A 452683-nucleotide genomic window follows, 5' to 3' on the forward strand; every position below is an offset into this window, starting at 1 on the left:
TGTTGGATTCGCACCGCTGCCCGCAGGTCCCGCCGGTTCCAAGCCCTACAACATCCCCTCATGGGGCCTGGCCGTCAACGAGGCGTCCAGCAACCAGGACAACGCATGGAAGTTCATCCAGTGGGCAACGGGCAAGGAACGTACCCTGGCCGCGCAGAAGGCCGGTGTTCCCGGACCCCGGACTTCCGTCTGGGCGAACGCTGAAGGTACCTCCACCTACCCGAAGGACCTCGCCGAAGCCATCGCCGTGAGCGCGAAGAACGGTGTTGGGCATGACCGTCCCCAGGTTGTCACCGTGGGCAAGGCCAGGGAAATTGTTGGCGAGCCGATCGTAGCCAGCATCACCGGCGCCGATCCCTCCGCGGCAGCCGACTCGGCCCACGAAGCGTTCCAGAAGTTCCTGGACAGCGAAAAGAAGTAACCCCGCAGGCGCCCGCGCCTGCGTCGGTCACACCCTGCACCACAGCCCGGCGGGACGGCGGCCCTGTCGCCGTCCCGCCGCGGACCGCACCCCCAACTCCTTAGGTGAACCATGTCCGTAACGAACGCTCCCCGCAGCGCTCCCGCCCGCAGCGCCGGCCGCCCTCCCAGCGTTGGGGGGAACATCTCCGCCTGGTCCAACCGGCACCGCAAGTGGCTTTTTGCGGCCCCCGCGATGATCTTCGTCGGCGTCCTGATTGTCTTCCCCCTGGTGTGGACCCTGTACCTGAGCCTCACCGATTCGCAGGGCTCCGTCCGCGCCGCCACGGAGTTCATCGGCCTCCAGAACTACCTCACTGTTCTCACCGACACGGAGCGGTTCTGGCCGGCAGTGGGCCGCACGCTGACCTTCACCGGCGTGGCGCTGGTCTGCGAGGTTGTGCTCGGCATGGGCATCGCCCTGCTCCTGTGGCGTCCCTTCCGCGGCGAAAAGTGGGTCCGCGTGGCAATCCTGCTTCCGCTGGTGGCCACCCCGGTTGCCGTCGGCATGATGTGGCGCCTGATCTTCGATCCGAACATCGGCTTCGCCAACCAGCTGCTGGGAATGATCGGCATTCCACCGCAGCCCTGGCTTTCCGGCCAGGACACCGCCCTTGGCACCACCATCTTCATGGACGTGTGGCAGTGGACCCCCATGGTGGTGCTGATCCTCCTCGCCGGACTGACGTCCCTCTCCGATGAGCCTGACGAGGCTGCCCGCGTGGACGGCGCCAACGCCTTCCAGCGCTTCTTCTACATCACGCTGCCCCTCATGATGCCCACCGTGATCGTGGCCATCCTGCTCCGCGGCATCGATGCCCTGAAGACCTTCGACATCCTGTACGCCACCAAGGGCAAGGGCGGCGGATCCTTCAACGAAGTGGAAACCCTGAACGTCTACGCCTACGGCCTGAGCTTCGACTACAACCAGTACGGGCTGTCCTCCGCCGTCTTGATCCTGTTCTTCATGATCATCATCGGCTCGATGTGGCTGCTGACCATGCGCAAGAAAGCGGTAAGCAAATGACCGTCCTGACCCCAAGCCAAACGACCGGAACGCCCCAGGTGCTGCACCGCCGTCGGAAGCCCCTGTCCGTCAGGCTCTACAAGGTCTTCCGGGTTGCAGCCCTCATTGCCGTGGTGCTGTTCCTCCTCGCCCCGTTGTTTTGGATGTTCCTCGCCTCCCTCAAGACCAACGTGGACATCTACGACACGGGCAAGGCCTTCTTCTTCACGCCCACCGGCGAGAACTACGCCAACGTCCTCCAGCGGAACAACTACTTTGTCTTCATCTTCAACAGCTTCTGGGTGGCCTTCGTTTCCACCGCGCTGTCGATCGTGCTGGGGGTTCCCGCCGCCTATGCGATGAGCCGCTTCACCATGCACCGCTCCGCCCTCGTGGTCCTGATGGCCCGCGTGATCCCCGGTGTGTCCCTGCTGGTGCCGTGGTACTACGTATTCTCCAACCTGCGGATGGTGGGCCGTTTCGAGGTGCTGATCCTCAGCCACATGTTCGTGGCCCTGCCGCTGATCGTCTACATCATGATGAGCTACTTCGATTCCCTGCCGCTGGAGCTGGAGGAGTCCGCGCAGGTGGACGGGCTCACCCCGATCGGCGCGTTCCGCCTCATCACCCTGCCGCTCTCGGTCGCCGGCATCGCCACCGCCGGGATCCTGTCCTTCATCTTTTCCTGGAACAACTTCATGTTTGCCCTGGTCCTCTCCGGCTCCAGCACCAAGACGCTGCCCGTGGCCATCTTCGACTTCGTGTCCTACGCCAGCATCGACTGGGGCGGCCTGATGGCCGCCGCCACCGTGGTCACCATCCCGATCATGATCATTGCGCTGTTCACGCAGAAATACATCGTTTCCGGCCTCACCGCCGGCGCCACCAAGGGCTAGGCAAAAATGACGCTCATCAGCAGGATTGAAACCTTCCTCGTCGCGCCGCGCTGGCTCTTCGTCCGGATCGAGACGGACAGTGGGATTGTCGGCTGGGGAGAGGCGACGTGCGAAGGCCGCAGCGAAACGGTGCGCACCGCCGTCGAACAGCTCGCCGAACTACTGATCGGCAATGACGCGCTGCGGATCGAAGACCACTGGCAGGTGATGACCAAAGGGTCCTTCTACCGCGGGGGGCCCATCCTCGCCAGCGCCGTATCGGGCCTGGACCAGGCCCTCTGGGACATCGCCGGCAAGTACTTCAACGCGCCCGTGCACCAACTGCTGGGCGGCCACGTCCGTGACCGCATCCGGATGTACGGCTGGGTGGGCGGCGACGAACCCAACGAAGTGGCCGACCAGATCAGCGCGCAGCTGGAGGTGGGCCTCACCGCGGTGAAGATGAATGCCAGCGGGCGGATGAGCCCCATCGCCTCGGTTGCAGAGCTCGACGGCGTTGTCCGCCGGGTGGCCGCCGCCCGCGAAGTCCTTGGTGAGCACCGCGACGTTGCCGTGGATTTCCACGGCCGCTTCAGCCTCGCCAACGCCCGCCGAGTGGCGCCGCTGCTGGAACCGTACCGGCCTTTCTTCCTCGAAGAGCCCGTGGTCCCGGAGAACACCCACCTCCTGCGGGAATTCACGTCGTCCACCACCACGCCGGTCTCCACCGGCGAGCGGCTCTACAGCCGGCAGGAATTCCTGCCCGCACTGCAGGCCGGCATCGCCGTGGCCCAGCCGGACCTCTCCCACGCGGGCGGCATCACGGAGGTCCGCAAGATCGCCTCGCTGGCCGAGGTTTATGAAGTCCAGCTGGCACCGCACTGCCCGCTGGGGCCGCTGGCACTCGCCGCGTGCCTGCAGGTGGGCTTCGCGACGCCCAACTTCCTGATCCAGGAACAGAGCATCGGCATCCACTACAACAAGGGCGCCGAGGTCCTGGACTACGTGGTGGACAAAACGCCGCTGAAGTTCGTGAACGGGCACATCGAACGGCTCACCGGCCCCGGCCTGGGCATCGAGATCGACGAAGCCGTGGTTCGGGCGGCGGACAAGCGCGGACACGCCTGGCGGGGTCCGGTGTGGCGCCAGCCGGACGGCGCTTTCGCAGAATGGTGACGGCCTGGACTGCGGGCACGGACACGGACACCCCTCAAAAGGAGAAGCACAGCATGGAGAACACCCTGACCCCCGAGGACCTGCTGGCCGGGGTGCGCCGGACCAGGCTGGTGGCGATCGTGCGCGGAACGGACGGCGCGGCCGCGGGGAGGGCCGCCCTCGCGGCGATGGAGGAGGGCTTCAAGTACGTTGAAATCGCCCTCACCACGCCGGGGGCCCTCAAGGCGATCGGCGAGGTGCGCGCAGCTGCTCCCGCCGGGTGCTTCGTGGGGGCCGGGACCGTGCTGACAAAGCAGGACGCGGAAGATGTCGAATCCGCAGGCGGCCAGTTCATAGTCACCCCGTCGCTCGCTCCCTCCATCGAGGCGGCGGCCGGTCGGGGCATTGCCGTCCTGGCCGGGGCCCTCACCCCCAGCGAGGCCTTCGAAGCGATGAGCCGCGGCGCCGCGGCAATCAAGCTTTTCCCCGCCTCCATCGGCGGGCCCGGCTACCTGAAGGCGCTGCGCGATCCGTTCCCGGACATCCCTTTCATCGCCGTGGGCGGCGTCGGACTCGATGAAGCCGCCGGATACTGGGGAGCCGGTGCCATCGCGGTGGGGCTGGGAGGCCCGCTGTTCGGAGACGCCGCATCCGGCGGCGACCTTGCTGCCATGCGCGGGCGCGCGCGCCGCTTCGTCGCCCTTGCCGCGTACAACGGGCGCGCCGCGAAGGGCCTGCGGTGACTGCCGCCGTCGGACACCCCTCGGCGCCCGGAGCCGTTGATCTCCTGACCTTCGGCGAGTCCATGGTCTCGCTGCGCTCCGCCGGGCCCCTGTCCGCCGGCGGCGCCCTGGGCATGCACGTGGCCGGTGCCGAGTCGAACGTGGCCGTCGGCGTCGCACGGCTCGGGCACAGCGTCACCTGGGCCGGCGTTGTGGGTGCCGATCCGCACGGCGAGTTCATCCTCCGCCAACTCCGTGCCGAGGGGGTGCGGCTGGAGCACCGCGCGGACGCTTCCCGCCGGACCGGGTTGATGTTCCTTGAACAACGCACCGCCGACGTGACGCGCGCCTTCTACTACCGCTCCGGCTCCGCAGGGTCAACACTGTGCCCGGAGGATGTGGAACCTGCCCTCCATGCGGGCGCCCGCATCCTCCACCTGACCGGCATCACGGCCGCCCTCAGCCCGGAGTCCCGGAAGGCCGTGGAATACGCCGCCGAACAAGCCGCCGGCGCCGGCGCCGTGGTGTCCATCGACGTCAACTACCGCAGCAAGCTTTGGTCCCGGGAAGAGGCACGGAAGGTGCTGGCACCGCTGCTGAGGCATGCCAGCATTGTGATTGCTTCCGACGACGAACTTGGCCTGGTTGCCGCCGGAACGGATGGTGCGCCAGGGGCCGACCCCGGTGAATCGGCGATGGTCGCCGAAATCCTGGGGCTCGGAGTGCGCGAGGTGGTGGTCAAGCGGGGCGCGGCCGGCGCCAGCGTCCACACCGCCGAGGGCCGGTGGGATGTCCCGGCCGTCCCGGTCACCAGCATCGACACGATAGGAGCCGGTGACGCCTTCACCGCCGGCTACCTATCCGCCTTGCTCGACGGCGCCGACGTGCCCGGCCGCCTGGAGCGCGGCGCCCTCACCGGGGCCTTCGCCGTGAGCACCGCGGGGGACTGGGAAGGCCTTCCTAACAGGTCGGAACTTGCCCTGCTGGGAACCACTCCCAGCGGAACCACCCAACGTTGATCCGTTCGAGCTCCACCCCCGCCAGCCCAACGTACCGCTACCACTGACCAAGAAAGCCTGGTTCTGCTGTGAAAATCATTGCCGCCGATGTCTTCGTGACCAGTCCCTCCCGGAATTTCGTGACGCTCCGGATTACTACCGAGGATGGTGTGACCGGTATTGGTGACGCCACGTTGAATGGGCGTGAGCTTGCTGTTGCCGCGTATTTGAAGGAGCACGTGGCGCAGCTGCTGATTGGCAAGGACGCGCACCGGATCGAGGACACGTGGCAGTTCCTGTACCGGTCAGCGTATTGGCGGCGGGGCCCGGTGACGATGGCTGCGATCGCTGCGGTGGATATGGCGTTGTGGGATATCAAGGGCAAGGTGGCCGGGATGCCGGTGTACCAGCTCCTGGGCGGGGCGTCCCGGAACGGGCTGCGCGCCTACGGGCACGCGTCCGGTGCTGACTTGCCGTCGCTGTTCGACTCCGTCCGGGAACACCTGGAACTCGGGTATAAGTCGATCCGGATCCAGACCGCCGTCCCCGGCATCAAGGCCGTCTACGGGGTGGCCGCCCAGGCGCAGGCTTCGGGGGAGCGGTACGACTACGAGCCCGCCGGGCGGGGCGCGTTCCCGGTGGAGGAGGACTGGGACACCCGGGCGTACCTGCGGCACCTTCCCACCGTGTTTGAGGCGGTCCGGAACGAGTTCGGCCCGGAGATCCCTTTGCTGCATGACGGGCACCACCGGATGACCCCCATCCAGGCCGCGAAGCTGGGCAAGGCGCTGGAGCCGTATGACCTGTTCTGGCTGGAGGACTGCACCCCGGCGGAGAACCAGGAGGGCCTGCGCCTGGTCCGCCAGCACACCACCACCCCGCTGGCGATCGGTGAAATCTTCAACACGGTGTGGGACTACCAGACCCTGATCAAGGAACAGCTGATCGACTATGTCCGCGCCGCGTCCACCCACTTCGGCGGGATCAGCCCGTTGAAGAAGGTGATGGATTTCGCCGCGCAGTACCAGATCAAGTCCGGTTTCCACGGCCCCACGGACATTTCCCCGGTGGGCTTCGCGGCGCAGCTGCACGTGGGCCTGGCGATCCACAACTACGGCATCCAGGAGTACATGCAGCACTCGGACAAGACCAACGAGGTCTTCGAGCAGTCCATGACCTTCGTGGACGGCTACCTCCACCCCGGGGACAAGCCCGGGATCGGCGTCGAGTTCAACGAGGAAGCCGCAGCCGCGTTCCCGTACCAGCAGGCCTACCTGCCCTACAACCGCCTCATCGACGGAACGGTCCACGACTGGTAGTTGGCTGGCCCAAAGGCCCGCAGATTACCGGACTGGGCGGCATTGGCCCGGTGTTGCCTGGCCGATGATTTTCCGCCCCGTGCCGGCCTGTACAACGGATGCCGATTCACGGGAGACTGGCGCCATGCGCACCCTGACCTTCGGCATGAACGTGAGCCTGGACGGCTACATCGCCGCGCCCGGTGACGACCTCGGCTGGAGCGTACCAAGCGATGAGCTGTTCCAGTGGTGGTCTGACCGGGTGGGGGCGACGGGCCTGGCGCTATACGGGCGGAAATTGTGGGAGACCATGAGCTCCCACTGGCCCACCGCCGACCAGCAGCCCGGCGCCACGCCGGCGCACATCGAGTTCGCCCGCCGCTGGCGGGACATGCCGAAAGTGGTGTTCTCCTCAACGACCAGCACAGTCGACTGGAACACCCGCCTGGTCACCAGCAACGCGGTCGCCGAGATCACCCGCCTCAAGGCGGACGACGGCGGCTCCATGGACATCGGCGGCGCCACGCTCGCCGCGGCAGCCATGCGGGCCGGACTGATCGACGAGTACCTGATGCTCACCCATCCGGTCCTGGTGGGCGGCGGCACGCCGTTCTTCGCCACCCTGGACAACTGGGTAAACCTGGACCTGGTGGAGTCCCGGATGTTTCCCGGCGGCGTGGTCCTGACCAGGTACAAGACCCGGCGCTGACTGCCGGAGGGCCCCAGGCGAGGAACCGTTACCGAGACATAGACGGTTCAGCTATGGCCAAGGGAATGAGCTACAGTAGCGCGCGATCTCTATCGGCCTGCTTAGCCGCAAGGATGCCATCTCGTGCCGCCGGCCGGATTACTCGCCCTTTGATTTGAAGTGAAGCCCGTCGATTGCCGCGTAACTGCCGTTTTCAACGTTCAAAAACGACACCTACGGAGCAATCGATGGGGTTTCTGGAGGCACTAGGAGATTTCCAGGCCGGGGCGGAGGCGGTGGAGCGCCAGCCTCCGCCGGACTGCCCGGCCCCCTACGACTCGCACTCCCTGCAGTACTTCTTGCCGTCCTTCTCCCTTGCCAGCTGGCTGCGGTGGTGCACCAGGAAGCAGGACATGCAGGTGAATTCGTCGGCCTGGACCGGCACCACCTGGATTAGGAGCTCCTCGTTCGAAAGGTCCGCCCCGGGCAGTTCGAAGCTGTCCGCGAGCTCGGCCTCGTCTACGTCGGTTGTCGCCTCCCTTCGGCCCGACTTCTCGGTCTTCAGCTCCTCAAAGCCGCTGTTCGGCTCTTCCTCGGGCGTCACCCGTGGAGCGTCATAGTCAACTGACATTAATGCGTTCTCCTGTCGGCTGGTTGCAGTTCGTTCTGAACAGAGCAACAACATGGACGCGGGCCCGGATATTCCCGGCCTGGCACCTTGCGCTGCGGTAGGTAGACTGATCTAACTACTCACGAAGCAAGGAGCCGCGTTGCCCCTCCCGGATGCCGCGCCAGCCAGCGCTGAGGCAAGCGCGCCTTCCGCCGCAAAATCACCGAAGCGCCCGGCCCGGGTGCTGCTGCTTGAAGCGGCAGCCCGGCTCTTCTATGCCCAAGGCGTGGGGGCCACCGGGATCGATGCCATCACCGCTGGGGCCGGCGTTGCCAAGAAGAGCCTCTACAACAATTTCGCCTCCAAGGCGGAACTTGTGGCCGCCTATTTGGAAGCGCGGCACGCGGAGTGGCTTGGCCTGTACGGCAAGCGGATGGAGACCGCCCAGACTCCGCGGGAACGGGTGCTGGCTGTTTTTGACGCATATATGGACCACGCCAACCTCGCCTACCAGGACGGGTTCAGGGGCTGCGGGCTGCTTAATGCAGCGGCGGAACTTCCCGCGGGGGCGGCCGGGCGGGTTGCGGTCCGGAAACACAAGGAAGAGGTTGAGGAACTGCTGGCCCGGCACGTGGCCGAGCTCCTGCCGGGAGAGGATGGGCGCGCCGCCGGGCTGGCCAGGCACCTGGCCTTCCTGCTCGAAGGTGCCATGGCCAGGGCCGGGCTGGAGGGGAATGACCAGCGCCTGAAGGACGGCCGGACCATCGCCGCCCGGCTGTTGGAGGGGCTGTGAACCCGGACGCCGGAAACCACAGAGTGCCGCTGTGGGGTGCTTTATGCGTTGCCGCCGCATCCGTGCTCTGGGGAACCACGGGAACGGCTGCCACCTTCGCCCCGGCCGTGAGCCCGTTGGCTGTTGGCGCAGTTGCCATGGGCGTCGGCGGCCTGCTCCAGGCCCTCTATGCCGTCAACGCCATCACCGGGCAATGGCCGGGCCTGCTGGACCGTTGGCGCCTGGTGTCCTTGGGTGCGGTGGCGGTGGCGGTCTACCCACTGGCCTTCTACAGCTCGATGCGCTTGTCCGGCGTTGCGGTGGGAACCGTGGTTTCCATCGGTTCGGCGCCGGTGGCAGCTGCACTCATCGAGCGCTTCGCGGATGGAAAGCCGCTCAGCCGCAGGTGGGCGGCCGGAGCTTTCCTGGGTGTCATGGGCGCGGCACTGCTGTCCTCGGCCGGGCAGGGGCACGAACAGGCCGCCACTTCCGGCTCTCCTGGTGAGACGTGGACCCCGTTGGCGGGGATAGCCCTGGGTCTGGTGGCCGGTGCCACATATGCCCTGTACTCCTGGGCGGCCCACCGCATTATCGGCGGCGGCATATCTTCACGGGCAGCGATGGGAACTGTCTTCGGCCTCGGTGGGCTCCTGCTGATGCCCGTGCTCCTGGCAACCGGCGCGCCCCTGCTGGAATCCTGGACCAATTTCTCCGTGGGAGCCTACATGGCCCTGGTCCCGATGTTCGCCGGCTATGTGCTGTTCGGCTGGGGACTGGCCAGGGTCCGGGCCAGCACTGCCACCGGTATTTCCCTGCTTGAAACGGTAGTGGCTGCGGTGCTGGCGGTGCTGGTGGTGGGAGAGCGGCTGCCGCTGCACGGTTGGCTTGGCGCCGCCGTCGTCATTTTCAGCCTTTTCATCCTGACGCCGGGCAAGTCCGCCGGTGTCCTGTCCGCGCCGCCCGCCCCGGCCGTTGACATGCGCGACGGGCAGGACACCCGCAGCGGGCAGTCAACGCCCGCCGGGCAATACACGCCGCCGTATCAGGAAAGTTCCGCGCGAAGCCCGCTACCGCCGTCGTAATTCCGCGAACTCAATGGAGGGAACGATGGTCCCCGCGTCCCGCTCCACAAAGTTGGTTCCGGGCGGCACCACGTCATCGATGGCGTCCAGGACGGATTCGCTGAGCCGGACGTCCGCTGCCTGCAAGTACGCCTGCAGGTGTTCCTCGCTGCGTGGCCCGATGATGACGCTGCTGATGGCGGGGTGGGTGAGGGCGAAGCCGATGGCCAGGTCCACGAGCGAGAGCTCCAGTTTGTCCGCCAGCCGCGCCAGGGCGTCCGCGGCGTGCTGCTTCCGTTCGCTGGAGGGGCCTGAGATGTCGTACCGGCCGGGCAATGAATGCACGCGGGTGGGCGCCTTTCCGGATTCGAGGACGAAGCTGCCGGACAGCCAGCCGCCGGCCAGCGGCCCGTACGCGAGGACGCCCAGCCCGTACTGCTGGGCGATGGGCAGCACGTCGCGTTCGTTGCCGCGCACCAGCATGGAATACGGCACCTGGTTTCCCAGGGGCGGGATCAGGTGGTTTGTGGTGGCCAGCCACTGCGCCTCCACAAGCTGCGCCGGGGTGAAGACGGACGTGCCGTAGTAGAGGATCTTGCCTTGGCGGATCAAGTCGTTGAGCGTGGTGATGGTTTCGAGGACATCGGTGTTGTAGTCCGGCCGGTGTGCCTGGTAGAGGTCGATCCGGTCTGTTTGAAGCCGGCGGAGGCTGCCCTCCACTGCCTGGGTGATCCAGCGGCGGGAGTTTCCGGAGTGGGCGGGGTTGGCGCTCATCTGCCCATGGAACTTTGTGGCGAGGAAGACGTCGTCGCGCCGTCCCCGCAGCGCGCGGCCCACTACCTGCTCCGACTCGCCCTGCGAGTAGACATCGGCGGTATCGACGGCGGTGATCCCGGCGTCCAGCGCCGCCTGGATGATCCGGATGCTCTCATCGGCGCCGGTGGGGGCGCCGTGCGCGCCGCCGTTGGGGCTGCCGTTGCCCTCGCCAAAATTCATGGTGCCCAAAGTGAGCGGGCTGACCGGGGTCCCCGACCGCCCGAATACCCGCAGTTCGCTGAGGCTCATCCCCGGTCCCTCCCGTTGCGTTGCCACTGATGCCTTCGATCGTCATGAGGCTACACAGCTTCGTGTGGAGGCGGCAGGTTTATGCCTTAGTCCTTCGCTTTTCTTCGCACGGAGTAACGCAGGGGCCCGGCGTGACGAATTGTGGCGGGCGTTTCCCCGGCGGTAGCGCCTATATTGAGGCATGGGCACTCCAGGCGATGACGAACAATTCGTTAGGTTGCACGACCTGATTATTGGCAGCAGCAACGTGAACGACTTCCTCACGGAGCTCTCCGGAGTGGCAGCTTCGGCCCTGAGTGAGTCTGCGGGCTCGCGGGTTGAATGCGGTGTGACACTGCGCCGGCGCAAGCGCAGCATGACCGTGGCGGGCAGCAGCGACCGGGCCAAGGAGCTGGACAGGCTCGAGCAGGTCCTGGGTGACGGGCCGTGCCTTGCCGCGCTGGAGACCATGCGGCCTGTAGTCCTTGCGGATGTATACGCCGATACCCGCTGGCCGGAGTTCCAAAAGATCCTGGCCGCCAACGGCTGCAGGAGCGTGCTGGGCGTACCCCTGGCCCTCGACGACAGCCAGGCGGCCGCCTTGAACTTCTTCTCCTCCGAACCTGATGTCTTCACGGGAGCGGTCATCAGCAAGGCACAGGGGTTTGCCGACCAGGCCGAGCGGGCGCTGCGGCTGGCCCTGCAGATCGCTGACGCCCGGAACGTTGCCGACGACCTTTCGGCTGCCATGGAGAACCGCACCACCATCGACTTGGCGTGCGGGGTGATTATGGCCCAGAACCGCTGCTCGCAGGAGGAGGCCATGGCGATGCTCACTAAGGCGTCCAGCCACCGGAACCAGAAGCTGAGGGACCTCGCGGCGGACGTCCTGAGCCGTGTGAGCTCGGGCTCGGTCAGCACGCACTTCGATCCGTAGGCTGCGGGCATGACCTGAAGGCAAGTCAAAGTTGTTGCTGGGACGATCCGGTTTCGTCTCCGCGCCGCCCTGCAATAATCTGAACCAACGGTTGTGCGCGGGGGTGCAGGCGCCCGGTACACCATGCAGCAACAGGCAGCACGTAAGTTCGGGCCACATCACACCAGACGAGGCGGACACGCATGACGGCTTCAGACCAGCAGCATTCATATAGTCCAGGGATGCCAACAGATCCTCCAGGCCCTGCGGCCGCTGCGGTGGAAGCTGCCGACGGCGGGGCCGTAGACCCCCACCTGCTCCAGAAACTCGCGGACGCGCACGGTGTGGGAACCTCCTTCCAGGGCTGGGACGGGCTGCCGCACACCGTGGCCGAAAGTACCCTGATCAAGGTCCTGGCCGCCCTTGGCGTAAAGGCGGACACCAACCCGGGGATTGAGGCCGCGCTGGCGGAAGCGGAACTGGCGCCGTGGCGGCGCATGCTGCCTCCCGCCGTCGTTATCCAGCAGGGCGAGCCGGCGCTGGTCCCGGTCCATGTGCCGGACGGTGCCGCCGTCCAGCTAAGCATTGCCCTCGAGGACAGTGCAGGCACTGTGGACGCCGTCCAGCAGGACGTCTGGGAACAGCCCAAGGATATCGGCGGCGTGTCCATCGGCCGTGCCACGTTCGCCCTCCCGCAGGACCTGCCGCTTGGCTGGCACACCCTGACCGCCGAGTCCGGTGGCACCACTGCCGTGGCCACCCTGGTGGTGACGCCGCGCCAGCTGACAACCGCCAAGCCACTTGAACAGCGCCGAGGCTGGGGGCTTGCCACGCAGCTCTACTCCGTCCGCTCCCGGCGGTCCTGGGGTATTGGCGACTTCGCCGACCTGGCCGACCTTGCCGCCCTCACCGGTGAGCGCGGGGCGGACTACGTGCTGGTGAATCCGCTGCACGCCGCAGAGCCCGTGCCGCCGGTGCAGCCCTCGCCCTATTCCCCCTCCACCCGGAGGTTCTTCAACCCGCTCTACATCCGGGTGGAGGCGATACCCGAACTGGCCTACCTGAAGCCGCGCCGGCGTGCAGCGGTGGAGAAGCTTCGGGAGGAAGTCGCGGGGCTCAACAAGGACGCTGGCCGGCTGGACCGGAACGCCGTCTATGCCGCCAAACTCCAGGCGCTGGAACTGCTCTACCACGCGCGCCGTTCCCCTGCCCGGCAGGCTGCGTTTGATGAGTTCTGCCGGATCTCCGGGACCGGACTGGACGATTTCGCGCTCTGGTCCGCCATCCGTGAAGACGTTGCGCCGGACGATCCCCTGTGGACGGATCCGGCCACTTCCCTGGGCACACCCCAGGCCGAGGCGCTGCGGGAAAAGCTTGCGGACAGGATCGGGTTCCACCGCTGGCTGCAGTGGATCTGCGATGAGCAGCTTGAGGAGGCCCAGAAGGCTGCGCTGCGGTCCGGCATGCGCCTGGGTGTGGTGCACGATCTCGCCGTCGGAGTGGACCACAGCAGTGCCGACGCCTGGACCCTCCGCCACGTGCTCGCTCCGGCCACCAGCGTGGGCGCCCCGCCGGACATGTACAACCAGCAGGGCCAGGACTGGGGACAGCCGCCGTGGCACCCCGCCCGCCTGGCCGAGGCCGGCTACCAGCCGTTCCGGAACATGCTGGCCACGGTCCTGCGGCACGCCGGCGGCATCAGGGTGGACCACATCCTCGGCCTGTTCCGGCTCTGGTGGATCCCGGTTGGCAATGCCCCGGGCGATGGCGCCTACGTCCGTTACGACCATGAGGCGCTGATCGGCATCCTTGCTTTGGAGGCCCAGCGCGCCGGAGCTGTGGTGATCGGGGAGGACCTGGGAACTTTCGAACCGTGGGTGCGTGACTACCTTGCCGCCCGCGGCATCCTGGGAACGTCCATCCTTTGGTTTGAGTACGACGGCGATTCGCCCCTGGCGCCGGAAAAGTACCGGACGCAGGCACTTTCCAGCGTCAACACCCACGACCTTCCGCCCACGGCAGGCTACCTTGCCGGCGATCACGTGGCACTGCGCAGCCGGCTCGAGCTCCTGGAGCGGTCCGAGGAGGAGGAGCGGGCCGAACACAACGCCTCACTGGAGAAAATGCTGGCCCTGCTGCGCGAACGCGGCTACCTGCCCGGTGACGCCGGCGCGCTGGCGGAGACCGAGGAACGGACCATCGAGGCGCTCCACCTCCTGCTCACCCAGACGCCGTCGGTCCTGCTGGGCGTTGCGCTTGTGGATGCGGTGGGCGAGCGGCGCGTCCAGAACCAGCCCGGCACCACCGAAGCGCTGTATCCGAACTGGCAGGTTCCGTTGGCCGGGCCGGACGGCAAGCCCGTGCTCCTTGACGACCTTCCCGCCAACCCGCGGTTCAACTCGCTGCTGGCCGCCGTGGAAGGTGCCCTGCGCAGCTAGCCCGCCGCCGAGGGATCGGCTGGCACAGCAGCGCGGGGCCCCTTCCCGCCGTCCGATGATTCGGGACGGGCTGGAAGTGGCCCCGCGCTGTCCGCTTTTTTCGCGGAGGACTCCGCTAGCCCGCGGTGATCAGGTGGGTGAAGTGGTCATAGCGGAAGGTGAGCGGGCCGCCGTCGTGCTTGAACACAATGTCGCCACCGGGGGAGGCTCCGCCTGCGCCGTAGTTAACGTTCCAGGACCGGTCAAGGGCGGCCTTGAACTCGTAGGTGCCCGCGTCCAGGTTCGGCACGGCCAGCTTCCAGATGAGGTCGGCCGGGTCCAGTGCCAGCTGCGCCTGGTCGCAGGCGGGATCCCAGTCCGAGGCGCAGCCCATTTCGGTGTTCATGCTTCCGGCAGCCGCAACGGCGCCGGGCTGTTGGGAGGCGTACACGGCCGTGATCAGGTGGGTGGTGTTGTCATAGCGGAACGTCACCGGGCCGCCGGGATGGTCCAGCGTGATGTTCGGCCCGTTGGCTGCGCCGCCGGCTCCGTAGTTCTCCGCCCAGCCGCCGTTCAGCGCGGCCTTGTACTCGTACTGGCCCGGGTCAAGATCCACCGTGAGCCGCCAGACCTTGTCGGCAGGGTCCAGCGTCATCATTGCCTTCGGGCAGGTCGGATCCCACTGGCCCGTGCAACCCATGGCTTGGTTCAGGGACCCGACCACGGTCACCGAATTCGGCTGCGGGGCGTCGCCCACCGTGACGGTCCGGATGTCACTGGCCACGCTGAAACCGGGGCCGGCCATCGTGGCCCGGTACGCCACCTTGGTGCCATCCTCAAGGCTCGAGATGTCGTCCGAGGCCGAGTAGACGGGTGAGGACTCGTCGGTGGCAACCGTGGTCCACGCGCCGCCGGCGACGCTGCGTTCGAACGTAACCACGTGGCTTGCCTTCTCGGGATCGGCTGTGGCGCTGAGCTCCACCGAGCCTTTCACGTTGCTGCCCTCTTCCGGTTTCTGCAGCGTGAGGACGGGCGCGGGAACGCTTGCCGCGCGGGACTGCGACGTGGCGGTGTGCCCGCCGTTGTCCAGGACGGTGGCGCGGTACTCCACCGCCGTGCCGGCGTCGAAGGCCGCGACGTCGTGGAACACCTGGTACGGGGCAGTGTCGTCAGTGCCGATGGGTGTCCAGTCCCCGCCTGCTGCCTTGGCTTCGAAGGTGACCTCGTAGAACGACGAGCCGTCGACGTCTGCCGTCACCTTGAGGCGCCCGTTGTCACCCTGCGCGGGCGCCGGCTCCTGGAGGACGACGGCGGGCGCCGCCTTGGAGTGCGGGATCCTCCCGGACGACTCGTACACCACGGCGGAAAGCGGCGGGACGGTGACGGTGAGCTCGCCGTCCACCGAGGTTTTGGCCTCGTCCGCGCCTTCGCCGTAAATCCGGGTATAGGTGCGCTTGGCGATGTACGTGGGCACCTCGGCAGTTTGTGGCTGTTCGCTGTTGTTCAGCGCCACAACGTACTCGCGCTGGTCTTCCGCATCCGTGCGGGAGAAGGCGTAGATGCCGGCGCCGTCGGAGGCGTAACGGTGCTGGTGGGCGCCGTCCCGCAGGGCCGGGTGCTCCTTGGTGAGTGCGGCAAGCTCGCTAATCTTCGTGTACAGCGGGTGCCCGGGGTTGAAGTTGTCCTGGGCGTGGGTGGCGTCGGTGCCCAGGAGGTCGTCGTCGAGGTATGCCTCCACCTTGCTGCGGAAGAGGGTCTGGCGGGCGTCCTGGTCCCCGCCGGGGCCGGTGAAGCCCTGCTCGTCTCCGTAGTAGATCACGGGGTTGCCGCGGGAGAAGTACATCAGTTCGTGGGCCAGCTGGTCGCGGGCCACCTTCTCGGCGTCCGTTGCTCCGGGGTTGTCCGCTGCGACGAAGCTGCCGATGCGGCCCATGTCGTGGTTGCCCAGGAACGTGGGCAGCTGGTACACGTTCGAGTCTGCGTCCGTGTACCAGTCATCGCCTGCGAAGAAGGTCTCCAGCGTCCGGGTGTTCTGGCCCTTGGACGCGAAGCTCCGCGCTGCCTCCTGGAACGGGAAGTCCAGGACCGCCTGCATCTGGTTGCGGGTGGTGAACTGGGAGGTGAAGCTCTTGGTGGTATCAAAGACCTCGCCGAACATAAAGAACTCGTCCTTGCCCTGGGCCTTCGCATAATTGAGGACGTCCGGGCCGAAATCCTGCCAGAACTCGTTGTTGACGTGCTTCATGGTGTCGATCCGGAAGCCATCCACGCCGAAGTCCCCGATCCAGGTCTTGTAGATATCCTTCATCCCGCTGACCACCTTGGGGTGCTCGGTGAAGAGGTCATCCAGGCCAAAGAAGTCGCCGTAGTACGCGTCCTCACCGGCGAAGGTGGTGTCGCCCCGGTTGTGGTACAGCGTGGGATCGTTCAGCCAGTCCGGAACCTTCAGGTTCTGCTCTTCGCCGGTCAACTCGGGAATGTAGGGGAATGATACTTGTGGATCGAGTTTCGGGAAGCTTTCCGAGCCGGCGTAGTCGCGGTCATCGAACTCCACTCCGTCCGCAGTTTTGTACGGCGCTTCGTCCTTGGAGACGTACCCCTGGCGTGCCTTGTCCTGATAACTGATGACATCCGCGGTGTGGTTGGTGATGATGTCGAAGTACACCTTCATGCCGCGGGCGTGAGCCTCGTCGATGAGGGCCTTGAGCTCGGCATTGGTGCCCAGGTGCGGGTCTATCTGGGTGAAGTCCGTGATCCAGTAGCCGTGGTAGCCGGCCGAGTTGTCCTCCTTCTGTACCGCCTTGTTCTTGAAGCTGGGGGTGAGCCAGATGGAGGTGGTGCCCAGGCCCTGGATGTAGTCGATTTTGTCCAGCAGGCCCGCCAGGTCTCCGCCGTTGTAGAACCCTTTGTTCGTGGGGTCGAAGCCGGACACCATGGGATCGCTGCCCAAGCCGCCCTGGTCATTTGCGGTGCTTCCGTTGCTGAAGCGGTCCGCCATCACGAAGTAGAAGTTCTCATCCGTTACGGGGGCGCGGAGTGAGTGAAGGGCCGACGCCGATCCTGGGTCTTTCGGGCCAGGCGCGGCTTGGGCGGGGAGGACTGCGGCCGAGACGGCGACGGCGGCTGCCAGCAGCCCGGCGGCGTAACGGAATGCGGGAGTAGGACAAGTTCGGGCGCGTGGGGGCGCGCTGGGACGGGTGCGGTGTATCAAGGCTGAGACCTTCCTGGGAGCGGCGCTGCTGTACAGGCTTGCCGCCGGGGAAACAGGCGGCAATCGTTGCGTGCCTCAAACAGGTAAGCGTGCTTCCTGTGAGTCACGCCACAACTGTAAGCGCTTGCACCGAATAACTCCAGCGTTTTGGCCGCGCGATCCTTGATCCGCCGCCACCGCTTGGATTACGCCCGCTGGCCCCTTCTCGGAACGTTTAGCTGGCGGGCGCCAAGGCAGGGACCAAGGCAGTCGGTGAGGGGGTCTGCACGTCGTCGATCATCCTGGTGGGAATGCCGGTCACGTCATCAAGGGCGAACGTTGCGACGTTGTCCGACCGCTCGTGGGCGACATGCAAACAGGTCCCCCTGACAAGGTGGTGGCGCGGCCAGTTTCCGCCGCTGGGCGTGTCCTTGACCGGGACCAGTTCCGTCCCACCGGACACCACTTCGAGGGTGCTGATGATGTTGGAGCCGCGAACGCCCACATACGCGAAACGGCCGTCATGGCCAAGGCAGATCTCGGCGGCGGAGTCGCCCGGAGCCTTGCCGCCGAAGGTGGCCGGACCACGGAAGATCAGCTCGAAGGTCCCCGCGTCCGGCCGCACGACGAACACCTCAACGGAGTATTCGGACACCACGAACACGTTGCCGTTCTGGTGCTGCACAAGATGGCGCGGACCGTTGCCGAAGGGGAGGGCTACCTGGTGGTCAGCCACCAGGCCGGTGCCGGGCACGTAGTTCCAGACCCGAAGGGTGTCGTGGCCCAGGTCCGTCGTCATGACGCGTCCGTCCGCCAGCATCAGGCTGGCGTGGGCACGGCTTTGCCGAGGTTCACCCGGGGTGAGACTGGCGTGCGGATCCACCGATGGTGCCGCCGGGAAACAGCCGGTCATCCCGCCGTCGCCATCCAGTTCGTAGAGCAGGACCTGGCCGTCACCCCAGCAGGCTGCAGTGATGAAGCGGCCCAGGGGGTCCACAGCTACGTGGCACGCCGCTTCTCCGGCTGGTTGTGGATCTCCCAGTGGTTCCAGACCAAAGTCGCCGGTGCGGCGGAAAGCCCGGACCATCCCGCGCTGTTCCCCTACCGCGTACACCACGGGCAACGTGGGATGAACGGCAAGGAACGACGGCGAATCTGCCTTCACCGCCGTCCCCAGCCATCCGAGGCTTCCGTCCTTGTGCGCGGCGAGGGCACCGATGCCATCGGCGCGGCCGCCTCCGTCGGGGGTGTAGGTGCCGGTCCATATAAGGCCGTACTGGGCAGGTGAAGTCATAGGTCCATACTGCCAACAAGGTGCTGCCGTGCGGTGTAATTGCGGATTAGCATTGGACACCATCCGCCCCAGGTGCGCCGGCCCAGAGAAAGCCGGCTCGTAGCTCGTAGATCGGAGTGCCTATGCCGGCTTCCGGGACATCCGCACCCCTCACTCTTGCCGCCATAGTTTCCGCATTGCGGGCCGCCGGTTGTGTTTTCGCCGAGGATGAGGCGGGGCTGCTGGTCAATGAGGCGTCCAGCGCTGCGGCACTTGCTGGTTGGGTTGCCCGGCGCACCTCCGGCGAACCCCTGGAGTACATTATTGGCTGGGCCGACTTCGACGGACACCGCATGGCGGTGAATCCGGGGGTTTTTGTGCCCCGGCGCCGGACCCAACTGCTGGTCAATGAGGCAGTGGGACTGCTGCAGGCCGGCCGCTTTCCTTGTCCCCGAGTTGTCGTTGACCTGTGTTGCGGGTCTGGAGCAGTTGGTGCGGCCATTGCCCGGCGGGCCCCCGGCGCCGAGCTGCATGCCGGGGACCTGGACCCGGAGGCCGTGAAGTGCGCCCGCGTCAACGTGGGAGCGGTGGGCGGACACGTGTACGAAGGGGACCTGTTCTCAGCGCTCCCGCGCAAGCTCCAGGGCCGGGTGCATGTCATGGCCGTTAATGCCCCCTATGTCCCCACAGATGCGATACGAACCATGCCGCCGGAAGCCCGTCTTTATGAATCGCGGACAGCACTCGACGGCGGCGCGGACGGGCTCGACTTTCACCGTCGCGTGGCAGCCGGTGCCCTGGACTGGCTCTCCTCCAACGGGCATCTGCTCATTGAGACCAGTGAGCAGCAGGCTGAGGGAACAGCATCCATTGTGGCTGCGTCAGGCCTTGCCGTCCGGATAGTCCACTCGGACGAACTCAACGGCACGGTGGTCATTGGCAGCGCCGGTTTTGGCGCCTCTTAAGCTTGGTTGTGCCGGCGTCGGCACCTCTTAAGCTTGCCCTACCGGAGTGATTGCGCCCTTGGGCTCCTCATTCCCGGGGCGCCGCAGGAGGCGGGGGTGGTTTGAAGTATCGGTTCTGTTGGGGTTTCTGGTGAGGATCGATGTGGCGTGGGGGTGTGAACCACGGGGTGCCATGGCGGGCGGTGATGGTCCACTGCTCCTTGTGTATGAGGTGGTGGTGGTGTGCGCACAGGAGTGCGCCGTTACCCAGGTTTGTGGGTCCGCCTTGTGACCAGTAGGTGATGTGGTGGGCTTCGCACCACGGCGCCGGGATGGTGCAGTTGGGGAAGGTGCAGCCTTGGTCGCGGGCGATGAGTGCGAGGCGTTGGGCCGCGGTGAAAAGCCGGGTTTTCCGGCCGAGGTCCAGGATCTCCCCGTTGGTGCCGAGGAGCGCGGGGATGATGTCGGCATCGCAGGCAATTTTGCGCAGCGTTTCGGCGGGGACGGGACCTGTGAAGGGGAAGTTTCCCGTCCCTGACAGCTGCCCCGTGCTTAACCTACTGCCTGTCCCGGACCCACTGCCTGTCCCGGACACCTTGCGGGTTCCTGACGAGTCTCCCCGCCGGGACAGCGTGCGTGGTCCTTCGCAGACCTTTGGGTTGGTTCCCTCTCCTGTTCCCGTTCCTGCAGTGCCTGCTCCCGGGTCTGTTGTGCTGGCTCCTTGCTCTGCGGCGGCGAGGTGGGGAAAGAGGTCTTTGTAGTTGATAGTGGCGATGATTTGGGGCCGGTTGCCGCCGGTGGCTGGCAGGGCGTTGGTGGTGAGGCCAGCTTTGACGGTGCCGATGATGCCGTCGAGTTGTTGTTGGGGCCTCGTACGCCGTTCCAGGTCCGGGCCGGTGCCTTCGCGGATGTCGTTCCAGACGGCACCATGGCCGGTGCTGTCTCCAGCCAACCCCACACTGTTGGCAGTACAGGAACCCGGCCCCTCTGTGCTTTCCTCGCCCACGCTGCTCTCCTCGCCCATGTTGCTCTCCGCGCCCATGCTGCTGGTGGTGCCTCGGCTGGTTGCGGCGCCCGGGCTGGTGTTGGCGGTGGTGTAGGTGGCCGTGCCCCTGGAGCTGGTTGTGGTGCGGGGGTTGGTGGCGGCGTTCATGGCCGTAAGGAGGTGTTCGTATTGTTCGGTGGTCGCGAAGATTTCAACGTGGTGCAGGCCGTGGCGCGGCTTGCGGAGGAAGGCGCCTTGAGTGCGGCGGAGGGCTTCTTCGCTGGGTTCGGCGCCGTCAGCGTCGATGTCCTCAGTCCAGCGTTGGACGAGCCTGGCCAGGAAATCGGGGTCCGCGGTAACTGCGGCGCTGGTGAGGTCCCTCTCGATCAAGTCCAGGGCCTCGGGTGTAGTGAAGCGCTCGAGCCGGTCCAGTGCGGTGGCAATAATGGTGCCGGCGTAGGTGGACACCACCGGCGAGGAGGACTTTCCCTGCTCGGGGACGCGACCGGATACCGGGGTGAGGGCGGTGGCCAAGCGTGGCCGTGCCGGTGGGAGGGGTTCGCCGGTGAGGCTGGTACCCGGCAAAGTCTGGTGGGCCAGGGCGAGGCGGCGGCGGGCTTCACGCAGGGGGATACGGAGCCGAAGACGGAGGAATTCGGCCGTGTTCCTGCACCCGTCGTCGGCCGGGGAGGTCACGACCTGCCCGGCGCTGCTTGCAGGGCCGGTCGCGTCAGGGCAGGCAGCCGGGGTGGCAGGTGCCGGCCAGTCGACGTCGGTTTCGTCCAGGGTCTCGGCACCGTTGTTCCAGCCGGTGACCCACGAACGGGAACGGTTGGCACGCGCAGCTGCGGCTGCGGCGATCGCTTCCGTACGCGTCCGGTCCACGGCGCCGACGGCAAGCAGCTGAAGGTGCTCAATAGTCCGCGCGAACTCCTCAATGTGACCCGCGAACTGATCAACCGCCGGGTAGCTGGCTCCTCGCAAGGCCTCTGCGGCCTCCGCGGCGACGCCGTCGAGCCGATCACCGAGGCCGGCGAGGCCCAGCGATGACAATTCGTTCGCTTCCGCGCCACCGGACATCGGGAGCATTTCCGGTTCGGCGGGAGCCGGGAGTACTTCGGAGCCGACGGGAGGCGGGGTGCTGTCCGCGGGTACGGCCTGAAGGCGACCATGCCTCGCAGGGAGCTTTCCGGCTGTAGATGTGCTGCCGCTGGTCTGAATCTTTGTGCCGCGAGGAAACGAGTCAGCGCGGGCACGAATACGAGTGCCAGGAGGCAGGGGATCAGCGCTGGAGGGCAGGGCAGCTAAACCGCCGAACTCCTCAAGGTGCTCCCCAATGGCCTCCATGGGATAACTCTGCCAAAGACCACTGACAAAAAACGCTGCTGAATCAGCTATGTGGAAAAACCGGGGGAGGTGCGTCACTCGGACGCTTAAAGCAAGGGGGAAAGAACCGCTAAGGAACGGGAAGAAGGAACCCCCTGACCGGCAATTCAGCCGAGACGTCGCTGGCCGCCGCGTCCCCCAAGGATCGCGACGGCCAGCAAAGCCATTCAGTTGTAGCACAAACCTGCCAGTTTCCCGCTGTCAAGTGCTACCGGCCACTGCAGGCCGGACGGGATGCCGGGCTAGGCTTTCGAATCGGTCTCGTCGGAGGTGCCGAGGTTCAGGGTTTCCGGGTGGGTGGAATGCGCGGGGATGTGGTCCTCGCCAAGGTCGTCGCCACCCAGGGTGCCTGAATTGCCAATGCCTGAGGCCCCGGCCGAAGTACCCGGAACTGAGGTGCCGAAAGCACCCGCCGTCGTGGCGCCGTCGGACGTTGAGGGCGACGCCGAAGACTTTGCCTCACCGGAGGAACCGGAGGAGCCTTCACGGTGCACTGCCGAGCCAATCACCGTACCCGCCCGCCGGGCGGCTTCACTCAGCTGATCCGCGACCTCGGGAGCCTTTTCCTTGATGGCCTCCGTGGCAACGGCAACCTTGTCCTGTACAGGCTTACTGTCCCAAATGCCCGCAGCACGGGCCTTGAGCTTGTCGTAAGCGGCGCGGCCGGAACGCGAACCAAGCACATATCCGGCGGCAATTCCAACACCCAAAAGAAGTTTGTTTTTCATGCTGAACTCCTGCTCACTGAGAAGGTTTCACTTCCGGCCAGAGAGGCCGGGAGATAGGAAAACCGGCCTGGGGATGTTGTCCCCGGGCCGGTTTCCTGGCTAGCGCGGGATTTAGCCGCGCGCGCCGCGCTTGGTGACCATGCCGTAAACCAGCAGCACGATAAGCGCGCCGCCGATGGCCAGCAGCCACGTCTGCAGGGAGAAGAACTCCTGCAGTCCGCTGCCGAAGATCATTCCGCCGATCCAGCCGCCGAGGAGTGCTCCAACGACGCCCAGGACGAGGGTGATGATCCAGCCGCCACCCTGCCGGCCCGGGAGGATCGCCTTAGCGATCGCACCAGCAATAAGTCCGAGAATCAGAAATGCAAGAAATCCCATTTTTCGTTCCTCTTCCTAAGTAAAGGAGGCCTCCGGATCCCGGAAGCACTTCATCCTTCTGCCTCAATAGTAATCATGCTTACTATCTATTTGCCAACCCCGGGTTCATGGAAAAGCCCTCTTCAGGCCCCTTTCAGTGCCCCGTCACGTCGGAATCATTGCCTGCACCGGGACCTTCATCCAGGACGGATAATTCCGCTAGATCCTGCGGATCCAGGGCGAAATCGAAGATGTCCAGGTTTTCCCTCATCCGGTCCGGATTCGCCGTTTTCGGAATCGTTACAATTCCGTTCTGAACATGCCAGCGAAGGACCAGTTGACCGGGCGTTTTTCCGTGCTTTTCGGCAAGTTGGGAAAGGATGGGCGCACCGAGGAGGTTGGCCCCGGCGCCTCCCAACGGGCTGTAGGACTCCGTGACAATGCCGTGTTTTTCGTGGAATTCCCGCTCGGCAGCGCGGGTGACCGCCGGGGTCAGCTGGATCTGGTTGACGGCGGGGACCACTTCCGTTGCGGCCATCAGCCGCTCCAAGTGGGCGGGTTTGAAGTTGGAGACGCCGATGGAGCGCACTTTTCCCTCCGCCTGGAGCCGCTCGAAAGTTTTCCACGTGGAGATGTACTCGTCCCGGGCAGGCAAGGGCCAGTGGATCAGCAGCAGGTCCACATAATCGAGCCCCAGCCGCCTCAGTGACCCTTCCAGTCCTTCCACCGCCCTGTCGTTCCCCTGGAACTGGCCATCCAGCTTGGTGGTGATGAACAGCTCGGCACGGTCCACGCCGCCGGCCCGGATACCGTTGCCCACGCCCTGCTCGTTGCCGTATTTCACGGCGGTATCGATGTGCCGGTATCCGGCTTCCAGGGCCTGCACGACGGCGGTGGCCGCCTGGTCGTCGTCCAGCGGCCAGGTGCCAAGGCCCACCTGGGGAATGGAGTAGCCGTCATTGAGTTTGATCAGCGGTGCAAGTGTCATTCCAACAGTCTCTCCCGGATCGTCCCGTCCTGGCCCTTGAATACGCAGAATAGTGGAAAGCGCCGCCTGCTTAGGCACCCTGCCTGGCCCAGCCGGTCAACCGGTCGCTGAGGTCCATGAACTGCCGGTCCACCACCTGGAGGCCAGGGTTCCTGTCGTGCCAGTCCACGATTTCCCGGGCACCGTCGGCGAAGGGGATGGTGGCGCAATAGTCGGGGACCAAGGACTTGATCTTGGTGTTGTCGAATATCACTGAGTGGGAGCGGTCGCCCAGCAGGTTCGCGCCCAGGTCCTCGCTGTGCGCGGCGATGGTTTCGGAGGCAACGTGCACCAGTTCCGGGTCCGCAACACCAGCGGCGCGGGCGAACAGCCGGTAAATCTGGTTCCACGGCATGTACTCGTCGGAGGTGATGGTGTAACTCTCGCCTACCGCCTGCGGCAGGCCAAGCAGCCCCACAAAAGCCTTGGCAAAGTCCTTGCTGTGCGTCAGCGTCCACAGCGAGGTCCCGTCACCGTGCACCATGACCGGCAGTCCCGCCCGCATCCGGTGGATGTCCGTCCAGCCGCCCACCATGGCGATCTTGGTGCGGTCGTAGGTGTGGGAAGGGCGCACCACGGTGAGCGGGAAATCCTGCTCCCGGTAGGCCTGGTAGAACAGTTCCTCACAGCCTATTTTGTCCCGTGAGTACTGCCAGAACGGGTTCTTCAGGGGCGTCGACTCGCGGATCGGAAGCCGGGTGGGCGGCTTCTGGTAAGCGGAGGCGGAGCTGATGAACACGTACTGCCCGGTACGGCCCGTGAACAGGTCCAGGCTCGCCTTGGCATGGTCAGGGGTGTACGTGATGAAGTCCGCGACGGCGTCGAAATCGCGCCCGGCCAGCACTGCGCGGACCGCGGAGGCGTCCCGCACGTCCGCGGTGAGGGTTTCGGCCCCCTCCGGGACCGGCGTTGTGGACCGGCCCCGGTTGAGGATGGTCAGCCGGTGTCCCAGCTCGACGGCGCGTTGTGCCGCCGCCGCGCTGATGACGCCGGTGCCGCCGAGGAAAAGGATGCTCCTCGGCGCCACCGTGCCGGCGTCAGGGATGGGTGGGTTCACCACGCGTAGTCTTCCGGTGCCGTGCGGTGCCCCGGGAAGATGTCGTCCAGCCGCTTAAGGGTGTCGGCGTCCAGAGTTACGTCCAATGCCCGGACGGCGGCGTCGAGCTGTTCCTGGGTCCGCGGTCCCACGATGGGTGCCGTGACGGCAGGCTGGTGCAGGAGCCAGGAAAGGGCAATGTCGCCCGGCTCGTGGCCCAGCTCATCGGCGAAATCCTCGTACTGCCGGATCTGGTCTTCGTGCTTCTTCAGCGTTTCGGCCGCGCGGCCCTCGGTGCGGCGGACGCCGTCGCGCTCCTTTTTCAGCACACCGCCCAGGAGGCCGCCCTGCAGCGGCGACCAGGGGATGAGCCCCAACCCATACTGTTGTGCGGCCGGAATTACTTCCAGCTCCACCTGGCGCATGAACAGGTTGTAGATGGACTGCTCGCTGACCAGGCCGGTGTAGTTGCGCCGCCTGGCCGCTTCCTGGGCCTGGGCAATGTGCCAACCGGCAAAGTTGCTGCTGCCCGAGTAGAGGATTTTGCCTTGCTGGACCGCCACCTCGATGGCCTGCCAGATTTCGTCCCAGGGGGTGTCCCGGTCGATGTGGTGGAACTGGTAGATGTCGATGTAGTCCGTCTGAAGGCGCTTCAGGCTGGCGTCAAGGGCGCGGCGGATGTTCAAGGCGGAGAGCTTGGACTCGTTGGGCCGGTCCGTCATGGTCCCGTAAAGCTTGGTGGCCAGGACCGTGCGCTCGCGGTGCTCGCCCCCCTTTGCGAACCAGCGGCCAATGATTTCCTCCGTCCAGCCACGGTGGCCGGCCCCGCCATAGACGTTGGCGGTGTCGAAGAAGTTGATGCCCTGCTCATGGGCCGAGTCCATGATGGCATGCGCATCCGCTTCCTCCGTCTGCGGACCGAAATTCATGGTGCCCAGGCACAGGCGGGAAACTTTCAGGCCGGAACGGCCCAGGTGGGTGTATTGCATGACTGGATCCTTTTGGTCTGGGGTGCTACAGCTGGGTGAAGGCGGCGACGGCGGGATCGGCGCCGACGCGGGCACCGGACTCAAGGGCGCTGATGGCGGCAAGCTCATCATCAGAGAGGGTAAGGGCGGACGCCGCGAAGTTCTCCCGGATCCGGGCGGACTGGCTGGACTTGGGAATCACGATATTGCCCTGGGCCAGGTGCCAGGCAAGCACCACCTGCGCCGGGGTGGCGTTGTGGGCGTTGGCAATGCCCGTCACCGCATCGCCGTTGAGGTCGCCGCCCTGTCCCAGCGGGCTGTAGGCCTCCACTGCGATGCCAAGGCCGCGGCACTTGGCCGCAAGGTCTGCCTGCTGGTAGCTGGGGTGCAGCTCGATCTGGTTCACGGCCGGGACGATCTCCGAGGACTTCAGCAGGTTGTCCAGGTGCTCGGCGAGGAAGTTGGAGACGCCGATAGCGCGGATCTGGTTGTTTTCGTAGAGGCGTTCCATCTCCTTCCAGGCCTGGACGTACAAGTCCTGCGACGGGACCGGCCAGTGGATGAGGTAGAGGTCAACGTAGTCGAGGCCAAGGGCCTTGCGGCTGTTCTGGAACGCTTCCTGCGCGCGGTCCTGCTCGCCGTTCCGGAGCTTGGTGGTGACAAAGATGTCCTCGCGGGGAATGCCGGTGGCCGCGATCGCCGCACCCACGCCGGCTTCGTTCCGGTAAGCAGCGGCCGTGTCGATATGGCGGTATCCGGCCTCGAAGGCGTCCTCCACCGTCCGCTGCGTGTCCTCCGGCGGTACCTGGAAGACGCCGAAACCAAGCTGCGGGATGGTGACGCCGTTGTTCAGTGTCAGCTCTGACATTGGGACTCCTTGAAACATGCTGGGGTGGGGGTGCCGGTGGCTCGACGGGAGAAAGCGGTTTCCGCTGGCTCGCTTTCGAGCCTATGCACTTTTGGCCGGGAAGTCAGCAGGGGAACCTGATTCTGTTTTTCCTAGGACTCGCAGTCCTACCTTCGTTGTAGAAGAGAACCACCATGCCGGGCACAATGGTCTGCATGGGTCAAAGCGCCGAGTTCGGAAAATTCCTCAAAGCCATGCGGTCCCGCCTGAGCCCTGAGGATGCCGGCGCGGGGCCCACCTCCGGTGCCCGCAGGGTTCCCGGCCTCCGCCGCGAAGAAGTCGCCCGGCTGGCAGGGGTCAGCACCGACTACTACGTCAGGCTGGAGCAGGGCCGGAACATCCATCCGTCCCGGACCGTCCTTGACGCAGTGTCGAGGGCACTGAGGCTGGACGGCAGCGAGCATGCGCACATGATGGACCTGCTGGAAAACTGTGCAGGATCCGCGCGGTCCAGCGCCCCGGGCGCCCAGGCTGTCCGTCCGGCGCTGCGCCAACTCCTTGACGCGATGGGTGACGTGCCGGCCATGGTGCTGGGGCGGCGCAGTGACGTCCTGGCCGGCAACAGGATGGCCTTCCTGCTGTTTGCGGATTTCCCCGCGCTGCCGGCCGCCGAGCGGAACCTGACCCGCTGGCTCATTCTTGATCCTTCCGCCCGTGAGCTTTTCCGCGACTGGAAAACCGTGGCGGCCGAAGCGGCCGGAGCGTTGAGGCTGGACGTAGGCCGGCACCCCAACGATGCCCAGGCCAACCAGCTGGTGGGCGAACTTGCGGTCCACAGCGAGCATTTCCGCCAATGGTGGGCCGGGCACCGGGTGGCCACGCGGTCGGCGGGAAACGTGCGGCTGCACCATCCCGCCGTCGGGGACCTGGAGCTGAACTTCGAAAACCTTGTCCTCCCTGACGATCCCGCCCAGGCGCTTCGGGTGTATTCGGCCAGGGCCGGTTCGCCGTCCGCCGACGCCCTTGCACTGCTCGGCAGCCTGGGAGCGCACGGGCCGGCGGCCGAGCGGGAATCCGGCCGCAACTCCGCCCCGGCCACGGCCGAAACCAGGGAGTGACAGCGGCCGGAGCCATTGGACTTTTGGCCAGTGAGGGCACGGGTTTCTGGCCACGAGCCCATTGGGGAAAGATTGCGCTTTTCCTAGGCTGGAGGAACAAGGTTTCTCCACCAAGGATGGTCTCAACGATGAAACGCATCGCACTGCTCAAGGAACGCCAGGCTGCCGCCGCCGGCGCCCCCTCCACGGCCACTGGCTCGCACTGCCCGGCCTCGGGCCTCTGGAGCCCGGACCATGACCCGCACACCGTGCTGTCCTTCTTCGAAGGACACGTGTTTCCAGCGTTCGACGGCGTTCCAACCGTTTGGCGGCGGCGCTCGGCCGGCGCGGTCTCGGCGAACTAGTTAAAGGCGAAGTAGCTACAAGCGGACCGGCCCGCAGCCAACGTCTCCAAGATCGGGTTTATCGACGTTAACTGCGGGCCAGCTGAGCGGGACTTAGTGTTCTTCGAGTCGGAAACCGATCTTGATGGTGACCTGCCAGTCCGCGATCTTGCCCTCTTCCAGGTGGCCCCGGATTTCCTTGACCTCGAACCAGTCAAGGTTGCGGAGTGTCTGGGAGGCCTTGGCGATCCCGTTGCGGACGGCGTCGTCCACTCCCTGGTCCGATGTGCCGACGATTTCAGAAATGCTGTACGTGTGGTTGGACAACTTCGCTCCTCGTGATCAACGGTGCTCCCGGTTGCGGGCGGTCCTTGAAGACTAGTGGCACCGCCGGAACGTTGACCAGCCCTTATCCGGATGTTCCGCACCGCCCCCAGGCTGGACTGGCTACTTTGCCTCGAGGACCAGGTTCCTGAGGTCGTCCAGGGTCTGTTGCATATGGGCATCCATGGCCTGCCGCGAGCGCACGGGATCGCGGGATTCCAGCGCCTCGGCGATGTTCTGGTGATGGCCGATCGCGTGCTCCTGGATCTCGCGGAAAGCTGAGGTTTCGGTGCGCCGCTTTTCCAGGACCCGGTGCAGCGGCTCGAACAGCACAGCCACAAAAACGTTCCCGGAGGCATGCAGGATCAGGTCGTGGAAGGCCAGGTCCGCGTCCACGAATGCAGCCACGTCGTTGACGTCGTGGGCGGCACGCATCGCAGCCACGTAGCCATACAGGGCCTGGATGTCAGCGTCGCTGATCCGTCCCGCCGCCAGTTCACATGCGCCCGTTTCCAGCATCCGCCGCAGCTCGATGAGCTGGATGGAGGCATCAGCCTCATTCTTGCCTTCGGAAGCGGCCCGCAGCACGGCTTCCAGCGACGCCCAGCGGTTGAGGGGGTTCACAAAAGTGCCCCGTCCCCGCTCGACGCTCAGGATCCGCTGCGCCTGGAGCGTCTTCATGGCCTCGCGGACCGTCATCCGGCTGACCTCATGCCGGGCGCTGAGCTCATGCTCTCCGGGGACGGTGGCGCCGGGTGGGAACTCACCGGCAATGATGCGGTCCAGGAGCTCGTCCGCCACCTGGCCCACCAGTGATTGCCTCGCCATGCTGCCCCCGTTGTTTCCGTCATTGGATATGTCTGACAAGTCTACTTGCGCGTCGTTATGTCCTGTGCCACACTAGCAACCAAATGCAAGATGTCTGACATCTTACAGATACCTTTACATCAGGATCCGCGAGGATCGATACACAACGGAGTGCACTGTGACGCTTGAAGCAGACGTCCTGGCCGCGTACCCGGCCGAGGTCCCGATTCCCGCCGAACTGGTGGCCAGCACCTTGGCCGCCGCCAACGCGGAAACCCCGCGCGTACTGGTCGTGCTCGACGACGACCCCACCGGAACGCAGTCCGTGGCAGATCTGCCGGTGCTCACCCGCTGGGACGTGGAGGACTTCATCTGGGCCTTCGGGCAGTCCAAGCCAGCCGTTTATGTCCTGACCAATACCCGCAGCCTGGACCCTGCTGAAGCCGCTGCCCGCAATGAAGAGGTGGTGCGCAATGCGCTCACCGCGGCGGGGTCTCCCGGGGAGCTAAGGCTTGGCTTCGTCAGCCGCAGCGATTCCACCCTCCGCGGCCACTACCCGCTGGAACCGGACGTCATTGCCGCTACGGCGTCAGAGGTCAGCGGGGAAAAGACCGACGGCGTTGTGCTGGTTCCAGCCTTCCCGGACGCCGGGCGGGTCACCATCGGCGGCATCCACTACATGCGCGGCACCGGAGACGCGGCCGGCACCCTCATCCCCGTATCCGAAACGGAGTTCGCCAAGGACGCCACCTTCGGCTTTTCCACCTCCGTGATGGCCGACTACGTCGAGGAGAAGTCCAAGGGCCGGTTCCCAGCGGACACGGTCATCGTCCTGGACCTCAACATCATCCGCGCCGGCGGGGCTGCCCAGGACCCAGCCATCTCCGCCCACGCCATCGCCGACGCCATCGAAGCCGCCACGGATTCCACCCCGATCGTGGCGGACATCGTCACCGAAAACGACCTCCGTGCCCTGTCCCTCGGCCTGGAAGAAGCGGAGCGGCGCGGCAAGAAGCTCCTTTACCGCGTGGGCCCGCCGTTCGTCCGTGCCCGGATCGGCCAGGAAATCCGCACCGAACTCAGCGGCGCCGAGGCCTACGCCGGCAACACCCCCTCCGAGGCCGGCGGCCTCATCGTCGTCGGATCACACGTCGGCGTCACCACCCGCCAGCTCAAGGCGCTGACGGAACAGCACAGCTCCGCCCGCATCGTTGAGATCGACGTCGAAAAGCTCCTCGGCCCGGATGCGGACGCCCACCTGGACCAGACCGTGGATACCGTCGTCGAGGCCCTTAATAGCGGCGACGTCATCGTCCACACCAGCCGGCTGCTCATCAAGGCGGACGACCCCGCCGAAAGCCTGCGGATCGCGCGCACTGTTTCTGCCGCCGTCGTCGCCGTGGTGAACCGGACGCTGAAGACCTTCCCGCCGCGGTTCGTCATCGCCAAGGGCGGCATCACCTCCTCGGACGTCGCCGCGCACGGCCTGGAAATCCGCCACGCCGTTGTCCGCGGCCCCATGCTGCCGGGCATCGTCTCCCTCTGGGAGCCCGTTGACGGCCCCGCCAAGGGCATCCCGTACATCGTCTTCGCCGGCAACGTGGGGGATGACCAGTCACTCGCCGCAGTCACCCGCAAGCTCAGCGCCACTTTCTAACCGTTCACAGGAGAACACCATGACCAGCAACTACACCGTCACCGTCCTGGGCCTGGGCGCCATGGGCCTGCCCATGGCCACGCGCCTTGCTTCCCAGCTGACCGTCCACGGCTTCGACATCGCCGAGCCGCGCCTGAAGCTCGCCGAAGAGGCCGGCATCGCCACCTTCGCCTCGGCCCGCGAGGCGGCCAAGGGTGCCGACGCGGTGCTCCTGGCGGTCCGCAACGGCGAGCAACTCAACGACGTCCTCTTCGGCGAGAACGGCGTGGCCTCCGTGCTGGAACCCGGCGCCGTCGTCATCCTGGGCAGCACCGTGGGCACCGAAGCCATCCCCGCCACCGTGGCCAAGCTGGCCGAATACGGCGTGGACCTCGTTGACGCACCTCTGTCCGGCGGCCCCAAGCGTGCCGGCGAAGGCGACCTGCTGATCGTCGTCGGCGCGTCCCCCGAAGCGCGCGAAAAGGCAGCCCCCGCGCTGGAACTGCTGGCGTCCACACTGACCGTCGTGGGCGACAAGCCCGGCGACGGCCAGGCCCTCAAGACCGTTAACCAGCTCCTCTGCGGCGTCCATATCGCCGCCGCCGCCGAGGCCCTGGCCCTGGCCGACGCGCTGGGCCTGGACCAGGCCAAGACCCTCGCCGCCCTCGAGGCGGGTGCTGCCGGTTCGTTCATGCTCTCCAACCGCGGCCCGCGCATCCTCGAGGCCTACAACGAGGAAGGCGCCGAGGTCCTCTCCCGCCTGGACATCTTCGTCAAGGACATGGGCATCGTGGGCAAGGCCACCCGTGCCGCCGGCCTGGCGGCCCCGGTTGCCGCCGCTGCCGAGCAGCTCTACCTGCTGGGCCAGGCCCAGGGCCTCGCCGCCGCCGACGACTCCGCCGTCATCAAGGTTGTCGCCCCCACCAAGCGCACCAGCTAACCCTTCCCCTCCCTCCGGAGTTTTGTCCAGGTATGCCGGCTCAAGGGCCCTCCAGGCCTGCATAGCTGGACAAGAACTCCCAAGCGAAGGTGCGACGACGGCGGTCCCCCCTCCGCCGTCGTCGTGCCCCATGCGATTCCCCGACTAAGAAACAACCAGCGCCTGATGGCCCGTCTTCTGGAAGACTGGCTTGTCAAAGGAGACACTCCCTAATGAACCACCTGATGTACCCGCTGATCGTGCGGGCGGCTGAAACTCCGGCCATCAAACCCGCGGTGGAGCTCGGCACTCCGCTGCTCCTGACCATCGCAGCACTCGGCATCGCCCTGCTGCTGGTGATGATCATCCGCTTCAAGATCCAGGCCTTCGTTGCCCTGCTCACCGTCAGCATCCTGGTGGCTGTTGCCGCCCAGATCCCGCTCAAGGACGTCTTCACCGTTGTGGCCAACGGCGTGGGCAGCACCATGGGCAAGGTGGCACTGTTGATTGCACTCGGCGCCGTCCTGGGCCGCATGATCGAGGTTTCCGGCGGCGTCCAGTCCCTCGCCGCCCACTTCACCGAAAAACTCGGTGCCAAACGCGTTGCCGTGGCCCTCACCGCCGTCGGCTTCCTGGTGGCCATCCCGGTCTTCTTTGAAGTCGGCGTCATTGTGCTGGTGCCCATCGTCTATGCCTTCGCCAAGATCGCCAACGTGCACCCGGTGAAGTTCGGACTGCCCATGGCCGGCATCATGCTCGCCATCCACGTGGCCGTTCCGCCGCACCCGGGCATCGTGGCAGGTGCCGGCGTCTTCGGTGCCGACATTGGGCTCATCACCCTGATCTCCCTGGCCATCTGTATTCCCCTGGGCTTCCTGTCCTACTGGGTTGCCAGCATCATGAACCGCAAGGACTACGAACTCCTCCCGTCCGTCAAGGCGCAGGTTGAGGAATTCGGCTCCGACTCGCTGGTCAAGGTGGGCCACGACGGCCCCGGCGCCATGGCTGTTGCCCCGCCCCGTCCCGGCCTGATCATCTTCCTCATCGCCGCCCCGATTGTGCAGATCCTGCTGGGCACCCTGGGCACCCTCTCCATCCCCAAGGACAACTCCTGGTACGGCCTGGCGGCGTTCATCGGCAACCCGTTCTTCGCGCTCCTGGTGGCTGTCGCGCTGTCCTTCTTCCTGCTGGCCGTCCGCCGCAACTGGTCGCTGAAGGAAACCGGCGAAATCTTCGAGGGCGCGCTGCCTCCCATCGCCTCGATCCTGATGGTGGTGGCCGCCGGCGGCGTGTTCGGTGAAGTCCTGCGCACTTCCGGGATCGGCGCTGCCCTGTCCCAGACCCTGGACCACCTGGGCCTGCCCGTCATCGCACTGGGCTTCGTGATCTCGCTGGCCCTCCGCGCCGCGCAGGGTTCGGCCACCGTTGCCATCGTGACCACCACCGGCCTGCTGACCTCGGCCGTGATGGAAGGCGGCTACACCCCGGCCCAAATCGCCGTGATCGTTATCGCCATCGGCTTTGGTTCGCTGGGCCTGTCCCACGTCACCGACGCCGGATTCTGGACGGTGGTGCGCTACTACGGCCTCACCGTTTCCGACGGCCTCAAGACCTGGACCGTTCTCACCACCATCCTGGGCCTGGCCGGCTTCGTGCTGACCTTCGTGGCCTGGATCCTGGTGGGAGGCCTGGGCGTCTGATGCGCACCCGACTCGACCACCTGGTTACCTCTGCCCTCCAGCACGGTTCCGCGGTCCCGGCCTTCACCTGCTACGACTTCACCACGGCGCTGGCCGTAGTGGCGGCGGCGGAAGAATCCGGCCGCGGCGCCATCCTGCTGGTGGCCCCCAAGACTGCCGCCACGTCGAACGGCCTGCGCCTCATCGGGGCCCTCCGCGGCCTCGCTGACGCTGCCTCCGTCCCGGTGGCCGTGCAGCTTGACCACGCAACCGACCTTCACGTGATGGCCGACGCCGTCGCGGCGGGGGCCGATTCCGTCCTCGCCGACGGTTCCTCCCTTCCTTACGAGGACAACATTGCGCTGGTCCAGGCGGCCCGCGCGCTGCTGGGCCCGGACGTGGTGCTGGAAGCCGAGCTGGGCGGGCTCGCCGGCGACGAGGACCGCGCCTTCGGCGCGGACCATTCCGGCGTCGCCGTGGCCGGCCTGACCGACTCCGCCGTGGTGGAGGACTTCGTGGCCCGGACCGGCGCGGAACTGCTGGCTGTCGCCGTCGGAAACGTCCACGGCAAGTACAAGGGCGAGCCGCAGCTGCGCTGGGACGTGTTGCAGGACATTGCCGTGCGCACCCACATTCCGCTGGTCCTCCACGGGGCCTCCGGCATCCCGGCGGAGGAGTTGGTGAAGGCGGCCTCCATGAACGTTGGCAAGGTCAACTTCAACACGGAACTCCGCACCGGCATCCTGGCAACGCTTGAGGAGCAACTTCCCGGACACCGCGCCGACGGCGAGAACCTGCAGGCCCTCCTGGGCCACTGGAACAGCTCGGCCCGCGACTTCGCAACCACGGCGCTGGCGACGCTCACGCGTTGACTTTGTTCCCGCCGGAGGAGGCCAGGATCAACCCATGATCCTGGCCTCCCTTCGTTGCGCCGGCCCTTCACAGGCGCACCCTTAACCTGGGCCTGCTGCCGGGCGCACAATGGAGCTGTATCAAGCAGTTTCCGCAAAAAGGATTGAACGTGGGCGGCGTACAGGAGCAGGGGACATCCCCGCAGCCCGGACCGGCAGCCAGCCGTGACGAGGTGATCGACCTTGTCCGGTTCATTTGCCTGGCACTGGTGGTGGTTGGCCACTCCAAGATGGTCAGCCCCGTCCTCCATCCGGACGGAACAGTCACCACCCACAACACCCTGGCCGAGCAGGACTGGTTCGAGCCCGTGATCTGGGTGTTCATGGTCATGCCGCTGTTCTTCGTAGCCGGCGGCGCCACAGGGCTGCAGTCCTGGCAGCGGCTCAAGGCCCAGGGCGGCACCGCCGCCGAGTTCCTCCACGCACGGCTCCTGCGGATGGTGCGGCCCGCCGTCGCGCTGCTGGCGGCAATGTTCCTTGGGCTCTGGACGGCCGGGCTGCTGGGCGTGCATCCGCAGGCGGTGCAGCTGATGGCTGCCGGTGCCGGAATGCCGCTCTGGTTCCTTGCGGCGTACCTGGCGGCGCAGCTGGCCATTCCGCTGCTGGCCGCCTTCCATGCGCGGAGCCCCTGGCTGGCAATGGGGGTCCTCGCTGCCCTGGTGGTGGCCATTGACTGCCTCCGCGGGACCCTGCCCCTGCTCGCGTATGCCAACCTGGTGTTCCTGTGGTGCGCGGTGCAGCAACTGGGGTTCCTGGCGGCTGACGGCCGCTTCGCCAGGCTCTCCAAGTCACGCCTGCTTGCGCTCATCCTCGCCGCGAACCTCCTGCTCGGCTTTGTCGCAGCCCTGGGCCTGTATTCCGGGAACATGCTGGTGAACCTCAACCCGCCGAACCTGACCCTCCTCCTCCTGGGCATTTCGCAGGCCGCCCTGATAGAACTGGCCCGGCCTGCACTCGTGCCGCTCTGCTCCCTCGGCTGGGTGCGGACGATGCTGCGGGTGGCGGGCGGCCGCTCGCTGACCGTGTACCTGTGGCACCTTCCGCTGCTGGTGGGAATGTCAGGACTGCTCCTCCTCACCTCCGTCCCCAAGCCTGCCGCCGGAACGGCGGAGTGGTGGTGGGCACGGCCCCTTGTCCTGCTGGCCTTGCTCCTGCTGCTGCTGCCGGCCGTGGCGGCATTTGGCCGCCTGGAGGACCGGCCGACGACGCCCCTCCGCGGCCGCCGTCGGCCCACCCTGGCGGTGGCGGCCGCCGTCGTGGTTGTCTTCGCCCCCGCGGTAGGGGCCGCGATCAACGGGCTGACGCTGGGACTGCTGGGTGCGGGGGCGGCCTGTTTCCTGGTGGCACTGGTGCTGCTCCACGGCATGCGGCGCCCGCTGCGGACCGGATCCGCTCCCACAGCCAAGGAACTGTTCCGGTAGGCAACCCGTTGGCCGGCTCACCGCCTTGGCTTGGTGCTGGTCATGCCGTTGGCGGGATAACCGGTACCCGTTCAACACGGTTCTTGTTGCCGGCGCTCCAGCTGGCGGGGGAGTCGGTGAAGCGGGAGCTGACATTCAGTCCTGGCATCACCGCCCCCGGCCACTTCCGGTTGGGTAGGACACTGGGGGCCCGGGGCATTGCCAGCGGAGTGAAGTAGTGCCAGTGTCGAACCATGACCGAGAACATGACTTCCACCGAAGACCAGTTCAGCCCGGACGTCTCGCTGGCACGCAACGATGCAGAGGGCTGGTATGAACTGCGGGTGGACGGGAAACTGGCTGTTCGATCCTTCTTTGACGACAAACCCGGGCACATCGACTTCAGCCACACCGAAACGTCCGAGGGCTTCGAAGGCCAGGGCCTGGGGAAGGTGCTGGCCCATTTCGCCCTCGACGACGTCGTAGCCACCGGCAAGCGGATCATTCCCCATTGCCCCTTCATCGCAGGCTACCTGCGCAAGCATGAGGGGTACGAACAGTTCGTCGACTGGCCCTGAGCCTCCGGCGCCCTCCCAATCCGGAGCTCCCTGCCCCTGGCCGGAGTCAGCTGGCCAGCGCGTGTCCGCTGAGGACCGGGACGTCGATGGTGAATCCGCAGGCGCAACGGTAGGTTTCCACGTGCTCGGAGACCGCACCCATGCCCACGCCCACCGGGACCACCGTGGTTCCGTCCACATACACGGGAAGCCGAACGGGGAGTGCTTCCGGATCCACCAGCTGCATCGGGGCACGGCAGTGCATGCGTGAATTCAGCGTCACCAGCAAGCCCATATCTGCGGGCCTGGTGAAGCCCAGCTGAGTTCCTGCTGCTGCGGCGGGCTCCCCGGGCACCGTAAGCTGGTTGTCTGTAGCGGTGGTCATGATGTTCATCCTTGGGCTTCTTCACGAAGCTGCCGGCGTTGGCAGCCCCGCCGCGAACTGCTTGCGGAGGTTCATTTACCCCATAAGCAAAGCATGCTTACTAATTCTTCGGCAAGTTGGGTGTCACGTCCCCGGCTCGCTGGCCGCCAGCGCCGCCACTGCAGCCTCCACCCGCCGGGCCGGAACAGCAGGCAGATAAGCGCTGCAAGCCCGTGAGTACTGCGTACGGGACAAAGCTGGAGATCATGAAAGTCGTCGGCGTTCCTCCATACACGGGTTTGGCCGCCGGCATGCCAACCCCTAACCCGGGCGCCTTCCACTTCCGCGCCCTGCGTCCTGCCGTCCTGCATGCTGTCACGCCTACTGTCCGCGGGGCCGCACATTCTGCAGCAGGAGGGCGTTGGCTGCCAGTCAATGACGTCGCGAGGAGGCGATATGGGGCAGATTGCCAGCGCTTTGGCTAAATACATCACAAAAGTTTGATTAAAAGGGTCACCTAAGTAAGGCTTGCCTTTGTTCGAAGGAAAGCTGACCGAAGGAAGACCGTGCCGCTGATGCCCCGCCTTGATGAGTTGGACGTGGAAGACCCGCCCAACACCCAGGAAGCCACCCGCCCGAACGGGCCATGCCAAGAACTGCCAGAACGTGCGGGCACTGGCCAGGAACGCACTGGCAAGGATTTCGGCTCGCGCGTGGAACTCGCGCTGGGGGCCAGCAACCACCTCCTTAACGCGCGCAACTCACCCCGGTACGTGGCCCAAGTGCTGCAGGCGGTCACAGCCGTAGCCACCAAACTGGAGCGGACCACCCGGCCGTTCACTGGCGTCGGACCTTCCGAGATGGAGGCCCGCATTGGCGCCGTGGACCTCGAAACACCCCTGCCGGACACCGCAGCCGCCCTCCAGGAACTTGAGGACGTGTACCTGCGCGATGCCGTGTACTTCCACGACGCCAAGTATGCCGCCCACCTCAACTGCCCCGTGGTCATCCCTGCGCTGGTGGGCGAGGCTGTCCTGTCCGCGGTGAACTCCTCCATGGACACGTGGGACCAGAGTGCAGGGGCCACCATGATCGAACGCCGGCTCATTGACTGGACGGCAGAACGACTGGGCCTCGGCATCGACTCCGACGGCATCTTCACCTCTGGCGGCAGCCAGTCCAACCTCCAGGCCCTGCTGATCGCCCGCAACCACGCTGTTGCCGGCCTGCGGCAGGACCCTGCGCGCACCGGACTCCGGCTTCCGGCGCTGCTGGACACGCTACGGATCTTCACGTCCGAGGACAGCCACTTCAGCATCCAGAAGTCGTCATCGATGCTGGGCCTGGGGTTCGACGCCGTCATCAGCGTCCCGTGCACGCCGGACCACCGGATGGACCCTGCCGCCCTCGCCGAAGCCATGGCCGAGGCGCGCCGCGCCGGGCTGACCCCGATGGCGGTGGTGGCCACCGCGGGCACCACCGACTTCGGTGCGGTGGACCCGCTCGCGGAGATCGCAGCGCTGGCGCGGGCTTACGGTGCATGGTTCCATGTCGATGCTGCCTATGGCGGCGGCCTTTTGGTGTCCTGCCGCTACCGGCACCTCCTCGACGGCACCCGGCTTGCCGACTCGGTCACCGTGGACTTCCACAAGACCTTTTTCCAGCCGGTCAGCTCCAGCGCCCTGCTGGTCCGCGAACGGGCTGTGCTGCGCCACATCACCTACTATGCGGACTACCTGAACCCGCAAAGCGCGGCGCTGGCAGCTATCCCCAACCAGGTGGACAAGAGCATCCAGACAACCCGGCGGTTCGATGCCCTGAAGCTATGGCTCACCCTCCGGATCATGGGCGCGGACGCCATTGGGGCCCTGTTCGACGAAGCCATCGACCTCGCTGCCCGCGTGGGCGCGCGCCTTGAGGCCGAACACGACTTCGAGCTTGCCGCCCCACCGCAGCTCAGCACCCTGGTGTTTCGGTACCGGCCCCGGTTGGACGGCGGAGGGCGGCTCAGTGAAGACGACGCCGACGTCCTCAATCCCGCCATCCGCGCCGCCGTCTTCACCTCCGGGGAAGCCGTGGTTGCCGGAACCGTGGTGGGCGGCCGCCACTACCTGAAGTTCACCCTCCTCAACGCCGAGGCCACGCTGGAGGACATCTCGGGCATCATCAATCTCCTGCGCCGCACGGGCGCCGGACTGCTGCGCCGGGAGGTGGCCGCATGAGCACCCCCAACTCCGGCAGGATCTACGACTTCGCCGCCATCGGCGTCGGACCTTTCAACCTTGGACTGGCAGCGCTCGCCGAGCCGGTGGAAGGGCTGGACGGCATCTTCCTGGAACGCTGCGAGTCATTTGACTGGCACCCCGGCATGATGCTGGAGCCGGCCCACCTGCAGGTGCCCTTTATGGCGGACCTCGTGACGCTGGCCGACCCCACCTCGCCCTACTCGTTCCTGAACTTCCTCAAGCAGACCGGCCGGCTGTACCGCTTCTACATCCGGGAAAACTTCTACCCCCTGCGTGCAGAGTACAACCAGTACTGCCAGTGGGTGGCCGGGCAGCTGCCCTCCGTCCGTTTTAGCACAGCTGTGCTGGAAACAGCGTACGACCGCGGTGTGTACCGGCTTTCCGTCTCGGGTCCGGAAGGCCCGGAGGTACTGCTGGCGCGCCGGCTGGTGCTCGGCACCGGCACCTCCCCGTACCTACCCGAAGCTGCGGCAGGAATCGCTGCCGCCACTGCTTCCGGCAGCGGGGGAGTGGTCCTGCACAACGCCGACTACCTGTCCCGGAAGGCGGAACTGCAGGAGCAACGCAGCATCACCATTCTGGGCAGCGGCCAGAGCGCGGCCGAGATCTACTACCAACTGCTTCAGGAATCGGACATCCACGGCTACCAGCTGAACTGGGTTACCCGTTCCGGGCGGTTCTTCCCGCTGGAGTACACCAAGCTGACCCTGGAGATGACCTCGCCCGAGTACGTTGACTACTTCCACGCACTCCCTCAGCACCAGCGCGACCATCTCACCAAAACCCAGAAGAACCTCTACAAGGGCATCAACTCGGACCTGATCGATGCCATCTACGACCTCCTCTACACCAAGAGCATCTCCGGCACGGTGGACACGCAACTGCTGACCCACTCCACGCTCACTGCGGCTGAATGGGACGCTGATGCCGGAACACACATCCTGCATCTGAAGCACGGTGAGCAGGGCACTGCCTACACGCTGGAGAGCGAGGCAGTGGTGCTCGCCACCGGCTACGGCTACCAGGAGCCGGGCTTCCTTGCGGGCATCCAGGACCGGATCGCCCGGGACAGTGCAGGAAGGTTCGCCGTGGACCGGAACTACAGCGCCGGCGTGGAACCCGGAGAGATCTTCGTCCAGAACGCCGAACTGCACACGCACGGATTCGTCACCCCTGACCTGGGGATGGGTGCCTACCGCAACTCCTGCATCCTGCGCGCCATCATGGGCCGCGAGGTGTACCCGGTGGAGCGCAGCATTGCCTTCCAGCATTTCGGGGCCCCAGCGAAGGTGGGTTCCCCGCTGGAGATTGGGCCGGTGCCGGCATGACATTCACCTTCCGTTGCCTCGACCCCCAAGCCGATGCACCGCTCCTGCGCAGTTGGGTGATCCAGCCCTACGCTTCCTTCTGGGGCATGCTGTCCGCCAGCCTTGAGGACGTGGTCGAGGAATACACAAAGATCCAGGCCAGTGGCCACCATCATGCCCTGCTGGGGCTCGACCACGGCGTCCCCGCCTTCCTGACGGAGGAATACCTCCCCGCATCGTCACCGTTGGGCGCGGTCTACCCCGTCCTCCCCGGTGACGTGGGGATGCACTTGCTGGTGGCGCCGCCGTCGGTCGCTCCGGTGCGGGGCTACACCGCCGCGGTGATGGACGCCGTCCTGGCACGGCTCTTCAGCAGGCCCGGAGTGGACCGGGTGGTGGTGGAGCCGGATGCCGGTAACACCAGGATCCAGGCCCTCAACGCCCGGCTTGGTTTCCAGCCCGCCGGGGTGGTCAACCTTCCAGACAAGGACGCGCTGCTGAGCTTCTGCAGCCGTGACCGCTACCTGGCCGCCCGAACATCCCTTCCCCCCGTCCGCACACCCATGATCCAGGGAGCACAACTATGACTATCGATCTCGATTTCGCCACGACTGCCACCCCCGGGCAGCAGCCCTCGGCCGGCCCGGCACCCCATCTCACGGGGGAGAAGTGGGACAACGCCAACCGGCACCTGCTCCGCAAGGCCCTGGCCGAGTTCACCCACGAACGGATCCTCACGCCGGAACGTGTAGGGGAGGGGGCCGATGCGGGCGGGAGCGGCAGCTACCGCCTCCGCGGCGACGGCGGCACCTCCGAGTACCGGTTTAACGCCCGGATCCTGGAGATGGACCACTGGTCCATCGATCCCCGCTCCATCCGGCACTTCCGGGACGATGCGGAAGCGCCGCTGGACGTACTGGAGTTCATCACGGCGTTCCACGAAACCCTGGGCATCGACCTCCAAATGCTCCCTGTCTATCTGGAAGAAGTCAGCAGCACCCTGGCAAGCCACGCCTACAAGCAGTGGGCGGGCCAGCCGTCGGCCGTTGAACTCGCTGCCGGGATCACCGGCGGCGAGAACCCGGCTGCCGACTTCCAGGCCATTGAGCGCAGCATGACCGAGGGCCACCCCTGCTTTGTTGCCAACAACGGGCGCCTGGGCTTCGGCATCAGCGACTACCACGCCTTCGCACCCGAAACGGGTGCTCCGGTGCAGCTGGAGTGGATCGCCGTGCACCGGAGCCACGCCGTCTTCACGGCATCGGAAGGACTTGATTACCGGGCACACCTGCAGGCCGAACTCGGACCCCTGCTGGGCACCTTCACCTCCGCACTGCAGCTGCACGGACTGAATCCGGACCAGTACTTCCTTATGCCCGTGCACCCCTGGCAGTGGGAGAACAAGCTCACGGTTACGTTCGCGGCAGAGATTGCCCGGCAACGCATCGTCTATCTGGGCACTGGGACGGACAGCTACCAGGCGCAGCAGTCCATCCGGACCTTCTTCAACACCAGCGACCCCACCCGCCACTACGTCAAGACGGCCATGTCCGTGCTGAACATGGGCTTCATGCGCGGGCTGTCGCCGGAGTACATGAAGGCCACCCCGGCCATCAATGACTGGCTCCGGAACCTGATCGAGGCGGACGATGCGCTTCAGCGCCGCGGATTCACCATGATCGGCGAAGCCGCCGCCATCGGCTACCGCAACGGCTACTACGAGGCAGGATCCGCCGGCGGGTCGCCCTACCGCAAGATGCTCTCCGCGCTGTGGCGGGAAAGCCCGCTCTCGCTGTTGCAGGACGGCCAGCAGCTGTCCACCATGGCCGCCCTCCTGCACGTTGACGCGGACGGCACGCCCCTGGTTTCGGCGTTCATCGAACGCTCCGGCCTGACCGCAGAGGACTGGCTGCGGCGGTACTTCGAGGTTTACCTGGTTCCACTGGTGCATTGCCTGTTCCGGTATGAGCTGGCGTTCATGCCGCACGGCGAGAACGTGATCCTGGTACTGGAGAACGGCGTACCGGTGAGGGCCGTCATGAAGGACATCGCCGAGGAGATCGTGGTGATGGGAGACCGGCTGGACCTGCCGGAGGAAGTGTCCCGGATCCGGGCGGAAATTCCGGACCGCCAGAAGGTGCTGGCGATCTTCACTGACGTCTTCGACTGCATCTTCCGCTTCCTGGCCGCGCTCCTGGATGAGGACGGAAAGCTTGACCAGGTCGACTTCTGGAGGATTGCCGCCACCGCCATCAAGGAATACGAAGCGGAGCATCCGGAACTTGCCGGCCAGTTCTCCCGGCATGACCTCTTTACCGCCGACTTCGAACTGTCCTGCCTCAACCGCCTCCAGCTGCGCAACAACCAGCAGATGCTGGACCTGGCAGACCCCTCCGGCGGGCTGCAGATGGCAGGACGCCTGGCCAACCCGCTTGCGAGGTTCGCCTGAGGGCCAGGCGTGCATCACACGGGCAGGGTACCGGGACAGCAGATCGGGGCCTCGCTAGGCTTGCAGCATGACCACGCCGCACGCACAGCAGGATCTTTCCGGGACCACAGCCCTGATCACCGGGGCCAGCGCGGGCCTGGGGTCCGAGTTCGCGCGCCAGCTCGCCTCCCAGGGCTGCAACGTGGTGCTGGTGGCGCGGAACCGGAAACGCCTCGAGGAAACCGCGGCGGGCCTGGAACGGCGCTACGGAGCCATTGCTGAGGTACTTCCTGCCGATCTGACGGACGACGCCGGCGTGGCCGCCGTCGTCGAACGTCTTTCCGACGCGCGGCGGCCGGTGGGGATCCTTGTCAACAACGCCGGGATCGGCTTGCTGCACAACTTCGAGGACAACCACATCTCCGAGGAGAAGAAGCACCTCAAACTGCACGGGGAAACCGCCATGGAGCTTACCCATGCTGCCCTCAAGGGCATGCTGGAGAGGGGGGAGGGCCGGATCATCAACGTGGCCAGTATCGCCGCGTTCCTGCCGCGCGGCACCTACTCCGCCGCGAAGGCCTGGCTGGTGAGTTTCAGCCGCTGGGCCAACCTTGCCTATGCGAAGCAGGGCATCAAGGTCACCGCGGTGTGTCCGGGCTTTACCCACACGGAGTTCCACGACCGGATGGGCATGGACAAGTCCGTGGCGCCGTCGTGGGCCTGGCTGCACGCGGAGCGGGTGGTGCGGGAAGGCCTGGCGGACAATGCGCGGGGCAAGGCGGTCTCGGTGCCCTCCAAGAGGTACAAGGTAGTGGCGGCCGTGGCCCGGGTGGCGCCGGCAAGGCTAGTGGCGGGGCCGCCGCGGAAACCGAAGCAGGGGCTGAAGCCCCAGTAGAGCGGCCGGCGAGCGTGACCCTGCCCGCCGTACAACCACCACAACGCCGATTCCCACCAGCGCCCCCACGAGGGTCTCCACGCCGCGCTCCAGGATCAGGACCAGTGGATCTGCGGGGGCTGCGAGCTGGGTCATCAGCAAAATGACCGGCGTGAAGGAAACCATGGCCAGGCCGTAGTGGCGGGCCATGAACAGCTCGGTGGTGAACTGGAAGAGAATTACCAGCAGGGCGAGCACCACGGCCTCCCGACCCGGGAACAGGCCTGCCAGGGACCACGGCCCGGGAATGATCACGACGCCGGTCACGGCCAACCCCACGAATGTCCCCACGATGCGGTGTATTCCGCGCCGGACGCTGCTGGGAAGGTCGGCTCCCGCCAGCGGCACGGCGGCGGCAGCCATTGCCCAGTGCGGATGGCCGCTGCCCGTGAGGACACCTACGGTGCCCGCGGCCCCCACAGCAAGGATGTACCGGGAAGCATGCACCAGCATCCCGCGGTGCCCGGCAGGGCTCACGGCCGGGGCAGCCCGGACGGCGCCAGGCTGCCAGGACCTGGTGCGGATCCAGCCGCCGAAGCCCACCAGCATGGAGAACGCGGCGGACCCTGCGGCGATCAGCATGGCCACCTGCCACGGAACCACGGTGGGCACCGAAGCGCAGGCCCCCAGCGCCAGGATCCCAAAGAAAGGTCCGTTGGGCTTGAGCCGCACACGGTCCGCGAAGACCGATCCGACGCCGGCGAGAAGGGCCTCTACGCCCACCAGCCACCACGAGTGGAGATGGTTGGCGGAGAGGAATACGCCCACTGCTACACCGCCCAGCAGGACGACGGCGGCCTGGGACTGGTGCCGGAGCCGGAGTTGGTGCGGCTCCGACCGTCCGTACATGCCGGTCAGGGCGCCGAAGACGGCGTAGATCATGAGGTCTGCGCGGCCCATTGCCAGGAGCAGGAGCGACGGAACCGCAACGCTGAGGGCAACGCGCAGCGCCGCCAGGTGGTCGTTGTTGGCCGGTTCCAACCGATGGAGCGCGCGCACCTGCAGGAGGACGCGTTCCATGGCTCATCACCCCTTGCTGTTCATTAGTGGCCTTTTGGAAGTTATCACCGCGGGGTTGGGCCGGTCATGTCCAGTGCCCGCTGCAGGACTTGGAACGTCACTATGGCCGGCGCGCCAAAGGCCCGCCCCTTCGTGCTTCCCCCAAGGGAAACACGCGGACGGGCCTTCTGAGCGTGGGCTGCAAGACGTGCCCCGGTCCGGGAGGACCTGTTCCCCCGGGTGTGCAACCAGGCGCCGGTCAACTAGGCGCCGGCAGGAACCTTTTCGGCCTCGCGTGCGTCAGTGATGTCCTGGGTCTCGAACGGGAGTTCGTCCAGGTTGATCAGCGGGTTCTCGTCCTGCGTGGCAACCAGTTCGCGGGCTTCGGCCTGGGTATCCACGCTGGGCATGGATCCAGGCAGCGGGCGCTGGGCCGACTCCTTGAGGAAGTAGATGGCCACGGCACCCACCAGCGAGGTACCCATCAGGTAGTACGCCGGCATCATGTCGTTCCCCGTGGCGCTGATGAGGGCTGCCACGATGAACGGCGTAGTGCCACCGAAAATGGCCACCGAGAAGTTGTACGCGATGCCCATCGCCCCGTACCGGCTGGAGGTGGGGAACTGCGCCGGGAGGGCGGAGGCCAGGTTGGCGACGTAGAACGTCACCGGGAATGCGATCAGCGCCAGGCCGGCCAGGGTGGACCAGATCTCGCCGATGCCGATCAGCAGGAAAGCCGGAGTGGCCAGGACCACTGTGCTGACTGCGCCGATCCACAGGACGGGCCGGCGGCCGATCCGGTCCGACAACTTTCCGGTTAGCGGAATGCAGAGGCTCATGACCACCAGTACGGGGATGGTCAGGAGGGTGCCGTGCACCGGATCGTAACCCTTGGACTCTGTGAGGTAGGTGGGCATGTAGGACGTCAGCGCGTAGCCGGCGGTGTTTGCTGCGGCCACCAGGATCATGGCAATAATAATGGAGCGCCAGTAGGCCTTGACGATGCCCACCGGGCCCTTCGCCGTTGCCTGGTCGGATGACGCCGCATGCTTCGCGAGATCCTCCTGGGCGTCCAGGGTGGCCTGGAACTGGGGGGACTCCTCGATCTTGCTCCGGAAGTAGACCGCGATCAGGCCCAGGGGCCCGGCCACCAGGAACGGAATACGCCAGCCCCACTCCTCCATGGCTGCCTGCCCGAGCGTCAGCTGCAGGACCGAGACCAGGGCGGCCCCGATGGCGAAGCCCAGGTAGCTGCCCAGGTCCAGGAAGCTGGCGAAGAACCCGCGGCGCTTGTCCGGGGCGTATTCGCTGACGAACGTGGTGGCGCCGGCGTATTCACCGCCGGTGGAGAAGCCCTGGACGATCTTCAGCAGCACCAGGAGGCCTGCGGCCCACAGCCCGATCTGGGCGTAACCGGGCAGGAGGCCGATGGCGAACGTGCTCGCAGCCATCAGCATCAGCGTGGCAGCGAGGATCTTCTGCCGGCCCATCTTGTCGCCCATCCAGCCGAAGATCACGCCGCCCAGGGGACGGGCAATGAACGTGGCGGCGAAGGTGCCCAGCAGGAACAGCGTCTGGGTGGTGGGGTCGGACTCCGGCAGGAACACCGGACCCATGGTGGTGATGAGGTAGCCGAACACGCCGACGTCGTACCATTCCATGGTGTTGCCCACGATGGTTCCGCCGAGGGCTTTTTTCAGCATGGGCTGGTTGACGACATTAACGTCCGACTCCTTGAGTCGGCGGCGCGCGAGCAGCTTCGGCTTGCGCGGGCTCTTGGAATGAGCCGACGACGGCGGCGCGCCAGGGGGTGTAGCTTGGTTGGTTCCTGAGGCGCTGGTAGCGCCTGCGGAAGAGTCGGTCGTGCTTCGGTCTGTGGGCATTTGGGCAACTCCTGTGGAGGTCATTTGCTTGCGACTTGTAGCTGCCCCGCTCCGGGCAGGCCTTCAATTTTACGCGAATGCCGTAGCGCCTGCGTGGTTTATGCCGTAGGATCACCCGTTTGGCAGCCGTATTCAGCAGGTTTGCCCGAATTCTTTTCCCGGCTTTTCCCGCGCCATCACTGGCATGCGGCGGGACCAGGCCCATCGTTACCTAATCTTTTCCGTTGAACGCGCCACACCCCCGCATATTTGCCCTGAAACAGCGCCAAAAGTGACCGCGACCACGCCGTTGCAGAAGCCGCCGGGCGTGGATCCGGCCGCCGTTTCAGGTGCACTTTGATGGCCCAGGCGGAGGGGGTTCACAGGTGCCGTGAGCGTCCCTAAGGTTGTTCCATGGAAACACTTTCTTTCAAGTAGGGGACGCCTGCGGCCATGCCACTGCGGGCCGCTTCGAAAGTTCTTAATGGGGGCCCAGCTCTGGTCACTCTCGATAGCACTTCATCTGTGGAAAGGAAGAACAAATGGCTGACGAAAAACGTGAATCCCACATCAGTCCAGAGGTTGCGGACCACCTTGCGGCGGCAATGGAAACTCCGGACATGCCGGGTGCGGCAGCACCGCTTTCCCCCGCGGGGGCTGGCGGCCAGCAGACCTGGCCGGACGGCAATGGAAAGCGGCGGCATCCGAAGGAGCGCGGATCCGCCCACGGCCGGATGGGACAGGGCGCCGCAGTAACGGCGATCCACCGCACCAGCCGGCCGCAGATGCCGCACTCGTCCTAGGAGCGGACCGCTTCCAGGACGCGCATCCGCCCTGGCGACGCGTGAATGGCCTGGTGACACCCGAATACCCGTGTCGCCAGGCCTTTTCCGTGTCCCGGGACAATATGCGCGTCCAGGACTGCCATCCAAGTCGGTTGCCGGGAGCTGGAGGCAAACGTGCTTGCGGCCCGTCGGTTCAGTCTTCGCGCACTACCTCTGCCGGGTCCTTGTCCAGCCGCCAGCCCCTCCAGCGCGGGTGGCGCAGGCGTCCGGTCCCGGTCCATTCGCCGTACGTCACCTCGCCCACCAACTGCGGCGCCACCCAGTGCGCGTCCGCCGCGTCCGGCCGCGGAACGTCCAGGAACGGCGAGGTTTTCCGGGCCAGGCGGTCCACGGTCTGGCGGAGCTCGGCGAGTTCCCGGCCGCTGAATCCGCTGCCCACCCGGCCCACATACTGGAGCTTGTCGCCGTCCGGGATTCCCACCAACAGCGAGCCCACAGTGTCCTGGCGCCCGCCTTTGCCCGGACGCCAGCCGCCCACCACAACCTCCTGCGTCTGCTCCACTTTCAGTTTGATCCATGTACGGGTCCGCTGCCCGCTCACGTACCGGCTGTCCGTCCGCTTTGCCATCACCCCTTCAAGGCCAAGTTCCCGGGCGCTTTCCAGGATGTGTTCCACCTTGTCCTCGAGGACCGGGGATAGCCCGGCGGGGCAGCCTGATGGGGTGAAGAAGTCCTCCAGCCGTTGCCGGCGCTTGGCGAGCGGCAGCCTCCGGAGGTCCGTTCCGTCGTGGTGCAGGAGATCGAAAAGCAGCAGCTGCACGGGAATGGCAGTCCGGGCCCGTGCGACGTCGGCTGGACGGGTGAGCTTCATCCTTCCCTGCAGGAGCCCGAAGTCGGGCCTGCCTGCCGGGCCGATGGCCACGATCTCGCCGTCCGCAACGAACGGCTGGGCCGGCCAGCAGGTCCGATCCACAAGTTCGGGGTAGGTGCTGGTGACATCATTGCCGTTGCGGCTGAAAATCCGTACCGCCTTTTCGTCTCCCACAAGGATGGCGCGAACCCCGTCCCACTTGAGTTCGAACTGCCAGTTGCTGCCCTGCAGGTCCGCTGCATCACCGGAGGTCGCCATCATGGGCCGGTACTCCTCAGGCGAGGCAGCCGTGCCCGTCGCTGCCCGTGCCGCCTGTTCTTCCGCCGTCGTTACCCTCTTTGCCGTCGCCGTATTCGTCGGTACTGCCTTCGTCGGTACGGCCTCCTTGGGCGCCTCTTCCGGGGCCTCCTTCCCGTCCGGCACTTCCTCCTGCCCTTCCCCCGGCGGTGCGTGCCGCCGTCGTCCGCTCCGGGGCTCCTTGTCCATGAGGTGGATGAGCCACTGTCCTTCGGCATCCTTGCCCTGCCCCCGCCCCGTGTGGATCAGGGCGAACTTCCTGCTGCCGCCCAGCCCGCCGCCCTCGGAGCCGTTCAGGGTAACGATGACTTCCCTGCCGTTGATCCACTTCTGCAGTTCATACGTTCCGGTGTCCCAGATGGTCATCTCGCCGGCGCCATACTCCCCCTGGGGGATGGTGCCGTGGAAGGTGAGGTAGTCCATCGGGTGGTCCTCGGTCTGGACGGCGAGGTGGTTCTTCCCGCCGCTGTTCGGGACGCCCTTGGGAAGCGCCCAGGACACCAGGACGCCCTCGTGTTCCAGCCGAAGGTCGAAGTGGAGCCGGCTCGCATGGTGCTCCTGGATGACAAAAGCGTCGCCGGTGCCGGCTGCGCCGCTGAACGGCTCCGGCGTGGCCTGGGGATCACGCATGGAGCGGTACTTCTCCAGCTTGGGGTCATTGCCGGCGTTGACGACGGCGGCGAACGGGTCCCTGCCCTCCTGCACCCGCCGGATCACCGACTTATAGTCCAGATGCGTGAGGCCGGGGGAGCCGATCTCCTCCCAGGTCCGGGGCGCAGCCACCATGGGGGTGGGGCGGCCGCGCAGCGAGTACGGCACAATGGTGGTCTTGGCCGCGTTGTTCTGGCTCCAGTCCACCAGGACCTTGCCTTTGCGCAGGGTCTTTTTCATGTCACTGACGGCCAGGTCCGGGTGGTCGGCCTCAAGGGCGCGGGCAAGTTCCCGGGCGAAGGCGGAGATCTGGTCAGAGGTCTGGCTTCGGTCCAGGGCAGCATACAGGTGGATGCCCTTGCTGCCGCTGGTCACCGGGACAGGGTCCAGGCCCACGTCCTGGAGGATGGTTCGCGCCAGGAGGGCTACTTCCACGCACTCCTCGAGGCCGGCGCCGTCGCCCGGGTCCAGGTCCAGTACCAGCCTGTCCGGATTCAGCTGGTTCCCGTGTGAATCCACCTGCCATTGCGGGACATGGACTTCCAGCGAATTGATCTGGCCGAACCACGCGAGCGTGGCGGGGTCGTTGACCATGGGGTAGTAGATGGTGCGGTCCTTGTGGGTGATGGCTGCACGGGGGAGCCATCCCGGGGCGGAATCCTCAAGGTTCTTCTGGAAGAACACTTCGCCCGGTTTCTCGGCGGTCCCTACTCCGTTCACCCACCGTTTCCTGGTGGCCGGCCGGTTGGCTGCAGCGGGGATCAGGACGTGGCCCACTGCGGCGTAGTAGGCCAGGACATCCGCCTTCGTGGTGCCCGTGGCCGGATAGATGACCTTGTCCAGGTTAGTGAGGGTCAGTTCCCGGCCGGCAACCCGGACACGCTCCTTAGCGGCGGGCACGGGGCTTCACCTCCGGCGCTGCGTGATGTTCACTTGAGGGATGAGAGCCATCTGGAAAGGTGCCATCGCGTTCGGCCTGGTCAACGTGCCCGTGAAGGTCTACAGCGCCACTGAGGATCATGACATCAGTCTGCACCAGGTCCACAATGCCGACGGCGGCCGGATCCGCTACCAGCGCCGGTGCGAGGTCTGCAGCCAGGTCATCGATTATTCGGACATCGAGAAGGCCTACGAGGAAGACGGCCGGACGGTGGTCCTGTCCAAGGACGAGCTCAAAGCCATTCCGGCGGAGAACAGCCACGAGATTGAAGTGGTGCAGTTCGTCCCGTCCGAGCAGCTTGAACCCATGATGTTCGAGAAGAGCTACTACCTTGAGCCGGACTCCAAGTCTCCCAAGGCCTACGTTCTGCTGCGGAGCGCCCTGGAGGACACGGACAGGGTGGCCATTGTCCAGTTCGCCCTCCGTGAGAAGACCCGCCTGGGCGCCTTGCGGATCAAGGACGATGTCCTGGTGCTCCAGTCCCTCCTGTGGCCGGACGAGGTGCGCGAGGCGAAATTCCCTTCCCTGGATGCCTCGGTCAAGATCTCCTCGCAGGAGCGCGATATGTCCGCGGCACTGGTGGAGTCCATGGCGGCTGATTTCGATCCCGCCTCCTTCACGGACGATTACCAGGTCCAGCTCCGCCAGCTCATTGAGGCCAAGCTGGAGCAGGGTGAATCGCTGGACACCGAGGAAACGTTCGGTGTGGAAGCCGGAGAGGGCGGCAAGGGCGAAGTCATCGACCTGATGGAGGCGCTGAAGCGGAGCCTGGACCGGAAACGCGGCGGCGGGTCCGATGCCTCTGCCGGCGCTTCCGGTGATGAGGCTGGCGCTGAAGCCGGCGGGGAATCCGGCGCGGAAGCCGGCGGCAGGCAGGCGGAGGGCGAAAAGCCGGCGGGCAAGCGGTCCACGGCGGCCGCCAAGACGGGTACCGAAAAGACCAGTACCGCCAAGACCAGTGCCGCCAAGACGGCTACTGCCAAGACCGGCACTGCCAAGACCGGCGCCACGGCGAGGTCCACTGCCGCGAAGTCCACGGCAGCGAAATCCGCCGCTACAAAGTCCACGGCAGCAAAATCCACTGCTGCCAAGCCGACGGCGGACAAGGCCGCCGCCAAACCTGCTGCCAAGGCTTCCACCAGTAAGGCGGCGGGCACGCGGGCGCGCAAGCCCGCGTGAAGGGCTGCGTGATGGTCCCCATGGTTGTCCTCGGGCCGTGGTGCCTGCCCGCGCTGTGAATGCCATGTACATGAAACTACTAAGCTTGCTTGCTTTCCGGTAGCGGGTGCGTCTTTACAGCCGACACCCGGGCGTCCACAATGAGTCATCACAGCCTCCGCTGTGCCCAGCAGCGTGCTGTCACTCACGCTGACATGCCACCGGAGAGGGGCGCGGAAATGAACGATCGGGCGCAAACAGCCGAGGCGGACCTCGCGCTCAAGCAGAAACACCGGGCCATGTGGGCGTCGGGGGACTATCCCGCACTGGCCAGCGAACTCCTCCTTGAGCTGGGGGCCATCCTGGTGGAAGCCTGCGGCATCACTTCCCGCCACCGCGTTCTGGACATCGGCGCCGGAGCGGGCAACGCCGCCATCCCCGCCGCCATGATGGGCGCGAAGGTGGTGGCGAGCGATCTCACCCCCGAACTGTTCGACGCCGGCCGCCACCAGGCGGCCGACCGGGGCGTGGTGCTTGAATGGAAGGAAGGGGACGCCGAGGCCCTGCCTTTCGGCGACCATGAGTTCGACACCGTGATGTCCTGCCTCGGCGTCATGTTCGCTCCCCACCACCAGGCCGCCGCTGATGAGCTGCTGCGGGTCTGCAAACCGGGCGGCACCATCGGACTTCTCAGCTGGACCCCGGACGGGTTTATCGGCAAGATGTTCGCGGCCATGAAGCCCTTCGCCCCGCCGCCTCCGCCGGGCGCCCAGCCGGCGCCGCTGTGGGGGAGCGAGGACCACGTCCGTGAATTGCTGGGAAACAGGGTCACGGACGTGCACACCCGCAAGCAGGCGCTCGTCGTCCGGAGCTTCCACCAGCCGGAAGACTTCGTCCGCTACTTCAAGTCCCACTACGGCCCCACCATCTCGGTCTACAAGTCCATTGCCGAGGACGTGGACAAGGTCAAAGCCCTGGACAAGGCGCTGACAGAGCTGGCGGACTCCTTCGGCGATGCCCACGGCGACACCCCGTTCCAGATGGAATGGGAATACCTGCTGTTCACTGCGAAGAAGGCCAAGGAAAATGGCTGATCATGTGGCCACATCCTCGGTCGCTGTGGATGCCCCTCCGGCGCGCGTATGGGACGTCATCACGGATCCGGCGGCCACGAAGGAGTTCATGTTTGGTGCTGAACTCGCCACGGGCTGGAGCGTGGGCGGACCCATCACGTGGACCGGCACCTGGGAGGGCAAGGATTACCGGGACAAGGGGGTAATCCTCGAGGTCGAGCCGGCCAAGAAGCTGGTCTATACGCATTTCAGCCCCCTCGCCGGCCAGGAAGACAAGCCGGAAAACTACCACACGCTCACCTGGACACTCCAGGACCAGGGCGGCCGGACGCTTTTGACGCTGACCCAGGAGAATAACCCCACCGCCGAGGCGGCCGACCACTCAAAAGGTATGTGGGACAAGCTCGTGGCGGACGTCAAGAGGATTTCCGAGCGCACCTAACCCCTGCGTTCCCCCGCCCAAGTAGGTAGCGCTAAGTGTCGTTTTGGAGGCTCAAAACGACACTTAGCGCTACCTAGTTGGGGAGGGGCGCACTTAACGCGAGCGGCCGCCGTCGGGCGTTTCCCACGGAGGGAAGGCCCGACGGCGGCCGTGCGGCTTTGGTGCCGGACTGCTACTCGGCGTCGTGATCCGTTTCCAGGATCTGGACCAGGTGGTCCAGCGCGGTGTCCGCACCGTCACCTTCTGCGCGGAGGACCACCACGTCGCCGTGCGAGGCGCCCAGGCTCATGAGGGACAGGATGCTCGCAGCGTCCATCGCCTCATCCGCCGGCTCGCCTTCGCGGGCGATGGTGATGTCCAGGTCGTACTCTCCTGCTGCCTCGGCAAAGATGGCTGCGGGGCGTGCGTGCAGGCCCACGCGGCTGGCGACGGTTGCTGTGCGTTCTGGCATTTTTGCTCCTTTGTCTTCCGGCGGCTGGTTGAAATGCCGGGTAGAGGTAGTGGGTGAGGCAGGGGTCAGACGGTTGCTGGGACGGGTTCCACCGTAGCAGCGGTCTTGCGGGCTGCCCAGCGCTTCAGGGCCACGACGGCCAGTGCGGTGACGATGGTGCCGGCGATGATCGAGAGGACGAACATCAGCACGTTGTTGATGGCGAAGAACACGAAGATACCGCCGTGGGGTGCCTGCGATGTGACACCGAACGCCATGGTCATCGCCCCGGTAACGGCACCGCCCAGCATGCTGGCAGGAATGACGCGCAGCGGGTCTGCCGCGGCGAACGGGATGGCGCCTTCGGAGATGAAGGAAGCACCCAGCAGCCAGGCTGCCTTGCCGTTTTCACGCTCGTTCAAAGTGAAGAGCTTCTTGTCCAGGACCGTAGCCAAGGCCATGGCCAGCGGGGGAACCATGCCGGCAGCCATGACGGTTGCCATGATCTGCCACGGTGCCTGGTTTGTGGCGCTGCCGGCGCCGAGCCCGGCGACGGCGAAGGCGTAGGCCACCTTGTTCACAGGACCGCCGAGGTCGAAGCACATCATGAGGCCCAGGATGATGCCCAGGACCACTGCTGACGCGCCGGTCATGCCGGACAGCCAGCCGTTAAGTGCCGCGGTGAGGCCGGCGATGGGGCCGCCAAGGACCAGGAACATCAGGCCGGAAGCGAAGATCGAAGCCAGCAGCGGGATGATGACGACGGGCATCAGGCCGCGAAGCCAGCGGGGGACAGACCACGTGCCGATGAGGTGGGCCATGTAGCCCGCCAGGAGGCCGCCGACGATGCCGCCGAGGAAGCCCGCGCCCATGAACCCGGAGACAGCACCGGCAACGAAACCGGGGGCAATGCCGGGCCGGTCAGCGATGGCGTAGGCGATGTAGCCGGCCAGTGCGGGGACCAGGAAGCCCATGGACAGGGCGCCGATCTTGAACAGGACTGCGCCCAGGTATGTGGCGAGTCCGCCCTCGGGAAGGTTGCCGAAGTTGTTCTGCACAACCACTTTGTCCGCGACTTCGGTGATGTCGTAGCCGCCCAGCAGGAAGCCCAGGGCGATCAGGAGGCCGCCGCCGGCAACGAACGGGATCATGTAGCTCACGCCGGTGAGCAGCGCCCTCTTCAGCTTCTGGCCGATGTGCTCGCCCTTTTCGGCTGCTGCCTGCTCGGCCTGCTCCTCGGCACCGAAGTGTGGGACGCGCCGCGCGTTCGGGTCCGAGGCTGCTGCGAGCGCTTCCTGGACCATCTTGGCAGGTTCGTCGATGCCGCGCTTGACGGGTGCGTTGATGACGGGCTTGCCGGCGAAGCGCTCTTTGCCGCGTACGTCCACGTCCACCGCGAAAATCACGGCGTCGGCGGCTGCGATGACAGCGGGATCCAGCGGCTTGGCGCCGGAGGAACCCTGGGTCTCCACCTGCAGGTCGACGCCGGCCTCCTGGGCAGCTGCCACCAGGGAATCAGCTGCCATATAGGTGTGCGCGATGCCGGTGGGGCAGGCAGTCACGGCCACGAGGCGCTTGGGGCCGGACCCGGCAGAGCCTGCCGAAGCCGTGCCCGCCGCAGCGGCGGGGGCAGTGCCTGCCGCAGCCGTGCCGGCGGAAGCCCCGGAGGCACCCGAGGAAGCAACAGCGTCAGCAGGTACCGCCGCTGCGTGGGCTGCCGGCTTTTCGGCAAGTGCGCCGTCCACCAGTTCCACGATCTCCTCGCGGGAGGAGGCATTGCGCAGGGCTGCGGTGAAGTCCTTTTTAATGAGGGACCGGGCCAGTTTGGAGAGCAGCTTCAGGTGCGCCTGATCGGCTCCGTCCGGGGCCGCGATGAAGAAAATCAGGTCCGCCGGGCCGTCCTTGGCGCCGAAGTCCACCTTGGGGTTAAGGCGGGCCATGGCCAGGGTGGGTTCCGTGACGGCGGCCGAGCGGCAGTGCGGGATGGCGATGCCGCCGGGGATACCCGTGGCGGTCTTCTGCTCGCGGGCGAAGGCGTCGGCAAAGAGGCCTTCAACTTCTGTTGCGCGTCCGGCGGCAGCTACTTTGCTTGCCAAGTGCCGGATCACCGCCTCGGGCGCGTTGCCCAGGTTCTGGTCGAGCTCGACCAGGTCCGTGGTGATGAGCTGGGTCACTGTCAATCCTTTCGAAGGGCCGTGATGGTTACGGCATCCGGGGTGGTTTGGTGTACTGCCGGAACCGTTGAACCGGGCAGGGAGGCGGCTGCGGCACCGTGGGCCACAGCCTGGCGAAGGCAGTCGGCCGGGGCGGCGCCCTGGCCGTGGGCGAGCAGGTAGCCGGCCAACGCGGAATCGCCCGCGCCCACCGTGCTGACCGCGGCGACCGGCGGATGCGTGGCCAGCCACGCGCCGTCGGCCGTTACCAGGACAGCTCCCTTGGATCCGAGAGTCGCCAGGACAGCACCCACGCCTGAACGTACGACGGCGGCGGCGGCTGCCGCGGCAGCCTCCGGATCCGCTTCAAGTTCGTCAGCGGTGGCCGCGGCGAAGCCGGCTGCAGCAGCCAGTTCCGCCAGTTCTTCGGCGTTGGGTTTGAGGAGGTCCGGTTTCCCGGAACCGTTGCCGGCCAAATCGGCACCGGCATCGCCTCCGGACATTGCCGCGGCGAGCGGCGCACCGGAGGAATCCACGGCGATGAGCGGTGCACTGCCGTTGCCGGCTGCGCGGATCCGGCGGGCCGCCGTCGCGTAGAAATCAGAAGGAAAGCCTGGCGGGAGCGAACCTGCGAGGACCACCCAGCTGGCGCCGCGTGAGCTCTCCAGCAGCAGTTTGATCAGTGCTTCCTGCTGGTCCGCATCCATGACCGGGCCGGGCTCATTGATCTTGGTGGTCACGCCGCCGGGTTCCGTGAGGGCCACATTGGTCCGGAGTGGTTCGTTGATGGGCAGCGAGACAAACGGCACCGCGTTTTCCCGCAGCCCGGCCAGGACGGGGTCGCTGTCCGCGCCGGGGAGCACGGCAACAGATTCCAGGCCGGAGGCGACCAGTGCGCGGGAAACATTGACGCCCTTGCCGCCTGGCTCTTGGCTGACGGAAACGGCGCGCTGCACTTCGCCCCGCGCCAACGGGCCGGGCAGTGCAACCGTGCGGTCAAGGCTGGGGTTGGCGGTGAACGTGACGATCATGCGATCACCACGTCAACGCCGGCTTCTGCCAGGGCTGCTGCCAGCTCCGGGCCGGGTTCGCTGTCTGTAATCAAGGTGTCCAGATCTTTCAGGGAGGCGAACTGGACCAGGGTTTCCGTGTCCAGCTTGGAGGAGTCGGCCAGCACCACAATGCGGCGGGCCGAGTGGACGAAAGCTGCCTTGACGGCGGCTTCCTCGGGATCGGGCGTGCTCAGCCCAAAGCTTGCATGGATTCCGTTGGTGCCGATGAAGGCAATGTCCGGCCGCAGTTTGCCGGCGGCCTCCACGGTTGCCTGGCCCACGGCAACCTGGGTGATCCCGCGCACCCGGCCGCCCAGGACCTCGAGGGCGATCCCTGGAGCGCTGGAGAGTTTGCCGGCGATGGGAACGGCGTGGGTGATGGCCACCAGTTCGGCCCGTGGTTCCGCTGGGTCGGACGGTTCGACGGCGGCGCGGCGCGACAGCATGTCCGCCAGGACTTCCGTGGTGGTGCCGCCGTCGATCAGGACGCTGCCGGCGGAGTTGCGCGGAATGAGTGCCAGGGCCGCCTCTGCGATCCGGATCTTCTCGTCAGGCCGCTGGATGGCGCGCTCAGTGACGCTTTCCTCAGTGGTGCTGAAGCGGTCTGCTGCAACAGCCCCGCCGTGGACGCGGCGGACGGTGCCGGCGTTCTCGAGGGTAGCGAGGTCCCGGCGGACGGTTTCGGTGGTGATCCGGAAGCGCTCGGCCAGGAGGGTCACGCTGACCCGGCCGCTGCCGGCAACAAGCTCGGCAATCTTTTGCTGGCGCTCCTCGGCGAACACGTACCCTCCGTTGCGTAGGTCTGCTGGTGCTGTGGATCGTTCGGTGGACGCCGTTGCTGAGTGACTGGCATCACATGATGTTGAGTTACTTGACTTTATCTTTGCTTGTGTTGGTTTGTCAATGGAAACCCACATGAAACAAAATCCCACGGGGCGGGCGTCCCGTGACCGTTCGGAGTTTTTGGCCAGATAAGCCGACTTTTCGGCGCGGGGAGCCCTGCATATCTGCCCAAAACTCCCGGCTGGGGAAAGCGAAAAGCCGGGCCAGACCACGAATGGTCTGGCCCGGCTCCTCGGGTCAATGCCTTGTCCTGCACTGCAGCAGGGTGGACTTTGTAGTGCTACAGCCCGCCGTCGCGGCTTTCGTTCCGGGTGATGCGTTCCCCGGTGTTGGGATCAACCACGGACCGCGTCTCGCTGACCCGCCTGCTGCGGCCGGGGGAGGCGAGGATGAGGGAGGCGATAAGTCCAATGACGCCGACTGCCATGAGGATGTAGCCGATGAGCACCTGGTCAACGAAGGGGATGAGGCCCGGAGCGACCGCCCAGGCGAGGATGGCGCCGAGTGCGATGAGGAAAATGGAGGATCCGATTCTCATGAGTTGCTCCTTGTTAATCACGGATGGGCGTCTTCTTAGCCCGCGGACGATTGGTAAGCATGCTGTCCGTTAAGCGTCACGCTACAGCCCGAAGTAGCGGTATTCAATGGTGGGCGCCGGCACGTAACCCATTCGTTGTGGTGTGGCGCCTGTGAAGAAAGGGGCTTGTGAGCCCGGGGTGGTGTGGTTGGCGGACCGGCACGGCTGGGGCGGCGGGCTGCGCAGGATGGCTAGGCTGATCCGATGGAAACAGTTGTGTGGTCTAAACCTGAAGGTGAGCGGGCGGGCACCCCGCTGCTTGTGATGATGCACGGCTACGGCACCGATGAGTCCCGCATGGTCCGCCTTTTTGAATACCTGCCGTCCGAGTTCACGTGCGCGGCAGTGCGCGCGCCGGTGGCCATTGGTGACCACTGGGGATGGTTCCTGCTGGACTACTTCCTGGCCAACGACTTCGCGGACGTCATTAAGGCCTCGAGCGCCGTCCAGGCCTGGATCAACAGCGTTAAGGGCCAGCACAGCAGCGTGAGCCTGCTCGGCTACTCGCAGGGCATGGCAATGGCGAGCACCCTGCTGCGCCTGCATCCCAAGGACTATGTGGCGGTTGTGGGCCTTTCCGGTTTTGTGCTCCAGAATGAGCTGCTGTCCCTCACGGAATCCTTCGACACCAAGCCGCCCTTTTTTTGGGGAAGGGACAAGGCGGACCTGGTCATCAACGAGGACGCGATCGCCTACACGGAGGAATGGCTCCAGCAGAACACGCTCCTCACCGCCAGGACCTACCCCGGCATGGGCCATGCAATGTCAAAGACGGAAATGGTGGACGTCAGCGTCTTCCTGCGCCACTATGTGCTCCGTCCGGACGGGACCACAAAAATCCAAGCCTGACGGTCCCGGATGCTGAGACGTGCCTCACGTCAGGTTCCGCTAGAAAAAACAGTTGCCAGCTAAATTTGTAAGCGCTTACACTCTTCTTCGGCCGCTATCGCGGCCCTGAGCTGGGCGGACAAGGAGATCAGCGCGGTGCCGAGGGTTTACTGCAGCCGGATACTGTCCCACGTCCTGCATCCGGCCTGCGCCTTTGGAGGTGCCGCCGGCTTGTCCGACGCCGGGCTCCGTGTCCATGATGGTAGGGATACAACGATCAGCGAGGCCAGGGCCGCCGCGCTCCCTTCGCGGACCGCCGCCTCCCCTGGCCGCCGATCATCCGGGCATCGATGCCTCCCCACTCCAAGCATCCAGCCTTCAAGGCTGCCCGCCGTCCTGGAAGGACAACGCACCGCTGATGAATGAAAATACCGCAGCAGACCACGCAACGGCCGAGGTGTCCGCCTGGGCCGATGCCTCTGCCATCCTCTTCGACCTGGACGGCGTGCTGACACCCACGGCAACCGTCCATGAGCAGGCATGGCAGGAACTGTTCGAGGACTACCTGGCGGCTCAGCCGCAGGTGCCCGGATACAGCGAGAGCGACTACTTCGACCACATCGACGGCAAGCCGCGCTTCGACGGCGTCCGGGATTTCCTGGCCTCGCGGGGGATTAAGCTCCCCGAGGGCCCCACTGATGACGACCCCGCCAACACCACCGTGCAGGGCCTGGGCAACCGGAAGAACCGGATTTTCAACGACATCGTGAGCGCCGGAGTGGAGCCCTTCACCGGCTCGGTGCGTTTCCTCGAAGCCGCGCTTGAACGCGGGCTGAAGGTCGCCGTCGTCTCTTCCTCCCGGAACGCCCCGGCCGTCCTTGCGGCGGCCGGGCTCAGCGAGCGCTTCCCGGTGGTGGTGGACGGTGTGGTCGCGGCAAGCGAAGGCCTGCCGGGCAAGCCCAGCCCCGCCACCTATGAGTATGCCGCCCGCCTGCTGGGCCTTCCCAGCGGGGAATGCGTGGTGGTGGAGGACGCGGTGTCCGGTGTCCAGGCCGGCGACGCCGGATCGTTCTATTCGGTCATCGGCGTGGACCGCGGCGCCGGGCGGCAGGCGCTGCTCGACGCCGGAGCCACCCTGGTGGTCAATGACCTCGAGGAACTTCTTCCCTAAAGAAGGCAGCCTTCCCCGAGGCCGCCCGCTGCTACCCCCGGCAGCTCCCATCAGTACCAGTTACCCCCCCCGAAAAGTATCCCCAGGCCGGCAGCAAACCGGTTGCCCGGCCAAACGCCAAAGGACCCAACACCATGGCCCTGATCTCAGCGGACCGCGAAAGATTCCCCAACTCCCCCTGGCAGCTCGTGGAAACCCGCCACGAACAGGGCAATGAAGGGACGCTGGAAACCCTCTTTGCCCTGGGCAACGGACATTTGGGGATCCGTGGCGCCCACTGGGCCTCCGCCGACTCCGATCTGCCGGGCAGCTTCATCAACGGGCTGCACGAAATCTGGGACATCAAGCACGCGGAAAACGCCTTCGGGTTTGCCCGGACCGGCCAGCGAATCCTCTACATTCCTGATGCCAACAACTTCACGGTGGTCATCGACGGCGAGTCCCTCAGCCTCGCCGAGTCCGAGGTGCTGGATTACCGGCGCTCCGTGGACTTCTCCACCGGGGTGTACGAATGCCGCGTCACCTGGCAGTGCCGCTCCGGTGCCGTCGTCACCACCACTGAACGCCGGGCTGTAGGTTTCGCCTCCCGCGGAGCCCTCGGCATCTCCCTGGACGTGGTGACGGACCGCGAGGTTTCCGTGGACGTCACCTCCTCGGTGATCAACCGCCAGGACCAGCCCGTAGAGGACCACTCCGCCCACGATCCCCGCCGGGCCGGCCGCCACGCCGGACGCGTGCTGCTGCCCCTGCGCCTTGACGGCGGCGACGGATCGCTCCGCCTGGCCTGGGAGGCCGCTGAATCCAAGCAGCGGGTGGGCGTTGCGGTGGATCACTGGACCTCCGCAGGGCACCAGCCGTTCGACACGCTGGTTGACCAGGATGACAGCAGCGTCCGTTACGTCCTGGCTGTCAGCCCGGGCGAGCCGTTCCGCCTCGAAAAGAGCGTCAGCTATGCGGCTGGCCGGGCCATCCAGGACCCCTCGGTGGACCCCGCCGCGGCCGCAGAGGAAGGCCTCCGCCCGGTGGGTGACATCTTTGCCGAGAGCGAAGCGCACTACCGCGACTACTGGGCCACCTCGGACATCGTGGTCGACAGCCAGTCCGTGCTGCAGCAGGCCATCCGCTGGAACCTGTTCCAGCTTGCCCAGGCCACGGCCCGGGCGGACGTGGCCGGTATCCCCGCCAAGGGCGTGACGGGTTCCGGCTATGAAGGCCACTATTTCTGGGACCAGGAGGTCTACCTCCTGCCATACCTGACGTACACCAACCCCGACGGCGCCCGGCAGGTCCTCGAATTCCGCCACGGCATGCTCCCCGAAGCCAAGATCCGGGCCAAGGAACTGAGCGTTGACGGCGCCCTGTTCCCGTGGCGCACCATCAACGGGCTCGAGGCGAGCGCATACTATGCCGCAGGCACGGCGCAGTTCCACATCGCCGCTGCCATCGCCTTTGCCGCCAACCGGTACGTCTGGGCCACCGGGGACACCGCCTTCCGCGACGGGATGGGCGCCGAGCTGCTCATTGAAACGGCGCGGATGTGGATCTCGCTGGGCTTCTTCGGCAAGGACGGGCTCTTCCACATCCACGGCGTCACCGGCCCGGACGAGTACACCGCCGTGGTCAACGACAACCTCTACACCAACGTGATGGCCCGCTTTAACCTGCGTGCCGCCGCGGCCCTGGAGCATGCGGGCATCACCCACGAAGAGCGGCAGCTGTGGGAGGCGGCCGCGAACCGGATGCAGCTTCCGTTCGACGAGCGGATGCAGGTGCACTCGCAGGACAACGACTTCATGCACCTCGAACCCTGGGACTGGACCACGCCCCGGTCCAAGTACCCCCTGCTCCTGCATTTCCACCCGCTGGTGATCTACCGCCACCAGGTCCTGAAGCAGGCAGACACCGTCCTGGCGATGTTCCTGCAGTGGCAGGACTTCACGCCGGAGGAGAAACAGCGCGCCTTCGACTTCTACGACCCCCTGACAACCGGCGACTCAACGCTGTCGGCCTGCGTCCAGGGCATCATGGCGGCCGAGGTGGGGTACTCCCGGGAAGCGCTGGACCATTTCACGAACGCCGTGTTCATCGACCTGGATGACACGCACGGCAACACCATCGACGGCGTGCACATCGCCTCCACGGGCGGGGTGTGGAGCTCCCTGGTCTGCGGTTTTGCCGGGTTGCGGGACCAGGGGCCGATCCCGTACTTCGACCCGCGGCTGCCGTCGGAATGGGACGGGCTCACCTTCCACCTGAAGATCCAGGGCCGCCTGCTGCTGGTGGAACTCAGGGCCGGGACCATCACGCTGACGGTCCGTGACGGCGATGCCTTGGCCGTGGACGTCCGGGGCCAGCTGATCACGGTGGGTGCCGAGCCCGTCCAGGTGGCGCTTGAGCCAGTGCCGGAACCGGAGCCCACGGTGTTCCCCAGCGGACATCCGACGGCGAGTATCCCGGTGGTGCGTGTCCAGGAGCGCGTGCAGGAGTAGGTGCCGGCGGCCGCCTAGTCTCCTGCCGCCGTCGTACGTTCCGCCTCAGGTGACCTGTCCAGGGGGTGGGCCAGTTCGTCGTCGGGCATGCCGGCGGCGGCCATGGCAATCACTGCCATGACGGGGCATACCCCGCCGGCCACCAGGAAGATCAGCCAGAGGGGCAGGACTTCGGCGGCCGGGCCGGCAAGCGCCATGGACACCGGCATCAGCGCGAGCGAAACGAAGAAGTCCAGGCTGGACACCCGGCCCAGCAGGTGCGCCGGGACGCGCCGCTGGAGCAGGGTGCCCCAGATGACCATTCCCACGCTGCCGGTGGCGCCGAAGACAAACAGCGCGGCGGCGATGGCCCAGAAGTTGTCCATGATGCCGACGGCGGCCAGCGGCAGGCTGCCGGCACCCCAGGACACCATCATCACCGTGAGGTAGCGGCGCGGCAGCCGGAAGGACGCCGTGAACAGCGAGCCGAGCGCGGCGCCAACCCCCATGATGGCCAGGAGGAAGCCGAACATGCGGGAGTCGCCGGCCAGTTGGTCGCGCACCACGAAGGGCAACAGCACCTCGATGGGCCCGATCAGGAACAGCACGGAGATGCACGCCCAGATGAGGGTCCACAGCAGCCAAGGCGTCTGGAGCGTGTAGCGGATGCCCTCGCGCAGGTCGTCGATGAAGGATGTCCTGCCGCCCCCGCCTTCAGTGCCCGCCGGCGCGCGGCCGTCCGTCTCCGCCCCGTTGACGGGCGCCGCCAGGGCGTGCTGGCCCAGGAAGTTCAGGACGATGAATGCCAGCAGGTGGCACACGGCCACCGCCGTAACAGCGTGCGACGGCGAGAGGGCAGCCACCACCATGCCCGCCACCGCGGGGCCCGCAGCCTGCTGGAGCACGGGCCGCATGGACCCCTCCATCCCGTTCGCGGCCAGCAGGTCCTGGGCAGGGAGGATGCGGGGCAGGATGGCCGAGTAGGCAGGGAAGAAGAAGGCGGCGCCGACGCCGAGGACAAAGGAGCCTGCCGCGACATGCCACAGCTGAAGCAGGCCGGCCATGGCCAGTCCGCTGACCGTGGCTATGACCGCCAGGTTGGCTCCCTCCACCGCAATGATCAGGCGGCGCTGGGGGATCCGGTCCGCTGCGATGCCGCCGGCCAGGACGAAGGCCACCAGGCCCACGCTGCCCGCGGCCGCCACAAGGGAGAGCTCCAGCGGCCCGCCGCCCAGCTGGATCACCTGGTACACCATCGCCACGGCCCACATGCCGGAACCAAAAATCGAGATGGCCAATGCTGCGATGAGCACCCGGTACTCGCGGTGCGCAAAGGGCCGCAGGGCTTTGGGGGTGGGCATAGGGTAAGTCTAGGCTTTGGACGTATGCCGGGGAGCCGGCCCACTACCCGACAAGGCACCGCAGGTCGCGGCAGGGTGGGGGTAAGCACCGGCAGTGGCCTAATGTTAAGCAACCTTAGTATTAGGAATTCCGGCATCAGCCCGCCGGCGAGACAAACAGAGGTGACCATGGCCAAGCGCAGCAACCCCGCAGTACGAATCGCCCAGGAAACCGCCCACAACGCGGTATTCGATGCCGACGGCAAGCCCAAGCCCGGTGTCCACAACATGCTCCTGAAGGCGGTGGAGATCCAGCGCCCCCTGGTGGTGGCGTACATCCGCCGGCTCCAGAAGAAGCACCCCCGGGCAACCGCAGCGCAGCTGGCTGACATCCTGGAGCGCGACTACCTCCGCGCCGTCACCGGCGGAGGCGCGCTGGTGGGCGCAACCGCCGTGGTGCCCGGAGTCGGGACGGTGGCGTCCCTGGGACTGTCCGCCGCCGCAACCGTGGGGTTCCTTGAAGCGACAGCCCTCTACTCCACTTCCCTTGCGGAGCTGCACGGCATCCGGCTTACCAATCCGGAGAAGGCCAGCACCATGGTGATGGCCATCATGCTGGGCGAGGAAGGGACCGCCCTTCTGGGCACACTGAGCGGCCAGGCGGCGGGCAGGGAAGTGAACGCCACCAAGGCGTGGGGCAACGTCCTTTCCAGGTCCATGCCCGTACCGGGCTTCGGCAGCATCCGAAGCAGGATCCAGAAAGCCTTCCTCAAGAACCTGCTCAAGCGCCAGGGCACTGCGCTGTTTGGCCGCGCCCTGCCGTTCGGCATAGGTGCCGTGGTGGGCGGAGCCGGTAACCTCATCATGGGGCGCGCCGTGGTGGCCAATGCCAAAGAGGCGTTTGGCCCCATGCCGGACACCATCCCCGGAGAGCTCACTCCTGCGGCCGCGGCACAGAACAACCAAACGCTGGAAGGCAACACTCTTGGATCTCAACGCTGACCTTGGCGAATCGTTCGGTTCCTGGAAGATGGGGGACGACGCCTCCATGTTCCAGCTGGTCACCAGCGCCAACGTGGCCTGCGGCTTCCACGCCGGGGACCCTGTCACCATGCTGGACAGCTGCCGGGCTGCCTACGAACTGGACGTCACCGTCGGTGCCCACGTGGGGTACCGGGACCTTGCAGGCTTCGGCCGCCGCTCGCTGGACATGAGCTTCGACGAGCTGTTCGGCGACGTGCTGTACCAGCTGGGGGCGCTCGACGGCGTTGCCCACGCCGTGGGTGCCTCCGTGGACTATGTGAAGCCGCACGGAGCGCTGTACAACCGCCTGGTGCAGGACGCCGAACAGGCCTCCGCAGTGGTGGCCGCCGTCAACTCGTACGATCCCGGCCTGCCCATCCTGGGCCTGCCCGGGTCCGAGCTGCTGAAGCAGGCGAAGGAGGCCGGCCACCCCGTCTTCGTCGAGGCCTTTGTGGACCGCGCCTACCTTGCCGACGGAACGCTGGTGCCGCGCTCGCAGGAAGGTGCCGTGCTGCACGACGTCGACGCGATCGTCGCGCGGGCCGTGCGCCTTGCGACCAAGGGGGAAGTAGTGGCCGTGGACGGCACAGTGGTGCAGGTCCGGCCGGATTCCCTGTGCATCCACGGCGACACTCCGGGTGCCGTGGAGATGGCCTCGGCAGTCCGGGCTGGGCTGGAAGCAGCCGGCGTGGAGCTGGAGGCGTTCGCCTAAGAACGTGCGCTTGGTTGAAAGGGGCGCCTGCTTACCCAAAAACCAGGTGCGCAGCCGTAAAGATCGCCAACCCGGCCAGTGAGCCCACCACCGTGCCGTTGATCCGGATGAACTGCAGGTCCTTGCCCACCTGGAGTTCGATCTTCTGCGAAGTTTCCTCCGCATCCCAGCGCGCCACGGTGTCCGTGATGACGCCGGCGATATCGGAGCGGTAGGTCCGCACCAGATAGCCGGCGGCGTCGCCGATCCAGGCGTTCACCTTGCCGGCGAGCTCGGGATCGCTGACCAGCCGGGAGCCGAAGTCGCGGACTGCAGCCTTGAACTTGATGGTCAGCTCGCTGTCCGGATCGTCCACCGCGCCCAGCAGCGCATTCTTCACCGTGCCCCAGGTGCGGGAGGCGAGTTCGCGCACTTCGGGATCGCCCAGGACCTGGGCCTTGATGTCCTCAGCACGGGCAATCATCGCCGGATCGTGCTGCAGGTCCTGCGCAAGGTCGTTCAGGTACTTGTCGATGGACTGCCGTACCTGGTGGTTGGGGTCGGCCTGCACCGCGCGCACGAACTTGAGGATCTCCACATAGACCTTGTCGCCCACCAGCCCGTCAACGAACTGCGGCACCCAGGTGGGGGAGCGGTCGGACACCAGGTGGGTGACCGTATCGTGGTTGTCGTCCACCCAGTCGGCCGCGCGGTCCACCAGCAGGTCCACCAGCTTGTGGTGGTGCCCGTCACGGAAAATCCGCGCCGCCAGCTTGCCCACGGGAGGCCCCCACGGCGGAGCCAGCAGGTGCTTGCGGACCATTCCCTCGATGACCGCCTGGACGTCGTCGTCGTTCAAGACCTTGAAAGCACCCCGGATCAAGGCGGCGCCTTCCTTCGCAACCCTGTCTGCGCCGCCCGGTGTTGCCAGCCATTCGCCGGCCCGGCGGGCTATGTTGACGCTGGCCAGCTTCTCCTGGACAACCTGCTCCGAAAGGAAATTGGTCTCCACGAATTCACCCAGCGAGGCGCCGATCTGGTCCTTGCGGCGCGGGATGATGGCGGTATGCGGGATCTTGATGCCCATGGGGTACTTGAACAGCGCGGTGACGGCGAACCAGTCCGCCAGCGCGCCCACCATGCCGCCCTCCGCCGCTGCGCGGACGTACTGCAGCCACGGATACTCCTTCTGCAGCGCGAAGGCGAAGACAAAAATCACCGCCATCACTACCAGCAGACCGAGCGCCACCAGCTTCATCTTCCGCAGCGCTGCCGCCTTTTCGGCGTCGCCCGGGCTGAGGTGATGGACGACGGCGGCGCGCGCCTTGGGGCGGCCCTTCACCTGGGGCGCGTCAGAAGGCGCGGGCCCGGTGGGAGCTTCCTGGGTAGTTGGTTCAGAGTTCACCTGCATGTGCCAAGCCTAGCCCCGCGGTCCGGGGCGGGTCGGCTACCGTGTCTCCATGACCAGTGACGAGTTGGGGCAGCAGCGGCCCCTGGTCTTTGCCCACCGCGGTTCCAGCGCCGCGTTCGCCGAACACACCCGCGCCGCCTATCTGCAGGCGCTGGCGGACGGCGCCGATGGCGTGGAGTGCGATGTCCACCTCACGCGTGACCAGCACGTTGTCCTCCTGCACGACGCCAACCTGGACCGCACTTCGGACGGAACCGGACCCGTGGCCGAACGCACGCTCCGGGAGCTGAGGCACCTGGATTTCTCGTCATGGAAGGGCGTGCGCATTCCCGAGGTGTACGGGGCGCGGTCCGAGCAGCTCCTGACCCTCCCCGAACTGCTGGAGATCCTCCGGGGCGCCGGCCGGCCGGTGAAGCTGGCCATCGAACTCAAGCACCCCAGCCCGTACCAGCTCAAGCTGGAGGACCGGGTGCTGGAGGTGCTGCGGAGCGAAGGCTGGGATCCCCGGACCTCTTCGCTGGGCAATGTGTCCGTGACGTTCATGAGTTTCAGCCCGGACTCCGTGCGGCAGCTGCTCGGTTCGGTTCCGCCGGAATACGTCTGCCAGTTGGTGGACGATGTGGACATCCGTGTGGTCCGCGCGGGGCTGGGCTTCGGGGTGATCACCGGCGGTGCGATTGCCAACCTGATGAAGGCCGCCCAGCTCGAAGGCGAGCGGATCCTGGACACCGGCGAGGTGGGCATGGCAGGGCCCGGCATCGAGTACGTGCGCCGGCATCCGGCCTCCATCCAGCGCTGGCTGGCTGCAGGCCGGCGCTTCCGCGTCTGGACGGTGGACTCGGAACAGGATGTGGCCCTTTGCGCGGGGCTCGGCATCCAGGAAATCACCACCAACGTGCCGGCACGCGTCCTTAGCCAGCTGCAGCTGGCCTCGCCGCAGGGAAGGTAATTCCCGGCCAGCGGCACCGTTTCGGTGCATCCGACGGGGCTGTGATTGAGTTGAGCCATGCCTTTTCCCCGCGCCGGCCGGGCCGTCCAACGCCTCTCCGCGGCAGCCATGGGCGCGCTGCTCCTGGCCAGCGCCATGAAGCACTTCCGCGACCCCGGCTTCTACCGCCAGGTGGTGCCGGATTACCTGTGCCGTGAAGACGGCGCTGCCGACGGCGGCACCTGCCACGGCGCCGCGCCCTCGCGGCCCTTCGCCCTCCTGTCACGGGACGAGTGGATTGCGGTGAGCGGCCTGCTGGAACTTGCTGCCGCCGTCGGAATCCTGGTCCCGGGAACCAGAAAGGCAACCGCCACGGCCACCACCATCATGTTCGCGGCGTTCCTCGCTGGGCACGTCGACGCCCTCCGGCGGGCTTACGGGCCGCAGGGAACCCCGGTGCAGCGGAAGGTGCACAGTGTGCGGCTTCCGCTCCAGGCGCCGCTCATTGTGTGGGCCTGGAGCCTGCGGAAGCCAGCCGCGGGGGCTGGCCTGTGACGCTGCTGGCATCGCCGGCAGTGCGGATGGGCATCTCCATCAGCATTGCCACCGGCCTCTACGGCGTCTCCTTCGGCGCTCTCTCTGTCACGTCAGGACTGAACTTCTGGCAGACCATGGCGCTGAGCCTGCTCCTGTTCAGCGGCGGCTCGCAGTTCGCCTTCATCGGCGTGGTGGCCGGTGGCGGTTCCGGCATTGCCGCCATGAGCGCTGCCACCCTCCTGGGAATGCGCAACGGAATCTACGGCATGCAGCTCAACGCCCTCCTGCACCCCACGGGCTGGCGCAAATATGTTGCCGCCCAGCTGACCATCGACGAATCCACGGCCACCAGCTCCGGCCAGACGGACCCCGCAGAACAACGGCGCGGGTTCTGGGCTGCGGGCATCGGCATCTACGTGCTCTGGAACCTGTTCACCGCTGTCGGCGCCCTCGCCGGGAGCGGCCTGGGCGACCCGAAGCAGTGGGGACTGGACGGCGCAGCGGTGGCTGCCTTCCTTGGCCTGCTCTGGCCGCGGCTGAAAGGACGCGAGCCGGTTGCCATCGCCGTCGTATGCGCCGTGGCCACCGTGATAGCCGTTCCCTTTGTCCCAGCCGGCGTGCCGATCCTCGTGGCGGCCGTGGTGGCTGCCCTGATTGGCTGGTTCAGCCATGGCCGCAGCGACGAAGGCCTCGAGCCGGACGTCGACCCCTTCCGTGAACGCCACCGCCACGGCGGGACCGGCAGCAGCCCCTTCGCGGGCAGCCATGAGGACCGGGGCCATGCGGAGGATACGGGACCGGGGGCGGCCGAATGAGTCTCTGGATCTGGCTCCTGGTTGCCTGCGCCCTGGCCTACGCGTGGAAGCTGGTGGGCTACTTCGTCCCTGCCAGGCTCCTCGAGGATCCGAGGATGTCCCGCGTAGCCGGCACCATGACCATCGGCTTGCTCGCGTCCCTGACGGTGGTGAACACCTTCGCAACGGGCCAGTCGCTGGTTGTTGATGCCAGGCTGGGAGCCCTCGCGGCTGCCGCCATAGCCCTTGCGCTGCGGGCGCCCTTCCTGGTGGTGGTCCTGGCCGGCGCGGGCACGGCTGCGCTCTTGAGGATCCTCGGCTGGAGCTGAGCTGCTGGACTTGGGCGGGCGCTCCCAGCGGGAAGCCAATGTTTCGATGTGGTGACGATCACTCGCCGTGTCCTTTCCCGGTTGTACTATAAAAGCGGCTATGCAGTTGGCCATGGAAATTTTCGTATGAATGGCGGCCATGGAAAATCAGCTGCACGCGGCCGGGGAAAGATCCGGGCATCCCCACCACAAGAACGTTCGACGGCGGGCGGGACTGCCTGCCAAGCGCTTCTTCACGCGCTATGCCCGCTTGGCGGACGTTCCGGCCGAGGACCTGGAGTCCCTCTCCGACAGCCTCTGGAAGTCATTCGACCTGGATCCCGCATCCCAGATTCCGGCCCTGCAGGCGCTGGTGCGCCAGGAGCTTCGGGGCAGGGGAGATCCCGGCGCCTAGCAGGCCGTAATCCCCTGGCCCGTCTATGGTGGACTGGACCAGGCCGCATCCACTGCGGCGGCCACGAAGGAGGAACCGACATGAATGACGCCATGAATGATCAGTCACGTCCGGAGCAGCCGGAAGATGGCCAAAGCACCGAAGCCGGCTCAACCCGGGCCGATGATTCCCAAGCTGCAGGTTCCCGGGACACTGTTGTCCAGGAGACTGCGAAGAAGACCACCACAACACAAGACGTGCACGCGCCGGAGCTGCACGGGAAGCCGCGGCAGGCCTACCTTGACCCGAGCGGCTCCGAAGCTACCCGGGAGATGCGGGATACGGCCCGCCGCCGCCGGGATGCGGAGGAAAAGCTGCAGCAGCACCTGATCCAAGCCAAGGACCACATTCCCAACGAACACCACCACGGGCACCACTGACGGCACTGCACCAATGGGCACCGCTGAGGGGCGGCGAGGGTGGAAATGGTTTCACCCCGGTTAGGGGCAACTCAAGGTGATTATTCCCCCGCGCCGGGTGGCTGACGTCCGGCGGTGGCGGGGTTATGCGCGGGGCTAGGCCACCCCGTGGGCTTCGCCGTCCGGCGAACCAGCCCGGCGGCTGCATTCTTCGACGGCCATCTCATACCAGGTCTCCGCGCCGAATTCGGGTTCAGGCGTGTCGAGGTTCTGGTAGAGGGCGTCCAGCAGGTGTGCGAGTTCTTCCGCGGTCATTGTGGGAAGGACTTCCTCAGGCCCGCGGGGATCGTTGAGGTATTGGATCAGCTTCGAGCTGTTCATCGTATTGCGGCCATTGGGCACTGGACATGCATGGGTCACTCCGTCTCAAAAAGAGAGGGCTGGCTGCGTAACCCTTTCTGAAGTCTATGGCACCCGCAGGACGCCCACAATGGGCCCCCGTTCGCGGCGCGCTCAGCCCAGCTGGGGCTCCGCCAGGGGAGAAGGCGGCACTGGCACATGTGCCGGAAGCGGGCGGGCCGGCCGCGATGTGCGGATGGCGTCCTCAATCAGCGCAAGCGGACGGCGCCAGGCATCGGATCCGGGCTCCATGGTGTCCACCACGCCAATGAGCATCGCGAGCAGCCGGAACATGTCCGTCATGGAGATGTCCGCACGGAGGCTTCCCTGGCCCTGCCCGCGCACCAGCAGCACGCTGATTGATTCCATGAGCGATCCGGTAATGCCGGTCAGGAGCTCCCGCCGGCCCGCGACGGCGCCCAGCAGGTTGGCATCATCGCTCGCCGCGGCCATCAGGGCCTCGAGGACACGCAGGAGCCCCGCCGCTGCGTCTATGTCGGCCAGGGCGCCGTCGATCACGGGGTCCACTGTCAGGCGGAGCTGCCGGTTAAGTGCGGCGAGGACCAGCTCTTCCTTGTCGGCGAAGTTCCGGAAGAGGGTGGCCGGGCCCACTCCGGCCGTTGCCGCGATGGTCTGCAGCGGTACTTCCGGGCCGAACTCGCGGAAGCACTGCCGCGCCGCTGTGATGATCTTGTCCACGTTCCGCGCTGCGTCGGCGCGGAGCGGCTTGCGGACGACTGCGAGGCTCATGCGAAAAGGTTAGCAACGGAACTTTCGGCGTTCACTGTTACCGGAGGGTAGCGGGTTATGTGACGCTCCACGCTGCCATTCCGGCCTGCAGCCGTGCCGGCAGCATGGCACACTGGCACCATGTTGCTTGCGTTTTCTGTTGCCCCCTCCGGCACGCCCAGCGAAGGTCCCCGTCCCACTGATGCTTCAGTGCACGACGCCGTTGCCGCGGCGGTCAGGATCGTCCGGGAGTCAGGGCTGCCCAATACAACGGATTCGATGTTCACCACCATCGAAGGCGAATGGGACGAAGTCTTTGACGTGGTTAAGCGGGCCACCGAGGCCGTGGGGCGGTATGGAAGCAGGGTCTCCCTGGTGATCAAGGCGGATATCCGCCCCGGTTACACCGGCGAGCTGAAGGCAAAAGTGGACCGCCTGGAAGAAGCCCTCGCAGACGGGTCCTGACCCGCGGCGGCCGTATCCGCCGTCGGCCGCTTTCTCTGGACCCCAACGCCGGCCCGTGCCAAACTGTGGCAATGTTCGAGCACAAGCCCCGGCCGGAGTGGACTGCGGCCGAAGAGTTCCTGTCACGCACAGTGGTCCACCCGGACCAGGCGCTGCAAGAGGCCATCCGCTCCGCTGCCGAGGCCGGCATGCCTGCCATCGAAGTGGCCCCGAACGCCGGAAAACTCCTTAAGCTGCTGGTCCAGATTTCCGGGGCGCGCCGCGTGCTCGAAATAGGCACGCTGGCCGGCTTCAGCACGATTTGGATGGGCCGCGGACTTCCCGACGACGGGAGCCTGGTCACCTGCGAATTCCTGCCCAAGCATGCAGAGGTCGCGTGGGCCAATATCGACGCCGCCGGCCTGGGGGAGAAGGTGGAAATCCGGCTGGGACCGGCGCTGGACACCCTGGCCGCGCTTGAGGAAGAGGCCAGGGCGCCATTTGATTTCATCTTCATCGATGCGGACAAGGAGAACAACAGCCGCTACCTGGACTGGGCGGTCCGGCTTGGCAGGCCAGGGACCACGGTAGTCCTGGACAACACTGTCTGGGAGGGCGCCATCCTGGATCCTGGGATGGACCCCGTCAATGCCCCGGGAATCATCGATGCGCTGGAACTCCTTGGCGAGCATCCCCGGCTCGATGCCACCGTCATCCAGACCGTGGGCTCGAAAGGCTGGGACGGCTTCGCCCTGGCACGCGTCAGGTAGCGCTGCGTTCCTGCGTTCCAGGGGCGTTCGCCACGCACGCCCCTGCAACTGCTAAGTATGCTTAGAATAAAATCCCGGCCGGAGTTCGGCCCGACACAGAGCAGCAGCGGAGGAACCTGATGAAAGCCTCACCCACCCTGGCCGGCAACCTGCAGACGGTGCTTACCGATCTCATCGAGCTGCACCTGCAGGGAAAGCAAGCCCACTGGAACGTTGTCGGCACGAACTTCCGCGACCTGCACCTGCAGCTTGACGAGATTATTGCTGCTGCCCGGCTCTTCGCGGACCAGGCGGCGGAGCGGATACGCGCCCTGCACGCCCTCCCTGACGGGCGAAGCAGCACGGTCTCTGCGGACACCCGCCTGGAGGCGTTCCCGGAGGGGCTGACGTCCACGAAAGACACCGTCAAGCTGATCACCGCACGGCTGGAACGGACGGTCCAGACCATGCGCGACGTCCACGACGAGGTTGACGAGGAAGACCCCACCAGCGCGGACCTGCTCCACGCGGCCATTGAGCGCTTTGAGCAGCTTGCCTGGATGGTGAACGCTGAAACAATGGCCTCCAGCGCCTCGGTCACGGAGCCGTCCAAGGGGTAGCTCACAAGCTTCCGGTTCGTTTAGGTATGTTGGCTGGAACGCGCGAAAAGGGGCTGCCGCGGATTCGCAGCAGCCCCTTTTTTAGGAGGACTAGTCCTTCTTGAAAGCGTCCTTGACCTTTTCGCCGGCCTGCTTTAGGTCGGCCTTGCTCTGATCCATCTTGCCTTCCGCCTCAAGTCCGGGATCATCCGATGCCCTCCCTGAGGCTTCCTTGGCCTTGCCTGCAAGCTTTTCAGCGGCGTTGTCGATCTTGTCATCCAAACCCATGGCGTAATCCCTTCGGCTGGTGCCGGAGGCGCCCACGCCCCCGGTCATGCCTTCATATTAACCAGCGGCAGGACGCTTCAACAGTGCCTTTTCTGCAATCGCCGGCGCGGCCACGGGGGTCGGAGGCCTGGGTCTGGTGGGCCCAGGTCCTGAGGTTAGACCAGGTCCGGCGCGCTCGCCACGATGTAATCCGCTGCGGCGGGTCCGGTCATGGAAAGGTTGTTGCTGTCCGGGTTGATGCCCTGGTCCAGCAATGCCGCCCACAGAGCTTCGGGAGGCTGGAGCTGGGCTTTGTGGAGGAGGCACCAGCTGGTGTAGAGCCCGTAGAGCTCGTCGCGTCCGAGGCCAAGCCCCGGCTCCCTGTCCGGGACAACTGCTTCGGCAAGGAACTGTTCAAAATGGGTAGCAGGCATGTCCGCTCATTCAGGGTCGACTGTGATGCCGCCGTATCTTCTTCAGCGGTCCAGCCGGCCCCCGAAAGAACCGGCTGAGTAATCTTGAAAGTATTGCAGTGCGGCCCGCTTTGTCCAGTTGCGCCCAGATTGCCGGTCCGCCACACGCACATAAGCCAGATCGAGGGGGCCGACGGCGACTGGGGGGACTGGCCTCGGTCTCAGAAGAGGCCATCTCGCCGCCGGCCCCGCCTGCTCCCGGGCCACCTTGCTAAACCCGGGAAGCCTCTACAGGACCTCCATAACCAATTTTCCCCCATCTTGGAGGTCCTGCCTAGCCCCCGGAGAAGTGCGCCGGGAGCGGTCCGGCCAAGCCCCCGCGCGCTACTGGTTCCCCTGCGTCGTTTCTCCGCCCTTGGCACGGTCACGGACCTTGTCCCGCACCCGCTCGCGGTGCGGTTCCGTTGGGGCACCCGTCGTGCCGCCGTCGTGGCCTTGGCCTTCATTCCCGTCGGAAGCATCGTCCTGGCCGTTTTCGGCGCTGTACTTCTCGCGCAGCTCGCGGCCGTGCTTGATGTCTTCCTCTTCCTGCTTCTGCAGCTTCTCGCTCTTCTTGGTGTCCCGCGGGGGCAGCTGGATGGTTTCCTCCGCCTTGATGCCGGCCTGCAGCTGGCGCCCCCGCTCCATCTCGGCGTCGAACTCGGCGCCGAACAGCAGCGACATGTTCAGGATCCAGAGCCACAGCAGCATGACGATGACGCCACCCAGGGCGCCGTAGGTCTTGTTGTAGTTGCCGAAGTTGCCCACGTAGAACCCGAAGCCAAGGGAGGCCAGCAGGAAGACGAACAGTGCGATGCCCGAGCCCATGCTCATCCACTTGAACTTGGGCTGCTTGACGTTGGGGGTTGCGTAGTAGAGGACCGCAATGATCACGATGATGAGCGCGATCATGACCGGCCACTTGGCGATATTCCAGATGGTGAGGAAAACGCCACTGAGCCCGATCAGGCCACCAACTGCCTCCGCCACGGGGCCGCTGAGGACCAGCATGCCGGCCAGGATGGCAACAATAACCACAGCCAGGAGCGTGACCACCAGCATGGTCCCGCGGAGCTTGACGAACGCCCGGCCTTCATCCACCTCGTAGACCCGGTTCATGGCCCGCCCAAAAGCGCCCACGTACCCGGATGCGGACCACAGCGCAGTGGCGAGGCCGATGACCAGGGTGAATCCTGCCGCCGGGGCGTTCGCCAGGTCCTGCACCACCCCGCCTACCGTGCTGACGGTCTCGGCCGGGACAAACCCACTGACAATCTGCAGGAGCGCGTCGGTGGTCTTCTGCGGGTCGCCGAAGAGCCCGATGAGGGACACAAGTGCCAGGATGGCCGGGAACAGCGACAGGACCGCGTAATAGGTCAGTGCTGCGGCCAGGTCAGGGCACTGGTCCTTGCTGAACTCGCGCAGCGTCTTCCTGGCGATGTATTTCCAGTTTGGCTTGTCCAATTCCTTGGGGCTGTCCGGCTTCCTGGAGTCGTTTGGATCCGGTGCCTGACCCGCCTTGGCGGTGCTGGTTTCGGAAGAGTCGTGAGTGGCCATGGGGTGTCCTCTCGATTGGGCCTGAACCTGACAGGCCGGCTCCGCGATGGGCGGGGCCGGCCTGTCAGTGATGCTTATGTGCCTTGCGGTGCGCCTATTGCCCTGCGGGTGCAAAGGGCCAGTCAGGTAGTGGCCTAGGTGTTCTGGCCTGTGGTTTTGACGTGGCCTGCAGCGTCTGCGGCGCGGTCTTTGACGTCGGTGGCGGCGTGCTGGCCTTCGGTTTTGACGTTTTGGGCGGCGTCGGTGGCGGTGGCCTTGACGTTTTCCATGGCTTCCTGGGCCGGTTCCTTGAGGTCCTGGACCATGTCCTTGGCGGCGTCGGTGACCTGGGTGGCGAGGGGTTCGGCGGCAGTTTTGAGCTGCTGGGCCGCTTCGCGTTCCTTTTGGCTGGCCGGGATCAGGGAGGAGATGAGCATTCCGGCGCCGAAGGCGATCAGGCCGGCGGCGAGGGGGTTGCCCTGGGTTTTGGCTTTGACCTGGTCCGGGGTGTTGGAGATCGCGGTGCCGGCGTCGCTGAGTTTGGCCGCGGCGGTGTCTTTGGCCCCGTGCAGGGTGTCTCCGGTGGAGTGCAGGGCGTCGGTGGTGTGCCCGGCGCCGGTGTGCATCGTGTCCGCGGCCCGGGTGGTGGTGTGGTCTGCTGCTCCCATGATTTTCTCCTTCACGCCGGTGACCGCGTCTTTTACTTTGTCGGTTTGGCGGTGGACGATGTTGGACGGGGTGACTTTGTCCGCCACGGCGTCAACGTTGGTGCCCAGGCGTGCGCGGGTGGCTTCTATGTCTGATCGGATTGCGTCCGGGTTATCGCTCATCGGTTTACCTCACCTGGTTTTAGGGTTGGGGGAATTTCAGAGAGTGTCTCGCCTGTCTGGGGCAGGCCCTTGATCTGTTTGAGTTCCTTGCGCCCCATCGAGGCCAGGACTGCGGCGATGATGCCCCAGATCACGGCGACGATCACGGCGGCCCAGCCCAGGGGCATCAGGGCGCCGAGGGCGAACATCAGGGCCAGGGACAGGAAGACGAGCACGAAGTGCCCGGCCACCCCTGCCCCGCCGAGCATGCCCGAGCCCTTCCCGGCCTTGGTGGCGGATTGTTTCAGTTCGGCCTTGGCGAGCTCCACTTCCTGGCGCATCAGCGTGGACAGGTCGCGGGTCACGTCCCCGAGCAGCTCACCCAGCGAGGCGTTATCAGCCTTCTGGTGCGCCGCACTCGGCGGCATCTCCGGAATAGAACTACTCATCACAGCCCGCCAGACTGGCCGTCCCTGGAGCGGTCCCGGGTAAGGGGGTCGCTTGCCATGGGATCGTCGGCAAGATCGCGGTTGCCCAGCGGATCGTCCGCAACGCGGTTTCCGGACCACGGTTCTTCAACCAGCTGCGGGCTGTCCAGGGCGCTCGCCGGACGCGTTGGCTCCCCGTAGCTGCTGCCGGGAGTGCCGCCGTCGTACCCTGCCGTGGTGGTGGCCGGTCCCGGAAGCTGGACCGGGGGAGGCGGCACTGTTCCGCCCGCCGGGGCGTAGGACTCGGTGTACTGGTCCCCGTAAGGGGTGGCGGAGTACCCGGTGCCGGAGTACTGGCCCGCAAGGCCGGCAGTGCTGGTGCCGGTGGGGGAATCGGTGGTGCCGGCGGTGAGGCCGCGGGTGAGGCGTCCTGCCAGGACACCGGCGCCGGCGGCGATCAGCAGGAACGTGCCGGGGCGGTTGCGGGCGAACTTCTGGACTTCGCCGAGCAGGTCGCCGGGCTCCCTGTTCTCAAGCCAGGAGGCTACGGTTTCGGTGCTGCTGGCTGCCTGCCGGATCAGGTCGCTTGCCACGCCCTGCTGGTCCGGTGCGTCCGCCATGCTGTGCAGCTGGCTGGAGATGGTCCGGATGCCCTCCGCGGCCTTCTGCTGCTGGGTCCCGGCCTGGCTGGTCAGGCCCGACTTCGCCTGGTGCAACAGATCCTGTGCACTGGACTTCGCCTCGGAGGCCACGTGGGCGGCTTCCTCCTTGGCCGTCTGGGCAACGTTCTGGGCGGAACCCTTCGCTGTGCGGGCTACGTCTGCTGCTTCTTCCTTGGCCGCATCCTTGGTGGATGTCCCCGAGGCGGAAGCGGCCTGGCCTTCGCCGTACTGGGGAGTGGCGGCGGATGGGAAGGTGGCGGCGGTGCGCTCACCCGGAATTCCTGTAGAGGCCGGCGGAGCCGTGTAGGCGGGATCCTGGGGCCATTGGTTCTCTGTCATCTTCGCTCTCTCTTTCCAAGAAGGCCGGTTGTTGATCAAGAACCAGCAATACTGGCCGTAAAATAATAAGCATGATTACTAATAAAAGGTAAGTACCCTTGCTAAGCGAGTTGCAAAAGGTTCCGAAAGAGTCAGCCGGAAGGCGTGGGCCTGCCGGGCACATCGAAGTGGAAAGTGGTGGGTAGTTTGGAAACAGCTCCATGGGTTTGGGTGTTGGTTGCCATCGTTGTGGTGGTCCTGATTGTGCTGCTGGTGCTGGCCAGCGGGCGGCGCCGGAAGGCGATGCAGCAAAAGCGGGACGACGCACACCGGGAAAAAGCCGCTGAGATCCGCCGCGAGGCCGAAGTCCGGGAGCTCGACGCCCGTGAACGGGAAGCGAAGGCAACACGGGCCAGGGCGGATGCGGAGCAGGCCCAGGTGGATGCGGCGCGGTTGCGCCAGCAGGCAGACCAGCAGGTGGCGGAGGCCAAGTCGCTCCGTGACGACGTGAATGAGCGGACCCGCAAGGCGGACGAGCTTGACCCGGACGTCGCACCGGCCGCAGATGGCACGGGCGGCCGCCGGGACCGTACCAACCGCGACGGCGCCGGCCAGGCCAACGCCGGCACGGCCAGCCACGCCGACCGTGACGACGCCGGCCGTGCGGACCTTGACGACGGGCGCCACGCCCACCGGGAGGGCGCCGGCGGTGAGGGCGCCATGGCCGGTGGGACTGGCACTGCAGGAGGCCCGGCTGCCGGTGACGGAGCCCGTGGCGACGTCGACCGGGATGAGCGGCGTAATGAGGGCACCAATCCTGCCGGCGGCGGCCACGGGGACAGGGAGAATCCCCGCCCCGGCATCTAGTCCGCGCGCGGCAGGATCTACCTTGGTTTCAGGACGGGGGAGGGAGTGATTCCTTCCCCCGTTCCCATGCCCGCCAGCACCTCGGCGACGGCCTCGGTGGATGAGAACTTTGGCTCCCAGCCAAGAATCCGCCGTGCCCGGCTGGTATCCATGATGGGGGCACCGGCTGCCATCTCAATCCATCCCGAATCCGTGGGCTGGAGCCGCAGCCTCCATGCCGCGCCAACGATCTTGTGGAGCAGTCCCATGGGGATAGGCAGGATCCGTCGGGCGCCCAGGATGCGGGCGAGTTCCTGCGGTGTCAGGACGGGTTCTGCTGCGACATTGAAGGCTCCGGAGGCTCGCCGGTCAATAACGCGCCAATAGGCATCAGCCACATCGTCCGCATGGACCGCCTGGAAGATCAGGTCCTCGGGGGCCGGCAGGAGTGGTATCCGCAGCCTCCCCGGCAGGAGCCTTGGTATGAGTGGCCCCAGGAAATACCTTCCGATCTCGCTTCCGGCGTCGCGCTGGAAGATCAGGGCCGGGCGGAGCCTGGCCACCGGGACGCCCGGATGCGCTGCCATGAATGCGTCCAGGGCTTCTTCCTGCTCCGCCTTGTGCCGGCTGTAGTGTGAGCCCGGCATGCCGCGGGCGGGCCACGATTCGTCGGTCCGCCGGTCCTTGGGAGCCTTGCTGTAGGCGCCCACGGATGACGCGCAGACCACCTGTTTCACGCCCGCCCTCCCGGCCGCCGACAGGACGTTCCTGGTGCCGGTGACGTTGGTCCGGTACAGCTGCTCGAGGTCCCGGTTGGGCTGGATCTGCCACGCCAGGTGGACCACGGCGTCCACTCCTGCCAGCGCCGCGTCCAGCAGGGGCCGGTCGCTTTCCAGGCCCACGTCCAGCGTGTGCCACTCAACGCCTGAATAGGGCGCCCGGCTGGTGTCCGGGCGGCGCCTGCTGATCCCCGTCAACGTCAGGCTTCCCGGCTTTTCGGACAGGCGGGCCTGCAGCCTGCGCAACAGTGCCGTTCCCGCGTTACCGCTGGCTCCGGTGATGGCGATGTGCATGGCAGGGCTCCTTGGCGTGGCCGGTCAGTACCGCTTACACACCGAGCCTATAACCGGGAAGGATTGTTTTATAAGCAGGCTTATGATTTCCTACTTCTAAGTCTTGCCGCAGGCTTTCGGACCCCGACCGAGGGAACCAACGACAATGCCAGAATACTTTTCCGCACTTGCCGTGGATGCTACTCCTGTCCACCAGCAGCAGCCAGAACTCCCAAGGGACAGCCCTGCCAGCGCCCGGGCCGGGCGGCTGCGCCAGACCTTTGAAAACGACCTGGTCCTCGGCTACCTGGACCTCGCCGAGGCCCTGGCCGCCAGGTTCGAGGCCCGCGGGCGCGAACGCGCCGACCTGAACCAGGTGGCCTACCTTGGCCTGGTCAAGGCGGCCCGCGGCTTTGACCAGACCAAGGGCGAGAGTTTCCCCGCCTACGCGGCTCCCACCATTACCGGGGAGCTGAAGCGGTACCTTCGCGACCGTACCTGGGTGGTCAGGCCGCCCAGGCACATCCAGGACTTGCGCACCCGGATGTTCCGGGCCGAGCCGGAGCTGACCCAATCGCTGGGACGGAACCCCAGCGTGGCCGAACTGGCAGGGGTGCTCGATGAGGATCCCGCCGCAGTGCAGGAGGCCATCTCGGCGTCCAGCAGCATGCACCCCGACTCGCTCGACGCCGTCAACCCGCATTCGGACGCGCCGTCCATCGGCGAGGTGCTGGCATGTCCAGAGACGCCGCTGGAACGGCTGGAGGAGCTGGCCTGCCTGCGTGACGCCATCCAGGACCTGGATACCGCGGACCGGGAACTCCTGTACCGCCGCTACTTCTGTGAAGAGACCCAGGTGCAGCTGGGGAAGCGGCTTGGCATGTCCCAGATGCAGGTTTCACGGCGCCTTGCGAAAGTCCTGGTGGAGCTCCAGCGCCGGCTTGAAGGCAGCTCGCTTGCGGGCTCATCGGATGAAGCACCGGCAAATGCCGGGCGGCAAGCAGGGGTGGCAACAGGATCCGGCAGGACCCTGCAGGCAGTGTGCGGGCAGGGGAACCAGGCCCCGGCCGGCAAGAATGCCACGCGCAGGGGCAGCGCCAGGGCCGGGAACAGGTGACCTTCCAGCCCACTCCCGAGAACTGCCGCACACGGCCGCAAGCCAGTGCCGGAACGGGCATCAGTAGGCGCTGCCGCGCTATCTTGCCTGTTCAGGCGGATTGCGTGGGCGCGGTCCGGAAGGTGAGAAAACCGAACGGCCCTGTTTAGGAGCAGCAGCAGGGGGGAACAGGGAGGGTATGGGAAGCTCCGTAACCTCCAAGCTCAGGGCTGTCCTGTTCGACCGGGACGGGACCCTGGTGGTCGATGTCCCCTACAACGGGAACCCCGACCTTGTCCGGCCAATGCCAGGCGCCAAAGCCGTGCTGGACGCCCTGCGGTCCGAAGGCATTGCCACCGGCGTGGTCAGCAACCAGTCAGGCATCGCCCGCGGCATGATCACTGCCGCCGACGTGGCCAGTGTGAATGCCAGGGTGGACGAACTGCTGGGCCCCTTTGACGTGTGGGAAGTCTGTCCCCATGCCGAGCAGGACGGCTGCCTCTGCCGGAAGCCGGCGCCCGGCATGGTCCACAGTGCATGCCGGAGGCTCGGCATCGGGGAATCCGAGGCTGCACTGATCGGTGACATCGGCGCTGACGTCCGGGCCGCCGAAGCGGCGGGCGCCACCGGGGTGCTGGTCCCTACGCCGGTGACCCTTGCCGAAGAAGTGGCTGAAGCCCGCCTGGTGGCCCAGGACCTGGCAGGGGCCGTGCTCCTGCTGCAGGAGGGGCGGTAATGGGCCGCGTCCTGGTGGCGCGCCTGGACAGCATGGGAGACGTCCTGCTGGCCGGTCCTGCAGTCAGGGCCGTTGCCAACGGCAGGATCCCGGACGGCAGCAAGCCCAACCACGTGGTCCTGCTGTGCGGCAGGCAGGGGGAGGCTGCGGCAGGCGTGCTGCCGGGAGCCGCGGAGGTCTACAGCTGGGACAGCCCGTGGATCATGAACCCGGCCCCCAAAATGACCGGGCCGCACGCCGACAGGCTGATCGAATATGTCCGGAACTCCAGGATCACTGAAGCCGTGATCCTCACGTCCTTCCACCAGTCCCCCCTGCCGCTGGCGCTGCTGCTGCGGCTGGCCGGCGTTGAGCGCATCACCGGCGCGTCCACCGACTATGCGGGCTCCCTCCTGGACGTCCGGCTCAAGCCGGGGGAGGACTTCCCCGAGGACCAGCCCGAGGCGGAACGCGCGCTTGGCATCGCCGAGGCCGCAGGCTTCAGGCTCCCGGCCAGCGACGACGGCAAGCTCCACGTGGCGTCCGTGCCGGATGTCCGGGACCTGGTGGGCCAGGAGCCGTATGTGGTGGTCCACCCCGGCGCGGCCGTTCCCGCACGGGCCTGGCCGCCGCTCCACCACGCGGCCGCCGTCGAACTCCTCCAAGGTGCGGGGCACCGCGTGGTGGTGACGGGCGGTCCCGGGGAAACATCGCTGACCGCAACGGTGGCAGGGCCCTCGGCGCTGGACCTCGGGGGCCGGACGGACCTGCACACCCTGGCCGGCGTCATGGCCGGGGCCGAGGCGGTGGTCACCGGCAACACCGGTCCCGCACACCTCGCGGCGGCCGTGGGCACGCCCGTTGCCTGCCTCTTTTCGCCGGTGGTGCCCGCCATCCGCTGGGCACCGTACGGGGTCCCGCTGGAACTCCTCGGGGACCAGAACGCAGCCTGCCGGATGACCCGCGCCCGCGTCTGCCCGGTTCCGGGCCACCCCTGCCTGGACTCCGTGTCCCCCGAGGACGTGGTGGCGGCGGTGGAGCGCCTGATGGGCGGAGTGAGCTCCTTCAGTACCCACGTCAGCACCCGTAGAAAGGCCCGTAACAGATGAAAATCCTGCTCTGGCATGTCCACGGTTCCTGGACGGACGCCTTTGTGCGCGGCCGTCACGAGTACCTCCTTCCTGTCCTGCCAGGGGGCGGACCCTGGGGGCTTGGCCGTGCAGGCAGGGACTGGCCTGCGTCTGTGCGGGAGGTGGACCTCGCCTCGCTGGACGCGGCGGAGGTTGACGCCGTCGTCCTCCAACGCCCGCAAGAACTCGACGAAGTTGCCCGGCTGCTGGGCCGGCGGCCAGGCGCGGACCTTCCTGCCGTGTATGTGGAGCACAACACCCCCAAGGGAAATTTCCCCAATACCAGCCACCCGCTCGCGGACCAGACCAGCATCCCCCTGGTCCACGTGACGCACTTCAACAGGCTGGCCTGGGACAACGGCTCGGCACCCAGCCTGGTGGTGGAGCACGGAATCCCGGACCCCGGACAGCTCTACACGGGGGAACTGCCCGAATTGGGGGTGGTGGTGAATGAACCCATCCGCCGCGGCCGCGTCACCGGAACGGACCTGTTCCCCGCCTTCGCTTCAGTGGCGCCGCTGCAGGTCTTCGGCATGCAGACCGAGGGCCTGGCCGCCGCCACCGGGATCGCGGAGTCACGCCTGACCCCGCGGGGCGACCTGAAGACCCTGGAACTGCACCGTGAACTGGCCAAGTGCCGCGTGTACATCCACCCCATGCGCTGGACCTCCCTGGGACTGTCCCTCCTGGAGGCCATGCACCTGGGCATGCCGGTGGTTGCCCTGGCCACCACCGAAGCGCCCCGCGCGGTGCCGCCGGAAGCCGGCGCCGTCTCCGCCGACATCGACGAACTGCTCCGCTGCGCGCGGCGGCTGGTGGCCAATCCGGAGGAAGCACGACGGCGGGGAGCCGCCGCCCGCGAGGCGGCACTGGAACGCTACGGCCTGGGTAAGTTCCACCACCGCTGGGACGAGATCCTGGCGGACCTCGGCAGCAAGTCCGGCCACCGCCACAACGAACCCCTGGACGAGCGGATCCTCGTTCCGGCGCGGGAGAGGAAGACCCCATGAGAATCTCGATGATTTCCGAGCACGCCAGCCCATTGGCGGCACTTGGCGGAGTGGACGCTGGCGGGCAGAACGTGCACGTCGCGGCGCTGTCCGAAGCCCTTGCCAAGCGGGGCCACCAGGTCACCGTGTACACCCGCAGGGATTCAACGGAGCTTCCCGCCAGGGTCCAGGTGGGCCGCCGCCTTGAGGTGGTCCATGTGGATGCAGGACCGGCACGCCACGTTCCCAAGGACGAACTGCTGCCCTTCATGGGCGAGCTGGCGGACGGCGTGGCCAAAGACTGGATCCAGCGGCCGCCGGACGTGGTGCACGGCCACTTCTGGATGTCCGGCGTGGCCGCCCTCGATGCAGCCAGGCGGCCCGATGCCGGGTACCGCGTCCCCGTCATCCAGACCTTCCACGCCCTTGGCACGGTCAAACGGCGGCACCAGGGCGCGGAGGACACCAGCCCGCAGGAACGCCGCTGGCTTGAACCGGGTGTGGGACGCTCCGCGGACCGGATCATTGCCACCTGCTCGGACGAGGTGTTCGAGCTCAAGGCCATGGGTATCAGCACCGCCAAGATCTCCATCGCCCCCTGCGGCGTGGACCTGGGCTTCTTCTCCGCCGAGGGTCCCGTGGATGCGCGGGCGCGCCGGCACCGCATCCTCTCGGTAGGCCGCCTGGTGCCGCGCAAGGGCGTGGATTTGGTGATCAGGGCGCTGCCGTACCTCCGCGAGGCAGGATTCGACGACGTCGAGCTCCTGATCGTGGGCGGCGGCGGGGACTCCGGGGCGCTCGAGGCCGATCCCGAGGTGCGCCGCCTGATGGACCTTGCCGCCGAATTGGGCGTCTCGGACCAGGTGAGGCTGCAGGGCCAGGTGCCGCGGGAGGCGATGCCGGGGATTTTCCGCAGTGCCGATGCCGTGGTGTGCGCCCCCTGGTACGAGCCCTTCGGCATCGTTCCGCTGGAAGCCATGGCCTGCGGCGTCCCCGTGGTGGCTGCGGCCGTGGGCGGCCTCCGTGACACCGTGGTGGACCACGGGACCGGGCTGCACGTGCCGCCGCGCGACCCCGAGGCCATCGCGTCCGCCCTGGCCACGCTGCTGGATAACCCCACACTGCGGGCAGAGCTCGGAAACGCGGGCAGGCTGCGGGCCCGGACCAGGTACTCGTGGGACCGGGTGGCTGCCGAAACCGAAAAGGCCTACCAGCAGGCTGTGGCGGGGGCCCCTGCCGGCGTTGTCCCGATGGAAGGAGCGGCACTGTGACTGCCGAATGGTCCCTTCGTGAAACCGACCTGCGCACTTTGGCCGCCACGCCGGCCCTCCCCGCGGTCCTGCCGGGTTCCGGCTTTGTGGACCCGGCCAGCTCGGACATCGTGCTGACGCACCTGGACAATGTGCTGCCGGCGCTGGATTCGCTGCGCAGCCAGTCCAGCCGCCTTGCGGCCTGGGGAGTGGAGCTTGCCCAGCGCCTGCTGCGCGGGCAGCGGCTGCTCGCAGCCGGGAACGGCGGCTCGGCGGCGGAGGCGCAGCACCTGACTGCCGAGCTGGTGGGCAGGTTCGACGGCGAACGCGTCCCGTTCTCCGCGATCTCGCTGCACGCTGAGTCGTCCGCCGTCACGGCCATCGCCAACGATTACGGCTTCGATGACGTCTTCGCGCGGCAGGTGCGCGCGCACGGCCGGTCCGGCGACGTGCTGATGCTGCTGTCAACGAGCGGCAAGAGCCCCAACCTGCTGCGGGCGGCGGAGGTTGCCGCAAAGCTGAACATCACCACCTGGGCGCTGACCGGCGTCGGGCCCAACCCCCTGGCCGACGCCTGCGATGAAGCCGTGATGATCGACGCCCTCAACGCCAACGCCCAGGAAGGACACCTCATCGCCCTGCACGCGATGTGCCGTGCGTTCGACCTGGAAGTGGGACGGCGCAGCGCCCCCGACGCAGGCCTGTCATTGCGGGGAGGCCGGCCATGAGGATCGTGGTGGTGGGTGACGTGATGCTGGATGTGGACCTGTCCGGTGACGCCACCCGGCTCAGCCCCGATGCGCCCGTGCCCGTGGTGGATGTTTCCGGGGTGAAGCGGCGTGCCGGCGGTGCGGGCCTGGTAGCCCGGATGCTCGCCCAGGACGGCTGGCCCGTGACGCTGGTGACGGTCCTGGGCGATGACGACGCCGGGCGGCAGCTGGAACAGCACCTCGCCGGAGTGCGGCTGGTCTCAGGTCCCAGCGGCCACGCCTCGCCCGTCAAGACCCGGGTCAGGGCCGGATCCCACCCGGTGGTCCGTTTCGACCAGGGCTGCGGGAAGGCCCCCATTCCGGACGTCACGCCGGCCATGCTCCGCGCCGTCGAGAAGGCCGGAGTGATCATCGTGGCCGATTACGGCAGGGGCCTGGCGGCGAATCCGCAGCTGCGGGACCTCCTGGCCCGGCTGGCCGGGACCATCCCCATCATCTGGGACCCGCATCCCGCCGGCGCGGCCCCCGTACCGGGCGTTGCCGTAGTGACCCCCAACCTCGCCGAAGCGAGCAAGGCGGCGCAGGCGCTCGCCGGGGAACGCGGCGGCGGGCAGGCCGCGGCGTCCGCCGGCGCTGGCCGGGACGTTCACGGCGTGGCCGGGGATCCGCCGGCGCAGGAGCCGCAGGATGAGGCCGTCCAGGCCGGCCGGATCCTGCTGGAGCACTGGCAAAGCCGTGCCGTGCTGGTGACCAAGGGTGAACAGGGCGCGGTGCTGCTGCGGGAGGGCCGGACTTCCCCGGATGCCGTCCCGGCGCCCCGGGTGGAAGCGGGCGATCCCTGCGGTGCGGGTGACCGGCTCGCTGCCAGCCTGGCCGTCCACCTCCTTGCCGGCAGGGAGCTCGGGGAGGCCGCCAGGCTCGCAGTCCATGATGCCGCCGACTTCCTGGCCAACGGGGGAGTATCTGCCTTTCCCGACTCCGAAGCGGACCCCGAAACAGGCCCCGGGACAGGCCGCGAGGCAGAGGCTGCTTCCGGCGCGGGCGCCGGTGCCGCCACTGCCGGTCCGCTGAGGCCCCCCACCCCGGTTGGCGGCAAGCGCCGCATCAGCGAACCGCTGCTGCTGGCCCGCGTGGTGCGGGACAACGGCGGCAAGGTGGTGGCCACCGGCGGTTGCTTCGACCTCCTGCATGCCGGCCATGTCCGGTCCCTTGCGGCCGCCCGCGAGCTGGGGGACTGCCTGATCGTCTGCCTCAACTCCGATGATTCGGTACGCCGGCTCAAGGGGCCGGAGCGTCCCATCATCGGCCAGCAGGACAGGGCCGAACTGCTGCTGGCCATGGAATGCGTGGACGCCGTGATGATCTTCGATGAAGACACCCCGGAAGCGGCCCTGGAACGGCTTCGCCCGGACATCTGGGTCAAGGGCGGTGACTACAAGGGCGCCCGCCTCCCGGAGGCCGACCTCGTGGAGAAGTGGGGCGGTCGGTGCCTCACCGTCCCCTACCACCCCGCCCGTTCCACCACCGGACTGGCCGATGCCCTCGCCAAGGTGAGCTGACTCGCCAGGTGAGCCAGCCGCCCACCCGCCCCAAAGTTTGTATTTCCCATTGAAAGGAACACCATGACTGCAGAAGTAAATGTGCCTGCCTCGCAGACCCCCGGCCGCGTGCTCGTAACGGGAGGTGCCTCCGGACTGGGGGCCGCCGTCGTCGACGCCGTCCTCAAGGCGGGCGGCACCCCGGTGGTGCTGGACCGGGACATCAGCAGCGTCTCCAACGTCAAGGCCTTCGAAGTGGACGTGGCGGACCGCGCCGCCGTGGAGGCCGCAGTAAAGGAAGCCGCCGAATCGCTTGGCGGGCTGGAAGCCGTGGTCACCGCAGCCGGCATCGACCGCTGCGGCAAGCTCGCCGACGTCGAAGCCACCGAGTGGGAAAAGGTCATCGGCGTGAACCTGATGGGCACGGTGTCCGTGGTGCGGGCGGCCCTGCCCTACCTCAAGGCCAGCCACGGCCGGGTGGTGACCGTTGCTTCCACCCTGGGCAAGCGCGCCGTTGCCGATGCGACGGCCTACTGCGCCTCGAAGTTCGGCGTGGTGGGCTTCAGCCACGCGCTCGCCGCCGAGACGGGGGGAGAGATCGGCGTGACCACCATGATCCCCGGCGGCATGAAAACGCGGTTCTTCGATGACCGCACGGAGCAGTACAAGCCGCAGGACGATTCGCGCCTCAACGACCCCGCCAACACCGCGCAGGCCATCCTGTTCGCGTTGAACCAGCCCACCGGCTGCGAGGTCCGCGAAATGCTGATCTGCCACGAGGAAGAGGGCTCCTGGCCCTAAAGGCAACAGTCCACCAGACCGGAAACGACGGGAGGAACACCATGCCCACCACTGCCATCGAAACAACAACGGACCAGGAATTGGCTGAGCGCGGCGGCATCACCATCCGCAACCCGCGCACCGGGGAGGTCCTCTGGACCGTGCCGGAGGCCGGGCCGGATGCCGTGGCCCGTGCCGTGGAGGTAGCCCGCAGCGCGTCCCCGGACTGGGCTTCCACTGCCGCAGCCCAGCGGGGTGCCGCACTCAAGGCGGCCGCGCGCGCGCTCGATGCGGCCGCCCAGGAACTGGCCGGGCTGAATGCCAGCGAAACGGGCCGGCCGGTGGACGAATCGCTGGCGGGGATTGCCGCCGGAGTGTCCACCCTGGAGCAGTATGCCGAGCTCGGCCCCATCCACCGCGGCCTCAGCCTGCGGGGAAATGCGCTGGCCTCGGACTACACGGTGGCGGAGCCGCGGGGAGTGGCCGCGCTCCTCACCCCGTGGAATGATCCCGTGGCCGTGGCCTGCGGGTTGATCGGCGCCGCGCTGGTCACCGGCAATACCGTGATCCACAAACCCAGCGAGCGCTGCCCGCGCCTCGGCGAAGCCCTCGGGGAGGTCCTGGCGCCGGCCTTCCCGCCGGGTGTCTTCCAGACGCTGTCAGGCGGCGCGGGCGTCGGCGCGCTCCTTGCCGAGTCCGAGGTGGACGTTATCGCGCACGTGGGCTCAAGCGCTTCCGGTGCCCGCATTGCCAGGGCCGGAGCGCTCACCGGTGCCCACGTCATCCGGGAAAACGGCGGAAACGATCCGCTGCTGGTGGACCGGGACGTGGATCCCGTGTGGGCAGCCGAGCAGGCCGCGATCGGCGCCTTCAGCAACAGCGGGCAGATCTGCGTGGCGGTTGAACGGATCTACGTCCACGAGGCCATCGCAGCCGAATTCTGCGCCGCCCTGGAGGCAGAGGCCGCGCTCCGCAACGGCCACGGCACGGTTGCCCCGCTGGTGGACGGGCGGATGCGCGAGGCCGTCCACGCACACGTGGCCGACGCACTGCAGCAGGGCGCCCGCGCCGTGGAGGGCGGCGCCCTTCCCGACGGTCCGGGCTCCTTCTATCCCGCCACGGTGCTGACCGGATGCACCGACACAATGGAGGTGATGACCGAGGAAACCTTCGGGCCCGTCGCGCCGGTGCAGGTGGTGAAAACGTTCGACGACGGCCTGCGGCTCGCGTGCAGCGGCAGGTATGGCCTCGCTGCCACAGTCCTGTCCGGCAATATTGCCCACATCCAGCAGGCGGTGGCCGCCCTTCCCGTGGGCACGGTGAAGATCAACGAGGTGTTTGGCGGTGCCCCCGGCGGCGCCGCCCAACCGCGGGGTGCGAGCGGTGCCGGTTTCGGCTACGGCCCGGAACTCCTGGATGAGTTCAGCCGGGTGAAAGTGGTGCACATCGCGGCACCGCCAGCCCAGGCAACACAGCAAGAGGGGGAGGACCGGCCATGAGCATCACGCCCGAGGCAGGGGACCTGTCGCAGCAGCGGGCGCTCGCCGAATGGCTGCCCGGGCGGCTGGCGGCGGAGCAGCCGGCCATCCTGGTGCTCGGCGACGTCATGCTGGACGGGTGGTGGAGCGGCAGCATCGAGCGGCTCTGCCGTGAGGCCCCGGCTCCGGTGGTGGACATCCAGTCCCGCGCGTCCGTACCCGGCGGGGCCGCCAACACCGCCATGAACCTGGCCGCCCTGGGGGCGCGGGTGTCCGTTGCCGGCATCATCGGAACGGACGACGCCGGGGTGGACCTCCGGAGCCAGCTGGTGGCGGCGGGGATCGACGTCACCTACCTGCTGGACCACCCGGACATGGTCACCACCACCAAGATCCGGATCAGCAGCGGCGGCCAGGTGATGCTCCGCATCGATGACGCGGCCAAGTCCGTGCCCGCCGAAGCGCTGGCGGAGCTGGCCGCCTCGGTGCGCGCCGCCGTCGAGCACCAGGACTCCGTGATGGTGTGCGATTACGGCACCGGCGTCCTGGCGGACCCCGTCCGCCGCGGCCTGGAGGACGCCCTGGCGGGCAAGGACCGCGGGGACGCCGGCGGGCGGCCCCTGCTGGTGGTCGATTCGCACGACCCCCGGCCCTGGGCCGCGCTGCATCCCGACCTGGTGACCCCCAACGCGCAGGAAACGGCGCGGATGCTGGATGTGCGGCTTCCCGAGGGGCAGGACAGGGTGGCCGAGGTGGGCAGGCACGCGGATGCGCTGCTGGCGGCCACGGGAGCAGGAGCCGTGGTGGTCACGCTGGACCGCGACGGCACCGTCCTGCTGAGGCCGGACGGCGTCACGCACCGGACGTGGGCGCGCCCGGCCGCCGAAAAGCAGGCGTCGGGAGCAGGCGACACTTTTGTGGCCGCCCTGACCCTGGCGCGTTCGGCCGGCCTGCCGCTGACGGCGAGCCTGGACCTGGCGCAGTCCGCTGCGGACGTGGTGGTGCACCAGCCCGGCACGTCGGTCTGCAGCACGGCACAGCTCAGCCGGTACCTGAAGGCCTTCGCGGACACCGCCCTGGGTGCGGACGAACTGGAACGGCAGCTGGAAGTGCACCGGGCGGAGGGGCAGCGCATCGTCCTGACCAACGGCTGCTTCGATGTGCTGCACAGCGGGCACACCCGGTACCTAAACCAGGCCAAACAGCTGGGCGACATCCTGGTGGTGGCCCTGAACAGTGACGGCTCCGTCCGGCGGCTCAAGGGCGCGGGACGGCCCATCAACGGGGTCGCGGACCGGGCCGCCGTGGTGGCGGCACTGAGCTGCGTGGACTACGTGACCGTCTTCGATACCCCCACCGCGGCCCCGCTGATCCGGCAGCTCCGGCCCGAGGTGTACGCCAAGGGCGGGGACTACACCCCGGAGATGCTGGCCGAAACCCCGGCCGTGGAGGAGTACGGCGGCCGGGTGGCCATCCTGGATTACGTGGCGGAGCGTTCCACCACTGCCGTGGTGAACCGGATCCGCGAAGGTGAAGGGGCGGTGCAGACCAACTAGGGTTGGATACTCGAACTGGTTGGACGGACTGAAGCGGGGCACGGGTCATGGCGAAGCGCGGAAAACCCGGGGGCCGCGGCAGCCGTCCGGCGGCGGGCGTGGTGGAAGTGCCCAAAGGAACCCGGCCGAACGGTCCGGTTGAGGGTGTGTACTACATCGACACCGGTGACTGCGAGCTGATCGCGGACCAGGACAACTCCACCGGCTGGCTCCTGAAGATCAACGGCGTCATGAGCTCGCACATCGACCTCGCGGACCCGCTGTTCCTGGACTTCGAGTACATGCGATGGATGGCCGCGCTCATCGAGTCCCGCTGGCCGCCGTCGGGCGTTTCCTCCGGTGCCGCGCAGAAGCCTGAAGCCCCAAAGCTGCGCGGCCTGCACCTGGGCGGCGGCGCCTGCTCCCTGGCCCGCTACTTCCACGCCGTCTACCCGGACGCCCGGCAGGTGGTGGTGGAACTGGACGGCAAGCTGGCGGAGTACGTGCGCGGCTGGTTCGACCTCCCCAAGGCGCCGCTGCTGCGCCTTCGCGTGGGGGAGGCCCGGCACGTGACCGAAACCCTGACGGCGGAGACCCGAGACTTCATCATCCGGGACGTTTTTGCCGGCGCGGTGACCCCGCGTCCGCTGACCACCGCCGAGTTCAACCAGCACGTCCGCCGCGTCCTTGCTCCCGGCGGGATGTACGTGGTGAACTCCGGCGACGCGCCGGACCTGAAGAACGCCCGGGAGGATGCCGCCACCATCGCGGCCTCCTTCAGGCACACCGTCATCATCGCAGACCCGGCCATGCTCAAGGGCCGGCGCTACGGCAACATGGTGATGGCCGGCAGCGACACACCCTTCGGCGATGACCCGAAGCTCGCCCGGCGCCTCCTGGGCGGCGCCGTCCCGGCGCACCTGTGGGACGACGCGCAGGTCCGGGCGTTTGCGGCCGGAGCCCCGGTCCGCCACGACCCGCCGGTAACCCCGTCGACTGCTCCATAGGGGTCGTTTTCGCCCTCCTAAACGACAGCTACGAAACAGTGGATGAGGTCTTTCCCCTCCCCAGGAGCTTTTCCCGGTGCGCGGCCACCTGTTCCCGGAGCGCATGGACAACTGCCGCCACGGCAGGCCGGCGCAGCGAGTCCGGCCTCAGCACCATCCAGTAGGGCAGCAGTTCGGCGATTTCGGTGGGCAGGAGGCGGACCAGGTCCTCATGGAGGTCGCCCATGAAGCAGGGCAGGAAACCAATCCCCGCTCCGGCGCGCGTTGCTTCCACGTGGACAAAGACGTTGGTGGAGGTCAGCCCGTCCCGCATCCCCGGCACCAGCCTGCGCGGCGCGTCGAGGTCGTCCACCTGCAGCATCGAGTCCACGAAATAGACCAGCGGGTGCCCGTTGAGTTCAGCCACGCTGGCGGGGGTCCCGTGCTCCGCGAGGTACGCCCGCGAGGCGTACATCCCCAGCATGTAGTCGCCCAGCCTCACCGCTTCGGCCCGGTGCACCTGCGGTTCACCCACCACCACTTCAATGTCCAGGCCCGAGCGCTGTTGCAGCGCCCGCCGGGTCATGGTCACCACTTCCACGCTCAGCCCCGGGTGGTTCCGCCGCAGCCTCGCCACGGCGGGAGCGGCAATGTAGGCGCTGAACCCGTCCGTCGCGGTCATGCGGACGACGCCGGTAATGGGGTCCGGTGCCTTGCCGGCAGGTCCCAGCGTGCCCACCGCCGCCTCCACCTGTTCGGCCACGCGCACCGCCTGGGCGCCGAGGTCGGTCAGCTCCCAGCCTCCCGCTGCCCGGGCCAGCACCCGGCCGCCCAGCGACTTCTCCAGGGCGGCTATCCGGCGCGAAACGGTGGTGTGGTTCAGTCCCAAGGACTGCGCCGCCGTCGTGAATTTTGCTGACCGCGAGACGGCCAGCAGGACCAGCAGGTCATCCGGGTTCGTATCCATATCTGCAATTCTGCACACAGAGGGTGCTGGTTTGGCCATTGAATCGCAGACTTTCTGCGGCAATACTCATCTGAGCCCATACAGTGCTGTGCATCACAGCGCGTGTCGACGTAGACACCAAGGAGAACATTTATGAGCGTAGAACAACGCTCTGCACCATCGGCCGAGCCTGCCCCAAAGGGCGCCGGCCTCAAGAAAATCGTCGCAGCCTCCATGGTTGGCACCGTAGTGGAATGGTACGAGTTCTTCCTCTACGCCACTGCAGCAACCCTGGTGTTCGGCAAGTACTTCTTCCCTGCCACCGGCAACGAGCTGGACGGCATCATCCAGGCGTTCATCACCTACGCCGTGGGCTTCGTCGCACGGCCGCTCGGCGGCATCGTCTTCGGCCAGATCGGGGACAAGCTGGGCCGCAAGCCCACCCTGCAGCTCACCATCGTGATCATCGGCGTGTCCACCTTCCTGATGGGCTGCCTCCCGGGCTTCGCCGAGATCGGGTACCTCGCACCGGCACTGCTGGTGTTCCTGCGCTTTATCCAGGGCTTTGCACTGGGCGGCGAATGGGGTGGCGCCGTGCTTCTTGTCGCCGAACACAGCCCCAACAAGTCCCGCGGATTCTGGTCCAGCTGGCCCCAGTCCGCCGTTCCGGTGGGCAACCTGCTGGCCACGCTGGTGCTGTTCGTCATGTCCTCCACGCTCAGCCCGGAAGCGTTCCTCGGCTGGGGCTGGCGGGTGGCCTTCTGGCTGTCCGCGGTGATCGTCTTCGTGGGCTACTACATCCGCACCCACGTTACTGAAGCGCCCATCTTCCTGAAGGCCAAGGAGCTGGTGGAGCAGGAACAGGCCGTGAGCTACGGCGTGCGCGAGGTCATCCGCAAGTACCCCAAGGGCATCCTGCAGGCCATGGGCCTCCGGTTCGCGGAAAACATCATGTACTACCTCGTGGTCAGCTTCGCGATTGTGTACCTCAAGAGCGTCCATAAGTACGACACGTCCTCGCTCCTCCTCGCCCTGCTGATTGCCCACGTCGTCCACTTCCTGGTCATTCCGCAGGTGGGACGCCTCGTGGACAGCTGGGGCCGCAAGCCTGTGTACCTGGTGGGCGCCATCACCGGTGCCACCTGGCCCTTCTTCGCGTTCCCCATGTTCGACACGAAGAACGCGGTGGTGATCGTCCTGGCCGTGACCATCGGACTCTGCCTGCACGCCTTTATGTATGCCGGGCAGCCGGCCATCATGTCGGAGCTCTTCCCCACCCGGATGCGCTACGCCGGGGTGTCGCTGGGCTCGCAAGTCACCTCGATCGTCGCCGGCTCGCTGGCGCCGCTCCTGGCCACCCAGTGGCTGAAGGACACGGGCTCGTGGGTTCCCACCGCCATCTACCTGGTGGTGGCGTGCGCCGTCACCACCGTGGCGGTGCTGAGCCTCAAGGAAACCAAGGGCATAGCCCTTGAGGACGTGGACAGGGCCGACGCCGAACGCGAAGGCCTGGCGGTAGCGGCAGCCACGCGCTGAGCTGCTTGGGTGTGGCTGGCTCCAGCGCTGCTGGAGCCGGCCGGTTCGTAGAAAATCTTTGAACTGGAAGGCTGGGAAATGGAAAACACGCTGAACGGCCGCAAGGCACTGGTGACCGGCGGAGCCGGCGGGATCGGCGCTGCCAGTGTGCGCGCCCTCGCCGCACGGGGCGCCAAGGTGGTGATCGCGGACGTTGACGAGGCGGCTGCGGAAGCGCTTGCCGACGAGGTGGGCGGCACCTCCTGGGCGGTGGACCTGCTGGACGTGGATGCCCTTTCGGCACTCAGCCTGGACTGCGACATCCTTGTCAACAACGCAGGAATCCAGCGCATCAGCCCCATCGAGGAGTTTGAACCGGCCGATTTCCGCCGGCTCATCACCCTCATGCTAGAGGCACCGTTCCTGCTGATCCGGGCCGCGCTGCCGCACATGTATGCCAACAACTTCGGCCGGATCATCAACCTTTCTTCGGTCCACGGCATCCGTGCGTCCCCGTTCAAGAGCGCGTACGTTTCCGCCAAGCACGGCCTGGAAGGGCTCAGCAAGGTGACGGCGCTGGAGGGCGGGGCGTACGGTGTTACCTCCAACTGCATCAACCCAGGCTACGTCCGCACGCCGCTGGTGGAATCGCAGATAGCGGACCAGGCCAAGGTCCACGGCATCCCCGAAGCCGAGGTGTTGGCGAAGATCATGCTGACCGAGTCCGCCATCAAGCGGCTCGTGGAGCCGGAGGAAGTGGCTTCCCTGGTGGCCTGGCTGGCGTCCGACCACGCCGGCATGGTGACCGGCGCCAGTTACACCATGGACGGCGGCTGGTCGGCCCGCTAGCTCTATCAGCCGTACCGTTCCGCAGTTTTTGTCCAGATATGCAGGGCCTCCACAGCCCTGCATATCTGGACAAAAACTCAATCCAGCTGTTTGAGTTGCCGGTGGTCATAGAAGAACACGCCGTGGACGGTGTCCACACCCACGGATGTGCCCTGCAGGAACACCACCAATCCCTCGCGGCGCCCTTTGAAAGGGTCATCCGCCACTACGGCATCACCGATTTTGTAGGGTGACCGCGGGCCGAAGGACCTTGTGACGCGGTTCCATGCCTGCACCACTACCTGGCTCAGGCTGATTGGCTGGCCCATACTGGACGGGTCCCGGACGACGGCTCTGACCATGCATACCACTCCTCGAAAGCGGCGCACGGCCGCTCACCGCGGTGCAGGTGGCCGGAACGCTCCCAGCAGAGGGCGGCCCTCCCATTCCGGCTAAGCACCTTACGCCTAAGCTAGGCGCTATTCACATGCGTCACACCAGTAACAAGTACTCATTTTTTCTGGCGCCGCTACTTGCCAGCGGAAGCTCCTGTTCAGCGCTGGCCTTTCACGATGTCGTCTGCGTTCTCGAATGCCCAGGCCACCAGCGGGACCAGCAGGGTACTGAGCTCATAGCCGCGATCGGTGAGGCTGTAGTCCACCCGCGGCGGAATGACGGGCTGCGCGTCCCGGCGCACCAGGCCGTCCCGCTCCAGCGTCTTGAGGGTCTGGGCCAGCATCTTCTCGCTGATGCCCTCCGCGCGGCGCCGCAGATCGCTCCACCGCTGCTCACCCTCGGACAGGGCGAGCAGGATCAGGACGCCCCACTTGCTGGTGATGTGGTCCAGCACTGTCCTGCTGGGGCACCCCGCCGGGAAAACGCCGTCGGCAAGGGCCACCGGAAGGGGAGCGCTCTGCCCGGCACTGCCGGTACTTACTTTCATGACAGTACCTTACCTCAAAGTGCGTACTCTCTTTAGGGAAGTATTCCGGTGGGGGCGTGGTTGTCCACCATGACAGACAACCAACGGAAGGAACCTTCATGAGCATCGTCATCACCGGAGCAACAGGCAAGCTGGGCCGCCACGCCATCGAAGCGCTGCTGGAGCGCAACGTTCCCGCGGAGGACATCGTGGCCGCGGGGCGTTCCGTGGAAAAGCTGGCCGACTTCGCCGAACGGGGCGTGCGGGTCAAAGCGATGGACTACTCGGATGCCCAGTCAGTGGCGGCCGCCCTGAAAGGAGCCGGGAAGGTGCTCCTCATTTCCGGCAGCGAGGTGGGGCAGAGGGTGGAGCAGCACCGCACAGTAATCGAGGCGGCAAAGGCAGAAGGCGTTGAGCTGCTGGCCTACACGAGCATTGCCAATGCCGACACCACGGGCATGCTGCTGGCGGCTGAGCACCAGGCAACGGAGGCCATCCTGCGGGAATCCGGTGTTCCCTTTGTCCTCCTGCGCAACGGCTGGTACCTGGAGAACTACACGGACCAGTTGCCCGGCACGCTGGCCCAGGGCGGACTGGCCGGCAGCGCCGGGGAAGGCAAGGTGAGCGCGGCGTCCCGCGCCGACTACGCCCATGCCGCTGCCGCTGTGCTCGTGGCTGAAGGCCAGGCGGGCAGGGTCTACGAACTGGGCGGCGACAATGCCTTCAGCATGGCGGACCTGGCAGCCGAAATCACCGCTGCCACCGGCAAGGCCATCACCTACCAGGACCTCCCCGCACCGGAATATGCCGGACTGCTGGCCGGATTTGGAGTTCCGGAAGCATTCGCGGAAATCCTCGCCGATTCAGACCTCGGCATTGCCCGCGGCGACCTCCTGGTGAGCACCGGGGACCTCCGCCGGCTGATCGGCCGCCCGGCTACGTCGCTGTCCGAGGCGGTGCGCGCTGCCGCTGCGGCTGCCTGACCTGGCGCCGCCCCTCCCAACCCCCGCACTCCCCCCGCCCCAGGCGACGCTCTCTCACTTAATGCGCTGTTTCGGCCAGCGCCCTCTCACTTTCTCCAAGCGAGTGAGCGAAGGTCCGGCCAAAAGCACCATCAAGTGAGAGAGGGTCGGGTGGGCGTTGGGCCTGAAGGTGTTTGCTTACGGGGCGGGGGTGACCACCGGTAACGGTGAGGTTTCGTCCACAAGCTGCGCCCGCCGTCGTCCGTCACCCCTGACCCACAGCCGGTACGCCAGGACCAGCAGCGCCAGCCAGGTCCCGCCCACATAGAGCGCGATGCGCGTGTCCTCGAACGCGCCCAGGACGGCGATCGCCAGCGCCATGAAGGCGATGGTGAGAAGGGAGGCGCCGGGCCACCACGGCGAAGGGAATTCCGACGCCGGCAGGCCAGTCCGTGCGATCTCCCGCTTCATGGCGACATGCGAGGCGAGGATCATCACCCACACCCACACGGTGGCGAACGTGGCGATGGAGGCGATGAGGACAAACACGTCTTCCGGGATGACGGCGTTGAGGACCACGCCCACCAGGAGGATCGCGGCCATCATCAACACCGTCATCCAAGGGACGCCGTGCCTGGACACTTTGCCGAAGGCAGCGGGGGCGTGGCCTTGGCGGGACAGGCCGAAGAGGATGCGTCCGGCGCCGAAGATGTCGCTGTTGATGGCGGAGAGCGCGGCGGTGATCACCACAGCGTTGAGGATGTGCGGTGCCGCCGGGATGCCCAGCCCGCTGAAGATCTGGACGAAGGGGCTGCCGTTGCTGCCGATCCCGTCCCATGGGAAGAGGCTCATGAGCACCCCCAGCGTCAGGACGTAGAACAGCAGGACGCGCACCGGAACAGTATTGACGGCCTTGGGGATGACCTGCTTGGGGTTGGCGGCCTCTCCGGCCGTGATGCCGAGCGTCTCGATCCCGCCAAACGCAAACATCACGACGGCGAAGGATGCGAGCAGCCCCTCAAAGCCGAACGGGAAGAATCCCCCGTGTTCAACAAGGTTGCCGATGCCCGGTGCAACAGTGGAGCCGCCGGCCTGGAAGCCGAAAACGATGATCGCTGCACCGCCGGCGATCATGGCGATGATGGCCGCCACCTTGACCAGCGAGAACCAGAATTCCAGCTCGCCGAAGACCTTGACGCTGAGCAGGTTGAGCGCGGCCAGGAAAAGGATGATGGCCAGGATCCAGATCCAGCGTTCAACCTGCGGGAACCAGAAGCCCATGTAGATGCTGAATGCGGTGACGTCGGCGATGGCCACGATCGCCATTTCGAAGACGTAGGTCCAGCCTGTCACAAAGCCGGCCAGCGGGCCGAGGTAGCGGCTCGCGTACTGGCCGAACGAGCCGGAGACGGGATGCCGCACGGCCATCTCGCCGAGGGCCCGCATCACCATGAACACCGCGGCGCCGCCGATGATGTAGGCCAGCAGGACGGCAGGGCCGGCTTTTTGGATGGCCGAGGCTGAACCGTAGAAAAGGCCCGTACCGATCGCCGAGCCCAGCGCCATGAAACGGATGTGGCGCACGTTCAGGCCCCGGTTGAGGACGCTTCCGACGGCGGATGTTGCGGTTTGCTGTGCGGCCGGACTTGCGCTCCGGGTTGGGCTTGGTGCTGGTTGCATGCGAATAACCTTCTCGTCATTGGGAGGGGAACCGCTAACCAGCAGACCACTTTGCCGGGCGACGTGATGTGCCTCACGGGGGCTTGGTGTCTTTCATTCCAGATTGGACAGGTCGCTGCTTTCCGGTTCAGGTGGCGCGGGAAGGTGCCGCGATATCCACATAGGCAGGGATGCCGGAGGATTGGGTATCCAGGGACCACGGTCCTTGCTCCTCCTCTTTCGCCGGGGACGGCGCCGCTTCAGGGCTGGAAGGTGAGCGCGCTCCAAAGCGGCCGCTTCGAGGAACCGAACGGCCTTCGGCCCGATGCCGTGCATCGCCAGCAGTTTCCTGCGGCCAAGTGAAGCTGCCTCGGCCAGGGAAGTGATTCCCGCCTCAAGCAGGGCGTTGTCGGCGGGCCGGCCAACAGGGGGCAGGTCCCCGATCTGTGCAGGAACCTTCCGGTGCTCATGCCTGGCCTGTCCGGCATACCAGACACCTTGCGCGCGTTCCGGAGCGTTACGAAGCCGCAGGAGGCGCAAGCTTAAGTACGGGATCCCGGACAGCTCTGGGGGTACCGCCGATAACCAAGGAGGACAGGTGTTGACTACGGAGGCAGGGCCGCAGGCCGGCAGCGGCATGAAGGCGGCGCCGAAAGCGGCCTCAAAGGTGACGTCCAAGGTCCCCGCCGCAGAGAACACGCTGCGCATCCTCAAACTGCTGGCATCGCGTCGGGGTCCCATGGCGGCGTCGCAAATTGCTTCCTCCCTGGGCCTGCCCCGCTCCAGCGTCTATCACCTGCTGGGCGTGATGGAGGCCAACGGCTTTGTGCTCCACCTGCACGCGGAGCAGCGGTACGGGTTGGGCATCAGCGCGTTCGAGCTCAGTTCCGCCTACTCCAGGCAGGAGCCCCTGTCGCGGCTGGGCCGCCCATTGCTTGCCTCCCTGGTGGATGCGCTCGGCGAGAGTTCCCACCTGGCGGTGCTCCACGGGCGGGACGTGCTGTACATCGTGGAGGAACGGGCCAAAAACCGCCCCTCCCTGGTGACCGACGTCGGCGTCCGGCTTCCCAGCCACCTCACCGCGAGCGGCCGTGCCATCCTTGCAGCGCTGCCCAAGTCCCAGGTGCGTGCGCTGTACCCGAATGCCGCGGCCTTTACTGCCCGGCATGAGGTGGAAGGCGCCATCATGAAGTACTCGGCACTGTCCTCCCACCTGGACCAGGTCAGGCAGCGCGGCTACGCCACCGAACACGGCGAGGTCACGCCCGGCTTCGGCTCCATCGCCGCCGCAGTCACGGACCACTTGGGATGGCCGACGGCGGCAGTCGCCGTGACGTTCCTCGAGGACAAAGTGCCGGCCGAGCAGTGGCCCGTCCTGGCTGGGCGCGTCCAGAAGGTCGCCGACGAACTCTCGGTGCGGCTCCACGGCCGCCCCGCAAAGTAGCCCAAACCCCAATTTTCCCTGTCACTCCTGGTCCCCGTTCGGGCCCTTCGACGACGACAAGTGATGGCGCAAGCGGGGGAGGGGGAGCCGTCTGGAATCCCGGACAGGGCCCCTCCAAAACCCCTATAAAGCCCTTCCGCAACGGGCTTTAGTTGATACAGAACTTCTTCCACACCACAGACACGAGACGAAAAGGAGCCACCATGGCACCCGCCGATTTCACCACCGGTGCCCGCCCGGTCAAAGCAGCCCGCGGCACTGAGCTCACCGCCAAGTCCTGGCAGACCGAGGCGCCGTTGCGGATGCTGATGAACAACCTGGACCCGGAAGTGGCAGAACGCCCCGATGACCTGGTGGTCTACGGTGGCACCGGCCGCGCCGTCCGTAGTTGGGCTGCGTTCGATGCGATCACCCGCACGCTGAAAACCATGGAGAAGGACGAGACCCTCCTGGTCCAGTCCGGCAAGCCGGTCGGTGTGTTCCGCACCAACGAATGGGCACCGCGCGTGCTGCTGGCGAACTCCAACCTCGTCGGCGACTGGGCCACCTGGCCCGAGTTCCGCCGGCTCGAGGCCGAAGGCCTGATGATGTACGGCCAGATGACCGCCGGGTCCTGGATTTACATCGGCACCCAGGGCATCCTGCAGGGCACGTTCGAAACCTTCGCCGCAATCGCCCGCAAGCTGACCGGAGACGAGAACGGCACCCTCGCCGGCACGCTGACCCTGACGGGAGGCTGCGGCGGCATGGGCGGCGCCCAGCCGCTGGCCGTGACCCTGAACGAGGGCGCCTGCCTGATTGTCGACGTCGACGAGACCCGCCTGCGCCGCCGCGCCGGCAAGCGCTACCTCGACGAAGTGGAAACAGACCTCGACGCCGCCATCGCCAAGGTGCTCAAGGCCAAGGAGGAGCGCCGCGGCTGGTCCGTGGGCTACGTGGGCAACGCTGCCGAGGTCTTCCCCGAGATCCTCCGCCGCCACCGGGCAGGCGAGCTCACCGTGGACATCGTCACCGACCAGACCTCCGCGCACGATCCGCTGTCCTACCTGCCTGAGGGAATCTCCGTGGCCGAGTGGCACCGGGAAGCCGCAGCCGACCCCGAAGGATTCACCAAGAAGGCCCAGGCATCGATGGCCAAGCACGTCCAGGCCATGGTGGAATTCCAGGACGCCGGCGCCGAGGTCTTTGACTACGGCAACTCCATCCGCGACGAAGCCCGCAAGGGCGGTTATGCCCGTGCGTTCGAGTTCCCCGGCTTCGTCCCGGCCTACATCCGGCCCCTGTTCTGCGAGGGCCTGGGCCCGTTCCGCTGGGTGGCCCTGTCCGGGGACCCGGAGGACATCCGCGTCACCGACGAAGCGATCAAGGAACTGTTCCCGGAGAACAAGCACCTGCACCGCTGGATCGACGCCGCTCAGGAACGCGTGGAGTTTGAAGGCCTCCCGGCGCGGATCTGCTGGCTCGGCTACGGCGAACGTGCCAAGGCCGGGCTGCTGTTCAACCAGCTCGTGAAGGAAGGCAAGGTCAAGGCCCCCATCGTCATCGGCCGCGACCACCTGGACTCCGGCTCCGTCGCCTCCCCGTACCGCGAAACAGAAGCCATGGCCGACGGCTCGGACGCCATCGCCGACTGGCCCCTGCTGAACGCCCTGCTCAACACCGCCTCCGGCGCCACCTGGGTGTCCCTGCACCACGGCGGCGGCGTGGGCATCGGCCGCTCCATCCACGCCGGCCAGGTCTCCGTCGCGGACGGCACCGACCTCGCCGCGCAGAAGCTCGAGCGCCTCCTCACCAACGACCCCGGCATGGGCGTTATCCGCCACGCCGACGCCGGCTACGAGCGCGCGCTCGACGTCGCCAAGGAACGCGGCGTCCGCATCCCGATGCAAGAGTCTTCCGAGACCAACTAGTCCATCGATTGCTCCGTACCCGTCGTTTCGAGCCCTGAAAACGGCAGGTAGGGAGCAATCGATCCCCACACACCACAAAAGTAGGAATCATGACCATAACAACCCACGAACCGCTGACCGTCACCCTCGGCTCCAGCGGCGTCACGCCCGAGGATGTGCTCGCCGTCGCGCGCCACAACGCGAAGGTGGCCATCTCCGCGGAAGCGCTGGAAACAGTTGCGAAGGTGCGCGCGCACATCGACGACCTCGCCGCCAGTGACGTCCCGGCCTACGGCATCTCCACCGGCTTCGGCGCCTTGGCCAACCGGCACATCCCGAACGAGCTGCGCACCCAGCTCCAGAAAAGCCTGATCCGCAGCCACGCCGCCGGAATGGGTCCGGCAGTGGAACGCGAAGTGGTGCGCGGGATCATGTTCCTGCGCGCCAAGACCCTGGCGTCCGGCCGCACCGGCGTCCGCCCCGTGGTCCTGCAGACCATGGTGGACGTCCTCAACGCCGGCATCACTCCCGTGGTCCGCGAGTTCGGCTCGCTCGGCTGCTCGGGCGACCTCGCGCCGCTGTCCCACTGCGCCCTGGTGCTCATGGGCGAGGGTGAGGCGGAAGGGCCCGACGGCGTGAGGTATGGCGGGCGGGGAGAGCGGCCTGTCGCCGAGCTGCTTGCCGGACACGGCATCGAGCCCGTGACCCTCGCCGAAAAGGAAGGCCTGGCCCTGGTCAACGGCACCGAAGGCATGCTGGGCATGCTCCTCATGGCCATCGCGGACCTTCGCCAGCTGCTGACGACGGCGGACATCACCGCCGCGATGAGCGTGGAGGCTTTGCTGGGCACCGACCAGGTGTTCCTGCCGGAGCTGCACGCCGCCCTTCGTCCGCACCCGGGGCAGGCCGCAAGTGCTGACAACATGCTGCGGGTCCTGTCCGATTCCCCCATCGTCGCGTCCCACAAGGTGGGAGATTCCCGGGTCCAGGACGCCTACTCGCTCCGCTGCGCCCCCCAGGTGGCCGGTGCGGTGAGGGACACCGTTGACCACGCCGAATTGGTGGCCTCCCGGGAACTGGCCGCGGCCATAGACAACCCCGTTGTCCTGCCGGACGGCCGGGTCAGCTCCAACGGCAACTTCCACGGCGCCCCGGTGGCCTACGTCCTGGACTTCCTGGCCATCGCCGTCGCGGACCTGAGCTCCATCGCGGAGCGCCGGACGGACAGGATGTTGGATCCGGCCCGCTCGCACGGGCTTCCGGCCTTCCTTGCGGCAGATCCCGGCGTGGACTCCGGCCTGATGATCGCCCAGTACACCCAGGCCGGCCTGGTCTCGGACAACAAGCGGCTTGCTGTTCCGGCGTCCGTGGATTCCATCCCGAGCTCCGCCATGCAGGAAGACCACGTTTCGATGGGCTGGCATGCCGCCCGCAAGCTGCGGAAGGCGGTGGAGAACCTGCGCAGGGTCCTGGCCATCGAGCTGGTGACGTCGGCACGCGCCCTCGACATTCGAAGCGGGCTCTCCGGCGGGGTCTTGACGCCGGGGCCTGCGGGCGCCGCCGTCATCTCTGCCCTCCGTGGCGTGGTGGACGGACCAGGGACGGACCGCTTCCTGTCACCGGAACTGGAGGCGGCGGACCGGCTGCTGGCCTCGGGCGAGGTACGCCGGGCGGCCGAATCCGCCGTCGGAATCCTTGCCTGATTCCGAAGGATCTTCAGCGCCTGCGCACTCGGCGTCCACTTGGTGGAATTTCGTCCGACACGGCCCGCTCTGGGGCGCCGAGTGTAGTAGAACTGAAGGTGTAGTGAAAGTCACATCAAAGAGGCTGTGGCGCCGAACGTATACAAAGGGGTAGAAGTTCAAATGAAAGCACGTGGGGCAGTCCTATCAAGGCGCAATGCCCATTCCGCCGCTGTTTCCGACTGGAAAACCCTCCAGGCCGGGGACCACGTCGAGATCATCAAGCATGCGCATGTGGTGGCCGCCGGGGAGGTGGAAGAGGTGTCCCAGAGCGGCAACGTTCTGTGGCTGGTGCCGGCCGGTCCGTCGGAGAAACAGCTCTTCCTGAAATCCGACGGCGTGCAGGTGCGCCGCGGCTAGCAGCTCCCGGAAGCACAACGACAGAAATCCCCGCCTACTGCACAAGCAGGGCGGGGATTTCGTTGCGTCCGGGACAAGCGCCCGGCAGCGTTGCTCGTCAGGCGGCGATGGCCTCGTAGGTCTCGCCGAACGGTACTGATTCATCCAGGGCTACTGTGTAGCGGCCGGGGTGCAGCCTGGTGACCAGGATGCCGCAGGAGGCTTCCTGCGCGGCAACCTCAATAAGCTCGGACACGGCTTCTTCCAGCCCGGCGTGGACTTCACGCGCGGTGGAAAACTCCAGGTCGATGGACCTGGCTGCCGGTGCTTCGGCGGGGGAGGAAACGGCGGGGTCGCGTTCCATGGTGGCTGTAGTCATTGGGAGAACTTTCTGTGTTTCATGCCTAAGGGCCCTCCCATTCTACCGGCTGCTCCGGCCAAACGTCAGATGACTGCTCTTTGGCTGCCCGGGAACCACGGAATCCAGCCCCGGGAACGCGTCGCCCGGGCGGCCTCAGCAGCCTCAGCCGGCCTTGACCGCCAGGACAGGGCAGTCGGCCTCCAGCAGGATCCGCTGCGACACGCTGCCCATGATGAGCTTGCCCACGGGCGTCCGCCGGCGCAGTCCGATCACGATCAATTCGGCGTTGTGTTCTTCCGCGGCGTCCAGGACTTCGGCGGCGGCGTCGTGGCCGCGGACCGGCTGCTTGATCACGTGCTGGATGCCCTGGATGGCCAGGCGGTCCTCGATGCTCTGGATCTCCGGCTCTTGGGCATACCGGTTGTCCACCAGCGCGTCGCCCTTGGAAGAGTTGATGACCAGCAGCGTGGTGTTGCTCTTCCGGGCTTCGGCAATGGCCTGGGTCAGGGCGGCTTCACCCTCGGGGGTCGGGACGTATCCCACCACGATCGTCATGGTATCTCCTTGTATATGCTGAATGTGGGGCTTCGGTTTCGGCGGACTGCCGGGCGGTCAGTCGCTGTAGTCTGCTGCCCCGGAATTGGCGGGCAGCAGTGAACTGCGCGCCGGGCGGTTCCGCCGCACCAGTTTGAAGAGCAGCGGCCAGGCCAGGATGAGCCCCACGATGATGTAGATCACGACGGCGATCGGCTCGCTGAAGAGCCCTGCCGGATCGCCGGCGCTGAGCTGCAAAGTCTTGCGGAGCTGGCCTTCGATGCGCGGGCCCAGGATGACGCCGAGGATGAGGGGCAGCACGGGCAGCCCGAACCGGCGCATCATGAACCCGAGGGCACCGAGCACCAGCAGGATCACCAGGTCGAACGCCTGCAGGTTCACCGAGTACGCGCCCAGCGTGGCAAAGAAGAGGATGCCCGCGTACAGGTACGGCCGGGGGAGCTGCAGGAGCTTGGCCCACAGGGGAGCCAGCGGCAGGTTGATCAGCAGGAGCAGCAGGTTGCCGATGAACAGGCTTGCGATCAGCGCCCACACCAGCGGTCCCTGGCTGGAGAACAGCTGCGGGCCGGGCTGGATGCCGTAGGAGGTGAAGGCTGCCAGCATGACGGCGGCCGTGGCGTTGGTGGGCAGGCCCAGTGCCAGCATGGGCGTGAGGGTGCCGGCGGCGGCAGCGTTGTTGGCCGCTTCCGGCCCGGCGACGCCCTCGATGGCGCCCTTGCCGAACTCTTCCGGGTGCTTGGTGAGGCGCTTCTCGGTGACGTAGGAGAGGAACGTGGGGATCTCGGCGCCGCCGGCGGGGAGTGCGCCGAACGGGAAGCCGAAGGCGGTGCCGCGAAGCCATGGCTTCCAGGAGCGGCTCCAGTCCTTCTTGCCCATCCAGGGCCGGCCCACGGGAATGACGTGCAGCGGCGTGCGGCGCAGGTGGGCTGCAACCCAGAGGGCTTCACCCACGGCAAAGATGGCCACGGCCACCACCACGATGTCCAGGCCGTCGGCGAGGAGCGGCTGGCCGAAAGTCAGGCGGCGCTGGCCGGTGACCGAGTCCATACCCACCAGGCCGATGGCCAGGCCGAGGGCCAATGAGGCGAAGCCGCGCAGCCGGGACGAACCCAGGACCGCGGTGACGGCCAGCAGGGCCAGGACCATGATGGCGAAGTAGCTGGGCGCACCCAGGCTCACGGCGAACTTGACCACGATAGGGGCGCAGACGGCCAGCAGGGCCGTGCCGATGGTGCCCGCGACGAACGAGCCGATGGCCGCCGTCGCAAGCGCCTGCGCCGCGCGTCCCGCCTTGGCCATTTTGTTGCCCTCGATCGCAGTGACCACGGACGACGATTCACCGGGTGTATTCAGCAGGATCGATGTGGTGGAACCGCCGTACATGCCGCCGTAGTAGATGCCGGCGAACATGATGAAGGCGCTGGTGGGTTCAAGGGCGTAGGTGACGGGCAGGAGCAGGGCCACGGTCATGGCCGGGCCGAGTCCGGGGAGGACTCCGACGGCGGTGCCCAGGATGACGCCGATCACGGCGTAGAGGAGATTCATGGGGGTGAGGGCGGTGGCGAAACCGTCCATCAGTGAGGACCAGACGTCCATCAGAGGATTCCTTCCAGGAGTCCGGCGGGCAGTGCGATGCCAAGGCCGAGGTAGAAGCCGTAGAAGGTCAGCAGGGACAGGGCTACGGAGATGAGCCCGTCGCGGATGTAGCGCCGGCTGCCCAGTGCCAGGACGCTGCCCCAGAACAGGACGGTGCCGGAGATGACCCAGCCGGCCCAGTCGATGAGCAGGATGTTCAGGATGAAGGCTCCCGCCAGGGGCAGGACGGTTTTCCAGTCGGCGGGGTGGGTGAGGTCAACGTCCTCGCCGCCTTCCGCCTCGCCCTGGCCGCCCCGCATCACGTTGATGGCCAGCAGGACCGCGCATACCACCAGCAAGCCGGCCACGATGTACGGAACTGTTTTGGGACCCACGGGGTCCGACTGGGAGTACGGGGTTACCAGGCCGTTGGCGTCCAGGAAGACAAGGACGCCGGCCGCGCCGAGCAGGAGGGAAACTCCCAGCTCGGCGCGGCCCTTAAGGCCTGTGGTCAGGGAGCTCACGCCAACCCAAGCTTGGTGAGGACGTCCGCCACCCGCTTGTCCTGCTCGGTGAGGAACGTTTCAAACTTGTCGCCGGTGATGAAGGCGTCAGTCCAGCTGTGGGTCTTCAGCGCTTCCTTCCAGCCCTCGGTGGCGTGCATCTTTTCAAGGGCTGCGATCAGGGATGCCTTGTCAGCGTCGCTGATGCCCGGAGGCGCCACGATGCCGCGCCAGTTGGTGAACACCAGGTCGATGTTGGATTCCTTCAGCGTGGGGGCGTCCACGCCCTCAAGGCGCTTTTCGCCGCTGGTGGCCAGGACCCGGACTTCGCCGGACTGGATCTGCTGCAGGTACTCGCCGGCACCGGAGGCTGCAAAGCCAAGCTTGTTGCCGAGGATCGCAGGCAGGAGGTCCCCGCCGCCGTCGTAGGAAACGAAGTTCACCTTGGTGGCGTCGATGCCCACGGCGCCTGCGAGCTGCATGGGCAGGAGGTGGTCGGGGCCGCCGGGGGAGGAGCCGCCGCCCACGGAGATGGAGCCCGGGTCTGCCTTCCAGGCCTTCACGAGGTCGTCGATGGTCTTGTAAGGGGAATCCTTGCTGACCATGATGGCGCCGGGCTCTTCGATGAGCCGTGCAAGCGGGGTGGTCTCGGTCAGCTTGGACTCCGACTTGTTGGTGTAGCTGGCTCCTACCACGCCAAGGCCCATGAGCATGGCGAGGTCGCCGTTGCCCTTTTCGTTGACCACTCGGGCAAGGCCCACGGTGCCGCCGGCGCCGGCGAGGTTGAAGACCTCGGTGTTGCTGGTGATCTTCTCGTCCTCGAGGACCTTGGCCGCAGCGCGGGCAGTGGTGTCGTAGCCGCCGCCCGGGGTGTTGGGGACCATGATCTGCAGGCCGGTGATGGGCCCGGCTGCGGCGCTGGAGCTTTCCGCGCCGGTGGAGCTCTTGCCGGTGGCGCCGCAGCCGGTGGCCATAAGGGCGATGCCGGCGGCGACGGCGGCGACTCGCAATGCGCGGATCTGGCGCATGGTGTTCCTCTTCTCAGTAATGCAATTCTCTACAGGATGATCAGCGGACCTGATCTGTGCTTCCGATGCTAGGGCCCGCAGTGACGGACCTCACTCTTGTGTACGCAGAGAAAGTTAAGTTCATTGCGTTCACGTTTCCGGCGCCCCACCTTGGCGCTGGACAGCGCTAATGGCGGGGCACGGGTGGGATATAGTTCCCGGTACTGCCGCAGGGCCGGCCAAAGCACCAGGACCAGGCACCAGGATCAGGCATCAAAGAACAAAAGGAATTCCCGGAGTGACTCGACGAAGAGGAATGTCCCTCGCCGGACAGTACCTTGTGCTGCAGTTGCTGATCGTCCTGGCCGTGCTTGTGGCGGTGGTGGCCATCTCCCTTGCCCAGTCCGCTGCCGCCTTTGAACGGACGGAAGGCCGCAGGGCGCTCTCTGCAGCTGAAGCCCTCGGCAACAACCCGGCGGTACGGGCGCTGCTGCCGGATGCCCAGCCGCGGGTCGGTTCAGCGCTCCCGGCAGTGGCAGAGTCCGTCCGCACCGTCTCGGGCTCGTCCAACGTCACGCTTGCCAAGCTGGACCGCACGGTGGTGGCCTCCAGCGATCCCGGCCTGCTGGGCAACCCGCTGGAACTGGGGGCCAGCCGGGTCATGGAAGGGCGCGCCTGGACCGGCGTGGTGGACCAAGGCGGCAACGCCGTCCTGTCCGCCCACGTGCCGGTCCTCGATGATGCGGGAAAGATGATCGGGATCGCCGCCATCGGCCGCAATTACCCGTCCACCCTTGAACGGCTGGGAGACGCCGTGCCCAACCTCTTGACATACCTCGGCGTGGCCAGCGTCCTGGGCGTTGCCGGGTCCCTGCTGCTCGCCCGCCGCGTCAAGCGGCAGACCCTGGGCATGGAGCCCAGCGAGATCACCGGGCTGGTGGAAAACCGCGAGGCGATGCTGCACGGACTGAAGGAAGGCGTGGTGGCGCTGGACCCCAATGAGCGCGTCACCGTGGCGAATGACAGCGCACGGAAACTGCTGGGCCTGCCGGCGGACTGCGTAGGCAAGAGGCTCGCGTCCCTGCCCGTCGACCCGGCGCTCAAGGTGGTCCTCACCCGGGAACAGCCGGACCCGGACCAGCTGGTCCTGGTGGGGGAGCGGCTGGTGGTGCTCAACCGTGTTCCCATCCGTTCGCGCGGCCGGGACATCGGCTCCGTCACCACGCTGAGGGACCGGACGGAGCTGTCCTCCCTCGAGCGTGAGCTCGGTGCCACCCGGACCGCCACGGACACGCTGCGCGCCCAGGCCCACGAGTTCGCCAACCAGCTGCACGTCATCTCCGGCCTGATCCAAATCGGCGAATACGATTCCGTGGTGCAGTTCGTCAACGGCGCCACGGTGGACCGGACCAGGCTGAATGACGAAGTGACCAGCCGGATCCAGGACCCCGCGCTCGCCGCCCTGCTGATTGCCAAGTCCAGCCTCGCCACCGAACGCGGCGTGGCGCTGCAGCTTGACCCCGCGTCCACGCTGCGCCCGGTCAGCGACGAGCTGTCCCGGGACCTCACCACGGTGGTGGGGAACCTGGTGGACAACGCGTTCGACGCCGTCACGGGGCTTCCGGAGGCCGCCGTCAGGGTGCTGGTGGAGGACGGCAAGGACCACGTCACCGTCACCGTCCGGGACACCGGGCCAGGGGTTCCCGGCGAGGCCGTGGAGGACATCTTCCGGCAGGGGTTTTCCACCAAGGAAGCAGGGCCCGCTGAGGGCCGCGGCTTCGGGCTGGCCCTCTCAAGGGTGGTCTGCCGGCGCTCCGGCGGGGACCTGACGGTGGCGAATGACAACGGCGCAGTCTTCACCGCACAACTCAGGAGAGGGGCAATGAAGCCATGATCAACGTGCTGATCGTCGACGACGACTTTATGGTGGCCAAGGTCCACGCCGGCTTCATCCAGCGGACGCCGGGCTTCACCGTGGTGGGGGTGGCCCACACCGGGGCCCGGGCAGTGGTCGAAACAGAACGCCTGCAGCCGGACCTTGTGCTGCTGGACATCCACCTGCCGGACATCAACGGGCTGGAGCTAATGCACCGGCTGCGGGAGGTTGCCCCCGAACTCGACGTGCTGGTGATCAGCGCCGCCCGGGAAGTGGAGACCGTGCGCAAGGCCCTCCGCGGCGGCATCGTGCACTATCTCATCAAGCCGTTTTCCCAATCCGACCTCCAGGAGCGGCTGGAGCATTACCGGAGCGCCTACCATGGCCTGGACTCAGCCAAGGACGTGGCCGAGCAGTCGGACGTCAACCGTGTGTTCGGCCTGGACCGCACGGACCGGCCCCTTCCCAAGGGCTGCAGCATCGAAACGCTCAAGCTCGTGGAAGCCACCCTCAACTCCGCCGAAGGCGATCTCTCCGCGGCTGAGGTCGCGGAGCAGCTCGGAACCTCCCGCGTCAGCGCCCGCCGCTACCTCGAGTACCTGCACGACGAAGGGACGCTGGAGGTCAGGCTCAAGTACGGCGTGGGCCGGCCGGAGCGGCGCTACGTCCTCAAGGGCCGGTAGCCGGCCCCCGGGAGGTCCGGCTCAGCGCAGCAGGGTGTCCAGCAGGCGCGCCGCCACCCGTGCGGTCCGGCCGTCGATGTCAAACTCCGGGTTCAGCTCCGCGATGTCGAGGTGCACCAGCTTCCCCGACGCGGCCACCTGCCGGCACACCGCACTGATGACAGGCAGCGGCACGCCGTACGCGGCGGGTGCGCTCACGCCCGGCGCCACCGCGGCCGGCAGCACATCAAGGTCGATGGTCAGGTACAGCACGTCGACGCCGGCCAGGAACCCCGCCACGAAGTCCCCGACGCGCTCCGCACCGCAGTCCTCGTCCAGCAGGTACTGCACGCCCAGCATCCGGGCAGTATCGAAGAGGGCGCGCGTGTTGTTGGGTTCAGAGATTCCGACGACGGCGTAGCGGAAATCGCGCCCGGCGGCGGCTTCAGCGCGGGCCATCTGGAGGAACGGTGTCCCGGAGCTGGGGGCGGGCTCGTCGCGCAGGTCGAAGTGGGCGTCGAGATTCAGGATGCCAAGCCGCTGCCCGCCCTGCACCGCCGCGGAGGAACTGACCCCCAGGTAACTGGCAAACGCGGTCTCGTGGCCGCCGCCCAGCACCGCGGTGAGCTGTCCGGAGTCGAGCAGCGAGGTGACAGCCCGGCCGGCCCGTTCCTGGCCGGCTTCAAGCGCGCCGCCGGACACCACGACATCCCCCGCGTCGGCCACGGTCCGGTCCAGGTGGAACGCCAGGGGCCCCAGGGCGTTGCGGATGGCGGCGGGCGCTGCCGCCGCACCGGGGCGGCCCTTGTTCCGGCGCACGCCCTCGTCGCTGGCGAAGCCCAGCAGGGCAACCGGTTGTGGTGTCTGTTCCACGCCCCCGCGAAGGGCACCCGCCTCCGCCTCGCTTCCATACGGAACCACCGCCTGCCACCAGCGGCGGTGGCCGACGTCGTCGCCGTCGAACCTGCCCTTCCAGGGCTGGGGCGGGACATCAACGGCAGGTATCGAAAGGGCCATGTCCCCAGCTCACCGCATGCGAACCGCGAAAACCAGCAGCGCCGCCGTCGTGATGTCCGGAATCCAAGACCACTGGCATTGGCAAGGAGCCCGCCAGGGAGCAGGGGCTATGGTGGAGCAGTCCCTCCCCGGGGACCGCGTTACCTTGCCTGCGCCGTACGGCGCATGAGAACCAGGCCGGAGAGCACAGAATGTTTGAAGCCCCCAGTATCCTGTTTGCGGCCGCGGGCGCGGCTGTTTTCGTGGCCGCCGTCCTCCCCAAACTCCTGCGCGACATGCCTTTTTCCATGCCAATGGTGTTTCTCGGGGCGGGGATGGCCGCGTTCGCGCTGATCCCCACACTTCCCGATCCGGACCCGGTGGCGCACGGCGACTTCGTCCTGCACCTTGCCGAGGTCTGCGTGATCATCTCGCTGATGGGCGCCGGACTGGCGCTGGACCGGCCGGTGGGACGCCAGCGCTGGGCCACTACGTGGCGGCTCCTGGGAATCGCCATGCCGCTGTGCATCATTGCGCTGACCCTGCTGGGCCTGTGGTTCCTGGGCCTGGGCCTGGGAGCTGCCCTGCTGGTGGCCTCCAGCCTCGCGCCCACGGACCCGGTCCTGGCCTCGGAGGTGCAGGTGGGTGAACCGGCGGACCACGACGACGGCACCGACAAGGAGGACGAGGTCCGTTTCGGGCTCACTTCCGAAGCCGGCCTCAATGACGGGCTGGCCTTCCCCTTTGTCTACCTGGCGATAGCCATCAGCATCGTGGGTTCGTCCCCGCTGGAATGGTTCCCGGCATGGTTCGGCGTGGACGTCCTGTGGCGCCTGGCCCTTGGACTGCTGCTTGGCTTCCTGACCGGAAAGGTCCTGGCCCGGCTGTTCTTCTCCGCCCGCGCCGAGAGCCTGCGGCTGTCCAACCATTCGGAGGGCTTCGTGGCGCTCGCTGCCACGTTCCTGGCCTACGGCGTGACCGAGATGATCGAGGGCTACGGATTCATTGCGGTGTTCGTCTGCGCCGTCACCATCCGCGCCGCCGAACGCACCCACGGGTACCACCGCGTGCTGCACTCCTACGTGGAGCAGCTGGAGCGGCTCCTCACGGTGGTGATCCTGGTCCTGCTGGGCGGCGCGATTGCCCGCGGGCTCCTGGAAGGCATCGGCTGGGCCGAGGTGCTGGTGGCCCTGGCATTCCTGCTGCTGGTCCGCCCGCTGGCCGGCTGGGTGGGGCTGCTGGGCGGCAAGACCGGCCCGCGGGAGCGGATTGCCCTGTCCTTCTTCGGGATCCGGGGGATCGGCTCGCTCTACTACCTCGCCTATGCGCTGGGGAAAGGCAAGTTCGCCGACCAGGCGGAGTGGCTCTGGGCGTTCGTGGGGCTGGTGGTGGCGCTGTCCATCGTGATCCACGGCGCCACCACCTCACCCTTGATGAACCGGCTGGACAGGATGCGCGAGAGGAAGGCCCGTGTGGTGTCCGGTGACGAGGGGCTTGCCCCCAACACGCCGGTGTAGGCGGCGGTGCAGGGCTACAGCATGCCCAGGGCGGCCTCGATGGGGCCGACGGCGAAGAACAGCAGGAAGGCAGCCGCCACCGCCCACATCAGCGGGTGGATCTCCTTAATTCGGCCCTGGACAGTGCGGATCAGCACAAAGGCGATGAACCCGGCGCCCAGGCCGTTGGCGATGGAGTAGGTGAACGGCATCAGCGTGAAGGTCAGGAAGGCCGGGATCGCGATGCCCCAGTCCTGCCAGTCGATCTTCCCCACCTGGGACACCATCATGAAGCCCACCACCACCAGTGCCGGGGCAACAGCCTCGAAGGGCACCAGGTTGATCAGCGGGGTGAAGAACATGGCCACCAGGAACAGCAGGCCGGTGACGATCGAGGCAACGCCGGTGCGCGCGCCCTCGCCGATGCCGGCGCCGGCTTCGACGTAGATCTGGTTGGAGGATACGGATGCGCCGCCGCCCACGATCGCGCCCAGCGCGTCCACCTGGAGGACGCGGTCCACGTCGGGGATATTGCCGTGTTCGTCAACGGTTCCGGCCTCGTTGGCCAGGCCCACCATCGTTCCCATGGCGTCGAAGAAGATGCTCAGCAGGATCACGAACGCCAGCAGCGAGGCGGCAACGAAGCCCAGGTGCTCAAAGGCGCCGAACGGGTTTGCCTTGCCGATCAGGGACAGGTCCGGGGCCGCCCATTCGGTGAACGTGGGCGCCACCAGGGACCAGCCCTGCGGGTTGGAGGTTTTGCCGTCGAAGCTCGGTCCGATATGCAGGGTCATCTCCAGGAGCACGGAGATGATGGTGGAGGTGATGATGCCGATCAGGATGGCGCCCTTGACCTTGCGGACCACCAGGGCGATGGTCAGGATCAGGCCGAAAACGAACACGGCGGTGGGCCAGCCCAGGAGCTTCCCGTCGAAGCCCAGTCCCACGGGGACGGTGGTGCCGGCCACGTCGGGGATACGGCGGACGAAGCCGGCATTGACCAGCCCGATCAGGGCGATGAACAGCCCGATGCCCACCACAATGGCCGTCTTCAGCCCGTCCGGAACGGCTTTGAAGACGGCGGTGCGGAACCCGGTGAGCACCAGGATCAGCATGGTGACGCCGGACAGGACCACCAGGCCCATCATGTCCGGCCACGTCAGTTCAGGATTGGTGGCAACAGTGACGGCTACAAAGGCGTTGACGCCCAGGCCCGTGGCGAGCGCGAAGGGGTGCCGCGCCCAGGCGCCCATCAGGATGGTGAGGAGGCCGGCCACGAAGGCCGTTACGGCGGCAACGGCGGTGAACCCCAGCGTGGTGCCGCTGGAGTCCGGTCCGGAGAGGATCAGGGGGTTCAGCACCACGATGTAGCTCATGGCGAAGAACGTGGCGAAGCCGCCGCGGATCTCGCGGGAAAGGTTGGAACCGCGTTCGGTGATCTTGAAATACCGGTCCAGGGCAGAGCCTTGCTTAAGCATTAGTCCTCCGGGGAAGTCTGTGGGGATACCTGAATCCTATGGGGACGGCGGCTGGGCGGCAGGCAATTTCGCCTAGTCTGTAAGGAAGCCAACACAAGGAGCCCCCACAGCATGCGTCCCATCCGCCGCCGGATCCTGGCCCTTGGGCTTGGAATCCTCGTTTTCGCCGCTGCCGTGCTGGGCCTTGCCGGGCCCGCAGCCGCGCATGACGCCGCCGAGTCCACCAGCCCCGCACAGGGCGCCTCGGTTACCGCGCCCCCGGAACAGGTTTCGGTCACGTTCAACAAGAATCCGCTGGGGATTGGTGCCTCCATCTCCGTCAAGGACGCCGCCGGCGCCGAGTGGGCGGACGGTCCCGTGGAGATCGTGGACAACGTGGCGTCACAGAAGGTCAGGGCGGGAGGCCCGGCCGGGCAGTACACCGTCGCCTGGCGCGTGGTCAGTTCGGACTCGCACCCCATCGAGGGGACGTTTGTTTTTACGGCCGCTTCCGCCGCGCCGGGCGCATCACCGGCAGGAAGTCCGACGGCGGCCGGTACGGTTCCTGGCACCGCTCCGGCCATGGGGACGGCGCAGCCCGGAACCACCGCTGAACCCGCGGACCCGGCGGACGCCGGGCAGCCGTTCCAGTGGAGCATCGTCATTTTCGCCGCCGTCGCGGCAGGGCTGCTGGCTACCCTTGCCGTCCTCGCCAGGCGCAGGCTCACGGCCGGCACGGACGAGGAGGGCTGACGGGCACCGGCGGGCGCCTTCGCTGACGCTAGCAGGGCAGGGCCGCGAAGCTTCCGGTGCCCGGGAAGGCGACGCTGTCCGGATGGACTTTTGCGGAAATCGCCTGGCCCACGGTCTTGGCCTGGCGCAGGACCTCTTTGGGTGATGGGGTGATGAGCTCGCCCACGCCCACCAGGTAGATGCCGATTGCCCGCATGGCAGCGGCGAGGTTCCGGCCCACGGCGATCCCGAAGTCGTTGATCATGCGCCGCAACTGGCTGTGGGCGCAGCGGGTCAGGACAATATGGTCGGCCACCAGAATGCCGGTAGGGGTGTGGACTTCCCACTGCGGAGCGGCGGTTCCAGGACCATCCAGCATGGTCAACTGGACAGCGCGGGTGGTGTGCCGCACGTCCACGGCATGGCTGGCGGCGTAATTGCGCAGGTGCCGCAGGATCTCGTTCCGCTCGCGGAGGGTGGCGGAATCCGCCGCGTCGCAGCGTTGCAGTGAAGCGGTGTTGGCCGGCTGTGCGGCGCCAAGGATGTCCAGTCCGTCCACCACAATCGAGTCCACCCCGCGGCGGCACAGCTCAGCGGCCACGGCAAGCCCGGAGAGGCCCGTGCCAATGATCACGGTGGTGGTCTGCTCGGTCCCGGCATTCCCAGGCATGCTTGACACTACAGTTTCCCTCCTTCGAAGTTTCGGCAGGTGCAGGCGTCCTCGCCCGCATGCGTCCCGTTACCCCCAAAGTCCGGCCGCAGTACGTTGGCGGGCAGCCCTGGCGAAAAGAGGCAGTAGGCGTCCCGGACCAACAATGTCCTGAAGACTACAGAACATTTCCGGCGGTGGATAGCCCAAACCGAAAACACCTTCCCACGCCTTGAAGGCGCTTTCCCGGACCGCTGGAGCGCCTGTGGATAACCCGGCGTTTCCCGGTCCGGACAGGCTTGCTATGGCACCGGCGACGGAGAATAGTGGGAAGCGGAAGCAGGCCTTCCTTCCCAGCTCAGGCCGGGGTACGGGTGCACGGGGAAGGGTCCGGTTTCTGGCAGAATAGCCGCAACATCAGGCAGTATCGCGAGGAGGCGGCCCCATGGGCGCACAAGAGTTGCATCCGGACCCGCAGGACGGCGGCAGCACTGCTGCTCCCGAGGGGATCGTTGTTGGCGTGGATGGCTCAGACCACGGCCAGTGCGCGCTTGTGTGGGCAGCGCGCGAGGCCCAGCGCCGGCGCCGTCCGCTGCATATCGTCACCGCCTACTCGGTGCCGATCTTCGCCGCATCGGGCCTCGACGGCGGTTATGCAACCGTGGACGACTCGGTGATCCGTGAGGGCGCCGAGGCGGTGGTCAAGCAGGCCCTGGACAAGATCTCCACCTACGACCTCGATGTCACCGCATCCGTGGAGAACGGCGATGCCTCCGGAGTACTTCTGGAGATGTCCCAGACTGCCGAGCTCCTGGTGTTTGGCACCCGCGGCCGCGGCGGTTTTGTGGGCAGGCTCCTCGGTTCGGTGAGCAGCGCCCTGCCAGCCCACGCCAAATGCCCCACCGTGACCGTGCCGCTGATCTGCGCGGACCGGCTGGGCGAAACCACCGAGGACAGGCGCATCAAGGCAGAGCAGGCCAAAGCCGGGCACCAGCGCGTGGAGAATGTGGTGGTGGTGGGCGTTGACGGCTCGGAGCAGGCGCGGGTGGCCGTCCTGGAGGCGGCAGACCAGGCGGAACGCCTGGGCGCAACCCTGCGCGTGGTCTGTGCAGTGCCGCAGTACAGCGGCTCCCTGGCGTGGGTGCCGGCTCCCATGGACCGCAAAGCCCTTTTCGCCGATATCCAGGTGACCCTGGACGCCGGCATGGCGTGGCTGCGCAGCCACTTCCCCAATCTTCACACCGAATCGGAGCTGAAGGACGGTTCGCCGGTGGACGTCCTCGTCGAGGAAAGCCGGCATGTGGAACTGGTGGTGGTGGGCACCCGCGGCCGGGGTGGCTTCACCGGAATGCTCCTGGGCTCCACGTCCGATGGCATACTCCACCATGCCAAGGGCCCCGTCATGGTGGTTCCGGACCGTGAAGACCCCCGGTTGGCGGACCGCGCCAAGTTCGGCCCCGTTCTCGGCTCCTGACAAGATCCTGCTGCCGGGAGCGCCGCGATGGCCGCCGAACCATCAGGAAAGGCCGGGGAGGTTACCCGCCAACATGCGGGGGACACGGCCCCTGCCTTGATCCTGGGCCTCAACCAGGTTGATGGCAGCATGCTTCCGCTGGTGGGAGGCAAGGCGGCCAACCTCGGCGAGCTGATGGCAGCCGGGCTGCCCGTGCCGGAAGGGTTCTGCCTCACCACGGCGGCTTACAGGGAGGCCACCAGGACCGTCCAGGACGGCGTGCTCGCAGAACTGGGCAGCCGCCAGGCCGCCCTGCGCCCGGGAACCCCCGGCCGGGACGCCGAACTCGCTGTGTTGGCCGGCAGGGCACGGGAGTCCATCCGGGCCATCCCGGTTCCGCCGCGGATCGTGGCCGCCGTGGAGCAGGCATATGCGGCGCTGGGAACAGCGGCTCCGGTGGCGGTACGGTCCTCCGCCACTGCAGAGGACCTTCCGTTCGCGAGCTTCGCCGGCCAGCAGGACACCTACCTGAATGTCATCGGCAGTGATGCCGTCCTTGGGGCCGTGCGGGACTGCTGGGCCTCGCTCTGGACGGACCGGGCGGTGGCCTACCGGGCCGCCCTGGGGATCAAACCGCACGAAGTAGCCCTCGCCGTCGTAGTCCAGCGGATGGTTGACGCCCAGGCGGCCGGGGTGATGTTCACGGCCAATCCACTGACAGGCAGGCGCCGGGAGGCTGTGATCGATGCTGCCCCGGGGCTCGGTGAAGCAGTGGTTTCAGGGGCGGTCAATCCGGACCACTTTGTGGTGGACACCGAAAAATCGAGGGTCCTCGAGCGAAGACTGGGGGATAAACGCGTCATTGCCCGGCCCCTTCCCGGCGGCGGAACCGAGGTGCGGGACATGCCGGGCCAGGCGAATGCGTCCAGCCTTACGGACGGCCAGGCCATTGGGCTTGCAGCGTTGGGAATGCGGGCGGAAAGGCATTTTGGTGCACCGCAGGACACCGAATGGGCCATCGACACCCGTGGCGCACTCTGGTTGACCCAGTCCAGGCCCATCACAACACTGTTCCCGGTGCCGGAACGCCGGTCCGGAGGCGGAGGAACAAGGGTGTACTTGTGCTTCAGCCTGGCCCAGGGCCTCACCCGCCCCCTCACCCCCATGGGCCTGGCGTCGCTGCGGCTCATTGGTTCCTCCGTGGCCAAGGCGGCAGGTTTCGCCGTTCCGGACCCCCGGCTCGGTCCACCCCCGTACGCGGAGGCGGCGCAGCGCCTTTACTTTGACCTCACAACGCCGGTCAGGAGCAGTGTGGGGCGCCGGCTCCTTCCGCGGATCTTCGACGTTATGGAAGCCAGGTCCGCCATGGTGCTGCGCCAGGTTTTTACGGACCCCCGGTTTTCGGTGACCCGCAGGACCCCGTTCGGACTGCTGCGCCATGTCCTGCCCGCCGCCGTACGTGCCCGGGTCCCAGAGTCGGTGCTCCGGGGACTGCTCCGGCCCAAGGCAGCGCTGCGCCGGCTGGACCGCTTCACGCAGCAATTCGCGGACGGCCTCGAGCTGGAGGCGGGGGCGGGACCGGTCCAGCGGCTCGACCATGCAGAGCAGATCCTGGGCAACCGGCTGTTTGCGGTGGTCCCCGCCATCCTGCCCCTGCCCGCACTGGGATTTGCGGCGCTGTGGATGGCCGGAAAGCTTCTCGGGGGCCGGGACCGCTGGAAGGACCTGGAGAAGGTTCTCCGGGGCCTGCCGCAGAACGTCACCACCGAGATGGACCTGGACCTGTGGCGGCTGGCATCCGCTGTCAAGGATGACCGCGAGTCGCGCAGGGCCCTGGAGGAGGGGCAGCCAGCGGACCTGGCGGCGGAGTTCAAGGCCGGCAACCTGCCTCCTGTCCTGCATGCGGGCCTGGTGCGGTTCCTTGACCGCTACGGGCAACGTGCGGTGGCCGAAATCGATGTGGGCCTGCCACGCTGGTCCGATGACCCCACGCACATCCTGGGTGTCTTGGCCAACTACCTGCGCCTCACTGATCCCGCACTGGCGCCGGACGTGCAGTTCAGCAGGGCGAACGCCGAGGCAGAGGGGGAAGTGGAGCGGCTGGTTGCCGAGGCCCGGCGCCGCGGCAGGATGCGTGCGCTGCTGGTTGCCGCTGCACTGCGCCGCACCAGGTTGTTCGCCGGGCTGCGGGAACTGCCCAAGTACCAGCTGGTCCTGGGCCTCGCCGAAGTACGCAAACAGGTGGCCCAGGTGGGAGCCGTGCTGGAGTCCGCCGGTTGGCTGGAGCACGCGGACGACATCTTCTTCCTCGATTTCGGGGAGGCCCGGGAGGCCTTGGTTAGCGGCGCCGCGAATGGAACCAGCCAGCCGCGGAGGCTGCGCGAGCTCGTCCTGGAGCGGCGCGCCGCCTACACCAGCGAACTTGGCCGGCGGCACATCCCCAGGGTCCTGCTGTCGGACGGCACCGAGCCCGAGGTGCTCCACGCTGCGGCTGCGGGAGCGGCCGGCGGCGCTGCGAACGGTGCGCTGTCCGGCAGCCCCGCATCAGCGGGCTCGGCCACGGGTCCCGCCCGGGTAATCCTGGACCCGGTGGGTGCCCACCTTGAACCCGGGGAGATCCTGGTGGCGCCGTCCACCGATCCCGGCTGGACCCCCTTGTTCCTGACGGCCGGCGGCCTGGTGATGGAAATGGGCGGGCCCAATTCGCACGGTGCCGTGGTGGCCCGGGAGTATGGCATTCCCGCCGTCGTGGGGGTTCCGGAGGCCACCTCCCGGCTTGCCACGGGACAAAGAATTACGGTCGACGGCGGGGCAGGAACCATAGTGCCTGCTTAGCCCCCTGCGGGCCGCCGGGCAGGTGAAGCGAGCGGTCCTGAGGCGTACCCTTGGATTATGGGCTCCAATGACGGAGACGGCCGGACAATGGGCGGCCGGTATGCAAGCTACCGGAACATGGCCGCGTCGCGGGACCGCGGCATGAAACGGTCCTATTTGCGATGGATTCCTGCAGTGGCTGTTCCTGCGGTGATAGCGGCTGGCGTCCTGGTTGGATCCCTCCCCGCGCGGGCCGGCGATCCCCTTCCGGAGAAGACCCCGGCGGAAGTGATCGCCCTCTTCGGCTCCCACACCGCGCACACCTTCTCAGGCACCCTGGAACAGTCCTCGGACCTGGGGTTGCCGGAGTTGCCGGCAACCGGTCCTGCGTCCGGTCCGGCGTCGGCCGGCGGGGCAGCGTCCGCGGTTGAGTTCCTCACCGGCCGCCACACTGCACGGATCTTCATGGACGGCAAGGACAAGGCGCGCGTCCAGGTGGTGGACCGGCTCGCGGAACGGGACGTCATCCGGCACGGCAATGACGTCTGGTTCTACTCGTCCAAGGACAACACGGCGGCGCACCTGGCCCTGCCGGCCCACGCCAGCGACCTGCCGCTGATGGACCCTGGCCAGCAGCCTCCCACGACTTCCCCCGCTGATCCCGTCCCGGGTGGAATGCCGGTGCCGCCGACGCCCCAGGAACTGGCTCGGAAGTTCCTCGCCGCGGCGGACAGTTCGACCGCCGTAACGGTGGGCCCCGACCTCCAGGTGGCCGGCCGCCCCGCGTACAACCTCGTCCTTGAGCCCCGCACAGGCGGGACACTTGTTGGCAAAGTGGCCATCGCCGTCGACGGCGGGAACGGCATGCCGCTCTCCGTGCAAGTAACCGCGCGGGGCGCCGCAGAGCCGGCGTTCAGCGCCGGATTCACCAGCCTGTCCCTTGACACCCCGGATGACGCCCTCTTCACCTTCGTCCCGCCGCCGGGCAGCACGGTGAAGGAACTGCAGCTTCCGCCTTCACACGGCCTGCCGCACGGCCCGGGCTACCCCCGGGATCCCGGAATGCACATCACCCCGGACCAGCTTGCCGCCGATGCCCAGGAAAAGGCCCGGCCCTACCTGGCAGGGGCAGGATGGGAAACCATCGCGGAACTTCCGGCAGGAACCGACGCCGCCGCTGCCCTGGGCAAAGCGCTGGCACAGAATCCGGTGCTGGCCCAGGCCGCCGTCGTTGTTCCTGGCGGGCGGCTGCTTTCCACTGCACTCTTCAACGTCCTGCTCACCGACGACGGCCGCATCCTTGCGGGCATGGTCCCGGCGGACGCACTGCAAGCCGCCGCCTCGGCCCCGTGACCGGCGCGGCAGGGCTTCGCGGGCCCTGGGCGTACGGCCTGACGATCGAAACACGCGGGCTGACAAAGCATTTTGGCCGGCAGGTGGCGGTGGACAGCCTGGATCTTGCCGTGCCGCCCGGCGCTGTCTTCGGCTTCCTGGGGCCCAACGGATCCGGAAAGACAACCACCATCCGGATGCTGCTGGGCCTCGCGGCCGCTTCCGCCGGAACGGTCACGCTGTTCGGAAGGGACATGCCGGGCAGCTTCCAGGATGTCCTGCCGCGCGTCGGGGCGCTTGTGGAGGGACCGGCCTTCTACCCGTTCCTGTCGGGAACGGCGAACCTCCACCGGCTGGACGCCGCGGGCCGGCACGCCGATCCCGCAACGCGTAAGGCACGGGTGGAGGCGGCGCTGGAACGCGTGGGGCTCAGCCACGCCGCCGGCAAGCGCGTCCATGCCTATTCGCTGGGCATGAAGCAACGGCTGGGGATCGCCAACGCCCTGCTGTCCCCCCGCGAACTGCTGGTGCTGGATGAGCCCACCAACGGCCTGGACCCGCAAGGGACCCGGGAAGTGCGGAACCTGGTCCGGTCCCTGGCAGCAGACGGGACCACCGTTTTTGTTTCCAGCCACCTGCTGGCTGAAGTGGAACAGATCTGCACCCATGCCGCCGTCATGAGCGCGGGCAAGCTGGTGGCCCAGGGCCCGCTGCCGGACCTGCGCCGGTCCGGGAGTTCGCGCATGCGGCTGGTGACGCCGGACGCTGGCCAGGCATCGGAGGTCCTGGTCCGGCTGGGCCTGGCGCCGGAGGAGGGACCGGCCCAGCCGGACGGGCACGTGGTGACGGCCGCCCTTGCCGTCCCGGGCTCCGGGGCGGGACGGCCTGCCCCGGAGGACCTGGTGGCGGAGCTGGTAAGGGCTGGTGTCCGGGTCCGCGGCTTTGCGGTGGAACGGGAGAGCCTGGAGGACCGGTTTGTCGCCTTGACGGGGGAGGGGTTCGATGTTGCCCAGTAGCGTGCCGGACCAGGAGCAGGACCAGAACCGGGACAAGGGCCGGGAAACATCCGCGGTCAAGGCCGCGGCGCTCCCGCGCGGAGCCGGCTGGTCCCTTCTGGGTTCGGAAATCGCCGTACTGTTCCGGCGCAGGAGAACCTGGGCCCTGCTGCTGGCGCTGGCCGCCATTCCGGTCCTGATTGCGGTGGCCGTCCGGGTCTCCTCGGCCGTTCCTCCCGGGCGTGGTCCGGCCTTCCTGGACCGCATTACGCAGAACGGCCTGTTCGTGGCGTTCACCGCCATGCTGGTGTCCGTCCCGCTGTTCCTGCCGCTCACGGTGGGCGTGGTGGCGGGGGATACCATCGCGGGCGAGGCAAACCTGGGAACACTGAGGTACCTGCTGGTTGCCCCGACGGGCCGTGTCCGCCTGCTCCTGGTGAAGTATGCCGGAGCGCTGGCCTTCTGCCTCGCCGCACCGCTCACGGTGGCCCTTGCCGGGGCCATCATCGGGACGGCGCTTTTCCCCGTGGGACCGGTGACACTGCTGTCAGGGGACGTCATCCAGCCGCCGGAGGCCGCGCTCCGCCTCCTCCTGATCGCCGCGTACCTGGCCGTCTCCCTGGCCGGGCTGTCCGCGATCGGGCTGTTCCTGTCCACCCTCACCGTGGTTCCGGTGGGTGCCATGGCCGCCACGGTGGTGCTCTCCGTGGTGTCCCAGGTCCTCGACCAGTTGCCACAGCTTGAGTGGCTGCACCCATGGCTGTTCAGCCACTACTGGCTGGGCTTCGGGGACCTGCTCCGCCAGCCCGTCCTGTGGGACTCGTTCGCCAGCAACGCCCTGCTGCAGGCGGGATACGTCGCCGTGTTCGGAGCCCTCGCCTACGGCCGGTTTGTCACCAAGGACGTACTGAGCTGAACCGCGCTAGTAGCGTGCGGCGTACGGGTGGAGCTGCATCCCGGCCAGTGCGCTGAGCTGGGTCACCGCTATGCCCTCCTGCGGGTTCAGTGCGTGGACCACCTGCCCGTTCCCCAGGTAGATGGCCACATGGTAGAAGTTCGACGGCGATCCCCACACCAGCAGGTCGCCGCGCCGCGCCTGGGAGATGGGTACGTGGGTGGAGGCGGAGGCGTACTGCTGCGCGGCCGTGCGCGGGAGGTACTTCCCGGCGGCCGCGAACGCCGTCTGCACCAGCCCCGAGCAGTCAAAACCGTAGGGACCGGTACCGCCCCACTGGTAGTAGTAGGGCGCGCCCACCTTGCCCAGGGCCGCCGAGATGGCTGCCTCGTAGGTTCCTCCGCCAAGCGGTGGGGCGGGTGCGGGTGCCGGGGCGGGTGCCGGGGCGGGTGCCGGAGCCGCCGGAGCTGGTGCCGGGGCTGGGGCAGGTGCCGGGGCTGGGGCCTGCGGGGCTGGCGCCGCCGGTGCGGGAGCAGCCGCGGGTGGGGGAGCTGCGGGAGCGGGAACTGCCGGGACCGCCGGGGCCGCCGGTGCCGCAGCGGCGGGCCGGTTGTCCGCCGTGGTGCGCTGCTCCCGGGTTTCCGCCTCCGACGCGGCTTTTTCTGCCGCTGCCGTCAGCGCCGCCAGCCGGGCTTCCTCCCGCTGCCGGTCCAGGGCGTCCACCCGGGCCGACTCAAGCGCCACGGTGGTGTTCCGTAGTTGGGCGAGCTGGTCCACCAGGACAGTGCGCTGTGCCCTGGCGTCCGCCACGGCTTTGGCGGAGGCTGTGTTGGCCGCGTCCGCCTGGGATTTACGGGTTTCGGCTGTCCGCGCGGCCTCGTCGGCGGCCTTCGTGGCTTCCTGCGCTGCCGTGGTCAGGGAGCGTGACGCTTCCGCGGCGGCATCTGCAGCTTCAAAGGCCCGGCTCCGGCTTGCCGCAAGGGCCTGGAGGGTGGCTGCCTGCTCCAGGGTTTCGCCGCCCCCGCTGGCGAATGTGCCCAGCGTGGGGTTCAGCCCGCCGTTGCGGTAGAGGTCGCCGGCCAGCTGCCCCACCTGCCTGCGGGTCTTGTCCTGCTGCTCCTGGGCCGTCGCGGCCCTGGCTGATGCCGCGGCCGCTGCAGAACTGCGCTGCTGCAACTCCACCAGGGCTTCGCTGTAGGCATTGTTGGCCTGCATCGCCACGGCAAAGGCGGCCTGCTGGGATTCTGCCGCGGAGCCAAGGATCCGTTCGATCGCGGCCACCTGGTCCGCCGCGGCGGCCTCGCTGGATTTCGCTGCGGCGATGTCCTCGGCCGAGGGGATCTCGGGTGAGGCCGGGACGGAGATGGAGGGCCGCTGTGGCGCGGGCAGGGCGCCTGCGGGCGCTGCCGCAGTCCCCAGCATGACGACGGCGGCACACACTGCGGCGGACTTGCGCAAGGAAGTGCCTAAGAAGGAAACGCGCAGGGTCGTGCCCAGAAAGGACGTGCGCAGTGACGTGCGCTGGGATTTGTTTGAAACCATCTGCAGGAAACCTCGAAGCGGTAGGGCTGGAGGTCCGGGGGCACACACCTGCCCCCCTGATGCCCGCCAGCAGTCCGAGGCTACGTGACGGATTGCACTTTGGCAACAGGAGTCACATCAATAACATAAAGCACATGAGTGTCATTTGATTGCACCAAAGGGTCGGCGTGTCGTTCCCGTGTTCCGGACAGCGGGGCGCCGAACGCTTTTGCTAGGCGTGCTGGTGGGCCTCGTGTTCGGAATGGCTGGCAGGTTCCAGCTGGAAGGTGCAGTGGTCGGTGTCGAAGTGCGAGCCCAGGCAGGTGATCAGCTTGTCCAGCAGTTGGTCCGCGCCGCGGGCGTTGAGCACCCCGTCCTCCACCACCACGTGCGCGGAGAAGACTGGAACGCCGGAGGTGATGGTCCAGATGTGGATGTCATGCACGTCCGTGACGCCGTCGACGGACAGGATGTGCTCACGGATCATCTGTACTTCTACGCCCTTGGGGCTGGCCTCCAGCAGGACATCCACCACGTCGCGGAGCAGCGACCAGGCCCGGGGCAGGATCAGGAGGGCGATCACCACGGAAGCGATGGTGTCCGCGGCCTGGAAGCCGGTCACCATGATCACAACGGCTGCGGCAATCACGGCAAACGATCCCAGCAGGTCGCCCAGCACCTCCAGGTAGGCGCCCCGCACGTTCAGGCTCTCCTGGTGGGCGCCGTGCAGGATCAGGAGGGACGCCACATTGGCGGCCGCGCCGAGGATGGCGGCGAACAGCATGATGCCGGTCTGCACCTCGGGTGCCGCCCCGATCCGGCGCACCGCTTCGGTGAAGATGACCACGGAGATCACGATCAGGATCAATGCGTTGGCCAGTGCGGCCAGCACCTCGGCGCGCTGGTAGCCATAGGTTCTCTGGTCGCTGGCAGGGCGTCCCGCTATCCACGCGGCCAGCAGGGCGATGGTCACCCCCGCGGCGTCGGAGAGCATGTGGCCGGCATCGGCCAGCAGGGACAATGATCCGGAAAGGACGGCGCCCGCCACCTGGACCAGGACCACCACGAGCGTGATCACCAGGACGGCCACCAGCCGTTTCCGGTGCCGGCCCGTCGCAGTGATTCCGTGGGTGTGGCTGTGGTCGTGTCCCATGCCTACAAGGCTAGCCCCAGCCGAGCTCGTGCAGCCGATGGTCGTCGATCCCGAAGTGGTGCGCGATTTCGTGCACAACCGTCACCGCAACTTCATGGATGACGTCCTCCCGGGAGGAGCAGATCTCCAGGATGGGTTCGCGGTAGATGGTGATCCTGTCCGGCAGCGAGCCGGCGTCCCACCAGGAATCACGTTCGGTCAACGGCACGCCCTCATAGAGCCCCAGCAGGACCGTGTCCGGGTCCTCTCCGGGTTTTGGCACGTAGTCGTCCTCGATGAAGACCGCCACGTTGTCCATGGCGCCCGCCAACTTTTCCGGAATGCTATCCAGGGCGTCCTGGACCGCCGCCTCGAACTCGTCCTCGGGCATGGTGAAGCGAAGGGGCTCGCTGGGGCCCTCAGGAACGATCGGCAGGCCCGGCGGCAGGCTGGCTGGCATACATGGATTTTAGCGGGAAGCGGACGGCCCGGCGCCTCTCGGATTCCGGCTCCTGCGCCGGGTCAGCCCCACGCCCACCAGGCACACCAGCCCGCCAACCAGGCCCAGGACGGCGGGAATTTCACCGAGCAGCAGCCAGGAAATCAGGATGGTGGTGCCGGGTACCAGATAAGTGGTGGCCGCCAGCTTCCCGGCGTCCACCAGCGAGAGCGCGTACGCCCAGGTGGTGAAGGCGATCGCTGTTGGGAAGACGCCCAGGTAGGCGAGCCCCCAGGTTGCCTGCGGCGGGGCCGCCTGCACTTCGCTGATCAGCTGGCCGGCAAAGGGCAGGCAACACAGCGCGCCCACAACGATCCCGAACCACGTGGCCTGTGCGGCGGGAAACTTCCGCAGCACAGGCTTCTGGATGATGACGCTGACTGCGGCGAGCACGGCGGCAAGGAGGCATAGCAGCACGCCTGCGACGTCCGCCGTCGTGCGTCCCCCGGGCATGGACGCCTGGCCGGACCCGAAGGCGATGAGTGCCACCCCGGCGAAGGCAACCAGGCTCCCGATGATCAGCCAGCGCGGGAAGCCTTCCTTGAGGAAAATGCCGGCCATGATGGCCACCAGGATCGGGTTGACATTGATCAGCAGGGCACTGGTTCCGGCGTCAAGCACATGCTCTGCGGCGTTCAGCGCCACGTTGTACCCGCCGAACCACATCACTCCGTAGCCCAGGATGGGCCACCATTCCCGGCCCCGGGGAAGCAGCCGGCTCTTCAGCAGTTGGGGGAGGACCAGCACGGCCAGGACGACGGCGGCAATCGCCAGCCTGCCGAGCGTCAGGGAGCCGGGGGAAAAGTGCGGGCCGATTGCCCGGATACCCACAAAGGCCGATGCCCAGAGGACCACGGTAACCACCATGGAGGCCACCCCGAGCGCCTTCACCCGGGTGGCGGCGGCCTGGGGTGGTGCGGTGGTGGTCCGGCTGGCGGGGCTGGTTGAAGGCATGAGGCAAATCTAGCGGCGTGCCGGTGTTGCTGGCTGGCGGAAATCAGCCATGTCTGGGCAAGTTCCTGCCAAAAGGCGGGCCGCCCCCGCAGCCCCGGGTACCGGCTCCTCGGCTAGGATGCGGTTTATGGTCTCAAACCCGGCTCCACCCCGCGATTCTGCACGCCTTGCCAGGAAGGTCATCTGGATCATCCTTGCGCTGATTGTGGCCGGTTGTGTTGCCTGGTACTCGGTGCTGACGCTGGGGAAGCCACCGGAATCGGCGCCCCAGCCGGGAGGTGCCGAGCAGCTCGTGCGGACGGACAGCCACCGGCTGACCAGCCCGGCCGTGGAGAAGGCACAGTTGGTGGAGTTCCTCGATTTCGAATGCCCGTCCTGCGGTTCCATCCACCCGGTGGTGGAGGAATTCAAGGCGGAGTTCGGAGACAGGATCACGTTCGTCCACCGGCACTTCCCCTTGTCCGCCCACCCGAATTCGGGGCAGGCGGCCCTGGCAGCCGAGGCCGCCGGCCAGCAGGGGCAGTACCAGCAGATGGCGAACCGGCTGTTTGAAACCCAGGTGCAATGGGCCGGGAGCCAGCAGTCCCAGGCTCCCCTCTTCCGCACCTACGCCGAGCAGTTGGGACTGGACCTTTCCCGGTTCGATGCCGCAGTGGCCGACCCCAAGACGGAGGAGCGCATCCTGGCCGACATTGCGGACGGCGAGGCGCTGGGCGTGACCGGAACCCCCACCTTTTTCCTCAACGGCGAAAAGCTCACGCTGACCACCAAGGCGGATTTCCGGCAGAAGCTCGCGGACGCCGCCAAGTAGGCCCGTTCCGCCGGTGACTACCGGGCGCCCGCCCATTCCAGGAGGCGTTCCACCGGCCAGGTGGTGATGATGCGGTCAGCGGGGACCCCGTTCCGCTCGGCACGCTCGGCTCCGTACTGCAGGAAGTCCAGTTGGCCCGGCGCGTGGGCATCGCTGTCGATGGAGAACAGGCAGCCGGCATCGAGCGCCAGCTGGATCAGGGCGTCCGGCGGGTCCTGCCGCTCCGGCCGCGAGTTGATCTCCACCGCAACGTTGTGTTCGGCGCAGGCGGCGAACACCTCCTTGGCGTCGAATTCCGACGGCGGGCGCGTGCCCCGCGATCCCTCCACCAGGCGCCCGGTGCAGTGGCCCAGGACGTTGGTGTGCGGGTCCTGGATTCCGCCGAGCATCCGCCGGGTCATGGTCCTGCCGTCCGCGCGGAGCTTTGAATGAACGCTGGCCACCACGATGTCCAGGCGGTCCAGCAGCTCAGGTTCCTGGTCCAGGTCCCCGGATTCCAGGATGTCCACCTCGATGCCGGCCAGCAGCCGCACCGGGTCGGCAGCCTGCGCGTCGTCGAGCCCGGGGTGGGTGCCGGGATTGCCGCTGTTGATGGATTCCACCACGTCCAGCTGCTGCAGGAGGCGTTCGGCCGAGAGGCCGTTCGCGATGGTGAGGTTGGGCGAGTGGTCCGTGAGTGCGAGGTAGTCCCTGCCCAGCACCCCGGCGGCCGCCACCATCAGCTCGATGGGGGAGCCGCCGTCGGACCATTCGCTGTGGCTGTGCAGGTCGCCCCGCAGGGCCTCCCGGATGGAAGCTCCGCCGGAAACCAGCGGCTGGGCGCCCTTCTCGCGGAGGTCGGTGAGGTAATCCGGGACCTCGCCCTCCACCGCCTGCCGGATCACCTGGTACGTCCGGTCGCCAATGCCCTTCATTGACTTCAGCCGGCCGTTGCGGGCACGTGCGGCCACTTCCTCCGGCGGCAACGGGCTGATGGCCGCTGCCGCCTTGCGGAACGCCTGGACCTTGAAGGTGGCGGCGCGTCCGCGCTCCAGCCAGAAGGCGATCTCGTTGAGCGCTGCTACGGCATCCATCCGTCCATCTTTACTCGTCCCGTCCGCCCCGTGGCGGTGTTTTTGGCCGATTTTGGATAATTCCTGCCTAGGCCCTATAGTTTTAGAGTCCAGTTCGGAGAAACGCAAAGGACAAAGACGGAAAGCCCCGCTTTACGCCTTTTATTTTGTTCCGAACGGGTTCTGGCCCCCATCGTCTAGCGGCCTAGGACACCGCCCTTTCACGGCGGCGGCACGGGTTCGAATCCCGTTGGGGGTACGCAAGGAACTGGTCAAGCAGGCAGAAAATGTCTGGTAGGCTGGAGGCCTTGAAAAAAGCAGTAGCGATACTGTGGAAGCAAGAAAAGCAAGGCCCTGTAGCGCAGTTGGTTAGCGCGCCGCCCTGTCACGGCGGAGGTCGCGGGTTCAAGTCCCGTCAGGGTCGCTCTGATTGTTGGAAGCAATTCCGGCTCTCATGGTGACTAGTCACCTAGGCTCTGTAGCTCAGTTGGTAGAGCGTTCGACTGAAAATCGAAAGGTCACCGGATCGACGCCGGTCGGAGCCACCACTGGGAAGCATCAGTTCTTCGGAACTGGTGCTTTTCTGCTTAACGCCCGTCCCCGGTGTTCCGGACCTCCCCTGCGCGGGCGCCTGCTTCTGCCGTTAAGCCTCAGCCAAGGGATAGGGTTGGGAGCAACAGAAGGGGGAGTGCCTGATGGAATACCAGAACCCACAACCCGAGGCGGCCATCCAGGGCCGCGCCGTGCCGGTCCCAGCGCCGGTTTCCGCCCTGGGCCGCACCGTAATCTCCGAAACAGCCGTTGCCAAGGTGGCAGGAATCGCCGCCCGCGCCGTCCCCGGGGTCTATTCACTGGGGTCAGGACCGTCACGCGCCCTGGGCGCCATCCGGGACGCCGTCGGCAGTTCGGACCATGCTGCCGGGGTGCATGCTGAAGTCGGCGAAACCCAGGTTGCCGTGGACATCAGCCTGGTGGCCAGCTACGGAACTCCACTCCACTCCCTCGCCGACCAGGTCCGGGCGGCCGTCTACCGTGCGGTCGAGGAGCTCGTGGGACTCCAGGTCATCGAGGTCAACGTGGAGGTCACGGACGTCTACGTGCCGCCTCCCGTCAAGCCAACCACCCCAGGAACTGCAGAAAGGGAGGCGCTGCTGTGAACCTCACCGTAGCCGGTATGGCGATGGGCGCGTTCGTCGCCTTCATGTCCCTGCAGTTCGGCCTGTGGGGCTTCCTTATCTCCCTGCTCTTCATGGCGGTCGGAGCGCTGCTGGGCCGCGCCGCGGAGGGCAAACTGGACCTGCGCGGCGTGCTGGATGCCATCATCGGCCGGCGCTCATCCTCATGAGTTCGTCCGCGCCGGCCGTGCGGGCGCAGGTGCTCAACGGCCACAACCGCATCAGCACCCAGGCGCTGACCAGCCTCGCAAAGGCGGCGGCAGCCCAGGCACTGGGCGTCGATGCACAGGACGTCAGGGCTGATTGGACCGACGACGACGGCCTGCTGGCGCTGTCCCTCGTCGCGCCGATCAGCGCACCGCCGCTGCAGGCGGCAGCCCGCGACCCCCACCGGGTGGAGGCTTTCGGCGGCTCCATCTGGGACCGCGCCGTCCGCGCCAAAGCCCACATCCTTCGTACCGTGGCAGAGCTCAGCGGCGCACAGCTGAGCCGGGTGGATATCAGGATCAGCGGCGTCAGGACCAGCCAAGGAGGGCGGGTGCAGTGAACAGGACCCGGCAGGGCAGCAGCGCGGAAGTTTCCATTCCCCGGACGCGGGTCCGCAACGCCAATGGGCCCGACATGGAGCGGATCCTGCGGCGGGAAACGCATTCAACCCGTGCGGTGGTGGCAACCGTTGCCGCAGTCGTCGTCATGGTGCTGGCCGCGTACGGCCTCCTGGAAGCTGCTGTGCATGCCATCGGCGAACCACCATGGCTCATCGATCCCCAAGTGGCGGCGCAGCGCATCGTGGCGTTGCCTGAAGGTATCCCGCCGCTGCTGCTGGGCGCCATCGGTGCCGTGCTGGCGATGGTTGGCCTGATCTTCTTCCTCAACGGGGTACTGCCCGGACGGCGTGCCAGGCACCTTCTGGCACCAAGCGGACGCGGAGGCGACGGACCCGCCGTGGTGGTGGATGACGAGGTCATCGCGTCCTCGCTGGCCCGGCGGGCCCGGCTCGCCGCCAACGTCACACCCGAACAGGTGATGGTGGTGGTCTCCCAGCGGCAGGTGGTGGTGAATGTCCGGCCAACGTCCGGCGTGCCTGTCCAGGGCGAAAGCGTGCTCGCCGCCGTCCAGGACGAGCTCGACGAGATGGGACTCGACCCCTCACCCGAGGTCCGCATCAACGTGGCGCCGTCCGGGGTGATCGGGGCATGAACAGCACCCCAAGCCTTCTCAACCGGATCCTGGTCGCCGTCCTGGGCATCAAGCTCCTGGCCATAGGCGTGCTGTTGATGTTGCTGGCAGCCGTGCCGGCGGTCAGGCCGTGGTGGCACGCCTGGTCCGCGGGACTTTGGGATACGGCCAACAGCGCCTTCAACGCCACCCGGTTCCCTGGCCGCACGGAGAGCTGGCTGTGGATTGTGGTGGCCTTCGCCCTGCTGGTGCTGATCGGCCTCATGGTGGCCTGGATCGCGCAGCAGGGCAAGGGCCGCTTCAACCTGCTGGCCGCCGAGTACGATCCCGGCGACGTTCCCGGGGATGTCCGGATCAGCGGGGGAGTGGCGGAGCAAGCCCTCAGGCAGGCCCTCGCCGGCCGGCCGGACCTTGCCGGTGCCACGGTGGTTACCTATGACGTTAAAGGGTCCCCGGCCCTGAAGGTGCGGCTCCTGCCCCGGCAGGGCGTCGCACCGCACCTGCTCGCCGCGGAAGTCGCCGGGCTGCTGGATTCCCTGGAGGACGTGGTGGGCAGGAAGATTCCCGTGCTCATCCACATCGGCGCCGGGGCGCGGACGCGCTTCGGCAGGGCCGAGCGCGTCCGCTGAACTCCTAGCTCCTGGTGAGGTAGACGGCGCAGTCCACCGGCACCTCACTCATCTGTTCCCATTCCGAGGCAGGCTCCGTGCCGCTGGACAGCTCCACGGAATAGCCTTCCGGGATGGGGGCGGAGGCAAAGCCCATGTTGGCCAGGACCAGGACATCTCCATTGTGGAAGCCCAGCAGCCCGCTTTCCGGCGCGTGGACCTCGGCCCATTCAAGGGAACCCTTGCCGAGGTTGCGGGCGGACCGGAAGGCCAGTGCGGCCCGGTAAAGCTGCAGCGTGGAGCCCTCCTCGATTTCCTGTTGGTCGGCTGCCAGCGGGCCGAAGCTCTCGGGCTGCGGAAGCCAGGGCGGGGCCGCTTCGCCCGGGAAGGACCCTGAGAAGCCGTAACCGGGTTGTTCCGCCGCCCACGGCAGCGGGACGCGGCACCCGTCCCGTCCGGTTTCCGCCCCCTGCGTCCGGAAAAAGGTGGGGTCCTGGCGGGCCTCCGCCGGAAGCGTGGTGTGCTCAGGGAGTCCCAGTTCCTCGCCCTGGTACAGGTAGGCGGAACCCGGAAGTGCCAGCTCCACCAAGGTGGCGGCCCGGGCCCGGGCCACTCCCAGGGCGGCATCCGGCTGCTCATCGTCCGCCGCGATGCCCTTGGGAAAGGTGGTGGGATCCTTGAGGCCGAAGCGGGTGGAATGGCGGACGGTGTCATGGTTGCTCAGGACCCAGGTGCAGGGTGCACCCACGGCTGCGGCGGCTTTCAAGGACGCGTCAATTGCCTCGGACATCCGTTCTGCATCCCAGCCTGCCATCAGGAAGTCGAAGTTGAAGGCCTGCTGCATTTCGTCCTGCCGGACATACAGGGCCAGCCGCTCCGCTGGTTCCACCCAGGCCTCGGCCACCATCATCCGGTCGCTGCCGTACTCCGACAGGACGCGGTGCCAGTCGCGGTAAATCTCATGCACGCCGTCCTGGTCGAAAAAGGGCGACGGCGGATACACGGGGGATACGGCGCGGTGGGGCTCCTCAGCATCGGTGTGCGCACCAGGCGCGTCGCCGGGCAGGGAGGGTTCCCTGTGCACCTCCACTTTGCCCTCAGCCGCCTTGCCCTCAGCTGATGTACCTTCAACCATTGCCGCGACCCCATCCCAGTCCGGCAGGCCGGCCTCCTTGACCATCCCGTGGGCAACGTCCACCCGGAAGCCATCCGCTCCACGGTCCAGCCAGAAGCGGAGGACGGAACGCATTTCCTCCCGCACTTCCTGGTTTTCCCAGTTCAGGTCCGGTTGCTTCGTGTCGAACAGGTGGAGGTACCACTCACCGGGGGAGCCGTCCGCCTCGGTGATCCGGGTCCACGCCGGTCCTCCGAAAATCGATTTCCAGTTGTTCGGTGCCCGGTTGCCGTCGCCGGATCCGGGCACCTCGTCTTTTCCGTGGCGGAAGATGTAGCGGTCGCGTTCAGGGGAACCCGGCGGGGCCGCAAGGGCTTCCCGGAACCATTCGTGTTCGTCGGAGGTGTGGTTGGGGACCAGGTCCACGATGACCTTCATGCCTCGCCGGTGACTTTCCTGCAACATCGCATCGAAATCCGCCAGGGACCCGAAGAGGGGGTCGACCTGCCGGTAATCCGCAACGTCGTAGCCGCCGTCGGCCTGGGGAGATTTGTAGAACGGCGACAGCCAAATGGCATCCACTCCCAGCCGTTCCAGGTAGGGCAGGCGGTCCATTACCCCGCGGAGGTCGCCCATGCCATCACCGTTGCCGTCCGCGAAGGACCGGGGGTAGATCTGGTAGACGACGGCATCGGCCCACCATTCCCGGGAAGTGTCGGAGGCAGGAACGGCCGGGTTGGACATTTGGTTCCTCTCAGATAACTTTTTGATGTAAACGCTTGCATAACCACGAGCAACATTACTAGTGTGATGGTCACCACATCAACCTCACCTAGCAAGCGCACTGCCGACTTACTTGTCACTCAGCGAGGAGCTTCAAGCCCATGAAAACCCCTAGATTCCTACTGCCGGCTGCAACTGCCGGTGTCCTGGCCCTGTCCCTGACCGCATGCGGCGGCGGAGGCGGCGGCGGGACCACTGGCGGTGGCGGCGGCGACGCCGAAAAGAACCTGGACAGCCGCGGTCCCATTACGTACGTCCAAGGCAAAGACAACAGCAACGTGGTGCGTCCCCTGATCGAAAAGTGGAATGCTGCCCACCCGGACGAGAAGGTCACGTTCAAGGAGCAGACCGACCAGGCCGACCAGCAGCATGACGACCTGGTGCAGAACTTCCAGGCCAAGAACGCCGATTACGATGTTGCAAGCGTGGACGTTGTGTGGACTGCCGAGTTTGCAGCCAAGGGTTGGCTGCAGCCGCTCAAGGACAAGATGGCAGTGGAAACCAAGGGAATGCTTGAACCTACGGTCGAAGCCGGTTCGTACAAGGGCACTCTTTACGCAGCCCCGGTGTCCTCCGATGGCGGCATTCTGTACTACCGCAAGGACCTGGTGCCGGAAGCACCCAAGACGTGGGACGAGATGATGGGGATGTGCTCCATCGCAAAGCAGAACAACATGGGCTGCTACTCGGGACAGTTCAAGCAGTATGAAGGCCTCACGGTCAATGCTTCCGAGGCCATCAACTCGGCCGGCGGATCGGTCCTTAATGACCAGGGCAAGCCGAACCTGAACACCCCCGAGGCAGAAAAGGGCCTGAACAACCTGGTGGAGGCCTTCAAGAACGGGAACATCCCGGCCGAGGCCATCACCTACCAGGAAGAGGAAAGCCGCCGCGCGTTCCAGGAAGGCAAGCTGCTCTTCCTCCGCAACTGGCCCTACGTCTACAACCTGGCCACCACTGAAGGTTCCTCCAAGGTGAAGGACGTGCTGGGCATGGCTGCCCTGCCGGGCAAGGACGGCCCCGGCGCCTCCTCCCTCGGCGGCCACAGCGCAGCCATCAGCGTCTACTCGGACCACAAGGCAACTTCCCTGGACTTCGTGAAGTTCCTGATCGAGGAAGAACAGCAGAAGTTCTTCGCAACCCAGGGCTCCCTGGCTCCGGTCTTCGGCGCACTGTATGAAGACAAAGAACTGGTTGCCAAGCTTCCGTACCTGCCGGTGCTGAAGACTTCCATCGAGAACGCTGTTCCCCGTCCGGTAACCCCGTTCTACCCGGCTGTCACGCAGGCGATCCAGGAAAATGCCTACGCTGCACTGAAGGGTGAGAAGCCTGCGAAGGACGCGCTGTCCGACATGCAGAAGTCCATCGAGTCCGCTGGCGCAGGATCGTAGCTTAGCCATGGCAACCGAATTGGGCCCGACGCCGGTAAAGCCGGCGTCGGGCGCCCCCGATGTACACCACGGTCCCAAAGGTGTAGGTGAAGACAACGCGATCCTCAGCCAAGGCAAATGGGCCTCCTGGCTGTTGGCTCCCACCATCATTGCCCTGGGCATCGTCATTGTTTACCCCATCATCAGCGCCATTGTGATGTCCTTCCAGAAGGACGCGGGGCTGGACCCGGCCACCGGGCTGTTCACCGCCGGCGGCCCCGCGGGGATCCAAAACTACGTGAACTGGCTGGGGCAGCAGTGCGCCGCCCCGAACGGCGGTACCGTCGCTTGCCCGCCGGGCACCCTGGGCGGCCAGTTCTGGACCGCCACCGGGACCACCTTCCTCTTCACCGTCATCACCGTGGCCTTCGAGACAGTGCTTGGCTTCTGGATGGCCATGATCATGGCGCGGACGTTCAAGGGCCGCGGCCTGGTCCGCGCAGCCGTCCTCGTTCCGTGGGCCATCCCCACCGCTGTCACGGCCCAGCTGTGGCTCTTCATGTTCGACTTCAACGGCATCATCAACAAGCTGTTCAATGCGTCCATCCTGTGGACCGGCAGCGAATGGCCGGCGAAGTGGGCAGTGATAATCGCGGACACCTGGAAAACCACGCCGTTCATGGCGCTGCTGATCCTGGCCGGCCTGCAGATGATTCCGGCTGAGGTCTACGAGGCCGCAAAGGTCGACGGCGCCACTGCCTGGCAGCGCTTCCGCCTCATCACGCTTCCGCTGGTGAAGCCCGCGCTGATGGTGGCCATCCTGTTCCGTACCCTGGACGCCCTGCGCATGTTCGACCTTCCCTACATCCTGACCGGCGGTGCCAACAACACCACCACGCTTTCCATCCTGGTGATCAACCAGATCAGGCAAGGGTTCAACTCGGCAGCTGCCTTGTCCACCATCACGTTCATCATCATTTTCCTGGTCGCATTCATCTTCGTCCGGTTCCTCGGTGCGAACGTCGTGGAACAAAGCGGAGCCACCGGTAAGGGGAAGAAATGACAACCACAACTGCCGCCACGGCATTGCGGGCGCAGCAGGACAAGGGCCGCAAGGCCGCCCAGACCCGGGAAAAGTGGGCCAGCGCCCGCACCTATATCAGCGCCGTCGTGATCCTGATCTGGTGCCTTGCACCGGCTTACTGGATGGTGGTGACGGCGTTCCGCGAGGTGGGCTTCACCTACGACACCACGCCTTGGCCCACGCACGTGACCATGGACAACTTCATCACTGCCTTCGATACGTCGTTCGGCAACAAGTTCGGCCAGGCGCTCATCAACAGCATCATCATCGGCGTGACTGTCACGGTGGTCTCGCTGGTGATCGGCGTCTTCGCCGCCTATGCGTTGGCGCGCCTGAACTTCCGGTTCAAGTACCTTGTGCTGGGGTTCATCCTGGGCGCTTCCATGTTCCCCGGCGTTGCCCTGATCACGCCGCTGTTCCAGCTGTTCACCAACATCGGCTGGATGGGCACCTACCAGGCCCTGATCATCCCGAACATCTCCTTCGTCCTGCCGCTCACCGTCTACACACTGACCTCCTTCTTCCGCGAGATGCCGTGGGAGCTTGAGGAATCAGCCCGTGTTGACGGTTGCACGCAGGGCCAGGCGTTCCGGAAAGTGATCATGCCCCTGGCAGCCCCGGCCATCTTCACCACGGCGATCCTGGCCTTCATCTCCTCCTGGAATGAATTCCTGATCGCCAGCCAGCTGTCCAATGAGGCAACGAAGCCGGTCACGGTCGCCATCGCCAGCTTTGCCGGCGCGCAGCCCAACCAGATTCCGTACACCGCCATCATGGCGGCAGGCACCATCGTCACCATTCCTTTGGTGATCCTGGTGCTGGTCTTCCAGCGCAAGATCGTTGCCGGCCTGACGGCGGGTGCGGTCAAGTGACACGCGACGCTTCCCGTTCCCGCACTCCGGGGGCGGGAGGCAGCCGCCGGCTCCTGAGGTCCGGCGAGGATTTTGACATCATCATCGGGTTCCTCGGCTTCTGGGCCCTGGTCCTGCTGGTGGTCACCGTCTGGATGGAGGTGACTGCGCAGCCCGCCCTCGGCTGGGCCCTGGGCCTGCTGGCAATGCTTTTGGCACTGTACGGAATGGTGCGGCTGCGGCGGCGGCTGCCGGACCGGAAGTAGCACGGCTTACCCGCTGCCGGCGTCCACCCGGCGCGGTAACACTGCGAGGCAGGCCTGTGTCCAAAATACGATTGGCACAGGCGTATCGCATTAAGCAGGGCGGGTACCTGCAGGGAGTACATGAGGGGACACCGTGGCACGCACAACTGAAAGGTCTCAACGGGGAGGCCACAGCGGTGTCAGCATCGAGGATGTGGCCGCAGCAGCAGGAGTTTCCACTGCCACGGTTTCGCGGGCGGTACGGGGGCTGCCCCGGGTATCGCCTGCCACCCGGGAGAAGATCCTGGAGGTCGCCGGGAACCTGGGCTACGTTGCTTCCTCCTCCGCGTCCGGCCTGGCTACTGGGCGCACCAGGACCATCGGGGTCCTTGCCCCGTTCGTGAGCCGCTGGTTCTTCTCCAAGGCGATCGAGGGCGCGGACCGCGAGCTGCATGCCCGCAACTACAATCTTTCGCTCTTCAACCTGGGCGGCCACGGGAGCAACCGGGAGCGGCTTTTCAGCAAGACCATGGTCTACAAGCAGATCGATGCCCTGCTGGTGCTGTGTATGGCGCTGACCCATGAAGAGCTGGACCACCTGCAGAAAATCGACATCCCCCTGGTGGTGGTGGGGGGCCACGTCGAAGAGTGTGCCTACATCGGCATCGACGACTATGCCGCTGCCTCCGCTGCCGTCCGCCACCTGATCGACCTTGGCCACCGGGACATTGCCCTGCTGCACGGAGATGACGAGACGGACCTGAACTTCGACGTTCCCCGGGTCCGCATCCTTGCATTCAAGGATGTCATGACGGCAGCCGGCCTCCCCACGCGCCCGGAGTGGGATGAATGGGGTGACTTCACCGTCCGCAGCGGCCAGGAAGCCTTGCGGCGTCTCTGGTCCAAGCCGGGGAAGAAGCCGACTGCCATCTTCTGCGCCTCGGACGAAATGGCCATGGGCGTCATCTTTGAAGCGGCCCGCCTTGGCATCCGGGTTCCCGAGGAACTTTCCGTGGTGGGCATCGATAACCACGATTTCGCCGACGCCATGGGACTGACCACTGTTGGCCAGCGGCCCGATGAGCAGGCCGAACTGGCTACCAAGATGCTCCTGGACGAACTGGACGGCGAGATCGGCGCCGTCCGGTCCGCCGTCGCGCCCCATGAACTGATCGTCCGAAGGACAACGGCGCCGCCCCAGGCTTGAACGCCTGGCCTGCGCGGCCAGCGTCAGGAGGCGCGCGCCAGCTGGCGGATAGGGATCCACCGGGATGCCAGGCGCCGGTAGGCTGCAGCGGCGCCGGTCATGTCCCCCTCAGCAAGGCATTCAATGCCCAGCCGGATGTCCATGGGCGAATCGTCCGGGTACACCTTGTCGGCAACAGCCCCGTAATCGAGCTCCACCATCGAATTGACGTGGAACAGTTCCAGCCATTCCGTGAGCTGGGCGAGGTCGTCCAGCATGTCCAGGTCCGGTGCGGCGAGGGCCAGGTTCGCCACGGCGTAGCGTGCGCGCTCCAAGGCGTCCGTTATGGGCGCCCACACCCGTACGGTGACGATCCGGCCACCGGCCTCCACCACGTCCTTGTGGTCTGATTCCATGAACAGGGAAAACCAGCTGAAAGGGATCCCCCAGGTGGAGGCGCGGGTGTGCACCCGGACGGATCCGTCGCGGGCCTTGACTTGGTCTATCCGTTCCTGATGCTTGTCCCGCTGCTCCTCGGGGATCAGCAGCTCGGCCAGCGGACCGTGGATGCCTTCCATCAGGGCGTTGGCCGCCAAACCGGCCCGGAGCACCAGCTGGCTGGGGCAGTAGAGCAGCACAGGCTCCTCGTCAGCACCGTCGTCGGATGCTTCACCGGCGGTTCCGCTGGTTGGTGCCGGAGCAGTGGTGACGCGCACCAGGTCCGTGCGTCCCGTGGGGAAGGGATCACCGCCGGAGCGCGTGATGCGTCCCAGCGAGGCCAGCAGTTCAGCATTTTCGACGGCGGCGCGGGAAGCCGAGCGCGCCCCCTCCGCCTGGATTGCTTGGCGCTGCTCCTCGGGGAAGGCCTCCAGCGGCTCGTAGACCCGGAGGGTGGACGAGAACGGCAGGCCGGCCTGGCCCCGGTAGAGGTTTCCGGTCATCAGGGCCTCCTAATGTGGGTCCAGGATGCTGCCATCAGTCCGCCAGTTCCACCAGCACGGGGGCGTGGTCCGAGGCGCCCTTGCCCTTGCGCTCCTCGCGGTCGATCGAAGCGCCGGTGACGCGTGCCGCCAGGGCCGGGCTGGCCAGCACGAAGTCGATCCGCATGCCCTCCTTCTTGGGGAAGCGCAGCTGCGTGTAGTCCCAGTAGGTGTACACGCCCGGGCCCGGGGTGTACGGGCGCACAACGTCGGTAAAGCCGGCTGACTCGAAGGCGTGGAAGGCGGCACGCTCGGGCGGGCTGACGTGGGTGTAGCGGTTGTTGACGAACAGATCGATGTCCCAGACGTCGTCATCGAACGGTGCGATGTTCCAGTCGCCCATCAGGGCCACCTGGGCCCCGGGGTCCTGCGTGACGAGTTCCTGCGCGTGCGTCTTCAGGCTCTCGAGCCATTTGAGCTTGTACGGCATGTGTTCGTCGTCCAGGGAACGGCCGTTGGGGACGTACAGGCTCCAGATGCGGATGCCGGCGCAGGTGGCAGCCATGGCGCGGGCTTCCTGTACAGGATCCTTGCCGGCCTTGCCGAACGAGGGCTGGTCCAGGAAGGTGCGTTCCACGTCCTCCAGCCCCACCCGGGAGGCGATGGCCACGCCGTTCCACTGGTTGACGCCGAAGTGGGCAACCTCGTAGCCCATCCGCTCAAAGAGTTCCCACGGGAAGTTGTCGTCCTTGCACTTTGTCTCCTGGATGGCCAGGACATCGCAGTCGCTGCGCTGAAGCCAGGCTTCCACGCGGTCGGCGCGGGCACGGAGGGAGTTCACATTCCAGGTAGCAATCTTCACAGTTCCTAACCTACCTTGAGCGCTGGAAATGCGGACCGGGCAGGGCTCCGAAACGGGGCACAACGGCGCGGACCCGCGCACGCGTGGGGCCGAGCCAGGCGAAACCGGGCACCAATGTGGGCACGACGGCGGCGCCCGCCCCAGTGCCCCAGGGCAGGGCAGCCCGTATGGAAGTTAGTAGGAAGTCCGAGTATATTCGCAACCAGGAATGACCTGGATCACATGCGAAGGAGCCTGCAGCCATGGTCCGCGAACTGTCCCATTTTGTCGGCGGCCAGCATGTTGCCGGCCTGTCGGGCCGCTTTGGCGACGTCTTTGATCCGTGCACCGGCCAGGTCCAGGCCCGGGTACCGCTCGCCGGCCGGGACGAGGTACGGAACGCCGTCGCTGTTGCTGAGAAGGCGCAGGGGGAATGGGCAGCCATGAACCCGCAGCGGCGCGGCAGGATCATGCTGCGGTTCGTGGACCTGGCCAACCGGGACATCGATGGGCTCGCCAGGCTGCTCTCCTCGGAGCACGGCAAGACCCTCGCCGATTCGAAAGGCGATATCCAGCGCGGCCTTGAAGTGGTGGAATTCGCTGCCGCCGCGCCGCACCTGCTCAAGGGCGAGTTCTCCAGCGACGCGGGCCCGGGGATCGACATCCACTCGCTGCGCCAGCCCCTTGGCGTGGTTGCCGGCATCACGCCGTTCAACTTTCCCGCCATGATTCCGCTGTGGAAATCCGGCCCCGCCCTGGCCGCCGGCAACGCCTTCATCCTGAAGCCCTCCGAACGCGATCCCTCCGTGCCCCTCCGCCTGGCCGAGCTGTACACCGAGGCAGGTGTTCCGGACGGGGTGTTCAACGTGGTGAACGGAGACAAGGAGGCAGTGGACGCGCTGCTGGAGGATCCCCGGGTAAAAGCAGTCGGGTTCGTGGGCTCCACCCCCATCGCACAGTACATTTACGCCACGGCCGCGGCCCACGGAAAGCGGGCGCAGTGCTTTGGCGGCGCCAAGAACCACATGGTGGTCATGCCCGACGCGGACCTGGACCAGGCAGCCGACGCCCTGGTCGGTGCGGGCTACGGCTCCGCGGGCGAGCGATGCATGGCTGTTTCAGTGGCAGTGCCGGTGGGGGAGGAAACGGCCAACCGGCTGGTGGCAAGGCTCCAGGACCGGGTCAAGGCGCTCAAGGTGGGCCCCAGCCTGGACAAGGACACTGACTTTGGTCCGGTTGTCACCGCTGCCGCCAAGGAACGCATCGAGGGCTACATCCAGGCAGGGGTGGACGAAGGCGCCACTCTGCTGGCCGACGGCCGGGGATTCAGCGTAAAGGGGCATAAAGACGGCTTCTGGGTAGGGCCAACCCTCTTTGACCACGTCACCAAGGACATGGCCATCTACCGCAACGAGATTTTTGGTCCCGTCCTGAGTGTCGTCAGGGCGGCTGATTACGACGATGCCCTGCGGCTGTGCACAGAAAACGAGTTCGGGAACGGCGTGGCGATCTTCACCCGCGATGGCGATGCCGCAAGGGATTTCGCCACCCGGGTGGACGTGGGCATGGTGGGCATCAACGTCCCCATCCCCGTGCCCATCGCCTATTACACGTTCGGGGGCTGGAAGGCCTCAGGGTTCGGCGACCTGAACCAGCACGGCGCGGACGCGTTCCGTTTCTATACGAAGACCAAGACGGTCACCACACGGTGGCCCTCAGGAATACGGCACGGAGCCAGCTTCGTGATGCCGGAAGGAAGCTGATGACTGCAAGCATGGCAAAGGGCGCAGCGAACCGCGCGGGGAACCCGGACGGACCTGCAGGCAGCAGCGCAGAGGTGCTGTTCGAGCGCCGCGGCAGGCTGGGGGTGGTGACGCTCAACCGGCCCAAGGCGGTGAATGCGCTGACGGCGGGGATGGTTGGGGCGCTGTTGGAGCAGCTCACCCTATGGGCGGACGACGACGGCGTTGCCACGGTACTGGTGCAGGGGGCGGGCGACCGGGGCCTCTGTGCCGGCGGTGACATTGTGGCGATCTACGAGGACATGGTGGCGGGCGGTGGCCGGACGGCGCAATTCTGGGAGACGGAGTACCAAGTCAACTCCCTCATCGCCCGGTACCCCAAGCCCTACGTGGCACTGATGGACGGGCTGGTGCTGGGCGGCGGCGTCGGGATTTCCGCGCACGGGTCCCTCCGGGTGGTCACGGAACGCACCCGGACCGGAATGCCGGAAACAACCATCGGCTTCGCCCCCGACGTTGGCGGGACCTTCCTCCTGGCCCGCGCCCCCGGGGAAACCGGAACCCACGCCGCCCTGACTGGCGCCCACCTGACCGCAGCGGACGCCCTGTTCCTTGGCCTGGCCAGCCACTTCGTCCGGTCCGAAAAGCTGCCCGACCTGGTGGCGGCGCTGGAGGACGAAACGCCGGACGCCGCCATCGGGCGCTACCGGGAGGAGGCCCCGCCTTCCGTGCTGGAGGGGCAGCGGGGCTGGATCGACAGTTGCTACGCCTCGGACGACGCCGAGGAGATCGTGCGGCGCCTGCGAGGCTACCAGGGCGGGAAGAGCGCCGAGGCCCTGCAGGCCGCGGACACCATCGAGGCAAAGTCGCCGACGTCGGTCAAAGTCACGTTGGCCTCCTTGCGCAGGGTCAAGGGCCGGACCCTGGACGAGGCCCTGGCCCAGGAGTACCGCGTTGGCCTCCGGTTCCTGTCCGCGCCGGACTTCCGCGAGGGAATCCGGGCGCAGGTGGTGGACAAGGACCGGAACCCGCGCTGGAACCCGCCCACCCTGGCCGGGGTGGAGCCTGCCCAAGTGGACCGCTTCTTTGAGCCGCTGGGCAGCCGGGAACTGGACCTCAACAGCGTGGACCTGCAGCTGAAGGAGCCTGACCATGCCTGAAAAGTACACCGTCGCGTTCCTGGGCCTTGGCCACATGGGCGGCCCGATGGCAGTGAACCTGGTCAGGGCCGGCTACCCCGTGGCGGGCTTCGACGTGGTACCGGCAGCCCTTGAAGCCGCCGGGGCCGCCGGCGTCCCCACCGCGGCCGGCGCGGAGGACGCAGTATCCGGCGCGGACGTGGTCCTCACGATGTTCCCCAGCGGCCGGCATGTCTTGGACGCCTACCGCGGGAACGGCGGACGACGGGGGCTGCTGGCGGCGGCGAAGCCCGGAACCATGTTCCTGGACTGCTCCACCATCAATGTCGATGAGGCCCGGGAAGCGGCAGCCCTCGCCGTTGGCGCCGGCCACCGCTCCGTGGACGCTCCGGTTTCCGGCGGCGTGGTGGGTGCAGAAGCCGGCACCCTGACCTTCATGGTTGGCGGGGAGGACAAGGACTTCGAATACGTCCGTCCGCTGCTCGAGGTCATGGGCAAGCGCGTGGTCCACTGCGGAGCGCACGGCGCGGGCCAGGCTGCCAAGATCTGCAACAACCTGATCCTCGGAGTCTCCATGATCGCCGTCAGCGAGGCTTTTGTGCTGGGGGAGAAGCTGGGGCTGAGCCACCAGGCACTGTTCGACGTAGCGTCGGCGGCGTCCGGGCAATGCTGGGCGCTCACCACCAACTGCCCGGTACCCGGGCCCGTTCCCACGAGCCCTGCCAACCGGGACTACCAGCCCGGTTTCGCCGGAGCCCTGATGGCAAAGGACCTCAACCTTGCCCTCAACGCGCTGGAAAGTACGGGGGTGGCGGCGCGGATGGGCCCGCTGGCTGCCGAAATCTACGATACGTTTGCCGCGGGGGAGGGCGCCGGCAGGGACTTCTCGGGCATCATCACGGACATCCGCGCCATGTCCGGGCACCGGGCCGGCACCGAACCAGACATTTCAAGAAGCAGTGCACCGCACGACGCATCAGGCGGTGCACTACCAAGCGCAGCACGCAATGCAGCGCAGGACGACGGGAGCCCGGAGTGACGGAATACGCGAACATCCTCGTGGAACAGCGGGGCCGGGTAGGCCTGGTGACGCTGAACCGGCCACAGGCGCTTAATGCCCTCAACAAGGCCACCATGGAGGAACTCGTGTCCGCCGTGAGGATCATGGATGCCGATCCGGGCGTCGGGGCGGTGGTCATCACGGGCTCTGGCAAAGCTTTTGCTGCCGGGGCTGACATCAAGGAGATGGCGGCCCAGGGCTACATCGATATGTACGCCGCCGACTGGTTCCGCGGCTGGGAGGATTTCACCCGGCTCCGCATTCCCACCATTGCCGCCGTGTCCGGATTCGCCCTGGGGGGCGGGTGCGAACTGGCCATGATGTGCGATCTCATCATCGCGGGGGACAACGCCAAGTTCGGGCAGCCGGAGATCAACCTGGGCGTCCTGCCGGGCATGGGCGGCTCGCAACGGCTGACCCGCGCTGTGGGCAAGGCCAAGGCCATGGACCTGATCCTCACGGGGCGGTTCATTGGAGCGGAGGAGGCTGACCGCTGCGGCCTGGTGTCCCGGGTGGTGCCTGCCGAGGATGTTTTGGAGGAAGCCCTCAAGGCTGCCGAGGTGATCGCGTCCAAGTCCAAGCCCGCCGCCATGGTGGCGAAGGAAGCCGTGAACGCCGCCTTCGAAACCGGGCTGGCCCAGGGGGTCCTGTTCGAGCGCCGGCTGTTCCACTCCCTCTTCGCCACCGAGGACCAGAAGGAAGGCATGGCGGCGTTCACTGAGAAGCGCCAGCCGGAATTCAGGCACCGGTAAGGATGGGCCCAGCCTGTCTACAGGTGCGTAAGGTAGACAGGGCAGGGCAACCTTGAACCGGATGGGGGAATTGTATGTGGGCGATGGCGGCGGATGCTGGTGGCTCGACAGGCAATCTCACCGGTTTGGTAGGTGTGGCTGCCCGCGCCATAGAGCGGCTGGGCGAGTGGGGTGTAGGTGCGTTCACCCTGGCCGAAACCGTGGTGCCGCCTATCCCCAGCGAGGTGATCCTGCCGTTGGCCGGCTACCTCGCCAAGCAGGGAGCCCTGAACCTGTTGCTCGTGTTCGTCACCAGCACCCTCGGGGCATACCTTGGTGCACTGTTCCTCTACTGGCTTGGCGCCAAACTGGGCCTGGAGCGTTCCATCCGGGGGTTGTCCAGGCTTCCGCTGGTGGACCGGGAGGATTTTGAACATGCGGCAGGCTGGTTCCGCCGCCACGGCAGGTCATCGATCTTTTTCGGCCGGCTGCTCCCCGGGATCCGCAGCCTGATCTCGCTCCCGGCGGGGGCGTCCCGCATGCCGGTGGGCACCTTCAGCCTGTTCACCCTGGCCGGCAGCGGCCTCTGGAACGGAGCACTGATTGGCCTGGGGTACCTCCTGGGCACCCAGTACCAGCTGATCGAGCAGTACTCCAGATTCCTGAACTACGCTGTCTACGCTGCCTTGGGGGTTGCGGTGATCGCACTCGTGGTCAGGCGGTTCAAGCGGGCAAAGTTCCGGCGCTGACCAGCCGCATCACCAATCCAAACAATCCCCTTCACTCCTCAAAATCGCCGGCGTTCCGGCGGAAGGCGTGGAGGATCCGGATCAGGTGTTCCACGTCGCCGGGATCAAACCCAGGTGCGCTGAACACCTCGGCGTTGAGTGCCGCCGTCGAACGCTTGGCAATAGTGCGCCCCTCGGTGGTGAGTTCAATCAGCGTGGTCCTGCCGTCCGTAGGGTGCCGGAAGCGGGCCACCAGGCCGGCGCGTTCCAGCCGGTCCACTGCATTGGTGATGGACGTGGGGTGGACCTGGAGCAGGGCGCTCGCCTTGTTCATGGGAAGCGAGCCCTTCCTGGCGAAGCTCAACAGCGCCAGGAGTTCATAGCGGGCAAAGGTGAGGCCGAACGGTTTGAGGATGGACTCGATCCTGGCGAGCAGGATCTGCTGGGTGCGCATAATGGCCGTTATGGCCGCCATCGGAGCGGCCACATCCCCCCAGCCGTGTTCTTCCCAGTTCCGCTGGGCTTCAGCAATGGGATCGCGGGACAGCGGGGCGGCCATGGCACACCTTTCCTTGTGGTGACGTGGCTCACTTTTCCTAGCCTTGTGAATATACTAGGACATCCAATGGTTAGGTGAAGCGGAAGGGACTTATACCCGTGCAGCCCGTGGAGCCCCTGCAGCCGCAACGTCCCGCCGACGCACTCCCTTTTCCTGACGCGGACCTGATGTATGTGGCGGACCTCCTGCCTGTGCGCGAACGCCAGCGGTACCTCAGTGTCCGCGAATTCCTGCAGGCAAGGGTGCGCCAGGCATCCATCCCGTACTGGAACCGCGAAGAGTTCCCCTTCGAACTGTTGGCGGAGTTGGGCCGGCATGGCCTTGGGGCGCTCCAGGTGGACGGCAGTTCCCTTCTGTTCAAAGGGCTCATGTATGTGGAGTTGGCCCGGGCGGATGTGTCCCTCTCGGCCCTGGCCGGGATCCACAACGAACTGATCGTGGGCACCCTCACCGAGCTGGGGTCCGAGGAGCAGAAGGTCCGCTGGCTGCCGGGGCTGGAAGCCTTCACCAGCCTGGGGGCCTTTGCGCTGACGGAACCCGGCCATGGGTCCGACATTTCCGGAGGGCTGGAGACGTCCGCCAGGCTGGACGGCGACGAGTGGATCCTGAACGGCGCCAAGCGCTGGATCGGCGCGGGAACCATCGCCGACTTTGCCCTGGTCTGGGCGCGGGACGTGGCTGACCGGCAGGTCAAGGCCTTCCTTGTGGAGACGGGCCGGCCCGGCTATGCAGCCACCAAGATCTGCAACAAGATAGGCCTGCGGATCATGCAGAATGCGGACATCACCCTACACGACGTCCGTATTCCGGCCGCCAACCTGCTTCCCGGAGCCACCGACTTCACCAAGGCGAACCACCTGCTGCGGGACTCCCGGGCATGGGTGGGCTGGCAGGCCGCCGGGATCCAGCTGGCCGCGTTCGACGTTGCCCGCGCCTACTCGTTGAGCCGCCGCCAGTTCGGCAGGGAACTGGCGCGGTTCCAGCTGGTCCAGCAACAGCTCGCGGACATTTTGGGCAACGCCACTGCCTCCCTGGCGCTCATGGTGCAGCTGGCACGCATCCAGGAGGAGGGGAAGCTGGAGATGGCCCAGGCCGCCATGGCGAAGGCCACCACCACCCGGCTTGCCCGCGCATCGGTGGCCATGGGGCGGTCCTTGCTGGGCGGCAATGGCATCAGCGCCGACTACGAGATGGGCAAGCTCTTCGGAGACGCTGAAATCCTCTACACCTACGAGGGCAGCTATGAGATCAATTCCCTCATCGTGGGACGTGCCGTCACCGGCAAGTCGGCCTTCGTCTAGCCGGGCCGCCCTGCTTCGGCCGGAACCTAGAGGTTCCGGCCCGCGTAAACCAGCAGTGCATCACGAACAAACTCCGCCCCCGCTTCGCCCCCGTAGTTGGCGGCGAACCTGGCATCGGCCACGTACATTTCCGCCAGCCCGGTCACGTACCCCTTGATGTCCCCGCCCTGCTCGGCGGCGGGTGTCCCCGGAATTGATGACAGCCATTCCACATGCCGCCGGGCCAGGTCCTGGGCCTCAGCCCCATCCGGGGCAGCCCCGGAACCTGCGGCAGCGATCCAGTCTCTGCCGAGCCTTCCAGCGCCGGACTTCCACGCCTGTTTTTCCGCTGCATCCATACCCCGCCACCAGGCGTCGCCCTTTGCGTAGGCATCCTTGCCCCAACGTTCTTCCACCTCGTCCTTGTACTGCGTGTGGTCGAAGCCGTCGAACATCTTTTCCGCCACCATCTCGCCTCCTCCTTTCATTGTTTCGATCGTTTGCCGGACAGACGCCATCTGCCGCGAAAGCCGTTCCTGTTCCTGGCCCAGCCACTCCAGGTGGTGGCTGAGCGCCTTGACGGCGTCCGTCTGCTGGCGAAAGACCTCGGCAATGGCCGGCAGGCCCAGCCCAAGCTCCCGCAGGAGGAGGATCCGCTGCAGCTGCAGGAGGGCGGCGGCGTCGTAGTACCGGTAGCCGTTGCCGCCGATCCGGCTGGGCTTCAAAAGCCCAATGTCGTCATAATGCCGCAGCGTGCGGCTGGTGGTCCCGGCCATCCGCGCGATGTCCTGGATGGCCCAGTCCGGGCCCCTTGTGCCTTCCGCCGCATCCATGCTTTGAGCGTAGGGGTTGACGCAGCGTCAAGGTCAAGCGGGCTTTTCGGGAAAACCGTGGCCGCGGGGATGGCGCCGGGCTGACCGGTTCCGGGCCTGGGCCACCAGGCGGCTGAACGCGAAAATGAAGACTGCCTCGATGGCCAGCATCAGCCCCACGAGCAGCCATTGCCCGCGGGCAGCGAAAAATATGCATCCGGTCAGTGCCAGGACGGTCCCCAGCGCGAGGGCGTACACGGCAAATCCGATGGCGACACGCGCGCTGCGCACGCCGGTGCGGAAACCAAAGCCGAGAGGTTCCCCGCCGGGGTGCCCGGGAACGCGGTCAGGCGCCGCCGGTCCCAGCCTGTCGAACTCCTCCCAGGGGTCTTGGCCCTGGTCCTGTCCCATCACCCTCCAATTGTCCCAAACCCGGAACAGGAATGGGGGGAGGGGCGGAGCTGAAGCGGAAAAGCAAAACAGCGGCCCCTCCAGCATGATGCTGGAGGGGCCGCTGCCTGGTACAGGTTCCCCGGCAGGAGCCGGAGGTCGCCTAAGCCTTAGAGCGGGCGGATGTTCTCTGCCTGCGGGCCCTTGGGACCCTGGGTCACATCGAATTCAACCTTCTGGTTCTCATCGAGTGAGCGGTATCCGCTGCTGGCGATTGCCGAGTAGTGGGCGAAAACGTCAGCGGACCCGTCATCGGGGGCAATGAAGCCAAAACCCTTTTCGGCGTTGAACCATTTAACTGTGCCTGTTGCCATGGCTGCATTCCTTCGTGTGACTCTGATTCTCTCCCCGGGCAGTCGGCCCGAAGTGCGCGGAGAACGTCCCCCGCAGTCCCCAACGTACGGGGCGGAAGCCCCTCTTGCAAGGGTTGGGCAACATTTGGCGAGGTCAGGGCATGCCTTCACGCCTAGTGGCGGTGGCAATTGCGGCCGCCCCGGTGCCAACCCGAGCTCGGCGCAAGTGTGGGCCAGGTGCGTCAGGGAATGGAGTTTTTGTCCAGATATGCAGGGCTACGGGCCTGCGACGTGGGCATATCCGGACAAAAACTCCAAGGGCTTAGAGGGCCTCGAGCACGCTGACGTAGTTGGCAATGCCAACGCCGCCCATGTTCTGGACGGCGGCCCGGCGGGGGCCGGCGAGCTGCATGTCCCCGGCGGTGCCGCTGAGCTGCATGGCTGCGATGACGTGCTGGGAGACCCCGGTTGCGCCCACCGGGTGGCCCTTCGCCTTAAGGCCCCCCGAGACGTTGACGGGCAGCTTGCCGTCCTTGTACACCCAGCCTTCGGCCAAGGCGCGGACCCCCTGGCCGCGATCGGTGAGTCCCATGGCTTCGTACATCAGCAGTTCGGCGATGGTGAAGCAGTCGTGCACCTCCGCGAAGTCCAGGTCTTGGAGTCCGACGCCGGCCATCGCCAGGGCGCGCTGCCAGGACACCCGCGTGGCCTCGAAGGCCACGGGGTCGCGGCGGGCCGCGGGGAAGAAGTCGTTTGCGTGGCCGAAGCCGGCGAGCCGCACGGGCGCAACGGCACCGCCCGTTGGTGAGGTTGACAGCACGACGGCGGCGGCACCGTCTGAGACCGGGGAGCAGTCCGTCCGGCGCAGGGGATCAGCCACCATGGGATTCTTGTCCGACACGGTGCGGCAGAAGTCCTCGCCGAGGTCCTTGCGGAGCTGGGCATAGGGGTTGTCCACGCCGTTGCGGTGGTTCTTGGCGGCGATGCTGCCCAGGACGTCGCCCAGGTCCCCGTCGCCGTACCGCTTTCCGTAGTGCTTGGCCACCTCGGCAAAGAGGCCGGTGAAACCGGTGGTGGACGCCTTGCCGGCCATATCATAGTCGGCGCCCAGCAGGCCTGCCCCCACAACATCGGCTCCCGCGTGGGTCATCTTCTCGGCGCCGATCACCAGCACGGTCTTTGCCGTGCCGGCCAGGAGGGACTTGGTGCCCTGCTGGAACGCGGCGGAACCTGAGGCGCAGGCGTTCTCCACCCGTGTGGCGGGAACGTTGGCGAGTTGGTCCGAGACCTGCAGGGCCAGCGACGACGGGAATGCCAGCGGCATCATGCCGGAGTTGAACTGGCCCAGGTAGATCTCGTCGATCTGGCCGGCCTCGATGCCCGCATTGCTGATGGCCTCGGTGGACACCTGGACGATCAGGGATTCCAGGGTCTCGTCCGCCAGCTTCCCAAACCGGCTGTGGCCCCAGCCCGTGAGCAGGACATCCTTGCCGAACTGTTCCTTGAGGCTCATGCCGAAGCTCCTTCCATGGCGGATTCTGCGGCGGCCGGCTCTTCCAGCGCGACAGTGAACGCAGCCTCCGTCTTTTCGCGGATCTCCTCAACGGTGATCCCCGGTGCCAGCCGGGTCAGCGTAAGCTGCCGCCCGCCGTCGTCCGTTGGGTAAAGATCGAAGACCGCAAGGTCGCTGACGATCCGGTCCACGCAGCTCAACCCGGTCAGCGGCAGCGTGCACTCGCGGACGATCTTCGCGGTGCCGTCCTTGGCGGTGTGTTCCGTGAGGACCACCACCCGCGGGGTCCCGGCCACCAAATCCATGGCCCCGCCCATGCCCTTGACCATCTTTCCCGGGATGGTCCAGTTGGCCAGGTCGCCGCTGCCGGATACCTGCATGGCGCCCAGGATCGCGACCTTGACGTGGCCGCCGCGGATCATCCCGAAAGACGTGGCCGAGTCAAAGATGCTTCCACCGGGCAACACCGTGACGGTCTGCTTTCCGGCGTTGATGAGGTCCGCATCCTCCTCGCCTTCGTAGGGGAACGGTCCCATGCCGAGCAGTCCGTTTTCGCTCTGCAGCACAACCCGGACGCCGTCGGGCAGGTTGTTGGCCACCAGCGTGGGGATGCCGATGCCCAGGTTGACGTAGTCGCCGTCGTTCAGTTCTTCGGCTGCGATGGCAGCCATTTCATCCCTGGTCCAAGCCATGATGGGTACTCCTCCGTGGGTTCGGTTTTTCAGACGGCCAGCGCTTCGGCATCCATGGACAGGGGGCGCGGACGGACGGTCCGCTGCTCGATGTCCTTCAGGCGCGTGCTGGCCTTGACCAGGCGCTGGACGTACACGCCGGGCGTGACGATGTGGTTGGGGTCCAGTTCGCCCGGTTCCACGATGACTTCCGCCTCCGCGATGGTCAGCAGCCCGGCCGTTGCAATGACGGGGTTGAAGTTGCGGGCTGTGTAGCGGTAGGTGAGGTTTCCGTCCGTGTCCGCGGTGTGGGCGTGGACAAGAGCGACGTCGGCGCGGATGGCGCGCTCCTGGACGTACGTTTCGCCGTCGAACACCTCGTGGGGCTTGCCTTCGGCAACCAGGGTGCCCACGCCGGTCCTGGTGTAGAAAGCAGGGATCCCGGCGCCGCCGGCCCGGAGGCGTTCGGCAAGGGTTCCCTGCGGCGTGAACTCAACCTCGAGCCGTCCGGCGAGGTACTGCTCCGCGAACAGCTTGTTTTCGCCCACATAGCTTGCGATCACCTTGCGGACCTGGCCTGCCTCGATGAGGATGCCCAGGCCCTTGCCGTCCACGCCCATGTTGTTGGACACCACGGTCAGGTCCTTGACCCCTGAGTTGCGCACCGCCTCGATCAGGTCCGCGGGGATGCCGCTGAGGCCGAACCCGCCTACGGCCAGGGTGATGCCGTCCCGCAGGGCCCCTTCCAGGGCGGCAACGGCGGTTGGCTGGAGTTTGGTCATGGCGTCTCCTCGTTGAGTCTCCGGGAGTTATCCACGTTGTGGACAACAGGTCTGCAAAGGGACAGTACGGGGAGTTTTTAGGGGTGTCAAGAAGCGCGGATTAGCGTAAAACGCTGCGTTTTACACTGTGGACGGTATGCTGAACCTGATCCACATTATGGACATTGAAGGAGTGGAATGAGCCAAGTGCCCGTGCAGGGAGCCCAGGTGGTGAGCCGCATCGCCGGATTGTTACGGCTGGTGGGCCGCAGCGCGGAGGGAATGGGCCTGGCCGCCCTGGTACAGGAATCAGGCCTGACGCGGCCCACCGTCCACCGGCTCCTCTCCTCCCTGGCTTCCGAGGGGCTGCTGGACCACGATGCCGGGAGCGGCAACTGGGTCCTGGGCCCGGAGATCCTCCTGATGGGATCGGTGGCGTCGGCGCGGTTTCCGCTGGAGGACATCGCCAGGCCCAGCCTCCGCCGGCTTGCCGAGGCCACTGGCGAAAGTGCCTTCTTCTCCATCCGCCGCGGTTCCGAGACGGTGTGCCTGCTGCGTGAGGAGGGCAGTTTCCCGGTCCGGTCCTTCGTGCTGCACGAGGGCGTGCGCTTCCCGCTCGGGGTGGCCTCCGCGGGCACCGCCATCATGGCTTTCCTGCCGGAGGCCGAGCAGGAGGAGCTGCTGGGCAGTTGGCGGAAGCATGCCGGCGCATTCGCGGCGGGGCACTCCGAGGAGGTAGTCCGGGCCAACCTTGCCCGGACCCGGCAGGCGGGCTACTCGGTTAATCCCGGGCTGGTCCTGGAAGGCAGTTGGGGCATGGGCGCCGCTGTGTTCGACCCGTCCGGCCGGCCGGCGTGGGCCCTCTCACTCACCGGGATCGAGCCGCGCTTCCGGGCGGAACGCCAGGAAGAGCTGGGGAACCTGTTGATGGCGGAGGCCCACCGCATCACCCAGCAGCTGGGCGGGGACGGAAAGGCGAACCGGGCGCGCTGAATTCCTACAGCCCTGCGCGCGGCTCCTCCGGGCCCTCGGTCTTCCACCAGGTGTCAAAGATGGTGACGGGGACCGTGCGCTTGTGCCGCGTGCGCAGGTACTTCTGTTCGATCGAGTCGGCCACGGACTCCGGAACATCCCGGCCTTCCAGGTAATCGTCGATCTGGTCGTAGCTCAGGCCCAGCTCGTCCTCATCGGTGCGGCCCGGTTTGTCGTCCAGGAGGTCCGCCGTGGGCACCTTCTCCCAGACCCGTGCCGGCGCTCCAAGTTCGGCCAGCAGGGCCCTGTTTTGCCGCTTGTTCAGGCCGAACAGCGGCAGGATGTCCGCGCCGCCGTCGCCGTACTTGGTGAAAAAGCCGGTCACGGACTCGGCGCCGTGGTCCGTGCCGACCACCAGGTAGTTGTGTTCGCCCGCCAGGGCGTACTGGGCAATCATGCGGGTGCGGGCCTTGGTGTTGCCCTTGTGGAAGTCGGAGATCTCCGTGCCTACGGTTTTCTCGAACTCATCCTCGAAGCCGTCCACGGCCGCGGAGATGTTGAAGGTCCATTCCGTCTTGGGCTTGATGAAGTCCAGGGCGGCCTGGGCGTCTTCCTCGTCATGCTGGACGCCATAGGGCAGCCGCACCGCCACGAAGTTGGCCTCCACGCCCTCTGCTTCAAGTTCTTCGACCGCAAGCTGGGCCAGCTTTCCGGCGAGCGACGAATCGAGGCCGCCGGAAATGCCCAGGACGAAACCCTTGGTATGGGTGGCCTTCAGGTAGTCCTTGAGGAATGTGACGCGCTTGCGCACCTCCCCGGCGGGATCGATCCGGGGCTGTACGCCCATTTCCTTGATGATGCTGGCCTGGAGTTCGCGCATGTGGAACAGCCTAGCCAGCGGTGTCAACAACGCTCAAGCATCCACACCGGGCCGCCCCCACTAAACTGGAGTCCATGACTTCCCCCAGTGACACTGCAGTGGATACTGCAGCCGCCCGCGCCCGACTGCTGGAACTGATCAAGGAACTCGCCGTGGTCCGCGGCAAGGTGATCCTCTCCAGCGGAGCCGAGGCTGACTACTACATCGACCTTCGCCGCATCACGCTGCACCACGAGGCATCCAAGCTGGTGGGCCAGGTGATGCTGGCGCTGGCGGACGACGCCGGAATCGATTTTGAGTGCGCGGGCGGACTCACCATGGGTGCTGACCCCGTGGGTACCGCGGTCATGCATGCGGCAGTGGACGCCGGACGCACTGTGGACGCGTTTGTGGTCCGCAAGGCGCAGAAGTCCTATGGCATGGGCCGCCAGGTGGAAGGCCCGTCGGTCGAAGGACGGAAAGTCCTGGTTTTGGAGGACACGTCCACTACCGGCGGCTCGGCGCTGACGGCCGTGGAGGGCGTCCGGAGGGCCGGAGGCAATGTGGTGGCCGTTGCCGTCATCGTGGACCGCGATACCGGCGCGAAGGAAAAGATCGAAGCGGAAACCGGGGTGCCCTACCTGTTCGCATTCGGCAAGGACGAACTGGGGCTTTCCTAGCCTTCCCGCTCCATGCGCCACCGCGGGCCGGCCTTGGGCCGCCTGCGGTGCCCGCCGCCGATGTGGACCGCACCGTGAGGCTGTTCTATCATTTGCGGTAACCCCTTCATTCCCCGTACGGAGAACGTGCACCATGCTCCCCCCTGAACAGCCTTTGAGCACCACCGATCAGGTCCAGAACCTCATCCTGGAGAGTGCCGACTTTGAGGACTTCCTCAATGAGCTCGCCCGGTTCTCCGCGCACCAGATGGCGGGCGACGGCGACGACGCGCTCTGCGGCATCACGCTGCTCCGCGACCGCAAGGCTGCCACCATCGGCTGGAGCAGCGATTCGGCCCGGGAAGTGGACCAGATCCAGTATTCACTCTCCCAGGGCCCGTGCCTCACCGCCGCCCAGGAGGAACGCGAAGTCCACGTTCCTGACCTGTTCGAGGAGAACCGCTGGGGCCCGGACTATGCCTCCGCCGTGGCGTCCCATGGACTGCGGTCCGTGCTGTCCCTGCCCTTCAACCTGCAGGGCGAAGCGAAGGCGGCCCTGAACCTGTACTCGGACGCCCCGCACAAGTTTGATGAGCGCGCCACTGCCAGGGCCCGGCAATTCACCCGCGAGATCTCCCAGGCGCTGCGGCTTGCCGTACGGTTCTCGCTCCACACGGACAGCGCGGCTAACCTCCGGGCCACCCTGGAATCCCGCACCATCATCGACATCGCCATCGGCATTGTGATGGCGCAGAACAGGTGCAGCCAGGAGGCGGCAGTCGCCATCCTGACGGAAGCCTCCTCCAACACGAACACCAAGCTGAGGGACATCGCCAAGTCCCTGGTTGATTCCGTTGGCGGTGTCGGCACCCGGACCCATTTCCAGGAACCGGGCAAAGTCCAGGCGGACCAGAGCGCTTAGCAAGCTTCCTTCCTTGTTACTGGCGGGTTGTGCGGGGCTTCGAGGGAGGTTACGCTTACCGAGGTTGAGCCGTCGGCCATAGACACCTCTTTTGGAGTACCTATGGACCGCGCCTTAAATGCCCTTGTTAACCTCGATGTCCCCGCGGACATTGTCCGTATCGATGTCCGGGGAAGCCTGACCCAGGGCTCCCGGCCCGAACTCGCCCACATCATCCGGCGGATCCGGCGAATGGGCATCCGCTCCCATATCCGCGTTTACCTCTCCGGGGCTGTACTCGTGGAGTCTTCCGCCCTCGCCGGCCTGCGGAGCGACCTGAATGCCATTGACACCGGCACGTTGCCGGGAATCTATGGCAGCGGCGTTTCCCTGGACCTCACCCTTGGCACTGCTGAATGGGCCGCGGGTCAGGAGCCAAGCGGACGGGAGCTGGCACTCATCGAAGGGCTTGCCGACGGCTGCGACGGCGTGGGGGACCTCGCCGAGGGGTTTCCGCTGGTGCCTGCCGGCCGCCTGGACGACTTGTGCGGCCGGCCCCTGGAGGAGTATTCGGACGCGGAACTGCTGACGGCGAGCGACTCGATTTTTGCCCTGTTGGACAGTCCCAAAGCGTTCGCGGGCTCGGACCTGCTGGGCCGCTACAACGACATTGGCGAAGAGTTGCGGCGCCGGCAGCAGGAGTCCGCTGCATCCCTGCCTGCCTCGGAGGGTCAGGCGGCCAGCTGAGCGCCGCTGCCTGACCGGGCGTCACTGAATGGTTACAGCCGCCTTCTTGCGGCGGCGTCTTCAGGTGTGCCTACGGTAGGGGTGTGCCGTATGAGGGGGAGGTAAGTCCGCAGGACCGGCCCGGGGTCCCGGGGGCCCGGCTGCTGGCCGAAGGTGCTGCCCTTAAACAATTTTCCCGGCGTGGGTTCCTGTCCGGAGCCGGTGCTTCGGGCCTGCTTGCGGCGGACATGCTGCTGACCCGCCAGGTGCAGTCGCAGCGCCGGAGCAACCGGATCCTTCCCGTCGATGACGGCTTCGCCGATGCCTACTACCCCGACGCCAGCTGGTTCCTGTTCCCCGGCTACAAGACGAGCTGGGAGGAATCCCAGTGGATCCTCAACTCCCTCCGGGGGGCGTTGAACAAGCGCGCCCGCCTTGCCGCCGTCGGATATTCAAACCAGGGCCTGGACATCGACGAGGTGGTGATTGCGGTCATCGAATACGTCCGGGCACAGAAGCTCACCAAGCTGTTTTTCTACGGCCACAGCTTCGGCGGGATGGTGGCTACCCAGGTTGCCGCGCGCCTGCTGGAAATCCACGGCGTGGAAGTGGAGTTCATCGTTCTCGATTCCAGTCCCTACAGCAAGCACGACGTCCTGGACCAGAGCTGGTTCGACGGCGTGGTGTTCCTTTATGAGCGTGGGTTCCGGTTCCCGTCCACCCTCCGCGGCGGCTACGAGCTGGGGGAGCGGGTCATCCACAAGGACGAGCGGAGCTGGCGCCAGATCCTTGACCAGACGCTGGAGCAGCTGTCACCGATCGCCCCGTCCAGCGTGCTCATCCAGTCCGAGTCGGCATACATCTACCACTTCGAGGGCAGCCGGTTCGCGGACAAGATCGGGGGCGCCAAGATGGCCTACATCGGCAACCCCAGTGACCGCACCGTCCGCTACCAGACGGCGGTGGAGGCGTGGGCCGTAGCCTTCAAGGCGAACATGGTGTCGAGCTCCCTGCAGACCGTCGGTGCCAGGCCCGCCCACGCGAGTCCGGGCTGGAACCCGAACGTCTACCGGCCCATTCTGGAAGAACTGCTGGATGAGCACTTCCCGCTCCCCCGCGGCGGTTCCCGGGTGACGGTGTTCTAGATCTGGTTCTTCAGGTCCGCCACGGAGTTCAGGACCTGGTTGGGCCGGAAGGGGTACGCAGCGATGTCGTCCTTGTGGGTGATGCCGCTGAGGACCAGGACGGTGTGCAGCCCCGCCTCCATGCCGGCGATGATGTCCGTGTCCATCCGGTCCCCGATCATGGCAGTGGTCTCGGAGTGGGCATCGATCTGGTTCATGGCAGAGCGGAACATCATGGGGTTCGGCTTGCCCACAATGTACGGCTCACGGCCGGTGGCCTTCGTAATCAGCGCCGCGATCGCTCCCGTGGCCGGCATGGGGCCGTCCTTGGATGGGCCGGTGGCGTCCGGGTTCGTGGCAATGAACCGCGCGCCGGCAAGGATCAGCCGGATGGCCATGGTGATGGCCTCGAAGGAGTAGGTGCGCGTCTCGCCAAGCACCACGAAGTCCGGATTCTGGTCGGTGAGGATGAAGCCTGCCTCGTGCAGTGCCGTCGTCAGGCCCGCCTCACCGATGGTGTAGGCGCGGTTTCCGGATTCCGAGCCCCGCACCTGGTCCTTGAGGAACTGCGCCGTGGCCAGCGCAGAGGTCCAGATGTTCTCTTCGGGGATCTCCAGGCCGGAGGAGCGCAGGCGCGCAGCCAGGTCGCGCGGGGTATAGATGGAATTGTTGGTCAGCACCAGGAAGCGCCTGGAGGTGTCCACCCACCGCTGGATGAGCTCGGCCGCGCCGGGGATGGGCTGGTTTTCGTGGACCAGGACGCCGTCCATGTCCGTCAGCCAGCATTCAATCTCCTGGCCGCTGCGGTATACCGCCGGGTTCCCTGCTACCTGGTCTGCTTCTGCCACGTCTGCCTCCACGGTGATGAATGCTCCAGTGGTCCAGTCTAGTGTTGAGGGGTGAACCAGACGCCCGGCCTGCCAGACGAACTCAACCCGCAGCCTGAGGAGGCCGCCCCTGAAAAGGCGGAGGTCGGCGTCGGGCCCTGGGAAGGCGAGCTGCCGGAAGGGGACCACTGGGACCCCGACCTCCTTGCCGACGGCGACCGCCGCAATGTGCTGGACAAGTACCGCTACTGGAAGCACGAAGCGATTGTTGCGGAACTCGACTCCCGGCGCCACAACTTCCACGTCGCCATCGAGAACTGGCAGCACGACCTGAACATCGGCACCGTGGTGCGCACGGCCAATGCGTTCCTGGCCAAGGAAGTGCACATCATCGGACGACGGCGGTGGAACCGGCGGGGTGCCATGGTCACCGACCGCTACCAGCATGTCCGGCACCACCCCACCGTGGAGGACTTCGTGGCCTGGGCGCAGGGGGAGGGACTGGCGATCATCGGGATCGACATCTTCCCGGACTCCGTGCCGCTCGAGACCTATGAACTGCCCAGGGACTGCGTGCTGGTGTTCGGCCAGGAAGGACCCGGCTTGACGCCGGAGGTCCATGAAGCGGCCGTGGCCACCCTGTCCATCGAACAGTTCGGCTCCACCCGGTCCATCAACGCAGCCTCGGCAGCGGCCATCGCCATGCACGCCTGGGTGCGCCGGCACGTGTTCAACCAGCACGTGTAGCCCGCCGTGTCCTGAACTGCCGTCCCGGGTGGCGGCGGGGCGTAACCGGGAGCACATGCTGCACGGAAATGGCTAGGATGGTGCTAGCCGTAAGCGGTACTCCAGGGTTACCAGCCCACAGACGAACCTCAGCATAGGAGTCAGCATGCCCATTGCAACCCCAGAGATCTACTCCGAGATGATCGACCGCGCAAAGGCGGGCGGCTTCGCATTCCCGGCCGTGAACGTAACATCCTCACAGACGCTGAACGCCGCCCTCCGCGGCTTCGCCGAAGCTGAGTCCGACGGCATCGTCCAGGTCTCCACCGGCGGCGCCGCATACTGGTCCGGCGCGTCCACCAAGGACATGGTTGCCGGTTCGCTGGGCTTCGCGGCCTTCGCCCGCGAAGTGGCGAAGAACTACAACGTCAACATCGCGCTGCACACGGACCACTGCCCCAAGGACAAGCTGGACGGCTTCGTCCTGCCCCTGCTCGCAGCGTCCGAGGCCGAGGTCAAGGCCGGCCGCAACCCGCTGTTCAACTCCCACATGTGGGACGGCTCCGCGGAGACCCTGCAGGAGAACCTGCGCATCGCCCGCGAACTGCTCGAGCGCACCGCCGCCGCAAAGATGATCCTCGAGGTGGAGATCGGCACCGTGGGCGGCGAAGAGGACGGCGTCGAAAACGAGATCAACGAGAAGCTCTACACCACCGTGGAAGACGCCCTCGCCACCATCGAAGCGCTGGGCGCCGGCGAGAACGGCCGCTACATCACCGCCCTGACCTTCGGCAACGTCCACGGCGTCTACAAGCCCGGCGGAGTGAAGCTGCGCCCGGAGATCCTGAAGGACATCCAGGCCCAGGTTGGCGCCAAGATCGGCAAGGACAGCCCGTTCGACCTCGTGTTCCACGGCGGTTCCGGCTCCTCGGACCAGGAAATCGCGGACGCAGTCTCCTACGGCACCATCAAGATGAACATCGACACCGACACCCAGTACGCCTACACGCGCCCCGTGGCGGACCACATGTTCAAGAACTACGACGGCGTCCTGAAGGTCGACGGCGAGGTTGGCAACAAGAAGACGTACGATCCCCGCGTCTGGGGTGCAGCCGCCGAAGCCGGCCTGGCAGCCCGCGTTGTCGAAGCCACCAAGCAGCTCGGTTCGGCCGGAAAGACCTTCTAGGAATGTCCGACGAGTTCCGGAGGAACCTGATGGGCCCCGAGCCCACGCTCCTCCCTGCCGAGACTGAGGTCTACCAGCAGCTGGAAGCGGGCCAGGAAGCCCTGGACCTGGTGGCCAGACACCCCACGTCCTCGCTGTTGTGGGCAGTGCTGGCTGAAGAGGCCTGGGCTGAAGGGCGCACCATCGATTCCTACGCCTACTCGCGCGTGGGCTACCACCGCGGCCTTGACTCGCTGCGCCGCAACGGGTGGCGGGGCGTTGGTCCCATTCCCTGGGAGCACGAACCCAACCAAGGCTTCCTGCGCGCGCTGTACTCGCTTGGCCGGGCGTCAGCTGCGATCGGCGAGGCGGAGGAGCCGGAACGGATCGAGAAGTTCCTCAACGACTCCGACCCCGCGGCCAAGGCAGCCATAGAGGCGAAGTAGGTCCCCACAGCCTCCCTCGCTTCGCTCAGCCAGGGAAATCCTGGGCGGCGGAGGCCCCTTTGTATGACGACGACGGCCGGCACCTTTCTCGAAAAGGTGCCGGCCGTCGTCGTAATGCCTGGAAGTCGGGAGTCAGCTGGCTTTCTGCAGCCCTGTCCGGGCCATCGCGTCCGCGTAGGCCACGCGCATGTCCTCGAGGTACTCCTCCTGGCGGGCGGGTGAGCCGGCGAAGGCGCGGCCGCTGAGGGAGCGCACCTTGTAGGTCTTCAGGCCACGGCGCCAGAGCAGCGGCACTTCGGTCTTCAGCAGCAGGTTGGCCAGGCGGTTGGCTTCCGTGCCGTGGGCAACGATGACCGACGCGCGGGGGACGAGGGCCAGGAACTTGAGCAGCGGCTTGAGGCCGGCCGAGATCTGGTCCGGGGTGAACTTGCCGTTCGCTTCCCCTGGGATGTGCCACGGGTGGACATTCCACGGCATCACGAACTCGGGACGCAGGCCCAGCTTCCACTGGATGCCCAGCATCCGGGTGGCGGCGTCATCGTCCCCGGGAGTGATAAAGCCGGACTTGTCCGCCGCGCCGATGTTCGAGTACAGGCTGATGATGCGGCACTCGTCCACGTCGTGCATGGGATCGACGTAGGGCACCACTGTGCCGGGCTTGGCGTCCTGCAGGGAATCGCACAGTTCGTTGACGGCGGCAACGTTGGGTTCGTAACGGCGGCTCAGGAGCTGCTCATGGAAAGATTCGGGTGCCAGGGCTGTCATGAAGTGCTTGATCTCCTGCGGGGATTGATGTTGCTTCCGACGGTGAAAATGGGCGCACGACGGCACGGCCTCATCAACGGCGGTTAGTTGGGGTGGGCCGATTCCTGGTCGGCCTTTCCCAGTTTAGCAAGCCCGGCGAAACGAAACGCCGGTCGCCTGCAACGGATGTGCTCTTTCAGAACGTAATAACTGCCTGCGGCATTCAGTCATATCGATTGACAGGATTCGTCCAGGTTGGTTTGCTTCTGTCACAGCCCGTGATGGGGGACATGGCGGGCTGGTCGCCCCCACATGCACTGGAAGAGGTACCGTACCGTGAGAACTACCCTGGCAACCTTCAGGACCCTGGCCGTATCGGGAGCCCTGGCCCTTGCGGCAATCGCTGCGCCCGCACCCGCGATGGCCGTGGGCGAAGGCCCCAACTATGACGGCAACGGCCAGATCACCACGTCGAAGCTTGCCACCTACGACCAGATGGTCTCGTTCCTCAAAGACCAGGACGCCCGCCAGTCCGCCATGGAACTGGAAGTCATCGGCCAAACGGTGAAGGGCCGGGACATCCACCTGGTCAAGTACATCTCGGACCCGGCCAAGCCCACCATCCTCTACCTGACGCAGCAGCACGGCAACGAACAGCTCACCACGGAAGGTGCGCTGGAATTCGTCAAGCACCTTGGCACCGGCAAATCGCAGGATGTCCTGGACGGCGTGAACATCCTCATCGTGCCCATGCTCAACGCGGACGGTGCCATGGGTGACGTGAACTTTTCCCTGGATGACTACCTGGCCAAGGGCGACCGGAACATGACGCGCCACAACGCGAACGAAGTGGACCTCAACCGCGACCATGTGGCCAAGATCCAGCCCGAGACCCAAGCGCTGCACAACAACGTGATGCGCAAGTACAACGTGGACTACATGATCGACCTGCACCACCAGGGCACCCGCAGCCAGCGTGACGGCGAACTGGTGTCCGGCTCCATCCTGTACCCCACCACCCCCAACGCCGATCCGGCATTGGTGGAAAAGTCCAAGCAGCTGGGCGCCGTGGTGTTCCACAACGTCGATTCCACCGGCTGGGGCCACCTGGGCAAGTACGTGGGCGGAAGCGCCGAAACCATCAGCCGCAACGGCATCGCAGTGGAATACGGCATCGCAACGCTCCTGTTCGAGATGCGCGGCATGTCTGACCACTACCTGGACGGCTACGCCCTGGGGCTCCGGAGCAACGGCTACCTGATCAAGCAGACGGTGACCACGCTGACGGCCACCGCCGCCGCCATCGCTGACGGTTCTATTGCCGACGCCGACACCTCCTTCTGGGACAGCCTCGCCACCCAGACCTCCCGCCCGGGAGAGGAAGCCGACGACGAGTAGCAACACACACTGACAGTCCGCCGCGGTCCTCCCGCACGAGCCCTTTGCCGTGCAGGGAGGACCGCGGCGGCCAACGAGTGGACCAAGTGCCTCATCGGCTAAACTTGGGTGGTAAGAGCCCCGGAACTCTTGCGTCGCTGCGCCGCCCGCGGACCAGCGACAGCCGGTACGTTCGGGGCATTCTCATGAACGGCGCTGTGCAGGACCGCCACCCAGTGGCCAACCGGACAGCCCGAACGAATGGGGGAGGATCCCATGCCAGCAATTGTGATCGTAGGAGCCCAGTGGGGCGACGAAGGAAAAGGCAAGGCCACCGACCTTCTGGGCGGCCGTGTTGACTACGTCGTCAAGCCGAACGGCGGCAACAACGCCGGGCACACCGTCGTCGTAGGCGGTGAAAAGTACGAACTCAAGCTGCTGCCGGCAGGTATTCTCAGCCCCAACGCAGTCCCCATCATCGGCAACGGCTGCGTGGTCAACCTCGAGGCCCTCTTCCAGGAAATTGACGGCCTGCAGGCCCGCGGTGCAGACACCTCGAAGCTCCGCGTCTCGGCCAACGCCCACCTGGTTGCCCCCTACCACCAGGTGCTGGACAAGGTCACCGAGCGCTTCCTGGGCAGCCGCGCCATCGGCACCACCGGCCGCGGCATCGGTCCGGCCTACATGGACAAGGTGGCCCGCCTGGGCATCCGCGTGCAGGACGTCTTTGACGAATCCATCCTCCGCCAGAAGGTGGAAGGGTCCCTGCGCCAGAAGAACGAACTCCTGGTGAAGGTCTACAACCGCCGCGGCGTCCTGGTGGAGGAGATCGTGGAGTACTTCCTCTCCTTCGCCGAGCGGCTCCGCCCCCTGGTCATCGACAGCACGCTGGTCCTGAACTCGGCTTTGGACGAGGGCAAGGTTGTCCTGATGGAAGGCGGCCAGGCAACGTTCCTGGACGTGGACCACGGCACCTACCCGTTCGTCACTTCCTCCAACCCCACCGCAGGCGGCGCCTCCGTCGGTTCGGGCATCGGGCCCACCCGCATCTCCCGCTCCATCGGCATCATCAAGGCGTACACCACCCGCGTTGGCGCCGGCCCGTTCCCCACGGAACTGTTCGACGAGATGGGCATGTACCTGCAGAAGACGGGCGGGGAGTTCGGCGTCAACACAGGCCGTCCGCGCCGCTGCGGCTGGTACGACGCCGTCCTGGCCCGCCACGCCTCCCGCGTCAACGGCTTCACGGACTACTTTGTCACCAAACTGGACGTCCTCACCGGCATCGAGCAGATCCCTGTGTGCGTTGCTTATGACGTGGACGGTGTCCGGCACGATGAGATGCCCATGACGCAGACCGAATTCCACCACGCCAAGCCCATCTTCGAGTACTTCGAGGGCTGGACCGAGGACATCACCGGCGCCCGTACCCTGGCGGACCTGCCGGAGAACGCCCGCAACTACGTGCTTGCCCTGGAGAAGCTGTCCGGCACGCGCTTCTCCGCGATCGGCGTGGGACCGGACCGGGACCAGACCATCGTGGTGAACGACCTCATCAACGACTGACTTTCTTGGCACTCACGACGGCGGCGGGCCACCTTCCGGAGATGGCCCGCCGCCGTCGTTGTCAGGTCCGGGGGTGTAGGCCTTGCGGCAATTTACACAGGATTAACGCGGGTGGTCTTGTAAGGCTGCAGGCGCGGCCGCGAGACTCGTCTGTACACCGTGTGACCCGAGGAAGGATTGTCATGGCCGGAAAGTTCGAGGCATTCGTCGACTCTGATGCGTATTTCAGGTTCCGGCTCCTGGCACCTGATGGCGCAGTGGTGGCTGTCTCCGGGCCGTATGAGGACAAGCATGCCCTCGCAGCCGGCATCGCTGCCGTCCGCGAATGCGCAGGCACAGGGCTAGTCACCGATCTCTGCCCGGCCGGCGTCGCCGTGCGCCGGTCACCTGCCGACTCACCTGCCGAGGTGCAGGGCCGAGCGCCGGTGCCCGGAGGGGCGGACTGTGATGACCCGCGGGTCCCGGCGAATGGGCACACGTTCGTCCTCGCCAAGGTGCCGCGGCGGCAGGGAAGCAGGCCCCGCTGGACTGCCGCGGCCGCCCGCTGACTTCCCGGAAAAAAGATTTTCAAAGTTTTCTCCCCGAACGCGTAACCCCTGGCGTACCTGCGGCGATTACCCCTATGTAGCGCCGGTCTGGAACTTGTCCCCCATCACGTTCCAGGCCGGCTCTTTCACTTTCCGGGGGCAGGGGCAGCTGTCCAATGGGACCGGCGGGGCATACGGTGCAGTCGGGGTTGGTGATTACTGAGGGGTAAAGTGGTGCGGGGAAACCGGCCTTACGCACGCCGGGCAGCTTCTCCGCTCAAACGAACCCCTTTTGACTGAAAGCACTACGTCCGTGACTGATGCCCTGACAGACGAGGCCCTGCGGGACGGGCCCGCTGGGGCAGCCGTCTTCAGCCTTGTCTACCGGACGTATGCAGCACAGGTCCTGGGCTACCTGACAGCCCGGGGAGTCGAGGATCCGGAGGCGGCCATGCAGGAAGTGTTCCTTTCCATCCTGCCGCGCCTTGACTCCGTACATGGGGGAGCCGCAGGACTCCGCACCTTCATCTTTTCTGTTGCCCACGCCAGGATGGTGGATGACCACCGGCGCCAAAGTCGCACCCCCGCCAGACTGCCCTTTGAGCCCGAGCTGGACCAGCGGGAAGATTCGTCGGCCGAGTCCCAGGCCCTTGAGCGTATTTCACCGCAGGAAGTCCTTGGGCTGCTTGACTCTTTGCCGCAGGACCAGCGCGAGGTACTGTCCCTTCGCCTCGTGGCCGGACTCACCGTAGAGCAGGCAGCGGATGCGATGGGCAGGAGCGAGGGTTCCGTGAAGCAGCTTCAGCGCCGGGCGCTCCTCAAGCTCCGGGACCTTGCGGAAGTGAAGGAGTACCTGAAGCAATGACACCACAAGCGCAGCACATCGCCGCCGTAGCGGAGGAGATGCTCCTCGACGCCGGCCTGGCGCAGGACGTGGAACTTCGCCGCGCCCTCCTCGCCGTAGGCCAACTGGCGAACTTGCCTGTGCCGGTTCCCTCGGGACGGCTGGCAGCGCTGCTGGGCGAGCCCGTTGATGCTGCACCGGAAGATCTTCCCGCCCAGCACCGCGATGGCACCAGGCCCGGCCCGGGCGACGAGCTCGGCAGGCGCCGCCGGCTCCGTTCACACCGCCCCACCGTCGTCGGGCTGGCCCTGGTGGCTGGAATGGGCATGGGTGTGGGTACCGTTGCGGCCAGCCCGGCAGGTTCCGCCCCTGCCGGCAGCCTCTCGATCCAGCAGATGCTGGAGGACTGGGCGCCGTCCTGGACCATCCGCACGCCCCAGGCCGCCGGCCCGGGGTTCCATCAGCAGGCCAATCACGACGACGGCACTGACCTCCCTGCCCGGCGCGACGCCGGCCCGGCCGGCAGTGAAGCCTCCCTTGCCGAAGACTCCCCGTTGACCCTGCAGTCGCCGCCGGCCGGGCAAGCTCCCTTGCCCCAGTCGCCCGGTCAGGTCCGGAACGGTCCGGGGGAGCTTTCAGTCGCCAGTGGACAGGCCGGGGCGAAGGAATCGGAGAAGAATGGCGGCGCCGCCGGGCAAGACGGCGGGCCCCGTACTGTTCACGGCGACAGGGCGGACCAAGGGGCCGGCGCTGGCAGCGCACCTGATGCAGCGGACGGCGAATCCGGGCAGGGGGCCGGCGCTGGTCCTGGCATTCTTTCGGAACCGGGACAGCCGGCGGCAGAGAAGGATGGCGCTGGTTCCGCAGCCGCAAAGACCATGCCCGGGACCAAGTGGCTGGAAAAGTTCATCCGTTAGGCGCCGGCGGGCAGGCGGGGGTGTTTGGCCCTGCTGACTGTTTCTCCGCGTAGGCTGGGCCCATGGGCCACACGAACGATCCCGCAGTCATTGAACGCCTGATGCGTACCAAGGGGCGGTGGGCCATTGTTGGCTTGAGCACCAACGAATGGCGGGCCGCCTTCGATACCTCGCTGTTCATCAGGGACCGCCTGGGCATGGAAATCATTCCGGTGAACCTGCCCGGCGACCCTGTCCACGGCGAAACCGGGTACCGCAGCCTCCTGGACATCCCGCCCTCAAAGCAGCCCATCGACGTCGTGGACTGCTTTGTCAATTCCCAAAAGGTGGGGGCCGTGGTGGACCAGGCGATCGCAGTGGGCGCAAAAGCGGTGTGGATGCAGCTGGGCGTCATTGACGAGGCTACGGCGGAGCGGGCCAAGGCAGCGGGGCTGGACGTCGTGATGGACAGCTGCCCGGCCCAGCAGGCGTGGAAGTTCAGCCTCTGACTGGCGGGTGGCTTCAGCGCTTCACGAACTCCGGATAGTGCCGCTCAGTGACGTCCGGGTGCGCGCGCATCCTGCCCTTGAGCATGTTCAGGCCGAATGACGAAAGAAGGGGATTGGCCGGATCATCGGTAATTCCCCTCGCGGCGGCCTTCAGCTCGGGTGGCAGCGGCACAGGATCGATCACGGCATCAAGCCGCGGCGACCAGAAAAAGGGAACGGAATACCTGTCCACGCCTGGCGGGGGAGCCTGTACACGGTGGATGGTGGCCGCAAGGTAGCCCTCCGTGGCCACCTCCAGCATCTCGCCCAGGTTCACCACCAACGCGCCCGGAATCGGTTCCACCGGAACCCAGTCGCTGGCCCCTGGCGGCAGGACCTCCAATCCGCCCACGCCGTCCTGGAGCAGCAGGGTGACGAATCCGTAGTCGGCGTGCGAGCCAACGCCCTGGTCACCAGCGGCCTCCACGACTCCTCCCACGTAGTGCACCAGCTTACCCATCCAGGCCGGCGTCCCCTGGAACGGTTCGTCAAAGTAGTCCTCCGGAAGCTGCAGGGAAACGGCGATCGCCCTGAGAAGTTCCATCCCCACTTTGGACATTAACTCCGCCCATGCCATCGCGGCGGGCCGCAGCTCGGGAAAGGAATCGTCAGGCCAGAGATTGGGGCCCTGCAGCAGCCAGTACGGTTGGTCCTCCGGATAATCGGTAACGGGCTCCCGTTCGGGCGAGTAGTCGATCTGTTCCCGGGCGTCAGCCCTTCCCTGGGTCACCTCGGTGCCCATCCGGGTGTAGCCGCGAAAATGCGGTGACAGCCGGTTGTCCAGCTTCATGCGCTCCTCCAGCGGCAAGTCGAAGAAGCGCCCGATGACGTCCAGCAGGTGTTCGGCCTGCCCGGTGGCCGCACCATAGCCGGTGACCTGGAAGAAGCCCACGTTGTGGGTGGCGTGCCGCAGCTGCTCAATGAAGTCCGGGCTGAATGACCCGTCTGCCAGCCGCGCCGTATCCAGGTCCAGAACAGGTATGGCTCCCTGATCGTGTGACATCTTCGCAGACTAGCACCGGAGGCGGCGGCTTTATAGGCTTCCAGCATGGACCCCGATGCCCTGAGGAAAATCTGCCTCTCCTTCCCCGGCGCGTACGAGGATTATCCCTTTGGACCTGAAACCGCCGTCTTCAAGGTCCGCGCCCAGGTTGCCGGCGGCGGCCGGAATGAAGGTAAGGTCTTTGCGCTCTCCTCGATGACCACCAAGGACGGATACGTGAACCTCAAATGCGAGCCGGGCCTGGCAGTCCAGCTCCGCGCCGCGCACCCTGAAATCACGGGTGCCTGGCACATGAACAAGACCCACTGGAACGGTGTGCAGCTGGACGGGACATTGCCGGACGGCATGATCAGGGACATGGTGGAGGACTCCTATGACCTGGTGGTGGCAGGCCTCAACAGGAAGCAGCGGGAGCAGCTGGGCTGGGCCCGCCTGGGCGGCGCACGTGGGCACTAGGGGAGGGGCACCAGGAGCACTGAACTATCCCGGTATCGGAAACACGGAACAGGGCACCGCACCTGCCGGGTACGTCGCCGTGCTGAAGGAGGTCCGGATAGGCGCTGGCCTGCCCGTGTACCGGCGGGTTGCGGAGGGCATCCTCGGCTGGGAGCTGCAGCGAAGGGCAGGGCTGCGCGTCCGGGCCGATTCCCCCGTGGCGGTACCGGGGGCAAGGGTGGTGAGCGGCTTCGGCATTGGGCCCTTCCGGCTGAACGCCCCGTGCGAGGTGGTGTGGGTCCGGGAACCCGCTTCCGAGGCGGTGCCGCAGACGGCAGGATTCGGCTATGGGACGCTGCCCGGGCATCCGGCGAGGGGCGAGGAATCCTTCGAGGTGGAAATCAACGCTCGCGGGGAGGTGTTATTGCGGATCCGCGCGTTCAGCAAACCTGCCAACTGGTTCTACGCCGCCGGCGGCCTTGTCACGCGCGCGGCACAACGCTACGTGACGTCCCGGTACATTGAAGGGGCACGCACCCTCGCCGCGGAAGGAATCCCCACGTGATTTTTATTGTCGTCAAGTTCAAGGTCAAGCCTGAATGGTCCGAGCGCTGGCTCAGCCTGGTGGCCGACTTCACCCAAGCCACCCGGGAGGAGCCGGGCAACCTGTGGTTCGACTGGTCCCGCAGCGTGGACGACCCCAACGAGTTTGTCCTGGTGGAAGCCTTCAAGGACGACGCCGCCGGGGACCACGTCAACAGCGCCCACTTCAAGCAGGCCATGGCGGACATGCCCCAGGCGCTCGCCGAGACTCCCAGGATCATCAGCCGCCAGCTCGACGGCGACGGCTGGGATCAGATGGGCGAGCTCACCATCGACTAGGGAAGGTCCGGAGCCATGTGGATCGGCTGGATCGAATTCGACATCCTCCTGGGCGACGTCCAGAGCCTTAAGGAAAAACGCTCAGTCATCAGGCCGCTCATCGCGGAAGTCAAGCGCCGCTTCGATGTCTCCGTCGCCGAGGTGGGGGACCACAGCCAGTACCGGCGCACCCAGCTGGGCGTCGGCCTCGTGGCAGCGGACCGCGCGCACCTCGTTGAGGTGCTTGCCGCCGTCGAACGTTTCGTTGCCGCCCGGCCCGAGTTTGAACTGCTCAGCGCCCGCCGGCGGGACCTCCACAGCGAGGACTGACTCCATCGATAGCTGCGTACTTGTCGTTTCACGCGCGAGAACGACAAGTACGGAGCACTCGATCGAGGTTGTGGATAACTTCTGCGGCCTTTGCCCGATTCTGGTCTTATGGACCGATGAAGACGCCCCGCCCGTTGCCGGAGGAACTCCGCGCCCGCCCCTTCACCCTTGCAGATGCGGCGTTCGCCGGAGTCTCATCAGGCCCGAGGGCGCGGCCCACCTCAACAGGCCCCATGTCATCGTGCACAGAATGAAGCTCTACAGCGACGAGGTCACCACGGTCGATGGGATTCCTGTGACCACCCCGGAGCGCACATGGCTGGATATGGCGGAGATGCTGACGCTGGACGGGCTCGTGGTCATGGGGGACAGCTGCGTCCGGGTGCCGCGGGAGGCTTTCGAGGAAAGGGACATGCCGCTGTGCAGCATTGCTGACCTTCAGCGCATGATCGACAGGCACAAGGGAAAGCGCGGACTGCGGCGAGCCAAGGAAGCCATCAAGCTGGTCCGCGTCGGCTCCGACTCACCGCAGGAAACGCTGCTCCGGCTGGCCATGGTGCGGGCTGGGTTGCCGGAACCCGAGCTGAACGTTCCCATCATTTCGGAGGACGGGACACGGCACCATGAGCCGGACCTCTCCTACCGGAAGTACCGGATCGGGATCGAGGGCGAACACCACGGCGGGGAGGGGCAGATCGTGCGGGACATTGACCGCTCCGAGCGCTGTGCCGCCCTGGGGTGGACCGAAGTCCGGATCTCGAAGCGCCATATGCTCAGCGACGCCAAGCCTGCGGCTGCCAAAATCCGGACGGCATTGATCCAAGCAGGCTGGCGGCGGCGTGATTAAAAATCGATTGCTCCGCAGCGGCCGTTTTGAAGGCTCAAAAGGGCAGGTACGGAGCAATCGATGTGGTGGTTGGGCCCACGCCGCCAGGGTTCCCCGGCCGAGCTTGCGAGGCGAGGGTGGCGGTGGGGAGGGTCAGCCGAAGTACTTCGGCAAGGTCCCCTCGTGGGCTTCGCGGAGGGCGTCCAGGGACAGGCCCTCCACGCCGTTGATTTCCAGCTTGCCGCTCGCTGCGTCCACCACGCCGATGCGGGTGTGGGCGAAGCCGCGGGCGGTGCACATGTCGGTGAAGCGGACTTCCTCGGAGCGCGGGACGCCCACAATGGCACGTCCCTGGGACTCGGAGAAGAGCGCCGTGAACAGGTCCACGCCGTCCCGGTCCAGGACGTCCTGCAGGGCGATCCGGGCCCCCACGCCGTAGCGCAGCGAGGACTCCACGAGGGCAGCCGCGAGGCCGCCTTCGGAGAGGTCGTGGGCGGAGTCGACCATGCCGTCGCGCGAGGCGTTGATCAGGATCTCGCCCAGTGCGCGCTCGGCCTCGAGGTCAACCTTCGGCGGCTGCCCGCCGAGGTGTCCGCGCATGTTGGCCCATTCGGAACCGTCCAGCTCGGCGGCCGTGGTGCCCAGCAGGTAGATCGCCTGGCCGTCCTCGCGCCAGCCCGACGGCGTCCGCCGGGCAACGTCGTCGAGCTTGCCGAGCACAGCCACCACGGGGGAGGGGTGGATCGGGGTGGTGCCCGTCTGGTTGTAGAGCGAGACGTTGCCGCCGGTCACGGGGATGCCCAATACCATGCAGGCGTCGGACAGGCCGCGGATGGCTTCGGCGAGCTGCCACATGACGTCCGGATCCTCGGGGGAACCGAAGTTCAGGCAGTCGCTGACGGCCATCGGGATGGCACCGGCGGTGGCAACGTTCCGGTACGCCTCGGCCAGTGCCAGCTGGGCGCCGTGGTACGGGTCCAGGTAGGTGTAGCGGCCGTTGGCATCGGTGGCCAGGGCAACGCCCAGGCCGGATTCCTCATCCACGCGGACCACGCCGGCGTCGTCGGGGAACGCCATGGAGGTGTTGCCGCCCACGTAGCGGTCGTACTGGTCGGTGATCCAGGACTTGGAGCACATGTTCGGCGATGCCACGAGTTCGGTGACAGCGGCCGCGAGCTCAGCCGGAGCGGCCGGGCGGCCGGCGTCCTGCACGGAACCGGTGAAGGTGTCAGCCTGGACGGCGTCCTGCCACTCGGGCCGGGCATACGGGCGGTCGTAAACCGGGCCGTCGTGCGCCACGGTGCGGGGATCGACGTCGACAATCACGTCGCCTTCCCAAGTGATGATGAGGCGGCCGGTATCGGTCACCTCGCCCAGCCAGGAGTACTCCACGGCCCACTTGTCCATGACGGCCTCGAACGCTTCCACGTTCTCCGGCGTGACAACGGCCATCATGCGTTCCTGGGACTCGGACATCAGGATCTCGCCCGGGGTCAACGTGGGGTCGCGCAGCAGGACGGAGGTCAGCTCAACCTGCATGCCGCCGTCACCGTTGGAGGCAAGTTCGGACGTGGCGCAGGAGATGCCCGCTGCGCCCAGGTCCTGGATGCCTTCCACCAGGGAGCCCTTGAACAGCTCCAGGCAGCACTCGATCAGGACCTTCTCGGCGAACGGGTCACCCACCTGGACGGCGGGGCGCTTGGAGGGCTTGGTGTCGTCGAAGGACTCCGAGGCCAGCACGGACGCGCCGCCAATGCCGTCACCGCCGGTGCGCGCGCCGAACAGGACCACCTTGTTGCCCTTGCCGGAAGCGTTGGCCAGGCGGATGTCCTCATGGCGCATGACGCCCACGGCGAGGGCGTTGACCAGCGGGTTGCCCTGGTACACGGAGTCGAACACCATTTCGCCGCCGATGTTGGGCAGGCCCAGGGAGTTGCCGTAACCGCCGATGCCGGCCACTGCACCGTGCATGACGCGCGCGGTGTCCGGGTGGTCGATGGCACCGAAGCGCAGCGGGTCCATCACGGCCACCGGGCGGGCACCCATGGAGATGATGTCGCGGACAATGCCGCCGATGCCGGTAGCGGCGCCCTGGTAAGGCTCAACGAACGACGGCGAGTTGTGCGATTCGATCTTGAAGGTCACGGCCCAGCCGTCCCCCAGGTTGGTCACACCGGCGTTTTCGCCGATACCCACCAGCATGTCCTTCTTCATTTCCTCGGTGACCTTCTGGCCGAACTGGCGCAGGTGGTTCTTGGAGGACTTGTAGGAGCAGTGCTCGCTCCACATGACGGAGTACATGGCCAGTTCGGCGCCGGTAGGGCGGCGCCCCAGGACCTTGACGATCTCGTCGAACTCGTTCTGCTTCAGGCCGAGTTTGGCCCAGGGCAGCTCGGTGTCCGGAGTCTTCGCGGCGTGCTCAACGGTGTCGATGTTGAACTTCTTGGTGGTTTCCGTGGTCACTTGGCGCCTCCCACAATCTTGTTCAGGACGGAGGTGAAGAATCCGAGGCCGTCGGTGTCGGACCCGCCGATGCCATCGAGGGATTCGGGACCGAAGCCAACTTCCACCGCGTGCTCGGGGTGCGGCATGAGGCCCACCACGTTGCCGGCTGCGTTGGAAATGCCTGCGATGTCCCTGCGGGAGCCGTTCGGGTTGAAGCCAACGTAGCGGAACACCACCCGGCCCTCGGCCTCAAGGGCGTCCAGGGTCTTGTCGTCGGCGATGTACTGGCCGTCCTGGTTCTTCAGCGGAATGGTGATCTCCTGGCCCGCCTCGTAGTCCAGCGTCCACGCCGTGTTGCTGTTTTCGACGCGGAGCACCTGGTCGCGGCACAGGAACTTCAGGTGGTCGTTCTTGATCATCGAACCGGGCAACAGGTGCGACTCCGTGAGGATCTGGAAGCCGTTGCAGATTCCCAGCACGGGCAGCTTGGCGTCGCTGTTGGCCGCATCGATGATCTTGGACATGAGCGGAGCGAAACGGGCGATCGCGCCGGCCCGCAGGTAGTCGCCGTAGGAGAAACCGCCGGGAATGATGACGGCGTCCACGTCGCCAAGGTGGGAGTCGCCGTGCCAGAGTTCGACGGCGGTGCCGCCGGCGAGGCGGACGGCGCGGGCGGCGTCGCGGTCATCAAGGGTGCCGGGGAACGTGACGACGCCGATCCGGGCGCCAGCGAGCCTGCTGGCGACGGAAGCGTTGCCGGGGGCTTCTCCGATCAGGGGAAGTTCAGTCATGTCAGGCCTCGACGACCTCGACGTTGACGACGTCCTCGATCACGGGGTTGGACAGGAGGGTCTCCGCTGCATCGCGTGCCTGTGCCAGGATTTCCTCGGTCACCTCACCGTCGACGGTCAGTTCGAAGCGCTTGCCCTGGCGGACAGAGCTGAAGCTGGTGAAGCCCAGGCGGGGGAGAGCGCCGACGATCGCCTTCCCCTGCGGGTCCAGAATCTCGGGCTTGGGCATGACGTCAACAACGATCCGGGGCATCCGGTAACTCCTGTGCGTGAGCTTGGGTAAGGGCGCAGCGGAGTGGTGCCGTCTCACGCCGTACCGGGGTGCCTGGGACACAGTGTGTGTTGCACACTGTTTCTTGGACACTTGTTTTTTAGACATTGTGGACGGGCGCTCCGCGAGCTTGCTAGCCCATTCTACCGGCCGGAGCGCCCCACCCTGTAAACGGCTGTTTGGCGGCGGCCGGCGGCATGGGAACAAGGCGAATAGAGGGGACTGTCGGGGTTCTGGAGTTGTGCGTCCTGCGTCACTAGGATTGCTGGATGGCTGAGAAATCGAAATCCGTGCTGTTGCCAGTGGTTGCCGCAGCAGTGTTCGCGGGGCTGGGCCGGATGGTGCTCCAAAAGATCAAGGCTGACCGCTTCGCCCGTGAGAACAGGGTGGCGGGTCCGGTGGATGAAAAGACCAGGCAGTGGATCAGCGAGGTGGTCCGCACGCCGCGCCAGTAGCGGGAGGTGTTTGACATCTGAGGGTTTGTGAGGGCGTCCTGCGGGGCGCCCTTTTTTGGTGCTCCGATGCAGCTTCCGTCCTCTTATGTGACTGGCGAAAATATTGGTTTTGTGTCCTATGTCATATTCGGCTACCACTCTGTACTCTTTGTTTCGACTGGTCTTACGGAATGACAAGATCTGTAATTCCCTGTGCAAGGTCAGTCGTTTCGGGCCCCCAACCGTGGCTGGGCCGGTACATCGTGAAAGGTTTGCACGTGAGATCTACTGGAAAGAGCCCCATGCGGGGCGGGGGATTCCGGAAGGCAGCGGCGCTTGCCGTGGGCTTGCCGCTTCTCCTCACCTCGATGGCCATCACTCCCGCCACCGCGGCGCCTGCCGGGCAGGATCAGGCAGTCGCCGCCAAGGAAACCGCACCCGCAGAATTCAAGGACGGACGCTACATTGTGGTCCTGGCGGAAGCAGCGGCCGCCGCCTATGAGGGCGGCACCCCCGGGTTTGGCGCAACCAAGCCGGAAAACGGGAGGAAGCTGGACGCCGGCAGCGCCAACTACAGGGCCTATGACGCACACCTCCGCCAGCAGCAACGGGAAGTGGCGGCAAGCCAGGGGGTTACCCCGGGAAAGCAGTACACGGCCGCCCTGAACGGCTTCACTGCAGAGCTGACTGCCGCCCAGGCTATGGAACTCTCCAAGGATGAGCGCGTCATGGTGGTTGCACCCGACGTGGAGAACGCTCCTGACTACACCACCACGGATTTCCTTAAGCTGACCGGCCCGGACGGGGTCTGGGCCAAGCAGTTCGGCGGCGAAGCGAATGCCGGCAAGGGCGTGGTTGTGGGCGTCATCGACTCCGGTTACGCGCCGGACAACCCCTTCCTCCAGGGCGAGCCGGTCCAGCCCTTGAGCGGGCAGGCACAGGTGGGCGTGCCCTACCGCACCGCGGAAGGCCGGATCGCCATGCTCAAGGCTGACGGCACCACCTTCGAGGGCGAATGCCAAAAGGGCCAAGGCACCGGAGCGTCGTTCGACGGTTCCCTGTGCAACACCAAGGTCATTGGCGCGAGGTACTTCGCCGATTCCTTCCTGCAATACGTAGCCCCGCAAAACCGGGCCCCGGAAGAACTCATCTCCCCGGTCGACGTCGGAAGCCACGGGACCCACACGGCCACCACTGCCGCGGGTAACGCGAACGTGGAGCAGGTGATCGACGGCGCAAACTTCGGCAACAGCTCCGGCGTTGCCCCCGCCGCGAAGGTCTCGGTCTACAAAGTCTGCTGGGAGGACACCAACCCGGACACCGGCGGCTGCTACTCCTCCGCCTCGGTGGAAGCGGTGGAGGCCGCAATCAAAGACGGCGTGGATATCCTGAACTACTCCATCTCCGGGAACAACAACAACACCACCGATCCCGTGGCGTTGGCGTTCCTCAATGCTGCCGCTGCAGGCGTCTTCGTGTCCGCATCTGCCGGCAACTCCGGGCCCACGGTGTCCACCGTCAACCACGCTTCACCCTGGCTGACCACGGTTGCCGCATCCACGTTCCCCAGTGACCTGCTGGGCACCGTCAAGGTCTCGGACGGCTCCCTTTACCGCGGAGCTTCGATCATGAAATCCGAAGTGGCGGACAAGCCGGTTGTCGTCGCCTCGGCTGCGGCAGCAGCCGGAGCCACCAATGCCAACCTCTGCGCGCCGGGCTCCCTCGACGCGGCCAAGGTCACAGGCAAAGTGGTTGTCTGCGACCGCGGCGTCGTGGACCGGACGGCCAAGAGCCAGGAAGTCCAGGACAAGGGCGGGCTCGGCATGATCCTGGTGAACCTCACCAGCAGCTCAGAGGACGCCGATAACCACGTGCTGCCCACCGTCCACGTCAACGCCCCCAAGAGCCTGGAACTGAAGTCGAAGCTGGAAGCGAACCCGGCCCTGACAGTCAGCCTGGCCAAGGGCGACCTCACGGGCCTGCCGCCGGCACCCGCACCCCAGATCGCCGGCTTCTCCTCCCGCGGACCTACCCTTGCCGCCGGCGGCGACCTGCTGAAGCCGGACATCGCGGCTCCCGGTGTGAACGTCCTTGCCGGCGTCTCCACCATCGGCAACAACGGTGACCAGTTCGGCTTTATGTCCGGAACCTCCATGGCCGCACCGCACATCGCCGGCTTCGGCGCCCTGGTGCTCAGCAAGCAGCCCAAATGGACGCCCGCGATGGTCAAATCTGCCATGATGACCACCGCTTACCCGCTGGTGAATGCCGACGGTACGCCCAATACGGATCCGTTCCAGGGCGGCGCAGGCCACATCGACTCCACCCGGGTCCTGGATCCGGGCCTGGTCTACAACTCAGGCATCAAGGACTGGCTCGGCTTCCTCAACGGCCAGGGCATGGACACCGGTGCTCCGCAGGCCGGCTCCATCGCGGCCCGCGACCTGAACGTGCCGTCGATCGCACTCGGCAGCCTGGTTGGGGAAGTGCAGGTCAAGCGGCAGCTCACTGCCCTGGTTCCCGGAATCTACCGTCCGGAAGTCAGCATGCCGGGATTCAATGTCCAGGTGGAGCCGAACGCACTGAACTTCGCCAAGGCCGGCCAGACCCGCGAGGTCACGCTGACCATCCGGAACGTCAGCGCTCCGGTGGGCAAGTTCAGCAGCGGCACCCTCACCTGGAAGGGCCCGCGCACTGTGAGCTCTCCTATCGCCATCCGGCCTGTTGATGCGCAGATCGCCCCGTCCGTCTCGTTCAGCTCCGCCACCGGCAGCGGCAGCGGCACGATGGAACTGGTGTCCGGTTCGGACAGCCCGATCAACGTAGGGGTGGAGGGGCTGGCTCCGCTGAGCCAGACGGCCATTACCAAGACTCCCGGCGCGTACGCCCCCCGGAACGACGCCCACAATGCACTGCTTCAGGTGACGGTTCCGCAGGGAGCCTCGTTCGCCCGCCTGGGCGTCCAGGCGCAGTCGGACGACGTCGACTGGGACATGGTGGTCTACGCGCCTAATGCTTCGGGCGGACTGACTGCCACCCAGGTGGCGACGGCCTCCGCCAGTGAGTTCCTGAACCTGGAATCCCCCCGGGCTGGGACGTACTACATCGCGGTCAACCTGTATTCCACGCCGGACAACGGCGCAGCCAGCGCGTCGGTGCAGGCGGTCACCTTCGCAGGGGACGCCGGCAACCTCACGGTGGAACCGAATCCGATCGTGGCCCCGAACGGCACCGCCACCTCTGCCGCGGTGTCCTGGACAGGCCTGTCCGAAGGTGCCTACCTTTCGCGGCTCAGCCTGGGCGGGAACGGCATCAGGACCTGGGTCAATGTGCAGGTGGGCGCCGCGCCGGTCGCCCCCGCCGGCGCTCCGCAGGTGGCGCTGGCGGACGCGGTACCCGCGTCCTAGCAGCCTGATGTCCTGGCGGAAAAGCACTCCCTAAAGAAAAAAGCAGGATCCCGGACGGTAAACCGCCCGGGATCCTGCTTTTTGCCTGGCGAACCGCCACAGCCGGGCGTCCTAGGTGCTGCCCCAGGCTCCGCCTGCGCTGCCCAGCAGCGGTGCCATCGCATTCCAGCGGGCGATTTCGCAGCCGTCCGTGCGCATGAAAACGGAATCAACCGGGCGGCCGTGGAAGACTCCGGTGACCACGGCCACCTGCGGCCCGCCATACTGCTGGGTGCACAGGCGCGGCGGTCCGGGCTTGGGAAAGAAGATGTCCTCACCGTACTTCTCCACAGCCGCGAGGGCGGCTTCGGGGTCCGGCAGCGTGCTCCCGGGCTGGGCCTGCCCGTCGTCCGCCATGAGCCGAAAAACGTGTTCGACGGCGGCCGGGTCCTCCCGGAGCCTGACGGTGAGGTCAATCATGCGCTCATGCCGGGAATGGTCGAGACGGCGTCCAGTTCCGCGGCCAGCCTCTCCCGGAGTGCGGCTGCCTCGGCGGCGAAGGAGCGCTGGTACTCCACATAGGCGGCTTTCCCCTGGGGTGTCTCGATGGGGATCGCGGGATAGCCCCATTCCGCCAGGTCGTACGGAGAAGCCTGCATGTCCATGGCACGGATCCGCCAGGACAGCTCGAAGCAGTCCATCACCAGTTCACTGGGCAGGGCCGGCAGCAGCTTGTAGGCCCACTTGTACAGGTCCATGTTGGCATGGAGGCAGCCGGGCTGTTCCTGGTGGCGCTGGCTGTCCCGGCTGGGCGAAAACTCATTCAGCGGCACGGCGTCCGGCGTATAAAAGCGGAATGCGTCGAAGTGCGTGCAGCGGATCCTGTTGTCCTCCACCACCTTGTCCGTACCGGCCGCCCCCAGCCGCAGCCGGAGATATTCATGGCGGAGGTCGAACCTGTCCTGGTGGTACACCATGGCCCATTCATGCAGGCCAAAGCAGCCGAACTGCGCCGGGCGCGCGGCGGTCCCGCGCAGGATGATGCCGGCAAAGGCGACGGCCTCGCTGCGGTCGGCAAGGAAGGCGTCCCGGTCAAAGGTGACCGCGGTGCTTCCTTCCGGCAGCCCCAGGAAGGCAAGCTCGCCGTCGTCGAGCCTCCTGTAGTGCTTCCAGCCCGTCCGTGCGGCAGCTGCCCTGCCCAGCAGGACGTACCCTGCACCCGGGTGCCAGCGTCGCAGCTGGCCCGGTTTCTGGGTGTAGTAGGTGAACAGGAAGTCTTCCACTGGATGCTTCCTGCCTGCGGACCTGCGGGCAAGGTAGGGGTCGGCGTAGCGGCTGACGCGCAGGTGGTGGGCTTCCTCCCGCGACTGCCAATCATCCGCCGCCAGAAGCTTAAGCTCCACCCGCGGCACCCAGGACATCCTTCGCAGCCTCCCAGGCGCTGATTTCGCATCCGTTGGTGCGGGAGAAGGCGGCGTCTACGGGCACGCCGTCCACAACACCTGTCACGGTGGCCTTCTGCGGGCCGCCGTACTGCTGGGTGCAGGCCTGGTCCGTTGCCGGGGCGGACGGGCTGAGCAGCCCGGCGTTCTCCTTCAGCGCCGCGCAGGCTGTTTCCGCGGCCGGATGCACGCTTTCGGCAGCAGGGACACCTTCGGTGCAGACCAGGGTGTAGCTGATCTCCGGTTCGCCCTCGGCGGGAACGATGATGATGGCCAGTTCGGCGTTCCCCCTGCCCGGCCCCGATGGCGCTGCCGGCGATTCAGGAGCCGGGGCGGGGACGGAGGTCTCGGCGTCGGCTGACGGGCTGGCGGCAGGCTCCGGGGAACCCGTGGCGGAGGCCGTGGGAGATGCCGACGTTCCGGCGGACGGGGTGCCTCCGCCCTGGCCCGGGGAACATGCCGGGAGGAGCACCGCTGCCATGAGCAGGGCAACCGCCCGGATCTGCGTTCTGCGGGTGGACAACATCCCTGCGCGCCTCGCCCCTGTGGAGATCGTGTTGGACATCTTGCTCGAGGGCGTTTCGCCCGTGGATCGCAGCCTGCCCTTCATGCTCCCTATTCTACTGCCGGTCGTGTAGCGGGCTGGTGCTGGAGGTGGCCGCAATGAGGCCCATCATGGCCGCGTGCAGTTCGCCCACCTGGGTCCGGCCCAGCCCCAGCCGCTCCATCATGGTTCCTGGAACGTTGAGCGCCTCCTGCCGGAGCGCGGCGCCTTCCGGAGTCAGTTCGACGGCGAGGGCCCGCTCATTGCCGTCCGCCCGCCGTCGTGTAATCAGGCCGGCGGCCTCCAGCCTGCGGAGGAGTGGCGAGATGGTTGCCGGTTCCTGGGCGAGCGCCTCGCTGATGTTCCGGACAGTCCGCGGGCTCGCCTCCCACAGGCAGAGCATTACCAGGTACTGCGGGTGGGTCAGGTTCAGCTTCTCCAGCACGGGCTTGTAGGCGCCCACAACGCTTCGGGCCGCCACCGTGAGGGCGAAGCACAGCTGGTGTTCCAAAAGCAGGTCCTCGTCCTGCCCCTGCTCACTGCCGGTTGCCGTCATGGCTCCTCCAATTGTTAGTGCACTAATCATTAGCGTACACTTTCAGCAGTAGGCATGTCAGGTAAGGAGCCAGTTTCATGGGTAAGGGCAACTCAGCAGGCAAGGACAACGCTTCGCAGCGCTTTATGCGGGCCACCGGCAAGCTCCGGGCCATCTTCGGCCCCGCAAACCGCTCATCCCTGGGCCATGACATGACGGAGGAAAACCGCAGGCTGCTGGCCCAGCGTGAGGCGGAGACCCAGCAGTGGGAGACCGTAACGCGGCCGGACGGCAGCACCTACGTGGTCCCCAGGAATCCAGAGGACAAGTCCCTCCGCTAAGCCCGGCAATGCTGTCCTGGCCAAGAGCCTTTTCCCGTCCGCGGGCATAAAATAAGGGCACTGGCTCCTGGCGGCAGGAGCCCTTTCCCCCGATATCCGGGAAGGGGGTGGAAACAGTGGCACATGTACTCAGCGGTTTCATGAATCTCACCGAAAGGCTGCGGTTCATCTTCGGCCCGGCCACGCGGCTGGACCCGGATACGCCTGTGGTTCACAAGCATGACGCTTTCGAACAGGCCTCGGAGGAGGACCTCTCGCACTTCGTCGTGGAAACCGATTCGACCGGCCATCACTACGCTGTGCGCCGCGAAGACCTCGAGAAGGAACGCTGAACCGGCCACCCCAGGCTGGCGCATCCCAAACGCAGAAACAGCCGGGCTCCCTTCCGAATTATCGGAAGGGAGCCCGGCTGTTTCTGCGTCCGGCTTCCCAGTGGGGCCGGCTGGGCAGGAGGCCTAGCGGCCGGTACCGCCGTACACCGTGGCTTCGTTTTCGCTGTCCAGGTCAAAGGCCTTGTGGATGACGCGGACAGCCTCGTCCAGCAGATCCGCGTGCGTCACAACAGAAATGCGGATCTCGGAGGTGGAGATCATGTTGATGTTGATCCCGGCGTCGGAGAGCGCCTTGAAGAAGGTTGCAGAAACGCCGGGATGGGAGCGCATGCCGGCACCGATCAGCGACAGCTTGCCGATCTGCTCGTTGTACTCGATGGTCTCGAAACCGATCTGGTCCTGCGCCGCGTGGAGGGCGGCGAGTGCGTCGGCGCCTTCCACGATGGGCAGCGTGAACGAGATGTCCGTCCGGCCAGTGCCGTGGGTGGAAACGTTCTGCACGATCATGTCGATGTTCGAGTGGGCGTCGGCGATGACCTGGAAGATCGCTGCGGCCTTGCCCGGAATGTCCGGAACGCCAACAACGGTGACCTTGGCTTCGGAACGGTCGTGCGCAACGCCGGAGATGATTGGCTGCTCCAAGGCAACTCCCTCTTGTGTGGTGATCTTGTCTTCGGCGCTGGGGATGACCCAGGTGCCTTCGTGCTGGCTGAATGAGGAACGGACATGCAGGGGCACGCCGAACCTGCGGGCATACTCTACGCAGCGCAGGTGGAGGATCTTGGCGCCGGACGCCGCGAGCTCCAGCATTTCCTCGCTGGAAATCCGCTCGATCTTCTGGGCGGAAGGAACTACGCGGGGATCGGCGGTGTAGATGCCGTCCACGTCTGTGTAGATCTCGCAGACGTCCGCCTCCAGGGCCGCTGCCAGCGCCACCGCGGTGGTGTCCGAGCCGCCCCGGCCAAGGGTGGTGATCTCGTTGGTGGCCCGGCTCATGCCCTGGAAACCGGCCACGATGGCGATATTGCCCTTGTCCAGCGCGGTGCGGATCCGGTGGGGATCGACGTCGATGATCCGGGCTTTGCCGTGGATGCCGTCAGTGATCATGCCGGCCTGGGAACCGGTGAATGACTGGGCGGAGGCGCCCAGCTTGTTGATGGCCATGGCCAGCAGCGCCATGGAGATGCGCTCGCCCGCGGACAGCAGCATGTCCATTTCGCGGGCGGGGGCGGAGTCTGTCACCTGGGCGGCAAGGTCCAGGAGTTCGTCCGTGGTGTCACCCATGGCCGAGACGACAACAACCACCTCGTTGCCGGCGGCCTGTGCGTCCACCACGCGTTTGGCAACCCGCTTGATGCCGTCCGCGTCCGCTACGGAGGAACCGCCGAACTTCTGCACGATGAGCTGCTTTGTCACCGCACGGCCGGCGGGCAGCTCCTGCGGCTGCGTTGCGTTGTGCACTTCGGTAGTGGGCGTACTCATGCGCGTACCTTCACTGGATCGGTAGGAGTTTGAGGCCAGGCAGCCTGGCGCCTGGTCGGCGCGACTTCTTCCCCACAGTTTATCGCCGCCCGCTGCCGCGGGTTGAATTGTGACCATTTTCCGGCCGGATAGGCAGCCCCGGGAGGCGTAGGCTCAGAGCGTCGGAATGCAATGACTGTGGGGGACAGGTGCAGATAGATGGCAATGATTTCTGAGGTACCGGGGGATCCGGTCGGGCAGGTGTCCGGCGACGGTATATCGGCGCGGGGCGTCAGCCGAAGCTTCGGCGCGGTGCGCGCCGTCGAACACATGGACTTCCATGCTCCGGCAGGGAAGGTGACGGCCCTGATCGGACCCAACGGCGCCGGCAAAACGACGCTCCTGCTGATGCTTGCATCGCTGTTGGCGCCGGACGAGGGCACGATCAGCGTGGCGGGCCTGGATCCGCTCCGCCACCGCGCCGAGGTCAGAAGGCGCCTGGGTTGGATGCCCGATACGTTGGGTGTGTGGGAGTCATTGACTGCCCGGGAGATCCTGACGCAGATGGCCCGCTTCTACCGGCTGCCGGCCGAAGGCCTCGGCCAAAGGGTGGCCGCCATGCTGGAAAGGGTCCGGCTGGACGATCTTGCGGACCAGCCGGCACGGGTGTTGTCCCGCGGGCAGCAGCAGCGGCTGAGCCTCGCCCGGGCACTGATCCACGACCCTTCCGTCCTGCTCCTTGATGAACCCGCCTCGGGCCTGGATCCGGGCTCGCGGGTGGAGCTCCGCACCATGCTGAGGCAGTTGGCGGCGGAGGGCAAGGCCGTGGTGGTCTCATCCCACGTCCTCAGCGAACTTGACGAAATCGCCGACGGCGCTGTGTTCGTCAATAAGGGCCGCACTGTCCGCCAGCAGACTACGGCCGAAGCGGCCGCTGCAGGACGAAGGTACGCGATCTTCGGCCCGGATCCGGCGGCGCTGGCTGCAAAGCTTACCGGGCTGGGGATGGCGTTCCGCGTCGAGGACGGCCGCCGTCCCGGCGTGAGCCTGGTGCTGAACAGCGACGGCGATGCGGAGCGCCTCCTGCGGGACCTGGTGCTGGCCGGCGTCGGAATCACTTCCTTTGCCCCCGCCAGCGGGGCCCTTGAAGAAACCTACATGAACCTTGAGGGGGAGCGGCAGTGAGCCAGGCAACCGACAACAGGCAGGACACGCCCGGAACCGGAGCGTCAGCCGCCTATCTGGCGGGAATCAGGAATGTGGTGGTCCTGGAGCTGAAGCAGCGCCTGCGTTCACGCGGCTGGTACATCATGCTGGCCATCTGGTTCGTCCTGACCGGTGTGGTCACCCTGCTGACGTGGGCCAGCTGGAACGCTTCTCAGGCTGCCCAGCGGGCCTATGGAGGCTATGTTCCACCGGAGCCCGCTGGCCCCGGTTCCATAATTTTTGAAGTGGTGCTGGCGTTCGTCCTGTTGTTTGCCCTCCTGGTGGCGCCCGCCTTGTCCGCCAATGCCATCACCGGGGACCGGGCAGGCGGCACGCTGGCCATCCTGCAGGTCACCCTGCTCGAACCCGGCCAGATCCTCTGGGGGAAGTTCTTTGCGGCCTGGCTCGCCGCCCTCGCGTTCCTGGTGGCCAGCGCGCCATTCCTGGTCATTGGGGTGGCCCTTGGGGGAATGACCCCTGGGCACGTGCTGGTGGCACTGCTGATGCTGGCTGTTGAAGTGGGAGTGGTGTGCGCCGTGGGCGTGGGGATTTCGGCCCTGGCCGGACGGCCCCTGTTCTCCATCGTGGTGACCTACCTTGCCGTGGCCGGGCTCGTCTTCGGGACGCTGATTTCGTTCATGCTTGGCACAGGCCTGGCCCAGGGCAGCGTCATGGCCAACAACCCGCAGTACCGCCAGTACGCGCCGCTGGAGTCCGGCCCCTTTGGGCCGGAATACACCTGCTCCGGTCCGCTCCGGGAACAGCCTGCCCTCCGCACCGAGCGGGTCGCGTGGCTGCTGGGCATGAACCCCTTTGTGGTGGTGGCCGATGCCATCCCTTACCGCGATCGCACGGCGCAGACGGGCTTCGCCTCCGTGGGGGCCATCGAGGGAATCAGCCAGGGCGCCCGCCAGGCCATGGCCGGTCCGGACGGCACCATCCCCTGCGCCAACGGCGTGGTCCAGCCGGCGTACCTGGGGCAGAAAACACCGCTGTGGCCGCTCGGCCTGGGGCTCCAGCTGGTGCTGTCCGCGCTGCTGATGTGGCTGGGCTGGCGGGCGCTCCGGACACCCGCGCACAAGCTGGCCAGGGGTGTGCGCATCGCGTAGGCCTGGCTCTGGACAGCTCCGCCGTGTTGGGCAACGATAGGACCAGCCGGCGCGCTTGCCGGTCTTAGCTGGGGCTGGGGCCTGTCCGTGGAAAGGCGGGGCTTCCCCATGGCCGACGACGAGCAGCCTGCTGCACAACCAGTCGCCGAACCCTTCTACGAACCCATCGGCGGGAACTCCCACGGTTCCGGCGGTTCCAGCCGGGATGATGACGACGGCGGCCTGGACCAGGTGCGCGGCCGCGGGATGGGCCTGCAGCTGGCGTTGGCTGATGTGGTCCGCACCGTCCGTACCGCCAGGTTCTGGGCACTGGCGGGCGGCGCTGTCCTGGGAACGTGGGCTGCTTCCGGCGCCGCCGTGCTGATGTTTGTGTCGCTGGGGCAGGGAAGTGGCGGGTACAACGCCCCACTGCTGGCGTACGCGCTCGCCGCAACCCTGATGCCGTCCGTGGGGGCCTTTGTTGCGGTGGCCTGGGGCATGCAGGGCTACAAGCAGATGGCCGCAGCCGGGGAGCCTGCCGCGGGCGGCGGAATCCTCCCGGCATTGCTGGCCACAACATTCCGTGGGTTGGTCCTGGCTGTCCTAACGCTCTGCGTGCTGATGTTCCAGGCGCTGGTTGCCGGTGAAGCGGGTGCTGTGGCGGCAGCCGCGGCAGGGGTCACCGCTGTCGAGGGCGCCCTTTTCGGCGCCGTTGGGGTGGCGGCCGCGGCGGGGAAGTCGGGACCGGCCCGTGTGGCGGGCTGGGCGCTCGCGGCAATCCTGGTGGCTGGCTCGGCCGGGGCAGCTGCCGCCCTGGTCCCCTTGGTCCGGGTGGTGGAACCGGTGACCGTGGCCGTGAATGTGCAATGGGGCCCGGCCGGCACCCCGGTGGCGTACGAGTGTTCGGAAGTCCCGGCCGGGGTAGCCGAGGTCTACCATACCGAGCGCATCATGTGGCTGGCCGCCATCAGCCCTTCAGTGGTTTTCCTGGCCGTGGGGGCTGATGCCGATCCGGCCGGAAGAGTCCTGGGATGGGTGCCGGCGGCCCTGCAGGAAGCGGGGGACGGCACCCAGGTCCCCTGTGTGAACGGGGAACCGCGGGCCAGGGATTCGGCGCGCATGCCGCTGCCTGTAGTGGGAATTGCCGGCCAGGCCCTGGTGGCCGGAGCGCTGCTGGCCGCCGGAAACAAGGTTTCGTCGCGCCGGCGTTCGCTGCCCTGACACTACCCCCGCCCGATCAGGTGAGGGCGTTCCGGCGGCCCTCGAACGCCCGGCCCAGCGTGACCTCATCCGCGTATTCCAGGTCGCCGCCCACCGGCAGGCCGGAGGCAAGGCGGGTCACGGTGATGCCGATTGTCTTGAGCATGCGCGCGAGGTAGGTGGCGGTGGCTTCACCCTCGAGGTTGGGGTCCGTGGCGATGATGACTTCCTGGATGGCGCCGTCATTGAGCCGGGTCAGGAGCTCACGGATGCGGAGCTGCTCCGGTCCGATGCCCGCAATCGGGTTGATGGCGCCGCCCAGCACGTGGTAACGGCCCCGGAATGAGCGCGTTCGTTCCACGGCCAGGACATCCTTTGATTCCTCCACCACGCAGATGACCGCTGGATCCCGGCGCGGGTCACGGCAGATGTTGCACAGTTCCTGCTCGGTGACGTTCCCGCAGACAGTGCAGAACTTGACCCGTTCCTTGACGGTGGTGATCGCCTCAACCAAGCGCTTCATGTCCTGCGGATCAGCTTCGAGGATGTGGAATGCCAGCCGCTGGGCCGACTTGGGGCCCACTCCGGGAAGGCGTCCGAGCTCATCGATCAGCTCCTGGACAGCACCTTCGTACACTATTTCCCCTTAGCTTGGGATGGATTGCGGGCAGGTCAAAGGCTTATCAACGGTTTCCCCGGTTGGACCCGGGTAACCGTCAATACCGCGGTGTGATGGGGCTTCCGTCGGGCGAGCGCTCCTCAATCAGCTTTCCGCCCAGAATACGCTCTACCGCGGCACGGCCGAACACGCCGGACTCCTCGATGGTCTCATCATCGGCGCTCGGTATGTCCTGGACATAGGTGGCAGCAGCCGCCACCGCGCGTGCAGGGGCCTTGGCGCGCCCGGCTTCCGCTTCAGGACTGTTGGAGAGGCGCTGGTAAAGGCTTTGCCGGGCCTCGGCTGCGGCAGCGGCGGATGACTGAGGAGCGGGGGCAACGTGAGAGGGAACCGCTGCGGGAGCAGACGAGGCTGACGCCATGGCGTACTCAGGTTCCCGCGCGTTATCCGCCACGGAATTGCCCCCGCCCGCTTCCTCCGCGCCAAACCGTCCCGCACCCGGAGCTGATGCAGACGGGTCCAGGCCCCAGTCCGGCTCCGGGCTGGTGCCGGCCTTCGTGACCGGGATTGAAGGCGGGACCTGGGCTGTGGCCGGTTCGTAGCGCGGGGGAGCAGCGGGCCCGGCAGGTGCGCCCTCCGGCACTGCAGCGGCGGCTGCCCTGCCCACATTGCTTTCCTCGCCCACTACCCAAATTCCAGGCGCCTGTTCCACGGCCCGGGTCCAGGGGTCATGGGGTGGTGCAACAGCTTTGGTGGCAGCGCCGGGCTGCCCGTGAAGTTGAGCGCCCGGTGGGTTAGCGCCCTCGGTGTTAACCGGGGCCGAACCGGCCAGCGAAGATACCTTCGTCGCGGCACCCCTGCGGGGGGTGCCCGATGGGCTTGAACCAGCCGGCGTTGCTGAGGACTGGGACCTGTTGGACGGCGCCCAGTCCAGGGGAGGCTCTTCGTCCAGAGGGGGAGCGTCTTCGTCCCTGGCCGGACCCCAATCGTCGTCGGAGTATGAGTAATCTCCCGCCGGGGCGGCGTAAGTCGCCGGAACGGGGGCGGAGTCCGCCTGGGCAGGAACCTGCACCGCAGGCTGTCCGGACGCGGGCAGCCCGGCACCGCTCCCGGAAAGCGGGGCTTGAGGTGCCGTGGCTGCTGCCTGGGCCACCCCGTCCGGGGCAACGCCGTGGGCCCGGCCGGCATCATCCTGTCCCAGCCCGGGACGTGCGGGTTGCTGGTGGTTTGCGTCCGGCACAGGGTTCTGCTGGTTCGCGGGGAGGAACCCGCTTGCCACGCCCGCCTGGTGGGCGGCATCGCTTCCCGTCGGAGCAGGACTAGGAGCAGGAGAAGGAGCGGGTGCCGGAGCCGGCGCCAGCCCCCAGGCGACGTCAGCCGAAGTTGCCGGGGCCACCCGGCTGGCTGGCACTTTTGGGTTTGGGTCAGAGCTCGCCTGCGTGCCGCCACCGGCTGACGCAGTGATTTGGCAGTCGATGCCTACGGTCTTGTGGATGGCCTGGCGCAGATTCTCCGAATGGTCTGCCCGGCCGAAGGCACCGGCAAGTCCGGACGTGGTGAATGCCAGGGTGAGGCTGTGGCCGTCGAAGGCGGCGACCTGGGCGTTGGGTTCAACGAGGGCCCACGTACTGCGTTTGATTTTGGACAGGGTCTGCAGGACGTCGGGCCAGGCGCGGCGCAGGACCTCCACGTCTCCCATCGGTCCCGGAGCAGCGGCAGGCGCCGCCGCGGCGGGTGCCGCCGGGGCAGGCGACTTCTCCGCCTGGCCGGCAGGGGGAGCTGCTTGGGGCTCGGCGGCGGCCGCCGGGCCGGGACGCTGGGGGGCGGCGGGACCCGGCGTTTGGTCGGCGCCCTCGGCCCGGCCGGAACCCGGCGTCTGCATGGCACCTCGCGCCGAAGCAGGCGCACCGGCAGCATCCGGCCCCACCTGGGCCTCCGTTGAGCCAAAGCCGGGGCCGCGGCCGGCTGAACGGTCCGAAGGGGCTGAACCGTTCGAAGTGGCTGAACCGTTCGAAGGGGCTGAACCGTTCGAAGGGGCTGAACCGGCGGACGGGGCCGAACGATCCGTAGGGGCCGACGACGGACGGTTTCCAGCCCGTTCCTCCACCGGCCAGTCACTGGTGCTGACGCGCGGAGCGGTCAGGGGAGCGCGGGGTTCGCCCACCGCGGGGACGGAATCCCCGGCGGAGCCCGCACCGGCGGAGGCCGGGGCGGCAGCTGCCGGGCCATCAGCTGACTGGCCATCAGGTGCCTGGCCCCCGGGCGCTTTGGTGGCTGCCGGCAACACCGGGCTGCTGGCTGCCGCGCCCGCATCCGCCGGAGCGGCAGGCGCTGGCCTGGCGGTATCCAGGGCCGGAACAATGGCCTCGGCGGCGCCAGCTGAAGGCACCGGAGCCGAGGGCCTTGCTTCCCGGGCAGGGGCCTTAACTGCGGCGGGTTGGGGTGCTGGGGGAGCGGGAAGTGTGGCGGCGTCGGCACCCGCCCCGGCCGGAGCACCGACGTCGTTGCCGGCGTAGTTCAGCCTGCGCTCCACGCGGTCTATCCGCGCCGCCATGCCGCGCTCGTTCTGCTCCGAGCTGGGCAAAAGGATCCGGGCGCACAGCAGCTCGAGGTGCAGCCGCGGGGACGTGGCGCCGGTCATCTCGGTCAGGGCCGTGTTGGTGACGTCGGCGGCGCGTGACAGCTCGGCCGCCCCCAGGTTATGGGCCTGGTTCTTCAGGCGGGCAATCTGGTCCGCAGGCATGCCGCGGAGAATGGTCTGGGCGCTTTCCGGCATGGCCTGGACGATGATGAGGTCCCGGAACCGCTCCAGCAGGTCCTCAACGAAGCGGCGGGGATCGTGGCCGGTTTGGATCACGCGGTCCACGGCACGGAAAACGGTAGCGGCGTCAGAAGCGGCAACAGCCTCAACCACGTCATCCAGCAGCGAAGCGTGAGTGTATCCGAGCAGCGCCACGGCAAGCTCGTAGTCCAGGCCGTTCGGCCCGGCGCCGGCCATCAGCTGGTCCAGGACGGAGAGGGAATCACGGACAGAGCCGCCGCCGGCACGGATTACCAGCGACAGTACGCCGGGGGCAACCGGGACGTTCTCCTGGTTACACAGGAGCTCCAGATAGGCCATCAGGGGTTCCGGCGGCACCAGCCGGAACGGGTAGTGGTGGGTGCGGGAACGGATGGTCCCGATGACCTTGTCCGGCTCCGTGGTGGCGAAGATGAATTTGATGTGTTCCGGCGGTTCTTCCACGATCTTCAGCAGGGCGTTGAAACCGGCGGACGTGACCATGTGGGCCTCGTCAATGATGAAGATCTTGTAGCGGTCCCGCACCGGTGCGTAGGTGGCCCGCTCGCGGAGGTCCCGCGCATCGTCCACGCCGCCGTGGCTGGCGGCGTCAATCTCTATGACGTCCAGCGAGCCGGAGCCGCCGCGGGCAAGCTCGACGCAGCTGGAGCAGGTTCCGCAGGGGGTATCCGTGGGGCCCTGTGCGCAGTTGAGGCAGCGCGCAAGGATGCGGGCGGACGTGGTCTTGCCGCAGCCCCTGGGACCGGAGAAGAGGTAGGCGTGGTTGACCCGGTTTTTCCGTAAAGCGGTCATCAACGGCTCGGTGACATGCTCCTGCCCGATAACGTCAGCAAACGAATCCGGACGGTACCTGCGGTAGAGGGCGGTAGTAACTGTCACAGAGAAAACCCTACCAATCCGGGCCGACATCCTGCCGCCCTGTGGGGGAATAGTAAAGACCCCCCATGCACCCGCCAGAGCCCATTTACCCTTGCTACCTTCCGGTCCTGGGGGAGTTCAACAGGATGACGCCACATGAGGGGCCGTCAGATACTTTACCCGAACTTCCGGCCTGACTCGAATCGGCCCCTGATCAGCGCCAGCCCTCCACCGGCCAGCTCATAAAGGCCGGTTCCTCGTAGGGATGCGCCGCCCGCAGCGCTTCAACCACGGCGCCCAGCATTGGCTGCCCAACCACGCATTCGATCTTGTCCTCTGCCACCTCTTCAGGCTTTCCCACGTGCCCAAGGTACGGTTCGGAGCCCTCCCGGGGAGTAAAGCGGCCCGTCCCGGGCGTGACGAACGAACAGTGCGAGTAGTTGCCGATCCTGCCGGCCCCGGCGTCACCGATGGCCTTGAGGAGGCGGTCCGTGTGGGAGCGGGGGACGTAGACCACCAGTGCATGCAGCTCATTCATAGTGTCCATCGTCCCCGAAAGCTGCCGGAAAGCTGCCTGGCAGCAGCCGGAAAGCGGGCCAAACTCGTTGCTTATCCCGGCGGCTCCCCTGATTATGGGTACATACACCGATTGGGGCAATCTCCAGATTGTGAGCTGCGTGGCCTGGCTGAACGGGGCCGGACCCGGCAGCTCAACGGTGGTCCGGGGAATGGACGCGTTGGGGGCGTCCATTTCGTGGTTTAAGGAGTAGGGCACGTGTCCTCGGGGCTTGCGGAGCGTGGCCGGTTCCGGCCAATTGGGCGATGCGGAAAACATCAGGTAACCTAGTATCTGCTTTTGTTTCAGAAGCAGCTGGAGAATTCGCCTAGCGGCCTATGGCGCACGCCTGGAACGCGTGTTGGGTTAACGCCCTCGGGGGTTCAAATCCCCCATTCTCCGCCGGTAAGGACCCGGCTCCCGTACAAGCGGGGGCCGGGTCTTTTCATTTGCGGCAGCGGTTATCCCGCCTCAGCGGCCGGCACGCCCAGCCGGCGGAGCCGTTCCCTGGCGGCGAGCTCGCTTGGACCCCGCCGTCCCAAGGCCAGGCGTACGACGCCGAGAACCACCTTCGTGCTGAGTCTCACCGGCAGCGGCACGGGACCCAGCCGCGGAACTTCCAGCCCGAGCATCTGGCGGTACCGCGGCTCCAGGCTGTACACCGCGCCTGCGAACAGGACCCGGTAACCCGGCCGGAGCATCCGGTTCAGGGGCGGGTTGCGGATGAATCCCACCGTCTCTGCCACGCGGGCGTCAACGCGGAGTTCACCGCTTTCGTACCAGCGGTCAAGCTGCCCGTGCATGTCCGCCTCGCTGAGCGGCGGGTCCTCCACTCCCATCAGCCTGCCCGCCTGGGCCCACTCCCGGACGTACGCGTCCGCCCCTCCGGGAATCGTGCCTCCCCACAGCTTGTGGGCGGTGAGGAAGGCGTCCGTGAAGGCCAGATGGATCCAGTTGGCCAATTCCGGATCGTTGGCGCTGTAAGCGCGCGGCGCCCCGTGGTTGTCGCTATAGCTGCCCTGGACGGCCTCGTGCAGGCGGCGCACCCTCCATGAGGCGTTCTCCGCGGCCTCCCTGGAGCCGTAGGTGACAGTGAAGATCCAGCGAATGGTGTTGGCCAGCCGGCGCAGGGGATCCTCGCGGAAGTTTGAATGTTCGTGGACGCCGGCAAGAGCGCCGGGGTGCAGGGACTGCATCATCAGGGTGCGGATTCCGGCAACGATGGGCGACATTGAACCGTGCACTGCCCATACGGCGGACCCCGGAAGGTGGTGCCCCGGGTCATCACCTTCGGCAAGATCGAGTTGCCACTGCTGAACTCCTTCTGAGCCGTTGCTGAAGGTGCGGACCAGCCGCTTTTTAATGGGACTGAGGATGTTCTTGATGGTGCACGCCCTCCTGTGGAGAACCGGCTGATGAGCTTATGGTAAGCACGATTCAGCGACCGCCGCAGTGTGTGGCCTGGTACCACCGGGCGGCGCTGTGGACGATTTCTCTCCACAAAAACCCCAAAGTATCCCTACTGTGGGGTTCACATGGGCGGCGGCCGTATGTTCATATAGGAGGTACCGTCAAGACAGCGTGCGGTGACCACGTCCTGGAGTCAGTTTTGTGGACAATCATGCCGTTTCCGCGAAGGACAATGAGAACCCCAAGGGCTTTTGCCTGCCTGTTGCTCGTGCCTTGGCCGCCACCGGTGTACTCGCCATCTCCGTCTGCGCCTTCAACGCCTCCGGCAGCGCCCCTGAACCGGGTACGGCAGTGGCATCCGTCGCCCGCCCCGCCGCGGGTGCCGGTGCTGCAGGGAACTCGACTGGCGTCGGTACCAGCACTGGCGCTGGGACTGGGGCCACTGGCACTGGGGCCGCGGAGCCGCCGTCGGACAATCTTGTGGCGGGCCCCCAGACTGCTGCCATCCTGGCCGCTCCCCAAGCACACGTTGCTTTTCCGCGTCCGCTCGTAGGGGGTTCCGCTGAGGGTGGTCCGGCGCCGGTGACCGTAGAGTTGACGGGGATGGGAAGGCCGCCGGCAGGTTACCTCATGGCTCCCCTTAAACTACTGGTCCCCACGTCGCCGTTCGGGTTCCGGGTAAGCCCGCTGTCCGGGTTGGCGGGGGATTTCCATCTGGGCCAGGACTATTCGGCTCCCTGCGGCACCGCAGTTTACGCGGCAGATTCAGGGGTGGTCCGTGCAGCGGGGTGGCATCCGTGGGGCGGTGGCAACCGGGTTGAAATCGACCACGGCAACGGACTTATCACCACCTACAACCACCTCGAGTCCATAGCCGTCCGCAGTGGTGACTCCGTGAAGGTTGGCCAAGCCATTGCGCGGGTTGGGACAACCGGCTGGTCGACAGGATGCCACCTGCACTTCGAAACGATCCTGAACGGCCGCCACACCAGCCCGTTGAAGTGGCGCCTGATGGCGGTACATGCATTCGTCGCCGGACCTGCTGAGTCGCTGACCTACCTGCCGGGCATCGGTGCGCCGTCCATCGGACCCCTACGCTGGACCATCCCGGTGGGTCTGGGCAGCGAGGCTCCTTCGGCCGCGCCCTGGGCAAATTTGCCGACGAGGGCGGCTGCTTCCTCTTCCCCGATGTCGCCGTTGCTGATTGCGGCAGGTGACACGGGGCCTGGCACACCGACAACGTCGCCGTCGGAGCCGGGCACGGTATCGCCGTCGCCGTCGGAGCCGGGCACAGCGTCGCCGTCGCCGTCGGAGCCGGGCACAGCGTCGCCGTCGGAGCCGGGCACAGCGTCGCCGTCGCCGTCGGAGCCGGGCACAGCGTCGCCGTCGCCGTCGGAGCCGGGCACAGCGTCGCCGTCGCCGTCGGAGCCGGGCACGGTATCGCCGTCGCCATCGGAGCCCGGCACGGTATCGCCGTCGCCAACGGAGCCGATTCCAGCCGAGCCGGCCCCGACGGAGCCTGTGCCGGCGCCGGTCGAGCCTGCCCCGGTTGAGCCTGCTCCGGCGCCGGTCGAGCCTGCCCCGGTTGAGCCTGCTCCGGCGCCGGTCGAGCCCGCCCCGGTTGAGCCTGCTCCGGCGCCGGTCGAGCCCGCCCCGGTCGAGCCTGCCCCGACGCCGGTCGAGCCCGCCCCGGTCGAACCTGCACCAACTGAGCCGGCCCCGATCGCGCCTGCACCGACCGAGCCGATGCCTGCGCCGGTTGAACCTGCGCCGACCGAGCCTTCCCCCACCGACCCTGCGCCATCGGTAACCGACACCTCCGCGTCACTGGCCCCCTAGGTCCGCCGGGATTCCCTTGCAGGAAACTCCAAGCCAGGACCAATACAGTGGTCCGCTGGTAACGAATTCCATGCATGGACAACTTTTTGGGGAAGCAGCCTGTGACCACTGACCTGTACCGGATCCCGCTGGCCCTGAACGACGGCACCTTGACCGATTTCGGCAGGTTCAGGGGCAAGGTGGTGCTTGTGGTCAACGTTGCCTCCAACTGCGGGTTTACGCCCCAATACGCGGGGCTGGAGACGCTCTATGAAAAGTTCCGGGAGCGTGGGTTTGAGGTGCTCGGCGTCCCGTGCAACCAATTCGCAGGCCAGGAACCCGGCAGCGACAGCGAAATCGCCGAGTTCTGCCAGCGCAACTTCGGCGTAACGTTCCCCCTCACCGCCAAGGCTGACGTACGCGGCAAGAACCAGCACCCGCTGTTCACGGAGTTGACCAAGTTCAAGGGCGGGCTGCTGCCCGGATTGGTGAAATGGAACTTTGAGAAGTTCCTGGTCAACAGGGACGGCCTCGTCGTGAACCGCTTCGCGCCAACAGTGGAGCCCGATTCGGCCCAAGTTATCGACGCCGTCGAAGAGGCCCTCTGTTGAAAAAGGGCCGCTTCGCCGAACCGCGCGGCAGAAAAGCGCAGTTCTTTCATTTTTTTCCACATCAGCTACGGCGATTTACCCAAAGTTTGCCAAATGTCTGATTGGATAAACATTACTGAAGGGTACAAGGGAAGCGCCGTTTCCCACCGACCACAGAGGCAGCAATGGAGCACATCGAGGCCGAACACCCCCGGCCACGCCACTTCCTACTCCACCTGAGCGATCCCCACCTGATGGGAGGTCCGGACCCCCTTTACGGCGTTGTTGACAGCGAAGCGCGCCTCATCCAGCTCTTCGAAGAGGTGAAGGCATCCGGGGCCCGGCCGGAGGCGGTGATCTTCACCGGCGACCTCGCCGACAAGGGCGATCCCGAAGCCTACGTGAAACTCCGGGCCATCGTTGAGCCTGCGTGCGAAGAACTGGGCGCCCAAGTGATCTGGGCGATGGGCAACCACGACAACCGGGCCAACTTCCGGACTGGCCTGCTGGACGAAGCCCCGAATGACGCCCCTGTGGACAAGAGCTACTTCGTCAACGGGCTGCGCGTTATCACCATGGATACTTCCGTCCCTGGCTACCACCACGGCGAGCTGAGCCCCTCGCAGCTGGACTGGCTGACGCGGCAACTGGATACCCCTGCCCCGGACGGCACCATCCTGGCGCTGCACCACCCGCCCATACCCTCCATCCTGGATCTCTCGGTCCTGGTGGAGCTGCGGGACCAGGCATCGCTCGAGGCAGTAGTCCGGAACTCGGATGTCCGCACCATCCTCGCTGGTCACCTGCATTACTCGACGACGGCGAGCTTCGCAGGCATTCCTGTGTCCGTGGCCTCAGCCAGCTGTTACACGCAGGACCTCAACGTTCCCGTCGGCGGCACCCGTGGCCAAGACAGCGGGCAATCCTTCAACCTGGTCCACGTATACGAGCACACGATCGTCCACTCGGTGGTTCCGCTTGGCACGTCGACGACGGTGGGGGAGTACGTCTCCCCGGAAGAGACCGAGTTTCGGCTGGCCGCTGCAGGGATCCGGAGGCCGGAAACCGCGAAGCAGCGGAACAGCGCGAAGCTCGGCCTCCCTACAAGCCGCTAGCCCGACGTCCTACTTTTCCCAGGGCGCCTTGATGGGGAAGTACTTCTCCAGGAAGTCGGTGACCAGTTTGGCGCGCTCGTCGGCGTCCACCTCGGGGAAGCTGCCGTCGTTCAGGCAGAAGAAGTCCATGTTCCGCTTGGCGAGCAGCTTGGGCAGGTAGTTCAGTCCCGTCCGCATGGTGGTGTCCACGTAACGGACCTTGGCCGCGGTCTGGGTCACGGCCCGGCCGGTGAGCAGGGCGTAGTAGTGGTAGAAGGAGTTGGTCACGGAGATGTTGTCCGCCGCCCTGAAGCGGCTGGCGGCCGTCTTCCGGAATTCCTCCGGGAACTCGCGTTCCATCTTCGCCACCACGCTGCGCCGCAACGGCGCAGCGGTGTGCTCCAGGTGCCGGGTGGTGATGCGCCCGAACCTGTTCCACAACAGCTTGCGGTTGACCCGGGCCGCATTCTCGAACCCGCTGCGCTCCGCCGCGTTCTCGCCCAGGCCGATCCGGGTTTCCGCCTCGATGAACTTGGTGATGCCGCCCGGCGTGAAGAACAGGTCCGGGCTGACCGGCCGGCCGAAAAACATGTCGTCATTGGAGTACAGGAAGTGCTCGGACAGGCCTTCGATGTTGTGGAGCTGGCACTCCACCGCCTGCGAGTTGTGCGTGGGCAGCACGGAGGGGTCCGAGAAGAACTCCTCACTGCGGACGATGGTCACCGACGGGTGTTCCGCCAGCCACCCGGGTGCCGGTGAATCCGTGGCAATAAAGATGCGGCGGATCCAGGGCGCAAACATGTAGACGGACCGCAGCGCGTACTTGAGCTCGTTGATCTGCCGGAAGCGGGCCTCGTGGTCATCGCCTTCGCCCAGGACAACGTCCTTCTGCTGGGCGCGGCGGGCGGCAATGTATTCAGGGGAACTGCCGTCCACCCAGGAGAACACCAAGTCGATGTCGAAGCTGATGTCGCTGGCGTGGTCCGCGAACATGTTCTCAATGGTGGGCCAGGTGTGGCCGTAACGTTCAACGGTGCCGCGGACGGCGTCCTGCCGGAGCAGGGTCCTGCGTGTGAGGGAGTTCTCGATCGGCAGGATGATCTCGTCGCCCTTGAAGGACCACAGCTCAATCTGGACACCGGCGGAGGCTCCGAACTCAAAGCCGCCGGCGGGCTCCACCCGCGGCCGGTAGAGGCGGAAGATGCGTGCCTGCCGGTTGGAGGAGAGTTCGCCGTCCGCAACCAGCAGGGAGGTCTTCTTCTTGGCGTCCACGGTCATGGAATAGAAAGGTTCGTCCTGGCACGCTTCCACCAGGGCAGCCCGGAGCTTCTTCCTGTCCTTCCAGTCCAGGGCAACGACGGGGCGGTCATTGTTGCCCCTGACCAGCAGGTATGCCAGGCCCGCGTTGGCCAGCACATTCCTGACGAACAGCAGGTCCTCCACCATGGCCTGGTAGGGAGTCCTGTTGTAGTTGATCAGCGCGATGCGGCCCTTGTGCGTGATCACGTCAGGGCGCGGGTTGAGGCGCTGCTCAGCTTCCGCCGAGGTGATCTCGGCGTGGAATTGTTCCTCTACGGATGCCTGGCCGCCGTAGTAGACCTCGTCTTGTACCGGTGCTTCTGTAATGGTGGTCTCCGTGCTGCGTAATAGTTAGCGTTCCTATGTGCATGATAGCCCCGCCCGTGAAACGGCAGGTTGCGGGCAGCCAATGCCCGGAAGGGGCTCAGGCGCCCAGCGCCTCCCGCCAGCTGCGCAGGAAAGCACCGCCGGCGTCGTCGTGGATTACTGACGGGGCCAGCCCCAGGTCCTGGGCCGTGAGGACTGCGTAGGGTTTTTCCGGGATGCCGTCCGCGGGCCGGACATCCACGTGCTTGACCGGATGGTCGTTGTGGTGGAGCCAGTCGGCCATGGCGTAGTCCGTGCGCGAATCGCCAACGGTCCGCCAGGCCTCCGGGGTAATGCCCTGTGCCGCGAGCAGTTCCACTGCCCGGCTGGCCCCCAGGTCCTTCCCGAGCCGCACGGACTCGATGTCCGTGGAAATGATGGTGGGGTCCACGCGGTAGTCCACCTCGTCGTCGGAATTGGGGGCGTGGTGGTCCAACCGCACCACTCCCATGCCGTGGCGGGCCATCAGGTCCATGGCGTCGGCGTCGAAAAGCTTCTGCTCGGCCAGGTACTCGGCGCTGGGCACCTCGATGTGCTGCTCCACGGACACCATGGCCCGCTTGGTTTCGTCAAAGAACATGTGTGCGGCGTAGTCCTCCGCCACCATCCGCCGGATGTCGTCCCCGTAGGCTGCCGGCACGGCGAGTTCGCGGTCCACGTGGATGGGGCCCGGACCCGCTGCGGTGTAGCTGAACCAGACGGCGCCCTTCTCGCAGACGGCGTGGATGATGGTGCCTGACGGAATCCCCGCGGCGATCATGGGTTCCATCACCTGTTCCCGGATGAAGGCGTCCGAGCGCCCGGTGTTGAAAACTACAGGTATCCCGGCGGCGGCGAGGGCCACCAGGTCATCGATGATGTCCCGCTTCACATCACGCGTGACCGGACTCGCCACCGGGCCATCGACGTCGAGCAGGAGTGCCAGCGGCGGCGTAGCGCGTGCGTGGACTCCTGGTGCGGACACGGCGGGGGACTCGGATGCTGTCATGCTTCTATTCTGTCAGCAGCGCCCGGGGCGGGCTGTCCGGCGGCCATCGGGCTCCGCGTGTGACACATGGTCACTGTTTGGCCACAACCTGCAGGAGGCACGGCCGGGTACTTTCGCTGGGCGTGCAGGATGCCTAGTGTGGCAAGGTGATATTCAAAGCTGTGGGCGAGGGCCGCCCTTACCCCGACCATGGTTACACCACGCCCAAGGACTGGGCATCGCTTCCGCCCCGGCCGGTCCGGCTGGACGAGCTGGTGACCACCAAGCGCACCCTTGACCTGGAAGCCCTGCTGGCCGAGGACTCCACCTTTTTCGGTGACCTGTTCCCGCACGTGGTGCAGTACCAGGGGACCCTGTACCTGGAGGACGGGCTGCACCGCGCCGTCCGCACGGCCCTGCACCAGCGCACTGCAATCCACGCCCGCGTCCTGGTGCTCGATGGCTAGGAAGCAGCAGCAGGACTCCAGCATCCTCCACGGCCACCGCGTTGTCACCGGCCCCGAGCTGCGGGCCACCTTTGAGGCGGCCCGCGACGCCGACGACACCGCCCGCGTGCGGCGCCGGGCGCTGCACGGGGTGGTCCTGGTCCTCCTTATCGGCCTGATCGTGGCGGCCATCATTACCGCGGTGGCCATCATCGACGGACGGCTGAAGTTTCCCGCCACAGCGCCGGCCGAACAAGCCATCTCCACCTGCCCGGCCGCCACCTTTGACTACACCCCCCACGAGCAGATCAACCTCAACGTCTACAACTCCACCAGCAGGCCCGGGCTTGCCCGCGCAGTGGCGGATGAGTTCCTGGCCCGGAAGTTCGTGGTGGGCGCGGTGTCCAACATCGATGCCGGCTACCGTGGCATTGCTGCCGTGGTTTCCGGGGCAGCCGGGCAGGCCGCCGCCTTCAGTGTCCAGCGCAACCTGCCGGGTTCGGACTACTTCCAGGACAGCAGGACAGACGGAAGCGTGGACGTGATCCTCTCCCAGGACTACAAGGCGCTGGCCCCGCCCGAGCTCGTTGACCAGACGCCCGGGAAGCTGGCCTGTCCACGCGAAAGCCGCCGCATTGCCGACGACGACAAATGGCCCGTCATCCCGTCGGCCGCACCAACGCCTTAAGGCGCCGTTGCGCTGTCAGATTCTGCCCTTGGACCGGCCGGATGGGGCCCGTCAGTGGTAGGGCAACTCAGCCGGCCACCGCGGGAAGCGGTGCCAGCCGGACGGGGCAGCCGTCGTCGTCGAACCTTGCCCCCGCACCCAGCTGGATGAAGCGCACCGTCCGGGCCACCCGCGCCTCCAGCTCGGCGGGCTCGTCGCTGCCCCGGGCCGCGCTGGAGGACAGGGTGCCCAGGATCAGCTGGGCCTGCTGGTTGACATCCGCCGCGGGCAGGTAGCCCTGCTCCATTCCGTCCCGCAGGATCCCCTGCAGCATGATGCTCAGTTCGCCCACGTGGTTGGCGAGTTTGGCAAAGGACGACGGCGAGAGCACAGCTCCCATGGCGGGTCCCGGCGGGAGGTGGCGGCGGCTAAGGTCCACCACCTGGGCGCGGACGTACAGCGCGAGCCTGTCCACGGGGTTGTCCAGCTGGCCCAGCGAGTCCCGCAGTTCGGCGAGGAACTTTTCAGTCTCATCCAGGGCGTAGGAAATCAGCAGCTCTTCGATGTCCGCGTAGTAGTTGTAGACCGCGGTCCGGCCCACGCCCGCGTGCCGTGCCACATCCGTCATGGTCAGGCCCGGCAGGCCATGGGAAAAAAGGAGTTCGCCGAAGGCCGTGAGGATGCGGCGCTGGGTGTCCGCTCGCTGCTCGGCGTTGCTGGCCGCTGAAATCCTGGGCATACAGACACTTTACCGCTATGTGTCAGTAAACGTCCTGCCCGTTCCTCGCGCGCTTTCCTAGACCGGGCAGCCGTCCGGTCCGCAGGCCTCCCCGTCACCGGAGTTGACCAGGACCAGGGGATTGGCTTCCTGCCATGCCTGGTTGAGGGCGGCTGTGAAAGTTTCCGCGGGTTGGGCCCCAGAGAGTCCGTACTTCCGGTCGATGACGAAGAACGGGACGCCGCTGATGCCCAGGGACCTCCCCTCCTCGAAATCGAAACGGACCGCGTCCGCGTATTTGTCGGTGGTGAAGAGCTCATCCACTTCAGCGGGGTCGATGCCGAGCTCGACGCCGAGCGACGCCAGGTACTGCCGGCTGCCGATGTCCTTGCCATGTTCGAAATGGTCACTGAGCAGGCGTTCCTTGGCCTCGTCCTGCTTGCCGTGGGCAGCGGCAAGTTGGATCAGGCGGTGAGCGGTGAAGCTGTTGGCCACCACCACCGCGTCGAACCGGTAATTCAAGCCTTCCGCCTTCGCCTGTTCGGCAACGTGGCCGAACATCTGCGATACCTGCTCCGCGGGGATGCCCTTGCGGGAGCTCAGGTACTCCAGTTCAGTGCCGTCGTAGTGCTCGGGAAGGGTGGGGTCCAGCTGGTAGCTGCGCCAGGTCACATCCACGGACTCACGGTGCGGGAAAGCGGCCAGTGCAGCTTCGAAGCGCCGCTTGCCAATGAAGCACCACGGGCAGGCGACGTCGGACCAGATCTCAATCTTCATGCTGTTGGGAACAGCGGGACACTCGCTGCCATTCCGGGCGCCCGTTATGAGATGCCCCACAGTGGGTCTTGTCCCGGACGGGTATCTGGGCAATAGTCAGATGGTGGGCTAAGCAAATGCCCTTGGGGCAGCACGCTCCGAAGCGCGCGGACCGAAGCTGGTCCGCTGGGTAAGGTGCCCGGCCCACTGGGGGAGCCTGGCCTGTCATTTTCCTGGAGGACAGGGATGAGGATAGGACTGGTTGCAGGACCGTGGATCACGGTCCCGCCCAAAACGTACGGCGGAACAGAAAGAGTAGTGGACAGCCTTGCCAGGGGCTTCGCTGCTGCCGGGCATGAGGTGTTGTTGGCGGCGCCGTCTGACAGCACCTGTCCCGTACCCATAGTCCCGGGCATGCGGCCATCGGTTCCGGGGGAGTTGAGCCTTACGCTTTCCGAACTGAGCCACGTGGCCCGTTCGTATGCCGGCCTGGCTGACGTGGACATCATCCATGACCACACTTTGGCCGGCCCGCTGTATTCGGAGCGGCCGGAGCGTATCCCCGTGGTGACCACAGTCCACGGTCCGCTCAATGCGGAAGCGAAGGACGTTTACGCCGCCATAGCCCGGAGGGCCGCTATTGTCGCCATCTCCCGTGACCAGTGTTCGCGTGCCCCCGAGGTGCCTGTCACGCGCGTCATCCATCACGGAATGGCCCTTTCCTCCGTGCCGGTGGGCTCCGGAAGTGGGGGCTACCTGTGCTTCGTGGGGAGGTCCTGCCCTGACAAGGGCCTGTTGGAGGCCGTCCATGTAGCCCGCGGGGCAGGAATGCCGCTGAGGATTGCCGTCAAGATGCGCGAGCAGGAAGAAATCCGCTATTTCCGTGAGGTCATCGAACCAATCCTGGGACCCAACGAGGACTTTGTGGGGGAGGTGGACGATGCCGCCAAATACAAGCTGATGGGCGAAGCGCTGGCGTTCCTGAACCCCATCCAATGGCCGGAACCATTCGGCCTGGTCATGATCGAGGCCCTTGCCACAGGCACGCCGGTGATCGGGACGTCCATAGGCTCAGCGCGCGAGATTATCGACCACGGGCGGACGGGATACCTTGGGGACACGGGGCAGCTGGCCGGCTTCGTGCAGGCAGCAGCAGGCCTGGACCGGAGCGTGTGCCGAAAGACAGTGGAAGAACGGTTCAGTGAGGAACGCATGGTGGACGACCACCTCCGGCTGTATGCCGAGCTTCTTGAAGGCAGTGTGCCTGCAGGGGTTCCGGATGCGCCCGGCTTGCACCAGAATCTTTAAGGGGGCGGGCGGTCTCCCGATCCCCGCAGGATCCCGCCGCTAACCTAAGGAGTCCTTCCTTGACTGCATGGAACGCCGACACCGAGGCCGCCGCATCCGAATCCGGTTCGGTGACGGTGGTGGAAGGATCCTCGTTCTGCATTTCTTCCGGGACCGGGGACATCAGTGCCGACACCGGTACGAACGGTGCGTTCTACCAGGACACGCGCATCATTTCACACTGGATCCTCCGGGTTAACGGCTCCTTGCGTGAACCGCTGGCGGCACAGCGGCCCAAGCCCTTCGAAGCCACCTTCGTGGGCAGGGCCCAGTGGCCGGACGGCCGGTTCGACAGCCCGCTGGTGGTCCGGCAGAACCGCCACATCGGCCCAGGCCTGCAGGACGACATCACGCTGGAGAACTACTCGGGGGAGTCCGTGGACTGCGACATCGAGCTGCTGGTGGGTGCGGACCAGGCCGATCTTTTCGACGTCAAGGTGGGCCGCACCTCCAAGCATGCGGAGGCTGTCCGGACGGTCCGCGACGGCCAGCTGGTGATCGAAAGCGCCCGCAACGGCCAACAGCGGGGAACGGCTGTCCGGGCCCGGGGCGCCGACGTCAGCACGGACGGGCTCCGCTTCCGGGCCACCATTCCGCCGCGCGGCAAGTGGGCCACCAGCATCATTGTGGTCCCCCTGATCAACGGTGAGGCGCCCGCCGAAGCCTTCAGCGAGGACGGGCTGCCGCACCATCGGGAAGGGGCCCGCCGGCTCCGGCACTGGGAGCAGAACGTCCCGCTGATCACCGTTTCGGACGCCAACCTGCAGGCCCTCCTGAATCGCAGCCAAAGCGACCTGGGGTCGTTGCGGATCTTTGATCCGCACCATCCGGAACGGGTGGCCGTGGCGGCAGGGGCCCCATGGTTCATGGCGTTGTTCGGCCGGGACTCCATCCTGTCCTCCTACATGAGCTTGATGGTCGACCCCAAGCTGGCGGCCGGGACGCTGCAGACTTTGGCGGGCCTCCAGGGGACGAAAGTGGACGTTGACTCCGAGGAGGAACCGGGGCGCATCCCGCATGAACTGCGGCTGGGCGTCACTGCGGGGCTGGCGCTGGGGGGCACCGCCTACTACGGCACCGCCGATGCGACCCCGCTGTTTGCCGCCCTTGTTGGCGAACTAAGCAGGTGGGGGCTGGCGCGGAATGTGGTGGAGCCTTTGGTGCCACACGTAGACCGGGCGCTGGAGTGGATCGAGAAATACGGGGACCGCGACGGCGACGGGTTCGTGGAGTACCTCCGGCCCAACGACCACGGACTGGTCAACCAGGGATGGAAGGACTCCTGGGACGGCATCAACTTTGCGGACGGGACCATGGCCGAGGCGCCCATTGCCCTCTGCGAAGTCCAGTCCTACGTCTACTCCGCCTACGTGGGCCGGTCGCTGCTGGCCCGCTGGAGCGGCGACCGCGCCCTGGAACAGCACTGGGCTGAACGCGCCGCGGACTTGAAGACTGCCTTCAACGAGAAGTTCTGGTTGCCGGACAAGGGTTACTTCGCCGTGGCACTGGACAAGGACAAGCGTCCGGTGGATGCATGCACGTCGAACATGGGGCACTGCCTGTGGAACGGCATCGTGGACGAGGACAAGGCTGCGTCCGTGGTGGAGCACCTCATGTCCCCGCAGATGTTCACCGGCTGGGGGATCCGCACCCTCGGCTCCGACATGGGCGCCTACAACCCGGTGAGCTACCACAACGGTTCCGTGTGGCCGCATGACTCGGCCCTGGTGGCCACCGGGTTGATGCGCTACGGGTTCGTGGAGGAAGCGCGCAGGGTTGCCACCGGTATCTTTGAGGCCGCCGAGCACTTCGACGGCAGGCTGCCCGAACTGTTCTGCGGTTTTGACCGCGGCGAATTCTCCGGGCCAGTGGCATACCCCACCGCCTGCTCGCCGCAGGCGTGGGCGGCGGCGGCGCCGGTGCAGCTGGTGCGTGCCCTGCTGCGCTTCGATCCCGTTTTCACGCACGGAGTAGTGCACCTGGCGCCGATCCTGCCGGAGGACGTGGGCGAGTTCAAGGCCGAGAACGTGCTCCTGGACACCTCCCGGATCACCATCCGGGCGTCCGGGACCCACGGCACCGTGGAGGGGCTGCCGCCCGGCCTCAAGCTCGTGGCCGAACCACGCCCGCCCCTGGCCTACCCGCCCAACTACGCCTGACAGGCCCGGTGCCGCCGGTCACGGAAGGGCACGCTCCAGCACGAAGTCGTGTTCCACGGAGTTCCCCAGCCGGAAGGACTTGGTGCCCACCTTGCGGAACCCTGACTTCTCGTAGAACCGGATGGCCCGGGCGTTCTGGCTGTTGACCCCGAGCCACACACCGGCCCCGCCTGATCCGGCTGCCGCCTCCAGGCTGGCATGCATCAGCTCCGCGGCGGCGCCCAGGCCGTGGTGCCCGGGATGCACATAGCACTTGCTGAGCTCCACCGAGGGCGTCACCGTCAGCACCGAGGAAACGTCAGGATCCGCGGCAGGACGGTTCACCAGGAGGCTGTAGCCCTGAAGGCCGCCGTCCCCGTCGATCACCAGCACAGTGATGTCCGGGTCAGCAAGGTACTTTCGGAAGTGCTGTTCGCTGAGGGTACTCGCCAGGTGCGCCGCAATGTCCTCAGGCGACGCCGACGGCGGGCATGCCAGCGGAAAGGTGACCGCTGCCAACGCGGCCAGCGCCCCGGCGTCGTCCGTTACTGCCGTGCGGATGGAGGAGGTCATGCAGGGATTTTATGCCCCCACGCTCCGGGTTTTGTCCAGGTATACAGGGTTTATGGCCTCCCAAGCCTGCATACCTGGAAATACTCTCCGGCCTACTGCTTGAAGGCGGCGTCGAAGGAGGTGTTCGACGGCGGGAAGTCGAACCTTTTGAGGGCGGCGAGGGCTTCGGGGGCGCCGTGGAGGCGGTCCATGCCGGCGTCTTCCCATTCGATGGAGATGGGGCCGTCGTAGCCGATCGCGGACAGGGCTCGGAAAGAGGCTTCCCAGGGGACGTCGCCGCGGCCGGCGGAGACGAAGTCCCAGCCCCGGCGCGGATCGCTCCAGGCCAGGTGCGAGCCGAGGACGGTGTTCCGGCCGGTCTGGCGGACCTTGGTGTCCTTGCAGTCCACGTGGTAGATCCGGTCCTTGAAATCCCAGATGAAGGAGACGGGGTCCATGCCCTGCCACATCATGTGGGACGGGTCCCAGTTCAGCCCGAACGCTTCCCGGTGCCCGATCGCTTCCAGGGTGCGGACGGTGGTCCAGTAGTCGTAGGCGATCTCGGACGGGTGGACTTCGTGGGCGAAGCGGACCCCGCATTCATCGAAGACGTCAAGGATGGGGTTCCAGCGGTCGGCGAAGTCCTGGTAGCCGGCGTCAATGACCTTTTCCGGGACGGGCGGGAACATGGCCACGTACTGCCAGATGGAGGAACCGGTAAACCCGACCACGGTGTCCACGCCGAGCGCCTTGGCGAGCCGTGCGGTGTGCTTCATTTCCTCGGCGGCCCTTTGGCGGACGCCTTCGGGATCGCCGTCGCCCCAGACCTTGGCTCCGACGATGGCCTGGTGGCGGAAGTCGATGGGGTCATCGCAGACGGCCTGGCCCTTGAGGTGGTTGGAGATGGCCCAGACTTTAAGGTTGTACTTTTCGAGTACGGCCAGCTTGGACTCGACGTAGCCGGGTTCGTCCCAGCGCCAGGCGTCCAGGTGGTCGCCGGAAACGGCGATTTCCAGGCCGTCGTAGCCCCAGCCGGACGCCAGTTTTGCCACCTCTTCGAAGGGCAGGTCGGCCCACTGGCCGGTGAACAGGGTAAACGGGCGGGGCATGTCAGGCTCCTTCTGGTTGGTTGGTGGCGGCGGCCGGGTTGGCGGGGGCCAGCTGGATGAGGGCGCTTTTCGCGGCGGCGGATTCCTCCACGGCGTCCAGGATGCGCTGGACGGCAAGCCCGTCCTCAAACGACGGCGACGGCGCGGTTCCGGAGCCGACGGCCAGCAGGAAGTCGCGGACCTCGTGCGTGAAGGTGTGCTCCCAGCCGATGATGTGGCCCTGCGGCCACCACGCCTCGAGGTACGGGTGCTCGGGCTCGTTGACCAGGATCCGCCGGAATCCCTGCTCCCTGGCCGGCGCCGTGGCATCCAGGAACGCGAGCTCATTGAGGTTTTCCAGATCGAAACGGATGGCGCCCTGATCGCCGTAAACCTCGATCTGCAGGGAGTTCTTCCGGCCGGTGGCAACCCGGGAGGCCTCCACTGAGGCGATTGCTCCGGAGGTGAGGGACAGCGATGCCCAGGCGGCGTCGTCGACCGTGACGTCCTCCAGGCCGTTGGCACCGGGCCGGCGGCCCACGAAAGTGTGGACGCGGCCGGAGACTTCGGTGACCTCGGCTCCCAGCAGGAACAGCACCTGGTCGATGGCGTGGCTGGCGATGTCGCCCAGTGCCCCGGAGCCGGCTGTTTCCTTCCTCAGCCGCCAGGTCATGGGCGCCTGGCTGTCAGCGAGCCAGTCCTGCAGGTAGGCGGCGCGGACGTGCCTGACCGTGCCGATCCTGCCCTCGGCGATCAGCTCCTTCGCCAGGGCAAGGGCCGGGACCCGGCGGTAGTTGAACCCCACCATCGACTGGACCCCCCTGGCCCGGGCGGCCTGGGCTGCAGCGGTCATGGCTTCTGCCTCCGCGAGGGTATTGGCGAGCGGCTTCTCCAGCAGCACGTGCTTGCCTGCCTCGAAGGCGGCGATGGCGATTTCCGCATGCATCCAGCCCGGCGCGCAAACGTCGATGATGTGGATGTCATCCCGGTCCAGGACCGTGCGCCAGTCCGTGGCCGTTTCCGCCCACCCGTACTTCGCGGCCGCTTCTTCCACGGCGGCGGCGTCGCGGCCCACCAGGACCTTCTGCTCAAACGCCGGGACGTCGAAGAAACTGGCCACGTTCCGCCACGCGTTGGAATGCGCCTTGCCCATGAAGGCGTAGCCGATCATCGCTACGCCCAAGGGCCTCTGGTTTGTTTCCTTGCTCATGCGCCTTCTCCCAGCGTCAGTGTTTCCGGTGCCCAGTCCTCGGGGAGGGGGGCGGAGGCCGGTGCGGTACTTTCAACGTCCACGAAGGTGCCGGAGTCCATGGATTCCGAGATGGAGACCATGGCGTCCAGCACGTGGTAGGCCAGGCTGCCGGTGGCGCGGTGCGGGACGCCGGCGCGGATGGAGCGGGCCATGTCCAGGACGCCCATGCCGCGGCCGTTCGCCGGGCCAGTGGCCGGGATGGTGGTCCAGTCCTCGTCCCCTGCGCGCCAAAGCCTGACGTCCCCGTCGAAGTTGTTGGGGTCCGGCAGGGAAATGGTGGCCTCCGTCCCGGTGATTTCCACGAAGCCCATCCGGGTGCGGGGAGATTCGAAGGAGAAGACGCTGTGGGAGGACGCGCCACTTTCGAACTGCGCCATGGCTGAGACGTGCGTGGGGACTTCCACCGTGAATTCCTCGCCGGCCTTGGGACCGGAACCGATGACGCGGATGTCTTTGGCCTTGGACCCGACGGCGGCCACCTTGCGGATGGAGCCGAAGGCCTGGACCAGCGTGGTGAGGTAGTAGGGGCCCATGTCGAACAGGGGGCCGGCGCCGTACTGGAACAGGAAGGCCGGGTTGGGGTGCCAGGACTCCGGGCCGGGCGTCTGGAACGTAGTCATCCCGGTCAGGGGTGTGCCGATGTCGCCGCGCTGGACCAGCCGCAGCGCGGTCTGGAGCCCGGCGCCCAGGAAGGTGTCCGGCGCGCAGCCCAGGCGGATGCCCGCGGAGTCGGCGGTTTTGAGGAGCCCCAGCCCTGATTCGCGGTCAAGGGAAAAGGGCTTTTCGGTCCAGACGTGCTTGCCGGCGTTGACGGCGGCGGTGGCCACCTCGACGTGGGCTGCGGGGATGGTCAGGTTCACGATGATTTCGACCTCGGGGTGGTGGAGTGCCTTGTCCACCCCGCCCCACTCGGGGATGCCGTACTCCTTCGCCCGTGCTTCGGCCGCCTCCTCGAAGAGGTCCGCGACGACGAGGACCTTGAGGTCGGGGAACGTGGTGAGGTTATCCAGGTACTGCTTGCTGATGTTGCCTGCGCCGATGACGCCGACGCCCACCGGGCCTTTGCTGATGGAGGGGGTGCTCATGCGCTGGCTCCTGCGTTGCTCGAGGCATTGTAGTTTCCGGTGTTGTTGAGGAAAGCGAGGCTCTCGGCGATGCCCTGGAAGATGTCCCCGGCGTAGTCGTCGAATTCCACCACGCCCACCTCCAGCGACTTCGCCGCGGCGATGACTTCCAGGACCGGGACCTTGCCCTGCCCGGCCGGCTGCTGGGCCTTGGTATCAGTGGTCAGGGGGCCGTCCTTGATGTGGATCAGTTTTACCCGGTCCCCGAGCTTGGTGAGGATGTCCACCGGATCCTGCCCGCCCACGGCCACCCAGTACGTGTCCACTTCCAGGACCAGTCCCGGATCAAGGAGGTCGGCGAAGTATTCCAGGGCCGTCCGGCCTTCGATGGTGGACTCAAGCTCCCACTGGTGGTTGTGGTAGCCAACCCGGATGCCGTACCCGGCGCCCTTCCTGGCTGCTGCGTTGAGTCCGGCGGCGGTTTCCTGGATGTCTTCGGCCGACTGCCAGCGCTCAGCCGGGATGAAGGGGTCGATCACGGTGGTGATACCCAGGTCCCTGGCCGCCGCGAAGATTTCGTCCTGGTCCTGGCTGAGCAGCGGGGCGTGGCCGGACGGCGCCGTCAGGCCGTGTTCCTTCAGGGCGGCCCCGAGTTCCTTGGCAGTGGCGACGAAGTTGTAGGGCTCCACCTGCGTAAAGCCTATTTCCGCGACCTTCCGGATGGTTCCTTCCAGGTCTTCCTGGATGGCATTCCTCAGGGTGTAAAGCTGGATTGAGTAGGACAAGGGGTCTCTCCCGGTGCTTGGACGTGGTGGCGAGGGCTTTGATTAAGGGTCTACCTGCAAAGCTAGGAGCACTTTTGCCGGGCGTCAAGCAAAAGTTGTTGCCGTGACATAAATAAGTCTGCTATCTATGTCCTATGAACAAGACCGCCGGCCACCGGGCTGCTCCTGAGCCGTTGGCAGCGCAGGGACGTGCCGGGGACATCTTCCAGCTGCTCCGGGACGGCAAGGCCCGCACGCGTGCCGAGCTCGCCGGGACTACCGGGCTGGCCAGGTCCACCGTGGCCGCCCGCATCGACGCCTTGGTGGCCGCCGGGCTTGTTGGTCCTGCGGGTGAGGCAACCTCCAGTGGCGGCAGGCCGCCGTCGCGCTTTGCCTTCAAACCGGACGCCAGGGTGGTACTCGCCGTGGACGTCGGGGCGACGCACGTGGCCGTGGCCGTTACGGACCTCGGCGGGTCGGTGCTCGCTGAACGCCGGCTGGACCAGCAGGTGGCGGACGGGCCGGAGAAGGTGCTGGGGCTCGTGGTGCGCCAGGCAGCGAAACTGTTGGCGTCGGCGTCGCGGGGCATGGCGGAACTGGCGGGGGTGGGGATTGGCCTTCCGGGGCCCGTGGAGCACGGCACGGGCCGGCCCGTCAAGCCGCCCATCATGCCGGGCTGGGACGGTTTTGACGTCGTCCGGTCCGTCCAGCGCTCGCTGCCGGTCCCTGTGCTGGTGGACAACGACGTGAACATCATGGCGCTGGGGGAGCGTACGGCGCACTGGCCGGAGGAAGACAATTTCCTGTTCGTGAAGGTTGCCACCGGCATCGGCGCGGGCATCATCAGCAGCGGCGAGCTGCAGCGCGGCGCCAACGGCACGACCGGGGACCTCGGTCACGTCCGCGTCCCCCGGGGTGACGGCGTCCTGTGCCGCTGCGGGAACTACGGCTGCCTGGAAGCGCTCGCATCAGGACCGGCGATCGCCGCGGCACTGCGCAGCGCGGGACTGGACGCCGCCCGGGGGCCCGACGTGGCCGCCCTCGCGGCACACGGCAACCCGGAAGCCATCCACGCGCTGCGCCAGGCCGGACGGGATGTGGGCGATGTGCTCGCCACCGTGGTGAATCTCCTGAATCCGTCGGTGATCGTGGTCGGCGGCAGCATCGGGGGCGCGGGAGAGTACCTGGTGGCCGGCGTCCGTGAAGTTGTGTACCGGCGCTCGCTGCCCCTCGCAACGTCGCAGCTACGGATCGGACTGTCGCGTGCCGGGGACCAGTCCGCCATCCTCGGCGCCAGCCAGCTGGTGACCCAGCACGTCCTTTCGCCCGCCGTCGTTGAAGCAACCCTGCAGGCAACGGGCTGACTCCTGCTACGGCCTGATGACCCGGACGGGCGCGCCGGCCAGCCAGGCGGTCACGTCCTCGAACGCGCCGCCGTAGAACTGCCGGTAGCTTTCGCGCGTGACGTAGCCGAGGTGCGGCGACAAGACGGTGTTGGGGGCTGCGAGGAGCGGGTGTCCCGCCTGCAGCGGTTCCTGGTCGAACACATCCAGCGCAGCCCCGCGGATCCAGCCCTCGGCGAGGGACTTCAGCAGCGCGTCCTGGTTGACCAGCGGGCCCCTGGCGGTGTTCACCAGGACGCCCTCAGGTCCCAGCAGCCGCAGTTCCTGCTCGCCCACAGTGTTTTCGGAACGTTCGGAGAGCCGCAGGTGCAGCGTGGCAACATCCGCCAGGCGGAAGAGTTCCTCCTTGGACACCAGGCGGGCGCCGGCCTCCTCCGCTGCCGCGGCCGTCAGGTTCTGGCTCCAGGCCAGGACCTCCATCCCAAAGGCCTGCCCGTACGCCGCGATCCGGCGGCCAATCTTGCCAAGGCCCACCACGCCCAGGGTCTTGCCCGCCAGCTCGAAGCCAACCGTTGTCTGCCAGGACCCTGCCCGCAGGGAGTTCTCTTCGGCCGGCAGGTTCCTGGCGAGGGACAGCAGCAGGGCCCAGGTCAGCTCTGGGGCGGCCGTGGGCGAGCCCGGGGTGCCGCATACCGTGATGCCCTGCTCGGCAGCCGCGGCCACGTCAATTGAGGCATTCGCCATCCCGGTGGTCACCAGGAGCTGCAGGGTTGGAAGTTTTTCCAGTACCGCCCGCGGAAATGCGGTTCGCTCACGCATGGCCACCACCATAGTCACGTCCGCCAGCGCGGACACCAGGGCCTCCGGGGAGGCGAAGGGTTCACGGAAGGCCATGGTGGTCACGCCCTCCGCTTCCAGGGCCGCCCAGTCCGCGAAGCCATGGGCAACATCCTGGTAGTCGTCGAGGATGGCGAGGCGGTGCTTCATGGCGGTGTCCTTCGTCCTGGGTAACCTTGGCGTGATGTTCATCGTAAGGCAGCGGGTTCCGGCCTTTCCTGAAACCCCTGCCCCGTCCGGCGTGATAGCAATGGGAGTGATGAAACTCCCCCCACACCGGTTCCTGGCCCCGTGAACGGCCGGATCCTCGCCCGGATTCCCAACAGTTGGATCCTGCTGGCGTGCATAGGCCTGCTGGCACTGAACCTGCGCGGCCCTTTTGTGGCGGTTGCGCCCGTAGTGGACCTGATGCAGGCGGAGCTCAACTTCTCGCCGGTCCTGCTGGGGCTCCTGACCAGCATCCCGGTGCTGTGCTTCTCCCTTGCCGCCCCGCTGGCCTCCCTGGCTGCCCGGAAATTCGGTGCCGAGTTCGCGGTGACGCTGACCATCCTCGGCGTTCTGGCCGGGGTCCTGGTGCGTTCGGCGGGAGGGCCCGTCCTGGTGGTGTCCGGAACGGTGCTGATTGGCCTGGCCATCACCGTGGGCAACATCGCGGTGCCGCTGATCATCCGCCGCGATTTCGGGCAGGCCCGGCAGGGGACCGCGATGGGCATCTACACCGCGGCGTTGAACATCGGCTCGTTCCTGACCTCGGTGGCCACGGCGCCGCTGGCCAGCCTGGCCGGTTGGCGGTTTGCGCTGGGATCCGTTGCCGTCCTGGCCGTGGTGGCCGTCGTTTTCTGGACGCTCGCCGTGGGCGGACGCCGGGCTTTCTTCATTTCCCCCGACGACGGCGCCGGCACCCGGTTGCCGCCGGTGGACGGTGCTCGGTGGACGACGGCGGGCCTGACCGCGGGCTTCGCCGGACAGGCCTTCTCCTATTACGGCGTAACAGCCTGGCTCCCGACGATCCTGGCCGACGAGCTGGGAATGGCGCCGGCGGCGGCCGGGGCCGGATCGTCGCTGTTCCAGATCCTCGCAATTGCCGGTGGGCTGGGTGTTCCCCTGGCGGCACGGTTCACCAGTACAACGACGGTGGCGGTGGCACTGGGCCTGATGTGGCTGACGGTCCCCTTGGGACTGTTGCTGACGCCGGAATTCTGGTGGTTGTGGTGCTCGTTGGGCGGCGTAGCCCAGGGTGGCGGCATCACGCTGATCTTCATTGCCATCATCAAGCTCGCGCGGGACCAGGCGTCGGCGGGGAAGATGTCCGCCGTGGTTCAAGGCGCCGGTTATGCGATCGGCGCGGCTGCTCCTCCGCTGCTGGGTTACCTCCACGGGCTGTCCGGTTCCTGGACGGTGCCGATGCTGTTGATCCTGGCGTCCGTGCTGACGTTCTTCCTCACCACCACCCTCTCCGTGCGGAAGGTGCCCAAAAGCCGCTGACGCGACCCGCCGCCGTCGTGCCCTCCCTTCCCTGCCGTCGCCCGCTCACTTACTGCCGGACACAAGGGACGCTCTCTCACTTAATGCGGCAATTAGAGGATCGCTCTCTCACTTTCTTGGGGAAAGCGAGAGAGCGATCCGGATTTTTCTGCATTAAGTGATAGAGCGTCCGGGTGGCACCGGGAGGGGTGGTGCTCCGTCGCCGGGCCGGCCCTCCGGATTTCGGAGGTGCCTGTTGCGGAAGGGCGTGCCGGCCCGGCGGACGGAAGTCTTGAGCCAGAGGCTACGCCGCGGCGAGCTCCTCGACCGTTGCCTTTTCGCGGGCCTCCGTCAGGTACCGCGCGTAGGCGGGGAGGGTGAGGAAGGACGGGAAGTCCTGGCCGAGGGTGACCTCCTCGAAGATGTCCCGCGCGTCCTCGAACCGGTCGCCGTCGAAGCGTTCCAGCCGTGCGAATTCCTCATCGAGGAGCTCCTCCACCCAGTGGTGGGTGATGATTTCGCCGTGGTCCGTGATGGCGTGGGCGTAGATCCACTGCCAGAGCTGGGAGCGGGAGATTTCGGCGGTGGCGGCGTCCTCCATGAGGTTGTGGATGGCGACGGCGCCGTTGCCGCGGAGCCAGGATTCGATGTAGCGGATCCCGACTTCGATGTTGTTCCGGATGCCCTGTTCGGTGATGGTTCCGGTTGTGGCGGCCACGTTGATGAGCTCGCGGTCGTCCGGGGTGACGTCCTCGCGGGTGCGGTCCAGCTGGTTCGGCTTCTCGCCCAGGATGGAGTCGAACACCTCGCGGCAGACGGGAACCAGGTCCGGGTGGGCCACCCAGGAGCCGTCGAAGCCGTCGTTGGCCTCGCGCGTCTTGTCGGCACGGACCTTCTCGAAGGCGTTGGCGTTGGCTGCCTCGTCCTTGCGGTTGGGGACGGCCGCTGCCATGCCGCCGATGGCCATGGCGCCCCGCTTGTGGCAGGCCCGGACCAGCTGCTCCGTGTAGGCGCGCATGAAGGGCTGGGTCATGGTCACCTGGCCGCGGTCCGGGAGGACGAACCGGGGGCCGCGGGTGCGGAAGTTCTTGATCAGGGAGAAGATGTAGTCCCAGCGGCCGGCGTTCAGGCCTGCGGCATGGTCGCGCAGTTCGTAGAGGATCTCCTCCATTTCGAAGGCCGCGGTGATGGTTTCGATCAGCACGGTGGCGCGGATGGTGCCCTGCGGAATGCCGAGCAGGTCCTGGGCGAGGATGAAGATGTCGTTCCAGAGCCGGGCCTCGAGGTGGTTCTCGATCTTGGGCAGGTAGAAGTACGGTCCCTTGCCCTGGGCGAGCAGGCGGCGGGCGTTGTGGAAGAAGTACAGGCCGAAGTCCACGATGCCGCCGGCGATGGATTCGCCGTCGATGATCATGTGCTTCTCGGGCAGGTGCCAGCCGCGGGGACGGACCACGATGGTGGGCAGTTCGCCGGCGGGGCGGAGCTTGTACTCCTTGCCTTCGGGGCTGGTGAAGTCGATCCGGCGCTCCAGGGCGTCGGTGAGGTTCAGCTGGCCCTTGATCACGTTCCGCCAGGTGGGGGTGGAGGAGTCCTCCATGTCCGCCAGCCAGACCTTGGCCCCGGAGTTCAGGGCGTTGATGGTCATCTTCTGGTCCACCGGCCCGGTGATCTCCACCCGGCGGTCCTCCAGCCCGGGGGCCGGGGGAGCGACGCGCCAGGACGGGTCGTTGCGGATGTGCTCGGTTTCGCGGAGGAACCGCGGGTCCTGCCCCGAGGCGATGGCACCCCGGCGGCTGCGGCGGGCCTGCAGCAGTTCCTGCCGTCGGGCCGCCGTCGCCCTGTGCAGCTTGGCAATAAACGCCAAGGCATCCGGAGTCAGCACCTCCTGCTGGCGGCAAACGGGCTGCGCGGTGAGGGTAATGCCATTGATCGTGAAGCTATCGGTGAAGCTGTTCATTTCAGTCTCCTGGTGCATGGCCCAACTGGGTAGCACTAAGTGTCGTTTTGAGCCTCCAAAACGACACTTAGCGCTACTTACTTGGGAAGAATTAGTGGAACTGGCCCTCTTCGGTCGATCCGACCAGTGCGAGGGTGGATGCGTTCGGGTTGAGCGCAGTGGCGATGTCGTCGAAGTAGCCGGTGCCGACTTCGCGCTGGTGCTTGGTTGCGGTGTAGCCGCGGGACTCAGAGGCGAATTCCTTCTCCTGGAGCTCGACGTAGGCGCTCATGCCTTCCCGGGCGTAGCCGTGGGCGAGGTCGAACATCGAGTAGTTCAGGGCGTGGAAGCCGGCCAGGGTGATGAACTGGAAGGTGAAGCCCATGGCGCCGAGTTCACGCTGGAACTTCGCGATGGTGGCGTCGTCCAGGTGCTTGCGCCAGTTGAACGACGGCGAGCAGTTGTAGGAGAGCATCTGGTCCGGGAACTCCGCCTTGACGGCTTCGGCGAACTTGCGGGCCAGCTCCAGGTCCGGGGTGCCGGTTTCCATCCAGATCAGGTCCGAGTAGGGGGCGTAGGCCTTGGCGCGGGCGATGCAGGGTTCGATGCCGTTGCGGACCTTGTAGAAGCCCTCGGCGGTGCGGACCGGCTGTCCCCCTTCGCGGAGGATGAATTCCTGGTCCCGCTCGTCGACGTCGGAGGTGATCAGGGTGGCTGCCTCTGCGTCCGTTCGGGCGATGACCACGGACGGGGTGCCGGCGACGTCGGCCGCGAGGCGGGCGGCGTTCAGGGTGCGGACGTGCTGCTGGGTGGGGATCAGCACCTTGCCGCCGAGGTGCCCGCACTTCTTCTCGGAGGCGAGCTGGTCCTCCCAGTGAACACCGGAGGCGCCGGCCTGGATCATGGATTTCATGAGCTCATAGGCGTTCAGCGGGCCGCCGAAGCCGGCCTCTGCGTCGGCGACGATCGGGACCAGCCAGTCCTCGACGGTCTGGATGCCTTCGGAGAACTCAATCTGATCGGCACGCAGAAGGGCGTTGTTGATCCGGCGAACCACGGTGGGAACGGAGTTGGCCGGGTAGAGCGACTGGTCCGGGTACGTGTGGCCGGAGTTGTTCGCGTCCGCGGCGACCTGCCAGCCGGAAAGGTAGATGGCCCGCAGCCCGGCCTTGACCTGCTGCACGGCCTGGTTGCCGGTGAGGGCGCCCAGGGCGTTGGTGTAGCCGCCGGTCTTGTGCTCCTCGGTGAGCTGCTTCCACAGCTTCTCCGAACCGCGGCGGGCCAGGGTGTGTTCTTCGGAGACGCGGCCGCGGAGGCGGACGACGTCGGAAGCTGAGTAGTCCCGGGTCACACCTTCCCAGCGGGGGTTGGCGGCCCACTCGAGCTCCAGGGCGGCGGCCTGCTGGTCGGGCGTCTGCTGGGTGGGCTCAAATGCTGCAGTCATCGTTGATCTCCTTGATTGAGCTCCGGAGGTGGTAGGTGGGAACCGCGTCGTTGAGGTTCCCACCGGCTTTTCCGGTGCGGTGTTTCTTTCCGTGACACTTACTTTTCCGCACTTCTAAGAGGCTTTCTAGAGAAAAATGCTGGAAAGAAATGCAGTTCTTCACGTATTCTTTAGAAATGTCGCCTGGAAGCTGGAACCGCGAAGCCGCACCGCCCCAACCGTCCGCAGCGTCTGCCGGACTGGACGTCATTAGCCTGGGCCGCCGGGTGCGCCATCTCCGCAAGCAGGCGGGACTGACCCTCGATGACCTCAGCGCCGCCGTCGGCACCGCGCCCAGCCAGCTGAGCCTGATCGAGAACGGTAAGCGGGAACCGAAGCTGGGGCTGCTGCAGCACCTGGCGTCCGCCCTCAACGTCAGCATCGACCAACTGCTTGGCGCCGAACCTCCTAGCCGCCGGGCCGCCCTGGAGATCGAGCTGGAACGTTATCAGCGCAGCTCGCTCTACGGGACGCTGAACCTGCCCAGGATCCGCATCAGCTCGCGGTTGCCGCTGGATGTGCTGGAGACCCAGGTGGGGCTGCTGCACGAGCTGGAGCGGAAGATGAACGAGCAGGTGGCTACCCCTGAGGAAGCACGCCGTGCGAACGGTGAGCTGCGGGCCATGATGCGCGAGCGCGGCAACTACTTCCCGGAATACGAGGCCGAGGCGCAAAAGGTACTCAAGGGGGTCGGCTACACCACCGGGCCGCTCAGCCAGCACGTCATCGCGGACATCGCCGAGAACCTCGGATTTACCCTGCACCACGTTGGCGACCTGCCGCATTCCACCCGGTCAGTCACGGATTTGAAGAACCGCAGAATTTACCTGACCCAGAACCAGCGCCAGGACCACGACCCCCGTTCGGTGCTGCTCCAGGCCTTGGGCCACTACGTGCTGGGGCACGAAACCCCGAAGAACTACGGCGACTTCCTGGCCCAGCGTGTGGCAACGAACTATTTCGCCGCAGCCCTCCTGCTGCCGGAAAAGGCAACCCTGGATTTTTTGCAGAAAGCCAAGGCTGCCAAGGAAATCGCCGTGGAGGACATCCGCGACGCCTTTGCGGTGTCCTACGAAACCGCGGCACACCGGTTCACCAACCTGGCCACCCAGCATCTGGGCATCACCACGCATTTCCAGAAGACGCACCAGAGCGGGATCATCTACAAGGCATACGAGAACGACGGCGTGGCGTTTCCCCAGGACCATACCGGCGCCATCGAGGGCCAGCCGTCGTGCAAGGCCTGGACATCCCGGGCAGTGTTCGACGTCCCGGACAAGTTCAGCGCCTACAGCCAGTACACGGACACGCCGTCGGGGACGTACTGGTGCACCGCCCGCACCGAACGGTCCGCCAGCGGCGAGTTCTCGTTGAGCATCGGGGTCCCGTACCAGCATGTGAAGTGGTTCCGCGGGCGAGAAACGACCGCGCGGGCGAAATCCACCTGCCCGGATCCGAACTGCTGCAAACGGCCGCCCGCCGAGCTCGCCTCTGAGTGGGCCGGCAACGCCTGGCCGTCGGCGCGCGCTCATTCGCACCTGCTCGCAGCCATGCCTCCAGGCGCCTTCCCCGGCGTCGATGAAACCGAGGTGTACAGCTTCCTGCAGGCGCACTCAGGAGCGTGACCCGCGACGCTCCCTCACTTGATGCGGGTTTTCACCGGACGCTCTCTCACTTTCTTCAGGAAAGTGAGAGAGTGTCCTTGGGTTTACCGCATTAAGTGAGAGAGCGTTGGGTCACCCGTGCAGCTCGCGGTAAGCGTCCGCCGCCGCCGGGTGCAGCGGAATGCCGGCCGTGTTGATCAGGGAATCCGGGCTCAGGAACTGGACTCCCAGGCTCGAGCGGGGGATGAGCTCCTCCGCGTGGCCCACCAGCAGTTCCACGCTCCGTTTCACAGTGCGGGCGTCCAGGTCGCCCCGGCACAGCAGCAGGTTGGTCACCCCCACCGTCCAGACGGCAGGGACCCCATCGTAGGCTCCCGCCGGAATCAGGACCCGGTCATAGAAAACGCCGTACTTCGACCGCAGCGCCGGCAGCAACGGGGAAAGGTCCAGGAAACTGAGGCCCACGTCGTCATGGGCCGCCGCGATGGCGGCCGTGGGAACGCCCCCGGACCAGAAAAGGGCGTCCACTGACCCCTCGCGCAGCGCCGCGAGGCCGTCATTGAGTCCCAGGTTCAGGACGGTGACGGCTTGTCCGGCATCCGCCCCGGCATCCGCCCTCGCGGCCCCGCCGCCGGCGGCGACGGAACCAAGCCCGGCAGCCTCAAGGAGGCGGGGAGTGGTGAGGGACGTCCCCGAACCTGGCTCGCCCACAGCCACCGTCCTGCCGGCCAGCTCCGCAATGCCCCGGATGCCGCTGGACCTCCGGACCACGCAATGGACGTAGTTCTCGTACACGCGCCCGAGGGCCGTGATGCCGGCGTCGGACGGGCCCTTCCCTGCTTCCCTCTGCGCGGCGGCATCAGCCAGGGCGACGGCGAACGTGGCTTGCCCGCCAACGAGGAGCCCGAGGTTGTCCAGGCTGCCGCCGGTGGTCAGCGCAGTGGCATGCCGGGCCACGCCGTGGCGCTGCAGGGACGCGGCAAGCAGGGTGGCAAACTCCAGGTAGAAGCCGCCCGGTTCGCCGCCCGCAACAGTGACAGCCTCCGGGCTGTCCTCCTGGCTGCAGGCGGCAAGCGCCGGCAGCAGCAGTCCGGCAAGCCCTGCGGCCACGCCGGCCCTGAGGGCTTCGCGTCTCGACGGCGGGCTAAGGCGAAAGTCAGGCATGCGGCGCCTCCTGTCCCCTGGCTGCAGGGCCTTGGCTTTCAGGGACCCGGGGAAATTCGAGGAACGCCGCCAGGCCGTGCGGCTGTGCCTCTCGGAGCAGCAGGCGTCCGCCGTTGGCTGCCGCCAGCTTCTCGACGATGGTCATGCCAAGGCCGTTGCCGCTCACGTCCCGGTGCTTCGGTGAGCGCCAAAAGCGCTGTGTGGCTGCTGTCCTCTCCTCGGACGAAAGCCCTGGCCCGTCGTCGAACACTTCGATCACCACGGCGGCGCCGCGTACACGGACGGCAACTGATATCCGTGCCCGGCCGGCATATTTGATCGCGTTGTTCAGCAGTTCCCCGGCCATCTGCGCCAGGTCCCCCGCGTCGCAGGCAATCAGCGCCGGCTGCCCGGGTGGCTTGCCGAAGTCGATGAAGGCGCCGGCGCGGCGCGCGGCAGGTCCTGCCCGTTCGGCCTCTTCCTGCAGGACAGGGACCGGATCAATGGGCGGCCGGTGCCGCCGGGAAGGCGCGCCACCGGGTGTGCCGGCGGAGCCCTCGAAGGCCCGGTGCTCTGCGGCGGCGAGCCTGAGGACGCCGTCGAGGATCTCCTCCACCCTTTCGAGTTCAGTCTCGACGGCGGATGCGGCGGCCTTTTCCCGGTCGGTTTCCAGTTCCAGCCGCAGCAAATCGACGCGCAGCCGCAGGGCGCCGACTGGGTTGCGCAGTTCGTGGGAGGTGTCCGCAATGAGCTGGCGCTGCGCTTCGATGCTGTCGCTGACGCTTTGTGCCATCGCCGTGAACGAACGGCTCAGTTCCCGCAGCTCCGGCGGCCCTTCTTCCGGCAGCCGGCTGCTCCTGCCGGTGGTTTCAAGTTCGGCGACGGCGGCGTTGAGGCGGTGGACCGGGCGCAGCACCCAGCGGGTCACCCGGGCCGCGCCGATGAGGAGCATCGCCGTGAGGGCCGCCGCGGCCAGTCCGACGCCGAGCCACCGTTCGCGGAGTTTCTGCCGGGCAGCGTCCTGGTTGACTTCCAGGACGGCCGCGCCGAGCACCTGGCTGGCGCTTCCAAACGAGCGGGAGATCACCTCGGAGCCTGTGCCGAACGGTTGCAGCGGCGCCAAGGTGGTGTCATTCAGGTTCAGGCTGGCCCTGGCCAGGGCATTCCGCACATCTGCCCGGTCCTCGCTCAGGCCACCGGAGCGCAGGGTGCCCTGCTGGAGCCGGATCAGGACTCCTTCCGCATAGAGCTCGGAGTACCTGTCCATTTCGGCCTGCAGTTGGGTGGAGTCACCTCCCTCCGTACCGGCGTCGAACGCCACCTGCGCCAGCCTGTTGAGGGCAGTTGCCCTGTTGATCTGGAGTTCCTGGGTGAGTTCCCGGCTGGCGGAGGCCAGGAGGGCATTGGAGGCGATGAGCACCAGGAGGATGGAAAGGACGCTCAGGATCCCGAGGACGCGGAGCTTCACGCAGGGCCCGCCTCGACCCGGTAGCCGACCCCGCGGACGTTGATAATGAACCCCGGCAGCTGCAGCTTGGACCTGAGCCCGGTCAGGTGCACGTCCAGTGACCGCGAAGAGGCCAGGAACGCATCGCCCCACAGGGCGTCCAGGATCTGTTCCCGGGTCACAACTGACCCCGCATGGCTGGCCAATAGGGCCAGCAGGTCGAATTCCGTGGCGGTCAGGGGGAGCACGTGCGCGCCGAGGACTGCCAGGCGGCGTTCGAGGTCCACCTCGAGTTCCCCCAGCACGATCCGCCGCTGCGCGTTGCCGGGCGCGCGGCCGGCCCGCCTGGTGACGGCTTCGATACGGGCCAGGAGCTCCACCAGCTTTACCGGCTTGACGAGGTAGTCGTCCGCCCCGGAACGGAGGCCAAGGACCACGCTGCGTTCGTCGTCGCGCGCTGTGAGGATGAGGATGGGAACGTCCGTGACCTGCCGAAGCTTCCGGAGTACCTCCAGGCCGTCCATGTCGGGCAGTCCCAGGTCCAGCAGGATCACGCCGAAGCGCCGGTGTTCCAGGAGTGCATCGGCGCCCCGGGAAACCCTGGCGGATGTATGTCCGGCGGAAACCACGGCCGCCCCGAGGGCGGATGCCATGGCGTCGTCGTCCTCGACGATCAGCACATCCATTGCCAGTTCCTGTTCCGTTGGGCGGCTTCCGCAGCCAGGGACGCGATTTCCCCTGCCTGCCTTTGGAGGTTACCCCTTCCGCCTGTTTTCCGCGGGGTCGGGAGCGCGGCACGCCACCGCCGGCCAGGACTAGCGAGGCACGCCACCTCGCGGGGAAAACCTAAGGAAGTGTTAGGAAATCCGTTTCCGCTTGGGCTGTGCGCTGGCTCACCAATAGCTTTAGTGGGGTCCCCAGGCTTCCAGGGGACGTTCAACGTCGAGGAGGAACCATGAGCAATGCTGCCATGGACAGCATGAAAGTCAGGCCGGGGCGCACAGCCGGGGCCGCGCAGCCAAGGAAGGTTCAGCGATGAGCACCCAGCAAACGGCGGCTGTGAGTGAGTCGGCCCAGACCCGGCGGGCGGTCAGCAACATCCTCAAGGGCTCTGCCGGCAACCTGGTGGAGTGGTACGACCTGTACGTCTACACGGTCTTCGCCGCGTACTTCCAGTCCCACTTCTTCAACTCCAAGGACGACCTCCAGGCGGGCCTGGAAGCGATGGCCGTCTTCTCGACGTCGTTCCTCATGCGGCCCATCGGCGCCTGGTTCTTCGGCAGGTACGCAGACCGCAAGGGCCGCAAGGCCGCTCTGACCCTCAGCGTGACCCTGATGTCCGCGGGGTCGTTCGCCATCGCCATCCTGCCCACAACGGAGCAGGTGGGCGTCTGGGCACTGATCCTGCTGATCCTGATCCGCCTGGTCCAGGGCTTCTCGGTGGGCGGCGAGTACGGCACCAGCGCCACCTACATGTCGGAGGCCGCAACGTCCAGGCGACGCGGCTTGTTCTCCAGCTTCCAGTACGTCACCCTGATCGGCGGCCAGATGCTGGCCCTGCTGGTCCTGGTGATCCTGCAGAACGCCATGCCCAAGGAAGACCTGACGGAATGGGGCTGGCGGATTCCGTTTGCCCTGGGCGGCGTCGCGGCCCTTGTGGTCCTCTGGCTCCGGCGCTCAATGGAAGAGACCGTTTCGGAGGAGCAGGTCCAGGCGGCAAAGACCCCGGCCGGGATTGGAGTTGCCCAGCCCGGCACCATGAAGCTGCTGTTCACCCAGTACTGGAAGCCGCTGCTGGTCTGCATCGGCGTCACCCTCGGCGGCACCGTGGCGTTCTACACCTACACCAACTTCATCCTGAAGTTCATGAACGATACCTCCGGCATCGCCAAGACCGACACCTCGGTGATCAACTTCTGGGCGCTGTTCATCTTCATGCTCCTGCAGCCGGTGTACGGCATGATTTCGGACAAGGTGGGCCGCAAGCCGCTGCTGCTGTGGTTCGGCATCACCGGCGTCCTGTTCACCTGGCCGCTGCTCTCCACCCTGTCCAACACCAAGGACCCCTTCACGGCCTTCCTGCTGATGATGGGTGGCCTGGTGATCGTGGGCGGCTACACCTCCATCAACGCCCTGGTGAAGGCCGAACTGTTCCCGGCCTCCATCCGCGCCCTTGGAGTCGGCCTGGGTTACGCGATTGCGAACTCGCTGTTCGGCGGGACCGTTCCGCTCATCGGCGCAGCCTTCCAGAAGGCCGAGCGGGTTGACCTGTTCTTCACTTACGTCACCGTGGCCATTGCCCTCTCGCTGCTGGTGTACATCTTTGCGCTGAAGAACAAGAAGGCAACCCACCTGGACCAGGAGCAGGGCCATGCGTGGGTGCAGGAGCGCAAGGACGGCGACAAGGACGGCGACAAGGACAAGGACCTGCTGGGCGTCTAGCATCCGGGGGCGCACCTTCGGAAGGTGAGATGACGACGGCGGGTGACCACCCGCCGTCGTCCGCCACCGCGCCAGGACGCTCTATCACTTGCTGCGGAAAATCCCGGGACGCTCTCTCACTCTCATCAGGAAAGTGAGAGAGCGTCCCGGGATTTCCAGCGTTAAGTGAGAGAGGGTCGCGTGGGGGCACGGCGGGCCCTCGGGGGGCGCGAGACCAAATCGAATGCAAAGCGTGACCCTGCCGGCATCGTCACGCGCCGCCGTCGCTGTTTCACTGGGAGGAGGCGGGTCCCCGCCTTGGCGTGCCGGGGGAGGCAACAGAGGTGTTTCGTTTTCAGCGGATGGTTGCGTTGGGTGCCCTGATGGGACTGGCAGGGTGTGCGGCGCCTGCCCCGCCTCCGGCTCCGCCGGAGCTCCTCAGGGCCGACGGCGTCGAGCGGGTCTCGGTGGACCGTGCGGACTACGCCGCTGAACTGCGCTCCTTCCGGGCTTCAGCGCTCGTCCTCGGAGGGGCGTTGCTGGCCGACGGCGGCGACGGCGCCAGCGGGAACGTGGTGTCCTCGCCGGGGAGCCTCCTGATTGCCCTCGCCATGCTCCGTGCGGGTGCCGCCGGCGGGACCGCGGCCGAGATGGACAGCGTCCTGCGATTTCCCGCCGGGAAGCGCGATGAGGCCATGAACTCGGTCCTCCGCTCCCTCGAAAAGTTCGACGGTGACCCCGGCACCGTGGATGAGGACAACCCGCCGCGGAGACCGGTCATGCACCCGGCTAACGGGCTGTTCGTCGATAAGGGCGTGCCTACCGGGCAGTCCTTCCTGGACACGCTGGCCCGGCACTATGGAACCGGCGTATATCCCGTGGATTTCAGCGATGAGGCTGCAACGAAGCCCGCCATGGATGCCTGGGTGAACAGGAACACCGGCGGCCGGATCAAGGAAGCCCCGGCGCAGTACGACCCCGACAACACCTTCAGCCTGCTCAACTCCTTGTACTTCGCCTCCGCCTGGAGCACGCCGTTCGATCCGAACGCCACCTCCGACCTGCCCTTCACAACGGCCGCGGGCGAGGAAATCGCTGCGCCGGCCATGCACAACGAACTCATGATGAAGTATGCGGAAGGGGCCGGCTGGCAGGGTGTGGATCTTCCCTATGCCGACGGTTTCGTCATGCGGCTGGTCCTGCCCGCGGAGACCTCCCCTCCAGCTGACACAGCTGCTTCCACCGACGCTCCCGCCCCTGCGGCCTTCGCAGCGGAGAAACTGACGGAAATCGCGGACACGTTTGATGCGGCCCAGCCTGCGTCAGTCCGGATCCAGCTGCCGCGCTGGGACCACAGGTCCAGTTTTGACCTCCGCAAGGTCTTCGAGGCGCTGGGCCTGGAACAGATGCTCGGCACCACAGAGGACTTCAACAGCATCCAGCCGCAGATGATGATCACCCAGGCCGCGCAGGCTGCCAACATCACGGTGGCCGAAAAGGGCACCATTGCCGCCGCGGTGACCCAGATGAATGGAATGGCCACCAGTGCCCCGCCGGAGCCCGAGCGGACCATCGATTTCGACCGTCCGTTCCACTACCAGATCGTCCACGTCGAAACCGGGCTGCCGCTGTTCATGGGAACTGTGGCCGACCCGAGGTGAATGAACGCCCCGGAGCCGGCCCGCCGTCGTCCCCGCCCCTCAGACGCTCTATCAGCTAATGCGGGAAAACACGGAACCCTCCCGCACCGACTGCAGGAGGGTTCCGGTAAAACGCGCATTAAGTGAGAGAGCGTCCGGGGTGGGGCGGGGGGTCAGCGGGCGCCGCCCTGCCAGAGGGCGTCGAAGGGGGCGCCCGAGGCCACGCGGTTGCGGATGCCCGCGGTGACGAACTGCTTGGCCGTCCGGGCAGCCTCCAGCGGGGTGGCGCCCTTCGCGAGTTCCGCCGTCACGGCCGCGGCCAGCGAGCAGCCGGCACCCGAAACCGCCACCTCGCCCACCTTGGGCGCGCGCAGTACCTCAAGGGTCTCGCCGTCATAGAAGACGTCGACGGCGTCCGGGCCTTCCAGCCGCACCCCGCCCTTGGCGAGTACTGCGGCGCCGCTGAGCTCGTGGATGCGGATGGCGGCGGCCTTCAGGGACTCGACATCCGTAATGTCCAGGCCGGACAGCGACTCGGCCTCGAAGTGGTTCGGTGTGACGAACGTGGCCAGCGGCAGGATCTGCGCCTTCAGGGCCTGGTCCGTGTCCAGGGCGTGGCCGGGCTCCTGGCCCTTGCAGATCAGCACCGGGTCCAGGACCACGTTGTCGAACTGGCTGGCGGCCAGGGCGCCGGCAACCGTGGCGATGGTGGCGGGGCTGCCCAGCATGCCGATCTTCACCGTGTCCAGCACCGGACGGCCGGGCACCGAAGAAGCGGACGACGGACCGTATGCCGCCGTCGTCGCTTCCAGCTGGTCAGCGATCACCTGCTGGTCCACCGGCACGAAGCGGTGGTTCCAGCTGTCGTTCGGGTTGAACGAGACGATGCAGGTGAGGTTGGCGATACCGAAGACACCGAGCTCCTGGAAGGTTTTCAGGTCCGCCTGGGCGCCGGCGCCGCCGGTGGCCTCGGACCCTGCAATGGTCAGGACAACTGCGGGAGCTGCGGCGGACTGGGGTGCGTCAACGGAAACGGAAGTCATGGCACTATCCTGCCATCCGTCGTCGGGCGCTCATTGCCGTGCTCTCTGGTCCGCCGTGCTGACCGCTGCCTGGTATTCGATGGGAGAATTGGGCGGACAGTGCTAATACAGCCGGCGCCCCGCACGATTTTCCTGACGGTGCAGTTTCCTGACGGTGCGGTGCTCCGCGCGAACCACTACGAACGGACTTTCCCATGCCCCCAGCCCCAGGCCAGAACGCCCTGCCCGCAGCGCCTTCCCACCCCGCCCTTAGGTTTGCCTCGATCGGCTCCCCGTACTTCGGCATCATGCTGGCGGTCATGGCCGTTGTGCTGATCCTGTCCAACATCGGTGCGTCCAAGGGCGTGGCCATCGGGCCGATCATCACGGACGGCGGGTTCTTCCTCTTCCCGCTGGCCTACATCCTGGGCGACGTCATCAGCGAGGTCTACGGCTTCAAGGTGGCCCGCAAAGCCATCCTCACCACCTTCGCGCTGTCCGTCTTCGCGTCCCTCTGTTACTGGGCGATCATCGCCCTGCCCGGGTTCGATGACGAGTTCGGGACGTCCAAGCAGGCCGCCCTGGAGGGCGCCCTGGGGCCGGTGCCGCAGATCGTGCTGGCTTCGCTGCTGGCATTCCTCGCCGGGCAGACCATCAACTCCTGGATCCTGGTACGGATGAAGGCCCGCACCGGCGAGAAGTCCTTGTGGGCCCGCATCATGGGTTCGTCTGTGGCCGGCGAGTTCGTGGACACCCTGATCTTCTGCAGCATCGCCGCGCCTGTCATCGGGATCACCGACGCCGCCACCTTCGTGAACTACGTGCTGGTGGGCTTTGTGTACAAGACCCTGGTGGAGTTCATCCTGGTCCCGGTGACGTCCCTGGTGATCGGCTGGGTGAAGAAGCGGGAACCCAGCTACGGTGCCCCGGCGGCGGCCGTGACGAACGCCGCGTAGCTGCCGCCCGGCGTCGTACCTTCCCGCTGCCGCGGAAGACCAGCCGCGGCGGCGAAGCCTCAGCCCTTCAGTGTCCGGTCCAGCAGGGCACGCAGCTCCCGGAAGTGCCGCTCGGTGGCGGCCTCGTGGAAGGCTGAGGTGTCCGCCATTGAGTAGCCGTGGGATGCGCCGCGGTAGACCTCGTTGGACGCTGTGAGTCCTGCGGCCTTCAGGGCTTTGCCCAGCCGGGCCACGGCGTCAGCGTCCATACTCCGGTCGTGGTCGGCGTGGCCGAATACGAACTGCGCCCGGGCCCGCCCGAGCCCCAGGTGCGGGCTGTCCGGTTCGTCCGTCGCCAGCCCGCCCCCGTGGAAGCCGCCGCAGGCCGCCACTGCCTCCGGGTGGGCTGTGGCGGTGCGCACCGCCAGCCTGGCTCCCATGCAGTAGCCGAAGGTGCCAATGGGACCCGGCGCGACGCCGTCGAGCGCCCTGAGCGCTGCCACCCAGGCATCGATGTCCGCCAGTGCCTTGCCCGCGGTGAGGCGGCCGATCCGGGGGAATGCCGCCTGGCCGGCCGCCTGCCTCCCCTCCGGCGTGGCCATGTCCCCCTTCGGGGCCAGCTCGGCAACCGTCCCGTCCCGGTAGAAGACGTTCGGGGCAAGGACTACGTAGCCCCAGTCGGCAACACGCTGCGCCATCTCCTCGATGCGCGGGCGGAGGCCGAAGGCGTCCATGTACAGGATTACGCCGGGGAACGGCCCGCCGCCGCTGGACGGACGGGCCACCAGCGCTTCCGCGGTGCCGTCCGGGGCAGGGATTTCAAGGAGCATGGGGTCAGGATATCGGACGCATTTCCCGACGGCGGCGTGCCTGCTAGCGGTAGTACCGCGCCAAGGTTTCGGCTTTGAAGTCGAAGAACGTTCCGTCCTCGATGGCCAGGCGGGCGTCGTCAACCATCTTCACCACGAACCGCTCGTTGTGGATGGAGATCAGCGTGGCCGAGAGCATTTCCTTGGCTTTGAACAGGTGGTGGATATAGGCCCGGGAGTAGTTGGCGCAGGCGTAGCAGTCGCAGCCGTCCTGGAGGGGGCCGAAATCGCGTTTGTACTTGGCGCCGGACAGGTTGAAGCGCCCGAAAGGTGTGTAGAACGCGGAGTTGCGCGCCACGCGGGTGGGGGAGACGCAGTCGAAGGTGTCAGCGCCGTTTTCGATGGCCGTGAAGATGTCATCCGGTTCGGAGATGCCCAGCAGGTGCCGGGGCTTGTCCTCGGGCAGCTCCTCGTTGCACCACCGGACGATTGTGCCGAGGTTCTCCTTCTCCAGCGCCCCGCCGATCCCGAACCCGTCGAACGGCATGGCGCCCAGGTCCCGGCAGGCTTTCCGGCGCAGATCCTCGTACTGCGCCCCCTGGATCACGCCGAACAGGGCCTGGTACGGCTTGCCTGCCCGGGAGGTGGTCAGCCGGAAGTGCTCTTCGAGGCAGCGCAGTGCCCACAGCCGGGTGCGCTCCAGGGACTCCTCCTGGTAGCCGCGGGAGTTCTGCAGGGTGGTCAGCTCGTCGAAGGCGAACATGATGTCCGCTCCGATCTGGTGCTGGACCTGCATGGAGATTTCCGGGGAGAACCGGTGCCGGTCGCCGTTGAGGTGGCTCTTGAACCACACGCCGTCGTCGTCGATGTGGGCCAGCCGCTCCTTGCCCGGGGCCACGGCGTCATCCGGGCCGGGGGCGCCCGCGGCAGCAACGGTCTTCATGTCGATGACCTTCTTGAACCCTGAGCCCAGGCTCATCACCTGGAATCCGCCCGAGTCCGTGAACGTGGGGCCCTGCCAGTTCATGAACGCACCCAGGCCGCCCGCCGCGTCCAGGATGTCCGCACCGGGCTGCAAGTACAGGTGGTAGGCGTTGGCCAGGAGCGCCTGTGCCCCCAGGTCGGCCATGGCCTCGGGCAGCACGGACTTTACTGTCGCCTTGGTTCCCACGGCGATGAACGCCGGGGTCTGGATCTCGCCGTGGGGCGTGGTGATGGTGCCGGTGCGTCCCAGGAACCGGCCGCCGTTGGACGCCTCCTGCGCGGCCGACGGCGGGCAGCTCTCCGCCAGGCGGGTCCCTACCCGGAACGAAAATTCCGACTGCCGCGCCCGTGCCTCATCCGCGGCAGTGCGCGGGCCCGGTTCGAACGGGATGTCTGCAGGGCGTGGAGCAGGGGCGGGGTTGGCTGGCACCGTACAAGTGTGCCAGCAAGCAGCCCCGTCCCGGCAACCGGACCCGCAACCGGACCGGCAACCGTCCGGTCAGCTGACCGGTTCCGAGGCGGGGTAGTTCTCAGCCCGCCAGGCATCCCAGGACGAGCGGATGGCATCCAGCCGGGCGGCGCCCAGGTCGTATGTCGAGGCGATGACCAGGGATCCTTCACCCTCCTCGCGCACGTCCTTGATGGCGGGGTGGTCGGCCACCACCAGGAGCCCCTCGCCGTGTTCGGCGTAGCTGTGGACAGTGAGGCCCACCTGGTGGCTGGTCCGGTACCAGACCTTCCCGCTGATCGCCTCGCCGGTGCCCAGCGTCAGCTCGTAGGGCTTGCCCGGCTCCGGAAGGTCGGCCAGGCCGAGCTTCTCGATCGCGGAGCCCTGCCCTTCCGTCAGGTGCAGGAACAGCGTGTGGCGCTTGCCGTGCGGGTGGCGTTCCAGGGCGAAACGGAGCTGCTGGAGGAACGTAAGCCAGCCCTGGGTGATGTCCTCGTCCCAGGCGGCCCACTCGGAGTCGTGGTCCAGGGCACCCCGCGTCACGCTGACCCGGGTTCCATTGGGCTCGGGATGAAGCTCAAAGGTGTCCCCGCCGTGGACGGTGAGGCTGGTGTGGTCCGGCGACTCCTGGACATCATCGGAGAAGTAGATCTCCTTGATCTCGGCGTCCAGGTCTTCAGCCTGCCAGCCATGCCATTGGGCTACTTTGGACGGTTCCCGCAGCATGGTCCAGACCTGCGGCGCGTCGGCGTTGATCACTACGCTCAGATTGTTGGTCATAGCCCCGAATGTACAACTCCGGCCGGGTGCCGGGTAGGGGGCAAATTACCTAACCCGGCACATCGCCCGGGGGCGGGCGCATCCTCACCCGCGGACAGCCTCCAACTCGTTGCTGATACGCCGCTCGAGTTCGCCGGTCCCGATGGTTTCCGAGCCCCCGTGGGCGCGCAGGAACAGCAGGGATTCGAGCCTCAGGAGGCGCCATTCCCGCTCGGCGTCGTGGTTGGAGTTGTCGATGGAGCGGAAGATTTCCTTGTCATACAGGTTGGGCTCGTTGAGCGAGCGCTGCCGGACCTTGGCCGCCATCCTGGCCTTGAATGGATCGGTTTCCTGGTTTTCGGGCGTGCGGATCAGCTTCTCGTACACCTCCGCCCGTTCCGCCTGGCCGTCCTGCCGGCAGATGTAGCTGGACAGCGCCAGGGACGCCTCCACGGATGCCCACCGGCCCGGGTTCCCGTCGAACGGCAGGACGTTGAGGAGGTCGGCGACGGCCAGTGCGCCGTCGGCGTCCTTGAGGGTGATGAACAGTTCGTGGGCGAGGTCGCTCAGGTCCTTCAGGCAGCTCCCCGACTTGAAGTTGACACCCTTGGCCAGCCGGTCCGCCAGCAGCAGCACGCCCTGGGCATCAGGATGCATTTCCGCAGCGGCTTCCACCACTGCTTCCGGTGTGCCCTGCGGTGCGGGAATCAGGGCCAGGTCCTCTTCGCTGGGTCCGCTCACCGCCGGCGGGACGGGCGGGAGGGGAGGTACGACGACGGCGGGGGCGGCGGCAGCGGGCGCAGGCTCTTCGCCGGGCTGCTTGGCCTGTGCCTGCCCCGCATCTCCCGCTGCCGGGGCAGGAAGGCCTGCTGCCTGCGGAAGCTGCGTGACGGCGTGGGACTCTTCTTCCAGCACCGTGACGGTGGTGCCGACCGCGATGCGGAGGGTACCGCCGCCGGAAAGGCTGGCGAGGACCAGCGCAGGGGCCCCGAAATCGTCCCGTTCGAGCTCAACCTGGTGGATCTCGGCCGTCCGCTCGCCGTCGGGCAGGACAATGTGGTTGCCGGTCGTCAGGGATCCAGCCTGCTGTTCAAGATGGTGACGGGCGGCTGGTGTTTCGGTCATGGGAGTCCTTAAGTTCTCTTGCGGTCCGCCCTACAGTCTACAAACGCGGGCCCGTAAAATCGGGGACCCCCAGTTGGCGGCAGGGGTGTCAGAAGCCCACGCCGGCGAAGGCCAGGGCCTGGCGGATGAGGGCGCCGCGGCCGCCGGCAAACTCCATCTGGACGCCCGGGCTGAGGACTTCCTCGGGGGTCATCCAGGTCAGTTCCAGGGCGTCCTGGCGGGGTTCGCATTCACCAGTAACGGGGATGACATAGGCCAGCGCCACGGCGTGTTGCCGCTCATCCGTGAAACCGGTCTGGGACGGGGCCGGGAAGTATTCGGCCACGGTGAACGGCACCGGGCTGATGGGCAGCTGCGGGAAGGCCAGCGGGCCAAGGTCCTTTTCCATGTGCCGCAGCAGGGCGGCGCGGATGGTTTCCCGGTAGATGACGCGGCCCGACACCAGGGACCGGACCATGGTCCCGTCCTCGTCGGCCTGGAGCAGGGTTCCCACTTCGTTCACGAAGCCCAGGGGGTCCAGCCTGACCGGCACTGCCTCCACGTACACCATGGGCAGCCGCCCGCGTGCCTCAAAAAGGTCTTCTTCGGAGAGCCAGCCGGGATTCGGATCAGGTGTGCGCACGTTCATGGTTAAGTTCTACCCCATGGGACCCCGCTGGCAGGGCGAGGCTAAGCTGGCGGCGGAATGCGTCGGTGCCGCCCTGTCGCGTGGCACGGCCGGTCACCCGTGGTGGCGCCCGGCGATCCAGAGGGTGGCCGGTACGTGCGCAACGCCTGGCCCGCCTGCGTCGGGGTTGGCAACGTGGAGGGTGCGTCCGAACGCCTCCTCCGTCAGGCTCACCTGCACACCTGCCGAGGCGAGGCGTTCCCGCAAAGGTTCCAGCGCGCCGTCGTACTCGAAGCCCAGTCCTGCACGTGCCGGCCCGGAAGCCGGCCGCACCATCAGGACTCCGCCATTCTTGGCGGAAAAGTCGGCGGTGTCGTCCTGGTCCGGAACCGGGCGCGGGCGTGCCCCCAGATGCTGCAGCGTACGGGCAGCGGCCGTGGGGTCCTCGGTAAACCAGACTCCGGCGACGGCCAGGGCAGGGTCGGCGTCGGCGCACTGCGCAAAGTGGGATGCCTTGTCCGCGAGGAAGCTGAAGCCGTCGGGGCCGGTGATTCTGCAGGCCTCGCCGTGGTCCGCGGTGACGAGCTCCGCGGGCGTGGCGCCGTCCTCCGCTGCCGCAAGGTTGGTCCGCCGGGCGAATTCGGCGAGGTCTCCCACCTCCACCGCCAACGCGGTGGTGCCGTCCTCAGTTGCACCTGCGGCCACGGTGTGGAGCGCAAGGCGGCCGGAACCGGCGTCGAAAACCTGCCACCCGGCGTCGTTCTCGGTAATGGCCATGCCCAACGCGGTGAGGAGCGTTTCCCAGGGGCCGGGCCTGGAGGTGAAATGAAGGGGGCGGACGCGGAGCATGGCTTGTCCTTCGGGTCGGAACGGGACGCTTAGCCCCATACTGCCACGTGGGCCGGCGGCTGTCTTGGCGCTTGTCCCGGTGTGCTGCAGGAGCACAATAGGGGCATGGCCGTTGAACTTGAGGAACTGCTGCTGCCGGATGCGGCGGCATGGCGCAGCTGGCTCGAAGCGAACCACGGCACCAGCCCCGGCGTGTGGCTGGTCCTGCACAAAAAGGGCGGAAACGTGACTGAACTGGACTATGCCGCAGCGCTGGACGAGGCACTGTGCTTTGGCTGGATCGATGGCCAGACGCGCCGCCGTGATGAGCACACGTCGCTCCAGCGGATGACGCCCCGGACCCGGAGGAGTCCGTGGTCGGCACGGAACGTGGGACACGTGGCGCGGCTGGATGCGGCGGGAAAGATGACCGACGCCGGATGGGCAGCCGTGAACGCAGCGAAGGCCGACGGGCGCTGGGCAAACGCCTATGGCGGACAGGCGGTGGCTGAAGTCCCGGCGGACCTGGCGGCCGCTATTGCTGCAGTTCCCGCCGCCCAGGCGATGTTCGACGTCCTCACCAAGACAAACCGGTTCGCACTGATTTACCGCGTCAACTCCGCTGTGCAGGCTGCTACCCGGGCGCGGCGGATCGCCGGGTTCGTGGAGATGCTGGCGCGTGGCGAGGCTCCGTTCCCGCAGAAGAAGCGTCCCGGCGACGGCTGACCCGCCGCTCCCCAACTGACCCGCCCCTCCCCAACTAGGTAGCGCTAAGTGTCGTTTTGAAGCTCCAGAACGACACTTAGCGCTACCTAGTTGGGGTCAGTCGTCCAGGGGGAACGCCACGCCTTCGCCCACCACGCGCAGGCAGAGCTCCATGCCGGGCCGGGCGATGGAGGCGTTCCAGTGCCGGATGGTGATGATCTCGCCGCCGCCGGGGTAGCGGTGGTCCGGGATGGAGGCCAGCTGCGGCGGGACGGAGAGCTTCAGGCGCACGGTGGTCTCGGGACCGAAGTAGTCGGTGTCCACCACCACGCCCCGGATGTTTCCGCCCTCGGCAATCCTGATCTGCTCGGGCCGCAGCATCAGCTGTACCCTGCCCTGCGCCGGCGGCCGGCGGACGGGGATCGCGCCGAGCGAGCAAGTGGCCAGGGAGCCCTCCAGCCAGGCGTCCAGGATGACCGCGTCCCCGAGGAATTCGGCCGTGGCCCGGTCCGCCGGCCGCGTATACACCACGAATGGGTTGCCGATCTGGGCGAGTTTGCCGCCGCGCATCACAGCCACCTGGTCCGCGAAGGACAGCGCCTCGGCCTGGTCATGGGTCACCAGGATGGTGGTGACCCCGGCCTCGTTCAGGACCTTGGCCACCGCACGGCGGGTGGCCACCCTGAGGCCGGCGTCGAGTGCCGAGAAGGGCTCATCGAGGAGCATCAGTTCCGGTTCGCGCGCCAGGGCCCGGGCCAGGGCAACCCGCTGCTGCTGCCCGCCGGAGAGCTGGTGCGGGCGGCGCTTGGCCATCGCCGGGTCCAGTGACACCATCTCCAGCAGTTCGCTGATCCGTGCGGGCACAGCGCGCCGGCCGCCGGGCAGGCGGTCCGGGTCAAGCCCGAAGGCGACGTTCTGCCCCACGCTCAGGTGCGGGAACAGGGCGCCGTCCTGGGCCACATACCCGATGTGCCGTTTGTGCGCAGGCACCCACACGCCGTCGCCTGCCACCTTGGTGCCGTTCAGCGCGATGGTGCCCGTCTCGGGGTGCTCGAACCCGGCAATCAGCCGCAGCAGGGTGGTCTTGCCCGATCCGGACGGGCCCACGATTGCCGTGGTTCCGCCCTTGGCAACGGAGAGGTTGACACCCTTCAGGACGGCCTGGCTGCCGAAATTCTTGGTGACGTCCGCGATCTCCAGGTGGCTGTTGGTGGTGGGCGCCACGGACGGCGCGACCCGCGGCTCCGGCAGCCTCGAAGGGGCTTGTTCTGTCACTGTCCGGCTACTTTCTTGGACTGCTGGAAAAGGAGGTAGGTCATCGGCGCGGAGAGCAGGATCATCAACAGCGCGTACGGCGCGGCACCGGCGTAGTCGATCTCGCTGCTCTTGCTCCAAAACTCGGTGGCAAGGGTGCGCGTTCCGTTGGGGGACAGCAGCAGGGTGGCGGTGAGCTCGTTCGCGATGGCCAGGAAGACGAGTGCCGCGCCTCCCGCGGCGGCCGGTGCCGTAAGCCGCAGCGTGACACGGATGAAGGACACCAGCGGAGGCTTGCCCAATGCCTGGGCGGCCTCATCCAGTTCCTTGGGAGCCTGTGCCAGGCCTGCCCTGAGGTTCACCAGGGCCCGCGGCAGGAACAGCAGGACGTAGGCCGCCACCAGCACCCCTGCGGTCTGGTAGACCCCCGGCACGATCCGGATGCTCACCGTGACGAAGGCCAGGCCCACCACGATGCCGGGGAGGGAACTGGTGATGTAGTTGGAGAGCTCCAGGGACTTGCTGAACCAGCCGGGGTGGCGGACAGCCAGGTAGGCCATCGGAAACGCCACCACGATGGTGGCCAAGGCTCCGGCCAGCCCGTAGCCGAGCGTAGTGAGGAGGGCCGGCAGGAACTCGTCAGCGGCCCACGCGGCCGTTCCGCCGGAGACCACCCAGCGCAGCACAAAAAACAGGGGGAGGCCGAAGGCCAGTGCCGCGAGTGCCAGCAGGAACAGCTGGGCCGGAAGCTGGTAGGCGTGCAGCGGCAGGCGCAGCGCCTTGGCCTGCGCGCCGGGGCCGATGCGGGCGTACCGGGCATTGCCGCGGCTCCTGACTTCCGCCAGCAGCAGGAGGAGGCAGAAGAACACCAGCACGCTTGCCAGCATGTTCCCGGCAGCCCCGTTAAACGTTGACTGGTACTGCACCATGATCGCCGTGGTGAAGGTGTCGAAGCGGATCATGGCGAACGCCCCGTACTCGGCCAGCAGGTGCAGGGCCACCAGGAGCGCCCCGCCGGTCATGGCAATACGGAGCTGGGGGAGGACTACCCGGAAGAAGGCCTTCCAGGCGCCGAGGCCCAGTGCGGCGGCCGACTGCTCGATGGCAGGGTCCAGGCGGCTGAGCGCGGCAGCGGCGGGAATGTACACCAGCGGGAAGTAGGAGAGCGTGGCGATCAGCACCCCCGAGCCCAGGCCGCCGAGCGACGGGATTGCCGAGACCCAGGCATAGCTGTTGACGAACGCCGGGATGGCCAGCGGCGCGGCCAGGAGCACGGCCCAGATCTTTGCACCCCGAAGAGTTGTGCGTTCCACGAGCCATGCCCCTGCAACACCCAGGACAAGGCACAGCGGGACGGTGATCGCCATGAGCAGGAGCGTGTTGAGCAGCAGTTCGGCCACGCGCGGCCGGAAGATGAGTTCGACGGCGGTGTCCCAGCCGGTTGCCGCGGTCATGTAGACCACGTAGCCCAGCGGAACGAGCGAAAACAGGGCAATCAGGACCGCCAGGGCGGATACCGCGGAAACGCCGAAAGGCGGGCGGGGGCTGCTGCCCCGGCCCGCCGTCGTCGAGCGCCCCCGAGGGGGAGCCGAGAGATCAGGAGTCACGGAATTAGAGGAGTCCTGCCGCGGTCATCAGGTCGGTGACCTTTGCGGAGTTGAGCTTGGCCGGATCGACGGTGGGGGCCTGCAGTTCCGCGATCGGAACCAGCTTCTCGTTGGCCGGTACATCCGAGGCGATGGCGTACTCGAACGACGTGCCGTTCTTCAGGACTTCCTGGCCCTTCTTGCCCGTGATGAACTTCAGGAACGCCTGTGCATCAGCAGCCTTCTTGGAGGACTTGAGGACGCCGCCGCCGGACACGGAGATGAAGGCGCCCGGATCCTGGTTCTTGAAGTAGTACGGGCTCACGTTCTTGGAGTTCTCGCCGGTCTTGGCCTGGTCGCCGTAGTAGTAGTAGTGGTAGATCAGGGCGGCATCCACTTCACCGGCGTTGACGGCCTTCATGGCGGTGCTGTTGCCCTTGTAGGCCTTGTAGTTTTCCTTCATGCCCTTGAGCCACTCCTCCGTGGCGGCCTCACCCTTGAGTTCCAGCAGCGCCGAAACGATGGCCTGGAAGTCGGCGCCGGACGGGGAAGCAGCCCACTTGCCCTTCCACTCCGGGGTGGCCAGGTCCAGCATGGACTTGGGCAGCTTGTCTTCCGTCAGCTTGTTCTTGTCGTACACCAGGACGGTGGAGCGGGCTGCGATGCCGGTCCACTTGCCGGTGGAGGGACGGAACTCTGCAGGCACCTGCGCAATGGTGGCCGCATCCACGTCAGCGAACAGGCCGGCGTTCTCAACCTGGGTCATGGCAGGGGAGTTCTCCGTCAGGAAAACGTCAGCGGGGGACGCGTCGCCTTCCTGGATGATCTGGTTGGACAGCTCGGTGTCCGATCCCTGGCGCATGGTGACCTTGATGCCGGTCTCCGCCGTGAAGGCGTCGATCCATTCCTTGGTCAGGCTCTCGTGCTGGGCGTTGTAGACGGTGATGCCGTCCGAGTCCCCGCCGGCGGAGGACGAGCCGGTGGCTGCCGGAGTGGAACCGCCGCCGCAGGCGGTCAGTCCGAGTGCTGCGGTGGCGGCGAGCGCGATGCCGGCCAGGGCGCTGTTGCGGATCTTCATGGAGGGGCTGCTTTCTGGGAAAAAAGTCAACGGGACCGGAGTCCTTATGGGCCAAGGATTCAGGAGGCCTACGTGGAAAAGCGTAGGTTAGCCATACCTAAGCCACCAAGCCGCACGCCCTGTATGTGAGCAGGATCACAACAATTACGGAACTGTTGCGTGCCCTAATTGCCGGTGCTGTACGGGAGCGTTGCCGCGGCCTCCAGTGCCATCCACGCCTGCAGCTGGGTCGAAAGTTCGACGACGGCGCCCGCGGGATAGGTTTCCCGTGCCGGCTTTGCAGCATGCATGGAGAAAATGCCCGCGCTGTGTTTTCCGTGAGCCTCGCCGGCCGCGAGGGGGCGCCTTCCGTCCCAGAAGGCCGCAGCGGTGTTGGCCACCAGCGTGGCGGCGGTGCGGCGGGTGTGCGCGGAAAGCCGGGAGTCGGCCGCCGCGAGGGCCAGGTAGCGGCAGAGGATTCCGGTGAACAGGCCCCCGTCTCCTGTTCCCTCGCACCGCAGGACGCGGCCCTCGCCGGCGGGTGGCGTGGCGGGAACCGTCAGCAGCCGGTCCACTGCGTCCACCACCACGGCTGCCCGGGCCAGGTTCGCTTCCCCGCCCTGTTCCAGGAGGGCGCCAAGGACGGGGCCCTGGTTGTAGGTGTAGACCGCCCGTTCCACTACCACTTCCCCGGCGGGGTTCAGCCGTGCACCATCGAGGTACAGGCCCTGGTCCGGGTCAAAGAGGGTGGCGTCCAGCCAGTCCAGGAGCGCCTGCGCCTTCCCGGGGTGGCCCGTCCGGGCGAAGTGAAGGGCGATGGGCGCCGTGGCCGGGGTGTTCTTGAAATCCCGCGCCTTGCTCCAGAAGGCACCGCCGCCCATGTCACTTGTGCAGGCAGCCTCGAACTGTCGCGTGAGGGACTTTCGGACGTGCGCGTTGCGCCTGCGCCCCGGCGCGCCGGTCTCTTCGGCAAGCTTGTCGAGCCGGTGGGTGGCAAGCGCCAGCCAGGCCATGTCGTCGTAATAGTTGTTGACGAAGGTGAAGGCGTTCCGCAGCCAAATGCCGGTGACCAGGCGGGAGGCGAGCCGCCCGGCGCTGGGGTGGTCCGGGCCGTTGTACCTCGCGGCCGGGGTGGCGCGGTGGCCCAGTTCGCGCCGCCCGGCATCCACCAGGCAGTCAACGTAGTGGGCCTGCCACCAGTAATGCCAAGGGCCCAGGAGCGCGCCCCTTGGATCCCGGCGCCAGGAAGGTGGGGGCCACTGCACGGCGCCGAGATGGGTGCCCGGCAGGAAAAGAAGCCTCCTGCCATGGAGCGCGGTCACCGATCGGGCAGCTTCGGTTGCCCTGCCATGCCACGGGGAAAGATCCTGGCGGGCAGGGGCGGGATCCGGGCGCGTCATGCGTTCCACCCTAACCCCGCTTGACTTGCCTGCGCGGGAAGCCCCTGGTGATGCGGGCCTCCCGGATTTCAGTTAACATGCACTAACTAACCTGCGCGGCCGCCCTGCCGTGGGGGCCCGCATCAAGGAGGATGTATGGACGTCAATGGCACTGTGGCGCTGGTGACCGGGGGTGCCTCCGGCCTGGGGGCGGCGACTGCCCGGCGCCTGTTTCGGGACGGCGCTTCCGTAGTGCTGGTTGACCTCCCGTCCTCGGCAGGGGCTGCCCTCGCGGAAGAACTGAACCAGTCCTGCGCTCCCGGCAGGTCCGCCGCCTTTTCACCGGCGGACGTGACCAGCGAGTCCCAAGTGCAGGCCGCCGTCGACACGGCCGTCCGCCTTGGTCCGCTGCGGATCGTGGTGAACTGCGCCGGGATCGCCACCCCCGGAAAGGTCCTGGGCCGGGACGGCGTGCTTCCGCTCGAGGCCTTCGGCCGGGTGGTCCAGGTGAACCTCCTTGGCACGTTCAATGTGCTGCGGCTCGCGGCGGCGGCAATGGTAGCCACCGAGCCGGCCGGGACGGCACTGGGCGGACCGGAACGCGGCGTCATCATCAACACCGCCTCGGTTGCGGCCTTCGAGGGCCAGATCGGCCAGCCCGCGTATGCGGCATCGAAGGGTGCGGTGGCGGCCATGACGCTGCCCATCGCCCGGGAACTGGCGCGCTCGCTGGTCCGGGTGGTCACCATCGCCCCGGGCATCTTCGAGACGCCCATGATGGCCGGCCTCCCGCAGGAGGCCCAGGACTCATTGGGTGCCCAGGTTCCGCACCCCTCCCGGCTGGGCAGGCCCGATGAGTACGCAAACCTGGTGGCGCACATCGTGGACAACGCCATGCTGAACGGGGAGACCATCCGCCTGGACGGTGCCATCCGGATGGGCCCGAAGTGACTGCGCACGGGATGGAGGACGGCAGCCTGCCGGAGCTGCCCTCCGCGGACTTTTTCGCCTTTGAATCCCTGCTGGGCCAAAAGGAACGGGACAAGCTCGCCGAACTGCGGAATTTCCTGGCCGCCGAGATTGCGCCGTACGCAGGGGACTGGTGGAACAAGGCCGAATTCCCCGCACACATCCTGCCCAAACTGGCTGCCCTTGGACTGAGCACGCCCGCCAAGCGCGGCTACAGCAACCTGTTTGCCGGTTTGGTCATTGCCGAGATGACGCGCGTTGACACCTCGATCGCCACCTTCTTCCTGGTCCACCACGACCTGTTCGTCCAGGCCCTGTACGACTTCGGCAGTGAGGACCAGAAGCGGCGGCTGCTGGCGGACGCCTCGAATTTGCGCATCACGGGTGCCTTCGCCCTGACTGAGCCCAGCCATGGTTCGGACGTGGCAGGCGGCATGGAGACGCGCGCCAGGCGCATTTCGTCCGCAACAGGCGAGGCGGACGACGGCGGTGATGCCTGGGTGCTGAACGGCGCGAAGCGATGGATCGGCAACGGGACGTTCTGCGACTACCTGCTGGTGTGGGCGCTGGATGAGGCGGACGGCTCGGTCCGCGGGTTCATCGTGGACGCCACCTTGCCGGGCGTCACCCGGACCCGGATCGAAAACAAGATTGCGCTGCGGACGGTGCAGAACGCGGACATCCTCCTGGCGGACGTCCGGGTGGCTGAGGCGGACCGGTTCGGGTCCGTCAGCAGCTTCGAGGACACCAAGGAGCTTTTGCGGGGCTCGCGGATCATGGTCGCGTGGCAGGCCGTGGGCCAGCAGCTTGCCGCGTTCGACGTCGCCCGGCAGTACGCCGTGGAGCGCCGGCAGTTCGGCCGCCCGCTGGCGCAGTTCCAGCTGATCCAGCAGCAGCTCGTGACCATGCTCGGCAACGCCGTAGCGAGCATGGGCATGATGGCCGGACTGGCGCGCCTGCAGGATGACGGCGCCGCCGACATGCCGCAGGTAGCGCTCGCGAAGTCATACCTGAGCTCGCGGATGCGGGAAACCGTGGCTATGGGCAGGTCCATCCTGGGCGGCAACGGGATAGTGACTGATTACCGCATGGCCAAGATCTTTTCCGACGCCGAGGCCATCTACACCTACGAAGGCTCCTTCGAGATCAACACCCTGATTGCCGGCCGCGCCATCACCGGGGTTTCGGCAATCGCCTAGCTTTCGCGCGGGTAGGGCAGCTTCTCGCCGGCCTCCACGCGCACGTCCAGCGAGTTGTTCTTCACCGGCATGGGGCAGGTGCCGTACGGGGTGAAGGCGCTGGGGTAGTTGATGGCACGGTTGAAATCCAGGACCACGGAGTTATCCGGGCGCGGCCGGGGCAGGGAGAGCTTCCGCCAGTCATCGGTGCTTTCGCCGTTGGTTTCATCATGGAAGGTGACGGTGAGTGCGCCGAGCTTTTCTTCCTCGGCCTGAAGCCGGAACTCGTGGCTGCTGCCGGGAACGCGGAACACCACCTCGCCCACGCTGCGGTGGATGCCGTCCACCAGGGGGTTGGCCGTGGCGATGGGCACATCCACAGGTTCGGGATAGGGCTCGAACCGGCCGGTGACTTCCCACTCGGGGTTGTAGGGGAAGGTGGGAACGCCGCCGAATTCCGTGAGGACGGGCGAGCCCGAGTCCCGGGTGCGGATGGCGTAGCGGCCGGCCCGCATGGCGAGTTCCACCACCACCTGGTCACCGCCGGCGCCGCCGAACTGCACCCACATCAGGGACTCCTCGTCGGCGAGCACGGCGCTGATGGTCCCGGTGACCGCTTCGCCTGTCTCCACCAGGGACAGTCCGTCGGCGGGCACTGCGGTGAGTGCCGCCGTCGTACCATCCGTGGACCACAGGCCCGGTGCCAGGTCGACGGCGGCGGGGGAGTCCTCCAGCCACTGGAACGAGGTGAGGGTCAGCCAGCCGTGGCGGGCGGCGAGGGCCTTGTTGCGGTTGTCGCGGAAGCGCTGCCAGCGCTCCAGCCTGGCGGCGGGGACGGTACTCATGGTTCCTTTCACACGAGGGTTGCCCACGCTACAACCTCCCTGCGCCGGCGTTCATTCCGGCCGATTTCCACTTTGCTGCGGTCCGCCCTGTTCAATAGGTGGGGTGGACATCCTTGCGGGCGTAAGCAGCGACTGGCTGAAGGCACTGACGTGGATCACGGCGGTGGTGGCCGGCGTGGCGCTGCTGCTGTGGCGGACCCCGCGGCCCGACCTGGCTGTGCTGGGCGCGGTGGGGGTCTTTATGGCCGCGAACGTGGGCGCGGGGATCTATGTCCTGAACCACCTGGGTGACGGCCGCTGGGGCGGGGATGCGCAGCCAAAGCTGAGCGCGCCGCCGCTCTCCGACACCCCGGTGGTGGGAAATTTCCTGGAGCCGCTGGAAGGGATGCTCGGCGGTGTGACAGACGGCGTCAATGAGTTCGTGGACTTCCGGTCAGCCCTTCCGGTGGCCCTTGATTTCTTTGCTGCCGCGGGCTGGGCGCTGGCCCTTTCCCTGCCCGTGGCCCTGGTTGCACTGGCGGCCGCGGCCAGGGCGGCACGGCGCAGCAGGGCAGAATTCACGGCCTACAAGACCGAAGTTGAACAGCTCCGCGCGGAGCTCGACCAGGTCAAGCGCCACGTCGGTTACCCGGCCGGCGACATTATCTGAGACGGATTCCCCGATGCCGCCGGAGTGCGGGTAGCATCTTTAGCTAGTTACGTGGCTCACAGTATCCAGCGCAGTGTACGAGCCAAGTCCGAACCCTCGAAAGATAGTTTCCATGGCTCACACTGCAACGAATCCCGAAACCGATCTTGCCTCCGAACTGAGGGCAGACGTCCGCCGCGTCTCCACCCTGCTGGGAGAATCGCTGGTCCGCCAGCACGGACCCGAACTCCTTGACCTGGTGGAGCAGGTGCGCCTCCTCACCAAGGAATCCAAGGAAGCTGCCCGCGGCGGTGCCGACGCCACCGGCCCTTGGAGCGCGCACGACGTCGTGGCCCAGGTCCGCGAACTCCTGGGCTCGCTGCCTATCGAGCAGGCCACGGACCTGGTCCGTGCCTTCGCTTTCTACTTCCACCTCGCCAACGCCGCCGAACAGGTGCACCGGGTGCGGGGCCTGCGTACGCGTGCCGAAAAGGACGGCTGGTTGGCCAAGACCGTGGCAGAGATCGCAGACCAGGCAGGGCCGGCAGTCCTCCAGGACGTGGTCAACGGGCTGGATGTCCGTCCCATCTTTACCGCCCACCCCACCGAAGCCTCGCGCCGGTCCGTGCTGGACAAGATCCGCAAGCTTTCCGACGTGCTGGCCCAGCCCACCGCCGAGGGCACTACGGCACGCCGGCGCCAGGACCGCCAGCTGGCTGAAATCATCGACCAGATGTGGCAGACGGACGAGCTCCGCCAGGTGCGGCCCACCCCGGTGGACGAGGCCCGCAACGCCATCTATTACCTGGGCAGCATCCTGACCGACGCGATGCCGGAAATGCTCACCGAACTCTCGGACCTGCTCGGCGAGCACGGCGTGACCCTCGCATCCCAAAACGCCCCCATCAGGTTCGGCTCCTGGATCGGCGGGGACCGGGACGGCAACCCCAACGTCACGGCGGCGGTCACCCGCGAAATCCTGCAGATCCAGAACCAGCACGCGGTCCGCATCAGCATCGGCATGATCGATGAGCTGATCTCCATCCTCTCCAACTCCACCGCGCTCGCGGGTGCCGACCAGGAGCTGCTGGAATCCATCGAGGCCGACCTGAAGAAGCTGCCCGGCCTGGACAAGCGGGTCCTGGAGCTTAACGCCCAGGAGCCCTACCGCCTGAAGCTGACCTGCATCAAAGCCAAGCTGATCAACACCGGCAAGCGGGTGGCGGCGGGCTCGCACCACGAACACGGCCGCGACTACAGCGGCACCGACGAACTCCTGGCGGACCTCGAACTTGTGGAGCTCTCCCTCCGCAACCACTCGGCGTCGTTGGCTGCGGACGGCGCCCTGGCCCGGGTCCGCCGCGCCATCGCCTCGTTCGGCCTCCACCTGGCCACCTTGGACATCCGCGAGCACGCGGACCACCACCATGACGCCGTCGGACAGCTGATGGACCGCCTGGGCGGCCCCGGCCTCCGGTACGCCGAGCTCAGCCGCGAGGAGCGCTTCGAGGTGCTGGGCTCCGAACTCGCCTCCCGCCGCCCGCTGTCCGGGCACCCGATCAAGCTCGACGGCGCCGCTGACGGTACGTACGACGTCTTCCGTGAGATCCGCCGCGCCCTCCGCACCTACGGCCCGGACGTCATCGAGACCTACATCATCTCCATGACCCGCGGCGCCGACGACGTCCTGGCAGCAGCCGTCCTGGCACGTGAAGCCGGCCTGGTGAACCTGTTTGGCGAAAAGCCCTACGCGAAAATCGGGTTCGCGCCGCTGCTGGAAACCGTGGAGGAACTCCGCGCCTCTGCCGAGATCGTTGACCAGCTGCTGTCCGATCCGTCCTACCGCGAACTGGTGCGGCTGCGCGGGGACATCCAGGAAATCATGCTCGGCTACTCGGACTCCAACAAGGAATCCGGCGTGATGACCAGCCAGTGGGAAATCCACAAGACCCAGCGCAAGCTGCGGGACGTCGCCGCCAAGCACGGCGTGCGCGTGCGCCTCTTCCACGGCCGCGGCGGGTCCGTGGGCCGCGGCGGCGGACCCACCTACGACGCCATCCTGGCGCAGCCCAACGGCGTGCTGGAGGGCGAAATCAAGTTCACGGAACAGGGCGAGGTCATCTCGGACAAGTACTCCCTGCCCGAGCTTGCCCGCGAAAACCTTGAGCTCTCCCTGGCCGCCGTGCTGCAGGGCTCCGCCCTGCACCGGGACCCGCGCACCTCCGCCGACCAGCGGGAACGCTACGGGCACGTCATGGAGACAATCTCCGACGCCGCGTTCGACCGGTACCGGAACCTGATCGACCACCCCGACCTTCCGGCCTACTTCCTGGCCGCCACCCCGGTGGAGCAGCTGGGCTCGCTGAACATCGGCTCCCGCCCGTCCAAGCGCCCCGATTCCGGTGCGGGCCTTGGCGGCCTGCGCGCCATCCCGTGGGTGTTCGGCTGGACCCAGTCCCGCCAGATCGTCCCGGGCTGGTACGGCGTCGGCTCCGGCCTCAGGGCTGCCCGCGAGGCCGGCAACGCGGCCCAGCTCGTGGAGATGTGGGAGAACTGGCATTTCTTCCGGTCCGTGCTCTCTAACGTGGAGATGACCCTCGCCAAGACCGACCTGGACATCGCCGGCTACTACGTCTCCACCCTTGTCCCCGAGGAACTCCACCACATTTTCCGGTCCATCCGGGAGGAGTACGAGCTGACCGTTGTCGAGGTCCAGAACCTGACCGGAGAGAGCCTGCTCCTGGACGCCCAGCCCACGCTCAAGCGTTCACTCGAGATCCGGGACCAGTACCTGGATCCCATCAGCTACCTGCAGGTGGAGCTCCTGCGCCGTGTCCGGGCCGAGGCCGCCGACGCCGCAGAAAAAGCGCAGGGCATCAGCGGAGCCGAGATCGACGAACGCCTCCAGCGCGCCATGCTGATCACCGTCAACGGGGTGGCCGCGGGCCTCCGCAACACCGGCTAAGCCCATACCGCGTTGCGCTATCACTTTTGGCCCTTCCCAAGCGCTGGGGCAACCACAAGTGATAGCGCATCCGTGCTGTGGCTACGGGCAGCTCACCTTCGGGTTGTAGGTCGCCAGGACACCGTCCGGGTTACCCTGCCAGAGGTACGCATGGAGGTCGTAGTGGATCGGCATGCCGGGGGCATGGCCGAGCATGGGGCCGTCGAAGTCCTTGCCAAACAAGGACGGCCGGTCGCCATCGGTGGCCAGGTTCTGGTCGAGGTCCACTTTGAACCATTCTGCTGCCACCAGCCTGAGGTGCCCCGCGCTGTTGGCTGCGTACGTCAGCGCATCCGGGGTCAGCGGGTCCATCCTGCCGAACTGGCTGAGATTGACGTAGTGGTAGCCCATGCCGGGAACGCATTCACCCAACGGCTCGTAGCCGGCCGCTATGGCTGCGTCTACGTTGTGATACTGGACTGTGGCCTGCCGCACTGCTGCAAGGTCACTCCGCCCCGGGCCCGCTGAAGCGGCGCTGATGCCCAAAACCGATGCCAGGATGCCTGCAAATACGGCTGCGAAAGCACGCAGGATACTCCGTCTCATGTTCCGTCTTCTTTTCTCGAATTGATACTGACGATGAGACCGCGGGCCCATTTTAGTCCCGCTCCACTGGAGAAGCCATGGGTCGTCTCTACTTCCTGCTGGCCGGGTCTGCGCCACCACTTGGCTAAGGTAATAGGCATGCCTTCTTTCCAGACCCGCTTGAATATCACGGGGCTTCGGCCGGGCAACCCGCCTGAAGCCGTGATGGACGCCGCGGTGGAAGCGCTGGGAACCCGCCACCACGTGGAGTCGAACCAGTTGCAGATTGCCGGCGGGGTGCCGCAGCTGAACCTGCGGTTCCTCGTGGAGGCCACCGAATACAGCGGCGAGAACCAGCAGGCGCTGGAATCGGCAGCCATGATGAGGGACGCCGTCGAACGCGTTGCCCTTACGGGTTCGCTCTCGGTGCTGCGCCGCAACCGCGGCCGCTGGGCGCCCATCTAGGACCAGGCCGGCAGCAAGGGCCCGGCGTCATCCAGCATTCAGCCCAGGGGCCCGGGTTCCTCCACCGGCGACCGATTGCCGCGGCGCCGGGTCACGATCACACCGACGACGGCGCCCACCACCAGCCCGAGCGCCACGCCGATGAGCGAGCTGGCCCAGAACGGCAGTCTGGTTGCCGAGCCGGTGAAGTAGCCCAGGCCAACCAGCCAGCAAGCCCACAGCAACGCCCCGAGGCCCGCGCACAGGCTAAATCCGCGCACGGAAACGTTGGCTATGCCGGCCGCCGCAGAGGTGGCCAGCCGCCCGCCGGGGATGAACCTGGCCCCGATGATGGTCCCGTAGGTGGATGAGCGGCCGGCTTTGGCGATAGCCTCGTGGATGCCCTGGTGGACCCGCCGGCCCCACCGCCACCGGTCCAGGACGTGGCTCAGCCGCCGCCGGAAGAGCTGGAAGACCACCATGTCCCCGATCCATGAGGCCAGGGCGGAGAGTATTCCAACCAGGAATACGTTGGCGCGCCCGTCTGCGGACAGGGCCCCGCCAGTGATTACCACCATCTCGGAGGGGACGGGCGGGAAGATGGCATCACCGAGAACCACGGGGATGATCCAGAAATAGATCGCCGTCCCCCAGCTCTCAGCGCTGCCGAAGTCCATGGGCACAAGGTACCGCACTTTGGGCGGGATGGCGGCGGGATTGCCCGGTTTGCAGGCACACGAAGCGCCCTTTCTGTACTCACCGTGGATGGAACGCGGCCACCAGCCCGGTGAGTTGCGGTGCTGGCTGGACACCGAGTTCTGCCGCCAGCCGGACAGCAAACATCCGGTAGGCACGGACGGCCGCTGCCCGGTTGCCGGCGGCGAGATGCGCCTGGACCAGGAGGAGGTGGGCGGATTCGCGAAGCGGCTCGATGTTAACCGCGGACAGTGCCGCGATCACCGCTTTGCCGGGTTCGTTCCCGGCAAGGTACTGCCGGGCCATGAGCTCCAGCGCGCCAAGGCGCAGCTGCCGCAGCCGCTCCTGTTCAAAGACCACCCAGTCCTCGTACCAGCCGGGCAGCAGTTCAGCCCGGCCAAGATGGTCCAAGTAGCTGTCCGGAACCTGGATTCCTGGCTGGTCGTGCAGGGTGGCGACCTGCCGCTGCAGGGATGCGACGTCCACGTTCACCGACTCGTCCAGCTCCAGGGTGTCGGCCGCTGCATGAATCAGGCGCGGAAAGGTGTGGGAGATGCACCAGACTGTGGTGCGCAGGTTCCCGGCGGCTTGCGTTTCGCTGCTTCGCGGCCACAACAGGCCGGAGAGGAAACTCCTGTGCCGCCGGCCGAGGAGGCCGACACAGGCGATCAGCCGCTGTTCCCGGCTGGCCACCTGGAATGTCTTGGTGCCCTGTTGCAGACGCCAGGCCCCCAGCAGGCTTAATTGCCATTCCTGCGCGAGAGCCCCCGTCATGCCATTCCCCTTCAAGCGGCAACGCGTGAAACCCCCAACACCCATCGTGGCATTTGGGCTGGTGCTGTCAATAACGTTCGAAAGAGAGGGGGAGGCTATTCACCAAAAAGGGGGAAATGATTTCCGCTCCGCAATTTTTCGTTTGCCTGCTTATCAAGGCGTTTTTGTGCAGGATTCCGGACACGGCGCACGCTTCAGGCGGTGGTGCCGGCGTCCTGCTGCAGCAGGTCCAGCCAGCGGCGAACGGCTCGGACGATGTCGTCAGCACTGCCTGCGGCCTCGATGGATTCACCCTCCTGGCCGGGGCGGCTGGAAATCAGCCGGGCCCGAATGGCCTGGTTTTGTGCAGGCTCCACCCAAGCGCGGATTACCATCGTGCCTTCGCTGTCCGCCACGGGCGGTGCCTGCTTTCTTTGATCCAGTTATTTCCCAGCAATAAGCGGACATATTACCGCCCGGCATCACCATCCTAAACGCAGCATGTTTGCGGGCGGACCTCCGCCCCAAAGTTTGAAGCGCTAAAACAACGCCGGAATAACGGCCCAGTGATGAAAACACGACGGGTTTTCACGTTGACTGAACGGGAGACTTCGAAAGGGGGTGATTGACATGAAGGAACTCAGCATCCAGGACCTGGCGGGACAGCAAGCCGAGCTGCTGCCCACGCGGGAGACGCTGTACATCGACGGCAGCTTCGATCTCGCAGGCGTTATGGCCCACAACGCGTCCCTGGCCGTAAACGCCGGTTCACTGTTCTCGAACGCATACAGCGCTGCGCTGCAAAATGTCCATATAGGCCAGCATTAGTGCGTTTACCGTGCAATACCTGGACCCGGGTAACGCCCGGGGGAGAGGGCTGAGGTGCAATGACCACTTCACCCGAGCTACTACCTGGGGATCTCGACGCCGAAGGCCTGGAACTGCTTCCCGCGAGGGAAACCCTGTGCTGCTTCGACATCAACATCTCGCCGGTAATCGCAGTCAACCTTTCGATGGCCATCAATGCGGGGTCGATCGGTTCCGTCGCGAATGCCGGCGCTCTCCAGGAACTGCTGGTGCTGGAAGAGTAATCCGGCATATTCCGAAAAACCCGGTGGGCATGCTCCAACGCCGGAGCGTGCCCACTACCCGATTGAGGCTCAGCTTATTGGTGGAAATGTGGCAACGGCACCGGAGGCATCATTCGACCAGCGTTGGACTCCTGCGCCTGGACTTGTCTTCCTCGGCCAGGTCGAGGGGTCGGGGTTGAGGGAGCGCAGCTTCCTGCTGAAACGCGGCGACGGCCAGGTTGTCCAGCTTTCGGAACTGCTCCACCTGGTCATGGTTTCAATTTCGCCGGATAAGCCCCTTCCGCAGGCAGCCCGGGAAATCAGCGCCACCTACGGCCGGGAACTGGGTGCGAGCGGGCTTAGTTACCTTCTCCGCGCCAGACTGGCGCCGCTGGGGCTGGTCACCGACGCCGCAGTTGACCCTGCCCAGCTTCCGGGACCCCCAACAGCCGACCCGTTGCTCGCGCTGCGGTTGCGGGGAACCCTCCTTCCCGAAAAGGCGGTAAATAACCTGGCCCGGCTCCTGTCACCGTTGTTCTGGCCCCCCGTGGTGGCGGCAGTCCTGGTGGCGCTGGCCGTCGTCGATGCCCTGATGCTTGCCAGAGCCGACTTCCTGGCATCGCTGCAGCAAGTCTTCCTCGCCCCGGCGCTGCTGCTTGGCATCTTTGCCCTCCTGACGGCAGGAGCGGTGTTCCACGAACTGGGGCATGCAACAGCCTGCCGGTATGGCGGCGCACGGCCGGGTGTTATCGGAGTCGGCGTCTACCTGGTCTTTCCCGCTCTGTTCACGAACGTGACGGACTCCTACCGCCTTGGCCGTGGTGGCAGGATACGCACGGACCTTGGCGGGCTGTACTTCAACTGCCTGTGCCTGCTCGCCTTCGGCGCCGCCTACCTGGCATCGGGCCAGGGGTTTTTCCTGCTGGCGGCAGCATTGATGCACGTCGGGATGGTGCAGCAGCTGATCCCCACCCTGCGCTTTGACGGCTACTTTGTCCTGGCGGACATAGCGGGCGTCCCGGACCTGTTCAACCGGATCCGGCCTGTTCTGCTAAGCCTTGTGCCCGGTCGTCCCGCGGAACCGAAGGTCAAGGAGCTCCGCCCCTTTGCCCGGCGTATCGTGACGGCATGGGTGGTCACCGTTGTGCCGCTCCTGGTGTTTGCGTTCGGGTGGATGGTGCTGAACCTGCCTTTCATCCTGGAGCAGACGGCACGTGCTGTCCGGGAACACCTAGGGACTGCAGTCCGCGCGGTCGGGGCAGGGGACCCCGCCGCCGCGGCGCTCGCCGTCCTGTCCGTCCTCCTGCTGTCGCTGCCGGTGATCGGCCTGGGGATCCTGGTGTACCGGCTGCTGCGGGTCCTCCTCACCTTGCTCCACCGCCTGGCGGCCCGAGCCTTCACTCCCTCCGCGGGCAAGCCATCCATGAAGAAGCCGTCACAGAAAGGAATCCCGGCCATGGCTATCGATGTCCCCCCCGCCGCTGCGCACGACGACAGCGTTCCCACCCTTCAGGACTTCCTTGCCGACAGGCTGCAGCCGCCGTCCGTCCTGGCGGAGGCGGGCTGGCAGGGCGCCCTTCGCCGGCTTACCGGAAACTCCATCAGCGCTGCCCCCGGGCGCCGTGAACGCCTGCACCTAAAGGCTATCGAAGACGTCCAGCGCCGACTGGACGGGCCCCGAACGGTGGTAGTGGTGAACCCCAAGGGCGGCGCCCACAAGACCACTGCCACCCTGCTCCTCGCCGCCACCATGGGAACCCAGCGCGGCGGCTACACGCTTGCGTGGGACAACAACGAAACGCGGGGCACCTTGGGCTGGCGCGCGCCGCTGGCCGGCCACGCCAGGACGGCCGTTGACCTGTTGCAGGAGGTGGACCGCTTCGACGATCCCGTCCGTGGCCGGATCGGGGATCTGGACCGTTACGTGCGCTACCAGGGCTCAACGCAGTTCGACGTGCTCGCCTCGGACGAGGACGCGGCGGGGGCGGCCACCATTGGCAGCAGCGAGTTCAACCGGCTGCATGCTGCCCTGCGCCGGTTCTACCGGATTATCCTGGTGGACACCGGCAACAACATGCGGGCCTCCAACTGGGAAGCAGCGGTGGCGGCGGCGGACGGGCTGGTCATCGTTTCAACCCTCAGGGAGGACACGGTCGCCAGCGCCGTATGGCTCGTTGACGGACTGCGCGAACGCGGATTCGACGCGAAGGTCCGCAACGCTGTCACATTGCTTGCCGGGCCGTCGCGGGAGACCGACCTGCAGCTCCATGCCAAGGCCCACAACCACTTTGCCGGACTGACGAGGGAAGTCCTGGACGTCCCCTACGACCGGTCCCTCGTCTCCGGCGCGCGGCTGAACTACCAGGCGCTGCTGCCGGAAACGCGAGAAGCCTGGCTGCATGCCTCCGCTGCCGTAATGCGGGGCCTGTAACCGTCAGCGGCGGCCCCGGGCCGCCTTGCTGAGTTCAAGCCGGCTGCGATATTCCACGGGCTCGCCGGTAATCGGATCCCTGAAGCGGATGCCGCGGGCCAGCAGCTGGAGCGGCTGGCTGTAGTCGTCCGGGGCTTTGTCCAGCAGCTCCGGATAGAAGGCATCGTTGATGATGCCCAGGCCGAGGGACGCCATGTGCACCCGCAGCTGGTGGGTCTTTCCGGTGTGCGGCTCCAGCCGGTACCGCGCGAGGCGCCGGGGACAGCCTGATGCCGCGGCTGTGGCGCCGGAGGCACCCGACGAAGCGCCGGCGTCGAACGTTTCCAACTGTTCGATCCGTGTTTCCGCGTTGGGTTCACCGTCCACCACTTCGGCGAGCAGGTAGCTGCGGGACTTGGTCATCCTATTGCGGACCACCACGGGAAATTCGACGGCGGCGTGGCCGGGGGCAGGGTGGGCTGCGGCGACGCATTCGTACTCCTTTTGCACCTGGCGCTTCTCGAAGAGCACCTGGTACTTGCCGCGGGTCTGCGGATTGGTGGAGAACAGCAGTACGCCCGCGGTCATCCGGTCAAGCCGGTGCATGGGGATCAGGTCCGGCAGTTCCAGTTGGTTGCGCAGCCGCACCAGTGCGGACTCCTGGATGTACGTGCCGCCGGGGGTGGTGGGCAGGAAGTGCGGTTTGTCCACCACCAGCAGGTGCTCGTCCTGGTGCAGGATGCTGATGTCCACCGGGATCCGCGTCTCCGGCGGCAGGCTGCGGTAGTACCAGATGAAGGTGTGCTCCTGGAGGGGAGTGGCCCGGTCCAGCGGTATCCCGCCCTCGCCCACGATCTCGCCGGCGTCGAACCTGTCCTCGATGCCCTGCGGATCGATGTGCCCCCAGCGGTGCATCATGTAGTCCATGGCCGTGTCCCAGGGGCCCTCCTCCGGCAGGCGCAGGCGGGTGGCGTTCACGCCGTCGCGCACGGGGAGGGGGGATTGCATCACCGGTCCATTCTACCGGCGCCGCTGATGGCCCGGGACCTAAAACCGACGGCAAAAAAGTTCTTGACAATAAAAGTTGTCGGTAGCAATACTGGAAACATGTTGGAGATAGCGGTCATCGAGGACCCGGCGGCGGCCGAGGTATCACTGGATCCCATCCGTACCCGGATTCTCCGTGAGCTAGTCCAGCCGGCGTCGGCCACCCAGCTCGCGGTACGGCTGGCGCTGCCGAGGCAGAAGGTCAACTACCACCTCAAAGCACTGGAGAAGCATGGCCTGGTGGAGCTGGTGGAGGAGCGGCGCAAGGGCAACGTGACGGAGCGCATCCTCCAGGCAACGGCCTCGTCCTACTTGATCTCGCCGCAGGCGCTGGCGTCGATCTCCCCGGATCCGGGCCGCTTTTCCAGCCATTTCTCGGCGTTCTGGCTGCTGGCGCTGGCAGGCCGGATGGTCCAGGAAATGGGGAAGCTGATTGCCGGTGCGGCCGCGGCCCGCCAGAAGCTGGCCACTTTCGCGGTGGACGGGGAAGTCACCTTCCGGACTGCCGCTGACCGGGCAGCCTTCGCCGAAGAGCTCGGCGTGGAGGTCACCCGGCTGGTGGACAAATACCACGACGGTGAGGCACCCCGCGGGCGGCGGCACCGCCTGGTGGTGGCCCTCCACCCCGTCCTCAAACCGGCCAAAGAAACCACGGAAACCCCCTCAGGCAAGGAGCAGGACAATGACTGACAACCGCAACTTCGAAATCGTCTACGACACCGAGCTTCCGGGCACGCCGGAGCGCGTGTGGGAGGCCGTGACCAGCGGAACGCCCGCGTGGATGTTCCCCACGGACCAGTGGCCCGACGTCAAGACCGTCAAGGAATACCCCACCCACCTAGTGTCCAGGATGGAGGGCCCGGACGGCTGGTTCAACCAGCTGGAGCACGTCCTGGAACCGCTCGACGGCGGCCGCGCCCGCCTGCACTACGTCCACAGCGGGATCTTTGCGGACAACTGGGACGAACAGTACGACGGCGCCTTCCGCCACACGGAGTTCTACCTCCACACGCTGGGCCAGTACCTGCAGTACTTCGACGGCAGGCCCGTGGTGTTCACGGACATCCAGGCGCCGGCAGCGTCCCAGGCACCGGACGGCTTTGCCCGCCTGCGCGGGGCACTGGGGGTGGAGTCCGTGGATCCGGGTTCGCGCGTGGAGTTGGAGCTCGACGGCGTGGGGAAGCTTTCGGGGGAAGTGGACTTCTCCAATGAGCACTTCCTCGGCCTGCGGACTTCCGGGGCCATGTACCGCTTCTTCGGCCGCAACGCCTGGGGCGCGCCGGTAGGGATGACTGTTCATGACTTCAGCGGCACAGGGGATTCGGAAGCCACCGCGAAGCAATGGGGCAGCTTCCTGGCCAAGGTGTACGCGTAAGGGTCTCCCACCTGGGACTCGCCAATTACAAACCGCCGCGCATATTCCCTGAGGCGCTCATGTACGGGCTGCGCCGGGGAATATGCGGGTCGGAAGCGAATCTGCGCGTCAGGCGATGGCCACGGCCGGCGCGTTTTTGAGGGTGCGCCGGAGTTGCGGGGCGGCGTCCAGCCGGTCCTGCGCTGAACGCAGGGCCAGGACGGCAGCCTCCAGCTTCTCCGGCGGAAGGGTGAAGGGCACCCGGAGGTAGCGCTCGAAAGCGCCGCCCACTCCGAAGCGCGGGCCTGCCGCAAGCCGGATCCCGAAGTCCGGGGCAATGATGGTCAGCGCAGTGCTGATGGGGCCGGGCAGCCGGCACCAAGCCGAGAGCCCGCCGGCAGGGTATGCCGTCTCCCAGTCGGGCAAGTGGCCGGCAAGGAGTTCCAGAAGTGCTGCCCGGCTCTCCCGGAGCGCGCTAATCCGGGCCGGCAGCGGCTCGTCCAGGGCGCGGACCAGATGGGCGGCGGCAAGCTGCTCCATCAGGGGTCCGCCCAGGTCGAGTGAAGTCCGGGCGGCGGCAAACCGCTGGATCAGGCCGGGGGAGGCACGGATCCAGCCGGTGCGCAGGCCGCCCCAGTGGGACTTGCTGAGCGAGCCGATGGTCACCACTGCCGGGCTGAAGGCTGCGACCGGAGTTGTCTCGGCGCCGTCAAGGTTCAGCTCCCGGAGGGTCTCGTCCACCACCAGGACCGTGGCGGCGACCGCGGCCGCACGCACCAACTGGCGGCGCTGGGAGTCGGGCATGAGCTGGCCCGTGGGATTGTGGAAGTCGGGAACCACGTAGGCCAGCTTGGGCCGCTGCTGCTGCAGGGCCGCCCGCATGCCGTCCATGTCCCACGGCCGGCCCGCCTGGCCACTTGATTCGGGGCCGCCTGCTCTGGCGCTACCCGCCCGGGGGCCAGCCCCTCCGGAGCCGCCGGAGAATGCCACCGGAACGGGCCTGCACCCCGCCGCCCGGATGGCATCCAGCGCGTTCGGGTAGCTGGGGTGCTCCACCAGCACCCGCTCCTGCCGGCCGGCAAGGGCGCGAAGGATGATGTTGAGGGCGTGCTGCGCCCCCGATGTCACCAGGATCTGGTCCGCAGTGGTGGGCGCCCCGGCCGCTGTGTAGCGCGCCGCCACTGCCTGGCGCAGGGGGAGCAGGCCGATGGCGTCGTAGCCGAATCCAGGGAGCAGGGCCGGGAGCTCGGTGAGGGCGGCCGCGAACGCACGGTGCACCACCTCGCCGCTGGCCGGAAGGGAGGCGTAGGCGAGGTCGATCAGTCCTTCCGGGGCAGCCAGCCCGGGGGCGGTCAAAGCCGGGTCATTGCGCACGGGCCCCGTGAACACCGTGGTGCCCGCAGGTGTCAGGGGCGGAATCCGTGTCCGGCTCCTGCTTCCTTGGCTGCCGGTAAGGAAACCCTGCTCACGGAGCAGGCCATAGGCGGCAGTCACCATGGTCCGGCTGACGCCCAGGGCTTCGGACAGTGCCCGCTCGCTGGGCAGGGCAGTGTCCAGGGCCACGCGGCCGTCGAGCACCAGAAGGCGGACGACGTCGGCCAGCTCGCGGTAGCCGGCCGCCGCACCTACGTTCCACTCGCCCAAGAGGCGGGACAGGCCGGAAGCGGTCAGGGAAGACATCAGGCCAGTATCTCAGACTGGCTATGTAATTCAAGGCCAGTTTTCTGCCAGAGTCGTCTTTATGATGACCCGCAGACTTCTTCAGCTCTTTATCGGCCTTGCCATGTACGGCATCTCCCTCGCCATGTTCATCCGCGCCGGACTGGGCCTGGACCCGTGGGATGTCTTTCACCAGGGCGTCGCCGGAAGGACCGGGCTCAGCATCGGTGCGGTGGTCATCCTTGTGAGTTTCCTGGTGCTGCTGCTGTGGATTCCATTGCGGCAGTGGCCGGGGTTCGGCACCCTCTGCAACGCCGTCCTGGTGGGTGTGTTCGCTGACATCGGCCTCGCCCTGATCCCGGCTTTTTCGCACCTGGGCGGACAGATCGGGCTGCTGGCCGGCGCCGTACTGCTGAACGGCATCGCTTCCGCCTGCTACATTGGCGCCCGGTTCGGTCCCGGCGCACGCGACGGGTTGATGACCGGCCTGGCCCGGCGCACCGGGTGGTCCGTGAGGGTGTCCCGAACGTTGATCGAAGTTGTTGTCCTGGCCGCCGGCTGGTTCCTTGGTGGCTCCGTGGGCGTGGGAACCGTTGTATACGCCCTTGCCATCGGGCCCCTGGTCCAGCTGCTGCTGCCGATGTTCATGGTGCCCGCTGCGCCCGGCACGGACAGTGGCGCTGGCGGGCACGCCAGCTCCGAAAGCCGTGGCGCCGCGGAAAGCCGCGGCAGCTCCGGAAAGCGCAGCACCTCCGAAGATGCAGCGCCGGAGCCCCTGGCCAGCACCAGCTGACCGGACGGGCGGGGCCGGAATCCTAGGACAGTAACGGCTGGCATTTGGGACAAAAGTAGATGTCCCGTTCCTCATCGCCGTTCAGCTTGCCCAGCACGCCGCGCCGGACGGGGGTTCCGCACTTGAGGCACGGCTGGTGCTCCCTGCGGTACACCCAGTAGCCGGGCCGCCCGGCCATCCTGCCCACCGGCATGCCCCTGGCGTTGAGGACGGTGACCCGGCGGCCGGGGCCCAGGTTGACCTCCAGGAGCTGCTTGGCGTCCGTCACCAGAGTCCGCAGGTCCGCCACGGAGGAGACCGGCGAGGCCGGATGCACGCTGGACAGGAAGCACGCCTCGCACCGGTAGATGTTGCCGATCCCGGCAAGGTTCCGCTGGTCCAGGAGGGCCACGCCCACAGGCACGTCCGGGGCGGAGCGGATCCGCCGCTCTGCTTCGTCCGGGTCCCAGTCCGGTCCCAGCAGGTCCGGGCCAAGAAACCCCACGATCGAATCTTCGCTTGCGGTGGCCACCACTTCTACGATGCCCAGCGAGAATCCGACGGCGTCCGCCGCCGCAGTGCGGAGTACGCACCGGGCCGTGTAGCCGGGTTTCCGCCACTTTCCGCCAGGCGGGTAAACCTGCCAGGTCCCCTCCATCTTCAGGTGGGAATGGATGGTGAGCCTCTTGCCGTCCGGTCCCACCACGCGCATCAGCAGGTGCTTGCCACGGGGGACTACCTCGGCCACGGTCCAGCCGGCCAGGTTCAGGGTGGCGAAACGCGGAACGCGGAAATCCGAGGCGAGCAAGGTCTGCCCGGCCAGGGCCTGGTGCAGCTGGTGGGCTGCCCGCCAGACGGAGTCACCCTCAGGCACGGATCCTCAGTCCTTTAGGGGTGGAGTAGGCGCCGGCGGAGCTGAGGGCTGCAGCCACCGGGGTGTCCAGGATGCCGTGGCCATTGACCTTCTCCATGATCAGTTTGTCCACGGCGCCGCGGGTCACCACGCCCACCAGGGCTGTGCCCGCCGCCGCCAGCACGGCATCGTCCTCGCTGAAGGCCAGCAGTGTCTTCCCGCCCCGTTCCACGTACAGGACCAGCGCCCCGTCCACCAACACCACCAGGGCGCCCGCTTTCCGGCCGGGCCGGTGCCCGGTGCCGGCGTCGTCATGGAGGGCAGGCCAGGGGAGCGCGGCGCCGTAGGGGTTGGCGGGGTCCGTGGCGGCCAGGGCGAGGGCAACCGGCTCGGGCTTGGCGAGCTGGCTGTCCTCTGAATAGGAGCGCAGCCGGTCAACAGTAGCCGGTACGGCGAACTGGGCCGCGCCAAGGTGTTCGATGAAGTAGCCGCGGCGGCAGCGCCCCGCCTCCTCCAGCCTGGCCAGGACTTTGTACATCAGGCCGAAGCCGCCCAGGATTTGTTCAGCCATCACGGAACCCCTGGTGACCACGCCGTAGCGGTCCAGCAGGAGCTCGGCAGTGGCGCGGGCGTGGGTAGTGGCGTCCAGTTCCGGCTGCGGAAGGGCGGACCAGCGGCCGGCCGCCATCGGGGGAGTTGCTGCCGCCCCGGCCAAGGCGCCGTAACGCCCGCCCGCCAATCCCGGCGAGCCCATGAGCCCGCTGCCGTGCGAACGGCCCAGCCTGCTGAGCCTGGGCGCCCTGGCACGCGGTGCCCGGGCCACCTGCCGGTGCGCCGTATGTCCGCCGGCAATCAGCGCGCGGACCGGGGCGAAGGTGTCCCCGGTGATCCGGCCCGCCCAGGCCAGGTCCCAGAGCGCCGCGACAACGTCCTGGTCGCTGAGCACGGAGTCCATGCCGCCGGCAACATCCGTCAGCTGCCGGAAGAAGTAGCCGCCACCGTTGTTCCGCAGGTGGCCCAGCAGACGCTGCTGGGCGTCACCCGGTTCATACTCGACCGCGGGGTTCAGGGTCAGTTCCGCGGAGTCGGCCAGGTGAAGGCTGATCCAGCCGTCATTTCCTGGCAGGGCGCCTGCGCCGGACCAGAGGACTTCCCCGGCGGCCATGAGTTCATCCAGCATGGCCGGCTGGTAGTTGGAGACCCTGCTGGCGAGGACCAGGGGTTCCCACGCCGACGCCGGCACCGGAATTCCGGAGAGCTGGTCGACGGCGGTCACGATGCCGTCCAAGCCCCTCAGCGAGGGCTGGCCGCGGCCGGCACCGGGGGTCCTGACATGCTGCCACGCAGGCAGGAAGCGCCCATAGGCCGCAGCGTCCACCGGCTCCACTTCCGCGCGGAGGGCTGCCAGCGAACGACGGCGGAGCTTCCGCAGGACCTCGGCATCGCACCATTCACTGACGGCAGGATGTGGGGACAGGCTCGGCGGGGGCATCCCACCTGCCGGCTGCGGACCTTCTTCCAGTCCGCTGGCGGGAGCGGCTCCGCCATCAACCGTGCTGTGCCGGGAAGCTTCCGGATGTGCCGCGTCAGCGTGTGCCGCCTCGGGGTGTGCCGCGTCAGGGGGTCCCGCTTCCAGCGGTGCGGCGTGCGGCCGGAACTCGCCCTCCACCACGCGCCCGTCCGCGGCCAGGCGCTTCAAAGCCGTGCCCACGACTGCCACGCCCAGGCCGAGCCGCGCTGCTGCCTCGGCTGCAGTAAAGGGCCCATGCGTACGGGCATAGCGCGACACCAGGTCACTGAGCGGGTCCGCCACGGGCTCGATAAAGGCGAGCGGGACGCCCATGGGCAGCGGAACGCCCAGGGCATCGCGGAGGCGCGCAGCGTCCTCAACGGCGGCGAACCGTTCCACGCCGCCAATGTTTACCTTGATGGCCCGGTTTGCCCGCTGCAGGGCAATGAGGTGGGCGGCGGCTTCTGCCGGTCCGGCGTGCGGGGTGGGGGCGTGCGGGGTTGGTGCGGGACCGGCTTCGGCAGGCTCAAGCGGGGCGGCCTCAACTGCCGGGGCCAGCTCAGCCGCGGGGGCAGGCTCCACCGCCGCGGTCGGTTCCAGGCGGGCAGCCACCTCCTCCGGTGCCAGGGGGCCGAGGAGCCGCAGCAGGTCTGCTACGCCCTCCATGCCCCGCACGCGCCGGTCGCCGGCCAGCCGCTGCAGCTCGCGCTCGGTGGCCTCGATAACTTTGGGGTCCAGCAGTTCACGCAGTTCCACTCGCCCCAGCAGCTCGTTGAGGAGCGTGGAGTCCAGGGCCAGCGCGGCAGCCCGGCGCTCGGCCAGCGGCGAGTCGCCCTCGTAGAGGAACTGTGCCACGTACCCGAACAGGAGGGACTTGGCGAACGGCGACGGCTGGGAGGTGGTGGTCTGGACAATCCTCAGCTCGCGCCGCTCCACGGACGCCGCGATGTCCTTCAAGGCCGGGAGGTCGTAAACGTCCTGCAGGCACTCACGGACGGTTTCCAGCACGATGGGGAATGTGGGGTACTTCCGGGCAACGTCGAGCAGCTGCGCGGAGCGCTGCCGCTGCTGCCACAGCGGCTGCCGCTTGCCGGGCGTCTGCCGCGGCAGCAGGAGGGCACGGGCGGCACATTCCCTGAACCGCGACGCAAAGAGCGCACTGCCGCCCACCTCGGCGGTGACGATCTGCTCCAGCTCCTCGGGATCGAACAGGAACAGCTCCGCTCCCGGCGGCTCATCCTCCATCATCGGCACACGGAGGACAATCCCGTCGTCGGCGGCCATGGCGGAGCCGTCCATCCCGTAGCGCTGGTGGAGCCGCTGCCCGACGGCGAGGGCCCAGGGCGCGTGCACCGGCATGCCGAAGGGGCTGTGCAGGATCACCCGCCAGTCGCCCAGTTCATCGTGGAACCGCTCGACAACCAGCGTGGTGTCATTGGGGACCACTTCAGTGGCCTGCTTCTGCTCGCCCAGGTACTGGATCAGGTTGTTTGCGGCGAAAGCGTCCAGGCCGCTTGCCTGGCAGCGTTCGGTGGCAGGGCCGGCGTCGGACGCTGACAGTTCGCGGACGAACGCGCCGAGGGCGCGCCCCAGGTCCACCGGCCGCCCCAGCGAATCCCCCTTCCAGAAGGGGAGCTTGCCCGGCTGGCCGAAGGCCGGGGAGACAAGCACGCGGTCGTGCGTGATGTCCTCGATTTTCCAGCTCGTCGCGCCCAGGGCAAAGACGTCGCCCACCCGCGACTCGTACACCATTTCCTCGTCCAGCTCGCCAACGCGCCGGCCGCCTTTCGGGGCGGGCGCCGGCTTGCCGTCGGCGGAAGGGGACCCGGTACCTTCCACCTCGGTGCCAATGATGTACACGCCGAAGAGGCCGCGGTCCGGGATGGTACCGCCGGAGGTCACGGCGAGGCGCTGGGCCCCGGGCCGGCCTTCGATGGTGCCGGCGTTGCGGTCCCAGATGATCCGGGGACGCAGCTCGGCGAACTCGTCCGACGGGTAGCGGCCGGCCAGCAGGTCAAGGGTGGCTTCGAATGCGGAGCGGGGGAGGGACGCGAAGGGGGCGGAGCGCCGAACGGTGGAGAACCATTCCTCAACATCGATGCTGCCCAGGGCGGTGGCAGCGACGGTCTGCTGGGCCAGGATGTCCAGGGGATTGGCGGGGATGCTGAGGCGCTCGATCTTGCCGGCCAGCATCCGCTCAACGGTGATGGCTGTGTGGACAAGGTCGGCACGGTGCTTCGGGAAGAGGACGCCCTGGGAGACTTCACCCACCTGGTGGCCGGCGCGGCCAACCCGCTGCAGGCCGCTGGCCACGGACGGCGGTGACTCCACCTGCACCACAAGGTCCACGGCACCCATGTCGATGCCCAGTTCCAGGGAGGAGGTGGCCACCACGCACCGCAGCCGCCCGGACTTCAGGTCGTCCTCGATGAGCGCCCGCTGGTCCTTGGAAACTGAGCCATGGTGGGCGCGGGCCAGGACGGGATCCGCCCCCGCCGAGCTTCCCGCCTGCGCCATCATGTGCGCCGGCGTGGCCGTGGAGGCAGGAATACCTGGTGCCGCCGGTTGCGGAGCCGGGTCATCCCAGCCGCCGCCCACGGCCACGAGCTGCCGCTCGGCGTAAATCTCGTTGAGCCGTGCCGTGAGCCGCTCGGACAGGCGGCGGGAGTTGGCAAAGACGATGGTGGACTGGTTGGCGAGGACCAGGTCCACAATCTTCTCTTCCACGTGCGGCCAGATGGAGGCCTGCGGCTGCAGTCCGGAGGCCGGGCCCGAGTCGAAAGCGCCGGCAGCACCCTGGAGATCGGACATGTCCTCGACGGGGACCGAGACGGTGAGGTCCCAGTTCTTCTTCGCGGGAGGGGCGACGATTTCCACTGGTGCGGAACCTGCGAGGAACTGCGCCACGAGCTCCTTGGGTTCCACGGTGGCGGAAAGGCCGATGCGCTGCGCCGGCTTAGGCAGCAAGGCGTCCAGCCGTTCGAGCGAGACGGCAAGGTGGGCGCCGCGTTTGGTGCCGGCCACGGCGTGGACCTCATCGATGATGATGGTGTCCACTTCGGCCAGCGTTTCGCGTGCCCTGGATGTCAGCATCAGGAACAGCGATTCCGGGGTGGTGATGAGGATGTCCGGCGGGTTGGCCAGCAGGGTGCGGCGGTCTGCCGCCGTAGTATCCCCGGAACGGACGCCCACGGTGGTCAGCGGTGCCGGCAGGCCGAGCCGCTTGGCGGTCTGCGTGATGCCGATCAGCGGCGAGCGGAGGTTCCGCTCCACGTCCACGCCAAGGGCTTTCAGCGGTGAGATGTAGAGGACACGGGTCTTGCGTTTGGGTGCCCGGATGCGCTTGCCTTTTGCCGGCCCCTTTGCAGCGGGATCAGTGGCAGCGGCGCTGCTTGCCCCGGCGGCATCGCGGCCGGCAGCCTCGGTTGCCTCCGTGGAGGCGACGAGCAGCCGGTCCAGCGCCCAGAGGAAGGCCGCAAGGGTCTTTCCGGAGCCGGTAGGAGCTACCACCAGGGCGTGCGAACCGGAGGAAATCGCCCGCCAGGCACCCTCCTGCGCGGGGGTCGGTTCTGAGAAGGCGCCGAGGAACCAGTCCCTGGTGGGCCGGCTGAACTGTGCCATGGCCTGTTCCTGGATCATGCCTCCATCATGCCCCACGCCACCGACAGTCCAAGCGGTGCCCACCCGGCCGCGGGTCCGCTGGAGAGCTGCCAGGCCGCCGGAAACTTCCGCGACCTTGCAGCACTCCAGCGACTTCGGTTCCGGGCGGGATGCCGGCGTCTCCAACGCCGGGTTCAAGCCTTTCCTGCGGCCGGGAGGTCCTTGGTGGCGGGACCTTCCAGGAGTTTCCCGTCGCTGCCGAAACGGGAGCCGTGCAGCGGGCAGTCCCACGTCAGCTCGCTGTCATTCCAGTGCAGGATCCCGCCGAGGTGGGTGCACACGGCGGACAGTTTGCACGTGGTGCCGGCGACGGTGGACACGGCCACGGGCTTGGGTCCCTCCCGGTAGACCTTCCCCTCGCCTTCGGCCGGAACAACAGGGGCGTGCTCAGCGGCCTGGTCCTTCTTGTCCTTCCGCAGGCCCTGGGCCGCCACCTGCCCCCAGCCGGAGGCCAGCTTGGCTGCCACTCCAGCATTAAGCGCGACGGCGGAGAGGGCGCCGGAGGGTGCGGTGACGCGGTGGTGGATGGTGTCGGCCCACGGCACGTTCCCGCCCAGGATGTCAGCGGAAATGCCGACGGCGGCGGCCACCGCGTTGGTCATGCCCCACTTGTTGTAGCCGGTGCCGAAGTAGATGTGGCCTTTGCCGCGGGGGAACTTGCCGAAGAAGGGCATGAGATTGGTCGGCAGGTAATCCTGCGCCGACCAGGTGTGGGTGGCCACCGCACCGGGATAGTGCTGCACGGCCCAGTCAAGGAGGCTGCCAAGGTGGTGTTTCTCGGACCGCGCCCGGCCAACGTGGTGTCCGTGCCCGCCCACAAGGAGCAGCCGGTGGCCGTCCATCTCATAGTCCCGCAGGGAATGGGTGGGTTGTTCCACCGAGAGGTACATTCCCGGCGGAGGCGCCTGGTCCTCCTGCAGCTGCAGCGCCGCGGCGTAGGAACGGCTGGGCGTGAGCTTGGCGAAGTACAGGCCGCGGTCCAGCACCGGGATGCCGGTGGCCAGCACAACCTCATTGGCCGTGACGCTGCCCTGTGCTGTGTGGACAGTTGCGGGCCCGGAGCCCGTAACGTCCTGCAGCCGCACGCCGCCCACAATCGACCCTCCCCGGCCGCGGATATCGGACACCAGCGTGTCCAGCACCAACATCGGGTTGATCTGGGCCTGGTCTGCCAGGCGCACGGCGCCGTGGACGGCGAACGGCAGGCCGGCGTCGCGCACGTATTCCATGTCCAGCCCGGCGGTGGTGCCCGCACTCACCTCTTCACGGAGCTTGTCCGTGCCCTGGGGCGATGCGGCGTAGGTGTAGGCATCCCTGCGCTCGTACGGCACCCCGTTCTCGTCGAGGTAGCGCAGCAGCCAGGCCTGGCCCTCCCGGTTGCCGTCGACATATGCCTGCACCTGCTTCTGCGAGTACTGGCGGGCGAGCTGCGACAGGAAAGTCCCCTGGAGCAGGGACACCTTGGCCGTGGTGTTTCCTGTGGTCACGGCACCGGGGTACCTGGCTTCCAGGACAAGCACCTTCTGCCCTGAGCGGGCCAGCAGGAGCGCCGTGACGAGGCCTGTGAGCCCGGCTCCCGCCACCACCGTGTCATAGCTGCTTCCGGGCTCGAACGGGTCTGTTGCGAAGGTGTCCGCCCGATCCAACCAAATCGACGTCATGCCTGCTCAGCCTGCCTTTTCTCCAGGCCCTGGTCGGGCCATTTGTGATGGGTCTGTTATGAATCCCCAGCTATCCGCGGCGTATTTGCTAAGTATACTTACGATGTCGGGGTTTAAGTCTATGGTCAGGTGGCAGCCCGGCAGCCACGGTGTGAACACAACGGCAAACAGGAGAGATCATGACAAGCATGAGTTCCGACGGTCGCACAGTAGGCCGAACCAACATTCAAAAGGCCGCCCTTGCAGTGGGTGCAGTCTTCCTCTTGGTGGGCCTCCTGGGATTCATCCCCGGCATCACCACCAACTACCAGGCACTGGGCTTCGCAGGACATGGCTCGGAGGCGATGCTGCTGGGCATCTTCCAGGTGTCGGTGCTCCATAACATCGTCCACCTGCTCTTCGGCGCGGCCGGCATCGCCATGGCCCGCAGTGCCGCGCAGTCCAGGAATTACCTGGTGGGAGGCGGCGCCATCTACCTGGTCCTCTGGATCTACGGCCTGCTGATCGGCAAGGACACCGCAGCGAACTTCGTCCCCGTGAACGTCGCGGACGACTGGCTGCACTTCGTCCTTGGCGTCGCCATGATTGGCCTGGGATTCGCCCTGTCGCGGGGTACCGCCCGCGCGGGACGCACCACCACAGCCCACTAGGCAAGCACCACAGCACAAAAAACTGCAGGCGGCCCGGCACGTGCCGGACCGCCTGCAGTTTTCTATGTGGACTTCGACGGGAAAGGCTTTAGGCCGGCTGGAACGGCCCAATTGTCAGCAGCGTGATCCCGGCATTGCTGCAGGCCCGTGTGGGCTGGGCCAGGAACAGGGATTCGGTGTCCTCGGGCGGGTAGATGCGGTACCCGGCCGCATCCACCATGGCGCAGTCAGAATAGTTTCCGGCCTGTGTGTAGCGCAGCACGGCGGAACCGGTCTGGCCGGGGGCCAGGAGGACGTCGGCCGGGGCCGTGCTTTCATCCCGGGTTGCGGGCGCTCCGATAGGGGCGCCGGCGCCGTCCGCCGCCAGGGAAACGCCGGCAAACCCTTGGAGGATGCACGGTTCTGAGCCGGTGTTGGTGAGGTTGAGCTTCATGTAGACGCTGCCGGCCGCCCCGCCCCCTGACGCATCGGTGGCAGCCGTAAGCCCTGCCGCCTTGCAGCGGGCCGGTGCCCCCGGCGCCGGGGTGTCGCTGCCGGGTGTTCCGGCGGACGACGGCGGTGCAGGCGTGGTGGGAGCGGCGGACGTTGCGTCCGGGCTGGCTGGGCTGGTGGCTGGGCCGGTGCCTCCTGACGGAGTAGTCTGCGCTTGTGATTGGCCTGGACTGCAGGCGCTGAGCATCAATGCTGCTGCCGCGGCAGCCGTGGACATGACCAACCCCTGGAAAATTCGCTGAGACCTCATGGCACCACCTTCGCCGCACCAGGTGTCCGCGTCAACAACGCCACGAGGCCGCAGGGCATTTTGATGCCCGGATCGTGATGATCCGGGCATCAAAGCGTCCCGTGGCGGCTACCGGGCCGGGGAGGCCGGCGCGTTGGTACGCCGTGCGGCGCTCCGGACGAACGCCGTGCCGCCCAGCACCAGCCCGCCGACCCCGGCCGCCAGCCCCGCCCAGCTGCGTGCGTCCGCCCCGCCGTCGGTTATTGCTGCGGTGTCCGTCCCGTGGCCGCCGCCCGCTGCCTCGGTGACAGTGACCGACGGCGCGGGAGCCTTCAGGGAGTGGGGGTCCTGGCCGTCCTTTGCGATCTCTGACCAGTCGGTCTGCCCCGTTTCGCAGGTCTGGAGGGTGGGGAAATACAGTGTTGTCCCCGCCGCATCCGGGAGTTTCACTGAGAGGACCAGGGTGTCCCTGAGCTGGTGTTCCAGGGGTGCCTTGGCTGTGTAGACCACCTGGCTGGTCCGCTTGGTGATGGAGGTGCCGTCGGCGAGTTTCCTGGGTTCGGCGAGCTGCTCGGTCACCTTCTCCACCGTCCAGTTGGGGTTGACCGTGGGCTGGGCATCGTTGAGTTCCGCCGGGAGGGTGATGGCCACCTTGGTGGTGCCCGACTCGTCGCAGCCGTGGGGGACCGCGAAGGTGAGCAGGGCATAGGAGTTGGCCGAGGTTTTGTCCGGCGTTACACCGACATGCGCGGCGGCACCGCCGGCGGCTGCCAGCAGGAGCGCGGCCGCACCGCCGGTTGCGGCGGAAGTTTTCAGGGCACGGCGAAGGAATGGGGTGTTCATGGTTGCCTTTCTGGCGCACGCCGGAACAGCCGGGGTGCGTAAGTTTTTTGGGTCCAGCGCCGGCAGGATCCGGCGGGGTCAGGAGGAAAGCGCGACGGCGGACGGCGGGCCGCGCCGGCTGTCCTGCCGGAGGTTGCGCCAGGGACGCAGCGGCACTGCGGAAGGTGCGAAAGGAACCAAAGGCGCGGCGCCGCCGTCGTACGCTGCCGGCCGGGGGAGCGCCACCAGGGGCCGAAGCCAGACAGCAAGCGCCCACAGCGCGTCCTCGCCCTTGGCGAGGAGGAGCGCGGACCCCAGCGTCGCCAGGATGTGGGCCGCAAGCATCAGGGGCCCGGACGTTGCCCCCGTCCCGTAGATCTCCGTCCCGTAGATCTCCGTCCCGTAGATCCCGGTCCCGTAGAGATGGTCCAGCACCGCCGGCAGCCCGGCGGCGCCGGACAGGTGGCTGGCATGGGGCGTGGCGGTGCCGGATCCGGCGGCGGCCGCGGGGACGCCGGCGGCAGCAAAGACCTCATGGAGCAACAGTTGCCCGCCTGCCAGGAGGGCCGCCGCGGCGGGGAACCGCAGCCGCAGGCGGGTCGCGGTGGTGCTGCCCAGTGCAGTCAATGCCAGCACCGCCAGCATGACGGTGGGCGCCGGCAGCGCGCCGCCGCCAGCCAGGTGTGCCCCGGCGGCCAGGGTCAGGATGGCCGTGGCCACCGCCGAGGCGCGGAGAAAGTGGAAGGGGATACGGGGACGGCGTGCATGCACGGACGGTCCCCCTCCCGGTCTGAAGTCAGTCGTACAGATTCTATCCGCGGCCTGCCCGTGCCTGTGGCGGCAGGGGGAGCCGAGCCCTGCCCCGCGGTATGTACCGCCTCTTCAGGGCCGGGTTAGACTGCCTGCGTAACTGTCGGCGATGTTGAGGAGAAGCTTATGGACTACACCGGAAGCCAGTCAGAGAAGGTTGTTCCCGCAGGTGAACTTGGCCGCAGCAACATCGGCCAAACCATCAGCTTCCAGCCCAATGAGTTCACCATCGTGTTTGGGAAGCTCGCCGGAATCGCCCGCACGGAGGCGATGGTCTACCTGTCCCTGAAGGGCGTTGGAAACGGCACGCACCTGAAGGATGAATACGACCTGCCGCTTAGCCACGACGTCTACGTTCCGGTGGACGTCATCACCAACGCTGAATCCACCATCAAGGACCTCTTCGGCAAGGTGCAGGAAAACCTGCGCGGAGCGGGCCACAAGGGCGAGGACAGGACGGACCGCCTCTAGCGGGAACACGCGTCGATTGCTCCGTACCTGCCGTTTAGGTCCTTGAAAACGGCAGGTACGGAGCAGTCGACGGGGCGGCCGCCCCGATCAAGCCCGTGCAGGCCCCGTGGATGCCCGCACCGTAAGGTGCGTGGGCATCACGGCAAGCTGCCGGCTGGAGCGGCCGGGAACGGGATTGAGCTGGGAAAGCAGCATGGATACCGCCACGCGGCCGGCCTGCTCGATGGGACTGGCGATGGTGGTCAGCGGGGGGTTGCAGAAGTCCGCTCCGAAGATGTCATCCGATCCGACGATGCTGATGTCCTCCGGTACGCGGATTCCGCGCTCACGAAGCCGCTGGAGCATTCCGATTGCCAGGAGGTCATTGAACACGATGCACGCCGTGGCGCCGGTGCGTACCGCCGCGTCTGCCGCAGCTGCACCGGAGGTGGTTTTGGGCGTGAAGGGACCGATGCGGTGGGTCTCCATTCCGCGTTTGGATGATTCCTCCTCGAAGACCTTCCACCGCGCCCGGTTGGACCAGGATGTGGGCGGGCCGCTGACGTAGCAGATGCGGTGGTGGCCCAGCGACGCAAGGTGCTCCAGGGCCTGGATGATCGCGGAGGGCGTGTCGATGACCACCGTGGGAGCGCTGGTGGACGCCCGGTTGATCGTCACCAGCGGCTGGGTCTCGGACACCTCGGCCAGTTGCGCATCGGTCAAACGCGAGGCCGCAAGGATGAAGCCGTCGGCAGACCGCCTCATCTTGTGAAGCGCTTCAAGCTCCATTTCGTTGGATTCCTCGGTATCCACCAGGAGCTGCGTATACCCCGCCGCCTTGAGCTGGTGTTGGGTGCCGCGGATGATGTCGAAGTAGAACGGGTTCGTAATGTCCGGCACGAGGACGGCGACGGCGTTGGTGCGCCCCGAGCTCAGCCCCTGCGCCTGCGAGCTGGGCACGTAGTTCAGCTGCGCCGCCGCCGCCTCAATGCGTTCCCTGGTGTGGCGGTTGACCCGGTCGGGCTTGGAGAGCGCCCGCGAAACCGTTGATGTGGCCACTCCCGCGAGTTGGGCGACGTCCCGGATTGTTGGAAGTTTTTCCGCGGCCGCGCGTCCTTCCCCCGCCCCTTCGGTGCGTGATCCCGTCGTTTCCGCAGTCATTGGCCCAGTCCTTTCGTGCCGAGAAAGTACCCGGTCCTTCATCCACGGTGGAATCGCGGTAACTCAATGGAAACATCTTTTGGCAACTTTTGGCAACCGCTTGCCGCACGAGTTGCCAGCTCCCTAGACTGAGTTCCGAATCGCCTGCAGTGATGCGCGCCACTAGACGTTGTGGCCATGTGGGTGTCCAAGAGGAGAAAACAATGAGGTTTAAATCGTCTTCCGGGCTCGCGGCAATCGTTACGGCTGCGGCATTGGCATTAACCGGCTGCGGCGGCGGCTCCGGCACTACTGACTCTTCAACAAACGCTGACGGAAAGGTGGACGGAACGGGCAAGACCCTCAACGTCCTCGTCGGTGTATTGAGCCAATACCCGGAACAGCAGAAGCAGTGGCAAAGCGACATCGCCGCCAAGTTCAAGGCCGAAACCGGTGCCGAGGTGAAATTCGAGACCTTTGCCTCGGCCAACGATGAGCTCACCCGCATCCAGACGTCGGTTGTCTCAGGCCAGGGCCCCGACATCTACGGCCTGGGCACCACCTTCACGCCGACTGCCTACGCCACAAAGGCATTTGTAACCCTGTCCGACGACGACTGGAAGAAGGTGGGCGGCAAGGACCGGTTCAACAAGGCTGCGCTGGGGATCTCCGGCCCGGACGAGCAGAACCAGGCCGGCATTCCGTTCGTCAGCCGTCCGTTCGTGATGGCGTACAACAAGGAACTGCTGGCTGCCGCCGGAATTGAAAAGCCCGCCACCAGTTGGGATGAGCTCGCGGAGCAGGCGAAGAAGATGACCAAGGACGGCGTCTACGGCCTGGCCACCGGATACAAGGACAACTTCGACCCTTGGAAGTTCATCTGGGCGATGGCCGTCCAGGCGGGCAACCCGATCGTGGACGGCAACAAGCTCAAGCTTGATGACCCCACCGTCAAGAAGGCCTACGAAACCTACTTCGGCTGGTTGACGGAGGACAAGATCGTTGACCCGGCCTCCGTGGGTTGGAACAACAGCAACGCCGTTGCGGCCTTTGCCAGCGGCAAGGCCGGCTACCTGATGATGACCACCTCAAGCTCCCTGCCAACCCTTGAGAAATCAGCCGTCGCGGGCAAGTACGAGTACGCGCTGATGCCTACCACCCCTCCGGGCGAGTCCAGCTCCAAGAATGAGGACGCAGCAAGCATCCTGTCCGGCGACAACCTGGTGGTAGCGGACTACTCGAAGGAGAAAGACCTGGCCTTCGCGTACATCAAGCTCATCACCTCCAAAGAGGAGCAGCTGAACTACCAGAAGATCTTCGGTGACCTGCCGGCCAACGCGGAGGCCCTGAAGGAGCTGGGCGGAAACCCGAAGCTCAAGCCCATCACCGACGCTGCCGCGAAGTCCAAGGCAACGCCCTTCACGGGAGCCTGGGGAGACATCCAGCTTGGCCTGTTGAACGTCACGGTCCAGTCCGTCCCGGACCTTGCCGCCGGCAAGGTGGACAGTGCAGCCCTCGAAGCACGCATCAAGGATTCGCAGAGCAAGGGCCAGGCTTCCCTGGACCGGGCCTCCAAGGGATAAGTTCTGATGTCAACCGACGCTTCCAATGAAGTCCGGCTTGCGGCGGAGTCCGCCGCAAGCCGGGCGGCACACTCCACCGCTGACGTAGCCGGCCACGAGCCGGGCGGGCAGAAAATCCCGCGACGCAAAGGCCTCAGCGAACGCAACCGACCCCTGTGGATGCTGATCCCGGGCGGAGCGCTGATGATCATCATCATCGTCCTGCCGCTGTTGCTGGGCATCTACATGTCCACCCTCAACCTGGACCAGTACACCCTCCGCAAGTGGGTCAGCTCGCCCTTCATCGGCGTCGAAAACTTCGTCGAAGCCCTGACCTCCTCACCCCTCCTCCACGCCACCTGGCTCAGCGTCAGCTACTCCCTGCTGGCAATGGTGGTGACCCTGCCGCTGGGCATAGCTGCCGCCGTCGCTACGCAGAACGCGTTCAAGGGACGGGCCGTGATCCGGTCCATCTTCCTGATCCCCTACGTGCTCCCGTCGTTCGTGGTGGCGACCATCTGGCGCACCATGTTCCAGCCGGACGGCATCGTGGACAAGGCCCTGGGGACCGTCGGCATCGAGGCTGGCCTCTGGCTGAACGGACCGCAGACCTTCTGGACGCTGGTGCTGGTCCAGATCTGGGCTTCCTGGCCTTTCATCTACCTGCTCGCACTGTCCGGGCTGCAGTCCGTTGACCATGAGGTCCACGAGGCATCAGCGCTGGACGGCGCACTGTGGTGGAACAAGTTGCGCTACGTGATCTTCCCCTACCTGAAGGGACCGCTCGCGCTCGCGTTCCTGATCGGCATGCTGCACCACATCAACAACTTCACGCTTCCCTACGTCCTGTTTGGAGTTCCGGCCCCTGCAGACGTGGAAGTCCTGCCGATCCTTACGTACGTCACCAGCTTCCAAAGCTTCCGTTTCGGGCTGAGCGCTGCCATGGCCTTCGTTTCCCTGGTCCTGATCGCCATTCCGCTGTTTGTCTACCTGCGCGCCGTCAAGCTCGACGACGCCGAGTCACCTGGAGCCAAGAAATGAGCACCTCCACTGCCACCCGGCGGAGTACGGCAACCGCGGACATGCCGCGTCCGGGATCCAAGCGCCAGCACGAAGTCCTGCGGCTGCTCCCGGGGCCTTTGCTCGCGATCATCCTGGTGTTCCTCGGGGCCCTGGTCCTGATTCCCGTGTTCTACATCTTCCTGGCGTCCGTGAACTCGGACATCGGTGTGGCCAACGGCGAATTCTGGCCTTCGAGCTTCACCCTTGAGAACTACTCGAAGATCTGGACCAGCGTCGGACTGGCCACGGGACTTGCCAACAGCGTCCTGGTGGCGGGTGCAACGGCAGTTGTGTCCGCAGCGTTGTCCGTCTCAACAGCGTTCGTCCTGGTCCGCTACAGCTTCCGGGGCCGCCTCACCATCCTGCGCGGCCTCCTTGCACTGCAGTCAGTGCCGGGGACCCTGATGGTGCTGCCGGTGTTCGTCCTGTTCTCCTCGGCCTCCACCTACCTGGGCATCCAGGTCATCGGAACCCAATGGGGACTCTTTGTCACCTACCTGACGTTCGCCATGCCGTTCTCCACCTGGGTCATGGTCACCTACCTGCGCGGGCTTCCCAAGGAACTCGAGGAAGCGGCAAGGATCGATGGCGCAAGCAACCTGGGCGTGCTGTTCAGGATCATCCTTCCCCTGAGCTGGCCCGGCATCGTGGTCTCCGGCATCTTCGCTTTCCTGCTGGGATGGAATGACGTCCTGTTTGCTTCCGTCATGACCCGACCGGAAAGCCAGACCGCGGCAGTGGCACTGCAGATCTTCGGTGCTTCCCAGGAAGGCGGCGCCATTCCGTTCTACGGCCAGATGATGGCAGCGGCCCTGGTATGTGCCGCCCCCGTAGTCATTCTTTACCTGATTTTCCAGCGTTATCTAGTGGGCGGACTCACCGCCGGAGGAGTTAAGTAACCATGGTTCCAGCCACCCAGGTCTCGTGGGCCCTGTCCGGATTCGGAGACGAAATCGACGACGACCCCGCCGTGCAGATCGCGGTGCTGCAGGCACTCGGTGCCAATCACATCGAGGTGCGCAGCGCGTGGGGCACCAACATCGTGGACCTGTCCGATGACCAGCTCGCGGCACTCGCCGGGCTGCTCAAGGACAAGGGCATGCAGGTTTCCGCGATTGCCTCTCCGATCGGCAAGGTGGACGTCAGCCTCCCCGTGGAACACGAAGTGGAGCGCCTGCGGCGGGCAGCAAATGCTGCCAAGGTCCTGGGTGCAAAGTACATCCGGATCTTCTCCTTCTATTACGGCGAGTCCGTTCCGGTGGAGAGCATCCGTGACGCCGTCATCGAGCGGATGCGCGCGCTCGCCGCCGTCGCCGAAGAAGAGGGCGTGGTCCTGCTGCACGAAAATGAAAAAGACATCTTCGGGGACGTTCCGGACCGCGTGCTGGACATCATCGAAAGCGTAGGCTCGCCTGCGCTGAAAGTGGCGTGGGACGCGGCCAACTTCGTGCAGGTGGGCGTGAAGCCCTTTGACGAGGCCTACGCGAAGCTGCGCCCGCACCTGGAATACCTCCAGGTCAAGGATGCCCTGTTCTCCAACGGACATGTGGTCCCGGCAGGGGAGGGCGACGGCGACGTGCTGCGCACCGTCGAAGCGCTGAAGGCCGACGGCTTCACCGGCTTCGCTTCCCTGGAGCCGCATCTTGCCGGCGCCCACGGCCTCGGCGGTTTCTCCGGCCCCACAGCTTTCGGTATTGCTGCCCGGGCCTTTGCAAAAGTCACAGCGGAAGCAGGAGTGCAGACAGTATGAGTGAGACGTTGAAGGTTGCCATCACGGGTTGCGGCGTCATCGGCCGCACCCACGCGGTTGCCCTGCAGGAGTTCCCCGGGGCCAGCATTGTGGCGCTGGTGGACGCTATCCCGGACGCCGCTGTTGCCCTTGCCGACTTCATCGAAAAGAGCGGACGCCCCAGGCCCTCCGTGCACGCGTCCATCGCGGACGCCTTTGCCGCGACGGACATCGACCTGGTGGCGCTGGCCACCCCCAGCGGCCTGCACATCCAGCAGGGCCTGGAAGTCCTCGCGGCCGGCAAGCACGTTGTCATCGAAAAACCCCTTGACGTGGACCTGAGCCGCGCGCAGGAGATCGAGGCGGCAGCGAATGACGCCGCCCGCCGCGGGGTGGTCGCTTCGGTCATCAGCCAGCACCGCTTTGACCAGGCCAGCGTTGCGGTTGCGGACGCCGTGGCCAAAGGCCGGTTCGGCCGGCTGACCTCTGCCATAGCCTCTGTTGCCTGGTGGCGCGGGCAGGGCTATTACGATTCCGGTGACTGGCGGGGCACCTGGTCAATGGACGGCGGTGGCGCCTTGATGAACCAGGGCGTCCACACCGTTGACCTGCTGCTGTGGTTCATGGGCAGGCCCGTGGAAATCCACGCGCACACAGCCCGCCTGGCACACGAACGGATCGAGGTGGAGGACACCGCCGTCGCCACCGTGACCTTCGAAAACGGCGGCCTGGCAGTGCTGCACGCCACCACCGCCGCATACCCTGGCCTGACGGTACGGGTGCAGCTGATGGGCTCGGAAGGCTCCGCCGTGGTGGACAACGACCAACTGCACTACTTCCACGCCAAGGACGACGGCGGCCCTTCCGCGGACATGGGGCTGCAGGGCGGAGGCAACCAGGCGCAGGAAGAACTGGCCAAGTACCCGGCAGAGGACTACGAGGCCAAGGACCCCACGGTGTACCCGGCCGGACACATCCGCCAGTACCGCGACATCCTTGGGGCCATCACCGAAGGCCGCCGGCCCGGCGTCACCGTCAGCGATGCAGTCAACGCCCTGGCCACCGTGCGTGCCGTCTACGTGTCCGCCACGCTCAACCAGGCAGTCCTCTTCGACGACGTCCTGGCCGGCAAGTACAACGACCTTGAGGTCCGCACCGGCTCCACTGCGACAGAAAGCGCCTGAAGCAATGAAATTTTCAGTATTCACAGCGTCCACGCCCGACTGGACTCCCGAGGAAGCCGTAACCCACCTTTCGGGCCAAGGCTGGGACGGCATCGAGTGGCGGATCACGGACCAGGCCGAGGCGCCCGAACCCGGTTTCTGGGCCGGCAACAAAGCGACGATCCCCCTGACCGGCCTTGAGGACAACCTGGGGCGGGTTGCCACGATCACCCGCGACGCCGGCCTGGAGTTCTCCGGAATAGGCGGCTACGCGCGGTGCGACAACCACGACGACGTCGAGCGCATGCTGGCAGCTACGGCCGCCTTGGGCGCGGGCCAGGTCCGCGTCACCACACTTCCGCTGGGAACGGCGGAATGGGGCACTGAGGCGCCCAGCGGGATTCCTTATCCGGCCCTGTTCGAGGCGGCGCGCCGTGACTTCGAATGGGTGGCTGAACGGGCCGCCCACCACGGCGTCAAGGCACTCGTGGAGCTGCACCACCGCACCATCACGGCGTCGGCGTCCTCGGCGCGGCGCCTGCTGGAGGGCCTGGACCCCCGGCACGTGGGGGTCATCCACGACCTCGGCAACCTGCTGATCGAGGGCCAGGAAGACTACCTTCCTGCCTTCGAACTGCTGGGGGAATACCTGGCACACATCCATGTCAAGAACGCCGTCTGGGTCCGCCAGGACACAACGGACGAATCCGGTGCAGCCGTGTTCCGCAACGAGTGGGCGCCGCTCCAGTCGGGACAGGGAAGCGTCCTCGAATACTTCAAGGCGCTGGCGGCCCATGGCTATGACGGTTGGGTGACGGTGGAAGACTTCTCCACGGAGCTGCCCCTTGCTGAGCGCACTGCCGGCAATCTTGACTACCTGCGGCGTACGGCGGCCATCGCCGGGCTCACTGCAGGGGCCGGGGCGCGCTGACGCCATGGCGCATTCAATAGCAGCCCACCCTGACAGGCTCCTGCCCGCAGAACCCGGCGTGCGGGAGATTGCCCGTTCGCTCTACAACCTCGTTGCCGGCCTCCCGATCATCTCCCCGCATGGACACGTTGATGCCGGGGTCATCGAACAAAACCTGCCCTTTCCGGATCCCGCCGCGCTGCTGGTCACCCCGGACCACTACGTGACCCGCCTGGTCCACGCGGGCGGCGTCCCGATGGACCAGTTGGGCCTGGGCAGCTCCGCCGCGGACTCCCGGCAGGTCTGGCGCAACTTTTGTGCCGCATGGCCCGCCTTTGAGGGAACGGCTTCCGGATACTGGATCCGGCAGGAATTCGAGCACGTGTTCGGTGTGCACCAGGAGCCCACGGCCGAGAACGCCGACCGGATCTATGACGCGATCTCGGCCAAGCTTGCCGAACCCGGCTTCCGGCCCAGGCAGCTGTTCAAGGAATTCAACATCGAGGTGTTGGCCACCACCGATGATCCGCTGGACACGCTGGACAGCCACGCGGCCCTGGCCAAGGACCAGGCCTTCGCCGGGCGCGTCCTGCCCACCTTCCGGCCGGACCAGTACCTCAACATCGCCCATCCGGCCTGGCAGGACAATGTGGAGCGGCTCATTGCTGCCGGCGGGGGCGGTTCGGGGTATGCCGGCTACATCAGTGCGCTGGAGTCACGGCGCCGCCACTTTGTGGAGAACGGGGCCGTGTCCGCCGACCATGGCGTCCGCACACCGGCCACCCTGAAGCTGGAGCACGCCGACGCGGAACGGCTGTTCGAGCGTGCGCGGGCGGGGAATGCGACGCCGGAGGACCGCGACGCTTTCGAAGCCCACATGATGTACCAGATGGCACGGATGTCCGTGGAGGACGGGTTGGTCATGACCATCCACCCAGGTTCGTACCGCAACCACCATGGCCCTACGTTCGAGGCATACGGCGCGGATACTGGCCACGACATTCCCTTCGCCGTGAACTACACCGAGGCCATCCGGCCCCTGCTGCAGGACTTCGGCACGGCCAAGGACTTCCACTTGGTGCTGTTCACCTTGGACGAGACGGTGTTCTCGCGGGAGCTGGCGCCGCTGGCGGGATTCTACCCTTCCGTCTACATCGGTGCCCCGTGGTGGTTCCTCGACGCGCCGGATGCCATGCTGCGTTTCCGCGCAGCGGTGACGGAAACCGCCGGTTTCTCACGCTCCTCGGGATTCATCGATGACACACGGGCCTTCTGCTCCATCCCGGCGCGCCACGACACGTCACGCCGGATCGAGTCGGCTTTCCTGGCACGCCTGGTAGCCGAGCACCGCATCAGCGAAGAACGCGCCCGTGAACTGATCGTGGACATCGTGGATTCATCCCCGCGAAGGGTCTTCAAGCTGTGAGCGCTACAGAAGTTCCCGTGCTGAACCGGTCGCTGGTCAACGCTCCGAAGGCACCGGTCCGGATTGTCCACCTTGGACTCGGAGCGTTCCACCGCTCGCACCAGGCCTGGTACACCCAGCATGCCGGTGACGGGGCCGAGTGGGGTATCGCGGCGTTCACCGGACGGCGGCCTGATGCTGCCGTGGCGCTCGCAGCGCAGGACGGCTTGTTCACCCTGGTTGAGCGTGCCGACGGCGGGGACTCCTTTGCGGTTGTCGGCAGCATCGTGGAGGCCGTGGACGGCGCCGACGTGCGGCGACTGGCGGATCTGGTGGCCGCCCCGGGTACCGCCGTCATCACGCTGACGATTACGGAAGCCGCCTACGGCATCGGGTCCGACGGCCAGCTGGACCGCACCGCGCCCGACGTGGCTGCCGACCTCGCCTTGCTCGCATCCGGCAAGGGACAACCGACGACGCCGCTGGGCCGCCTCGTGTTCGCCCTTGCCGCCCGCCGGGCTGCTTCTGCAGGACCGCTCGCCGTGGTCTGCTGCGACAACCTCGCCCACAACGGCAGCATCGCCCACCACGCCATCACGGGCATGGCCGAAGCCTGGGACGCGGACCTGGCCGGATGGATCGATGCCAACGTCAGCTTTGTCAGCACCTCGGTGGACCGCATAACACCACGCACCACGGAGGCTGACATCGCGGCCGTCCAGGCCGCCTGTGGCTACCGCGACACGTCGCCGGTGGTGGCGGAGCCCTTCGCCAACTGGGTGCTCAGCGGGGACTTTCCCGCCGGGCGTCCGCACTGGGAAGACGCCGGTGCCGTGTTCGTGGACCACATCGAACCCTATGAGAACCGCAAACTCTGGCTTTTGAATGGTGCCCACTCCCTGCTCGCGTATGCCGGCCAACTCCGCGGCCATACCACCGTGGCGGAGGCCCTGGCGGACCCGCGCTGCCTGCAGGCGGTGGAGGCCTTCTGGGACGAGGCCGAAACCAACTTGAGGGACATGGAGGGTGATGGAGTCGATCTCCAGATCCCGGCCTACCGCGCCGCCTTGCTGGCGCGGTTCCGGAACGCCCGGATTGCCCACCACTTGGCGCAGATCGCAATGGACGGCAGCACGAAGCTGCGGATGAGGGCCGTCCCCGTGATACTGGCGGAGCGTGCCGCCGGGCGGTCGGGCGCAGCCGCTGCGCTGATGATCGCTGCGTGGCTGGACTACACGGTTGGCGGCCCGGTTCAGGATCCGCTTGCCGGCGAGGTGGCAGCAGCGAACTCACTGACCGGCAGGGAGCGGATCCGTGCCCTCGTGGCCTTGGTGGACCCTGCCCTCGCCGGGGACGCCGCCGCAGTGGAGTTGATCGAAGGCCTGTGTGGGACTTTTCAACCGCGGGCTGCTGTCCCGCGGTAGCCGTGGACAAACACGTACTCCTGCCCGGGTCCCGGAACCATTCGGGACCCGGGCTGTTGTGTGCTGATGAAGTTTCAAGTAAATTGCATGGCAACCGGTTGCCGTTTGTTGCCATCTGGTTCCACGTTTTTGCCGGTTCCACGGGGACGGCACCCGGGTAAAGGAGCCCACACCATGAAAAAGCTGAGCAAAATGAGCATCGTCGGCTATGGCGCCGGCGATGCCGCAAACAACCTCGCCTTCACCACGGCCACGATGTTCCTGCTGGTCTACTACACGGATGTTGCCGGGATTTCCGCGGCTGCGGCAGGCACCCTGCTCTTGGCCGTCCGGATCTTCGACGCCTTCGCCGACGTCTTCGCCGGCCGCGTTGTGGACCGCGCATTCAGCAAGCGGTTCGGCAAATTCCGGCCCTTCATCATGTTCGGTTCCATCCCGCTGCTCCTCTTGAGCGTGGCAACGTTCTCCGTGCCGCAGCTTGGCGAATCCGGCACCCTGCTCTACGCCTACGTCACCTACGCGGCCCTCGGCCTGGCGTACAGCCTCGTCAACATTCCTTACGGCTCCCTCGCCGGGGCCATGACCCAGGACCCGGGCGAGCGGGCCAAACTCGGCTCCGCCCGCATGGTGGGTGCGCTCCTGGTCGGTTCCGCCCTCGGCATCTTCGTGGCGCCGCTGATCAAGCCGGGTGCTGACCTGCAGGGAACCTTCACCACCATCACCCTGGTCTTCGTGGTGATCGGCGCTGCCCTCTACTTCTTCACCGTGCTGACCGCCAAGGAACGCGTCCACCGCGCCGTTCCGAACGTCACCCTGAAGCAGAGCATGGACACGCTCAAGACCAACAAGCCCCTCCTGATGCTGTGCCTGAGCTCATTCTTCTTCCTCACCGGCTACTTGGCCCTCACCTCCGTGCAGCTGTACTACCTGCGTGACGTCCTGGGCCGGCTGGACCTTTACCCGGTCCTGTCCATCGCGCAGCTGGTCCTGACGTTCGCCCTGGCAGCCTTTATGCCGCGGCTGGTCCGCAGCATCGGCAAAAAGCGCGTCTACATCTACTCGTCGCTGCTGACTGTCGTTGGCGGCACCATCATCTTCTTCACTCCTGCCAGCCAAGTCTGGATCGGCTTCAGCGGATTGCTGCTCAGCCTGGCGGGCGTCCTCGCCGTCAACATCGTGGTGTGGGCCCTGGAAGCCGACACGGTGGAATATGGCGAATGGAAGACCGGCGTCCGCACCGAAGGAATCACCTACGCGCTCTTCTCCTTCACCCGCAAGACCGGCCAGGCAGTGGGCGGCGCGCTCGCCGCGTACGCCTTGGCGCTTGGCGGGTACAAGTCCGGTGCCACGCAGACTGCCGACGCGGTCTTCGGGATCCAGGTGGCCGCAGGCGCCATGCCGGCCGTTCTCACCATCCTGGCCGTCCTGGTGATGTCCAAGTACAAGCTCACGGACGCCCTGCACGCCCGGATCCTCACGGAAATACGCGCCCGCCGCACCAGCAGCGAGTCCGACGCCGGGTCAACCGGCAGTGCCGCCGGCAGCCCCGATGGCACCGACGGCGGTTACGCTGCCGCCGCCAAACCCCCGGCAGCCACCTTCAACTAACATTCCATTCCCGTCAGCCCAACGTACCGCTACCACTCAACAAGAAAGCCTGGTTCTGCTGTGAAAATCATTGCCGCCGATGTCTTCGTGACCAGTCCCTCCCGGAATTTCGTGACGCTCCGGATTACTACCGAGGATGGTGTGACCGGTATTGGTGACGCCACGTTGAATGGGCGTGAGCTTGCTGTTGCCGCGTATTTGAAGGAGCACGTGGCGCAGTTGCTGATTGGCAAGGACGCGCACCGGATCGAGGACACGTGGCAGTTCCTGTACCGGTCGGCGTATTGGCGGCGGGGCCCGGTGACGATGGCTGCGATCGCTGCGGTGGATATGGCGTTGTGGGATATCAAGGGCAAGGTGGCCGGGATGCCGGTGTACCAGCTCCTGGGCGGGGCGTCCCGGAACGGGCTGCGCGCGTACGGGCACGCGTCCGGTGCTGACTTGCCGTCGCTGTTCGACTCCGTCCGCGAACACCTGGAACTCGGGTATAAGTCGATCCGGATCCAGACCGCCGTCCCCGGCATCAAGGCCGTCTACGGTGTGGCCGCCCAGGCGCAGGCTTCGGGGGAGCGGTATGACTACGAGCCCGCCGGGCGGGGTGCGTTCCCGGTGGAGGAGGACTGGGACACCCGGGCGTACCTGCGGCACCTGCCCACCGTGTTTGAGGCGGTCCGGAACGAGTTCGGCCCGGAGATCCCTTTGCTGCATGACGGGCACCACCGGATGACGCCGATCCAGGCCGCGAAGCTGGGCAAGGCGCTGGAGCCGTATGACCTGTTCTGGCTGGAGGACTGCACCCCGGCGGAGAACCAGGAGGGCCTGCGCCTGGTCCGGCAGCACACCACCACGCCGCTGGCGATCGGTGAAATCTTCAACACGGTGTGGGACTACCAGACCCTGATCAAGGAACAGCTGATCGACTATGTCCGGGCCGCGTCCACGCACTTCGGCGGGATCTCCCCGTTGAAGAAGGTGATGGATTTCGCCGCGCAGTACCAGATCAAGTCCGGTTTCCACGGCCCCACGGACATTTCCCCGGTGGGCTTCGCTGCGCAGCTGCACGTGGGCCTGGCGATCCACAACTATGGCATCCAGGAGTACATGCAGCACTCGGACAAGACCAACGAGGTCTTCGAGCAGTCCATGACCTTCGTGGATGGCTACCTCCACCCCGGGGACAAGCCCGGGATCGGCGTCGAGTTCAACGAGGAAGCCGCAGCCGCGTTCCCGTACCAGCAGGCCTACCTGCCCTACAACCGCCTCATCGATGGAACGGTCCACGACTGGTGAATACGTCCACACCCGAAACCACAGCACCTGCCGCAGGGCACCCCAACCTCCGCATCATCGTGATGGGAGTGTCCGGCTGCGGCAAGACCACCATCGGCGACCTCGTGGCCCGCGAACTTGGAGTGCCGTTCCTGGACGGCGACTCCCTCCACCCCGTGGAGAACGTCGCCAAAATGGCGGCGGGCACCCCGCTGACGGACGACGACCGCTGGCCATGGCTTGCCACGGTGGGCACCGAGCTTGCCAACGCAGGCGACGGCGGTATGGTCCTGGCGTGCTCCGCGCTGCGCCGCAGCTACCGCGACGCCATCCGCCAGCAGGCACCGGACACCATCTTCCTGCACCTGCACGGCAGCAAAGAGGTCCTGCGGGCGCGGACCGAAGGGCGTACCGGCCACTTCATGCCGCCCGCCCTCCTTGATTCCCAGCTCGCCACGCTGGAACCCTTGGAGGCTGACGAGGCGGGCATCGTCGTCGACATCGCTGCCCAGGTCGACGAGGTGGTGCGGGAGGCTCTGGCCGGAATTGCCGTCGTCGCACGTTCCAGCACAGCCAGCCCTGACGCTGCCGGCAGCGCCGGTGCCCCCGGGACCCGGCCGCGACAGTTCGACGTCGACCTCCAGGCTGCGCCGTTTAATCTCGACGGCGACGCGGTCGCTTGGGTGGAGTCCACCCTGGCCGGCATGAGCCTCGAGGAAAAGATCGGCCAGCTGTTCATCAACCACAACAACGACTACTCCCCGGAGTACCTCGATGGCGTGCTGGAGAACTTCCACGTGGGCGGCATGCGCTACCGGCCCGGGCCCTCGGCTGCTGTGCAGGAGCACATCCGCTATGCACAGTCCAAGGCGCGCATCCCGCTGCTGGTGGCCTCCAACCCGGAAATGGGGGGAGCCGGAAGCTGTGACGACGGCACGTTCGTGTCCACGCACCTGCAGGCCGGCTCCCACCCGGACAAGGCCATCGCCCGGCAGATGGGGCAGGTTGCCGGGGTGGAAACCGCGGCGCTGGGCTGCAATTGGGCCTTCGCACCGATCGTGGACATCCACTACAACTGGCGGAACACGGTGATCTCCACCCGCGCCTTCGGCAACACCCCGGAGATCGTGGTGGAGCGGGCCAAGGAGTACTTCGACGGCATCAGCGAATCTCCCACGGTGTGCGCCATGAAGCACTTCCCCGGCGACGGCGTGGACGAGCGGGACCAGCACGTTGTCACCTCCTACAACACGTTCGGCTACGAGGAGTGGAACCGGACCTACGGCCACGTGTACCGGGAAATGATTGGCCACGGCGTGCAGTCCATCATGGTGGGGCATATTGGCGCGCCGGAGCTGTCCCGGCATTTCCGGCCGGGCCTGGCGGATGCCGACATCCTGCCCGCCACCCTGTCCCCGGAGCTGCTGCAGGACCTGCTCCGCGGCGAACTGGGCTTCAACGGCCTGGTCCTGACGGACGCCTCGCTGATGGTGGGGCTCACCCAGGCCATGAAGCGCAAGGACCTGGTGCCGGCCACCATCGCGGCCGGCTGTGACATGTTCCTGTTCTTCCGCAATCCCGCGGAGGACTTCCAGTACATGCTGGACGGATTCAAGTCCGGGGTGATCACCGAACAGCGCCTGCACGATGCGCTGCGGCGGATCCTCGGGTTGAAGGCGTCCCTGGGCCTCCATCGCACGCCGGCGGACCAGCTCGTTCCTCCTGCCGAAGCGCTGGCCGTGATCGGCAGCGGGGAACACCGGGCCATAGCGGCGGAGATCGCCGACAAGACCGTCACCCTGGTGAAGGACACCGCGAACAACCTGCCCATTACGCCGCAGACGCATCCCCGGATCCGCCTGTACGGCATTTCCGGCGGGGCTGATTTCACGCGCGCTGATCCGCTGGCCTACCTGGACACGGTCAAGGAAGAACTTGAGGCCGCCGGCTTCGAGGTCCACGTCTTCAAGACCGCGGAGCAGCGGGAAGCCGCGGGCGAGACAGGCATGAACTTCATGCGGGTCCTGTCCGAGGAAGCCACCGGCGACTACGCGGACAAGTACGATGCCGCGTTTGTCTTTGCCAACGTCAAGGGCTTCGCCCAGGAGGCAGCCATCCGGATCAAGTGGTCCTCGCCGATGGCCGCGGAGATCCCGTGGTACGTCACCGAGGTTCCCACGGTGTTTGTTTCGCTCAACCAGCCCAACCACCTGATCGATGTGCCGATGGTCAAGACGGCGATCCACGCCCACGCAGGGTCCCGCGAGGCCATCCGGGCCACCATTGAAAAGATCCAGGGGAAGTCCGCGTTCCAGGGCACGTTCAACGACAACGTGTTCTGCGGCTCCTTCGACACCAGGCTCTGAACGGCGGAGAACGCAAAAAGAGAAAGCCCCTTACTAAAGGGGCTTTCTCTTTTGCTGCTAACAGGACCGTGCCTAGATCCACTTCGGCGCGGTTAGGACGCCTCCCGCGGCGCCCGGTCCGGTGGCGGTGACGCCGTGGGAGCCGCGCCCGGCGGCCCATTGGGCGACGGCGGGCAGCGGCCCGGTGACAACTGTCGGGTCGGCGGCATTCGTGTCGCCGAACACCAGATCGGTGCCGGTGACTTTAACCAGGAGCCCGGCGTCGGTGCCGCGCGTGTGCCAGGCTCCGGTGATATCGCCCAGGAGCCGTTCCAGGACGGGTGCCGGTATGTCCTTGAAAGTGGCGCCGTTGTCCAGGTCGATGGCGTGCAGCCAGACTTCGCGGGTGCGCATCCACACGGTTTCCTCGGCCGGAACGGTCCGTCCCTGCGCCGTCTTGACCTTGTGGTGCCAGGCGTCTGCGGGCAGGTCGCGCCACTCGACGTTCAGGTGCACGGCCGAGTGGTCGAACAGGTGCCGCAGGGCGATGGGGGAGAGGGTGCCCCCAAACTCGATCTCGTGGTTGCGGGCCTCCGGGGAGGAGTACATCGGGGTTTCCACTCCGGTGGCGGCCCATTCGATGAGCCGGGCGATGGCGCGGGCGTTGTAGCCCACGTGTGCCACGACGTGCCGGCGGGTCCACCCGGGGAGGAGGCTGCCGCCGTCGAGCTCTGCATCGGGAAGCTCATTGAGCTTGCGGGCAAAGAACGCCGTGCCCCGGCGCGCCTGCAACAGGGACTGCAGGAGCACCGGGTCGGTGGTCTGGTCGTGGCGGGCAACCATCAGGCTTCCTTGACCACGCGGTTCTTCAGCTGGCCCAGGCCCTCGATGGTGGTGACCAGGACCTGGCCCTCCTGCAGGTACCGCTTGGGGTCCTGCGCATGGCCCACACCGCCGGGGGTGCCGGTGGCGATCACGTCGCCCGGGTTCAGGGTGATGATGGTGGAGATGTAGGAGACCAGGAATTCGGGGGTGAACACCAGGTCCGAGGTGGGGGTGGACTGCTGGACGTCGCCATCAACTGCCGAGGTCATGAGCGGGCCGGGAGTGAATTCGTCCTTGGTGACCAGGGCGGGGCCGAACGGGGTGGACTTCTCCCAGGTCTTGCCCTGCAGCCACTGGATGGTGCGGAACTGGTAGTCGCGCATGGACACGTCGTTCAGGACGGCGTAGCCGGCGATGTGGTCCGCGGCGTCAGCTTCGGAAATGCGGCGGCCCTGCTTGCCGATGACGACCGCGAGCTCGGCTTCCCAGTCCACGGTGTCCGATTCCTGCGGCAGGGCAAGGTCGTCGTTGGGGCCGATCAGGGATTCGGCGTACTTGGCGAACAGGGTGGGGTACTCGGGGACTTCCCGGCCCATTTCCTTGATGTGGTTGCGGTAGTTGTGGCCCACGCAGATGATCTTTCCCGGGGAAGGCACGACGGCGGCAAGGTCAGCGCCGTCGAGCGGGTACGTTGCGCCCCTGGCCGCCGCGGCGGTGGTTTCCCAGGCGGGGTCCTGCAGCAGGGCGCCGACGTCGGCGAACCCGGGGATCTCGGTGAGGGTATCGCCGTCCTGACGGACCGCCGTCGTGCGTGTGCCGTTGTCGAGGCGGAGGGTGAGGAGTTTCATTACTTGGTGCGTCCTTCGATGTAGGTGCGGTTGAAGTTCAGGCGCTCGAAAATGGGTGCGTCGCTGAAACGGAACAAATCAAACTCTGATTCGGCTTGGAGTGACCAGGCGGCCCAGGACGGGACCACGAACAGGTCGCCCTTGGCGAGCTGCTTGGTTTCGCCGTTGAGGACCACGGTGCCGGTGCCCTCGAAGACCTGCCACACGCTGGAGCCGACCTCGCGGACGGTCTCGGTGGCGGCGCCGGCGCGGAGGCGGTGGAACTCGGCCCGGATGGTGGGCATCACGTCCCCGCCGGTGGTGGGGTTGGTGTAGCGGACGGCGGCGTGGCCCTGGGAGACGGTGGCGGGGTGGCCTTCGTCTTCGAGGAGCAGCTGCTCGCGCAGGGCGGCGTCCGTGTACTTCCACCGGTAGCCGGCGATGGGGGAGCTGGTGGTGTCATCGAGTCCGGAGAGCGGGCGCAGGCCGGGGTGGGCCCAGAGCCGTTCGGCGCGGGAGATGTCCGGCGTGGCCTCGTCGGTGACGCGTTCGGTGCCGAACTCAAAGAACCCGGCGTCGGCGTAGTGCACAAACGGGATGTCCAGGCCGTCGATCCAGGCCATCGGCTCGTCGGTGTCATTGTGGTGGCCGTGGAAGTTCCAGCCGGGGGTCAGCAGGAAGTCCCCGCGGGACATCCGGACCGGATCGCCGTTCACCACGGTCCAGACGCCTTCGCCTTCAACCACGAAGCGGAACGCGTTCTGGGAGTGCCGGTGCTCCGGCGCGGTTTCCCGGCCGCCCAGGTACTGGATCGCCGCCCACAGCGTGGGGGTTGCGTAGGCGGTGCCGCCCAGGCCCGGGTTGGCCAGCGCAATGGCGCGGCGTTCCCCGCCCCGGCCAACGGGTACCAGGTCACCGGCGCGGGCAGCCAGGGGGTACAGGTCGTTCCAGCGCCACACGTGCGGCACGGCCTTGGGCGTGGGGACCATCGGCATCAGGTCACCGATCTCGGTCCACAGCGGAATCAGGTTCTCCTTGTCGAAGTCCTTGTAGAGCTGCTCAAGCTGGGCAGCCTCTTCCGGGGTCGGCTCCGGGACGGTAAGCCCGGCGGCCACTGATTCATGGGTCGTGTTCTCGGCGCTGATGGACACGTCGGCCTCCTTTGTAGGTCAGAACAGTTTTTTGGCGTGGCTTGACTCTACGGAAGGACGTTGTGTGAGCTCCAACATATTCTGCTCTTCAGAATTCCGGGGCGCTGCGGTGCGGGCGGGTTGTGCGGGCGGGTTGGTGCGGCCTTTAGTCCGGCGCTGTTTAGTCCGGCGCTGTTTAGTCCGGCTCTGCCGGGTTCGCCGCAATGTCGATCTCCAGCTGTCGGCAGCATTCGCGCAGCGCCTGGACCAGGCCGGCGTCGAACACCGTCCGGAAGCGGGTGGCGGGGGTGGCGACGCTGAGGGCGCCCACCACGTGCCCGTGCCGGTTGTGCAGCGCCATCCCCAGGGCGCTCACCCCGTCCTCGGTGCCCTCGAAGTTGGCTGCAAAGCCGTTTGCCCGGATGGATTCAAGTTCCCGGAGGAAGGCGGGATATTCGTCATCCGGGATGGTGTCCCCGCCGATCTCGGCGTTGTTGCTGCGAAAGAGCTGGTCCAGCATGTGCGGTTCCAGTTCGGCCAGCATGGCCTTACCGCCGGAGGTCTTGTTGGCGGGCATCACGGTCCCCTGCCGGTCGCCGACCCGCAGGACGTTGTTTCCCTCAACGGTTGCCAGGAAACGGACCTTGGTGCCCACCCGCACCATGAGGTTCACGGTCTCGTTGAGTTGGGCGGAGAGCAGCTCCATGTGGGGCTGGGCGAGCGAGCGCAGCAGCCTGGTCCAGCTCAGCCCAGCCGGGCCCACGCCCATGGCCGGGCCCGGAACGTAGCGCCGGGTTTCGTCCTGCACGGCGAATCCCCGGTAGACCAGCATCGCCAGGAGGCGGTGCGCCGTGGAGGGGGCAACCCCCAGCTCCTCGGCGGCATCCTTCAGCCGCAACGGGCCGCCGTCGCGCAGGAGCTGGAGGAGCTGCAGCGCGTTGTCCACCGCCTCGATGGAATAGGTGGGCCGCTTCTGCACGGGCTTCTTCTGCGCAGGCTTGCGGCCAGCCGTCGGGGAGGTGGACCGAGCGTCCTGCTTTTTCTGCACATCAGAATTGTATTGTGGTTCATCTTGGCTGGCCATGACAGTAGTGGGATGAATCACACACTTCCCGCTGCAGCGACGCACCGGTCCTCGCCCGGGGCTTCCGCCCCCACGTCCCATGACGCGTTCAATGCCGTGTCCAATGATGGGCACGGCCGGTTCTCCAAGGCCTCGGCAGCGGCAGTCCTTGTCTGCTGGCTGCTGGTGGTCTTCGATGGTTACGACCTCATCGTCTACGGCACTGTCCAGTCCTCCCTCATTTCCGAAACCGGGTGGGGCCTGACCAAGGCAACCGCCGGGACGGTGGGCTCCATGGCCTTCCTGGGCATGATGATCGGCGCGATCTTCGCCGGCCGAATGGCCGATTCGTGGGGCCGCCGCAGGACCATCCTCGGATGTGCCATCGTGTTCTCCGTCTTCACCGTCCTCTGCGCCTTCGCTCCCAGCGCCGCCATCTTCGGAGTCCTGCGCCTCCTGGCCGGCATCGGGCTTGGCGGTCTGGTGCCCTCCGCGAATGCCCTGGTGGCCGAACTGGTACCCACCAAGTGGCGCTCCATCGTGGCCACACTGATGATGTCCGGTGTCCCGATCGGCGGCTCCATCGCGGCCCTCGTGGGCATCCAGCTGATTCCGGCCTTCGGCTGGCAGGCGATGTTCCTCGTGGCTGTGCTGGCACTGGTGATCGTTGTGCCCCTTGGGCTCAAGTACCTGCCCGAGACCCTTACACCGGCCAAGACGGCACGGCCCGGCGAAACCAACGCTGCGGCCGGCGAAGGAACACGTGCCGCCAAAACCGCCTCCGGGTTCTCGTCCCTGCTCCGCGCCCCGTACCTGGGCATCAGCATGCTCTTCGCCGTTGCCACCATCGCCACCCTCTTCGCGTGGTACGGGTTGGGCACGTGGCTGCCGAACCTCATGCAGCTGGCGGGCTACAACCTGGGCTCCGCCCTGACGTTCGCCCTGGCCCTGAACCTTGGCGCGGTGGCCGGCTCCGTCATCACGGCCTGGGCGGGGACGCGCTTTGGGCCAATTCCGACGGCGATCGCAGCCGCCGCCGTCGCCGCCGTCGCGCTGGTGGTGCTGGTGAGCGGACCGCCTGTGTCCGTCGTCTACCTCATGCTGGTGCTCGCCGGCGTCGGAACCCACGGCACGCAGTGCCTCATCATCGCCGCGGTGGCGAGCCATTATCCCGCCCACTTGCGGGGAACGGCACTTGGCTGGGCACTGGGCACTGGCCGGATCGGCGCCGTCGTAGCTCCCCAGGTGGGCGGCCTCCTGCTGGCTGCCGGCCTGGGCGTCAACTCCAATTTCCTTGCCTTCGCCGGTGCGGCCGCGGTTGCCGCGGTCCTGCTGACCGCCGTCGGCATCAACCTCAAAGCAAAACTTTCCGTATCCTCTTCAACCCCAACAACAGGAGTTAGCAATGTCTGAGCACGCCACGTCCACCGATGTCCTGGTGATCGGAGGGGGCATGGCCGGCCTGGCCGGAGCCCTCGCCCTGCGCGAGAACGGTGCCAACGTGACCCTCGTGGAGCGCGCCCCCGAGTTCGGCGAGGTGGGTGCCGGGCTGCAGATGGCCCCCAACGCCTCCCGCATCCTCCGCCGCTGGGGCTTGCTCGAAAAGGCACTGGAAATCGGCGTGCAGCCCAAGCACCTGCTGTTCCGCGACGCCGTCACCGGCGAGGAGCTCACCCGCCAGACGCTCAACGGCGAATTCGAGGAACGCTATGGCGCGCCGTACGTTGTGATCCACCGCAGCGACCTGCACCGTGTCCTGCTGGAAGGCTGTGAAGCCGCCGGCGTCAAGCTCGTCAACGACGTCATGGTTGAGAGTGTCGAGACCGTGGGCGGCCGCGGCGTGGCGCACACTGCCGCCGGCGTGGACTTCGAGGCGGACGTGGTGATCGGCGCCGATGGCCTGCGGTCCACCCTGCGCCCGCTCGTGGCCGATGACCAGCCCGTCTCGTCCGCGTACGTGGCGTACCGCGGAACCGTGCCCATCACGCCAGCGACCCCGAAGGCCGACCTGGAGGATGTCATTGTTTACCTGGGCCCGGACTGCCACCTGGTGCAATACCCGCTGCGCAAGGGCGAACTGCTCAACACCGTTGCCGTCTTCAAGTCGCCCTCCTTCGAACGCGGCGAGGAGCAGTACGGGGGAGTGGACGAACTCGAGGCGGCCTACAAGGACTGCGTGCCGGCTGTGCAGGAAGCGCTGAAGAACCTGGCCACCGGCATCCGCTGGCCCATGTACGACCGCGACCCCATCGAGAACTGGGTGGCCGGCCGGATGGTGCTGATGGGCGACGCCGCACACCCCATGCTCCAGTACCTGGCCCAGGGCGCCTGCCAGGCCCTTGAGGATGCTGCGGCCCTCCAGGACGCCACCGCGGGCACCGTGTTTACTGCGGACGGCATCAACAAGGACGGGTGGGACGAGGCCCTCCGCGACTTCAACAGTGTCCGCGCCGGCCGGACCGCCCGGGTGCAGCGCACGGCCCGGGTGTGGGGCGAGTCGTGGCACGTGTCCGGCCTGGCCCGCACCTTGCGCAACCTGCTGTTCAAGAGCCGGAAGGACAACAACTTCCAGTACAACGACTGGCTGTACGGGCAAGATGGCGACGGCGTTCCGTCCGTCACGCCCAAGCGGGTCGTCGAGGGCGCAGCGGCTTAGGTTACCAGCCACTCAACAGCAGCGGACGACGACGGGACCTCCCGCCGTCGTCCGCTGCTCTTTGCCGGAACCCTGCTGCTAAGTCCGCGCTGCCCCTGCCGGTCCGCGCCTCAATACGCCTTTACGCGCTGTTCGACGACAAGGTGGATGAGGGCGAACACGCCATCCTCCTCGATGGCCGCCAGGGCGGCGTCGAGTGCGGATGGTACCGCCTTTCGATCTGGAGAAGATCCTGCTGGTAGGGAAAGGCGTTGTGTCGTCGGGGCGCGCATGGGTCAGCAACGCCTGGGCCAGAAAACGGGTGGGTTAGAAAACGGACCAGCCGGTGCGGTCCGAAAGGTCGGCGAGGGCGGCAGTGCCGGCGAGGGAATTCCCCTTGGCGTCGAGCCGGGGACTCCAGACGCAGATGGAGCATTCACCGGGAACGATGACCAGGATGCCGCCGCCCACACCGCTCTTGCCGGGCAGGCCCACCCGGTACGCGAACTCCCCGGCTGCGTCGTACATGCCGCAGGTCAGCATGATGGAACCAACGCGTTTGGCGTCGCTGGGAGACAGGACCGGTCCGATCGTTCCCTGTCCTTCCCGGGCGAGGAATAGCCCTGCCTTGGCCAGTTCAATGCAGGTCATCATGATGGAGCATTGGCGGACGTAGTTTTCCACCACCGATTCCGCAGTCTGCTGCAGGTTGCCAAAATCCTTGAGGAAGTGCGCCAATGCCAGGTTGCGGGCGCTGCCGGACAGTTCGCTGGCCGCTGCCGCCTCATCGATGTACGGACCGGTGCTGCCCGCCTGGGTGGTGAGGAACCGCAAAAGCCACGTGGCGGCGTCGGACGTTCTTTCCATCAAGTGGTCCGTGACCACCAAAGCGCCGGCGTTGATAAAGGGGTTCCGAGGGATCCCGTGTTCAACTTCAAGTTGGACCAGTGAGTTGAATGCTGTGCCGGAAGGCTCGCGCAGGACCCGGGACCAGAGCCTTCCTGTTGTGTCGCCGTGGAGGGCCATGGCCAGGGTGAACACTTTGGAGATGCTTTGAATGGAGAACGGGACGTCCGCGTCCCCGGAACTGAAGACCTGGCCGGAAGCGGTGGCAACGGCAATGCCAAACCTGTTGAAAGGAACTTCTGCCAGGAACGGGATGTTCGCCGGTACTGAGCCTCTTTCGTCGTGCGGGCGGTGACTGCGGACGAGGTCTTCGAGGAGGGGGCCGAGCGGCGGCGCCGCAAGCGTGGTGGTCATTTCCTGCCCGATGTTTGTTTGGATGTTCCGGCCCATTCCTGGATATGGAGCAAAGCCACCAATGAGTCCCGGGGGTTGCCGAAGTCCAGGCCGGTCACCCTTGATGCCTTGTTGATCCGGTAGTAGACCGTATTTTTGTGCAGCTTCATCTGTTGGGCGCACGCCGAGACATCGAGCGAAGACTCGAAGTACACCCGGAGGGTTTCCGCAAGTTCAGCATCATCCTGCAGGAGGGCCGAGAGGCTGCGATGCCGGAAGGTCGACGACGAGAAATTCCGTGCTGCCTCGCGGAAAAGGATTTCTCCCTCGAAGTCATCCACGGTGGCCACAGTCTTTTGGGAAGACCTGCCGACGCAGTCCAACAACGCTTCGGTGATCCGGGTGATGGAGTGGATGGACAGCAAATCGGGCACCACGGGACCCACCGCCGCAAACGGGCTGATGCCGAGGTGTTTGCGGGCGTCCCGCACGATTGACTCGGCAAGGCCCTTGATCCCGGGTTCCGAGGCGTTCGACTGGAGTCCCGGAACGATCACTGCTGTGTCACCTTTGAACTGGCCCACTATGGCTGAGGCCTTGTACGCGGCCGCGTGGATGGATGCCAGGTTGGCAAGCTCGCCGTGCTTCAGGGCGGCGTCATCGGCCGGCGGTTCCGCGTCCGAAATTCCGAGCAGGATCAGCGCTGCCGGTCGCCCGGCAGGGATCTTTTCACTGTGCGCGCTGGCTGCCGCCTCAGCCGGACCTGAGAGGATCCGGGTAACCCTGTCCTCACGCATGTGCACCGACTGCTGGTTGCGGTAACGGATCAGCTCGGCTGAGGTCCGGGCGGCAGACCCTTTCAGCACATGGTCAACGTCCGGGCCGAAGCCTTCTCCGGTCTCCTGGAGCCAGATGTAGCCCATGATCCGGTCCCCGGCGAACAGGGTAATGGCCACGCGTTCGCGCAGTCCGTCCTGCGGCCTGGCCGGAACCCGCACGGGGAGCCGTGTCCCGTGCAGTTCGCGGTAGGCTCCGAGGTCCTTCAGCAGCAGCTCGTATTTCCGGGGGCCGCGCCTGGCCAGGATTGAGGCCTTCCGAAGTTCATCAATGTCATTGGAAACGGTGGAGTAGGCCAGGACCTTGTTGGCCGCGTCCTCGATCACCACATGGCTGGAGGTTAGCCGGGCGGTAGTCTGGGCGATGGCAAAGAGGTCTTCCTCCAGCAGTGTCAGGACTTCACTTTGGTAGCTGCGGGGCTGGATCCGGTCCTTGGCAATGGACAACAGGCGATCCCAGTCCGCCGCCGGGTTCACCAGGAGCAGGCCGGTGCCGGCGTCGCGCAGGAGCTCTTCTGCTTCGGAGAGCTCTTCGAGGCTTCCCTTGACCGCAACCACCGGGGGCGCGCTGAGCCGCAGCCGCCGCAAGGCAGGCAAGGCGGACCGACCGCGGACACCGATCAACAGGACGAAGGCGCCATCACCATTCCAGGTCTCGTCCTCGCCGTCCACGATCAGGAACCGTTCGATCGCGGATCCCTGCGCTGGCCGGAGGACGAGGCTCGCGAACCCCAAGGGGAGGTCCGAGAGGATGTCGTCCACCGTCACCGAGGTCATGGGTTCCTTCTGGGTCGATCTGTCCCGGACGGCTCTGTCCGGTCCGCCCATCGTATCCACCGCTGACTGCGCAGAATTTGTGAGCAAGCCCCAATTGGGAAGGAGTTTTTCAGTTGGCTTTCCAAGGCGGGACGGCGGGTCTTGCCTTGTGCCCTGTGCCTGGGCGAATGCCTCGCCGACGGGGCATAAGGCCGAGCTTCCCTCAAGCGGGAACAGCTCCGTCCCGGCAAGGGAAAAGGTCCTGCTTCCCTTGGTCTAAAGGAAAGCAGGACCTTTCAAGTGGCGGTGACGGTGGGATTTGAACCCACGTTGGCTTTTACACCAAACAACATTTCGAGTGTTGCACCTTCGGCCGCTCGGACACGTCACCAACCTCAATAGGGTACCGGAGCGAGGCGCCCATCCCCAAAACGGGACCGACCGGACAGGCTGGTGACTGCCCGGGCGGAGGTGGTCTAAGAAAAATCCAAAACATTTTTTCCCAGCGGTGGGCTGAGGGCCCAATAATGTCGGACCCCCTCACGATGATGGAGGTATGGATTCGAACCCGGTGGTGGTGCAGGCGGAGGAAGCGCTTGATGCTTCGGTCGCGGCGTTTATGGCTGCGCTGGGTGGAAGTTCTGGCGTTTCCGCTGGCTGTGGTCCTTGCGGGCATGATGATGATCCGCTGCAGCGGATTGCTGATGCGGCCCTGGAAGTCCTTGGTGGCGTGGCGCGGTCGGAAGCGAAGGTGGCGGCGATGAAGACGCTGGCCGCTGCAGTCCTTGCCGGGGCCATGAAGGCATTGAACCCTCCGCCGGTCTCCCCGCACGAGGCCACGGCGCAGGACCGGAGCCTGGTGGCCGAAGTCGGGTGCGCGCTGGCCATCGGGGACCGGGCAGCCGGAGCGCTGTTGGCCGAAGCCCATGCCTTGACCACGTCCCTGCCCCGGACCCTCGCCGCCCTGCAGGCCGGGACCATCTCCTGGGCCCACGCCCGGACCATGGTGGACCAGGCTGTAAGCCTGGCCCCTGCCGCGGCAGCGGCCCTGGAAGCGCACTTCCTGGACCCGGACGCCCCGAGCGCGGTCCGCGGGTGCCCGGTGGGGGAGATGCCGGCCTACCGGTTCAAGGCCCGGGCCCGGGCCTGGCGGGAACGGCACCACCCCGAAAGCCTGGAGAAACGGCACGCCAGGTCCGCCGCGGACCGGCGGATCGAGTACTGGCCGGACAACGATGCGATGGCCTGGGTGGCCGCCTACCTGCCCGCGGACCAGGCATCCGCGATCTGGAACCGGCTCACCGCCATCTCCCGGGGAAGGCAGGGACCGGACGAGGCCCGCACCCTGACCCAGCTCCGGGCCGACACCTTCGCCGAAGCACTTCTCACCAGCGGCACCACCAGCGGGAACAGCAGGAACAGTTCCGGTGCTGCCGGGACAAGCGGGCCAACCGGTGCCGGGCACAGCGACGGGCACGAGGAGCCAAACAGTGCCGGGCACGGCGAGCCAAACAGTGCTGGGCACGACGACGGCAGTTCCGGCAGTGCCGGGCACAACGGCGGGTACGGCGACGGGCACGACGCGGGCGGTTCCGGCGGCGGGGAGGCGGCAGGTCCGGGCCCGTCGACTTCGATTCGGCCGCAGGTGCTGGTCACCGTGCCCGTGTTCTCCCTGATGGGCCTCACGGACGAGCCCGCGGTGCTGGACGGGCACGGCCCCATCCCGGCCTCGATGGCACGGGACCTCGTCGCCGGCGGGGCGGACTCGTTCCACCGGGTCCTGGTTGACCCGCGGGACGGAGCACCACTGGAAATCGGCCGCACCAGCTACCGGGTAACCAAGGCGATGCGGACCTGGCTCAGGCTCAGGGACGGAAAATGCCCCTTCCCCGGCTGCAGCAACAGCTCCCTGGACAACGAAGCCGACCACCTCCTCGCCTGGCACCAAGGCGGCACCACCGGAATCAGCAACCTGGGCCAGCCCTGCCCGAAACACCACAAGCTCCGCCACACCAGCGGCTGGAAACCCACCCCCGCCACCACAACCGAACCACCCGGCTGGACCTCACCCACCGGCCGCCACTACACAAGCGAACACCAGGACTGGGAACCACCCCACTGGCCGGAGCGCGCTGTGCCGGACGAGCTCCGCGCGCTTGATGACCTCCTGGAACTGTGGCGTCTAGCCGATGACCCTTCGGAACTGTGGCGTCTCGCCGATGACCCTTCGGAACTGTGGCGTCCACCCGATGACCTTTCGGAGCTGCCGCTGCCTGATGACTTATCTCCTGGCTGGCCTCCACCAACCGATCTGTCGCCCCAGGATCTATATCCCCAGGAGCCGTCTTCTCAGGACCCGTATCCCCAGGAGGAGTTGCCCGAGGACACCTATGCTGACTGGTTCCTGCCTGGGTACCAGCCGCCCAAGGACCCGCTGCCCGAAGATGCCTGGTGGGAAATGGCCTGCCAGGCAAGCACCGGCGTCACGTCATGAAGCCCTCGTGGTGATCGTGATGATCGCGGCGGCCCGGAGTGCGTCTCCCGTCAGGGAGGAAGGGACGGAACCGGGGGTATGCCGCCGTCGAACTTTCCACCACGCACGGGGCCCGCTAGATTCATCAGCAAGATGACTAATCAATCCAGTCCCATGCACGCAACCGCCTACTGGACCACCGCCAAGGAGCACGGGGAGCTTCGTCCCGAGGAGCTGCCGGCCCGCGGGCCGGACGAGGCCCTGGTCCGCGCCCTGTATTCGGGCATCAGCAAGGGCACGGAAATGGTGGTCCACGCAGGCGCTGTTCCGCCCCGGGTTGCCGAGGAGATGCGGGCGCCCCACCAGGAGGGACACTTCCCCGGGCCGGTGAAGTTCGGGTACCTGTCCGTGGGGGTGGTGGAGGAGGGGCCGGAAAGCTGGGTCGGGAAGCGCGTCTTCTGCCTGAATCCCCACCAGGACCTCTACGTGGTGCCGGTCAGTTCACTGACGAAAATCCCTGACGACGTCCCCTCCCGCCGGGCGGTGCTCACCGGGACGGTGGAAACCGCGGTCAACGCATTGTGGGAAGCGGGTCCGCGCCTTGGTGACCGGATTGCAGTGGTGGGAGCGGGCCTTGTGGGCGGCATGGTTGCCACCCTGCTGAGGACCTTCCCATTGCAACGGCTGCAGCTGGTGGACCTGGATCCGGGCCGGAAGCGCCTGGCGGATTCCCTGGGCGTGGACTTTGCCCACCCGGATGACGCCCTGGCCGACTGCGACATCGTCTTCCACTGCTCTGCATCCCAGGAAGGCCTTGAGCGGAGCCTGCAGCTCGTGGGCGACGAGGGGGACGTCATCGAGATGTCCTGGTACGCCAACCGGGAGGTGACCCTGCCGCTGGGGGAGGACTTCCATGCCCGGCGGCTATCCATCAGGGCCAGCCAGGTAGGTGTGGTGGCACGCGCCCGCCGGCACCGCCGGACCAGCGCCGACCGCCTGGACCTCGCCGTCTCGCTGCTGAAGGACCCCGTCTTCGACACCTTCCTCACCGGTACCTCGCCGTTCGCCGAGTTGCCTGACACCGTGCAGGACCTCGCCCACGGGAACCTTGAGGCCTTGTGCCACGTGATTGAGTACCCCCACGACGAAGACCGCCGAAACAAAGACGCCCAGAACGAAGATTCCCGCCAGACCCGAGAAGACCAGAGGTAGCCCATGTTCAGCCTGACCGTCCGCCGCCACTTCATGATCGCCCACAGCCTTCCCCGTGAGGCGTTCGGGCCCGCCCAGGCACTGCATGGGGCAACCTTTGTGGCCGAGGTGTCCTTCCGCCGTCGGACGCTTAACGATGACGCGATCGTGCTGGACATCGGCGCCGCCGGCACCTTGATCGAGGAGGTGCTGGCAGGCCTGAACTACCGCAACCTGGACGAGCACCCGGACTTCACGGGCAAACTCAGCACCACCGAGGCGCTGGCCGAGTACATTGCCCAGTCCGTTGCGGACAAGCTGAAGAATGACGACGACGGCGGGCAGCTTGCGGGCATCGACGTCACCCTGCGCGAGAACCCGGACGCCTGGGCCACCTATTCGCTGGACCTGCTGCCGGCAGCCTGATCCAGTGCCCCGCATCCGACTGCTGGTCCCCGGCAACATCCACCACCATTCCGGCGGCAACGTCTACAACGCGCGGCTGGTGCAGGGCCTGGAGGCTTTGGGGACAGAAGTCGAAGTGATCGCAGTGGACGGCGCCTGGCCGGAAGCCAGTGCACACGCGCGGCGCCGGCTGGGCAGCCTCCTCGGCGCCTGGGAACAGGACGCGGGACTGCAGGGCGCGGGCAAGCAGGACGCGGAACAGCAGGCGGCAGGACTGCAAGCGGCAAGCCAGCAGGGCACAAGCCAGCACGGCGCGGGCCAGCAAGCGGCAAGCCAGCAGGGCACAAGCCAGCAGGGCACAAGCCAGCACGGCGCGGGCCAGCAGGGTGCACGGCCGCAGGGCATCGTGACGCTGGTGGACGGGCTGATCGCCATGGGTGCGCCGGATGAGCTGGAGTTCGCGGCCAAAGCCGGCCGGGAAACCTGGGTGCTGGTCCACATGCCGGCCCCCGCCCGCCACGGGCTCGAGGCGAGGTCCCTGCGCGCCGCCGCCGGGGTGCTGTGCACCAGCACCTGGGCCAGGGATGTCCTGGCGGCGCGCCACGCCCTTCGCGGGCTCAAGGTTGCCCTTCCCGGCACCGATCCGGCGCCCTTGGCCGGAGGATCCGCGCCGCCCCACATCGTCACCGTCGCCGCACTCCTGCCCAACAAGGACCAGTTGCTTGTGGTTGAGGCGCTGGGCCTGCTGCAGGACCTCGACTGGACGGCATCGCTGGTGGGATCGGACCAGGCAGACGGCGGGTACACCGGCAAGGTTCGCGCCGCCGTTCATGCGAACGGGCTGGACGGGCGGATCCAGCTCACCGGCGAGCTGACCGGCCAGCCGCTGGAAAGCGCATGGCAGCGGGCGGATCTCAGCCTGCTGGTCTCCCGCGCTGAGGCTTTCGGCATGGTGGTCACTGAGTCGCTCGCCCGGGGTATCCCCGTTATCGTGCGCGACGGAACGGGCGCGGTTGAAGCCTTGCGCCTCGGCGCGCCGGGAACGGACGACGACGGCGGCTCGCTTCCAGGAGCGAAGGTTGCGTTCCCCGCCGATGATGACCCTGCCAACCCCGCCCTGCTTGCCCAGGTCCTCCGCAGCTGGCTGGAGGACCCCGCAACCAGGGCTTCCTGGCGGGAGAGGGCGGTTCAGGCCAGGAACAGGCTGCCGGGCTGGGACCGCACAGCGGCCGTGGTGCTGGACGCCATCCGGAATTAGAGCCGCGTACGGTGCCCGGCGAAGAACTCACGCAGCAGTCCGGCGCATTCCGCCTCGCGCACGCCGGGGTAGACCTCAACCCAATGGTTCAGGCGGCGCTCGCGGAGCACGTCGAACACGGATCCGGCCGCCCCCGCCTTCTCATCCCACGCCCCGAAGACCACGCGGGGAATCCGGGCCAGGACAACGGCGCCGGCGCACATGGCACAGGGCTCAAGGGTTACCACCAGGGTGCAATCGGCAAGCCGCCAGCCGTCCCCGGTTCCGCCGTCGAGCAGTGAAAGCTGGCGCAGCCGGTCCGCCGCCTCGCGGATAGCAACCATTTCGGCATGGGCAGTGGGATCGCCCAGCTCCTCCCGCTGGTTCCGCCCGGAACCCAGCACGGCGCCGTCGGGACCCAGCACCACCGCACCAATCGGCACATCCTCCGTGGCGAGGGCGCGGCGGGCCTCAGCCAGGGCAAGGCCCATCCACGCGTCGAATTTTTTATCTGCGGAGACCATGGCTCAATGATAGTTTCGTGGGATAACCAAAGCCCGTGACGCCCAGCCGCCGGGAGGCACAGTGAGCACCGTCCGAGACCGCATGGACAAGTGGATCAAGCCCTACGCCGCCTTGTGGCTGACCATGATCATTGGGGGAACACTGGTGGTCGCCCTGGCCCTGCTCGGCGCCGAGGTGTACGCGAACGTGGTGGACGAGGAAGGGCTGGCGAGCCTCGATATTCCTGCACTGGAATACTCCCAATCGCTGCGGAACCCGGACGTGGATGCCTTCGCCACGGGCTTTACCAACGTGGGCGGCGGGATCGGGATGCCCATTCTTGCCAGCATCCTCACCGCGTGGCTGACATTCCTGAGCAGGACCTGGCGGCCCATCGTCCTGGTGGGCGGTGCTGCCCTCGTTTCCACAACGGCCACCACCCTGGGCAAGCGCCTGGTGGGCAGGGCGCGGCCGGACCATTCGGAGGCTGTGCCGCCCTATGAAACCACACCGTCCTTCCCCAGCGGACACACCCTGAACACAACGGTGGTGATCGGGGTCCTGGTCTACCTGATGTGCCTTCAGTTCCGGATCCTCTGGGCCAGGATCGCCGCGATCACGGCCGGCGCCATCTTTATCATCGCCATGGGCCTGAGCAGGGTTTTCCTGGGACACCACTGGCTGACCGATGTAATGGCCGGCTGGTTCCTTGGCCTCGCCTGGGTGTGCATGGTGATCCTGGCCCACCGGTTGTTCCACCTGATACGGCGCCGCGAGCACGCAGGCCCTGCGCCCACGTTTGAACGCCCCGTGGTGCGGGATGTAGTGGCCGACGCGGTGCACCATGACGGGCGGCACACCGACCGGGGCGAGGGTAATGCCGGGTGATAGTTTTGACCCATGCGCACTCTCGTTGTTGACCACCCGCTGGTCGCCCATAAGCTCACCGTCCTCCGGGACAAAAACACCCCGTCCCCGGTTTTCCGGCAGCTGACGGAGGAGCTGGTGACCCTCCTCGCCTACGAGGCCACCCGAGAGGTCCGCACCGAGCCCGTCACCATCGAAACCCCCGTCAGCACCACCGTGGGCACGGCGTTCACCAAACCCACTCCACTGGTGGTCCCCATCCTTCGTGCGGGACTGGGCATGCTGGAGGGCATGACCAAGCTGGTCCCAACCGCTGAAGTGGGCTTCCTGGGCATGGCCCGTGACGAGGAAACCCTGGACATCATCACCTACGCCGAGCGCCTCCCCGAGGATCTCACCGACCGGCAGATCTTCGTGCTGGATCCCATGCTTGCCACCGGCGGAACACTGCGCGAAGCCATCAAGTTCCTGTTCAAGCGCGGCGCCTCCGATGTCACGTGCATCTGCCTGCTCGCCGCGCCGGAAGGCCTGGCCAAGCTGGAGGAAGAACTCTCCGGCGCAAACGTCACTATTGTCCTGGCGTCCATCGACGAGAAGCTCAACGAAAAGTCCTACATCGTCCCCGGCCTCGGCGACGCCGGCGACCGGCTGTACGGCATCGCAGGCTAGGACTCAAGCCTTTCCCGCTTCCCAACACAAGGCTTAGCCTGTGCGCATGGACTGGAAACTGGAACTCGTTTTTGTGCCCGTGTCCGATGTGGACCGCGCCAAAGACTTCTACGTCAACAAAGTGGGCTTCAACGCAGATTTCGACGAGCGGCCCAGCGACTCCATCAGGTTCGTGCAGCTGACCCCGCCAGGGTCTGCCTGCTCCATCTGCATTGGGGAAGGGCTCACGGATGCGCCTCCCGGCACAGGCTCAAACCTGCAGCTCGTGGTCAATGACATCCAGGCCGCCCATGCGCAGCTGAAGGCCAACGGGGTGGAGGTCAGCGATGTGGACGTGCAGGACTGGGGCCATTTTGTGTACTTCGCCGACCCTGACGGGAACCGGTGGGCGGTCCAGTACATCCCGGGCCGGGACGTACTGGACCGCGAGGGGCAAGCTGCCTCGGTTTAGTACCAGTTATTGGCGTAGTGGAAGTTCAGTGCTCCACACGGGGACTGGTAGCGCTCCTGGATGTAGTCCAGGCCCCAGTTGATCTGCGTGCGGTAGTTGGTGAGGTAGTCGGCGCCGGCGCTGGCCATCTTCTCAGCCGGCAGGGACTGGACGATGCCGTAGGCGCCGCTGCTCGGGTTGGTGGCCGTGGTGGTCCAGTCCGATTCCTTGGTCCACAGGGTCTGCAGGCACTGCATCTGGTCTGGTGCCCAGCCATAGGAAGCCAGCTGACCGGCAGCGTACGCTTGGGCGCCTGCGGGATCGTTAACCGCGACGACGGGTGCGGGCTCGGGTGCCGGTTCGGGCGCCGGGGCAGGTGCCGGCTCGGGCGCAGGAGCTGGCGCGGGTTCCGCGGCCGGGGCTGGAGCCGGTTCGGCGGCCTGCGGGACAACGTTGATCGGCTCTGCCGGGGCGGCAGGCGCGGGGTTGGCACGGATTTCGCTCTGCTCCATGCTCAGCTTCGACTGGGCCTCCGAGGCCTGCGCTTCAGTGGCGGCCACGCGGGCGCTGGTGTCAGTGGCCTGGCCCGCGGCGCCGACTCCAACGAGGAGGGCGCAGGACGCTGCCAGGATCGCGGCGCGCTGGCCGAAGGACGGGATTTTGCCTGCTGCGCGCGGAGCGCTGGCGTCGGAGCCTGAAAGCGGGCGTGGTTTTACAAGGAACTTTGACATGATGGATCGCCTCTCACACCTGCGGAGTTAGCTGTCGGGTTCGGATGAGGGCATCCGGCCGCACGGATAAAACACGTGCAGGCTTAACCCCAAGGGCATTGAGTGCCCGGGACGGTGGGTCCCCCGCCTCTGCCGTTGCTCAAGAGGAATCCGGGAAGTGGCAGAGCTTGGCGTCAACCCGGGATATGCGGTCCGATCGCGGAACGCACCCTATCGACGGTACAGGAGTGCAGGACAAAAGTCACATTTTGGTAACGGGGATCACGACGAGGGCGCGTCGCCTTGCGCCATTCCGCGGAACAAGGGCAGCTGCAAGGTGAACTGCGTGTGGCCCGGTTGCGACGTTACCGTTACCCGTCCGCCGTGGGCCTCGACGATGGACTCGACGATGGACAACCCCAGGCCGCTGGTTCCCTCAGCGGCGAGGGCAACGTTGGCGGTGCCCGCGCGGGCCGCGTCTACGCGGGCAAACCGCGCGAAGACGTGGTCCACGAACTCAGGCGGAATGCCGCCGCCGTCGTCCGTTACCGTCACCACCGCGGCGCCCTCCGGCGTTTTCCCCACGCCCGTGACCACCGTGGTGCCGGGAGGGGTGTGCTTGCGGGCGTTGGAGAGCAGGTTCATCAACACCTGCCGCAGCTGGGATGGATCCCCCTTGACCACCACCGGCTCGTCGGGAAGCTCCAGGCGCCAGGTGTGCCCGGGAGCCATGACTTTTTCGTCGCTGACGCCTTCCACCACCAGCTGGGTCAGGTCCACCTCGCTGAGCTTCAGCGGCTGGCCTTCATCAAGCCGCGCGAGCAGCAGGAGATCCTCCACCAAGGCGGTCATCCGTTCCGACTGGCTTTGGACCCGCGCCAGCGACTTCTCCCCGTCCGCAGTAAGGTTTTCCGTCATCCTCATCAGCTCGGTGTAGCCGCGGATTGCGGTCAGCGGCGTGCGCAGCTCATGGGAAGCGTCAGCCACGAACTGCCGCACCTTGGTTTCGCTCTTCTGCCGCGCCTGCAACGCATTGGCAACGTTGTCCAGCATGAGGTTCAGTGCGTGCCCCACGCTGCCCACCTCAGTTCCGGGATTGGAGTTCGACGGCGGTACGCGTACAGCAAGTGCTACCTCACCGGCATCCAGCGGCAACTGTGAAACGCGCGTGGCCACCTCGGAGAGCTGCTCAAGGGGCTTCATAGTGCGGCGGATCAGGACCGTGCCCGCGAGCCCGATCAGGAGCAACCCGCCCAGCGAGACAACCACGAAGGTCCAGACCAGGGACGTGAGCGTGCTCTCCTTGGCCGCCAGGGGAAGCCCGGTGACCAGGACGTCGCCGAAACTGGTTTTGACCGCGACCAGCCGGTAGTCGCCGTTTGAAAGCGTGCGGTCAACAGGCCGGGCGTCGGTGGCCAATGCCAGCAGGACCTGCTTGTCCTCCGTGGACAGCGCGGAGCGGGTGGTATCCGCTGCGAGGAAGCCAGCGCTGTTGACCTGGCCGTTGAGGATACGGGCGTTCAGCGTTCCCACGCTTTGGCCGCGGGAATCCAGGGGGTCCCTGCCATTGAAGCCGCCGGACGGAGGGCGGCCGGGATCGTTGGAGCGGGCTGCGGCCTGGCCCAGCTGCTCGTCCAGCTGGCGCGTGAGGAAAGCGTCCATGGAGGCATAGCTCACCACGCCCACTGCACCGCAGATGGCGACCAGCAGCGCCATGGCCAGGAGGATGAGCCGGGTCCGCAGATGCCAGGTGTTGGGCCTGAGCCAGCTCCGGCGCTGCGGCTCCGCCGTCTGCACGGAGGTCATGGCGCGCCTACTCCGCCGGTTTGATGACGTACCCGGCGCCCCGCACGGTGTGGATCATGGGCGGGTGCACGGCATCCAATTTCTTGCGCAGGTAGGAAATGTAGAGCTCCACGATGTTTGCCTGTCCGCCGAAGTCGTAATTCCACACCCGGTCCAGGATCTGGGCCTTGCTGATGACGCGCTTGGGGTTTTCCATGAGGTAGCGCAGCAGCTCGAACTGGGTGGCCGTCAACTGGAGCTCCTCGCCCGCGCGGGTCACCTCCCGGGTGTCGACGTTGAGCACAAGGTCTCCCACCACCAGTTCGGCAGTGTCCATGGCGGCAACGCCGGACCGCTGGACCAGCCGGTGCAGCCGCAGCAGGACTTCCTCCATGCTGAACGGCTTGGTGACATAGTCGTCCCCGCCGGCAGCCAGGCCCACGATCCTGTCCTGGACGGCATCCTTGGCAGTCAGGAAGAGCGCGGGGACCTCGGGCGCGAAGGCGCGGATCCGGCCCAGGACCTCGACGCCGTCGAACCCCGGAATCATGACGTCCAGGACCAGGACGTCGGGGCGGAAGTCCTTGGCCAGCTTCACCGCTGCGGGACCATCGGCGGCAACCGCCACTGACCAGCCCGCCATGCGCAGGCCCATGCTCATGAGTTCAGAGAGGCTGGGTTCGTCATCCACCACCAGCGCCCTGATGGGGGAACCGCCCGGATGGGTGAGCTTGGGGAGGTTGTTTGTCATGGAGTGCGAAGTGGCCATGGAACAACTCTCCGATCATTGGTTTAAGCCCGGCTATGGCGTTCCTGTGCCCAAGCTGTGAATCCCAGCCTAGCGAGCTGAACGTCCGCAGCGGCCGGTACCGCGGTGCTGCTGCCTTGTTTCGGCTGCCACCTTGCTGCCGCCTTGCTGCCGCTGCCGAATTGCCCGCCAGGCATTTGCAGACCCCTGCCGCCGGCTTCTGCTGCCCGTCCGTGGAAATTTTCTTGTCCGGAATTGGAGGCGGCTGGACACGCCAGCGGCGCGGTGAGTGGGATTTCCCTATCAGTCCGGGTGTTGAATATGTGGACGCCTGAGCGCTGTTCCGTCGAATATCATTCTGCAGTCCGGCCATGTTGGCGGCTGGTAACGGATAACAAGCGTTATTTTTGCGGCTATGCCAGAATCGTGATCTGCGGCACATTAGCCCAATTCGTCTCATAATGCGGACGATCCGGTCCATTGTTACTTGCAAGTTGTCATTGTTACGCTGCACACTTCCAATGTGAACAAGAACTCAACAGCACCTGCAGCCGCAGAATATTGGCCCAGCACATCCGCTGCTGCCGACATGCGCTGTTGTCGAATGCACGCCTGACCTTCCCACCCTCCGAAGTTCTTAGGCATTCGCCCCCAGCCCAGCGTCGGGCGCCCCTCCCCAGTTCGCATTGCGGGGAAACCCAGCATTCGGGCCGTGATGACGGCCATTCACATTGAGGTAAGCAAACATGACAGTTGCATCCGGATACGTCCACATCTCCGTCCGTAACGCCGCCAAGGCGGGCCAGGCCTCCGGCCTCCGCCCCGGTTTCGGCCCCCGCCCTGCCCTTGCTCCCTCTGCTTCCGGAAGCAGCTTTCCTGCCCAGGGCTACGCGCCCCAGGGCTTCAACCCCAATTCCTACGGGCAGCTCCGCGCCGTCCAGCCGGCGGAGGCTGCACCGATGACGGCCCCCACCCCCGTAGTGGCCGGCCCGGCTGCCGTCCGTCCTGTCGCCAATGACAACGTTGCCCGCGGATTCGTCCTCTACATGGGCATCGACGAGGAAACCGCGGCAGCCGCCGGGACATCCATCGCCAAGCTGGCCCAGGAGATCCGTGCCTACGCCCAGTCGCTGGTGTCCGGAGCCGAAAGCTACGCAGCCGTCGCAGTGGCTCCCGCAGGCACCCCCGGTTCCGCGCTCGACGTCGTCCGTTCCACGTTCGGTGACCCCACCGTCAACACCCGCCCGCGCACTGAGGCCGCGCGTCCCGCGCAGGCCCAGGAGCCACGCCCGTCCGGTGTCCTGATCGACCTCGCCCGCCGCGAAGTCCACCTGGACGGCGAGTCGCTCAACCTGACGTTCAAGGAGTTCGAACTCCTGAACTACCTGGTGGAGAACGGCACCCGCACCGTGGGCCGCGACGAGCTCCTGGAAGGCCTGTGGCGCAACGCCGAAGAGGTCCCCAACGAGCGCACCATCGACGTCCACATCCGCCGGCTGCGCTCCAAGCTGGGCCGCCTCGCCAATACCGTACGCACGGTCCGCGGCCAGGGATACCGGTTCTACGAGCACCCCGAAGTTGTGGTCTGGGCCGCTCCGGAATACTCGATCTAACTCACTTTCGCGCGAAGGCGACCTGCTCCTGCCGGGCTGGTCGCCTTCGCTCTCGCGAGGCATCCTTCGGCGCCTGCGCTCGTGCCTCACGCAACAACGGCGCTTTCAGGACGCCTCGCTGCGCTACGGCGACCGGCATGACCCAGGCACCACCTGTTGCGCGTCCCGGCCTCTCCAGGCACTGGGCCTCCGCGGCTGGTGGGGCTCGCGTCACTGTGGGCACGCTTTTGAGCTCTGCTTTGGTGGCGAGGCCTGAGTTTCCGCCGTGTGTCTTCCCGGGCGAGGCTGAAAGCGTGCCCTGCGTGACGCTGCTTCTGGCTGGTCCCTCCCGCTAGGCTTGGGGCATGAGTGGGCACCATCTTCGACGGCTTGTGATCATGCGCCATGCCAAGGCCGACTGGCCTGGCGGGGTGGCCGATCACGAGCGCCCGCTGGAGGAGCGGGGCCACCGGGAGGCACCCCTGGCCGGCCGCTGGCTGCTCAAGCACAACATCGTCCCGGACTTCATCCTCTGCTCCAGCGCACTGCGGACCCGGCAGACCTGTACCTGGGTGTGTTCCGAACTCGGAGACAAGGCGCCCACCCCCAAGCTTGAGGACGGGCTGTACGCTGCCTCGGCACTCCGGATGCTCACGGTGATCAACCACGTTCCGGATACCGTGACCACACTGATGGTGATTTCGCACCTGCCGGGCGTCCAGGATCTGGCAATGCACCTGGCCTCGCGGGATTCGGACCACGACGCCTACATGGACGCCGCCACCAGGTACCCCACGAATGCCCTCACCGTCCTGGAAACGGAGAAATCCTGGGCGGAGCTGGACGGACAGGACGCGCGCATCACCAGGTTCAAGGTTCCCCGGGCCCACTAGCTGCCCCCAGTCCGGAGGGGACGGGCGGGGTCACCGGCGCTGTGTGGGTTTGGCTCCGGTTTTCGACGGCGGTGTCCTGGCAGGGGAGGCGGACGACGACGGCCGGTTGGCTGGCGTGGAGGGCACCCGGGCAGGTGCGCGGAGGCCCCCGGTTCCCTCGCCGCGGGTCCGCGGCGTCGCCTGCGGGGCCGGCTTGCGCTGCCCCGAGGCCGTTGCCGTTGCTGTTGCCGTGGCCGCGGGCCTGCCGGCCGCCGTCGTCCGTCCCTTGACGGAAGTGCCGCGGCCTGCCGTGCCCCTGCCGGCCGTACTCTTTCCACCAGCGGTGCCCCGTCCAGCGGTGCCCCGTCCAGTGGTACCCCGTCCAGCCGCGCCCCGTACGGCCCTGCCCCGTCCGGCCCTGCCCCGTCCGGCCGTGCCCCGTCCGGCCGTGCCCCGTCCGGCCGTGTCCTTCCGCGACAGCGGCTGCAGCCGACGCCCGCGGGGCCAGGCAGCGCCCAGGAACAGCACGAGCAGGGTCACCAGGCCTGCGGCGGCAGCACCGAAAAAGTAGTTGTCGGGGTCGTGGGTAGGCAGCGGCGTTCCGATGAATGAGGACTCGCCTGCGAACGCCAGTTCCCACGTGCTGACGAAGGCGAGGGAAAAACCGATGGTGAGGCTGGTGCCCGCGCCGGCTGCCAGCAGGGCCAGGCGCCGGCCCCGGTTCAGGATCTCCATGATGCATGCCAGGCATGCCAGCGCCAGGACGCCGAGGAACGCCACGAACACTGGTTCGGCGAGCGTCATCCCGGTCAGCACCAGCAGGCCGGCCGCAACAACACCGGCAACAACCGCAAACTTTCCGCTCTTCCCCATGCGTCCCATCATCCCTGAGCCGGGGGTTGCTTCAGCACGTAGCCGCGCATGATGGCCATGATTGCTGCAACGCTTTGGTCACGCGTCCGCTCGGGGTGGTACGTCTGCCGGTCCAGTCCCACCACGAAGCAGGCCCCGAAGATGGCGGTTTCCAGGCTGCCCCGGGAAATCGAGGAGTCCACGGGGTATGCCTGCGCTACCTTCTCCACCGCCTCCCCGATCACAGCGAGCAGTTCGCCGCGCAGGACCGCGAACGTGCCCTGCCACTCGCTGGGGATGCGCCAGTTTTCGCTGACCCAGAGGCGCGCGAAGGACGGGTATTCGGCCATGAAGTCCAGGGCCTGGCCGATCATTGCCTCCATGGCCAGCAGCGGGTCACTGGCCTGAACGCCTCCGGCCCCGTCCAGGCTTTTTGGCCGGTCAGCTCCTTGTTCCGGTGTTCCCATCAGGCGGGCCTTCAGGATGTCCACCCCATGCCGCAGCAGCTGCGCGATGAGCTCTGATTTGCTGCCGAAGTTGTAGTAGACGGTCCCCTTGGAGACGCCTGCCGCAGCGGCGATCTCATCAACCGTGACGCCCGCGGCACCCCGCTCGCCGATGAGCTCCATGGACGCGTCGAAGAGTTTCTGGCGCGTGGCGGTAGTCCGGGCTGGGCGGAGGCTTTTCGCTGCCCTGGATGGCTCCATGGTCATACTGCAATCTCAGGCTTCAGCGTCTTCAGGGTCCAGTACTTGTTCCTGCGCACGGCGAGCGTGGACAGTGCAGCACCGAGCGCGGTATAGCCCACCAGGCCCAGGACTGTGGGCGCGATCATGGACAGGTCCCCGCCATAGACCAGGTGCCGCATTCCGGTCACTACATAGCCCATGGGCAGGACTTCATGCACCACGTGGAGCGGCTGCGGAGTGGTTTGCCAGGGGAAGGTCCCGCCGGAAGACACCAACTGCAGGACCAGCAGGACGAGCACCACGAGTTTCCCGGGCGATCCGAGCAACGCCACAACGCCCTGGATGATGGCACTGAACGCCATCGCCGCGGCGAGCATCAGCAGCCACATCAGGACCGGATGGGCGGGATTGAGCCCCAGTGCAAGGTTAACCACCAGGGTAAGGAGGGTTGCCTGGACCACAGAGACGGCAAGGAACGGCAGCCAGCCGCCCAGCGCGATTTTCCAGGACGCCGCATTGGACGCCAGCGCCCGCTGGGTGATGGGGCGCATGGCCTGGACCAGCATGAAGATGCCGATCCACAGCGCGAGGGTGAGGAAGAACGGCGCAAGCCCGGCGCCGTACGATTCGGCCTTGGCCTGTGAGACGTTGCTGACCGCCACCGGGTCTGCCATGACCCGGGAGAGGTTGCTCTTTTGGGTGTCGTCCGGGTTGGGCACCTGCCCTGCGCCCTTGCCGAGTTCGTCCGCCAGCCTGCGGGAGCCGTCCGCGGCCGTACCGGCGCCCTCCTCCAGGCGGGCTGCCCCGGCGTCCACCCTGCTTGCTCCCTCGGCGAGCCGGCCGGCGCCGTCGAGCGCGGCCTGCTCTCCGGTGGCCAGCGCGGCAGCCCCCGTGTGCAGCTGGTCAGCGCCTGACGAAGCCTGCGAGACGGCGTCCCTCAGCGCGGGCGTGCCTGCGGCGAGCTGCGCCGCGCCGGCACTGACGGACTCTGCACCGCTGGCCAGTTGCTGGATTTGTGCGGCGTCTGCCTGGATCCCCGTTTTGGCTGCGGCCATGGGGCTGGAGCTTGCTGTGGCGTCGAAGTCGGCCAGAATGCTGTCCGCCTGCTCCTGCGTGAGGACGCCGGCCGCCATGAGCCTGCTGTTTGATTCGACCACCCGTGTCCGGAGCCCTTGGTCTGCGGCCTCCAGCTGGGTTGCAACGTCCTGCACCTTGGCGTTCAGCTGCGCGTTGCCCGCCGCCACCTGGGCCGCCCCGGCAGCGAGGGTACGGGAATCGGCGGGCAGGGTGGACGTCTTGTCCTTGAGTGTGGAGAGCCCGCTGCTGAGCTGGCCCGCACCGTCGGTCAGCTGGTTGGCGCCGTCGCGCAGCTTGGCTTGCCCGGCGTAAAGCTCGCCGGCACCGGTGGCCAGCCCGGATGTGCCCTCACGGAGTGAGGCGGCTCCGTCGCGAAGCCGTGCCGCGCCGTCCGCCAACCCGCTGGCGCCGTCGGCCGCCTTGACCATCTGCGTGTGGATGGTGCCGAAGCCGGTGAGCAGTTGGTTGGCTGTTTCCTCGCCCACCTCCGTGGCGACCGTGCTGTGGACGGCGGTGGTGAGCTTATCCACGATGGTGCCTAGGAGGTAGTTGTTGGCATCGTTGGTGGTGACGTTCAGCATTGCCTGGTTGGCGGAGTCAAAGCTGCCCGGGGACACCAGGTTGGCGGAAAAGTCCCGGGGGATTTTCAAGGCGAACGCGTATTCGCCGCTGCTGACCCCCTGGTCCGCCTCTTCCGTGCTGGCTACGGGTATCCAGTGGAACAGGTTACCGTCCACCAGGCTGTCCGCCACCTTCGCTCCCGCCTCAAGCTGCCGGCCGTCGCTGGCCGGGGCGCCGGCGTCCTCCACAACCAGGGCAGCGTCGATGTGGTCGAGGTTGCCATAGGGGTCCCAGTTTGCGTAAAGGTACACTGCGCCGTACAGCAGCGGGACCATGGTCAGCGCCAGGATGGTCAGTTTCGGCAGCAGCCCGCCGGTCATCCGCTTCAGTTCGGAGCGGGCCAGCCGCAGTACAGTCACTTGGCAACCTCTGTTTCGAGTTCAGCAGTTTCGGCGGCGGCGTGCCCCGTGGCTGCGTCCACGGTGGCGGCGTTGCCTATGGCGGCGCTGGGTCCGTTCCACGACGGCGGGAGCGCACCAACCGTCGCGACGACGGCGAGCGGCCGCCCGCCGTCGGACGCCAGGCGCTGCAGCCGCGGCAGCCAGTGGGACTCGTCCGCACTGTGACGGTCAGGGGAATCGACCACCAGCAGGTCCGTGCTCGGATTGGCCAGCGCGAGCGCGATCAGGAGCTCGAGCCGGCGGCCGGGATCCAGTTGCTCGGTCCAGAGGCCCGCGATGTCCTCGAAGCTGTTCACCTTCAGCCACGGGCTGCTCAGCAGGGCGCCCCGGTAGCGGCGCGGGATGAGGGCCAGGTCCTCGGTCACCAGGTCCCGGACACTAAGGTGCTGCTCGGGCTCGTTAACGCCGGGGGAGTCCACCAGGGCACTCGCCAGGCGGCGCGGTTTGATCCGCTCGCTGCCGTCCCAGCTGACGTGGCCACCGCTTGCCTTCATCCGGCCGCTGAGGACCAGTGCGAGCGTTGTGCGTTGGTCCTGCCGTTCGCCGGTGGCAAGGAGGAGTTCGCCGCGGTTCACGTGGAGGGAAGTTGCCGGGAGCAGGGGATCCCTGCGCCCTTTGGCAGAGAGCAGCTGTGCTGAGAGCAAGGGTGGCCTTTCGCAGAATGCGTCCCTCCAAGCCTAACCGAACTGACCGGTCAGTTCAAATAAGCGCGCTCACCGATCCTACAGGCCGTATTTTTCAAGGAGGCGCAGCCATACCTCGCTAATGGTGGGGTAGGAGGGCACCGCGTGCCATAGGCGGTCCAGCGGCACCCCGCCCACCACGGCGATCGTTGCTGCGTGCAGGAGCTCGGAGACGTCCGGTCCGGCGAACGTGGCGCCCAGCAGTACCTGGCGCTCCTCGTCGACCACCAGCTGCGCCCAGCCCTCGTAGTTCTCCGAATGCAGCGAAGATCCCGCAACCTGGATGGGAAGTTCCACCGATGAGGCGTTGTAGCCGTCCTCGCGGGCACTTTCCAGGGTGCGGCCAACGGTTGCCAATTCCGGATCGGTAAACACGACGTTGGGCACGGCATGCTGGTTTGCGGTCTGTGAATAGCGGCTCCAGTCCGCTGGCCGGCCGGTCAGTTCGCCCTTTGCCCGGGCCGCGATGGCGTCGCCCGTCGCCCGGGCCTCGTATTTTCCCTGGTGCGTCAACAGATTCTTGCCGGCGGCGTCACCCACGGCGTACAGCCACGGTTCGTCGCCCGAAACGCCCTCCACCAGACCGGACGTGTCCGTGCTGAGGGCCAGGTGCCCGCTGCCGTCCGGTTCGATGCCGACACTTTCCAGTCCCAATCCTTCCAGGGCGGGGTGGCGTCCAACGGCCACCAGGACCTTATCTGCGATGACCGTTGACCCGTCGGCCAGCTGCAGGCTGAAGGTGCCGTCATCGTTCCCGCTGATTCCCTGCGTCCCGGTGTTGAGCCGGATGTCCACTCCGTCCGCGCGCAGGCCGGCGGCCACCAGGCGGGCTGCCTCTTCCGGATAATTCCGCAGCAGCCTGCTGCGCGCCACCAGCGTCACGGCGGATCCGAGGCGGGCGTATGCCTGGGCCAGTTCGGTTCCCGCAACGCCGCCACCCAGGACAGCGAGCCGCTCCGGAATCTCGCTGGCGGAGGTGGCCTCGCGGGTTCCCCAGACCTGCAGGTCCTCCAGTCCCTCGATAGGGGGAGTGTTCGGCACTGAACCCGTAGCCAGCACCACCGCGTGGCGCGCCGCCAGTTGGTGGGAGGTGCCGTCCAACCCCGCAACCTGGACTGTCTTGGGGGCCGTCAGCCAGGCGTGGCCCCTGATGAGGTCGATGCCGGAATCCTTGACCCAGGCAACCTGGCTGTCATCCTGCCAGTTGGACGTGAAATAGTCCCTGCGCTTCAGCACTGCCGCGGCATCCAGGGTCCGTGTGACGGCTTCCTTTGCGCCCGGCGTCGTTTGCGCAGCGTGCAGCGCGGTCCCGGGGCGAAGCAGCGCTTTTGACGGCATGCAGGCCCAGTAGGAGCACTCGCCGCCCACCAGTTCCGCCTCCACCAGCACCACGGAGAGGCCACCCTGGGCGGCGCGGTCCGCGACGTTTTCCCCCACGGCGCCGGCGCCGATCACCACAACGTCAAATTCCTGCTTCACAGGCTTGGGCATCATGGGGACAGCCTACGCCGGGGACGATTCGGAAGTGGGCCCAACGCAAAAGGTCCGCACCGGCGAACCGGTGCGGACCTTCTTGGTGCGCCCAAAGGGATTCGAACCCCTGACCTTCTGTTCCGTAGACAGACGCTCTATCCAGCTGAGCTATGGGCGCATTCTGTGTTCCTGGAGAAGAACCGCTCTCCCTGAACCTCGAATTACTTTACGCGAGGGTTGGCTGGGATGCCAAATCGTAGCGCGTGTAATCTCCGCTACTAGACCGGTATAGGTGACCTTTGTCACTTAATCGTAGAATTTCAGCCTGAAGTTCCTTGATTTCCCGCGGAATTCTATTTCTGTGACCTCTGACGGTCAGCATACGTCCAAAAAACTCCAGTGGTCCGGACCATAGCATTTAGCACACACCGATGAACCCGAGGAAGGGAACCGCAATGGGCGATCTGGCGCAGAAGCCGCTGCTTGAGAAAGCACCCACCACACATGCCGGTCTGCTGGCATGGGTCGAAGAGGTTGCAGAGCTAACGCAGCCGGACAGCATCTACTGGGTGGACGGGTCCGAAGAGGAAAACACCCGGCTGACCGATGAGCTGGTGGCCGCCGGAACCCTGACCCGGCTGAACCAGGACCTGTTTCCGAACTCCTTCGCAGCCTTCTCCGACCCCGCAGACGTAGCCCGCGTGGAGGAGCAGACCTTCATCTGCTCGGAAAACAAGCGCGATGCCGGGTTCACCAACAACTGGATGGCTCCCGCGGAGATGAAGGAAAAGCTGCGCGGGCTGTTCGCCGGTTCCATGCGCGGCCGCACCATGTACGTCATCCCCTTCGTCATGGGCCACCTTGACGCTGAGGACCCCAAATTCGGCGTCGAGATTACGGACAGCGCCTACGTTGTTGCCTCCATGCGCATCATGGCCAACATCGGCACCCGGGTGCTGGACAAGATCACCGAGACCAACGCGTTCTTTGTCCCGGCCCTGCATTCCCTGGGAGCCCCGCTGGAACCCGGCCAGGCCGACGTCGCATGGCCCTGCAACCCGGACAAGTGGATTGTCCACTTCCCCGAGGAGCGGTCCATCTGGTCCTTCGGCTCCGGCTACGGCGGAAACGCCCTCCTGGGCAAGAAGTGCTACGCCCTCCGCATCGCCTCCGTGATGGCCCGCGACGAAGGGTGGCTGGCTGAGCACATGCTCATCCTCAAGCTCACCTCGCCGGAGAAGAAGTCGTACTACCTGTCAGCGGCCTTCCCGTCCGCCTGCGGTAAGACCAACCTTGCCCTGCTGGACCCCACCATTGAAGGCTGGGAAGTCGAGACCCTCGGCGATGACATCACCTGGATGCGGATCGGCAAGGAAGGCGAACTGCGCGCCACCAACCCCGAGGCCGGCCTGTTCGGTGTAGCCCCGGGCACCGGCTGGGGCACCAACCCCAATGCCATGCGCGCCATCGCCAAGGGCCACAGCATCTTCACCAACGTGGCACTGACTGACGACGGCGGTGTCTGGTGGGAGGGCATGACGGACGAGGTGCCGGCGCACCTGACCGACTGGGAGGGGAACTCCTGGACCCCGGATTCGGACAAGCCTGCCGCCCACCCGAACTCACGGTTCTGCACGCCGATCTCCCAGATCGACATGCTGGCCGAGGAATACTACAGCCCCGAAGGCGTGGAGCTTTCCGCCATCCTCTTTGGCGGCCGCCGCAAGACCACGGTTCCCCTGGTGACCCAGGCCCGCAGCTGGACCAACGGCATCTTCATGGGATCCACGCTCTCCTCCGAGACCACTGCCGCCGCAGCCGGCCAGGTGGGTAGGCTCCGCCGCGATCCCATGGCCATGCTCCCGTTCATCGGCTACGACGCCGGCGACTACCTCAAGCACTGGATCAGTGTTTCCGGCAAGGCCAACCCCGAGCGGCTGCCCCACATCTTCCTGGTGAACTGGTTCCGCCGCACGGCCGACGGCGGGTTCGCCTGGCCGGGCTTCGGTGACAACGCCCGTGTCCTCAAGTGGGCCATCGAGCGCATCGAGGGCAAGGCCGGTGCCGTGGAGACGCCCATCGGTTACGTGCCCGCCGGCGACTCGCTGGACCTGACCGGCCTGGACCTCACCCACGCACACGTGGAGGAAGCTGTCCGCGTGGACCGGGAGGAATGGGACGCCGAGCTGGCTTCCATCGAGGACTGGTACGCACAGTTCGGCGATTCCCTCCCCGACGCGTTGCGTGCCGAGCTTGAAGCCCTGAAGGAACGCATGGCTGACCACAGCTAAGCAGCACGCAACAAACAGGCATAACGACGGCGGCGCCGCACCTTTCCAGGAAAGGTGCGGCGCCGCCGTCGTTCTCCCATCGGACTTGTTCAGCTGGCCAGCCAGATGTCCGGGCCGAACACTTCGTAGTGGATCCGGGTGGCCGGGATGCCGGCGTTGATCGCTTCATTGCGGATGTTCTTCATGAACGGCAGCGGGCCGCACAGGTACAGGGAAGCGTCAGCCGGAAGATCCACCTCGCGCAGGGACATGAAGCCTTCCTTGGCTCCAGCCACTGGCTGTTCAAGCCACAGCTGCAGCTCCGCACCGTCCAGGCGTTCGACGTCGTCCGTCATCTGGCTGCGGAGTGCCCAGCTGTCCAGCGTGCTTTCCGCATGAAGCACCAGGACCTGGCGGTCGGAGCCGGACTCGGCCAGGGACCGGAGGATGGACGCGGTGGGGGTGCAGCCGATGCCCGCGGAGGCCAGGACCACCGGCCCGTCGCCGTCCTTGAGGGTGATCTCGCCGTACGGATTGGAGATCTCCACGATGTCACCCACCTGGACGCTGTTGTGGAGCACGGGGGAGACCTCGCCGCCGTCGTCAAGCTTGGTGGTGAAGCTGCGGCTGGTGCCGGCCTCGCCGGAGAGCGAGTACTGGCGCACCTGGCGAAGGCCTTCCGGCAGGGCCACCTTGACGCTGATGTACTGGCCGGGCAGGGCCGGGGTGACGGGCGTGTCGTCGGCGGGTTCGAGGGTGAAGGTCATGGAGCCGGCTCCTGCGGGAGTCTTGGCGGCCACCCGCCACGGCATCCACATCCTGTCGTTGGCCTGCGCTGCGTAGAGGCCCTTCTCCAGCTTGATCAGCGCATCGGCCATCAGCCAGTACACCTCGGTCCAGGCCTCGGCGATTTCCGGTGTGATGACCTCGGCAAGGTCCTCGGCGATGGCGGCGAAGAGGTGCTCGTACACCACCTGGTACTGCGGTTCCGTGATGCCCAGGGAAGCGTGCCGGTGGGCGATGCGGGACAGGACGGTCTCGGGGAGGGTGCCCGGATTGTTGACCAGGTGGGTTGCGAAGGCCGCGATGCTGCCTGCCAGTGCCTGCTGCTGGTTGCCGGAACGCTGGTTGGACCGGCTGAACAGGCCGTCCAGGAGTTCGGGGTGCGCGGCGAACAGGCGGGCGTAGAAGTTGGGGGTGATGGCGCCGATCCGGGAGCCCACCAGGGGGAGGGTCGCTTCAATGACGGGGCGGGATTTTTCCGAGAGCATGGGAACTCCTGAGGTAGCGGCCGGGGCCTTCGTCCGGCCTTCGCGAATACCTGCATGTCAAATGCAGGTTTTCATACCCAATTTCTACATCTTGTAGAAGATGGAAGCAAATCGCCCTGTAATACGGGCTTGGCGGGGCTGTCAGATCCCGGGACGGAGCCCGATCATGCTGAAGACCGGAGCCATTTGGCGCGAAACCGGGAGGTCGGCAATGGTGATGGAATCGAGTTCCAGGTAGAACGCCTCACGTGCCCGGGACAGCGCGGAACGGAGCCTGCACTCGTTGATCAGGGGGCAGTTCCCGCCCGGAGCCACGCATTCTGCAGCATCGGTCCGGGTGTCGAGCTGCCGCAGGACCTGCCCCACGGTGGCATTGCGGCCGGCGTGGCTGAGGCGGGAACCGCCGCTACGGCCGCGGACCACCTCGATGTATCCGAGGGTGCGCAGCTTCGCCATCGCCTTGCTGACGTGGTTGTAGGGCGTCCCGACGGAGTCGGCGATGTTCTGCGTGGTCAGCAGGGTGCCGGCAGGGGCTGCCGCGAGCACCATGAGGGCCCGCAGGCTGACGTCGGCGAAGGCGTTGATCTTCATGCGGGCGCCGCCGGTCTAGTCCACCCAGATCGAAGGCTCGCTGGCGTCGGCCGCCAGCTCCCCAAATTCCCACGTCTGGGTTCCGGCGTTTGCCGAGTAGGGCAGCACGGCTGCGAAGACAGACCCGTCGCGGTGCTCCGCCGCTACATGGATGGCGTCCGAGTCCTCCTCCACCAGCAGGATGTCGCAGACCACGGCGGCAGCCCGGAAATCCTCGCGGTTCTGCCGCAGCAGGGCTGTGAGGTCGCTGATCATGGCATCGGCATCAAAGTCGCCGTCTGAACCTTCCGCGGCATCTGCCGGCGATACCGCCACCAGCCGCACCTCGCCGTCGTTCTGGACGGTCAGGGCGAAAGGCAGGAAGCCGCCACTCCGGTGGAGTTGCTCCTGGGCGGCGCTGACGCCCGTGCCCAGGAGGTTCTCCAAGTCCGTGGCGGTGGCATCCGGCACCGAGCCGCGCCAGGAGCCCTGTTCTTCGGAGCCTTGTTCTTCGGAGCCATGCTCCGGCGTGCCTGTCACGCTGCCCTACGCCCGGACAATCGCCAGGACGCGGTCCCGGACCTGTTCCATCGTGGCGCGGTCGGTTGCCTCTGCGTTAAGCCGGAGGAAGGGTTCGGTGTTGGACGGGCGGAGGTTGAACCAGTAGCTGCCGTCGTTGGCGGTGAACGTGCTGCCGTCCAGGGTGTCGATGGTGATGTCCTCCTCGGCGAAGGCCGCGCGCACACGCTCCACGGCGGCGGGCTTGTCCTCGACCTCGGAGTTGATCTCGCCCGAGCTGACGTAGGGCTCGTACTCGCGGCCCAGCTCAGAGAGCGGGCCGTCCTGTTCGCCCAGGGCTGCCAGGACATGCATCGCTGCCAGCATGCCGGTGTCCGCGTTCCAGAAGTCACGGAAGTAGAAGTGGGCTGAGTGCTCGCCGCCGAAGACCGCGCCTTCCTCCGCCATGACCGCCTTAATGAAGGAGTGGCCCACACGCGTGCGGACTGCCCGGCCGCCGTCGTGCTCCACCAGCTCTGACACGGCGCGCGAGGTGAGGAGGTTGTGGATGATCGTGGGGGTTTCCTCACCCAACGCCTTGGCGCGGGCAATCTCGCGGCGCGCCACCATGCCCGTGATGGCCGACGGCGAGACGGGCTCGCCTTTCTCGTCCACCACGAAGCAGCGGTCGGCGTCGCCGTCGAACGCCAGGCCAATGTCCGCGCCATGCTCCACCACTGCCGCCTGCAGGTCGCGGAGGTTTTCCGGTTCCAGGGGGTTCGCGGGGTGGTTGGGGAAGGAGCCGTCCAGCTCGAAGTACAGGGGAACGATGTCCAGGGGCAGCTTGGGGAGCAGGGTGTCGCCCAGCACGGCAGGGGTGGTGAGGCCGGCCATGCCGTTGCCTGCGTCCACCACCACCTTCAGCGGCCGGGAACCGGACAGGTCCACCAGCTTGCGGAGGTATTCGGAGTAGTCCTTGAGTACGTCGCGGACGCCGATGAGCCCGCGCTCGGCCGCGGCCGGGATGGCGCCCGTGTTGAGGTACTGCTCGGCGAGGGCCTGGATGTCCTTGAGGCCGGACTCGGAAGAGATGGGAACGGCGCCGGCCTTGGACATCTTGATGCCGTTGTAGCCGGCAGGGTTGTGGCTGGCGGTGAAGGTGGCCCCTGCGCGGTTCAGGTAACCGCAGGCGAAGTACAGTTCGTCCGTGGAAATCAGGTCCAGCAGCTCAACGTTGGCGCCGCGGGTGGCTGCGCCGTTGGCGAAGGCCTTGCTGAACTCCGGGGAGGAAGGGCGCATGTCCCCGCCCACCAGGATGGTCTCGCCTTCGAGCTTCAGGATGTCCACGAAGGCGGCCCCCACGGCTTCGACGATTTCGGCGGTGATGGATTCGCCCACGATGCCACGGACGTCGTACGCCTTGAAGGATGCCGAAAGGTCAAAAGTCGTTGTCTGTTCGCTAGTCACGGGCTTTATCTTACGTGGGCCGCGGAAGTGGCTGTGGAGGAAAGGTGGGGAGCGGCGTATGTGACATGGGCCGGACGGCCCTGCGGTGGCGGGGTTTCCACACATAGGGCGCCCCCGTGTGCCTGGTGTCGGAGGGGGCTGGGATACTGAATCAATGGTCGATAACCAGCACGCCACCAACCTCATAGAACCCGCAACCGTTCCTGGACCGGCAGGCAGCACCGTCCCTCCCTCGTCGGCAACCCACGCGCAGGCGCTAGCCGTCCTGCGCGAACTGGTGGGCAACCCCACAGCCGGCTTCCATGAGGGCCAGTATGAAGCCATTGAGGCACTGGTCGACGACGGCCGCAGGGCTTTGGTGGTGCAGCGCACCGGTTGGGGAAAATCCGCAGTCTATTTTGTGGCGTCCCTGCTCCTGCGCCGCCGCGGGGCCGGGCCTACGCTCATCGTGTCGCCGCTCCTCGCCCTGATGCGGGACCAGGTAGCCGCGGCTGCCCGGGCAGGGGTGCGGGCTGTGGCCATCAACTCTGCGAACCAGCTGGAATGGGACACCGTCCGCGAACAGCTCGCCGCTGACCAGGTGGACGTCCTGCTGGTGTCGCCGGAACGGCTGACCAACCCCTCCTTCCGGGAAAACCAGCTGCCCGAACTCATCCGGCGCACGGGCCTGCTGGTCATCGACGAGGCCCACTGCATCTCCGACTGGGGCCACGACTTCCGGCCCGATTACCGCAGGATCGCCGACCTGATCACCCAGCTGCCGGATTCGGTTCCGGTGCTGGCCACCACCGCCACTGCGAACTCCCGGGTGGTCCACGACATCGAAGAGCAGCTCGGCGCGGGCGTCCTCACCATCCGTGGTGCGCTGGGCAGGGATTCCCTGCGGCTGGGGGTCCTGTCACTTCCTGACGCCAAGCAGCGCCTGGGCTGGCTGTTGACGCATCTGGCCGACCTTCCCGGCAGCGGAATCATCTATACATTAACGGTGTCCGCTGCGGAGGATACGGCGCGCCTCCTGGCGGAGGCCGGCCATGAAGTGCTGGCCTACACTGGCCGCACGGACCCCGCGGACAGGGAACGTGCCGAGCAGCTCCTGAAGGACAACCAGGTAAAGGCGCTGGTTGCCACGTCCGCGCTTGGCATGGGTTTTGACAAGCCCGATCTGGGTTTTGTTGTCCACCTGGGGGCGCCCTCCTCGCCGGTGGCCTACTACCAGCAGGTTGGGCGTGCGGGCCGTGGGGCGGCAAATGCCGATGTCCTGCTTCTGCCAGGTTCCGAAGACCGGGACATCTGGCAGTACTTCGCCACTGCTTCCATGCCGTCCGAGGAAAAAGCCGCCGCCGTCCTCACGGCGCTTGCCGAAGCCGGTACGGCATTGTCCACGGTTGCCCTGGAAGCAAGGGTGGACCTCCGCCGCACTCCGCTGGAACTGCTGTTGAAAGTCCTCTCGGTGGATGGTGCTGTGGAGCGGGTGGGTGGCGGCTGGCGGTCCACCGGGCAGCCCTGGGCCTACGACGCCGAACGGTACCGGCGGATAGCCGAGGCACGCGTGGACGAGCAGGACTCCATGGTGATCTACCAGGACACTGCCGGCTGCCGGATGGAGTACATCACGTCCGTCCTCGACGACGAGACCGCCCATGCCTGTGGCAGGTGCGATAACTGTGCCGGCCGGTGGTTTCCGGCGGAGATCGCCGAGCAGGCTACCGCGGCGGCCGGCCAGACGCTCAGCAGGGCGGGCGGAGTGCTGGAAGCGCGGCTGCAGTGGCCCTCCGGCATGGACCGCCTCGGCGTTCCGGTCAAGGGCAAGCTCAAACCTGCGGAAGGAGTCTCGGAGGGGCGGGTCCTCGCGCGGCTGACGGACCTCGGCTGGGGCGGCGCCCTGCGGGAGCTGTTTGCGGCAGGCGCGGAGGACCGGCCCGTTGACCCCGGCGTGCTTCAGGCGTGCGTCCAGGTGCTGCGCGAATGGGGTGCCGGCGACCCCCGCAATCCAGGATGGAGCGGGGCGGGCAGGCCGGCCGCCATCGTCAGCATCCCGTCGCGCGGCAAACCTGAGCTAGTGGGGTCCCTTGCGAAGGGAATCTCGGAGATCGGCCGGATTCCGTACCTGGGCGAGCTTCAGCTGGCCCATGGTGGCCCCACGGGAAGCCGCGGGGGCAACAGCGCCTACCGGCTGGCGGGGGTGTGGGACCGCCTTGTGGTGGGGCCGGACCTTGAGGCCGCGCTGGGTTCCTTGCAGGGCGGCAGCGTGATGCTGGTCGACGACATTGTGGACAGCAGGTGGACGCTCACCGTGGCCGGCCGGGCCCTTCGCCAGGCCGGGGCGGGTGCCGTGCTTCCGCTGGTGCTGGCCCAGGCTGGCTGATTCATCCCGGCCCGCCCACGGCCGACTGGCTAAGGCGGGCTGGCCTACCCAGGCTGGATCTAGACCCGCTGCGCCTTCCGCCGGCTGACTTCCGCACCGGCGTGCCGCGGCAGGAACACGCTGTCCGCCGTGCTCGCCAGCATCAACACCGCCATGGCGAGGAACGCGCCGCGGAACGGGCCGGCGGCGTCAGCCGGAAAACTGTTGAGCCCGTCGAACAGCCGGATGAGCAGGGCCCCGACAGCAATGCCGGCAGCAGTAGCGAGCTGGACCAGAGTGGCAGAAACCGTATTTGCCGAGGTGAGCTGCGCGGGTGCGATGTCGGCGTACTGGACTGACGCATAGGCCGAGAACCCGATCGAGCGGAAGGCGCCGCTGCAGACCAGCAGGGCGAACGTCAGCGGCTCTGGTGTTTCTGCCGTAAGCAGGGCGCACAGGACAAACGTAGCGGCAGAAGCAAGGGAGGCGAAGACGAGCACCGCCTTGAAGCCAAAACGCCGGATCAGGGGCGTGGTGGCCGGCTTGATACCAATGTTGCCGATGAACACGGCCGCCACCATGGCGCCCGCGTGCAGCGGGGACCACCCGAACCCGGCCTGGAACATCAGCGGCAGCAGGAAAGGGACGGAACTGATGGTCAGGCGGTAGGCGAACCCGCCGGTGGCCATCGCCCTGAAGGTGCGGGTACTGAAGACCCCGAGGTCAAAGAGCGGATTCCGGGTCCTGCGCATCCAGATGACGGCGCAGGCAACAGCCACCACACCGAACCCGGCGCTCAGCGCGGCCCAGGGAGCGGAAGGGTGGGCGCTCACCAGTTCAAGGCCCGCCACCAGGGCGCCAACCCCCAGGGTGGTGAGCGACAACCCCAGCCAGTCCAGCCGTCGGCCGCGGTCACCGGCCCGTGCAGGCACCAGGCGCAGGGCCGCAATGAACGCCGCCACACCCAGCGGGAGGTTGATCAGGAAGATCCAGTGCCAGGAAAGGTAGGTGGTCAGGGCGCCGCCCACCAGCGGTGCGAGCACCGGCGCCAGGAGCCCGGGCCATACCAGGAACGCCGTGGCGCGGAGGAGGTCGGCCTTCGGCGTCCCGCGGAGGACCAGGAGGGTTCCCACCGGTACCATCATGGCGCCGCCGAACCCCTGCGCGGTCCTGCTGAGAGTGAGGGCAACGAGGTCCTGGCTGAGTGAACACGCCAGGGATGCGGCTGTGAAGATGGCAATGGCAAGGCAAAAGATGCGGCGGGCACCAAAGCGCTCAGCCAGCCAGCCGCTGAGCGGGATGCCCATGGCGACGGTCAGGAGGTATGCGGTCATGGTGATGTTCACGTCCGCGGCTGGAACCCGGAAGTCGGCGGCGATGTTGGGGATGGCCGTGGTGAGGACCGTGCCGTCGAGGAATTCCATGAAGAAAGTGGCGGCCACCAGGAGCGCCAGGCGGGGACTCCACACCTGCACCGGGCCGCCGTGCGCCTCATCCACCGTGTTGCTTGTTGCCATCCGACAATCCTGCCATCGCCGGGCCCCGCGAAGCGCCGGGTGTCCGTCCGACGGACGGCTACGTCCGCGGTGGTGGACGCATCGGCGCAGTGGAAATGCCGCGGCACGCAAAAGGCCCCGGTCCAGGACCGGGGCCAAACGCGGAGACGGGGGGATTTGAACCCCCGGTGGAGTTGTGCCCCACACTTCATTAGCAGTGAAGCCCATTCGGCCGCTCTGGCACGTCTCCAATTGCTATTCCTAGCCCACCAAGGATACGCAGAACCGGGCATGCAGTGCAAAACGGATCGCCCGGTCGTTCAAAGGACGGTTGCACGGCGCGGGCTTCACCCCGGGGGCTGTGCGCCCCGGACCATCCTGATTTCGCGAAGGTCTTCCCACTCCGGAATCACGTCGGCGGCGCCGTCAGGTTCAAACCCGAAGTGACGGTAGAAGCCGATGGCGCGCTGGTTGTCGGCAGCCACCCACAGGCTCGCCGCCTCATTGCCCAGTGCTGCAACAAGAAGGCGGCGGCCCAGGCCCAGCCCCTGGTGCGAAGCCAGCAGGTACAGCCCCCACAGTTCCAGGTTCCCGGACGACGGCGGCGCAAAGCTGTGTGAGGCGGCCCCTGGCTCCCTGCGGATGCCGGCAAACCCAACGACCGTGCCGCCGTCGGAAGCCACCCACGCATGCGCCGGCTCGGCGGCCTCCAGCAGGTGGCGCCAGAGGGGCAGCCGGGAACCGGCGTTCTGCGAGGCAAGGAATCCCTCGGACAACATGCCCCGGTACGTCTCCTGCCAGCAGCGGACGTGGACCGCGGCCAGCCGTTCCACGTCCGGGGCCAGCGCCCGCCGCACCTCAAGCGCCAACGTTATGAGGCCCCGCCGGCCAGCGACTTCCACAGGAAGTGCTGGCTGCGGGCCTGCAGCGCCGCGGCCTGCCGGTTGTCCGACGCGCCCGCGTGGCCGCCCTCCAGCGCTTCGTGGAACCAGACGTTGGGGATGCCCATGGCCAGCATCCGGGCCGCCATCTTGCGCGCCTGGACCGGGCCAACCCTGTCATCGGAGGTTGCCGTCCAGATGAACGTTTCCGGGTACTCCACCCCGTCCTTCAGCAGGTGGTAGGGGCTGAACGTCCTGATGTACTCCCACTGTTCCGGGACATCGGGGTCGCCGTACTCGGCAATCCAGGAGTGGCCGGCGGAGAGCCTGGTGTAGCGGCGCATGTCCAGCAGCGGCACCCCGCATGAAACGGCCCCGAAGAGCTCCGGGTACTGGGTCAGCATGTTGCCTACCAGCAGGCCGCCGTTGGACCCGCCCACGCAGCCCAGCCGCTCCCGCGACGTGACGCCCCGGGAGATCAGGTCCGTGGCAACGGCGGCGAAGTCCTGATAGGCCTTGTGCCGGTTTTCCTGCAGCGCCGCCCGGTGCCATGCCGGCCCGTACTCGCCGCCGCCGCGGATGTTCGCCACCACGTACACGCCGCCGCGGGAGTGGGGGGCTTCCCCGTCCGTCCCTTGCGCGCCCGAGGTCCGGCGTTCCAGCCAGGCCCTGCCCACCGTGCCGGTGTAGGCCGGTGTCCGGGAAACTTCGAATCCGCCGTAGCCGGAAAGCTGGGTGGGGTTCTGCCCGTCCAGCGGCAGGTCCCGGGAGGCAACCTGGAAGTACGGAACCCGGGTCCCGTCGTCGGACACGGCGAAGTGCTGCTGCACTTCATAATCGCCGTCTGCGAAGAACGACGGCGACGCCTTGACCACCGCGTGCCGGCTCACCACGCCGGGGGTACCGGAAGCCGCGCGCTCCAAGGTGCCGCGCATCAGCGTGGTGGGGGTGGTGAAACCTGTGGCGACCAGCCAGAAGTCGTTGCCCGCACCGCCGTCGGCCTCGTCTTCATCGTCCACCGCGTAGGCGTTGACGTCATGCAGCGGCGGGCAGGCGTCCAAGGGCGAAGACGCCCACGCTGCCTGCGCATTGTGCGTTGGCCGGGCGGGATCGAGCACCCGGATCTCGGAGGACACGTCCTTCAGGAGGTTCAGCAGCAGGAAGTCGCGGGTCCAGCTCCAGGACTGCAGGGACGTATTCGCATCCGGGGTGAACAGCACGGCAATGTCCCGTGAGCCGGCCAGGTAGTCCTCGAACCGGGCGGCGAGGAGCGAGCCGGCCGGATACGTCGAGGTGCCCAGTGCCCAGTCCTGCCGGGGCCGGAACAGCAGCCATTCCCGGTGCGCGCTGACATTCACGTCCGTGGGAACGTCGATCTGGAGCCAGGAACCGTCGCGCAGCACCAGGTTCCTGCGGTTGAAGAAATCGATGTAGTCAACGGCGAAGGTGCGCTCAAAACCGGGGGTGGAATCGTGGGCAACCACGGTCATCATGTGGTGCTCGGGCACCTCGAACAGGCGTGGCGCCCCGGCCAGGGTGTCCCCGCGCTTCAGCGTGACGGCCGCCCGGGCGTAGGAGGAAGCGGTCTTCGGCAGTCCGTCCGCGGTGGAGGCCACCAGCAGCGTGTCCGCGTCCAGCCACGAAACATTGCCCTTCGCCGTCGGGAGGTCGAAGCCGCCCTTCGCGGGGTCCACGAAGGCGCGCGTTTGGACGTCGAATTCGCGGTACCGGTTGGCGTCGCCGCCGTCGGGGGAGAGGGCCAACAACGCGTGCCGGTATGGTTCTCCGGAAGCGGGCCGCAGGAAGGTGGCACCGTGGAAAACCCACTCCTGGCCCTCGGCCTCCGCCAGCGCGTCGACATCGAGCAGAACGTCCCACTCGGGGGTATCCGTGCAGTAGCTCTCCCACGTGGTGCGGCGCCACAGGCCCTTGGGGTTCTTCCCGTCCTTCCAGAAGTTGTAGTACCAGTCACCGCGCTTGCCCACCATGGCGATCCGGTCCGTGGAGTCCAGGACCTCAAGGATGCTGCCCTCAAGCTGGACATAGTCCGCGTCCTCCAGGAGGTCCTCGGTGCGGGAGTTCTGCTCCTTCACCCAGGCAAGCTGCTCGTCGCCGTAGATATCCTCAAGCCAGACGTTCTCGTCCGTGGGCTCGGGCGCGATGCCCTGCGGGGCGGGGCCGGTGGTGTTGCCGGAACCGGGGGCGGGCGCTGGATCAGCTTCAGTGGTGGTCATGCGCCCCATCCAAACAACATGCACCCCGGCTGGCAAGTCAAGCGTCGAGCGCACACTTTGTTTTCAGCCCGTACGCTGGATGGCGTGGAAAAAACGCAGAGCACCCGGACCGCCATCATCGGCGCAGGTCCGCGGGGCACCAGCGTCCTGGAACGCCTGCTCGCCCGCTGTGCCGCGCAGATCACTGCGGGTGCGGGCTCCGTGCGCCTCCACATCGATGTCATCGACCCCTATCCGGCGGGCCCTGGGCACGTGTGGCAGCCGCAGCAGTCCCGGCTGTTCCTGATGAACACGCAGTCCTTCTACCCCACGCTGATTCCGGAGGATCCGGACCTGGCCCCGCCGGTCGCCGGAACCACCTTTGACCAGTGGCGGGCCAGGCAGCAGCGGCACCCGTCGCCTGCGCTCGGCGAGGACGAACTTGCTGAACTGGCCGTCCTGGAGGCCAACGACTTTCCCAGCCGCGCCCTGTACGGACGCTACCTCCGCAGCACCCTGGAGGAGCTCACATCCAAAGCGCCCGACGGCGTCACCATCACCTTCCACGAAACGTCAGCACAGTCCGTGCGCCCGGCGGGGGACGGAACGTTCGACGTCGGCCTGGCCACAGGAGCCACGCTGCGCACCAACGCCGTGGTGCTTGCCCTGGGCCACGTCCCGTCACGCCTGAACCCTGAACAGCGCGAACTGGAGGCATCGGCCCGGCGGTTGGGCCTGCAGTACTTCCCGCCGGCCGTTCCTGCAGACGTGGACTGGTCGCTCATTCCCGCAGGTGAGCCCGTCCTGGTCCGGGGCATGGGGCTCAACTTTTTCGACACCATGGTCCAGCTGACGGAGGGCCGCGGCGGAAAGTTCGTCAGTAACGGAACGGCGCTCAGCTACGAGCCGTCGGGCCAGGAACCGCGGATCATTGCCGCTTCCCGGCGGGGAACGCCCTACCGGGCGAAAGCCGCGCTGAACGGCTACTACCCGGCGTCGGTCACCCTGCGCTACTTCACCGAAGCGGCACTGGAGCGGTTCCGCACGGCAGGGATCCGCCCGGCGTTCGACCATGACTTCTGGCCGCTTCTGCACCGTGACGCGCTGTGGGCGTATTACTCCACCCTGGTCCGTTCCCAGCCGAACGCGGTACCTGACGCTCAGGCGTTCCTTGCCGACCTGGAGGAGGCGCTCCACCCGCACGCGCACAGTGCCGCCAACTGGGAGGACAGCGTGCAGAGTGTGCTGGCCGTCCATGTGGGGCCCCGGCACCGGTTGGACCTGCCGGCGCTCGCCGCACCCCTGGCCGGACGCTCCTTTGCCTCACGCGCGGAACTGGATGCCGCCGTCGTGGATTACCTGCTGGACGATGCCCGCCGGTCCGCGCTCGGCGAGGACGACCCCGTGAAGATGGCCATCGGGGCGCTCCACCACGGGCGCGCCGTGCTGAAGACGGCAGTTGCCGACGGCGGCATCACCGATGAATCTTGGGTGGCGGGACTGCGTGGCTGGTTCGAGTCGTTTGTGGAGGGACTCGCCAGCGGGCCTCCCGCGCTGCGCTCCGAGCAGCTTGCGGCGCTGGCCCGGGCAGGTGTGGTGAGCTTCGTGGGCCCGGACCCCAAGTTCGCGGTTGACCGTAAGAACGGCGCGTTTACGGCGTCTTCACCCTGGGTGGGCGGGGCTCCGGTGACTGCCCGGACCATGGTGGAGGCGCTCGCGCCCGGAAACCGGGTTTCGGCTAACGATTCGCCGGTGCTCGAGCAGCTGCTGGCGGACGGCCTGGTGCGGCCGCGGCTCATGATGACGGTGGAGGGGGCGCCCGTCCAGTCCACCGGCCTGGACGTGGTGGCGCATCCCTACCGCCCAGTTGCAGCCAACGGCTCCGTAACCGAAGGCCTGTACGTGCTGGGCCTGCAGCTCTCGTCCGTCCAGTGGGGCACGGCCATCGCCGCCGAGGCCCTCCAGCCCGGCGGGCCCAACTACCGCAGCGGCCAGCGGACCCTGCGCGACGCTGACGAAATCGCCGGGGCCATCCTGGGGCTGTAACTTTCCCGGACGCTCTCTCACTTGATGCGCCTTAAACCCGAACGCTCTCTCACCCGAAAATTTCGGGTGAGAGAGCGTAGGGGGAAAACGCGCGTTAAGTGAGAGAGCGTTTGGTGGGGCGGTTACCGGCCCGCGCGCAGGCAGGCCCGGTAGGCGGCCATGGCCTGTCCGTAGTTCAGCTGCCCGGCAAGGTCCGTGGACCGGGCAGGCTTGACGGGAGTGGTGCATCCCGGTTCAACCGGAATGCTCGCCACTGTCACCGCAACCGTCACCACCGTGCCGGATTCAGCCGCCGTGAGCACAAGCGTCCCTGTCCCGCCGGCTGCGCCGGACGGTACGGGCAGGTTCACGTTGGCCGTGCCAGCTTCCACCGGCACCATCCCCAGTTGGGTTACCGCACCGGCGGCGTCGGTGAACACTGCGGAGAGAGTCTTGTTGACCGGGCTGCCCAGCGATGTGAGGTCCAGCTTGGACACTGTGAGGCTGACCTGCTCCCCGGGCTTGACCTCAGCCGGCGTGGTGCTGGCGACCGCCACGGAGCGCCGGGCGAAGTCCGGCGAAACGGGGCTGCTCTCCTGCAGGTATCTGATCCAGGCATCGCGGTCCACCAGTCCCGAGTCCTTGGTGTTGGCGCCCTCCGTGAAAGCCCGGAAGTTGTCACCGCCTGTTGCCAGGAAGCTGAACGTGCCCAATCGGTAGGACCTCGCCGGGTCCAGGGCGGCGCCGTTCACGCGGACCGAGGTGATGCGGTCCCCGGCGGGCCGGGCGGCGTCGTAGGTGTAGTTCACGTTCTTTGACAGGCCCAGCTGGAGGTAGGCGCGGCTGGGCACCGTCCCGTCCGCGTTGGTCTGCCACTGCTGCTCCAGCAGCGTCTTGAACTGGGCGCCCGTCAGGGATGTGGTCCAGAGGTTGTTCACGAACGGCAGCACCGCGTTGGCCTCCGCATACGTGATGGTCCCGTCCGGGGCGTAGTAAAGCTCGTTCCGCAGGCCGCCGGGATTGACGACGCCGATTTCGGCGCCGCCCAGCTCGGCCGGCTGCAACGAATCCAGGAGCGAATCGGCCACCAGGTTGCCCAGGGTGGATTCGTTCCCGCGGTCATCGCGCTTGGCAGCACCGGCGGCGTCCGTGGTGAACGCCGTGGTGATGTCCGCCGTGACGGAACCAACAGGCTGGTTTCCGACGACGGCGGCCTCAGCGAGTGCCTTCCTGACGATCGCGTCGACGGCGGCCACGCGCGGGTAGGCGGCGGTCAGGCCCGCAGCCGGGTCCGTGGTGCGCCTGACGTTGCCTGCCTTGTAGGACGTGACCTGCTTCGTGGCGTTATCCACGGTGAGCTGGATCTGCCCCACATTCTCGCCGTAGTTGCCGGTCTGGACGATGGGACGGGTCTTGCCCTCGACGCCGGGGACGGGGGCATCCCAGGCGTATTCCTTGTGGGTGTGGCCGGTGAAAATGGCGTCAACGTCCGCGGATGTTTCGGTGACCAGCTTGGCGAAGGGACCGCCGGCTGCCACTTCCTGCTCCAGCGTGGCGCCTTCCACCACACCTGAACCGGCGCCGTCGTGGTTTTCCACGATGATGACGTCGGCAAGGTTCCCTGATGCGATGCGCGCCGCTGCCCGGTTGATGGCTTCCACCGGGTCGCCGAACTCAAGGTCGGCAATGCCGGCGGGGGTAACCAGGGAGGGGACCTCCTGGGTGACAGTGCCGATCACGGCCACCTTGACGCCAGCCATCTCCAAGATGGTGAATTCAGGCAGGACCGGTTCGGTGGTGCCCTTCCTGTAGACGTTGGCGCCCAGGTAGGGGAACTTCGCGTTGGTGCCGCCGGAGATGACGCGGTCGCGCAGGTCCGCCCACCCGCCGTCGAACTCGTGGTTGCCCACGGTCGAGGCCTTCAGTTCCAGTGCGTTCAGCACGTCGATGGTGGGCTGGTCCTTGGCGACGGCGGAGGCAAACAGCGACGCCCCGATGTTGTCTCCGGCGGAGAGGAAGGCGGTAGCGCCCGGGGCGGCTGCCGCCCGGAGCTTCTCGATGGTCCCGGCGAACAGCACGGTGCTGGAATCGATCCGGCCGTGGAAGTCGTTGATGCCCAGGAAGTTCAGGTCAACGGTGGCGGGCGCAGACCGCAGGTCCAGGCCCACCACAACGGGATCGTGGTCGCTGGCGCGGTACTGGTCCGGCGCGTAGTAGTTGGTGATGTTGTTGTTGTAGCGGCTGTACTCCAGGGCCACGGACTCTACGGAATTAATGTTCCAGATGTCCGCTCCGGTGACCGCCGCGTTGGCGGCGGGGGAGGCCAGGATGTGGTCCAGGGAGCCCACCATCCCGCCGAACAGGTACGAGTGCTTGGCGGAACCGTCCGCGTTGCGTGCCTTCTCGTCCTGGTTGACATAGCCCGCAGCAGTGAAGACGTTGATGGGGTCTTCCTTGGCGTAGGCGTTGAAGTCGCCAATGAGGAACACCTTGTCCGTGTCCTTGGACTCCTGCAGGGACTTGCTGAACTCCAGCAGGGATTTGGCCTGGGCGGTGCGGGCCAGGTTTGAAGCGCCCTGGCCCTGGTCGGTGTCGTCCGGCGTGGCGGCCGAGCCTTTGGACTTGAAGTGGTTGGCGATTGCAATGAACTCTGTCCCGGCACCGCCGCCCACCGGCTTGAAGACCTGGGCCAGGGGCTTGCGTGCGGTGGAAAATGCAACGGTGTCATTGTGGATGATGGATTCACCCACGGGTTCAGCGACGGCCTTTTTGTAGATGAACGCGGTGCGGATCATGTCCTCGTCGCTCAGCGGCGGCGCGTTGGCGGGTGACCGGACGTAATCCCAGATCCCGGGGGTCTCGATGTTCAGCGCGTCCACCAGCTTGGCGAGGGCGTCGTCCCGGTCCTTGCCGAACTGGGCGGAGTTCTCGATTTCCATCAGCGTGACAACGTCCGCGCCGGCCTTGGTGATGGCGGTGACGATCTTGTCCTGCTGCCGCTTGAAGTTCTCCGCGTTGGCTGCCCCGCGTGCATTGCAGCCGCCGCGGACCGTGATCGGGTTGCCTTCGCGGTCCTCGTAGAAGGTGCAGCCGGTGAGCTGGTCGCCGGTGGTGGGGAAGTAGTTGAGCACGTTGAAGGAGGCGATCTTCAGGTTCCCGCCCACAGCGGCCGGAGCATCGGTGCGGGTTGCCCCGAACGACGCCGGCTGAACGGCGGCCTTGTTGGCTTCCGTCAGGTGGGTCAGCGGCTGGAGCTTCCAGGCGTTGTTGCCGTAGCCCAGCACCACGTTGGTGGTGAAGGTGGCGGGGGAGCCCACCCTTATCGGGTCCGTGGCGGTCAGGTAGGGCAGGACCTGGGCTTTGGTGGCGGCGTCCTTGAGGAAGTTGGTGCTGGAGCCGTCGTCGAGCTTGATGCCGCGGGCGGCGTTCTCCGCTACCGTGGCGGTGTATTCGGCCGAGCCGTAAGGCGCGACGGCGGTGGGCTGGACCAGGGGTGTTGTCCCGCCGGCCAGGCCGATCTCCCCGTACTGGTTCAGGCTGTAGTTGTCCGTAACGGTCAGCGGGCCCTGGGGAGCGAGGAGCATTCCTTCAAGGGATTCCCGGAGAGCCTCGCTGGCCGGCAGCGCGAAGGCCGTGGCCTTGACTTCAGGCACGGCCTCGGCCAGCTTGGTGAGGCCGGACGCCGCAGTGACGTTGAGCTGCGTCATGCCGTAGTACTCCGCCACCGCGCCGGTCACCTGGACGTAGTCTCCGGCCTGCACCGAAGCCGCTGTGGCGGGGGAGTAGACAAAGATTCCGTCCGAAGCGGCATGGTTGGTTGCCGTCAGGTCGCCGCCGGTGCCAGCCGTTTGCAGGTAGTAGCCGTTGAGCCCGCCCGTGGGGAAGACTGCGGTGACCTTGCCGGTGGTGGTGACCGTGGAACCTGCCAGCGGGCTCGCGGTGCCCGTGCCCTGGATCTCGGCGATGGACCGCGTGGACGGTGTGGGCGCTGGCGTTGGGTCCGGAGTGGGGCCGGGATCGGGCGTGGTCGCGCCGCCCGTCCCGGTGGGTGTGATGGCGGTGCTCAGGGCGAAGTCCGCGGCGTTGCTGTTGCTGTCCGCCCCTGCTGCCCGGTTCAGGCTCTTGACGTCGGTATTTCCTGCGGGGGCCTGGGCTGCCTGTGTTTCGAAGGTGTTGGACGCGCCATAGCCCAGCAGGTCGGCCACTCCGGCGGGCTCCACCTGGGAGCCGGTGCCGAGCGCGACGGCGGTGGGCTGCTTGGCGAGCACGATGGTGCCGGCCGATCCGCTGAGGTTCAGGGCACCGGCAACGAGGTCAGGTGCGGGAAGGTCCGCACCGTTGGCACCGTTGCTTCCACCCTGGATCAGGTAGTGCCCCTTGGCCGGGATCGAACCGGAAAGGGCGGCCACGCTGGTGGGGGCCGTCGCGGCTGAGGCTGCACGGTACTGGACCGACCAGCCGTCCAGCGGAACGGGGGCGTCCGACGTGTTGTGGAGCTCCACGAACTTGTTTTTGTATGCGGCGCCGCTGCTGCCACCGCTGAGGTAGGCCTCGTTGATCACAACGGGGGAGGTTCCTGCCGCGGCTGAGACCTCCGCGGCTGTCGAGTCGGCGACTGCGGGCAAGGCTGCCACGGGCGCTGCTGCCAGCCCCGCCGACAGCACTGTTCCCAGCGCCAGTTTCCAAGGTGTTTGATGCATCCGCTCTTACTTTCAGAAGGGTCCCCGGTAGGGGAACCGATGGAAGGTGTCCGGGTTGTACCCAGCGCACAAGGGCCCGGATCCTGCTCCTGGTCAAGTGGTATCCGGCACATCCCAACAGCTCTGAATGAACGCAGGATTGATAGCGCGTGCATTCGGCGGGCCGTTCCCCAGCGGAACACGCCGCCCCACCGGCCGGAGCCCCAGTCGCCCGGTCCCGGTGGATGCTGTCGATGCTTGGTTGGTGCCCGGAACGGAATGTGCCGGGCATCACAAAGGATACCGGCCGGTAGCTTCCTGGAAAGCTCCGGCCGGCAGGGGTTTGATTTCCCGGGTGGCTGCGCCCGGGCAGAGACCTACTGGGCCTGCCCCGAGCCTGCCTGCGCTGAGATGATCTTGAAGGTGGCCCCGGCAGGATCGGCGAGCTGCGCTACCCGGCCGAAGTCGCTGTCCGCCGGCCCCTCCAGGACTGTGGCGCCCATGGCCTTGGCCTGGTCGATGGCGGCATCGGTGTCCTCCACGGAGAAATACACCTGCCAGTGCGAGGGGATCTCACCGGTCAGGTAGCCCGAGGCGTCCAGGATTCCCGCCTGTGCATTCATCCCCGAGCCCATGGTGGTGTAGCGGAACCCGGGGGCGTCGCTCATGACCTCCGTTTCCCAGCCGAACACATCCTGATAGAACTTCACGGCGGCGTCGTAGTCCTTGGCGTGGAGTTCGTGCCAGGCGGCGGTGCCCGGCTCGCCGACCAGCTCGTAGCCAAGCATTTCCCGCGGTTGCCACACACCGATGGCTGCTCCCGTGGCGTCACCAAACATGGCCATGTGCCCCTGCCCGGGAACGTCCATGGGCGGCATATAGACCTGCCCGCCGTAGGCTTCCACCGCTTTGGCAGTGGCTGCGGCGTCGTCGGTTCGAAGGTAGGTGGACCACGTGTCAGGCTTGCCCGCCTGGTTCCCGTCCTTCTGCATGATCCCCGCAACCGCTTTGCCGTTCTTCGATGCGGTCACGTACCCGCCGTATTTTTCCTCGTCCCCGGCCTGGTACTCCCAGCCGAACAGCTCGCCGTAGAAACGCCGGGCTGTGTTGACGTCGGTGGTCATGAGGTCGATCCAGCAGGGTGCGCCGGGTGTGGGTACGGGGCTGGGCATGGCAGTCTCCTCTTGGTGTGCGCCGGCAGGCGGGGCCTTCGGGGTGGAACACCCCGACCCTATTTCCGGGGTCTGACACTTTCAAGGGGCCCAGTTTCACGGGGTCCGGCTAAACGAAGGACCCCTGCCGGCCAGCGTACTGGCGGACAGGGGTCCTGTTTCGCGGAAGGTAAGAGATTCGAACTCTTGGTACGGGGTTACCGCACACTAGTTTTCAAGACTAGCTCCTTCGGCCGCTCGGACAACCTTCCTCACCCAGTAGTGTTTCATAGGCACTTGCCTGCAACAAAACAGAGCCCGGAAGGTGTCCGGTGCACACTGGTTGCACGCAGTATTCAGTCAGAAACGGGAGTGTTCCATGAAAGCCGTCTACATTTCGGAGCCGGGCGGCCCGGAAGTTCTGGAGGTCCGGGAGGCTGAAGCCCCGGTACCCGGTACCGGAGAGGTGCTGATCGACGTCGTAGCGGCCGGCCTTAACCGGGCGGACGTGCAGCAGCGGAGGGGCCTTTATCCGCCACCGCCCGGCGCATCGGAAATTCCCGGCCTTGAAGTGTCCGGCAGGATTGCGGGATTCGGTCCCGGTGTCACAAAGGCCTTCTCCCTTGGCGACAAGGTAGTGGCACTGTTGGCCGGCGGCGGGTACGCGCAGCAGGTGGCGGTCCCGGCCGAGCAGGTCCTGCGCGTGCCCGACGGCGTTGACCTGGTGACGGCAGCTGCCCTTCCCGAGGTTGCGGCCACGGTCTACTCCAACCTGGTGATGACGGCGCAGTTGCAGGCGGGTGAAACCGTCCTGATCCATGGGGCAACGGGCGGGATCGGCACCATGGCTATCCAGCTCGCCAAGGCGCTCGGCGCCAGGGTTGCAGCCACTGCCGGATCTGATGAAAAGGTGGGCACGGCAAAAGCCTTCCTGGGGGCCGACATCGCCATCAATTATGCCGAGGAGGACTTTCCCGAAAGCCTTCGCCGCCAGAACGGGGGCAAGGGCGCGGACGTAATCCTCGACGTCGTGGGCGCCAAATACCTGGCGCAGAACGTGGACGCGCTCGCCGATTACGGACGCCTGGTGGTCATCGGGCTGCAGGGAGGAACCAAGGGGGAGCTCGACCTGGGGCAGCTGCTCAAGAAGCGCGCCGCCGTCGTGGCCACCGCGCTGCGCCCGCGTCCGGTAGCGGAAAAGGGCGCCATTATGAACGCCGTCCGCGACGCCGTGTGGCCGCTTATCAGCGACGGAACCGTCCGCCCGCTCGTGGCAAAGACCTTCCCCCTGGACCAGGTGCGCGCCGCCCACCGGTACTTCGACACCGGCGAGCACGTGGGCAAGGTCCTCCTGCTGATGTAGGTTCCGCACGCCGATGCCCGCCAAATACAAGGAACAGCATGTCCATCCGCCACAGCCTCCTCGCCCTGTTGGAGGACCAGCCCCGCTACGGCTACCAGCTGCGGGTTGAATTCGAGAACCGCACCGGTGCCACGTGGCCGCTCAACATCGGGCAGGTGTACACCACTCTGGACCGGCTGGAACGCGATGCGCTGGTGGCCAGGGATGGCGACGACGGGAACGGCCACGTGGTCTACAGCATCACCGCGGCCGGCAAGGCCGAAATCCGGAACTGGTTCGCGGTACCCGTGGAGCGGAACAGCCCGCCCCGCAACGAGCTTGCCATCAAGCTGGCGCTCGCCGTCACCCTCCCCGGCGTCGACGTCCAGGCCATCATCCAGAACCAGCGGGTATCGTCCCTCAGGTCACTGCAGGACTACTCGAAGGCCCGCCGGGACACAGCACTGAACCAGCGCGCCGGTGACACGGCGTCGCTGCTGGTCCTGGACTCCCTGATCTTCCAGGCGGAGGCGGAAGTACGGTGGCTGGACCTGTGCGAGGCCAGGATGATCCAGCAGGCGCAGGGGAAATAGGAAACACAATTGGGTCTTTTTGAATGCCACCGGCGGGCATACCGTAAGTTCCACGAACCGTCCGGCCGGGCGGTGGAACCAACGGAGGAAGCTCATGACAACGCACGTCGCCGACTGCAGCGTAACGAACTGTTCCTTTAACGACCACACCAACTGCAACGCCGCCGCCATCACTGTGGGCGGCGCCGAGAACCATGCACACTGCGCCACCTTCATCGAGACCGGGATCCACGGCGGACTGCCCAAGGTCCTTGCCGACGTCGGGGCGTGCCAGCGCGCCGAGTGCGTCCACAATGACCACCTGATGTGCAAAGCACCCGAGGTCCACGTCGGCCCCGGCGCGGACAACGCTGACTGTCTCACATACTCACACGCCTAAGCGGTTCCGCGCGTCCAGCGAAGCCAAGGCCTCCGCCCGGACTGTCCGGACGGAGGCCTTCCCTGCGTACGCCGTGCGTTCCTTGCGGCGCGTTTTCAGTGCTTTCAGTGCTTCCCTGTTTCCGTGTTTTGCCTGTCACTCGCCGCCGCATCCACTCCGCTCGCCGCACGACTTCGCATCGCCATGCACAAACCCCTCTGGAATGGGAGCGCGGCTAGGTAAGCTGGCTTAGTAGGGGAGACCAGCACCATCTCAAGGAGGAGACATGGCCAAAACGCCTGATCAGCGGGGAAATGCATCCGGAGGCAGGGGCGTTGCCGCCACCGACCCGGCCCTGCCGCCCACAGCGGTGGATGACGCGGTCCGTGAGGCCGAAGAGAGGAAGTGGACCCCGGGAAAGATCGCGCTTTGGGCTGCGATTGCACTCCTCGGCGGCGTGGCCTGGTTCATGCTGGCCATCATCCGCGGCGAGACGGTGAACGCCATCTGGTTTGTGTTCGCTTCGGTCTGCACCTACCTCATTGGCTACCGCTTCTACTCCAAGGTGATCGAGCGGTACATCACCAAACCTGATGACCGCCGTGCCACGCCTGCCGAGTACAAGGCCGACGGCAAGGACTACGTCCGGACAGACCGGAATGTCCTGTTCGGCCACCACTTTGCCGCCATCGCCGGCGCGGGTCCGCTGGTGGGACCCGTGCTGGCCGCGCAGATGGGCTACCTGCCCGGCACAATCTGGATTATTATCGGCGTCGTCCTTGCGGGTGCGGTCCAGGACTACCTGGTGATGTTCTTCTCGATGCGGCGCGGCGGACGGTCGCTGGGACAGATGGCCCGCGAGGAGCTCGGCGTCGTGGGCGGCACCGCCGCCCTAATAGCCACCCTGCTCATCATGGTGATTATCGTCGCCATCCTGGCGCTCGTCGTCGTCAATGCCCTGGGTGAAAGCCCGTGGGGTGTCTTCTCGGTCGGCATGACTATCCCGATCGCCCTGTTCATGGGTGTCTACCTGCGCTACCTGCGTCCCGGGAAGGTCCTGGAAGTATCGCTGATCGGCTTTGTGCTGCTGATGGCGGCCATCATCGGCGGCGGCATCGTGGCCGAAACCCCGTGGGGTGCGGACGTCTTCAGCCTGGACCGGGTCACCATCGCCTGGGGCATCATCATTTACGGCTTCATCGCGGCCATCCTGCCGGTGTGGCTGCTGCTGGCACCGCGTGACTACCTGTCCACGTTCATGAAGATCGGCGTGATCGTGATGCTCGCCGTGGCCATCATTGCGGTCCGCCCGGAAATCACCGTCCCGGCCTTCAGCGAGTTCGCCAGCAGGGAGAACGGTCCGGTGTTCCCCGGCGCGCTCTTCCCCTTCCTGTTCGTCACCATCGCCTGCGGCGCCCTGTCCGGCTTCCATGCGCTGATCTCCTCGGGCACCACTCCAAAGCTGGTGGAGAAGGAACGGCAGACCCGCTTCATTGGCTACGGCGGCATGCTGATGGAGTCCTTCGTGGCGATCATGGCGCTCGTGGCCGCCATCTCGATCGACCGCGGCCTCTACTTCGCCATGAACTCGCCGGCGGCGCTGACCGGCGGAACGGTGGAAACAGCCGCTACCTGGGTCAACAGCCTGGGCCTGGCGGGGGTCAACATCAGCCCGGACCTCCTGGCCCAGACAGCCGAGAACGTGGGCGAGCAAAGCATCGTGTCCCGGACCGGCGGCGCGCCCACGCTCGCCTTGGGACTGGCGCACATCATGCAGCAGTTCATCGGCGGGACGGCCATGATGGCGTTCTGGTACCACTTCGCCATCATGTTCGAAGCCCTTTTCATCCTCACCGCAGTGGACGCCGGCACCCGTGTTGCCCGGTTCATGCTGCAGGACTCGATCGGCAACTTCATCCCCAAGTTCAAAGAGCACTCCTGGCGCCCAGGTGCCTGGCTCTGCACGGCGATCATGGTCGGGGCCTGGGGCGCCGTGCTGCTGATGGGTGTGACAGACCCCCTGGGCGGCATCAACACGCTGTTCCCGCTCTTCGGAATCGCCAACCAGCTGCTCGCGGCCATCGCCCTGTCCGTGTGCCTGGCCATCGTAGCCAAGCGCGGCACCTTCAACTACCTCTGGATCGTCGCGCTGCCGCTGGCGTTCGCCGCCGTGGTCACCATCACGGCAAGCTACCAGAAGATCTTCTCGTCCACCCCGGCAGTGGGCTACTTCGCCAACAACGCGGCCTTCAGCAAGGCACTGGCCGACGGGAAGACCGAGTTTGGTACCGCAAAGTCCGTGGCAGCCATGGAAGCCGTGGTCCGCAACACTGCCATCCAGGGCTGGCTGTCGGTGATCTTCGTGGTGCTCAGCATCATTGTGATCGCGACGGCGCTGCTCGCCACGATCAAGGCGTTCCGCAGCCGCACGTCGGGAGCGGTCATCACGGACAATGAAGATCCCGCCAAGCCTTCACGGGTCTTTGCCCCTGCCGGGTTGATTCCCACTCCCGCTGAGCGCGAGCTGATGGCGGAATGGGACAAGGTTCCGGCTGAACTCCGCTTCGAACGGGCAGGTCACCACTGATGGGCGCGGCCCTCACCGGACTCTCCATCGGGTTCAAGGGCTTCGCCCGGTACCTCGGCGGTGTCATGGGCGCGGACGCCTACGCCAAGTACCTGGAGCATCACAGGGCGGCCGGGCACGGGACAGCGCCCCTGACCGAGCGCGAGTTCTGGCGCGACCGGACCGACCGCCAGGACAGCAACCCCCAAGGCCGGTGCTGCTGATTGAGCTTGCAGCGGACAAGCCGCCGGGAGGGTTCATCGAGTGAGTCCCGGGTGGATCGCTCATGAGAGTATGAACGCATGAGCGATCCACAAGACACTCAGTCAGCTGAGGACCTCCCCGTAGAAGGCACTCCCATCGATGATCGGCAGCCGCCGGTGCCCGCCCAGGCCGCCCCGGCGGATGGCAGGCCCAAGGGAAGCAACCTCCAGGACCTGGTGGATGAACCGGCCAAGGTGATGCGGATCGGAACCATGATCCGGCAGCTCCTGGAGGAAGTGAAGTCTGCGCCCCTGGATGACGCTGCCCGGGGCAGGCTCGCCGAGATCCACGCGCGCTCCATCAAGGAGTTGGAGGACGGGCTGGCACCTGAGCTGGTGGAGGAACTGGACAGGATCAGCCTGCCCTTCTCCGACGAGGCCACTCCCTCCGACGCTGAACTCCGGATAGCCCAGGCCCAGCTTGTCGGGTGGCTGGAGGGATTGTTCCACGGGATCCAGACTGCCATTGCTGCACAGCATGCGGCCCGTGAGCACGCCGCCGCGCAGATGCAGCTCCGCCAGCTCCCGCCCGGCACCATGATCGCGCCGGGAGTGGTCATCGGGGAAAACGGGGAGCCGCAGCGCGCCGGTGCGGGTGCCCGGTCCGGAAGCCCGGCACGGCCTGGCCAGCGGGACGACCCGGACCACGGTCCCGGACAATACCTCTAGGTTCCGCTTGGGATTTTTCAGCGCCGCCAGGCAGGGGCGCAAGGACGACGCGGAGCTGGGCCAGGGGCTGTGGCGCCGGGCCCATGACCGTTTCCAGCGGGGCCTGGACCGCTTCCACCAGGTGCTTGAAGGCGTGGAGGACGACCAGCTGTACGCCGAATTGCTGGAGATCGCCAATGAACTGGCGGGCCTCCTCGAAAGGGTACGGCTGGTGTGCATGGAAGCGCAGCGGCGTTCGCCCAACGACGGCCTTGATATCCCCGTGGCCCTTTCCGGGGTTCACCGCGCCCTGTCCAAGGCCGGCAACTCGCTGGCCACGACCGCCGAAGCAGCCGCCATGCTCCGGCTCGCCGTGGGCCCCATCCCGGTAGGAGCGGCCTCCGTCCGCCGTCGCGCCGAGTCCGTGTTCCAGCAGGTGGCCGACGCCGAACGGCACCTGAGCGAAGAGGGTTCCGGGCCGCAGCACTTGGGTATTCCCGGTTAAGCGCCTGGCTTACTTTCCGGTAATACCGCCCGGACGGTACCCGCGGTTTGGCAGGATGGACGGATGACACTTTCACCTACATTGACCTTCAATGACGGAAACACCATCCCCCAGCTCGGCTACGGCGTGTGGCAGGTTGAGGACGGCGTGGCTGAAAAGGTTGTCCGCCAGGCGTTCGAAGCGGGCTACCGCCACATCGACACCGCCAAGATCTACGGCAACGAGGCGGGTGTGGGCCGGGCGATCGCCAGTTCCGGCCTGTCGCCGGAACAGCTCTTCATCACCACCAAGCTCTGGAACGCAGACCAGGGGTATGAGTCCACGCTCGCTGCCTTCGAGGATTCGATGGACCGGCTCGGGCTGGAAACCCTGGACCTTTACCTGATCCACTGGATGCAGCCTAAGCAGGACAAGTACGTGGACACCTGGAAGGCCCTGATCGAGCTGCAGAAGCGCGGCCGGGTCACGTCCATTGGTGTTTCAAACTTCACCGTGGAGGGCCTGCAGCGGCTCATCGACGAGACGGGCGTGGTTCCGGCGATCCACCAGATCGAGCTCCACCCGTACTTCAGCCAGCGGGAACTGCGGGAGTTTGGCGCTTCCAAGGGGATCCTCACCCAGGCATGGTCGCCGCTGGGCCAGGGCGGCGAGCTGCTGGAGGACGCAACGGTGGCATCCATCGCCGCCAAGCACAACGCAACTCCCGCACAGGTTGTCATCGCCTGGCACCTCGCCATCGGCAACGTGGTGATTCCCAAGTCGGTCACGGAGTCCCGGATCCGTGAAAACTTCGCAGCGCTCGACGTCAGCCTGGATGACAGCGACGTCGAGGCCATCAACGCGCTGGACCGCTCCGCCAACGGTGAAGGCCGCATCGGCGCGGATCCTGCAGTTTCCGACTTCGCTTAGCCGGCGGCCGGCGCCCGAAGCGGGTGCTGGCTCCGCAAACCGCCCCGGCCTGTGTCCAGCAGGCCGGGGCGGCCTGCTTTAAGCGGCGTCAGCAGGGAGCCGGAACTCTTCAGGCGGCAGTGCGGACCTGTTCGACGGCCACCGCGTCCACGACGGCCCAGCCGTCCTCCTCGCGGCAGTACCGGCTGGCGAAGCGCTCGGCGTCGGCCAAAGTGTCAAAGACCTCGGCCCGGGCACGGCCGCAGTCGGAGTCGAAGTACGTGACGTGAAATTCCTGTACCAGTTGGTTTTCCATGAATCCAGTCTGCAACCGGGGTCTGACATTTTTCGGAATCAGCCCCGCGTGTTGCTGTGGGATCAACGCTCCACCCTGGTCAGGGTGACCATGTAGCGGTCGTCGCCTTCGATGCCGTCGTCATCGATCGATTCCAGGTTGAAGTACTGCACCTCCACCCGGTAGGTGCCCGGTGGCACCTCCACCTTCCCGCCGCTCATGCCGTTGTCCGTGGGTCCCGATACCTCCACCACTCCGCTGGGGACCTCCAGGATTCCCGTCATGACCCTGTCCACGCTGCCGGTGAATGACCGCTCCGAGTCGAGGCGGATCAGAACGGGTGCGTTGAAATCGCGCGCGGTGCCCACGGCGATATAGCGGTCGCCCTGGACGAACATGGATTCGATGGTTTCGTCCGTCCATTTCGCCCAAAGAGCCGAGAAGTCCGCGGTCGAGTCCGAGACCGTGAACTGGTGGTAATCGGTGAAGAGGTCAAATTCGGCGTCCATCTCTGCTCCCTACTTGATGTTTATCCGGACCGTGTCCCCCAGAGAGGAAACAAGCTCCTTCAGCCCTACCTGAAAGAGGAGGCCCACGACTGACCCGCCGACCGTGCAATAAGTTGCAGTTGGTCCCAGGACGGTGGCAGGTCTTCGCAGATCCTGAGTGCTTGGTCAAGAAAAGCCAAGACAGACTGCATGCCTGCCGATGAAGCAGCGCCCGCAGCGTGGGACGAGACCTCACTGACCTTGCGGACAAGCACATCGCCCGGGCCCACGTCAGGCTGACTGAACGAGTATTCGGCGGCTTCGTATATTTGCCGGGCGGCCCACGCGGCTTCCTGCGCGTCGTCGGATAGCCATGTCCTGATCGCATACGCCAGCGCCGCAGACGCGTTCTGTGCGTATCCCATATCAAACGACCACTCCCCGTCATCCGAGGGTGCCAATGCGGCGGCTTCCGAATCGAGCGAGCTGACGTCGGCATTGCCGTTGGAAGCAACGTCCCAGGCAGCGTCGAGGATGTCTCGCGTTCGCACCGCACCGCCGCTGCCGCCCGTCCTGTCCCAATAGCGGTTTTGAAGTGCGACCAGACTCTCCGCGCATGCGGCGGCGAATGCCGTTTTGGCTCTCTTGTCCATGCGTGAGAGCCGGCCTTTCACCGCCGTCTCGTCATACACCCGTGTCTGCACCTCAGTGGCCACTTTGCTGTAGTTGGGCCAGCCGAAGGACGCGTTCCTGCGCGAGCATCGCCGTCCGCTCGGCTTTGTCCGCCGCACGCACCGCCTGCTTGGCCTCCGCGGTGGTGGCAGCCAGCATTTTCCGGGAGCGCTCCAGCCGCTCGTCAACGCCCCTGAGCCGGGCGCGGAGCTCAGCCGCTTCCTGCATGAGTTCCGCAATGTCGGTCCGTACCTGGTCCGCCTGGTCCTGCAGCTCCCGGGCTGCCTGGGCCGCATCAGCCTCTGCGGCCTGTGCTTCCGCCAGGGCGGCTTTGGCTTTCTCCAACGCCGGCGGTGACGCCGGCCGCGGGGTCTGGCGGACTGCCTCAAGCCGCGGCCTGTCCGGCTTGGCACGGGCGGTGCCGGCCGTCGTCGTGCGCGGTTTCCTGTCCGCTGTGGCTGCCGGCCTGGCCGGCGGAGCAGCCGGCGGCAGCGCCGAGGGCACGGCCACAACCCCTTCCAGGTCAACGGTGTTCATTCCGTCGGCAGACAGCGCGGTCAGGAGGCGCCCGCTCCGCACGGCGGCCGCCGCTCCCTCATCGGCCGTCAGGGCCCTAAGGGTCTCCTCGACGTCCCCCGCCACGGCATCGCTGAGGCCCCGGCCGTTCTCCTTGGCAACGGAGCGGGCAGTCTCGACGGCGGCGGCGAGCAGGGTGCGGCGCTCACGCCCCAGCTCCCGGAGTGCCCCGGCGTCCAGGGACGACTGTGCCTCGCGCATCCTGCCGCCAAGGTCCGCCAGCTCCGCGAGGACATCAGGCCGGTGCACGGACAGCATGTTGACGGCCCAGGCGGCGACTGACGGTTTCGGCAAGGCGCGCACTGCTGCTCCGAGTTCCTTGTCCAAACCGGCAGCGTCCTTGGCCGCGGCGGTACGCGCTGCAACGAAGTCTTCCATCGGCTTGGCGTAGAGCCCGCCCGCGATCCCTGCCAGGGCCTCGTCTTCCATGGACGCCATCTTAGGTGCCGCGGTTGCATCCAGCAGCCGCGGCGGGCGTTCAGTCCTTGCGGCGGGGGAGCGCGAGGATCGCGTCGCCTACGGGACGTTCACCTGACGCGTCGGAGGGGCGGTTCACCACCTGACCGCCCACGGCCATGGTGGTGGACCCGCCGCCGTCGAGGTTGATTGCGTCCACCATGCCCAGGGACCTGGCAACGTCTGCCGCCTCCTTGATGCTCAGGCCAAGGGATGCGGTCTGCCGCCCGTCGGCGGTGACCAAAAGCGTGCGGCCCTGGCCGTCAACGCCGGCGATGGTGCGCGGATTGCGCTTGTGCACCCAGCCGTAATAGAAGCTGTTGTTGTCCCCGCTGCGCACCATCCCGTCCCGCTTCACGGTGACATTTTCGGTGCCGCCGGACACCAGGACCGGGCCGCCGTTGACCACATCCGTGGACGCGTTGGTCTTCAAGGGTTTGCCGTCCCCGCTGACGAGGTCCGCATCGACGTCCAGGCGGGCGCCCACCGTTGCCAGGCTGCCCAGTGTGGCAACGTCGGCACCCGTGGCCTGCAGCGTTCGTCCCCCGGCGGGCACGGCCGTGCCCCGGGTGGTGCTGACCGCAGTGACGGTGCCGTGGCTGTCCAGCAGCACTTCCAGCCCCGGCCCGGACGGTGTGGCTGAGCCGAAGTCCTCCGTGAAGGCAATGACCTCGTCGGGGTCCGTGCAGGTGTAGTCGTGCAGCGGGAGGACGGTGGGGGCATCTCCCGTGCCGCCGCAGTTCCGGATGAGCCCGGGGACACGGTTGATGCCGTCCAGGGCCAGCGGCGCGTCCTTGGCGGCGCTGCCGGCGCCGGTGTCCTCGGGGGCGCCGCCCGGCGGGACGCTGTCTTCCGGGGCGCCGCCCGCCGCGGTGACGCTGCCGCGCCAGCCCAGCCGCTGGATGCTGGACTCGTTCTTCTTGCCGTCGATCACCAGCGAGGGCCGGTCACCGACCGGTTCGCTGAGGACCTCGCCGTTGACAACGGCCGTTCCCGCGGGGTCCCCGGGGGCGCCGGCCTTGGGGTCCAGGACGAAGTAGCCGCCGTTCATGCCGGCGAGTGCACCATCCGTGGCCGCCAGCTGGCTGGTGGTTTCCCGGTTCACCAGGTCGGAGCCGAACGTTGACGAAAGTTCGCCTTTGAACTGCTTCGGATCAATGGTGAGGACTTCCAGCTTCCACTGGCCCCTTGACTGGTCGGTGCTTCCGGCGTCCCCGTCCCACCCTGTGTAGAGGACAGAGGATGAGTAGCCGGCCGCCTTGATCCGCGCCACGGTCGCGGCGCCGTCGTCCTTTGTGGCGAACTGGCCGGCACGGACCCGGTAACCCAAGTCGCCGCCGGCACCGGCAAGTTGCGGGGACTGCACCTTTTCCACCCTGGCCGCCACGCCGGCGGCGGTGACTGCGTTGGCAACGGACTGGGCTTGCGCCTCACCGGACAGGGCCGACGACGGTGCGTCCGGATCGGGTGAATCGGCCGGAATGGCAACTTCAGCCGTCCAAAAAAGCGAAGGGTTGGGCGTTCCGCGGGTAATCGACGTGCGGGTCAGCCCCGGGGCCAGTTCCGTCACGTCGCGCGTTTCGGGCAGGTCCTGGGCGCCGAGGTTAAGTTCGACGGCGGGTAGGGCCTTTGCGTCCCCGGACGGGAGGGACGGGCTGGCTGCGGAAGGGCCGGCGGTGGTGAGGAAGGCGCCCGGAAGCCCGAGGACCAGGGCGGCGACGGCAGCCTTGACGGGGAGTTTGTGTGGGGATTCCATGCTGCGACCTTAGTGAGGCGATCAGCTGGAAGGCGAAGCCAAACGCCGGAGTTCAGCAGGTTGTGGCGGAGTGTTCACGGCTCGTTTCCGCTGGCGGCTGCCGCGCCGCTTCATCGCTTGTTTACCGGCGGGTTCCCTCGGAGCCCCCGGCGTGAGACCTCCTGTTCAGGGCTCCGGGGGACGCTGGCACCATGCCCTTGATCCTGCCTGGAAACTTCCGTCTGATCGACCGCCGCCTCTTCCTCTCCGGCGTAGCCGGTATCTCCGCCGCTGCCGCCCTGGCCACCGCCCCGGCCACCAGGGCGGACGCTGCCGCGACGCCGGCGCGGAGCAAGGATGATCCCTTCACGCTCGGCGTTGCATCCGGGGACCCCACGCCGTCCGGGGTGGTGCTGTGGACCCGCCTGGCCCCGAAACCGTTCGAGCCGGACGGCGGTATGCCCCCGGGCCACGCCGTCGTGGAGTGGCGTCTGGCCACCGACGCCGGGATGCGCAATGTTGTCCGGGACGGCAGTGCACACGCCCCGGCGCAGTTGGGGCACTCGGTCCACGTGGAGGTGGAGGGCCTGGAACCGGACAGCGAGTATTTCTACGAGTTCAAGTTCCGTAGCCACTGGTCCCCGGTGGGCCGAACCAAGACCCTGCCAGCCCCCGGGGCCGATGTGAGGCAGTTGGATTTCGCCTTCGCCTCCTGCCAGAAGTGGGATGACGGCTTCTTTCCGTCCTACCGCCACATGGCCGCAGAGGACCTGGACTTCGTGGTGCACCTGGGCGATTACGTCTACGAGTACGAGATCGGGGCCGACGGCGGGCTGCGCCGCACGCCAGTGCCCGCCGCCGCCCAGCCGGCCCCGCAGACGCTTGAGCAGTGGCGGGCCCGCTACGCCCTCTACAAGTCGGATCCCGACCTGCAGGCGGCGCACGCCCGGTTCCCGTTTATCGTCACCTGGGACGACCATGAGGTCAGCAATGACTACGCCGGAGGATGGGAAGGGCAAACCAAGGCCTTTACCGCCGTGCGGGCCGCGGCATACATGGCGTACTACGAGCACCAGCCCTTGCGGGCACGGTCGCTGCCCCAGGGCACGGACATGCAGCTTTACCGGCGGTTGCGGTACGGCCGTCTGGCGCAGCTGGACGTCCTGGATGGGCGGCAGTACCGTGACGCCCCGCCCTGCGGCTGGGGCGAAGCGCAGGCATGCGAAGCGGCCTACGACCCCGCCATCAGCATGCTCGGCCCGGAGCAGGAGCACTGGCTCTACGCCGGCCTGCGTGACTCGGACGTGCGGTGGAACATCCTCGGGAACAACGTTATGGTCTCCCGCCTCGACCATGACGGCGCCGCCGGTGAGCTGCTGTGGCACGACGCCTGGGATGGCTTTCCGGCGGCCCGCAAGAGGCTGCTGGATGTGGTCGCCGGGCCGGCCGTGCGCAACGCCGTGTTCGTCACGGGGGACTGGCACTCCACGTTCGTCAATGACGTCCACCTTGACTTCGACCGGCCGGACTCCCCGGTTGTCGCCACCGAGTTCGTCGGGACCTCCATCAGCACCAACGGCGACGTGCCAGTCTACGGGCCGTACTACGAGCCGATGATCGGGTTCAATCCGCACATCAAATTCTTCGACGGCGACAGGCGGGGCTACGTCCGTTGCCGGGTCACTCCGGAGCGCTGGCGCACGGAGCTTCGCATGGCCACGGGAGTGGGCAGCCGGACCGCAGGGCAGTACACGCATGCGGTGTTCGAGGTCGCGGACGGCACGCCGGGAGCGGTGCGGGTTTCCTAGCACCTACCCCCTCCGGCTACTCGTCCGGCCAGAACCGCTGCACGCCCTCCGCGGCCTGCCGCAGCTGTCCGCCGTCGAGCGTTACCGAACTCTCCTCCATGCCGAAATCGATCCACTGGGCCACCAAGCGCAGGTTGCCGGCGGGCGGAAGCGGCCAGAGCCAAAGGGTGCCGCTGCCCGCCAGCTCATCGGGCCCACCGCCGCCGCCACCGTTGTTCAGGACAAGGGTTGGCGGTTCCGGCTCGTCGTCGCTGCCCATAAACCCGTGGGGACCGCGGGCTCCCGTGCTTGCCTTGGATCCGTCGGCGAACTGGACGCCGAACATCAGCCCGGATAAGGGTACGGTGCCGCGGCGGAGGTGCATGCCCGGCTGGAAGAACAGTGCATGCTTGTCGGCCCAGTCATCCTCGTCTTCTTCGCCGCGGCGAATGATCCAGGACAGGCTGAAGGAGCAGCCGGTGGAGAACACCTCGGCACTTTTAACTGCCATGACCATCTCCGGGCTGTGGTGCAGGAACGAGCCCAGGTGGACAACGACCGGCAGTTCGTAGGCCGGTGGAGAGGCCCACGGAGGCGGGACGAACCTGGGGGTGGCCGGCCTTGGGCCGGACGCCGGGATGGGAAAGTCCTGGAAGAAGGTCACGGTCGTTCCTCGGGTTGCCGGCTGCGACCGACCAGCGGAACGGCGGCAGTGCCGCCCTGGATCCCCCAACCCGTCCTTGTCCGGCCAGTCTAGCCCTGCCGCGGCACTACGGCCGGGATCCATTCCCCAGGGTGTGCTGCGGGAGGGGACGGGAATCCCTGGCCCCTCCCGCAGTGACGGATTCCTACCGGCTCAGGGACGGGCCTCGAACACGAAGAGTTCGGTTCCGGCGGCTTCCTCGCCGTCGTCGGGGGCGGCGAACAGGCGCAGCACGCCGCCATCGGACTCCAGGGCAACAGGGTTGCGGGTCATCGAGTGCCCGGCGGTGGAGAACTTCTGGAACGGAACCTCGTGGACAATCTTTCCGTCGGAGAGGTCGGTCAGGGCGAGGCCGCCGAGCTCGAACGGTTTCCCGTCGGCAGTCTTGAGGCCGGTGACACCGGAGCAGAGCTGGTGCCCGGCGCCGGCATACTCGCAGTCCTGGTAGTCGATGAAGTGGCTGGGGTTTGCCTGGGTTCCCAGGAGCGCACCTTGGCTGTTCCAGGTGAACAGCTTGCGTGAACCCCAGCTGACGCCGCTGATTCGGTTGGTCTTGCGGTCGGCTACGACCCCGCCCACGTGGTCCGCCTGGCGGAACTGCTCCGTGACCTCGTAGGTGTCAGGATCGATTGTGTAGACGATTGAGCTGCTGTTGGGCCGGTATTCCGCGACCGGAACCCAGACGTTCTCACCGTCGAAGTCCGTGCCTCCCGGGTGGTAGACAGTGTCCTCGCCCAGGACGATGTCTTTCAGCAGCTTTCCCTGCCGGTCGAGGACGAAGACGTGGCCGCGGCCCTTGCCGGTTGTGCGGTCGTAGCCGTCGACGGGCGAGGGATAGCGCACTGTCGGTTCGAGGATCTCGACGCTGCTCAGGAAGATCTTGTCGCCCACCAGCGACATGCCCTGCGGGTGGAAGGTCGGGAAGTCCAGCTTGAGCTTCTGGACCTGGTCCCACTGGGTGTTGCGGTTTACCTTGGTGAAGGCCTCCGCTTCTGCCGTGAGGCCCTTGGGGGTCTGCCCGTTGGTGGCAACAGCGGAGGTTCCCGCTGTCAGGGCGGCCGCGGCGACTGCCGCAATGGCCAGGACTCGGTTCATCTTCATGTCTGCTCCAGGTGCGTGATGGGGGTGCCCGGGGGGCTGGGCGCCCGATCAAACCTAGGCGCCCGGGATGGCATGGCAGACAACGGCAGGTGTCGAGAGGGTGAAGCCAATGGCCGGAGCCGGCGATACCCCGGATTCAGCTGCCTGTCACCGGGCACTGGTAGGGTCCGCCCCATGGACGAACTGCTGACTGCCGCTGCCGCAACCACCGTGGACCTTGCCAACAGGAAAGGCCTTGACGAGGACTTCCTGGACCGCCGGGTGCCCCTGCCCGGCCTGCCCGGCGCCGACACCGTCCTGCTGCCCTACACCCACTTCTCCGTGCTGATGCGCCTGGACAAACGCCTCGCTGCCGTGACCGGGCTTGGAATCGATGGCGGGAAACTGATGGACCTGGACCGGGACGGGATCAACTGGCGGCTGGACCCCCGCCTGCGCGAAGACCAGCAGACGGGGGAGCGGGTCTACGCCAGGAACGACATCGATAGAGGGCACCTGGTCCGCCGTGCCTCAGCTGTGTGGGGAGACACCCGTGCCGAGGCGGCGCAGGCAAACGGGGACACTTTCCACTACACCAATGCGGCTCCCCAGGCGGCGAAGTTCAACCAGGGCCTGGAACTGTGGCTCGGGATGGAGTCCTACCTGCTGGACCATGCCGCAGGGCACCGACGGCGGATCGTGGTCTTCACCGGTCCGATCTTCAGCGACGTCGATCCTGTTTACCGCGGGGTGGACATCCCGCTGCGGTTCTTCAAGGTCGCGGCCTTTATCCATGAGGGCGAACTGGCCGCCACCGGCTACGTGGTGGACCAGACTCCGCAGCTGGCGGAAATGCCGGACGTGCCGCGGCCCGGCGCCCTTGACGACACCCCGCCCCTCGGCCCGTTCCGCACCTTCCAGGCACCCATCCGGGACATCGCAGAGCTGACCGGCCTGGACCTGCGCCAGCTGATTGCCGCTGACCGCATGCCGATCGCAGCGACGCTCGGAGCAGCAACGGTCGGATCAGCCTGGCGGGAGCTGGCGGCGATGGAAGACCTGGATCTCGACTTCGACCTGGCGGACTAAAAGGCCACAGCGCGCCCGACGGCGGAACGGCAGAGGCCGTTCAGGTAGTCGGCCACGGCAATGGGTGCCAGGCCGGGGCCTGTGATCATCAGGTCCCCGTGCCGTGTCAGGACCATGGCATCGCCACGCGGTTCCTCGCCCATCCGTACGGCGAGGATGAACTGTTCGTAGCGGTCGGCCAGGCTCGGGCAGCTGACGGGCAGGAGCTTATGTGCACCGCGGATCACTTGCACCGGATGGTTGCGGACCATGCGGCCCGAACCGTCCACCACCACTTCCGCGACTGCCAGGCTCGAAGCAGCATCCGTTAGGTGGTGCTCGTGCTCCAGCCTGCCCAGAATGTAGGCGGGGGCCCATTGCCGCCCATGGGGATCGCTGACCGGTACGGGCGTCTTTCCGGCGACGCGGAGCGTCGCCACGACAGCACCCACAAGCTCCGCAAAGCGGGGTTCAAACCGCGTTCGCAACTCCCGGCCTGGCGCCGGCAGTAAATCGGCCAGGGGCGGGGCTGCGGTGGTGTTTCGATGGAATGCGCGCCCGAGGAAGCCTGTGGAATCAACCATGCCGGTCTCCTGTCCGGGGCCCCGCTGCTTGGGCCTTCACACCAGAATGCGGGGCAGGCCTGCCGGCTGTAAAGAGCCCCGGGGGCGCCAGCACCGATTAAGGCGGGAAAGCGGCCCTTGGCGCAGGGGGTGACGCAAACCGCGGACTGCCCGGCAATCCAGGTTGGCTCTTAAACCAGCGAAAAACCCCCTAGAAACCTTGATTTCTAGGGGGTTTATCCCGAGCTTCCTATCAGAATCGAACTGATGACCTTTTCATTACGAGTGAAACGCTCTACCGACTGAGCTAAGGAAGCACCGCATGAATCTCCGGCGGAACCGGGCGCCTCATGCAAGAGTCAACTGTAATAGAGTCCCAGCGCCCGGGTCAAAATGGGCGGCCGGGTACAGCCTGGGGCCTTCAGCACACCGTGTTGTCCGCGGGAACCTGCCCGCGGACGAGGTAGGCGTCAACCGCATCCTCGATGCAGCCGTTGGACCGGCCGTATGCGGTGTGGCCTTCGCCTTTCCAGGTCATAAGTGCAGCGTTGCCCAGCTGCTTGCGCAGCGATGACGCCCACTCCACCGGCGTGGCGGGGTCCCCGGTGGTGCCGATTACCACGATGGTGGATGAGCCGTCGTATTCCACGGGGGCGGGCGTGCGCACGTTCGGGTACGGCCAGTCGACGCAGTTGGTGCCGCCGTAGGCAAAGAAATACCCGAAGGTGGGGGAGTCCTGCGTCAGGCGCTGCTGTTCCGCACGCATTCCGGCGGTATCGGACACCATGGGGTAATCGAGGCAGTTGATGGCGTTGAACGCAAAAGTGGAATTGGATGTGTACGTCCCGTCGGAGGATCGGTCCGCGCCGAGGTCCGCGAGCCGCAGCATGAGGCTCACGTCTCCCGTCATTGCCGCTTCCAGAGCCTGTGTCAGGGCGGGCCAGCTCTGGTCGTTGTACAGCGGCGTGATGAGGCCGCTCACGAAGATGGTGGCATTGACTACACGCCCGTCCTTGGCCGTGCGGGGAGTCTGCTGGACGGCGGCGATCAGGTCGCGGATCTGCTGGACGCCCGTATCCACGTCCCCGGTCAGCGGGCATCCGTCCTGGGCCTGGCAGCTGGCTACGTATGCCCGGATTGCCCTCTCGAAGGCGCGGGCTTGTCCGCTGGTCAGCTCCTCATAGCTGATGGAGGGGTCCAGGGCACCGTCGAGGACCATCCGGCCCACATTCTCAGGGAAGAGGGAAGCGTAGGTGGACCCCAGGAAGGTGCCGTAGGAGTACCCGAGGTAGTTTAGCTTTGCATCGTTGACCACGGCACGGAGGATGTCCAGGTCCTTCGCGGAGCTGACGGTGTCGATGTGCCCCAGCAACGAGCCGGTCTGCTCACCGCACTGCGCGGCGATCGCTTTGTTGTCCGCCAGGGCGGCAGCCAGGCCGGGATCCGTTTCCATGGCGTAGACCTTCGCCCTGGCCGCGTCCCGTTCCGCGTCCGTCATGCAGGTCACGGGGGCGGAGCGCTTCACGCCGCGGGGATCGAAGCCCACGAGGTCGAACGAATCGCGAACAGGCTGGGAGAAATGGGTGCCGGCGGCGTCCTTGACGAAGTCATAGCCGGAAGCGCCGGGACCGCCCGGATTGACCAGCAGGCTGCCCGTCTTCTTCCCCGTGCTCGAAGCCCTCAGCGCGGCCAGCTGGATCGTCCCGCCGTCGGGGTTGCCGTAGTCCATGGGCACTGCCACCTTGGCGCACTGGAACTCGCCCTCGCACGGCTCCCAGACGACTTCCTGTGAGTAGAACTTCTCCAGCCCGGCAGGCGCAGAGGCCACGATCGACGGGTCGGCCTTGGCCGTGGCAGCCTCCTGGCTGCGTTCGCCGCCGTTGAGGAGGCTGCAGGACGCCAGGACCATGGCCAGGACCATGGCACCAAGGGCGCGGACGCCTATCGCCACGGATCGCGGCCGTGCGGGCAGGGGGCGGGCAGTCATCGGTCTCCTTGAAGGACTAGATCAGGCTGGCTGCCATGGACTCAATGGTCAACAGCGGTGCAACGTTGGTGGTGGTGATGCGTTCGCGGGCTTTGTTGATGGCATCCATCCGGGCAAGCGTGGATTCCGGCGTGGAGCGGCGGGCGAATTCCTCCAGTTCGCTCCTCAGCTCAACGTTTACCAGCTCAACAGCATTCCCCAGCTGGATGATCAGCACATCCCGGTAGAAAGAGAGGAGATCCGTCAGCGTCCGGTCCAGGGAATCCGTGATGGACCGCTTGGCCCGGCGCTTCTGGTCTTCCTCCAGCTGCTTCACCTGGCTGCGCATGGCAGGCGGGAGCGTCCCGGACTCAGGTGCGCCCAGGGTAGCCAGCAAGGCTGCCTTCTCCGCAGCGTCCCGTTCTTCGTTGGAGCTGTTGGCTTCTGCGGTGGCGATCTTGACGAGTTTGTCCGCCATCATCACCGCGGCCGTGACGCCGCGCAGGCCGAGCGGAAACCGCACGGTTTCCAGCCGGCGTTCCCGGGCCGCGGGATCACGGGCAAGGCGGCGGGCGATGCCCACGTGGCTTTGCGCTGCCCGCGCCGCGCGCTCCGCGAGGGCCGGGTCCACGCCGTCGCGCTTCACCAGCAGGGCGGCAACGTCCGCGGCCGGCGGCAGCCGCAACGCCACGCTGCGGCAGCGCGAGCGGATGGTCACCAGGACGTCGGCCGGGGACGGTGCACACAGCATCCACACCGTCCGGGGGGTGGGTTCCTCGATGGCCTTGAGCAGGACGTTGGTGGTGCGCTCGGCCATGCGGTCGGCGTCCTCCACCACGATGATCCGCCAGCGGCCTGCCGAGGGCCGGTTGCCGGCGGTGGCCACCAGTTCACGGGCTTCGTCGATGGTGATGGTGACCTTCTCGGTGCGGACAAACGTAACGTCCGAATGGGTTTCGCCGAGGATGGTCAGGCAGGCGGCGCAGCTTCCGCAGCCGCGCTGGCTGACGTCCTCCTGGTCGCAGTTCAGTGCGGCGGCAAACGCCTTGGCCGCGTTGGACCGCCCGGAACCCGGCGGGCCGGTGAAAAGCCATGCGTGCGTCAGCCCTTCGCCGCTTGAGGCCTGCCGCAACTGTTCGACGACGGCGGGCTGGCCCTGGAGGTCGTCCCACACCGTCACGAGCCGCCCCCGACCGCTGTGGCCCGGCCGTGGGAGACACCTGCGGGCGCTTCGTCCTGCACCGCGAGAAGGGTATTCACCCGTTCGAGGATCCGGGAGGACAGCTCACTGACGGAATCATGGGCGGGCAGCACGAGGTAGGACTCCGGGCGCCGGCGCGCCAGTTCCAGGAAGGCCTCACGGATCCGGATGTGGAATTCGTCGGCTTCAGACTCCAGGCGGTCCTCCGCGGCATCGCCGGCAGTCCGGCGGCGGCGGCCCACCGCCGGGTCAACGTCCAGCAGGACGGTGAGGTGTGGCTGGAGGCCGGAAGTAGCCCACTCGTTAAGGGACCGCACCGCGTCCTCACCCAAGGCTCGTCCTGCTCCCTGGTACGCCACCGACGAATCGATGTACCGGTCCGTCAGGACGATTTCGCCGCGTTCAAGCGCCGGCCGGATCACCTGGCTTGCATGTGCTGCACGGGAAGCGGCAAAAATCAGGGCCTCCGTATGAGCATCAATGTCACCGTGCCCGTGGTCCAGTACAAGGGAGCGCAGTTTCTCGCCAATGGGGGTCCCGCCCGGCTCGCGGGTGCGCAGGACGGCCAGGCCACGTGCTTCGAGGGTTTCGGCAAGGCGCGCGGCCTGCGTGGACTTGCCCGCCCCGTCGCCGCCCTCGAACGCGATGAAAAGGCCGGCCCTCTGTTTGCTCACCACCCAAGCCTACCGACCCACGCTGACAATTCCCGATTCAGCTGTGGATTCAGGCGGGGGATCCACACCGGCGGGGAACAGCTTTCCGGGCCGTCACCGGCGGACAGTACGCTTTCACCATGAGTCTTTCCGAACAGCAGGCGGCGGCCCTGTCAGCCGAGACGGTGGTGGTTGCGGCCGGACGGCCCCCACGGGAACGGGACCAGCCGGTCAACCCGCCGATCGTCCTTTCCTCCACCTACTTCGGTACGGGTGCGCTGGGCGACGGCGACCGCGGCTACGGCCGGTATTCCAACCCCACCTGGGACCCCTTCGAAGAGGCCCTTGGCCAGCTGGAGGGCTCCGAACTGCCGGGCCTTCTCTATGCGTCAGGGCTGGCGGCCGTCAGCTCGGCTCTCTCCCTGATCCCCGCCGGGGGCGTTCTGGTCATGCCCACGCACAGCTACTCTGGCTCGCTGGTCATGGCCGCTGAACTCGCGCAAAAGGGCTTCATCGAGCTCCGGACCGTGGACATTGCGGACACCGGCGCCGTCCGGGAGGCCCTCGCCCCCAACAGCCAGGCTGCGGGGCCGGAAGCACGGCCGGCTGCGATGCTGTGGCTCGAAAGCCCTACCAACCCGATGCTCGGCATTGCGGATGTCGCCGCCCTCACCGACGCCGCCCACGCAGTCGGGGCCATCGTCGTCACGGACAATACTTTCTCCACGCCCCTGGTGCAGCAGCCCCTGCTGCTGGGATCCGACGTCGTCCTGCACTCGGTGACCAAGTACCTTGCTGGCCATTCCGACGTCGTCCTTGGCGCCCTGGTCACCTCCAACCCGGACATCCGCTCCGCGCTGCTCCATCACCGGATTGTCCACGGCGCCATTGCGGGGCCGTTCGAAGCGTGGCTGGCCCTGCGCGGGCTGAGGACGCTGGCGTTGCGGATTGAACGGTCACAGGCTTCGGCAATGGTCCTGGCAGAGCGCCTTGGCAACCACCCTGCTGTCGAGTCCATCCGGTTCCCGGGCCTGGCCGCGGATCCTGGCCATGAACGCGCCAAGGCGCAGATGAAGGGCTTTGGGTCCATTGTCTGCATCCAGGTCAGCCCGGCCGGGGGAATGAGCGGCGCGGATGCCGCCGACAAGCTGGTGGGCGCAGTCCAGCTGTGGCTGCCCGCCACCTCACTGGGCGGGGTGGAGTCGCTCATTGAACGCCGACGGCGGCACACGGCTGAGCCGGACAGCGTCCCGGAGAACCTGGTCCGGCTCAGTGTGGGAATCGAGAACGTGGAGGACCTCTGGGCCGACGTGAAGCAGGCGCTGGACTCGCTGGACGGCTAGGCTTGGGCTTGTGGACGTTGAACTCGTTATCATCCAGCCCGTTGAGAAGGCCTTGTTCTTTATCCTTGCCCTGGTTGCGCTGGGGCTGGAGCTCTGGGCGGTGGCGGACTGTGCCCGGCACCGTGCAAACGCGTTCGAGGCCACGGGCAAGCGGACCAAGACTTTCTGGCTGGCCCTGACCGGCGGCGCGGCCCTGGTCGGCGCCCTCTCGCTGTACACCGGTGGTGGCGGCGCATTCTTCGGAACCTTCGGGCTGTTCGGACTCGCCGCCGTCGTCGCTGCCTCCGTTTACCTGGCTGACGTGCGGCCGGCCGTGAAGGATGCCGGCCGCGGCGGAAGCCGCAACACGGGGCCCTACGGCCCCTGGTGACTTAGCCGGCGCCCCCGCCGGCCAGGGGTGCCACCGCCTCCCAGTCCACGGTGAGCTCCCCGAGCCGCCACCGCGAAGGCCCGTCATGGACCGGCCAGCCAGCGTCCCGCAGGCTCCGGCACATACCCTGCCAGCGCTGCCTGTTTCCGAAAGACGCCAGCGGCGCGCACTCCAGCCAGGCCCGGTCCATGGCCTGCATGAGGGCGTGCACCGGTTCCCCCGGAACGTTGCGGTGGATGAGCGCCTTGGGCAACCTTTCGGCAACGTCGGAGGGAAGGAGGAAGCTGCCGAACCTGACCGAGATGCTCAGGAACAGCGGCCGGTCCGCGTCCAGCGCCACCCAAGTGACCCGCCGCCCGATTTCGTCACAGGTGCCGTCGATTAACAGGCCGCCGGGAGCCAGCCGGTCCTGCACCAGCCGCCAGATTCCGGCCACGTCCGCTTCCTCGTACTGCCGCAGGACGTTGAACGCGCGCACCAGGACGGGCCGGCCAGGCACCGGCAGTTCGAAGCCGCCCACGCGGAAGCTGAGTCCGGGCCGCTCCAAAGGAACGGCTGCGCGCACGCGTTCCGGTTCGATTTCGATTCCAAAGACCTGCACGTCCCCGCGGACGGCAGAAAGCCGTTCATAAAGCTCGACGGCGGTGGCCGGCGTAGCGCCGTAGCCCAGGTCCACCACCAGGGGGTCCGCCGCGTTCCGGAGCCGCCAGGCCTGAGGTCCCGTCAGCCAGCGGTCCACCCGGCGCATCCGGTTGGGGTTGGTGGTGCCGCGGGTAATGTTGCCAACCGGCCTGCCCGGCCTGCCGGTATTCCTGCCCGGGATCTGCGGGGCGGTTACCCGTTCAGCCTTTTGCACCACCGCCCAACCTTATCCCTGCACCAACAGGTGACGCCTAACCGGCCTTCGCTTGTAACGCTGGGCGGACGGCCGCGGCGCTCGGCTAGGATGAAAATCATGACTTACAAGCTGATTCTGCTGCGCCACGGCCACAGCGAATGGAACGCCAAAAACCTCTTCACCGGCTGGGTGGACGTTGACCTCAACGACCAGGGCCGCGCGGAAGCAGCACGCGGAGGGGAGCTGCTGGTTGAGAACAATGTTCTCCCGGACATCCTCTACACCTCCCTGCTGAAGCGGGCCATCAACACGGCGAACATCGCCCTGGACAAGGCGGACCGCGGCTGGATCCCGGTCAAGCGCGACTGGCGGCTCAACGAACGCCACTACGGTGCGCTGCAAGGCAAGGACAAGGCACAGACCCTCGCCGAGTACGGCGAGGAACAGTTCATGGAATGGCGCCGCTCCTACGACACCCCGCCGCCGCCCCTGGACGACGACTCCGAGTTCTCCCAGGCGCACGACCCCCGCTACGCAGACCTCGGCGACGCCCTTCCCCGCACCGAGTGCCTGAAGGACGTCCTGGTCCGCCTCCTGCCGTACTGGGAATCGGACATCAAGGAAGACCTCAAGGCGGGCAAGACCGTCCTGGTCACCGCGCACGGCAACTCCTTGCGTGCACTGGTCAAGCACCTGGACGGCATCAGCGACGAAGCCATCGCCGGCCTGAACATCCCCACCGGCATCCCGCTGGTCTATGACCTTGACGAGGACTTCCAGCCGATCAAGCCGGGCGGCACCTACCTTGACCCGGAAGCCGCGGAACAGGCCATCCTCGCGGTCGCCAACCAGGGCAAAAAATAAGTCATTGAACATACGACGGCGGGCTGGTCACTTTTCGGTGACCAGCCCGCCGTCGTATGTTCTGCAGGGTCAGCTGTGTTCGATGCCGTTAGGCTGCCAGGCACCCGTCACGAGGTAGGTGACCTTCTGCGCCACCGAGACACCGTGGTCCGCGAAGCGTTCAAAGTACCGGCTCGCGAGTGCGACGTCCACCGTGGTTGCCGGCGACTCGGACCATTCGGGCGCTGCGATGGCCTTGAACACGCTGAGGTGGAGATCGTTGATGGCGGTGTTCGCCTTCAGGATGTCCCGGGCCACTTCAAGGTCGCGGGTTTCCAGCAGGACCGTCAGCTTGTCCGCAATTTCCTTGTCCAGCTCGGCCATGCGCTTGAACGTGCCGGTCATGGATTCGGGGATGACGGTGGAGGGGAAGCGCAGGCGCGCCAGTTGGGCGATGTGCCGGGCAAGGTCTCCCATGCGCTCGAGGGATGCGCTCATCCGCAGCGAGCCCACGATCATCCGGAGGTCGCTGGCTACGGGGCCCTGCAGGGCGAGGATGTCGATTGCCCGCTCGTCCAGGCTGTTCTGCAGGAAGTCGATGCGGGCATCCGCGGCGATGACGTCCTGCGCAAGGTCTACGTCCGCCACTTCGAAGGAGGTGGTGGCTTTGTCAATGGCCTCGCTGACCAGCCGGGAGATCTCCACCAGCTGTTCACCGACCTGGGTCAGCTCTTCCTGAAAAACCTTACGCACGTAGGCGTCCTTTCCTTATAACTCCTGGCCGCCCGGTCCGGGCAGCAGAAATCGCGTCGCCGTTCGGCACTCCAACTGCCTACACTGCCAAAGTTCGGTAAACGGTTAAGCCCTTGCAGGTGAACGTTAGTTGAACCGTCCTGCCGAGGGGCCGGGACGCGCCGATTAGCCTTCCCCTACAGCATAAGGTGGAGCTGTGGATCCTATGCTTATCGGCCTGGTGGCCGGCCTTATCGGCCTGGCGCTCGGTACGTTCGGCGTGCTCGCGTTCCGGGTCAGCGAGAAACAGCGGCAACTGCTGGACGTGGACGCCGGGGAGCTCGCGCTGCCGGCGGGCGCCGCGGAGGTGCTTGCCGTCGTCGGACGCGCCTTTGTGGTGGTGGACGCGGTGGACGGTGTGGTCCGTGCCAACCCGGCAGCGTACGCCTACGGCCTGGTCCGCGGCCACACAGTGGTCCACAAGGAACTGCTGGACATGACCGCCGGGGTCCGCCGGGACGGCGTCATCCTGGAGCGGCAGCTGGAACTTCCCCGCGGCCCGCTCGGCCAGGGAACCATCATCGTCCAGGTCCGCGCGGCAATGCTCGGTGAGGAATACATCCTGCTGCTCGCGGACGACCGCACCGAGATCACCCGGACGGAAGAGATCCGGAATGACTTCGTGGCTAACGTTTCCCACGAACTGAAGACCCCCGTCGGCGCCATTTCCCTGCTGGCCGAAGCCCTGGAGTCCTCGGCTGACGACGAACTGGCCGTCCGGCGTTTCGCCAAGCGCATGCACAAGGAATCCGGCCGGCTCGCCGCATTGGTGCAGGACATCATCGAGCTCTCCCGGCTGCAGGGCGCAAGCGTCACCCAGCAGGGCCGCCCGGTTGACGTCAACGCCGTGATCGCCGAGGCGGTGGACCGGTCCCAGCTGCCCGCGGAGAGCAAGAACATCCGCATTGTGGTGGGCGGCCGGACCGAAGCGAAGGTCTTCGGGGACCAGGACCTGCTGGTGACCGCGCTGCGAAACCTGATCGACAACGCCATCAGGTACTCGCCGGAGAACACCCGGGTGGGGATCGGCGTCCGCAGCAGGGAAGGGCTGGTATCCATCTCGGTGACGGACCAGGGCGAGGGACTCAGCCCCGAGGACCAGGAACGCGTCTTTGAACGCTTCTACCGGGTGGATTCGGCCCGCTCCCGCCACACCGGCGGGACAGGCCTGGGACTGAGCATCGTCAAGCACGTCGCGTCCAACCACGGCGGGGAAGTGACCCTCTGGTCGCAGCCAGGCCAGGGCTCCACGTTCACCCTCCGGCTTCCCGAAATGGAAGGCCAGGAAGGCGGGGAAGAGACACCTCCTGCCGCCACCCCCGCTGCCAGTACCGCACGGGCGGGGATGGCAGGGTCCGAAAAGCCAGCTGTTACCCAAGTACCCGGCGCCGCAGGCGCCACCGAACGAGGAGCAAACGCTTGAGCAGGATCTTGATTGTTGAAGATGAGGAATCGTTCAGCGATCCCTTGTCCTATTTGCTGGGCAAGGAAGGCTTTGAGGTGGAGGTCGTGGACAACGGCCTGGACGCCATCACCGAGTTCGACCGGAACGGGGCGGACCTGGTGCTGCTGGACCTGCAACTGCCCGGACTCTCCGGCACGGAGGTGTGCCGCCAGCTCCGCCAGCGTTCCAGCGTCCCGGTGATCATGCTGACGGCCAAGGACGCGGAGATCGACAAGGTGGTGGGGCTGGAACTCGGCGCTGACGACTACGTCACCAAGCCCTACTCCTCCCGCGAGCTGGTGGCCAGGGTCAGGGCAGTGCTGCGGCGCCAGGGCGAACCGGAGGAACTCATTTCCTCCACCGTCCAGGCCGGGCCGGTCCGGATGGACATTGAACGGCACGTGGTCAGCGTGGGCGGCGAGCAGGTGCTGCTGCCGCTGAAGGAGTTCGAGCTCCTCGAGATGCTCCTGCGTAATTCGGGCCGGGTGCTGACCCGCGGCCAGCTCATCGATCGGGTCTGGGGTTCAGACTATGTGGGAGACACCAAGACCCTCGATGTCCACGTGAAGCGGCTTCGCGGAAAGATCGAGCCGGACCCCTCGGCGCCGCGGTTCCTGGTCACCGTCCGGGGGCTTGGCTACAAGTTCGAGCCCTAGAAAGGCAGCCTGTCTGAGACACGGCAGGAGGACATAAAAAAGGAGGGGCCGCCCGGCCCCTCCTTTTCCTCTGTCAACAGCGGGCGCAGCCCCCAGCCTTAGTGGCCGGTCCCGCCTGCGCTTTCCGAAGCCGACGGCGACGGCGTGGCCGATGTGCTCGGCGACGGGGTGCTGCCGGCCGGCAGGTACTCCTTGTACTCAGGGAGCGTGGCGTCCAGGACGGGGACCTTCACCGTGTTGCTGGTGTTGGTTCCGTCTTCGGAAATCTTGACATCCACGAGGGAGCCCGGGATTCCTCCGGTGGTGCTGAGGATGGCCTCGTCAGAGCTGTCGTTGAGCAGCGTGTAGGAGTTCGCCTTGACCGGAACCTCGGTTTGGGAGCCCTTTGCGCCGTTGACCGTCAGGGTCACGTCACGGGAAGAGGAGTTGTAGACGGCGCCGATCAGGCGGCCGGGCTGGTCCTCGCCGGACGAAATGATCAGGATATTCCGCAGCTGGATCGGGCCGAGGTCGGTGACGATGCCGTCCGATGCAGCGTACTGTTCGCTGGTCTGCTGGGGCGTGATGTAACCGCAGCCGGCGGTCAGCAGGCCCACGCCAAGGGCGGCTGCCGTCAGTGCCAGTTTGCCGCGCTGGGCCCGGGTCGTCGCAGTGAAACGCACGTCGCGTACTCCTCAAAGAGTCTTGAAACATTAATCACGCATAGCCTATCCGCAAAGCAGGCCAAACGAGGATTCGGCGCTGTCACATCGGCCTTCCCCAGGACCGGGCACATGCACTATTATCCGCGTTCGTCAAGGGGTTGAAGGGGCCCGATTTGGCCCGTTTTCCGCGTATTTCTGCGGTTCGGCGCCCTCTTCCGGGCCGGTCATATGCCTGAATCGTGATAAACTGGTCAGCGGGAAAGGGGAAATGTCCACATGGTATTTGAGGTCGGCGAGACAGTAGTTTACCCTCACCACGGTGCTGCGAAGATTGAAGAAATCAAGATGCGCACCATCAAGGGCGAAGAGAAAATGTATCTCAAGCTCAAGGTGGCTCAGGGTGATCTGACCATTGAAGTTCCAGCAGAGAACGTTGACCTTGTTGGGGTTCGGGACGTAGTGGGCAAGGAAGGCCTGGAGCACGTGTTTGATGTGCTTCGTGCCGAGTTCACCGAAGAGCCCACCAACTGGTCGCGTAGGTACAAGGCAAATCTGGAGAAGCTTGCTTCCGGTGACGTCATCAAGGTTGCAGAGGTCGTCCGCGACCTGTGGCGCCGGGATCACGACCGGGGCCTTTCCGCAGGCGAGAAGCGAATGCTGGCCAAGGCCCGGCAGATTCTGATTTCAGAACTGGCGCTGGCTGAAAAGACCGACGAAGAGAAGGCTGCAAGCGTTCTCGACGAGGTCCTGGCTTCCTAAGAATTGAACCCCGGTGGCACCTAAGTGCCGCCGGGGCTTCTTTTTGCCCAAATTTTCGCCCAAAAGAGGTCCTTGGGAACAGGGGTCTTCAGGCGCCGTCGCCCTGCAGGCACGTAGGCTAGTCCGCATGAGCGAAACACCCACCCGCCTGGTCACCGCGGTGATCCTGGTGGCAGCAGGTTCGGGGCAGAGACTGGGTTACGGCATGCCCAAGGCAGCGGTCCCTTTGGGCGGCGAACCGATCCTGATGCATGCCCTGCGAGGCATCGTTGCGTCCGGCGCCGGCAGCCAGGTGTGCATTGCGCTGCCCCCCGGAGACGACGCCCTCCGCAGCCTGTGCGAGGACTTCCGGCAGGAACTGGCCGACGGCGGCCCGCTTCTTTCCATCGTCGACGGCGGCAGCACCCGCGCGGATTCCGTCCGGGCCGGCCTGGCGGCCCTGATGGACGGCATCGAGGCGGTGCTGGTGCACGACGCCGCGCGCGCACTGACTCCCGAGTCGGTCTTCCACCGTGTCGCGGACGCCTTGGCCGCAGGGGCCGCGGCGGTCATCCCTGCCGTAGCGGTAGTGGACACCGTCAAGACGGTGGCCGCCACCACCGGCACGGACAGCGAACTGGCCCCGGAGGTTGTCACCGGGACTGCGCCGCGCGAAGAGCTCCGTGCGGTGCAGACGCCGCAGGGTTTTCACCTTGGCACCCTGCTGAAGGCCCATGAAGCTGCAAGGAGACTGGATCGGAAAGAGTCCGACGCCGTCACCGATGACGCAATGCTGGTGGAAATGCTCGGTATCCCCGTCCACGTGGTCCGGGGGTCTACCCAGTCCCTGAAGATCACCACGCCGTTGGACCTGATCCTGGCTGAGGGGCTCCTCGAAGGCCCGCTGGGCGCCCGCTGGGTGGAAGGCTAGGAATGGAACCTGCGGACATGATCATCCCCCGAACCGGGATCGGGCTGGACGTGCACGCCTATGCCGCCGAGGACCAGCCCCGCCCGCTGTGGCTGGGCGGGATCCTGTGGCCGGGTGAACGCGGCCTGGCCGGGCACTCCGATGGAGATCCGGTGGCCCACGCGGCAGCCGACGCACTGTTTTCCGCCGCCGGGGTAGGCGACCTGGGCACGCACTTCGGTACGGACCGGCCCGAGTTCGCCGGCGCTTCCGGCGTCGCGCTGCTGGCCGAGGCCGCTCGGATTGTCCGGGCCGCCGGGTTTGAGATCGGCAACGTGGCTGTCCAGTTCGTTGCCAACCGGCCCAAGTTCGCCCCGCGGCGGGAGGAATCGCAGCAGGTCCTCAGTGACGCCGCGGACGCGCCCGTCAGCGTCACCGCCACCACCAGCGACCACCTCGGGTTTACCGGCCGCGGTGAAGGCATCTCCGCGGTGGCCACTGCACTTGTCTACCCGAGGCCGCACCTTCCCATCAGCTAATCTGGAGCGGTGACCCTGCGCTTCTATGACACTGCCTCCGCCGAAGTCCGGAACTTCGTCCCCATCCTCGAGGGCAAGGCCAGCCTCTACTACTGCGGGGCCACCGTGCAGGGCATGCCCCATGTCGGCCACATCCGCTCCGCCATTGCGTTTGACCAGCTCACCCGCTGGCTGGCCTACCGCGGGTTCCGGGTCACCGTGGTGCGGAACGTCACGGACATTGACGACAAGATCCTGGCCAAGTCCGAGGCGTCCTTCGCGCCGGGCTTCACGCCGGAACCTGGCGAGGTGCCGGAGGAACAGTGGTGGGCCCTCGCCTACCGCTACGAGCAGGAATTCCTCAAGGCCTACGACACACTTGGCGTTTCCCGGCCGACATACGAGCCCCGCGCCACCGGCCATATCCCGGAGATGCACGCCCTCATCCAGCAGCTGATCGACCGCGGGCACGCCTATCCCGCCCCGGACGGCTCGGGTGACGTCTACTTTGATGTCCGTTCATGGAGCAAGTACGGCGCACTGACCCGGCAGAACATCGATGACATGCAGGCAGCCCCGGACGTCGAACCCCAATTCAGCAACAGGAAGAAGGACCCGCGCGACTTCGCCTTGTGGAAAGGGTCCAAAGAAGGAGAGCCGACGACGGCGAGTTGGGCTTCCCCCTGGGGTGCGGGCCGCCCGGGCTGGCACCTGGAGTGCTCCGCCATGGTCACCAAGTATCTCGGCAGCGAATTCGACATCCACGGCGGCGGCCTGGACCTCCGCTTCCCGCACCACGAAAACGAACTTGCCCAATCCCAGGCGGCCGGCCACCCGTTCGCCAACTTCTGGATGCACAACGGCATGGTCACCTATGAGGGTGAAAAAATGTCCAAGTCCATCGGCAACACCATCAGTCCTGCCGAGATGCTGGAACTGGCGTCCCCCCGCGTGGTCCGCTACTACCTGGGCCAGGCCCACTACCGCTCCGTGCTGGACTACCGCCCCACCTCCCTCCAGGAGGCCGCGGCCGCCGTCGAACGTATTGATGGTTTTATCGCCAAGGCGACTGCCCGGTTCGGTACGGGCTCCGGCCCGGCTGCCGGCCACCACGGCACCTCTCCGGAGACCTTGCGAACGTTCTCGGAGGCGATGGACGACGACCTGAACGTTCCGCGCGCCCTGGCGGCATTGCACGAGACCGTCCGGGCCGGTAACACGGCCCTCGCCGAAGGCAACGACGACGACGCCCGCCTCGCGCTGCACACCGTCGCCGTGATGACCGAGGTCCTCGGGCTCAATGCCGTGGCAGGCACCGATGCGGGCAACAGCAGGGAAGCCGCCGCCCTGGACGTCCTGGTGCAGGCCCAGCTCGAAGCCCGTGCCGCGGCAAGGGTGGAGAAGGACTGGGCGGCATCCGATGCCATCCGCGATACCCTCTCCGCTGCAGGCATCCTGGTGGAGGACGGTCCGGACGGCGCAACCTGGAGCCTGAAACGGGACTGACCGGGCGCACCCCGGTTAGCCCGTCCCGCCCTGGGCAGCCGATTTTTCTTCGGTCAGTAGACTGGTAGGCAGACTCAGTCAACACAATCAAGGGTGGAACACAATGGCCAACAATGGTCGCCGATCGGTTAAAGCGAAGAAGGGCCCAACCATCGGGACCGGTGGCCATGGCCGCAAGGCCCTGGAGGGCAAGGGCCCCACGCCCAAGGCGGAGGACCGCCCGTACCACAAGGCGCACAAGGCCAAGCAGCTGTCTGAGCGGTCGGCGGCCAAGCGCAACCCGGGTGCGCGCAGCGCCGGAGCGGCCAAGTCCGGCCCCAAGGGCCGTGCCACCGAGGAAGTCGTCACCGGCCGCAACTCGGTGGTGGAGGCGCTCCGCGCCGGCATTCCCGCCAAGGCCCTGCACGTTGCCATCCGCATCGAAATGGACGACCGCGTCAAGGAATCCCTGAAGCTCGCCGCCGAGCGAGGCATCCCGCTGATGGAAACGGGCAAGCCCGAGCTTGACCGCATGACCGATGACGCTGTCCACCAGGGCCTGGTCCTGCAGATCCCGCCATACGACTACCAGGACGCCTACGAACTGGCCGAGGAGACGGTGGGCAAGTGGAAGAAGGGCCACATCGGCAATGCGCCGCTCTTCGTGGCGCTGGACGGCATTACCGATCCCCGGAACCTTGGCGCCATCATCCGCTCGGTTTCCGCCTTCAGCGGCCACGGCGTGATCGTCCCGGAACGCCGCTCGGTCGGCGTCACCGCCTCGGCCTGGAAGACCAGCGCCGGCGCTGCTGTCCGCGTACCCGTGGCGCGGGCGTCAAACCTCAACAATGCCCTGAAGCAGTTCAAGTCTATGGGAATCTTCGTCCTGGGCCTGGACGGCGACGGCGATGTCTCCCTGCCGGACCTCACCCTGGCAACCGAACCGGTTTGCATCGTGGTGGGCTCGGAAGGAAAGGGACTCAGCCGCCTGGTCCGCGAGAACTGCGACCAGATCGTCTCCATTCCCATCGATTCCGCCATGGAATCCCTGAACGCCTCCATGGCCGTGGGCATCTCCCTGTATGAGGTCTCCCGGCAGCGCGCCGCGAAGTAACGCCCATGGTCATGCCGCTTTTCGACACTGCCTCCACCATGGACGCCTCCACGGCGGTTCCACTCGGTGTCAGTGTTCCGCGCGCCGACTCGGACGGGACAGGACGCCGCCATGGAGGGCGGGCCAACGTTGCCTGCTATGCACCGGGCGTATCCAGCCTCGAGGTGGTGTACGCCGCCCCGGGCGGCGAGTGGCGGACCCAGGCGCTGCCCAACGTCACCCATGGCGTCCACCACGGCATCGTGGAGCATCTGCCCTACGGATCCCGTTACGGTTTCCGGGCGGCGTCCGGCGGGCAGTCCCTGCCCTTCGCCGTGCCCACCAGTGAAGTAGGGGACGACGGCGGCCAACCGCTGCTGCTCGATCCCTACGGCCGCGCGGTGGACCAGCAAGACGGTTTCCTGGCCAGCGTGCGCATGGCAGGCGATTTCGACTGGGGAACGGACCAGCGGCTGCGGCTTCCGTGGCGCAACACCATCATTTATGAAGCCCACGTCCGCGGACAAAGCATGCTCCACCCGGATGTCCCCGAAGAGCTCCGGGGCACCTATGCCGGCATGGCCCACCCCGCCATCATCGAGCACCTCACCAGCCTTGGCGTCACTTCGGTGCAGCTGCTGCCGGTGCACTTCCACTTGGACGAACCGCACCTGCAGGACCTGGGACTGACCAATTACTGGGGCTACAACACTGCGGCTTTTTTCGCCCTGCACCCTGCCTACGCAACCCGTGCCGCCCAGAAAGCCGGGCCGCAGGCCATCCAGGACGAGTTCAAGTCGATGGTTAAGCTCTTCCATGCGGCCGGGCTGGAAGTCATCCTGGACGTCGTCTACAACCACACGGCCGAGGGCGGCCCCGACGGCCAGACCCTGAGCTTCCGCGGACTGGGCGAGCAGGCGTACTACCGCACTGACGGGCACGGGAAATACGTGGACACCACCGGCTGCGGAAACAGCCTGAACTTCGGTGAGCCCCGCGTGGTCCAGATGGTCCTGGACTCGCTCCGGTACTGGGTGGATGAGTTCCACATTGACGGCTTCCGTTTCGACCTCGCCGTAACGCTCTGCCGGAACGCGGCCAACGAGTTCGATCCACGGCACCCGTTCCTGGTTGCGGTGGCCGCCGATCCTGTCCTCTCCGACGTGAAGCTGATTGCCGAACCCTGGGACGTGGGCCACGGAGGCTGGCAGACCGGCCGTTTTCCTGTGGGCTGGGTCGACTGGAATGACCATTTCCGGGACGCGGTGCGGTCCTTCTGGCTCACCGACCGGGCCGCCCTGGATGCCGGCGGCCACGGCGGTCCCTTGGCCAAGCTCGCGGACTCGCTGTCCGGTTCCGCCGCCCTCTTCCAGGCCTCCGGACGTTCCCGCCTGGCGTCCTTGAACTTCATCACCGCGCACGACGGCTTCACGCTCAACGACCTCGTCTCCTACGACCGGAAGCACAACGAGGACAACGGCGAGGAGAACAGGGACGGCCACGGGGACAACCGAAGCTACAACCACGGCGTGGAAGGTCCTACCGAGGACGGCGTGATCCTTGCCAAGCGGGCCCAGTCCCGCCGCAACATGATGGCGTCCATGCTGGTTTCCCTGGGCGTTCCCATGATCACTGCCGGGGACGAACTGGCCCGGACCCAGCAGGGAAACAACAACGCCTACTGCCAGGACAACCCTCTCGCCTGGCTGGACTGGACACGGACTCCCGAGTCACACGAAATGCTCCGCAGCACCAAGCGCTACATCCGCCTGCGCAAGGAGTTCCTCGCCGCCCAGCCCCACGACTTCCCTGTCCGCGACGAGCAGTCCTACCTGCACTGGTTCGACCAGGACGGCCATCCGATGTCCATGGAGCGCTGGAACGATCCCCACAACCGTGTGGTGCAGCTCCTCCTGGGCTCGGACAACGGCGGCTTCGCCGGCCTGCTGGTGGTGAACGGCAGCGCCTCGGACCTGCACATCACGCTGCCGCGCGCCACGGGCACGGCCACCGCCCCGCAGGTGTTCGAGCTCCGGCTGACCACTTCGCCGCTGCATGAGGCACGGCAGGGCGGGCGGGTTGCTTCCGGGGAGAAGGACCTCGTCGAGGCCCACTCCATCAGCATCTACCGCAGCTAGGCACCGGGATTTCCAGTATGCGCACCCGTTCCGTCCTGCCCTTGCTGCTCGCCGGCCTGCTGGTGCTCGTCTTCCTTGCCTTCGGTGGCACGGGGTTCCTCGGCCAACTGACGGAAACCACGACGCCGGAGGGCACCTCCAGTGCCGCGCCTGCGCCCAGCGCCTCTCCCGGGAAGACACAGGCTGCGCCGGACACGTCGCGGCCTGCCCAGGACACTGCATCTGGCAAACCGCCCGTCCAGGCCAACCCTTCGGGGCTGCCGGAGGTCCGTGAATCTGCGCTCCCCGTGGAGGGCCGCAGGGTCCTTGCGCTCATCCGCGCCGGTGGACCGTACCGCTACAGCCAGGACGGCCAGGTCTTCGGCAACTTCGAGCGCATCCTGCCACGGCGGGACAGGGGCTATTACCGCGAGTACACCGTGCCAACGCGCGGGGAACCGGACAGGGGAGCGCGCCGCATCGTGGCCGGCGCCGGCGGCGAGAAGTATTACACCGATGATCACTACGAGTCATTCACGTTCATAGCGGAAGGCAACTAAGCAAAGCCATGAAGATCTACTCCGGCGATACCTGGACCCTTGAGGAACTGCAGGAGCAGGTGGCCGACGCAGGACGCCGCAGCCTGGTGGTTCCCCCAGCCGACAGCAAGAAGGCTGTCCTGGAAACCTTCGGTGAGGTCCTCAACTTCCCGGAACACTACGGCGTCAACCTGGACGCACTATACGATTCCCTGCACGATTTCGCGGACAGCATCACGGACAACGGCAGCGCACCGGTGACGGTCCTGTGGCAGGTGGCTGCCCCCTTCCGCGGTGACAGGTCCTTCGGGATCATCTGCGAGATCCTCCAGGACGCCGAACGCTACGCGGGCAAGGACCTGGCCGTCACGGCTGTGCTGCTCTAGGTGCGTTCTTCGTGGCCGGTGTAGGTGTCCAGCAGCGCGGAAGCCCTGCCGCCGCCCTCCGCCGCCAGCCCCTTGCGCATGCTTTCCGCTTTCTCCCGGCCGGCCGGGAAGGGCGGCAGCAGGGGGACTTCGGGGTCGGTCAGCACCTCGATCACCACGGGCCGGTCGGCTGAGAGGGCCTTGTCCCAGGCGTCCCCGATGAGCTCCGGGTCCTCGACGCGGATGCCGGTGAGGCCCAGGAGGTCCGCGTAGCCAGCAAAGGGGAAGTCCGGCAGCTCCTGGCTTGCTGCGAACCGGGGCTCGCCCTCGGACTCCCGCTGCTCCCACGTCACCTCGGTGAGTTCCCTGTTGTTGAACACGCAGACCACGAACCGGGGATCGGCCCACTGGCGCCAACGGTGGGCGACGGTCACCAGCTCGGCGATGCCGGCCATCTGCATGGCGCCGTCACCCGCCAGGGCCACTACCGGCCGGTCCGGATGCGCCAGTTTCGCCGCGATGCCGTAGGGGAGTGAACACCCCATGCTGGCCAGCGTTCCGGAAAGGTGGGCCGGAACCCCCGGCGGAAGGACCAACTGGCGGGCATACCAGTAAACGCAACTGCCGACGTCGATGCTCAACAGGGCGTCCCCGGGCAGCCGGCCGTTGAGTTCCCGGACCACCCGCTCGGGGTTAACGGGACTGGCAGGCACCGCCGCACGCTCCTTCGCCAGCGCACGCCAGCGGACCACTTCCTGTTCGACGTCGTCCCGCCACTGCCCGCGGGGGCGCGCCTTCAGCCTGGGGATAAGCGCCTGGAGGGCAGCTGCCGCGTCGCCGGCAAGTCCTACCTCCACAGGGTAGCGGTTGCCGATCTTCCGCTCGTCGATGTCGACCTGCACGGCGCGGGCGGCCCCGGGCGGGGGATAAAACTCGGTCCAGGGATCGTTGGAGCCCACGATCAGCAGGGCATCGCAGTTGCCCAGCAGGTGCGCGCTTGAGGTGGTGCCCAGGTGCCCCATCGTGCCCACGGCGAACGGAAGGGTCTCATCCATGTAAGGCTTGCCCAGCAGGCTGGTGGCGATTCCGGCGCCAAGCTTTTCGGCCACCGCCACCACCTCCTCCGCGGCGTGCCGTGCCCCCTGGCCCACCAGCAGGGCAACGCGTTCCGAGGAGTCCAGGAGTGCTGCGGCAGCCGCCAAATCTTTGTCCCCGGGCGTCCTGGTTGCCGTGCTCCACGAGGGCGCGGTGACCACGATGCCGTGTTCCTGTTCCAGCTCGGGCGCGGACGCTGACTGGATGTCGTGCGGGACGATGACCACGCAGGGCGAGGAAGTGGCCTTGGCGGTGCGGAAGGCACGGTCCAAGACCATGGGGACCTGCTCCGGTGCACTGACCTGCTGGACGAACTGGGCGGCCACATCCTTGAACAGGACCGTCAGCTCGATTTCCTGCATGTAGGCCGACCCCAGCACCGTGCGGCTTTGCTGCCCTACAATGGCCACGACCGGCACGCCGTCGAGCTTGGCGTCGTAGAGCCCGTTCAGCAGGTGGACGGCGCCGGGGCCCTGGGTGGAGGTGACCACGCCCACCCCGCCAGTGTATTTGGCGTGGCCCACCGCCATGAAGGCAGCCGTCTCCTCATGCCGGGCCTGGACAAACTCGACCCGGCCTTCGGCCCGGCGCAGTGCGCCCATAAAGCCGTTGATCCCGTCACCGCTATAGCCGAAGACCCGGTTGACGCCCCAGGCACTGAGCCGGTCCACAATCACATCGGCCACGGTACGGTCAGTCATGGTCTCCTCCGGTCCTTGCCAGTGTGCATGCCTTAAGCGTTGACGATCAGTCCAAGCTCGGCTTTCGAGGCGAGGGCGTCATGCCGCGGCAGGACCCGGACGGTGTACCCGAACGGTCCCGATCGGTCGATCACCAGCGAACCGCTGAACAGGTGGCGCCCGCTGCCGAGGTCCTCCTGTACCTTCAGTTCCATGACCGTGATGTCGGTGAGGGTGTCGCTTTCCTCAGCCCTCCCATAGGCCACTTCAACGGACACGTCCTCCGGGGTGAGGCTGTGCAGCGCCACGTAGGCGTTGACCTGGAGCGTGTCGCCGATCTGGGGATCCTCGGAGACACCCACTGAGTCCACGTGCTCCACGTGCACCAGCGGCCAGGCCGAACGTACCTTGGCCGTCCAGGCCGCGAGGGTGCGGGCCTGGGAGTAGGAGTTCGCAGAAGCGTTGCGCCCCGCCTCCGCGGCCGGGCGGTAGAGGATGTTCACGTAGTCCCGGAGCATGCGTTCGGCGGAGACGGCCGGACCGAGGTGCGAGAGGGTGTGCTTGATCATGGAGACCCAGTGCGTGGGCACTTTCTCCGCCCCCGACGTCGAAGGGCCTGCGGCGCCGGCGCCGGCCGACACCGTGCTGCCGTAGAAGCGCGGGGCCACCTGGGTTTCGAGCAGCTCGTACAAAGCTGCCGCCTCGATGTCGTCGCGTTCCTCCGGTGATGCGCCGTTGTTGGCGGTGGGAATCGCCCAGCCGTTTTCGCCGTCGTACATTTCATCCCACCAGCCGTCCAGGACGGAGAGGTTGAGGGATCCGTTGAGCGCGGCCTTCATGCCGGACGTTCCGCACGCCTCCAGCGGCCGTAGCGGGTTGTTCAGCCACACGTCGCAGCCGGGGAACAGCGTCCGCGCCATCGCGATGTCGTAGTTGGGCAGGAAGGCAATCCGGTGGCGCACCTCGGGGTCGTCGGTGAACCTGACCAGGTCCTGGATCATCTTCTTGCCGGCGTCGTCGGCGGGGTGCGACTTTCCGGCGATGACCAGCTGGATGGGATGCTCCTTGTGCAGGAGCAGTGCCTTCAGGCGCTCGGGCTCGCGCAGCATCAGGGTGAGCCGCTTGTAGGTGGGAACGCGCCGGGCAAAACCGATGGTCAGGACGTCCGGGTCCAGGACCTTGTCCGTCCAGCCCAGCTCGGCGTCCGCCGCGCCGCGCTTCTTCCAGGCAGCCCGCAGGCGGAGGCGGACGTCGTCCACCAGGGCCGCCCGCATCTCCCGCCGCAGCGCCCAGACGTCCGCGTCGCTGACGTTGTAGGCCAGGTCCCAGCGTCCGTTCGCTTCGGCTTCGCTGCCAAACTGGTCGCGGGCGAGCTTCGAGATGCGGCTGTCCACCCACGTCGGCACGTGCACGCCATTCGTCACGGACGTGATGGGCACCTCCGAGTGGTCGAAGCCCGGCCACAGCGCGGAGAACATTCCACGGGAAACTTCCCCGTGCAGCTTTGCCACGCCGTTGGCGCGCTGGGCGAGGCGCAGGCCCATGATGGCCATGTTGAACACGGACGGGTTGCCGTCAGCGTAGTTCTCGCGGCCGAGTTCCAGGATCCTGTCGGTGGGAACGGCGGGCGCCAGGCCGGCCTGGAAAAAGTGGTGGATCTGGGCGATCTCGAACCGGTCGATGCCCGCGGGGACCGGGGTGTGCGTCGTGAAGACAGTGGACGCGCGCCCGGCGGCGAGGGCCTCGTCGAACGTCAGCGCCTGGTCCCCGGCCATGAGTTCCTGGATACGTTCGATGCCGAGGAAGCCGGCGTGGCCCTCGTTCGTGTGGAACACCTCCGGGGCCGTGGTGCCGGTGAGCTGCTGGAAGGCGCGCAGGGCCTTGACCCCGCCCATGCCCAGCAGCAGTTCCTGCTGCAGGCGGTGGTCTCCGCCGCCGCCGTAGAGGCGGTCGGTGATGCTGCGGGCGGCGTCGTCATTGCCGGGGACATTGGAGTCCAGGAGCAGCAGGGGAACGCGTCCGACGTCGGCACGCCAGATGTGTGCCAGCAGGCGCCGGCCGTTGGGCAGGGGGAGCGCGATCTGCAGGGGGCGGCCGATGCCGTCCGAGGAAGGCTCGCGCAGCAGCGTGAGCGGCAGCCCGTCCGGGTCCAGGACCGGGTACGTCTCCTGCTGCCAGGCATCCCGGGACAGCGACTGCTTGAAGTAGCCTGCCTGGTACAGCAGGCCGACACCGATCAGGGGCACTCCAAGGTCCGAGGCCGCCTTCAGGTGGTCGCCGGCCAGGATCCCCAGGCCGCCGGAGTACTGGGGGAGCACCTCGGTGATGCCGAACTCGGGTGAGAAGTAGGCAATCGACGCAGGGGCATCCGGGCCAAGGCTTTGGTACCAGCGCGGCTCCTCGAGGTACCGGTCAAGGTCCTCCTCGGCGGCCCGCACCCGTTCCACCACCGCACGGTTGGCGGCAAGCTGCTGGAATTCCTCCCGGCTCACCATCCCCAGGAAGCCCACCGGGTCCTGGCCGCTTTCTTCCCAAAGACGGGGATTCAGGCCCGCGAAAAGTTCCCGTGTGGGCCGGTGCCAGGACCAGCGCAGGTTGCTCGCCAGGCGGGCCAGCGGCCGGATCGGTTCGGGGAGGACGGTACGGACGGTAAATCTGCGGATTGCCTTCACCTGCGTCACACTAACCGACAACATGCGCGGCTGGAACCAGCGCCGGGTTTCTTTTGGGTAAATGACAGTTGGCGGCGAAGAAATGACGGAGGACGCGCAGAAATTGGTGCGCAGGCTTAGCAATCTTGCTCTTTTCTCGCTAACGTCGAGCCTGTGACGACTAACTCAGGAACCAGTGCCGTATCAATGAAAATGTCGACCGGCTCCATTACTGATGGGCTGCGGTTCGGGCGATTTCCGATCACCGCCGTGCAGCCTGTCGTGGAGGATGGCAAATTCCCCGCCAAGGCCCTGCCAGGCGAAGGAATCGTGGTGGGCGCCACCGCTTTCCGGGAAGGGCACGACCAGTTGGGCGTCAGCGCCGTGCTCTTCGACCCCCAGGGCAAGGAGCGCCAGCGGGTCAGGCTCGCGCCGCCGCGCGGGGAACGGGGCATGGGTACGGACCGCTGGGAAGGCGTGCTCACGCCGTCGGAAACGGGGAACTGGTCCTTTGCCATCGAAGCCTGGCACGACCGCTACGGCACGTGGCACCACAACGCAGAGGTGAAGGTGGAAGCCGGCATCGACGTGGAGTTGATGTTGGCCGAGGGATCCGCCCTGCTCGGCGAGGCATCCGAAGACGAGTCCCGCAGCGAGTGGGACCGTGGAGTTCTCCGTAACGCCGCCGGCAGGCTCGCCGACACGTCCCTCAGCACGGAAGAGCGCCTCGGCGCCGGCTTCGGCAGCGACGTAGCGGGGGTTGTGGCGCATCAGCCCATCCGCGAACTGGTGACCGTCTCCGAAAAGTTCCCGCTGAACGTTGAACGCGACCTTGCCGGGCGCGGCGCCTGGTACGAATTTTTTCCCCGCTCCGAGGGGGCCGTCAAGGACCACGACACTGGTACCTGGACTTCCGGAAACTTCCGCACCGCGGCCAAGCGGCTTGATGCCGTGGCCGCCATGGGCTTCGACGTCATCTACATGCCGCCCATCCATCCCATCGGCGTGCAGCACCGCAAGGGCCCCAACAACACCTTGATTGCCGGCCCCAACGATCCCGGTTCGCCATGGGCCATCGGCGCGGCCGAAGGCGGCCACGACGCCATCCATCCGGACCTCGGCACCTTCGAGGACTTTGACGCATTTGTGGCCCGCGCCAACGAGCTTGGCCTGGAAGTTGCCCTGGACCTGGCGCTCCAGGCGGCCCCGGACCATCCCTGGGTCCAGTCACACCCGGAGTGGTTCACAACCCGCGTGGACGGCAGCATTGCCTATGCCGAGAATCCGCCGAAGAAGTACCAGGACATTTATCCGCTCAATTTCGACAATGATCCCGAAGGGCTTTCGAACGAAATTCTGCGGATTGTGCTGCTCTGGGTGAGCCATGGCGTAAAAGTCTTCCGCGTGGATAACCCGCACACCAAGCCGGTGTGGTTCTGGGAATGGCTTATTGCGCAGGTAAATAAAGAGGTTCCCGGCGTGGTGTTCCTGGCCGAGGCCTTCACGCGCCCAGCCATGATGCATGCGCTGGGGCGTGCGGGGTTCCAGCAGTCCTACACGTACTTCACCTGGCGCAACACCAAGAAGGAAATCGAGTCCTACTTCACCGAGGTGAGCCACGAGTCGGCGGCCTTCTTCCGCCCCAACTTCTTTGTCAACACCCCGGACATCCTCACTGAATACCTCCAGTTTGGCGGGCCGGCGGCGTTCAAGATCAGGGCTGCCCTGGCGGCCACGGCCAGTCCGTTGTGGGGCGTCTACGCAGGCTACGAACTGTATGAGCACGTGGCGCGGCCGGGCGCGGAGGAGTACATCGACAACGAAAAGTTCGAGTACAAGGAACGCGACTGGGACGCTGCGGCGCAGTCCGGACGGACCCTCGCCCCGTACATCACCAGGCTCAACGAGATCAGGCATGCCCACCCGGCCCTGCAGGACCTGCAGAACCTGACGGTCCACCACAGCACGGACGAGGCCACGGTGGTCTACTCCAAGCACAAGACGCTTGCCGACGGGTCCAAGGACACCCTCATCGTGGTGGTCAACGTGGATCCGCACGGCACCAGGGAATGCACCGTCTCGCTGGACCTTGCGGCCCTTGAACTCGACCCGCAGGACCTGACGCACAACGGAGGCTTCCACGTGGATGACCTCATCTCCGGTGAAAGCTGGGAGTGGGGCGAGTACAACTACGTCCGCCTTGACCCGCACGTGGAGCCCGCTCACGTCCTGCGCGTGAGGAGAACGCATCAGTGAATTTCAATCCGCAAAGTTCCGGCCAGCATTTCACTCCCAAGAGCACGTTTGAGCTAAATGCCCCGGGCCTTCAGCATGATCCGCTGTGGTACCGGAAGGCCGTGTTCTACGAAGTGCTCGTACGGGCTTTTGCGGATGCCAACGGTGACGGCTCCGGCGACTTTTCCGGCCTCATCGACAGGCTTGACTACCTGCAGTGGCTGGGAGTGGACTGCCTCTGGCTGCCACCGTTCTTCCAGTCACCGCTGCGGGACGGCGGCTATGACATCTCCGACTACAACTCGGTCCTGGACGAGTTCGGAACCATCAGCGACTTCAAGCGCCTGGTTGCCGAGGCCCATGCCAGGGGCGTCCGGGTCATCATCGACCTGCCCCTGAACCACACGTCGGACCAGCACCCCTGGTTCCAGGAATCCCGCAAGGACCCTGACGGCCCCTACGGGGACTTCTACGTCTGGAGCGACACCGACGAGAAGTACCAGGACGCGCGCATCATCTTCGTGGATACCGAGGAATCCAACTGGACCTTCGACCCCATCCGACGCCAGTTCTTCTGGCACCGGTTCTTCAGCCACCAGCCCGACCTGAACTTCGAAAACCCCAAAGTCATCGAAGCGCTGTTCGACGTGGTCCGGTTCTGGCTTGACCAGGGCATCGACGGGTTCCGGGCCGATGCCATCCCCTACCTCTACGAAGAGGAGGGGACCAACTGCGAGAACCTCCCGGCAACGCACGAGTTCCTCCGGAAGCTCCGTACCATGGTGGACGAAAGCTACCCCGGGCGGGTCATCATCGCCGAGGCCAACCAGCCGCCGAATGAAGTGGTGGAATACTTCGGGACGGAAGAAGAGCCCGAGTGCCACATGGCCTTCCACTTCCCGATCATGCCCCGGCTGTACTACGCACTCCGGGACCAGAAGGCCGCTCCGATCATCGAGACCATGCACGACACGCCCGAAATACCGGACGGTGCGCAGTGGGGCACCTTCCTGCGGAACCACGACGAACTGACCCTGGAAATGGTCACCGCCGATGAGCGGGCCGCGATGCTGGGCTGGTACGCGCCGGACCCCCGCATGCGGGCCAATATCGGCATCCGGCGCAGGCTCGCGCCCCTGCTGGACAACTCCCGTGCCGAGATCGAGCTGATCAACGCCCTGCTGCTCTCGCTGCCCGGCAGCCCCTTCCTGTATTACGGGGACGAGATCGGCATGGGGGACAACATCTGGCTTGAAGACCGGGACGCCGTGCGCACCCCCATGCAGTGGAACCCCGACCGGAACGCCGGATTCTCGAACGCAGATCCGGGCAAGCTCTACCTGCCGCCCATCCAGTCCCTGGTGTACAACTACAGCATGGCCAATGTGGAAGCGGAGGCGGCCCATTCCGGTTCGCTGCTGCGCTGGACCCGGCAGATCCTGAGCGTCCGCAAGAACCATCCCGCATTCGGCCTGGGCGGGTTCAAGCACGTCGATGCCGACCACGACGCCGTTTTGGCCTACCTCCGCGAACTGCCGGAAGACAACTCCGCCGGAGCCGTTGCGGAGACCATCCTGTGCGCCTTCAACCTCTCACAGCATCCGGTCGCGGCCCAGCTGAAGGTCCCGCAGTTCGCCGGACGGGGGTTGCGCGATGTCTTCGGCGGCCAGCCGTTCCCCGGCATCAACGACGACGGAAACCTGACCCTGACCCTTGGCAGCCACGACTTCTTCTGGCTGCGGATCCGGTCGGCTGCATCCAACCCGTCATCCCCTTACACGCAGGCAATGCCTATCCTCTCGATTGAGAACTGACATGAACCAGCCAATCCTCACCCCCGCCCTCACCGCCCTCCTCCAGGAATGGCTGCCGCGGCAGCGCTGGTTCCCGGTGAAGACGCCCGACTTCGAGATGTCCCAGGCCGGCAGCCTGGGGCTCGAGGATCCCTCGGGCCATGCCGCGTTGGCTGTCTTTCTCCTGAGGGTCACCACGCAAACGCCCGACGGCGGCAGCAGGACGGCCGTGGTCCAGGTTCCCTTGAGTTTCCGGCAGGCGCCGGCTGCCGGAATGGAGCGCGCCCTTGTGGGGCAGGCTGCCGGAATGGATCCATCCCGGCCCTGGGTCTACGACGCCGTCCACGATCCCGACTTCGTGGGCGGCTGGCTGGAGCTTATCCGGAACGGGGAGAAGGCGCCGAGCGGAACTGCGGCCGGCTTCCGCGTCGAAGGTGAACGGCGGCTGCCTACCAGCCGCGGCGTAGTGAAAGTACTGTCCGGTGAGCAGTCCAACAGTTCAGTCATTGTGGACGACGGCGAGTCCGCCGCGATCGTGAAGTTCTTCCGGGTGCTGTCCGACGGCACAAACCCCGAAGTTGAAGTGGGTGCTGCCCTGACGGCTGCGGGCACGTCCGAGGTCCCCGCCACCCTTGGCTGGGTCCGCGGCGAATGGCTCGCCCAGGCGGCAAACGGATCGGGATCCACCGGCACAGGCCGGCGGTATGTCCAGGGCGAACTGGCCGTGGCGCACGAGTTCCTGGCAGGCGGCCGGGACGCCTGGCTGCTGGCCGTTGACGCCGCCCGGTCCGGCACCGACTTCACCGCAGAAGCGCGGGCGCTCGGTGCGGCCACAGCCACGGTCCACCAGCGGCTGGCCCAAGCGCTGGGCCAGTCAGCGGAACACGCCCCCGGCCAGGTGATTGCGCCCGCAGTAGCCCAACGCGTCCGCCAGGCATGGGCGGAAGCCGGAAGCGCCGTCGGCCCTTATGACGACGCCCTGGCCGCACTGCTCGACCAGCTGGACCACGCCCCGGCAGGCCCGCTGCAGCGAATCCACGGGGACCTCCACCTGGGCCAGATCCTCCAGGTTCCGGGGCAGGCGGGAAGCCCCGCCCGATGGGCCATCCTCGACTTTGAAGGCGAACCGCTGCGGCCCGTCGCGGAGCGCAACGTCCCGGACGTTCCCCTGAGGGACGTCGTGGGCATGCTCCGGTCCTTCGACTACGCCGCGGGCGCAGCCCAGCGCGTACAGGAAGGGGCGCAGGTCCCGGCCAACTGGGTTGACGACTGCGCGGAGGCCTTCCTGGCAGGGTACGCGGCTGTCACGCCCGGGACGGTGGACAGGGAGTCCCCCCTCTTTGTGGCATTGTGGCTGGACAAGGCACTGTACGAAGTAGTTTATGAATTGCGTAACAGGCCCGACTGGTTGGCGATCCCCGTGAACGCCTCCCGGCGGCTCCTGGGCGGTAACGGCGCCGGCGATCACGCCGGTGCAGCATCGGAAGGTAACGAAATGACAGGCTCAGCACGAACTGACCGGCCGGGGGTGCCGTTGCAGGTAGACGAAGGCACCCTGGGCAAGATCGCGAACGGTGAACACCACGCACCCCACTCTGTCCTGGGCGCGCACCTGGACGATTACGGCCACGTCACCATCCGTACGGTGAAGCACCTAGCGGAAGCAGTAACCGTGATTACCCCCGCGGGTGAAGTTCCGATGGAACATGAAGCCCACGGAGTGTGGGTGGCAGTCCTTGAACCACTGCAGCAGGGGCACGTCCCCGACTACCGGCTCTCGGTCACCTACCCGGGTGCCGAACCGGTCACCGTGGACGAGCCCTACCGCTACCTGCCCACCGTGGGGGAAGTGGACCTGCACCTGATCGGTGAGGGCAGGCACGAAAAGCTTTGGGAGGTGCTCGGCGCCCACGTCCAGCACTACAAGTCCGCAATGGGGGACGTGGACGGTGTTTCGTTTGCCGTCTGGGCACCCAACGCGCAGGCCGTCCGCGTCAAGGGCGACTTCAATGCCTGGGACGGGCGCGAGAACTCCCTCCGCTCGCTGGGTTCCTCGGGGGTGTGGGAACTCTTTGTGCCGGGTGTTTTGGCAGGGGCGTGCTACAAATTCGAAATCAGGACCAAGGCCGGCCACTGGGTGGAGAAGGCTGACCCCCTGGCGTTCGGTACCGAGGTTCCTCCGCTGACCGCTTCCCGGGTGGTTGAGCCTTCGTACGCCTTCAAGGACGATGAATGGATGGAGGCCCGCGCACAGCGGGATCCCCACAACTCCGCAATGAGCGTCTATGAGGTGCATCTTGGCTCCTGGCGCCTGGGACTCGGCTACCGGGAACTCGCCAAGGAACTGGTGGACTACGTCAAATGGCTCGGATTCACGCACGTGGAGTTCATGCCCGTGGCAGAGCACCCCTTCGGCGGGTCCTGGGGCTACCAGGTCACCTCGTACTTCGCCCCCACCTCCCGTTTCGGCCACCCCGATGAGTTCCGCTACCTGGTGGACACGCTTCACCAGGCCGGGATCGGCGTACTGCTGGACTGGGTTCCCGCCCACTTCCCCAAGGACTCTTGGGCCCTGGCGCAGTTCGACGGCGAGCCCCTGTACGAGCACGCGGACCCGAACCTGGGCGAGCACCCTGACTGGGGCACCCTGATCTTCGACTTCGGGCGGACCGAAGTCCGGAACTTCCTGGTGGCCAACGCCCTGTATTGGCTGGACGAGTTCCACATTGACGGCCTGCGCGTGGATGCGGTGGCTTCAATGCTTTACCTCGACTATTCGCGCGAGGACGGCCAGTGGCAACCCAACCGGTTCGGCGGCAGGGAAAACCTCGAGGCGATTTCCTTCCTCCAGGAAGTCAACGCCACGGTGTACAAGACGCACCCCGGGGCCGTGATGATCGCCGAGGAATCCACAGCGTTCCCGGGCGTCACCGCACCCACAAGCCACGGTGGCCTCGGCTTCGGGCTCAAGTGGAACATGGGCTGGATGCACGACTCGCTTAAGTACGTTTCCGAGGAGCCAGTCAACCGCAAGTGGCACCACGGAACCGTGACGTTCTCCCTGGTGTACGCGTTCACCGAGAACTTCCTGCTGCCCATCAGCCACGATGAGGTAGTCCACGGCAAGGGCTCCATGCTCCGCAAGATGCCGGGCGACCGCTGGCAGCAGCTCGCCAACCTGCGCGCTTTCCTGGCGTACCAGTGGGCGCACCCGGGCAAGCAGCTGATCTTCATGGGTACGGAGTTTGGCCAGGAAGCGGAGTGGTCCGAGCAGCACGGGCTCGACTGGTGGCTCGCCGACATCCCCGCACACAAGGGCGTCCAACTCCTTACCAAGGACCTCAACGAGCTCTACAGTTCCACTCCGTCGCTGTACGCCCGGGACAACGAGCCCGCTGGCTTCCAGTGGATCAACGGGGGAGACGCAGACCGGAACGTCCTGTCTTTCATCCGCTGGGACAAGGAGAACAACCCGCTGGTCTGCGCCATCAACTTCTCCGGAATGCCGCACGTCGGTTACACCCTGGGTGTGCCGGAGGCCGGTGCATGGACCGAAGTACTGAACACGGACGCCACCACCTACGGCGGATCCGGTGTCCTCAACGCCGGTGAGCTGAAGGCAACGGGCCAGGGACAGGATGGACAGCCGGCAACGCTGAGCGTCACCCTGCCGCCGCTCGGCGCCGCCTACTTCAAGCCTGGAGCCCCGGCCGCCGAATAGCAGCTGGCTCCTGATGAGCAGGGAAGGCCCGGAATCCGCGTGGTTCCGGGCTTTTTCCTGCCTCCAGGGCAGGCCGCAGAAGGCGTCCTGTTGCCCGGTTGGCCTTCTGGAAAAAGTGGTGGTAGAGTTTATTTCCGCGCTGCTCCACGGAGTCAGACGGAAAAACCGACACTCAAGCCTTCGGCTAAAGAGAGTCGCGGACGCCGGTTTGACAAGTGAGAAGCCAGCGGGTAAGTTTGAAAAGTTGCTCCGGAGCGATCCACGGCTGTGAAGTGCTGGTGGTGGTGCCGGGTGTGTCTGTTGTTTGAGAACTCAATAGTGTGCCAAGTTTGTTGATACCAATTGTTTTAGTGATTGGTTGAATTGACTGGATTGCCCGCCCCTGTGGGTGGTCTGGTTTTTACAGCTGGTTTCAAATTTTGTGCAGCCTTTTTGTCCCGTTTTCCCGGGGCTGGGGGTTGTGTCTGTTTTACTTCAACGGAGAGTTTGATCCTGGCTCAGGATGAACGCTGGCGGCGTGCTTAACACATGCAAGTCGAACGATGATCCCAGCTTGCTGGGGGATTAGTGGCGAACGGGTGAGTAACACGTGAGTAACCTGCCCTTAACTCTGGGATAAGCCTGGGAAACTGGGTCTAATACCGGATATGACTCCTCATCGCATGGTGGGGGGTGGAAAGCTTTTTGTGGTTTTGGATGGACTCGCGGCCTATCAGCTTGTTGGTGAGGTAATGGCTTACCAAGGCGACGACGGGTAGCCGGCCTGAGAGGGTGACCGGCCACACTGGGACTGAGACACGGCCCAGACTCCTACGGGAGGCAGCAGTGGGGAATATTGCACAATGGGCGCAAGCCTGATGCAGCGACGCCGCGTGAGGGATGACGGCCTTCGGGTTGTAAACCTCTTTCAGTAGGGAAGAAGCGAAAGTGACGGTACCTGCAGAAGAAGCGCCGGCTAACTACGTGCCAGCAGCCGCGGTAATACGTAGGGCGCAAGCGTTATCCGGAATTATTGGGCGTAAAGAGCTCGTAGGCGGTTTGTCGCGTCTGCCGTGAAAGTCCGGGGCTCAACTCCGGATCTGCGGTGGGTACGGGCAGACTAGAGTGATGTAGGGGAGACTGGAATTCCTGGTGTAGCGGTGAAATGCGCAGATATCAGGAGGAACACCGATGGCGAAGGCAGGTCTCTGGGCATTAACTGACGCTGAGGAGCGAAAGCATGGGGAGCGAACAGGATTAGATACCCTGGTAGTCCATGCCGTAAACGTTGGGCACTAGGTGTGGGGGACATTCCACGTTTTCCGCGCCGTAGCTAACGCATTAAGTGCCCCGCCTGGGGAGTACGGCCGCAAGGCTAAAACTCAAAGGAATTGACGGGGGCCCGCACAAGCGGCGGAGCATGCGGATTAATTCGATGCAACGCGAAGAACCTTACCAAGGCTTGACATGAACCGGTAATACCTGGAGACAGGTGCCCCGCTTGCGGTCGGTTTACAGGTGGTGCATGGTTGTCGTCAGCTCGTGTCGTGAGATGTTGGGTTAAGTCCCGCAACGAGCGCAACCCTCGTTCTATGTTGCCAGCACGTGATGGTGGGGACTCATAGGAGACTGCCGGGGTCAACTCGGAGGAAGGTGGGGACGACGTCAAATCATCATGCCCCTTATGTCTTGGGCTTCACGCATGCTACAATGGCCGGTACAAAGGGTTGCGATACTGTGAGGTGGAGCTAATCCCAAAAAGCCGGTCTCAGTTCGGATTGGGGTCTGCAACTCGACCCCATGAAGTCGGAGTCGCTAGTAATCGCAGATCAGCAACGCTGCGGTGAATACGTTCCCGGGCCTTGTACACACCGCCCGTCAAGTCACGAAAGTTGGTAACACCCGAAGCCGGTGGCCTAACCCCTTGTGGGAGGGAGCTGTCGAAGGTGGGACTGGCGATTGGGACTAAGTCGTAACAAGGTAGCCGTACCGGAAGGTGCGGCTGGATCACCTCCTTTCTAAGGAGCACCTACAGGCTGTCACTGCGTGTATGCGTTGGTGGGGGTTTGTCAGGAGTATATGCCCGTTGCGCAGACGCAAGTTCTGCGGCGGGTGCTCAAGGGTGGAATATCAACGGATAGCGGCTGCCTGGTCTTGGTCTTGTCTAGTACGGATGCTTTGTGTGTCCTGGAACGGCGGGGTCTGGGGTTGGGTGGTTTAGTGTTTGGCACACTGTTGGGTCCTGAGGCAACAGGACCGGTATGGGCCTCTTTTGTGGGGGTTGTGCCGGGTTTGTTTGTTTCTGGTTTCCTGGCTGCACCGATCATGCATGTTGTGTGTGTGGGGTGTGTGGTACGGGGTTGTTGTTTGAGAACTACATAGTGGACGCGAGCATCTTTTATAAGAAGCAATTTCCAAGAATATGAACCTGGATCTGGCTGCGCGTGGTGATGGTCCCTCTTGTGGGGGGTTGTTGTTGGGTGTGGTTGGTTTCTGTGGTTCTCTCGAAAATTAGCGTTTTTGATCTTTTGTGGTCAAGTTTTTAAGAGCACACGGTGGATGCCTTGGCATTAGGAGCCGAAGAAGGACGTAGGAATCTGCGATAAGCCTGGGGGAGTCGATAACCGGACTGTGATCCCAGGGTGTCCGAATGGGGAAACCCCGCCAGGGACGCGAGTTGCCTGGTGACCCGCATCTGAACACATAGGGTGCGTGGAGGGAACGCGGGGAAGTGAAACATCTCAGTACCCGCAGGAAGAGAAAACAATAGTGATTCCGTTAGTAGTGGCGAGCGAACGCGGATCAGGCTAAACCGTTCCATGTGTGATAGCCGGCGGGCGTTGCATGGTCGGGGTTGTGGGACTTTCCGTACTGTCTCTGCCGGGGCAGTGGGGTGTGATGTGCAGGCATAGGTGAACGGTCTTGAAAGGCCGGCCAGAGAGGGTGTTAGCCCCGTAACCGTAATGTTGTGTACCGCCCGGATGAGTATCCCAAGTAGTACGGGGCCCGAGAAATCCCGTGCGAATCTGTCAGGACCACCTGATAAGCCTAAATACTCCCTAATGACCGATAGCGGACCAGTACCGTGAGGGAAAGGTGAAAAGTACCCCGGGAGGGGAGTGAAACAGTACCTGAAACCGTGTGCTTACAATCCGTCGGAGCCAGTCTGATTCTGGTGACGGCGTGCCTTTTGAAGAATGAGCCTGCGAGTTAGTGTTACGTCGCGAGGTTAACCCGTGTGGGGCAGCCGTAGCGAAAGCGAGTCTGAATAGGGCGTTGCAGTGGCGTGATCTAGACCCGAAGCGAAGTGATCTACCCATGGCCAGGTTGAAGCGACGGTAAGACGTCGTGGAGGACCGAACCCACTTCAGTTGAAAATGGAGGGGATGAGCTGTGGGTAGGGGTGAAAGGCCAATCAAACTTCGTGATAGCTGGTTCTCCCCGAAATGCATTTAGGTGCAGCGTTGCGTGTTTCTTGCTGGAGGTAGAGCTACTGGATGGCTAATGGGCCCTACAAGGTTACTGACGTCAGCCAAACTCCGAATGCCGGTAAGTGAGAGCGCAGCAGTGAGACTGTGGGGGATAAGCTTCATAGTCGAGAGGGAAACAGCCCAGACCACCAACTAAGGCCCCTAAGCGTGTGCTAAGTGGGAAAGGATGTGGAGTTGCGAAGACAACCAGGAGGTTGGCTTAGAAGCAGCCATCCTTAAAAGAGTGCGTAATAGCTCACTGGTCAAGTGATTCCGCGCCGACAATGTAGCGGGGCTCAAGTACACCGCCGAAGTTGTGGCATTCAAATATTAGCTAAGCCCTTGTGGTTCAGGCGTTTGGATGGGTAGGGGAGCGTCGTGTGGGCGGTGAAGTCGCGGTGTAAACCAGCGGTGGAGCCTACACGAGTGAGAATGCAGGCATGAGTAGCGAAAGACGGGTGAGAAACCCGTCCGCCGAATGATCAAGGGTTCCAGGGTCAAGCTAATCTGCCCTGGGTAAGTCGGGACCTAAGGCGAGGCCGACAGGCGTAGTCGATGGACAACGGGTTGATATTCCCGTACCGGCGAAAAACCGCCCATGCTGAACAGGGGATACTAACTGCCCGAGACCTGCCCGATCGCCCTTGTGGTGTGAGGGTTTTGGTGGAGCGCAGGACCTGATCCTGGGAGGCAAGCGTATTAACAGGTGTGACGCAGGAAGGTAGCCAAGCCGGGCGATGGTTGTCCCGGTCTAAGGATGTAGGGCGAACGGTAGGCAAATCCGCTGTTCATGATGCCTGAGATCTGATGGGACCCCCGTTTGGGGGGATTTGGTGATCCTATGCTGCCGAGAAAAGCATCGACGCGAGGTTTTAGCCGCCCGTACCCCAAACCGACACAGGTGATCAGGTAGAGAATACTAAGGCGATCGAGAGAATTATGGTTAAGGAACTCGGCAAAATGCCCCCGTAACTTCGGGAGAAGGGGGGCCCCAACCTTGATACACCCACGCGGTGTGGAGGGGATCGGGGCCGCAGAGACCAGGGGGAAGCGACTGTTTACTAAAAACACAGGTCCGTGCGAAGTCGCAAGACGATGTATACGGACTGACTCCTGCCCGGTGCTGGAAGGTTAAGAGGACCGGTTAGCCGCAAGGCGAAGCTGAGAATTTAAGCCCCAGTAAACGGCGGTGGTAACTATAACCATCCTAAGGTAGCGAAATTCCTTGTCGGGTAAGTTCCGACCTGCACGAATGGAGTAACGACTTCCCCGCTGTCTCAACCATAAACTCGGCGAAATTGCAGTACGAGTAAAGATGCTCGTTACGCGCAGCAGGACGGAAAGACCCCGAGACCTTTACTATAGTTTGGTATTGGTGTTCGGAGTGGCTTGTGTAGGATAGGTGGGAGACGTTGAAGCCCGGACGCCAGTTCGGGTGGAGTCATCGTTGAAATACCACTCTGGTCACTTTGGACATCTAACTTCGGCCCGTAATCCGGGTCAGGGACAGTGCCTGATGGGTAGTTTAACTGGGGCGGTTGCCTCCTAAAAAGTAACGGAGGCGCCCAAAGGTTCCCTCAGCCTGGTTGGCAATCAGGTGTCGAGTGTAAGTGCACAAGGGAGCTTGACTGTGAGAGAGACATCTCGAGCAGGGACGAAAGTCGGGACTAGTGATCCGGCGGTACATTGTGGAATGGCCGTCGCTCAACGGATAAAAGGTACCTCGGGGATAACAGGCTGATCTTGCCCAAGAGTCCATATCGACGGCATGGTTTGGCACCTCGATGTCGGCTCGTCGCATCCTGGGGCTGGAGTAGGTCCCAAGGGTTGGGCTGTTCGCCCATTAAAGCGGTACGCGAGCTGGGTTTAGAACGTCGTGAGACAGTTCGGTCCCTATCCGCTGCGCGCGCAGGAAATTTGAGAAGGGCTGTCCTTAGTACGAGAGGACCGGGACGGACGAACCTCTGGTGTGTCAGTTGTACTGCCAAGTGCACCGCTGATTAGCTACGTTCGGATGGGATAACCGCTGAAAGCATCTAAGCGGGAAGCTCGCTTCAAGATGAGATTTCCATACACCTTGTGTGTGAGAGGCCCCCAGCCAGACCACTGGGTTGATAGGCCGGATGTGGAAGCGAGGACTAACGACTCGTGAAGCTGACCGGTACTAATAGGCCGATAACTTACACCACACACCCACCCCGCAAACGGGTTCAAAAGCGTTTGCACCAAGGGGAAGGGTAAAAAGATAACAAGACTGCTTGCGTCCACTATGTGGTTCCCAACCAACAAACCCGCCACGGGCCTGTTGCGCTGAGGAACACAACTGAATAAACAACACCACCGCTCCCAACAACACAACGGGAGCAGTTGTAACCACAAACTTCCCACCCCGGGCACCACAAACCCGGCGGACGGGTACAAGGGTTACGGCGGTCATAGCGTGGGGGAAACGCCCGGTCCCATTCCGAACCCGGAAGCTAAGACCCACAGCGCCGATGGTACTGCACCCGGGAGGGTGTGGGAGAGTAGGTCACCGCCGGACACACATTACAGCAGGGCCCTGACGACAACGTCAGGGCCCTACTGCTTTAACCACCCACACCCAACATGCTCGTGCCTTGGGGCCAGGCAGCTGGCCGAATACGCAGGCAGCTGGCCAAGCACTCAGGCGGTAAAGTTGAGCACCATGAGCAGCCTCTTCAGCCATGCACAGGAACCCTCCGGGAACGACGACGAATCGACGATCGATGCCCTGGACCCCGTGGTGCAAACGGTGGTGGTACCGGGAAGCGTGGCCCACGCCTTCACCGGTTTCACGGACCACACCCACCTGTGGTGGCCCTTGGAATCACACAGCGTGTACGGCGCCGGCTCCTACGTGGAATTCGAGGAGAACCTCATCCTGGAGACGGCCGACGACGGCCGGACCACCATCTGGGGTACCTTGGATGACTGGCAGCCGCCGCTGTCTTTCCACGCCACGTGGCATCCCGGCACAACCGCATTGTGGTCCACCGAACTCCGCGTCGCCTTCCGTGCCGTCCCGGATGGGACCGAGGTCCGGCTCTTCCATGACGGCTGGGAGGGTGCCGAAGATCCCACTGGCACCCGGGCGAAGTACGCCACGGACTGGCCCGCGATCCTTGCCCGCTACGCCCGTTTTATGGGCGCGGCCGGCACACTGGACTCCTAGGCGCAGGCCCGCCTGCGTCCCGACCTAGACTGAAGAACAGAGACTGAAGAACACCTGCGACGACGGATGGAGCCTTTGTGGGAAGCATAGTTGACGAACTGGAGGCCATCCTGGCGCCGGGCCAGATAGACGCGGGCGAAGCCGCACTCCGCCGCTATGCCGTCGACCAGGCCCCCGTGATCGACTTCCAGTTGCCGCTGGCCGTGGTCTTCCCGGAATCCGTGGCAGACGTCCAGGCCGTTGTCCGCGCCTGCGCAGGCAGCAGCGTGGCCCTCGTGGCGCGCGGCGCAGGGACAGGGGTCTCCGGCGGGGCCCACGCCACCGAGAACTGCATCATCCTTTCGCTTGAACGCATGGACCGGATCCTCGCCCTCAACCCCGACGACGAAACCGCGGTAGTGGAGGCGGGCGTGGTCAATGCCGTCCTCAATGAGGCCGCCGCGAAGCATGGGCTGATGTATGCGCCGGACCCTGCCAGCTTCCGCAGTTCCACCATCGGCGGGAACGTTGCCACGAACGCCGGCGGGCTGCGGTGTGCCAAGTACGGCGTCACCAGGGATTCGGTCCTCGCGCTGGACGTGGTGCTGGCTGACGGCTCGCTCATCCATACCGGGCACCAGACGTTCAAGGGCGTGGCCGGCTACGACCTCACCAGCCTGTTCGTGGGTTCGGAGGGAACCCTCGGCATCGTCGTCGGGATCACGGTCCGCCTGAAGTACCTGCCGCAGGAAGTCCACACTGTTGCAGCGTTCTACGCGGACTTCCGGCAGGCTGCCGCGGGCGTCCTGGCCGTCGGCAAGGCACGGGTCCAGCCGGCCATCATGGAACTGCTCGACGGCGGCACGCTGGCACAGCTGGATGACATCCACGGCTCGGACCTTACCGCCCGGGGCAGGTCGCTGCTGCTGATCCAGACTGATGGCTTCGGTGCAGCCGCCGAAGCCCAGGTAGTGCGGGACGTGCTGCGGGCCGGGGGCGCAGCTGTTACCACCGAGGCCAGCGCAGAGGCGGAGCGGCTGGTGGAGCTTCGCCGGCACAGCAGGGGAGCGGAGGTGGACGACGAATACCGCGTGGGCGAGGACGTCGCCGTTCCCCGTTCCCGGCTGGTGCACTATGTTGCTGCCCTGGAAGCCATGGCCGCGGACCACGCAGTGCACCTCAAAGTGGTGGCGCACGCCGGCGACGGGAACCTCCACCCCACTTTCTGGATCGACCGCACGGGCAACAGCGTGGACGCCGGCGCCATGGAACGGCTGCAGCGGGTCCTGGACGAGTCCATCACGGCCGCGCTTGCCATGGGCGGGACCATCACCGGCGAGCACGGAGTGGGCCAGTACAAATTGCGCTGGTTGGGGCAGGAGCAGCCCGAGCCCATCCGCGAGCTGCAACGCAGGATCAAGGACCTCTTTGATCCTGCCGGTATCCTCAACCCGGGGAAGGCTATCTAGGGCCTCGCGCGCGGGTCAGTCGTCCGAGTCGGGGTACTCGTCGATCGATTCGTCATCGCCGTAGCGCGACTCCTCGGTCTCCACTTCGAGGATCTTCAGGAGCCCGGTGTCCGGGTTCAGCATAATAGCGGCCTCGTCCCGGCGGTGCCGCAGGATGGAGTCGATGTAGGACTGCACGGCCTCCGCCAGCGGGATGTGCCGTTCCTGCTTTTCAGACATGTACCAGCGGTGCTCCAGGACCTCGTGCACCACTTCGGCTGGTTCGAGCTTGCCGGAAAGGTCCCGCGGAATGGACCTGACGATCGGCTCGAAGATCTGGCTGACCCAGAGGTGGGCGCTGTATTCCTCGTCCATTTGCGGGTTGTTGTCCGCCCGGAAGGAGTCCATGTCATTGAGGAGGCGGCGCGCCTGGTTCTCCTGGGCGTCGATCCCGGTAAGCCTCAGCAACCGCCGCTGGTGGTGCCCCGCATCCACCACCTTGGGCTGCAGCTGGATGGTGGTGCCGTTCTGGGTGGTCTTGATGGCGTATTCCTCGACGTCGAAGCCGAGTTCGTTGAGCCTGCGGATCCGGGCGCTCACCCGCCAGCGCTCACCCAGCTCGAAGGACTCCTTTTCGGTAAGCTCCTGCCACAGGCGGCGGTAGCTGTCCATGATCAGCTCGCTGGTGGCCACCGGGTCCACCTTTTCCTCGATCAGCCCGCCATCGAGCAGGTCCATCAGCTCGCCCGCGATGTTGACCCGTGCGATCTCCAGGTCATATTCGCGCTGGCCCGTGGACAGGTCCGGGTAGAGCTCGCCGGTCTCCGCGTCTACCAGGTAGGCGGCAAATGCACCGGCGTCGCGCCTGAACAGCGTATTGGAAAGGGACACGTCGCCCCAGTAGAAGCCGATCAGGTGGAGCCGCACCAGCAGCAGCGCCTGGGCGTCAATAAGGCGCGTCAGGGTGTCCTTGCGGAGCATCTGGGAGAACAGGGCGCGGTAGGGCATGGAAAACTTCAGGTGCCGGGTGACCAGCACCGGGTTCAGGGGGCGCCCGTCCAGGGTGGTGCGGCCCGTAATCACCGCCACCGGTTCCACGCACGGGACATCCAGGCGGGCCAGCTTGCGGAGCATGTGGTATTCGTGCCGGGCCACGTGCTCCGACGTTTCCTTGATGGCAATGACGGAACCCCCGAGGTGCGCAAAGCGCACGATATGGCGGGAGATGCCGCGCGGAAGCGCCGCCAGGTTCTCCGCGGGCCAGTCTTCCAGGGCGATGTGCCACGGCAGGTCCAGGAGCTCGGGATCCGCGGCCGCCGCCGTGATGTTGAGGGAACTGGAGACCGAGGCGGCCTTGCCATCATCAGCACTTGCGGCGACAAACCGCGGCAGCTTCCCGATCTGCCCGTAGTCGGTGGGTTCGTCGTGCCACTGGGCGCTGTATTCCTCGGTCATGGCTCAATTCTTCCGTACATCGGGGCGGCCGGCTAAATTCCGGGGGGCCACAGTTAAAGGCCGACGGCGGCCCGCCAGTAAGGAGGGCCGCCGTCGGGTGAAGCGAAAGAGCGTCAGTCGCCGAGGCGCAGGCCGGTCTTGGTGTCGAACAGGTGCACGTGGCCCGACTGCGGACGGACGTAGATGACCTCGCCCTTCATCGGGGGGCGGCGGCCGTCGACACGTGCCACGATGTCGTGGTCCTTGCCGTCAAGCGTGGTGTGGCCGTAAACGTAGGCGTCGGCGCCAAGCTCTTCGACGACGTCGACCTCAACCTTCAGGCCTTCACCCTGCGGCGCGGTTTCGAGATCCTCCGGGCGGCTTCCCAGCGTAACGGTTGAGCCGTGTGCTTCCTCGAGGACGTCGCGCGGCACGGGGTACACGGTGCCGCCGAACTGGACGCCCCCGTCCACCACTGGCAGTTCCAGCAGGTTCATGGCGGGGGAACCGATGAAGCCGGCAACGAAGACGTTCTTGGGGCGGTCGTAGAGGTTGCGCGGGGTGTCAACCTGCTGCAGCAGGCCGTCCTTCAGCACGGCGACGCGGTCGCCCATGGTCATGGCCTCAACCTGGTCGTGCGTCACGTAGACGGTGGTGACGCCGAGGCGGCGGGTCAGGGATGCGATCTGCGTACGGGTCTGGACGCGGAGCTTGGCGTCCAGGTTGGACAGCGGCTCATCCATGAGGAAGACCTGGGGGTTACGGACGATTGCGCGGCCCATGGCAACACGCTGGCGCTGGCCGCCGGAGAGTGCCTTCGGCTTGCGGTCCAGGTACTGCTCAAGGTCAAGGAGCTTGGCGGCTTCGCGGACGCGCTCGGCGCGCTCTTCCTTGGAAACGCCTGCGATCTTCAGGGCGAAGCCCATGTTGTCGGCCACAGTCATGTGCGGGTACAGCGCGTAGTTCTGGAAAACCATCGCGATGTCGCGGTCCTTCGGGGGAACGTCGGTCACGTCGCGGTCGCCGATCAGGATCCGGCCGGCGTTGACGTCCTCAAGGCCTGCGAGCATGCGCAGGGAGGTGGACTTGCCGCAACCGGAGGGTCCAACGAGGACCAGGAATTCGCCATCGGCGATGTCGATGTTGAGCTTATCGACGGCGGGCTTATCTGTGCCCGGGTACAGACGCGTAGCGTTATCAAAAGTAACTGTAGCCACAGTTATCAATCCCTTCACCGGCAGGTACGTGCCGGACGATCCGTTGTGAATGGTTCATGTTTGTTCAGTTTTGTGCTGCTGACGCTCTTGGGCCGAGGCCGAAGAGCGCCGAGTGACGCCGCACGGTTCTTGTGCGCCACATCACATGCAAGAGTATGTCAGATGTTTGGCCGATGGTGGCAAATGTTACGGACGTCACACGTGAGGTTGGACATGCTCGGGCGGCACCTACCCCTGGGCGGCTGCGGGGTCCTCCTCCGCCACGGCGATGCTCCGCTCCTGCAGCAGCAGCTCCAGCAGTTCGGCGATATGGACCGGGGCCTCTACGCGAAATTCGGCCTGGGTGAAGTCAAGGCCCACTTTGACGCCCACGTCCCCCGGCTCCAGGCGGGCCAGGGCGTCTTCATCGGTGGTGTCGTCGCCGGCGAACAGGACGCTGGTAGCGCCGGTGATCTGCCGGAGGAAGGTGACGCCCTCGCCTTTGGACGCGTTGACCACCGAGGTCTCGAGGACGCGCTTGCCGTCCTTGAGGAAGACCCCCTTCCGATCCTGCAGCAGGGAGCGGGCGGCAGCCACAGCGTCCTCAGCAACATCGTCGGCGGCCAGGCGCGTATGGAGGACCACCCCTGCGGGTTTGTCTTCGAGGACGGTGCCCGGAGCTTCCCTGGTGATGTCCTCCAGGATGGCGCGCACCTCCCCGAGGAGGGCCTTTTGCCCTTCATCGAGCGTGAGCCCGGCGGAGCCCGGGCCCAGCCAGGCCTCTGCACCATGGCTGCCGATGAGGAGGGTATCCACCGGAGGGGAAGCGACAGTGCGCAGGCTGGCGAGGGCACGGCCTGAGATGAGTGCCGTCGTCGTCCGTGGGAGTACAGCCAGCCCGGCGAAAGCGGCCGCCGAGCGCGGCAGCGGCCGGGCATCGCCGGCGCGGCCGACGATGGGCGCTATTGTTCCGTCGAAGTCCATCGCCACGAGCAGGTGCTCGGTCTTGGCAATCCGCCGGATGGCTTCCCGGAGCTCAGGGGACAGGGAGAGCTTGTCCTTGGCGTGGCGGCCGTCAGGAGTCATCGCGGACCACCTTTTCGTTGAGCGCGCGCAGGAAGTCCGCGGACCAGTAGTCCACGTCGTGTTCCAGGATCTGCTTGCGCATTGCCCGCATCCGCCGGGACGCGTCCCGCGGTTCCATGGCCACGGCACGCATGATGGCGCTCTTGAGACCGTCGATATCGTGGGGGTTCATCAGCAGGGCCTGCTTGAGCTGGTCGGCTGCGCCGGCGAACTCGCTCAGGACCAGGGCGCCGTCGTTGTTGGTGCGTGCCGTGACGTACTCCTTGGCCACCAGGTTCATGCCGTCACGCAACGCCGTGACCAGCATGACGTCCGCGGCAAGGTAGAGCGCCACCATCTCCTCCACCGGATAGCTGTGGTGCAGGTAGCGGACAGCGGTGTTCTCGATGGTGTCATACGTGCCATTGATGTGGCCCACAGTGCCCTCCACCTCCTCCCGCAGCAGGCGGTACTGCTCAACGCGCTCGCGGCTGGGGCTGGCCACCTGGATCAGTGTGGCATCGCCAACCGAGAGTTTGCCGTCCGCCAGAAGTTCCTCAAAGGCCTTCAGCCGGTGCCGGATGCCTTTGGTGTAGTCCAGGCGGTCCACGCCGAGCAGGATGGTCTTGGGGTTCCCGAGGTCCTGGCGGATCTGGCGGGCGCGCTCGATGATCTCCGGGTTGGCGGCCAGCTCGGTGATCTGCCGGACGTCGATGGAGATGGGGAATGCCTGCGCGCGGGCAATGTGGGTGACCTGGCCATCCTGGCCTTTTACATGGACCTGCTGCTGCTTGACGCTGGCGCCGAGGAAACGGCGGGCGGAGCGCATGAAGTTACCGGCATCGCTGGGACGTTGGAAACCCACCAGGTCGGCGCCGAGGAGGCCGTCGATGATGGCCTGGCGCCACGGCAGCTGGGCAAAGATCTCCGGCGGAGGGAACGGGATGTGGTTGAAGAACCCGATCCTGAGGTCCGGCCGCGCTTCGCGCAGCATGCGCGGCACCAGCTGGAGCTGGTAGTCCTGCACCCACACGGTGGCGCCGTGATCGGCATGGCGCACGACGGCGTCGGCGAACCTCCTGTTGACCTTGCGGTAGGCGTCCCACCACGTGCGGTGGAACTCCGGCGGGGCGATGACGTCGTGGTACAGCGGCCACAGGGTGGCGTTCGAAAACCCCTCGTAGTACAGCTCCACCTCGTCGGTGCTGAGCTGGACCGGGACCAGGTCCATGCCGCCGTGGCTGAAGGGCTTGACCGTCTCGTCGGGCGCACCGTGCCACCCCACCCAGGCGCCGTCGGTCTTGGTCATCATGGGGGCCAGCGCTGTCACCAGCCCGCCGGGGGACCGGCGCCAGCCGGAACCGTCGTCCCCGCTTTCCCCGGGGGCGCAGCGGTCCACGGGCAGCCTGTTGGATACCACCATGAAGTCGTATTTGCTCGCTCCGCCGTGGCCGGAGCCGGCAGCGCCGGACGTGGATGGTGCGGAAGGTTTTTCCTGGACGGGTGTTTGCATTGCGGCCCCCTGGGGTTGCTTGTGCCTCTCAGCCCACCCTAACGGGAGGGAATCTTCCGTGCTATTCGGCCGTTGGTCAACCCGGCGATTAGTTGAAAGCGCAAGCTCCCAGCTTTCTCCCCTAAAATGTAGGAGTTGCCACGAAGTGGTCCCCCCACGTCAACCGACCCAAGGAACACATGAGCCCCGCAAACGAAGTACGTAAGTCCAAGGCTGAGCGAACCGCGGAGGCGCGGGAAAAGGCGCGCCAGATCCGTGAGGCCCAGCTGAAGAAGGACAAGCGCAACAAGCTGCTCATCGGCTGGGGCATCGTGGCCGCCGTCGTGGCCATCCTGGCTGTTGTTGCACTGGTGGTGACCACCAGCATCAGGCAGAACACTCCCGTCGCGGACCAGGGGCCCGTGCCTGCCAACGCCAACGTCAACGGCGGCGTGACCCTGCTGGCCAACTCCGAGGTGAAGAAGACGGACCCGGCCACCGTGGACATTGCCAACCTTCCGGCCAAGCCTGATGCACAGCCGAACCCGGTGGTGGCTCCGGGAGCCGAGGCTGAAGCGGGGCAGCCCGTCAAGGTTATCGCCTATATCGACTTCATCTGCCCGGTGTGCCTGCGGTTCGAACAGACGTACAACGAGGCCCTGACCAGCCTCCGCAATGAAGGCAAGATCAGCATGGAGTACCGGCCGCTGGGCTTCCTGGACCGCCAGTCCAGCACCAACTACTCCTCGCGTTCCGCGAACGCCGCCGCCTGCGTGGCGGACAAGGCCCCCGAAAAGTACGCGGACTATGTGAATGTCCTCTTCGACAACCAGCCCGCAGAAGGCGGAGCGGGCCTGTCCGACGACAAGTTGAAGTCACTGGCCAGCGACCTTGGTGCCGACATCAACAGTTGCGTGGACGACAAGACTTTCCGTCCCTACGTCAAGTACTCCACCCAGCTCGCCGAAAATACCGGCATCACGGGTACGCCCACGATCTTCGTCGATGGCAAGAAGTGGGACGGCGCCTCGGACCTGAACGCAGAGATCCAGGCGGCAATCGACGCGAAGGCCTAAAGCCGTAGTGCCAAAAGCTGTAGTGGCTGCATGGCGGCCCGTTCCCGGATTCTTCCCGGAACGGGCCGCCGTCCTTTAAGGCCAGCCTTTTAAGTCCAACCGCGTTTCCAGGGCCGGTTCGCGCCGTGGCGCCGGCGTTTTTACCACCGGCGCCACTTGGGCTAACCTTATCTAGCGCCGTTCAGGCGCCGGCCCCCAGGGGCACGCCTCCTTAGCTCAGTTGGCCAGAGCACCGCTCTTGTAAAGCGGGGGTCGTCGGTTCGAATCCGACAGGGGGCTCCACTACCTCCTTCCCTTCCGGCGGCTAAGCTGGTCTTATCCGGATCATCAGCCTGCTGATCAAAAGGAGTGTGGGTGCCATGCCCAAGACCGGAAAGAGCGGCCACGCCCGCAAGGACGAGCTTCCCTCCACCCTGCAGCGCTCGGGGAAGAAGGCCCAGGACACGTTCGCCAAAACCTACGATTCAGCCCTGGAGAGCTACGACAACGACGAGCAAAGGGCGGCCCGGGCGGCCTATGCCTCGCTGAAGCACAGCTACGAGAAGGTGGGCGACCACTGGGAACCGAAGGAAAAACGGGGCCCCTCGGACAAGCGGGCCGAAGGGGGCGTGCAGTCCTCCGAACCCACCGCGGGCGGAGTGGACGCGAACGCCTCGAAGGAACACCTGTACAAGCTCGCGCAAAAGCTGGACATCGGCGGCCGTTCCACAATGAATAAGGACGAACTGGTCAAAGCCATCCAGAAGGCCAATGATGCAGCCACCCGGAAGGCGCGCGGCTCCTAATTTCCCTGCCGCCCGGCCCTTGCCGTACAGCCCCTGCAGGGTGTCGAATCAGAGGATACGTTCAGCCCGGTTGGATGGCAAAGGCGCCAGGAGGTTCCCATGTCGGTCAGAGGCACCAAGGACTCAGCCAGGACAGCGGCCGGAAGGAACGGACCCGAGTCCCGCCGCGCCGATGCCTCTGCCGGAATCGCAGCCGAGGAGCCCGCCAAAATCCGGAATGTGGCGCTTGTGGGCCATTCGGGTGCCGGGAAGACCATGCTGATCGAAGCGCTGCTCGCAGCCAACGGCATGATCACCCGTAAGGGATCCATTCCGGACGGGACCACCGTCAGCGATTCGGACCCCGCTGCCGTGCACCAGCAGCGCTCCGTGACCTTGTCGCTTGTGCCGCTGTTGGTTGACGGCATCAAAGTGAACCTCCTGGACACCCCGGGTTACCCGGATTTCATCGGCGAACTCCGCGCAGGACTCCGCGCCGCGGACGCCGCCCTGTTCGTGGTGTCCGCCGTTGACGGGATCGACGCCACCACCACCGCGCTGTGGGATGAATGCGAGCACATGCGGTTGCCCCGCGCCGTCGCCATAACGCGCATGGACCACCCGCGGGCAGATTACGACGGCGTCCTTGCCGCTTGCCGGAAGTCCTTCGGCGAGGGCGTCCTGCCGCTCTACGTTCCGGTGCGGACGGGCGCTGAGGTCACCGGCCTGCTGGGCCTGCTGTCCGGGACGGTCAGTGACTACTCGTCCGGAGAGTTGCCGGCAACCTCACGTGCAGCGAATGCCGACGAACTGGCGGCCCATGGTGCCGCCCGGGGCGACCTGATCGAGGGGATCATCGGCGGGAGTGAGGACGAAACCCTGATGGACCGCTACTTGGAAGGCGAGGACATCGAAACCGGCGTCCTCGTGGCCGACCTGGAAACCGCCGTCGAACGCGGTTCCTTTTTTCCTGTCCTGTCCACGTCGGCCGTCAGCGGCCTGGGCACCGCGGAACTGGTGGAGGTCTTGGTCCGGGCCTTCCCGCCGCCGCCGGACAGCCGTGTGCCGGAGGTGACGGACCTGGCGGGCGCCCCTGCCGGTCCGCTGACCTGTGATCCCGGGGGACAGTTGGCGGCGGAGGTGGTCCGGACTTCCATCGACCCGTTCCTGGGCCGGATTTGCCTGGTCAGGGTCTTCTCCGGCACGCTCCGGGAGGATGCCCCGGTGCACGTGACCGGCCAGGGCCTGGCCGACCGGGGCCACCAGGACCACGACACGGACGAACGCGTCACGCACCTCTACTCCCCGCTGGGGGCCTCCCTGCGGCCTGTCCCGCACTGCGTGGCGGGGGACATCTGTGCCGTGGCGAAACTGGGAAGCGCCGAAACCGGAGACACCATCTCCGGCCGCGAACGGCCACTGCTGCTGGCCACCTGGGAGATGCCCGAGCCGCTGCTGCCGGTGGCGGTGGAGGCTGATTCGCGCAGTGACGAGGACGCCCTGGCCCGCAGCCTGGGAAAGATTGCGGCGGGTGATCCCACCCTGCGCGTGGAACGCAACCAGGAAACGCACCAGTTGGTCCTGTGGTGCATGGGCGAGGCCCACGCCGAGGTGGTGCTGGACAGGTTGCGGGACCAGGGCGTGAAGCTTCACACGGTGGACGTGGTGACGCCCTTGCGGGAGACATTTGCGGCACCCGCCACCGGCCATGGCCGGCACGTGAAGCAGTCCGGCGGCCATGGGCAATATGCCGTCTGCGACATCGATGTGGAACCCCTGCCACGCGGCAGTGGGTTCGAATTCGTGGACAAGACGGTGGGTGGCGTGATCCCGGGGACGTTCATCCCGTCCGTGGAAAAGGGCGTCCGGGCCCAGATGGAAAAGGGGGTCAGCGCGGGCTTCCCCGTGGTGGACCTGCGCGTGACGCTCACGGGAGGCAAGGCGCACAGCGTGGATTCCTCCGATGCAGCATTCCAGGCGGCAGGTGCCCTTGCGCTGCGCGAGGCGGCGGCAGCCGGGCGGATCCAGCTCCTGGAACCTGTGTCATCGGTGGTCATCACCGTGACGGACGAGCATGTGGGGTCCGTGATGAGCGACTTGTCTGCCCGGCGCGGCAGGCTGACCGGCACCACCTCCTCCGGTGACGGCCTGACCGAGATCAGCGCCGAGGTCCCGGACCAGGAACTGCTGCGTTATGCCGTGGACCTGCGGGCCCTGACGGCGGGATCCGGCCGGTTCCGCCGCCGGTACCTCCGGCATGATCCGGTACCCGCCAGCTTCAGCACCTCCTAGCAGCCCTGCCATGAATGACGCAGCCAGGAAGATCCAGCGCGTCTATCTGACGCTGACGCTGGGAAACACCCTGGCGGCCTCGTTTATCTGGGGCATTAACACGCTCTTCTTGCTGGATGCGGGGCTGAGCAACCTGGAAGCATTTGCCGCGAATGCATTCTTCACCGCCGGTATGGTGCTGTTCGAGGTGCCCACCGGAGTGGTGGCGGACAGTTGGGGCCGTCGGGTTTCCTTCCTGCTGGGTACCGTCACCCTGGCCGGGTCCACTTTCCTGTACTTCCTGCTATGGCAGTTTTCGGCCCCGTTCTGGTGGTGGGCGGTGGTCTCGGTCCTGCTGGGCCTGGGCTTCACCTTCTTCTCCGGCGCAGTGGAAGCCTGGCTGGTGGACGCCCTGCGCTTCTCCGGCTACGAAGGCGGGCTGGAAACGGTGCTTGGCCGGGGACAGATGGTGTCCGGCGTTGCCATGCTGGCGGGTTCCGTGGCAGGCGGGGTCATTGCGCAGGCCAGCAACCTCGGCGTTCCGTTCCTCCTCAGGGTGGGCGTGCTGGGCGCCATGTTTGCCGTGGCCTTCCTGCTCATGCACGACGTCGGTTTCACACCGGAGCGTTCGGCCCACCCGCTGCGGGCCACCCGCGCAGTACTGCGGGCATCGGTGGACAACGGACTGAAGAACCCGCCCGTCCGCTTCATCATGCTGGCCGCCCCCTTCACCGAAGGGGTTGGCATCTATGTTTTCTATGCCCTGCAGCCGTACCTGCTCCAGCTCTTTGGAGACCCCCGGGCCTATGCCGTTGCGGGCCTGGCCGCGGCCCTTGTGGCAGGAGCGGACATCGTCGGCGGATGGATGGCACCGCGCGTCCGGAACCTGGTCAAGCGGCGGACCAGCGTGCTGATCGCCACCAACGTGGTGAGCGCACTGATCCTGGTGGCGCTCATGTTCACCAACATTTTCTGGCTTGCATTGGTGCTCCTGGCGCTCTGGGCCGTTGTGTCCTCAGCCGGCACCCCGGTCCGGCAGGCTTACCTGAACGACATGATTGCCTCGAAGCAGCGCGCCACCGTCCTGAGCTTCGATTCCCTGATGGGCTCGGCCGGGGGAGTCGTGGTGCAGCCGCTGCTGGGCCGGACCGCAGACCTCTACGGCTACCCCGCCTCGCTGGCCGTGGGCGGGGCAGTGCAACTGATCGCTGCCCCCTTCATCCTGCTGAGCCGCCGGCAGCGCTCGCGGGCGGACACGGCGTCGGACACGACAGCGGCAACGCCCTAGCAGCTTGGTGCAGCGGATTTTGCAGCACAGCGGATTTTGCTCAGTCCGAGTCCATCAGTTCGAGCAACTTTTTCGCCGCGTCCCGGATGTCATCGTGCCCATACTGCGCGGCCCTGCTTTCCAGCGAGATGACAGCGCAGCGGTGGACTTTGCTGAAATCCCCATACGGGAAGCTGACGCTGCCTTTGGTTCCCTCCGACTTGTCGTCGTCCCTGCCAAGGTGCCATTCCTCGAAGTTCCCGAAACCGTGCTTGTCGATGAAGGAGTTCTCCTGCTCAGTGGACGGCGCATGTTCACTCCAGTCATCCCGGACATCGCGTTCCACCTTTCCTGCCTCGATGAGCTTGCGGGCGTGTGCGAGTGCCTTCCGGTTCAGCCGTACTGCCATCCTGCCTCCTTCCAGTGCCGGCTCCGGGCGCGTCAGCCGTAGGGCTTCCAGCGTAGGACGGTGTTTGGGAAACCGCCATGGATTAACGCAGGCGAGATGGCGACGAAACAGGGGCACAACAATCCCTGCATAGGTTTCAGGCATGATCGCAGACACCCTTCGCCGGTTCCGCACCCGGCTCGTTGACACGTTTACCTACGAATCCGGCGAACACGCGGCCGACGCCATGGCCGACGCCACCCGCTGGGGGTGGCTGCCGGCCTTGAGCGGAGTGGCAGTTGGGGGAGACCAAGCCCGGCGCAGCCACGGGGAATCCCTGGCGCAGCGCGGCGAAATGTCTGGTTGAGCACACTATTGCGCCGGTAACGGGATCATGCCCTAAACTGCTTCACTGAGGTGCCTGAAATGGTGCTGCGCAGCAAGGAAAGTGAACACGCTATGGCTACCGATTACGATGCTCCACGCAAGCAGGAAGAAGAATCTCCGGCTGATTCGCTGGAGGCCCTCCAGGCCTCGCGCGGCGGCAACGCCCAGACCGCGGTCATTGACGTCGACGAGAACGACACCGCAGAGGGTATCGACCTGCCTGGAGCGGATCTTTCCAACGAAGAACTGACGGTCATTGTCGTTCCCGAACAGTCCGATGAGTTCACCTGTTCGTCGTGCTTCCTTGTCCGCCACCGCTCCCAGGTTGCCCGGGAAAAGAACGGCATGAAGTACTGCCGCGACTGCGAAGGCTGAATCCTTTTCCGGACTGCCGGACCGCCCGGCCCCCTAAGGTGACCGGCGCTTCCGGTCTCCTGCCGCCGTCGTTATCCCGGTAACGGCAAGGTGCCGGAACGGCGCCCGAAGAACACAAAAAGGGAGCCAAACGGGCCGGTTGGAGCCCGGTTTTGGCAGCCGCTATATACGCGCGTGATGCGGGGCGCCGCACCTTAACGGTTGCATGGCGAAGCGGCCACAAGCCTCGTTTCGCGCCGTCAACGCTCCTACGCTGGAGCTATCCATTCGCTCCACACATGGGTGGCTCCACAATGAAAAAGCTCTACACCTGGCTGGCTGCCATCCTCCTGGCGGCCGGACTGGGAATCGTGGTTCCGGGGCCTGCCTCCGCTGCCACATCCTATTGCGGTCTCGTATGGGGGTCTTTGGCCAAGGCGGACCAAAGCATGAGCACCGCTCCCGTCACCAACATCCGGACCGGGCAGCACTACTGCTTCGACAGGATGGTGGTGGACCTCAACGGCGCCGTGGCGGGTTACACCGTGCGGTACGTTCCCCGGATAGTCCAGGACGGCTCCGGCTTCACCATCCCGGTCCGGGGGAATGCACGCCTCCAGGTCACAGTCAACGCACCCGCCTACAACGGCGACTACAAGCCCACCTACAACCCGTCCGATAACGACGAACTCTCCAACGTCGCCCGCTACCAGACCTTCCGCCAGGTGGTCTTTGCCGGCAGCTTCGAGGGATACACCAGCATCGGGCTGGGCGTACGCGCCCGGCTGCCGTTCCGGGTCTTCACGCTGGACGGGCCGGGTTCCGGATCCCGCCTGGTGGTTGACGTAGCGCACTACTGGTGACAGCGGGCCGTAGACAGTCAGCCGATCAAACGAAGAAGGTGCTGTTCCCCTCTTTTGCGGGGAACAGCACCTTCTTTCGTCGGGGTTGGCTGGCTTCGGACAGCCTCCGGCCCTTTTACTCCGGGACCACCAGCGCGGGGGTGTCGCGCCGGAGCCTCTCGCCGCGGAAGAAGCCGGGACGGACCTTGGCCATGACAAGCATGACGACGGCGCCGGAAGCCAGGATGCCGACGCCCAGCACAAACACCAGGCCCACTCCGAAGACCTCCGAGCCGCTGCCGAATTCCGGGGCCCAGCTGTCCACGGCGGTCTGCAGGAACACCACGAACAGGCCCACGCCGCCCAGCACCGGGCACACCAGGCGGAGGATGACGTGGCGCAGGCTGCTGAAGACGCTGTGGCGGAAGTACCAGGCGCAGGCCAGGGCAGTAAGGCCGTAGTAGAAGCAGATCATCAGCCCGAGCGCCAGGATGGTGTCATTGAGGACGTTTTCGCTGACCACGTGCATCACGGCGTAGAAGCCCGCGGACATGACGCCGGCGGCCACCGTGGCAAAGCCTGGCGTCGCAAATTTCCTGCTGACCCGGCTGAACGGCTCGGGCAGGGCACCGTAGTACCCCATGGCCAGCAGGCTCCGGGACGGCGACATGAACGTGGACTGCAGGGACGCGGCGGAGCTGGACAGCACGGCCATGGACATAAGGATGGCGAACGGTCCCATGATGGGGGAGGCCAGGGCGGTGAAGATGTTCTCGTGGATCTCCGTGTTGTTGAGGCCGTTTCCGGTTTCACCGACGCCGGCGAACATCATGGTGGCGATGCTCACGGTCAGGTAGATCGCCAGGACGATCACGGCGGTCAGGGTTCCGGCCAGGCCTGCCGTCTTCTTGCCGTTGGAGGTTTCCTCATTGACGGTCAGGCAGACGTCCCAGCCCCAGTACACAAAGATGGACAGGGAGATGCCTGCTGCGATCTGCCCGAAGGTCTCGATCCTGGTGACGTCGAACCACTCCCAGCTGAACGGGATGGCAGTGTCCGAGCCGGACCAGTTGGCGAAGGCCATGCCCACAAAAAGGCCGAGGACAAGCAGCTGGAATCCCACCAGGCTGTACTGGACCACCTTGGTGGTGTGGAGTCCGCGGTAGCTGACCCAGACGGCCAGGGCCACAAACACAAAGCAGGTCAGCACGTTCACTGCCTTGTTTGCTGCCAAGTCAGCGAGCTCCGGTGAGCCCGTCAGTTGGGAAAGGAAAAGATAAAAGAAGTCGACGGCGACTCCCGCAAGGTTGGAGAGCACAATGATGTTGGCGGCCAGCAGGCCCCAGCCTCCCATCCAGCCCACCCACGGGCCGAACGCCTTGGTGACCCACGTGAAGGTGGTGCCGCTGTCCGGGGAATCGGCGTTGAGTTCCCGGTAGGCGAGGGAGACGAGGATCATGGGGATGAACCCGATCAGGAAGATGACGGGCAGCTGGAGTCCGGCTTCATTGACCGTGGGGCCAAGGGCGCTGGTCAGGGTATAGGCGGGGGCGATGGTGGAGATGCCCAGGACGACGACGGCGAGGAGTCCCAGCTGCCCGCCCTTGAGTCCCTTGGGGCTGATGCCTGCAGTACGCGGCGAGTGCCCCCCTGAACCCGGGGCGGATGTGCTGGTGCGGATGGTCTCGGTCATGGCACCACTTTCTGGAGAAGTTGAGACGGCGGTCACTATATGAATGGCGTTCATTTAGTATGGGGGTGGGACGCCCGGGAAGCAAGGAAAATAATGAACGGCGTTCTTTTGTGTCTGCTGTGGGCCGGTTAGTAAGCTCACTGAGAAATTCCCTGCGGGCCCTCCGTTGTGCTGGCCGGTGCTGGTAGCGTCGGGCTTACTGGACCAATTGAGGAGGATGCATGAAAGCTTCACCGACACTGACCAACAACCTGCAGGCCGTGCTCGCCGACCTGATCGAGCTGCACATCCAGGGCAAGCAGGCGCACTGGAACATCGTGGGAACCAACTTCCGCGACCTGCACCTGCAGCTGGACGAAATCGTTGACGCTGCCCGCCAGTTCGCCGACGACACCGCAGAGCGGATGCGGGCCCTCCACGCCCTGCCGGATGGACGCAGCTCCACGGTGGCGGAGTCCACAAGCCTGGCGCAGTTCCCCGAAGGCCTGATCAGCACCAAGGATGCGATCGAGCGGATCGTTGCTGCCCTCGAGGCTGCTGTTGGCACTATGCGCAAGGTCCACGATGAAGTGGATGAAGAGGATCCCACCACCGCTGACCTGCTGCACGAGTTCATTGCCAAGCTGGAGCAGTTCGCCTGGATGGTCAACGCTGAAAACATGAAGCCCACCGCCAGCGTTACCGCCCCGGACTCGAAGTAGCGGGCCCGCAAGGGAAGCGGCCTGCCAGGCGCCCGCCCGGAGTAACACTCCGAGGCGGGCGCCTTTGCTGTCACGGTGCGCAGGTCACCTTTCAGCTGTCCGCCTTGGGTACTTTCCGGAGGACGACGGCGGCGAGGACTGCCGCCGTCGCCATCAGTACCAGCCCAATTGCTGCGGTGACGTGCACCCCTGACTCGAAGGCCGAGCCGGCGGCCTGCCGGACTGCGCCTGCCAGGGGGCCCGGCAGGCCTGCCGCCAGTTCCATGGCTCCGGCGAGGGTTTCCCTGGCGTGCGCGGTGCCTTGGGCCGGGGCGGCTTCAGCGACGCCGGCCGGGAGCCGCAGGTTGTGCTGGTAGGAACCCGTGAGGATGGAACCCAGCACCGCAGTTCCCAAAACCGCGCCCATCTCGTAGCCCGTCTCGGAAATCGCCGCGGCCGCCCCTGACTTTTCGGGCGGCACGCTTCCCAGGATGAGGTCGTTGGAGATGGTCTCAGCCGTTCCCACGCCCAGGGCAAGGACCAGCAGTGCGGCCAGCAGCAGGGATGCCCCGCCCTGGCTGCCCCCCAAAGCCACCAGGCTGTAGCCGGCGGCGCTCAGGGCGAGCCCGCCCGCCACAACGAAGCCCGGGCGTACTTTCTTCACCGCCGGCACCACCGCAAGGCCCGAGGCCATCGTGGCCATCAGCGCCGGGACCATGGCCATTCCGGCAGCCGAGGGCGACATGCCCTCGATGAGCTGGAGGTGCTGGGCGAGGAAGAGGATAAAGCCGTTGAACGAAAACAGGGCCAGGATATTGGCGGTGATGGCCATGCTGAACACCCTGTTGCGGAAAAGGGACATCTCCAGCAGCGGGCTGTGCAGCCGCTGCTGCCTGCGGACGAAGGCCGCGCCCATTGCCAGGCCGAGCGTTACGGTTCCGAGGGCTGTGGTGTCCGGGCCTTCGGTGGCGAGGTGCTTGATCCCGTAGACCACGGGAACCATGGTGAACAGCGACAGCACGATGCTGGGCCCGTCCACCTTGCCCGGCGACGGGTCCCTGGACTCCGGGATGAAGGCCGGGCCCAGGGCCAGCAGCGGCAGCATGATGGGCACTGCCACCAGGAGGACGGCTCCCCACCAGAACTGTTCCACCAGCCACCCGCCAAAGATGGGCCCCAGGGCGGCACCGCCCGAGAACCCCGCTGCCCAGATGGCGATGGCCAGCCGCCGCCGGTTGGGGTCCGGGAAGATGTTGCGGATCAGGGACAGCGTGGAGGGCATCAGCATGGCGCCGAAGAAGCCAAGGGACGCCCGGCCTGCGATGAGCCATCCCGCAGTGGGGGCAAAAGCAGTTGCTGCTGATACTGCCGCAAAACCGATGCTGCCGATGATCAGCAGGCGGCGTCGGCCGATCCTGTCGCCCAGGCTCCCCATGGCAACCAGCAGCCCGGCCAGCACCAGCGGGTAGGCGTCCACAATCCAGAGGAGCTCTACGCCCGACGTGCGCAGCGCGGCGGCAATGGCAGGCAGGGCAAAGGTCAGGGCCGTGTTGTCCACTGCAACCAGGAGGACTGGAAACATCAGCAGGCCCAGGGCCAGCCAGCAGCGCCAACTGCCCTTGGGTGGGCGTGGCGCGGGCGGCCTCGATTGGGTACGGCGGGTGGTCTTCTGTTGGGAAGCGGCGGGCATGGTCATGCTTTAACTATACCGTCTGGACGGTATAGTTAAAAACCGGCTCGTGACCATGCATGATGGGAACCATGGCCAGAAAACCCGTTGCGCGAGACGCCGTCCTCGATGCCTTTGAACAGCTCCTGATCGACGTGGGGGAGCGGGCTGCCACCCTGGACGCCGTGGCCAGGCGTGCCGGCGTCTCCAAGGGCGGCCTCCTGTACCACTTCCCCACCAAGGAAGCCTTGATCACAGCCACCCTGGAACGGCTGGACCGCCTGGCGGGGGAGGACCTCGCCGCCATGGCGTCCGCACCCGAGGGGGCGGCGGCATACTTCATCAAGTCGTCGCTCTGGTCCGATACCCCGATGGACCGCTCCTTCGTTGCCGCGACGCGGCTGGCCGAGGTGGCCCACGAGGAAGCCCGCCGCCGCTTCGCCGCCATCCAGCAGCAATGGCTGGAGCTCATCGGGAAGGACGTGGGCAAGGCTATGGCCAAGGCGGTCCTGTATATGGGGGACGGGCTGTACTTCAACGCCATGTGGGAAAGCGGGCCGGCGGGAAAGGCCGGGAACAGGCGGGCGGACGTGGAGGAACTCCTGTCAGCCGTGGAGCGGCTGCGGGGCTAGCTGACATTTGCCCCCGGGCCTGCGGCATAGGAGAATTGGGCTGTGCGCGGGCGGTTGCCGGCGCGCCAAGACAACCCAAATGAATAGCCTTTGATCTGCGGCGGGAGAGTCCTGCCAGAAGGTACAAGCAGGCGCCGTAGGAGCAAATCCTCCCCAGGAATCTCACAGGCCCATGTACCGCCGCGGCGAGGCACCTCTGGAAAGCAGCACGCCGTCCGCCTGGAGGTCCGGTCCCCGGATCCCTGGACTGTTGTGTTCACCGACGGTGCAAGCGATGCCCGCGTCTTCAGGCAACGCGGAAACTCTCAGGTACAGATACAGAGCGGGGAGGACCCAAATCGATGTGGCGTACCCTGCGCCGCCTTAGTAATGGAGTTCCTCGTGACTGTATCTCCGGCCTCCGCCACCCCGGCCACTGCTGCCCCCGCCGCTGCCGCCACCTTTGTTGACCGGCACATCGGCGCAAGGCGCCAGGCCGACGTCGACACCATGCTCAAGGCCGTAGGCTACGACACCGTGGACGCGCTGGTTGATACCGCCGTTCCCAAGGACATCCGGCAGGACTCTGCGCTGGAACTGGCAGATGCCCTGAGCGAGGTGGAGGCGCTCGCGGAACTGCGCCGCCTCGCCGCCAAGAACAAGACCGCCGTCCAGATGATCGGCCAGGGCTACTACGACACCGTGACCCCGCCGGTGATCCGCCGGAACATCCTGGAGGGCCCGGCCTGGTACACCGCCTACACCCCCTACCAGCCTGAAATTTCGCAGGGCCGGCTCGAGGCGCTGCTGAACTTCCAGACCATGGTCCAGGACCTGGTGGGCCTGCCCATCGCCAACGCCTCCCTGCTGGACGAAGCCACCGCAGTGGCCGAGGCCGTGCTGATGATGCGCAGGGCCAATAGGGCCAAAGGCCAGAACGCAGGCGCGAAGGACGGCAAGACCGTCCTGGACGCCGACTGCCTGCCGCAGACCATCGCCATCGTCAAGGGCCGGGCCGAGGCGCTCGGCTTCGAGGTTGAAGTCGCGGACCTCGCCAAAGGCCTGCCCGAGGGCGACATCAACGGCGTGGTCCTCCAGCAGCCCGGAGCGTCCGGCCGCGTTTTTGACCACAGCCCGGTTATCGCCGAGGCCAAGGAACGCGGCGCCCTGGTCACGGTGGCCGCCGACCTCCTGGCCCTCACCCTCATCACCCCGCCCGGCGAGCAGGGTGCGGACATCGCCGTCGGCTCCGCGCAGCGCTTCGGCGTTCCGCTGTTCTATGGCGGCCCGCACGCCGCCTACATGGCCGTGCAGAAGGGCCTCGAGCGCTCCATGCCGGGCCGCCTTGTTGGCGTCTCGAAGGACAACGCCGGCGTTCCCGCCTACCGCCTGGCCCTGCAGACCCGCGAGCAGCACATCCGCCGCGAGAAGGCCACGTCCAACATCTGCACCGCGCAGGCACTGCTGGCCATCGTGGCTTCGATGTACGCCGTGTACCACGGCCCGGAGGGCCTGAAGGCGATCGCCCAGTCCGCACACCTCCACGCCAGGACGCTGGCGGCCTCCCTCAAGGCCGCCGGGTTGGAGGTGCTGCACACCAGCTTCTTCGACACCGTCACGGTCTCCGTGCCGGGCAAGGCTGCCGGGATTGTTTCCGCAGCCGAGGCCGCGGGCATCAACCTGCGCAGCATCGACGCGGACACGGTGGGGTTCTCCACCGATGAAACCACGACGACGGCAATCGTCGAGGGCGTCCTGGCCGCCTTTGGTGCTTCCGTTGTTGATGCACGTGATGACGCTGCAATCGCGCTGGATGCCGCCCTCGAACGTTCCTCCGACTTCCTGCAACACCCGGTGTTCAACACGCACCGCTCCGAAACGCAGCTGCTGCGTTACATCCGCAAGCTCAGTGACCGCGACCTGGCGCTGGACCGAACCATGATCCCGCTGGGCTCCTGCACCATGAAGCTGAACGCCACGGCAGAGATGGAAGCCATCTCCTGGCCCGAGTTCGCCTCCATCCACCCGTTCGCCCCGGACTCCCAGACCGAGGGCTGGCGCGAACTGATCGCCGACCTCGAAGCGCAACTTACCGAGATCACCGGGTACGACCAGGTATCCATCCAGCCCAACGCCGGTTCCCAGGGCGAGCTCGCCGGGCTGCTGGCGATCCGCGGCTACCACCACTCGCGGGGCGACCAGCAGCGCAACGTCTGCCTGATCCCGGCCTCCGCCCACGGCACCAACGCCGCCTCCGCCGTCCTGGCCGGCATGAAGGTGGTTGTGGTGGCCACGGCACCGGACGGCACCATCGACCACACCGACCTGTACGCCAAGATCGAGGCGAACAGGGACGCGCTGTCCTGCATCATGATCACCTACCCGTCCACCCACGGCGTATACGACGCCGACGTCCGCGAGGTCTGCGACGCCGTCCACGCCGCCGGCGGCCAGGTGTACATCGACGGCGCCAACCTCAACGCCCTCGTGGGCCTGGCGCAGCCGGGCAAGTTCGGCGGCGACGTCTCGCACCTGAACCTGCACAAGACCTTCTGCATCCCGCACGGCGGCGGCGGACCCGGGGTCGGGCCCGTCGCTGCGAAGGCGCACCTGGCACCGTTTATGCCCGGCAACGCGGCAACCTGGACCGAAGGCAATGACGTGCCGATCTCGGCGTCCAAGTACGGTTCCGCGGGCGTGCTTCCGATTTCGTGGGCCTACGTGAAGCTGATGGGCGGGCAGGGACTGACAGAGGCCACCAAGTCCGCGCTGCTTGCCGCGAACTACGTTGCCGCCCGCCTGAACGATTTCTTCCCGGTCCTCTACACCGGCGAAGGCGGGCTCGTGGCGCACGAGTGCATCCTGGACCTGCGCGAGCTCACTGCCCGGACCGGTGTCACCGCGGAGGACGTGGCCAAGCGGCTCATCGACTACGGTTTCCACGCCCCCACGCTGGCATTTCCCGTCGCGGGGACGCTCATGGTGGAGCCGACGGAGTCCGAGGACCTCGGCGAAATCGACCGCTTCATCGAGGCAATGATCGCCATCCGCGCCGAAATCGACCAGGTGGCGAACGGCGACTTCACCGTGACGGACAGCCCGCTGCGCAATGCCCCGCACACGGCCGCCGCCGTCGTCTCTTCCGAATGGGACCGCGCGTACCCGCGTGAACAGGCCGTGTTCCCGGTGAAGTCGCTCAAGCAGGACAAGTACTTCCCGCCGGTGGGCCGCATCGACGGCGCGGCGGGGGACCGGAACCTGATCTGCTCCTGCCCGCCGCTTTCCGAGTTCGAAAACTAAGGACACGCGCCATGGCTGAGAAGCACACCGCCCTCTACGAGGAGCACAAGAAGCTGGGGGCGTCCTTCACCGACTTCGGCGGCTGGCAGATGCCGCTCAAATACAGCTCGGAGCTCGCCGAGCACCACGCTGTCCGCAAGAGCGCCGGCCTGTTCGATCTCTCCCACATGGGTGAGGTATGGGTGACCGGGCCGGAGGCTGCCGCCTTCCTGGACTACGCGCTGGTGGGAAAGATCTCCGCCATGCCGGTGGGCAAGGCGAAGTATTCGCTGATCTGCAATGAGGACGGCGGCATCATCGACGACCTCATTACCTACCGCCGGCCGCCGGTTCCAGGCGCCGGAGAAGACGGCACGGACCGTTTCCTGGTAGTCCCCAACGCCGGCAACGCCGCGGTGGTGGCTGCTGAGCTGGCCAAGCGGGCTGCCGGGTTCGACGTGCAGGTGGATGACGCCTCCGCGTCCACGTCCCTCATCGCCGTGCAGGGTCCCACGGCACAGGAGTTGCTGCTCCGCCTGGTCCCGGCCGCACAGCACAGCCTGGTGACGGAGCTGAAGTACTACGCCGCCGTCGAGGTTCCGTTCCTGGTGCGCGGCGCCGGACTGGACCTGCTGCTCGCACGTACCGGCTATACCGGCGAGGACGGGTTCGAGATCTTTGTGCCCAACGGCGACGCCCCCGGCCTGTGGCAGGCACTCCTCGCCATCGCCGACGACGGGGAGCTGACACCCGCCGGGCTGGCTTCGCGCGACTCCCTCCGGCTTGAGGCAGGCATGCCCCTGTACGGGAACGAGCTTTCCCTGCAAGGCGACCCCTTCGCCGCCGGCCTGGGACCCGTCGTCGCACTGTCCAAGGAGGGCGACTTCGTGGGGAAGGCGGCCCTCGCCGCGAAGAAGGAAGCCGGCGCCGGCTCCATTGCCGGCCGAAGGCTCGTCGGGCTTAAGGGACTCGGCCGCCGCGCCGGCCGGAGCCACTACCCGGTCCTCAAGGACGGCAACGTCGTGGGCGAAGTGACCTCCGGGCAGCCCTCGCCCACCCTCGGCTACCCGGTTGCCATGGCCTACGTGGACGTCGAGTTCACCGAAGTTGGCACCACCCTGGATATCGACCTGCGAGGTAAGGCAGAGCCGTTCGAAGTCGTCGACCTGCCGTTCTATAAACGCGCCAAGTAGGTAGCTCTCCGTGGTCACCTTTGGGCCCGGTGGGACCGGCATCCTCCGCGTGCTCGGTCGCGTAGACGCCCGCTGAGCGGACGTGACGCTCCCTTAGACGCACGCTTCCGGATACCTGTCCCACAGGGGCCGCGCTGCTCACGGTTTCCGGTTCAACAGTCCGCCGCTTGCATCAAAGGTGAGATGACGTCGGTGGGTGAGCGGATTCCGGAAGCGTGCGTCAGAGCGACGGAGGAGCAGCACGCGGAGGAATTCTGCCAGGCGCACCCAACCCCGACACGAACTTTCTAGTTAGGAACCAAGCACATGGCTGTTGGAGTCTTTGATCTGTTTAGCATCGGGATTGGGCCTTCTTCTTCTCATACTGTGGGGCCGATGCGGGCTGCTGCTGTTTTTGCGGAGGAGCTCAAGGGTTCCGGGAGGCTTGCTGATGTGGCGTCGTTGCGGGTGGATCTTTATGGGTCGCTGGCGGCGACCGGTCATGGACACGGGACGATGACCGCGATCCTGCTGGGGCTGGAGGGCTACCACCCGGAGCTGATCCTGCCGGACGAGGTGGAGGAGCGGCTGGCCTCGATCGCCGGGACCGGGATGTTGCAGCTGGCCGGTGCGGTGGCGTTGCCGTATGGGGTGAAGGACATGGTGCTGCGGCCGTTGACGGTCCTGCCGCGGCATACGAACGGGATGACGTTTACGGTGTCCGACGCCGGCGGCGACGTCCTGCATACGGCGACGTTCTTTTCGGTGGGTGGCGGTTTCATTGTCCGTGAGGGTGAGGAGGACGCGGCGCTGCAGGAGCTGGAGGAGTCCAAGAAGGAGCTGCCGTTGCCGTTCCGGACCGCCGCGGAGCTGCTGGAGCACTGCCGGGACACCGGCTTGGGCATCAGTGAGGTGATGCGGGTCAACGAGGAGGACAGCCGCACCCCGGAGGAGATCCGGGAAGGCCTGCTGCATATTTACTCCGTGATGGAGGGCTGCGTGGCCACGTCCCTGAAGCGTGAGGGGGTGCTGCCGGGCGGGTTGAAGGTCCGCCGCCGTGCCCCGGACTGGTACGACCGGTTGCGGAAGGAAAGCGCCCGCCCCGGCGGCGCGGGAAACGACGCCGGCGCCGGTTCGGGGGAGTTCCATGACCCGAAGTATTGGCAGGAGTGGGTTAATTTGATTGCCCTGGCGGTGAATGAGGAGAACGCCTCGGGCGGCCGGGTGGTGACGGCGCCGACGAACGGTGCGGCGGGGATCATCCCGGCGGTGCTGTACTACGCGCTGCATTTCGCCCCTGGCATGGAGAACGCCACCCAGGAGGACCGGGACGATGTGGTGGTGAAGTTCCTGCTCGCCGCCGGCGCCGTGGGGGTGCTGTACAAGGAGCAGGCGTCGATCTCGGGGGCTGAGGTGGGCTGCCAGGGCGAGGTGGGGTCGGCGTCGTCGATGGCGGCCGCGGGCCTGGCGGAGGTGATGGGTGGTTCCCCGGCTCAGGTGGAGAACGCGGCGGAGATCGCGATGGAGCACAACCTGGGTTTGACGTGTGATCCGATCGGCGGGCTGGTCCAGGTCCCGTGCATTGAACGGAACGCGATCGCCGCGGCGAAGGCCATCAACGCGGCGAAGATGGCGCTCTGGGGCGACGGCTCGCACCGGGTCTCCCTCGATGAGGTCATTGTGACCATGCGCGAGACCGGCAAGGACATGAGCTCCAAATACAAGGAAACGGCCATGGGCGGCCTCGCCGTCAACGTCGTCGAATGCTGAGCCGACCGGCACGGGGAGGCCGATCCTGGCAAGGGGCAAGCCTTGCCCTCAGTTATGGATGGCGGCCCACACGTTCAGGGTGGAAGCGAACACCAGCCAGGCAACATAGGGCAGCAGCAGCAACCCGGCCGCCCGGCTGATGGGGCCGAAGTACAGGACAGTCACGGTGACAGCCGCGATCAGCGCAAGGATGATGGCCAAAGCCAGCCACAGCGCGGCGGTGCCCAGGACGGGGTACAGGCTAAAGAACACCGGAGTCCAGGCAAGGTTCAGGCCCAACTGGACCCCATAGGCCGCCAGCGCGGGCCTGGTCCCGGAAGTCCGTCTGCGCCACACCAGCCAGGCGGCCACCGCCATGGCCGCGTACAGCACCGTCCACACCGGCCCGAACAGCCAGTTGGGCGGCGACCACGGCGCCTTGTCGGCTGTGGCGTACCAGCCGTCCACGTTGCTGACGGTGGAAAACCCGCCGAGCGCCGCGACCAGGAAGGACGCCGCCAGGAAGCCGGCCAGCGCTGCCGCCTGGACACCTGCGCCGTATGGCTGTTCCGTTCGCTCCGGCGAGGACTCCACCCCATCATTCGGCTGCATGGTTCCACCCTTGCCAACGGCCCGACCCCAGTCAAGGCAGGCACGGGCGGGGCCCTGCTGGAAAGCCGGGACGGCATCAGGCTTTAGACTTGAGGCTGCATGTCCGCACGCAGACACGAGTACCGAACCGCGCACGAAACCGATTGGACACGGCCCCCTTGCGAGAATTCACCGCACGATTCGCCACAGCCGAGGAAATTGAAAACTGGGACAAGCACGTCACGGCCAACCCCAACGGGGGCAACATGCTGCAGTCCGCCGCGTATGCCTCGGTCAAGAACGGCAGCGGCTGGAAGGTCCGGTTCCTGGTGCTGGAGGACGGGGAAACAGCCAGCTACAACCTGGTGCTCGAAAAGAGTTTCCCGCTGCTCGGCCGCCTTTGGTACCTCATCAAGGGCCCGGACCTGGCCGCAGCGGGCGACCTGAAGGCTGCGCTGGAAGCGTGCGCAGCCTTCGTCCGCTGCCGGAAGCTCAACGTCTTCACCATCAAGATCGAGCCGGACTTCGTGGACTCCGAAGAGACCCGGGCGGACCTGCGTGCCGCCGGGCTGGTCAAGGCACCGAACATCCAGTCCAACGACTCCACCGCGCTGCTGGACATTTCCGGCCCGGAAGAGGCCGTGTTCAAGGCCATCTCCTCCCGCGCCCGCAACGCCATCCGCCGCGCCGAACGGGAAGGCTGCGACGTGGTCCGCAAGGAACATGGCCCGGAAACCTACCGGGCCCTGTATGACCTCATGGCGGACACCGTCAACGCCAAGGGCTCCATGCCACTGCGCAGCTACGAGTACTACGCCGCTTTCTGGGCCGAGTTCTGCAACCGCGGCCAGGGCAATTTCTTCTTCACGTACGAGGACGGAAAGCCCAGTGTGGGAGCGTTCGTCATCAATTACGGGGCAAAAGCCACCTACAAGGACGGCGGCTCCACCCAGAACCGCAAGCAGTACGGCGATTCCCACCTGGTGCAGTGGGCAGCCATCCGGCGCATGCAGGAGCTGGGCTGCACGGAATACGACTTCTGCGGCACACCGCCCGCTGCCCGGATCAAGGACAAGACCCACAACCTGTACGGCATGGGGATGTTCAAGACCAGCTTCACCAAGACGGTCACCGATTTTGTGGGATGCCACGACTACGTTCTCTCCCCATTGAAACACCGGCTCTGGGTTAGCGGAGCCGAGAAGGTGTTCCGCCGGATCGAAACCGCCCGCACCGGCCAGCAGTTCTACTGACCGTGGGCAGGAGCGCCGCTGGCTGCCTGCCCAACCCCGACCGACCCCGCCCGCTGCCCGCCGTTGCCAGGCCACCTATCCGTGAAGAAGGTAACTCCTTGAATGCAATCCCCGCCGCCGATCTCGAGTTCGCCCTGCTCAGCGACGCCGAATTCGAGCAGTTCGCGCTGAAGCACCCGCAGAACAGCTTTCTCCAGTCCGTTGACTTTGCCCGGTTCCAGCGCGCCAGGGGACAGCTGGTTGAGCTCTTCGGAGTCCGGCAGGACGGTGAACTGGTGGCAGCAGGGAAGCTGAACTACACCACCACCCGGCTGGGGTACACAGTGTGCGAATGCGCCAAGGGACCCCTGATGGACTACACGGACGCTGACCTGGTGCGCGCCGTCGTCGCCCTCCTCCGCAAACGCGCGGCGGAGCGCAAGGCCGCCGAGCTGCGGATCTCCCCGAACCTCAGGTACATCGCGCGTGACGCCGACGGCGCCGAACATCCAGAGGTCGAGGACAACAGGCCGCTGGTGGCGCAGCTCGGCGGGCTGGGCTTCCGGCACCAGGGCCTGGACATGGACTTCGTGAACGTGAACTGGATGTTCATCAAGAACCTCGAAGGCATCCAGGACGCGGAAGAACTGATCATGGGCACCAGCTACCGGACCCGGAAGGCCATCCGGAAAGCCGAGAAAAATGGCGTCTTCCTGGAACAGGCAACCCTGGATACCCTGGACGAGTTTTACGGCGCACTGAGCCGGGCCGGTGATGAAAAGGGTTTTGTATACCGGGAGCGCGCCTACTACGAGCAGTTGCTCCGGACCACATCGCCTGAGTTCACCAAGCTGATGATGGCCAAGATCGACATCCCCGCATACCGGAAGTCCATCACGGAGCGGCTTGCCGCGGAATCGGCCACCGCCGATGAACTGCGCCAGGACGTAGCAGCCACCGGCAGCAAGAAAAAGAACAACCGGCTCAAAGTGGTCCAGGACCTTGTGGACAGCTACGAACGAAGCCTGAAGGACATCGAGCGCTTTCCTGATTCCGTGGGTGTGGCCACGGTGGCTGCCATCCACTTCGTCTGCTACGGCGACGAGGTGGTCTGCGTTATCGGCGGCACCGTCCAGGACTACATCTACTTCAACGGCGCTACCTCCCTCTACTGGGGGATGATGCTCCACGCCCTCGAAAAGGGGTACCCGCGGTATAACTTCTACGGCACGTTCGGCATCTCCGGCCAGGACGAAGAAGGCCACGGGGGCTACGAGTTCAAAAAGGGCTTTGGCGGGGAAGTTGTGCAGCTCGTCGGTGACTTCGTGCTGCCCGTCCGCCCCGCCGTGTTCCATGCCAACAGGCTGGCCCGGACGGCGGCAGGCGCGGCGCGCACCGTGCTGGGCAAGCTGCCGCCCAAGCGCTCCGCCTGACGCCGCCTGCACACCACCAACGGGAGGAGGGACCATGACTGACCGCCCCGAACACCCCGGCTCCGGATCCCCGAAGGCCAGGGCGCATACGGACGGCCTGCCCAAAACCGAGCCGTTGACCCCCTCCCAGCTGCGGCAGAACGCTGCGGCCAGGAGGATGCTGCGGCGCCTGGTCCAGGGCGAAAACCCGCCCACGGCGCCCTTGAGCATCGTGGACAGGCTCACCGGCAGCCCCTATGCGAATCCGATGATCCAGGTGGGAGGGGTGGACACCTCCGCCCGCAAAACACTGGACTTCGCCCTGCACCTGGCGGAAACCATGTTCCGCTACGGGGCGGGCGCCCTGGAGGTGGAAACCAGCATCATTGCCGTCACCGCGGCGCTGGGGCTGAAGAACATCGAGGTGGACATCACCAACCAGTCCGTCGGCATCAACTACGCCCCCAAGGACCAGACGCCCATAGCACTCCTGCGCGTGGTCCGCTCCTGGACCAACAACTACGCCGGCCTGGCCAAGGTCCACCAGCTGGTGACCGACATCGTCGCCGGGGGAGTGGGCAGGGACGAGGCCATCCGGCGGCTGGATGAGGCGATCACCAGCCCCAAGCCGTTCCCGCGCTGGATGGTCACGGCGGCCTTCGGCATTTTCGCTGCGGCATTCGTCGCCGTGCTGGGCGGCGGGCCGGCCTCCTCTGCCATTGCGTTCGCAGCCAACATCGGCATCAGCCTGCTGGCCCGCCAACTGGGCCGCTGGCGGGTGCCGGACTTCTTCATTACCGCCAGCTGCTCTTTTGTGGTGACGCAGCTGGCGCTGGTGCTCTGGCAGTTCGGGCTGACCACATCACCGGCCATTGTGGTGGTGGGCGGCATCCTCCTGCTCCTGCCCACGGGACGCCTTGTCTCCTCGGTGCAGGACGCCATCAACGGCTTCCCCGTCACTGCGGCGGGGCGTTTCCTGTCCACCCTGCTGACATTCGGTGCCATCGTGGCGGGCATCGCCGTCGCCTTCGTGGTGGGGGAACTGACGGGGATGCAGCGGATCGACGTCACGCAGACGTTCCCGCCCGCCTACGACCTGTGGGTGCTGGTCATCCTGGTGGCGGTGGCGGTGATGGCCATCGGGGTCACGGAACAAACCACGTGGCACCTCCTGCTTCCCACCGCGGCGGTGGGGGTCGCCGGCTACTTTGTCCTCCTGGGCGGTGGACTGCTGGGCATCGGGGACCGGTTCTCCCCAGCCCTGGCCGCCGTGGCCATTGGCCTGCTGGCCCGCGTCGTCGCCCTGAGGATGGGTGCACCCCAGCTGGTGGTGGCCGTGCCCGCGGCGCTGATCCTGCTGCCCGGCCTTACCATTTTCCGGTCCATGTACGTGCTCACCATCGAGGAAGCCGAGATCCTGCTGGGCGCCGGCGGGATGCTCAACGCGGGAGCCATCGTCCTGGGAACAGCCGGCGGGATCGTCCTTGGCGACACGCTGGCGCGGCCGCTGACCCGCAGCCTTGCCAGCAACGAGCGGCGGCGCGCACGCCGCCGCTGACCAGGGGTGGAGGCTAGATCTGCCCTACGGGGAGTTTCTTCTCAGCCTGGAAGTCGTCCTCAACGCGGCCCTTGGCCCAGTACCCTGACAGGGACACCTGCTTCCGGTCCAGGCCGCGCTGCTTGAAGAAGACGTCGCGCAGCTGCTTCATGTACCCGCGCTCGCCGTGGGCGAAGACGTCCACCCGGCCCTCGGGCCACTCCGCGTCCGCTACCGCCTGCACCAGGAGGCCGCTCTCGCCTGCAGGGACGCCGTTACGGAAAAGCCAGTTCAGCTTCACTCCTGCTGGGGCGGCAAACTGCTGGATGTCGGCGCCGGAATCAACTTCAAGGAAGGCGACGCCGGCGGCTTCGGCAGGCAGGGATTCGATGCATGCCGCGATGGCGGGCACCGCCGCCTCGTCCCCGGCGAACAGGTACCAGTCAGCGTCGGGGTTGGGGTTGTACGCCCCTCCCGGCCCCGTGAAAGTCAGGGTCTCGCCCGGCTGGGCCTTCGCCGCCCACGGTCCTGCCAGTCCTTCCTCGCCGTGGACCACAAAATCGATGGCAAGCTCCCTGGCCACGGGATCCACCCAGCGGAGGGTGTAAGTGCGCGTGAACGGCCATTGTTCCCGCGGCATGGTCTCCCGGATGCTCCACAAGTCCAGCGGGGAGGGGTACGTGACGCCCGGCTGCGGGAAAACAATCTTCACGTAGCGGTCCACGAAGCCGTTGTTGACGAAGTCCGCAAAACCGTCGCCGCCGGCAACAATCCGCACCATGTGGGGCGAGAGCTGTTCCCGGCGCAGCACTGCGAGGTTGACCTGCGGGCGGCTCTTCTTGGTGGCGCTGGTGGTGGCGGGAACAATGCTCATAAGGCAAGCCTAAGCTAGGCTACCGGCGGAAGCTCCCAGGTTACGTCCGGGGCACCCTGCTCCCGCAGCAGCGCGTTGACGCGGCTGAACGGCCGGGAACCAAAGAATCCGCGGGAGGCGGAGAGGGGGCTGGGGTGGGCGCTGGACACGGTCGGAACCCCGGGCAGCAGCGGACGCACGCTCTCTGCGTCCTTTCCCCACAGCACGGCAACCAGCGGCAACGGCGACCCGTCCGGGGCCCGCCGGCCGGCCACGGCCTTGACAGCCGCCGTCGTAATTTCCTCCCACCCCTTCCGGCGGTGGGAGCCTGCAGCGCCGGCCCTTACAGTCATCACGCGGTTCAGGAGCAGGACGCCCTGGCCAGCCCAGGCGGAGAGGTCGCCGTGGACCCGCGCGGGAATTCCCAGGTCCGCTTCCAGCTCCCGGTAGATATTCGCCAGGCTCCGAGGGATGGGCTGCACGTGCGGGTCAACGGCGAAGGCCAGCCCGACGGCGTGCCCCGGCGTGGGGTACGGATCCTGCCCCACCATCAGGACTTTCACGTCGGCGAGGGGCTGGCGGAATGCCCGCAGGACGTTCGACGGCGCCGGCAGCACCGGGTGCCCGGCCGCTTCTTCCCGGGCAAGGAAGGTGAGCACGTCCCGGAGTCCGCTTTCCACGCCCGCCAAGGCAGCTGCCCAGTCAGGCGTCATCAGCTCCGTCAGGGGCAGCTGCGCCAGCTCGGCGAAGCCTTGCCCGCGCGCCGGATCCTGCGCCAGTTCGAAAAGGGCATCTGATTCAAACACCGTCCCATTCTCGCAGGAGGACCGCCGGCCCGGTCCGGCAGGCCGCCCGGCGCGCAAATGACAATGGTGTTATTCGCCCGTAGCATGGGGGTCAGACATTTTACGTAACCAGCAAAGGAGAGTGCGCCGTGGCGGAACCAGCTCGGGAGCACCTGCCGGAGCAGGACCAACGGAACGTCCTCCTGCCGGATTTCGCGCTGCGGGATTCGCCGCTCAGCGAGCGTGACCAGCAGATACTCGCCCTGGAACGGCAGTGGTGGAAGTACGCCGGTGCCAAGGAACAGGCCATCCGGGAACTCTTCGATCTCTCCGCGACGCACTACTACCAGATCCTCAACGCGCTGATCGATACCGAGGATGCGCTGGCGCATGACCCCATGCTGGTCAAGAGATTGCGTAGACTACGTACGTCGCGTCACCGTGCACGCACTGCACGGCGCCTGGGGTCCGACGCATAAGACGCCCGTACTGAGTCTCAGCAGCAACACGCAAGGATGTCTCTTTCCCATGACCAAATACGCCCGCGATGAATTCGACAAGGTCCCGGAGACCGCGTCGCGACAAGGTGTCCATCGCACAGCCTCTGCTCCGTCACGGGTCCGGCTGTGGCCCATCCTGGCGGTGGGTTGCGTTGCCCTGGCCATCGGGCTGGTGTCCTTCCTGATCCTGCCCAAGCTCGGGTTCAGCGGACCGGCAAGCCAGGCCTCCTCAAGCCTCGAATCAACGCCGCTCGCCGGAACCGGGTCTACGCCCTCCGCCACCCCGGACACATCCTCCACCCCCTCGACGGAGCCTGAGCCCTCCGCCACGACAGAAGCCGCGGGGCCAGGGACGGTTCCCGCCGCCGGGGCTGGGTCCAGCATCCAGCCGACGCCGCAGGCTGCGTCCGTGGACAAGACACAGGCCGTGGCGGTCTACAACGCCGCCGGAACCGCCGGACTGGCAAGCCGCGTGGGCGGAACCGTGCGGGCCGACGGCTGGTCCCTGGGCCAGGTAGGGAACTGGGCAGGGGCGCCGCAGCAGGGCTCCACCATTTTCTACTCCGGGACAACCCAACGGGCCAACGCCGAAGCCCTCGCGGAACTCCTGGGCGTCCCTACCGTGGTGAACAGCACGGAATTCCAGGTTCCGCTTGTGGTTGTGCTGGGCCCGGGGTACCGCTAATCCCGGCACGCATTGGCTAGAGTAAATTCCAGGCTTCGGCCCCGGAACGGCGGCGCCGGCAGCATCCCGGACCTAACGGAAAGAGTGGTCACCATGGCACGAGGAACCGTCAAGTGGTTCAACGCGGAAAAGGGCTACGGCTTTATTACCGTTGACGGGTCCGGCGACGATGTCTTCGTGCACTGGTCCGCCATCCAGGGCGAAGGCTACCGGGCACTGGATGAAGGACAGCGCGTGGAACTTGAAGTGGGCGAAGGCGAAAAGGGCCCCCAGGCGGAAAGCGTCCGGCCAGCCGAGTGAAGCGTCTGTTTGTTCCCGCCGGGATGCGTCGTCCTGTTTTCGCCGCAGCCCTCTGCTGCACACTGGCCCTCACCGCCTGTTCCGGCGTCACCGGAAATGCACGCGTGGAAACAGCGGAGGCATCCGGGGACGGCACGCTGCGGATTGGCCTCATCCTGGACAACACCGGGGACAGCAGCTTCCTGAACCCGCCCCAGGCGGCCGCCGCCAAGCTCGCCGTCAAGGAAATCAACGCGGCCGGCGGGCACAAAGGCCGGCCCGTGGAACTGCTGCCCTTCGAGGCCGGCCAGGACGCGGCAGCACAAGCCCAGGCTTTGGTCCAGGCCAAGGCGGACGTGGTGATCGGCCCCACCGACTCCAGCCACGCCAAATCGGCCGTGGACATCCTCTCCAGGGCCAGGACGCCGCTGATCTCGCCGGCCAACACCGCGGCGGGGCTCAGCACCATCCCCAGCGGCGGGTACTACTTCCGGACGGCGGCCGCCGACGTCGCACAGGGGCCGGTGCTGGTTAAGCTCGCCAAGGACGCGGGCGCCGCCACCATCTCCGTCATGTTCCAGGAAGGTGCCTACGGCAGCGATGTCTCCGCCGCCGTCGCCGATTCCGCCCAACAGGCCGGCCTGGAAGTGGTTGCCACGGCGGGCTTCAAGCCGGGTGAAGCGGGAAACGCCGCCGCGGCCGCCCGCGCAGCGGACCCTGACGCCGTCATCCTGGTGGCGCGCGACGGCGCGCAGGGTGCCCTGGCTGAACTCAACAACGCGGCCGTTGCCGGTTCCAGGATCATCCTCAGCGACGGCGCATTCGGCCGGTACGCGTCCAAGCTGGGAACCAAGGCCCTGGAGGGTGCCCGGGCCGTGGTCCCCGGTGAGCTGCCAGCCGCAGCATTCCAGGAAAGGCTCCTCGGCATCGATCCCGGCCTGAAGGACGTGTCCTTCGCAGCGGAGACATACGACGCCGCGATCCTCGCGGCCCTGGCGGCGGCCAAAGCCGAGGACGACTCCGGCCGCTCCATCGCAGCAAACCTGGTTGCCGTCTCAGGCGGGACGGCTGCCGGGACCGCTGGCGGGACTGAATCGGCGCCGGGCACGCCCTGCCCCAGCTACAAGGAATGCCTGGCAGCGAAGGCTTCCGGTACGGGCATCAACTACGACGGCGAATCCGGCCCGGTTGCCTTCGACGCCAATGGCGACATCACCTCGGCAACGTTCACTGTGTTCACCTACGGGGCAGACAACAACCCGACGCCCAGCGGCCGCGAAACGGCGGGCCGCGCCGGCTGATCGCCCTCGGCGTAGAGGTGCCTGCCGCAACGCTTTAGGCGGCCTATTCGCTTGCACTCTCACGTGGGGAGTGCTAATTATTGACTTAGCACTCTGACGTACCGACTGCTAAGCAAAGCCTGGTTCCGGCCGGCGGCGCGCGGCACCGGGCGAGGAGCGAAGAAACACCTTACTGGAGTGAGACCCGCACCCGGAGGCATACAGAGGCCGCCGGCAAAGGGTCGTCCGTCGCGGGCACTGCAGCGAAGGTTCATTCTTAACGACTGTCCCGAAAGGACTATTGCCGTTATGGCCAAGATCATTGCATTTGATGAAGAGGCACGCCGCGGCCTTGAGCGGGGCCTGAATATCCTCGCCGACGCCGTTAAGGTCACCCTCGGCCCGCGTGGACGCAACGTCGTCCTCGAAAAGAAGTGGGGCGCCCCCACGATCACCAACGATGGTGTTTCCATCGCCAAGGAGATCGAGCTGGACGATCCCTACGAGAAGATCGGCGCCGAGCTGGTCAAGGAAGTTGCCAAGAAGACCGACGACGTCGCTGGCGACGGAACCACCACCGCTACCGTGCTGGCCCAGGCCCTGGTCAAGGAAGGCCTGCGCAACGTCGCCGCCGGCGCCGACCCGCTGTCCCTCAAGCGCGGCATCGAGAAGGCCGTTGAGGCCGTCACCGCCGAACTGCTGAACTCCGCCAAGGAAATCGAAACCAAGGAAGAGATCGCCGCCACGGCGTCCATCTCCGCCGGTGACGAAGAAATCGGCGCCCTCATTGCCGAAGCCCTGGACAAGGTGGGCAAGGAAGGCGTCATCACGGTCGAGGAATCCAACACCTTCGGCCTGGAGCTGGAGCTCACCGAAGGCATGCGCTTCGACAAGGGCTACATCTCCGCCTACTTCGTGACTGACGCTGAGCGCCAGGAGACGGTCCTCGAGGATCCGTACATCCTGATCGTCAACTCCAAGATCTCCAACGTCAAGGAACTGGTTGCAGTCCTCGAAAAGGTCATGCAGTCCAACAAGCCGCTGCTGATCATTGCCGAGGACATCGAGGGCGAGGCCCTGGCCACCCTGATCGTCAACAAGATCCGCGGCACCTTCAAGTCCGTCGCCGTCAAGGCCCCGGGCTTCGGTGACCGCCGCAAGGCGCAGCTTGCCGACATCGCTGTCCTCACCGGCGGCCAGGTCATCTCCGAGGAAGTCGGACTCAAGCTGGAAAACGCCGGCCTGGAACTCCTGGGCAAGGCACGCAAGGTTGTTGTCACCAAGGACGAGACCACCATCGTCGAAGGTGCCGGCGACGCCGACCAGATCGCTGGCCGCGTGTCCCAGATCCGCGCCGAGATCGAGAACTCCGATTCGGACTACGACCGCGAGAAGCTGCAGGAACGCCTGGCCAAGCTGGCCGGCGGCGTCGCAGTCATCAAGGCCGGTGCCGCAACCGAGGTTGAGCTCAAGGAGCGCAAGCACCGCATCGAAGACGCAGTGCGCAACGCCAAGGCTGCTGTTGAAGAAGGCATCGTTGCCGGTGGCGGCGTGGCCCTCATCCAGGCCGGCGCCAAGGCATTCGCCAACCTGCAGCTGTCCGGCGACGAGGCCACCGGTGCCAACATCGTCCGTGTTGCCATCGATGCTCCGCTGAAGCAGATCGCCTTCAACGCCGGCATGGAGCCGGGCGTTGTGGTGGACAAGGTCCGCGGCCTGCCCGCAGGACACGGCCTGAACGCCGCAACCGGCGAGTACGTCGACCTGCTGGCTGCCGGCGTGAACGACCCCGTCAAGGTAACCCGCTCTGCCCTGCAGAACGCGGCTTCCATTGCCGGCCTGTTCCTTACCACCGAAGCTGTGGTTGCCGACAAGCCGGAGAAGAACCCGGCCCCCGTTGGCGGCGGCGATGACATGGGCGGCATGGGCGGCTTCTAAGCCCTCCTGCCGGACTGTGTCCCGCTGAAACGAATGCGGCCCCCTCTTTTGAGGGGGCCGCATTCGTGTTCCTTGGAAGCTGCTTACTTTTACTTCCGGGCACGGCCGTGCACCGGCTGCGCTGAAAGTCCGGATTGTCCGTCCGGTCTGGGAGGATGGACCGGTGACAATTACTGCAGCGGCCGACGGTTCGGCCTTGGGAAACCCCGGCCCGGCCGGCTGGGCCTGGTACGTGAACGATGATTGCTGGCGCGCCGGAGGGTGGCCCCACGGGACGAACAACCAGGGCGAGCTGATGGCGGTCCTGGATCTGCTGAGGGCCACGGCACACCTTCCCCAGGAGGACCTGCGGATCCTTTGCGACAGCCAGTATGTCATCAACTCGATCACCAAGTGGATGCCGGGATGGAAGCGCAAAGGCTGGCGCAAAGCCGACGGAAAGCCGGTCCTGAACGTGGATCTGCTCAAGGAACTGGACCGGGAGCTCGCCGGCCGGAAGTACACCTTCGAATGGGTCAAGGGGCATGCCGGGCATGACCTGAACGAAGCCGCGGACGAGCGGGCCCGGGCGGCAGCCACCGCCTTTCAGCAGGGGGTGGCCGCCCGCTCCGGGCCCGGTTTCCCCGGCGCGCACCATGCCGCATCGCACGCACCCCAGGCATCCCACGCGCCGGCGGCCAAAGACGCTGCGCGGGCACCCCGTGTTGCCGCCGCAGCGCCGGGCGCCTACGAGGAACCGGATTTGTTCAGCCAGCTGGACAACGGCACTTTCGGCGGGCCGGACACAGCGGTCCAGCCCGCCGCCGCCGTGCCGGAGGCCTTGGTGGAAGAACTGGAGCGTGAGCTGTTGGGCCCCTTGGTGCGCGGGGACATCGGCCGGACTGCTGTCCTGCTGCACCCCGATTTCATGGAAATTGGCAGCTCGGGCCGGGTGTGGACCCGGGACGCCATGATGATGGCGCTCGAAGACGACCCGGGGGAGCGCACGGAGATTGAGATTCTGGGCGCTGACCGTATTGGCGGTGACGCCGTCCTGCTGACGTACCGCAGCTACGCTCGCTCCGGCACCACCCTCCGAAGCTCACTGTGGGTGCTTGACGGAGGCCGCTGGCGACTGCGGTTCCACCAAGGCACTCCGGAGGCCTAGCCCCGGTTCAGCTGGCCGCTGGGTGTTTCCCCGTTCAGCTGAACCGCTGGGTGTTGCCCTGCTCCGCTTGGGCATAGGTGGCCGCGGCGGAGGCAAGCGCTGTGTTGATGGACGCCAACGAGGCTTCCACCCGTCCCTGGGTGATGGTCCATTCCGTGATGAGCGCCTGGAAATTGGTGGCGGCGGTGCCGCGCCACGACCCCTGGAGCTCGTCCAGCCCGCGTTTCATCGCCTGGACATCGGCGCTGATCCTGTCCACGGTCGCCTGGACGCTGGCGGACTTCAACTGAAGGAGTTCGGTATCGACGGAGATGATGCTCATGGCCGTGCCTTTCGCTCTAGCGGCAGCTTTTGCCTGGGGGCCCGGCTGGCCCGGGCCGCTGGGATCGAGCCTAGGGAGCAAACTCCTGGCACCGCCACGGTCCGGGGCTATATGTGGACAACTTCGCCGTCGCTGCCCTGTCCCGCCTCAGCGGTCTCGCCGCTATTCGCTGCGTCATCACGGTGCGGAAGGCTGACCACCAAGGTGGCGCCGCCGCCGTCGGTATTTTCCACCCTGACGGAACCGCCGTGGGACCCTACGATCGCAGCCACAATGGCAAGGCCGAGTCCGCTGCCACCGGTTTCCCTGGTCCGGGAGGTGTCCGCCCGGTAGAAGCGCTCGAAGACCTTGGAGGCGTCCGCCTCGGAGATGCCGGGTCCATGGTCGCGCACTTCAATGACCGAGCGCGGCTGTCCGTCCTCCCCTGCACGCACCCCCACAGCCAGTTCGATGGGGCTGCCCTCCGGCGTGTAGCGCAGGGCGTTGCCCATCAGGTTCCCCACCACCTGGCGGAGTTTGGCTTCGTCTCCCAGCACGGGGGCAGCCGTGGCAGGGCCGCCGTCGAGCCCGGTCAGCGAAATCGCCCGCGAGCGGGAGCTGGCCTGCGTGTCCACCACGGCGTCGTGGGCGAGCAGCTGAAGGTCCACGGGCTTCTGCTGCAGCGGCCGCTGCTCGTCGAGGCGGGCCAGCAGAAGGAGGTCTTCCACCATGGAACCCATGCGCTTGGCTTCGCTTTCAATCCTTCCCATGGCGGTGGCCACGTCTTCCTCGGTGGCAAGGGCGCCATGCCGGTACAGCTCGGAGAACCCACGGATGGTCACGAGCGGGGTCCGCAGTTCGTGGGACGCGTCCGCCGCGAAGCGCCGCATCCTTGCCTCCGAGGCGGTGCGGGCCGCGAAGGCCGTTTCAATATGGGCGAGCATGGCATTCAATGACCTACTGAGCCGTCCCAGTTCAGTGCCGGGGTTTTCGACGTCGACACGGCGGGAGAGGTCGCCGGCGGCAATGGCCGCCGCCGTCTTTTCCACCCTGGCCAACGGGCGGAAGGAGCGGGACACCGTCCAGCTGGCAATGAGGGAAGCCAGCAGCAGGGTCAGCAGGCCCACCCCGGTCACCACCAGGGAGGCGTGCTTGAGGACATCGTCCACGCTCTGCAGTGGCAGCCCGATCACCACCACCGCGGTGGTCTGGTTGTTCTGCACCGGCACTGCCACAACCCGCCAGTTCTGCCCGTCCGTGCCGCGCACCTGGTAGGGAACGGCACCGCGTTCCTGGGCCTGCTGCACCGTGATGGAGCTGATGTCCGGGCGGCTTTCAGGGTCGCCGCCAAACGGGTACGGTTCCTCGCCCGGCGCGAAGAGAATGAGCGAGTAGTCGGTGGGGACCATCGGATTGGGCGCCTGCAGCGGGGTGAAGGAGCGCTGCTGCCGGGCCAGGTCCACTGCCGCGGTCAACTTGTCGTCCACCTGTGCCTGCAGGTAACTGTGGAGCAGTGCCAGCGTTCCCGCTCCGGTCACCGTCAGGGCGACTATGAGCAGCGCCATGATCATGGCCACGAGCTGCGTCCTGAGGGAGGCCGACTTCCATCGCTGCAGCAAGGTCAGCGCTTTTCGGCCGTCCGAAGCACGTAACCCACGCCGCGCTTGGTTTGGATCAGGGCGGGAGCGTCGGGGTCGATGTCCACCTTCCGGCGCAGGTAGGAGATGTACGACTCGACGATGGAGGCATCACCATTGAAGTTGTACTCCCACACATGGTCCAGGATCTGGGACTTGGACAGCACCCGGTTGGGGTTGAGCATGAGGTAACGGAGGAGCTTGAACTCGGTGGGGGAGAGCTCGATCACCGTGCCGCCGCGGCGCACTTCGTGCGCGTCGTCGTCGAGCTCCAGGTCGTCGACGCGGATGACGGCGTCGTCATCCAGCAGCGGCTGCGTCCGGCGCAGGACGGCGCGGATCCGGGCCACCACCTCGTCAAGGCTGAACGGCTTGGTGACGTAGTCATCTCCGCCGACGGTGAGACCTGTGACCTTGTCCTCGGTATCGTCCTTCGCGGTCAGGAACAGTACCGGGAAGTGCTTGCCCGAGGCCCGGAGGCGGCGGGTGACGGTGAAGCCGTCCATGTCCGGAAGCATGACATCCAGCACGGCCAGGTCCGGGGCATGGGTTTCGGCCGCCGCGAGGGCGTCGCGGCCGTTCGCTGCCGAGACGACCTCAAAGCCGGCGAAACGCAGCGATGTGGAGAGCAGCTCCCGGATGTTGGGTTCATCGTCAACAACAAGGAGCTTTGCCTCGGGACCGTTCTTGTTCATGCTCCCATTCTGCTCCCAGAGTCTGTGAGTTTTCTGGATGCATGGTGAATGTTGCATGGGCGTCCGCGGCGCGCAGTAAAGTTGGCGGCGCCGCCAGGGTCCCCCGCACGGGAGTGCGGAGAACCCTGGCTTTGGGAATCACTTCAAAGTGATCAACTGGTCAGGTGCCAGATTTCCCTGTCTACTGCGGGATGTCCACATTCGCGGGGTGAGCGCCGTAGCTCTTGTCGTCATACGCAGCGCCGCCCAGGCTGCAAAGCTGGGCGGCCGTGGTACCGGAGGGAGCCGTGGCCAGCGAGTCCTTGTTGACGCCATCAACCGTGACTTGGCTCGAGTACAGCGAGTTGTCAGCCTCTTTGCACACCAGCACGATGATCTTGAAATCCCGGGGATTCACGAAAGTCAGACTGACGTTGGTGCCTCCCACGACGGTCACTGCTTGGGGCGCTGCCGTGTCGTGTCCCGTCGGAGTGGTGGTCTCAACCACCCAGTAATTGCCTTGGAGAACCTGGCTGAACGAGCACTTGCCGTCGGCTCCGGTGGTGCACGTGGTCGCCGGAGTCACCGCGGTGTCTGTGGCCGGATCAAAGGTTCCGCCTACCGGTGCGGCATCGTTGTACAGGGTGAAGACGGCACCCGCCAGGGCGGAGGCAGGCGAGTCGTCGTCAGTCTTGAGGATGTTGATGTCTGCACACTTCGATGTGGCGACGGAAATCGGTGCGATGAAGTCCTTCAAGGCCGCCGTAAATGAATCTGAGGAGCGGCTCTTCAAGTACGCACTGCTGAACGGCAGGCAGGGGTCCGTGCCGACGATCTTGGCATCGGTCAGGTTGATGGCTGCTTCGCCGAAGGTCCGGACACTCAGATCTCTTGGAGCGTTGGGTGCAATGGGGTCCGTCACCACAACGGTGTTGATTGAGCCTTCGAAGTTGCCGGCCAATGGCTGGACTTTGCTCCAGCAGGGGGTCGCGTTGGCTGCCTCGCAGAGCGTCCGGGCACCAGTGGTGATCCACCGGTGGAATCCAAGAACCGGGGTTACGCCGCCTTGGGAGAGATCGTACTTAATCAGGACATCGCCCGCCGTACGGACGGGGGTCACACCGTTGGAGGACAGCACGGACGACTGGTTGAATTCGAAGTCCATGTTGGTAGTGCCGCTTGGTTCCTGGACGCGCTCCCAGGCAAGGTAGGCGTACGTCTTGCCGTTCGATTCCTCCACGAACTTGGCATAGAAGCGTGTCAGGTCACTCTTGTTGTTTGGGATGGAACCGTCGACGACGGACGGTACTGCGGTATCTTCCTTTGTACCTGTTCCGAATGAATCGTCCGTCTGGCCGGTGGCTTTATCAAGCCCGCATCCCGCGACGGGAACTTCACAGCTGATGCCGATGTTCGCCCAGTCTTTGATGTCGCCTGTGTCGACGACCAAGTTGCCGTCCTGAGCGTTTAGTTCGGCTCCGGAGAGCGTGGCCTGAGCCGACGTAACTCCGGAAAGGATCAATGCCAGACAAGCCAAGCCTGCGCCCCAGCGGGCGCGCGTTATATTCTCCATTGAATAACTCACTTCTTAGAGTGGCGGATGGTGTGACGGTCGGCGCGGAGCTGTGGTCCGGCACCGGGAGGTCCCCCAGCATCCCTCTCCAAGAATCTGATCGGATGGCGCCCGCGCGTCGGGTGCCCGCCGGCTACTCGGTGGTCGCGTCTTTGCGGCACGGAGCGGGCAGGCAGCACGGAGCCAAGTGTTATGGCTTGGGGGTGCGCGGGTGGATCGGCTGGGGCGACTGCGCATTCACGCGTCCTCATACACGGGGAAGGCCGTGAGGCTTCGCCCATCCTGATCTGAGTTCAGGACCTGTTACCAATGTGACACCCAGCGCTCTGAGTGTAGCCCGGGGATAACGGGGTGACAACGTCCGGAAGAGAGATTCACCATTAAAGCCCGGGCACCCCTTGTGCGCGCCGTTGCGGACCACGAGGTTCTCGGTCCAGCCGGTGAACAAGTCCGTAGCGGTCAGGATCCTGGGCCCCGCGGGCACGCCTTCCACCACCACTACGCCCTCGCCGCAACGAAAAGACGGGCATTGGAAGCATCAGCCACGCGAGCCGGCGCGGCACGGACAACACGTTTGTGGCCATCCCGTTACATACCCGGTAGGTGGCTATTAGGTGCCAGAGGGTTTCTGTTCCACGTCCTTGGCGTCCATGATCCGGTAGGCATAGCCCTGCTCGGCCAGGAACCGCTGGCGCTTTGCCGCAAATTCCTGGTCCAGGGTGTCCCGGGCCACGAGCGAATAGAAGCGTGCAGCCCGGCCGTCCTTCTTGGGCCGCAACAGCCGGCCCAGCCGCTGCGCCTCCTCCTGGCGCGACCCGAAGGAACCCGACACCTGAATGGCCACCGAGGCTTCCGGAAGGTCGATGGAGAAGTTGGCCACCTTGGAGACCACCAGCGTCTGGATGTCACCGGCGCGGAACGCATCGAAGAGCTTCTGGCGCACCTTCACGGAGGTGTCGCCCTTGATCACCGGGGCCTTCAGGCGCTCGCCGAGGTCGTCCAGCTGGTCGATGTACTGGCCGATGACCAGCAGCTGCTCCCCGGCATGCCGGGCCACCAGCTGTTCCACCACCTGCGTCTTGGACTCGGAGGTGGAGCACAGCCGGTACTTGTCCGTGTCCTCGGCCATGGCATAGGCAACCCGTTCGTCCTTGGGCAGGTCGACGCGGACCTCCACACAGTCTGCAGGGGCGATGTAGCCCTGGGACTCAATGTCCTTCCATGGGGCGTCGTAGCGCTTGGGCCCGATCAGGGAAAAGACCTCGCCCTCGCGGCCGTCCTCACGGACCAAGGTGGCCGTGAGTCCCAGCCGGCGCCGTGCCTGGAGGTCGGCCGTCATCCGGAAAATCGGTGCGGGCAACAGGTGCACTTCGTCGTAGATGATCAGTCCCCAGTCATGGCCGTCCACCAGCTCCAAGTGCGGGTACAGGCCGCCGCGCTTGGTGGTCAGCACCTGGTAGGTGGCGATGGTCACCGGGCGTACTTCCTTGACCGCTCCCGAATATTCGCCGATCTCGTCCTCGGTGAGGGACGTGCGCCTGAGCAGCTCGTCCTTCCACTGCCGGGCGGCAACCGTGTTGGTGACCAGGATCAGTGTTGTGGTTGAGCCGGTTGCCATGGCAGCGGCGCCCACCAGGGTCTTTCCGGCTCCGCAGGGAAGCACCACCACGCCGCTTCCGCCGGACCAGAAGTTGTCGCTGGCCATCCGCTGGTACGGCCGCAGCTTCCAGCCGTCCTCATTGAGCGCGATCAGGTGCGGGGTGCCGTCCACATACCCGGCCAGGTCCTCTGCCGGCCAGCCGATCTTCAGCAGGAGCTGCTTGAGCTGCCCGCGCTGGGAGGCGTGCACCACAACGGTCTCACCGTCGATCCGGGGCCCCAGCAGGGGGTGGATCTTCTTGGCCCGGATCACTTCCTCGAGGACGGGGTAATCGTCGGTGCGCATCACCAAACCGTGCTGCGGGTCCTTCTCCAGGCGCAGCCGCCCGTACCTGGACATGGTTTCCTCAACGTCGATCAGCAGCGAATGCGGGACCGGGAAGCGCGAGTACTTCAGGAGCGTATCCAGCACCTTCTCCGCGTCCAGGCCGGCGGCGCGGGCATTCCAGAGCCCCAGCGGGGTCAGCCGGTAGCTGTGCATGTGCTCCGGAGCACGTTCCAGCTCGGCGAAGGGCGCGATGGCGTGGCGGGCCTCGGTTGCCAGTTCATGGTCCACTTCAAGCAGGATGGTTTTGTCGCTCTGGACGATCAGGGGTCCGTCGTTCACGCAGGGAAGTCCTTCACTGGCGCAGTTCCTCTGCAGCCTCAATGTCGATGATGCGGTGGATTGACAGCACGCGTTCCGTTTCCTTTGCGGGATCAAACACCCGGACGCGTCCGCCGCTTACTGATAGCGGAACAACAATTTCCAGGTTGGCATTCCCCAGCCCGTCCACCACGTTCATGCTGATCCGCTGCTTGAGCCTGATGGCGCGCTGCAGCGCCTCAAGCCCCAGCTGCGTCCCTGCCTCGCCGTCCGGGTGTCCGGCACCTCCGCGGTGTCCGACGGCGGGCCCCACCTGGCGCAGGACCGCAAGCTGGGCGTCCACCTCCTCAGCCCCGGGCGCCGTCCGCGGGGCGGTGTAGACAGGGCGGAGGTGGTCTTGCGTTGCCGGGGTTCCCCGGAGCCGGACCACGGGTTCGTCCGCGCCGTCCACCGAGGGGGAGAGCCCCAGGCTCCGGAGAACCTGGGCCGTTTCCCGCGGCGGTGCGGAGGAAACCAGGACGGTGGGCGCAATCTTCACCAGGTTCAGGCCGGACGCCTTCGGTCCGGAGAGAAGGTCCAGGAGCGCTGCTTCGTCTTCGCTCTGGACAAAGCTGGCTGCCGCCCCCACCCGCAGCCTTCCGTGCCGTGAGGCGGTGTCCTCCACGAGGTATTCGAGCGGCTGGGGCACCGCGGTGGCCGAGTGCTCCCGGAGGAACTCCAGGATGCCGGCGGCGCTGTGTCCGGTGTCCAGGGCACGCTTGATGGAGCCGGCCGAGAAGCGGTAGATGGTGGCTGGTCCCTGGCCTTCCGGGTCAGCCATCAGCAGCAGTTTCCCGGCGAGTTCGGGGGCGAGGTACCCCGGGGCGACAGCAGTGAGGTCGGCCTGCAGCAGGACGTGGGTTACAGCTGCCGGCAGGTGCTCTCCCAGGATGGCAAGGGCGGCATCAGGGTTGTCTTCCGCCAGCGCACTTCCCAGCTGGCTCAGGGCCCCGGACCCCACCAGGCCAAGGAGTTCGGCTTCCGCGAGCACGCCGCGGATCATGGAGCTGAAGCGCCTGGCCATCCTGGGCTGGGCCCACTCTGCGCGCTGGAGGACAGTCGCCGCATCCAGTACCGGGGCAGTCCCGTCGGGGGAGCCTGCCTCGACGGTCAGTTCATTCAGGATCTCCAGGATGCGTTTGCGGACCACCGGGGCATCGGGCCGCTGCGCTTCGGCTGACAGCGCGATGATGGTGCTTCCGGAGGCGGAACGGTGTGCTGCCGGCGCGTTCCGCGTTCCGGTGATGGGCTGGCCCACCAGGGACGGCACGCGCTCGCTGGACAGCCAGGCGTTCACCAGCCAGAGCCACTGTTCCTGCCGCGGGAGGATAAGCCATTCCAGCTGCGGAGGCTGGACCCAGCAGGAGGAATCGACGTCCAGGCGAATGAGGCCGGCCAGTGCGGACAGCTCCAGCAGGACCCCGGCGTGCTGCAGGTCGATCCGGAGCAGTTCGGCCAAACGCCTCATCTCGCGCACCCCCACTCCGCCGCTGCGGAGCGTGGCCAGCGGCTGGTCCCCTACCGCGTGGAGCAGATCGCCCACCAGGCGCAGCGTCTCCGAGATGGCACTGAGGGCTGCGTTCCTGCGCAGCGCCGCCGAGGTCCGGCCGAGGTGGGGGACCGGTGGCGACAACGTGAAATCGTCAATCACCGCACCGCCGCGCAGGGAGATCCCCACGCTGTGCGGCAGCTCGACGTGCGCCGCGTCCAGCGGCACCAGCAGGCCGCGCGCAAGGAGCCAGTCCACGGGCCCGACGTCGGATCCTTCCGTGGTGATTGAGGCCTTCCGTTGCGCCTGGGGGACGGCACCCATGGCCCAGTTCCGGAACCTGGCGAGCAGCGCCGTCGTCCGCTCCGGGGCGGTGGCCAGAATACTCTGGAGGGCCTCCGGGGAGGACGTCCAGTGTTGCAGCGCGAGCGCTGCCTCCATTGGCGTGGTGGCATCGTGGATGGCTACACCGCTGCGGTGCAGCTCGGACACCAGCTGCACGGCGCGCTGGGCGAAGGCCGGCTGGAGGCGGACCAGTTCGGTGTAGCTCCTGCCCAGCCCGGCGGGATAGATGCCCACCACGTCCTTCAGCGAACCCACCGGGAGGTAGTAGTGCTGTTTCGCCGCGGACGCGGGGGTGCCGTGCGGCGGCTCGGCGCGGTGCACCAGAGCAAGTTCCTGCAGCGAATGAAGGATCCGCTCCACAGAGGCTGCCGACGATCCGGAAATCATCTTGCGGAGCCCGGAAGCGGACGCGCTGTGGCCGGTATCCGTATTGGTGCACAGGTGGAGGGTTTCGAGGACCTGCATCTGCGGCCGGTTGAGGCGTTCAAGCGCCCGCTGCACGCTGAGCCTGGCACTTGCCCGGGCGGCAAGGGCAGGGAAGTCCGGAACAGGGGGCGAGATGAGGTCCGGCCGCGCATCGAACAGCGCACGCAGTGAATCGTCGCTGCGTGCCTCCAGCTCCTTGCTCAACGCACGAATGAGGGACATCAGTCCAACGTTACCGCCGGTCCGCGTTTCCTGCCCGGCGGCGCCCGGCAACGCTGTCCAGAACCAGGAAGAGCATCAGGAGGAAGGCCAGGGGCAGGCCGTACAGCGCCGTGTAGGTGACCCAGGCCGGAGCCACGGAGCCGGCGAAGGCAAGGGCCATCACGGCGCCTACCGCCACCAGGGAAAGCACGGCGACAGCCGCGGCGAGGATCATCAGGGCACGCCGGTAGCGCGAGGGTGTCATGGACGTAACGCTACCGCTCCTGCAGCGTCGGGAGTGAATGGTGTTGGAGGGTGCCGCCGGAAGGCTGCACGGAGCCATTGAAAGCATGAATAGGGCGGCGGGCAGGATAACCTTGAGGGATAGACCAACACGGTTACAGCCGTCATGCCCTAAACCCGCACAGCAATGCGGATGCGGTGAGGGCTGGCCGTGTCAGAAGACGTCAGAACGAAGAAGGTTGATTACGTGCCTACCGGCAAGGTCAAGTGGTATGACAAGGACAAGGGCTTCGGGTTCCTCGCAGGCGAAGACGGCCAGGAGGTATTCCTGCCCAAATCGTCGCTGCCCGAAGGCGTAACAGAGCTCAAGGCCGGCACCCGGGTTGAATTCGGGGTAGCTGATGGGCGCAAGGGCGCCCAGGCCCTGGGGCTGCGCGTGCTGGACAAGACGCCCTCGATCGCCAAGGCCAAACGGCCGAACGCCAAGGAACTCGCCCCGCTGGTCCAGGACCTGGTGACCGTGCTGGACAATCTCTCCGGAACGCTCTCCGCCGGCAAGTACCCGGAAGGCAACAAGGGCAAGGCCATCGCCGCGGCCCTGCGTAAGGTTGCCGACGAGCTGGACGTTTAGGCGCCGATGAACCCGGAAGCTGAACAGCCGGTGCCGGCCGCCCCGGACCAGGACGGTCCGACGGCGGGGGGTGCTGCCGTTGCCAACCCTGCAGCTGCGGGGGCTAAGGCCGTGTCCAGGCGCCGCGCGGGAGTTCCGGTGTGGCGGACGGGGAAGCCCGATGCCTTCCTGGCTGCAGCCGTGGACACGGCCCGCACCGCCATCGAGGGCATCACGCCGGCGGCAACAATCGGCCAGCACCTCGCGGCGAAAAGCGAAGGCGACCGCCTGGTGACCCATCTGTTTGAGTCCAGGCTGCCGGGCTACCTGGGCTGGCAATGGTATGCGGTGCTGACCCGCAACTCCCGCTCCAAGGTGGTCACGGTCAACGAACTCGGCCTGCTGCCGTCGGAAGATTCGATCCTTGCCCCGGAGTGGGTGCCGTGGGCAGAACGCGTCCGCCCCGAGGACGAGCAGGAACCCGAACAGACCCGGGAACCAGCCCAGGCACAGGAACATGAACAGGGCCAGGAACCAGCCCAGGCACAGGAACCTGAACAGGGCCAGGTGCCCGGGGGCGGGGAGCCTGACGACGACGGGCAGCCTGACGACGACGGGCAGCCGGACGACGACGGGCAGCCTGACGACGACGCACGGACTTACTGACCACACACGAACGGCGCCGTCCGGGATGATCCCGGGCGGCGCCGTCGTACGTTAGCCGTCGTACGTTAAGGCACTTCCGCTGCTTGCGCAGTCCTACTTGCGCAGTTCGCCCACCACGTAGTCGATGCTGGCCAGCAGGGCGGAGACATCGGATGGCTCGATGGCCACGAACGTGGCGATGCGCAGTTGGTTGCGCCCCAGCTTCCGGTACGGCTCGGTGTCCACGATGCCGTTGGCGCGCAGGACCTTGGCCACCACTGCTGCGTCCACGGAATCATCGAAGTCGATCGTGGCGATGACGTTGGAGCGCTCGTCCGGGTTTGCGACGAACGGCGTAGCGAATTCGGAGGTCTCGGCCCAGCTGTAAATGCGTCCGGCGGAATCAGCAGTCCGCGCCGCAGCGAAGTCCAGGCCGCCGTTCCCGTTCAGCCACTGCACCTGGGCGTCCAGGGTCACCAGGGTGGACAGTGACGGGGTGTTGTACGTCTGGTTCAGGCGGGAGTTGTCAATGGCTGTCTGGAGGTCCAGGAAGTCCGGGATCCAGCGGCCCGTGGCCTTGATCCGCGCCGCGCGTTCCAGGGCAGCAGGGGAGAACAGGCCAAGCCAGAGCCCGCCGTCGGAGGCAAAGTTCTTCTGCGGGGCGAAGTAGTAGACGTCGCTCTCCGCCACGTCGACGTCCAGGCCGCCGGCAGCCGACGTCGCGTCCACAAGGACCAGGGCGCCCTCATCCGCTCCTGCCACGCGCTTCACGGGGGCGGAAACGCCGGTGGACGTCTCATTCTGCGGCCAGGCGTAGGCGTCAACGCCCGCCTCAGCCTGTGCGGCCGGGCGGGTGCCAGGCTCGGATTTGATGATGGAGGAGGCATCCAGGAACGGCGCCTTGTTGGTGGCCGCGGCGAATTTCGAGCCGAATTCACCGAACGAGAGGTGCTGGGCCTTCTTCTCCACCAGGCCGAAGCTGGCGATGTCCCAGAACGCCGTGGAGCCGCCGACGCCCAGCACCACTTCATAGCCTTCGGGTGCGCGGAAGAACTGGCTGAGGCCTTCGCGTACAGATCCCACCAGGTTCTTGACGGGGGCCTGCCGGTGGGACGTTCCCAGGATGGTCTTCGATGCGGCGGACAAAGCATCGATCTGCTCCTGCCGGACCTTGGACGGACCGGCGCCGAACCGCCCGTCCTGGGGCAGGAGGTCGGCGGGAATAGTGATGCTGTTTTCGCTCACAGGTGCTCCAATTTCGGCGTGGACGGGCTGTTGGTCCGGACGGATGGTGGACGGCAGGCAGTCGGCGGCGACTGTGACCCGGGCCCTCCCTTATTCTGCCCGAACAGCTGTTTCAGCGGGAACCTGGACCGTCATAGTCCAGACATTGAGACAGGGCCCGCCCTCGCCGTCAACTATTCGGACAAACTCAAAATAGGCTAAGCTTTCCAACGGACCACGCCGCATGTGAAGGCGGTACGGTGGGACAACGCAAGGTACTGCGCTCGAGGAGCTGAGCTGGATGACGGATCTGATCGACACTACGGAGATGTACCTTCGGACCATCTTGGAGCTTGAGGAAGAAAACATCGTAGCCCTCCGCGCCCGGATTGCGGAGCGGCTGCGCCACTCCGGGCCCACTGTGTCACAGACCATCGGCCGGATGGAACGGGACGGGCTGGTGGTGGTTTCGGGGGACCGGCACCTTGAACTTACGGAAGTGGGACGGAAGCGCGCCACGGAAGTCATGCGGAAGCACCGGCTGGCCGAGCGGCTCCTTGCCGACGTCATTGGCCTGGACTGGGCCTACGTCCATGATGAAGCCTGCCGCTGGGAGCACGTGATGAGCGAGCGGGTGGAACGGCGCATCTACGAAATGCTGAACCACCCCACCGAGTCCCCGTACGGCAACCCCATCCCCGGCCTGGCGGCCCTTGGCGGCCAGGCGCAGGCCTCCGCGGACGCGGCCGTCAGCCTGCTTGAGGCCATGAAGTCCTATGGCCCGGCCTCGGAAGTGACCGTTAGCCGCTTGGCTGAGCCGATCCAGGTGGAACCCGAGCTGCTGGTCCAGCTGGATGAGGGCGGAATCCGGCCCGGCGCCTCCGTATCGCTGGAGCGGGTGGGGGAGTACATCTCGGTCCGCGTCCCGGGCATCGAAGGGGCCCTGGAACTGCCGCCCGAAGTCGCGGCGCACGTCTTCGTGGCCGTACGCTAGGGGCGGCTTGGGGCCCTCCGGGCTACCCCATTGGGCGCCGGTTACGCAAAGATAACGGAATTGTTACTTTGGGACTTATGGCCCTATAGTTAAACCCAAGCGTTGATACTAAAGCGTTACCTGATCCGGAGCCGAGCTCTGCCAGCGGACCAGGTGCACGAGTCATTACTGGCAGAGGCGGGGGAACCACAAGCGGCAGCCGGGGGACTGCCTTGGGGTGAAGTCCGTCAGCAGCAAGCCTCTTCCAGTGAAGGATCCTCCGTGGATACCTCCTGTGCCGAAGCTTGCTTACGGCGGACCGGGTCTTTGAACTCTCTGACCCGAATCCGACAGCTAACTTCGCAGGCTTTCCAGAGAGGAACCCTTCTTGTCCATGCAGACCCCCAGGGGACGCCGCCGCGCCGCGGTACCCGCTGCGACGCCGCGGGTTGTCGAAGTCATCACCACGGAACGCCCCCGCGATCCGCACCGTGATGCGCGCCGCCGTCGTGGTCCCTTCCGCCAGGTCACCGAGTTCGCGGCAGCCAGCGGGATCGGCCAAAAGGCCGGAATCGCACTCGCCGCCACAGGCCTGGTATTGACCGTGACAGTGCCGGCCACCAGTCCCGTGATGGCAAACAACGCTCCCGGTGTCACGCCGGTCGCAGCTTCAGCCGTCACTCCGCAGCCCCAGATCTCAGCGGAGGCCGGCGCCCAGATCGATTTCAGCCGCTCGGCCGTCGTCACCCAGGCGGATCCGGACGGCAAGCTCAAGCAGCTGCTCAGTGCCCAGTCCGCCGGCTCTGTGTCACGGGCCGCCTCGGCCGGAAGCCTCGGCGCGCCGCTGGCCACACTGACCACGGCATCCCCCTTCGGCTACCGCGTCAGCCCCATTACTGGCGGCTCAGGCGACTTCCACCGCGGCCAGGACTACGTGGCCCAGTGCGGCACGTCCGTCCTCGCTGCCGCCACCGGCACGGTGACCTTCGTGGGCTGGCACCAGTTCGGCGGCGGAAACCGCGTTGTGGTGGATCATGGCAACGGACTGGAAACCACGTACAACCACCTCTCCTCCTTCAGCGTGAAGGAAGGGCAGACGGTCTCCCGCGGGGACGTTGTTGCCCTCAGCGGGACCACGGGCGCCTCCACTGGCTGCCACCTCCACTTCGAGGTGCAGGTCAACGGTGAAGTAGTCGATCCCACCGGCTGGCTCTAGTCAAATGACGGTGAACTATCAGATCGTCGTGACATGCCGTGACCTGAATGTGACATTCACTCAAAACTGCTGTACCGTCTAACTCGCGTCAACTTTTCCGAAGTTGACGCTCTTGTGCGGATTGCCTAACTCTGCCACCGCTCAAGGTCCGTTCGCATTTCATCGTCTGGCAGGGGCGGGGGAACCAATTTTGGTCTTGGCTTTGGCTAAGACCTTGGGGTTAAGTCGCAAAGTTTCCTTGGAAGCAGCGCGGCCGGGTGACTCCCATCCGAATCCGACAGCTCACCTCGCAGGCATTGGGAGAGGCTACCTTCGTGTCTTCACGCAATAATTCTGCGCGCCACCGTGCGCAAACGGTTCGTACCAACCCCTTGGACGGCATGTCCAAGGCTGTTAGTGCCAATGCCGGGACAGTAGGTCGCCAGGCTGCCGTTATCGCCGCAGCTTCCGGTCTTATCCTCAGCATGGGCCTGCCCGCCAACGCAGCGGACACCACCGCTGGTGTTTCCGCTTCCACGGAGTCCGGTTCCGCACAGGCTGCCCTGGCAGTCACCGCAGCACCCACGGCTACCGTTTCCTTCGAACGCCCGGTCGTCAAGACCACGGCCGCGCCGAAGCCGGCGCCGGTGCGGGCGCAGTCCACCGCCACGGAAACCGGCGCGGCCTCCACCGCGGGCACTACGGAATCCGCAGCGGACAAGCTGGCCAAGACTGTCTCTTCCGCTTCCACCTCGGGCATCGCTGGCATCGCCTACACCGGCATCGGCAGCCCGTACGTCTGGGGCGGCACCAGCCCTGTCACCGGGTGGGACTGCTCGGGCTTCACCCAGTGGGTTTACGCCCAGGCCGGCATCAGCATCCCCCGGGTCAACGCCTGGACCGCCATGACGCCCACCTCCACCCCGCAGGCCGGCGACCTGGTCATGCAGAACGGCGGAGCGCACGTAGGCATCTACGTCGGCAACGGCATGATGATCAGCGCACTCAACCCCTCCCAGGGCACGCTGCTCCACGCCGTAGCTGCGACCGGCAGCTCCTCGTTCTTCACCGTCAGCAAATAGTTCTTGGACCCTCGGGTCCAGGAACTATTTCTTTGCTCCACACTTCCCGCTAACACCACATCCCCGTTCGGGGCGTGCCGGCGTACCCCCAAGATGCCGGCGCGTCCACATCCCTTGGTGCCCACAACGGCCCTGAGGAAAACGAAAGAGAGAACTGATGACTACTCGTGCTACCGCACGGCATCGCGCCGAGGTCACCAAAACCAACTCAATCGCCATCATCGCCAAGGCTGTCGGCGAGAACGCCGGTGGCGTAGGCCGCCAGGCGGCGGTCATCGCCGCTGCTTCCGGCCTGGTGCTGACCAGCGGCATTGCGGCAAACGCTGCCGACTCCAACGTCCAGCGCGATTCCGCTCCTTCCACCCTGGAAGTTGAATCCGCCGTCGAGGCACCCATCTCTGCTGCTTCCACCATCGCCATCACCTTCGAGAAGCCCGCCGTCACCACCACGCCGGCCCCGGTCATCGAAGAGCCTGCCCCTGTTGAGGTCCAGGAGGCCGAGCCGGCTCCCGCCGCCCAGCCTGCTGCTGCTCCCAAGGTCACCGCCAAGGTTTCCACGGCTTCGGCCCCCGCAGCCGCTCCTACCGCTTCCGCCAGCGGCAAGGGCGCAGCCATCCTGTCCGCTGCCTACGCCCAGCTGGGTGTTATGCAGGACTGCACCATGCTGGTCACGAACTCCCTGGCAGCAGTGGGGATCAACTTCCACGACTGGCCTGCAGGCTACCTCTCCCTGGGCCGCACGGTCAGTGCAGCAGAGGCCCAGCCGGGCGACCTGATCTACTACGCAGACGGAGGCGCCGGCATGGCGCACATCGCTGTCTACGCGGGCAACGGCCAGGCCGTCCACGGCGGCTACAACGGAAACCAGACGGTGGTCTTCAGCGCCAACGTCGGCTCCGGCCCCGTCTTCATCCGCGTGAACTGATTCCGGTATTCGGCTGTCCACCCGGGACGCAAAAGGACCCCTGCCCCACGGCAGGGGTCCTTTCCCCTTTAAGGGCCCGCTGCTTAGGGCCGCTGCTCCGGCCGTTCTGCAGGGGCCCTCGGCTGGGCCGACACGACAGTTCCGGAACAGGAATTAGCCGATAGCGCGCTTCTGTGTTTACTCTTGTGGTGTCGATCCATAGCCCGGACATGCCGAGGGCAGCCGGCCCTCGTGCCCCTGGACGGGTGCGGCCGTGAAGAGGTACGTGCATGCGCACTCTCGTTCTGAATGCTGGGTATGAGCCCCTGGCGGTGATCACTTTCCGCCGGGCGCTGGTGCTTGTGCTCACGGGCAAGGCCAGTGTGGTTGCCGAAGGCGATGATCCCGTGGTGGGACCGCAGGAAATCCTGGGCCGCCCGTCCGTGATCCTCCTGAACCGCTACATCCGTCCGAGGTACAACCAGGCCACGGCAGTCAGCCGCCGCGGAGTGCTCAGACGCGACGGGCACAGATGCGCCTACTGCGGAAAGGCGGCCCACACCATCGACCACGTCCAGCCCAAGTCCCGGGGCGGCGAGGACTCCTGGGAGAACCTGGTGGCGGCCTGCCTGCGCTGCAACAACGTCAAGGGCGACCATACGCCGGCTGAAATGGGCTGGAAGCTGCGTTTCGTCCCGGAGCCACCGCACGGAACCATCTGGCAGATCAAGGAACTCGAGAAGCCCACCCCCGCCTGGGACCCGTTCCTGCTGCCGGAGCGCGCAGCCTGACCGCAGCCCCCGGCGCGCCGACAGCGCCAACGATGGCTAGGCTGGGGGAATGGAACAGAACCGGCTGGACTTCGATGCGGTGATCCTGGCCGGCGGCCGGTCTTCCCGGCTCGACGGTGTGCCGAAGCAGGATTTGGTCTTCCGCCGGGACACGCTCCTCCAGCGCGCGCTGGCGGCTGCAGCAGGTGCTTCGCGAACGGTGGTGGTGGGCCCGGGGCCCGGACATACTGTTCCGGGGGTGCTGTTCTGCCGGGAACAGCCCGAGTTTGCAGGCCCGGCAGCGGCCATCTCCGCAGGGCTTGAGGCCCTCGCCCAGGAAGGGCGCGCGGCCGAGTTCACCCTGGTGCTGGCCTGCGACATGCCGCTGGTCCGGGACGCCATAGGGGCGCTGGCGGCTGCAGTGGCGCTGGGGGAGGCAGACGGCGCCGTGGCCCGCTCGGAAGACGGGCGGCTCCAGCCCCTTGCTGGTTTTTACCGCACGGCAGCGTTAAAAAGGTCGGCAGCGGAGCTCTCGTCCCGGGGTGCCCTTATTAACGGCTCGGTGCGCTCCCTCCTTGCTAGTCTGGAAGTGCAGCCTGTCACCGTCCCTGCAGGTTCCACGGCAGACGTGGATACCTGGGATGATGCCGCCGCACTAGGGATTGTCGCCGGAAACCAGGACAAGGGCCAAGGGCCGGCGCAGCCGCAGTTAAATAGGGAGGCACGTTCGTGAAAAGCCAGGATGAAACGCTGGAGGAGTGGTGCAGGTCCCTGCTCCAGGCCTATGAACTGGAGGACGTCCAGGTGGACGTTAATGCCATCCTTGCCCTCGCTGGTGTGGCCGCCCACGCGGTGGTACGTCCGGCGGCGCCGCTGACTACCTTCATTGCCGGTTACGCTGCCGGCCTTGCCTCCGGCTTGGGCCAGTCACCCAATGCTGCTTCCATGGAGTCCGCGCTGGCCGTGGCCCGTTCCCTGGCTGCCGACTACGATGCTGAAGCCGCCGGGGCTCCCGGCGAATGACGAAGGAGTCCCAAGAGGAAGCGGGCGCCTCCGAAACCGGGCAGCCGCGGCACCTCGACCACACGTGGGAAGAAGCCAGGCAGGCTGCCTTTGACGCCGGCACTCCGATCCCTGCCGGTCCCGTCCCCCTGGAGCTGGCCCTTGGGCGCCGGCTGGACCAGGACATTGTGGCCCTGCAGGAGATGCCCCACTACGCGTCGTCGGCGATGGACGGCTGGGCCGTTAGCGGCACCGGGCCGTGGATCCTGGTGGACGCAGGTGCGCCCCTGGCTCCGCACCAGGCCAGTCCCATCGCCACGGGGGGGCTCATCCCGCCCGGCGCCAAGGCGGTCCTGCGCAGTGAAAGCGCCCGCCTGGACAAGGACGACGACGGACTGCCCGTCCTGGTGACCGGCGGCACCGCACGCCCCGGCGAACCCCGGACGGGCCAGCACGTCAGGAAAGCGGGGGAGGAAGCCTCGGCAGGGGACATCCTGGTCAAGGCCGGGGTGGTGCTGAACCCCGCGCACCTGGCCCTCGCCGCCCTTGCCGGTTACGACGAGGTTGTGGTCCAGGGGAAGCCGCTCGTGCGGCTGCTGCTGACAGGTTCTGAAGTGGTGGAACGCGGCCTGCCCGTTCCCGGCCAGGTGCGTGACACTTTCGGCCCGCAGCTGCCGGCCGTGGTGGGCATGCTGGGCGGGCTTGCGGGCGGGCAGCAACGGATCGGCGATTCCTACGCTGAATGGCTTGCTGCCCTGGAGGACGTGGTCCCCGAGGTGCCGGGCACGCCGGACCTGCCGGCCGACGTCGTCATCACTACGGGCGGGACGGGAAAGTCCGGCACAGACCACCTCCGCCGCGCAGTAGGCGAGCTGGGCGGGCGGCTCATCATCGACGGAGTGGCCATGCGTCCCGGACACCCGGCCGTCCTGGCCGAACTTCCGGATGGGCGGTTCGTGCTGGGACTGCCGGGAAATCCCCTGGCCGCCATGATGGCCCTGTCCACGGTGGGGGCCCCGCTGCTCGCGGCGCTGGGACACCGGGCCCTGCCGGCCGTGCAGGAGGTCCCCTGCGGAACCACCCTCGACCCCGAACCCGGGCGCACGCGCCTGCTCCCGTTCCGCCTGCTTTACGGCATGGCCTCGCCGGCCCAGCACACGGGCCCGGGCATGATGCGCGGACTGGCCTCGGCCGACGGCGTCATGGTTGTGCCTCCCCACGGGGTGCAGCTGGGAGAACCGGTGCCCGCCTTTGCCCTTCCCTGGGGGCCGCCCATCCCCGCTCCGCCGGACCCCGCCGCCAAGCCGAAGGCGCGCAGCGGCGGACGGACAGGCCTGCCGGCCGCAAAGCCGGCGCCGGCAGGCCCCGTAGACTGGAGTGCACTCCTTGGCTGAGGCATGCCCGGATGGCGCAGCCCCGCTGGCATCGCCCCAATACGGTTGCGATGATGGAGAGATGAACAGGAACGGTGGGATATGGGACGCGTGACCCAGCGCCGCAAGGTGCACAAGTATGTGCTGGACGGCTCCCCGAATGCCCTTGAGTTCCCGGTCCGGTACCGGGAGGACGTCCTGGCGGTGGAAGAGCCGCTGGAAATCCGGCTGGGAAGCCTGTCCTTCTCGGTCACCATGCGCACCCCAGGGGACGACTTCGACCTGGTGGCGGGATTCCTGGTGTCCGAGGGCGTGATCTGGGAGTCCGGGCAGCTCGTTTCGCTGCGCTTTTGCGCCGGGGAAGACGAAAACGGAGTGCAGACCTTCAACGTCGTGGAGGCCCAGCTGCGGCCTGGCGTGGAGCTTCCGTCCATCGGCCGGCACGTCTACACCTCCAGCTCCTGCGGCATCTGCGGGACGGATTCCATAGAGTCCGTCCGGAAGTCCTCTCACTTCAGCCCCGCCGGGGATCCCCTGAATATCTCCGCGGAGGTCCTGGCCTCGCTTCCGGACATCCTCCGGGAGTCCCAGCGCCTTTTTGACGACACTGGCGGCGTCCATGCCGCCGGGCTCTTCAAGATAGGGGACGACGGCGGCGCGCAGCTTCTCTGCCTACGCGAGGACGTGGGGCGGCACAACGCGGTGGACAAGGTTGTGGGGTGGGCCCTCCGCGAAGGTCTGCTCCCGCTGCGCGGCACCGTGCTCCAGGTTTCCGGCCGGGCATCCTTCGAACTGGTCCAGAAAGCCGCACTTGCCGGAATCCCCGTCCTCGCGGCGGTCAGTGCGCCCTCGAGCCTTGCAGTCGAACTCGCCGAGGCCAGCGGAGTCACCCTCGCCGGTTTCAGCAGGGGAACAAGCCTCAACATCTACGCCGGTGACGGAAGAATCCGGCGGCCGGTGGCTGCGGCGCCGCCGTCATAGGCTTGGTTTGCGCGCAGGACACTGTCCGGGATGCGTTTTCCGAAAGGGTTGGTAAACGGGCTACCAGCGGGTAGATTTATCCATCGAATGGACAGCATCGTCCAGTCCCAAGCGCTAAAGAGGGCCCACATTGCATGACGACCGCCGGATAACGGAAGTCCGCCTCCAAAGGTTCGTGCGTGAGCGGATTAGCCCGGCGGTCTACAGCCGGAGCATTCCCCTTACCCTGAGCAGCTGGGACGCGCCCGATGAGCCTGTCCCCGCGCTGGAGGCAATGCGACAGGACTTCCAGCCACAGGAGCACGGGGCCCCATGGGGGAAACCTTGGGGGACCAAATGGCTCCGGCTCCAGGGCGAGGTCCCGGAATCATGGGGCACCGACCCCGACACCACCGTTGAAGTGTTGGTGGACCTGGGTTTCACGATCGAAATTCCCGGCTTCCAGTGCGAAGGCATGGCGTGGCGCCCGGACGGCACCATCATCAAGGCGGTCTCGCCCAGGAACCAGTACATACCGCTGAAGCTGCTGGGCGGCGGGATGGCGGTGGACTTCTACGTCGAGGCCGCTGCGAACCCGGACGTGGCGCAGGGCTGGACCTTTGCCCCCATGCCGTACGGCGACAAATCCACGGCCGGGACAGCGCCACAGTACCGGCTGGGGACCATTGCCATTGCTGAACTGAACCAGGCGGTCTGGGAACTCCAGCAGGATATTTGGACGCTTTCGGGCCTGATGGCTGAACTGCCCCTGGAACTGCCCCGGCGGCATGAGATCCTCCGGGCCCTGGAACGCATGATGGACGTTATGGACCCGGACGATGTTGCCGGCACCGCGGCAGCAGGACGGGAAGCGCTTGCCGAAGTACTGGCCCGGCCGGCCTACGCCTCCGCGCACCAGTTGGTGGCTACCGGCCACGCGCACATCGACTCCGCCTGGCTCTGGCCGGTGCGTGAGACTGTCCGCAAGTGTGCCCGGACATTCTCCAACGTGGTGTCCCTGATGGATGAACATCCGGACTTTGTGTTCTCCTGCTCCTCAGCCCAGCAGCTGGCCTGGATAAAGGAGCTCTACCCCGAGTTGTTCAGCCGCATCCGCGAGAAGGTCCGCTCAGGCCAGTTCATCCCCGTAGGCGGCATGTGGGTCGAATCGGACACCAACATGCCCGGCGGCGAGGCCATGGCGCGCCAGTTCGTGGAGGGCAAAAGCTTCTTCATGGCGGAATTCGGCATTGAATGCCACGAGGCCTGGCTGCCTGATTCATTTGGCTATTCCGCCGCGCTGCCGCAGATCGTCAAATCCGCGGGCAGCCGCTGGTTCCTGACCCAAAAGATCTCCTGGAACCAAACCAACAAGTTTCCCCACCACACCTTCAACTGGGAGGGCATCGACGGCACCCGGCTCTTCACCCACTTCCCGCCGGTGGACACCTACAACTCGGAGCTGACCGGCCGTGAACTGGCCCACGCGGAACGGAACTACCGCGACCATGGGCGCGGCACCGTGTCCCTGGTGCCGTTCGGCTACGGCGACGGCGGCGGCGGACCAACGCGGGAAATGCTGGCAGCAGCGGCCCGCACCGCCAACCTCGAGGGCTCGCCCAAGGTCCGGATCGGCTCAGCCGAAAGCTTTTTCCGGCAGGCGGAGGAGGACTACCCCGTCCTGCCCGTCTGGGTAGGCGAGATGTACCTCGAACTGCACCGCGGGACCTACACCAGCCAGGCCAGGACCAAGAAGGGCAACAGGCGCAGTGAGCACCTGCTGCGGGAGGCGGAACTGTGGTGCACCACGGCCGCCGTCCGTACCGGCGGCGCCTACGCCTACCCGGCCGCCGAGCTCAAGCGGCTCTGGCAACTGGTGCTGCTCCAGCAGTTCCACGACATCCTGCCGGGCAGCTCCATTGCCTGGGTACATCAGGATGCCGAGCGCAACTACCAGGCAATCGGTGAAGCCCTTGATGCCATTATCAGCCAGGCTGCCGCCGCCGTGCTTGGCAGCGGCGAACGCACGTTCCTGTTGAACGCGGCGCCGCATGCCAGGGCCGGCGTGCCCGCGCTGGCTGCGGGCGAACCGGCGCTGCCGGCGGAACAGGTCCACGCCAAGGCCCATGACGGCGGCTACATCCTGGACAACGGCGTCATCCGCGCGGTGCTGGACGGTAACGGGCTCCTCGCCTCGCTCGTAGACCATGCCACCGGCCGCGAAGCTATTGCCCCGGGCCAGCGCGGCAACCTCCTGGAACTGCACCGGGACACGCCCAACGAATGGGACGCCTGGGACATCGACGAGTTCTACAGGCGCAACGTCACGGCGCTGACGCAGGCCACATCCCTGCAGTTGAACCGGGAAGGGGCAGCGGCGACTGTAACCGTAGAGCGGCTTGCCGGTACATCCGCCGTTACGCAGTACATCAGCCTTGCGGCCGGCAGCCCGTCCCTGTCAATCACCACCTCCGTGGACTGGCAGGAACGCGAAAAACTGCTCAAGCTGGGTTTCGCACTGGATGTCCGTGCGGACAGGTCCGCCGCCGAGACGCAGTTCGGCCACGTCTTCCGGCCCACCCACACCAACACCTCATGGGAAACGGCCAAGTTCGAAATCTGCGCACACCGATGGATCCACGTGGCCGAGCCCGGATATGGCGTGGCCATTTCCAACTCCTCCACCTACGGGCACGACGTCATGCGGAACATCAGGGATTCCGACGGCGGCACCACCACTACCGTGCGGCTCTCACTGCTGCGCGCCCCGAAGTACCCGGATCCCGACGCCGACCACGGGCTGCATGAACTTACCGTCACCATCCGTCCCGGTGCCGGCATTGCCGATGCTGTGGAGGAAGGCTACCGCACCAACCTCGTTCCCCGGCTGGTCCGCGGCGCAACACCTGTGGAACCGCTCTTCTCCATAACGAACCCCGCTTTGGTCATTGAAGCCGTAAAGCTGGCGGAGGACGGGTCCGGCGATGTGGTGGTCCGACTGTACGAGTCGCTGGGCGAGCGCTCTGCGGGAAAACTTATGGCGAACTTCCCGGTGCGGCGCGTCACTGCCGTCGACCTGCTGGAGCGCCCAGTCCCGGCCCCCGGAGTGGAAACGCGCCAGGACGGTGCGGATCTGGTTTTGCGGCCGTTCCAGCTGGTGACTCTCAGGGTGTCCCGGGCGTCCGGCCCAGCGGCAAAGTGAGCTGAAGCGGCAAGGCCGGCAGGCAGCGGCAAAGTCAGCCCGCCGCCAAGGAGTAAGCCAAAGCAGTAGGGGCCTGGGCCCGGCAAAAAGGGCCTTAAATAGGCTGAGTGGGGGCGGTCCCCAACGTCCCGCCACCACTCATCCCCCCAATGCGTGCGTAGGCCCCCGGAGCGCTCGCGTTCAAGAATTTATCCCCGTTCGAAAACGCTTCGCGCTCCACCTTCACACATTCATGATTGTTTCACATTCTAATGATTTTGTGAAAGCAAGCCTTGTTACTTTTCGGTATATGTCCTTTTGCTGGACAAAGGCTTGCCGCTGCGCACCCGGGCGGCCCAGATCAGCGCCAGCCCCACCAGGTAACACAGCACAGCCGTGTAGTTGACCACGAACATGATGGCGGCCCACCCGGGAGGCACCAGGGGAAACAGCAGGCTGAGGCCGATCGCCACGCCGCCCAGGGCAAGGAGGCCGGCCGCCACCCGCACCAACACGGGCAACCGGCTCCGGACGGCCCGCACCATGGCGGGCAGCAGGACGAGGCCCACATACGCCGGGTAGGCGCGGCCGGCGGCGCCGTAGTACTGCGCCAGTATGGCGTTGTACCCGCTTTTTTCCGATAGTGCCGATAGTCCTGCCGAAGAGCCGGTGGTGTCCATCATGAAGAACACCACCGTCATCACCAGGGAAACGGCCGCCAGCACAACCATGCCCGCCTTCCCCGTGATGAGCCGGTGGGCACCTTCAGCGCCGAAGCCGCGCGTGACGCGTATCCCGATGAAATAGATGGCGGCGAAGATGATGAAGCGCAGCAGCAGGTTGGCAAGGTTGATGCCGCCCAGCGCCTGGTCGATGGCCACGTACGGCGCCTCGATGCTCAGGAGGATTGCCGCAGTCATCAGGGCGAAGATGTAGAAGAGGGACCTGTTCTCGCCGCGCAGGGCGCTGGGGATCCGGGCAGCCGCAACGAGGGCGCAGGTGGCAAGAGTGGACCACTGAAGAATTTCGATCATCCCAGGTTCTCCCAGATCTTTTCGGTCTGCGCCTGGTCCTGCTCCTGGCGCCGCAGCACCTTGCCCAGTGCCTGGAGCCTGTCGCCCGCCAAGGCGGTGAGGTCGCCGTCGGACAGGCTGTCCAAGGCGCCCTGCCGGGCGCCGGCCGGCCACCCGGCTTCTTCCTCCGTGATGAGGCCGGTGGCCACCAGCCCGCCGGTGGGTCCGACTCCGGCGGCGAGGGACGTGGCGATGGCCAGTTCGGGGGACAGCCGGTTCGCCGTCAGCTGGGCGGAGTAGTTCTGGGGCGCAACCCCGGTGGCAGCCGAGACGCGGTGCCGCACCTCGCCGTCGTCGATTGCATCAACCCAGTTCTTGACCGAGGTGGAGTGCGGGGCAGCGGAAAGCGGCGGCGGTTCCTTCCCCGGGGCGGCGGCCTCCATCGCCGGCCGGGACAGCAGTGCCCTCAGGAGGTCCGCCGTGGAAATCTGGCTCACCAGTTCGGAGCGGGTGGGCAGGGGCTGGGGGCCGGCCAGGTCCCGGTAGGCCTCGAAGGTGGCCAGGGCCGCAACAGGATTGACGCCGTAGGCGCGGCTGATGCTGACCACAGTGCCCACCGCGACTTTCCCGCGGACCAGCTGCTGGGCGAGCGTTGTCCGCTTGATTCCGGAGATCCTGCAGACATCTGCCGTACTGGCATCCGGCGCAATGCCTTGCAGCCAGCGCTGGAACGCCTTGGCGGGGATGGTCATGGAGGGCTCTCTGCAGAACGGGTGTTTCGTCGATTTTAGCCTGCCCGCGGCAGCCCAATTTTACCCGGGCCGCCCTTTCGACTATGCTTGATGGTCGAGCCCGTTGGTCCGTACACCCCCCAAGTCCGGACCAGCGGGTTCTTTTATGTCCTGCGGCCCGCGCGCCTTCCTCCCGGGCAATCGGCATGGTCCCGCCGGCCGGTTTTTGGGCAGGAAACCCGCTGCGGACGCAGCGGCGAAAGGATGGATCACATGACTGCAACCCTTGTAGCCAAGGACGTCTCCGGCGGTCATGACCACCGGCAGCTTTTCTCCGGGCTTTCCCTGACCGTCGCCCCCGGGGACGTTGTGGGAGTGGTGGGCGCCAATGGAGCCGGGAAATCGACGCTGCTCCGTCTCCTGGCAGGCGTGGACGAGCCGCAGGACGGCTCGGTCAGCCTTGCCCCTGCCGATGCCTTTGTGGGGTGGCTTCCGCAGGAGCATGAACGGGTGCCGGGCGAAACGGTTGCGGAATACGTTGCCCGCCGCACGGGATGCGCGCAGGCCACGGCCGAGATGGAAGCGACGGCGGAAGCGCTCGGAGCAGGTGCCCCGGGAGCAGATGACGCCTATGCGCTCGCTTTCGACCGGTGGATGGCTTCCGGTGCAGCCGACCTGGACGACCGGCTTCCCGCCGTACTGGCGGACCTGGGGCTGGAGACCGGGCCGGACGCGGCCATGACCGGCCTTTCCGGCGGGCAGGCCGCCCGCGTGGCGCTGGCTGCGCTGCTCCTGAGCCGGTTCGACGTGGTGCTGCTGGACGAACCCACCAATGACCTCGACCTGGAGGGCCTCGCCAAGCTCGAGGACTTCGTCAAAGGCCTGCGGGGCGGGGCCGTGCTGGTGAGCCACGACCGCGAGTTCCTGGCCCGCTGCGTTACCACGGTGGTGGAACTGGACCTGGCGCAGAATGCCGTGGCCGTTTACGACGGCGGCTATGACGCCTTCCTGGAGGAACGCGCCGTTGCCCGGCGGCACGCCCGCGAAAAGTACGAGGAATTTGCCGCCACAAAAGCGGACCTCGTTTCCCGGGCCCGGACGCAGCGTGAATGGAGCTCCCAGGGCGTGCGGAACGCCATGAAGAAAAGCCCGGACAATGACAAGATCCGCCGGGCCGCAAGCACCGAGTCCTCGGAGAAGCAGGCCCAGAAAGTGCGGCAGATGGAATCCCGCATCGCAAGGCTGGATGCGGTGGAAGAGCCGCGCAAGGAATGGCAGCTGCAGTTCTCCATCGGCAAGGCGCCCCGCTCCAGCTCCGTGGTTGCCACGCTCCGCGATGCGGTGGTTCGGCAGGGCGGCTTCACCCTCGGACCCGTCAACCTCCAGCTCAACGCCGGGGAACGGATTGGCATCACGGGGCCCAACGGAGCTGGAAAGTCCACCCTGCTGCGGCTGCTGCTGGGCGCCGTCGAGCCCGATTCCGGCAGTGCGGCCATGGGCGCCTCCGTGGCTATCGGCGAGATTGACCAGGCCCGCGGGCTGCTGGCCGGCCAGCTGACCCTGGCAGACGCCGTTGAGGCAGTCCTGGTGGATATGGCCGCGGCCGAGGTCCGCACCCTGCTCGCCAAATTCGGACTCAAGGCCGACCACACCTCCCGGACCGTTGACTCGCTGTCGCCGGGCGAGCGGACCCGGGCTGCGCTCGCGCTGCTCCAGGCCCGCGGCGTCAACCTCCTGGTCCTGGACGAGCCCACCAACCACCTTGACCTTCCCGCCATCGAGCAGCTGGAGGAGGCCCTGGAAAGTTATGACGGGGCGCTGCTGCTGGTGACCCACGACCGGAGGCTGCTGGAAAACGTGCGGCTGGATGTACGTTGGAATGTGGATAACGGCCGCGTCACTGAAGTGCTGGCCGCCAGCGCCCCGAAAGGCACCAAAAAATGAGTATGGACAGGGTTGCCTGGAGCTCCCTCTACAACATCACCCGCGCCTCCAGCGGATCCAAGCCGTTCTCGAAGGAGCTCCTCAAACGGGTGTTTGGTTTCGCGCGGCCGCACCGCGGCCGGCTGGTTGCCTTCGTGCTGCTGTCCATCGTGATGGCAGTCCTGGCCGTGGCAACACCGGTGCTCGCCGGCCAGGTGGTGGACGCGATCATCGCCAAGACGGACGCCGGAACGGTGGCCTGGCTCGCAATACTGATTGCGATCGTGGCTGTGGCCGAGGCAGGGCTGGGTCTCGTAACGCGGTGGTTGTCCGCTTCGATTGGCGAGGGCGTGATCCTGGACCTGCGCACCAAGGTGTTCGACCACGTGCAGAAGATGCCTATCGCCTTCTTCACCCGGACCCGGACCGGTGCGCTGGTGAGCCGGCTTAACAACGATGTGATCGGGGCCCAGTCCGCCTTTGCCGGCACGCTCTCCGGCGTGGTCAGCAATGTGGTGGCGCTGGCCCTCACCCTTGTTGTGATGCTGAACAAGTCCTGGCTCGTGACTGTGCTGGCGATGATCCTGCTTCCGATCTTCCTCATCCCCGCCCGCCGGATGGGCTCCAGGCTGGCCGAGTTGCGCCGTGAGGCCGCCGAGCACAACGCCACCATGGGCACGCAGATGACTGAGCGTTTTTCCGCCCCCGGCGCCACCTTGGTGAAGCTCTTCGGGCGCCCGGACGAGGAGTCCCGGGAGTTCGCACTCCGGGCCGGGCGGGTGCGGGACATCGGTGTCCGCACGGCGATGCTCCAGTTCACCTTCGTCACGGCCCTGACCCTGGTCTCCGCCCTGGCCCTGGCCTTGGTCTACGGCCTGGGCGGTTGGCTGGCGCTGGAAGGGCAGCTGGCCGCGGGCGACGTCGTTGTGCTCGCTTTGCTGCTCACCCGCCTTTACGCCCCGCTCACCGCACTCTCCAACGCACGTGTGGAAATCATGAGTGCCCTGGTCAGCTTCGAGCGCGTCTTCGAAATCCTGGACCTCAAGCCGCTCATCCGCCAGAAGCCGGATGCTGTGGAATCGCCACGCGGCCCGCTCTCCGTGGAGTTTGACGACGTCCGGTTCTCCTATCCATCGGCGGACAAGGTCTCGCTGGCCTCCCTCGAGGACGTTTCCACCCTGGACACCCGCGGCGGGGAAGAAGTCCTGCATGGGGTCAGCTTCCGGGTTGAACCCGGACAGACGGTGGCGCTGGTGGGCTCTTCGGGTGCCGGCAAATCCACCATCGCGCAACTGCTGGCCCGGCTTTACGACGTTGATTCCGGTGCCATCCGTTTTGGCGGCGGGAGGCCAGGAACAGGGGTGGATGTCCGCGACCTGACCTTCGACTCCATGCGGGAAACCCTGGGCATGGTCACCCAGGACGGCCACCTCTTCCACGAATCCATCGCCTCCAACCTCCGGCTGGCCAGGCCGGACGCCACGGAAGCGGACATGTGGGAAGCCATCCGGCAGGCCAGGCTGGAAACCATGATCCGCTCCCTGCCGGACGGGCTGGACACCGTGGTGGGGGAGCGCGGCTACCGGCTTTCCGGCGGTGAACGGCAGCGACTCACCATCGCGAGGCTCCTGATCGCCCAGCCACGGGTGGTCATCCTCGATGAGGCAACGGCCGCTCTGGATTCCACCAACGAAGCCGCCGTGCAGGCAGCCCTCGGTGCCGCGCTCGAGGGGCGCACCGCCGTCGTGATTGCGCACCGCCTGTCCACCGTCCGCGCCGCGGACGCGATCCTGGTGGTGGAGGGCGGCCGGATCGTGGAAGGCGGAACACACGCCGAACTGCTTGCTGCCGAAGGGCGGTACGCGGACCTGTACCGGACGCAGTTCGCCGAAGCCACCGCCGTGGTCCAGGAAGCAGTTCCGGAGTTCTAGGCTCCCAAAGGAGCTCCGCCGGGCCTGGCGGCGAGTTCCGGCAGGATGTGGTCCGTCAGCAGCGGTGCCAAGTCTTCGCCGGGTTCTGCGCCGCTGGCAAGGGCAGCCAGGTCCAGCCAGCGGATTTCTTCGATTTCCGCGGAGGGACGGGCCGTCCACGTGCCCGGCGCCAGGAAAACGGTTGCCTCGATATCCGTGGCGGCCTCGTTCGCGGCATCCGCAATCCAGACGCCCATCAGCTGCAGTTCGCCGGGATCGAGGACGATCCCAACCTCTTCAGCCAGCTCCCGGGCTGCCGCCTGGACGGCTGATTCGCCGGCCTCCGGCTTGCCGCCCGGGTGCATGAACATGGCTGTGCCACGCTTCCTCACCGTGAGGAGCCGGGCGGCGTCGTCGAACACGCAGACAGCGGAGACCACAATGCGGTCCTTCATGCGGCATCGCCGCGCATCCGGACCAGGAGGGAGGACAAGAGCAGGTCCTTCTTTGGCCCCTGCACGTCCCAGATGTAGCTGAACCGGTCGGCGTCCCCGTACGTGTAGGCGACGCGGTAGGTATCGGGATCGCACCAGTGCTTGTCGAGGTTGGCTTCCGGAGTGAAGCTCATGCTGTGGAAAGGGCGGCCGTCCGGGAAAAAGACGTCCAGTGCATCCGGGCGGGCTGTGCTTTTCAGCAGGTATTCGCGGGAGGCGGGCCCTGTAAAGGATGGCCAGCGCATGGTGCCTTCTTCGCGCAGGGACAGGCCGGCGTCGTCCGTGGGAACAAAATGCACGACGCCGGAAAAGGTGCCGCGGATGCCTCCGGCGCGGTCCAGCAGGTCCCGCTGGACGGTCCACAGCCCCACCTTTGCTGCGCCAAGGTCCTCGGCACCAACGTGTCCGGGCCCATTGGGCCGGCTGGTGCCAAGGAGGTAGGCGCGGAGCTGGAACCCCGGGGAAGGATAGTTCAAGTGCCCTCGATTGGAATCGAACCAACGACACCGGCTTTAGGAGAGCCGTGCTCTATCCACTGAGCTACGAGGGCTTGCGTCCGTAGGATCGGCGGGCCAGTCCGGCCGGACACGGATACAAGCATACAAGGTGCTGGGCCGTACTACGCTCAAGGCATGAGTTCAGCGCCGTCCGCAGCCCCCGCCGTCGCCTTCATTCCGGACACTACGTCCACACGGCAATACATTGGCGCGTGGTCGGTGCTGAGCGTGCTGCAGTACTTCGCGGCCGAGGCCGCAGTGATCGGGGCCTGGGCAGGACCCACGGCCTACGACCTCCGGACTGGCTATATCAGCGACCTGGGTGCGCTGAACTGCGGC

The 452683-nt window shown here is 66.4% G+C and carries 409 protein-coding genes, 11 tRNA genes, 3 rRNA genes, 1 other RNA gene, 1 pseudogene and 4 riboswitches (2 of these 429 only partly in view); of the genes and pseudogenes, 239 read left to right on the forward strand and 186 right to left on the reverse strand.

The features are described 5' to 3' along the window. The 8 genes from KTR40_RS01890 to KTR40_RS01925 all read left to right on the forward strand — a co-directional run. A protein-coding gene (locus KTR40_RS01890) for an ABC transporter substrate-binding protein (RefSeq protein ID WP_139027578.1) crosses the window boundary here: on the forward strand, window positions 1-421 show its 3' end. 875 nt of this gene lie to the left of the window's left edge; only the last 421 of its 1296 coding nucleotides appear in the window; its start codon lies beyond the left edge, outside the window; its stop codon occupies window positions 419-421. 111 nt (window positions 422-532) lie between these two features. Next, window positions 533-1486, forward strand: a complete 954-nt coding sequence (locus KTR40_RS01895) for a carbohydrate ABC transporter permease (RefSeq protein ID WP_228405109.1) — start codon at window positions 533-535, stop codon at window positions 1484-1486. After that, window positions 1483-2361, forward strand: coding sequence for a carbohydrate ABC transporter permease (locus KTR40_RS01900; RefSeq protein ID WP_228405110.1), 879 nt, complete (start codon window positions 1483-1485; stop codon window positions 2359-2361). The genes KTR40_RS01895 and KTR40_RS01900 overlap by 4 nt, the downstream gene beginning before the upstream one ends. Before the next feature lie 6 nt (window positions 2362-2367). Beyond that, complete coding sequence (gene dgoD, locus KTR40_RS01905; protein ID WP_139027580.1) at window positions 2368-3516, forward strand: galactonate dehydratase; 1149 nt, start codon at window positions 2368-2370, stop codon at window positions 3514-3516. A 53-nt stretch (window positions 3517-3569) separates the two neighbouring features. Beyond that, window positions 3570-4238 carry a bifunctional 4-hydroxy-2-oxoglutarate aldolase/2-dehydro-3-deoxy-phosphogluconate aldolase gene (locus KTR40_RS01910; RefSeq protein WP_228405111.1) on the forward strand — a complete coding sequence of 223 codons (669 nt, stop codon included), beginning with the start codon at window positions 3570-3572 and terminating at the stop codon, window positions 4236-4238. After that, window positions 4235-5236 carry a sugar kinase gene (locus KTR40_RS01915; RefSeq protein ID WP_228405112.1) on the forward strand — a complete coding sequence of 334 codons (1002 nt, stop codon included), beginning with the start codon at window positions 4235-4237 and terminating at the stop codon, window positions 5234-5236. Before KTR40_RS01910 ends, KTR40_RS01915 begins: the two co-directional genes overlap by 4 nt. Window positions 5237-5304: 68 nt before the next feature. Beyond that, a complete protein-coding gene (gene manD / locus KTR40_RS01920; protein ID WP_228405113.1) occupies window positions 5305-6534 on the forward strand; it encodes a D-mannonate dehydratase ManD in 1230 nt (409 codons plus the stop codon). A 124-nt stretch (window positions 6535-6658) separates the two neighbouring features. Continuing rightward, window positions 6659-7222 carry a dihydrofolate reductase family protein gene (locus KTR40_RS01925; protein ID WP_228405114.1) on the forward strand — a complete coding sequence of 188 codons (564 nt, stop codon included), beginning with the start codon at window positions 6659-6661 and terminating at the stop codon, window positions 7220-7222. A 310-nt stretch (window positions 7223-7532) separates the two neighbouring features. On the opposite strand, the gene KTR40_RS01930 is transcribed toward KTR40_RS01925, so the two are convergent. Beyond that, complete coding sequence (locus tag KTR40_RS01930; protein WP_228405115.1) at window positions 7533-7832, reverse strand: DUF4193 domain-containing protein; 300 nt, start codon at window positions 7830-7832, stop codon at window positions 7533-7535. A 220-nt stretch (window positions 7833-8052) separates the two neighbouring features. On the opposite strand from KTR40_RS01930, the gene KTR40_RS01935 reads away from it, so the two are divergent. Next, window positions 8053-8604, forward strand: coding sequence for a TetR/AcrR family transcriptional regulator (locus KTR40_RS01935; protein ID WP_171058887.1), 552 nt, complete (start codon window positions 8053-8055; stop codon window positions 8602-8604). Continuing rightward, complete coding sequence (locus tag KTR40_RS01940; protein ID WP_228405116.1) at window positions 8601-9665, forward strand: DMT family transporter; 1065 nt, start codon at window positions 8601-8603, stop codon at window positions 9663-9665. Before KTR40_RS01935 ends, KTR40_RS01940 begins: the two co-directional genes overlap by 4 nt. Here the strand turns inward: KTR40_RS01940 and KTR40_RS01945 are convergent. Continuing rightward, window positions 9651-10709, reverse strand: a complete 1059-nt coding sequence (locus tag KTR40_RS01945; protein ID WP_228405117.1) for an aldo/keto reductase — start codon at window positions 10707-10709, stop codon at window positions 9651-9653. The genes KTR40_RS01940 and KTR40_RS01945 overlap by 15 nt on opposite strands. A 181-nt stretch (window positions 10710-10890) precedes the next feature. Here KTR40_RS01945 and KTR40_RS01950 point away from each other — a divergent pair, with 181 nt between their 5' ends. Both KTR40_RS01950 and malQ read left to right on the forward strand, forming a co-directional pair. Further along, window positions 10891-11625, forward strand: a complete 735-nt coding sequence (locus tag KTR40_RS01950) for a GAF and ANTAR domain-containing protein (protein WP_139027608.1) — start codon at window positions 10891-10893, stop codon at window positions 11623-11625. A gap of 221 nt (window positions 11626-11846) precedes the next feature. Then, window positions 11847-14042, forward strand: coding sequence for a 4-alpha-glucanotransferase (malQ, locus tag KTR40_RS01955; protein WP_228405118.1), 2196 nt, complete (start codon window positions 11847-11849; stop codon window positions 14040-14042). Window positions 14043-14157: 115 nt separating this feature from the next. On the opposite strand, the gene KTR40_RS01960 is transcribed toward malQ, so the two are convergent. Then, entirely contained in the window at window positions 14158-17019 is a 2862-nt protein-coding gene (locus KTR40_RS01960) for an alpha-amylase family glycosyl hydrolase (RefSeq protein WP_228406226.1), read from the reverse strand. Window positions 17020-17446: 427 nt separating this feature from the next. Then, window positions 17447-18505: a beta-propeller fold lactonase family protein gene (locus KTR40_RS01965; protein WP_228405119.1), complete on the reverse strand. Its 1059-nt coding sequence runs from the start codon at window positions 18503-18505 to the stop codon at window positions 17447-17449. A 122-nt stretch (window positions 18506-18627) separates the two neighbouring features. On the opposite strand from KTR40_RS01965, the gene KTR40_RS01970 reads away from it, so the two are divergent. Next, complete coding sequence (locus KTR40_RS01970) at window positions 18628-19449, forward strand: putative protein N(5)-glutamine methyltransferase (RefSeq protein ID WP_228405120.1); 822 nt, start codon at window positions 18628-18630, stop codon at window positions 19447-19449. A 67-nt stretch (window positions 19450-19516) separates the two neighbouring features. Here the strand turns inward: KTR40_RS01970 and KTR40_RS01975 are convergent, their stop codons facing one another. The 7 genes from KTR40_RS01975 to KTR40_RS02005 all read right to left on the reverse strand — a co-directional run bounded on the left by KTR40_RS01975 (window position 19517) and on the right by KTR40_RS02005 (window position 26783). After that, entirely contained in the window at window positions 19517-21493 is a 1977-nt protein-coding gene (locus KTR40_RS01975) for an HNH endonuclease signature motif containing protein (RefSeq protein WP_228405121.1), read from the reverse strand. Between the two features lie 548 nt (window positions 21494-22041). Continuing rightward, window positions 22042-22527 (reverse strand): YtxH domain-containing protein, encoded by a 486-nt coding sequence (locus KTR40_RS01980; protein WP_228405122.1) that lies wholly within the window; start codon window positions 22525-22527, stop codon window positions 22042-22044. A gap of 111 nt (window positions 22528-22638) precedes the next feature. Continuing rightward, window positions 22639-22905 carry a GlsB/YeaQ/YmgE family stress response membrane protein gene (locus KTR40_RS01985; RefSeq protein WP_104996554.1) on the reverse strand — a complete coding sequence of 89 codons (267 nt, stop codon included), beginning with the start codon at window positions 22903-22905 and terminating at the stop codon, window positions 22639-22641. A 133-nt stretch (window positions 22906-23038) separates the two neighbouring features. Continuing rightward, the gene (locus KTR40_RS01990) at window positions 23039-23872 is read right to left on the reverse strand and encodes an aldo/keto reductase (RefSeq protein WP_139027617.1); all 834 of its coding nucleotides are present in this window, start codon (window positions 23870-23872) and stop codon (window positions 23039-23041) included. Window positions 23873-23942: 70 nt separating this feature from the next. Further along, window positions 23943-24971, reverse strand: a complete 1029-nt coding sequence (locus tag KTR40_RS01995; protein ID WP_228405123.1) for an SDR family oxidoreductase — start codon at window positions 24969-24971, stop codon at window positions 23943-23945. Next, on the reverse strand, window positions 24965-25936 hold the full coding sequence (locus KTR40_RS02000) for an aldo/keto reductase (protein ID WP_228405124.1): 972 nt from the start codon (window positions 25934-25936) through the stop codon (window positions 24965-24967). The genes KTR40_RS01995 and KTR40_RS02000 overlap by 7 nt, the downstream gene beginning before the upstream one ends. A gap of 25 nt (window positions 25937-25961) precedes the next feature. Beyond that, window positions 25962-26783 (reverse strand): aldo/keto reductase, encoded by an 822-nt coding sequence (locus tag KTR40_RS02005; RefSeq protein WP_228405125.1) that lies wholly within the window; start codon window positions 26781-26783, stop codon window positions 25962-25964. 194 nt (window positions 26784-26977) lie between these two features. Between KTR40_RS02005 and KTR40_RS02010 the strand changes: the two genes are divergently transcribed. Then, window positions 26978-27880, forward strand: coding sequence for a helix-turn-helix transcriptional regulator (locus KTR40_RS02010; protein ID WP_228405126.1), 903 nt, complete (start codon window positions 26978-26980; stop codon window positions 27878-27880). A gap of 128 nt (window positions 27881-28008) precedes the next feature. Beyond that, on the forward strand, window positions 28009-28224 hold the full coding sequence (locus KTR40_RS02015; protein ID WP_013599563.1) for a hypothetical protein: 216 nt from the start codon (window positions 28009-28011) through the stop codon (window positions 28222-28224). A gap of 93 nt (window positions 28225-28317) precedes the next feature. Here KTR40_RS02015 and KTR40_RS02020 read toward each other — a convergent pair whose 3' ends face one another. After that, window positions 28318-28530: a dodecin gene (locus tag KTR40_RS02020; protein WP_139027623.1), complete on the reverse strand. Its 213-nt coding sequence runs from the start codon at window positions 28528-28530 to the stop codon at window positions 28318-28320. Window positions 28531-28650: 120 nt separating this feature from the next. Beyond that, window positions 28651-29355 (reverse strand): FadR/GntR family transcriptional regulator, encoded by a 705-nt coding sequence (locus KTR40_RS02025; RefSeq protein WP_139027624.1) that lies wholly within the window; start codon window positions 29353-29355, stop codon window positions 28651-28653. A 157-nt stretch (window positions 29356-29512) separates the two neighbouring features. Between KTR40_RS02025 and KTR40_RS02030 the strand changes: the two genes are divergently transcribed. The 6 genes from KTR40_RS02030 (at window position 29513) to KTR40_RS02055 (ending at window position 36457) form a co-directional block, all read left to right on the forward strand. Beyond that, complete coding sequence (locus tag KTR40_RS02030; RefSeq protein ID WP_228405127.1) at window positions 29513-30991, forward strand: four-carbon acid sugar kinase family protein; 1479 nt, start codon at window positions 29513-29515, stop codon at window positions 30989-30991. A gap of 19 nt (window positions 30992-31010) precedes the next feature. Then, window positions 31011-31910 (forward strand): NAD(P)-dependent oxidoreductase, encoded by a 900-nt coding sequence (locus tag KTR40_RS02035; RefSeq protein WP_228405128.1) that lies wholly within the window; start codon window positions 31011-31013, stop codon window positions 31908-31910. Between the two features lie 212 nt (window positions 31911-32122). After that, window positions 32123-33589: a GntP family transporter gene (locus tag KTR40_RS02040; RefSeq protein ID WP_228405129.1), complete on the forward strand. Its 1467-nt coding sequence runs from the start codon at window positions 32123-32125 to the stop codon at window positions 33587-33589. Continuing rightward, on the forward strand, window positions 33589-34440 hold the full coding sequence (locus KTR40_RS02045) for a class II fructose-bisphosphate aldolase (RefSeq protein WP_228405130.1): 852 nt from the start codon (window positions 33589-33591) through the stop codon (window positions 34438-34440). The genes KTR40_RS02040 and KTR40_RS02045 overlap by 1 nt, the downstream gene beginning before the upstream one ends. Window positions 34441-34589: 149 nt before the next feature. Then, window positions 34590-35900, forward strand: coding sequence for an acyltransferase (locus KTR40_RS02050; RefSeq protein WP_228405131.1), 1311 nt, complete (start codon window positions 34590-34592; stop codon window positions 35898-35900). A 233-nt stretch (window positions 35901-36133) separates the two neighbouring features. Then, window positions 36134-36457 (forward strand): GNAT family N-acetyltransferase, encoded by a 324-nt coding sequence (locus tag KTR40_RS02055; protein ID WP_139027630.1) that lies wholly within the window; start codon window positions 36134-36136, stop codon window positions 36455-36457. Between the two features lie 46 nt (window positions 36458-36503). Here KTR40_RS02055 and KTR40_RS02060 read toward each other — a convergent pair whose 3' ends face one another. Beyond that, window positions 36504-36821, reverse strand: coding sequence for a hypothetical protein (locus KTR40_RS02060; RefSeq protein ID WP_228405132.1), 318 nt, complete (start codon window positions 36819-36821; stop codon window positions 36504-36506). A 554-nt stretch (window positions 36822-37375) separates the two neighbouring features. Here KTR40_RS02060 and KTR40_RS02065 point away from each other — a divergent pair. From KTR40_RS02065 to KTR40_RS02085, 5 genes are all read left to right on the forward strand, one after another. Then, window positions 37376-39022, forward strand: a complete 1647-nt coding sequence (locus KTR40_RS02065; RefSeq protein ID WP_228406228.1) for an aspartate aminotransferase family protein — start codon at window positions 37376-37378, stop codon at window positions 39020-39022. After that, window positions 39019-40374, forward strand: coding sequence for a lysine N(6)-hydroxylase/L-ornithine N(5)-oxygenase family protein (locus tag KTR40_RS02070; protein ID WP_228405133.1), 1356 nt, complete (start codon window positions 39019-39021; stop codon window positions 40372-40374). Before KTR40_RS02065 ends, KTR40_RS02070 begins: the two co-directional genes overlap by 4 nt. Then, window positions 40371-40940: a GNAT family N-acetyltransferase gene (locus KTR40_RS02075; protein ID WP_228405134.1), complete on the forward strand. Its 570-nt coding sequence runs from the start codon at window positions 40371-40373 to the stop codon at window positions 40938-40940. Before KTR40_RS02070 ends, KTR40_RS02075 begins: the two co-directional genes overlap by 4 nt. After that, window positions 40937-42802: an IucA/IucC family siderophore biosynthesis protein gene (locus KTR40_RS02080; RefSeq protein WP_228405135.1), complete on the forward strand. Its 1866-nt coding sequence runs from the start codon at window positions 40937-40939 to the stop codon at window positions 42800-42802. The genes KTR40_RS02075 and KTR40_RS02080 overlap by 4 nt, the downstream gene beginning before the upstream one ends. A gap of 67 nt (window positions 42803-42869) precedes the next feature. Then, a complete protein-coding gene (locus KTR40_RS02085; protein WP_228405136.1) occupies window positions 42870-43676 on the forward strand; it encodes an SDR family oxidoreductase in 807 nt (268 codons plus the stop codon). Here KTR40_RS02085 and KTR40_RS02090 read toward each other — a convergent pair. Both KTR40_RS02090 and KTR40_RS02095 read right to left on the reverse strand, forming a co-directional pair. Further along, entirely contained in the window at window positions 43626-44735 is a 1110-nt protein-coding gene (locus KTR40_RS02090; protein ID WP_228405137.1) for an FUSC family protein, read from the reverse strand. The two genes, KTR40_RS02085 and KTR40_RS02090, sit on opposite strands and share 51 nt — an antisense overlap. 242 nt (window positions 44736-44977) lie before the next feature. Continuing rightward, complete coding sequence (locus KTR40_RS02095) at window positions 44978-46597, reverse strand: MFS transporter (protein ID WP_228405138.1); 1620 nt, start codon at window positions 46595-46597, stop codon at window positions 44978-44980. A 521-nt stretch (window positions 46598-47118) separates the two neighbouring features. Here KTR40_RS02095 and KTR40_RS02100 point away from each other — a divergent pair. Next, a complete protein-coding gene (locus KTR40_RS02100; protein ID WP_228405139.1) occupies window positions 47119-47379 on the forward strand; it encodes a hypothetical protein in 261 nt (86 codons plus the stop codon). A gap of 175 nt (window positions 47380-47554) precedes the next feature. Here KTR40_RS02100 and KTR40_RS02105 read toward each other — a convergent pair whose 3' ends face one another. Further along, window positions 47555-50080 (reverse strand): ATP-dependent DNA ligase, encoded by a 2526-nt coding sequence (locus KTR40_RS02105; protein WP_228405140.1) that lies wholly within the window; start codon window positions 50078-50080, stop codon window positions 47555-47557. Between the two features lie 40 nt (window positions 50081-50120). Between KTR40_RS02105 and KTR40_RS02110 the strand changes: the two genes are divergently transcribed. From KTR40_RS02110 to KTR40_RS02120, 3 genes are all read left to right on the forward strand, one after another. Then, window positions 50121-51299: a Ku protein gene (locus KTR40_RS02110; protein WP_228405141.1), complete on the forward strand. Its 1179-nt coding sequence runs from the start codon at window positions 50121-50123 to the stop codon at window positions 51297-51299. 218 nt (window positions 51300-51517) lie between these two features. Beyond that, the gene (locus tag KTR40_RS02115) at window positions 51518-52372 is read left to right on the forward strand and encodes a class I SAM-dependent methyltransferase (protein WP_139027638.1); all 855 of its coding nucleotides are present in this window, start codon (window positions 51518-51520) and stop codon (window positions 52370-52372) included. Next, entirely contained in the window at window positions 52365-52793 is a 429-nt protein-coding gene (locus tag KTR40_RS02120) for an SRPBCC family protein (protein WP_228405142.1), read from the forward strand. Before KTR40_RS02115 ends, KTR40_RS02120 begins: the two co-directional genes overlap by 8 nt. Window positions 52794-52965: 172 nt before the next feature. On the opposite strand, the gene KTR40_RS02125 is transcribed toward KTR40_RS02120, so the two are convergent. The 5 genes from KTR40_RS02125 to KTR40_RS02145 form a co-directional block, all read right to left on the reverse strand. Beyond that, window positions 52966-53244, reverse strand: coding sequence for an HPr family phosphocarrier protein (locus KTR40_RS02125; protein ID WP_013599585.1), 279 nt, complete (start codon window positions 53242-53244; stop codon window positions 52966-52968). 65 nt (window positions 53245-53309) lie between these two features. Beyond that, window positions 53310-55397, reverse strand: a complete 2088-nt coding sequence (locus KTR40_RS02130) for a fructose-specific PTS transporter subunit EIIC (protein ID WP_228405143.1) — start codon at window positions 55395-55397, stop codon at window positions 53310-53312. Between the two features lie 2 nt (window positions 55398-55399). Then, window positions 55400-56407: a 1-phosphofructokinase family hexose kinase gene (locus tag KTR40_RS02135; RefSeq protein WP_228405144.1), complete on the reverse strand. Its 1008-nt coding sequence runs from the start codon at window positions 56405-56407 to the stop codon at window positions 55400-55402. Further along, window positions 56404-57210, reverse strand: coding sequence for a DeoR/GlpR family DNA-binding transcription regulator (locus KTR40_RS02140; RefSeq protein WP_228405145.1), 807 nt, complete (start codon window positions 57208-57210; stop codon window positions 56404-56406). The genes KTR40_RS02135 and KTR40_RS02140 overlap by 4 nt, the downstream gene beginning before the upstream one ends. A 341-nt stretch (window positions 57211-57551) precedes the next feature. Further along, window positions 57552-57809, reverse strand: a complete 258-nt coding sequence (locus KTR40_RS02145; protein WP_133349335.1) for a DUF6458 family protein — start codon at window positions 57807-57809, stop codon at window positions 57552-57554. A 243-nt stretch (window positions 57810-58052) separates the two neighbouring features. On the opposite strand from KTR40_RS02145, the gene KTR40_RS02150 reads away from it, so the two are divergent. The 3 genes from KTR40_RS02150 (at window position 58053) to KTR40_RS02160 (ending at window position 62336) form a co-directional block, all read left to right on the forward strand. Beyond that, window positions 58053-58697 (forward strand): alpha/beta hydrolase, encoded by a 645-nt coding sequence (locus tag KTR40_RS02150; RefSeq protein ID WP_228405146.1) that lies wholly within the window; start codon window positions 58053-58055, stop codon window positions 58695-58697. 397 nt (window positions 58698-59094) lie between these two features. After that, complete coding sequence (locus KTR40_RS02155) at window positions 59095-59847, forward strand: HAD family phosphatase (RefSeq protein WP_139027644.1); 753 nt, start codon at window positions 59095-59097, stop codon at window positions 59845-59847. A 134-nt stretch (window positions 59848-59981) separates the two neighbouring features. Next, window positions 59982-62336, forward strand: a complete 2355-nt coding sequence (locus tag KTR40_RS02160) for a glycoside hydrolase family 65 protein (protein ID WP_228405147.1) — start codon at window positions 59982-59984, stop codon at window positions 62334-62336. A gap of 14 nt (window positions 62337-62350) precedes the next feature. Here KTR40_RS02160 and KTR40_RS02165 read toward each other — a convergent pair whose 3' ends face one another. Then, complete coding sequence (locus KTR40_RS02165; RefSeq protein ID WP_228405148.1) at window positions 62351-63676, reverse strand: MFS transporter; 1326 nt, start codon at window positions 63674-63676, stop codon at window positions 62351-62353. A 168-nt stretch (window positions 63677-63844) separates the two neighbouring features. On the opposite strand from KTR40_RS02165, the gene KTR40_RS02170 reads away from it, so the two are divergent. Both KTR40_RS02170 and KTR40_RS02175 read left to right on the forward strand, forming a co-directional pair. Continuing rightward, window positions 63845-64657 carry a hypothetical protein gene (locus KTR40_RS02170; RefSeq protein ID WP_228405149.1) on the forward strand — a complete coding sequence of 271 codons (813 nt, stop codon included), beginning with the start codon at window positions 63845-63847 and terminating at the stop codon, window positions 64655-64657. Next, window positions 64641-65390, forward strand: coding sequence for a LamB/YcsF family protein (locus tag KTR40_RS02175; protein ID WP_139027648.1), 750 nt, complete (start codon window positions 64641-64643; stop codon window positions 65388-65390). The genes KTR40_RS02170 and KTR40_RS02175 overlap by 17 nt, the downstream gene beginning before the upstream one ends. A 31-nt stretch (window positions 65391-65421) precedes the next feature. Here the strand turns inward: KTR40_RS02175 and KTR40_RS02180 are convergent, their stop codons facing one another. Further along, window positions 65422-66780, reverse strand: coding sequence for a DUF445 domain-containing protein (locus KTR40_RS02180; RefSeq protein ID WP_228405150.1), 1359 nt, complete (start codon window positions 66778-66780; stop codon window positions 65422-65424). Between the two features lie 49 nt (window positions 66781-66829). On the opposite strand from KTR40_RS02180, the gene KTR40_RS02185 reads away from it, so the two are divergent. From KTR40_RS02185 to KTR40_RS02210, 6 genes are all read left to right on the forward strand, one after another. Beyond that, window positions 66830-67729: a glycerophosphodiester phosphodiesterase family protein gene (locus tag KTR40_RS02185; RefSeq protein ID WP_139027650.1), complete on the forward strand. Its 900-nt coding sequence runs from the start codon at window positions 66830-66832 to the stop codon at window positions 67727-67729. A gap of 57 nt (window positions 67730-67786) precedes the next feature. Then, window positions 67787-68263 (forward strand): hypothetical protein, encoded by a 477-nt coding sequence (locus KTR40_RS02190; RefSeq protein ID WP_228405151.1) that lies wholly within the window; start codon window positions 67787-67789, stop codon window positions 68261-68263. Continuing rightward, entirely contained in the window at window positions 68260-69060 is an 801-nt protein-coding gene (locus tag KTR40_RS02195) for an AzlC family ABC transporter permease (RefSeq protein WP_370633157.1), read from the forward strand. The genes KTR40_RS02190 and KTR40_RS02195 overlap by 4 nt, the downstream gene beginning before the upstream one ends. Continuing rightward, complete coding sequence (locus KTR40_RS02200; RefSeq protein WP_139027653.1) at window positions 69057-69368, forward strand: AzlD domain-containing protein; 312 nt, start codon at window positions 69057-69059, stop codon at window positions 69366-69368. Before KTR40_RS02195 ends, KTR40_RS02200 begins: the two co-directional genes overlap by 4 nt. A 139-nt stretch (window positions 69369-69507) precedes the next feature. Continuing rightward, the gene (locus KTR40_RS02205) at window positions 69508-69762 is read left to right on the forward strand and encodes a hypothetical protein (RefSeq protein WP_228405152.1); all 255 of its coding nucleotides are present in this window, start codon (window positions 69508-69510) and stop codon (window positions 69760-69762) included. Between the two features lie 80 nt (window positions 69763-69842). Continuing rightward, a complete protein-coding gene (locus tag KTR40_RS02210; RefSeq protein ID WP_228405153.1) occupies window positions 69843-70181 on the forward strand; it encodes a hypothetical protein in 339 nt (112 codons plus the stop codon). 135 nt (window positions 70182-70316) lie between these two features. Here KTR40_RS02210 and KTR40_RS02215 read toward each other — a convergent pair whose 3' ends face one another. Both KTR40_RS02215 and KTR40_RS02220 read right to left on the reverse strand, forming a co-directional pair. After that, window positions 70317-70541 carry a hypothetical protein gene (locus KTR40_RS02215; protein ID WP_139027655.1) on the reverse strand — a complete coding sequence of 75 codons (225 nt, stop codon included), beginning with the start codon at window positions 70539-70541 and terminating at the stop codon, window positions 70317-70319. A 132-nt stretch (window positions 70542-70673) separates the two neighbouring features. After that, window positions 70674-71309 carry a TetR/AcrR family transcriptional regulator gene (locus tag KTR40_RS02220; protein WP_228405154.1) on the reverse strand — a complete coding sequence of 212 codons (636 nt, stop codon included), beginning with the start codon at window positions 71307-71309 and terminating at the stop codon, window positions 70674-70676. A gap of 120 nt (window positions 71310-71429) precedes the next feature. Here KTR40_RS02220 and KTR40_RS02225 point away from each other — a divergent pair, with 120 nt between their 5' ends. The 3 genes from KTR40_RS02225 to KTR40_RS02235 all read left to right on the forward strand — a co-directional run bounded on the left by KTR40_RS02225 (window position 71430) and on the right by KTR40_RS02235 (window position 73101). Continuing rightward, entirely contained in the window at window positions 71430-71753 is a 324-nt protein-coding gene (locus KTR40_RS02225; protein ID WP_139027657.1) for a thiamine-binding protein, read from the forward strand. Window positions 71754-71824: 71 nt separating this feature from the next. Continuing rightward, complete coding sequence (locus tag KTR40_RS02230) at window positions 71825-72502, forward strand: O-methyltransferase (protein WP_139027658.1); 678 nt, start codon at window positions 71825-71827, stop codon at window positions 72500-72502. A 119-nt stretch (window positions 72503-72621) separates the two neighbouring features. After that, window positions 72622-73101: a Dps family protein gene (locus KTR40_RS02235; RefSeq protein ID WP_228405155.1), complete on the forward strand. Its 480-nt coding sequence runs from the start codon at window positions 72622-72624 to the stop codon at window positions 73099-73101. 90 nt (window positions 73102-73191) lie between these two features. On the opposite strand, the gene KTR40_RS02240 is transcribed toward KTR40_RS02235, so the two are convergent. The 6 genes from KTR40_RS02240 to KTR40_RS02265 form a co-directional block, all read right to left on the reverse strand. Next, a complete protein-coding gene (locus KTR40_RS02240; protein WP_139027662.1) occupies window positions 73192-73368 on the reverse strand; it encodes a CsbD family protein in 177 nt (58 codons plus the stop codon). A gap of 155 nt (window positions 73369-73523) precedes the next feature. Further along, window positions 73524-73781 (reverse strand): hypothetical protein, encoded by a 258-nt coding sequence (locus KTR40_RS02245; protein WP_139027660.1) that lies wholly within the window; start codon window positions 73779-73781, stop codon window positions 73524-73526. A 363-nt stretch (window positions 73782-74144) separates the two neighbouring features. After that, window positions 74145-75356: a YihY/virulence factor BrkB family protein gene (locus KTR40_RS02250; RefSeq protein ID WP_139027661.1), complete on the reverse strand. Its 1212-nt coding sequence runs from the start codon at window positions 75354-75356 to the stop codon at window positions 74145-74147. Window positions 75357-75490: 134 nt separating this feature from the next. Beyond that, the gene (locus KTR40_RS02255) at window positions 75491-76165 is read right to left on the reverse strand and encodes a DUF3618 domain-containing protein (protein WP_228405156.1); all 675 of its coding nucleotides are present in this window, start codon (window positions 76163-76165) and stop codon (window positions 75491-75493) included. Next, window positions 76162-76593 (reverse strand): phage holin family protein, encoded by a 432-nt coding sequence (locus KTR40_RS02260; protein ID WP_228405157.1) that lies wholly within the window; start codon window positions 76591-76593, stop codon window positions 76162-76164. The genes KTR40_RS02255 and KTR40_RS02260 overlap by 4 nt, the downstream gene beginning before the upstream one ends. Next, a complete protein-coding gene (locus KTR40_RS02265; RefSeq protein ID WP_228405158.1) occupies window positions 76593-77573 on the reverse strand; it encodes a hypothetical protein in 981 nt (326 codons plus the stop codon). The genes KTR40_RS02260 and KTR40_RS02265 overlap by 1 nt, the downstream gene beginning before the upstream one ends. Window positions 77574-77786: 213 nt before the next feature. Between KTR40_RS02265 and KTR40_RS02270 the strand changes: the two genes are divergently transcribed. Next, a complete protein-coding gene (locus tag KTR40_RS02270; RefSeq protein ID WP_228405159.1) occupies window positions 77787-78419 on the forward strand; it encodes a hypothetical protein in 633 nt (210 codons plus the stop codon). Between the two features lie 17 nt (window positions 78420-78436). Here KTR40_RS02270 and KTR40_RS02275 read toward each other — a convergent pair whose 3' ends face one another. Further along, window positions 78437-79471, reverse strand: a complete 1035-nt coding sequence (locus tag KTR40_RS02275; protein ID WP_228405160.1) for an NAD-dependent epimerase/dehydratase family protein — start codon at window positions 79469-79471, stop codon at window positions 78437-78439. 145 nt (window positions 79472-79616) lie between these two features. On the opposite strand from KTR40_RS02275, the gene KTR40_RS02280 reads away from it, so the two are divergent. From KTR40_RS02280 to KTR40_RS02330, 11 genes are all read left to right on the forward strand, one after another. Further along, the gene (locus tag KTR40_RS02280) at window positions 79617-80567 is read left to right on the forward strand and encodes a sigma-70 family RNA polymerase sigma factor (RefSeq protein ID WP_139027665.1); all 951 of its coding nucleotides are present in this window, start codon (window positions 79617-79619) and stop codon (window positions 80565-80567) included. 178 nt (window positions 80568-80745) lie between these two features. After that, window positions 80746-81282 carry an HAD-IIIA family hydrolase gene (locus KTR40_RS02285; protein ID WP_228405161.1) on the forward strand — a complete coding sequence of 179 codons (537 nt, stop codon included), beginning with the start codon at window positions 80746-80748 and terminating at the stop codon, window positions 81280-81282. Next, window positions 81282-82370 (forward strand): glycosyltransferase family 9 protein, encoded by a 1089-nt coding sequence (locus tag KTR40_RS02290; RefSeq protein ID WP_228405162.1) that lies wholly within the window; start codon window positions 81282-81284, stop codon window positions 82368-82370. The genes KTR40_RS02285 and KTR40_RS02290 overlap by 1 nt, the downstream gene beginning before the upstream one ends. Then, complete coding sequence (locus KTR40_RS02295; RefSeq protein ID WP_228405163.1) at window positions 82367-83401, forward strand: glycosyltransferase; 1035 nt, start codon at window positions 82367-82369, stop codon at window positions 83399-83401. Before KTR40_RS02290 ends, KTR40_RS02295 begins: the two co-directional genes overlap by 4 nt. After that, entirely contained in the window at window positions 83398-84651 is a 1254-nt protein-coding gene (locus KTR40_RS02300; RefSeq protein WP_139027669.1) for a glycosyltransferase, read from the forward strand. The genes KTR40_RS02295 and KTR40_RS02300 overlap by 4 nt, the downstream gene beginning before the upstream one ends. After that, entirely contained in the window at window positions 84648-85358 is a 711-nt protein-coding gene (locus tag KTR40_RS02305) for an SIS domain-containing protein (RefSeq protein ID WP_228405164.1), read from the forward strand. The genes KTR40_RS02300 and KTR40_RS02305 overlap by 4 nt, the downstream gene beginning before the upstream one ends. After that, entirely contained in the window at window positions 85355-86899 is a 1545-nt protein-coding gene (locus KTR40_RS02310; protein ID WP_228405165.1) for a PfkB family carbohydrate kinase, read from the forward strand. Before KTR40_RS02305 ends, KTR40_RS02310 begins: the two co-directional genes overlap by 4 nt. Before the next feature lie 63 nt (window positions 86900-86962). Further along, the gene (locus tag KTR40_RS02315; RefSeq protein ID WP_139027672.1) at window positions 86963-87679 is read left to right on the forward strand and encodes an SDR family oxidoreductase; all 717 of its coding nucleotides are present in this window, start codon (window positions 86963-86965) and stop codon (window positions 87677-87679) included. 41 nt (window positions 87680-87720) lie between these two features. Beyond that, a complete protein-coding gene (locus tag KTR40_RS02320; protein ID WP_228405166.1) occupies window positions 87721-89157 on the forward strand; it encodes an aldehyde dehydrogenase in 1437 nt (478 codons plus the stop codon). Beyond that, complete coding sequence (gene rfaE2 / locus KTR40_RS02325) at window positions 89154-90692, forward strand: D-glycero-beta-D-manno-heptose 1-phosphate adenylyltransferase (protein WP_228405167.1); 1539 nt, start codon at window positions 89154-89156, stop codon at window positions 90690-90692. Before KTR40_RS02320 ends, rfaE2 begins: the two co-directional genes overlap by 4 nt. A 47-nt stretch (window positions 90693-90739) precedes the next feature. After that, window positions 90740-91678, forward strand: a complete 939-nt coding sequence (locus tag KTR40_RS02330) for a spermidine synthase (RefSeq protein ID WP_228405168.1) — start codon at window positions 90740-90742, stop codon at window positions 91676-91678. 28 nt (window positions 91679-91706) lie between these two features. Here the strand turns inward: KTR40_RS02330 and KTR40_RS02335 are convergent, their stop codons facing one another. After that, window positions 91707-92624, reverse strand: coding sequence for a LysR family transcriptional regulator (locus tag KTR40_RS02335; protein WP_139027676.1), 918 nt, complete (start codon window positions 92622-92624; stop codon window positions 91707-91709). A gap of 132 nt (window positions 92625-92756) precedes the next feature. Between KTR40_RS02335 and KTR40_RS02340 the strand changes: the two genes are divergently transcribed. Next, window positions 92757-94139 (forward strand): MFS transporter, encoded by a 1383-nt coding sequence (locus KTR40_RS02340; RefSeq protein ID WP_228405169.1) that lies wholly within the window; start codon window positions 92757-92759, stop codon window positions 94137-94139. A 78-nt stretch (window positions 94140-94217) separates the two neighbouring features. Continuing rightward, window positions 94218-94967: a 3-hydroxybutyrate dehydrogenase gene (locus tag KTR40_RS02345; protein WP_139027678.1), complete on the forward strand. Its 750-nt coding sequence runs from the start codon at window positions 94218-94220 to the stop codon at window positions 94965-94967. A 77-nt stretch (window positions 94968-95044) separates the two neighbouring features. Here the strand turns inward: KTR40_RS02345 and KTR40_RS02350 are convergent, their stop codons facing one another. Both KTR40_RS02350 and KTR40_RS02355 read right to left on the reverse strand, forming a co-directional pair. Next, window positions 95045-95308, reverse strand: coding sequence for a hypothetical protein (locus tag KTR40_RS02350; RefSeq protein ID WP_228405170.1), 264 nt, complete (start codon window positions 95306-95308; stop codon window positions 95045-95047). 191 nt (window positions 95309-95499) lie between these two features. Continuing rightward, window positions 95500-95889 (reverse strand): helix-turn-helix domain-containing protein, encoded by a 390-nt coding sequence (locus tag KTR40_RS02355; RefSeq protein WP_228405171.1) that lies wholly within the window; start codon window positions 95887-95889, stop codon window positions 95500-95502. 98 nt (window positions 95890-95987) lie between these two features. Here KTR40_RS02355 and KTR40_RS02360 point away from each other — a divergent pair, with 98 nt between their 5' ends. Continuing rightward, window positions 95988-96851, forward strand: a complete 864-nt coding sequence (locus tag KTR40_RS02360) for an SDR family oxidoreductase (protein WP_228405172.1) — start codon at window positions 95988-95990, stop codon at window positions 96849-96851. A 177-nt stretch (window positions 96852-97028) separates the two neighbouring features. Here the strand turns inward: KTR40_RS02360 and KTR40_RS02365 are convergent, their stop codons facing one another. Next, window positions 97029-98510, reverse strand: a complete 1482-nt coding sequence (locus KTR40_RS02365) for an amino acid permease (RefSeq protein ID WP_228405173.1) — start codon at window positions 98508-98510, stop codon at window positions 97029-97031. A 616-nt stretch (window positions 98511-99126) separates the two neighbouring features. Here KTR40_RS02365 and KTR40_RS02370 point away from each other — a divergent pair. From KTR40_RS02370 to KTR40_RS02385, 4 genes are all read left to right on the forward strand, one after another. Next, on the forward strand, window positions 99127-99933 hold the full coding sequence (locus KTR40_RS02370; RefSeq protein WP_228406232.1) for an IclR family transcriptional regulator: 807 nt from the start codon (window positions 99127-99129) through the stop codon (window positions 99931-99933). Between the two features lie 203 nt (window positions 99934-100136). Then, the gene (gene hutU, locus KTR40_RS02375; RefSeq protein WP_228405174.1) at window positions 100137-101843 is read left to right on the forward strand and encodes a urocanate hydratase; all 1707 of its coding nucleotides are present in this window, start codon (window positions 100137-100139) and stop codon (window positions 101841-101843) included. A gap of 89 nt (window positions 101844-101932) precedes the next feature. Continuing rightward, window positions 101933-103525 carry a histidine ammonia-lyase gene (gene hutH, locus KTR40_RS02380; RefSeq protein ID WP_228405175.1) on the forward strand — a complete coding sequence of 531 codons (1593 nt, stop codon included), beginning with the start codon at window positions 101933-101935 and terminating at the stop codon, window positions 103523-103525. A 162-nt stretch (window positions 103526-103687) separates the two neighbouring features. After that, window positions 103688-103924: a hypothetical protein gene (locus KTR40_RS02385; RefSeq protein WP_139027685.1), complete on the forward strand. Its 237-nt coding sequence runs from the start codon at window positions 103688-103690 to the stop codon at window positions 103922-103924. A 97-nt stretch (window positions 103925-104021) separates the two neighbouring features. Here the strand turns inward: KTR40_RS02385 and KTR40_RS02390 are convergent, their stop codons facing one another. From KTR40_RS02390 to KTR40_RS02410, 5 genes are all read right to left on the reverse strand, one after another. After that, complete coding sequence (locus KTR40_RS02390; RefSeq protein WP_139027686.1) at window positions 104022-104282, reverse strand: hypothetical protein; 261 nt, start codon at window positions 104280-104282, stop codon at window positions 104022-104024. A gap of 144 nt (window positions 104283-104426) precedes the next feature. Continuing rightward, window positions 104427-104819: a universal stress protein gene (locus tag KTR40_RS02395; RefSeq protein WP_139027687.1), complete on the reverse strand. Its 393-nt coding sequence runs from the start codon at window positions 104817-104819 to the stop codon at window positions 104427-104429. A 57-nt stretch (window positions 104820-104876) separates the two neighbouring features. Continuing rightward, entirely contained in the window at window positions 104877-106415 is a 1539-nt protein-coding gene (locus tag KTR40_RS02400) for a tripartite tricarboxylate transporter permease (protein ID WP_139027688.1), read from the reverse strand. Next, window positions 106415-106918, reverse strand: a complete 504-nt coding sequence (locus KTR40_RS02405) for a tripartite tricarboxylate transporter TctB family protein (protein WP_139027689.1) — start codon at window positions 106916-106918, stop codon at window positions 106415-106417. Before KTR40_RS02405 ends, KTR40_RS02400 begins: the two co-directional genes overlap by 1 nt. Then, window positions 106915-107925, reverse strand: a complete 1011-nt coding sequence (locus KTR40_RS02410) for a tripartite tricarboxylate transporter substrate binding protein (RefSeq protein WP_228405176.1) — start codon at window positions 107923-107925, stop codon at window positions 106915-106917. Before KTR40_RS02410 ends, KTR40_RS02405 begins: the two co-directional genes overlap by 4 nt. A gap of 295 nt (window positions 107926-108220) precedes the next feature. Here KTR40_RS02410 and KTR40_RS02415 point away from each other — a divergent pair, with 295 nt between their 5' ends. Together KTR40_RS02415 and KTR40_RS02420 are read left to right on the forward strand one after the other, a co-directional pair. After that, window positions 108221-109798: a sensor histidine kinase gene (locus KTR40_RS02415; protein ID WP_228406234.1), complete on the forward strand. Its 1578-nt coding sequence runs from the start codon at window positions 108221-108223 to the stop codon at window positions 109796-109798. Next, window positions 109795-110463: a response regulator gene (locus KTR40_RS02420; protein WP_139027691.1), complete on the forward strand. Its 669-nt coding sequence runs from the start codon at window positions 109795-109797 to the stop codon at window positions 110461-110463. Before KTR40_RS02415 ends, KTR40_RS02420 begins: the two co-directional genes overlap by 4 nt. A gap of 21 nt (window positions 110464-110484) precedes the next feature. Here KTR40_RS02420 and hutG read toward each other — a convergent pair whose 3' ends face one another. Next, window positions 110485-111459: a formimidoylglutamase gene (gene hutG / locus KTR40_RS02425; RefSeq protein ID WP_228405177.1), complete on the reverse strand. Its 975-nt coding sequence runs from the start codon at window positions 111457-111459 to the stop codon at window positions 110485-110487. 191 nt (window positions 111460-111650) lie between these two features. On the opposite strand from hutG, the gene KTR40_RS02430 reads away from it, so the two are divergent. Then, window positions 111651-112955 (forward strand): sodium:proton antiporter, encoded by a 1305-nt coding sequence (locus KTR40_RS02430; RefSeq protein WP_228405178.1) that lies wholly within the window; start codon window positions 111651-111653, stop codon window positions 112953-112955. A gap of 14 nt (window positions 112956-112969) precedes the next feature. Here KTR40_RS02430 and KTR40_RS02435 read toward each other — a convergent pair whose 3' ends face one another. Then, entirely contained in the window at window positions 112970-114412 is a 1443-nt protein-coding gene (locus KTR40_RS02435) for an NCS2 family permease (protein WP_139027694.1), read from the reverse strand. A 111-nt stretch (window positions 114413-114523) separates the two neighbouring features. Here KTR40_RS02435 and KTR40_RS02440 point away from each other — a divergent pair, with 111 nt between their 5' ends. Then, a complete protein-coding gene (locus KTR40_RS02440; protein WP_139027695.1) occupies window positions 114524-115144 on the forward strand; it encodes a copper resistance CopC family protein in 621 nt (206 codons plus the stop codon). 28 nt (window positions 115145-115172) lie between these two features. Here KTR40_RS02440 and KTR40_RS02445 read toward each other — a convergent pair whose 3' ends face one another. Further along, entirely contained in the window at window positions 115173-115793 is a 621-nt protein-coding gene (locus KTR40_RS02445; RefSeq protein WP_139027750.1) for an FAD-dependent monooxygenase, read from the reverse strand. A gap of 424 nt (window positions 115794-116217) precedes the next feature. Between KTR40_RS02445 and KTR40_RS02450 the strand changes: the two genes are divergently transcribed. The 5 genes from KTR40_RS02450 to KTR40_RS02470 are packed head-to-tail and all read left to right on the forward strand — an operon-like array spanning window position 116218 to window position 123282. Then, window positions 116218-117246 carry a universal stress protein gene (locus tag KTR40_RS02450; protein WP_139027696.1) on the forward strand — a complete coding sequence of 343 codons (1029 nt, stop codon included), beginning with the start codon at window positions 116218-116220 and terminating at the stop codon, window positions 117244-117246. 27 nt (window positions 117247-117273) lie between these two features. Continuing rightward, window positions 117274-120060 (forward strand): PEP/pyruvate-binding domain-containing protein, encoded by a 2787-nt coding sequence (locus KTR40_RS02455; protein WP_228405179.1) that lies wholly within the window; start codon window positions 117274-117276, stop codon window positions 120058-120060. 57 nt (window positions 120061-120117) lie between these two features. Further along, a complete protein-coding gene (locus tag KTR40_RS02460) occupies window positions 120118-121392 on the forward strand; it encodes a hypothetical protein (RefSeq protein ID WP_306669398.1) in 1275 nt (424 codons plus the stop codon). Further along, the gene (locus tag KTR40_RS02465; protein ID WP_228405180.1) at window positions 121389-122387 is read left to right on the forward strand and encodes an ABC transporter ATP-binding protein; all 999 of its coding nucleotides are present in this window, start codon (window positions 121389-121391) and stop codon (window positions 122385-122387) included. Before KTR40_RS02460 ends, KTR40_RS02465 begins: the two co-directional genes overlap by 4 nt. Further along, entirely contained in the window at window positions 122377-123282 is a 906-nt protein-coding gene (locus KTR40_RS02470; protein ID WP_370633204.1) for an ABC transporter permease, read from the forward strand. The genes KTR40_RS02465 and KTR40_RS02470 overlap by 11 nt, the downstream gene beginning before the upstream one ends. Before the next feature lie 6 nt (window positions 123283-123288). Here KTR40_RS02470 and KTR40_RS02475 read toward each other — a convergent pair whose 3' ends face one another. The 4 genes from KTR40_RS02475 to KTR40_RS02490 all read right to left on the reverse strand — a co-directional run bounded on the left by KTR40_RS02475 (window position 123289) and on the right by KTR40_RS02490 (window position 127367). Further along, window positions 123289-124683 (reverse strand): C40 family peptidase, encoded by a 1395-nt coding sequence (locus KTR40_RS02475; protein ID WP_228406236.1) that lies wholly within the window; start codon window positions 124681-124683, stop codon window positions 123289-123291. A gap of 331 nt (window positions 124684-125014) precedes the next feature. Further along, complete coding sequence (locus KTR40_RS02480) at window positions 125015-125935, reverse strand: cation diffusion facilitator family transporter (protein WP_139027699.1); 921 nt, start codon at window positions 125933-125935, stop codon at window positions 125015-125017. A 10-nt stretch (window positions 125936-125945) separates the two neighbouring features. Further along, window positions 125946-126374, reverse strand: coding sequence for a metallopeptidase family protein (locus KTR40_RS02485; RefSeq protein ID WP_139027700.1), 429 nt, complete (start codon window positions 126372-126374; stop codon window positions 125946-125948). A 9-nt stretch (window positions 126375-126383) separates the two neighbouring features. Beyond that, window positions 126384-127367 carry a DMT family transporter gene (locus KTR40_RS02490; protein ID WP_228405182.1) on the reverse strand — a complete coding sequence of 328 codons (984 nt, stop codon included), beginning with the start codon at window positions 127365-127367 and terminating at the stop codon, window positions 126384-126386. A gap of 127 nt (window positions 127368-127494) precedes the next feature. Between KTR40_RS02490 and KTR40_RS02495 the strand changes: the two genes are divergently transcribed. Then, window positions 127495-128178, forward strand: a complete 684-nt coding sequence (locus KTR40_RS02495) for a thioredoxin domain-containing protein (RefSeq protein WP_228405183.1) — start codon at window positions 127495-127497, stop codon at window positions 128176-128178. A 17-nt stretch (window positions 128179-128195) separates the two neighbouring features. On the opposite strand, the gene KTR40_RS02500 is transcribed toward KTR40_RS02495, so the two are convergent. Then, window positions 128196-129251: a PHP domain-containing protein gene (locus KTR40_RS02500; RefSeq protein WP_228405184.1), complete on the reverse strand. Its 1056-nt coding sequence runs from the start codon at window positions 129249-129251 to the stop codon at window positions 128196-128198. A 165-nt stretch (window positions 129252-129416) separates the two neighbouring features. On the opposite strand from KTR40_RS02500, the gene KTR40_RS02505 reads away from it, so the two are divergent. The 8 genes from KTR40_RS02505 to KTR40_RS02540 all read left to right on the forward strand — a co-directional run bounded on the left by KTR40_RS02505 (window position 129417) and on the right by KTR40_RS02540 (window position 132213). Further along, window positions 129417-129489: transfer RNA gene (locus tag KTR40_RS02505), tRNA-Glu, on the forward strand. Window positions 129490-129580: 91 nt separating this feature from the next. Next, window positions 129581-129654, forward strand: a tRNA-Asp gene (locus tag KTR40_RS02510). Window positions 129655-129702: 48 nt separating this feature from the next. Next, window positions 129703-129778: transfer RNA gene (locus KTR40_RS02515), tRNA-Phe, on the forward strand. Between the two features lie 147 nt (window positions 129779-129925). Further along, the gene (locus KTR40_RS02520) at window positions 129926-130387 is read left to right on the forward strand and encodes an Asp23/Gls24 family envelope stress response protein (RefSeq protein ID WP_228405185.1); all 462 of its coding nucleotides are present in this window, start codon (window positions 129926-129928) and stop codon (window positions 130385-130387) included. Then, complete coding sequence (locus tag KTR40_RS02525) at window positions 130384-130575, forward strand: hypothetical protein (RefSeq protein WP_104996645.1); 192 nt, start codon at window positions 130384-130386, stop codon at window positions 130573-130575. Before KTR40_RS02520 ends, KTR40_RS02525 begins: the two co-directional genes overlap by 4 nt. Further along, window positions 130572-130952: a hypothetical protein gene (locus KTR40_RS02530; protein WP_228405186.1), complete on the forward strand. Its 381-nt coding sequence runs from the start codon at window positions 130572-130574 to the stop codon at window positions 130950-130952. Before KTR40_RS02525 ends, KTR40_RS02530 begins: the two co-directional genes overlap by 4 nt. Before the next feature lie 74 nt (window positions 130953-131026). Further along, a complete protein-coding gene (locus tag KTR40_RS02535) occupies window positions 131027-131605 on the forward strand; it encodes a DUF6286 domain-containing protein (RefSeq protein WP_228406237.1) in 579 nt (192 codons plus the stop codon). Beyond that, window positions 131602-132213: an alkaline shock response membrane anchor protein AmaP gene (locus KTR40_RS02540; protein ID WP_228405187.1), complete on the forward strand. Its 612-nt coding sequence runs from the start codon at window positions 131602-131604 to the stop codon at window positions 132211-132213. The genes KTR40_RS02535 and KTR40_RS02540 overlap by 4 nt, the downstream gene beginning before the upstream one ends. A 4-nt stretch (window positions 132214-132217) precedes the next feature. On the opposite strand, the gene KTR40_RS02545 is transcribed toward KTR40_RS02540, so the two are convergent. Further along, complete coding sequence (locus tag KTR40_RS02545; protein ID WP_139027706.1) at window positions 132218-134050, reverse strand: glycoside hydrolase family 13 protein; 1833 nt, start codon at window positions 134048-134050, stop codon at window positions 132218-132220. A gap of 140 nt (window positions 134051-134190) precedes the next feature. On the opposite strand from KTR40_RS02545, the gene KTR40_RS02550 reads away from it, so the two are divergent. The 5 genes from KTR40_RS02550 (at window position 134191) to KTR40_RS02570 (ending at window position 138846) form a co-directional block, all read left to right on the forward strand. Next, window positions 134191-135480: an ABC transporter substrate-binding protein gene (locus tag KTR40_RS02550; RefSeq protein WP_139027707.1), complete on the forward strand. Its 1290-nt coding sequence runs from the start codon at window positions 134191-134193 to the stop codon at window positions 135478-135480. A 7-nt stretch (window positions 135481-135487) separates the two neighbouring features. Then, on the forward strand, window positions 135488-136522 hold the full coding sequence (locus KTR40_RS02555) for a carbohydrate ABC transporter permease (protein ID WP_139027708.1): 1035 nt from the start codon (window positions 135488-135490) through the stop codon (window positions 136520-136522). After that, window positions 136519-137415: a carbohydrate ABC transporter permease gene (locus KTR40_RS02560; protein ID WP_139027709.1), complete on the forward strand. Its 897-nt coding sequence runs from the start codon at window positions 136519-136521 to the stop codon at window positions 137413-137415. The genes KTR40_RS02555 and KTR40_RS02560 overlap by 4 nt, the downstream gene beginning before the upstream one ends. After that, window positions 137412-137660 (forward strand): hypothetical protein, encoded by a 249-nt coding sequence (locus tag KTR40_RS02565; protein WP_139027710.1) that lies wholly within the window; start codon window positions 137412-137414, stop codon window positions 137658-137660. Before KTR40_RS02560 ends, KTR40_RS02565 begins: the two co-directional genes overlap by 4 nt. 133 nt (window positions 137661-137793) lie before the next feature. Continuing rightward, complete coding sequence (locus KTR40_RS02570; RefSeq protein WP_139027711.1) at window positions 137794-138846, forward strand: LacI family DNA-binding transcriptional regulator; 1053 nt, start codon at window positions 137794-137796, stop codon at window positions 138844-138846. A 23-nt stretch (window positions 138847-138869) separates the two neighbouring features. Here the strand turns inward: KTR40_RS02570 and KTR40_RS02575 are convergent, their stop codons facing one another. Both KTR40_RS02575 and KTR40_RS02580 read right to left on the reverse strand, forming a co-directional pair. Continuing rightward, window positions 138870-139766, reverse strand: coding sequence for a hypothetical protein (locus tag KTR40_RS02575; protein WP_139027712.1), 897 nt, complete (start codon window positions 139764-139766; stop codon window positions 138870-138872). A gap of 34 nt (window positions 139767-139800) precedes the next feature. After that, entirely contained in the window at window positions 139801-140607 is an 807-nt protein-coding gene (locus KTR40_RS02580) for an exodeoxyribonuclease III (protein ID WP_139027713.1), read from the reverse strand. 242 nt (window positions 140608-140849) lie between these two features. On the opposite strand from KTR40_RS02580, the gene KTR40_RS02585 reads away from it, so the two are divergent. The 5 genes from KTR40_RS02585 (at window position 140850) to KTR40_RS02605 (ending at window position 146007) form a co-directional block, all read left to right on the forward strand. Then, window positions 140850-142349 carry a CoA-acylating methylmalonate-semialdehyde dehydrogenase gene (locus KTR40_RS02585; RefSeq protein WP_139027714.1) on the forward strand — a complete coding sequence of 500 codons (1500 nt, stop codon included), beginning with the start codon at window positions 140850-140852 and terminating at the stop codon, window positions 142347-142349. After that, window positions 142349-143488 carry an enoyl-CoA hydratase/isomerase family protein gene (locus KTR40_RS02590; protein WP_370633158.1) on the forward strand — a complete coding sequence of 380 codons (1140 nt, stop codon included), beginning with the start codon at window positions 142349-142351 and terminating at the stop codon, window positions 143486-143488. Before KTR40_RS02585 ends, KTR40_RS02590 begins: the two co-directional genes overlap by 1 nt. Continuing rightward, entirely contained in the window at window positions 143481-144506 is a 1026-nt protein-coding gene (gene mmsB, locus KTR40_RS02595) for a 3-hydroxyisobutyrate dehydrogenase (protein ID WP_228405188.1), read from the forward strand. The genes KTR40_RS02590 and mmsB overlap by 8 nt, the downstream gene beginning before the upstream one ends. After that, window positions 144503-145279: an enoyl-CoA hydratase gene (locus KTR40_RS02600; RefSeq protein WP_139027716.1), complete on the forward strand. Its 777-nt coding sequence runs from the start codon at window positions 144503-144505 to the stop codon at window positions 145277-145279. The genes mmsB and KTR40_RS02600 overlap by 4 nt, the downstream gene beginning before the upstream one ends. Before the next feature lie 74 nt (window positions 145280-145353). After that, the gene (locus tag KTR40_RS02605) at window positions 145354-146007 is read left to right on the forward strand and encodes a DedA family protein (protein ID WP_139027717.1); all 654 of its coding nucleotides are present in this window, start codon (window positions 145354-145356) and stop codon (window positions 146005-146007) included. A gap of 31 nt (window positions 146008-146038) precedes the next feature. On the opposite strand, the gene KTR40_RS02610 is transcribed toward KTR40_RS02605, so the two are convergent. Beyond that, a complete protein-coding gene (locus KTR40_RS02610) occupies window positions 146039-146545 on the reverse strand; it encodes a MarR family winged helix-turn-helix transcriptional regulator (protein ID WP_139027718.1) in 507 nt (168 codons plus the stop codon). Window positions 146546-146712: 167 nt separating this feature from the next. Between KTR40_RS02610 and KTR40_RS02615 the strand changes: the two genes are divergently transcribed. Continuing rightward, complete coding sequence (locus KTR40_RS02615) at window positions 146713-147846, forward strand: acyl-CoA dehydrogenase family protein (RefSeq protein WP_139027761.1); 1134 nt, start codon at window positions 146713-146715, stop codon at window positions 147844-147846. Window positions 147847-147872: 26 nt separating this feature from the next. On the opposite strand, the gene KTR40_RS02620 is transcribed toward KTR40_RS02615, so the two are convergent. The 6 genes from KTR40_RS02620 to KTR40_RS02645 form a co-directional block, all read right to left on the reverse strand. Continuing rightward, window positions 147873-148658, reverse strand: coding sequence for a TipAS antibiotic-recognition domain-containing protein (locus KTR40_RS02620; RefSeq protein ID WP_139027719.1), 786 nt, complete (start codon window positions 148656-148658; stop codon window positions 147873-147875). Window positions 148659-148691: 33 nt separating this feature from the next. Beyond that, window positions 148692-149048, reverse strand: coding sequence for a hypothetical protein (locus KTR40_RS02625; RefSeq protein WP_139027720.1), 357 nt, complete (start codon window positions 149046-149048; stop codon window positions 148692-148694). 149 nt (window positions 149049-149197) lie between these two features. Continuing rightward, on the reverse strand, window positions 149198-149401 hold the full coding sequence (locus KTR40_RS02630) for a cold-shock protein (protein ID WP_013599688.1): 204 nt from the start codon (window positions 149399-149401) through the stop codon (window positions 149198-149200). A gap of 301 nt (window positions 149402-149702) precedes the next feature. Further along, window positions 149703-150893 carry an acetyl-CoA acetyltransferase gene (locus KTR40_RS02635; RefSeq protein WP_228405189.1) on the reverse strand — a complete coding sequence of 397 codons (1191 nt, stop codon included), beginning with the start codon at window positions 150891-150893 and terminating at the stop codon, window positions 149703-149705. Then, on the reverse strand, window positions 150890-151585 hold the full coding sequence (locus tag KTR40_RS02640) for a CoA transferase subunit B (protein WP_228405190.1): 696 nt from the start codon (window positions 151583-151585) through the stop codon (window positions 150890-150892). Before KTR40_RS02640 ends, KTR40_RS02635 begins: the two co-directional genes overlap by 4 nt. 29 nt (window positions 151586-151614) lie before the next feature. Next, a complete protein-coding gene (locus KTR40_RS02645) occupies window positions 151615-152346 on the reverse strand; it encodes a CoA transferase subunit A (protein ID WP_228405191.1) in 732 nt (243 codons plus the stop codon). 177 nt (window positions 152347-152523) lie between these two features. Here KTR40_RS02645 and KTR40_RS02650 point away from each other — a divergent pair, with 177 nt between their 5' ends. After that, window positions 152524-153318 (forward strand): IclR family transcriptional regulator, encoded by a 795-nt coding sequence (locus tag KTR40_RS02650; protein ID WP_228405192.1) that lies wholly within the window; start codon window positions 152524-152526, stop codon window positions 153316-153318. A gap of 4 nt (window positions 153319-153322) precedes the next feature. Here KTR40_RS02650 and nadE read toward each other — a convergent pair whose 3' ends face one another. Then, window positions 153323-154177, reverse strand: a complete 855-nt coding sequence (gene nadE / locus KTR40_RS02655; RefSeq protein WP_228405193.1) for an ammonia-dependent NAD(+) synthetase — start codon at window positions 154175-154177, stop codon at window positions 153323-153325. A 74-nt stretch (window positions 154178-154251) separates the two neighbouring features. Between nadE and pyrE the strand changes: the two genes are divergently transcribed. The 4 genes from pyrE (at window position 154252) to KTR40_RS02675 (ending at window position 157587) form a co-directional block, all read left to right on the forward strand. After that, window positions 154252-154836 carry an orotate phosphoribosyltransferase gene (gene pyrE, locus KTR40_RS02660; RefSeq protein WP_139027726.1) on the forward strand — a complete coding sequence of 195 codons (585 nt, stop codon included), beginning with the start codon at window positions 154252-154254 and terminating at the stop codon, window positions 154834-154836. Between the two features lie 133 nt (window positions 154837-154969). After that, the gene (locus KTR40_RS02665; protein ID WP_228405194.1) at window positions 154970-155737 is read left to right on the forward strand and encodes a GAF and ANTAR domain-containing protein; all 768 of its coding nucleotides are present in this window, start codon (window positions 154970-154972) and stop codon (window positions 155735-155737) included. A 102-nt stretch (window positions 155738-155839) separates the two neighbouring features. Then, complete coding sequence (locus KTR40_RS02670; RefSeq protein ID WP_228405195.1) at window positions 155840-156463, forward strand: hypothetical protein; 624 nt, start codon at window positions 155840-155842, stop codon at window positions 156461-156463. An 83-nt stretch (window positions 156464-156546) separates the two neighbouring features. Continuing rightward, window positions 156547-157587, forward strand: a complete 1041-nt coding sequence (locus KTR40_RS02675) for an alpha/beta hydrolase (RefSeq protein WP_228405196.1) — start codon at window positions 156547-156549, stop codon at window positions 157585-157587. On the opposite strand, the gene KTR40_RS02680 is transcribed toward KTR40_RS02675, so the two are convergent. After that, window positions 157584-158414 (reverse strand): HAD-IIA family hydrolase, encoded by an 831-nt coding sequence (locus tag KTR40_RS02680; RefSeq protein WP_228405197.1) that lies wholly within the window; start codon window positions 158412-158414, stop codon window positions 157584-157586. The genes KTR40_RS02675 and KTR40_RS02680 overlap by 4 nt on opposite strands. 51 nt (window positions 158415-158465) lie before the next feature. On the opposite strand from KTR40_RS02680, the gene KTR40_RS02685 reads away from it, so the two are divergent. The 3 genes from KTR40_RS02685 (at window position 158466) to KTR40_RS02695 (ending at window position 160730) form a co-directional block, all read left to right on the forward strand. After that, complete coding sequence (locus KTR40_RS02685) at window positions 158466-159140, forward strand: TrmH family RNA methyltransferase (RefSeq protein WP_139027731.1); 675 nt, start codon at window positions 158466-158468, stop codon at window positions 159138-159140. Window positions 159141-159285: 145 nt separating this feature from the next. Beyond that, window positions 159286-160305, forward strand: a complete 1020-nt coding sequence (gene fbaA, locus KTR40_RS02690) for a class II fructose-bisphosphate aldolase (protein ID WP_139027732.1) — start codon at window positions 159286-159288, stop codon at window positions 160303-160305. Between the two features lie 2 nt (window positions 160306-160307). Continuing rightward, window positions 160308-160730, forward strand: a complete 423-nt coding sequence (locus tag KTR40_RS02695) for a DUF3151 domain-containing protein (RefSeq protein WP_139027733.1) — start codon at window positions 160308-160310, stop codon at window positions 160728-160730. A 132-nt stretch (window positions 160731-160862) separates the two neighbouring features. Here KTR40_RS02695 and KTR40_RS02700 read toward each other — a convergent pair whose 3' ends face one another. Then, window positions 160863-161495 carry a uracil-DNA glycosylase gene (locus KTR40_RS02700; RefSeq protein ID WP_139027734.1) on the reverse strand — a complete coding sequence of 211 codons (633 nt, stop codon included), beginning with the start codon at window positions 161493-161495 and terminating at the stop codon, window positions 160863-160865. Between the two features lie 291 nt (window positions 161496-161786). On the opposite strand from KTR40_RS02700, the gene KTR40_RS02705 reads away from it, so the two are divergent. The 6 genes from KTR40_RS02705 (at window position 161787) to KTR40_RS02730 (ending at window position 167193) form a co-directional block, all read left to right on the forward strand. Next, window positions 161787-162872 (forward strand): M14 family zinc carboxypeptidase, encoded by a 1086-nt coding sequence (locus tag KTR40_RS02705; RefSeq protein WP_228405198.1) that lies wholly within the window; start codon window positions 161787-161789, stop codon window positions 162870-162872. A gap of 255 nt (window positions 162873-163127) precedes the next feature. Beyond that, on the forward strand, window positions 163128-164417 hold the full coding sequence (locus KTR40_RS02710) for an adenylosuccinate synthase (RefSeq protein ID WP_139027736.1): 1290 nt from the start codon (window positions 163128-163130) through the stop codon (window positions 164415-164417). Between the two features lie 182 nt (window positions 164418-164599). Continuing rightward, window positions 164600-164965 carry a YegP family protein gene (locus tag KTR40_RS02715; RefSeq protein WP_139027737.1) on the forward strand — a complete coding sequence of 122 codons (366 nt, stop codon included), beginning with the start codon at window positions 164600-164602 and terminating at the stop codon, window positions 164963-164965. Between the two features lie 292 nt (window positions 164966-165257). Further along, on the forward strand, window positions 165258-165809 hold the full coding sequence (locus KTR40_RS02720; RefSeq protein WP_228406242.1) for an RNA polymerase sigma factor: 552 nt from the start codon (window positions 165258-165260) through the stop codon (window positions 165807-165809). Beyond that, a complete protein-coding gene (locus KTR40_RS02725) occupies window positions 165806-166705 on the forward strand; it encodes a hypothetical protein (protein WP_228405199.1) in 900 nt (299 codons plus the stop codon). Before KTR40_RS02720 ends, KTR40_RS02725 begins: the two co-directional genes overlap by 4 nt. 62 nt (window positions 166706-166767) lie before the next feature. Continuing rightward, the gene (locus KTR40_RS02730) at window positions 166768-167193 is read left to right on the forward strand and encodes a CoA-binding protein (RefSeq protein WP_228405200.1); all 426 of its coding nucleotides are present in this window, start codon (window positions 166768-166770) and stop codon (window positions 167191-167193) included. A gap of 13 nt (window positions 167194-167206) precedes the next feature. Here the strand turns inward: KTR40_RS02730 and KTR40_RS02735 are convergent, their stop codons facing one another. Continuing rightward, on the reverse strand, window positions 167207-168235 hold the full coding sequence (locus KTR40_RS02735) for an isopenicillin N synthase family oxygenase (RefSeq protein ID WP_228405201.1): 1029 nt from the start codon (window positions 168233-168235) through the stop codon (window positions 167207-167209). 45 nt (window positions 168236-168280) lie between these two features. On the opposite strand from KTR40_RS02735, the gene KTR40_RS02740 reads away from it, so the two are divergent. The 5 genes from KTR40_RS02740 to KTR40_RS02760 all read left to right on the forward strand — a co-directional run bounded on the left by KTR40_RS02740 (window position 168281) and on the right by KTR40_RS02760 (window position 170708). Continuing rightward, a complete protein-coding gene (locus tag KTR40_RS02740; protein WP_139027741.1) occupies window positions 168281-168691 on the forward strand; it encodes an MmcQ/YjbR family DNA-binding protein in 411 nt (136 codons plus the stop codon). Next, window positions 168681-169235 (forward strand): DUF1990 family protein, encoded by a 555-nt coding sequence (locus KTR40_RS02745; protein ID WP_228405202.1) that lies wholly within the window; start codon window positions 168681-168683, stop codon window positions 169233-169235. The genes KTR40_RS02740 and KTR40_RS02745 overlap by 11 nt, the downstream gene beginning before the upstream one ends. Next, window positions 169232-169552 carry a putative quinol monooxygenase gene (locus tag KTR40_RS02750; RefSeq protein ID WP_228405203.1) on the forward strand — a complete coding sequence of 107 codons (321 nt, stop codon included), beginning with the start codon at window positions 169232-169234 and terminating at the stop codon, window positions 169550-169552. The genes KTR40_RS02745 and KTR40_RS02750 overlap by 4 nt, the downstream gene beginning before the upstream one ends. A 15-nt stretch (window positions 169553-169567) precedes the next feature. Further along, window positions 169568-169861 carry a DUF503 domain-containing protein gene (locus KTR40_RS02755; RefSeq protein ID WP_228405204.1) on the forward strand — a complete coding sequence of 98 codons (294 nt, stop codon included), beginning with the start codon at window positions 169568-169570 and terminating at the stop codon, window positions 169859-169861. A 250-nt stretch (window positions 169862-170111) separates the two neighbouring features. Beyond that, on the forward strand, window positions 170112-170708 hold the full coding sequence (locus tag KTR40_RS02760) for a hypothetical protein (protein ID WP_228405205.1): 597 nt from the start codon (window positions 170112-170114) through the stop codon (window positions 170706-170708). 132 nt (window positions 170709-170840) lie between these two features. Here the strand turns inward: KTR40_RS02760 and purL are convergent, their stop codons facing one another. From purL to purS, 3 genes are read right to left on the reverse strand one after another with little or no spacing between them, the layout of a single operon-like run. Further along, window positions 170841-173150 carry a phosphoribosylformylglycinamidine synthase subunit PurL gene (gene purL, locus KTR40_RS02765; RefSeq protein WP_228405206.1) on the reverse strand — a complete coding sequence of 770 codons (2310 nt, stop codon included), beginning with the start codon at window positions 173148-173150 and terminating at the stop codon, window positions 170841-170843. Then, window positions 173147-173923, reverse strand: a complete 777-nt coding sequence (gene purQ / locus KTR40_RS02770; RefSeq protein WP_139027879.1) for a phosphoribosylformylglycinamidine synthase subunit PurQ — start codon at window positions 173921-173923, stop codon at window positions 173147-173149. The genes purL and purQ overlap by 4 nt, the downstream gene beginning before the upstream one ends. Before the next feature lies 1 nt (window position 173924). After that, entirely contained in the window at window positions 173925-174176 is a 252-nt protein-coding gene (purS, locus tag KTR40_RS02775; protein WP_015935902.1) for a phosphoribosylformylglycinamidine synthase subunit PurS, read from the reverse strand. Between the two features lie 287 nt (window positions 174177-174463). Between purS and KTR40_RS02780 the strand changes: the two genes are divergently transcribed. Both KTR40_RS02780 and KTR40_RS02785 read left to right on the forward strand, forming a co-directional pair. Beyond that, complete coding sequence (locus KTR40_RS02780) at window positions 174464-174649, forward strand: hypothetical protein (RefSeq protein ID WP_139027880.1); 186 nt, start codon at window positions 174464-174466, stop codon at window positions 174647-174649. Between the two features lie 281 nt (window positions 174650-174930). Further along, window positions 174931-178035, forward strand: a complete 3105-nt coding sequence (locus tag KTR40_RS02785) for a S8 family serine peptidase (protein ID WP_370633205.1) — start codon at window positions 174931-174933, stop codon at window positions 178033-178035. A 111-nt stretch (window positions 178036-178146) separates the two neighbouring features. Here KTR40_RS02785 and KTR40_RS02790 read toward each other — a convergent pair whose 3' ends face one another. The 4 genes from KTR40_RS02790 to KTR40_RS02805 all read right to left on the reverse strand — a co-directional run bounded on the left by KTR40_RS02790 (window position 178147) and on the right by KTR40_RS02805 (window position 180556). After that, window positions 178147-178494 carry a serine protease inhibitor gene (locus KTR40_RS02790; protein WP_228405208.1) on the reverse strand — a complete coding sequence of 116 codons (348 nt, stop codon included), beginning with the start codon at window positions 178492-178494 and terminating at the stop codon, window positions 178147-178149. Continuing rightward, window positions 178491-179435, reverse strand: coding sequence for a 3-methyladenine DNA glycosylase (locus tag KTR40_RS02795; protein WP_228405209.1), 945 nt, complete (start codon window positions 179433-179435; stop codon window positions 178491-178493). The genes KTR40_RS02790 and KTR40_RS02795 overlap by 4 nt, the downstream gene beginning before the upstream one ends. Next, window positions 179407-179982: an SSI family serine proteinase inhibitor gene (locus tag KTR40_RS02800; RefSeq protein ID WP_228406243.1), complete on the reverse strand. Its 576-nt coding sequence runs from the start codon at window positions 179980-179982 to the stop codon at window positions 179407-179409. Before KTR40_RS02800 ends, KTR40_RS02795 begins: the two co-directional genes overlap by 29 nt. A gap of 94 nt (window positions 179983-180076) precedes the next feature. Further along, window positions 180077-180556 carry a MarR family winged helix-turn-helix transcriptional regulator gene (locus tag KTR40_RS02805; protein WP_228405210.1) on the reverse strand — a complete coding sequence of 160 codons (480 nt, stop codon included), beginning with the start codon at window positions 180554-180556 and terminating at the stop codon, window positions 180077-180079. Between the two features lie 77 nt (window positions 180557-180633). On the opposite strand from KTR40_RS02805, the gene KTR40_RS02810 reads away from it, so the two are divergent. Both KTR40_RS02810 and KTR40_RS02815 read left to right on the forward strand, forming a co-directional pair. Further along, complete coding sequence (locus KTR40_RS02810) at window positions 180634-180876, forward strand: hypothetical protein (RefSeq protein ID WP_139027884.1); 243 nt, start codon at window positions 180634-180636, stop codon at window positions 180874-180876. 116 nt (window positions 180877-180992) lie between these two features. Continuing rightward, window positions 180993-181208 carry a hypothetical protein gene (locus KTR40_RS02815; protein WP_139027885.1) on the forward strand — a complete coding sequence of 72 codons (216 nt, stop codon included), beginning with the start codon at window positions 180993-180995 and terminating at the stop codon, window positions 181206-181208. A gap of 123 nt (window positions 181209-181331) precedes the next feature. Here the strand turns inward: KTR40_RS02815 and KTR40_RS02820 are convergent, their stop codons facing one another. After that, the gene (locus KTR40_RS02820; protein ID WP_139027886.1) at window positions 181332-182690 is read right to left on the reverse strand and encodes an aspartate kinase; all 1359 of its coding nucleotides are present in this window, start codon (window positions 182688-182690) and stop codon (window positions 181332-181334) included. Window positions 182691-182888: 198 nt separating this feature from the next. Between KTR40_RS02820 and KTR40_RS02825 the strand changes: the two genes are divergently transcribed. The 3 genes from KTR40_RS02825 to KTR40_RS02835 all read left to right on the forward strand — a co-directional run bounded on the left by KTR40_RS02825 (window position 182889) and on the right by KTR40_RS02835 (window position 186184). After that, window positions 182889-183854 carry an ABC transporter ATP-binding protein gene (locus KTR40_RS02825; protein ID WP_228405211.1) on the forward strand — a complete coding sequence of 322 codons (966 nt, stop codon included), beginning with the start codon at window positions 182889-182891 and terminating at the stop codon, window positions 183852-183854. After that, window positions 183851-184984, forward strand: a complete 1134-nt coding sequence (locus KTR40_RS02830; RefSeq protein WP_228405212.1) for an ABC transporter permease — start codon at window positions 183851-183853, stop codon at window positions 184982-184984. Before KTR40_RS02825 ends, KTR40_RS02830 begins: the two co-directional genes overlap by 4 nt. A gap of 108 nt (window positions 184985-185092) precedes the next feature. Then, the gene (locus KTR40_RS02835; protein ID WP_228405213.1) at window positions 185093-186184 is read left to right on the forward strand and encodes a hypothetical protein; all 1092 of its coding nucleotides are present in this window, start codon (window positions 185093-185095) and stop codon (window positions 186182-186184) included. Between the two features lie 16 nt (window positions 186185-186200). Here the strand turns inward: KTR40_RS02835 and recR are convergent, their stop codons facing one another. The 4 genes from recR to KTR40_RS02855 form a co-directional block, all read right to left on the reverse strand. Further along, entirely contained in the window at window positions 186201-186800 is a 600-nt protein-coding gene (recR, locus tag KTR40_RS02840; RefSeq protein ID WP_050056466.1) for a recombination mediator RecR, read from the reverse strand. A gap of 79 nt (window positions 186801-186879) precedes the next feature. Beyond that, the gene (locus KTR40_RS02845) at window positions 186880-190461 is read right to left on the reverse strand and encodes a DNA polymerase III subunit gamma and tau (RefSeq protein WP_370633159.1); all 3582 of its coding nucleotides are present in this window, start codon (window positions 190459-190461) and stop codon (window positions 186880-186882) included. Between the two features lie 51 nt (window positions 190462-190512). Further along, window positions 190513-190609, reverse strand: an RNA gene (gene ffs / locus KTR40_RS02850) — signal recognition particle sRNA small type. A 45-nt stretch (window positions 190610-190654) separates the two neighbouring features. Next, window positions 190655-190978 carry a hypothetical protein gene (locus KTR40_RS02855; RefSeq protein WP_228405215.1) on the reverse strand — a complete coding sequence of 108 codons (324 nt, stop codon included), beginning with the start codon at window positions 190976-190978 and terminating at the stop codon, window positions 190655-190657. Window positions 190979-191313: 335 nt separating this feature from the next. Here KTR40_RS02855 and KTR40_RS02860 point away from each other — a divergent pair. Next, a tRNA-Ser gene (locus tag KTR40_RS02860) sits at window positions 191314-191398 on the forward strand. A gap of 59 nt (window positions 191399-191457) precedes the next feature. Here the strand turns inward: KTR40_RS02860 and KTR40_RS02865 are convergent. Continuing rightward, complete coding sequence (locus KTR40_RS02865; protein ID WP_370633185.1) at window positions 191458-192348, reverse strand: oxygenase MpaB family protein; 891 nt, start codon at window positions 192346-192348, stop codon at window positions 191458-191460. A 688-nt stretch (window positions 192349-193036) separates the two neighbouring features. Between KTR40_RS02865 and KTR40_RS02870 the strand changes: the two are divergent. After that, window positions 193037-193342: pseudogene (locus KTR40_RS02870) on the forward strand (M23 family metallopeptidase); the annotation flags it as partial. Window positions 193343-193461: 119 nt separating this feature from the next. Here the strand turns inward: KTR40_RS02870 and KTR40_RS19075 are convergent. Further along, window positions 193462-194223, reverse strand: a complete 762-nt coding sequence (locus KTR40_RS19075; protein WP_304940900.1) for a hypothetical protein — start codon at window positions 194221-194223, stop codon at window positions 193462-193464. A 96-nt stretch (window positions 194224-194319) separates the two neighbouring features. Between KTR40_RS19075 and KTR40_RS02880 the strand changes: the two genes are divergently transcribed. Then, the gene (locus tag KTR40_RS02880) at window positions 194320-194835 is read left to right on the forward strand and encodes a glutathione peroxidase (protein WP_228405216.1); all 516 of its coding nucleotides are present in this window, start codon (window positions 194320-194322) and stop codon (window positions 194833-194835) included. A 164-nt stretch (window positions 194836-194999) separates the two neighbouring features. After that, window positions 195000-195929: a phosphodiesterase gene (locus KTR40_RS02885; protein ID WP_139027894.1), complete on the forward strand. Its 930-nt coding sequence runs from the start codon at window positions 195000-195002 to the stop codon at window positions 195927-195929. A 9-nt stretch (window positions 195930-195938) separates the two neighbouring features. Here KTR40_RS02885 and KTR40_RS02890 read toward each other — a convergent pair whose 3' ends face one another. Both KTR40_RS02890 and KTR40_RS02895 read right to left on the reverse strand, forming a co-directional pair. Continuing rightward, a complete protein-coding gene (locus tag KTR40_RS02890) occupies window positions 195939-197414 on the reverse strand; it encodes a stealth family protein (protein WP_370633160.1) in 1476 nt (491 codons plus the stop codon). A 217-nt stretch (window positions 197415-197631) separates the two neighbouring features. Then, window positions 197632-198561, reverse strand: coding sequence for a hypothetical protein (locus KTR40_RS02895; RefSeq protein ID WP_228405217.1), 930 nt, complete (start codon window positions 198559-198561; stop codon window positions 197632-197634). 146 nt (window positions 198562-198707) lie between these two features. Between KTR40_RS02895 and KTR40_RS02900 the strand changes: the two genes are divergently transcribed. Next, complete coding sequence (locus tag KTR40_RS02900) at window positions 198708-199007, forward strand: type II toxin-antitoxin system VapB family antitoxin (protein ID WP_139027897.1); 300 nt, start codon at window positions 198708-198710, stop codon at window positions 199005-199007. Beyond that, window positions 199000-199674 carry a LytR C-terminal domain-containing protein gene (locus tag KTR40_RS02905; RefSeq protein ID WP_139027898.1) on the forward strand — a complete coding sequence of 225 codons (675 nt, stop codon included), beginning with the start codon at window positions 199000-199002 and terminating at the stop codon, window positions 199672-199674. The genes KTR40_RS02900 and KTR40_RS02905 overlap by 8 nt, the downstream gene beginning before the upstream one ends. Before the next feature lie 67 nt (window positions 199675-199741). On the opposite strand, the gene KTR40_RS02910 is transcribed toward KTR40_RS02905, so the two are convergent. Together KTR40_RS02910 and KTR40_RS02915 are read right to left on the reverse strand one after the other, a co-directional pair. Beyond that, window positions 199742-200392, reverse strand: a complete 651-nt coding sequence (locus KTR40_RS02910) for a TetR/AcrR family transcriptional regulator (RefSeq protein ID WP_228405218.1) — start codon at window positions 200390-200392, stop codon at window positions 199742-199744. Between the two features lie 57 nt (window positions 200393-200449). Beyond that, the gene (locus KTR40_RS02915) at window positions 200450-201148 is read right to left on the reverse strand and encodes a DsbA family oxidoreductase (RefSeq protein WP_228405219.1); all 699 of its coding nucleotides are present in this window, start codon (window positions 201146-201148) and stop codon (window positions 200450-200452) included. Between the two features lie 225 nt (window positions 201149-201373). On the opposite strand from KTR40_RS02915, the gene KTR40_RS02920 reads away from it, so the two are divergent. Together KTR40_RS02920 and KTR40_RS02925 are read left to right on the forward strand one after the other, a co-directional pair. Beyond that, window positions 201374-202435 (forward strand): glycosyltransferase family 4 protein, encoded by a 1062-nt coding sequence (locus tag KTR40_RS02920; RefSeq protein ID WP_228405220.1) that lies wholly within the window; start codon window positions 201374-201376, stop codon window positions 202433-202435. A gap of 59 nt (window positions 202436-202494) precedes the next feature. Next, complete coding sequence (locus tag KTR40_RS02925) at window positions 202495-204633, forward strand: glycogen debranching N-terminal domain-containing protein (RefSeq protein WP_139027902.1); 2139 nt, start codon at window positions 202495-202497, stop codon at window positions 204631-204633. 18 nt (window positions 204634-204651) lie between these two features. On the opposite strand, the gene KTR40_RS02930 is transcribed toward KTR40_RS02925, so the two are convergent. From KTR40_RS02930 to KTR40_RS02950, 5 genes are all read right to left on the reverse strand, one after another. Beyond that, window positions 204652-205185, reverse strand: coding sequence for a GNAT family N-acetyltransferase (locus KTR40_RS02930; RefSeq protein WP_139027903.1), 534 nt, complete (start codon window positions 205183-205185; stop codon window positions 204652-204654). 92 nt (window positions 205186-205277) lie between these two features. After that, window positions 205278-206273, reverse strand: coding sequence for a sugar phosphate isomerase/epimerase (locus KTR40_RS02935; RefSeq protein ID WP_228405221.1), 996 nt, complete (start codon window positions 206271-206273; stop codon window positions 205278-205280). Window position 206274: 1 nt separating this feature from the next. Next, window positions 206275-207462 (reverse strand): Gfo/Idh/MocA family protein, encoded by a 1188-nt coding sequence (locus tag KTR40_RS02940; protein WP_228405222.1) that lies wholly within the window; start codon window positions 207460-207462, stop codon window positions 206275-206277. Next, on the reverse strand, window positions 207459-208589 hold the full coding sequence (locus KTR40_RS02945; RefSeq protein WP_228405223.1) for a Gfo/Idh/MocA family protein: 1131 nt from the start codon (window positions 208587-208589) through the stop codon (window positions 207459-207461). Before KTR40_RS02945 ends, KTR40_RS02940 begins: the two co-directional genes overlap by 4 nt. After that, on the reverse strand, window positions 208586-209353 hold the full coding sequence (locus KTR40_RS02950; RefSeq protein WP_228405224.1) for a sugar phosphate isomerase/epimerase: 768 nt from the start codon (window positions 209351-209353) through the stop codon (window positions 208586-208588). The genes KTR40_RS02945 and KTR40_RS02950 overlap by 4 nt, the downstream gene beginning before the upstream one ends. A 134-nt stretch (window positions 209354-209487) precedes the next feature. Between KTR40_RS02950 and KTR40_RS02955 the strand changes: the two genes are divergently transcribed. Beyond that, entirely contained in the window at window positions 209488-210696 is a 1209-nt protein-coding gene (locus KTR40_RS02955; RefSeq protein WP_228405225.1) for an ROK family transcriptional regulator, read from the forward strand. Window positions 210697-210702: 6 nt separating this feature from the next. Here KTR40_RS02955 and KTR40_RS02960 read toward each other — a convergent pair whose 3' ends face one another. Next, the gene (locus tag KTR40_RS02960; RefSeq protein WP_139027909.1) at window positions 210703-211662 is read right to left on the reverse strand and encodes a D-2-hydroxyacid dehydrogenase family protein; all 960 of its coding nucleotides are present in this window, start codon (window positions 211660-211662) and stop codon (window positions 210703-210705) included. Window positions 211663-211803: 141 nt separating this feature from the next. Between KTR40_RS02960 and KTR40_RS02965 the strand changes: the two genes are divergently transcribed. Then, the gene (locus tag KTR40_RS02965; protein WP_139027910.1) at window positions 211804-212997 is read left to right on the forward strand and encodes a CynX/NimT family MFS transporter; all 1194 of its coding nucleotides are present in this window, start codon (window positions 211804-211806) and stop codon (window positions 212995-212997) included. Window positions 212998-213280: 283 nt separating this feature from the next. Here the strand turns inward: KTR40_RS02965 and aceB are convergent, their stop codons facing one another. Next, the gene (gene aceB, locus KTR40_RS02970; RefSeq protein ID WP_228405226.1) at window positions 213281-214933 is read right to left on the reverse strand and encodes a malate synthase A; all 1653 of its coding nucleotides are present in this window, start codon (window positions 214931-214933) and stop codon (window positions 213281-213283) included. Window positions 214934-215024: 91 nt separating this feature from the next. Beyond that, the gene (gene aceA / locus KTR40_RS02975) at window positions 215025-216356 is read right to left on the reverse strand and encodes an isocitrate lyase (RefSeq protein ID WP_139027912.1); all 1332 of its coding nucleotides are present in this window, start codon (window positions 216354-216356) and stop codon (window positions 215025-215027) included. A gap of 149 nt (window positions 216357-216505) precedes the next feature. On the opposite strand from aceA, the gene KTR40_RS02980 reads away from it, so the two are divergent. Then, on the forward strand, window positions 216506-218020 hold the full coding sequence (locus KTR40_RS02980) for a helix-turn-helix transcriptional regulator (protein ID WP_228405227.1): 1515 nt from the start codon (window positions 216506-216508) through the stop codon (window positions 218018-218020). 111 nt (window positions 218021-218131) lie between these two features. On the opposite strand, the gene KTR40_RS02985 is transcribed toward KTR40_RS02980, so the two are convergent. The 3 genes from KTR40_RS02985 to KTR40_RS02995 are packed head-to-tail and all read right to left on the reverse strand — an operon-like array spanning window position 218132 to window position 221275. Beyond that, window positions 218132-219163 carry a TAXI family TRAP transporter solute-binding subunit gene (locus tag KTR40_RS02985; RefSeq protein WP_228405228.1) on the reverse strand — a complete coding sequence of 344 codons (1032 nt, stop codon included), beginning with the start codon at window positions 219161-219163 and terminating at the stop codon, window positions 218132-218134. Further along, window positions 219156-220610, reverse strand: coding sequence for a HAMP domain-containing sensor histidine kinase (locus KTR40_RS02990; RefSeq protein WP_228405229.1), 1455 nt, complete (start codon window positions 220608-220610; stop codon window positions 219156-219158). The genes KTR40_RS02985 and KTR40_RS02990 overlap by 8 nt, the downstream gene beginning before the upstream one ends. Then, window positions 220607-221275, reverse strand: a complete 669-nt coding sequence (locus tag KTR40_RS02995; RefSeq protein ID WP_013599763.1) for a response regulator transcription factor — start codon at window positions 221273-221275, stop codon at window positions 220607-220609. Before KTR40_RS02995 ends, KTR40_RS02990 begins: the two co-directional genes overlap by 4 nt. Window positions 221276-221624: 349 nt before the next feature. Between KTR40_RS02995 and KTR40_RS03000 the strand changes: the two genes are divergently transcribed. After that, window positions 221625-223031 carry an MFS transporter gene (locus KTR40_RS03000; RefSeq protein ID WP_228405230.1) on the forward strand — a complete coding sequence of 469 codons (1407 nt, stop codon included), beginning with the start codon at window positions 221625-221627 and terminating at the stop codon, window positions 223029-223031. Between the two features lie 362 nt (window positions 223032-223393). After that, complete coding sequence (locus tag KTR40_RS03005) at window positions 223394-224671, forward strand: serpin family protein (protein ID WP_228406000.1); 1278 nt, start codon at window positions 223394-223396, stop codon at window positions 224669-224671. 152 nt (window positions 224672-224823) lie between these two features. Here the strand turns inward: KTR40_RS03005 and KTR40_RS03010 are convergent, their stop codons facing one another. Next, entirely contained in the window at window positions 224824-225693 is an 870-nt protein-coding gene (locus tag KTR40_RS03010; RefSeq protein WP_228405231.1) for a hydroxymethylpyrimidine/phosphomethylpyrimidine kinase, read from the reverse strand. A gap of 194 nt (window positions 225694-225887) precedes the next feature. Between KTR40_RS03010 and KTR40_RS03015 the strand changes: the two genes are divergently transcribed. After that, the gene (locus KTR40_RS03015; RefSeq protein WP_228405232.1) at window positions 225888-226628 is read left to right on the forward strand and encodes a queuosine precursor transporter; all 741 of its coding nucleotides are present in this window, start codon (window positions 225888-225890) and stop codon (window positions 226626-226628) included. Window positions 226629-226687: 59 nt separating this feature from the next. On the opposite strand, the gene KTR40_RS03020 is transcribed toward KTR40_RS03015, so the two are convergent. The 6 genes from KTR40_RS03020 to KTR40_RS03045 form a co-directional block, all read right to left on the reverse strand. Beyond that, window positions 226688-227437 (reverse strand): dienelactone hydrolase family protein, encoded by a 750-nt coding sequence (locus KTR40_RS03020; RefSeq protein WP_139027918.1) that lies wholly within the window; start codon window positions 227435-227437, stop codon window positions 226688-226690. Window positions 227438-227480: 43 nt separating this feature from the next. Beyond that, the gene (gene tgt / locus KTR40_RS03025) at window positions 227481-228830 is read right to left on the reverse strand and encodes a tRNA guanosine(34) transglycosylase Tgt (RefSeq protein WP_370633161.1); all 1350 of its coding nucleotides are present in this window, start codon (window positions 228828-228830) and stop codon (window positions 227481-227483) included. Between the two features lie 69 nt (window positions 228831-228899). Beyond that, a complete protein-coding gene (locus tag KTR40_RS03030; RefSeq protein WP_228405233.1) occupies window positions 228900-229628 on the reverse strand; it encodes an SRPBCC domain-containing protein in 729 nt (242 codons plus the stop codon). Between the two features lie 84 nt (window positions 229629-229712). Further along, the gene (locus KTR40_RS03035) at window positions 229713-230732 is read right to left on the reverse strand and encodes a DUF6707 family protein (protein ID WP_228405234.1); all 1020 of its coding nucleotides are present in this window, start codon (window positions 230730-230732) and stop codon (window positions 229713-229715) included. 88 nt (window positions 230733-230820) lie between these two features. Beyond that, window positions 230821-231360 carry an NUDIX hydrolase family protein gene (locus tag KTR40_RS03040; protein ID WP_139027921.1) on the reverse strand — a complete coding sequence of 180 codons (540 nt, stop codon included), beginning with the start codon at window positions 231358-231360 and terminating at the stop codon, window positions 230821-230823. Between the two features lie 93 nt (window positions 231361-231453). Next, window positions 231454-232188, reverse strand: coding sequence for a VOC family protein (locus tag KTR40_RS03045; protein ID WP_228405235.1), 735 nt, complete (start codon window positions 232186-232188; stop codon window positions 231454-231456). Between the two features lie 105 nt (window positions 232189-232293). Between KTR40_RS03045 and KTR40_RS03050 the strand changes: the two genes are divergently transcribed. Beyond that, entirely contained in the window at window positions 232294-232893 is a 600-nt protein-coding gene (locus KTR40_RS03050) for a YdeI family protein (RefSeq protein ID WP_228405236.1), read from the forward strand. Between the two features lie 96 nt (window positions 232894-232989). Here the strand turns inward: KTR40_RS03050 and KTR40_RS03055 are convergent, their stop codons facing one another. From KTR40_RS03055 to KTR40_RS03070, 4 genes are all read right to left on the reverse strand, one after another. Continuing rightward, window positions 232990-234147 carry an ABC transporter ATP-binding protein gene (locus KTR40_RS03055; RefSeq protein ID WP_228405237.1) on the reverse strand — a complete coding sequence of 386 codons (1158 nt, stop codon included), beginning with the start codon at window positions 234145-234147 and terminating at the stop codon, window positions 232990-232992. Beyond that, window positions 234144-235733, reverse strand: coding sequence for an iron ABC transporter permease (locus tag KTR40_RS03060; RefSeq protein WP_228405238.1), 1590 nt, complete (start codon window positions 235731-235733; stop codon window positions 234144-234146). The genes KTR40_RS03055 and KTR40_RS03060 overlap by 4 nt, the downstream gene beginning before the upstream one ends. 4 nt (window positions 235734-235737) lie before the next feature. Beyond that, a complete protein-coding gene (locus tag KTR40_RS03065; RefSeq protein ID WP_228405239.1) occupies window positions 235738-236790 on the reverse strand; it encodes an iron ABC transporter substrate-binding protein in 1053 nt (350 codons plus the stop codon). Window positions 236791-236954: 164 nt separating this feature from the next. After that, the gene (locus KTR40_RS03070) at window positions 236955-238169 is read right to left on the reverse strand and encodes a glycoside hydrolase family 76 protein (RefSeq protein WP_228405240.1); all 1215 of its coding nucleotides are present in this window, start codon (window positions 238167-238169) and stop codon (window positions 236955-236957) included. 135 nt (window positions 238170-238304) lie between these two features. On the opposite strand from KTR40_RS03070, the gene KTR40_RS03075 reads away from it, so the two are divergent. Next, window positions 238305-239099, forward strand: coding sequence for a 3-hydroxyacyl-CoA dehydrogenase (locus KTR40_RS03075; RefSeq protein ID WP_228405241.1), 795 nt, complete (start codon window positions 238305-238307; stop codon window positions 239097-239099). Window positions 239100-239110: 11 nt separating this feature from the next. Next, window positions 239111-240316: an acyl-CoA dehydrogenase family protein gene (locus KTR40_RS03080; RefSeq protein ID WP_228406004.1), complete on the forward strand. Its 1206-nt coding sequence runs from the start codon at window positions 239111-239113 to the stop codon at window positions 240314-240316. Here the strand turns inward: KTR40_RS03080 and KTR40_RS03085 are convergent. Further along, entirely contained in the window at window positions 240313-241140 is an 828-nt protein-coding gene (locus KTR40_RS03085) for a DUF1684 domain-containing protein (RefSeq protein ID WP_228405242.1), read from the reverse strand. The two genes, KTR40_RS03080 and KTR40_RS03085, sit on opposite strands and share 4 nt — an antisense overlap. A 103-nt stretch (window positions 241141-241243) precedes the next feature. On the opposite strand from KTR40_RS03085, the gene KTR40_RS03090 reads away from it, so the two are divergent. Together KTR40_RS03090 and ppc are read left to right on the forward strand one after the other, a co-directional pair. Next, a complete protein-coding gene (locus tag KTR40_RS03090) occupies window positions 241244-241789 on the forward strand; it encodes a hypothetical protein (protein ID WP_228405243.1) in 546 nt (181 codons plus the stop codon). 112 nt (window positions 241790-241901) lie between these two features. Then, window positions 241902-244733, forward strand: a complete 2832-nt coding sequence (ppc, locus tag KTR40_RS03095; RefSeq protein ID WP_228405244.1) for a phosphoenolpyruvate carboxylase — start codon at window positions 241902-241904, stop codon at window positions 244731-244733. A gap of 81 nt (window positions 244734-244814) precedes the next feature. On the opposite strand, the gene KTR40_RS03100 is transcribed toward ppc, so the two are convergent. Further along, the gene (locus tag KTR40_RS03100; RefSeq protein ID WP_139027930.1) at window positions 244815-245318 is read right to left on the reverse strand and encodes a hypothetical protein; all 504 of its coding nucleotides are present in this window, start codon (window positions 245316-245318) and stop codon (window positions 244815-244817) included. A gap of 138 nt (window positions 245319-245456) precedes the next feature. On the opposite strand from KTR40_RS03100, the gene KTR40_RS03105 reads away from it, so the two are divergent. Then, window positions 245457-245762: a hypothetical protein gene (locus tag KTR40_RS03105; protein ID WP_228405245.1), complete on the forward strand. Its 306-nt coding sequence runs from the start codon at window positions 245457-245459 to the stop codon at window positions 245760-245762. A 38-nt stretch (window positions 245763-245800) separates the two neighbouring features. On the opposite strand, the gene KTR40_RS03110 is transcribed toward KTR40_RS03105, so the two are convergent. The 3 genes from KTR40_RS03110 to KTR40_RS03120 all read right to left on the reverse strand — a co-directional run bounded on the left by KTR40_RS03110 (window position 245801) and on the right by KTR40_RS03120 (window position 247606). Then, window positions 245801-246418, reverse strand: coding sequence for a DedA family protein (locus KTR40_RS03110; protein WP_139027932.1), 618 nt, complete (start codon window positions 246416-246418; stop codon window positions 245801-245803). Window positions 246419-246497: 79 nt separating this feature from the next. Next, window positions 246498-247211 carry a BTAD domain-containing putative transcriptional regulator gene (locus tag KTR40_RS03115; RefSeq protein ID WP_228405246.1) on the reverse strand — a complete coding sequence of 238 codons (714 nt, stop codon included), beginning with the start codon at window positions 247209-247211 and terminating at the stop codon, window positions 246498-246500. A gap of 194 nt (window positions 247212-247405) precedes the next feature. Further along, window positions 247406-247606, reverse strand: a complete 201-nt coding sequence (locus KTR40_RS03120; protein ID WP_139027934.1) for a hypothetical protein — start codon at window positions 247604-247606, stop codon at window positions 247406-247408. 214 nt (window positions 247607-247820) lie between these two features. Here KTR40_RS03120 and KTR40_RS03125 point away from each other — a divergent pair, with 214 nt between their 5' ends. The 3 genes from KTR40_RS03125 (at window position 247821) to KTR40_RS03135 (ending at window position 250691) form a co-directional block, all read left to right on the forward strand. Further along, window positions 247821-248018 (forward strand): hypothetical protein, encoded by a 198-nt coding sequence (locus tag KTR40_RS03125; protein ID WP_139027935.1) that lies wholly within the window; start codon window positions 247821-247823, stop codon window positions 248016-248018. Between the two features lie 59 nt (window positions 248019-248077). Further along, window positions 248078-248281 (forward strand): hypothetical protein, encoded by a 204-nt coding sequence (locus tag KTR40_RS03130; RefSeq protein ID WP_139027936.1) that lies wholly within the window; start codon window positions 248078-248080, stop codon window positions 248279-248281. Window positions 248282-248369: 88 nt separating this feature from the next. After that, window positions 248370-250691 carry a hypothetical protein gene (locus KTR40_RS03135; RefSeq protein ID WP_139027937.1) on the forward strand — a complete coding sequence of 774 codons (2322 nt, stop codon included), beginning with the start codon at window positions 248370-248372 and terminating at the stop codon, window positions 250689-250691. Between the two features lie 3 nt (window positions 250692-250694). Here the strand turns inward: KTR40_RS03135 and KTR40_RS03140 are convergent, their stop codons facing one another. Further along, window positions 250695-251678 carry an RluA family pseudouridine synthase gene (locus tag KTR40_RS03140; RefSeq protein ID WP_228406006.1) on the reverse strand — a complete coding sequence of 328 codons (984 nt, stop codon included), beginning with the start codon at window positions 251676-251678 and terminating at the stop codon, window positions 250695-250697. A 99-nt stretch (window positions 251679-251777) separates the two neighbouring features. Between KTR40_RS03140 and KTR40_RS03145 the strand changes: the two genes are divergently transcribed. Further along, window positions 251778-252407 carry a helix-turn-helix domain-containing protein gene (locus tag KTR40_RS03145; RefSeq protein WP_228405247.1) on the forward strand — a complete coding sequence of 210 codons (630 nt, stop codon included), beginning with the start codon at window positions 251778-251780 and terminating at the stop codon, window positions 252405-252407. Next, complete coding sequence (locus tag KTR40_RS03150; RefSeq protein WP_228405248.1) at window positions 252400-253092, forward strand: SRPBCC domain-containing protein; 693 nt, start codon at window positions 252400-252402, stop codon at window positions 253090-253092. Before KTR40_RS03145 ends, KTR40_RS03150 begins: the two co-directional genes overlap by 8 nt. Window positions 253093-253200: 108 nt before the next feature. Here the strand turns inward: KTR40_RS03150 and KTR40_RS03155 are convergent, their stop codons facing one another. Continuing rightward, on the reverse strand, window positions 253201-254754 hold the full coding sequence (locus tag KTR40_RS03155) for a PLP-dependent aminotransferase family protein (RefSeq protein WP_228406008.1): 1554 nt from the start codon (window positions 254752-254754) through the stop codon (window positions 253201-253203). A gap of 58 nt (window positions 254755-254812) precedes the next feature. Between KTR40_RS03155 and KTR40_RS03160 the strand changes: the two genes are divergently transcribed. Beyond that, a complete protein-coding gene (locus tag KTR40_RS03160) occupies window positions 254813-255523 on the forward strand; it encodes a YitT family protein (protein ID WP_228405249.1) in 711 nt (236 codons plus the stop codon). Window positions 255524-255545: 22 nt separating this feature from the next. On the opposite strand, the gene KTR40_RS03165 is transcribed toward KTR40_RS03160, so the two are convergent. From KTR40_RS03165 to KTR40_RS03175, 3 genes are all read right to left on the reverse strand, one after another. Beyond that, the gene (locus KTR40_RS03165; RefSeq protein WP_228405250.1) at window positions 255546-256376 is read right to left on the reverse strand and encodes an Fpg/Nei family DNA glycosylase; all 831 of its coding nucleotides are present in this window, start codon (window positions 256374-256376) and stop codon (window positions 255546-255548) included. Next, window positions 256369-261504: a DEAD/DEAH box helicase gene (locus KTR40_RS03170; RefSeq protein WP_228406009.1), complete on the reverse strand. Its 5136-nt coding sequence runs from the start codon at window positions 261502-261504 to the stop codon at window positions 256369-256371. Before KTR40_RS03170 ends, KTR40_RS03165 begins: the two co-directional genes overlap by 8 nt. A 155-nt stretch (window positions 261505-261659) precedes the next feature. Beyond that, complete coding sequence (locus KTR40_RS03175; protein ID WP_228405251.1) at window positions 261660-263186, reverse strand: FAD-dependent oxidoreductase; 1527 nt, start codon at window positions 263184-263186, stop codon at window positions 261660-261662. A 188-nt stretch (window positions 263187-263374) separates the two neighbouring features. Between KTR40_RS03175 and KTR40_RS03180 the strand changes: the two genes are divergently transcribed. After that, complete coding sequence (locus KTR40_RS03180) at window positions 263375-263836, forward strand: DUF4383 domain-containing protein (protein WP_139027983.1); 462 nt, start codon at window positions 263375-263377, stop codon at window positions 263834-263836. An 88-nt stretch (window positions 263837-263924) separates the two neighbouring features. Here KTR40_RS03180 and KTR40_RS03185 read toward each other — a convergent pair whose 3' ends face one another. The 3 genes from KTR40_RS03185 to KTR40_RS03195 form a co-directional block, all read right to left on the reverse strand. After that, window positions 263925-264578 carry a DUF4232 domain-containing protein gene (locus KTR40_RS03185; protein WP_228405252.1) on the reverse strand — a complete coding sequence of 218 codons (654 nt, stop codon included), beginning with the start codon at window positions 264576-264578 and terminating at the stop codon, window positions 263925-263927. 108 nt (window positions 264579-264686) lie between these two features. Further along, window positions 264687-265400, reverse strand: a complete 714-nt coding sequence (locus KTR40_RS03190) for a YcnI family protein (protein WP_139027945.1) — start codon at window positions 265398-265400, stop codon at window positions 264687-264689. Window positions 265401-265478: 78 nt separating this feature from the next. Continuing rightward, complete coding sequence (locus KTR40_RS03195) at window positions 265479-266150, reverse strand: hypothetical protein (RefSeq protein WP_228405253.1); 672 nt, start codon at window positions 266148-266150, stop codon at window positions 265479-265481. A gap of 165 nt (window positions 266151-266315) precedes the next feature. Here KTR40_RS03195 and KTR40_RS03200 point away from each other — a divergent pair, with 165 nt between their 5' ends. After that, window positions 266316-266660 (forward strand): hypothetical protein, encoded by a 345-nt coding sequence (locus KTR40_RS03200; RefSeq protein WP_139027947.1) that lies wholly within the window; start codon window positions 266316-266318, stop codon window positions 266658-266660. A gap of 87 nt (window positions 266661-266747) precedes the next feature. Here the strand turns inward: KTR40_RS03200 and KTR40_RS03205 are convergent, their stop codons facing one another. After that, window positions 266748-267800 (reverse strand): LacI family DNA-binding transcriptional regulator, encoded by a 1053-nt coding sequence (locus KTR40_RS03205; protein WP_139027948.1) that lies wholly within the window; start codon window positions 267798-267800, stop codon window positions 266748-266750. A 203-nt stretch (window positions 267801-268003) separates the two neighbouring features. On the opposite strand from KTR40_RS03205, the gene KTR40_RS03210 reads away from it, so the two are divergent. From KTR40_RS03210 to KTR40_RS03260, 11 genes are all read left to right on the forward strand, one after another. Then, entirely contained in the window at window positions 268004-269362 is a 1359-nt protein-coding gene (locus tag KTR40_RS03210) for an ABC transporter substrate-binding protein (RefSeq protein WP_171058908.1), read from the forward strand. 6 nt (window positions 269363-269368) lie between these two features. Continuing rightward, a complete protein-coding gene (locus KTR40_RS03215) occupies window positions 269369-270382 on the forward strand; it encodes a carbohydrate ABC transporter permease (RefSeq protein WP_139027949.1) in 1014 nt (337 codons plus the stop codon). Next, window positions 270379-271302, forward strand: coding sequence for a carbohydrate ABC transporter permease (locus tag KTR40_RS03220; RefSeq protein WP_139027950.1), 924 nt, complete (start codon window positions 270379-270381; stop codon window positions 271300-271302). Before KTR40_RS03215 ends, KTR40_RS03220 begins: the two co-directional genes overlap by 4 nt. A 2-nt stretch (window positions 271303-271304) precedes the next feature. After that, on the forward strand, window positions 271305-272153 hold the full coding sequence (locus tag KTR40_RS03225) for a sugar phosphate isomerase/epimerase (RefSeq protein WP_139027951.1): 849 nt from the start codon (window positions 271305-271307) through the stop codon (window positions 272151-272153). Then, on the forward strand, window positions 272150-273316 hold the full coding sequence (locus KTR40_RS03230; RefSeq protein WP_139027952.1) for a Gfo/Idh/MocA family protein: 1167 nt from the start codon (window positions 272150-272152) through the stop codon (window positions 273314-273316). Before KTR40_RS03225 ends, KTR40_RS03230 begins: the two co-directional genes overlap by 4 nt. A gap of 4 nt (window positions 273317-273320) precedes the next feature. Continuing rightward, window positions 273321-274226 (forward strand): sugar phosphate isomerase/epimerase, encoded by a 906-nt coding sequence (locus KTR40_RS03235; RefSeq protein WP_228405254.1) that lies wholly within the window; start codon window positions 273321-273323, stop codon window positions 274224-274226. Window positions 274227-274230: 4 nt separating this feature from the next. Further along, window positions 274231-275631 (forward strand): glucuronate isomerase, encoded by a 1401-nt coding sequence (uxaC, locus tag KTR40_RS03240; protein ID WP_228405255.1) that lies wholly within the window; start codon window positions 274231-274233, stop codon window positions 275629-275631. Then, window positions 275628-277034, forward strand: a complete 1407-nt coding sequence (locus tag KTR40_RS03245) for a mannitol dehydrogenase family protein (RefSeq protein ID WP_228405256.1) — start codon at window positions 275628-275630, stop codon at window positions 277032-277034. Before uxaC ends, KTR40_RS03245 begins: the two co-directional genes overlap by 4 nt. 174 nt (window positions 277035-277208) lie before the next feature. Beyond that, window positions 277209-278642: a glucuronide transporter gene (gene uidB, locus KTR40_RS03250; RefSeq protein ID WP_228405257.1), complete on the forward strand. Its 1434-nt coding sequence runs from the start codon at window positions 277209-277211 to the stop codon at window positions 278640-278642. A 60-nt stretch (window positions 278643-278702) separates the two neighbouring features. Continuing rightward, the gene (gene manD, locus KTR40_RS03255) at window positions 278703-279932 is read left to right on the forward strand and encodes a D-mannonate dehydratase ManD (protein ID WP_228405113.1); all 1230 of its coding nucleotides are present in this window, start codon (window positions 278703-278705) and stop codon (window positions 279930-279932) included. Between the two features lie 62 nt (window positions 279933-279994). Continuing rightward, complete coding sequence (locus KTR40_RS03260; RefSeq protein WP_228406011.1) at window positions 279995-282277, forward strand: gluconokinase, GntK/IdnK-type; 2283 nt, start codon at window positions 279995-279997, stop codon at window positions 282275-282277. Window positions 282278-282349: 72 nt separating this feature from the next. On the opposite strand, the gene KTR40_RS03265 is transcribed toward KTR40_RS03260, so the two are convergent. The 4 genes from KTR40_RS03265 to KTR40_RS03280 all read right to left on the reverse strand — a co-directional run bounded on the left by KTR40_RS03265 (window position 282350) and on the right by KTR40_RS03280 (window position 286086). Beyond that, window positions 282350-283099: a maleylpyruvate isomerase family mycothiol-dependent enzyme gene (locus KTR40_RS03265; RefSeq protein ID WP_228405258.1), complete on the reverse strand. Its 750-nt coding sequence runs from the start codon at window positions 283097-283099 to the stop codon at window positions 282350-282352. After that, the gene (locus KTR40_RS03270; RefSeq protein WP_228405259.1) at window positions 283099-283929 is read right to left on the reverse strand and encodes a fumarylacetoacetate hydrolase family protein; all 831 of its coding nucleotides are present in this window, start codon (window positions 283927-283929) and stop codon (window positions 283099-283101) included. The genes KTR40_RS03265 and KTR40_RS03270 overlap by 1 nt, the downstream gene beginning before the upstream one ends. After that, window positions 283929-285059: a cupin domain-containing protein gene (locus KTR40_RS03275; protein WP_228405260.1), complete on the reverse strand. Its 1131-nt coding sequence runs from the start codon at window positions 285057-285059 to the stop codon at window positions 283929-283931. The genes KTR40_RS03270 and KTR40_RS03275 overlap by 1 nt, the downstream gene beginning before the upstream one ends. Window positions 285060-285234: 175 nt before the next feature. Further along, a complete protein-coding gene (locus KTR40_RS03280) occupies window positions 285235-286086 on the reverse strand; it encodes an IclR family transcriptional regulator (protein WP_228405261.1) in 852 nt (283 codons plus the stop codon). Between the two features lie 48 nt (window positions 286087-286134). On the opposite strand from KTR40_RS03280, the gene KTR40_RS03285 reads away from it, so the two are divergent. Further along, a complete protein-coding gene (locus KTR40_RS03285; RefSeq protein WP_228405262.1) occupies window positions 286135-287514 on the forward strand; it encodes an aromatic acid/H+ symport family MFS transporter in 1380 nt (459 codons plus the stop codon). After that, window positions 287507-288757: an FAD-dependent oxidoreductase gene (locus tag KTR40_RS03290; RefSeq protein WP_228405263.1), complete on the forward strand. Its 1251-nt coding sequence runs from the start codon at window positions 287507-287509 to the stop codon at window positions 288755-288757. Before KTR40_RS03285 ends, KTR40_RS03290 begins: the two co-directional genes overlap by 8 nt. A gap of 306 nt (window positions 288758-289063) precedes the next feature. On the opposite strand, the gene KTR40_RS03295 is transcribed toward KTR40_RS03290, so the two are convergent. From KTR40_RS03295 to KTR40_RS03305, 3 genes are all read right to left on the reverse strand, one after another. Further along, window positions 289064-289996 (reverse strand): glutaminase, encoded by a 933-nt coding sequence (locus KTR40_RS03295; protein ID WP_228405264.1) that lies wholly within the window; start codon window positions 289994-289996, stop codon window positions 289064-289066. Then, window positions 289993-291588 (reverse strand): CdaR family transcriptional regulator, encoded by a 1596-nt coding sequence (locus KTR40_RS03300; protein ID WP_228405265.1) that lies wholly within the window; start codon window positions 291586-291588, stop codon window positions 289993-289995. Before KTR40_RS03300 ends, KTR40_RS03295 begins: the two co-directional genes overlap by 4 nt. A gap of 280 nt (window positions 291589-291868) precedes the next feature. Continuing rightward, window positions 291869-291958 (reverse strand) — tRNA-Ser (locus KTR40_RS03305). A 165-nt stretch (window positions 291959-292123) separates the two neighbouring features. On the opposite strand from KTR40_RS03305, the gene KTR40_RS03310 reads away from it, so the two are divergent. The 4 genes from KTR40_RS03310 (at window position 292124) to KTR40_RS03325 (ending at window position 296894) form a co-directional block, all read left to right on the forward strand. Then, the gene (locus tag KTR40_RS03310) at window positions 292124-294061 is read left to right on the forward strand and encodes an HNH endonuclease signature motif containing protein (RefSeq protein ID WP_228405266.1); all 1938 of its coding nucleotides are present in this window, start codon (window positions 292124-292126) and stop codon (window positions 294059-294061) included. A 132-nt stretch (window positions 294062-294193) separates the two neighbouring features. After that, window positions 294194-295252 (forward strand): zinc-binding alcohol dehydrogenase, encoded by a 1059-nt coding sequence (locus KTR40_RS03315; RefSeq protein ID WP_228405267.1) that lies wholly within the window; start codon window positions 294194-294196, stop codon window positions 295250-295252. A 3-nt stretch (window positions 295253-295255) separates the two neighbouring features. Further along, window positions 295256-295657, forward strand: a complete 402-nt coding sequence (locus KTR40_RS03320) for a 6-carboxytetrahydropterin synthase (protein WP_228405268.1) — start codon at window positions 295256-295258, stop codon at window positions 295655-295657. Between the two features lie 4 nt (window positions 295658-295661). Then, window positions 295662-296894, forward strand: a complete 1233-nt coding sequence (locus KTR40_RS03325; protein WP_228405269.1) for a glycosyltransferase family 4 protein — start codon at window positions 295662-295664, stop codon at window positions 296892-296894. On the opposite strand, the gene KTR40_RS03330 is transcribed toward KTR40_RS03325, so the two are convergent. Continuing rightward, the gene (locus tag KTR40_RS03330; RefSeq protein ID WP_139027996.1) at window positions 296891-297397 is read right to left on the reverse strand and encodes a nucleoside deaminase; all 507 of its coding nucleotides are present in this window, start codon (window positions 297395-297397) and stop codon (window positions 296891-296893) included. The genes KTR40_RS03325 and KTR40_RS03330 overlap by 4 nt on opposite strands. 82 nt (window positions 297398-297479) lie before the next feature. Here KTR40_RS03330 and KTR40_RS03335 point away from each other — a divergent pair, with 82 nt between their 5' ends. The 3 genes from KTR40_RS03335 to KTR40_RS03345 are packed head-to-tail and all read left to right on the forward strand — an operon-like array spanning window position 297480 to window position 299364. Further along, window positions 297480-298265 carry a phosphatase PAP2 family protein gene (locus tag KTR40_RS03335; RefSeq protein WP_139028077.1) on the forward strand — a complete coding sequence of 262 codons (786 nt, stop codon included), beginning with the start codon at window positions 297480-297482 and terminating at the stop codon, window positions 298263-298265. A 12-nt stretch (window positions 298266-298277) separates the two neighbouring features. Continuing rightward, on the forward strand, window positions 298278-298913 hold the full coding sequence (gene upp, locus KTR40_RS03340) for a uracil phosphoribosyltransferase (RefSeq protein ID WP_013599856.1): 636 nt from the start codon (window positions 298278-298280) through the stop codon (window positions 298911-298913). Between the two features lie 46 nt (window positions 298914-298959). Then, window positions 298960-299364, forward strand: coding sequence for a glyoxalase superfamily protein (locus KTR40_RS03345; RefSeq protein WP_228405270.1), 405 nt, complete (start codon window positions 298960-298962; stop codon window positions 299362-299364). On the opposite strand, the gene KTR40_RS03350 is transcribed toward KTR40_RS03345, so the two are convergent. The 3 genes from KTR40_RS03350 to KTR40_RS03360 all read right to left on the reverse strand — a co-directional run bounded on the left by KTR40_RS03350 (window position 299361) and on the right by KTR40_RS03360 (window position 302607). Continuing rightward, the gene (locus KTR40_RS03350) at window positions 299361-300074 is read right to left on the reverse strand and encodes a hypothetical protein (RefSeq protein ID WP_228405271.1); all 714 of its coding nucleotides are present in this window, start codon (window positions 300072-300074) and stop codon (window positions 299361-299363) included. The genes KTR40_RS03345 and KTR40_RS03350 overlap by 4 nt on opposite strands. 5 nt (window positions 300075-300079) lie before the next feature. Further along, a riboswitch (cyclic di-AMP (ydaO/yuaA leader) is annotated at window positions 300080-300240 on the reverse strand. A 95-nt stretch (window positions 300241-300335) separates the two neighbouring features. After that, the gene (locus KTR40_RS03355; protein ID WP_228405272.1) at window positions 300336-301859 is read right to left on the reverse strand and encodes a HAMP domain-containing sensor histidine kinase; all 1524 of its coding nucleotides are present in this window, start codon (window positions 301857-301859) and stop codon (window positions 300336-300338) included. 7 nt (window positions 301860-301866) lie between these two features. After that, entirely contained in the window at window positions 301867-302607 is a 741-nt protein-coding gene (locus tag KTR40_RS03360) for a response regulator transcription factor (protein WP_228405273.1), read from the reverse strand. A 725-nt stretch (window positions 302608-303332) separates the two neighbouring features. On the opposite strand from KTR40_RS03360, the gene KTR40_RS03365 reads away from it, so the two are divergent. Both KTR40_RS03365 and KTR40_RS03370 read left to right on the forward strand, forming a co-directional pair. Beyond that, entirely contained in the window at window positions 303333-304199 is an 867-nt protein-coding gene (locus tag KTR40_RS03365) for a winged helix-turn-helix domain-containing protein (RefSeq protein ID WP_139028000.1), read from the forward strand. A gap of 344 nt (window positions 304200-304543) precedes the next feature. Then, window positions 304544-305071 (forward strand): histidine phosphatase family protein, encoded by a 528-nt coding sequence (locus KTR40_RS03370; RefSeq protein WP_139028001.1) that lies wholly within the window; start codon window positions 304544-304546, stop codon window positions 305069-305071. Between the two features lie 30 nt (window positions 305072-305101). Here the strand turns inward: KTR40_RS03370 and KTR40_RS03375 are convergent, their stop codons facing one another. From KTR40_RS03375 to KTR40_RS03400, 6 genes are all read right to left on the reverse strand, one after another. Beyond that, window positions 305102-305923 carry a hypothetical protein gene (locus KTR40_RS03375; protein WP_228405274.1) on the reverse strand — a complete coding sequence of 274 codons (822 nt, stop codon included), beginning with the start codon at window positions 305921-305923 and terminating at the stop codon, window positions 305102-305104. A gap of 8 nt (window positions 305924-305931) precedes the next feature. Continuing rightward, window positions 305932-306615, reverse strand: a complete 684-nt coding sequence (locus KTR40_RS03380) for a TetR/AcrR family transcriptional regulator (RefSeq protein ID WP_228405275.1) — start codon at window positions 306613-306615, stop codon at window positions 305932-305934. Then, a complete protein-coding gene (locus tag KTR40_RS03385) occupies window positions 306612-308648 on the reverse strand; it encodes a YhgE/Pip domain-containing protein (RefSeq protein WP_228405276.1) in 2037 nt (678 codons plus the stop codon). Before KTR40_RS03385 ends, KTR40_RS03380 begins: the two co-directional genes overlap by 4 nt. Then, window positions 308645-309334: an ABC transporter ATP-binding protein gene (locus KTR40_RS03390; protein ID WP_228405277.1), complete on the reverse strand. Its 690-nt coding sequence runs from the start codon at window positions 309332-309334 to the stop codon at window positions 308645-308647. Before KTR40_RS03390 ends, KTR40_RS03385 begins: the two co-directional genes overlap by 4 nt. Window positions 309335-309412: 78 nt before the next feature. Further along, complete coding sequence (locus tag KTR40_RS03395; RefSeq protein WP_370633186.1) at window positions 309413-310864, reverse strand: NAD(P)/FAD-dependent oxidoreductase; 1452 nt, start codon at window positions 310862-310864, stop codon at window positions 309413-309415. Window positions 310865-310947: 83 nt separating this feature from the next. Next, a tRNA-Arg gene (locus KTR40_RS03400) sits at window positions 310948-311024 on the reverse strand. Between the two features lie 277 nt (window positions 311025-311301). On the opposite strand from KTR40_RS03400, the gene KTR40_RS03405 reads away from it, so the two are divergent. Further along, entirely contained in the window at window positions 311302-313137 is a 1836-nt protein-coding gene (locus KTR40_RS03405) for a phosphoenolpyruvate carboxykinase (GTP) (RefSeq protein WP_139028006.1), read from the forward strand. 89 nt (window positions 313138-313226) lie between these two features. Here KTR40_RS03405 and KTR40_RS03410 read toward each other — a convergent pair whose 3' ends face one another. From KTR40_RS03410 to KTR40_RS03425, 4 genes are all read right to left on the reverse strand, one after another. Then, window positions 313227-314387, reverse strand: coding sequence for a globin domain-containing protein (locus tag KTR40_RS03410; RefSeq protein WP_228405279.1), 1161 nt, complete (start codon window positions 314385-314387; stop codon window positions 313227-313229). A 141-nt stretch (window positions 314388-314528) separates the two neighbouring features. Beyond that, a complete protein-coding gene (locus KTR40_RS03415) occupies window positions 314529-314978 on the reverse strand; it encodes an Rrf2 family transcriptional regulator (protein ID WP_228405280.1) in 450 nt (149 codons plus the stop codon). 15 nt (window positions 314979-314993) lie between these two features. Next, a complete protein-coding gene (locus KTR40_RS03420; protein ID WP_139028009.1) occupies window positions 314994-315497 on the reverse strand; it encodes a hypothetical protein in 504 nt (167 codons plus the stop codon). 6 nt (window positions 315498-315503) lie between these two features. Beyond that, window positions 315504-316922, reverse strand: coding sequence for a phosphomannomutase/phosphoglucomutase (locus KTR40_RS03425; RefSeq protein WP_228405281.1), 1419 nt, complete (start codon window positions 316920-316922; stop codon window positions 315504-315506). Between the two features lie 154 nt (window positions 316923-317076). On the opposite strand from KTR40_RS03425, the gene KTR40_RS03430 reads away from it, so the two are divergent. Then, window positions 317077-319287 carry a RecQ family ATP-dependent DNA helicase gene (locus KTR40_RS03430; protein WP_228405282.1) on the forward strand — a complete coding sequence of 737 codons (2211 nt, stop codon included), beginning with the start codon at window positions 317077-317079 and terminating at the stop codon, window positions 319285-319287. 59 nt (window positions 319288-319346) lie between these two features. Here KTR40_RS03430 and KTR40_RS03435 read toward each other — a convergent pair whose 3' ends face one another. The 4 genes from KTR40_RS03435 to KTR40_RS03450 all read right to left on the reverse strand — a co-directional run bounded on the left by KTR40_RS03435 (window position 319347) and on the right by KTR40_RS03450 (window position 323877). Then, on the reverse strand, window positions 319347-320783 hold the full coding sequence (locus tag KTR40_RS03435; protein ID WP_228405283.1) for an MFS transporter: 1437 nt from the start codon (window positions 320781-320783) through the stop codon (window positions 319347-319349). 141 nt (window positions 320784-320924) lie between these two features. Next, window positions 320925-321012 (reverse strand) — tRNA-Ser (locus tag KTR40_RS03440). Between the two features lie 97 nt (window positions 321013-321109). Further along, entirely contained in the window at window positions 321110-321664 is a 555-nt protein-coding gene (locus tag KTR40_RS03445; protein WP_228405284.1) for a GNAT family N-acetyltransferase, read from the reverse strand. Then, on the reverse strand, window positions 321634-323877 hold the full coding sequence (locus tag KTR40_RS03450; protein WP_228405285.1) for a prolyl oligopeptidase family protein: 2244 nt from the start codon (window positions 323875-323877) through the stop codon (window positions 321634-321636). Before KTR40_RS03450 ends, KTR40_RS03445 begins: the two co-directional genes overlap by 31 nt. Window positions 323878-323961: 84 nt before the next feature. Here KTR40_RS03450 and KTR40_RS03455 point away from each other — a divergent pair, with 84 nt between their 5' ends. Continuing rightward, complete coding sequence (locus tag KTR40_RS03455; RefSeq protein WP_228405286.1) at window positions 323962-325902, forward strand: FAD/NAD(P)-binding domain-containing protein; 1941 nt, start codon at window positions 323962-323964, stop codon at window positions 325900-325902. Window positions 325903-326024: 122 nt separating this feature from the next. Here the strand turns inward: KTR40_RS03455 and KTR40_RS03460 are convergent, their stop codons facing one another. The 3 genes from KTR40_RS03460 to KTR40_RS03470 all read right to left on the reverse strand — a co-directional run bounded on the left by KTR40_RS03460 (window position 326025) and on the right by KTR40_RS03470 (window position 331983). Next, complete coding sequence (locus tag KTR40_RS03460; protein WP_228405287.1) at window positions 326025-330581, reverse strand: ExeM/NucH family extracellular endonuclease; 4557 nt, start codon at window positions 330579-330581, stop codon at window positions 326025-326027. Between the two features lie 356 nt (window positions 330582-330937). Next, on the reverse strand, window positions 330938-331732 hold the full coding sequence (locus tag KTR40_RS03465) for a VOC family protein (protein ID WP_228405288.1): 795 nt from the start codon (window positions 331730-331732) through the stop codon (window positions 330938-330940). Window positions 331733-331895: 163 nt separating this feature from the next. Then, window positions 331896-331983, reverse strand: a tRNA-Ser gene (locus KTR40_RS03470). Between the two features lie 107 nt (window positions 331984-332090). On the opposite strand from KTR40_RS03470, the gene KTR40_RS03475 reads away from it, so the two are divergent. The 8 genes from KTR40_RS03475 (at window position 332091) to KTR40_RS03510 (ending at window position 338895) form a co-directional block, all read left to right on the forward strand. After that, a complete protein-coding gene (locus tag KTR40_RS03475) occupies window positions 332091-333074 on the forward strand; it encodes an NAD(P)H-quinone oxidoreductase (protein ID WP_139028016.1) in 984 nt (327 codons plus the stop codon). Between the two features lie 38 nt (window positions 333075-333112). Continuing rightward, window positions 333113-333646 carry a PadR family transcriptional regulator gene (locus KTR40_RS03480; RefSeq protein ID WP_228405289.1) on the forward strand — a complete coding sequence of 178 codons (534 nt, stop codon included), beginning with the start codon at window positions 333113-333115 and terminating at the stop codon, window positions 333644-333646. A 94-nt stretch (window positions 333647-333740) separates the two neighbouring features. Beyond that, complete coding sequence (locus KTR40_RS03485; protein ID WP_228405290.1) at window positions 333741-334025, forward strand: DUF1540 domain-containing protein; 285 nt, start codon at window positions 333741-333743, stop codon at window positions 334023-334025. A gap of 265 nt (window positions 334026-334290) precedes the next feature. Further along, a complete protein-coding gene (locus tag KTR40_RS03490) occupies window positions 334291-336591 on the forward strand; it encodes a carbon starvation CstA family protein (protein ID WP_139028019.1) in 2301 nt (766 codons plus the stop codon). Beyond that, window positions 336591-336794: a YbdD/YjiX family protein gene (locus tag KTR40_RS03495; protein ID WP_139028020.1), complete on the forward strand. Its 204-nt coding sequence runs from the start codon at window positions 336591-336593 to the stop codon at window positions 336792-336794. The genes KTR40_RS03490 and KTR40_RS03495 overlap by 1 nt, the downstream gene beginning before the upstream one ends. A gap of 78 nt (window positions 336795-336872) precedes the next feature. Further along, window positions 336873-337502, forward strand: a complete 630-nt coding sequence (locus KTR40_RS03500; protein WP_139028021.1) for a bacterial proteasome activator family protein — start codon at window positions 336873-336875, stop codon at window positions 337500-337502. A gap of 7 nt (window positions 337503-337509) precedes the next feature. Beyond that, window positions 337510-337986, forward strand: a complete 477-nt coding sequence (locus tag KTR40_RS03505) for a hypothetical protein (RefSeq protein ID WP_139028022.1) — start codon at window positions 337510-337512, stop codon at window positions 337984-337986. A gap of 63 nt (window positions 337987-338049) precedes the next feature. After that, window positions 338050-338895, forward strand: a complete 846-nt coding sequence (locus tag KTR40_RS03510; RefSeq protein ID WP_139028023.1) for an aldo/keto reductase — start codon at window positions 338050-338052, stop codon at window positions 338893-338895. Between the two features lie 109 nt (window positions 338896-339004). On the opposite strand, the gene KTR40_RS03515 is transcribed toward KTR40_RS03510, so the two are convergent. The 5 genes from KTR40_RS03515 to KTR40_RS03535 all read right to left on the reverse strand — a co-directional run bounded on the left by KTR40_RS03515 (window position 339005) and on the right by KTR40_RS03535 (window position 343117). Next, a complete protein-coding gene (locus KTR40_RS03515) occupies window positions 339005-339190 on the reverse strand; it encodes a hypothetical protein (protein WP_139028024.1) in 186 nt (61 codons plus the stop codon). A 62-nt stretch (window positions 339191-339252) separates the two neighbouring features. Continuing rightward, window positions 339253-339678 (reverse strand): competence protein ComJ, encoded by a 426-nt coding sequence (gene comJ / locus KTR40_RS03520; protein WP_228405291.1) that lies wholly within the window; start codon window positions 339676-339678, stop codon window positions 339253-339255. A 65-nt stretch (window positions 339679-339743) separates the two neighbouring features. Further along, window positions 339744-340349 carry a DUF416 family protein gene (locus KTR40_RS03525; RefSeq protein ID WP_228405292.1) on the reverse strand — a complete coding sequence of 202 codons (606 nt, stop codon included), beginning with the start codon at window positions 340347-340349 and terminating at the stop codon, window positions 339744-339746. A 13-nt stretch (window positions 340350-340362) separates the two neighbouring features. Further along, a complete protein-coding gene (locus KTR40_RS03530; protein ID WP_228405293.1) occupies window positions 340363-341334 on the reverse strand; it encodes a hypothetical protein in 972 nt (323 codons plus the stop codon). Between the two features lie 49 nt (window positions 341335-341383). Next, window positions 341384-343117 carry a phosphodiester glycosidase family protein gene (locus KTR40_RS03535; protein WP_228405294.1) on the reverse strand — a complete coding sequence of 578 codons (1734 nt, stop codon included), beginning with the start codon at window positions 343115-343117 and terminating at the stop codon, window positions 341384-341386. 191 nt (window positions 343118-343308) lie between these two features. Between KTR40_RS03535 and KTR40_RS03540 the strand changes: the two genes are divergently transcribed. Beyond that, window positions 343309-344904: an alkaline phosphatase gene (locus tag KTR40_RS03540; RefSeq protein WP_228405295.1), complete on the forward strand. Its 1596-nt coding sequence runs from the start codon at window positions 343309-343311 to the stop codon at window positions 344902-344904. A 16-nt stretch (window positions 344905-344920) separates the two neighbouring features. Here the strand turns inward: KTR40_RS03540 and KTR40_RS03545 are convergent, their stop codons facing one another. Together KTR40_RS03545 and KTR40_RS03550 are read right to left on the reverse strand one after the other, a co-directional pair. Further along, complete coding sequence (locus KTR40_RS03545; protein WP_228405296.1) at window positions 344921-345547, reverse strand: hypothetical protein; 627 nt, start codon at window positions 345545-345547, stop codon at window positions 344921-344923. 192 nt (window positions 345548-345739) lie between these two features. After that, window positions 345740-346687, reverse strand: a complete 948-nt coding sequence (locus KTR40_RS03550; protein WP_228405297.1) for a DUF6454 family protein — start codon at window positions 346685-346687, stop codon at window positions 345740-345742. A gap of 174 nt (window positions 346688-346861) precedes the next feature. Between KTR40_RS03550 and KTR40_RS03555 the strand changes: the two genes are divergently transcribed. After that, window positions 346862-347755, forward strand: a complete 894-nt coding sequence (locus KTR40_RS03555) for a DNA/RNA non-specific endonuclease (protein WP_228405298.1) — start codon at window positions 346862-346864, stop codon at window positions 347753-347755. On the opposite strand, the gene KTR40_RS03560 is transcribed toward KTR40_RS03555, so the two are convergent. The 5 genes from KTR40_RS03560 to tmk all read right to left on the reverse strand — a co-directional run bounded on the left by KTR40_RS03560 (window position 347752) and on the right by tmk (window position 352138). Next, on the reverse strand, window positions 347752-348318 hold the full coding sequence (locus tag KTR40_RS03560) for a hypothetical protein (RefSeq protein ID WP_228405299.1): 567 nt from the start codon (window positions 348316-348318) through the stop codon (window positions 347752-347754). The genes KTR40_RS03555 and KTR40_RS03560 overlap by 4 nt on opposite strands. 223 nt (window positions 348319-348541) lie before the next feature. After that, window positions 348542-348614 (reverse strand) — tRNA-Thr (locus KTR40_RS03565). 104 nt (window positions 348615-348718) lie between these two features. After that, window positions 348719-350284: an alpha/beta hydrolase gene (locus tag KTR40_RS03570; RefSeq protein WP_228405300.1), complete on the reverse strand. Its 1566-nt coding sequence runs from the start codon at window positions 350282-350284 to the stop codon at window positions 348719-348721. 16 nt (window positions 350285-350300) lie between these two features. Further along, window positions 350301-351443 (reverse strand): DNA polymerase III subunit delta', encoded by a 1143-nt coding sequence (locus KTR40_RS03575; RefSeq protein WP_139028043.1) that lies wholly within the window; start codon window positions 351441-351443, stop codon window positions 350301-350303. After that, window positions 351440-352138 (reverse strand): dTMP kinase, encoded by a 699-nt coding sequence (gene tmk / locus KTR40_RS03580; protein WP_228405301.1) that lies wholly within the window; start codon window positions 352136-352138, stop codon window positions 351440-351442. The genes KTR40_RS03575 and tmk overlap by 4 nt, the downstream gene beginning before the upstream one ends. 119 nt (window positions 352139-352257) lie before the next feature. Between tmk and KTR40_RS03585 the strand changes: the two genes are divergently transcribed. Beyond that, window positions 352258-353460, forward strand: a complete 1203-nt coding sequence (locus tag KTR40_RS03585) for a PLP-dependent aspartate aminotransferase family protein (RefSeq protein ID WP_228405302.1) — start codon at window positions 352258-352260, stop codon at window positions 353458-353460. Window positions 353461-353470: 10 nt separating this feature from the next. After that, window positions 353471-353830: a DUF2516 family protein gene (locus KTR40_RS03590; protein WP_139028048.1), complete on the forward strand. Its 360-nt coding sequence runs from the start codon at window positions 353471-353473 to the stop codon at window positions 353828-353830. 1 nt (window position 353831) lies between these two features. On the opposite strand, the gene KTR40_RS03595 is transcribed toward KTR40_RS03590, so the two are convergent. Next, window positions 353832-354689 carry a class I SAM-dependent methyltransferase gene (locus KTR40_RS03595; RefSeq protein WP_228405303.1) on the reverse strand — a complete coding sequence of 286 codons (858 nt, stop codon included), beginning with the start codon at window positions 354687-354689 and terminating at the stop codon, window positions 353832-353834. 96 nt (window positions 354690-354785) lie between these two features. Between KTR40_RS03595 and KTR40_RS03600 the strand changes: the two genes are divergently transcribed. Beyond that, window positions 354786-355532, forward strand: coding sequence for a phosphoglyceromutase (locus KTR40_RS03600; RefSeq protein WP_139028050.1), 747 nt, complete (start codon window positions 354786-354788; stop codon window positions 355530-355532). Window positions 355533-355601: 69 nt separating this feature from the next. Here the strand turns inward: KTR40_RS03600 and phoU are convergent, their stop codons facing one another. Continuing rightward, a complete protein-coding gene (gene phoU / locus KTR40_RS03605) occupies window positions 355602-356264 on the reverse strand; it encodes a phosphate signaling complex protein PhoU (RefSeq protein ID WP_139028052.1) in 663 nt (220 codons plus the stop codon). Between the two features lie 205 nt (window positions 356265-356469). Between phoU and KTR40_RS03610 the strand changes: the two genes are divergently transcribed. Further along, a complete protein-coding gene (locus tag KTR40_RS03610; protein ID WP_228406013.1) occupies window positions 356470-357726 on the forward strand; it encodes a cell wall metabolism sensor histidine kinase WalK in 1257 nt (418 codons plus the stop codon). Continuing rightward, window positions 357723-358403, forward strand: coding sequence for a response regulator transcription factor (locus KTR40_RS03615; protein ID WP_104996825.1), 681 nt, complete (start codon window positions 357723-357725; stop codon window positions 358401-358403). The genes KTR40_RS03610 and KTR40_RS03615 overlap by 4 nt, the downstream gene beginning before the upstream one ends. Window positions 358404-358501: 98 nt before the next feature. On the opposite strand, the gene KTR40_RS03620 is transcribed toward KTR40_RS03615, so the two are convergent. Continuing rightward, entirely contained in the window at window positions 358502-359065 is a 564-nt protein-coding gene (locus KTR40_RS03620) for a hypothetical protein (RefSeq protein WP_228405304.1), read from the reverse strand. A 258-nt stretch (window positions 359066-359323) separates the two neighbouring features. Between KTR40_RS03620 and KTR40_RS03625 the strand changes: the two genes are divergently transcribed. The 8 genes from KTR40_RS03625 (at window position 359324) to KTR40_RS03660 (ending at window position 366833) form a co-directional block, all read left to right on the forward strand. Beyond that, window positions 359324-359806 carry a CarD family transcriptional regulator gene (locus KTR40_RS03625; RefSeq protein ID WP_011690592.1) on the forward strand — a complete coding sequence of 161 codons (483 nt, stop codon included), beginning with the start codon at window positions 359324-359326 and terminating at the stop codon, window positions 359804-359806. Between the two features lie 127 nt (window positions 359807-359933). Further along, window positions 359934-360716, forward strand: coding sequence for a 2-C-methyl-D-erythritol 4-phosphate cytidylyltransferase (ispD, locus tag KTR40_RS03630; RefSeq protein WP_139028055.1), 783 nt, complete (start codon window positions 359934-359936; stop codon window positions 360714-360716). 17 nt (window positions 360717-360733) lie between these two features. Next, entirely contained in the window at window positions 360734-361234 is a 501-nt protein-coding gene (ispF, locus tag KTR40_RS03635; protein WP_171058916.1) for a 2-C-methyl-D-erythritol 2,4-cyclodiphosphate synthase, read from the forward strand. 9 nt (window positions 361235-361243) lie between these two features. Then, window positions 361244-362719: a cysteine--tRNA ligase gene (cysS, locus tag KTR40_RS03640; RefSeq protein ID WP_228405305.1), complete on the forward strand. Its 1476-nt coding sequence runs from the start codon at window positions 361244-361246 to the stop codon at window positions 362717-362719. 103 nt (window positions 362720-362822) lie between these two features. Next, window positions 362823-363812: a 23S rRNA (guanosine(2251)-2'-O)-methyltransferase RlmB gene (gene rlmB / locus KTR40_RS03645; protein WP_139028060.1), complete on the forward strand. Its 990-nt coding sequence runs from the start codon at window positions 362823-362825 to the stop codon at window positions 363810-363812. A 5-nt stretch (window positions 363813-363817) separates the two neighbouring features. Continuing rightward, window positions 363818-365929, forward strand: a complete 2112-nt coding sequence (gene glgX, locus KTR40_RS03650) for a glycogen debranching protein GlgX (RefSeq protein ID WP_228405306.1) — start codon at window positions 363818-363820, stop codon at window positions 365927-365929. Window positions 365930-365946: 17 nt separating this feature from the next. After that, on the forward strand, window positions 365947-366468 hold the full coding sequence (locus tag KTR40_RS03655) for a ribonuclease domain-containing protein (RefSeq protein WP_139028064.1): 522 nt from the start codon (window positions 365947-365949) through the stop codon (window positions 366466-366468). A gap of 8 nt (window positions 366469-366476) precedes the next feature. Further along, the gene (locus tag KTR40_RS03660; RefSeq protein ID WP_139028066.1) at window positions 366477-366833 is read left to right on the forward strand and encodes a barstar family protein; all 357 of its coding nucleotides are present in this window, start codon (window positions 366477-366479) and stop codon (window positions 366831-366833) included. On the opposite strand, the gene KTR40_RS03665 is transcribed toward KTR40_RS03660, so the two are convergent. Continuing rightward, window positions 366830-368608, reverse strand: a complete 1779-nt coding sequence (locus KTR40_RS03665; protein WP_139028068.1) for a thiamine pyrophosphate-requiring protein — start codon at window positions 368606-368608, stop codon at window positions 366830-366832. The two genes, KTR40_RS03660 and KTR40_RS03665, sit on opposite strands and share 4 nt — an antisense overlap. A 32-nt stretch (window positions 368609-368640) precedes the next feature. Next, window positions 368641-371259, reverse strand: coding sequence for an alpha-glucan family phosphorylase (glgP, locus tag KTR40_RS03670; protein WP_179997660.1), 2619 nt, complete (start codon window positions 371257-371259; stop codon window positions 368641-368643). Window positions 371260-371451: 192 nt separating this feature from the next. On the opposite strand from glgP, the gene KTR40_RS03675 reads away from it, so the two are divergent. The 8 genes from KTR40_RS03675 (at window position 371452) to KTR40_RS03710 (ending at window position 387077) form a co-directional block, all read left to right on the forward strand. Then, window positions 371452-373494 carry an alpha-1,4-glucan--maltose-1-phosphate maltosyltransferase gene (locus tag KTR40_RS03675; protein WP_139028086.1) on the forward strand — a complete coding sequence of 681 codons (2043 nt, stop codon included), beginning with the start codon at window positions 371452-371454 and terminating at the stop codon, window positions 373492-373494. Then, entirely contained in the window at window positions 373491-375287 is a 1797-nt protein-coding gene (treS, locus tag KTR40_RS03680) for a maltose alpha-D-glucosyltransferase (RefSeq protein WP_139028071.1), read from the forward strand. The genes KTR40_RS03675 and treS overlap by 4 nt, the downstream gene beginning before the upstream one ends. 1 nt (window position 375288) lies before the next feature. Further along, on the forward strand, window positions 375289-378987 hold the full coding sequence (locus tag KTR40_RS03685; protein WP_228405307.1) for a 1,4-alpha-glucan branching enzyme: 3699 nt from the start codon (window positions 375289-375291) through the stop codon (window positions 378985-378987). 474 nt (window positions 378988-379461) lie between these two features. Beyond that, window positions 379462-380984 (forward strand): 16S ribosomal RNA (locus KTR40_RS03690). Window positions 380985-381498: 514 nt separating this feature from the next. After that, window positions 381499-384625: ribosomal RNA gene (locus KTR40_RS03695) — 23S ribosomal RNA — on the forward strand. Window positions 384626-384861: 236 nt separating this feature from the next. Then, window positions 384862-384978, forward strand: a 5S ribosomal RNA gene (rrf, locus tag KTR40_RS03700). The 16S, 23S and 5S rRNA genes sit together here, the layout of an rRNA operon. 144 nt (window positions 384979-385122) lie before the next feature. Beyond that, the gene (locus KTR40_RS03705) at window positions 385123-385629 is read left to right on the forward strand and encodes a hypothetical protein (protein ID WP_228405308.1); all 507 of its coding nucleotides are present in this window, start codon (window positions 385123-385125) and stop codon (window positions 385627-385629) included. 77 nt (window positions 385630-385706) lie between these two features. Then, window positions 385707-387077, forward strand: coding sequence for an FAD-binding oxidoreductase (locus KTR40_RS03710; protein ID WP_228405309.1), 1371 nt, complete (start codon window positions 385707-385709; stop codon window positions 387075-387077). 15 nt (window positions 387078-387092) lie between these two features. Here KTR40_RS03710 and KTR40_RS03715 read toward each other — a convergent pair whose 3' ends face one another. From KTR40_RS03715 to KTR40_RS03730, 4 genes are all read right to left on the reverse strand, one after another. Then, window positions 387093-388511, reverse strand: coding sequence for a DUF4032 domain-containing protein (locus KTR40_RS03715; RefSeq protein ID WP_139028091.1), 1419 nt, complete (start codon window positions 388509-388511; stop codon window positions 387093-387095). 113 nt (window positions 388512-388624) lie between these two features. After that, window positions 388625-389707, reverse strand: a complete 1083-nt coding sequence (locus KTR40_RS03720) for an ABC transporter ATP-binding protein (protein ID WP_018762103.1) — start codon at window positions 389705-389707, stop codon at window positions 388625-388627. Between the two features lie 228 nt (window positions 389708-389935). Next, window positions 389936-390772 carry a trehalose-phosphatase gene (otsB, locus tag KTR40_RS03725; RefSeq protein WP_228405310.1) on the reverse strand — a complete coding sequence of 279 codons (837 nt, stop codon included), beginning with the start codon at window positions 390770-390772 and terminating at the stop codon, window positions 389936-389938. After that, on the reverse strand, window positions 390762-392264 hold the full coding sequence (locus tag KTR40_RS03730; protein WP_139028093.1) for a trehalose-6-phosphate synthase: 1503 nt from the start codon (window positions 392262-392264) through the stop codon (window positions 390762-390764). Before KTR40_RS03730 ends, otsB begins: the two co-directional genes overlap by 11 nt. Window positions 392265-392443: 179 nt before the next feature. Here KTR40_RS03730 and KTR40_RS03735 point away from each other — a divergent pair, with 179 nt between their 5' ends. From KTR40_RS03735 to KTR40_RS03755, 5 genes are all read left to right on the forward strand, one after another. Then, window positions 392444-393319, forward strand: a complete 876-nt coding sequence (locus tag KTR40_RS03735; RefSeq protein ID WP_139028094.1) for a thioredoxin domain-containing protein — start codon at window positions 392444-392446, stop codon at window positions 393317-393319. A 205-nt stretch (window positions 393320-393524) separates the two neighbouring features. Next, a tRNA-Thr gene (locus tag KTR40_RS03740) sits at window positions 393525-393601 on the forward strand. A 77-nt stretch (window positions 393602-393678) separates the two neighbouring features. Then, entirely contained in the window at window positions 393679-394104 is a 426-nt protein-coding gene (locus KTR40_RS03745; RefSeq protein WP_228405311.1) for a ChaB family protein, read from the forward strand. 99 nt (window positions 394105-394203) lie between these two features. Next, window positions 394204-396375 carry an elongation factor G-like protein EF-G2 gene (locus KTR40_RS03750; protein ID WP_228405312.1) on the forward strand — a complete coding sequence of 724 codons (2172 nt, stop codon included), beginning with the start codon at window positions 394204-394206 and terminating at the stop codon, window positions 396373-396375. Between the two features lie 10 nt (window positions 396376-396385). Continuing rightward, window positions 396386-397642 (forward strand): MFS transporter, encoded by a 1257-nt coding sequence (locus tag KTR40_RS03755; protein WP_228405313.1) that lies wholly within the window; start codon window positions 396386-396388, stop codon window positions 397640-397642. Between the two features lie 40 nt (window positions 397643-397682). On the opposite strand, the gene KTR40_RS03760 is transcribed toward KTR40_RS03755, so the two are convergent. Next, complete coding sequence (locus KTR40_RS03760; protein WP_139028102.1) at window positions 397683-398030, reverse strand: hypothetical protein; 348 nt, start codon at window positions 398028-398030, stop codon at window positions 397683-397685. A gap of 142 nt (window positions 398031-398172) precedes the next feature. Here KTR40_RS03760 and KTR40_RS03765 point away from each other — a divergent pair, with 142 nt between their 5' ends. From KTR40_RS03765 to KTR40_RS03775, 3 genes are all read left to right on the forward strand, one after another. Next, on the forward strand, window positions 398173-398376 hold the full coding sequence (locus KTR40_RS03765) for a hypothetical protein (protein WP_139028104.1): 204 nt from the start codon (window positions 398173-398175) through the stop codon (window positions 398374-398376). Between the two features lie 92 nt (window positions 398377-398468). After that, window positions 398469-398771 (forward strand): DUF4193 domain-containing protein, encoded by a 303-nt coding sequence (locus KTR40_RS03770; RefSeq protein WP_066280293.1) that lies wholly within the window; start codon window positions 398469-398471, stop codon window positions 398769-398771. A gap of 293 nt (window positions 398772-399064) precedes the next feature. Next, the gene (locus KTR40_RS03775; protein ID WP_139028106.1) at window positions 399065-399613 is read left to right on the forward strand and encodes a hypothetical protein; all 549 of its coding nucleotides are present in this window, start codon (window positions 399065-399067) and stop codon (window positions 399611-399613) included. A 115-nt stretch (window positions 399614-399728) separates the two neighbouring features. Here the strand turns inward: KTR40_RS03775 and KTR40_RS03780 are convergent, their stop codons facing one another. Beyond that, the gene (locus KTR40_RS03780; protein ID WP_139028108.1) at window positions 399729-401285 is read right to left on the reverse strand and encodes an APC family permease; all 1557 of its coding nucleotides are present in this window, start codon (window positions 401283-401285) and stop codon (window positions 399729-399731) included. A gap of 221 nt (window positions 401286-401506) precedes the next feature. On the opposite strand from KTR40_RS03780, the gene KTR40_RS03785 reads away from it, so the two are divergent. Beyond that, entirely contained in the window at window positions 401507-401986 is a 480-nt protein-coding gene (locus KTR40_RS03785; protein ID WP_139028110.1) for a Dps family protein, read from the forward strand. Window positions 401987-402077: 91 nt separating this feature from the next. On the opposite strand, the gene KTR40_RS03790 is transcribed toward KTR40_RS03785, so the two are convergent. Further along, window positions 402078-403661, reverse strand: a complete 1584-nt coding sequence (locus KTR40_RS03790) for an MFS transporter (protein WP_370633164.1) — start codon at window positions 403659-403661, stop codon at window positions 402078-402080. Between the two features lie 65 nt (window positions 403662-403726). Here KTR40_RS03790 and KTR40_RS03795 point away from each other — a divergent pair, with 65 nt between their 5' ends. The 4 genes from KTR40_RS03795 (at window position 403727) to KTR40_RS03810 (ending at window position 410466) form a co-directional block, all read left to right on the forward strand. Further along, the gene (locus tag KTR40_RS03795; RefSeq protein ID WP_139028112.1) at window positions 403727-404266 is read left to right on the forward strand and encodes a TetR/AcrR family transcriptional regulator; all 540 of its coding nucleotides are present in this window, start codon (window positions 403727-403729) and stop codon (window positions 404264-404266) included. Between the two features lie 91 nt (window positions 404267-404357). Further along, window positions 404358-404456: riboswitch (glycine riboswitch) on the forward strand. A 179-nt stretch (window positions 404457-404635) separates the two neighbouring features. Continuing rightward, window positions 404636-407545: an aminomethyl-transferring glycine dehydrogenase gene (gcvP, locus tag KTR40_RS03800; protein ID WP_139028114.1), complete on the forward strand. Its 2910-nt coding sequence runs from the start codon at window positions 404636-404638 to the stop codon at window positions 407543-407545. Window positions 407546-407556: 11 nt separating this feature from the next. Then, window positions 407557-408717 (forward strand): glycine cleavage system aminomethyltransferase GcvT, encoded by a 1161-nt coding sequence (gene gcvT, locus KTR40_RS03805; RefSeq protein WP_139028116.1) that lies wholly within the window; start codon window positions 407557-407559, stop codon window positions 408715-408717. A 306-nt stretch (window positions 408718-409023) separates the two neighbouring features. Further along, the gene (locus tag KTR40_RS03810) at window positions 409024-410466 is read left to right on the forward strand and encodes an L-serine ammonia-lyase (RefSeq protein WP_228405314.1); all 1443 of its coding nucleotides are present in this window, start codon (window positions 409024-409026) and stop codon (window positions 410464-410466) included. A 48-nt stretch (window positions 410467-410514) separates the two neighbouring features. Here the strand turns inward: KTR40_RS03810 and KTR40_RS03815 are convergent, their stop codons facing one another. Next, complete coding sequence (locus KTR40_RS03815) at window positions 410515-411057, reverse strand: TspO/MBR family protein (protein WP_139028121.1); 543 nt, start codon at window positions 411055-411057, stop codon at window positions 410515-410517. Between the two features lie 158 nt (window positions 411058-411215). Here KTR40_RS03815 and KTR40_RS03820 point away from each other — a divergent pair, with 158 nt between their 5' ends. The 3 genes from KTR40_RS03820 (at window position 411216) to KTR40_RS03830 (ending at window position 415238) form a co-directional block, all read left to right on the forward strand. Beyond that, a complete protein-coding gene (locus tag KTR40_RS03820) occupies window positions 411216-412289 on the forward strand; it encodes a peptidoglycan bridge formation glycyltransferase FemA/FemB family protein (RefSeq protein ID WP_228405315.1) in 1074 nt (357 codons plus the stop codon). A 98-nt stretch (window positions 412290-412387) separates the two neighbouring features. Further along, entirely contained in the window at window positions 412388-413701 is a 1314-nt protein-coding gene (locus tag KTR40_RS03825) for a peptidoglycan bridge formation glycyltransferase FemA/FemB family protein (protein ID WP_139028125.1), read from the forward strand. A 34-nt stretch (window positions 413702-413735) separates the two neighbouring features. Then, window positions 413736-415238: a threonine/serine exporter ThrE family protein gene (locus KTR40_RS03830; RefSeq protein ID WP_139028127.1), complete on the forward strand. Its 1503-nt coding sequence runs from the start codon at window positions 413736-413738 to the stop codon at window positions 415236-415238. A gap of 13 nt (window positions 415239-415251) precedes the next feature. On the opposite strand, the gene KTR40_RS03835 is transcribed toward KTR40_RS03830, so the two are convergent. Both KTR40_RS03835 and KTR40_RS03840 read right to left on the reverse strand, forming a co-directional pair. Then, window positions 415252-416091 (reverse strand): siderophore-interacting protein, encoded by an 840-nt coding sequence (locus tag KTR40_RS03835; protein WP_139028129.1) that lies wholly within the window; start codon window positions 416089-416091, stop codon window positions 415252-415254. Between the two features lie 14 nt (window positions 416092-416105). Then, a complete protein-coding gene (locus KTR40_RS03840) occupies window positions 416106-416876 on the reverse strand; it encodes a uracil-DNA glycosylase (protein WP_139028130.1) in 771 nt (256 codons plus the stop codon). A gap of 128 nt (window positions 416877-417004) precedes the next feature. Between KTR40_RS03840 and KTR40_RS03845 the strand changes: the two genes are divergently transcribed. From KTR40_RS03845 to KTR40_RS03870, 6 genes are all read left to right on the forward strand, one after another. Beyond that, a complete protein-coding gene (locus tag KTR40_RS03845; RefSeq protein WP_139028131.1) occupies window positions 417005-417334 on the forward strand; it encodes a DUF3263 domain-containing protein in 330 nt (109 codons plus the stop codon). 49 nt (window positions 417335-417383) lie between these two features. Then, window positions 417384-418040: a LytR C-terminal domain-containing protein gene (locus tag KTR40_RS03850; RefSeq protein ID WP_139028132.1), complete on the forward strand. Its 657-nt coding sequence runs from the start codon at window positions 417384-417386 to the stop codon at window positions 418038-418040. Between the two features lie 93 nt (window positions 418041-418133). After that, complete coding sequence (locus KTR40_RS03855; RefSeq protein WP_139028133.1) at window positions 418134-418340, forward strand: cold-shock protein; 207 nt, start codon at window positions 418134-418136, stop codon at window positions 418338-418340. 23 nt (window positions 418341-418363) lie between these two features. Beyond that, window positions 418364-419620 (forward strand): ABC transporter substrate-binding protein, encoded by a 1257-nt coding sequence (locus tag KTR40_RS03860; RefSeq protein WP_139028166.1) that lies wholly within the window; start codon window positions 418364-418366, stop codon window positions 419618-419620. 288 nt (window positions 419621-419908) lie between these two features. Continuing rightward, window positions 419909-421537, forward strand: coding sequence for a chaperonin GroEL (groL, locus tag KTR40_RS03865; RefSeq protein ID WP_133352119.1), 1629 nt, complete (start codon window positions 419909-419911; stop codon window positions 421535-421537). Window positions 421538-421700: 163 nt separating this feature from the next. After that, window positions 421701-422684 (forward strand): ribonuclease HI family protein, encoded by a 984-nt coding sequence (locus KTR40_RS03870; RefSeq protein WP_139028134.1) that lies wholly within the window; start codon window positions 421701-421703, stop codon window positions 422682-422684. A 34-nt stretch (window positions 422685-422718) separates the two neighbouring features. Here the strand turns inward: KTR40_RS03870 and KTR40_RS03875 are convergent, their stop codons facing one another. The 7 genes from KTR40_RS03875 to KTR40_RS03905 form a co-directional block, all read right to left on the reverse strand. After that, window positions 422719-423006, reverse strand: a complete 288-nt coding sequence (locus KTR40_RS03875; protein WP_139028136.1) for a WXG100 family type VII secretion target — start codon at window positions 423004-423006, stop codon at window positions 422719-422721. Between the two features lie 107 nt (window positions 423007-423113). After that, window positions 423114-424604 (reverse strand): cell wall metabolism sensor histidine kinase WalK, encoded by a 1491-nt coding sequence (locus tag KTR40_RS03880; protein WP_139028138.1) that lies wholly within the window; start codon window positions 424602-424604, stop codon window positions 423114-423116. A gap of 2 nt (window positions 424605-424606) precedes the next feature. Continuing rightward, window positions 424607-425317 carry a response regulator transcription factor gene (locus KTR40_RS03885; RefSeq protein WP_139028140.1) on the reverse strand — a complete coding sequence of 237 codons (711 nt, stop codon included), beginning with the start codon at window positions 425315-425317 and terminating at the stop codon, window positions 424607-424609. A 181-nt stretch (window positions 425318-425498) separates the two neighbouring features. Continuing rightward, complete coding sequence (locus tag KTR40_RS03890) at window positions 425499-426746, reverse strand: prealbumin-like fold domain-containing protein (protein ID WP_139028141.1); 1248 nt, start codon at window positions 426744-426746, stop codon at window positions 425499-425501. A gap of 733 nt (window positions 426747-427479) precedes the next feature. After that, complete coding sequence (locus KTR40_RS03895) at window positions 427480-429135, reverse strand: DNA repair helicase XPB (RefSeq protein WP_228405316.1); 1656 nt, start codon at window positions 429133-429135, stop codon at window positions 427480-427482. 13 nt (window positions 429136-429148) lie between these two features. Further along, window positions 429149-431635, reverse strand: a complete 2487-nt coding sequence (locus tag KTR40_RS03900) for a helicase-associated domain-containing protein (RefSeq protein ID WP_139028143.1) — start codon at window positions 431633-431635, stop codon at window positions 429149-429151. Window positions 431636-431645: 10 nt separating this feature from the next. Beyond that, the gene (locus KTR40_RS03905) at window positions 431646-431879 is read right to left on the reverse strand and encodes a hypothetical protein (protein WP_139028144.1); all 234 of its coding nucleotides are present in this window, start codon (window positions 431877-431879) and stop codon (window positions 431646-431648) included. Between the two features lie 225 nt (window positions 431880-432104). Between KTR40_RS03905 and KTR40_RS03910 the strand changes: the two genes are divergently transcribed. Then, window positions 432105-432488, forward strand: a complete 384-nt coding sequence (locus KTR40_RS03910; protein ID WP_104996883.1) for a cold-shock protein — start codon at window positions 432105-432107, stop codon at window positions 432486-432488. Between the two features lie 6 nt (window positions 432489-432494). Beyond that, entirely contained in the window at window positions 432495-433133 is a 639-nt protein-coding gene (locus KTR40_RS03915) for a DUF3027 domain-containing protein (RefSeq protein WP_228405317.1), read from the forward strand. A 93-nt stretch (window positions 433134-433226) separates the two neighbouring features. Here KTR40_RS03915 and serC read toward each other — a convergent pair whose 3' ends face one another. Further along, window positions 433227-434357: a phosphoserine transaminase gene (gene serC / locus KTR40_RS03920; protein ID WP_228405318.1), complete on the reverse strand. Its 1131-nt coding sequence runs from the start codon at window positions 434355-434357 to the stop codon at window positions 433227-433229. Window positions 434358-434637: 280 nt separating this feature from the next. Here serC and KTR40_RS03925 point away from each other — a divergent pair, with 280 nt between their 5' ends. The 10 genes from KTR40_RS03925 to KTR40_RS03970 all read left to right on the forward strand — a co-directional run bounded on the left by KTR40_RS03925 (window position 434638) and on the right by KTR40_RS03970 (window position 445797). Then, window positions 434638-435330, forward strand: a complete 693-nt coding sequence (locus KTR40_RS03925; protein WP_139028147.1) for a metal-dependent transcriptional regulator — start codon at window positions 434638-434640, stop codon at window positions 435328-435330. Window positions 435331-435449: 119 nt separating this feature from the next. Further along, a riboswitch (cyclic di-AMP (ydaO/yuaA leader) is annotated at window positions 435450-435693 on the forward strand. A gap of 10 nt (window positions 435694-435703) precedes the next feature. Next, on the forward strand, window positions 435704-436525 hold the full coding sequence (locus KTR40_RS03930; RefSeq protein ID WP_228405319.1) for a M23 family metallopeptidase: 822 nt from the start codon (window positions 435704-435706) through the stop codon (window positions 436523-436525). A 112-nt stretch (window positions 436526-436637) separates the two neighbouring features. Beyond that, a riboswitch (cyclic di-AMP (ydaO/yuaA leader) is annotated at window positions 436638-436835 on the forward strand. A gap of 70 nt (window positions 436836-436905) precedes the next feature. After that, window positions 436906-437586: a C40 family peptidase gene (locus tag KTR40_RS03935; protein WP_139028149.1), complete on the forward strand. Its 681-nt coding sequence runs from the start codon at window positions 436906-436908 to the stop codon at window positions 437584-437586. 157 nt (window positions 437587-437743) lie between these two features. Continuing rightward, entirely contained in the window at window positions 437744-438511 is a 768-nt protein-coding gene (locus KTR40_RS03940; protein ID WP_139028150.1) for an NlpC/P60 family protein, read from the forward strand. A gap of 269 nt (window positions 438512-438780) precedes the next feature. Beyond that, a complete protein-coding gene (locus KTR40_RS03945; protein ID WP_139028151.1) occupies window positions 438781-439281 on the forward strand; it encodes an HNH endonuclease in 501 nt (166 codons plus the stop codon). Window positions 439282-439330: 49 nt separating this feature from the next. After that, window positions 439331-439993 carry a molybdenum cofactor guanylyltransferase gene (locus tag KTR40_RS03950; protein WP_228405320.1) on the forward strand — a complete coding sequence of 221 codons (663 nt, stop codon included), beginning with the start codon at window positions 439331-439333 and terminating at the stop codon, window positions 439991-439993. Further along, entirely contained in the window at window positions 439990-440283 is a 294-nt protein-coding gene (locus KTR40_RS03955) for a DUF6457 domain-containing protein (RefSeq protein WP_228405321.1), read from the forward strand. Before KTR40_RS03950 ends, KTR40_RS03955 begins: the two co-directional genes overlap by 4 nt. Beyond that, entirely contained in the window at window positions 440280-441656 is a 1377-nt protein-coding gene (locus tag KTR40_RS03960) for a molybdopterin molybdotransferase MoeA (protein WP_139028152.1), read from the forward strand. Before KTR40_RS03955 ends, KTR40_RS03960 begins: the two co-directional genes overlap by 4 nt. 81 nt (window positions 441657-441737) lie before the next feature. After that, on the forward strand, window positions 441738-442616 hold the full coding sequence (fdhD, locus tag KTR40_RS03965; protein WP_139028153.1) for a formate dehydrogenase accessory sulfurtransferase FdhD: 879 nt from the start codon (window positions 441738-441740) through the stop codon (window positions 442614-442616). A 130-nt stretch (window positions 442617-442746) separates the two neighbouring features. Beyond that, complete coding sequence (locus KTR40_RS03970; RefSeq protein ID WP_228405322.1) at window positions 442747-445797, forward strand: glycoside hydrolase family 38 C-terminal domain-containing protein; 3051 nt, start codon at window positions 442747-442749, stop codon at window positions 445795-445797. A gap of 275 nt (window positions 445798-446072) precedes the next feature. Here KTR40_RS03970 and KTR40_RS03975 read toward each other — a convergent pair whose 3' ends face one another. Further along, a complete protein-coding gene (locus tag KTR40_RS03975) occupies window positions 446073-446810 on the reverse strand; it encodes a hypothetical protein (protein ID WP_228405323.1) in 738 nt (245 codons plus the stop codon). Further along, a complete protein-coding gene (locus KTR40_RS03980; RefSeq protein ID WP_139028156.1) occupies window positions 446807-447541 on the reverse strand; it encodes a hypothetical protein in 735 nt (244 codons plus the stop codon). Before KTR40_RS03980 ends, KTR40_RS03975 begins: the two co-directional genes overlap by 4 nt. Before the next feature lie 252 nt (window positions 447542-447793). Between KTR40_RS03980 and KTR40_RS03985 the strand changes: the two genes are divergently transcribed. After that, a complete protein-coding gene (locus KTR40_RS03985) occupies window positions 447794-449464 on the forward strand; it encodes an ABC-F family ATP-binding cassette domain-containing protein (protein WP_228405324.1) in 1671 nt (556 codons plus the stop codon). Next, window positions 449461-451374, forward strand: coding sequence for an ABC transporter ATP-binding protein (locus KTR40_RS03990; RefSeq protein WP_228405325.1), 1914 nt, complete (start codon window positions 449461-449463; stop codon window positions 451372-451374). The genes KTR40_RS03985 and KTR40_RS03990 overlap by 4 nt, the downstream gene beginning before the upstream one ends. Here the strand turns inward: KTR40_RS03990 and KTR40_RS03995 are convergent. The 3 genes from KTR40_RS03995 to KTR40_RS04005 all read right to left on the reverse strand — a co-directional run bounded on the left by KTR40_RS03995 (window position 451371) and on the right by KTR40_RS04005 (window position 452397). After that, complete coding sequence (locus KTR40_RS03995; RefSeq protein WP_228405326.1) at window positions 451371-451808, reverse strand: NUDIX domain-containing protein; 438 nt, start codon at window positions 451806-451808, stop codon at window positions 451371-451373. The genes KTR40_RS03990 and KTR40_RS03995 overlap by 4 nt on opposite strands. Then, window positions 451805-452323: a DUF6314 family protein gene (locus tag KTR40_RS04000; protein WP_228405327.1), complete on the reverse strand. Its 519-nt coding sequence runs from the start codon at window positions 452321-452323 to the stop codon at window positions 451805-451807. The genes KTR40_RS03995 and KTR40_RS04000 overlap by 4 nt, the downstream gene beginning before the upstream one ends. A gap of 1 nt (window position 452324) precedes the next feature. Further along, window positions 452325-452397 (reverse strand) — tRNA-Arg (locus KTR40_RS04005). An 82-nt stretch (window positions 452398-452479) separates the two neighbouring features. Between KTR40_RS04005 and KTR40_RS04010 the strand changes: the two genes are divergently transcribed. Next, a protein-coding gene (locus KTR40_RS04010; RefSeq protein WP_139028160.1) for a DUF998 domain-containing protein crosses the window boundary here: on the forward strand, window positions 452480-452683 show its 5' portion. It continues 558 nt past the right edge of the window; only the first 204 of its 762 coding nucleotides appear in the window; its start codon is at window positions 452480-452482; the stop codon falls past the right edge of the window.

It is taken from the genome of Pseudarthrobacter sp. L1SW (assembly GCF_020809045.1).
Lineage (GTDB): Bacteria > Actinomycetota > Actinomycetes > Actinomycetales > Micrococcaceae > Arthrobacter.

What these genes read in the sequence shown, in the direction of transcription:
- KTR40_RS01895 (WP_228405109.1), top strand. Translation starts at nt 533, where the DNA reads ATGTCCGTAACGAACGCTCCCCGCAGCGCTCCCGCCCGCAGCGCCGGC.
- KTR40_RS01900 (WP_228405110.1), top strand. Translation starts at nt 1,483, where the DNA reads ATGACCGTCCTGACCCCAAGCCAAACGACCGGAACGCCCCAGGTGCTG.
- dgoD (WP_139027580.1), top strand. Translation starts at nt 2,368, where the DNA reads ATGACGCTCATCAGCAGGATTGAAACCTTCCTCGTCGCGCCGCGCTGG.
- KTR40_RS01910 (WP_228405111.1), top strand. Translation starts at nt 3,570, where the DNA reads ATGGAGAACACCCTGACCCCCGAGGACCTGCTGGCCGGGGTGCGCCGG.
- KTR40_RS01925 (WP_228405114.1), top strand. Translation starts at nt 6,659, where the DNA reads ATGCGCACCCTGACCTTCGGCATGAACGTGAGCCTGGACGGCTACATC.
- KTR40_RS01930 (WP_228405115.1), bottom strand. Translation starts at nt 7,832, where the DNA reads ATGTCAGTTGACTATGACGCTCCACGGGTGACGCCCGAGGAAGAGCCG.
- KTR40_RS01945 (WP_228405117.1), bottom strand. Translation starts at nt 10,709, where the DNA reads ATGAGCCTCAGCGAACTGCGGGTATTCGGGCGGTCGGGGACCCCGGTC.
- KTR40_RS01950 (WP_139027608.1), top strand. Translation starts at nt 10,891, where the DNA reads ATGGGCACTCCAGGCGATGACGAACAATTCGTTAGGTTGCACGACCTG.
- malQ (WP_228405118.1), top strand. Translation starts at nt 11,847, where the DNA reads ATGCCAACAGATCCTCCAGGCCCTGCGGCCGCTGCGGTGGAAGCTGCC.
- KTR40_RS01960 (WP_228406226.1), bottom strand. Translation starts at nt 17,019, where the DNA reads ATGGCGGACCGCTTCAGCAACGGAAGCACCGCAAATGACCAGGGCGGC.
- KTR40_RS01965 (WP_228405119.1), bottom strand. Translation starts at nt 18,505, where the DNA reads ATGACTTCACCTGCCCAGTACGGCCTTATATGGACCGGCACCTACACC.
- KTR40_RS01970 (WP_228405120.1), top strand. Translation starts at nt 18,628, where the DNA reads ATGCCGGCTTCCGGGACATCCGCACCCCTCACTCTTGCCGCCATAGTT.
- KTR40_RS01975 (WP_228405121.1), bottom strand. Translation starts at nt 21,493, where the DNA reads ATGTCCGGTGGCGCGGAAGCGAACGAATTGTCATCGCTGGGCCTCGCC.
- KTR40_RS01980 (WP_228405122.1), bottom strand. Translation starts at nt 22,527, where the DNA reads ATGAAAAACAAACTTCTTTTGGGTGTTGGAATTGCCGCCGGATATGTG.
- KTR40_RS01985 (WP_104996554.1), bottom strand. Translation starts at nt 22,905, where the DNA reads ATGGGATTTCTTGCATTTCTGATTCTCGGACTTATTGCTGGTGCGATC.
- KTR40_RS01990 (WP_139027617.1), bottom strand. Translation starts at nt 23,872, where the DNA reads ATGACACTTGCACCGCTGATCAAACTCAATGACGGCTACTCCATTCCC.
- KTR40_RS02000 (WP_228405124.1), bottom strand. Translation starts at nt 25,936, where the DNA reads ATGCAATACACCCACCTGGGCCGTTCCGGCCTGAAAGTTTCCCGCCTG.
- KTR40_RS02005 (WP_228405125.1), bottom strand. Translation starts at nt 26,783, where the DNA reads ATGTCAGAGCTGACACTGAACAACGGCGTCACCATCCCGCAGCTTGGT.
- KTR40_RS02010 (WP_228405126.1), top strand. Translation starts at nt 26,978, where the DNA reads ATGGGTCAAAGCGCCGAGTTCGGAAAATTCCTCAAAGCCATGCGGTCC.
- KTR40_RS02015 (WP_013599563.1), top strand. Translation starts at nt 28,009, where the DNA reads ATGAAACGCATCGCACTGCTCAAGGAACGCCAGGCTGCCGCCGCCGGC.
- KTR40_RS02025 (WP_139027624.1), bottom strand. Translation starts at nt 29,355, where the DNA reads ATGGCGAGGCAATCACTGGTGGGCCAGGTGGCGGACGAGCTCCTGGAC.
- KTR40_RS02035 (WP_228405128.1), top strand. Translation starts at nt 31,011, where the DNA reads ATGACCAGCAACTACACCGTCACCGTCCTGGGCCTGGGCGCCATGGGC.
- KTR40_RS02040 (WP_228405129.1), top strand. Translation starts at nt 32,123, where the DNA reads ATGAACCACCTGATGTACCCGCTGATCGTGCGGGCGGCTGAAACTCCG.
- KTR40_RS02045 (WP_228405130.1), top strand. Translation starts at nt 33,589, where the DNA reads ATGCGCACCCGACTCGACCACCTGGTTACCTCTGCCCTCCAGCACGGT.
- KTR40_RS02055 (WP_139027630.1), top strand. Translation starts at nt 36,134, where the DNA reads ATGACCGAGAACATGACTTCCACCGAAGACCAGTTCAGCCCGGACGTC.
- KTR40_RS02060 (WP_228405132.1), bottom strand. Translation starts at nt 36,821, where the DNA reads ATGACCACCGCTACAGACAACCAGCTTACGGTGCCCGGGGAGCCCGCC.
- KTR40_RS02065 (WP_228406228.1), top strand. Translation starts at nt 37,376, where the DNA reads ATGCCCCGCCTTGATGAGTTGGACGTGGAAGACCCGCCCAACACCCAG.
- KTR40_RS02070 (WP_228405133.1), top strand. Translation starts at nt 39,019, where the DNA reads ATGAGCACCCCCAACTCCGGCAGGATCTACGACTTCGCCGCCATCGGC.
- KTR40_RS02075 (WP_228405134.1), top strand. Translation starts at nt 40,371, where the DNA reads ATGACATTCACCTTCCGTTGCCTCGACCCCCAAGCCGATGCACCGCTC.
- KTR40_RS02080 (WP_228405135.1), top strand. Translation starts at nt 40,937, where the DNA reads ATGACTATCGATCTCGATTTCGCCACGACTGCCACCCCCGGGCAGCAG.
- KTR40_RS02085 (WP_228405136.1), top strand. Translation starts at nt 42,870, where the DNA reads ATGACCACGCCGCACGCACAGCAGGATCTTTCCGGGACCACAGCCCTG.
- KTR40_RS02090 (WP_228405137.1), bottom strand. Translation starts at nt 44,735, where the DNA reads ATGGAACGCGTCCTCCTGCAGGTGCGCGCGCTCCATCGGTTGGAACCG.
- KTR40_RS02095 (WP_228405138.1), bottom strand. Translation starts at nt 46,597, where the DNA reads ATGCCCACAGACCGAAGCACGACCGACTCTTCCGCAGGCGCTACCAGC.
- KTR40_RS02100 (WP_228405139.1), top strand. Translation starts at nt 47,119, where the DNA reads ATGGCTGACGAAAAACGTGAATCCCACATCAGTCCAGAGGTTGCGGAC.
- KTR40_RS02110 (WP_228405141.1), top strand. Translation starts at nt 50,121, where the DNA reads ATGAGAGCCATCTGGAAAGGTGCCATCGCGTTCGGCCTGGTCAACGTG.
- KTR40_RS02115 (WP_139027638.1), top strand. Translation starts at nt 51,518, where the DNA reads ATGAACGATCGGGCGCAAACAGCCGAGGCGGACCTCGCGCTCAAGCAG.
- KTR40_RS02120 (WP_228405142.1), top strand. Translation starts at nt 52,365, where the DNA reads ATGGCTGATCATGTGGCCACATCCTCGGTCGCTGTGGATGCCCCTCCG.
- KTR40_RS02125 (WP_013599585.1), bottom strand. Translation starts at nt 53,244, where the DNA reads ATGCCAGAACGCACAGCAACCGTCGCCAGCCGCGTGGGCCTGCACGCA.
- KTR40_RS02135 (WP_228405144.1), bottom strand. Translation starts at nt 56,407, where the DNA reads ATGATCGTCACGTTCACCGCCAACCCCAGCCTTGACCGCACGGTTGCA.
- KTR40_RS02145 (WP_133349335.1), bottom strand. Translation starts at nt 57,809, where the DNA reads ATGAGAATCGGATCCTCCATTTTCCTCATCGCACTCGGCGCCATCCTC.
- KTR40_RS02150 (WP_228405146.1), top strand. Translation starts at nt 58,053, where the DNA reads ATGGAAACAGTTGTGTGGTCTAAACCTGAAGGTGAGCGGGCGGGCACC.
- KTR40_RS02155 (WP_139027644.1), top strand. Translation starts at nt 59,095, where the DNA reads ATGAATGAAAATACCGCAGCAGACCACGCAACGGCCGAGGTGTCCGCC.
- KTR40_RS02160 (WP_228405147.1), top strand. Translation starts at nt 59,982, where the DNA reads ATGGCCCTGATCTCAGCGGACCGCGAAAGATTCCCCAACTCCCCCTGG.
- KTR40_RS02165 (WP_228405148.1), bottom strand. Translation starts at nt 63,676, where the DNA reads ATGCCCACCCCCAAAGCCCTGCGGCCCTTTGCGCACCGCGAGTACCGG.
- KTR40_RS02170 (WP_228405149.1), top strand. Translation starts at nt 63,845, where the DNA reads ATGGCCAAGCGCAGCAACCCCGCAGTACGAATCGCCCAGGAAACCGCC.
- KTR40_RS02180 (WP_228405150.1), bottom strand. Translation starts at nt 66,780, where the DNA reads ATGCAGGTGAACTCTGAACCAACTACCCAGGAAGCTCCCACCGGGCCC.
- KTR40_RS02185 (WP_139027650.1), top strand. Translation starts at nt 66,830, where the DNA reads ATGACCAGTGACGAGTTGGGGCAGCAGCGGCCCCTGGTCTTTGCCCAC.
- KTR40_RS02190 (WP_228405151.1), top strand. Translation starts at nt 67,787, where the DNA reads ATGCCTTTTCCCCGCGCCGGCCGGGCCGTCCAACGCCTCTCCGCGGCA.
- KTR40_RS02200 (WP_139027653.1), top strand. Translation starts at nt 69,057, where the DNA reads ATGAGTCTCTGGATCTGGCTCCTGGTTGCCTGCGCCCTGGCCTACGCG.
- KTR40_RS02205 (WP_228405152.1), top strand. Translation starts at nt 69,508, where the DNA reads ATGGAAAATCAGCTGCACGCGGCCGGGGAAAGATCCGGGCATCCCCAC.
- KTR40_RS02210 (WP_228405153.1), top strand. Translation starts at nt 69,843, where the DNA reads ATGAATGACGCCATGAATGATCAGTCACGTCCGGAGCAGCCGGAAGAT.
- KTR40_RS02215 (WP_139027655.1), bottom strand. Translation starts at nt 70,541, where the DNA reads ATGAACAGCTCGAAGCTGATCCAATACCTCAACGATCCCCGCGGGCCT.
- KTR40_RS02220 (WP_228405154.1), bottom strand. Translation starts at nt 71,309, where the DNA reads ATGAGCCTCGCAGTCGTCCGCAAGCCGCTCCGCGCCGACGCAGCGCGG.
- KTR40_RS02225 (WP_139027657.1), top strand. Translation starts at nt 71,430, where the DNA reads ATGTTGCTTGCGTTTTCTGTTGCCCCCTCCGGCACGCCCAGCGAAGGT.
- KTR40_RS02230 (WP_139027658.1), top strand. Translation starts at nt 71,825, where the DNA reads ATGTTCGAGCACAAGCCCCGGCCGGAGTGGACTGCGGCCGAAGAGTTC.
- KTR40_RS02235 (WP_228405155.1), top strand. Translation starts at nt 72,622, where the DNA reads ATGAAAGCCTCACCCACCCTGGCCGGCAACCTGCAGACGGTGCTTACC.
- KTR40_RS02240 (WP_139027662.1), bottom strand. Translation starts at nt 73,368, where the DNA reads ATGGGTTTGGATGACAAGATCGACAACGCCGCTGAAAAGCTTGCAGGC.
- KTR40_RS02245 (WP_139027660.1), bottom strand. Translation starts at nt 73,781, where the DNA reads ATGCCTGCTACCCATTTTGAACAGTTCCTTGCCGAAGCAGTTGTCCCG.
- KTR40_RS02250 (WP_139027661.1), bottom strand. Translation starts at nt 75,356, where the DNA reads ATGGCCACTCACGACTCTTCCGAAACCAGCACCGCCAAGGCGGGTCAG.
- KTR40_RS02255 (WP_228405156.1), bottom strand. Translation starts at nt 76,165, where the DNA reads ATGAGCGATAACCCGGACGCAATCCGATCAGACATAGAAGCCACCCGC.
- KTR40_RS02260 (WP_228405157.1), bottom strand. Translation starts at nt 76,593, where the DNA reads ATGAGTAGTTCTATTCCGGAGATGCCGCCGAGTGCGGCGCACCAGAAG.
- KTR40_RS02265 (WP_228405158.1), bottom strand. Translation starts at nt 77,573, where the DNA reads ATGACAGAGAACCAATGGCCCCAGGATCCCGCCTACACGGCTCCGCCG.
- KTR40_RS02275 (WP_228405160.1), bottom strand. Translation starts at nt 79,471, where the DNA reads ATGCACATCGCCATCACCGGAGCCAGCGGTAACGCGGGAACGGCACTG.
- KTR40_RS02280 (WP_139027665.1), top strand. Translation starts at nt 79,617, where the DNA reads ATGCCAGAATACTTTTCCGCACTTGCCGTGGATGCTACTCCTGTCCAC.
- KTR40_RS02285 (WP_228405161.1), top strand. Translation starts at nt 80,746, where the DNA reads ATGGGAAGCTCCGTAACCTCCAAGCTCAGGGCTGTCCTGTTCGACCGG.
- KTR40_RS02290 (WP_228405162.1), top strand. Translation starts at nt 81,282, where the DNA reads ATGGGCCGCGTCCTGGTGGCGCGCCTGGACAGCATGGGAGACGTCCTG.
- KTR40_RS02295 (WP_228405163.1), top strand. Translation starts at nt 82,367, where the DNA reads ATGAAAATCCTGCTCTGGCATGTCCACGGTTCCTGGACGGACGCCTTT.
- KTR40_RS02300 (WP_139027669.1), top strand. Translation starts at nt 83,398, where the DNA reads ATGAGAATCTCGATGATTTCCGAGCACGCCAGCCCATTGGCGGCACTT.
- KTR40_RS02310 (WP_228405165.1), top strand. Translation starts at nt 85,355, where the DNA reads ATGAGGATCGTGGTGGTGGGTGACGTGATGCTGGATGTGGACCTGTCC.
- KTR40_RS02315 (WP_139027672.1), top strand. Translation starts at nt 86,963, where the DNA reads ATGACTGCAGAAGTAAATGTGCCTGCCTCGCAGACCCCCGGCCGCGTG.
- KTR40_RS02320 (WP_228405166.1), top strand. Translation starts at nt 87,721, where the DNA reads ATGCCCACCACTGCCATCGAAACAACAACGGACCAGGAATTGGCTGAG.
- rfaE2 (WP_228405167.1), top strand. Translation starts at nt 89,154, where the DNA reads ATGAGCATCACGCCCGAGGCAGGGGACCTGTCGCAGCAGCGGGCGCTC.
- KTR40_RS02330 (WP_228405168.1), top strand. Translation starts at nt 90,740, where the DNA reads ATGGCGAAGCGCGGAAAACCCGGGGGCCGCGGCAGCCGTCCGGCGGCG.
- KTR40_RS02335 (WP_139027676.1), bottom strand. Translation starts at nt 92,624, where the DNA reads ATGGATACGAACCCGGATGACCTGCTGGTCCTGCTGGCCGTCTCGCGG.
- KTR40_RS02340 (WP_228405169.1), top strand. Translation starts at nt 92,757, where the DNA reads ATGAGCGTAGAACAACGCTCTGCACCATCGGCCGAGCCTGCCCCAAAG.
- KTR40_RS02345 (WP_139027678.1), top strand. Translation starts at nt 94,218, where the DNA reads ATGGAAAACACGCTGAACGGCCGCAAGGCACTGGTGACCGGCGGAGCC.
- KTR40_RS02350 (WP_228405170.1), bottom strand. Translation starts at nt 95,308, where the DNA reads ATGGTCAGAGCCGTCGTCCGGGACCCGTCCAGTATGGGCCAGCCAATC.
- KTR40_RS02355 (WP_228405171.1), bottom strand. Translation starts at nt 95,889, where the DNA reads ATGAAAGTAAGTACCGGCAGTGCCGGGCAGAGCGCTCCCCTTCCGGTG.
- KTR40_RS02360 (WP_228405172.1), top strand. Translation starts at nt 95,988, where the DNA reads ATGAGCATCGTCATCACCGGAGCAACAGGCAAGCTGGGCCGCCACGCC.
- KTR40_RS02365 (WP_228405173.1), bottom strand. Translation starts at nt 98,510, where the DNA reads ATGCAACCAGCACCAAGCCCAACCCGGAGCGCAAGTCCGGCCGCACAG.
- KTR40_RS02370 (WP_228406232.1), top strand. Translation starts at nt 99,127, where the DNA reads ATGAAGGCGGCGCCGAAAGCGGCCTCAAAGGTGACGTCCAAGGTCCCC.
- hutU (WP_228405174.1), top strand. Translation starts at nt 100,137, where the DNA reads ATGGCACCCGCCGATTTCACCACCGGTGCCCGCCCGGTCAAAGCAGCC.
- hutH (WP_228405175.1), top strand. Translation starts at nt 101,933, where the DNA reads ATGACCATAACAACCCACGAACCGCTGACCGTCACCCTCGGCTCCAGC.
- KTR40_RS02385 (WP_139027685.1), top strand. Translation starts at nt 103,688, where the DNA reads ATGAAAGCACGTGGGGCAGTCCTATCAAGGCGCAATGCCCATTCCGCC.
- KTR40_RS02390 (WP_139027686.1), bottom strand. Translation starts at nt 104,282, where the DNA reads ATGACTACAGCCACCATGGAACGCGACCCCGCCGTTTCCTCCCCCGCC.
- KTR40_RS02395 (WP_139027687.1), bottom strand. Translation starts at nt 104,819, where the DNA reads ATGACGATCGTGGTGGGATACGTCCCGACCCCCGAGGGTGAAGCCGCC.
- KTR40_RS02400 (WP_139027688.1), bottom strand. Translation starts at nt 106,415, where the DNA reads ATGGACGTCTGGTCCTCACTGATGGACGGTTTCGCCACCGCCCTCACC.
- KTR40_RS02410 (WP_228405176.1), bottom strand. Translation starts at nt 107,925, where the DNA reads ATGCGCCAGATCCGCGCATTGCGAGTCGCCGCCGTCGCCGCCGGCATC.
- KTR40_RS02415 (WP_228406234.1), top strand. Translation starts at nt 108,221, where the DNA reads ATGTCCCTCGCCGGACAGTACCTTGTGCTGCAGTTGCTGATCGTCCTG.
- KTR40_RS02420 (WP_139027691.1), top strand. Translation starts at nt 109,795, where the DNA reads ATGATCAACGTGCTGATCGTCGACGACGACTTTATGGTGGCCAAGGTC.
- hutG (WP_228405177.1), bottom strand. Translation starts at nt 111,459, where the DNA reads ATGGCCCTTTCGATACCTGCCGTTGATGTCCCGCCCCAGCCCTGGAAG.
- KTR40_RS02430 (WP_228405178.1), top strand. Translation starts at nt 111,651, where the DNA reads ATGTTTGAAGCCCCCAGTATCCTGTTTGCGGCCGCGGGCGCGGCTGTT.
- KTR40_RS02435 (WP_139027694.1), bottom strand. Translation starts at nt 114,412, where the DNA reads ATGCTTAAGCAAGGCTCTGCCCTGGACCGGTATTTCAAGATCACCGAA.
- KTR40_RS02440 (WP_139027695.1), top strand. Translation starts at nt 114,524, where the DNA reads ATGCGTCCCATCCGCCGCCGGATCCTGGCCCTTGGGCTTGGAATCCTC.
- KTR40_RS02445 (WP_139027750.1), bottom strand. Translation starts at nt 115,793, where the DNA reads ATGCCTGGGAATGCCGGGACCGAGCAGACCACCACCGTGATCATTGGC.
- KTR40_RS02450 (WP_139027696.1), top strand. Translation starts at nt 116,218, where the DNA reads ATGGGCGCACAAGAGTTGCATCCGGACCCGCAGGACGGCGGCAGCACT.
- KTR40_RS02455 (WP_228405179.1), top strand. Translation starts at nt 117,274, where the DNA reads ATGGCCGCCGAACCATCAGGAAAGGCCGGGGAGGTTACCCGCCAACAT.
- KTR40_RS02460 (WP_306669398.1), top strand. Translation starts at nt 120,118, where the DNA reads ATGGGCTCCAATGACGGAGACGGCCGGACAATGGGCGGCCGGTATGCA.
- KTR40_RS02475 (WP_228406236.1), bottom strand. Translation starts at nt 124,683, where the DNA reads ATGCTGGGGACTGCGGCAGCGCCCGCAGGCGCCCTGCCCGCGCCACAG.
- KTR40_RS02480 (WP_139027699.1), bottom strand. Translation starts at nt 125,935, where the DNA reads ATGGGACACGACCACAGCCACACCCACGGAATCACTGCGACGGGCCGG.
- KTR40_RS02485 (WP_139027700.1), bottom strand. Translation starts at nt 126,374, where the DNA reads ATGCCAGCCAGCCTGCCGCCGGGCCTGCCGATCGTTCCTGAGGGCCCC.
- KTR40_RS02490 (WP_228405182.1), bottom strand. Translation starts at nt 127,367, where the DNA reads ATGCCTTCAACCAGCCCCGCCAGCCGGACCACCACCGCACCACCCCAG.
- KTR40_RS02495 (WP_228405183.1), top strand. Translation starts at nt 127,495, where the DNA reads ATGGTCTCAAACCCGGCTCCACCCCGCGATTCTGCACGCCTTGCCAGG.
- KTR40_RS02500 (WP_228405184.1), bottom strand. Translation starts at nt 129,251, where the DNA reads ATGGATGCCGTAGCAGCGCTCAACGAGATCGCCTTCTGGCTGGAGCGC.
- KTR40_RS02520 (WP_228405185.1), top strand. Translation starts at nt 129,926, where the DNA reads ATGGAATACCAGAACCCACAACCCGAGGCGGCCATCCAGGGCCGCGCC.
- KTR40_RS02530 (WP_228405186.1), top strand. Translation starts at nt 130,572, where the DNA reads ATGAGTTCGTCCGCGCCGGCCGTGCGGGCGCAGGTGCTCAACGGCCAC.
- KTR40_RS02535 (WP_228406237.1), top strand. Translation starts at nt 131,027, where the DNA reads ATGGAGCGGATCCTGCGGCGGGAAACGCATTCAACCCGTGCGGTGGTG.
- KTR40_RS02540 (WP_228405187.1), top strand. Translation starts at nt 131,602, where the DNA reads ATGAACAGCACCCCAAGCCTTCTCAACCGGATCCTGGTCGCCGTCCTG.
- KTR40_RS02545 (WP_139027706.1), bottom strand. Translation starts at nt 134,050, where the DNA reads ATGTCCAACCCGGCCGTTCCTGCCTCCGACACTTCCCGGGAATGGTGG.
- KTR40_RS02550 (WP_139027707.1), top strand. Translation starts at nt 134,191, where the DNA reads ATGAAAACCCCTAGATTCCTACTGCCGGCTGCAACTGCCGGTGTCCTG.
- KTR40_RS02555 (WP_139027708.1), top strand. Translation starts at nt 135,488, where the DNA reads ATGGCAACCGAATTGGGCCCGACGCCGGTAAAGCCGGCGTCGGGCGCC.
- KTR40_RS02560 (WP_139027709.1), top strand. Translation starts at nt 136,519, where the DNA reads ATGACAACCACAACTGCCGCCACGGCATTGCGGGCGCAGCAGGACAAG.
- KTR40_RS02575 (WP_139027712.1), bottom strand. Translation starts at nt 139,766, where the DNA reads ATGACCGGAAACCTCTACCGGGGCCAGGCCGGCCTGCCGTTCTCGTCC.
- KTR40_RS02585 (WP_139027714.1), top strand. Translation starts at nt 140,850, where the DNA reads ATGGTCCGCGAACTGTCCCATTTTGTCGGCGGCCAGCATGTTGCCGGC.
- KTR40_RS02590 (WP_370633158.1), top strand. Translation starts at nt 142,349, where the DNA reads ATGACTGCAAGCATGGCAAAGGGCGCAGCGAACCGCGCGGGGAACCCG.
- mmsB (WP_228405188.1), top strand. Translation starts at nt 143,481, where the DNA reads ATGCCTGAAAAGTACACCGTCGCGTTCCTGGGCCTTGGCCACATGGGC.
- KTR40_RS02605 (WP_139027717.1), top strand. Translation starts at nt 145,354, where the DNA reads ATGTGGGCGATGGCGGCGGATGCTGGTGGCTCGACAGGCAATCTCACC.
- KTR40_RS02610 (WP_139027718.1), bottom strand. Translation starts at nt 146,545, where the DNA reads ATGGCCGCCCCGCTGTCCCGCGATCCCATTGCTGAAGCCCAGCGGAAC.
- KTR40_RS02615 (WP_139027761.1), top strand. Translation starts at nt 146,713, where the DNA reads ATGTATGTGGCGGACCTCCTGCCTGTGCGCGAACGCCAGCGGTACCTC.
- KTR40_RS02620 (WP_139027719.1), bottom strand. Translation starts at nt 148,658, where the DNA reads ATGGATGCGGCGGAAGGCACAAGGGGCCCGGACTGGGCCATCCAGGAC.
- KTR40_RS02625 (WP_139027720.1), bottom strand. Translation starts at nt 149,048, where the DNA reads ATGGGACAGGACCAGGGCCAAGACCCCTGGGAGGAGTTCGACAGGCTG.
- KTR40_RS02630 (WP_013599688.1), bottom strand. Translation starts at nt 149,401, where the DNA reads ATGGCAACAGGCACAGTTAAATGGTTCAACGCCGAAAAGGGTTTTGGC.
- KTR40_RS02635 (WP_228405189.1), bottom strand. Translation starts at nt 150,893, where the DNA reads ATGAGCCTCAAGGAACAGTTCGGCAAGGATGTCCTGCTCACGGGCTGG.
- KTR40_RS02640 (WP_228405190.1), bottom strand. Translation starts at nt 151,585, where the DNA reads ATGGCTTGGACCAGGGATGAAATGGCTGCCATCGCAGCCGAAGAACTG.
- KTR40_RS02645 (WP_228405191.1), bottom strand. Translation starts at nt 152,346, where the DNA reads ATGACCAAACTCCAGCCAACCGCCGTTGCCGCCCTGGAAGGGGCCCTG.
- KTR40_RS02650 (WP_228405192.1), top strand. Translation starts at nt 152,524, where the DNA reads ATGAGCCAAGTGCCCGTGCAGGGAGCCCAGGTGGTGAGCCGCATCGCC.
- nadE (WP_228405193.1), bottom strand. Translation starts at nt 154,177, where the DNA reads ATGCGCGAACTCCAGGCCAGCATCATCAAGGAAATGGGCGTACAGCCC.
- pyrE (WP_139027726.1), top strand. Translation starts at nt 154,252, where the DNA reads ATGACTTCCCCCAGTGACACTGCAGTGGATACTGCAGCCGCCCGCGCC.
- KTR40_RS02665 (WP_228405194.1), top strand. Translation starts at nt 154,970, where the DNA reads ATGCTCCCCCCTGAACAGCCTTTGAGCACCACCGATCAGGTCCAGAAC.
- KTR40_RS02670 (WP_228405195.1), top strand. Translation starts at nt 155,840, where the DNA reads ATGGACCGCGCCTTAAATGCCCTTGTTAACCTCGATGTCCCCGCGGAC.
- fbaA (WP_139027732.1), top strand. Translation starts at nt 159,286, where the DNA reads ATGCCCATTGCAACCCCAGAGATCTACTCCGAGATGATCGACCGCGCA.
- KTR40_RS02695 (WP_139027733.1), top strand. Translation starts at nt 160,308, where the DNA reads ATGTCCGACGAGTTCCGGAGGAACCTGATGGGCCCCGAGCCCACGCTC.
- KTR40_RS02700 (WP_139027734.1), bottom strand. Translation starts at nt 161,495, where the DNA reads ATGACAGCCCTGGCACCCGAATCTTTCCATGAGCAGCTCCTGAGCCGC.
- KTR40_RS02705 (WP_228405198.1), top strand. Translation starts at nt 161,787, where the DNA reads ATGCACTGGAAGAGGTACCGTACCGTGAGAACTACCCTGGCAACCTTC.
- KTR40_RS02710 (WP_139027736.1), top strand. Translation starts at nt 163,128, where the DNA reads ATGCCAGCAATTGTGATCGTAGGAGCCCAGTGGGGCGACGAAGGAAAA.
- KTR40_RS02715 (WP_139027737.1), top strand. Translation starts at nt 164,600, where the DNA reads ATGGCCGGAAAGTTCGAGGCATTCGTCGACTCTGATGCGTATTTCAGG.
- KTR40_RS02725 (WP_228405199.1), top strand. Translation starts at nt 165,806, where the DNA reads ATGACACCACAAGCGCAGCACATCGCCGCCGTAGCGGAGGAGATGCTC.
- KTR40_RS02730 (WP_228405200.1), top strand. Translation starts at nt 166,768, where the DNA reads ATGGGCCACACGAACGATCCCGCAGTCATTGAACGCCTGATGCGTACC.
- KTR40_RS02735 (WP_228405201.1), bottom strand. Translation starts at nt 168,235, where the DNA reads ATGTCACACGATCAGGGAGCCATACCTGTTCTGGACCTGGATACGGCG.
- KTR40_RS02740 (WP_139027741.1), top strand. Translation starts at nt 168,281, where the DNA reads ATGGACCCCGATGCCCTGAGGAAAATCTGCCTCTCCTTCCCCGGCGCG.
- KTR40_RS02755 (WP_228405204.1), top strand. Translation starts at nt 169,568, where the DNA reads ATGTGGATCGGCTGGATCGAATTCGACATCCTCCTGGGCGACGTCCAG.
- KTR40_RS02760 (WP_228405205.1), top strand. Translation starts at nt 170,112, where the DNA reads ATGAAGCTCTACAGCGACGAGGTCACCACGGTCGATGGGATTCCTGTG.
- purQ (WP_139027879.1), bottom strand. Translation starts at nt 173,923, where the DNA reads ATGACTGAACTTCCCCTGATCGGAGAAGCCCCCGGCAACGCTTCCGTC.
- purS (WP_015935902.1), bottom strand. Translation starts at nt 174,176, where the DNA reads ATGCCCCGGATCGTTGTTGACGTCATGCCCAAGCCCGAGATTCTGGAC.
- KTR40_RS02780 (WP_139027880.1), top strand. Translation starts at nt 174,464, where the DNA reads ATGGCTGAGAAATCGAAATCCGTGCTGTTGCCAGTGGTTGCCGCAGCA.
- KTR40_RS02785 (WP_370633205.1), top strand. Translation starts at nt 174,931, where the DNA reads ATGCGGGGCGGGGGATTCCGGAAGGCAGCGGCGCTTGCCGTGGGCTTG.
- KTR40_RS02790 (WP_228405208.1), bottom strand. Translation starts at nt 178,494, where the DNA reads ATGATTGACCTCACCGTCAGGCTCCGGGAGGACCCGGCCGCCGTCGAA.
- KTR40_RS02795 (WP_228405209.1), bottom strand. Translation starts at nt 179,435, where the DNA reads ATGTCCTGGGTGCCGCGGGTGGAGCTTAAGCTTCTGGCGGCGGATGAT.
- KTR40_RS02800 (WP_228406243.1), bottom strand. Translation starts at nt 179,982, where the DNA reads ATGTTGTCCACCCGCAGAACGCAGATCCGGGCGGTTGCCCTGCTCATG.
- KTR40_RS02805 (WP_228405210.1), bottom strand. Translation starts at nt 180,556, where the DNA reads ATGACGGCAACCGGCAGTGAGCAGGGGCAGGACGAGGACCTGCTTTTG.
- KTR40_RS02810 (WP_139027884.1), top strand. Translation starts at nt 180,634, where the DNA reads ATGGGTAAGGGCAACTCAGCAGGCAAGGACAACGCTTCGCAGCGCTTT.
- KTR40_RS02820 (WP_139027886.1), bottom strand. Translation starts at nt 182,690, where the DNA reads ATGAGTACGCCCACTACCGAAGTGCACAACGCAACGCAGCCGCAGGAG.
- KTR40_RS02825 (WP_228405211.1), top strand. Translation starts at nt 182,889, where the DNA reads ATGGCAATGATTTCTGAGGTACCGGGGGATCCGGTCGGGCAGGTGTCC.
- KTR40_RS02835 (WP_228405213.1), top strand. Translation starts at nt 185,093, where the DNA reads ATGGCCGACGACGAGCAGCCTGCTGCACAACCAGTCGCCGAACCCTTC.
- KTR40_RS02855 (WP_228405215.1), bottom strand. Translation starts at nt 190,978, where the DNA reads ATGAATGAGCTGCATGCACTGGTGGTCTACGTCCCCCGCTCCCACACG.
- KTR40_RS02880 (WP_228405216.1), top strand. Translation starts at nt 194,320, where the DNA reads ATGGACAACTTTTTGGGGAAGCAGCCTGTGACCACTGACCTGTACCGG.
- KTR40_RS02885 (WP_139027894.1), top strand. Translation starts at nt 195,000, where the DNA reads ATGGAGCACATCGAGGCCGAACACCCCCGGCCACGCCACTTCCTACTC.
- KTR40_RS02895 (WP_228405217.1), bottom strand. Translation starts at nt 198,561, where the DNA reads ATGACAGCATCCGAGTCCCCCGCCGTGTCCGCACCAGGAGTCCACGCA.
- KTR40_RS02905 (WP_139027898.1), top strand. Translation starts at nt 199,000, where the DNA reads ATGGCTAGGAAGCAGCAGCAGGACTCCAGCATCCTCCACGGCCACCGC.
- KTR40_RS02910 (WP_228405218.1), bottom strand. Translation starts at nt 200,392, where the DNA reads ATGCCCAGGATTTCAGCGGCCAGCAACGCCGAGCAGCGAGCGGACACC.
- KTR40_RS02915 (WP_228405219.1), bottom strand. Translation starts at nt 201,148, where the DNA reads ATGAAGATTGAGATCTGGTCCGACGTCGCCTGCCCGTGGTGCTTCATT.
- KTR40_RS02920 (WP_228405220.1), top strand. Translation starts at nt 201,374, where the DNA reads ATGAGGATAGGACTGGTTGCAGGACCGTGGATCACGGTCCCGCCCAAA.
- KTR40_RS02930 (WP_139027903.1), bottom strand. Translation starts at nt 205,185, where the DNA reads ATGACCTCCTCCATCCGCACGGCAGTAACGGACGACGCCGGGGCGCTG.
- KTR40_RS02935 (WP_228405221.1), bottom strand. Translation starts at nt 206,273, where the DNA reads ATGCCCCGCCCGTTTACCCTGTTCACCGGCCAGTGGGCCGACCTGCCC.
- KTR40_RS02940 (WP_228405222.1), bottom strand. Translation starts at nt 207,462, where the DNA reads ATGAGCAAGGAAACAAACCAGAGGCCCTTGGGCGTAGCGATGATCGGC.
- KTR40_RS02945 (WP_228405223.1), bottom strand. Translation starts at nt 208,589, where the DNA reads ATGAGCACCCCCTCCATCAGCAAAGGCCCGGTGGGCGTCGGCGTCATC.
- KTR40_RS02955 (WP_228405225.1), top strand. Translation starts at nt 209,488, where the DNA reads ATGAACAAGACCGCCGGCCACCGGGCTGCTCCTGAGCCGTTGGCAGCG.
- KTR40_RS02960 (WP_139027909.1), bottom strand. Translation starts at nt 211,662, where the DNA reads ATGAAGCACCGCCTCGCCATCCTCGACGACTACCAGGATGTTGCCCAT.
- aceB (WP_228405226.1), bottom strand. Translation starts at nt 214,933, where the DNA reads ATGAACAGCTTCACCGATAGCTTCACGATCAATGGCATTACCCTCACC.
- aceA (WP_139027912.1), bottom strand. Translation starts at nt 216,356, where the DNA reads ATGACTGCAGCATTTGAGCCCACCCAGCAGACGCCCGACCAGCAGGCC.
- KTR40_RS02980 (WP_228405227.1), top strand. Translation starts at nt 216,506, where the DNA reads ATGCAGTTCTTCACGTATTCTTTAGAAATGTCGCCTGGAAGCTGGAAC.
- KTR40_RS02985 (WP_228405228.1), bottom strand. Translation starts at nt 219,163, where the DNA reads ATGCCTGACTTTCGCCTTAGCCCGCCGTCGAGACGCGAAGCCCTCAGG.
- KTR40_RS02995 (WP_013599763.1), bottom strand. Translation starts at nt 221,275, where the DNA reads ATGGATGTGCTGATCGTCGAGGACGACGACGCCATGGCATCCGCCCTC.
- KTR40_RS03000 (WP_228405230.1), top strand. Translation starts at nt 221,625, where the DNA reads ATGAGCACCCAGCAAACGGCGGCTGTGAGTGAGTCGGCCCAGACCCGG.
- KTR40_RS03005 (WP_228406000.1), top strand. Translation starts at nt 223,394, where the DNA reads ATGGGACTGGCAGGGTGTGCGGCGCCTGCCCCGCCTCCGGCTCCGCCG.
- KTR40_RS03010 (WP_228405231.1), bottom strand. Translation starts at nt 225,693, where the DNA reads ATGACTTCCGTTTCCGTTGACGCACCCCAGTCCGCCGCAGCTCCCGCA.
- KTR40_RS03015 (WP_228405232.1), top strand. Translation starts at nt 225,888, where the DNA reads ATGCCCCCAGCCCCAGGCCAGAACGCCCTGCCCGCAGCGCCTTCCCAC.
- KTR40_RS03020 (WP_139027918.1), bottom strand. Translation starts at nt 227,437, where the DNA reads ATGCTCCTTGAAATCCCTGCCCCGGACGGCACCGCGGAAGCGCTGGTG.
- KTR40_RS03030 (WP_228405233.1), bottom strand. Translation starts at nt 229,628, where the DNA reads ATGACCAACAATCTGAGCGTAGTGATCAACGCCGACGCGCCGCAGGTC.
- KTR40_RS03035 (WP_228405234.1), bottom strand. Translation starts at nt 230,732, where the DNA reads ATGACCGAAACACCAGCCGCCCGTCACCATCTTGAACAGCAGGCTGGA.
- KTR40_RS03040 (WP_139027921.1), bottom strand. Translation starts at nt 231,360, where the DNA reads ATGAACGTGCGCACACCTGATCCGAATCCCGGCTGGCTCTCCGAAGAA.
- KTR40_RS03045 (WP_228405235.1), bottom strand. Translation starts at nt 232,188, where the DNA reads ATGCTCCGCGTCCGCCCCCTTCATTTCACCTCCAGGCCCGGCCCCTGG.
- KTR40_RS03050 (WP_228405236.1), top strand. Translation starts at nt 232,294, where the DNA reads ATGGCCGTTGAACTTGAGGAACTGCTGCTGCCGGATGCGGCGGCATGG.
- KTR40_RS03065 (WP_228405239.1), bottom strand. Translation starts at nt 236,790, where the DNA reads ATGAAGATCCGCAACAGCGCCCTGGCCGGCATCGCGCTCGCCGCCACC.
- KTR40_RS03070 (WP_228405240.1), bottom strand. Translation starts at nt 238,169, where the DNA reads ATGACGCGCCCGGATCCCGCCCCTGCCCGCCAGGATCTTTCCCCGTGG.
- KTR40_RS03075 (WP_228405241.1), top strand. Translation starts at nt 238,305, where the DNA reads ATGGACGTCAATGGCACTGTGGCGCTGGTGACCGGGGGTGCCTCCGGC.
- KTR40_RS03080 (WP_228406004.1), top strand. Translation starts at nt 239,111, where the DNA reads ATGGAGGACGGCAGCCTGCCGGAGCTGCCCTCCGCGGACTTTTTCGCC.
- KTR40_RS03085 (WP_228405242.1), bottom strand. Translation starts at nt 241,140, where the DNA reads ATGAGTACCGTCCCCGCCGCCAGGCTGGAGCGCTGGCAGCGCTTCCGC.
- ppc (WP_228405244.1), top strand. Translation starts at nt 241,902, where the DNA reads ATGGCTCACACTGCAACGAATCCCGAAACCGATCTTGCCTCCGAACTG.
- KTR40_RS03100 (WP_139027930.1), bottom strand. Translation starts at nt 245,318, where the DNA reads ATGAGACGGAGTATCCTGCGTGCTTTCGCAGCCGTATTTGCAGGCATC.
- KTR40_RS03105 (WP_228405245.1), top strand. Translation starts at nt 245,457, where the DNA reads ATGCCTTCTTTCCAGACCCGCTTGAATATCACGGGGCTTCGGCCGGGC.
- KTR40_RS03110 (WP_139027932.1), bottom strand. Translation starts at nt 246,418, where the DNA reads ATGGACTTCGGCAGCGCTGAGAGCTGGGGGACGGCGATCTATTTCTGG.
- KTR40_RS03115 (WP_228405246.1), bottom strand. Translation starts at nt 247,211, where the DNA reads ATGACGGGGGCTCTCGCGCAGGAATGGCAATTAAGCCTGCTGGGGGCC.
- KTR40_RS03125 (WP_139027935.1), top strand. Translation starts at nt 247,821, where the DNA reads ATGAAGGAACTCAGCATCCAGGACCTGGCGGGACAGCAAGCCGAGCTG.
- KTR40_RS03130 (WP_139027936.1), top strand. Translation starts at nt 248,078, where the DNA reads ATGACCACTTCACCCGAGCTACTACCTGGGGATCTCGACGCCGAAGGC.
- KTR40_RS03140 (WP_228406006.1), bottom strand. Translation starts at nt 251,678, where the DNA reads ATGCAATCCCCCCTCCCCGTGCGCGACGGCGTGAACGCCACCCGCCTG.
- KTR40_RS03145 (WP_228405247.1), top strand. Translation starts at nt 251,778, where the DNA reads ATGTTGGAGATAGCGGTCATCGAGGACCCGGCGGCGGCCGAGGTATCA.
- KTR40_RS03150 (WP_228405248.1), top strand. Translation starts at nt 252,400, where the DNA reads ATGACTGACAACCGCAACTTCGAAATCGTCTACGACACCGAGCTTCCG.
- KTR40_RS03160 (WP_228405249.1), top strand. Translation starts at nt 254,813, where the DNA reads ATGATGACCCGCAGACTTCTTCAGCTCTTTATCGGCCTTGCCATGTAC.
- KTR40_RS03170 (WP_228406009.1), bottom strand. Translation starts at nt 261,504, where the DNA reads ATGATCCAGGAACAGGCCATGGCACAGTTCAGCCGGCCCACCAGGGAC.
- KTR40_RS03175 (WP_228405251.1), bottom strand. Translation starts at nt 263,186, where the DNA reads ATGACGTCGATTTGGTTGGATCGGGCGGACACCTTCGCAACAGACCCG.
- KTR40_RS03180 (WP_139027983.1), top strand. Translation starts at nt 263,375, where the DNA reads ATGAGTTCCGACGGTCGCACAGTAGGCCGAACCAACATTCAAAAGGCC.
- KTR40_RS03185 (WP_228405252.1), bottom strand. Translation starts at nt 264,578, where the DNA reads ATGAGGTCTCAGCGAATTTTCCAGGGGTTGGTCATGTCCACGGCTGCC.
- KTR40_RS03190 (WP_139027945.1), bottom strand. Translation starts at nt 265,400, where the DNA reads ATGAACACCCCATTCCTTCGCCGTGCCCTGAAAACTTCCGCCGCAACC.
- KTR40_RS03200 (WP_139027947.1), top strand. Translation starts at nt 266,316, where the DNA reads ATGGACTACACCGGAAGCCAGTCAGAGAAGGTTGTTCCCGCAGGTGAA.
- KTR40_RS03205 (WP_139027948.1), bottom strand. Translation starts at nt 267,800, where the DNA reads ATGACTGCGGAAACGACGGGATCACGCACCGAAGGGGCGGGGGAAGGA.
- KTR40_RS03210 (WP_171058908.1), top strand. Translation starts at nt 268,004, where the DNA reads ATGAGGTTTAAATCGTCTTCCGGGCTCGCGGCAATCGTTACGGCTGCG.
- KTR40_RS03215 (WP_139027949.1), top strand. Translation starts at nt 269,369, where the DNA reads ATGTCAACCGACGCTTCCAATGAAGTCCGGCTTGCGGCGGAGTCCGCC.
- KTR40_RS03220 (WP_139027950.1), top strand. Translation starts at nt 270,379, where the DNA reads ATGAGCACCTCCACTGCCACCCGGCGGAGTACGGCAACCGCGGACATG.
- KTR40_RS03225 (WP_139027951.1), top strand. Translation starts at nt 271,305, where the DNA reads ATGGTTCCAGCCACCCAGGTCTCGTGGGCCCTGTCCGGATTCGGAGAC.
- KTR40_RS03230 (WP_139027952.1), top strand. Translation starts at nt 272,150, where the DNA reads ATGAGTGAGACGTTGAAGGTTGCCATCACGGGTTGCGGCGTCATCGGC.
- KTR40_RS03235 (WP_228405254.1), top strand. Translation starts at nt 273,321, where the DNA reads ATGAAATTTTCAGTATTCACAGCGTCCACGCCCGACTGGACTCCCGAG.
- uxaC (WP_228405255.1), top strand. Translation starts at nt 274,231, where the DNA reads ATGGCGCATTCAATAGCAGCCCACCCTGACAGGCTCCTGCCCGCAGAA.
- uidB (WP_228405257.1), top strand. Translation starts at nt 277,209, where the DNA reads ATGAAAAAGCTGAGCAAAATGAGCATCGTCGGCTATGGCGCCGGCGAT.
- KTR40_RS03260 (WP_228406011.1), top strand. Translation starts at nt 279,995, where the DNA reads ATGGGAGTGTCCGGCTGCGGCAAGACCACCATCGGCGACCTCGTGGCC.
- KTR40_RS03265 (WP_228405258.1), bottom strand. Translation starts at nt 283,099, where the DNA reads ATGGTTGCCCGCCACGACCAGACCACCGACCCGGTGCTCCTGCAGTCC.
- KTR40_RS03270 (WP_228405259.1), bottom strand. Translation starts at nt 283,929, where the DNA reads ATGAAACTCCTCACCCTCCGCCTCGACAACGGCACACGCACGACGGCG.
- KTR40_RS03285 (WP_228405262.1), top strand. Translation starts at nt 286,135, where the DNA reads ATGAATCACACACTTCCCGCTGCAGCGACGCACCGGTCCTCGCCCGGG.
- KTR40_RS03290 (WP_228405263.1), top strand. Translation starts at nt 287,507, where the DNA reads ATGTCTGAGCACGCCACGTCCACCGATGTCCTGGTGATCGGAGGGGGC.
- KTR40_RS03295 (WP_228405264.1), bottom strand. Translation starts at nt 289,996, where the DNA reads ATGACCACCACGCTTGCGGCGCCGCCGCTCGGCCCCCTCCTCGAAGAC.
- KTR40_RS03300 (WP_228405265.1), bottom strand. Translation starts at nt 291,588, where the DNA reads ATGACCTCGGTGACGGTGGACGACATCCTCTCGGACCTCCCCTTGGGG.
- KTR40_RS03310 (WP_228405266.1), top strand. Translation starts at nt 292,124, where the DNA reads ATGGATTCGAACCCGGTGGTGGTGCAGGCGGAGGAAGCGCTTGATGCT.
- KTR40_RS03315 (WP_228405267.1), top strand. Translation starts at nt 294,194, where the DNA reads ATGACTAATCAATCCAGTCCCATGCACGCAACCGCCTACTGGACCACC.
- KTR40_RS03320 (WP_228405268.1), top strand. Translation starts at nt 295,256, where the DNA reads ATGTTCAGCCTGACCGTCCGCCGCCACTTCATGATCGCCCACAGCCTT.
- KTR40_RS03330 (WP_139027996.1), bottom strand. Translation starts at nt 297,397, where the DNA reads ATGGTCTCCGCAGATAAAAAATTCGACGCGTGGATGGGCCTTGCCCTG.
- KTR40_RS03335 (WP_139028077.1), top strand. Translation starts at nt 297,480, where the DNA reads ATGGACAAGTGGATCAAGCCCTACGCCGCCTTGTGGCTGACCATGATC.
- upp (WP_013599856.1), top strand. Translation starts at nt 298,278, where the DNA reads ATGCGCACTCTCGTTGTTGACCACCCGCTGGTCGCCCATAAGCTCACC.
- KTR40_RS03345 (WP_228405270.1), top strand. Translation starts at nt 298,960, where the DNA reads ATGGACTGGAAACTGGAACTCGTTTTTGTGCCCGTGTCCGATGTGGAC.
- KTR40_RS03350 (WP_228405271.1), bottom strand. Translation starts at nt 300,074, where the DNA reads ATGTCAAAGTTCCTTGTAAAACCACGCCCGCTTTCAGGCTCCGACGCC.
- KTR40_RS03355 (WP_228405272.1), bottom strand. Translation starts at nt 301,859, where the DNA reads ATGACCTCCGTGCAGACGGCGGAGCCGCAGCGCCGGAGCTGGCTCAGG.
- KTR40_RS03360 (WP_228405273.1), bottom strand. Translation starts at nt 302,607, where the DNA reads ATGGCCACTTCGCACTCCATGACAAACAACCTCCCCAAGCTCACCCAT.
- KTR40_RS03365 (WP_139028000.1), top strand. Translation starts at nt 303,333, where the DNA reads ATGACAGTTGCATCCGGATACGTCCACATCTCCGTCCGTAACGCCGCC.
- KTR40_RS03370 (WP_139028001.1), top strand. Translation starts at nt 304,544, where the DNA reads ATGAGTGGGCACCATCTTCGACGGCTTGTGATCATGCGCCATGCCAAG.
- KTR40_RS03375 (WP_228405274.1), bottom strand. Translation starts at nt 305,923, where the DNA reads ATGGGGAAGAGCGGAAAGTTTGCGGTTGTTGCCGGTGTTGTTGCGGCC.
- KTR40_RS03380 (WP_228405275.1), bottom strand. Translation starts at nt 306,615, where the DNA reads ATGACCATGGAGCCATCCAGGGCAGCGAAAAGCCTCCGCCCAGCCCGG.
- KTR40_RS03395 (WP_370633186.1), bottom strand. Translation starts at nt 310,864, where the DNA reads ATGCCCAAGCCTGTGAAGCAGGAATTTGACGTTGTGGTGATCGGCGCC.
- KTR40_RS03405 (WP_139028006.1), top strand. Translation starts at nt 311,302, where the DNA reads ATGGGCGATCTGGCGCAGAAGCCGCTGCTTGAGAAAGCACCCACCACA.
- KTR40_RS03410 (WP_228405279.1), bottom strand. Translation starts at nt 314,387, where the DNA reads ATGCTCTCGGAAAAATCCCGCCCCGTCATTGAAGCGACCCTCCCCCTG.
- KTR40_RS03415 (WP_228405280.1), bottom strand. Translation starts at nt 314,978, where the DNA reads ATGAAGATCAACGCCTTCGCCGACGTCAGCCTGCGGGCCCTCATGGTG.
- KTR40_RS03430 (WP_228405282.1), top strand. Translation starts at nt 317,077, where the DNA reads ATGGTCGATAACCAGCACGCCACCAACCTCATAGAACCCGCAACCGTT.
- KTR40_RS03435 (WP_228405283.1), bottom strand. Translation starts at nt 320,783, where the DNA reads ATGGCAACAAGCAACACGGTGGATGAGGCGCACGGCGGCCCGGTGCAG.
- KTR40_RS03450 (WP_228405285.1), bottom strand. Translation starts at nt 323,877, where the DNA reads ATGACCACCACTGAAGCTGATCCAGCGCCCGCCCCCGGTTCCGGCAAC.
- KTR40_RS03460 (WP_228405287.1), bottom strand. Translation starts at nt 330,581, where the DNA reads ATGCATCAAACACCTTGGAAACTGGCGCTGGGAACAGTGCTGTCGGCG.
- KTR40_RS03465 (WP_228405288.1), bottom strand. Translation starts at nt 331,732, where the DNA reads ATGCCCAGCCCCGTACCCACACCCGGCGCACCCTGCTGGATCGACCTC.
- KTR40_RS03475 (WP_139028016.1), top strand. Translation starts at nt 332,091, where the DNA reads ATGAAAGCCGTCTACATTTCGGAGCCGGGCGGCCCGGAAGTTCTGGAG.
- KTR40_RS03480 (WP_228405289.1), top strand. Translation starts at nt 333,113, where the DNA reads ATGTCCATCCGCCACAGCCTCCTCGCCCTGTTGGAGGACCAGCCCCGC.
- KTR40_RS03485 (WP_228405290.1), top strand. Translation starts at nt 333,741, where the DNA reads ATGACAACGCACGTCGCCGACTGCAGCGTAACGAACTGTTCCTTTAAC.
- KTR40_RS03490 (WP_139028019.1), top strand. Translation starts at nt 334,291, where the DNA reads ATGGCCAAAACGCCTGATCAGCGGGGAAATGCATCCGGAGGCAGGGGC.
- KTR40_RS03495 (WP_139028020.1), top strand. Translation starts at nt 336,591, where the DNA reads ATGGGCGCGGCCCTCACCGGACTCTCCATCGGGTTCAAGGGCTTCGCC.
- KTR40_RS03500 (WP_139028021.1), top strand. Translation starts at nt 336,873, where the DNA reads ATGAGCGATCCACAAGACACTCAGTCAGCTGAGGACCTCCCCGTAGAA.
- KTR40_RS03510 (WP_139028023.1), top strand. Translation starts at nt 338,050, where the DNA reads ATGACACTTTCACCTACATTGACCTTCAATGACGGAAACACCATCCCC.
- KTR40_RS03515 (WP_139028024.1), bottom strand. Translation starts at nt 339,190, where the DNA reads ATGGAAAACCAACTGGTACAGGAATTTCACGTCACGTACTTCGACTCC.
- comJ (WP_228405291.1), bottom strand. Translation starts at nt 339,678, where the DNA reads ATGGACGCCGAATTTGACCTCTTCACCGATTACCACCAGTTCACGGTC.
- KTR40_RS03530 (WP_228405293.1), bottom strand. Translation starts at nt 341,334, where the DNA reads ATGGAAGACGAGGCCCTGGCAGGGATCGCGGGCGGGCTCTACGCCAAG.
- KTR40_RS03535 (WP_228405294.1), bottom strand. Translation starts at nt 343,117, where the DNA reads ATGGAATCCCCACACAAACTCCCCGTCAAGGCTGCCGTCGCCGCCCTG.
- KTR40_RS03540 (WP_228405295.1), top strand. Translation starts at nt 343,309, where the DNA reads ATGCCCTTGATCCTGCCTGGAAACTTCCGTCTGATCGACCGCCGCCTC.
- KTR40_RS03550 (WP_228405297.1), bottom strand. Translation starts at nt 346,687, where the DNA reads ATGAAGATGAACCGAGTCCTGGCCATTGCGGCAGTCGCCGCGGCCGCC.
- KTR40_RS03555 (WP_228405298.1), top strand. Translation starts at nt 346,862, where the DNA reads ATGGACGAACTGCTGACTGCCGCTGCCGCAACCACCGTGGACCTTGCC.
- KTR40_RS03560 (WP_228405299.1), bottom strand. Translation starts at nt 348,318, where the DNA reads ATGGTTGATTCCACAGGCTTCCTCGGGCGCGCATTCCATCGAAACACC.
- KTR40_RS03570 (WP_228405300.1), bottom strand. Translation starts at nt 350,284, where the DNA reads ATGACTGCCCGCCCCCTGCCCGCACGGCCGCGATCCGTGGCGATAGGC.
- KTR40_RS03585 (WP_228405302.1), top strand. Translation starts at nt 352,258, where the DNA reads ATGAGTCTTTCCGAACAGCAGGCGGCGGCCCTGTCAGCCGAGACGGTG.
- KTR40_RS03600 (WP_139028050.1), top strand. Translation starts at nt 354,786, where the DNA reads ATGACTTACAAGCTGATTCTGCTGCGCCACGGCCACAGCGAATGGAAC.
- KTR40_RS03610 (WP_228406013.1), top strand. Translation starts at nt 356,470, where the DNA reads ATGCTTATCGGCCTGGTGGCCGGCCTTATCGGCCTGGCGCTCGGTACG.
- KTR40_RS03625 (WP_011690592.1), top strand. Translation starts at nt 359,324, where the DNA reads ATGGTATTTGAGGTCGGCGAGACAGTAGTTTACCCTCACCACGGTGCT.
- ispD (WP_139028055.1), top strand. Translation starts at nt 359,934, where the DNA reads ATGAGCGAAACACCCACCCGCCTGGTCACCGCGGTGATCCTGGTGGCA.
- ispF (WP_171058916.1), top strand. Translation starts at nt 360,734, where the DNA reads ATGATCATCCCCCGAACCGGGATCGGGCTGGACGTGCACGCCTATGCC.
- rlmB (WP_139028060.1), top strand. Translation starts at nt 362,823, where the DNA reads ATGGCCAACAATGGTCGCCGATCGGTTAAAGCGAAGAAGGGCCCAACC.
- glgX (WP_228405306.1), top strand. Translation starts at nt 363,818, where the DNA reads ATGGTCATGCCGCTTTTCGACACTGCCTCCACCATGGACGCCTCCACG.
- KTR40_RS03655 (WP_139028064.1), top strand. Translation starts at nt 365,947, where the DNA reads ATGCGCACCCGTTCCGTCCTGCCCTTGCTGCTCGCCGGCCTGCTGGTG.
- KTR40_RS03660 (WP_139028066.1), top strand. Translation starts at nt 366,477, where the DNA reads ATGAAGATCTACTCCGGCGATACCTGGACCCTTGAGGAACTGCAGGAG.
- KTR40_RS03665 (WP_139028068.1), bottom strand. Translation starts at nt 368,608, where the DNA reads ATGACTGACCGTACCGTGGCCGATGTGATTGTGGACCGGCTCAGTGCC.
- KTR40_RS03675 (WP_139028086.1), top strand. Translation starts at nt 371,452, where the DNA reads ATGTCGACCGGCTCCATTACTGATGGGCTGCGGTTCGGGCGATTTCCG.
- KTR40_RS03685 (WP_228405307.1), top strand. Translation starts at nt 375,289, where the DNA reads ATGAACCAGCCAATCCTCACCCCCGCCCTCACCGCCCTCCTCCAGGAA.
- KTR40_RS03705 (WP_228405308.1), top strand. Translation starts at nt 385,123, where the DNA reads ATGAGCAGCCTCTTCAGCCATGCACAGGAACCCTCCGGGAACGACGAC.
- KTR40_RS03715 (WP_139028091.1), bottom strand. Translation starts at nt 388,511, where the DNA reads ATGACCGAGGAATACAGCGCCCAGTGGCACGACGAACCCACCGACTAC.
- otsB (WP_228405310.1), bottom strand. Translation starts at nt 390,772, where the DNA reads ATGACTCCTGACGGCCGCCACGCCAAGGACAAGCTCTCCCTGTCCCCT.
- KTR40_RS03730 (WP_139028093.1), bottom strand. Translation starts at nt 392,264, where the DNA reads ATGCAAACACCCGTCCAGGAAAAACCTTCCGCACCATCCACGTCCGGC.
- KTR40_RS03735 (WP_139028094.1), top strand. Translation starts at nt 392,444, where the DNA reads ATGAGCCCCGCAAACGAAGTACGTAAGTCCAAGGCTGAGCGAACCGCG.
- KTR40_RS03745 (WP_228405311.1), top strand. Translation starts at nt 393,679, where the DNA reads ATGCCCAAGACCGGAAAGAGCGGCCACGCCCGCAAGGACGAGCTTCCC.
- KTR40_RS03750 (WP_228405312.1), top strand. Translation starts at nt 394,204, where the DNA reads ATGTCGGTCAGAGGCACCAAGGACTCAGCCAGGACAGCGGCCGGAAGG.
- KTR40_RS03755 (WP_228405313.1), top strand. Translation starts at nt 396,386, where the DNA reads ATGAATGACGCAGCCAGGAAGATCCAGCGCGTCTATCTGACGCTGACG.
- KTR40_RS03760 (WP_139028102.1), bottom strand. Translation starts at nt 398,030, where the DNA reads ATGGCAGTACGGCTGAACCGGAAGGCACTCGCACACGCCCGCAAGCTC.
- KTR40_RS03765 (WP_139028104.1), top strand. Translation starts at nt 398,173, where the DNA reads ATGATCGCAGACACCCTTCGCCGGTTCCGCACCCGGCTCGTTGACACG.
- KTR40_RS03770 (WP_066280293.1), top strand. Translation starts at nt 398,469, where the DNA reads ATGGCTACCGATTACGATGCTCCACGCAAGCAGGAAGAAGAATCTCCG.
- KTR40_RS03775 (WP_139028106.1), top strand. Translation starts at nt 399,065, where the DNA reads ATGAAAAAGCTCTACACCTGGCTGGCTGCCATCCTCCTGGCGGCCGGA.
- KTR40_RS03780 (WP_139028108.1), bottom strand. Translation starts at nt 401,285, where the DNA reads ATGACCGAGACCATCCGCACCAGCACATCCGCCCCGGGTTCAGGGGGG.
- KTR40_RS03785 (WP_139028110.1), top strand. Translation starts at nt 401,507, where the DNA reads ATGAAAGCTTCACCGACACTGACCAACAACCTGCAGGCCGTGCTCGCC.
- KTR40_RS03790 (WP_370633164.1), bottom strand. Translation starts at nt 403,661, where the DNA reads ATGACCATGCCCGCCGCTTCCCAACAGAAGACCACCCGCCGTACCCAA.
- KTR40_RS03795 (WP_139028112.1), top strand. Translation starts at nt 403,727, where the DNA reads ATGGCCAGAAAACCCGTTGCGCGAGACGCCGTCCTCGATGCCTTTGAA.
- gcvP (WP_139028114.1), top strand. Translation starts at nt 404,636, where the DNA reads ATGGAGTTCCTCGTGACTGTATCTCCGGCCTCCGCCACCCCGGCCACT.
- gcvT (WP_139028116.1), top strand. Translation starts at nt 407,557, where the DNA reads ATGGCTGAGAAGCACACCGCCCTCTACGAGGAGCACAAGAAGCTGGGG.
- KTR40_RS03810 (WP_228405314.1), top strand. Translation starts at nt 409,024, where the DNA reads ATGGCTGTTGGAGTCTTTGATCTGTTTAGCATCGGGATTGGGCCTTCT.
- KTR40_RS03815 (WP_139028121.1), bottom strand. Translation starts at nt 411,057, where the DNA reads ATGCAGCCGAATGATGGGGTGGAGTCCTCGCCGGAGCGAACGGAACAG.
- KTR40_RS03830 (WP_139028127.1), top strand. Translation starts at nt 413,736, where the DNA reads ATGACTGACCGCCCCGAACACCCCGGCTCCGGATCCCCGAAGGCCAGG.
- KTR40_RS03835 (WP_139028129.1), bottom strand. Translation starts at nt 416,091, where the DNA reads ATGAGCATTGTTCCCGCCACCACCAGCGCCACCAAGAAGAGCCGCCCG.
- KTR40_RS03850 (WP_139028132.1), top strand. Translation starts at nt 417,384, where the DNA reads ATGACCAAATACGCCCGCGATGAATTCGACAAGGTCCCGGAGACCGCG.
- KTR40_RS03855 (WP_139028133.1), top strand. Translation starts at nt 418,134, where the DNA reads ATGGCACGAGGAACCGTCAAGTGGTTCAACGCGGAAAAGGGCTACGGC.
- KTR40_RS03860 (WP_139028166.1), top strand. Translation starts at nt 418,364, where the DNA reads ATGCGTCGTCCTGTTTTCGCCGCAGCCCTCTGCTGCACACTGGCCCTC.
- groL (WP_133352119.1), top strand. Translation starts at nt 419,909, where the DNA reads ATGGCCAAGATCATTGCATTTGATGAAGAGGCACGCCGCGGCCTTGAG.
- KTR40_RS03875 (WP_139028136.1), bottom strand. Translation starts at nt 423,006, where the DNA reads ATGAGCATCATCTCCGTCGATACCGAACTCCTTCAGTTGAAGTCCGCC.
- KTR40_RS03885 (WP_139028140.1), bottom strand. Translation starts at nt 425,317, where the DNA reads ATGAACAAGAACGGTCCCGAGGCAAAGCTCCTTGTTGTTGACGATGAA.
- KTR40_RS03900 (WP_139028143.1), bottom strand. Translation starts at nt 431,635, where the DNA reads ATGTCCCTCATTCGTGCGTTGAGCAAGGAGCTGGAGGCACGCAGCGAC.
- KTR40_RS03905 (WP_139028144.1), bottom strand. Translation starts at nt 431,879, where the DNA reads ATGACACCCTCGCGCTACCGGCGTGCCCTGATGATCCTCGCCGCGGCT.
- KTR40_RS03915 (WP_228405317.1), top strand. Translation starts at nt 432,495, where the DNA reads ATGAACCCGGAAGCTGAACAGCCGGTGCCGGCCGCCCCGGACCAGGAC.
- KTR40_RS03925 (WP_139028147.1), top strand. Translation starts at nt 434,638, where the DNA reads ATGACGGATCTGATCGACACTACGGAGATGTACCTTCGGACCATCTTG.
- KTR40_RS03930 (WP_228405319.1), top strand. Translation starts at nt 435,704, where the DNA reads ATGCAGACCCCCAGGGGACGCCGCCGCGCCGCGGTACCCGCTGCGACG.
- KTR40_RS03935 (WP_139028149.1), top strand. Translation starts at nt 436,906, where the DNA reads ATGTCCAAGGCTGTTAGTGCCAATGCCGGGACAGTAGGTCGCCAGGCT.
- KTR40_RS03940 (WP_139028150.1), top strand. Translation starts at nt 437,744, where the DNA reads ATGACTACTCGTGCTACCGCACGGCATCGCGCCGAGGTCACCAAAACC.
- KTR40_RS03945 (WP_139028151.1), top strand. Translation starts at nt 438,781, where the DNA reads ATGCGCACTCTCGTTCTGAATGCTGGGTATGAGCCCCTGGCGGTGATC.
- KTR40_RS03950 (WP_228405320.1), top strand. Translation starts at nt 439,331, where the DNA reads ATGGAACAGAACCGGCTGGACTTCGATGCGGTGATCCTGGCCGGCGGC.
- KTR40_RS03960 (WP_139028152.1), top strand. Translation starts at nt 440,280, where the DNA reads ATGACGAAGGAGTCCCAAGAGGAAGCGGGCGCCTCCGAAACCGGGCAG.
- fdhD (WP_139028153.1), top strand. Translation starts at nt 441,738, where the DNA reads ATGGGACGCGTGACCCAGCGCCGCAAGGTGCACAAGTATGTGCTGGAC.
- KTR40_RS03975 (WP_228405323.1), bottom strand. Translation starts at nt 446,810, where the DNA reads ATGATCGAAATTCTTCAGTGGTCCACTCTTGCCACCTGCGCCCTCGTT.
- KTR40_RS03980 (WP_139028156.1), bottom strand. Translation starts at nt 447,541, where the DNA reads ATGACCATCCCCGCCAAGGCGTTCCAGCGCTGGCTGCAAGGCATTGCG.
- KTR40_RS03985 (WP_228405324.1), top strand. Translation starts at nt 447,794, where the DNA reads ATGACTGCAACCCTTGTAGCCAAGGACGTCTCCGGCGGTCATGACCAC.
- KTR40_RS03990 (WP_228405325.1), top strand. Translation starts at nt 449,461, where the DNA reads ATGAGTATGGACAGGGTTGCCTGGAGCTCCCTCTACAACATCACCCGC.
- KTR40_RS03995 (WP_228405326.1), bottom strand. Translation starts at nt 451,808, where the DNA reads ATGAAGGACCGCATTGTGGTCTCCGCTGTCTGCGTGTTCGACGACGCC.